Genomic DNA, 450,771 nt, shown 5'->3' with positions numbered 1-450,771 from the left:
GTGCCGGTCTGGGGCTGGGCCTGGTGGCAGGCCTGGGTGGTGAACGTGGCGATGGTCGCGGCCTGCCTGCTGGCCGCGCTGGGCGTCGCGGTGCCGAACCCGTTCTCGATCGCCGGGGCGCGCAACGACCGCTACGACCCGGCGCGCCCGGGCGTGCTGGCGCTGACCCGCCATCCGGTGCTGCTCGCCCTCGCGCTTTGGTCGGGCGCGCATCTGCTGCCGAACGGGGACCTGGCGCATGTGCTGCTGTTCGGGCCTTTCGCGGCGATCAGCCTGCTCGGGATGCGCGCGCTCGATGCACGGCGGCGGCGGCGATGGGGGACGGGGCGCTTTGACGCGCTGCTGCCGCGCGGCCCGGCCCGGCTGGCGCCGGCGCGGCTGGCCGCCGGGCTCGCGCTGTGGGCCGCGCTGGCCGCAAGCCATGCCGCGGTGATCGGGGTTCCACCCTGGCCCCTCCCGCCCTGAATGCGCGCGCGGGTCACCGCTCGTTACGACATGACCTCGCGCGCCTGGACGGTGTGGCCGTCCGGCATGCGGCCGGTCACCACCACGCGGGTGCCGATCGAATTTTGCAGCGTGGCGGAGAAGCCGTCGCCGCTCGCCGTGAGCGCCGTCATGCGGTTGGTCTGCCCCTCCTGGGGCGCGGGGCCACGCGGCCATGCTTCACCCGCGCCGCGAGGTCGAGATGCGGCGCCGCGGACAGGTCGCAGACGACGAGCCGCGTCGCGCCGGCGGCCCGGTCGGCCGGCAAAACTTCGCTTGCCGCGCGCGCCGCGTGCGCATGGTTCTCCTCCGCGCTTTCCAGCCGCCTTCCCGCCCACCGCCTGATCATGCTCGTGCTGCCGATCGCCGGCTTTGTGGCAGCGGGGTTCGAGCACGCGGTCGCGAACATGCACTTCCTCAGCTTCGGACTGCCCATCAAGTTCCTGGCTGCCGATGGCTTCTGGCGAGACGTGCAACTGGATGCGGCTGCCTTTCCGCATCTGGCTCGTCGGCGCCGCAAGCAATCTCATTGCGGTGACGATCGGCAACATCGGCGGCGGCGCGACGCTCAGCGAAGGCGTCGATTGGCTGCTCTATAGCCCGCCGCGACCGTGACGTTGTTCCTGGCCGCGTCCCGCTGCTCACCGCGCCACGGGATGCCGACATCGGCCGGGGCGCCCGACCTGCTGCGCCGTCCGTTCCCGCTGCGGACACGAGCGCTTGCGCGGCGGACGGGCGCACCCCGTTGACGACGAGCGGCCCGCACTTCAACGTCACCGGAAGGCCGTTGAGGAGAATGTCATGTCCCGCTTTCCGGTGACGCGTCGCGCCGCGCTTGCCCTTGCGGGCGGCAGCGTCGCAGGCATCACGCTCCGCGACGCCCGGGCGCAGGGCGCGCGCGCGATGACCTTCGTGACGCCCTTCGCCTACATCCTCGCCTTCGTCGACGTGCTGAATGCGAAAGGCGGCGGCTACTTCGAGCGGGAAGGGCTGGACGTCACCGTCGAGCAGGGGCGCGGTTCCGCGATGGCGGTGCAGCAGATCGTGGGCGGCGGCGCGCTGCTGTCGCGCACCGGCGTCGGCGACCATATCCGCGCTTCCTCGCGTCCCGGCGGGCAGGAGCTGATCGCGGTGGCGACGATCAGCCAGGGCTCGCCCTTCTACGTGATCAGCCCGACGAGCCGCCCCATCCGCACGCCGGAGGAGATGGCGGGAAAGACCATCGGGATCCTATCCGTCGGCGGGGCGACGGAGATCGTGCTGGACGTGATGCTGCAGGCGCGCGGCGTCGACCGGACCCGCGTCGCGCGGCAGACGGCGCCGAACTCGCCGGCCGGGCTGCAACTGATCGAGCAGGGCCGGATCGACGCCTACATCGTCTCGGCCGGCGTGCCGGTCGCGCTGCAGGCGTCGAACACGCCGCATGTCGCGTGGAACACCGACGACGTCGCCCCGATCCCGGGCCAGTGCTACATCGCGCGCCGCGCGACGGTCGCGCAGAATGGCGACATGGTGGTGCGCTTCCTGCGCGCCGTGCGCCGCTCGCTCCAGGACATGCTGGCCGACACCGACCTTTCGCGCACCCTGGCCAACATCCGCGGCTTCGAGATCGCGGAGATGCGCAACGCCGCGCTCGCGCCGGCGATCCTGCGCAACGAGATGCAGTTCTGGCTGACCGCCGGGCGCGAGAACCTGCTGCGCAACGTGCCTGATCGCTGGCAGCGCGGCTACGACCTGATGGCGGCCGCCGGGTTCGCGCCGGCGGGCGGCCGCGCCGACGCGCTCTACACCAACGAGTTCGTGGAGCGCGCGCGCGGCTGATGCGGTTCCGGCGCGCCGAGGCGGCGCTGCTGCTGGTGGACCTGCAGCGCGGCTTCCTTCATCCGGCGGGGTTCGTGGCGGCGCAGGGGCGCGACGTTTCGGCCTGCGCGGCGGCGGCGCGCGAGGGCTACGCGCTGGCCCACGCCGCGCGTGCCGCCGGCATGCCGGTTATCTGGACGCGCCACGTGCTGCGCGCCGACCATGCCGATGGCGGCCTGCTCACCACCGAGCTCCGCCCGCGCCTCGGCGAGATCGGGGCGCTCGCGCGCGGCAGCGCGGATGTGGAGATCCCGGCCGAAGCCGGCGTGGATCCTGCCGACACCATCATCGACAAGCCACGCTACTCGGCCTTCTTCGGCACGCCGCTCGACATCGTCCTCGCCGCACGCGGCATCCGCGCGCTGATGGTCGGCGGCGTGACCACCTCGATGTGCGTCGAATCCTCGGTGCGCGACGCGGCGCAGCGCGACATCCGCACCTTCGTCGTGCGGGAGGCTGTCGCGGATTTCGACGCCGCCCGCCACGCCGCCTCGCTCGATGCGATGGCCTTCGGCTTCGCACGCATTGTCGCGGCGCGCGACGCGGTGGCGGCGATCGCCGCAGGGGAGGCGCTTTTCCCGCCGTCCTGACGGGGCATGGACAGCCATGCCCCGCCGCGCGACGATCGGCGAAGACGGAGCGGCGCCCCGCCGGGAGAGAGAATGGCCGAAGCTGTCCACCCCGCCATCGCCTTCGGCGCGGTCGAGAAGTGGTACGGCACGCGCGACGAGCCCGTGCACGCGCTGGCGCGCACCGACCTTGCGGTGGCGGATGGCGAGTTCCTCGTGCTGCTCGGGCCGTCCGGCTGCGGCAAGACCACGATGCTGCGCATGATCGGCGGCCTGATCGAGCCCAGTTCGGGCGAGATCGCAATCGAGGGCAAGAGCCTCTGGCGCAACGGCCAGCGCCAGGCGCAGGCGCTGTCGGAACTCGGCATGGTGTTCCAGGACGCCAACCTGTTCCCCTGGCTCTCCATCGAGAAGAACATCGCGCTGCCGCTCGAGCTGAAGGGCGTGCCCGCGCCCGAGCGCCGCGCGCGCGCCGCCGCGCTGATGCGGCTCGTCGGGATCGAGGGCTTCGGCAAGCGCTGGCCGCGGGAGCTCTCGGGCGGCATGCGTCAGCGCGCCGCGATTGCCCGCGCCCTGTCCTACGAGCCGCGCATCCTGCTGATGGACGAGCCTTTCGGCGCGCTCGACGCGATGACGCGCGAGGCGATGAACATGGAACTCCAGCGTATCTGGCTGGAGACGCGGAAGACGATCGTGCTGGTCACCCACTCCATCGCGGAGGCGGTGTTCCTCGCCGACCGCGTCGTGCTGCTCTCACCCCGTCCGGGCCGCGTGGACAGGATCGAGCGGATCGCCTTCGCGCGCCCCCGCATGCCTGACCTGCAGTCGAGCGCTGAGTTCCAGGCCATCGTGCGCGGCCTTCGCCATCGGCTCAACGAGATCGGCGAGGAAGGATCCGGCCATGCCCGATGACGCGCGCGCCGCGTCGCTCCCGCCCTCCGCCGCCCTCGCGCGCCGCCGGCGGATGACGGATCGCGCGCTGCCGTGGATCACCACGCCGGTCCTGGCCGGGCTGCTGATCCTCGCCTGGGACCTCTATGTCCGGCTCGCCGGTGTCTCGCCGCTGATCCTGCCGCGGCCGGGCGCGGTCTGGCAGGCCTGGCTGGAACTGCTCCGCGACCCGCGCGCCTGGCACCACACCTGGATGACGGTCTATGCGACGCTCACCGGCTTCGCCTATGCCTGTGTGCTCGGCATCGGCCTCGGCGTGCTGATCGCGCGCGCGCGCTGGCTGGAGCTGACGCTCAATCCCTTCATCGTCGCGACCCAGGTCATCCCCAAGGTCGCGCTGGTTCCGCTGTTCGTCCTGTGGTTCGGCTTCGGCATCACCTCCAAGGTGATTGTCGCGGCGGTGCTCTCCTTCTTCCCGATCCTCACCAACACCGCGCTCGGCGTGAAGTCCATCGACGAGGGCCACCGCGACGTGATGGTGTCGCTGAACGCCAGCCGCTGGCAGGTGTTCCGGCGGCTGGAGCTGCCCTCGGCGCTGCCCTACATCCTGACGGGGCTCGAGGTCGGCATCGTGCTGGCGATCATCGGCGCGATCGTCGGCGAGTATCTCGGCGGCAGTTCCGGCCTCGGCCACCTGCTCATCGCCCGCCTCAACGCCTTCGAGACGGACGGCATGTTCGCCGTGCTGATGCACATGTCCATCCTCGGCTTCACCTTCTACTTCTCGATCGGCGCGCTGCGGCGGATGCTGATCCCCTGGCACGCCTCCGCGCGGCTGAAGGTGTGACGCGCATGCTCGCCGCCGCCACGGAGGAGCAGGCGCAGATCCTCGCCTCGGTGGAGGCGTTCCTGCGGCGCACCCTGCCGCCCGAGGAGATCCGGCGGCGCGACGCGAAGCATGTGCCGCCCTACGACCTGCTGCCCGAGATGGGCCGCGCCGGCTTCTTCGCGCTGGCCGTGCCGCAGGCGCAGGGCGGGCTCGGCGCGGAGTGGCTCACCGTCGCGCTGGTGCAGGAGCGGCTCGGCCGGCACGCCTACATGGCCGCCTCCATCTTCAACCGCGTGGTCGGCTTCGGCCTGATGTCGCTTCTCGCCTACGGCAGCGCGGCGCAGCGCTCCGCGCTGCTGCCCGTGCTGATGGCGGGCGAGGCGTTCTGCGCGCTGGCGCTGACCGAGCCGCAGGCCGGCAGCGACGCCGCCGCGATCCGCACGCGCGCCGAGCGCGGGCCCGGCGGCTGGCGCATCAGCGGCCGCAAGACCTGGATCAGCGACGCCGAGGCGGCGCGCTGGCTGATCCTGCCCGCGCGCACCGGGCCCGAGCGCGAGGGGCACCGCGGCATCTCGCTGTTCCTCGTCCCGACCGCGACGCCGGGCATCGCGATGACGCGGCTGCCGAAGATCGGCAACAACTGCATGCCCTCCTTCGACATCGGTCTGGACGAAGTCGTGGTGCCGGAGGACGCGCTGCTCGGCGAGGAAGGCCGCGGCTTCGCGCAGCTGATGTCCACGCTGCACTACTCGCGCGCCTCGATGGCCGCGACCGTGACGGGCGCGGCGGAGGCCGCGCTCGGCCTTGCGCTGGACCATGCCCGAAGCCGCGTGCAGTTCGGCCGGCCGATCGGCACCTTCCAGTCGGTGGCGCACCGCCTTGCGGACCTGCGCATCCGGGTGGACCTGTCGCGGCTGATGGTTGCGCATCTCGCGCGGCTGATTGGTTCGGGCGCGCCCTGCCGGCGCGAGGCGGCGCAGGCCAAGATCGTCGCGACCGAGACGCTGCGCGACGTGACGGATGCGGGCATGCAGGTCATGGCCAGCGCCGGCTATGCGGCCGACAGCGACATGCAGCGGCTGTGGCGCGATTCGCGCCTCTACACCTTCGGCGAAGGCGCGAACGAGGTGCTGCGCGACGGCATCGCGCGCGAATTGGGACTGCTGGCGGGGAACGCGACATGACGGCACTGCGGGCGATCGACGCCGTGGTCAACATCTGGACGCCGGAGGCGCTCGCGGGTCGGCCCGACCGCACCGCCTTCTACACCGGCAAGATGCGCGTGAAGCCCGAGACCTTCCAGGGGCTGAGCCTGAAGGAGATGCTCGCGCGCATGGACGCCGCGGGCATCGAGCGCGCCTTCCTGATCGCCGCCAAGGTCGGAAGGCTCGGCCATCCCGCCTGCTACCACGTGGACTACCGCCTGGTCGCGGAGGCGGTGCAGGCGCATCCCGACCGCTTCCACGGCCTGGCCGGGCTCGACCCCACGGAAGGCATGCGCGGCGTGCGCGAACTCGCGCGCGCGGTCACGGAATACGGCTTCATCGGCGCGCATTTCTACCCGCACTGGTTCGAGCTGCCGCCGGACCACGCGAAGTGGTACCCGTTCTACGCGAAATGCGTGGAGCTCGACGTGCCCGTGCAGCTGCAGGTCGGGCAATCCATGGTGTACGATCCGTCCTATCCGCTGCGCTCCGTCGGGCGGCCCATCGCGCTCGATGCGGTCGCCTGCGACTTCCCCGAGCTGCGCATCATCGGCATCCATGTCGGCATTCCCTGGACCGACGAGATGATCGCGATGGCCTGGAAGCACGCGAATGTCTTCATCGGCTCCGACGCGCACAGCCCGCGCTACTGGCCGCAATCCTTCGTGCACTACATCCGCAGCTACGGCCAGGACAAGGTGATCTTCGGCACCGATTTCCCGGTGCTCGACTTCGGCCGCACCATGGCCGAGATCGACGCGCTGAACCTGCCCGAGCCGGTGCGGCAGAAGTTCCTGCGCACCAATGCGCTGCGCGTCTACAAGCTGGACGGTGCGGCGTCGTGAGCCTCGCGGATGCGCTCGACATCCATGCGAAGGCGCGGCCGACCCACCCGGCGCTGATCGACGGTGCGCTCCGTCTCACCCATGCGGAGTTCTGCACGCGCGTGCGGCGGATGGCCGCCTGGCTCACCGGGCTGGGCCTGCCCGCGGACCGGCCCGTTGGCGTCTGCCTGCACGACACGGCGCAGCATGTCGTGGCCCTCTACGCGCTCGCCCGCGCAGGCATCGCGATCCTGCCGCTGGATGTGCGCTGGACGACGGAGGAGCAGCGCAACGTCGCCACGCATTTCGGCGCCTCCCTCGTCCTGGTGGAGCCCGACATGCCCGCGCTGCCAGGCCTCGATTGTCTGGTGCCGGAGGAAGCGCCGGATGCCGTCGCCGCGGTGATGCGCTTCCCGAGCGATCCCGGCCTGCCCTTCGTGCTCTCGCTCTCCTCCGGCACCACGGGGCGGCCGAAGGGCCCGCTCATCACGCATGCGCATTTCCTCGCGCGCTTCCGCACGCATTGGATCAATCTCGGCCTGAACGGACGGGATCGCTTCGTCTCCGCGACGCCGCTCTATTTCGGCGGCGGACGCACCTTCGCGATGTCGGTGCTCTATTCCGGCGGGACCGTGATTCTGCGCCCGCCCCCCTGCGGCCCCGAGGAGCTCATCGCCTGCGTCGCCGCCGAGCGCGCCACAAGCCTGTTCCTGGTGCCGACGCAATTCCGCCGGCTGCTCGCGCTCGACGACGCCGCGCTCGCGCCGCTCAGGGGGCTGCACCTTCTGCTCTCCTCCGGCGCGCCGCTCTCGGCCGAGGAGCGCGTGGCGATCCGCGACCGCCTGTGCCCGAACTTCTTCGAATACTACGCTTCGACCGAAGGGGGCGGCGTGTCGCTGCTCGCGCCCGAGGATCTCGGTGCGCATGGCGGCACGGTGGGACGGCCCGTCTTCGGCGTGGAGGTCGAGGTAGTGGACGAGGCCGGCCGGCCACTGCCAGCCGGCGAGACCGGGCTGCTCCGCTATCGCGGACCCGGCTGCGCCACCGCCTATCACCGCGACGACGACGCCTCCGCCGAGGCCTTCCGCGACGGCTGGTTCCACCCGGGCGACCTCGCCTCGGTGGATGCGGAAGGCTTCGTGACGCTGCGCGGCCGGCAGAAGGACATGATCATACGCGGCGGCATCAACATCTACCCGGCCGACATCGAGGCCGTCCTGAACGCGCATCCCGACGTTGCCGAGAGCGCGGCCGTCGGCATCCCCTCGGCGGAGTTCGGCGAGGAGATCGCCGCCTTCGTGCGGCTGGAGCGTCCCGCGAGCCCGGAGGCGCTGCTCGGCTTCGCGCGCGATCGGCTGCCGCGGCCGAAATGGCCGCTTCGTGTCGTCGTCGTGGACGAGCTGCCGCGCAACAGCGCGGGCAAGGTCCTCAAGCGCGAGCTGGCGCAGCGGCTGCAGGCCTGAGCGCCGCGGCGGACCGGTCCACCGCGGACCGGTCCGCAGCACTCATGCCAAGGCGACGTGCTCGACAGCCACGCGGCGGCAATCCATCTCGTAGTCGAGCCCGACCACGGGCGGGCGGCAGTAATGCCAGGTGAGGCCATGGCGCGCCGCGCCGCGCGCGACGATCTCCTTCGCCAGGAAGGGGTGGATGTCGAACACCGTGTAGAGCTGCGCCGCCGTCGTACCCGCCCAGTCGCCGCCGAGCGCGCCCATCCGCCGCTCCATCTCGCCGAGCACCCAGCGCGCCTTGCTGCGCAGGCCGGCGGGGGAGGTGTCGTCCAGCGCCACGATGTGGTCGCGGTAGTTCGCATGCCCTTCCTCGGCCTCGCCGCTGCCGGCGACGACGAAGGATGGCGGCGCATCGGCCGCAGGGACTGTGTAGGAGAAGGCGTGGAAGCCGGGCTCGGCGGGCGGCGCGACCTCCGGGCAGACATTGCTGCGCGCCACCGGGTTCACGTTGCCGTCGAGCAGCACACCCCATTCGCGCAGCACCGCGGCATAGGCGGTGTTGAAGCTGCGGAAGCCCTCCTCCGTGAAGGGTGCGGGCGAGCGCAGCTCGCAGGCGCAGAAGGCGTTGCGCGGGCGGCCGGCCGCGTCGAGCCAGGCGGCGATGCGGCGCCAGCCTTCCGCCATCGGCACCGGCTCCTCGAAGCGCACGCGCTCGATTCGGAAGCCGGGCAGCGCCGCCACGCCGGCCGAGTACTGGAAGACACCCGGCACGAAACGGTAGCCGGCGGCCGTCACCGCGATTGTCTGAGCCATGCGCAACCCCGTCCGCGAACTGCACGATCGCCATGCAATGAAGCCGATGGCAGCCTGGCGGGCAAGCGTCCGCGCGGCCGATCGGCTCTTGCCATCACCGTCGCCGCATGCCGACATGCGCCGCACCGGATTCAACCGCGGGGGAGAGACACAGCATGACGACGCTTCCGGCCTTCGGTCGCCGCTCGGCGCTCGGCTTCGCCGCCGCCGGCCTTCTCGCGCCGCTCGGCGCCGCGCGCGGCCAGCAGCCCACGATCCGGGTCGGCGCGCCGCTGCCGCTGACCGGGCCGCTCGCGCCGGAGGGCATCAAGCAGCGCAACGGCTACGATTTCTGGGCGGCGGCGGCGAATGCGCGCGGCGGCGTGGATGTCGCCGGCACGAAGCACCGCGTCGAGATCGTCTATGCCGACTACGCCTCCAACACGCCGCGCGCGGTGCAGACGGCGGAGCGGCTGATCACGCAGGACCGGGTGAACTTCCTCTTCTCGCCCTTCGGTTCGGGCGCGGCGAAGGCCGCATCCTCGGTCAACGAGCGCTACGGCATCCCGACCATCGCCGCGACCGCGTCGTCGGAACAGGTCTACGACCAGGGCTACAAGTTCCTGTTCGGCACCTTCACGCCCAACAGCACCCTGACGGAACCTCTGGCCGAGATCGTCACCGGCGCCAATCCGCAGGTGCGGCGCGTTGCCGTCCTCGCGCGCAACGACCTCTTCCCGCTGGCGATCGGGCAGGAGATGGTGGCCAGCGCGCGCAAGCGGAACCTGCAGGTGGTGTTCGACGAGAAATACGCGATCGGCACCATGGACCACGCCAGCGCCATCACCCAGATGCGCGCGCAGCGCCCGGACTGGGTCTTCGCCACCGGCTACACCAACGACCTGATCCTGATCCGCAAGCAGATGGCCGATCTCGGCCTGCGCGCGCCGGTGGTCACGATGATCGCCGGCCCGGCCTATCGCGAGTTCATCAGCGCCACCGGCCGCCAGGCGGAGAACATCACCAGCGCCGCCTGGTGGCATCCCGCGGTGCGCTACCAGGGCCAGGATCTCTTCGGCACGACCGAGTCCTTCAACCAGGCCTGGGAACAGCGCTTCAACGCCGAGCCCGACTATGCCGAGGCCTCCGCCGCGGCTGCCGGCGCGATCCTGCAGATGGCGGTCGAAGCCGCTCGCACGATCGAGCCGGCCAAGGTGCGCGACGCGCTGGCGGCGATGGACGCGACCACCTTCTATGGCCGCGTGAAGTTCGGCCCGACCGGACAGATCACCTCGCTCGAGCCGCCGGTGTTCCAGATCCAGGGCGGGCAGCCGCGCGTCATCTTCCCGCAGGGGATCAAGCAGGCGGATCTGCGCTTCGGCGTGGGCTGATGCTCTACCTCCAGGTCGCGGCCAACGGGCTGGTGCTCGGCGGTCTCTATGCGTGCATCGCGGTCGGCTTCTCCCTCGTCTGGGGCGTGCTGAACGTCATCAACATCCTGCACGGCTCCTTCATCGTGCTGGGCAGCTACCTGGCGCTGTTCGCCTACCAGGTGCTCGGGCTGCATCCCTTCCTGGCGATCCTGCCGGTGGCCGCCGCACTCTACGCGGTGGGCCACGCGACGCAGGGGTTGCTGGTGAACAGGGTGATCGCGGCGCCAGTGCTGATGACGCTGACGCTGACCTTCGGCCTCGACCTGATGCTGAACAACACGATGATCGTCGCCTTCACTGCCGACTACCGGCGGCTCAACCTGGAAACGCCGCTCGGCGTGCTGTTCCTTGGCGACGTCGTGCTGCCGGGCGACCGCGTGGCAGCGATGGCGCTGGCGCTGCTGCTGACGGGCGGGCTCTGGCTGCTGCTGCGCGGCACGCGGCTCGGGCGCGCCGTGGTCGCGGTACGCATGGACCGCGACGCGGCGGCGCTGATGGGCGTCAACGTGCCGCGCATCAATGCCGTCACCTTCGGTCTCGGCGCTGCCATGGCGGGGGCGGCGGGCGTGCTGCTGGCGCTGATCTTCCCGGTCTCGCCGCTCAACAGCGGCCTTTTCCTGGGCAAGGCCTTCACGGTCTGCGTCCTCGGCGGGCTCGGCAGCGTGCCCGGCGCGCTGGTCGGCGGCATCGCGCTCGGGCTGATCGAGAGCTTCGGCGCGCTCTGGCTCGGGCCGGAATGGGCGATCACCATCTCCTTCATGGTGCTGATCGCGGTCCTCGCGCTCCGGCCGGACGGATTGCTCGGCCGCCGGGGCTACGCATGAGCGGGCTGCGCGACTGGGCGCTGCTCGTGCTCGGCGTCGCCGTGCTGGCGGCGTTGCCGATGGTGGCGGACAACTACACGCTGCGGCTCGGCACCGTGTTCTGCATGTATGCCGCGCTCGCGCTGTCCTGGAACGTGATCGGCGGCTTCGCGGGCTATCCCTCCTTCGCCACCGCCGCCTTCTTCGGTCTTGGCGCCTACACCTGCGCGATCCTGCAATCCGCCGGATGGCCGATGCTGCCGGCGCTCGCCGCCGGCGGCGCGCTGGCCGGGCTGTTTGCGGCGGCGGTGGGCGGGGCGATCCTGCATCTGCGCGGCCACTACTTCGCCATCGCGAGCCTGGCGCTGGCCGAGGTGCTCCGCGAGCTCGCGACCAAGCTCGAATGGCTCACCGGTGGCGGCATGGGGCTGAATCTGCCCGTGCCGGCGATGGAACTGCACGCGCAGGCGGCGTTCTTCCTGCACCTGATGCTCGGCGTCGCGGCGCTTGCCGGCGCGGCGACGCTGCTGCTGCGCGGATCGCGGCTCGGCTTCGCGCTGCGCTGCATCCAGCAGAACGAGGACGCGGCCGGCATGCTCGGCGTGGACACCCGCCGCGCCAAGACGCTCGCCTTCGCGATCTCCGCGATCTTCCCGGGGCTGGCCGGCGGCGCCTATGCCAGCTGGACGCACTACATCGAGCCGCCCGACGTCTTCGACGTGCTGCTCTCCGTCAAGCCGCTGGTGATGGTGCTGCTCGGCGGCCTCGGCACCGTCTTCGGGCCGGTGGTCGGCGCCGGCCTGCTGCTGCTGTTCGAGGAAGCGGTGTGGCGCAGCTTCCTGACGCTGCATGCCGCCGTGCTCGGCGTGATCATCGTCGTGCTGGTGCTGTTCCTGCCGAACGGGCTGATGGACGCGACGCGCCGCCTGCTCGGCCGCCGTGGACGAGGCGCCGCATGAGCGCGCTGCTCCGCCTCGAGGGCGTTTCCCGCCGCTTCGGCGGGCTGGCGGCGCTCGATTCCGTCTCACTTGAACTCGGCCGCGGCGAGATACTCGGCCTGATCGGCCCGAACGGCGCGGGCAAGACGACGCTGGTCAATGTCGTCACCGGCGTCCACACCGCGACATCGGGCCGCGTCACCTTCGAGGGGCAGGACATCACCCGCCTGCCGCCGCACCGCGTCGCGCGGCTTGGGCTCGCGCGCACCTGGCAGATCGTGCAGCCCTTCCCGCGCATGACGGTGGCGGAGAACGTCGCCGCCGGCGCTCTCTTCGCGGGTGGCGCCGCGGATGTCGCCTCCGCGCTGGCCGCGGCGCGCGAGAGCCTCGGCTTCGTCAACCTCGCCGATCTGGCCGACGCGCCCGCGGCGACGCTCACGCTCGCCCGCCGGAAGCGGCTGGAACTCGCGCGCGCGCTGGCGATGAAGCCGCGCCTGATCATGCTGGACGAGGTGAATGCCGGCCTCAACACCGCCGAGATCGACGAGGCGCTGGCCCTGATCCGCCGCATCGCCGCGGAAGGGATCACGATCGTCATCATCGAGCACCTGATGAAGGTGGTCCTCGGCGTCTCGACGCGCATCGCCGTGCTGCACCATGGCCGCCTGATCGCCGACGGCGCCCCGCAGGAGGTGGTGCGCGACAAGGAGGTCGTCGCCGCCTATCTCGGCCGGCGCTACGCGGAGCGCGGTGCGGCATGAGCGACGCGGCGCTCGAGGTCGAGGAGCTGCACGCGGGCTATGGCGACGTCGCGGTGCTGCGCGGCGTCTCGCTCTCCGTCGCGGCCGGCGCGATCACCTGCATCATCGGCTCCAACGGCGCGGGCAAGACGACGCTGCTGCGCGCCGTATCCGGCCTCGTTTCCGCCCGCGCCGGCCGCGTGCGCGCGGCAGGGCAGGACCTGACGAATGCAGGGCCGGAGGCGATGGTGCGCGCCGGAGTCGTCCACGTGCCGGAAGGCCGCCGCCTCTTCGCCGCGATGAGCGTGCGCGACAACCTGCTGATGGGCGCCTATCTCCGCCGCGACCAGGCCGCGATCCGCCGTGACCTCGAGCGCGTCTACGAGACATTCCCGCGCCTCGCGGAGCGCCGCCATCAGGACGCCTCCACCCTGTCGGGCGGCGAGCAGCAGATGTGCGCGATCGGCCGCGGAATCATGGCCGATCCCCGCGTGCTGATGATCGACGAGCTCTCGCTCGGCCTCGCGCCGGCGGCGGTGGACCTGCTGATGGACGCGCTGCGCGCGATCAACGCAGCGGGCGTCGCCATCCTGCTGGTGGAGCAGGACGTGATGGCCGCGCTCGACGTCGCGCATGCGGGCTACATCCTGGACCGCGGCAGCGTGGTGGGCGCGGGCAGCAGCGCGGCGCTGGCCGCGGACCCGATGATCCGCGAAGCCTATCTGGGCGCCGTCCAGGCGTGAATCGAAGGGGGAGAGGACCATGGGCCGACTGCGCCCGACCATCGCCGTGTGGGACTACGACCGGACGCGCCCGCTGATCGACGGCCGCGTGACCGTGGAGGGCTGCGATCCGATCTGGCTGCACGACATGCCGATCGAGACGATGTTCTCGCGTGCGCTAGGCGGCGCGGAGTTCGACGTCTCGGAGCTGTCCTTCTCCAACTACATGGCGCAGGTGGCGCGCGGCACGAACGGCTATCTCGGCCTGCCGATCTTCCCCTCCCGCAGCTTCCGCCACGGCGCCTGGTTCCTGCGCGCGGATGCCGGCATCACGCGGCCGGAGGCGCTGAAGGGACGGCGCATCGGCGTGCGCGAATACTCCATGACGGCTGCCGTCGTCGCGCGCGGCCTGATGGAGGACGAGCACGGGATCGGCGGGCGCGACGTCACCTGGGTGATGGGCGACGTGGACGAAAGGGAACGCACCCACATCCCGCTGCCCGACCTTCCCGAAGGCTTCCGCGTGGAACGCGCGCCGGAGGGACGGATGCTGGCGGACATGCTGATGGAGGGCGAGCTCGATGCGCTGCTCGCCTACAAGCCGCCCAAGGCCTTCGTGAAGGGCGATCCGCGCATCATCCGCCTCTTCCCGGACTACGAGGCGCGGGAGCGCGACTACGCCCGCCGCACCGGCATCTTCCCGGTCATGCACCTGATGGGCATCCGCCGCGAGCTGGCGGAGGCCGAGCCCTGGCTCGCCATGTCGCTGATGGCGGCCTTCACCGCGGCGAAGGATCTGGCGATCGCCGACCTCTCCATCGTGCAGGCGCTGAAGGTCGCGCTGCCCTGGGCGCCAGCCGAATTCGCCCGCACGCGCGAAGCGCTGGGTGACGACTACTGGCCCTATGGCGTCGCCCGCAATCGCCGCGCGCTGGAGGCGCTCACGCGCTGGCACCACGCGCAGGGTCTCTCGCCCCGGCCGCTCGCGGTCGAGGAGCTGTTTGTCCGCACCACCCTGGGCACCTGAAGCCCGAACCGCCGAGAAGGAGACGAGGACATGACCGGATTCAGCCGACGTTCCCTGCTGGCCGCGCTGCCCGCCGCGGCGCTTGCCACGCCCGCCCTCGCGCAGCGGCGCTGGCAGCCGGGCGAGCGCTTCACCATCCGCATCGCGGCGAGTCAGCCGGTGCACCCGATCTACGCCATCAGCGTCGGGCAGAAGACCATCGTCGAGCGCGCGCTGCCCGGCGTGCGCGTGGAGATCATCGCGACCCAGGGCGGCATCGAGAATGCCAACCTGATCAAGGCGGGTGACGTGGAAGCCGCCAACGGCAACGTCGCCGGCGCCTACTCGGTCCATCACGGCCGCTTCGAGGCCGAGGGCGAGCGGCCCTACCCCGGCCTGCTCTCCTGGATGCCCGGCTACGACGCGCCGCAGGGCATCATGGTGAATGCCAACAGCCCCATCCGCAGCTTCGCCGACCTGCGCGGCAAGCGCATCGCGCTCGGCCCCGTCGGTTCCGGCGCGGAGGCTGTCGTCACCGCCACGATCAAGGCGCTCGGCATGACCGACCGCGACTTCGCCAACGTGCTCCGCACCGATCCGCGCCAGGCCTTCAACGCGCTGGCCGCCGGCAACGTGGATGCGGTGATCTGGGGCACCGCGCCGCCGGCGGGCGCCATTACCGAGCAGGTGACCACGCGCAACATCGGCTTTGTCTCCTTCACCGCGGAGGAGCTGGCGCCGGTCGCGCGCGACCTGCCCTACGTCAACGCCGCGCGCCTGCCGGCCGGCGTCTATGCGACGCAGACGACCGACATGCTCTGGCCCAACGCCGGCGTGCACCACTGGATCAGCGACCGCGTGCCGGAGGAGCTGGTCTACCGCGCCACCAAGGCGATCTGGGAAGCGCGGGAGGAGCTGGTGACCCGCCATGCCTCGCAGCGCCTGCTCTCGGCCGACATGGTGCGCGCCCAGGCCGCGATGGTGCCTTTCCATCCCGGGGCCGCGCGCTACTTCGTCGAAGCTGGCATCCTGCGCAGCGCACAGGGCTGAGGGGCCAGCATGAGCAACCGGCGCGAGCTCGCGGGCTTCGACCTGGCCGTCTGGCTGACGGTCGGGCTCGTCGGGTTCGCGCTGCAGCTATGGCTGATCTATCTCAACCCGATCAGCCCGCTGCTGCACGCGATGGGGTTCCTCTCCGTCGTCATGGTGCTGGCCTTCATGCGCTATGCGGCGCGGCCGCTGCGGCCGGGCGCGTCGCACCGGGTTCCGTGGCACGACTGGCTGCTCGCCGCCGCCTCGCTCGCGCTGCTGGTCCACGCCAATCTCGACTACGCGCAGTTCGTCCGCCGCGCCGCCATCCCGCGCCCGCCCGACATCTGGATCGGGCTGCTTTTCGTGGCGCTGCTGCTGGAGGCAGGGCGGCGCGCGGTGGGCTGGATCCTGCCGGTGATCGGCATCGCGGCAATGTTCTACGCGCTGTCGGGCCTGATCCTGCCGGAATCCTGGGATGTCGGCCCGACCCTGTCGCTGCGCCGCGTGGTCGGCACGCTCACCATGACGGAGCTCGGCCTGTTCAGCGAGCCGACGCAGGTGGCGCTGCGCTGGATCTTCCTCTTCGTCGCCTTCGGCCAGGCGCTGGCGCTGATCGGCGGCGACGTCTTCTTCGAGCGAATCTCGGTCCGGCTCGCCGGCGGGCTGCGTGGCGGGCCTGCCTACATCTCGATCGTCTCCTCGGCGCTGTTCGGCACCGTCTCGGGCAGCAACGTCGCGAACGTGATGATGGGCGGGCAGGTGACGATCCCGCTGATGGACAAGGTCGGCTACGGCCGCACGCGCGCCGCGGCGATCGAGGCCGTCTCCTCAACCGGCGGCGCGCTGACGCCCCCGATCATGGGCGCGGCCGCGCTGATCATGGCGGAACTCGCCAATGTGCCCTACGCCACCGTCGTCGCGTCCGCCGTGCTGCCGGCGATCCTCTTCTACGTCGCGGTCACGGCCTATGTGTACGGCGCGACGGTGCGGCTCGGCATCGGTGCCGGCGACCTGGCGGAGGAACTCCCGGCCTGGCGCATCCTGCTGGCGAACTGGCCGGTGCTGCTCGGCGTCACCTGGCTGATCTGGCGCATCGCCGACGCCTATCCGCTGGAGCATGCGGCGCTGCAGGCGACCGCCATCATCCTGGTCGGCGGCTTCGTCATGGGGCCGGCCCGCTACACCCTCCCCCGCCTGCGCGATGCCTTCGCCGGTCTGATCGACGGCACGCTCGAGATCGGCCTGGCCTGCGCGGTCTCCGGCGTGCTGGTCGGCGTGATCCTGGTCACCGGCCTCGGCATCGATCTGTCGGCCTTCGTGGTCGAGCTCGGGCGCAGCTCGCTGCTGCTGGCGCTGGTGGCGACGATGCTGGTGGTGATGCTGCTCGGCATGGCCGTGCCGGGCATCGCCGCCTACATCATCGCCGCCTCGGTCGCCGCGGCGCCGCTGGCGGAGCTCGGCGTGCCGCTGCTCGCGGCGCACATGTTCATCTTCTACTTCTCGCTCTTCGCCGGGCTGACGCCGCCCGTCGCGCTGACTGCCTTCGCCGCGGCGGGCATCGCAGGCTCCGATCCCTTCCGCACCGGCTTCCTCTCGATGCTGATCGCCGCACCCGCCTATCTGCTCGCTTTCTTCATGGTGCTGCAGCCGCAGCTTCTGCTGCTCGAAGGCAGCGCGGCGAGTATCGCGCTCTCCTTCGTCACGGGCTTCGTCGGCGTCTCCGCCTTCGGCCTCGCGGTGGCGGGCGCGTGGTTCGGACCGCTCGGGCCCGTGTCTCGCCTGGTGCTGGCCACCGCAGGCGTGGCGCTGGTGGATGCCGGGCTCGCGACGGACCTCGCCGGCGGCGCCGCCGTGCTGGCGGTGGGTCTGCTGAACCGGCGCCAGGTCGCGTCCCTGGCGGTGGGGCGCGCATGAGCGGGCCTGCACAGGAATCGTGCGCGATGCCGCCCGCCTCGGCATGACGCGCCCGCCCTGCCCAGTTGCGCGCGCGGCATGCCCTTGCATGCGGGGCGGCCGGGTTCTTCACTCGCCACGAACGAACGGAGCCTGGACATGACCTTCCCCCGCCGCCGCCTTCTCCTGGCCTCGGCCGCCATGCTCGCCGCGCCGCCAGTGGCGCGCGCGCAGGAGGCGCGGACGCTGCGCATCGGCAGCGCGCTCGACCAGCAGCACCCGATCATCATCGGCGCCAACCGCATGGCCGCGCGGCTGGAGGAGCTTTCTGGCGGCAGGCTGAAGGCCGCGATCTTCCCCTCCTCGCAGCTCGGGGCGCAGCGCGAGATGTGGCAGAACGTGCAGGCCGGCGTGCTGGACGGCGTGATCGACGCCACCGCCAGCATGGTGAATTTCGTCAGCCAGTTCGGCGTGCTCGACCTGCCCTATCTGGTGCCCGACCAGGCGGCCGCCTTCCGCCTGCTCGACGGCCCCGTGGCGCAGGAGGAGCTGGTGGCGCGCGGCACGCGCTCCGGCTTCCGCGTGGTGAACTTCTGGGAAGTGACCTTCCGGAACATCTACACACGCCGCCCGGTCAACGCGATGGGCGACCTCGCCGGCATGAAGATCCGCGTCATCCCGAACCCGTCCTTCATCGCGCTGTTCCGCGCGCTCGGCGCAGCGCCGACGCCGATGGCCTTCGGCGAGGTCTACACCGCGCTCCAGCAGGGCGTCATCGACGGGGCGGAGAACGACAACGTCACCTATCTCTCCGTCCGCCATGCCGAGGTCGCGCGCAACCTCGCCATCACCAACCACATGATGCTGGTCAACGCCTTCGTGATGAGCGAGCGGCAGTTCGGCCGCCTGTCGGCCGAGCAGCAGGGCTGGGTGCGCCAGGCCTCGCTCACCGGCCGCGAGGCGGTGACGGAGGAGCGCGGCAAGCGCGAAGCACGCGCCCTGGCCGACATCGCGGCGGCCGGCGTGACCATCACCCGCCCCGACCTCGCCCCCTTCGTCGAGGCCGGCCGCCGCACCTACGCGCAGAGCGAGGAGCGGCTCGGTAAGGAGCTGGTCGCCAAGTTCGCCGCCGCCGTGCGCGGATGAGGCGGCTGGACGACTGGGTGGCGCGGATCGAGGCCGCGCTGCTCGGCCTTCTCGTGATGGCGATGACGGGCGTGACGCTCGCGCAGGTGGTGGCGCGCTACGTGTTCGGCGCGCCGCTGATCTGGAGCGAGGAGGCGGCGCGCTACCTCTTCGTCTGGGTGTCCATGTTCGGCGCGGCGCTGGCGGTGCGCCAGGGCGCGCACTACGCGCTCACCGCGCTGGCGGAACGCCTGCCGCCCGCCGCGCAGCGCGCGGCCGGGGTGGTCTGCATCGTGGTGGCGGCGTGCTTCCTGCTCGTGCTGCTGGTCACCGGCATCGAGGAGATGATGCAGGCCCACCTGCAGGACGCGGCGACGCTGCCGATGCGCATGTCGCTGCCCTATGCGGCGCTGCCGGTTGGCGCGGCGCTGATGCTGTTCCACCTGGTGCTGCGCGCCATCGGCTTCGGCCAGCGGGCATGATCGGCGCGCTGGTGGCCTTCGCGGCCTTCGTCGCCCTCGGCGTGCCCATCGCCTTCGGCATCGGCGCGGCGGCGGCGATCGGGCTGTGGCTGATGGACGGCGTGCCGCTGTCCATCGTCGCCAGCCGCACCTTCGGCGCGATCGACAGCTTCACCTTCCTCGCCATCCCGTTCTTCATCCTGGCCGGCGAGTTGATGGAGACCGGCGGCATCTCCCGTCGCCTGATCGCGCTGGCCACCGCGCTGGTCGGGCATGTGCGCGGCGGCCTCGCGAACGTGACCGTGGTGGCGATGATGCTGTTCTCCGGCGTCAGCGGCAGCACCAACGCCGATGCCGCGGCCGTCGGCTCGGTGATGATCCCGAGCATGCGGCAGAAGGGCTGGGACCCGGCGCGGGCCGGCGCGGTGGTGGCCGCCGCGGCGGGCATGGGCATCCTGGTGCCGCCCTGCCTGACCATGGTGGTCTACGGCTCCGTCACCAACACCTCGATCGCCGCGCTCTTCGCCGCGGGGCTGCTGCCGGCGGTGGTGATGGCGGGCGCGCTGCTGCTGCACATCCGCCTGGAAGGCGCGGGCCCGGCGCCGGAGCAGCGGGTGCCGCTCGCGGGGCGGCTGCGGCACCTGCGCGATGCCGGCCTCGCGCTCGGCCTGCCGGTGATCATCTTCGGCGGCATCCTCGGCGGCGCCTTCACGCCCACCGAGGCGGCGGTGGTCGCGGTGGCCTATGCCGTGCTCGCCGGCATGCTGCATCGGGAGCTGACCTGGCCCTTCTTCTGGGGCGCGCTGGTGCGCTCCGGCATCGCGACCGGCGCGGTGATGCTGATGATCGCCGGCGCCAACATCCTCGCCTGGCTGCTGACGGTGGAGCAGGTGCCGCAGGCGCTCGCCGCGCTGATGACCGAGACGGGCGGCGGGCGCATCGGCTTCCTGCTGTTCAGCCTGGTGGTCTTCGTGGTGCTTTTCGCGCTGCTGGATGGCATCCCGGGCATGCTGATGATCATCCCCGTCTTCGTGCCGATCGCGAAGGAGCTCGGCATCGACCCGCTGCATTACGGGCTGGTGATGACCACGGTGATGGGCATCGCGCTGTTCCTGCCGCCGCTCGGCGTCGGGCTCTACATCGTGCTCGGCATCTCGGGCAGCTCGCTGCCGGCGATCTCGCGCGCGCTCGCGCCCTATCTGCTGACCATGTCGGTGGTCGCGGTGGTCGTGGCACTCTGGCCCGACCTCGCGCTGCTGCTGCCGCGGCTGATGGGGCTGCATGGCTGAGCCGGCGACGGGCTGGGTGATCCGGCCGGGCGGCGCCTGCCTCTGCTGTGCCGCGCAGCGCATCGGCTTCGCGGCGGACCGCGTGACCGAGGCCGCGTCCGTCGCCGCGGAGGATGCGGCCGCGCACTGGATCCTGCCGCCGCTTGCGAACGCGCATGACCATGCGCGCGGCGTCCGCCCCACCTCGCTCGGCGCCTTCGACCTGCCGCTCGAGATGTGGCTCGCCGTGATGACGGGCGCGCCGGTCGCCGATCCCTGGCTGGTGGTGGCCAATGCGCTCGGCCGGCAGGCCCTGTCCGGCCTCGGCGCGATCATGGTGCACTACACGCGCCCGCAGGATCCGGCCCGCGTCGCCGCCGAACTGCGCGAGGTCGCGCGCGCCGGCCGCACGGTCGGGGTGCGCGTGGCCATCGCGGTCGCGCTGCGCGACGAGAACGCGCTGGGCTACGCGCCGGACGAGACGGTGCTGGGCGCCCTGCCGCCCGAGGTCGCCGAGGCGGTGCGCCACCGCTTGCTTCGCGCCCCCGCCCCGCCCGCGGCGCAGATCCGGCTGGTGGAGGACCTCGCCGCCGAGCTCGACGATCCGCTGGTGGACGTGCAGTACGGCCCCTACGGCCTGGAGTGGTGTTCGGAAGCGCTGCTGCGGCTGGTTGCGGAGCGCAGCGTGCTGACCGGGCGGCGCGTGCACATGCACCTGCTGGAGAGCCCGATCCAGCGCGCCTATCTCGACGCCGCCTTTCCGCAGGGGCCGCTGCGCTTCCTCGACGAGATCGGCCTGCTCTCGCCGCGGCTGTCCATCGCGCATGCGGCGCATCTGCGGCCGGAGGAGATTGCGCTGCTGGCCGAACGCGGCGTCGCGGTCAGCATCAACACCTCCTCGAACCTGAATTTGCGCAACGGCATCGCGCCGGCGGCCGAGATGCACCGCCAAGGCGTGCGCCTGGTGACCGGCCTCGACGGCTTCAGCGTGGACGACGACGACGACGCGCTGCGCGAGCTGCGGCTGAACTGGATGCTGCATCGCGGCGTCGGGCTCGAGGATGGCTGGCCGCTGCACGCGCTGCTCGAGGCCTCCACCGTCGCGGGGCGGGAGGCGCTGGGCGGCGGGCGCGACCCGACCCCGCTCGCGCCCGGCGCCGCTTCCGACCTGCTCGTGCTGCGCCGCGACGCGGCGGATGTGCTGATCCCGGCCGAGGAGCCGGCGCTGCTCGCGCAGCGCGCCACGCGCGCGCATGTCCGCCGCCTGGTCGTCGCGGGCCGTGAGGTGGTGCGCGACGGCCGCCTGACCGGCCTCGACCTCGATTCCGCTCGCGCCGAGCTCGATGCGCAGGTGCGCGCCGGCGCGGCGGAGGCGCGCGCCTGGCGCGAGGTGGCGCGCCGCTACGCGGACGGGCTACGCGCCTTCTACGCCGCCGGACTGCAGCGCCGCGGCGGCTGAGGCGACGGCATCCACGATCTGGTGGTAGCCGGTGCACCGGCAGTAGTTGCCGGAGAGGTGGTCGCGGATCGCCTCGCGCGAAGGCGACGGCTCGCGCTGCAGCAGCTCGGCCGCCTGCAGGATCATCCCCGGCGTGCAGAAGCCGCATTGCAGCCCGGCATGGGCGACGAAGGCCTCCCGCAGCGCCGCGACCTCGGGGCCGGTCGCCGCCTCGATCGTCTCCACCGCGCTGCCATCGGCCTGTACGGCCAGCACCAGGCAGCCGCGCACCACCGCGCCGTCGAGCCGGATGTGGCAGGCGCCGCAGACGCCATGCGCGCAGCCGACATGGCTGCCGGTCAGGCCGAGCTCGGTGCGCAGCCATTCCACCAGCGTCTGGCGCAGCGGCGCGCGGCCGGCGACGCGACGGCCGTTCACGGTGCAGGCGATCTCGGCCAGGGGCTCGTCAGGCGGCAGCATGCAGGGCCTCCGTCGCGCGGCGCAGCAGCACCTGTGCGAGATGCAGGCGGTATCCGGCCGGCGCCTCGGCCGAGCCGAGCGGTTCCAGCAGGGCGGGAAGGCGCGAGGCGGCATCCTCTCCAGCGACCAGCGCCGCCTCCACCGCCGGCAGCCGCCGCGGCGCCGCCTCGACGCCGCAGAAGCCGAGGCGCGCTTCCACGATGCGGCCCGCGGTGCATCGCGCCATCACCGCAAGCCCCGCCAGCGCATAGTCGCCCCGTCGGCGCGCGACCTCGGCGAACCAGGGCGTCCAGCCGGCCGCGCGCGGGATCTCCACGCGCAGCAGCAACTCGTCGCTGCGCCGCGCCGTTGCGTAGAGGCCCTGGAAGAAGTCCGCGGCCGGCACGCGCCGCTCGCCGCCCGCCGAGGCCAGCACGATCGTCGCATCGAGCGCCACCATGCAGGCGGGCAGCTCGGCCGCGGGATCGGCCAGGGCGAGGCTGCCACCAAGCGTGCCGCGGTTCCGGATCGCCGGATGCGCCACCTCCTCCAGCGCGCGCGGCAGCAGCGGCGCCTCGGCCGCCACCAGCGGATGCGCCAGCACCGCGGCGTGGCGCGCCATCGCGCCGATCCGCAGCACCCCGCCCTCCAGCGCGATCGCGTCGAGCCCGGCCACGCGGTTGAGATCCACCAGCAGCGCCGGCCGCGCGACGCGCATCGCCATCATCGGCATCAGGCTCTGCCCGCCGGCGAGCGGCGCGGCCTCCTCGCCGCCGCGCGCGAGGATGCCAAGCGCCTCCTCCAGCGTCGTCGGCCTTGCATAGGCGAAGCGGGCCGGCGTCATGCGAGCCGACCCAGCGCGCGCAGCACCGCGACGGGATGGATCGGCAACTCCGTCACCACGCCGCCGCCCGCGGCCAGCAGCGCATCGTTCACCGCATTCAGGATCGCCGCCGGCGCGCCGCAGGTGCCGGATTCGCCCGCGCCCTTCGCGCCCACCGCGCTGCCGGCATAGGGCACCTCGACATGCGCCAGCGCGATGTCGGGGATGTCGGTGGCCATCGGCAGCAGGTAGTCCGCCAGCGTGCCCGACAGGAACTGCCCGCTCTCCGCGTCATAGCGGCACGCTTCGAGCAGCGCCTCGCCGATGCCCTGCGCGACGCCGCCGCGATACTGGCCGTCCACCAGCAGCGGGTTCAGCACGCGGCCGCAATCGCCGACCATCCAGTGGCGCAGCACGCGCACCAGCCCGGTCTCGCCGTCGATCTCGACCAGCGCCGCCTGCAGGCCGTTATTGGCGAGCGTCACATCCTGCTCGCGCCGGTAATGGAAGGTGGCGGAGAGGCCGGGTGTCACGCCCTTCGGCATCTCATGCCCGCGGAACAGCATGAGCGTGCCGAGCTCCGCGAGCGTCATCCGCGCCGCGCCGGCCGCGTCCGTCACCACGCCCTCGCGGATGTCGAGGCTGTCCGGCGCCGCCTGCAGCAACGCGCCGGCGGCCTCGAGCAGTTGCGCACGCAGCGCGCGCCCGGCGCCCCAGGCGGCCTCGCCCCCGATCGCCGCACCCCGGCTGGCCCAGGCGCCGCCGCCATGCGGCGCCGCCTGCGTGTCGCCGGCGCCGACGCGCACCGCCTCCGGCGCGACGCCGACCGCATCGGCCAGCACCTGCGCCAGCCCTTGCGTGATGCCCTGGCCGATCTCGGTGATCGAGGCCTGGGCGCTGATCTCGCCGGTCGGTTCCAGCGTCGCGACCACCGTGTCCGTCGCCGCGACCGCGACATGGCCCGCGCCGTACACGGCGGGGCCGGAGGCGGTGTATTCCACCGTGAAGGCCAGGCCGAGGCCGAGCAGCCGCCCCGCGGCGCGGCCGGCTTCGATCTCCGCCTGCAGCGCCGGCAGGTCGATCAGCGCCTTCGCCGTCTCCAGCACGGCGTGATGATCCATGCCGTGCTGCGCGGCGCCGAACGGGTTGACCCAGGGCATCTCCGCGGTGCGCAGCAGGTTGCGCGCACGGAAGGCGAGGGGATCCTCGCCCCGCGCCCGAGCCGCCTTGTCCACCAGGCGCTCCGTCACCGCACAGCCGACCGGCGCACCGACCGCGCGATACTGGCCCGTGGCGACCTTGTTCTGCAGCACGCTGTCCACGCGCGCGCGGCCATGCGCGAAGCGATAGGGCGCGCCGATGCTGCGCACCACGCTGATCGCCTCCACCGTGCTGCTGCGCGGATACACCGAATAGGCGCCGAGCCCCTGCAAATCGTGCAGGTCGAAGCCGAGGATCCGGCCCTCCGCATCCACCGCCATCCGCGCGGTGACGACATGCTCGCGCGCATGGATGTCGGCCAGCAGCGCCTCCATCCGGTCCGAGACCCAGCGCACCGGGCGGCCGAGCAGCCGCGCGGCGGCGGCCACCGCCATCTCGTCCTGGTAGACATGCATCTTGATGCCGAAGCCGCCTCCGACATCGCTGCAGATCACGCGCACGCGGTTGACCGGCAGGCCGAGCTGCTCGGCCAGATGCAGCCGCATCTGGTGCGGCATCTGGTGCGAGAGGCGCACCGTCAGCGCGCCCGTGCCCGGCTCCCATGTCGCCAGCGCGCCGCGCGGCTCGAGCGGGACGCCGGTGTGGCGGGTGAAGACGAGGCGCTCCTCCACCACCAGCGCCGCGGCGGCGAAGGCGGCGTCGGGATCGCCGCCGCCGATCGTCGCACCCCAGGCGCGGTTGGTCTCGCTGCCCGGATGCACCGGCGGCGCGCCGGGCACGAGCGCCGCCTCGGGCGCGGTGACGGCGGGCAGTTCCTCCCACTCCGCGAGGATCGCCTCCGCCGCATCCTCGGCGATGGCGCGCGTGGCGGCGAGCACCATCGCCACCGGCTCACCCTGCCAGGTCGCGCGCCCCTCCGCGAGCGGCGCCTGCCGCGGCGAGACGAGGCCCGGGAAGCTGCGCGATTCCGTGCGCCAGGGCCGGCAGACGGCAGCGAGGTCGGAAGCGGTCAGCACCGCCTCCACTCCCGGCAGCGTCTTCGCGGCGGCGACATCCAGCGCGAAGCGTGCATGCGGCAGGGGACTGCGGAGGAAGCAGGCTTGCAGCTCGCCGCGCTCGGCATGGTCGTCGAGGTAGCGGCCGCCCCCTGCAACAAGGCGCCGCGCCTCCGGCCTCGGCATGGCGCGGCCAATGGCCGATGCAGTCATGCGCGATCCGCTCCTCCCGGTCGCCGGCACTGAAGCGGAGGCGCCACGCATCCGCAAGACCCGGCCATCGGCGGGGTAACGCTGCCTGGGGCATGCAAGCCGTGGAAACCGTCACCTCTCTCCGCGCTGCGCGGCGCTCATCGTCGGACGCCGCGGCGCGTGGCCGTCGCCTCCACTCACCCGGTCCGGCAGCCCCGCGCCAAGGCGCACGCAAGTCGCGCACGAGCCGATCAGGTCGCGTCACGCGCGCCGTGTCGCATGAAGGACGGCAACGCGCCTCCCCGCCGTCCAGTCGTCGGCAGGTCAGCCGATCAGCGCCGCGCCGCCGCAAGGCAGTGGAGGGAGAACGCTCGCGGAGAGAGCTGGGCCGTCGGAAAGCAATTCCCGCGACATCCGCCGGCCGGGGTGGCCAACGCGTCGGTGGCGAAGCCGCAAAGAAACGGCGCCGCAAGCTTGGCGGAGGGCGGCATACCTCAGGGAACTGGCGGAGGAAGTGCTCCCGGATTCGAACCGTCGCCGCTGGCTCGCCTTGTGCGGCTAACGCCAACGCCGTCGCGCTCAATCGGTGAGCATGTCCTGGCTATCGACCAGGGTCTGACGGCGGCGCAGTTTGCCTGCGCGGCCGCGAACAGACCGCAAGCGAAGCCTGGCTATCGTAGCGCAAGCATGGGCCTCAGCCAATCAGAGGCACCAGTCAGCATGATCTCGGCACCGACGCAGAGAAGGAGGAAGGCCGAAAGGCGCGTGATCACCAGCGTGCCTTCCGCGCCGAGCAGGCGCGCCATGCCACCTGCGCGTCCGTAGGCGTGCCATATCGTCAGTGCAATCAGGACGGCGACGATGACCGAGGCAACGGATGCCAGGAGAAGATCCGGCAGGTCGCCCTGCCGCCCAGCGCCAAGCGCAATCGCCGCGGCGATCGAGCCCGGTCCGGTGGTCAACGGGATGGTCAGCGGGAAGAACGCCGTCCGACGCGCATGGTCGAAGCTGCCCGGCCCTGCCGCCGCTCGGTCCGGCGGCTGCAGTTCCGCGTTCAGCATGTTCCAGCCGGCCACAGCCACCACAAGCCCGCCGGCCAAACGCAGCGCGGGCAGCGAGATGCCGAAGAAGCCAAGGATGGCGCTGCCGAAGAACAGCGACACGATGAGCACCGCGAATGCGTTCAGCGCAATCCGCCGCGCCAGCTTCGCGCGATCGGCCTGGTTCAGGCCGATCGTGCGGTCCAGGAACACGAAGGCCAGGCCATAGGGGTTGATGATGGCGAACAGCGTGCCGAAGCCGAACAGCACGTCGCCAAGCACGCGTGCCGCCACGAAGCCGTCCAACAGCATCGGCTACCCCTCTGCCTGCGATAGCGGGCAGGTCGCCAGGCTCGTCATTCCTCCAGGCTGATGACCAGGCCGCCTTCCCCGATGCGCAGCGTTGCGCCGGCGCGTGCAGAGCGCAGCCGGAGGCGAACGCCGCGCTGGTTTCGCAACGAGTGCACTTCCACCGGGCCGTCGGCCGCACCGCGGCCGCCTTCGATCTGGGTGTAGGTGCCGGGGAAATCGGACAGGCGCCGCAGGTTGAAGACCTCGCCCTGCGCGCGGACGGTGCTGACCCCGGCGCCGGCTGCGCTCAGCCCCTCGATCGCGAAGGCGTGCACCTCCCCCTGGTAGCGCAGCCGGCCGCCGCCGATCGCGCCGCTGCGGCCGAACAGGCCGATCCGGACCTCCTCGATCCACAAGCTGGCATCCGGATTCGGATCCTCGGCGGCGCCGAGGAACAAGGCGCCGGCAGCGGTCAGCAGCGCCCGGCGCGGCGCGTGGCGGGTCATTCCCATCTCCCATGCATCGCGCGCCCGCGGCGCGGCGCCGATTGCGCACCGCTGCCACCTTATCGGGCAACCAGGCCGACGATGACAGTCCCCCATGTGGTCAGCAGGATGTGCCCGATCGGTACGGCCGGGGTGTAGCCGAGCACTGCGACGGTGCTGCCCGACTTGTCCTGCACAGCGGCGAGTCCCGCGGTCATGGTCTGCGCGCCAGCCAGGCTGCCGAGCAGCAGCACGGGGTTCATCTTCAGCAGATAGCGCCCGACATACAGGCCGACGAAGAGCGGCGCGAGCGTCACCAGGACACCTCCGAGGAAAAGGCCGACCCCTGCCTCCGCGAGCGCCTCGAAGAAGATCGGTCCGGCGTGCAGGCCGGTCATCGCCACGAAGGCGGCGAGGCCGAGCGAGGTCATCAGGGAGATCGCGCCATCCGGGATGCGCCCGAACAGCGGCATGCGCGTGCGCAGATGCCCCACCAGGAGGCCGGCCAGCAGCGTACCCACGCTGGTGCTGAGGGAGATGTGCATGCCACCGATCGGCAGTTGCACCAGCACGCCGACGACACCGCCAAGGAAGATCGCGAGGCCCAGCACGACGAAATCCGTCGTCTCGGTCGGCTGCACCACCGGGCCGATGCGTTCCGCCACATCCGCGATCACCGCATCCGGACCCACGATGCTCAGAAGATCGCCCCGTTCGACGATCGTCTCGAGCGAGAACGGGATCGCCTCCCCGCCGCGCGTGATACCGTTGAGGTAGATGCTGCGCGCCCAGTCCGCCTGGGCCATCTCGCCCAGGCTGCGCCCGGCCGCCTCGCCGCGGGTCACCAGCACCTGGCGCGCGGCAAGGGGAATGTCGAGCAGCTCGCGGTCCTCGACTTCCTCCGCCTGCGGGCCGATCTCCTGCACCAGCACCTCGCGGAGGCCAGCGAGCGCGATCACGTCGCCCGCCTGCAGCCGCAGCGCAGGGTCGGCCGGGATGATCTCGCGATCACGACGGATGCGCTGGATGTAGAGGCGATGCCCGGGCTTGAGCTGTCGTGCCTCGGCCAGCGTCATGCCGACCACGGGCGCAGTGGGCGGGATACGGAAGGCGCGCAGTTCCACCCGCCGCCATGCGGAGACGACGCCCGGCTGTGCTCGTGTGATGCCGAGCTTCTTCTCCAGCGCGAGCGATTCCGCCTTGAGGTCGATCCCGAGCAGCCGTGGGCCGACAGTGCCACAGAAGACGATCACGCCGATCGCGCCGAACAGGTAGCAGACCGCATCAGCGACAGCGATGTGCGCCACCAGCCGCGCACGTTCGGACTCCGGCAGCGGCAGCGCGTTGATCGCCTCCGTCGCGGTGCCCATCGCAGGGCTCTCGGTGAGAGCTCCGGACACCAGGCCCGCAGCGAAGCCGGCATCGAGCCCGAGAACGCGCGCCACGACATAGGCAGTCGCGAGACCGGTGAAGGCCATGATCACGGCGAGCGCAATCGGCCTGGCCCCGTCGCGCTTGAGCGCGGACATGAATTGCGGCCCGACCGAGTAGCCGATGCCGAAGAGGAAAAGCAGGAAAAGGAACGACTTCGCCTGCGACGAGACGGGGACATGCGCGAACTGGCCGATCAGCACGCCGGCGAAGAGCGAGCCGGTGACGGCGCCGAAGCTGAAGCCGCCGAACTTCAGCGCGCCAAGCCAGTAGCCGAGGCCGATCGCCAGGAAGACGGCGAATTCGGGATACCTCTCCAGGAAATGGCTGAGCCATTCGAGCATCGCCGCCCCCCCTCGCGGTCAAGTCCAGGGCAGGTGCGCCGGCACCGGCGCCCTTGCCTCCTGCCCGCGCATCATCGCGCGATGGCGAAGAACGGCAAGGCGAGGAATCCCTTGGCCACGAAGGCGTTGGCGAGATCGACGAAGAAGGATCCGGCCAGCGTGATCAGCAGGAAGGCCTTCGGCGCCGGGCCGTAGCGCCGCACGACCTCGTCCATGGTAGCCATGGCGACCGGCATGGAGGACAGGCCGAAGCCGAGGAACCCGCCGGCCGCCACGGCCGCCTCGTAGTCGCGCCCCAGCAGGCGGAACAGGACGAAATAGGCGATTGCGACCGTCACCCCGATCTGGATGACGACGTTGATGACCAGGGGGAGGAGGATCTGCGCCACCGAGATCAGCGGCGTAGCCATCAGCGCGATCACCAGGAAGAGCTGCAGGGCAATCGCACCGCCGCGCTCGATCGGCGCGAAGGCGAGCTTCATGCGCAGCGCGTCGGCCAGGTTGGTGATGACGACACCGGCTATCATCGCCGAGAGGAAGCCTGGCAGCAGCAGTCCCGCGCCGCGCGCGACATCGTTCAGGTACTCACCGATATAGACCGCAAGCGCGATCACGAAGACCGACGCGAGGAGCGATTCGAGCTGATCGCCGCCCTCCTTCGGCTCAGCGGGCGGGCCGGCAGGGACAACAGCGGGTTCCGTGGGCGCACCGGCAGCCGCACCGGCGGCCAGGTTGTGCCGCCGGACGATCCAGCCGGTGATGGGGCCTGCCACCAGGGCGCCGCTGATCACGGCCAGCGTCGCGGCGCCAACGCCCACGACCTGCGCCCCGGCGAGGCCCTGGGCCTCGAGTTCCTTCGCCCATGCCATCGCGGTTCCGGGTCCGCCGACGAAGGAAAGCGATCCGGCAAGCACGCCATAGGCCGGGTGCGCGCCCCAGGCCGCGGCGAAGGCGGCCCCGCCGAGGTTCTGCGCCATCAGCGCCGCCACGGTCACGGCGCAGAGGATCAGGAGTGGCTTGCCGCCGCTGAGCAACGCACTGAGCTTCGCCGAGAGGCCTATGGTGGTGAAGAAGATCAGCAGCAGCGCGTCGCGGGTTCGTGCACCGAAGGCGACATCGACGCCGAGCGCGAGCTGCCCGAACAGCACAAGCAGCGCCACGACCAGGGCGCCGACCACCGCATTCGGCATGTCGATCCGGCGGAGCAGGGGGACGGCCTGCCGGATGGCCTTGCCCGCGAACAGCGCAGCGATGCCCACCAGAAGCGTCGTGAGCTCATCCAGCTCGTAGCGCACCATCAAGGCGTGCTCCCATTATCGGCGACGGGAGCTGCCGCGGGACCGCCCGCGGCAGCGCCTCTTGGCATGCGACGCGACACGCCGTGGCCTACTGCGCCAGCACCATGGCGAAGTAGCCGAACACGGTGAGCAGCACGCCCGAGACCGCATAGGCCACGGGGAAGCCGATCCACGGCACGTTGGACTGGATCTCCACCGCCGCTTCCCGGCAGGGGCCCGAATGGCTGCGCGCACCCGCGACGCCGCCCATCAGGATCGCCGGATTGAACTTGAAGACGTAGAGCCCGACCATCCACACGATGAAGGGCGGCACGCTGCAGGCGATGAAGCCGACGAGGAAGATCTTCAGCGCCAGCATGCCGGTCAGCTGCGCCAGCAGCGAGTTACCGGCGTTGATGCCGACGATCGCCACGAAGACGATCAGGCCGAGATCCTCCAACACGTTCCGCGCGGCCGCCGGGGTGTTGCCGAAGAAGCGCAGCCGCGAGGCGAGGGAGGAGACGATCACGCCGGAGACCAGCAGGCCGCCGGCATTGCCCAGGCCCACTTTCGCGCCGAAGGCAGGGAACTCGATGGCGCCGATCAGGAAGCCGAGGATCATGCCGAGCGAGAGGGTCAGCAGGTCGGTCGCCGTCGAGGGGCGCACGACACGGCCGAAGGCGTTGCCGATCTTCTCCACCGCGGACTTCAGCCCGACCACGGTGACGAGGTCCATCCGCTGCAGCGTCGTGTCGTGGCCGATCGGGATCGGCACGCCGGAACGCTCCAGCGAGACGACCTGGATGTGGTCCGCGCCCGGAAGCGCGCGCCATTCCTCGCGCGTCTTCTTCAGCATCTCCTTGTTGGTCACGAGGATCTCGGCGCGGTCGAGCGGCAGGTCGAGCGCCACGCGGTCCGAGACCTCAGGGCCGATCAGGCCCATCTTCTCCGTCATCGCCTCCCGCCGGCCGCCGAGGGCGATGATGTCGCCGCGCTGCAGCCGCTCCTGGTCCAGCGCGCCGAGCGCCTGGCCGTCGCGCACCAGATTGACGAAGCGGTACTCGGGATTCTCATGCAGCATGTCGCGCATGGTCCGCCCCACCCAGGCGTCGTTCTCGAGGCGGTAGGCGCGCAGCCCGCCCGCCGTCCAGCCCGACAGCGCCGGCGTGTCGCCGGAGGCGACGCCGTGCTCCTTCTCGTATTCCCGCGCCGCGGCCTTCGCATCGATGCCCCACCACTTCGGCAGGTACTTGGTGATCAGGATGATGCCGACCGTGCCCCAGATGTAGGTGATGCCGTAGGACAGCGCGATCATCGCGGTGACGCTGTTCGGGTCCGTCCCCGGCGGCAGCGCGACCGCGCCGGCGGTGACCGCCTGCTCGGCCGAGCCGATCGCCGCCGACATGGTCTGCGAACCGGCAAGGATGCCGCCCGCGGCACCAGGCGGCAGGTCGAGGAGATTGACGCCACCGACGACGAGCAGCAGGCCGGCGAAGCAGGAGACGATCGCGAGAACCGTGAACTTGATGCCGTCCCCGCCCAGGCTGTTGACGAAGGACGGCCCGACGCGCAGCCCGACCCCGTACATGAAGAGGTAGTAGAACAGGCTCTTGGTGAAGTTGTTCAGCTCCAGCTTGTGGCCGTAGAGGGAGGCCCAGACGGACAGGCCGCAGCCGACGATGATCGCCGCCGCGACCATGCCGAGGCCGTAGCCGCCGACGCTCTGCCGTCCCAACCAGACGGCCATGCCGACGGTGACGAAGAGCAGGATGTAGGGGTTGGCGGCGAGCCAGGCGAAGAAGGCGTCCATCGCTGTCTTCTCCTCAGCGCTTCGACCGGGCCGCGATGGCGTCGGGCCTCAGCAGCTTGAGGCCGCGCTCGCGCTCGTAGCCATGGATCTCCTTCACGTCGAGCTTGCGCATGAAGTCGATCGTCTCCTGCGTCAGCACCTGGCCGGGCACCATGATCGGGAAGCCCGGCGGATAGGGGATGACGAAGTTGGCCGAGACCATCTCCGGCCCTTCCCGCAGGCGCCGGTCGCATTCGGCGCCGAACAGCGGGACGTATTCGCAGAGCTCCGGCTCATAGGCGCCGAAGAAGGCCGCGCGCATGTCGCCTTCCGGCGAGTCGCGGCCGGCATCGGCGCGGAACACGTCGTGGAAGCGGGAGAAGTTGGGCAGGTCCGGCACGTCGGTCATCAGCGCCTTCACACGCGCGGCGAAGGCCTGCCGCGCCACGTCGCCGCCGCTCTCCAGCCGCTTCTCGATGCCGTGGCAGATCTCCACCAGCACGCGGATCAGGTGCGCCACGTCGCTGCGCGTGTTGTTGATGTTGGACTGCAGCAGCACCGAGTTGCGCGAGGTCTTGTTGAGCTGGATGTCGTATTCGCTGGCCAGCAGCCCCTTGAACTGCGTGCCGTCGAAGCCCGCGGTGCCACACACCAGCGTCATGCGCGTGGGATCGAGGTAGAACTCGTCCTCCCGCATGGCCTGCGCAACGGTCGCCCAGTTGACGCCCGGCGAGAGGTAGTCCGTGAAGCCCGACTGCCGGTACTCCGCCGGGATCATCGCGTCCGCCCCCAGCACCCGGAAGTAGCGCGAGATCAGCGGATGCTCGTTGACCGACTTGCGGATGGCGAGCGCGATCTCGATCGCGTTCATCACCAGGCCGTAGCCCTCCAGCTCCATCTGGCGGCGCGCGACGTCGAGGCTGGCGATGAGCTGCTGGTTCGGGCTGGTGGAGGCATGGGTGAAGACCGCTTCGTGGAACTGCGCCTCCACCGTGTGGAAGTCCACATCCTTCACCAGAAGCATGGAACCCTGCCGGATGGCGGACATGGATTTGTGCGTCGAGTTGGTCTGGTAGACCCGCAACCGGACCCGGCGCGGATCGGGGACCAGCCGCGTCTCCAGAAGCGCCTCGTCGGTCGGGTTCTCGCCGAGGGCCGCGCGCTGCTTCTCATGCGCGGCGACGGAGGCGGGGTCGCGCAGCCAGGCCTCGATGTCGGCGGCGGCGCCCATCGCGGTGCGCGGCCGCAGGAAGGGCGAGAAGCGCGCGAAGCCGGACCACGCCTCGTCCCAAAGGAAGATGAGGTCCGGCTTGATCGCCAGGCATTCCTCCATCACGCGGCGCACGTTGTACATGTGGCCGTCGAAGGTGCAGTTGGTGAGGTCGAGCATCTTGAGGCGATCGAGGCGCCCCTCGGCGCGCAGCGTCAGCAGCGCGCGCTTGATGGTGCGCAGCGGCACGGCGCCGTACATCGAGTACTCGGTCATCGGGAAGGCTTCGACGTAGAAGGGCTGCGCACCGGTCAGCACCATGCCGTAGTGGTGCGACTTGTGGCAGTTGCGGTCCACCACGACGATGTCACCCGGCTTGGTGAGCGCCTGCACCGCCATCTTGTTGCTGGTGGAGGTGCCGTTGGTGACGAAGAAGACGTGGTCGGCGCCGAAGGCGCGCGCCGCCATCTCCTGCGCCTTCTTGATGTTGCCGGTGGGCTCGAGAAGGCTGTCGAGGCCGCCCGTCGTCGCGCTGCTCTCGGCGAGGAAAAGGTTGATGCCGTAGAACTCGCCCATGTCGCGGATCCAGTCGGAGCGGAACACCGACTTGCCGCGGGCGATGGGCAGGGCGTGGAAGGTGCCGATCGGACGCTGCGCGTAGCGCTTGAGGTTGTCGAAGAAGGGCGTCTCGTAGCGGTCGCGCACGCCTTCCAGCACGGCCAGGTGAAGCTCCAGCGGCTCCTCGATGGCGTAGAAGATGCGCCGGACGCAGTCGGCGGCCGGATTGCCGGCAAGCTTTTCCACCTCCCGGTCAGAGAGCAGGAAGATGTCGAGCTCCGGCCGGATGCGCTTCAGCGCGCCGGCAAGGCGAAGCGCGGAGACGTCGGTGTCTTCCGGCTCGCCGAACGGCTCCAGCACCGCGCGCAGCACGGGCGCGTCGTGGCGCGAGCGATAGGGGAAGCCTTCGGCGACGACGACGGAGGCGATCGCCGTGTTGATCGCCGCGGCGCAGAAGGCGTCCTCGAAGGAGCCGACGAAGACGGGCTCGTAGACGAAGGCGTCCTCCGGCCGGCGGAGGCGGCGGATCTCCGCCGCCAGAGCGGACCAGCGCGACGCCGGCTGGCTCGTGACGAACAGCGCCTCGAAATAGGGTCGGTGTCCGCCGACGTCCTCGTCGAGGGCGGGCGGCAATACCTCCGCCAGTTCCGATCCGGCGCGGTCGTCGTGGACATCCCAGTCGCTCGGCCGAGTGCGGTAGGAACGCGTCAGCAGCGCGTTGGAGATGCGGCGCGCCAGGCGTGCGACGCCGCCGGGATCGTCGCTGGCGATACGCTCGGCCAGAACGCCGAAGAGACGCGGACCGGGATAGGCGTGAAAGGCCTCGGTCGGGCCGAGCGCCGACACCGCAGCCTCGAGGTCCGAGCGTGCGGCGGCGCCGCGCGCCCAGGCATCGGCGAGATGTGTGAGCTCCCGCCAGCCATCGGCCCGGCCCGCATGCGCCAGCGTGAACTGGTCGATGCGTGGTGCGCTGCTGCTCATGTGCCGCTCCGTTCTGTCGTGTTCGTTGGTCTGCTGTGGCTAGAAGCGCACGATGGCCGACGCCTGGATGCGCTGCTCGATGCCGTGGCCGCCCTGGCCGACCGGCGAGGCGATGGCCCCGTCCTGCAGGTCGCGGCGGAAGTAGATGTATTCGACGCCCACATCGAGCCAGCCATTGCCGATCCGGCCTTCGCGTTCGGTGGCGAACGGGCTCCAGATCAGGTTGACCACGCCCATCTGCATCTCGCGGTTCGCCGCGACCGCGCCGGATCCGCCTGCGGCGAACTCCGAGACGAAGGCGGGATTGTCGAGCCGCGCATAGGCATAGGCCATGTTGGTGCGCAGGCTCGGTGCCCAGTAGTGGCGATAGCCGATCGTCGCGCCATAGGTCGGCACCGGCGTGAGCGAGACATCCGTGGCGCCGGCCAGGCCGATGCGGCTGTAGGCCGATTGGCCTGAGGTCGCGGAGTCGAAGTAGCGACCGATCCCTTCGCCGTAATACGCCATGCCGAAGAGCTGGTCGGCGCCGAAGCCGCCCCACAGCCGGGCCAGGTTGAAGTTGCCGCCGAGGGCGAGGCCGTAGCCGACGGTGTCCGCAGACCCCTTCGGGGTCGCCTCGGTGCCGTTCGTGTCGATGCGCAGTTGCCGCAGCAGGCCACGAAGCGAGATGTCACCCATCTCGCCGCGCCAGGTCACCCGGCCAACCAGATCGGGGAAGGTGCTGGTGGAGGGGCTGGCGCCGCCATCCAGGCTGCTGTCCGGATAGAAGACGCCCGCGCTGCTCGTGTAGTCGGTGTAGGGCGCCTCCAGCGAGACCATGCCGGTCACGCCGGGCGCGAGCCGGCCGGTCGCCCGCACCTGCGCCTGCCGCACGGCGGAGGCGTTCAGGAAGGTCGCATCCGTCAGCGTCTCGACCAGGCCGTCGTTCCAGACGCTGTTCGCCTGCCCGACGAGGACGCGGAACACCTCGCCGCCCACCTCGACATAGGCCTGGCGCAGCCGCGGCATGTAGCCGGAGGAGGTGGCGGCACCCGAGGCGCTCGGCTGGTCGCCGGCGAAGTCGAACTCGATCCGGCTGTTCAGCGGGCCCCACAGCGTCGGGGTCTGGGTATCGAAGCCGATGCGCGAGCGCCGCGCGCTGAAGGAGGTGTCGCCCGACCGTTCGGTTGCCGCGCTGCCCGCGAGCGGGATGCCCTGGACCGAGGGCGCATCGCTGCGGTTCACCATGTCGAGGTCGCTGAACAGATTCGCCTTGACGAAGCCATACAGCCGCACGGAGGTGTCCGTGCCGGGGATGCGCCAGGAGTTCGGCATGCTGCCGCGCAGCGCCTCGTCCACCTCTTCGCGCGTCACGCGGGGCGCGGCGGCAGGCGCCGGCGCCGGCGTCACGACAGGAGCGGTCGCCTGGGCGACGGCAGCCGGCGGCGCGGCCGGCCGCCGCGCGCGAGGGGGCGCGACTGCGGCTGCGGGAGCCTGCGCCGCCGGCCTGGGCGCGCGCGTGGCTTCGCGCAGCGCCGTCTCCAGCTCATCCATGCGTCGCTGCATCGCGTCCAGGCGCCGGAGAAGTTCTTCGTTGGTCTGCGCCGAGGCCGGCGATGCCAGCAGTGCAGCGCCGCAAAGTCCCGCTGCGATCGTCGCGCGGATGCCGTGTCCCTGTCGCATGCGCCATCTCCAGAGGGGGGCCAGGCCAACCGCCCCGGCCATGTCGTTCGCTGGATCGTGGGGTGGGTTGGCTGCTGCCTGACCGCTTCCCGACAGGATCGAGCGCTCGGGCCTGGCCAGCCCGCCTGAACGCCCGGGGTGTTGAGCGTCACGCCTCACGGGTTCCGGGTTCCCGGTCGGGGCGCATCCGGCGGCGAGGCCCCGTCTCTGGCGGCGCGGAACATCGCCAGGAGTTCGGCCTCAAGTTCCCGAACGAGCGTGCGGTATTCCCCGACTTCGGCGCGGGGCCCGCTCACAGCGAGTTCCTCGAAGGTCGAAAGGCCCTCCCGTGCGAGGCGATAGTCCTCGCAGGTGCTGCGGAAGGCCGGTTGCGTCAGGAACAGGCGCCGGACCAGCGCCTCATCTTCTGGAAATCGGGCAAGGACCCAGTCCAGTTCGGAGCGGACCGCGGGCTCATCGGGCATGGCTTCCTGGCTCCCAGAAGCCTGATCGGGAACGGCTGAATCAAGGCGCTGCCAGGAGACATCCACGGTTGGCCGTCGCTAAGTACGTCACTGTTAGCGCCGGCGGTCCGCCCTCCGCCCGCGGACGGATTTCCGGTATCGTGGCGGCCGAAATTCCACTATATTTATGTTTAATGGATGGTCTCTCGACCCCCTCGATGCCAAGCCTTCATGGTCGCGTGGATCTGGAATGAATGGCGGCGGGCACAACGACGATGCGGAGGCGGTTCGCACGGAACTGCGGCGCATTCTTGCGTCCCGCGACTTCGAGGCCTCCGACCGGAACCGGCAGTTCCTCGCCTACGTGGTCGAGGAAACACTCGGTGGGCGCGGGGAGCGCATAAAGGCCTACAATATTGCGACCTCCGTGTTCGGCCGGGCAGCGGACTTCGATCCCCAGGTCGATTCGATCGTCCGCATCGAGGCCGGGCGGTTGCGACGCGCGCTCGAGCGCTACTACCTCACGGCCGGGCAGGCGGATGGCGTGCGGATCACGATTCCACGCGGCGGGTATGTGCCGGCCTTCGCGCACCACTCCGGCGCGACGCCCCAGGAAGGGCCGGCGCCGGTCACGCGCGGCGGAACGAGCCGCCGCAACGGCTGCGCAATCCTCGTCTGCCCTTTCGAGGAGGATGGCGACCGTTCCGCCTTTCCGAACCTCTCGCGCGGCCTGACGCGCCAGGTGATCGTGGGGCTGACGCGCTTCACGGACCTGTTCGTGTTCGGTTCGGACACCGTCTTCAGCCGCGACGTCGCCCGGGAGGATGCCGTGGGCTCCTGCGGGCCGCTCGACGTGGACCTCCTGCTGACCGGCGGCACGACTGTTTCTGCCGATCGTTTCAGGCTGGAAGTGCTGCTGAGCGACGCGCGGACCGGACGCTACATCTGGGGCGAGACCTTCGACCGCATGCTGGATCCCCGAGAGATCCTGCGCGTGCGGGACGAGGTGGCGAACAGCGTGGTGCGCAGCCTGGCTCAGCCTTATGGCGTGATCTTCAGCGAGCGGGCGCGGGAGGTGGAGGGCAAGCCGCCGGAAAGCCTATCCTCCTATGACAGCGTGATCCGCTTCTACCAGTACTGGCGCACCTACGATCGCGCCCTGATCCACGCCGTCCGCGAAGGGCTCGAACAGGCGATCCGGCGCGACCCCGACTATGCCGAAGCCTTCGCGTGCCTGTCGCAGGTCTATGTGAACCTGCTGCGCTTCGGCCATGAACCGCCGACGAGTGCGATGGACCTCCTGAAACGCGCCCGGGATCTGGCCCTCCGGGCGGTGGAGCTCGCCCCGCATTGCAGCCGCGGCCATCATGCGCTCGCACTGGCCTATTGGTTCGCCGGCGACGTCGCCGCCGGCCTCGCCGAGCTCCGGACAGGCCTTGCGCTCAATCCGAACGACACGGAGATCATGTCCGATCTCGGCGTCCGGCATGCCGCCCGGATGGAGTGGGACGAGGCGCTGCCGCTCCTGCGGGACTCCTATGCACGCAACCCGGCCCAGCCGGGCAACTACCGGATCGGGCTGGCCCTGTACCACTACATGCACGGGCGCTACGCGGACGCGCTCGCCGAGATGCGTCGGATGACGGTGGAGCATGCGGTGCCGGCCTTCGTCGTCGTGGCGTCCGCCGCGGCGCAGCTTGGCCTCGCTGCCGAGGCCTCCGCGGCGGTGCAGGCGATCCTGCGCATCGATCCTGCCTATGGGGATCACGCCCTGGCCGATCTCAGGTCGCGCAATGTCCACCCGGAGATCATCGCCGCCATGGTCGAAGGCCTGCGCCTGGCGGGATTGCCGGGCCAGGACACCAGCATGCCGGCGGAGGGCCGTGCAGCGCCCCGCGCCGCAGAATGATGCCGCCGCGCCTGCCTGCGGCACGTCACGGTAACGTACCTGCCGGCTGAGCGGTCGCGGTGTCGCCAGGGCCTGCCCATCTGCTAGGGGATGCGTGGTGGCGTGCTCGCTGGCTGGCCAAGCGGTCCGCCTGCAAATCCCCTCCGACCGGCAGGCGGCGCGCCCGAGGAGAATGACAATGCCCGCCCACCCGTCGCTGTTCCCCTGGGCCGCCTACGGCCTCGACGCCTGGCAGCGTTCGGTGCTGTTCCTCGACGTGCTTCGCGAGCGCGGCAACGCATTCCTGGAGCGCGAGGACGACCCGATGCGGCACGTCCTGACCTTCGGCTTCGACCTCGTGCTGGATGGCCGCGACCTGCCGCGGCCGGTGAACTACTGGATGGCGCGCGTGACGCCGCCGGAGGGCGCGCCCCCGACCGATCCGCTCGCCCGCCCCTTCATCGTCATCGACCCGCGCGCGGGCCACGGGCCGGGCATCGGCGGCTTCAAGGCGGACAGCGAGATCGGCGTCGCGATCAACGCCGGCCATCCCTGCTACTTCGTCGGCTTCCGTCCCGAGCCCGAACCCGGCCAGACGATCGAAGACGTGGTCCGCGCCATCGTCGCCTTCGCCGAGGAGGTCGGCCGCCGGCACCATGACGCCGAAGGCAAGCCGGTCGCCATCGGGAACTGCCAGGCCGGCTGGGCGCTGCTGATGGCCGCCGCGATCCGGCCCGAGGCCTTCGGCCCGATCATGGTCGCCGGCTCGCCCATCTCCACCTGGGCCGGCGTGCCGGGCAAGGCGCCGATGCGCTACCTCGGCGGTCTGCTCGGCGGATCCTGGCTGACCGCGATGACGGGTGACATCGGCGGCGGCAAGTTCGATGGCGCCTGGCTGGTGACGAACTTCGAGAGCGGCAATCCGGCGAACACCTACTGGACCAAGCAGTACGAGGTCTGGGCCGACGTGGACAAGGCGGCCGACCGCTACCTCGGCTTCGAGAAATGGTGGGGCGGGCATGTCCGCCTCAACGCCGAGGAGATGCAGTTCATCGTGGACCAGCTCTTCGTCGGCAACCGGCTGGCGACGGGCGAGCTGATCTTCTCCGACGGCACGCGCGTGGATCCGCGCGCCATCCAGTCGCCGATCATCGTCTTCTGTTCCGAGGGCGACGACATCACGCCGCCCGCCCAGGCGCTGTCCTGGATCACCGATCTCTACGGCGACGAGAACGACCTGCGCACGCATGGCCAGACCATCGTCTATTCCGTGCATGGCAGCATCGGCCACCTTGGCATCTTCGTCTCGGGCGGCGTGGCGCGGAAGGAGCACAACGAGTTCGCGTCCAACATGGACATGATCGACGTGCTGCCGCCCGGCCTCTACGAGGCGGTGCTGCGGCCTGCGAAGGAAGAGGCGCGGGCGGAGCTCATCGGCGGGGAGTGGCTGGTGAACTTCGAGGCGCGCCGCTTCGCCGACCTCGCCCGGCATGGCGGCACCGATGCGGAGGACGAGAAGCGCTTCGCCGCGGCGCGTCGGGTGTCGGAGGCGAACCTCGCGCTCTACCGGCAGTTCGCCCAGCCCGCGGTGCGTGCGCTGGCGACCCCGCCCGTCACCTGGGCGATGGAACAGCTGCACCCGGCGCGCATGTCCTACACGCTGTTCTCGGATCGCAACCCGGCCATGGCATGGGTGCGCTGGGCAGCGGAGTTCGCGCGCGCCGACCGCCGGCCCGTCGCGGACGACAATCCCGGCCGGGTCGCCGAACGCCAGGTGTCCGAGGCCGTCACGCGCATGCTGGAGGCCTATGGCCGCCAGCGCGACGCACTGAGCGAACGGGTCTTCCAGGAGGTCTATTCCTCGCCGCTGGTGCAGGCGGCGACCGGCCTTGCGGCGGAAACGGCGCCGCCGCGCGCGCGGCCCGGCCAAATTCCGGACCATGCCCGCTTCGTGGCCCTGGCGACCGAGCGGTTGCGCGCCGCCATGGCCGAGGGCGGCCTGAATGAGGCGGTGCTGCGCGCTCTGATGTGGGTGCGGCTGCCGACGGCCAGTGCGGATGAGCGCTCCTTCGCCATCATCCGGCGCATCCGCGCGGCGCTGGGGCGGGAAAGGCTGCCGCTTGCGGAGTTCAAGCGGACCATCCGCCAGCAATTCTTCATGCTGCTGATCGACGAGGCGCGAGCGATCGAGACCCTGCCAGCACTTCTCCCCGACGACCCGGCGGTTCGGGCCAAGGCGCTGGCGGTGCTCCGCAGCGTCGTGGAGGCGGCGGGCGAGATGCCGGAGGAAGCGGCGCGGCGCATGGCGGAGGTGGAGAGGATGTTCGGCAGCGATGACCGGGCGTTGCTCGAGCGGCCGACAGGCGATCAGGGCACGCTGCCGCAAGGCGGCCCCGCGCTGCGCTTCAAGATGTCGCCGCGGCCCGACCGGGCGGCGGCGGGCGCGCGCGGCAACAGGAAGGGCCAGCATCGATAGCCTGCGCGCCCTTCCGGGCGCCGAGGCCACCTGAAGGCCGCTACCGTGTCAGGCCGAGCCCCTGCGGATCCTCCTGCCGGGCGGCGGCACGGTCCCGCTCGTCGAAGGCGGAGTTCTCGATCGCGGCGTCCACGTGCTCGAGGTAGCGTTGGACGCCTTCCGCACGGTCGCTCTCGCCGACCAGCTCCGCGAGGCCGCGCAGCGCGGAGCGAAGTCGCCGCATTACCTGCACCGATGTTGCGCCGAACACGCGGATCTCGTCGAAGGCGAGGGCGAGGTAGTCGTCCCAGTCGGGCGTAGGAAAGACGACGCGCAGCACCCCTTCCGCATCGGCAAGGCGCCCGTCCGCGAGATCGTGCCGCGCCAGCCGTCGCAGCAGATCCTCGATCTGGTCGAGCGCCTGCACCGCTGTGGTCGGGTCGTTGATCGCGGGCGACAACGCCTTGATTGCGATGTCCACGAGCAGCCGGATCGGGTATTTCGGATCCTGCTCGAAGGTGCGGTCCGAGCCGAGCCTGACCGCCTTGCGCAGCGCGGTTTCCGGCACCGTCCCTGCGCCGCCGAGCACGCGCAGCATGACGCTGCCATCCATCATCATGTCGCCCACGGCGCATTCCACCTTGATGCGCGCCCCCGCGCCCTGCGCGAGGCCGATGAGGGCGGGGATGTCGTAACGCTGCACGTAGCCCGGCGGCCCGGCATGGCGGAGGATCTGGGTCACAGCTCCCGGCGAGGGCGCCTCCACGGCCCGGCTGCCGCCGCGGCCGGCACTTCCTTGCGCGGAGGTCGCCAGGGTCTGCCCGATGATGGCCCGTCCCTGGTCCCCGATGTAGCGCAGCGTGTTGGTGATCTGCAGGTCGCCCAGGCGCCGCATCAGCAGCCCGAAGGCCATGAGACTGACAAACAGCAGCGCAACGGCGACCAGGGCCGAGACGGCCGGCACCTGCCCGGAACCGCCGCGGTCCGACCAGGCGGCCGCAGCGAGCGAATAGGTGAAAGTGGCGAAGAAGATGCCGAGCGCATGGAACAGCACGGGATCGCGCGCGAAGCGATTGGCGAAGCGTGGCGAATAGGTCACCGCGCTGAACTGCAGCATGACGAAGGCGATCGAGAAGACGATACCCGTCAGCGCCATCATCCCTGACGCGATCGAGGACAGCACGGCGAGAGCCGCCGAGGCGGAGATCCCGAGGTCGAAGGGCAGGGCAAGTCCATACTCTATGCGCGGCAGTGCGGTGGCGCATACGAGGCTGACCACCGTGTAGATCATGGGAATGAGCCAGACCGGCATGCGGCGTATCCTTCAGAGCTCGGCGCGCTTCGCGTCGCGTGCGAACCAGGCGGCAGCCACAAGGCTGCAGAGGAGCTGCAGCGGAACGCCGAGCACCACCATGACGATCGCGCGCTGATCGATATCGGCCACCGCAAGCAGCGGCGCGACGGCCGCCCCCACGTTCCGCGTGCCGAGGCCAAGGCCGAGGACGCTGCGCTGCGCCTGCGCGAGCCCGCGCGGGAAGGCATAGCCCGCCGTCGTCAGCAGGCCCAGGAACAGAAGCTGCGTGCCGATCGCGAAGCTTCCGAAGGTGCTTGCGAAGCCGCGGCCGTACATCACGACGCAGAGCGCGAGCAGCCCGATCGCGGCGATCCCCGTCACGCGCTTGACCCTGGGCCGGATGGCAGCCGCGAAGCCTGGGGCGGTGCGGAACAGGACCAGGCCGGCCAGCAGCGGCAGCAGGACCATCACGATCAACGGGCGCGCGATCGTCCAGGCATCGACGGCCAGGCCCGGGACCAGCAACGGCACCCCGGCTGGCATCAGGATCAGCGTGCCGACGGCCGACAGCAAAAGCATGGCCGGCACATATCCGATGTCGCCCCGCGCACGGCCCACCATCATCGGCAGGAAGGGCGCACAGGGTGCCATCGCGAGTAGCAGCAGCCCAGCCGCATAGGGTTCCTCAAGCGGGATGATACGGGTCAGGACCCAGGCGACGAGCGGCCCAAGGATGAAGGCGAACAGCACGCCGTATGCGAGGAAGCGGGGATTGCGCAGCCCCTTCAGCGCCTCCGTGACGCTCAGCCCGAGCCCCATCTCGAGCAGCGAGCCCGCCATGAAGATGAGCAGCAGAACCTTGAGCGCCAACGCGAGGGCGCCATCCATGCCATCCATCGGCGTCAGGATTGCCTGGCAGGCGGCGCTGCGGCCGTTCCCGAAGCGTCGCGCCCGCATCCGGGCACAGGCGTCGTCGATGGCCGTGGCCCCCGTCGCCAGGGCGACCGGTGCGCCGCTTCAGACGGAAAGCTGGCCGAAACGAGCCCGGCATCGGATGGGGAGTGTCGTATCTCGTTCATAAAGGTCGACGTCCCTGGGTGCGTTCAGCATGGCGCCGGCCGGGCCAGCCCGGAGTACGTTACGGTAACTCCGCCGTCCGCGCCTTCATGGCGGCCATCCCCCGCTTCGCGCTTTCACCCCGCCCAGCGCGGACGCAGCCCGGGCCGGCCGCATGTCACCGTAACTTACCCAGGGCGCGGGCTCTCGAGCCGCCCGGCAGTGTCTCCGCGGTGCTAAGTGGTCAACTCACCATGATCGCGCTGATGCTGTCGATCTGGGAGAGAACGCCATGAAGCGCTGCCCCTGTCTGATGATCCCGCGGTCCCTGCGGCTGCCAGTTCTTGGAAATCGATCGGGCCGCGAGCCTGGGGGCTTTCTCGTGGGCTGAGCCCGGTCCTTGGGCGCCATGCCTGCCCGACGAGCGGGCCATCCAGGAGCACGCGCATGCACGTCGCCGCACTTCCCGAGGGACTCGAAGCCGCGGTCATCGCCGCGGCGTCGTGGCTCAAGCTCGGTATCGAGGCGGTCAGCGTCGCCATCATCCTCGTGGCCATGCTCGTGGCACTTTCGAGGCTGGTTGGTCAGGCGCTTGGCCGGGTGACAGGCGACGTGCGCATGGGCCTTGCGCGTGGCCTGTCGCTGGCGCTGGAGTTCCAACTCGCCGCCGACATCGTCGGCACGGCGATCTCGCCGGACTGGGACCAGATCGGAAAGCTGGCGGCAGTCGCGGCCATCCGCACCTTCCTGAACTTCTTCCTGCAGCGCGAACTGGCGGAGGAGCAGGCCCCGCGGCCGGCGTTGCGCGCCTGATGCACGCACGAAGCAGACTCTCCCGCCGCACGGATCGGATCCGAGAGGATGCCCGGTCCATGGGACCGAGCGTCGACCCGGCCTCGACCCTGCACACCAATTCAGTGGACACCCACAAAGGACGGCACTGACATGGCCAAGACGTCGAAGCACAAGGGTGGCCCCACCCGCGAACCAGGCGCGGCAAAGGCGGGCGCCCCCGCGCATGTCGCGGCCGCCTCGGCGCCGCCGCAAACCGCATCCGTGCGGGATCGCCAGGCCGCTGGCCGCGCCCTGGCGAAGCACACCCCGCTGAAGAACCACGCCGCCTGGCGTGCGGCGCAGCGCCAGCACGACCCGATCGACCTGTTGATCGAGAGCAGCAAGGGGCGCATCGAGCACCTCGTGCCCATCCGCTACGGCCGCATGCTTGCCAACCCCTTCGCCTTCTTTCGGGGCTCGGCCGCCGTGATGGCGGCGGACCTGTCGCGCACGCCGTCCAGCGGCGTCCGCGTGCAGGCCTGCGGTGACTGCCACGCCGTGAATTTCGGCGGCTTCGCGACGCCGGAACGGCGCATCGTGTTCGACATCAACGACTTCGACGAGACCTCCCCCGCGCCATGGGAATGGGACGTCAAGCGGCTGGTCGCGAGCTTCGTGCTGCTCGGCCGCTACCGGAACTTCTCGCTCGACGACACGCGCGAATGCGCCTGGCGCGCCGCGCGCGCCTACCGCAAGCGCATGGCGCGCTATGCGGAAATGCCCATACTGGACGCCTGGTACGACAGCTTCGACCTGGAGGAATTGCTGGAGGCGACGGGCAACACCGCGCTGCAGAAGAAGCTCCAGAAGAAGATCAAGGACGGCACCGAGACCGCCAGCCATGAGCTGGAATTCGAGAAGCTCGCGGTGCGCAGCCGCCCGGAGCCGCGCATCCGCGACCAGCCGCCGCTCGTCTATCACATCGACGACGAACGTGGCCGGCACTTCCGCGACGACATCGCGGAATCCTTCCGTCGCTACAGGGAGTCGGTGCTGCCGTCGGTTGCCACCCTGCTCGAGCGCTACCGGCTCGTGGATATCGCGATCAAAGTCGTGGGCGTGGGCAGCGTCGGCACGCTCTGCGCCGTGGTCCTGCTGATGTCGGGCAACGGCGACCCGCTCTTCCTGCAGGTGAAGGAGGCACGGCGCTCGGTGCTCGAGCCCTATGCGGGCGCCAACCCCGTGACGCATCCGGGCGAGCGCGTGGTGCGCGGCCAGCGACTGATGCAGGGTGCGAGCGACATGTTCCTGGGCTGGCTGACCGGCGCCGGGAAGGGCCACCCGAACCTGTATGTGCGACAGTTGAACGACGTGAAGATCAAGCCGCAGATCGAGGTTGCCATTCCCTCGGGCACCAAGGTCTATGCCCGCTACACGGGCATGACACTGGCCCGGGCGCATTGCCGCTCGGGCGATCCGGTGCTGCTCAGCGCCTATATGGGCGACAGCGATGCTTTCGAGGATGCGATGGCGGATTTCGCCGCCAGCTATGCCGACCAGGCTGAGCGCGACCACGAGGCGATGGTCGCCGCCGTGCGCGCCGGCCGCCTCGAGATCCGTTCGGAAGCCTGACTTCATGCGGGCAGGAGACAGCGCGGCATGAGCCTTTCGCGCCCCGACGCCGTTCCCGTGCCGGCGCGCCGCACCGCGCTGTTCCCGCCCTTCGGATGGCTGCGCGGCTATTCACGGGAATGGCTGCGCGGCGACCTCGTGGCTGGCGTGACGCTCGCCGCCTATGCGCTGCCGGTCGCACTCGCCTATGCCACTCTCGCCGGCCTGCCGCCGCAGGTCGGCGTCTATGGCTACATGCTGGGCGGGCTGGGCTATGCGCTGCTCGGCTCCTCGCGGCACCTCGCCATCGGGCCGACGTCCGCGATCTCGCTGATGGTGGCGGCGAATGTCGGCGTCATGGCGGGCGGGGACGCCGCGCGATACGCCGAGATCGCCAGCCTCGCCGCCTTCACGGTTGCCCTGCTGTGCGTCATCTCCTGGGCTCTGCGGCTCAGTGTCCTCGTGAAGCTGATCAGCGACAGCATCCTCGTGGGCTTCAAGGCGGGCGCAGGCATCACCATCGCGGTGACGCAGCTGCCCGCGCTCTTCGGCGTCGCGGGCGGCGGGCACAACACGATCGAGCGCCTGGTGATGCTCGCTGGTCAGTTGCCGGGGCTCAAGCCGCTCACCCTCGGCGTCGGCCTCGCCGGACTCGTGCTGCTCGTCGCGGGCGGCAAGGCCTTGCCCGGCCGGCCGATCGCGCTCGGCGTGGTGGTGCTGTCGATCCTGGCGGCAAGCCTGTTCGGCCTCGCCTCGCAGGGCGTGGTGATCACGGGATCCATACCTGCGGGCTTGCCCGAGATCGGTCTCCCGTCGCTCCGGCTCTCCGAGGTCGAGGGCATCGTCCCGCTCGCCGCCGGCTGCCTGCTGCTCGCCTACATCGAGGGCGTCTCCGCGGCTCGCAGCTTCGCGGAGAAGCATGGCTACGCGCTGAACCCCAGGCAGGAATTCCTCGGCATCGGGGCGGCCAACCTGATGGCGGGCCTTGGCCACGGCTATCCGGTCGCAGGCGGGCTGTCGCAATCCGCGGTGGCCGAGAAGGCGGGCTCGCGCACGCCGCTGACGCTGGTCTTCGCCTCGGCGACGCTGGCCCTTTGCCTGGTGTTCCTGACCGGTCTGCTCGCCAACCTGCCGAAGGCGACGCTGGCTGCCGTGGTGCTGACGGCGGTTGCGGGGTTGATCAACATCCCGGAACTGCTCCGCCTCTGGCGCGTCAGCCGCGTGGATTTCGCCGCCGCTGCCGTGGCGCTGGTCGGCGTGCTGCTGCTCGGCATCCTGCAGGGCATCCTGCTCGCCGCACTCGCCTCGGTGCTGATGATGCTGGTCCGGGCGAGCCGGCCGCATGTCGCCTTCCTCGGCCGCGTGCCCGGCACGTCGCACTACAGCGACATGGCGCGCCATCCGGAGAATGAGACGATCCCCGGCGCGCTGGCGTTCCGCCCCGAAGGATCGCTGCTCTACGTGAATGCCGAGAACGTCCAGGACGCGGTTCTCGCGCGACTCGCCGCGCAGCCGCAAGGATCCGTCCGGCTGGTGGTCTGCGACCTGTCGAGCTCACCGAACATGGATTTGTCGGCGCTGGGCATGCTGCGGAAGTTGCATGCGACGCTGGCCGGCCAGGGGATCAGGTTCGTGATCACCGGCGCGCATGGCCGTGTGCGCGACCTGCTGCGGCGCGACGGCTTCGCGGATGTGGTCGGCGGCATCTCGCGTGCCACGACGCTCGCGGCCGTTCTCGAGGAGGCGGAGGGCGCCAGGGCATGAGGGATGCGAGCGTGACGGCAGGCGTATTCGCGAATGCGAGAGATCAACGCACGGCGCCCGTGGCCGGCAGTACTGAGCACGAGACGCGTGTATGTATCCACTACCATGGCCGGGATGTGCTGCGCTTGCTTGGCGATCAACAGCGGGTGGGCCGCACGCCAATCAAGCGGGATCGAGGAGAAATGCCTTGAGCAGCTTCAACGACGACGGATCGCTGGTAGGGCTGTCTCGCCGTGACGCCGCGCCGGGCATGTCGGCGAGCAGCGAGCATGTGCTGCAGGAACGCGGCTTCGACGTGGTCGCTGCGCTGTTCGGCACGCCGGACGCGCCGCCCGGCAAGCTGCCCGACGCGGCGCTTGCGATGCTGATGCACGGGATCATCCTGGATTTCGTCGCGCGCCGCCTGCCCGGCCCGGGCAGCGAGGTGCTGGCGCAGGAGATCCGCTTCGCCATGGACCCCGCGGTCGGCGACAAGGTGGTGGTCGCGGGCACGATCGCCGCGCGGCCGAGCGAGGAGACGGCAAGCATCGCGCTGAGCGTGGACTGCGCCCGCGGCCGGCTGGCGGAAGGCAGCGTGCTGGTGCGCCTGCCGGCGGAGCCCGTCACGCTCCGGCCGGAGGCGCGGCCCGACATCATCCTGCACAGCCACCGCCATCTCGAGCGGTTGATGCAAAGCGCCGCGCGCGCCCCGGCCGTGACCGCCGCCGTCGCCTGGCCCTGCGACCGCGACAGTCTGCTCGGGCCGTTGCAGGCGATGCGCGAGGGCGGGCTGAAGCCGATCCTGGTCGGTCCGCGCGCGGAGATCGAGAAGGCCGCCGCCGCCGCCGGCGTCTCGCTGGATGGCGCGGAACTGCTGGAAGCCGCAACGCCGGTCGAAGCCGCCATGGCCGCGGTCAGGCTGTGCAAGGAAGGCCGTGCCGAGACGCTGATGAAGGGCAGCCTGCACACCGACGAGCTGATGGGGGCTGTCGTCTCGCGCGAGGGCGGGCTGCGCACCGTGCGGCGCATCAGCCATGTCTTCGCGATGGACGTCCCTTCCTACCCGAAGGCGTTGTTCGTGACGGACGCCGCGATCAACATCGCGCCCGACCTGATGACCAAGGTGGACATCGTCCAGAACGCGGTGGACATGCTGCACGCGCTGGGCAATCCGCAGCCGAAGGTGGCGATCCTCTCGGCGGTGGAGACGGTGAACCCCAAGATCCCGGGCACGCTGGACGCCGCGCTGCTGTGCAAGATGGCCGATCGCGGCCAGATCACCGGCGCGCTGCTCGACGGGCCGCTCGCCTTCGACAACGCGATCAGCCGCGCCGCCGCCGAGATCAAGAAGATCGTCTCGCCGGTGGCGGGCGATGCCGACATCCTCGTCGTGCCCGACCTCGAGGCGGGGAACATGCTGGCCAAGCAGCTGAGCTACCTGGCGGGTGCCGACAGCGCAGGGATCGTGCTGGGTGCGAAGGTGCCGATCATCCTGACCAGTCGTGCGGACAGCGTGGCATCCCGCCTGGCGTCCATCGCGCTGGCCCGGCTGCTGGCGGCGGCGCAGGGGAAGCGCGCATGACCGATGGCTTGATCGGCGTCGTCAATGCCGGCTCCTCCTCGCTGAAATTCTCGATCTATGCGGGCGACGATTGCCTGCTGAACGGCCAGGTGGACGGCATCGGCGTGCGGCCGGCGGCGAAGGCCAGGACCGGCGCGGGCGAGGCGCTGCCGCCGCCCGACCTCTCCGCCGCCCCGCCCGCGACGCCGGCCGATGCGCTCGTCGCGCTGATGCCCTGGCTGCAGGAATGGCTCGCCGGGCGCCGCCTGTCCGCGATCGGCCACCGCGTGGTGCATGGCGGGCCGAACCACGCGGCGCCCGCGCGCGTCACGCCGGCCATGCTCGATGAGCTGGAAGCCTTCGTGCCGCTCGCGCCGCTGCACCAGCCGCACAACCTCGCCCCGATCCGCGCGGCGCTCGCGCGCAATCCCGGCCTGCCGCAGGTCGCCTGCTTCGACACCGCCTTCCACCGCACCATCCCCGAGGTCGCGCAGGTCTTCGCGCTGCCCTGGGAGATGGCCGAGCGCGGCATCCGGCGCTACGGCTTCCACGGGCTTTCCTACGAGTACATCGCCTCTGTCCTGCCGCGCGCGGCACCGGAGATCGCCGCCGGGCGCGTGGTGGTGGCGCATCTCGGCAACGGCGCCTCGCTCTGCGCCATGCGGGCCGGGCGCAGCATGGCGACGACGATGGGCTTCTCCGCGCTCGACGGGCTGCCGATGGGCACGCGCTGCGGGCAGCTCGATCCCGCCGTCGTGCTGCACCTGATGACGACGGAAGGCATGGACGCCGAGGCGGTGGAGGCGCTGCTCTACCGCAAGTCCGGCATGCTGGGTCTCTCCGGCGTCTCCTCCGACTTCCGCGACCTGCTGGCGAGCGAGAAGCCGCGTGCGCGCTTCGCGATCGAGGTCTTCGTCCACCAGGTCGCGCGCAACGTCGCCTCCCTGGCCGGCGCGATGGGCGGCCTCGACGGGCTCGTCTTCACCGCCGGCGTCGGCGAGAACGCCGTGGCGATCCGCGAGGCGGTGTGCCGCGCCTGCGGCTGGATGGGTGTCGAACTCGACGAGGCGGCGAACGCCGCGCGCGGGAAGCGCATCTCGACGCCCGGCAGCCGCGTCGGCGTCCATGTCATCCCGACCGACGAGAACCTGATGATCGCGCGCCACACGCGCGCGCTGGTGCGCTGAGGAGAGAGCATGCCCGACCCCGATCGCCTGCCGCCCGTGCTGACCGGCAAGAAGGCGCTGGTCGTCGGCGTGGCCAACGACCGCTCCATCGCCTGGGGCTGCGCCGCGGCGATGCGCAAGGCCGGCGCCGAGATCGCCATGACCTACCTGAACGAGCGCGCGAAGCCGCATGTCGAGCCGCTCGCGAAGCAGCTCGACGTGCCGATCTTCCTGCCGATGGAGGTGCGGGACGGCGCGCAGGTGGACGCCGTCTTCGAGGCCATCGCGCAGCGCTGGGGCAGGCTCGACATCCTGGTGCACGCCATCGCCTTCGCGCCGAAGGAGGCGCTGCAGGGCCGCGTGGTGGACTGCCCGCGCGACGGTTTCCTGACCGCGATGGACGTCTCCTGCTGGTCCCTCCTCGACCTCGCGCGCCGCGCGGAGCCGCTGATGAAGGATGGCGGCACGGTGCTGACCATGTCCTATCTCGGCGCCAACGAGGTGGTGGAGAACTACGGCATCATGGGGCCCGTGAAGGCAGCGCTGGAATCGGCCGTGCGCTATGTCGCGACGGAGCTTGGCCCGAAAGGCATCCGCGTGCATGCGGTGAGCCCCGGCCCGCTGGCCACGCGCGCCGCATCCGGCATCAGGGATTTCGACGAGCTGATGGAGCGCGTCTCCTCCCGCGCGCCGGCGCGGCGGCTGGTGACGATCGAGGAAGTCGGCGCCGCCTGCGTGTTCCTGGCCTGCGACTACGCCGCCGCCATGACCGGCGAGACGCTCTACATCGACGGCGGCTACCACATCCTCGCCTAGAGACACCGCAGCGCCGCACGGGAGGAGTATCGACGTGACCACATCGCTGCATCCGGCCGCGTCGCACCAAGTGCCTTTCTTCATGCCGGGGCCGGATGGATCCGACCCGCTTCTTGTCGGGACCGGGATCTTCCTCATCGTCGCCGTGGTCGCCTTCGGCCTGATCTTCCTGCGCCTGCACACGCTTCCGGAACGCATGGCGCATCGCGGCCACAAGCTGCAGTTCGAGATCGTCGCGGTGCTTGGCCTCCTCGCGCTCTTCACCCACATGCACATCTTCTGGGTGGCCGGGCTTTTGCTCGCGCTGATCGACATCCCGGACTTCAGCGGGCCGATGCGCCGCATCGCCGGCTCGACGGAGCGCATCGCCGGCCTGCCACCAGGCTCGGGCGACACCGTGGAGAACGGCGGCGCCGCCCCGATGATGCCGGATGAAGGCACAGCGATGCCCGACTCGCCGGCGCCAGCCCCGCCCTCGCAACGCGGCGCCGTCGCAGCGCATCAGGAGGGCTGACCGATGCTCGAACTGATCGTCTGCTCCCTTCTCACGATCTTCCCCGACTACCTCTTTCGCCGCTACGCGCAAGGCAAGCGGATCGGCCGCGAGATCACGCTGTTCTCCGTCTGGTTCGAACTGCGGTGGGGCATCGTCGGCTGCCTGGTCCTGACGATCAGCCTGATCACGCTGGTGTTCTACTTCCACCCGTCCTCGACCTATGTCAGCGCGGTCTATCGGAGCGTGCCCGTGCTGTCGGAGGGTATCGGTCGCGTCGCGGAGGTCTATGTGCGCGGCAGCGAGAGGGTGGAGATCGGGCAGCCCCTGTTCCGCCTGGACGACAGCACGCAGCGCACAGCCGTTGAAACGGCGCATCGCGGCGTGGCGGAGGTGGATGCAGCCTTCGCACTCGCCCGCGCCGACCTGCTGCAGTCGGAGGCCCGTATGCTGGAAGCCCAGTGGAACCTGCAGCAGGCGATCGACGAATTCGAAACGAAATCGCAGCTTGCCCAGCGCGACGTCGTGGCGCGCCGAGAGGCGGAACGTCTCGAGATTCTGGTGCGTTCGCGCCAGGCGGGCGTCGCCGCGGCCGAAGCGGCGAAGGGGGCTGTCGAGGCGCGCCTCAACGAGCAACTTCCGGCCGAGCGCGCGAGCGCGGTGGCCACGCTGGCCCAGGCCGAGGCGGAACTCGCCAAGACCGTCGTCCGCGCCGGCGTCACGGGCCGCGTCGAGCAGTTCCTCCTTCAGCCCGGCGACATCGTGAACCCGCTGATGCGCCCTGCCGGCGTCCTGCTCCCGGAGGACCAGGGCATCTTGCGCCCGGTGCTGGCGGCCGGATTCGGGCAGATCGAGGCGCAGGTGATGCGGCCAGGCATGCTGGCCGAGGCGAGCTGCGCGTCGCTGCCCTGGAGGGTCATCCCGATGGTCGTGACAAGCGTTCAGGGGTTCATCGCGAGCGGTCAGATCCGCAGTACGGACCAGCTGATCGACTTGCAGCAGTTCCGGCAGCCAGGCACCGTCCTGGCGGTGCTGGAGCCGCTCCACGAAGGTGCACTCGACGACGTTGTGCCGGGCAGCAACTGCATTGCCAATGCCTACACCTCGAACCACGAGGCGCTGCAGCAGCCCGGCATCGGCACCGGGCGGTGGCTGGCGTTGCACGTTGTTGACGCCGTCGGCTTGGTGCATGCGATCCTGTTGCGGATCCAGGTCGCATTGCTTCCTTTCAAGACGCTGGTGCTTGGTGGGCACTGACTTGTCGTGGCATTGGCGCCGCGTCTCTATAGTCGACTGCGGTGGGTGCCTGCGATAGCCGCGCAGTGTGCTCCAGCACCTGCAGCCGCAAGTCGATCGGGTTTGCCGGCGAGGGCTCCGCCATCAGGAAGCGGACGAAGCACTCGCCGCTCTCGACGACGGCCCGCATCACCAGCGCCTGCAAGCCGTAGAGGTCGAGCCGGCCGTCCGCGTCGCAGCCGCTGCCCAACGCTGCCACGCGCGGCTGTGTGCCGCGTCCGGCCAGCGCGTCGTGATACCGGGGCGCGACGGCATTGCCAGTCCACAGATCGACGATGCGGCTGGCATAGGGATCGTTGCGCACAGCATCGCGGGGGCGGCGCGCCACAGTCGCCGCGGCCATCCCGACCTCGGCGGTAGCGCTGCCGGCGGAGGGCGCCCAGGCGGAGGCACGGCTGTCCTGCGCCGCTGCGTAGCCGCGCAGCGCGTTCCACGTATCTCGCAGCCGGCCCATCACCTGCTTCCCCCGCGGGGGAAGCAGGCCAGCGTGACGGACGGGCGGCGGGCTGCCGTCATCTCTGCCCCGCGCAGCACCGCCAGTGCCCGGCCGAGCTCATCCAGGCTGCGGTATTCCACGGTGCGCCCGTCGAAGGTCACGCGCGTGGTGCCGCCGGTGTAGGCCGCCGCGAGTGCGGCCGCCCGGCTACCGGCCGGCTGCGCCAGCGCCCAGGCGAGGACGGTCGGATCCATGCTCGCCCTCCCTGTTAGCGCAGCCAGCCCGAGCGCGGCGCGAGCCAGCCGCGCGGGCGATGGGCGTCGGACGCGGCCGGCGACAGCGGCGCGACATTCCCGCCGGTGGGAAGCTCGGCCGCCGGCAGCGACAGCGCATCGGCCATGCGCGCCCAGCGACCTTCGCCCCAGCCATCCATCCCGAGGGCGGCTGCGGCGGCACGCGCATACACGCGGCAGTCCAGCGCCTCGTTCCTCTCGCGCGTCTTGACCCATTCGAGGCGGCGGAAGCCGTTGCGCCCCGCCCGAGCCACCAACTGTTCCGCGGTGAGTTGGCGGCAGAACTCTTCGCCGGCGGCGTGGAGCGGCAGGTGCACGTAGCCCGGCGGGAACGGATCGCCGCTCTCCTCCGTGGGCCGCTCCAGCTTCAGCCAGCCATAGGTCTCGCCCTTCAGGAAGGACGAGCCCACCGGCCAGACCTTCAGACCGCCCATCTTCCGCCCGTTCCGCCGAACCTCCGTCGCGGCCGGCTGGCCGATCGCAGCGCGCAGCCCGTCCTGGCCCTTCACGGCGATGGCGCGGCCGGCACCAGCCCGGCGCACGAACGAATACACCTCCGCTGTGGTCATGCCGTCGCCGCTGTCGATCGCCGCCATGGCCACCGGCAGCCGATGCCCGCTGGCGTGCCGCCAGGTCTCGCCCAGCAGCAGCCGCAACTCCTCCCACACCGCCGCCTCGAAGGGGTTCCCTGCGAGCACGCGGTGCTCGACCAGCCAGGACTGCCGGTCCTGGCCCCAGGCCCAGAGGCTCGCCTCGAGGCGATCCCGTTGCACGTCGACGCCGGCTGTCAGCAGCAACCCGCCCATCGGCACCGTGCCCGCAGGCCAGTGCTCGCGGCGGTCATAGAGTCGCTGCCAGTCGGGCGCCTCGCCCGCTTCCTGCCAGGTCTCGCCGAGGACGGTGTTCCGGAAGGTCTTGATCGCCCGGTCGTCGCCCTGCGCCGCGAGCCAGAGCCGTGCAATCTCGGACCAGGGCATCCAGCCCGGCGGCGAGTAGAGCGCCGAGATGTGGAAGCCGATCGCGTGCGGGTCCGTCGCCGTGGCCGTGGCCCGCCATTCGCCTCCGGCCAGCATCGCCGCCTTGTGCTGCTCGCCGATCGCCCCGTCGCAATCCTCGCAGAGATACCGCGCCGTCTCCGGCTCGCCCTCGTCCCAGAGCAGGCGCTCGAAACGGAGATGCTGGCGGTGGCCGCAATGCGGGCAGGGCACAAAGTAGCGCCGCTGGTCGGTGGCGAGATACTCGCGCTCGATCCGCGACAGGCCCGCGATCGTCGGCGTACTGACCAGCAGCATTTTCCGGCGCCAGCCGAAGGTCCGCGCGCGCGCCTCGGCCAGCGCGATCGGGTCACCCTCGCCCTCGACATCGCCGGGATAGGCGTCGATCTCGTCCAGGAACAGGAAGCGGGCCGACATCGAGCGCAGGCCGACGGCGCTGTTGGCGCCGGTCATCACCAGCTGCCCGCCAGGGAACTCCTTCGAGAGCTGCCGATTGCCCGAATCTCTGCTGCGCGCGGGCGCGACGCGCTCCCGGATCGCTGGTGTCTCCTCCACCAGCGGGTCGATGCGCTGGTCGGAGAAGCGCTTCGCCAGCTCCGTCGTCGGCTGCACCGCGAGCATCGGGCCGGGTGCATGATGTATTACGTAGCCGATCCAATTATTACCGCACTCCGTGCCGCCGACCTGCGCGCCCTTCATGAACACCACGCGCCGCGCGGCCTGCGCCGGCGACAGCGAATCCATGATCTCGCGCAAATACGGCGTGCGCACGGTGCGCCATGGGCCGGGCTCCGCCGAACCCCGACTGCCGAGCACGCGGTGCTTGTCCGCCCATTCCGAGACCAGCAGCGCCGGCTCGGGCGCCATGCCGTCGCGCCAGGCCTGCAGGATCTCGGCGTCGCCGTCGAAGCGGCCGAGCTCCTCCAAGAGATGCTCGCCCGCCATCAGCCGACGCTCACCCGGACATCGTGCCGGGCCGCAAGATGCTCGCGCAGGCGTGTGTCCATCATCGTCTGCAGCCGATGCGCATCGACGCCGAGCTCGGCCGCCATCTCGGCAGCCACGCGGGCCGGCCAGGCGAGGATGGCATCGCGCTCCTCCTTGGCGAGACGGTGCACCAGGAGCAGCGCGCGGGCCTTGTCGACCAGCTTGCCCTTGCGCTCGTCGAGCCGCAGTCGGCGCTCCTGCGCCTTCAGCACCTCGTTCGCCGTGCGCGCGTCGTGGAACGTGCTGCCGGCAGCGCGCGGCAGCGGATCGGGCGCAGACGCCGCGATCGGGGGCGAGACCGGCCGCGGTGGTGCCGGTGCGACGAAGGCAGCAGTCTTCCGCGTCGGATCGCTGCTCTCAGCCAGCCGCGCGCGGATCTTCTCCACGTCCCAAGCGCCATCGGCCTCGGGCGCGATGCGGCCGGCGCGCTGCGCCTTCTGCAGCGCCGTGTGGGAAACGCCGAGGCGGCGCGCCACCTCGCGCTGCGAGGCCACGCGGCCCGGCTGCGCGGCAGCGATCATGATCTGATCCAGCCCCCTCGAAGAACGCAATCCGGGCCGCGCTGTTGGCGCTTGGCTGGCGCGCGGCACAGCGCGAATGCTCCGTCACGCGATGCGCAGACGTAGCATCTGCCCCGACCGGCCCTGCCGGCGGGGCTCGGGGCGGTAGCACCCGGCTGTTCGGGTGCGGAACCGGAGACCTCGACGATGAAGCTCACCGACACCCAGGCCGCGATCCTCACCGCCGCCGCGCAGCACCCAGAGCACCTGGCCTACCCGCCCGAGCGCCTGCCCGCCGGAGCCCGCCAGAAGGTGGCGCAGGCGCTACTGAAGCAGGACCTGGTGATTGCGGTGCACCGCCCGGCCTACGACGCCATCGCAAAGTGGACGGTGGACGGCGAGGAGATGCTGCTGAAGATCACCGACGACGGGCTGCGCGCCATCGGCATCGACTCGAACGCAGGCGACGCGCCGGAGGAGGACGAGCAGAGCGAGGCGGCGATCCTGCGCCGCAACGCCGAGCGCCACGCCGCCGCGCAGGCGGCCGGGACGGACGCGGACACGGCGCCCACGAGCGGGGAGGACGCCCCGGAGACGGAAGCCGCCCAAGGCGCGCCCGCGGCGCCCGGTGCGGGCGACCGCGCCGAGGACCTCGCCTTGCTGGACGCCGCCCTCGCCACGCCCGCGCCGCGCACCAGTCTGCGCGCCGCCGCCGCCGCGGTGCTCGCTGCCTGGGACGACGAGGCCAACCGCGAAGCAGACATGATCACCGCCCTCGACGGCCCGATGCAGGCCCTCCGCGCCGCGCTCGCCGGCAAGCCGCCCCGCGCCACACGGGAGGCCGGCGCCAAGCGCAAGCCGCGCGAGGGGACGAAGCAGGAGGCGGTGCTCGCCCTGCTCCGCCGCGAGGAGGGCGCCACCATCGCGCAGATCTGCGAGGCGACGGGCTGGCAGCAGCACACGGTGCGCGGGTTCTTCGCCGGGCTGAAGAAGAAGGGCCACGCGGTCGAGGTGCTGGAGCGGGTGCGCCAGGTCGGCCCGAACAAGGAAGGCGCTCGGGGCTCCTACACGGTGTACCGCATCACCGGCTGAGTGGGGTGCGGCGCCCGGCGGCGCCGCGGCTACGATCTTGGCCGGCCGGGCAACGTTCAGGTCCCGGCCGGCGTTCCAGTTCGCCTTTGACAGGGAAGCCTCTCGATGCTGTCCAAGAATGCGATCGTTGCGCGCGTGGAGTGCGGCCGTTGAGTGCCATGCACTCCGTCCGGCTTGGCCGGGGAAGGCCCCTGCTGCTGATCCACGGCCTGGGCGGCTCATGGCGATCCTGGGGCCCGATCCTCCACGACCTTGCCCGCGAGCGAGAGGTCATCGCCGTCGATCTCCCCGGATTTGGCGAAAGCCCGCCTTTGCAGGGTGAGGTGTCCATCGACACGCTTGCCCGGGCGGTCACCGAGTTCCTCGCCGCCGAGGGCCTGACCGGGGTCAATGCCGTTGGCAGCTCGATGGGCGCGCGGCTCGTGCTGGAGCTCGCACGGCGCGGCGTGGTGGGGTCCACCGTTTCGCTCGACCCCGGCGGTTTTTGGCAGGGATGGGAGCGCCGGTTCTTCTACACCTCGATCGCGGTGTCGATCCGGCTGGTCCGGCTGCTGCAGCCGATCATGCCGGCCATCACCGGCAGCGCGATCGGCCGGACGCTGCTGTTCCCGCAATTCTCGCCGCGGCCATGGCGGCTTTCGCCGGTAGTGACACTCGAGGAGATGCGCAGCTACGCGGCCGCGCCCTCCTTCGACGAGTTGCTGCGCAGCCTCGCTTATGGACCAGCCCAGGAGGGCGCGGCACCGAGATCCCTTCCTGGCAGGTTGGTGATCGGCTGGGGCCGACAGGACCGTGTGTGCTTCCCGGTCCAGGCAGGCCGCGCCAAGGCACTTTTCCCGGATGCCCGGATTCACTGGTTTGAGGCTTGCGGGCACTTCCCGCACTGGGACAAGCCAGGCGAGACAACGGGACTAATCTTGGACAGCACCGGTTAGAAGGCGAGGCGTCAGACGACGGCCTGCGCTGCCCCCTGCATACCACGCGCTGCGGCGACGTCGTCGAACAGCCGGTCCTCGCCGGCCAGGACCGCGGCCCGCCCGGTGAAGGCCTGCCATCGCCGCACGGTGACATCGACGTAGCGCGCGTCGATGTCCATCGCGTAGCAGACGCGCCCCGTCGTCTCTGCCGCGATGATGGTGCTGCCGCTGCCGCAGAACGGCTCGTAGATCAAATCCCCCACCGCGCTGTTGTTCACCATCGGCCGCCGCATGCACTCCACCGGCTTTTGCGTGCCGTGGACGGTGGCGGCATCCTCGTCGCCCGCCGTGCTGATCGGCCAGAGCGTCGCCTGGTCCCGCGCGCCCTGCCAGTGGCCGGTCGCGCCCTTACGCACGGCGTAGAGGCAGGGCTCGTGCTGCCAGTGGTAGTCGCCCCGCCCGAGCACGAAGCGTGGCTTCGCCCAGATGATCTGGCTGCGCACCGCGAAGCCAGCCGCCTCCAAGCTCTCGATCACCGTGCGCGCGTGCACGCCGGCGTGCCAGACATACGCCACGTCGCCCGGGAACAGCGCCCAGGCGTCGCGCCAGTCGGCGCGGTCGTCATTCGCCACCTTCCCGGTCCGCATCGTGGCCGAGACGCCGGCCTCGTTCCGCCACTCGGGATCGTAGTTCACCCCATACGGAGGATCGCTGGTCATCAGGTGCGGCCGCGTGCCGTTCAGCAGCCGCGCGACGTCCGCCGCGCTGGTGGCGTCGCCGCACAGCAGCCGATGCGGGCCGAGCAGCCAGAGGTCGCCGGGCCGGGTGACGGGAGCCTCTGGTGGCTCGGGCGCCGGCGCGTCCGGATCCCCGGCGGGTGTGGCCGGGGCCTCTGGCACAGCCTCACCTAGGAGCCTGTCGAGCGTCGCGCCGTCGAAGCCGATCAGGCCGAGGTCGAACTCGTCCGTGCGCAGCGCGCGGAGCTCGGCGGCGAGCAGGCTCTCGTCCCAGGTGGAGTTGAGCGCCAGCTGGTTGTCGGCCAGCCGGAAGGCCCGCGCCTGCGCCTCCGTGAGATGCCCGAGCCGGATCGCCGGCACTTCCTCCAGCCCGAGCGCCTTCGCCGCCAGTACGCGACCGTGGCCGGCGATCAGCACGCCCGCGTCGTCCACCAGCACCGGGACGTTGAACCCGAACTCACCGATCGATGCCGCCAGCTGCGCCACCTGTTCGGTCGGATGCAGCCGGGCATTCGCGGCGTACGGCGCGAGCGATGCCACCGGCATCATCTCGACGCGGAGATCAGGCAGCATCGGCCAGCGCCTCCGCGCGCGCCGCGGCGACGGCGTCGTAATCGCGGCCGTCGTCGGCCAGCGTCACCGGCAGGTCGGGGTGCAGCATGCACCAGCGGGCGATCGCCAAGTCGACATACGCCGGCGCGAGCTCGATTGCGCGGACGCGCCGGCCCGTGCGCTGACCCGCCAGGATGGTGGTGCCGCTCCCCGCGAACGGCTCGAACACGACGTCACCCTCGTCCGTGTAGGCGCGCATCAGGAACTCCGGCAGCGCGACGGGGAACACCGCCGGGTGTTCGGTCTCGATGCCGCGGCCCTTGTGGCGCGTGATGCGCAGCACGCTGTCCGGGATCCGCATCTCCTGCACCGGCAGGCCGATGTGGGTGTAGGCCTTCACCTCGCCGTCGGCGGCGCGGAGCCCGCTGCCCTTGTTCGGCGTTCCGGCCCACTTGCACGGCACGATCTTGTTCGCCTGCCGCGCCTCTCGGTTGAAATGGAAGACGAGCTCGAAGGCGGGGGCCAGGCGGCCGTTCCAGTCGCCGGGCAGGCCGGGGCCCTGATCCCACGCATACAGCCCGAAGCGGCGCCAGCCCTGGCCGCGCATCCAGTCCAGCCAGCCCTGCCAATAGGGCTGCCACTCCCCCTCGCGATGGATCAGCCCGAGGTTCACCAGCACCTGGCCGTCGCGGCCGAGCGCCGCGTCGACATGCTGGAACACGCCCTGCATCAGCGCGTCCCAATCCGAGACGCCGCCCGTGGTGTAGTCGCGCTGGTTTCCGTAGGGCGGGCTGGTGAAGAGCAGCGCCGCGCGATCCGCAGCCATGACGCGCGCCACAGTGCTGCGGTTCGTGCTGTCGCCGCAGGCCAGCCGGTGCTCACCCAGCAGCCAGATGTCACCGACCCGCGCGACGGCCTGGCGCGGCGGCTCCGGTTCGGCATCCGCGGGATCCTCTGCCGGCTCCGCGCCCTCCACGTCCGGCTGGTTGCCAGGAGTCGGCTCGGCGCCGCTGGCAACTGCCGGCGTCGCCAGGTTGCCGGCCTCGGTTTCCAGGCCGGCCAGGAGGCGCTCGATCTCCGCGCCGTCGAAGCCGGTCAGCGCCAGGTCGACGCCGCCCATCTCCTGCAGCCTCGCGACCTCGGCCGCCAGCAGCGCCTCGTCCCAGCCGGCGTTCAACGCGATGCGGTTGTCCGCCAGTCGATACGCTGCCTTCTGCGCCTCGGTCAGGCCGGCGCGGACGATGGTCGGCACGGTCTCGAGGCCGAGGGATTTCGCGGCCAGCAGCCGGCCGTGGCCGGCGATGATCTCGCCGCACTCGTCCACCAGGACCGGCGCGACGAAGCCGAACTCGAGAATGCTGGCCGCGATCTGCGCCACCTGCTCGGCGGAGTGCGTGCGCGCGTTGCCGGCATAGGGCAGCAGCGCGGCGACCGCGCGCGCCTCGACGGCGCTCGCAGACCATGGGGCCTGGGGCATCTGCACCTGCGTGATCGTGGAATGGTGGCCGGCGCGGCTGGCAACTGCGCGACGCTGGCAACCTGGAAAACTGGCCTGGCGCTAGAAACCTTGCGCGCTTCCGCCCCCCGCATCAGCGGGGCCAGGAAGGACCCTGCGGCTCGCGAGCCACGCTCCGGATTGTCTGGCTCAGTGGCTCGTTCGCCACCGCCGCGTCGCATCGTCTCGACGTAGCGTGGTCATAGCCCCGCTGATTCGCGCGCCGCTACAGGGTGAATTGTAACAGCGCACCTGAAGCGGTGACGGCGCAGCTTTAGGCACCCGGTAATGGTGGCGGTCAGCTGGACGCCGAAACAGTCCGTCGCCCCCACCGCAGAAGCGTGAGCGTCAGGATGCCCGAGGCGAACAGGGAGAGGCTGAGGGGTTCAGGAATGGTCACTTCTGCAGAGATCACGGCCCCGCTGCCGACGACGTTGCGGCCGAAGCCGACGGTGTTGGGCTCGAACACGCCGGTGCGATTGACGTCAGCCAACATGTCGGAGAGCGTGGCGTAGGTGACGATCCCGGCCGAGATCGAGCTCTCGCCCTCGATGTTGAAGACGTTCCAGTAGGTGGTGCCATCCGAGCCGCTGCCGACGACGTTTCTTCCGAAGCCGGCGGTGTTGGGCTCGAACACGCCGGTGCGATTGGTGTCAGCCAACATGTCGGCGAGCGTGGCGTAGGTGACGATCCCGGCCGAGATCGAGCTCTCGCCCTCGATGTTGAAGACGTTCCAGTAGGTGGTGCCGTCCGACCCGCTGCCGACGACGTTTCGGCCGAAGCCGGCGGTGTTGGGCTCGAACACGCCGGTCCGATTGGTGTCGGCGAGCATGTCGGCGAGCGTGGCGTAGGTGACGATCCCGGCCGAGATCGAGTTCTCGCCCTCGATGTTGAAGACGTTCCAATAGGTGGTGCCGTCCGAGCCGCCGCCGACGACGTTTCGGCCGAAGCCGGCGGTGTTGGGCTCGAACACGCCGGTCCGATTGGTGTCGGCGAGCATGTCGGAGAAGGTGGCGTAGGTGACGATTCCGGCCGAGATCGAGTTCTCGCCCTCGATGTTGAAGACGTTCCAGTAGCCGGCCTCGGCGGAGTTTGCGCCTGAGATGGCGAGCGCCGCCGCCAGCAGAAGACCGCGCACCCAGCCGGCGCCATCTGCGAGGGTCCGCTTCCTCGGGTGGCCGTTCCGACCGCTCATGGATTCCTCCCGCGCTGCCAGTTTGTGCCGTAGCACCGACAATCAGCCCTCAGGCTGACAAACAATATTTGCGCATAGTCCCGCTTCCGAGCAAGTCGAATGCGTCAGCCAGAACGCCTGTCGGGGCGTCGAAAATCTTTACAGATGTCGCGGCCGCGCGGAAGGACAGCAATTGCGCTGAGGGCACGTTGCCTCGACATCGCGCTTTGCCACTTGATGTGAGCGCAGCGAGCGGAGCTCATGCTCATGGCTCGATTGGCTACTGTCCATTTCACGCCGCCCGCTGCTGCGGCGTGAGCCCGAAGTGCATCGCCAACGTGCCGAGTGCGCCGACCAGGATGCCCTGCGCCACCGGGCCATGCACAGGCCGGCCCGACCAGCCCTGGCGCTGAGACCATTCGCGCACCGAGAATTCAAGCCCGACGACGAACCACACGCAGGAGCCGGCCGGGCTGTCGTGGCCGCCGAGCGCGTCGATGGCGTTGGCGACGCGACGCCGCGCGTCAATCTGCCGGTTCGGCATGTCGTCGTTCGTCGCGCCCGCCAGTCGGATCAGCTGCGACGTGGCGATGCCGTCCAGCGCGGCGGAGCGGAACAGCGTGCGGAAGATGCTGCCGGCCTCGTGCATCTGCGGCGTGATGGTGTCGTTCGCCAGCATAGTGCCGAGCGTATCCACGGCGCGGCGGTGCTCGACGGGGCTGCCGGTCTCGGGATCCGCTCCGCGGACTGGCGCGGAGAAGTCGCCGTGCTGCAGCCGCCACTTCGAGGGCTTCGACAGATCCTCGCGCTCAACCTTGCGACGTGCCGTGTTCCGCTTACCGGCCATGGCCTGACCCTCCGTTGCGCCGACCCCAGCGGCGACTGGCCTCGTTGATGATCGCCTGGCGGAGCCAGGGATCGGTGATGTCCTCCACGGCCAGGGCAGCGACGCCGTGCCGATGCCAAGCGGCGGCGCGCATGGCGTTGAGCTCGTTGTCGTTCGAAGCCGTGCGCGTGCCGCGATCGAGGCAGGAGCGCGGCGGACGGGGAGCGCCGGGCAGGGTCATCGTGCAGCACTCCGCGACAGAGGCGTGTGGGCGTGCGTGTCGCCGTGGTTGTGGCCGAACGGGATCTCGTCGCCGCGCAACCAGTCGAACTCCGCGCCGCGCGGCGTCAGCCGCAGTGCTTCCACCGTCGCTCCAGGGAACTCCGCGCGAATGGCGTCCACCCAGTTTCGGCCTTCCCAGGCGCAGATGACGCGGCCGATCTCGTCCAGCGACCACACCTCGCGAGCGCGGCTGTCGCCCTCGTGCCGCGCGGCGCGCGCCAGGACGTGCTGCTCGGCGGGGCTCCGCACGATGGCGAGCACGGTGCCGTCCGGCATCCGCGTCTCCCACACCTCCGGCGCCGTCGGCGTGTGACCCGCCGCCGTGGCCGCCTGGTCCAGCGCGTCCCAGGCGCGGCGCATCGCCTCCGAGTGTGCCCGCACGGCATCTAGGTCTTGCGCGGCATAGGCGGCCTGCCACTTGCGCCACTGCCGGTCGAAGCGCTCGCGCAGCGCGTCGTCGACCAGCAGGCGCAGCCGGCCGACGCCCCATTTGCGCTCCAAGCTGTCGGTCAGCAGGTCGACGGACTGCACCAGGCCCTGGATGGCCATGGTGATGCCGGAGCGATCGGTTGTCGCCCAACTCATGCTTCTGCCTCCGTGGTGATCTGCGCCACTGCTGCGCCACTGGATGGCGGCCGATGCCTCGAAATCCGCCCTGGATCCTGCGCCGCTGCCCCACCGGTCCGGGCTGCGCCACTGCGCCACTGCCCCATGCCCCCTAGGGGGCATGAGGGCATGGGCCTTGCCAGTGGCGCAGAGGCGCAACCCTCCCCGGCAACCGGTCGCCGCACCGCTGCGCCAGTGATGTGCCAGTGGCGCAGGTCAGTGGCGCAAGCACTCGGAGCACCGCTCATGCCGATGCCCCAGCAGGCACCTTGACCCGGCGCTTTGGATCGCGGTGCTCCGCGCAGCGGCGCCGATCTACTCGAACTGGACCGGCGCGCCGCGGCGTCACCAAGTCGAATGGAGCTCCGCAATCCGCGCAGCCACCCATCCAGATCGAGAGTTCGACGTCGCGCCCGGTGCGCGTTATGTGCGGTCGGATCTCGACGCACTCGAAACGCTGGTGCTGCACGAAGGCTACGCTGCCGATATCGGGACGCCCGGGCAGGGTGATCAGCTTCCTCATTCGTCGTGGTCCTCCTTCGCATGGAGCCGCATGCCGGCGACGACCTGCGGGTCATGTTCGAGCCCCATGCGCGGCTTGCGCTGCTTGGGGCTCTGGTATTCGACGGTGCGGAGCGCCTTGCTCGCGAAGTAGCCGTCGAGAATCGCGCGCGCCTGTGCTTCGGTGCAGCCGACGCTCTTGGTGATGAGGCTACCTGCCCAGCGTTCGCTGTCCTGCTTACGTTTGGACCAGCGCTCCCCATCCTCGCGCGGCGTGCCGAGCTGCTCGATCAGATCGGCGGATGCGGCGAGGGTCAGCTCTTTGAACACCGAGGCGGGGCGCCAGCGCGCGATAGCCTGGACATGATCGCCGTTCGGCAGCGCGATGGAGCGCAGCTGCAGCCAGGTGGCGTCGAGCGGGCGCGGCGCGAGGTTGAGCTTCGCGTTATCGGCGCGGACGAAGAACCAACGCTCCTCCTCGTCGAGGCCGAAGCGCTCGGCTTCCTTCTCGTCCATGGACCGCAGCGCCACCGCCGCACGGGCCGCATCGACCAGCGCGGAGGCGCCGCGGAAGGCGTCGGCGTCGCCGGCGATGCCGCCCTTGCGGAAGTGGTGCACCAGCAGCACGGCGCAGCCGGCGGCGTCCGCGACGCGCGACCAGAGCGCGGCGGCGAAGTCGATCTGCTCGTTGCGGTTCTCCTCGAGGCGGTGCGATTTCACGAAGGGGTCGACCACCAGGAGCGTCACCTGCCGACGCCGCAGCTCCTTGATCAGCGCCTCGACGATGGGCGTGGCGACGACGGTGCCGTCCGGCAACCGCGCGGCGACAACGAGCGGCTGGTCGCGGCCGCTGTCGAGGAACAGCCGGCCAGCGAGGTCGGTCGCGGGAATGCGGTGGGCGATCAGCGCCGCCTGGACGCGGCGCAGCAGTTCGTCGCGCGGGTCCTCCAGGTTGTAGATCCAAGCGCGGCCCGGGCTGTGTACCGGCTCCTCGACCAGCGGCCGGCCGAGCGCGACGGAGAGCGCCACGGCGAGGGCGTAGGCGGTCTTTCCCGTGCCGCCCGGCGCGCCGAGGACGGAGACGAACCGCCGGATCAGGAAATGGCCGTAGACCCATTCGCGGGGGCGCAGTGCCGCCAGGTCGGCCGGGTCGAAGGGGGTCGCGACGAGGCTGGCCACGGGCGCGTTCTGGGCGCCGCTGGGCGGGGTGGGCGTTGCGTGCGGCACGTCCCCCTCCCACTCGGCCGAGGCGCCCTGTGCGCGCGTCGGCGCCGCGGCGGAGGGCATCAGGGCGGTGACCAGAGACGGCTTCACCCAGAGCGGATTGGCCTCGCGCGCAAGGCGATGCAGAGACGCGTAGCCGATGCGGTCGGGCGGGCTGCGGAACCAGTGCTGCCAGCGCTCCTGGCAGGCCGCGTCCTGGTGCTTGCCCGACTTTGCCGACCAGGCGGTCCAGGCGGCGAGGCCCGCGGCGCTGCCGGCCGAGGCGCGCCAGACCGCCATGCCGATGTTCGACCACTCGTCCCAGGGCAGGTCGGGGTTCGGGATCTGCGCCAGCGCCGAGGCGATGTCCTGCGGCGAGCCGGCAGGATCGGGGTTCGACCGTGGCGGCGCCGCGTCGGGCGTCGTGGCTGCGGTCGGCTGCGCCAGCAGCAGCAGATCGGCGGCGATGTCGCAGATCGGGCGCAGCGCGTCGGGTGCCTCGCGCAGCAGGCGGCCGGAGACGGTGACGTAGCGGGGGCAGCGGTGAAAGATCTCGACGCTGCCGCCCGCCGGCATGGCGATGCGGCGATGCACCGGGGCGCGGAGACTCTCGTTGGTGCCGATGATGCGCAGGCCACGGCCGGAGGGCGTGACCTCGGCGTAGCTGCCGGCCTCCTCGACGAGCCGCAGCGCCCAGTCGGAGAGCGCGCCGGTGACGGGATCGCGGCAGTTGTCCAGGTCGAGAAAGATGTGTGTCGGGTCGTCGCGCAGGACGTAGCCAGCGCCGTCGGCCTCCGCCGCGGCCACCGCGCCCATGGCGGCGCCGAACGTGTCCCAGGAGGCGGGGTCCTGCGTGGATGCGTGCCGCCAGGGATCGCCGGCGCGGAACAGTGGTTTGTCGGGCTTGCTGCCCGGAGTCGCCTCGGTCCAGCGCCAGATCACCCAATGCGGCAGCGCGGCGAGCGCGCGCAGCGCCTCCGGCAGCGGGCAGATCAGCCCGTCGCCGTCGCGCGGCGGCAGGCTCGCCGTGCCGTCCATCTCAGAACTCCGTGTCGTGGGTGGCGAGCGCGGGCGCCGGTGCCGCGGCGGGCGCCGGCGCAGGCGGAGCCACCGGCGCCGGCGGCGACACGTGACGCGGCGGCGCGGCGGGAGGCTGTGCGGGAGCGGACGCCGTCGCTGTGGCCGCGGTCGGCACTGCCCCGATCGGCAGATCCGCCGGCCGCGTCACCCACTTCTCGATCCGAAACACCGGGGCGTAGTTCGTGCTGCTGCCCTGCGGCGTCTTCGTCGTGACCGGCGTCGTGCCGACGAAGGACACCACCGGCACGAGCCCCTGGCCGCGCTCCGGCGCCGCCTCGAATTGGCTGTGCACGGCGTCCATCGCCGCGATCGCCACCTTGGCGGAGGAGGCGAACTCGCGCAGACCGCCGAGCAGCTTCGGCGCATAGACCCGGACCCGAAAGCCCTGCTTGTGATCCTTGCTCGGGACCGGCGGCAGCGGCGTTCCGAAGGGCACCATGCGCAGATCGGGCGTGCCGCCGGCATAGGACAGCCAGCCGACCTCGATCTGCGCCAGATCCATCAGGAACTGCGGCGGCGGGGTGGTGATGTCCACCATGGTGGTTTCCCACCGCCCGTCCGAGCCCTGCGCCCTATCGGCGCGGAATAGCCGCCCGGCGCGGGCGTCGTAGCGAATGTGCGGGATGAAGTCGGCACCGTTGGTGCTGGTGTTCAGGCCGAGGGCCATGCGCCTCTCCTCTGCGAATGGGGTGCGCGCCAGACGCGGCGGGCGCGCGGCGCCGTGTGCGTCAGGCGGTCAACAGCCAGACGAGCAGCAGCAGCGCCCACACGCCGGCCCAATGCAGGGTGGCGGCGAGCAGCTCGAGCGGGACGGCAGGCAGCCGCACGCGGCGGCGCATCGGGTCAGAAGCCATAGACGTCCCTCCCGAGCGCGCGCGCCTCCGGCGCCGACCACCAGAAGCTTTCGAAGTCGGGGCAGAGCAGGCCGACCAGCTCGTGCGGATCGCGCGACAGGTGGAGGAAGCGTTCGAGCCGCAGCGCGATGTGGCGCAGCGTCAGCAGCGGCGTGCGCGGATCCTCCAGCGCGTAGACCGCGACCTTCTTGGGCGTGGCGTAGCAGAAGCGCATCTGCCGGTTGCCGCCGGCGACATAGACTGCGCCCTGCCTGGCATGCGCAGGGGTGATGTCACCGGCGAGGCGGAGCTGCGTCTTGAGGTCGAGCACGATGCCATGCGCGTCCCAGACGAAGTCCTGGTATCCGATCAGCGGCACCGGAACGTCCGGCAGCGTGACCTCGACGCGGTGCTGGCGCTGGCCTTCCGGCGGCGGGGTCGGCGGGCCGTATTGGCGAAGCTCAGCGAGCGCCGTCTCGACCAGGCCTGGGACGGACTCGCGCTCCTTGGCGCGGTTGGGATCGGCGGAGAGCGCCGCGAGGCGGTCGAACTCGGCGAGCGCGGCGGCCTGGCAATCGGCAAGGTTCAGATCTGGATCGAACAGGCCGAGGCTGACACCGTGCTCGACGGCGATGCCGCGATATGCCGCGCAGCCCACCGGGGCGCGTCGGCGGAGCAGCTTCTCGATCACCCACAGCGCCGGCTCGGCGGCCCAGAGGTTCAGGCTGGTGGCGGAGAGGTGGTCGAGCCCGTGCAGCGTGAGGCCGTTCATGCCGCGCGCTCCGCAATGGCATCGACCGGCCGACCCGCCTCGGCCTCAGCGCGACGGCGCAGCCGCGCCGCGTCGGCGTCGGGCTCGGGCTGGACGCTGCCGGTGTCGTTGGCCGGCGGGGTGATGAGGCTGAGCAGCTCGAGCCAGACATGCAGCGGCAGGACGACGAAGGGCGCGGCGCGGTCCTGCCAGAGGAACAGCGCGTCATAGCCGGCGAGCCAGCTCGCCAGCATGCGAAAGCCGCTGCCATTGCCGCGCGCCTTGACCTCGGCGGTGTAGGGAGGCGCGCTGCGGCCACGGGCATAGATGTCGATGTCGCCGCCATTGCCCTGGTAGTGTGAGGCGCCGGAGAGTGGCACGCGCTCGGCGTGGATGCCGCACTTGGTGTGGATCTCGACCAGCGCGCGCTCGCGCCGCATGCCCTTGTCGCGCGAAGCCTTGCCCATCAGGCGGCCTCCGCCAGACGCAAGGACGGCGCGGCCAGCGCCCGAGCGCTGCGTGCGCTGAGCGGGCGCCGCCGCACCACCAGCAGGTAGGCGAAGCACGCGTCGCCGACGCGGCGCTGCAGCAGGTCCGCCCAGCCCGCCGCCGCCAGCCGCCAGGCCCGGGACGCCAGGGCGTTCAGCTCCTCGCGTCGCTCCGGCGTGAGCGTGGTGGCGAGCCGGTCGCGATCGCGCGCCAGCATGCCGATGTGGTAGACGATGGCCGTGCCAGGCAGGGCAGCGGCAAAGCGATCGTGGAGTTCGTTCTCGGTGCTCACGACGTCGGCGCGTGCGGCGAACGGCAGCACAGCGGTGGAAGCGGGGCGATCGGTGCGCATCGGCGCGGGATCCTTTCTGCTCATAGTCCGGCATCTCCTCTCTACGAATCGGGATGCGGTTTTCTCTCAGGGGGTCGCGGTGCTCGGGGCACGCGTCGCCGGCGTGCGCATCGGCCGCAGCCCGGCGGCGTGCAGCCAGCAGCGCAGCTCGGCCATCGCGCGGTAGAAGGCAGCGCAGGAGCCCCGCGACCGACGCTGCGCGTCGGCGATGTCCGTGGTGGTGCGGATGAGATCGAGCAGGTGGCCGGAGGGTGTGGGGATCTCATCGCCGACGCGCGCGAAGTCGAGCGCGATGTCCGGATCAACCTCGTCGCACTGCGTGGCGGAGGCGCCGGCCGGGAAGGCGTCGAGATCGAGGTCGAAGAAGACCGGGCGAGGACCACGGCGGTGCGCCCGCACGCGATCCGCGACAGCATGCTGCGCCAGGAGCGTCGCGAAGGCGTCCCAGCGCCCACGCTCTGGATCGAAGCGCGCGGCGCGCTCCAGCATGGTGAGCAGGATGTCCTGCCGAAGATCCTCTCGATCGGCGCGCGAGAGCCTCAGCCGGCGGCTGCCGCGGCGGGCGTAGCGATGGGCGATAGCGAGGCTGGCGGCGAGGCGGTCAGGATGCCAGGCGGTGGGCTGGTGAGGGTGTCGGGGGCCTTGCGTGGCCATGATGGTCTCCGGCGTCGGGCGGGTTCTGGTGACGCCGGGACGGGAGCACGGGCGGGCAGGTGCAGTTGAACAACAAAGGCAAGAATTCCTGCTCAGGAATTCGGCGGAATTGTTGATATCGCTGGAAGGCCGCCATTCCTGGGGCGCAGGGCGCGGACGTTGAAGCCGCGAGATTGGTTCGGAGATTTATTGACCGGATTGTTGTCCGCGCGCTGGACTCTGGGCCTATGAGGAACGTAAAGGGAACACACGCTCTTGCGCCGACGCATAACCTGGAGGTCCCGCCGATGTCCCTCGCCCTGTCCTATCCTCATGATCCCGCGACAGGCGCGCCGCGCCCCCTCGCCGCCGAAGCCCTCTGGGCCGTGGCGGCCTGCTTGCGCCAGGTGGTGGCGCGCGATGGCTCGCCATGGGCGCTGAGCACCCGCGCCCTCGTGGCGGCCGTCTCACAGCTGCAGGTGAACGGGCGGCAGATCGCGTCGGCCTGGGATTTCGGCCAGCGCGTTCACGACGCGTCGGGCAGGGAGGTGTTCGGCGTGTTCGAGACGGATCCCTCGACGCCGGGCCTCGCGCTGGTGTCGGTGAATGGTCAGCTGATCGGCGAGCGGCCCGATCTCGAGCTCAGCACGGTGGCGCACGAGGTCGGCCACATCGTGTTCGATGCGCCGCCCTCCGTCGCCGAGCCGACGCGCCGATATCGGTCCGTGACGGCCGGGCCGCACTGCCTTGACGGCGCTTCGGCTCGCACGGAGCGGCGCGCCAACGAGTTCATGGGCGCGCTGTTGGTGCCGCCGCAGCCGCTGCACCTGCGGCTGGTTGCAAGGGCGCGCAGCGAGAAGCTTCCGATGGTGCACGCGCCGCATCGGGGCCGGCCTGGCTGCCGCGTGCTCCCTCCCTCGACGCCGCCGGATGCGCTGGCCGGCCTCACTGCCGCGCTGGCCGGCGACTTCGGCGTCTCGGACCGGTTTATCGCAGTCCGGCTGCGGCGCTATCGCCTGATCGCGGGAGATGTGCCGTGAGCTTCGGGGCCATCATCCGGGAGCGGCGCATCGCCTTGGCCATCGGGCTGGTGGACATGTCCGAGCGCCTCGGCATCTCCGCGCCCTATCTCTCGCGCATCGAGCGCGGGCTGGAGAGCCCACCGCGGGACGAGCTGATCGAGCGTGCCGCGGCGATCCTCGGGCTGCAGATGGACGATCTGTTCGTGAAGGCGCGGCGCCTGCCACCGGACATGCGCGACGACATGGAGAAGGTGGTGCGTGCTTACCGGCGGCTGCGCGCAATCGGGGAAAGGTGACGCATGTCGCGCATGATCTCGCGGAAGCCCTACTACGCGCTGGCTGAGGTTTGCGAGCGCTGGTCGGTGAGCATGGCGGGCATCACGGCCTATGCGCTGGAAGGTGAGCTTGTCGTATCGATCGCGGTCGGCGGCTTACCCTTTGCGGTCAGCGACATCGAGCACGAGGAGGACGGTCGGCCGTTCCCCATTCCCTGCGGCAAGCGCTGGCATGTCGGCACCATCGATCTGCATCGGGTCGAGGCCTTTGCCGTGCTCGAAAACGGCGAGGCTGCGGTGTGTCGATTCCTGTCATCGAAGGGGGAGTTGCTGGAGCCGCTCAGCGACAAGGACGAGCGCGCGCACATCCTCGTCAGGCGAGACATCCTGGTGGTGCGTCACGCCGAACTCGAACGCTTCGAGGCGTCGCATGCGACAGCGCCGCCGCTGGATGCCTCGGTGCGCAGTCTGGCGGCGCCGGAACGACGCCGGGGCCGTGGCGCGCCGGTGAAGTATGATTGGGAGGGAGTGCTCTCCGAGGTGGTCGTCATCGTCAATGACGAAGGCGTGCCGGCGACGCAGGAAGAGATGATGGGCAAGATGCGGGACTGGTTCGCGAAGACCCAGGGGCCCGACAATGTCCCTTGCGACAGCTCAATCCGGACACGCGTTCGACGCTTCTGGGATCGGATCAAGCCGGACGTCGGCAGGCCGTCGGCGCTGCGAAGCATCCATGACGTGCTGAATGAGCGGCCGCCGCCCGAGAAGAAGCGCCGCGGCGGGACGTAGAGGGAAGGCAGGACAATGCGTGTTGGATCACGATGGCCCTGCCGATCAATCAGCAACTCCCGCCCCACCTCCGCGAGGTCTGCGATCTCCTCGCCCGCGGCCTGCTGCGGCTCCGCAGCCGCGCTACCGAGGAAGCCGCGCGCGACGCCGCGGACCGCGGAGAGCCGGTGCTACACTTCCCGGCCACCCAGCGCCTGCATGCGAACCGGACCAACCGGAGAGACGCATGACGAGGAAGACGAAGACCCAGGCCGCGCCCACGTTTACTGCGCCGGCAATTCCGCCCGCCGATGTGCTGGGCAGGCTCGCCGCCCTGAAGACCGCCGCCACGCCGGCGCTGAAGCAGCAGTGGCGGGAGTTCTTCGGCACCGAGCCACCGCCATACAACCGGCGTTTCCTGGAGAGCCGGCTTGGTTACCGCATCCAAGAGCTCGCCTATGGCGGCCTGAAGCCCGATACGCTGGCTCGCCTCGAGGCGCTGGGCGAGCAGCTTGACGGCGGGAAGGTTACCGTCCGCCGCATGCGCGGCGACGACAAGCCGATCGCCGGCACGCAGCTGATCCGCGAGTATCAGGGCGTAGAGCACGTCGTGACCGTGACGCGCGCCGGATACGAATACGCGGGCCAGCCCTACCAGTCGCTGTCGGCCATCGCGCGCGCCATCACCGGCACGCGCTGGAACGGGCGCGTATTCTTCGGGCTGCGCCCGAGCCGGAGTGCCGCATGAAGCGCGACGCGAAGCCGGTCGGCGCGATGCCGGCGACGGTGCGGAAGCTGCGCTGCGCGGTCTACACCAGGAAGTCGAGCGAGGAAGGGCTCGACATGGAGTTCAATTCCCTCGACGCGCAGCGTGAGGCCTGCGAGGCCTTCATCGCCAGCCAGCGCGCGGAGGGCTGGGTGCTGGTACCGGGCCGCTATGACGATGGCGGCGTGTCCGGCGGGACGCTCGAACGTCCGGCGCTGCGCCGCATGCTGGCCGATATCGAGCGCGGCCTGATCGACGTCATTGTCTGCTATAAAATCGACCGCCTCAGCCGGTCGCTGGTGGATTTCACGAAGCTGGTCGAGGTGTTCGACGCGAACGACGTGACGTTCGTGTCGGTGACTCAGAGCTTCAATACCACCACGAGCATGGGGCGGCTGACGCTGAACATCCTGCTCAGCTTCGCGCAGTTCGAGCGCGAGGTGATCGGCGAGCGCATCCGCGACAAGGTGGCGGCGTCCCGAAAGCGCGGCATGTGGATGGGCGGGTACGTGCCGCTCGGCTACGACGTGCGCCAGCGCAAGCTGGTGGTGAACGACGCTGAAGCCGCGCTGGTGCGGCGGATCTTCCAGGGCTTTGTCGAAACCGAGTCCTGCACGCGGCTGGTGCAGGTGCTGCGAGCCGAGGGCGCCACCACGAAGCGGGGCCGGCCGCTGACGAAGAGCGACGTCTACCGCATCCTCAGCAACCGGGTGTATCTCGGCGAGGCGGTGCACAAGGGCACAGCCTATCCGGGCGAGCACGATGCGATCGTCGCCCAGGCGCAGTGGGATGCGGTGCACGCCATCCTACAAGTCAGCCCGCGGGTGCGGGTCAACCGGACGCGGAACACCACCGCGCCGTTGCTGCGCGGCCTGATCTTCGACAGCGACAGCCGCGCCATGTCGCCGAGCCACAGCCGCGGCCGGGGCGGGCAGATCTATCGCTACTACGTCAGCCAGGCCGTGCTGAAGGGCGGCGCGACCGAGCGGCCGGCCATCGCGCGGCTGCCAGCCGGCGAGATCGAGGCGGCAGTGGTCGCGCAGGTCCGCGCGCTGCTGCGGCAGCCGGAAATGGTGGTCGGCACATGGCGGGCGGCGCGCACGACGGCGTCGGACGTGACGGAGCAGGAGGTCTTGCTGGCGCTGGAGCGGATCGAGCCGCTCTGGGATGAGCTCTTCCCAGCCGAGCGAGCGCGCATCGTGCGGCTGCTGGTAGACCGGGTCGACGTCCGGGCCGACGGAGCCGTGGTGCGCCTGCGACTGGACGGGCTCGGCAGCCTTGTGCGCGACCTGGCCGCCCAAGCGCCCGCGGCCGGGAGGGCTGCGGCGTGAGCGAGGCGGCGCAGACCCTCACGGTGGTCATCCCGCTTCGGGTGAAGCCGCGTGGCGGGCGGAAGGCGATGGTCACGCCCGGCGTGCTGGGACTGGAGCGCCGGCAGGACATCACGCTCATCAAGGCGGTGGCGCGAGCGTTCCGGTGGCGGCGGATGCTGGAGACCGGGAGGTTCGCCACCATCAATGAGCTCGCCGCGGCCGAGAAGATCAACTCCTCCTACGTCTCGCGGGTGCTGCGACTGACGCTGCTGGCGCCGGACATCGTGGAGGCGATCCTGGATGGGCGACAGCCCGAGGGGATGACGCTGCCGGGGCTGATGGAGCCGCTTTCGATCTATTGGGGTGAGCAGCGCAGTAGGTGCACCGGCCCAGCCTATTGCCGGGCCGGCGCGCCAATCAGAACAGATCGACAGTGTCTGTGATGAACCGCACGCTGCCGCCACTGAAGCTGGCCCGAAAGTCCTCCCCTGTGATGATGTGACCATCCACCGCCACGTCGTCGCCAGAGGATGAAGAGGCGTCTACTCGAGCCCAGGCCAGCTCCGTCACACCGTGACAGACGCGCAAGAGCTCTAAATCTGGGAATGTTTGACGCCTGACGGTGAAAAGAAGTGCTCCTAGCGGTTTCGCATAGACGGCTTCGCCGTAACGGTACACATTCGGCTTCATTACAAACGTCTGACAGGTCCGCTGCCCTAATCGCCTGACGACTACGCACGACACCGTCTCAAGGGGGGAACGAAGCCATGGCCAAGGCCGTCATTGGGAATCCCAGCCTCTCCAGCGTCACCGAGGACACCGCTGTTGGCGGCGCGGGCAATCTCACCGCGGTGGGTGTCATCCCGATTAGCGATTCGGATCCTGGCCAGGCGGCGTTCCGAACCACCGTGACCGGAACCTCGGGCAATCTCGGCACGCTCATCCTGGCTGCCGACGGGTCTTACACTTACAGTGTGTCCAACAGCGCGGTGCAGTATCTCGGCGCTGGCCAGACCAAGGTGGACCGGTTCAAGGTCACCTCGGTCGACGGCACATCAAAGTTCGTGACCTTCACCATCGTCGGCACCAATGACGCGGCGGTCATCGGGGCTCCAACCGCCGCCAGCGTCACCGAGGATCTGGGTGTCAACGGTCCCGGCAACCTTGTCGTGTCGGGCAGCATTTCGATCAGCGACGTGGACCAGGGCCAGGCTTCTTTTCTAACCACGGTAATCTCGTCTGCAGGCAACCTCGGCAGTCTCACGCTCAACTCGAGGGGCACTTATACCTACACGGTCTCGAACAGCGCTGTGCAGTATCTCGGCGCCGGACTCACAAAGGTGGACAGCTTCACCGTCAGCGCAGTCGACGGCACCACCAAGATCGTCAGCTTCACCATTACGGGCGTGAACGACGCCGCCATCATCGGCGCCCCGACGGTCTCGAGCGTTGCCGAGGACACAAGTGTCAACGGCGCGGGCGACCTGACGGCTTCGGGCATCATCGCGATCAGCGACGCCGATCAGGGCGAAGCAGCGTTCCAGACGACGGTTGTCGCTGCCGCCGGCAATCTCGGCAGCCTCGCATTAGCGGTTGGTGGCAGCTACACCTACACCGTCGCAAACGCCGCCGTGCAGCACCTTGGCGCCGGACAGACCAAGGTAGACAGCTTCACCGTCACCTCGATGGACGGCACCGCACGCCTCGTCAGTTTCGTGATCACCGGCACCAATGATGCTGCTGTGATCGGCGACCCGACGTTCGCCGATGTTACGGAAGGCATCGGCGTGGACGGTGCCGGAAACCTGATCGCTGCAGGCAGCATGGCGATCAGCGATGCCGACCAGGGCCAGGCCGCCTTTTCGACGATTGTGACCCCGTCGGCTGGCAACCTCGGGGCCCTCCTGCTCGCGGCGGATGGCAATTACACTTACACCGTCGCCAACAGCGCGGTGGAGTATCTCGGCGCCGGGCAGAGCAGGATCGACAGCTTCACCGTCAGCGCGGTGGACGGCACGACGAGGCTCGTCACCTTCACCATATTCGGAGCCGACGACGGGGCGGTCATCGGTGATCCAACCGTCTCGAGCGTGACGGAGGATGTCGCAGTCGGCGGGGACGGCAACCTCGCCGCCTCGGGCGTGATCGCGATCACGGACGCGGATCCGGGCGAGGCGGCATTCCAGACGGCCGTCATCGCCGCCCTCGACAACCTCGGAACGCTCGTCCTCGCCGCGGAGGGGTCCTATACCTACAGCGTCGCGAACAGCGCCGTGCAGTATCTCGGCGCAGGGCAGACGAAGCTCGACAGGTTCACGGTCACCTCGCTGGACGGCACCACAAAGGTCGTCGCCTTCAGCATCAACGGCGCGAACGACACGGCGGCTATCGGCACCCCGACGGTGACGAGCCTGGCAGAGGATGTCGGCGTGGACGGCGCCGGCAATCTCACGGCCTTCGGAAGCATCGCGATCAGCGATGCCGACCAGGGTCAGGCCGCCTTCCTGACCGTCGTTGTGCCCGGGGCCGGCACCTTGGGCAGCCTCCTGCTCGCCGCGGATGGCACCTATACCTATGCGGTCGGCAACGGGGCCGTGCAATATCTCGCCGCTGGTCAGACGAAGGTGGACAGCTTCACCGTCAGTGCGGTGGACGGCACCACCAGCATCGTCAGCTTCACCATCGTCGGCAGCAACGACGTCGCCGTCATCGGTAATCCGAGCGCCGCGAGTGTCACCGAGGACACCGGTGCCGACGGCCTCGGCAACCTCACCGCCACGGGCAGTATCGCGATCAGCGATGCCGACCAGGGCCAAGCGGCGTTCCAGACCGGCGTGGTGGCCGCCGTCGGCAACCTCGGCAGCCTCGTGCTCGCCGCCGATGGCAGCTACACCTACACCGTCGCTAACAGCGATGTACAGTATCTCGGCGACGGGCAGTCGAAGCTGGAACGGTTCCGAGTCACCAGCGTGGACGGGACGTCGAAGATCGTCACCTTCAGCATCGAGGGCACGAACGACGCCGCGCTCATCAGCGACCCCAGCGTCTCAAGCGTGACCGAGGATGCAGGGGGCGATGGTTTCGGCAACCTCACCGCCTCGGGTAACATCGCGATCAGCGATGCCGATCAGAACCAGGCTGCGTTCTCGACGACGGTGACGCCGTCGGCCGGCAATCTTGGCAGCCTCGTGCTCGCTACGGACGGCAGCTACACCTACACCGTCGCCAACGATGCCGTGCAATACCTCGGCGCGGGCCAGTCCAAGCTCGACAGCTTCACCGTCAGCGCGGTGGACGGCACCACCCGCCTGGTCTCATTCACCATCAACGGCACGAACGACGCCGCTGTAATCGGCGACCCGAGCATTGGCGAAGTCACCGAGGACATCGCGGTCAATGGCGACGGCGATCTCACCGCGTCCGGGAGCCTGCCGATCAGCGATGCCGATCAGGGCGAGGCCGTGTTCCTGACCACGGTCGTCCCGGAGGCCGGCAATCTTGGCAGCCTCGTGCTCGCTACGGACGGCAGCTACACCTACACCGTCGTCAACAGCGACGTTCAGTATCTTGGCGCCGGCCAGTCCAAGCTCGACAGCTTCACCGTCAGCGCGGTGGACGGCACCACACGCCTGGTCTCCTTCATCATCAACGGCGCGAACGACACAGCCGTGATCACCGGGGACCTCACTGGCACGATGAACGAAGACGGCGGCGGCGCCAGCGGCACCGTCGCCGTCTTCGATGCCGATGGGGGCCAGGCGGACTTCCAGGCGCTGATGGACGAGGAGGGCTTCTACGGCACGCTCAGCCTGACCGCGGGGGGCGCCTGGTCTTATGTCCGTACCGCAGATCTGAACCATCTCGCGGCCGGGCAGTCGGTTGTCGACAGCTTCAGCTTGGCGGCGCTCGACGGGACTACCGCCACGGTCGAGATCACCATCGGCGGCGTGAACGACGCCGCGACGATCACCGGCGAGCTTGCCGGTTCCCTGGACGAGGACGCAACGGGCAGCAACGGCCTGCTCACTGCGCAGGACCCCGACGACGGCGAGGCGGGCTTCCTGCCGCTAGCCGACGTCGCCGGCGACTTCGGCACGCTCAGCCTCACCGCGGGCGGCCAGTGGACCTACACGCGCACGGCCGAGCTCAACGCGCTCGCGGCTGGAGTCTCGGTCGTCGACAGCTTCACAGTCACCGCGCTCGACGGCACGTCCGAGACGCTGACGATTACCCTCGAGGGTACCAACGACCCGGCCTCGATCACGGGCGACCTCGCAGGTGCCATGCTTGAGGACGGCAGCGGCACCGACGGCATGCTCGTGGTGGCTGACCCCGATACGGGCGAGACGAGCTTCCAGGCGCTAAGCAACGTCGCGGGACTCTACGGCACGCTGAGCCTGACCACGGCGGGCGCCTGGACCTACGCGCGCACCGCCGATCTGAATTTCCTCGCCGCGGGCGAGGTGGTGGCAGACAGCTTCACTGTCGCGGCGGCAGATGGCACGATCGCGGCGCTCTCGGTCACGATCGAAGGCGCCGACGACGCCGCGCTCATCACGGGCAACCTGGCCGGTGCGATGGCCGAGGATGCGAGCGGCACGAGCGGCGCGCTGAGCGTCAGCGACCCGGATGCCGGCCAATCCGGCTTCCAGCCCCTGACCGATGTCGCGGGCCTCTACGGCACACTGAGCCTCGCGGTGGGCGGCGCCTGGACCTACACCCGCACCGCCGATTTGAACGCTCTCGCGGCGGGACAGGCGGTGGTGGACAGCTTCGTCGTCGCGTCCGCCGACGGCACATCGGCTATGCTCTCCATCACCACAAGCGGCGCCAACGACGACGCCACCATAGCCGGTGAGCTCGGCGGCACCCTCGGCGAGAACGGCAGCGGGGCAAGCGGCACGCTCGCGGTGACCGATCCCGATGCCGGGCAGGCGAGCTTCCAGCCGCTGAGCGACCAGGCTGGTCTCTATGGCACGCTGAGCCTGGCTTCGACGGGCGACTGGACCTACACGCGCACGGCGGACCTCGATTCGCTCGCGGCCGGGCAGCAGGTCATCGACACCTTCGCCGTCCGCGCACTGGACGGCACGGCCGCCACGCTGGCCGTTACCATTGCCGGCGCCAACGACACGGCCCTGATCACCGGCGCGCTTGCTGGCGCGTTTGCGGAGGACGCGAGCGGTACGAGCGGCACCATCAGCGTCAGCGACCCCGATGCCGGGCAATCGAGCTTCCAGCCGCTTAGCAGCGTGGCGGGCCTCTACGGCACGCTGACCCTGACCGAAGCAGGTGATTGGACCTATGCGCGGACAGCTGATCTGAACTACCTCGCGGCCGGAAGCTCTCTCCTCGACAGCTTCGGCATCGCGGCGGCCGATGGCACGACAGCCACACTCACGGTCGCGATCAGCGGCAGCAACGACGCCGCGGTGATCGGCGGGGACCTCGCCGCGACGATCGCCACGACCGCACCGGGCGCCGGCGGCTCGCTGTCCGTCACCGACCCGGACAGCGGCCAGAGCGCCTTCCAGCCGTTGGTCGCGGAACTCGGCTTCTACGGCACGCTGAGCCTGACCGCGACCGGCATCTGGACCTACACGCGGACGGCCGAGCTCGGCGGACTGGCCGCGATTGACAGCTTCACCGTCACCGCGCTCGACGGTACCACCGCCAGCCTCGAGATCACCCTGACCGACGCCACGCCAGCCCAGATCACCGGCGACCTCGCCGGCAGCATGGGCGAGGACGATGCGGGCACGAGCGGCGTCCTGGTAATCATCGACCCCAATCCCGGCGAGGCGAGCTTCGAACCCCTGAACGCCGCATCCGGCACCTATGGCACGCTGAGCCTGACCGCGGGCGGCGCCTGGACCTACACGCGCACCGCGGACCTCGGCTCGCTCGCGCAAGGGAGCACGGTGACGGACACGTTCACCGTGACCTCCCTCGACGGCACGACGCAGGTCGTGCAGGTCACCATGAACGGGGTTAACGACGCGCCGGTCGCCGGTGGCACCCTGGCTGCGCTGACCGCGACGATCGAGAATCTGGCCGCGCCGGGCGGAAGCTTCCCGCCACTCGAACTGACCACCGTTGTCGAGTCCCTACTGTCGGCTGCGAACGTCTCGGACCCGGATGCCGGGGCCGTGGCGGGAATCGCGATCACCGGCGTGGACACCGCGCACGGCGCCCTGTGGTACTCGACCAACGAGGGCGCGAGCTGGTCGGCCGTCGGCGCGGTCAATGACGGCGTTGCACTGCTGCTCGCGGCGGACGCGCGCCTCTACTTCCAGGCCGCAACGGACTTCATAGGAACGCTCGACGCCGCGCTGAGCTTCCGAATCTGGGACCAGACCTCAGGCACAGCGGGGATGGTCGGGAACTCGCTGGCCAACGGTGGCAGCACAGCCTTATCAGCAGCCACGGTGACCGCGAGCCTTGTCGTGGAGGCGGACTTCGTCGCACTCAACTTCTCCGGCAGCTTCAGCGACGACGAGGTCTACGGCCGCTCCGGCGACGACAGCCTGAATGGCGGGGCCGGCAACGACACGCTGCATGGCGGGCGGGGCGACGACACGGTCGATGGCGGGATGGGTAACGACAGCCTCGCAGGCGCGGCAGGCGTCGACTTGCTGAGCTATGAGAATGGCACCGCTGGCGTCGCGGTCGACCTCGCAGCCGGCACGGCGAGCGTGGCAGACGGGACCGACACGATCTCCGGCTTCGAGGTCGTCTTTGCTACCAGCTTCGGCGACACGCTGTCGGGCGCGGCGGGCAACGACAGTTTGTACGGCTTTGGAGCAAACGACTTAATCCAGGGCGGGCTCGGGTCGGACGAGCTCGTCGGCGGAAGCGGGGCCGACACGCTCTCCTATGCGGACTCGCCGTTTGCCCTGTTCATGTTCCTCGACATCAACACGGACCCCTTCAACGGCCTCGGCACCGGCCGGTATGTGGTCAAAACGGGCGGCGGTGGCCTGGATGCGGTCCGGGAGTTCGAGCGCGTGGTCGCCGGTGCGTTCAACGATCAGATCATCGGCACAGGTGCCGCCGAGACGTTGGTCGGCGGCGCCGGCGACGACACCATCGCAGGCATGGGCGGCGCCGATGTCCTCGATGGCGGCGATGGGATCGACCGACTGCAGCTCTCGCCGGACGGCGGCGCGATCTTCGGGAACTTTGAAGATATCCGAGGCAGCAGCGCCGGCGACCAGATCGTGCTTGGCTCAGGGGTCGAGACCGTATTCGGTGGCGGCGGCAACGACAATATTTTCGCGGGCGGCGGCAGCGACAGCATCGACGGCGGCGACGGGAGCGACTGGCTGATGGCCGATCACATCCCGACCGGCGACCCCTTCATGCCTTTCGCCGTGGCGACAGGTGCCGCCATCGGCAACAACACGGTGCTCGGAGGCAGCGGCATCGACACGCTGGTGGGCGGCAGCGGCAATGATTATCTCGATGGCGGTTCCGACGCCGACGATATCTTTGGTTCGGCGGGCAACGACACGCTCGTGGGGGGCGGAGGGGCGGATACCCTGAGGGGCGGCGGGGGCGCCGATATCTTCCGCTACGACCTACCGGGCGAGGGCACCGACCAGATCGGGGACTACACCGTGACGGACGACACGATCTGGGTGAGTGCCGCAGGCTTCGGGCTGAGCCCGCTAAACCCGATCAACTTCGTCGCCAACGAGACGGGTGTGGCAACGGCGGCAGCCGGCACGCCCCAGTTCATCTACCTGACGACCACGTTGGCGCTTCTGTTCGACGCTGACGGGCTTGGGGCGGGCGTCGCGCAGACGCTGGCAACCTTCACAGTGGCGCCGGTCAGCTTCGACGCTGCGGAGATCGTGCTCATCGGGTAGAGGACCGACCGCGCTCGGCCGGCGAGAGGGCGGGTGTCCGCTTTCGTCGCTTTCAGTTTGTCGTCCGTAAAGAGCGCCCTTTCAGCGAAGCGCAAGGCAGGCCGAGTGCGGCGTCTCCATTGGTCTGCCGTTCGCGAGGAGGCTGAGGAGAAACACGACGAGGCGTATGAGCCAGGCACGGAGGAGACGGAGGTCGTAGCCGACGGCGGCGAGAACGACCTTGACGGCATCGCCTGCCGCACCGGCGAAGAAGTCGCTGCCGAGATGCCGTCCGCCTTTATCTGGCCGATCACCAGCTCGAGTCCGGCACGCTGCCATGAAGGCGGCGGCACAGGCTTCGGCCGCGCGGCTGGGCGACCCGACGATGAGGGCGCGCCCGGTCTTGGGCCGCCACGAGCCCAGGTCCACGCTGACCGTCATCGTAACCTACGCCCGGCGGCCCTTCTTGTAGCGACGCGGTGATGGTCAGGTGGAAAAATTGAGGCCCGTCACCGTGAAGGAGCTCGAGGCCGCCGAGAAGATCACCTCGCCCTACGTCTCGCGCGTGCTGCGGCTGACGCTGCTGGCGCCGGGCATCGTCGAGGCTATCCTGGATGGGCGGCAGCCGGAGGGGATGACGCTGCCGGGGCTGATGGAGCCTCTTCCACTCGTGTGGGAGGCGCAGCGCAAGACAGTCAGCGGCCGCACGCGTTGCGGTTGGCGCCTTCGCGCGCCTTCGACGAGCGTGCGCGCATGCCGCCTTCGCGTTCCTGGCTGAGCAGCCGCCAGTGGCCGCGCCGGCAGGCCGGACACGCGACCGCACCTCACTGCATCGACCTACCCCACCGAATTCCCGCGCGCATTCATGGGGGCATCCACAGACGGTGCGGTGCACTTACCCCTCGTGCGCAATGATTTGACTTTATCGTGCGAGGGTCGCAGCATTCCGCTGTGCTTATGATGGCGACGGGTCAAAAAGACTCACGGAGAAGCCGTCATGCCGATCGCCACAGTGTCGAGCCGTATGACGGCCAGCATCGAGGAGATGCGCGCGGTCAGCGGCTTTGCGCGACGCATTTTGGGCGGAGGCAGTCTTGGGCCGGGGGCCTGCGACTTCCTGTTCGGTAATCCGCAGGAGATGCCGCTGCGCGGCTTCGTCGAGGCGTTGATCCGCCACGCCGAGCCTCGCGACCCGCAGTGGTTCGGCTACCAGCGGAATGAGCCTGGCGCGCGCGAGGCGGTCGCTCGCGCTCTCCGACAGGCGCGCGGTCGGCCCTACGAGGCTCAGGACATCGCCATCACGGCGGGTGGCTTTGGCGCGATCGCGACAGCGATGCTCGCAGTGTTGGAGCCCGGCGAGGAGGTACTCTACCCACGCCCCGGTTGGTTCTTCTACGGTGCCCTCGTGCGCGGTGCCGGTGGCGTGCCGGTTCCGATGGATCTCGCACCGGACACTTTCGATCTTGACCTCGCGGCAATCAAAGCGGCGCTCGGGCCGCGCACGCGCATCGTCGTCGTGAACACGCCCCACAACCCGACGGGGCGCATCTATCCTCGCGCTCAACTCGATGCACTGGCCGAGCTACTCACCGAGGCCTCTGAACGGCTGGGCAAGATCATCTACCTCTTGGCCGACGAGCCCTATGCCCGCATCGTGTTCGCCGGGCAGGATCACATCAGCCCCGCCGAGAGTTACCCCTACACGCTGATCGCCTACTCCTACGGCAAGACGCTGCTCGCGCCCGGCGAGCGGCTTGGCTGGCTCGCCTTGAGTCCCGACATGCCGGAGCGCGACCGGGCTCTGCTGCGCGAGGCGGTCGACATGGCCCAGGTCTCGCACGGCTGGGCCTTCGCTGGACGGACGCTGCAGCGCGCCTTGCCTGAGCTGGAGCCGCTCTGCATTGACGTCGCAGCGCTGCAGCGCCGGCGCGACCGCATGGTCAGCGCGCTCCGTGATGCAGGCTACGAGGTGCCGGTTCCCGAAGGCACCTTCTACCTCATCCCGCGCTCACCCGTGCCGGACGACATGGCCTTTGCGGAGCGCCTCGCAGCGGACGGGGTCTGGGTGCTGCCCGGTAGTATCACTGAGATGCCGGGGCGCCTGAGGATTAGCCTGACGGCAAGTGACGAGATGGTTGAGCGGTCGCTCCCGATATTCGCAAGGACGATCGGCAGGAACGACTGGGTCTAGGGGCCTCGTAACACTGTTCGCTCCGCGATCAGGTGGTGCGGGTTGATCCTGAAGGTGGCGGGGTCCTGGGTTTAGGAGTCGCAGATGGCCTGGAACGGGGCGCGCTATTGTAGGGCCTTGAGGAGCATGGCGAAGTTGTAGGCCCTGACGGAGGCTAGGACGTGAGCCTTCAGGGCGTCGAGGTCCCGGTCGGTGGAGGGCCTTAATGTGGCATCCTTGATCGTGCGGTTGATTTTTGCGGCCTTACCCTCAGCTCAGGGGGTGGTAGGGCCTGGTCGGGCGGTGCTCGATGTCGTGCTCGCCGCAGAACCGGTCGAAGATGTGGTCGCTGTCCCAAATGGTTTGCTTCCGCGGGGCGAACTGCACGCCGTTGTCGATCAGCTCGGTGTGGATGGCCTAAGGGAAGGTCTTGACCATCTCGCGCAGGGCTGCCCCATTGCTGGATCGGCCATAGTAGTGAGTCCCCGCCACTTGGCCACGTCTTCGGATTCAGGCCGTAGCGGGCCGCAAAGCCGCGGGTCGGCCCTTTCGTCGCCTGGAGCTCGGCTCGAACACGCGGCGGCTTCGTGCCGGCCAAGCCGTGAAGACCAGCCGCTGTAGCGCGTCCTCCTGCTCACGGGAGAACGCACCACGACACTCCGTGACTGCACAGCGCTAGGCGAAGCCCATGGTCAAGCATGCCCTAACCGTCACCCGCGCCGAGGATTTCGCCGCGTGGTATCAGTCGGTGATCCAACAGGCTGATCTCGCCGAGGAGTCGGGCGTGCGCGGCTGCATGATCATTCGCCCCTGGGGATACGGCATTTGGGAGCGGATGCAGCGTCTGCTCGACGAACGCATCAAGGCCGCGGGACATGAGAACTGCTATTTCCCGCTGTTCATCCCGCTGAGCTACTTCGAGAAGGAAGCCGAGCACGTCAACGGATTTGCTAAGGAAATGGCGGTGGTGACGCATCACCGATTGATCGCGGACGGGAAGGGCGGCCTCGTTCCCGATCCCGATGCCAAGCTGGAGGAGCCGCTGGTCGTCAGGCCGACTTCCGAAACGGTCATTGGCACCGCTTTCTCGCGGTGGGTCCGGTCTTGGCGCGACCTGCCCATCCTGGTCAACCAGTGGGCGAATGTCGTGCGATGGGAGATGCGCACGCGTATGTTTTTGAGGACGACCGAGTTCCTCTGGCAGGAGGGTCACACTGCTCACGCTACAGCCGACGAGGCCCGCGAGGAAACCCGCAACATGCTGGAAGTCTATCGACGCTTCGCGCAGGACGTCGCCGCTATGCCCGTGGTAGCCGGCGAGAAGCCGGAGAACGAGCGTTTTCCTGGCGCGGTCGAGACTTGGTCGATCGAGGCGATGATGCAGGACGGAAAGGCGCTGCAGGCCGGCACCAGCCACTTCCTCGGTACTAATTTCGCGCGCGTCCAGAACATCTCCTTCCAGAATGCGCATGGGGAAGTTGAGCTGGCCAACACCACGAGCTGGGGAATGTCCACGCGGATGCTGGGCGGGATGATCATGACCCACGGGGATGACGACGGGCTGCGCGTGCCGCCGATGCTCGCTCCGTGGCAGGTTGTGATCGTGCCAGTGCTGCGCGGCACGCCCGGCGACGACGCCGTCCTCGCCTATTGCGCCGACCTTCATGGCAAGATCGCCGAGGGCTATGCCTTCGGGGAGCGCATCCGGGTGCTGCTCGATCGCAAGCATGCGAAGGCCGCAGCAAAGCGTTGGGGTTGGGTTAAGAAGGGTGTGCCGCTGATCCTCGAGATAGGGGGGAGGGAGCTGGACAACGGGACCGTTTCGTTCATCCGTCGCGACCGGCCCTTCAAGGGGGGCGGCGAGTTCGACACGGCGATCACATCTGCCCCCGATTTCGTAAACGAGGCGCCGCGCCTGCTCGAGGTGCTGCAGCATAATTTATTCGCCGAGGCGCAGCGGCGGATGCAGGCCGACATCGTGCGCGACGTTGTGGACATGGCGGGCATAGAAGCCTTCTTCGCCGAGGACGGCCGGCGGCCTGGCTGGCTGGAAGTCCCATGGTCCAGGCCGACCGGCGAAGCCCTCGGAAAGGTGGTTGCGCGCTTGAAGGCGCTGAAGCTGACCATTCGCAACGTTCCTCTCGGTGCGTCGCCAGCGGAGGGCAAGTGCGTGTTCACCGGCGATCCGGCGGTGGAAAGCGTGCTGCTTGCCCGCGCTTACTGACAGCCACGCCCGGTGTAACCGCTTGCGGTCCGGCGGGCCTGTTCGCGCACTTCGACGCGATACTCGCCCACGCGAGCGCAAGTGCGAACTCGCGGTCGCGGCTCACATCGCAAGTAACTGTTCTGCAGGGTCTTTTTTGAGCGTACCAGACCACGCGGGTCAACAGGTTCGGAGAGAACTGGCCGGAGGAGAGCGGTTCTCGGCAGCCTCCACCTCGGGCCGGTCAACAGGCCTGCCCCGAAGAGCCCAGGAAACCTGCCACTCAGCGCGGCGGTCAGTCTGGCGGAGAGCATGCTTCGGCATGGAACTGGCGGATGGGGTGGGATTCGAACCCACGAGACGCTTTTGACGTCTACACACTTTCCAGGCGTGCGCCTTCGACCGCTCGGCCACCCATCCAGCGCAGGGCCGGGGTTCTAGCCAGCCGGCCCGCCCCGGGCAACCCCGCCGGCCCGCCCCGGGCAACCCCGCCGGCCCGCCAGCGCCCCTCCGGCACCCAGCCATGCAACTCCGACCGTCGCTGTTGACGCCCCGCCCATCGCCCCCCAGGCTGCAACGAAGCACGCCAGCCCCGGGATGCCCACGGACCTCAAAGAGGATGCCGAACCCCATGCCGCGCCCTGTCCGCCTGCTGATCGCCGCCACGCTGCTCGCCACCGCCCTGCCAGCCGGCCAGGCCGCCGCGCAGACCGCCACGCGCGCCAGCACGCTGCGCGTCGCGCCCGAAACGCTCACGCGCGTGCTCGATCCGCACTTCACCACCAGCTTCACTACGCGCGACTTCGCCTATCTGGTGTTCGACACGCTGGTCGCGGTGAACGACCGCTGGGAACCCACGCCGCAGATGCTGGAGCGGTGGGAGCGCAGCGCGGATGGCCTGACCTGGACCTTCACCCTGCGCGAAGGCCTCGCCTGGCACGATGGCCAGCCCGTCACGGCGGAGGACTGCGTCGCCTCGATCCGCCGTTGGGGCGCCCGCGATGCACTGGGCGGTGCGATGATGCGCGCGACGGCGGCGCTCGAGGTGGTGGACGCGAAGACCTTCCGCCTGACGCTGCGCGAGCCGTTCGGCCTCGTGCTGCAGGCTCTCGGCAAGCCCGGCGCGATGGTGCCGATGATGATGCCCGCGCGTCTCGCCGCCACGCCACCCATGCAGCAGATCCCGGAGGTGATCGGCAGCGGCCCCTATATCTTCGCCGCCGACGAATACCGCCCCGGCGACCGTATCGTAGTCCGCCGCAACCCGGCCTATCGCCCGCGCAGCGAGCCCCCGGTCTGGGCCAGCGGCGGCAAGGCCGCGCGGATGGAGCGTGTCGAGCTCATCGCCATGCCCGACGTCTCCACCCAGGTCAGCGCGCTGACCACCGGCGAGATCGACTACGTCGAGCGCCTGCCCGCCGACGTGCTGCCCGTGCTGGAGCGCAACCGCGCGGTGCGCGTCGCGACGGTCTCGTCCTACGGCTACCAGGGCATCCTGCGCTTCAACCACCTGCATCCGCCCTTCGACAATCCGCAGGTGCGGCGCGCCGTGATGCTGGCGGTGAACCAGGCGGACTACCTCGCCGCCGTCGCGGGCCGTCCCGAATTCGCGCGCGAGTGCCGTTCCATGTTCGGCTGTGGCACGCCGCTCGAGTCCACCGCCGGAATGCCGGAGCGCGCCGATTTCGCCGCCGCGCAGCGGATGCTGCGGGAAAGCGGCGCGGACCTCTCCACGCCCATCGTCATCATCCACCCCGCGGATGCGCCGGGCATCGCCGCACTCGGCCTCGTCTCGCAGGACCTGCTGACGCGCCTCGGCTTGCGCGTCGATCTGCAGAGCATGGACCTCAACACCTATTTCGGCCGGCGTGCGCGGATGGATGGCTGGAACCTCGCGCACACCACCAACACCGTGCCCGACATGCAGTCGCCGCTGCTCAATCCCTTCGTCAACGGCTCGGGCCGCCAGGGCGGCTTCGCCGGCTGGCCGCAGGATGCCGAGGTGGAGCGGCGCCGCGCGGAATTCGCCCGCGCCCAGGACGACGCCGCGCGCAAGCGCATCAGCGACGAGATCCACCGCCGTGCCGCGGAAGGCGGCTTCTACATGCCGCTCGGCCAGTTCACCGCCGCCTCCGCCTGGCGCAGCGAGCTGAACGGCGTGCTGACGGGGCCCGCGATGTTCCTCTGGAACATCAGCCGGAACTGACGCGGTGCTCTCCTTCTCCGACTATCTCGACGCCGTCCCGAAGGTCGAGCTCCACCTGCACATCGCCGGCGCGATCCGCCCGGCGACGCTGGAAGACCTCGCCACCAAGAACGGCTTGCATCTGCCGAAGCGCGCTGAGGCGCTCTACCGCTTCGAGACCTTCTACGAATTCCTCGACGCGCTTCGCCTTGCCGCGCTGTCGCTCGCCTCGGCCGCCGATTTCCGCCGCGCGGCCTACGAATGCCTGGAGGACATGCACCGGCATGGCGGCGTCCGCCATGCCGAGATCTTCTTCAACCCGCACTACTTCACGCCGAACGGCGTCGCCTATCCCGAGATCGTGGACGGCTTGATCGAAGGCTGCGCGCATGCCGAGCGCGATTTCGGCATCTCGTCGCTGCTCATCGCCTGCATCGACCGCAGCGTCTGCCTGCCGTCGGAGGCGCTGCAGATGCTCGACTGGATGGCGCAGCATCCGCGGAGAGAGGTGGTGGGCATCGGCCTCGATGGCGCCGAGCGCGCCGGCCCGCCGCTGCTCTGGGTCGAGGCCTGGCGCCAGGCCGGGCGCGCCGGCTTCAAGCGCACCGCCCATGTCTGCGAGGACAACCAGGCGCAGTTCGAGGCACCGCCCGCGCATTTCACGCTCTGCCGCGACGCGCTCGGCTGCGACCGCCTCGACCACGGCTACAACATCCTGGCCGATCCCGATGTGGTCGCGCGCGCCGCGCGGGAGCAGGTGCACTTCACCATGGCCTGCTGGTCCGGCCTCACCTGGAACCGCGCGCCGCGGCGCCAGCGCATCAAGGCGATGTTCGATGCGGGGCTGAACCTCAGCCTCGGCACCGACGATCCCACCATCTTCGGCACGACGATGGGCCATTGCTGGCGCACCGTCTTCGCCGATCTCGGCTGGGGCACGGCGGAGGCACGCAAGCTCAGCCTCTCCGGCCTGCACGCAAGCTGGCTACCGCCGGACCGCAAGGCGGCGCTGGAGGCCGAGTTCACGGCGGCGCTCGATGCGCTCGAACGCGACCTGAATCCCGCCGATCGCAGCGTGGATCTGTCCGTCACCCGCCGCTGAAATCACGAAAGCCCTCCCCCGCTTGCGGGGGCTCGCGGCACTGCCGCGAGGCCGCAGGCTGGTTGAGTGGGGGCCCGCGCAACCCGTGCGAGCAACTGCCCGGGCCCACCCGAACGGATCAGTCCGCGTACTGCCCGGCCGCCTGGATCAGCGGCCGCCACTTCTGGATGTCGGCCTGCCAGAACTGGCGATGGAACTGCGGCGTCGCGCGCTCCGCCGCCACCGGCGCCGTGCCGAGGTCGGCGAAGCGCCGCGCGACGGTTTCGTTGCGCAGCGCCGCGACCAGGGCACCGTTCAGCCGCTCCACGATCGGCGCCGGCGTGTTCCGCGGCGCATAGAGCCCGTGCCACACCGTCACCTCGAAGCCCGGCAGGCCGCCCTGCGCCGCCGTCGGCAGGTCCGGCAGCGCCGCGATGCGCTCCGGCGTCGTCACCGCGAAGGCGCGGATCGCGCCGGCGCGGATCTGCTCGGTGGTGTTGGTGGTCTGGTCGCACATGAGGTCCACCGTGCCGGCCAGAAGGTCGTTCATCGCAGGCGCGGTGCCGCGATAGGGCACGGTGGTGAAGGGGGTCTCGATCGCCTTCTGGAACAGCAGCCCGCAGAGATGGCTCGCCGCGCCGATGCCGGCATTGGCGTAGTTGATCTTCTCCCGTTCGCGCCGGACATGGGCGATCAGCTCCGCCAGGTTCTGTGCGGGGAAGTCCTTGCGCGCCACCAGCGTCATCGGCACCTCGGTGACCAGGCCGATGGTCTCGAAGCCGTTGATCGGGTCGTAGGCGAGGCGGCGATAGAGCGTCGGGATCGTCGACATGCCGATGTGGTGCAGCAGGATGTTGTAGCCATCGGGCCGTGCCTGCGCCGTGCGCTGCGCGCCGAGGGTGCCGCCGGCGCCGCCGACATTCTCCACCACCACCGTCTGGCCGAGATCGGCCGCCATCGCCTGGGCGATCAGCCGGCCGACGGTGTCGGTCGGGCCGCCGGCCGCGAAGGGCACGATCATGGTGATGGTGCGGGTGGGGTAGGTGGCCTGGGCCAGGGCCGGGGTCGCCAGGGCACCGAGGCCGGCGCCCAGCAGGGTCCGCTTGCTGATGATCATGTGTGGCGTCGCCTTCTTCTTGCCGGTCGTCGGGAGTCGACGCGCCCGCGTCTAGAACGAAACGCCGCCCGCCGCCAAGCAGTTCAGAGGGAAGGAGCCTCCGCGGCGTGGTCGCCCAGCGGCAGGTCCAGCGTGCAGCGCAGCCCCGCCGGCGCCCAGTCCATCGCCAGCCGCCCGCCCAGCTGCCCGCGCACGGTCGCCTCCAGCATGCGGGATCCGAAGCCGCGGCGGGTCGGCGGCGCCACCCCCTGCGAGCCGGTCTCGGTCCAGTGCAGCGCCAGCGACGGCGCCGGCCGGGCCTCCACCAGGCTCCAGGCGATACCGATCCGGCCGTCCCCAGCCAGCAGCGCGCCGTGCTTCACTGCGTTGGTGGCCAGCTCGTGCACCGCCATTGCCAGGGGCTGGGCGATGCGCGCCGGCAGCATCACCGCGGGCCCGTCCAGCGTGACGCGTTGCGCGGCCAGGAAGGGGTCGAGTTCCGCCGCGATCAGCGCCCGCAGGTCGGAGCCGCTCCAGCGTGCCTCCGCGAGCATGGAATGGGCGCGAGCCAGCGCGGCGATGCGGCCCTCGACGGCGCGGGCATACGCCTCCGGATCGTCCTTCGGCGTCAGTCGCAGCGTCGCCTGCACCACCGCCAGCAGGTTCCGCACGCGATGGTCCAGCTCCCGCATCAGCAGGGTTTGTCGCGCCTCGGACTCCTTGCGCTCGGTGATGTCGAAGCCGATGCCGATCAGCCTCAGAGCGCGGCCATCCGAGGGGTCGCGCTGGATGCGCCCGCGCCCGACCACCCAGCGCGGCGCGCCGTCATCGTACCGGGTGTAGCGGAACTCCGTGTCCCAGCTCTCGGAGCCGCCTTCCATCGCCTGCTGCAGCGCCGCCTGCACCAGGGCGCGATCGGCAGGATGCACGCCGCCGATCCAGCGCTCGAAGCTCGGCGGCTCCGACGGGTCCATGCCGTGCAGCGCGTGGCAGCTGTCCGACCAGGTCAGCGCGTTGGTCGCGACATCCCACTGCCAGGAACAGATGCCGCCCGCCTCCTGCGCCAGGCGCAGCATCGCACCGTCGTCGCGCACGCCCTCCGCCGGGGCGATGCCGAGCATGCGCGCCAGCCTGGCATTCTCCGCCTCGAGCGCGGCGAGGCGCCTGCGCAGGGCTGCGATTCCGGAAGTCTCGCCGGCTGGCGACTCGTCAGGCAAGTCGGACATGGGGGCAGAGTGCCCGTGCGGGTGCCGCGAAATCCAGAGGGGCCCGCCAGGCGAGGGCGACCGTGCCACCACCGACGGAGGCGAAGGCTCACCGCTTCCGCAACCGGATCGTGCCCGATACATTAACATCGCGCGATCCATCGGGGCGGTGCCGTGGCCACCTTCACCTTCCTCAACACCCTCAACGGCACCTTCGCCGGCACCGCGGGCGACGACCTGTTCATCTGGCCGACCACCAACGGCTCGATCGACTCCGGCGACACCTTTTTCGGCGGCGCGGGGAACGACACGCTGCGCCTGGACAGCGCCGTCTCGCTGAACTTCTCAGGGGCCTTCGCGCCGCAATGGATGGCCGGGATCGAGCGGATCACCGTCAACAACACCGGTGCCGGCAATGCGATCACCATCGGCGCGACGGCCGGCGCGCCGGAAGGCGGCATCATCACCATGGTCGGCGGCGTCGGCAACGACGTGTTCGACATCTCCGCCCGCGGCATCGGCTACAACGGCATCTTCGAGGGCGCCGGCGGCAACGACAGCTATGCCGGCGGCGGTGGTGGCGACACCTTCCGCCCCGGCACAGGCAACGACACCTTCTCGGGCGGCGGCGGGCCGGACATGGTCGAGTTCGCCCAGAGCAGCCTGCTCGGCACCCAGCCCTTCAACGGCCTGGATTCCCTGGCGGGCGGGACCGGCAGCGACACGCTGCGGTTCACCGGCGATGCGGCGCCGGGCGTCGTCCTGCAGGTGAATCTGCTGGGCTTCATCGCGGATTTCGAGGTCATCGACCTGACGGGCTACTCGGGCCCGGCCAATGTCGGCATGTTCGACGTCTACACGGCCAACTCCGACCTCACGGTGCTGGGCGGCAGCGGCAACGATTACGTCTACGGCGGCTCACCCGGCGCCGCATGGCTTGTCACGACGTTCGAAGGCCGCGCCGGCAACGACATCTATGTCACGGAAAAAGGCGCGAATCTGTTCCGCCCCGGTTCCGGCGCCGACAGCCTTTTGGGCGGCGTCGGCAACGACATCGTCGAGATGGCGCTGGCCGATCTCGACCGGCTGGACAGCTTCGAGACAAATCCAAACGGCACCGACGTCATCCGCTTCACCTCAGGCGGCGTGCTCGCGCAGGTCTTGGTTGACTGCTTCATCGGTTTCGAGCGCCTGGAGCTCGGCCCGGCCGGCGTCGCGATCACGCTGCAGGGGCTGCCCGCGCTTTCCCTCCTGGACACCGTGCCGGGCGGCACGGGCTACGTCCCGGTTTTCGGTGGGACCGGCAAGGACAGGATCAACGCACAAAGCATCTTCCACACACCTGTCCGGATCGAGGGCGGGAATGACAACGACACCGTTATCGGCACTGACCGGCGGGTGACGGTCGGAGGGGTCGAGGAATTCGCGGATACGCTGCACGGAGACGACGGCAACGATGTCATCTTCGGCGGCCTCGGGCGCGATCTGATCAAGGGCGGCGCCGGCAACGACACGATCGATGGGGGCGGCGGGGACGACTTTGCCCTGTCAGGTGGCGCGGGGAACGACCGCATCCTCGGCGGCGCCGGCAACGACTTCGTCAATTTCGACGCGAACGAGACGGGACTGGACACCGTTCTCGGGGGCAGCGGCGACGACTACGTCGTATTCGCGTCTGGCGGGCAGTTCGGCGACGACCTCATCGCCGGCGGTTCTGGCATCGACGAACTGGTGATGGCGCAATACTCCGGCGCGCCGCTGGTGATCAGCGCCGCAATGGCCGAACGCCTCTCCGGCTTCGAGAGGATCACGACGTCCTGGTACGCTCCGACAAGCCTGTTCGTGACGGACAGCCTGGCGGAGACCGCCGAAAAGCCACTGGACATCGTGTCCCTCCCGGAGGGCCCCTTTCAGCTCCTTGTCGATGCCAGCGCCGTCACGGACACGGGGATCAGGATCTACCGCGACGACTCCGATGCTGCCGGCCCGACGGCCGACACGCTGATCGGCGGTGGCGGCGCGGACACCATGACGCGCATCGGAGGCGCCGACCTGGTTACGGCGGGCGGCGGCGACGACCTGGTCATCACGCCGTTCCCGGTCGCCGGCATCGACCCGGCGAGGCTCGATGGCGGCGCCGGGATCGACACGCTGCGCGCCCTCGGCGCGACGAACAGCGCGGGCTTTTCGTTCATGACGCTCACTGGCTTCGAGGCAATCGAGCTTTCCGACTTCGTAGCCAACGCGATCTCCTTCGTCGCCGGCGGCCTGCCAGCCGGTGGCGCCATGGAGATCCGCGGCGGCAACGAGGGTGACATGCTCGACGCCTCCGCTCTGACCACCGGCGCGCGCTTCCTCGGCCGCGCCGGCGACGACATCCTCACCGGCGGCAGCACCGGCGACCTGCTGGATGCCGGCACCGGCGCCGACCTCGTCTCCGGCGGGGCGGGCGCGGACACGGTGCGCTTCGCGGACCTTGCGGGCGACGACATCGCGGATGGCGGAGGGGGCTTCGACCGCCTGGAACTCGCCGTCGGCAACGCGTTCCTGCCGCAAGGCCCGCTGGCGAACCTCACCGGTTTCGAGTCCCTCTCGGTCGACCTGGCGGGTGGCCGCGTGGTGCTGCCCAGCACCTTCACCGTCACGGTCGGCAGCGGCGTCTTCGTCGTGGACCTGAACACCACGGCCGGCGGGCCGGCCTCCGCCTTCCGCGCGCATGCCGTGCCGAACCGGCTGGACATCTTCGGCGACGCCGGCGCGGAGGCCATCACCGGCGGCCGCCTCGGCGACACGATCCGCGACGGGGGAGGGGCCGACCGCATACAGGGCCATCTCGGCGCCGACAGCATCATCCTGTCCGCCGACGGCGCGTCCGACCGCATCGTCTTCGGCAACTACAATGACGGCTCGCTCGACATCTTCGCGCCAACCAACCCCGGCACCCTGGCCCAGGCGGACACGATCAGCGGCTTCGCGGGCCCCGGCGATCTCGGCAACCTGCTGGAGTTCACGCGCTCGGCCTTCGCCGGTCTCGGCAGCAAGGCGACGGTGTTCAGCCTCGCCGGGGGGGCGAACATCGATCTCAGCGCGGCTGGCGTGTTCATCCTCAACGCTGCCGATGCGGTGGCTGGGAGCTTCGCCGACCGTGCCGCGATCAACGCCGCCTTCGGCAACCGCGTGCTCGGTGGAGATCTCGGGCACGCGGCCTTCGTGGTCGCGCGCGGACCGGGCGGCACCGATGCCGCGATCTACTACGTCCGCGACCTCGACAACCTGCCAGGCCTCGCCGACGCGGATGCGGTCACTCTGCTGGCCGTGCTGACCGCACCCGGCGCCATCACCGCGGCCGACATCGTGCTGGCCTGAGCCTCACGCATCCATTTTCAGCGCGGCGATGAAGGCGCTCTGCGGGATCTCGACCTTGCCGAACTGCCGCATGCGCTTCTTGCCCTCCTTCTGCTTCTCGAGGAGCTTGCGCTTGCGGGTGATGTCGCCGCCGTAGCACTTGGCGGTGACGTCCTTCGACAGGGCGCTGATCGTCTCGCGCGCGATCACGCGGCTGCCGATCGCGGCCTGGATCGGAATCTTGAAGAGCTGGCGGGGGATCAGCTCCTTCAGCTTCTCGCAGATGGACCGCCCGCGCCGGTCGGCCGCGCTGCGATGCGCCATGAAGGACAGCGCATCCACCGGCTCGGCATTCACCAGGATGGAGATCTTCACCAGGTCCCCTTCCTCGTAGCCGTCCTGCTGGTAGTCGAAGCTGGCATAGCCGCGGGAGACAGACTTCAGCCGGTCGTAGAAGTCGAACACCACCTCGTTCAGCGGCAGGCGGTACACGGCCATCGCGCGGTTGCCGACATAGGTCAGCTCGATCTGCCGCCCGCGCCGCTCGTTGCAGAGCGTCAGCACAGGGCCGAGATAGTCGTCCGGCACCATGATCGTCGCCTTGATCCAGGGCTCCTCGATCACGTCCACCACGCTGCCATCCGGCATGTCGGCCGGGTTGTGCAGCTCCATCTCCTCGCCGTTGGTCTTGCGGATCTTGTAGACGACGGAGGGCGCCGTCGCGATCAGATCGAGGTCGAACTCGCGCGACAGCCGCTCCTGGATGATCTCCAGATGCAGCAGCCCGAGGAAGCCGCAGCGATAGCCGAAGCCGAGCGCGGCCGAGGTCTCCGGCTCGTAGTGGAAGCTGGCGTCGTTCAGCCGCAGCTTGGCCAGGCTCTCGCGCAGCTTCTCGAAGTCGTCGGCGTCCACCGGATAAAGCCCGCACCACACCACCGGGATGCTCGGCTTGAAGCCCGGCAGCGGCTCGGTCGCGGGGTTGCGGTCGTCGGTGATGGTGTCGCCGACATTGGTGTCCGCCACGGTTTTGATCGCCGCGGTGACGAAGCCCATCTCGCCCGGGCTCAGCCGGTCCACCGGCACCATCTTCGGCGTGAACACGCCCACCTGCTCGATGGTGTGCACCGAGCCGTTCGACATCATGCGGATGCGCTGCCCCTTGCGCAGCTCGCCATCCTTCACCCGCACCAGCACCACCACGCCGAGATAGGCGTCGTACCAGCTGTCCACCAGCAGCGCCTTCGTCGTCGCGTTCACGTCGCCCTTCGGCGGCGGCAGGCGCGTGACGATCGCCTCCAGCACACCCTCGATGTTGAGCCCCGTCTTGGCGCTGATCATCACCGCGTCCGAGGCATCGAGCCCGATCACGTCCTCGATCTGCTGCTTCACCCGGTCCGGCTCCGCCGCCGGCAGGTCGATCTTGTTGAGGACCGGCACGATCTCGTGGTTCGCGTCGATCGCCTGGTACACATTCGCCAGCGTCTGCGCCTCGACGCCCTGGGAGGCGTCCACCACCAGCAGCGACCCCTCGCAGGCCGCGAGCGACCGGCTCACTTCGTACGCGAAGTCCACGTGCCCGGGCGTGTCCATCAGGTTCAGCGTGTAGGTCAGCCCGTCCTTCGCCTGGTAGTTCAGCCGGACGGTCTGCGCCTTGATGGTGATGCCGCGCTCGCGCTCCAGCTCCATGTTGTCGAGGAGCTGTTCCTTCATCTCGCGCGCGGTCACGGCGCCGGTGTGCTGGATCAGGCGATCGGCCAGGGTGGACTTGCCATGGTCGATATGCGCGATGATCGAGAAGTTGCGGATACGGTCGAGCGGAACGTCGGTCATTGGGGGCCTGTGGGTTCAGGCCCCACATAGGGGCTGCGGGCGGCCCTGGAAAGCTTCGGATCAGCGCGGCAGCAGGGGCCGCAGCCGCCACATCGCCCAGGCGCCGAGCAGCGGCCCGGGCGCCAGCACCGCGAAGGCCCAGTTCCACCCGAGCCCCTGGATCGCCAGCGGCACCAGCGCGATGGTCCCGGCCGTCAGCAGGAAGCCCAGGCTGGTCTGCACCGTCAGCATCGTCCCGACATAATCGGGCGGCGAAAGGGTGACAATGCAGGCCGAGAATTGCGCCGAATCCGCCACCACCGTGAAGCCCCAGACCAGCGCGACGGCCACCGCCAGCCACGGCGTCACCGCCGCCGCCGGCCCCACCAGCAGCGCGCAGGTCCCCGAGGCCAGCATGCAGAGGGCCGCCACCGAGGCCCGGTTCCACCGGTCCGCCAGCAGCCCCGCCAGCACGCAGCTGACGGCGCCCGCCGCCATGATGGCGAAGGTCCACGGGCCGGCCTCCCCGGCCAGCACGCCGCTGAAGAACAGCCCGATCCAGGCCCACATGGCGTAGAGCTCCCACATGTGCCCCAGATAGCCGAGGTTGGCGTAGCGCAACCCCTTGTTCCGCCACGCCTCCAGCGCCTGGGATGGCTTGAAGGGCGGCCTTGCACCCAGCAGCGGCCCCGGCCGGAAGGCCAGGATCGAGAGCCCCCCCGCCGCCGCCAGCACGCCCGCCCCCAGATAGGCCGCCTGCCACCCGATGCCGCCGAGCAGGGACGGGATCAGATGCGGCGTCGCCGATCCCAGCGAGACCGCCCCCACCAGCAGCCCGATCAGCAGGCCGAGATCCCCGCGCGCCCAGGACGCCGCCAGCTTCATACCCACCGGATAGACGCCCGCCATCGCCGCCCCCGCGACGAAGCGCAGCGCCAGCGCCGCCGCGCCGGAGGGTGCCACCAGCGTCTGCGCCAGCGTCGCCGCCGAGGCCAGCAGCCCGCAGGCCAGGAACAGCATCCGCGGGTCGCGCCGATCCGCCAGTGACAGCACCGCCGACACCAGCGTCCCCGCCACGAAGCCGAGCTGCACCGCCGCCGTCAGCCAGGCCGCATCGGCGCGCGTGATCAGCCCCGCCCGCAACAGGTCAGGCACCGCCGCCGTGCCCGCGAACCAGACCGACAGGCACAGCACCACGCCCGCGCACAGCACCGCCAGATGCCGTGCCTTGCCGGATGGGGAAGCCGCCGCGCTCATCCGCGCAGACTGCCCCGGATCGTCCGGCCCGTCAGCGCGCACCGCGCACATCGCCGCGATGCAGCCCACGCCGCGCTTGCGAACACTTCACCGATAGGTTTACCGATCGCGTCCTTCAAGGAGAGCCCTGATGCAGATCGAGCCCTATCTGTTCTTCGATGGCCGGTGCGAGGAGGCATTGTCCTTCTACAAGGAGGCCTTGGGCGCCGAGGTCGGCGCGCTCATGCGCTTCCGCGACAGCCCCGATCCGACCGGCGCCCCGCCCGGCAACGAGGACAAGGTGATGCACGCGCTGGTGCGCGTCGGCGGGGCGAGCTTCATGGCCTCCGACGGGCATTGCGCCGGAGACACCAGCTTCAAGGGCTTCGGCCTGGCATTGACGGTGCCGGACGCGACGACGTTCGACCGCGTCTTCACCGCGCTGGAGGCGGGCGGGCAGATCCGGATGCCACCGGCGCAGACCTTCTTCTCCCCGCGCTTCGGCATGGTGGAGGACCGCTTCGGCGTGCTGTGGATGGTGATAGTGGGGCAGGGCTGATCGTCAGGGGGTGATCGCCGCAGGCTGGAAGGGCCGGAGGCGTGAATCACGCGATCGGCGCCGCTGTCCGCGCCGATCATGGTCCAGCGCCGATCATGGTCTAGCGGATCAGCCGCACCTCGACCGGCAGCCCGAGCGTTGCCCACACCCGGTCGGCCGTCAGCACCGGCCGGCCCAGCGCCGAGGCGGTGGCGATGCAGGCGCAGTCGCCGAGCGAGAGCACGCCGCGGTGGCGGTGGAGCAGATCGGCGGCAGGAACCGCGGCGTCGATCGGCAGAACGGCCAGATCAAGCACCTGCAAAGCTTCGAAATGCGCCGGGGTCTCGCGCCGAAGCCGCGCAACGACCTCCAGCATGTTGACCGCGGAAATATCCGCGCCTTCCAGCAGCGGCGCCGCGGCTTCCGCGCCTGGTTCGCCAAGCAGGACCGCCAGGACGGCCGACGCGTCGAGGATCAAGGCGCCTTCCCGCGACGTGCGATGTCCCGCTCATACTCCTCGAGGTCGCGCCTGGCCTCGGCGCGCCGGTCGGCGATCAACTCCTCCGACATCAGCGGGTCGCCTGGCTTCCAGGCCGGGATCAACTCCCGCACGCGCTTCAGCCGGGCTTCCCAGGAGACGGCGCGCAACTCATCGCCGGTCACCCGCAAATCCAGCGTCCCGCCGCCCACGATGCCGAGCGACTGGCGGATCTCCTCGGGCAGCACCAGCCGCCCCTCGGCATCCACCGTCACGCGCACCGAACCCATCGCCCCGCTCCTCCGTTCCGCGTCGTCAGTCTAACGCGCGGGAGGGCGCGGCGCATCAACCGCGCAGCACCGCCCCCGTCGCCTTCGCCACCGCCGCCACGATCTTCTGGCCCGCGGCCTCGATCTCGGCGTCCGTCAGCGTCCGCTCGCGCGGCTGCAGCGTCGCCTGGATGGCGAGCGAGACCTTGCCCTCCGCCACCTTGTCGCCGGCATAGCGGTCGAACAGCACCACATCCGCGATCAGCGCCTTGTCGGCGTTCCGCGCGGCGCGCAGCAGCGCCTCGGCCGAGACGCCGGCATCGGCCAGGAAGGCGAAGTCGCGGCGCACCGGCTGGAAGGCGGGCAGGTCGGGCACGCCCTTTTTGCGCCGCTTCGGCTCCGCGATCGCGTCCAGGAACACCTCGAAGCCCACCGCCGCGCCGGGAATGTCCAGCGCCGCGCGCACCTTCGGATGCAGCTCGCCGAAGGTCGCCAGCACCACCTTCGGCCCCTGGCGCAGCACGCCGGACCGCCCCGGATGATAGAAGCCCGGCGCATCCGCCGTGACCTGCACCGCCGCCATCGGCACGCCGAGCCTTTCGAGCACCGCGATCGCATCGCCCTTCGCATCCAGCCAGTCCACGGCGCGCGAGGGCGAAGCCCAACTCGCGCCCGTCATCCCCGCGCGCACCCCCGCCGCGACGGCAAGCTGGCTGCTGCCCGCGGCCGGATCGCGATAGGCGCCGCCGATCTCCGCCAACGCCACGTCGCCGAAGCCGCGCGCCGCGTTGCGCGAAGCCGCCATCACCAGCGAGGCCACCGGCGTCGGCCGCATCTGGTCGAGATCGGACGCGATCGGGTTTTCGACGCGAAGCCCATCCGGCGTGTCGCCGAACAGCGCCGCCTGCTCGCGCGCGAGGAAGCCGTAGGTCACGCAATCCTGCAGCCCGCGCGCCGCCAGCACGCGCCGCGCCAGCGCCGCCCGCGCCTGCTTCGGCGTCAGCGAAGGCCGCGGCACCGGCGAGGTGATCGGCATCGACACGGGCGGTACCGCATCCAGCCCGCCGAGGCGCAGCACTTCCTCCACCAGGTCGCATTCCGGCTCGATCGCCGCGCAGCCTTCCGCCGCGATGCGCGCGCGGTCCGCAGGCAGCGAGGGGTCCTGCGCCAGCGCGCCATGCCCCGCGATGTCGTTGCGCCAGGACGGCACGGCGACCGTCACGCCTGCCGCGTCGCGGCTTTCCACCGCGAAGCCGAGCCGCTCCAGGCGGCCCACCGCCTCATCCGCCGGCAGCTCCAGCCCGCCGAGGCCCGCGATGCGTTCGAAGCGCAGCGTCGCGCTGCGCCGCCAGGCCGGCTCCGCACCGGCCGCGGAGACTTCGGAGGCCTCGCCGCCGCAGAGCTCCATGATCATCCGCGTCGCGGCTTCCAGTGCCTTCGGCAGCAGCGCGGGGTCTATGCCGCGCTCGAAGCGCGACCGCGCATCGGTGCGCACGTCATGCCGCCGGCCGGACAGCGCGATGCGCACGGGATCGAACAGCGCGCATTCGATGAAGCACTCGGTCGTCGTCTCGTCGCAGCCCGAATGCTCGCCGCCGATCACGCCGCCCAGCGCCTCGACGCGCTCGGCATCGGCAATCACGCCGTCCTCCTCGGTCAGCGCATAGGTCTTGCCGTTCAGCGCGAGCAGTTCCTCGCCCGGCCGCGCCATGCGCATCGAAAGTGTCGTGCCCGCCACCTTTCGCACGTCGAAGACATGCAGCGGCCGGCCATAGGCAAAGGTGAAGAAATTCGTGACGTCCACCAGCGCGTTGATCGGCCGCAGCCCGATCGCCGTCAGCCGGTCCTGCAGCCATTGCGGCGAGGGGCCGTTCTTCAGGCCCCGCACCGCGCGCCCCAGCACCCAGGTGCAGGCGCGGCGGTCCTCGATCGTCCAATGCAGCGGCGAGGGATAGGTGGCGGCAACCGGCGCCACCTCCCACGACTTCAGCGTGCCGAGCCCCGCCGCCGCCAGGTCGCGTGCGATGCCGCGCACGCTGAGCGCATCGCCCCGGTTCGGCGTCACCTTGATCTCGATCACCGGATCGTCGAGCCCGGCATAATCCACGTAGCGCGTGCCGACCGGCGCATCCGCCGGCAGGTCCACGATGCCCGAATGATCCTCGCCAAGCCCCATCTCGCGCGCCGAGAGCATCATCGCTTCCGACTTCACGCCGCGGATCTCGCCGACCTTCAGCGTGATGCCCGTGCCCGGGATGTAGGCGCCCGGCAGCGCCGCGACGCCGAGCATCCCGGTGCGCGCGTTGGGCGCGCCGCAGACGACCGAGTATTCCTTGCCGTCGCCGAGATCCACCCGCAGCGCGCGGAGGCGATCGGCATTCGGATGCTGCACCGCCTCGATCACCCGCGCGATGCGGAAGGAGGCGAGCGCCGCCGCGCGATCCTCCACGCCCTCCACCTCGATGCCGATGGCGGAGAGGGTGGTGGTGATGGCGTCCAGCGACGCATCGGTGTCGAGGTGCTCGCGGAGCCAGGAGAGGGTGAATTTCATCGGGCTAGGCCTTCAGGCACTGAGCATGGGCAGGGCAGCCGTGCCCCCACCCCAACCCTCCCCCGCTTGGCGGGGGAGGGGGCAGGTCGCGCAACTGGCACTCCCTCCCCCGCGTGCGGGGGAGGGTCGGGGTGGGGGCGCGACCGACCATGCCGACCATCTCACACCCCCTCATGCAGCATCGCCGGCGCCAGCGGGTCCGCCGCGTAATGCTTCAGCCACCGCAGGTCGCATTCGTAGAACGGCCGCAGATCCGGCATGCCGTGCTTCAGCATGGTGATCCGCTCGATCCCCATCCCGAACGCAAAGCCCTGCCATTCCCGCGGATCGAGGCCGCAATTCGCCAGCACCTTCGGATGCACCATCCCGCTGCCGAGGATCTCCAGCCAGTCGCCGCCGCCGCCGAGCTCGCCCGTCTTCCGGTTCCACCCGATATCCACCTCCATCGAGGGCTCGGTGAACGGGAAGTACGACGACCGGAACCGCACCGGCAGGTCGGAGATGCCGAAGAACGCCCGCAGGAAATCGATCAGGCAGCCCTTGAGGTGGCCGAGCGTGATCGCGCGGTCGATCACCAGCCCCTCGACCTGGTGGAACATCGGGCTGTGCGTCGCGTCGTGGTCGGCGCGATAGGTGCGGCCCGGCGCGATGATGCGGATCGGCGGCTCCTCGCCCAGCATGGTGCGGATCTGCAGCGGCGAGGTCTGCGTCCGCAGCACGCGCCGATGCCCGTTCGGGTCGGTGCCCGGCATGTAGAAGGTGTCGTGGTCCTGCCGCGCCGGATGATGGTCCGGGATGTTGAGCGCGCCGAAATTGTGCCAGTCGCTCTCGATGTCCGGGCCTTCCACCACCCGGAACCCCATCGCGCCGAAGATCGCCGTCAGCTCCTCGATGGTGCGGCTGATCGGATGGATGCCGCCGTCGGAAGCCGTGCCGGGCGCGAAGGGCCGCGCGGGCAGCGAGACATCCACCCGTTCCGCCTTGAGCCGCGCTTCCAGCTCCGCCACTTCCAGCGCGGTCCGCCGCGCTTCCAGCAGCGCCTCGACCTCGCCCTTCAGGCGGTTCAGCGCCGCGCCGCGCTCCTTGCGGCTTTCCGCCGGCACCTGGCCCAGCCCCTTGAGCAGGTTGGAGAGGCTGCCCGATTTCCCCAGCACGCCGACGCGCACCGCATCCAGCGCGCGAAGGTCGGCGGCCGCGGCCAGCGCCGCCTCGGTCTCGGCGCGGAGCGCCTGCAGATCGTCGCTCATGGTCCGTCCTGACAGACAAAAGGCCGCCCCCGAAGGAGCGGCCCTCTGTGACTTCCGAAAGTCCCGATCGCCTTGCGGCGGATCAGGCCTGCGCGGGGAGGGCGCCCTTCGCCTTCTCGACGATGGCGCTAAAGCTCGCCGCGTCGTCATAGGCGATGGTGGCGAGAACCTTGCGGTCCATCTCCACGCCGGCCGCCTTCAGCCCCGCGATGAACTTCGAATAGGTCAGCCCGTGCTCGCGCACGGCCGCGTTGATCCGCTGGATCCACAGGCCGCGGAACTCGCGCTTCTTGTTGCGGCGGTCGCGATAGGCGTATTGCAGCGCCTTCTCGACGCGCTCAAGCGCGGGGCGGTAGGCGGTGGACGACCGGCCCACATAGCCCTTCGCGAGCTTCAGGACCTTCTTGTGACGGGCGTGCTTCGTGACGCCCCGCTTGACGCGTGCCATTGGTCAGACCCCTCCGCTCAGCGATCCAGCCCGTAGGGCAGCCACTGCTTCACCGTGTCGCCATCCTGCTTGTCCAGCACGAACATGCCGCGGTTTTGGCGCTTCATGGTGGTGGTCTTGGCCGTCAGCATGTGGCGCTTGTTGCCGGCGCCGGCCTTGACCTTCCCGGTCGCGGTGAACCGGAAGCGCTTCTTCACGCTCGACTTCGTCTTCATCTTGGACATTTGGCCCTCCTGTCGGGGTCATGCCCCCCACCTTGCGCCCTGCCGGGGGCAGGGGCCGCACCATGCGGCGGGGGGGCTGGGCCGGCCGGGCATGTCCATGGGCCACGGCGCGGGGAGGGCGGCGTATAGGCCGGGCAGGCGCCCGGCGCAAGCCGGAACGGGGTGGGCATATCGGGCCGACGAAGGTTTCACCTTCGTCGCCTCAGACGCCGGCGCTGCGCTTGGCTTCGCGCCACTTGGCGCGGGCCGCGTTCGCGGCCTCAGCCGCCCTCGGCGGCTGCAGGTCAAGTCCTTTATGCGCCGCGCATCACGGATCCAGCACCGGCGCGTCCTCATGCCGGCCGAGCGGCTTGCCCTTCCGCCGCGGCCGCCGGTCGGCCCAGGCCCGGGTGAACTCCGCGCCCAGCAGGAACACCTGCGCCGAGTAGTACACCCACAGCAGCACCACCACGAGCGCCCCGGCCGCGCCATATTGCCGCGCCAGGCCGCTGCCGCCGATGTACCAGCCGATCACCGCCTTGCCGAGCGTGAACAGCACCGCCGTGCAGACCGCGCCCATGGCCACGTCGCGCCAGCGCAGCTGCCGGTCCGGCAGCACCTTGTAGATCGCGCCGAACAGCAGCGTGGTCAGCAGGAAGGAGAGCGCGAAGTTCGCCCAGGAGAGCGCCGGCGCCAGCACCGGCATCTTCTCCCCCGCCCAGCCCTGGAAGGCCGCGACCGCCGCGCTGGCCAGCAGCGAGACCAGCAGCAGGAACCCCGTAGCCGCCACCAGCCCGATGCTCAGCAGGCGCGCCCGCACCAGGTAGGAGACGCTCATCCCCCGCGGCTCCGCCTTCCAGATGGCGTTCAGCGCCGCCTGGATCTCGGCGAAGACGCCGCTTGCGGTCAGCAGCAGGATGGCGGCGCCGACCAGCGCCGGGATGCCGCTGCCGCCCGGCCCCTCGCCGACGCCGCGCACGATGGCCTGGATCGCGGAGGCACCCTGCTGACCCACCAGGGCGCGCAGCTGCGCCGAGACGGCGTCCCACACCGCCTCCTCGGTCACCGCCAGCCCGGCGATGGCCGCGGCCACCACCAGCAGCGGCGCGATGGAGAACATGGTGTAGCAGGCGATGGCGGCCCCGCGCGTCATCGCCTCGTCGGCGATGTAGCCCTTCACCGTCTCCTTGATCAGGCTCCAGGCGCGGCGCAGGGCGTGGCCTCCTGTCCTCTGTGTTTCAGAACCCCAGCAGCGACCGCGCGGCGAAGCCGGCCATCGCCGTCACCGCCAGCGTCCGCACCAGGCCGATCTGCAGCACGAACAGGCAGGTCGCCGCCAGCGCCGTCAGCGCCACCGCATCCGGCACCATCGAGGTCACCTGCGGCAGCCCGAGCGTGACCGGCCCGACGGAGACCGTCTCCACCTGCGCGAACATCACGCGCAGCGCGAACCAGACCGCGAGATTGGCGATCACGCCCACCACCGCCGCCGTCACCGCCGCCAGCGCGCCCTTGAGCCGCGGCGCCGCATGCAGCCGCTCCACGAAGGGGGCGCCCAGGAAGATCCAGGCGAAGCAGGGCAGGAAGGTGACCCAGACCGTCAGCAGCGCGCCCGCCACGCCGCCCACCAGCCCGCCCGTCGGCCAGGCGGCCTGGAAGCCCACGAATTGCAGCACCAGGATCAGCGGCCCCGGCGTGGTCTCCGCCAGCCCCAGCCCGGCCAGCATCGCCTTGGCGCTCAGCCAGCCATACCCCTCCACCGCCTCCTGCGCGACATAGGCCAGCACCGCATAGGCGCCGCCGAATGTCACGACCGCCATCTTGGAGAAGAACCAGGCGATGTCGCCGAACAGGCCCGTGCCCGCCAGCAGCGCCACCGGCCAGGCCCAGAGCGCCAGCGCCACCAGCCCCGCCCGCTTCGCCGCCCCCGCCATGCGCGCCGGCCGCTCCGGGTCGGCGGCCAGCACCGCATCCAGCAGCGCCGGCGGCCCATCCTTGGCCGCGCCATGCCCGCCGCCGCCGAAGGCGCCCGGCAGCGCATAGCCGATCGCCGCCGCCGCCAGCACCACGAGGGGGAAGGGCACCGCGAAGGCGAACAGGGCGAGGAAGGCCGCCAGCGCCAGCAGCCAGGGCAGGGCGCCCTTCAGCGCGCGGCGCGCGACGCGCAGCAGCGCCTCCACCACCACCACCAGCACCGCGCATTGCAGCCCGAAGAACAGCGCCGCCACCAGCGGCACGCTGCCGAAGGCGGCATAGATCGCGGACAGCACCAGCATCACGCCGACGCCGGGCAGGATGAACAGCAGCCCCGCCGCCAGCCCGCCCTTCACCCCGTGCAGCAGCCAGCCGAGATAGGTCGCGAGCTGCTGCGCCTCCGGCCCCGGAAGCAGCATGCAGAAGTTCAGCGCATGCAGGAACCGCGCGTCGGAGACCCAGCGCCGCTCCTCCACCACCTCCCGGTGCATCAGCGCGATCTGCGCGGCCGGCCCGCCGAAGGACAGCAGGCCGATGCGCAGCCACACGCGGAACGCCTCCGCGAAGTCGGGCAGGGCGGCGCTCTTCTGCGTCGGCGTGTCCATCGGCGCGGCCAGGCTGTTGCAGACCCTGCCTAGCCGTGCCGCACGCCGCGGGGAAGAGCGGCCGCGCCATCCGCGGCCCGCGACGAGCCGTCAGGCGCTGCGCCGCCGCCCGCCGCGGCGGTTCTCGTTCGCCGGCTCCTCTTCCTCCTCCTCGTCCTCGCCCCGGGCATGGCTGATGAAGGCCGGGTTCACCTCGCCCTCGGCCACCTCGGTCAGCTTGCCGTCGGTGTCCTTCTCCTCGGCCAGCGTCTTCGCCAGCAGGTCGGCCAGCTTGTTCTCCCCGGCGGCCTTGGCCAGCGTCACCATCGTGCCATAGGCGGCGATCTCGTAATGCTCGATGCGCTGGGCGGCGGCGATGATCAGCACGTCCATCATCGGGCCCTTGTCGTGCTCGCCCATCTCGCCCTGGGCTTCCTCGATCAGGCCGCGCATCGCCTCGCAGACCTTCCGGCCCGGCTTGCCGCCGACCATCTCCAGCGCCTGCTCGACCCGCTCGACCTGCTTCTGGGTCTGGTCGATATGCGTCTGGATGCAGTCCTTGAGCGCCTGGGAGGAGGCGTTCTTCAGCATCTTCGCCATGCCGCGCAGCGCCTGCTTCTCGGCGCTGTGGGCATCCTTGAGCTGGTCGATCATCAGTTGCTGGATCTCGTCCATCGTCCTGGCCTTTCCGGGGAGGCTCGCGCGCGGAGTGCGCGTGGCATCGGCCGAGGAACGAAGGGCGGGCAGGCCGGGTTGCGTCGGGCCTGGCGTTTGGCGCGGCTGATTCACCGCTCCGGCGAGCCCGCCTCCGCGGATCAGGCGCTATTCCGCCGCCGCCGCGAGCAGGCTTTCCCCCGGCCGCACCCGCGTGAAGGCCACAGGCTGCCAGCCGATGGCGATCCGCCCCGCGCCGTCCAGGCTCGCCAGCGTGGCCGAAAGCCCCTCCGCCTCCGGCGCGGTGGCCGGAAAATCCTCGCGCCAATGCGCGCCGCGGCTTTCCGCCCGCGCCGCCGCCGCCGCCACGATGGCGCGGCTGACCAGCAGCAGGGAGCGCAGGTTGAGCCAGTCATGCCAGGCGAGGTTGAAGCCCCGCGCCCCGCCGACGCCCGCGCCGTCCAACTCCGCCTCCAGCGCATCGAGCCCCGAGGCCGCCTCCGCCAGCCCCGCCGCGTCGCGCAGGATGCCGGCCTTCTCCCACATCAGCCCGTGCAGCGCGTCCCGGATGGGCGAGAGCGAGGCCGCGGGTTTTCTGGCGAAGGGCGCGTGGAGCATCGCCAGCGCCGCGTCCAGCGCCGCGGGGTCGGGCTCCTCGATCGCGCCCTCCCGCGGCACCCAGCGCGCCATCGTGTCGCCCGCGATGCCGCCGAAGACGGTGGAATTCGCCACGCCATTGCCGCCCAGCCGGTTCGCGCCATGCACGCCGCCGGTGTCCTCGCCCGCCGCGAACAGGCCGGGCAGGGCGGTCGCGCCATCCGGCCGGAACACCACGCCGCCCATCATGTAATGCGCGGTCGGCACCACCGGCACCCGGCCGCCGGCCAGGTCGAAGCCCATATCGGCGCAGCGCTCGACCATGCCCTTGAACTCGCGGCGCACGCGATCCGGGCCGAGATGCCCCATCTCGATGTAGAGGCCGCCATGCTCGTTGGTGCGGCCCGCCAGCATCTCCCGGTACATCGCGCGGGAGACGATGTCGCGCGTCGCCCTTTCGCCGCGCGGGTCGTAGTTGTGCATGAAGCGCTCGCCGGCGCCGTTGAGAAGAAAGCCGCCCGCGCCGCGCAGCCCTTCCTCGATGATGGTGCCGGTCATGCGCGTGCCGGGCCCGGCCAGCACGCCCGTCGGGTGGAACTGCACCATCTCCATGTCGCGCAGGACCAGGCCCGCGCGCAGCGCCATCGCCATCCCGTCGCAGGACTTGTCGCCCGAGGGCGTGTGGTAGGTGTACATCGTCGGCCCGCCGCCGGTCGCCAGCAGCACCGCCTTCGCCTGCACCAGCAGCAGCGCGCCGCTGCGCACATCCACCAGCAGCACGCCCGCCAGCCGCGAGCCGTCCGCCGAGGGCAGCAGCGCCACGGCGCGATGCTCCTCCAGCCGCGCGATGCCGCGCGCCCAGGTCTGCTCCGCCAGGCGATTGATGATCTCGATGCCCGTCAGGTCGCCCTTGTGGACGGTGCGGTCGAAGGTCTGCCCCGCGAAGGCCTTCTGGTGGATCGTGCCGTCCGGGTTGCGGTCGAAGAAGCAGCCCCAGCGGTTCTCGAGCTCGCGGATGCGCCGCTGCGCGACCGTCACCAGCGTCCAGGCCAGGTCCTGGTCGTTGAGCCACTTGCCCCCATCGAGCGTGTCCATGAAGTGCCGCTCGGCGCTGTCTTCCGGCGCCAGCGCCACGTTGTAGCCGCCCTGCACCATGCGCGTGCAGCCCGACTTCCCGAGCAGCCCCTTCACCGCGACGGTGACGGAAAGGTCGGGCGCGGCAGCCTTGGCGTGCAGCGCGCCGAGCAGGCCCGCGCCGCCGGAGCCCAGGACAACGATGTCGGTGGCGTGTCTGGCGATGGCGGTGGTCATGGCATTCACCTCGGTCCGCGCGGATTGGCCGGCACGCCGCAGCCGCAATCCTCCGCCCCGCCCGGCGTCGGTGGCGCCGGCTGCTCGGTGCGCGGCGGCTCGGCGGGCGGCGGCGCGGGCTGTGCCAGCGCCGGCCAGGCGGCCAGCAGCAGGGCTGGCAGCGTCGCCGGAATTGGATAACCCTTTCGGTTGCGTGGCGGCTGCATCACGCGGCTCCATGCCTCGTCAGGCGGGAAGGGAGGATTCCATGCGGCAAGGTGCTCTGGCCATCGCGGCGGTCGCAATGCTCGCCGGCTGTGCGCAGCAGGGGCCGGCCGGCCCCGGCGCGACGCTCGGCACGGCACCGCCCGGCTTCGCCTGCCCGCCCGCCGGCACGAATGTCGTGCGCTCCGACGGCGGCAACATCACCTACAGCGGCGCCGTGCCCGGCGATCCCTTCGCCTGCGCCGGCTCGCTGAACGGCGCGCCCCAGAACTGGCTGGCGAACTACTACCCGGTGCCGACGACGGACGAGGCCTCCTTGCGTCGCGGCATGGCGGCGCTCTGGCCGCTCGAGCCCGGCAAGTCGGTGAATTTCTCGCGCCAGATCGGCAGCCCGGACGGCCAGCTTCTGTTCGTCAACACCACCTGGCACGTTCTCGGCCCCTCCACGCTGGATGTCGGCGACCGATCCATCCCGGTGCTGGTGCTGGAGCAGCATGAGAACGTGCCGCGCATGGGCGGCTATGCCGGCGTCTGGACGCTCTACTACGACCCGGCCTCCCGCAACTTCGTCGGCGGCGACCACCGCGTGCTGCGCGGCTTCAGCAATGCGCGGAACTGGCGCGTGACGAGCCTCACGGTGCCGGGCTCCTGACACCGTCACGCCACGCCAAGCTTCGCCAGCGCCGCCGCGCGGCGGTCCTCCACCGACTTCTGGACCGCCGCGTAGAGGCTGCCGCCATGTGAATCCATCGCCACCAGCAGCGGCCCGAAATCCTTGATGCGGAAGCGCCAGAGGCTCTCGGGGTTGAGGTCGTCGAGGTCCACATCCTCGATCGCCTCGATCCAGGTGGTCTCCAGCGCCGCCGTGCCGCCGATGATCGCCAGATAGACGCCGCCCAGCTCGCGGAACGCGTCGAGCGAACCCTCGCGCAGCCCGCCCTTGCCGATGACGATGCGCACGCCCTCGCGCTCCATCAGCGGGCGCGTGAAGCGCTCCATCCGGTCGCTGGTCGTGGTGCCGACGCAGATCGCCTCGTAGCCGGAATCGTTCGTGCCGCGCTTGTCCACCTTGCGGACATTCGGCGCGGTGTGGATCACCGCATGGCCCTTCAGGTCGAAGCGCGTGCGGCGGCCATGATCGAACATGTGGATCTGCGTCGCGTCGCGGATGCCGAACAGCGTGTCCTGCAGCGTCACCGTGTCGCCGATCCGCAGCTTGCGGATGTCGGCCTCGGTGCAGGGCATGTGGAGGACGTGGTGCGCCATCTGATCAGAACCCGATCGCCACGCCATCGGGCGTGAAGGTGGCGGAAGCGCGCCGCGCGCTGTGGCACTGGATGTTCACCGCCACCGGGTTCATCGTGATGTGCGTCGCCGCCACCTCGACATGCACGGCGAAAGCGGTGGAATCACCGCCCAGCCCCTGCGGCCCGATGCCGAGGCTGTTCACCGCCTCCGACAGCGCCGCTTCCAGCTTCGCGCCCTCCTCGTCGGCGCAGCGCGATCCCAGCGGCCGCGTCGCCGCCACCTTCGCCAGGTGCATGCAGAGGTCGGAGGTGCCGCCGACGCCCACCCCCATGATGGTCGGCGGGCACACCTTGCCGCCCGCCTTCATCGCCGCATCCACCACGAAGCGCTTCACGCCGGCCATCCCGTCGGCCGGGATCAGCATCTGCAGGAAGCTGCCATTCTCGCTGCCCGATCCCTTCGGGATCATCTCCAGCCGGAGGACGCGGTCTTCCTCGCAGAAATCGAGGTTGATCACCGGCACATGCGCGCCGCAGCTGGTATGCTCGTTCTTCCGCGTGATCGGATGCACCACGGAGCTGCGCAGCGGATGCTCCCGCGTCGCGCGCTCAGTCCCGCGCCGGATCCCCTGCTTCAGCGCCCAGCCATCGAGCTCGACATTGCGGCCGATCGTCACGTTGAAGATGGGAATGCCGGTGTCCTGGCAGAGCAGGTTGTCCGTGCGCTCCGCCACGCCGATGTTTTCGATCATCGTCGCCAGGATCGCCTTCGCCGTGCCGTCGGTCTCCCCGGCATCCAAACGCGCGAAGCCCTGCTTGATGTCGTCCGGCAGGATCTTCAGCGCGCGGATGTAGAGCAGCTTCGCCGCTTCCTCGATCGCCTCCGGCGCAACCCGCAGCGCCTCCACCCCAGCCTTCGTCATCAGCGTCATGGAAGCGTCTCCTCAGATCACCAGCGACACGCCCGAGACCAGCAGCAGGGCCAGCAATACCATCCGAAAGCCCTGGGCGGGGATCACGGTGTAGGCGCGCACGCCAAGCCAGGTGCCGGCCAGCATCGCTGGCACGGCGGAGGCCGCCATCAGCAGCGTCTCGGCCGTGAAGAAGCCGGCCAGCGCCAGGCCCGGCACGGTGATAGCCTGCATGAAGACGATGAAGGGCTGCATCAGCGCGCGCGCCTCGCGCTTGTCCATGCCCTGGATGTCCGCCCACATCGCCGGCAGCGCGCCGACATAGCCGCCGATGCCGCCCAATATGCCGCTCGCGAAGCCCACCGCCGCATCGGCCGGCATGGGGGCCGCGAAGCGCGACGGCGCATGACGCAGCGCCATGCGCGCCAGCGCATAGCCCGAATAGACGATCAGCAACACGCCGACGAAGACGACGATGGAGCGCGCTGGCCCATGGCTCAGGATCAGCAGCCCCACCGGGATGCCGAGCGTCGCGGTCAGCACATAGAGCCGCATGCGCGGCCAGGCGATCTCGCGCCACACCGTGGGCAACGCCAGCCCCTGCACGAAGAGGCTGCCGAGCACCAGCACCGGCGCGGTGATCGCGGGCGGCAGCACATGCAGCAGGATGCCCGCCGCCACCAGCACGAAGGCGAAGCCCGCCATGCCCGCGCAGAAGGCCGCGACGAAGCAGCCGGCGGAGAGGATGAGAAGGTCAGCCGACATTCAGAAGGAACAGCAGGCCCGCCGCGAGCGACACGCCGGCAGAGGCCGCGACCAGCGTCTTCTGCGAACTGCGCCACCCCAGAAATTCCAGCGCCAGCACGCGCAGGCCGCCCGCGAGATGCGCAGCCAGCAGGATCACCAGCAGCGTCTCGCTCGCCTTGACGAGCCCGTTGTCGGTCCAGCGCAGGAAGTTCTCGAGCGCCGCCTCGCCCTGGATCGCGCGCGACAGCGCCCAGAAATGCAGCGGCAGGAACAGCGCCAGCAGCAGGCCGGAGATCCGGTGCACCAGGAAGGCGATGTAGGTCGGATGCGACCGTGGCCGCGTGTCGATCCTCATGCCGCGTAGAGCCCCGCCGCCGCGCGGATGCCGAAGGCCGCGGTGAGCAGCCCGATCGCCAGCCAGGCCAGGTCGAAGCGCCGCCCGCGCCAGCCCAGCCACTCCGCCGCGATGCCGCGCAGCCCGATCGCGCCATGCAGCCCCGCCGCCAGCGCGAAGACCGCGTAGAACATCAGCCAGGCCTCGTTGCCGCTGACGCGCCCGATGATCTCCGCGGCACTCAGCCCGCCGCGTACCGCGACGAGGATCGTGACCAGATGCACGACGACCGCGACGCCCAGAATCATCGCCGTGACGCGCTGCGCGACCCAAAGGTGTTGCTGCCCGCGCGCGCTCATCGGTCGAGCCCGAACATGCCCCAGAACAACGTGCGCTTCAGCCCCGCGATGGCGCCGGAGGGATCAATACCCTTCGGGCAGCGCTCGGTGCAGGATTGGGTCGAGTGGCAGGCATGGCAGCCCGCATCGCCCGCCACCGCATCCAGCCGGTCCCGCCGCGCACCGTCGCGCACGTCGTTCACCAGCGTCCAGGCGCGGTTGAGCGCGGCCGGCCCGAGATACGCGCCGTTCCAGGCCACGATGTCGCAGCTGGCGTAGCACACGCCGCAGCCGATGCACTCGATCCCCGCATCCGCCGCCTGCCGCTTGGCCGAGGATGGCGGGACCACATGGAATTCCTCCGGCACCGCGCCGTCGGCCGAATCCTTCGGCTGGAAGGTGCCCTTCGCGCGCGCCCATTTGTCGAAGAAGGGCGCCATGTCGGTCGCCAGGTCGCGGATCACCGGCAAATTCGCCAGCGGCCGCAGTTCCAGCCGCCCGTCCTGCACCACCTTCCGCACATGCGTCCGGCACGTCCAGCGTGCGCGCCCGTTCACCACCATGGCGCAGCTGCCGCACATGCCGACGCGGCAGGCGAAGCGATAGGCGAGGGTGGGATCGAGCTCCCGCTGGATGTGGGTGACCACGTCCAGCACCGTCTGGTTGGCCTGCGCCGGCACGCGGAAATCCTGGAAGGCGCCGCCTTCGCCGTCCCCCCGCCACACCGAGACCTTCAGCGTCTCTTGCATGATCAAGGGATTGCATGGTCTTGTATAAGACACAAGACCCCATGCGGAGTGTCCACAAAATGAAACAGCGCGGCGCCGACCTGCTGGTCCGCGGCCTGAAGGCGGCGGGTGTCACCCGCATCTTCAGCCTCTCGGGCAACCACATCATGGAGGTCTATGACGCGCTGGTCGGCAGCGGCATCGAGATCGTCCACACGCGGCACGAGGCCGCCGCGGTCCACATGGCCGACGCCTATGCCCGCATCACCGGCCAGGTCGGCGTGGCGATGGTGACGGGCGGGCAGGGGCACGCGAATGCGGCCGCCGCGCTGCCGACCGCGCTGGCCGGCGAGGTTCCGGTGCTGCTGCTCTCCGGCCACGCGCCGCTGGCGGAGCTCGGCAACGGCGCCTTCCAGGAACTGCCCCAGGCCGCGATGGCCGCGCCGGTGACGAAGGCGTCCTGGACCGCGCAGACTGCCGAGGGCCTCGCCGCCGATGTCGCCCGCGCCTGCCGCACCGCGCTCTCCGGCCGCCCCGGCCCCGTCCATCTCAGCCTGCCCACCGACCTCATCGAGGCCGAGATTCTTTCGGACGTTCGGTTGCCCGACGCGGCCGATTTCGGCGCGAAGCCCATGCCGCTCCCCGCCGCCACCGCCGGCTTCGTCGCCGATCTCATCGCCGGCGCCGCGCGCCCGCTGCTGATCGCGCCGCCCTCGCTGATCACGCCGGCCGGCATGGCCGCGCTCGCCGCGCTGGAGGCGGCCATCGGCCTGCCCGCGATCCCGATGAACTCGCCACGCGGCCTCGCCGATCCCACGCTCGGCGCGCTGCTGGAACTGCTGCCAGAGAGCGACCTGATCGTGCTGCTCGGAAAGGCTCTGGACTTCACCACGCGCTTCGGCCGCCCCGCCAAGGGCGCGCGCCTCGTCGCGCTGGACCCCGAGGCCGAGATGCTCGGCCGCGCGCAGCGCCTGCTCGGCGAGCGCCTGGTCCTCGCCGCCATCGCCGATCCCGCCTCCGCCGTCGCCGCCCTGACGCAGGCCGCGCGCCGCGTGCCCGCGCAGGAGGGCTGGGCCGCGCATACGCGCGACACCGTCGCCTACCGCCCCGCATCCTGGTCCGCGCATCGCGGCGCGCCGGAGGGCGCGATCCACCCCGCGACGCTCGCCTTCGCCGTGGACGCGGCCCTCGCCGCGCAGCCCGACGCCATCTTCGTCTGCGACGGCGGCGAGGTTGGGCAATGGGGCCAGGCCATCGTCCGAGCACGAACGAAGATCACGAACGGCGTGGCCGGCGCGATCGGCGCGGGCACGCCCTTCGCGATCGGCGCGCGCGCCGCCACCGGCCGGCCGACGCTGGCCATGATGGGCGACGGCTCCTTCGGCTTCCACATGGCGGAGCTCGACACCGCCGCGCGCCACGGCATGCCCTTCGTCTGCGTCGTCGGCAATGACAGCCGCTGGAACGCCGAATACCAGATCCAGGTCCGCGACTACGGCGCCAACCGCGCGCATGGCTGCGAGCTTGCACCCGGCACGCGCTACGACCTGATCGCGACCGCGCTCGGCGGCCATGGCGAGTTCGTGGAGCGCGCCGCCGATCTCGCGCCCGCCCTGGCCCGCGCCTTCGCCAGCGGCAAGCCCGCGGTGGTCAACGTCGTCATCGAGGGCCAGCCCGCGCCTGCGCTGAAGAGATGAACCTCGCGCGCCGCCCGCTCTACGCCCAGACGGAAGAGATCCTGACGCAGCGCATCGCGGAAGGCGTCTGGGCGCCGGGCGCGCTCATCCCGCCGGAGCCTGAGCTTGCGGCGGAACTTGGCGTCTCGCCCGGCACGGTGCGCAAGGCGCTGACCGCGCTCGAGCGCCGCCGGCTGATCGAGCGCCGCCAGGGCCGCGGCACCTATGTCGCCGCGCAGACCAGCGAGCGCGCGCTGTTCCACTTCTTCCGCATCCACGACCTGGCCGACCGCAAGCACGAGCCCACCAGCCTCGTCCTCGATTTCCGCACTGGCCCCGCCACCGCGGAGCAGGCCGCGGCACTCGACCTCGCCGAAGGCGCGCCGGTGCACCGCGTGGAGCGCATCCGCGCGCTCGCCGCACAACCCGTCATCCTGGAACGCATCCTGCTGCCGGCCGAGCGCTTCCCGCGCTTCGCGCTGCCGCTGCTGCAGGAGATGGAGGACGAGCTCTACGTGCTCTACCAGCGCGACCACGGCGTCACGATCGGCCGCGCGGAGGAACGCCTCGGCGCCGTCGCGGCGGACGAGGCGCAGGCCGCGAAGATGCGCCTCTGGCCCGGCGCGCCGGTGCTGGAGATCCAGCGCATCGCCTTCGACCTGGCCGACCGCCCGGTGGAACGCCGCGTCACCTGGGTGGACACGCGCATGCACCGCTACCTCGCGCGCCTGGACTGAGCACGCCGCCACGAACAGAGCGGGAACGCAAACCGCCGCGCCGCGTTCCGCCTCGGCACAGCTGAGGAGCACCCCATGGCAAAGCCGCGGCAGGAACAGGCCCACCCGCCCAATCCCAAGACCGATCCCGATCCCGGCTCCAACACCATCAAGGACCCGGAGGACTGGACCACCGGCGACGAGCGCATGACCGGCGCCCAGGCCTCCTACCTCAAGACGCTCTGCGAGGAGGCGGGCGAGGCGTTCGACCCCGGCCTGACCAAGGCTGAGGCCTCGCGCCGCATCGACGAACTGCAGGAGAAGACCGGCCGCGGCGGCTGAGCCGCGGCCGCGCGCGGCCCCGTTCAGCCGATCAGGATGTCGGCGGCGGTGACCGCCGGGTTGCCCGCGAAGGTCGCCACCAGGACGCGGCTCTCCGCCGCGGCGCTGCCGTCGGCGTCGAACCACAGCCGGCCCGCATCCGTCTCGTAGATCAGCCGATGCGCGGCGGTGGTGGCGAGGCCGGAGGTGTTCGAGGCGAAGGCCAGCGGATCCAGCGCCCCCGCCGCCAGCCCGGTCCCGAACATCACCACCTCGTCGCCCGTGGCCGCGCTGAAATCCGCCACGCGATCCACCGCCAGCGGATCCACCGCCAGGTGGAAGATGTCCGCGCCCGCATTGCCCGAGAGCACGTCGGCGCCCGCGCCGCCGACCAGCACGTCATTGCCGGTGCCGCCGTTCAGCGCATCGTTCTCCGCGCCGCCCTCCAGCGTGTCGTCGCCGGCATCGCCGTAGAGCGTGTCGCGCCCGGCCTCGCCAAGCACCCGGTCGTTGCCGGTGCCGCCGCGCAGCACGTCGTTGCCCGCGCCGCCCTGCACCGTGTCCGCGCCGCCCTGGCCGAACAGGCGGTTGTCCACCACGCTGCCGACCAGCAGGTTGTCGCGCGCATTGCCGGTGCCGGAGCGCGCCACCGCGCCGGACAGCGTCAGCATCGCCAGGTCCTCGCCCAGCACCCAGTTCAGCGTGGCGATCACATGGCCGGGCGCGTCGATCTCGTCCACCACCACGTCGCGTGCGCTGTCCACGAAGAACAGGTCGAAGCCCGCGCCGCCCACCAGCACGTCGTCGCCGGTGCCGCCATCCAGCGTGTCGCTGCCCGCGCCGCCGTCCAGCAGGTCGTTGCCGGCCGCGCCCTGCAGGCTGTCGTCGCCCGCCAGCCCGTCCAGCAGGTTCGCCGCGCCGTTGCCGGTGATGACGTTGCCAAGCGCATTGCCGATCCCGTGGCGCAGCGTGCCGAGCAGGCCGAGATCCTCGATGCCGACCGGCAACTCGCCCAGCAGCACGGAGCTGCGCACCAGGTCGCGCGCGCCATCCGCGCCGCTGTCGGCGATGACCACGCCGCTCGCATAGACATACACGTCCGCGCCCGCGCCGCCGTCGAGCGTGTCGCCCGCACCGCCCCGCAGCGTGTCGGCATCCGCGCCGCCGAGCAGGGAATCGAGCCCCGTGCCGCTGCCGTCGAGCGAGTCGTTGCCGGCGCCGCCATCCATCGTGTCGTTGTCGGCGCCGCCGTTCAGCGTGTCGGCGCCCGCGCCGCCGGCCAGGCTGTCGGCGCCCACACCGCCGGCCAGCGTGTCGCCACCCTCGCCGCCGTCCAGCGTGTCGTCGCCGGTGCCGCCATCGAGCGTGTCGGCGCCCGCCTCGCCCAGCACCAGGTCGTTGCCGGCGCCGCCGGAGAGGCTGTCGTCGCCGTCCTCGTCGCCGGGCAGCGTCTCGCCGCCGAAGCCGCGCAGCACGTCGTTGCCGTCGAAGCCGGTCAGCGTGTCGCCCGCGGCGTTGCCCGCGACGCTGTCATTGCCGATGCCGCCATCCAGCAGATCGGCATCGGCGCCGCCATCCAGGCTGTCATGCCCGTCCTGGCCTTCCAGCGTGTCGGCGCCTGCCCGTCCGAGGATGCTGTCGTCGCCCTGGCTGCCCAGCATGCGGTTCGCCGCCGCGGTGCCGCGCAGCGTGTCGTTGCCGATGCCGGAGACGATCGCCTCGAAGCCGGTGAAGCTCTCGCCGAGGAAGTTCGTCAGCCCGGTGTCGAGATCCACCAGGTAGTTGCCGGCGTAGCTGCCGGTGTCGAGCGTGTCGGCGCCCGCGCCGCCATCCGCCATGTCGGTCCCGAGGGAGGCGAAGACGAGGTCGTCGCCGCCTTCGCCGCGCTGCGTGTCGGCGCCGCCGCCGCCGTTCAGCGTGTCGGCATCCTCGCCGCCGTTCAGGCTGTCTGCGCCGCCGCCGCCATGCAGGCTGTCCGCACCCGCCTCGCCCGCGAGCGTGTCGTTCTCCGTCCCGCCGAGCAGCAGGTCGGCGTCGAGGCCGCCGAACAGCAGGTCGTTGCCGGCGCCGCCTTCCAGCGTGTCCAGACCCGTGGCACCGAGGATGCTGTCGTCGCCATCGCCGCCCAGCATGCGGTTCGCCGCCGCGGTGCCGCGCAGCGTGTCGTTGCCGATGCCGGAGACGATGGCCTCGAAGCCGGTGAAGCTCTCGCCCAGGAAATTCGTCAGCCCGGTGTCGAGATCCACCAGGTAGTTGCCGGTGAAGCTGCCGGTGTCGAGCGTGTCGGCGCCCGTGCCGCCCTCCGCCATGTCGGTCCCGAAGGAGGCGAAGACCAGGTCGTCGCCGCCTTCGCCGCGCTGCGTGTCGGCGCCGCCGCCGCCGTTCAGCGTGTCGGCATCCTCGCCGCCGTTCAGGCTGTCTGCGCCGCCGCCGCCATGCAGGCTGTCGGCCCCGCCGGCGCCGTCCAGCACGTCGTCCTCCGTCCCGCCGAGCAGCAGGTCGGCGCCGAGGCCGCCGAGCAGCCGGTCGTTGCCCGCGCCGCCATCCAGCGTGTCGGCATCGCCGCCGCCATCGAGCGTGTCCTCGCCGCCATTCCCCGCGAGGCTGTCATTGCCGGCGCCGCCCCATGCCTGTTCCGCCTGGCTGCCGCCGGTCAGCGTGTCCGCGCCGTCTTCGAGCGTCGCCTGGTGCACATGGCCCGCGGTCGCCGCGTTGCCGAACACCACCCGGTCGTCGCCGCCGCGCGTCTCGATGACGAAGTTGTAGTCGGTCGCGAAGCCCGGCAGGTAGGCACGCAGCGGGCTGAAATCGTAGACGTCGGCGCCCGCCGTGCCGATGAAGGTGGTGAACCAGGTGTCGAGCACCTCGATCTCGACGAAGGGCAGGGTCGAGCCGAGCTGGACGGAGGTCTCCGCCATATCCACGTTGTCGTTGCCGGCGCCGCCATGGATCGTGTCGCCGGCCAGGTCGAGGATGGCGTTCAGGTCGAAGCCGTCGTTGCCGCCCTCGCCATACAGCGCGTCCACGCCGTCGCCGGGGTTCAGGTAGTCGTCGTCCTCGCCGCCCCGCAGCGTGTCGCTGCCGCTGCCGCCCAGCAGGCTGTCATTGCCGATCCCGCCGCCCAGGCTGTCGTTGTCCGCGCCGCCCTCCAGACTGTCGTTGCCGCCATTGCCGAGCAGCGTGTCGTGGCCCGCCTCGCCGAAGAGCCTGTCGTTGTTGAGCCCGCCATCGAGCAGGTTCGCCGCGGCATCGCCCATCAGCGTATCGTTGCCGATGCCGGAGATGACCGCCTCGACCGCGTTGAACCGCTCGGCGCCGAAGTTGGACAGCCCGGTGGCGAGGTTCACCAGGTAGTCGCCCTCGAAGGCGGTGGTGTCGAGCGTGTCGTTGCCGGCCCCGCCGTCCACGCTGTCGCCGCCGAGCACGGCGAAGATGTAGTCGTCGCCCCCGCCGCCGAACTGGGTGTCGCTGCCGCCGCCATTGCCGTTCAGCGTGTCGGCGCCCTCTCCGCCAAGCAGGCTGTCGGACCCGGTGCCGCCCGCCAGGCTGTCGGCGTTGGCGCCGCCGTCCAGCGTGTCGTTCTCCGTGCCGCCGTCCAGGCGGTCATTGCCGGTCCCGCCCGACAGGCTGTCGTTGCCCACCTGGCCGAGCAGCGTGTCCGCCGCCCCGCCGCCCTCCAGCGTGTCGGCATCGAGCCCGCCATCGAGGAGGTCGTAGCTGGCGCCACCCACCAGCGAGTCGTTGCCGCCCTCGCCGTTGATGCGGTTGAAGGGCTGCGCGCCCGGCACCTGGAACAGGATGGAGAGGTCCGTGTCGGGCGCGAAGACGGTGTCGTTGCCGCTGCCGCCGTTCAGCACGGCGATCTCCACCGGCATCGGCCCGCCGCCCGGGACGGTGAAGCCCGGCGAGTACATCTGGAAGGGGCGGAAGTCGTAGCTGTCGTTGCCGGCCGTGCCGCGGAACTCGGTGAGGAAGCTGTCGAGCAGCTCGACATTCGCGAAGGGCAGCGTGGTGTCGAGCTGCAGCGCGCCCTGGATCAGGTCCACGCTGTCGAAGTCGGCGCCGCCGTCGATCACCATGCCGACGAGGCTCGCCACGCTGTTCAGGTCCAGGCCGTCGTTGCCGGCGCCGCCAAGGAGCGTGTCGAGCCCGCCGCCGCCGTTCAGCGCGTCGTTGCCGCTGCCGCCATCGAGGTGGTCGTTTCCGCCGCCGCCGAGCAGCGTATCGGCCGCGCCGCCGCCGAGCAGCGTGTCGGCATCGAGCCCGCCATCGAGACGGTCGTAGGTGTCGCCGCCGACCAGCGAATCGTTGCCGCCCTCGCCGTTGATGCGGTTGAAGGGCTGCGCGCCCGGCACCTGGAACAGGATGGAGAGGTTGGTGTTGGGCGCGAAGACGGTGTCGTTGCCGCTGCCGCCGTTCAGCACGGCGATCTCCACCGGCATCGGCCCGCCGCCCGGGATGGTGAAGCCCGGCGAATACATCTCGAAGGGGCGGAAGTCGTAGTTGTCGTTGCCGGCCGTGCCGCGGAACTCGGTCAGGTAGCTGTCGAGGCCTTCGATCCCGCTGAAGGGCAGCGTGGCCCCCAGCTGCAGCGCGCCCTGGATCAGGTCCACCCGGTCGTAGCCGGCGCCGCCGATGAACAGCGCGCCCGCGATGTTGCCGGTGCCGTTGAGGTCGAAGCTGTCGTTGTCGAAGTCGCCGTTCAGCGTGTCGTTGCCGGTGGTGTAGACCAGCAGGTCGTTGCCGCTGCCGCCATGCAGGCTGTCCGCGCCGAGGCCGCCCACCAGCGTGTCGGCGCCCGCGGAGCCCAGCAGCGTGTCGTCGCCATCGCCGCCATCGATGCTGTCATTCCCGAAATCGCCATGGATGCTGTCGGCGCCCGTGCCGGGCGTGCCGCTCACGCCCGGGCTGGTCGCCCCGGGCACGGTGGTGATGACATCGTCGTTGATGGTGCCTGCGATGATGGCCATGGTGCGCCGAACCGTTACGATGCTGCGGAAAGGCTAGGCCCGGCGAAACGGAACGTCATCTGCCCAAACGGCCGTATGACGGAAAACACATGCGCGACTCTGCAACTTGCCGGTGCGGAACCTCCGCTCCGGGCCGGCGGCGGTCGGCGGCGCAGCCGCCGCCGCACGGCCGGGATGTGCGCGGCCGGGGCGACGCGCCGGTCCCGCTCAGGCGATCAGGATCTCCGCCGCGGTCACGACCGGGTTGCCGGTGAAGGTCGCGACAAGGATGCGGCTTTCGGCGGCATCGCTGCCATCCGCGTCGAACCACAGCCGTCCCTGGTCGGTCTCGTAGACGAGGCGATGATCCGCCGTCGTCGCAAGGCCGGAGGTGTTGGCCGCGAAGGCCAGCGGGTCGATCACGCCCCCCGACAGCCCGGTGCCGTAGATCACCAGCCGGTCGCCCGCCGCGCCGCTGAAATCCACCACGCGGTCCACGGTCGCCGTGTCCACCGCCAGGTGGAATTCGTCGCCGCCGCCGCCGCCGCTCAGCAGGTCCGCGCCCGCGCCGGCCACCAGCACGTCATTGCCGCCACCCCCGTTCAGCGCCGCATTGTCGGTGCCGGCCAGAAGCGTGTCGTTGCCGGCATCGCCGTGGAGCGTGTCGCGCCCGACCTGGCCCTCGAGGGAGTCGTTGCCGGTGCCGCCGCGCAGCACGTCGTTCCCCGCGCCGCCCTCCACCGTGTCCCGGCCGCCCTGGCCGAACATCCGGTTGTCCGCCACGCTGCCGACCAACTCGTTGTCACGCGCATTGCCGGTGCCGGCGCGCGCCGTCGCGCCGGCCAGCGTGAGCATCGCGAGATCGGCACCCAGCACCCAGTTCAGCGTCGCGACGACATGGCCGGGCGCGTCCGTCTCGTCCACCACCACGTCGCGCGCATTGTCCACGAAGAACAGGTCGAAGCCGGCGCCGCCGATCAGCACGTCGGCGCCGCCCGCGCCGTCCAGCGTGTCGTCGCCCTCGCCCCCGTCCAGGATGTTCGACGCGCCGTTTCCGGTGATGACATTGCCGAGCGCGTTTCCGATGCCGTGGCGCAGCGCGCCGAGCAGCATCAGGTCCTCCACGCCCTCCGGCAGCTCTGTGAGCGCGATGCCGGTCAGCAGCAGGTCGCGTCCCTCGGCGCCGCTGTCCTGGATCAGCGCGCCGGCGCTCAGCAGGCGATAGGTGTCGCTGCCCTCGCCGCCATCCAGCGTGTCGCCCGCGGCGCCTTCCAGGCTGTCCTCGCCCTCGCCGCCGAGCAGGCGGTTGGCGCCCACATCGCCGCGCAGCGTGTCGGCGAAGGCTGAGCCGATCAGCCCCTCGATGCCGTCATAGGAATCGCCCGCCGCATCGCCCGTGTTCAGCGTGGGATTGGCGAGATCGGCGACGAGACCGGTCTCCGCGCCGGCATGGCTCGCCATGTCCAGGCCGTCGCCGCCCTCCAGCGTGTCGGCGCCGGCGCCGCCTTCCAGCGTGTCGGCGCCGTCCCGGCCGCGCAGCGTGTCGTCGCCCTGCGCGCCGCGCAGGTGGTCGCCCGCAACGCTGCCCACCAGGCGATCGGCGATCGCGCTGCCGATCACCATCGCGAAGGGCGCCGCGCCGTCCTCCTCGTCGTACTGGAAGCTGCCGAGATCGACGAAGGCGTCGGAGAACAGGAGGCTGTAGAGCCCCGTGTCGAAGTTCACCTCCCACAGGAGGATCGGCAGCATCCGGGCGCCGGTGAAGATCTCGAGCGGTGCCTCCGCGAGGGAGAGCGTGTCGTTGCCCGCGAAGCGCGCGATGTTGCTGAAGGAGGCCCTGCTGAGTTCCAGCGCGCCGTCCAGCAGGATCAGGTCGTCGCCTTCGTCGCCGTCGAGGCTGTCGCCGTCGAAGCCGCCGCGGATGGTGTCCGCGCCGTCGCCGCCAAGCAGCACGTCCGCCTCAGCGCCGCCCGCGATCGAATCGTTGCCGCCGCCGCCTTCGAGCCAGTCCCGCGCCGCCGCGCCGAGCAGCGTGTCGTCATGCGCGCTGCCGAGCACGGTCTCGATGCCGGTCAGCACGTCGCCCGCCGCATCGCCGGTGTTCAGCGCGGGCGTGCCGAGCGACAGCAGGATGGCCGCGGCGGCGTTCGCGTAGCTGGCGAGGTCGCTGTCGTTGCCGCCATCGAGCGTGTCCGCGCCGGCGCCGCCCATCAGCGTGTCGTCGCCGGCCAGGCCGCGCAGATGGTTGTCCTGCCCGTCGCCGGTCAGCGCGTCCGCGATCGCGCTGCCCTCCAGGTTCTCGATCGTGGAGAGACCGCCCTCCGCCTTGATCACGCCGAACGAGAAGTTCGACGTGAACTGGCCGGACGCGTCGCTGCCCCAGAAGATCACGGTCAGCGTGCCGAGATCGGCGGCGCGCCGGAAGGTCGTCTGCAGCGGCCCGCCGGCGTCGTAGAAGGTCTGCGCCGAAGCGACGAGCGAGAGCGTGTCGCGCCCGCTGCCGCCATCGAAATATTCGAAGGTCGCGTCGCCGAAATCATCGACGCCGAAGGCGAGCAGCCGGTCGTCCCCCTCGCCGCCATCCAGCCAGTTGACATCCCGCTGCCCGAACAGCGTGTCGTCGCCGGGCCCGCCGATCAGCGAATCCGCGTTCAGCCCGCCATTGAGGTTGTCATTGCCGATCCCGCCCTCGAGCGTATCGGGATCGTCCCCGCCCTCCAGCGTGTCGTTGCCCGTGCCGCCGACCAGCACATCCCGCCCGACGCCGCCGCGCAGCCTGTCGTCGTCGTCCTCGCCAGAGAGGTAGTCGTCGCCGTCATTGCCGTCGAGCGAGTCGTCGCCGCTGCCGCCGAGCATGACATCGTTGCCGCCGCCGCCGGATGCGGAGTCGTTGCCCGCATCGCCGAAGGCCACGTCGTTCCCGGCATCGCCGTTCAACGCATCGGCGCCTTCGCCGCCGACCAGGCTGTCGGCGTCGTTCCCGCCGTCCAGCGTGTCGTTGCCCTCGCCGCCCTCCAGCGTGTCGTTGCCGTCGCCGCCCTTCAGGCGGTCGCGCTCCGTGCCGCCGGCCAGGCTGTCCGCGCCCTCTTCGCCGTCGAGCGCATCCTCGCCGTCGCCGCCATCCAGCGTGTCGTTGTCGCCGCCACCCGTCAGTGTGTCGTTCCCGCCGAGCCCGAGCAGCACATTCGCCTGCGCGTTCCCGCCGAGCGCGTCGGCGCGGATGCTGCCGCTGAGATTCTCGATGGCGAGGTAGACATCGCCCTTCGCATCGCCCTGGTTGGCGGCCGCGTCGCCGAGGAAGGCGGAGACGCCGCTGAGCGTCGCGGCGCCATAGCTGGCCCAGTCCACGTCGCCGCCGCCGTCCAGCGTGTCGGCGCCCACCCCGCCATCCAGCGTGTCCGCCCCGAGCGTGCCGACCAGGCTGTCATTGCCGTCGCCGCCCAGCAGCAGGCTGTTGCCGAAAGCGTCGGTGAGGCTGTCATTGCCCGTCCCGCCGATCAGCGTGTTGGCGCCACCCTGCTCGGAGAGGCTGTCATGGCCCTCCGCCCCGTCGACCACGTTGTCGTTCGGATCGCCGATCAGCGTGTCGGCATGCGACGAGCCGAGCAGGTTCTCGACATCGAAGAAGCCGTCGCCCGCTGCGTCGCCCGTGTTGAAGCTCGGCAGGGCGAGATGCACGCGAACGCCCGCGGCGGCGCCGGCATAGCTGACCAGGTCGCGCCCCGCCCCGCCATGCAGCAGGTCCGCGCCTGGGCCGCCGACCAGCGTGTCGGCATCCTCGTTGCCGCTCAGCGTGTCGTTGTCGGCGCCGCCGCGCAGCAGGTCGTTGCCGGTGCCGCCGATCAGCGTGTCCGCGCCGGCCTCGCCCTCCAGCGTGTCGCCACCGCCGGCGCCGACCAGGCTGTCATTGCCGTCCAGCCCTTCGATGAGATCGGCCTCGTCCGAGGCGAAAGGCTGGCCGATCGCGGTGACACCATCGGAGAGGGTGTCGTTGCCTGCCGTGCCCTTGATGTTCGCCATCGCTCGCCCCGATCACGCATTCCCAGGCGGTGAATGTCTCGCGCCATGGTTGAGACCGCAAGCGCCAAGCGGGGCCGCGCGGCCGTCCGTCACGCCATCCAGATCTCCGCAGCCGTGAGCGCCGGCGTGTCGGTCAGAACCGCCACGTGTTGCCGCGGCGCCGCCCCGTTGCCATCGGGGTCGAACCACAGGCGCCCGCTGTCGGTCTCGTGGAGCACGCGCTGGCCCGCGGCGTTGGCGAGGCCGGAGGCATGCGCGCGGAAGGCGGCGGGATCGAGCGCGCCGCCGGGCAGCCCGGTGCCGAGCAGCAGGATGCGGTCGCCTTCCAGCCGGTCGAAATCGGTGATGCGGTCGGCGGCGTCGGGCGGGCTGCCCAGTTCGATGCGGAACTGGTCCGCACCGTCGCCGCCGGCCAGCAGATCGGCGCCGCTGCCGCCGTCGAGCTGGTCGTTCCCGGCGCCGCCGAGCAGGCGGTCCGTGCCGGTGCCGCCGAGCAGCGTGTCGGCGCCATCCTCGCCGAAGAGCAGGTCGTCGCCGTCCTGGCCGTTCAGATTGTCCGCGCCGGCGCGGCCGAGCAGGCGGTCGTTGCCGTTGTTGCCGCTGATCCAATTGTCGCCGGCATTGCCGGTGGCGGTCACGCCGGTGTTACCGGCGATGCTGAGCGTCTCGAGCCCGGGGGCCATGCGGAAGGACACGCTGGCCGTGACGACGTCGAAGCCGCCGGCATCGGACAGCACGCGGGTTTCCGTGCTCTCGACGATGTAGGTGTCATCGCCCAGGCCACCCCGCCGCCCTCGCATCTCCGGTCGTTGCGGGGGCGAGGTTAACCGCCCGCGCGGCGGCACGCCAAGCCGCCCGCCCCCTGCACCTTGCCGGTGGCGGCCGCGTCAGCCGACCAGGATGTCCGCGGCGGTGAGGGTTGCCGGTGAAGGTCGCGACCAGGATGCGGGTTTCGACCGCGGCGCTGCCATCGGCGTCGAACCACAGCCGACCCTGGTCGGTCTCGTGGATCAGCCGCTGTTCTGCCGTGGTGGCGAGGCCGGAGGTATTGGCCGCGAAGGCCAGCGGATCGAGCGCGCCGGCCGCGAGCCCGGTGCCAAACACCACCAGCCGGTCGCCCGCCGCGGCGCTGAAATCCCCGACGCGATCGACGGCGAGCGTGTCCACCGCAAGGTGGAAGGCATCCGCGCCGCCGCCGCCGTTCAGCAGGTCCGCGCCCGCCCCGCCGATCAGCACGTCGTCGTCCGCCCCGCCATTCAGCGCCGCGTTGTCGCTGCCCGCGACGAGCGTGTCGGCGCCGGCATCGCCATGCAGCGTGTCGCGCCCGATCCCGCCCTCGACGCGGTCGTTGCCGGTGCCGCCGCGCAGCAGGTCGTTGCCCTCGCCGCCCTGCACCGTGTCGGCGCCGCCCTGGCCGAAGATGCGGTTGGCGGCCTCGCTGCCCACCAGCAGGTTGTCGCGCGCATTGCCGGTGCCCGCGCGCGCCAGCAGGCCGGACAGCATCAGCGGGCCGAGATCCGCGCCGAGCACCCAGTTGAGCGTGGCGACCACATGGCCGGGCGCATCCGGCTCGTCCAGCACCACGTCGCGCGCGTGGTCCACCCGGAACAGGTCGAAGCCCGCGCCGCCCAACATGACATCGGCCCCCGCACCGCCATCCAGCGTGTCGTTGCCGTCCCCGCCGACCAGCAGGTTGGCCCGGCCATTGCCCGTGATGCCGTTGTCCGCGGTGTTGCCGCGCCCGAAATAGGCCGTGCCGGTCAGCAGCAGGTCCTCGACCTCGGTCGGGAGCGTGAAGTCGAAGGGACTCTCGACGCGGTCGCGCACGCGGGCCTGGGCCGACTCCACGATCGTCACGCCCGGGTCGAGCAGGATGTAGGTGTCGGAGTCGCCGCCGCCGATCAGCGTGTCGCCGGCGCCGCCCCCCAGCACGTCGTTGCCGACCTCGCCCAGGAGCAGGTTGGCGCCGGGATCCTCGGCGACCAGCGTATCCGCCCCGCCGCCGCCCTGGACATGCTCGATGCCGATCAGCACGTCGCCTTCGGCCGCACCCGAGGTGACCGAGGTTCCGTCGGCCGCCAGCGTCACGCCCAGCGCCAGAGCAAGCCCGGCATAGGCGGCCCAGTCCACCCCCGCGCCACCGTCGAGCGTGTCGGCGTCGGACTGGCCGAGGAGGCTGTCATTCCCGGTGCCGCCCTCGAGCAGATCGTTCCCGGAATCGCCGTAGAGCGTGTCCGCGGCGGCGCCGCCCTGCAGCGTGTCGGCGCCGGCCCGGCCGTCGAACACGTTGGCATCGTTGTCGCCGACCATCACGTCGTCGAAGCCGCTTCCGATCGCGCTCTCGATGGTGCCCGCGGCAAGGAAGGCCACGACGACCAGCAGGTTCGCTTCGAGGCCGCCTTGGACCTGGTTGGCGACGAGATCCACGCGGAGGAAGTGCAGGGTGCCCCAGGCGCTGAGGTCCAGCGTGTCGCGCCCGGGGCCGCCGTCGATGTCGTCGATCTCGATGAGGGACTCGCCGGCGATCGCGACGCGGTCGTTGCCGTCCTCGCCCAGCAGCGTGTCGCGGCCCTTGCCGCCGACGAGCGTGTCCGCGCCGCCGCCGCCGGCGAGCCGATCATCGCCCGAAAGCCCGTTTATCCGATCGTTGCTGCCCGTGGCGGTCGGGCCGTCGGCGCTGTTCGTGGCCGAAGTGATGGTGTCGGCACCCTCGGTGCCGGTGATGGTCGCCATGCGGGAGCGATCCTGCCGGAATTGCGTGCGGGCGGAACGTTAAAGAATCGGTCAACCGGGCGGAACGGCTTCGCGTTCCGCCGCCCAGGCACAGGCCGCGCCAGGCTGGTCGGCCCCGGAGCGCGACCCTGCGATGCACCCGCTCCGAACGGTCGGCCCATACCCGCGGCGCGCAGCCGGGACTTGCCGGGCGCCTCAGGCGAATGCGCGTTCCACCAGCGGCCCGGGCGGCGGGGCGGCGGCGATCTCGCGGATGATCTTGCGCTTCACCGCCGTCTCGAAGGCGTCGAAGCCTTCGGCGACCATCAGGAAAGCGCCCGGCCCGCCGATCACTTCCGTCCTGTAGTAGTCGTCGAGCGGCGGCAGGCCGGCCGACCAGGGCTGCGGCGTGCGGTCCAGCACCGCCAGCCCGTTCAGCACGATTCCCTTCTCCAGCGCATCCGCCCGCGCATCGGCCAGCGGCCGGCCGGAGTTGTTCACGCCGTCGCCGGAGATGTCCACGACCTTGCGCGTGCCCTCGTAGCGCTGGCCGAACAGCCTGGCGGCGTAGTCCATCGCGCCGGAGATCGAGGTGTAGAGCCAGGCGCGCCGCGGCGCCGCATCGATCGTCGCGGCCACGCGCTCCCCGGCCGCGGCGCCGTCGATCTTCGTCCAGGGCACGACCATCTCCTGGATGTGCCAGTCCGACCAGGTGAACATCGTCACGCCGATCTGGCCGAGCGGACCGCCCGCGATGCCCTCGATCAGCTTCGGGTCGCGGAAGGCGGCGGCATAGCCGGCGAATTGCAGCTCCTGCTCCTCCTGGTCCACCGAGCGGCTCACATCCACGGCGAGGACGAGTTCGACATCCACCGGCTCCTGCTCGCTGGCCCGCGCGCGGGTGGTGAGCAGCAGCGGGGCCGCAAGCGCGGCGCCGAGGAGCGAACGGCGGCGGAGGCGGGAAGCGACCGGGGAGGGGAGGATCATGCAAGCGCCTTTCCAGGGTCCCGAAGGACCGACCGTCATGGCCGCCTGGCGCTTAACTCCTCGGACATTGCATGTACCGCCCGTGGACAGGGCAATCAACAGGTGAGTGCGTGCGAATTTGTCCGCCGATGAGGCGAGTGCCGACTGTTTAGGCAACGGTTGCGGCGTCGGCTCAGGAGTCCGGCACAGATGAAGGCGCGGTGCCGGTCCGCGCCCGTCTGGTCTCGCCTCCCTCCCGGCGTCAAGCGCGAAGCGCGGGGCCGCGGAGCATGCGGACATGCAAAAGGGGGCGCCTTTCGGCGCCCCCTCGGTCGGATTCGCGATTCGCGCCGCGCGTCAGCGCAGCACGATCTCGACGCGCCGGTTCTGCGGCTCCCGCACGCCCGGCCCGGTCGGGACCAGCAGGCGGGTGAAGCCGAAGCCCTGGATGACCATGGAGGAGCGCGGCACGCCCAGCCGCTCCAGCTCGGCGGCCACGGCATTGGCGCGGCGCACCGACAGGCCCTGGTTGTAGCTGGCGGAGCCGACCGTGTCGGTGTGGCCCGACACCTCGATCCGGGTCACCCCGGCCGACCGCGAGCTGTTCGCCGCCTCGGCGATGATCTGCCGCGCGCGCTCGGTCAGGTTGGCGCGGTCGAAGTCGAAGAAGACCAGGAAGGTGCGCGCCGGGGCCGGCGCGGCGGCCGGCACCACCGGCGGCGGCGGCGGGGTCACGCCGAAGGTGTAGCGGACGCCGAGCAGGAAGGTGTTGCTGGCGTTCTCGACCTCCGCCGAGCCGCGCGAGAACCCGGCCGGCTGGTAGCGCGTTGCGTTGAGCTCGTTGTCGAGGGTCGCGAAGTAGCGATACTCGGCGGTCAGCGCGAGGCCGGGCACGGAGCCGATCGGCATGCTCGCACCGACGATGAACTGGTAGGCGAACTGCCCGTCATCGCCGGCGATGTTCGTCTGGTTCGGGAAGGGCGCGGGCGAGCCGTTCGTGGTGGTCGTCAGCTGGTCATAGGAGGTGATGGCATAGCCGATGCCAGCGCCGACATAGGGGATGACCGGCCAGTCCACGCGGAAATCGTAGTAGGCGTTCGCCATGAAGGCGTAGGTGCTCGCCATGCCGGCGGAGCGCCAATACTGCTGGCGGCCGAGCCCGCCGACGCTGTCGACGTTGTCGGACCGGAAGCTGAACTCGCCCTCGAGCCGCAGGCCGTTGCCGAAGCCGTAGCCCATGTTGAGGATCAGGGCGTAGCCCGGATCCCAGCTCGCCGAGCCGTTCTGGTTGCCGATGCCCACGCCGAAGGGTCCGGTCACCGCGCCGCCGGAGAGGGTGATGTCGGAATCGGTCCGGAGATTCACGCCCGCCGCGGCGCCCACATAGAAGCCTGCGAGGTTGAGACCGAAAGGCGCGGTCTGCGCCTGGGCGGCGACGGGCAGCATCAGCGCGGTGGCGGCGAGAGCCGCCTTCTTCCAGGACATGCGGAATCTCCCCTCCGTGGGCTTCAGAAAAGCGAATCGGCCGATGCCTCGTCGCAAGCGCCGATTACTGAAACGAGTAGAATAAGGCGTCTGCTTTCACAAGCACGGAGGCCTGTTCGCGCCGCGTATCGAGCCGCTGTGATCAAACGAAAAGGGGCGCCTTGCGGCGCCCCTTCCCGACTTCCGGCCCTGAGGCCTGCCGTCAGCGGAGGACGATCTCCACGCGGCGGTTCTGCGGCTCGCGCACGCCGTCCGCGGTCGGGACCAGCGGGCGGGTTTCGCCGAAGGCCTGGATGACCATCGCGGAGCGCGGAACGCCACGGCGCTCGAGCTCGGCGGCCACCGCATCGGCGCGACGCTGCGAGAGGCCCATGTTGTACTGCGGCGTGCCGGAGCGGTCGGCGTGGCCGGCCACCTCGATCCGCGTCGTGCCGACGCGCTGCGCGTTCTGCGCCGCCTCGGCGATGATCTGGCGGGCGCGCTCGGTCAGGTTCGCGCGATCCCAGTCGAAGAAGACCAGGAAGGTGCGGGCCGGAGCCGGGGCGGCAGCCGGGGCAACGACCGGCGGCGGCGGCGGGGCCGCGTTGAAGGCGTAGCGGACGCCGATCAGCAGGCTCCAGTTGGCGTTGTCAGCCTCGAAGGCGCCGCGCTGCGTGGCCTGGCCGTTCGCGGTGCGGATCGTCGCATCCACGTCGTCCGACAGGGTCGCGAAGTAGCGGCCCTCGGCGGTGATCGCGAGGCCCGGCACCGAAGCGATCGGGAAGGCCGCGCCGACGATCGCCTGGTAGGCGAAGTTGCCGTTGTCGCCGTCGAGGTTGATCTGCGAGCCGGTCACCGAGTTGCGGATGTTGACGCTGTCCCAGTTCTGGATCGCGTAGCCGATACCGGCGCCGATGTAGGGAACGACGAAGGCGCCGGGGCCCATGTTGAAGTCATACAGGACGTTCGCCATCACGCCGTAGGACTGCACGCTGCCGCCCTGGCTGCGCGGCGCCGCGATGCCCGAGAAGCCCGAGATGCCGTCGATCTCGTTGTCGCGGTAGTTGCCCTCGATCTCGGCGCGGACGCCGTTGCCGAAGCCGTAGCCGAGGCTCAGGACGCCGACCCAGCCCGTGTTGAAGCTGGCGTCGCCGGTCTGGCCGATGCCGGACGCGCCGAGCACCGAGCGGATCGCGCCCTGCGAGGTGAGGGTGCTGTCCTGCAGCCAGTTCGCACCAAGGCCGCCGGCGATGTAGAGGCCGCTGACGGGCTGCGCCTGCGCGGCGACCGGCAGGGCCAGCACCGTCGCGGCGAGAAGGGCCTTCTTCAGGCTCATGTGGAATTCTCCTCGAACCAATCCGTTGCACCGCCGCGATGTCCGCCGCCCCGCCGGCTTCCCCGCGGGCATCTGCCCGATGGAAGCGGCGCCAGGCGGCTCATTCCCCTGGCGGTGCATGCGCAGCAACCTATCACCGGAAACGGAGCACTGACAGCGCGAGTGGAACGGAATTGCCGGACTGTGGCTGTTACGCCACAGCGCGACATTGCCGCCACGTCACCCCGGGGCGAGCAGCCCCGGATCGGACGCCGCCGCAACGGTTCCCCCCGGCAGCAGGCGCGTCGCATGGCCAAGCTTGCGGCCCGGCCGCGCCTCGGCCTTGCCGTAGAGATGCAGCGCGACGCCGGGCATGGCCGCGAGGTCATGCCAGCGACCGAAGGACTCGGGCCCGACCAGGTTCTTCATCACCGCTTCGTGATGTCTATCCGGATCGGGCAGGGGCAGTCCGGCCACCGCGCGCACATGCATCTCGAACTGCCCGCACAGGCAGGCATCTATCGTCCAGTGGCCGGAATTGTGCGGCCGCGGCGCCATCTCGTTGGCCAGCAGGCGGCCATCGGGCAGCAGGAACATCTCCAGCGCCAGCAGCCCCACCAGCCCGAGCGCTTCGGCCAGCCGCGCCACATGCCCCCGCGCCGCCGCCGCCACCGCCTCCGGCACCGGCGCCGGGGCGATCGAGATGTCGAGGATGTGGTGCGCGTGGCGGTTCTCGGTGGCGTCGAAGGTCACCACCGTGCCATCCGCGCCGCGGGCCGCGATGGCCGAGATCTCCCGCTCGAACGCCACGAACCCTTCCAGCACCAGCGGCCGCGGCGCCAGCCTCTCCCAGGCGGGGTCGAGGTCCTCCGGCCGGCGCAGCACCGCCTGGCCGCGACCGTCATAGCCGAGTCGCGTGGTCTTCAGCACCGCCGGCAGCCCGATCGCCGCCACCGCCGCGTCCAGCTCGGCGCGCGTCCGCACCTCCCGCCAGGGCGCGACGGCGAGGCCCGCCGATTCGCAGAAGCGCTTCTCCAGCACCCGGTCCTGGCCGATCCGCAGCGACTCGACCCCCGGCCGGCACGGCACCAGCGGCGCCAGGATGTCGAGCGTGGCGGCCGGCACGTTCTCGAACTCGAAGGTCACCACGTCCACCGAAGCGGCGAAGGCGGCAAGCGCGGCCGCATCCTCATAGGGTGCGACGCTGCGCGCGGCGGCCACCTGCATCGCCGGGCTGTCGGCCTCCGGCGCATAGACATGGCAGCGATAGCCGAGCCGTGCCGCGGCCAGCGCCGACATCCGCCCGAGCTGCCCGCCGCCCAGGATGCCGATGGTGGAGCCCGGCGGCAGCGGCCCGGCGCTCATGCCGGCGCCTCCGGCACCGCCTCGGTCTGCGCCTGCCGCCAGGCAACGAGCCGCCGCGCCAGCGCCGGGTCGGCCAGGGCCAGAATCGCCGCCGCCAGCAGCGCGGCGTTCACCGCCCCGGCCCGCCCGATCGCCAGCGTCCCCACCGGGATGCCCGCCGGCATCTGCACGATGGAGAGCAGGCTGTCCTGCCCCTTCAGCGCGTGGCTCTCCACCGGCACGCCCAGCACCGGCAGCTCGGTGAGGGAGGCCGCCATGCCCGGCAGATGCGCCGCGCCGCCGGCGCCCGCGATGATCACTTTCAGCCCCCGCCCTGCAGCACCGCCGGCATAGTCGTAGAGCCGCCGCGGCGTGCGGTGCGCGGAGACGACGCGGGATTCGAACGGCACGCCGAGGCGCTCCAGCGTCTCCGCCGCGTGGCGCATCGTCTCCCAGTCGGAGGTCGAGCCCATGATCAGGCCGACCAGCGGCGCGGTCTCGGGCATCATCGATCTTCCACGCTCGGCATCTACGCGATCACGTCGGGGATCAGCCGGCTCTCGAGCCAGGCGATCTCGTCCTTCAGCTTCAGCTTGCGCTTCTTCAGCCGCTGCAGCTGCAGCGCATCCGCCCCCGTCTCGCCCAGCCGGGTGATCACCGTATCCAGGTCACGATGCTCGCTGCGCAATTCGTGCAGACGACGCAGGAGGCTGTCGCGGTCGGCCAGCATGCGCCCCCGGATCCGATCTTTCGTTGCGGCACCCGGCGCCCGCCGCCCCGAAAGGGGCCGGACGGACCGGGGGCGGGCCGAAGAAACCCTGGACCCCGCCGCCAGGGGGAATAACATGCGGGGCGTGGGGGCAGAAGTGACGGATCGCGGGGAGCACGCGATGCGCGTGCCGGGGGTGCCGCCAGGCGGGCCGCCGGATCCCCCGGTCCGCCGCGGGCCCCTGCGGACAACGGACAGGGAAGACTTGCCCATGGCTGAGCTCGCCCGCCTTCGCGCCCTCGAGGAGCGTCACGCCGCGCTGGAGATGCGCATCGCCGAGGAGGACAACCGCCCCCGGCCCGATGCCGACCAGCTGAGCCGGATGAAGCGGGAAAAGCTGCGACTGAAGGAGGAGATGGAGCGGCTGCGGGGCCACAGGGTCCACTAGCCCGGTCTTTTGCCGCCCAGCCGGCGCTTCGGGCCGGCGCCATGACCGGGCTGCCCATGAGGGCGCCGGCCGTTGCGCTCGCGCTGCTGTGTGGCCTCGTGCCGGCGGCGCGACGAACAGCCGCCGGCCGCAACCGTTGAGACGTCACGCCGGGCGCATGCGCCGGCGCGGCGACGGCAACGGAGAGCGGATGATGCGCAGGGCGGTTGGCTTGATCGGCGCGGCGGCGGCCGCGGCGCTTCTCGTGCAGGGCGCGGCGCAGGCGCAGCCGCGTGCCCAGGACGTCAATCCAACCCCGATGCCGCCCGGCAGTCGCGCCGGGAACGCGCCGGCCATGAACCCCGGGCCGGGCGCCGCCGGCCCCGCCAACAACGTCCCTGGCGTGCGCGCGGAGCGCGTGAATCCCACCCCGATGGCGCCCGGCAGCGTCGCCGGCAACGCCCCGGGGATGAACCCCGGCACCGCCGCCGGTGCTCCCGATCATCAGTCCGGCACGCGGGCGCAGCAGGTGAACCCCTCGCCGATGCCGCCTGGCAGCGTGGCCGGACAGGCACCGGGCATGAACCCGGCCGGAGCGACGCAGGGCACCCAGCCCGCCCAGACCAGCGGCACGACGCAGGGCACGCAGCCCACCCAGGCGACCGGCACCGCGCAAGGCACGCAGCCGGCCCAGACCACCGGCACGACACAGGGCAGCCAGCGCGCCCCGGCGGCCGGCGCTGCCACGCCGGGCCGTGCCGTCGAAGGTGGTGGTGCAACCTCCTCCGGGCTGGAGCCGGGCGCCAACTCCTTCACCGCGGAGCAGGCCCGCGAGCGCATCGGCGAAGCCGGATTCGGCGATGTCCAGCAACTGCGCCTCGACGAGCAGGGCATCTGGCGTGGCCGCGCCGTCCGTGACGGCCAGCCGACCGGCGTGGCGATGGATTTCCGCGGCCGGATCGCGCCCACGCCCTGAGCCTGCCGGCGCAACCGAACGGAAGGATCCGACATGGCGATACGCAGCATCGCGCGACTCTACGACACCTCTGCAAGCGCCCATGCGGCGGTGGCCGCGCTGGAAGCGGCGGGCTTCGCGCAGGGCGACATCAGCTACATGGGCCCGGAGCGCGACCGGGTGGTCGAGGCGAACCGCGGCGACACCGGTGCCGCCCCCGGTGCCGCAACCGGCGCCACCTTCGGCACGCTGCTTGGTGGCGGCGCCGGCCTGCTGGCGGGCCTCGGCGCGCTGGCCATTCCGGGCGTCGGCCCGGTCGTGGCGGCGGGCTGGCTGGTCGCGACGCTCACCGGCGCCGGCGCCGGCGCCGCGGCGGGCGGTCTGCTCGGCGGCCTGGTTTCCGCCGGCTTCGGGGAGGAGGAGGCCGGCACCTATTCCGAGGGCTTGCGCCGCGGCGGCCACCTGGTCGTGGTGCGCGCGCCGGAGCGCCGCGCCGACGAGGCCGAGCGCATCCTCGACGGCCACGGCCCGGTGGACATGCATCGCCGCACCGAGGACTGGCGCCGCGAGGGCTGGGCCGGCGGCGCGGGCAATGTCAGCAGCGGCACCGTGGGCGGCCCGATGCCAGCCTCCTATCGCGGCGGCGTGGACACCACCGGCCTCGGCGACAGCCTTCCCGGCGCGAACGACCCGAGGCGCGGCAAGCGCGGCGACGTGGCGTAGGCCTGCCCGGCGTCAACGCCGCGCGCCTCGCGCCGCCGGATGGCGGTGAGTTCCGTCACCGCCTTGCGCTGGAAGGCGAGGGCGAAGCCTTCCTCCTCGGTCGCGACCCGCACGAAGCCGGTCGCGACATGGCTGCGCAGCCAGGCCTCCGCCTCCGCCAGGCCCGCCGCCGCCTCGGCCTCCGTCATGTCGCCCCGGGGCGGCGGGAACAGGATCGCGTTGATCGTCACGTCCTCGGCGAGCGCCGCCTCGCGCGCCTTCGCCGCCGGCAGCCGTGGCGTCGTCTCGATCCCGTCCGTGGAGATGTCGATCAGCCGGGCCTGTGGCGCGCAGGGCGCGAAGGAGAGTTCCCGCATGGCGCTCGCAACGGCATGGCCGACCGCCGTGTTGCCGGTGCGGTCGGACCGTTGCAGCGCGCGGAACCGCGCGGCGAACCGTGTGGCGTCCGCCCGGTCCCGCAGCAGCGTCCATTCCAGCCGCACCAGCGCGACGAAGGCGAATTCCATCACCATGGCCGCGACGGCGCCCTGTTCCTCGATGGCGCGCGTCACCTGGCTCGTCTCGAAGGCCGAGGCGGTGCCGTCGCGCTGGGCGACGTAGAGCCGGTCGGACACCGAGGCCGAGGTGTCCAGCAGCAGCACGATGGCCGCGAGGCAATCGGGCGACGCCATGGCCGTCTCTCCCACGGCGTCGGCGCGCGATGGCCGCGTGCCGAGCCGCGCAAGAGCATCGCTCAACGCTCAGGCGGAACGTCACAAGATGTCGTGAATGCCACAACCGGCGGACAAGATTCGATGGGCGCTGGCCCGGGACATGCCGGGCCGCTCCGCGATCCCCGATTTGGCTTCAGGCCGGCTACAGGATCCAGATGTCGCCGGCGGCGAGTTCCGCTCCCCCAGCGAGCCTGGCGATGATGACGCCCGCGCCCGCGCCCGACCCGTCGGCGTCGAAGAACAGGGTTCCGGTGGCGATGACCTGGGTGAATTGCCACTCGCCTGCCTCAGCCGTGGCGAGTCCGTCCGCGGTTCGCTGGAAGCGCGCCACGCCGAGCGGCGTCACCAGGCCATCCAGGTTGCCGGTCGGCAGGCCGAAGCCGATGGCGTCAAGCGCAAGCCGATCCTCGCCCGAGACGAAGCCGACGATGGTGTCGCGCGCCTGCATCGGCGCGCCGATGCGGAAGCTGTCCTCGCCGGCGCCGCCGATGAGCCTGTTCGCGCCGCCCTGGCCGAAGAGCGTGTCGTTACCCGCGCCGCCGAAGAGCGTGTCGTCGCCATTGCTGCCGGTCAGCAGGTTCGACCCGTCATTGCCGATGAGGACGCCGGAGGTCCAGCACGCCCCGTCGATGTCCGCCGTGCCGACCAGGCGCAACGCCTCGAGATAGAAATGCAGCGTGTAGCTGACCGACGCGACGACAAGGTCATGCCCACCCGCGCCGGCGTCGAACTCATCGACATAGTCGCCGATGCTGTCGACGACATAGAGGTCGTTCCCCGCCCCGCCATGCATCGTGTCGTTGCCGGCGCCGCCATCCAGCGTGTCATCGCCGTCGAGGCCGAACATCCGGTTGGCGCCGGCATTCCCGAACAACCGGTTGTCCAGTGCATTGCCCGTCGCGATGCGGCCTGCCGTGCCGATCAGCCGGAGATCCTCGAAATTGTCGCCCAGCGTCCAGTCCACCGCGGAACGGACCAGATCGTGGCCATCCGCGCCCGCTTCGATGAGGATGTCCTGCGGTTCGCCGACGCGGTACACGTCGTTGCCGGGCCCGCCCTGCATCAGGTCGGCGCCGGTCCCGCCATTCAGCGTATCGTCGCCGCCCTCGCCGCGCAGCGTGTCGCCGCCGCCGCCGCCGTCCAGGGCGTTCGGATCGGCATCGCCGACGACCAGCACGCCGGCGGGCGGGTTCCCATACGGCACCACCGCCAGCACGACGGTCGCGTTCCCCTGCGTGAAGCTGCGCGTCGCGCCCTGAAGCCCGCCATCGGTCCAGCCACCATCCGCCAGATCGAGCGTATCGTCCGGATTGGCGGTGACCCGCAGCGTGTTCGACGTATCGGAAAGGTTCAGCACCTCCCGCTGCGTGAGGCGCAGCGTGTTGGCGCCGCTGCCGGTGATGTCGATCGCCTCGATTCCGGTCAGCAGCGTGTCGGGGATCTGCGACAGGTCGAGCGTGAGGTCGGCGCCGTCGAGCGCCAGCGTGTCGTCGCCACGATCGCCCTCGACGCGCCGATCCGCGAGGTCCGCGATGCGCAGGAGATCGTCGCCGGCCCCACCCTTCAGCACATCCTTGCCGCGGCCGCCGAGCAGCGTATCGTCACCGAGTCCGCCGACCATCACGTCATCGCCATCCGTGCCGGAAAGCACCTCGGCCGCGGCGGTGCCAAGCTGCGTGACCGAGGCGGTGAAGTCCCGGCCGAACACCACATAGCTGCTGCCGGCGTCGGGCTTCGTGTTGTCCGGCCCGTCGGCCCCGTGTGCACCGATGACCAGTTCATCGAAGCCATCGCCGTTGATGTCGCCCGCCGATGCAACCGAACGGCCGGCGGAGTCGCCCGGATCCTGCCCGTAGATCGCAAAGCCGCCGATGCCCGCGGCGATGTCGGACAGCCGGATGTTGACGCCGCCTGCGTCGGCACGCCCGAACACCACATAGGCTTCGCCGGAATCGCGCCTCATGTTGCCGGCGCCATCGCCGCCCGGCGCACCGATGACGAGGTCATCGAAGCCGTCGCCATTCACATCGCCCGCGGAGGCGACCGACATGCCCGCCCGGTCATTCGCTTCCTGCACCAGCAGGGCGAAGTTGCCGGCCGTGGGAGCCGTCTGATCCAGCTCGATCGCGGCGCCGAAGCCTTCGGCGCGCCCCAGCACGACATGCACCGGCGGCCCGCCCCAGTAATTCCCCATGACCAGGTCGGCATGGCCATCGGCGTTGATGTCGCCGGCCCCGCTCACGGAGAACCCGAACCGGGTCGTCGTCCAGTTGTCCTGCGTGATGGCGAAGCCGCCATCGCCCATCGCGACGCGGGCCAGGTCGATCAGCCCACCCTGTGTCCCATAGACGACATAGGCGGCACCATCGCCGCTGCCCGACAGCGCGTACAGGCCGGGCGCGCCGATGATGATGTCGTCCAGCCCGTCGGTATTGAGGTCGCCGGCAAGCGCTGCAGCCTGGCCCGATCGGATCGATGCAAAGGCGCCGGGGATGTAGATGCCCTCGCTGCTGGTTCCGGAAGCGATGCCCGCAAGGTCGACCGGGCCGGAGAAGCCCTGGGCACGGCCGAACACGATGTAGGTGTCGCCTGCGGACGCCTTGCCGTCGCCGTCGGCGTCGCCTTCCGGCGCCCCGATCACCAGGTCCGCGATGCCATCGCCATTCACGTCGCCGGCGCCCGCCACCGCGCTGCCGGAGAGATCGCCCGCGCCCGGGCCGTTCAGCGCGAAGCCCAGCGTCCCGAGCGCCGCGAGGTCCATGGCAGGGCCAAGCCCGCTGGATCGGCCGAGCACGACGAAGCTGTCGCCCGCGAGGTAGCGCGTGTTGTCGGGCCCGTCCGCCTCGGCGGCGCCGATGAGCACGTCGTCCAGCCCGTCGTTGTTCACGTCGCCGGCCGCGGCCACGGGCTGCCCGGAAAGGTCCCCGGCGTCCTGGCCATGGATCACGAAGCCACCGATGCCGGCGGCAAGCGTCGCGGCATCGATCGGCTCGGCGAAGCCTTCGGACCTGCCGAGCAGCACATAGCTGTCGCCGGCGTTCGTCTTCGCATTGCCTGCCGCGTCGGCGAGCCGGGCGCCCAGGATCAGGTCGTCGAAACCATCCCCGTTCAGGTCACCGGCTGAGGTGCCCGAGAAGCCGAGCTGATCGTTCGCATCCTGACCCTGCACGACAAAGCCGCCGATGCCGGCGGCGACGGCCGCGAGGTCGATTGCCGTGATCGCCATGAAACGAGCATCGCGCCGCGGTGGGTCACGGTCAAATCATGCAGCCGGAAAACGCCTGTCGGATGCGCCAGGATTCCCACCGCTGGAATCATGGCATTCGCCGCGCGTCACGCCCGCGACGCAACGCCTTCCGCCGAGGCCGTCAGCGCCCTCCCTGCGCGGCAACGGGGCATGCGACCCGGTTTCAGTCCACGCTCAGCGCCAGGGGCGCCGTGACGCGGGTCCAGCGCGCGAGGTCGTCGCGCAGAAGCGCGCCGAACTCGGCCGGGCCGCCGCCATTGGCGATCGCGCCGAGCGCGCCGAGCCGGGGCTTCACCATCTCGCTCTCGAGGGCGCGGCCGAACTCGACGCGCCAGCGCTCCACGGCCTGCGGCGACGTGCCCGCCGGTGCGGCGAGGCCGGTCCAGATCGATGCCTCGAAGTCGCGCATCCCGCCCTCGATCATCGTGGGCACGGCGGGCATCGCCGGGAAGCGCTCGCGCGAGGTCACCGCCACCACGCGCAGCTGCCCGCCGGTGAAGCCGAGCACCGAAGGGACGGAGACGAACATCAGCGCGATGCGCGAGGCCATGAGGTCGGTGAAGGCCTGCACCGCGCCGCGATAGGGCACGTGCTCCAGGTTCAGCCGCTCGCGCGCCTTCACGTCCTCCATGATCAGGTGGGTGTTGGTGCCGGTTCCGGTGCTGCCATAGGGCAGCGGCTGCGGCGCGTTGCGGCAGTATTCCAGGAGCGAGGGGAGGTCGCGCGGCGGCAGGTCCGGTGCGGCCAGCAGCGCCACCGGGCTGTCGGTCAAGTGCATCACGGGCGCGAAGTCCGTGATCGGGTCGTAGGAGAGGCGACGCCCGATCGCCTTGGCGATGGTGAGCTGGCCGGCCGTGGCCAGCAGCAGTGTCGTGCCGTCCGGCGCCGCCCGCGCGACCGTCTCCGCGCCGAGCACGCCGCCCGCGCCGCCGCGGTTCTCCACGACGACGTTCTGCCCGACCGCGGGACCGACGGCCTGGGCGAAGAGACGGCCGAGCACATCCTGCGCACCGCCAGGCGCGAAGGGCACGACGAGGCGAACAGGGCGGTCCGGCGCCCAGGGCGCCTGCGCGCGCGCCAGCATCGGTGTGGCGATCGTGCCGGCGAGCAGCAGGCGGCGGGTCGGGCGGGCGGCCGTCGTCATCTCGGTGCGTCCTTGTCGAGCCGGAACGGCGAGCGTGCCGCGCGCCATGGCGGAACGCAATGCGCGTCGCTCAGCGCCCGATCCCCTCGCGCAGCAGTCGCGGCAATCCGGCGGCGTCGAGCGCTTCGAGCAGCGGATTGGCGCGCAGGTCGCGGCCCCAGAGCACCTCCAGCACCGCGACCGTCGCCGCGGTGCGCGGCATCGCCACGCCGCGGCCCGCCGCCAGCCAGAGATAGAAGCTCAGCCCATAGGGCACGTCCTCGGTGACGTAGCGCGTCTCCATCTCCGCGGGGCCGAGGACGGCGCGGCCCGAGGCGGCGATCGCCGCACCCATCGCCGCGAGCCTGCCCTGCGGCACGCCGCTCGCGCGGTGCAGAGCCTCGGCCAGCGTGGGCACGACGTAGCCGAGGGCGGCGGCAAGCGCCGCGCGCTCCGCCTCCAGCGCGGACATCAGGCGGCAGGTGGCCTCGGTCATCAGCTCGTATTGCGGCCACGCCTCGCCGCGCTCGATGCGCGTGGCATTCGTCAGCGCGAGGGCGGCATGGATGATCGGATTGGCGTTCGCCAGCGCCGGCTGCAGCACGTCGGGCGCCGCCGGGCAGGCATGGCCGAACAGCGCCGTGGCGAGTGTCGCGATCTCCGGCGTGGCGGCCGCGGGCACCGCCGCCACGTCCACGGCAGCGCGGATCGCGGGGATGCGCACGCGATCCGGCGCGAGGCGGCGCGCGGTGAGCGGCGTCGTCGCCAGCGCGCCCACCGGCGCGCGCGGCCCGAGCCCTGCGCGCAGCGCCTCGAAGGCCAGCGGCGCGAGCGACGCGGCGGGCGCGATCAGCAGCGGCAGCCCGGCCGGCATGGCCTGCGCGATCCGCGGCAGCAGCGCGGGAAACGCATAGGCGGGCACCGCGAGCAGCACGGCATCGGCGCTGGCCAGCGCCTCCTCCAGCCCCTGAGCGACGCGCAGCGGGAAGACGCCCGACAACGCACCCTCCGCCGCGATCCTGCCGTCGAGGCCCATCGTGCCGCGGCCGGAGGGCGACCACAGCACCGCCTCGTGCCCGCGCGACGCCGCGAGCGCGGCCGCTGCGGGACCGATGGCGCCCGCGCCCAGCACGCTCAGCCGCATCGCCTTGCGTCCCTGCCCGTCATGGCGCCTCTCCCCCACGTCGTATTGCGCAGCCTCGCATCGCGCCTGCGGATCGCCTAGCTTCGCGCGAAGGGAGACGGAGGACCGCACATGACGATATCCCGTCGCATGGCGCTTTCCGCCCTGGCTGCCGCCGCGGCCGGCCCGGCCTTCGCGCAGGACGGCGCGGCCGGATGGCCCTCGCGCCCGGTCAGGATCATCGTGCCCGCGCCGGGCGGCGCCGGCACGGCCGATGCCCTGGCCCGCATTTTCGCGCAGGAGATGGAGAAGCGCGTCGGCCAGCGGGTGATCATCGAGAACCGCGGCGGCGCGGCCGGCAATGTCGGCGCGCTGGCGGCCGCGCGCTCCGCGCCGGACGGCTACACCATCCTCTGGACCTGGGCCGGCACGATGGCGACGAACCCCGCCATGTATGCCGACATGCCCTTCGACCCCCAGCGCGATTTCGCGCCGGTGATCCTGCTCGGCAGCGTGCCGAACATCCTGATCGTCAACAACGACTTCCCGGCGCGCGACCTCGCCGGTTTCGCGGCGCATGCCCGCGCCAATCCCGGCGCGATCAATCATGGCAGCACCGGCAACGGCTCCTCCATGCACCTCGCGGCGGAGCTCTTCGCCTCGCGCACCGGGACGCAGCTGACGCATGTGCCCTACACGGCGCCGGCGCAGGCGACGACGGACCTCATCTCCGGCCGCATCCAGGCGATGTTCAACCTGATCACCGGCGCGCAGCCGCTGGTGACCGCCGGGCGCGTGCGCGCGCTCGCCGTCCTGTCCGACACGCGCGTGCCGCAGCTGCCGGACGTGCCGACGACGGCGGAGCTCGGCATGCCGGGTCTCGCCTTCGGCACCTGGTTCTGCCTGATGCTGCCGCGCGGCGCCGATCCGGCGCTCGTGCAGCGCATCAACGCGCTGTCCAACGAGATCCTGTCCGACCCCGAGGCGCGCCAGCGGCTCGAGGCGGCTGGCATGGCGCTCGACGGCGGCGGCACGCCGGAGCGCCTCGCGCAGTACCTGCGCGAGGAGATCGCCCGCCACGCCGAGCTGGTGCGGATCTCCGGCGCGCGGGTGAACTGACCGCGCGGCGCAGTTCGGCCCGCGCACGCAGCCGTGCGCGCGCCGGCGCCTTCCGTCGTTGACCGTTCCGCGTGCGTCGGCGCAGCGTGCCGGCGCCGGGGTCATGCGACGCGGGAGGACACGCATGGGCAGCGCGGCCACGATCCAGCCGGGGATCGACGACGACAAGCTGAACTCGCTGGTGCACCAGATGCTGGGCGACCTCGGCGGCGCCGCCAGCGTCACGATGGTGCGCATGGGCGACGCGCTCGGCCTCTACCGGGCGCTCCGCGAGAACGGGCCGATGACCAGCGCGGAGCTGGCGCGCGCGGCGCGGGTGGATGAGCGCTACCTGCGCGAATGGCTCTCCCACCAGGCCGCGTCGAACTACCTCGCCTACGACCCGGAGAGCGGGCGCTTCGCGCTGACGCCCGAGCAGGCGATGATCTTCGCCGAGGACGACAGCCCGGTGAACATGCTGGGCGCCTTCGACCTGATGGCCGCGATGCAGCAGAGCCACCCGAAGGTGGAGGCCGCCTTCCGCTCCGGCGAGGGCGTGGCCTGGGGCGATCTCTCGGGCTGCCTGTGGTGCGCCACGGCGCGTTTCTTCCGGCCCGGCTACCACAACAACCTGGTGCAGTCCTGGCTACCCGCGCTGGAGGAGGTGAAGGCGAAGCTGGAGAACGGCGCGGAGGTCGCCGATGTCGGCTGCGGCGCCGGTTGGTCCACCGTGATCATGGCGAAGGCGTTCCCGAATTCGCGCTTCACCGGCTACGACTACCACCCGCCCTCGATCGAGTCCGCGCGCGAGCATGCGCGCGAGCACGGCGTCGAGGCGAATACGCGCTTCGAGGTGGCGCAGGCCACCGGAACGCCGGCCGATGGCCGCTTCGACCTGGTGACCTTCTTCGACTGCCTGCACGACATGGGCGACCCGGTGAGCGCGGCGGCGCATGTGCGCCGCATGCTGAAGCCGGACGGCAGCTGGATGGTGGTGGAGCCGATGGCAGGCGACCGGCTGGAGGACAATTTGAACCCTGTCGGCCGGCTCTACTACGCCGGCTCGACCATGATCTGCATCCCGACGTCCAAGTCGCAGGAGGTCGGCATGGCGCTCGGCGCGCAGGCCGGCGAGACGCGGCTGCGCGAGGTGATGGGCAAGGCCGGCTTCGGGCGCGTGCGCCGCGCCGCCGAGACGCCCTTCAACATGGTGCTGGAGGCGCGGCCATGACGCCGCGCGCCGGCGCTACATCTGCTTCGGCAGCAGCGGGTCGCCGAGCGTGAGCATCAGGCGGTTCGCGTTGGCGAACATCGCGACGGCATGGACGAGGTCGAGGATCTCGAGCTCGTCCAGCCCCGCCGCGCGCAGCTTCGCGATATCCTCGGCGGTAACCGCGCCGGGCGTGCGCGTCAGCGCTTCGGTGAAGGCTGCCACGGCTTGTCGGCGCGGATCGGGTTCCTCCGCCCAGCCCTCGTCGAGGATGCGCTGCATCGCGGGCTCGTCGCCGGTGAGCTCGACGAAGCGCTTCGCATGGACGGATGTGCAGAAGACGCAGCCATTCACCATGGAGACGACGGCCGTCGCCAGCTCGCGGTCCGCGCGCGGCAGGCCGCCTTCGGCATACATGACGATGTTGAACAGCGCGCCGCGCTCGCCGAGCGAGCCCGGATCGTGCGCCAGCGTCAGGAAATAGGCGGAGCGCCGCTGCGCGGGCGGGCAGGCGTCCAGCGCGGCAAGCTGCGCGGGCGTCGCGGTTTCGGCCTTCACCGGCTCCAGCCGCGGCCGCCAGCCGACCGCCTTCAGCGTGAAGCGGCTCATCGCGGCATCTCCTGCAGCATGGCGCGCAGGCCCGCGATGGCGCGCACCTGGTAGGGCACGAAGGCGATGAGCTGCGTCGCCGCGACGATATCGCGCGAGGTGAGGCCCATCGCGGCCAGCGCATCGAGGTCGGCGCGCGTCGTGCCCTCCGGCGCCAGCGCGACCTTGTCGGCATAGCGCAGCAGCGCGGCGAGGCGGCCTTCGCCTTGCGGCGCGCCGGGCGCCTCGACCTCTGCCGCCATCCCGGCGCCGCCGGCCGCGACCAGCAGCGCGCGGAAGCGCGCGGCCAGGGCGGCATCGCCTTCCTTCAGCGCAACGCGCAACGCCAGCGCCGCGCGCTCCGCGCGGCTCAGGCCGCCCGGATCCTCGGGCAGCAACAGCTCGCGGAACGCGCCCTCGGCATGGCGCAGCGCCTCCGGCCGGCGGCGCCGCAGCGCGCCGAGCGGGCTGTCGGGCGCGATGCCGAGCAGGCTGTCGATCAGGTCCGCCACGCCGGTTCCACTCCTTCCTCGTCAGGGCCGCTCGGGCCATTCGTCGCCGAGCAGCTCCGGCGTCTCGAAACGCTGCAGCGCCGCGAAGTGCAGCGCCCGGTCCTCGATGAACAAGGCGCGCGCGATGCCGCGCGCCAGGCGCTGCGCACCCGCGCTCACGGCGGGGATGTCGCCCGAAAGCTTGCCGTGGCTCAGCGTGGCCGGATAGTTGAAGCAGTGCACGCGCGCGAGCGCGGGGCAGGCGCCCGGCACCTTCTCCTGGAAGGCGAAGTCGGGCGCGAGATCCGGCGAGGCGGCGAGTTCCTCGTTCTCCTCCTCGGGCGCCGGCGCGAAGCGGTCGCTCCAGAAGCGGATATGCGGGCCGAGCAGTGCAAGCTCCGGGCGCGACGCCAGGTCGACGCGGAAGCCCGTGGCGAAGATCAGGAAGTCGAGCCCGAAGCGGCCCTTCGGCGTCTCCAGCCGGATCGCGCCATCCTGCTCCGCGGCGCGCAGGATCGGGCTGCCGAGGTGCAGATGGGCATGCGGATGGCGCGCCACGCGCAGCGTGCTGTCGCGCGGCGGCGGCGTCTGGCTGCGGAAGACGTAGTCGAGGAAACGCCATTTCCATGCGTCGGGCAGGCCTTCGAAGCCATGCACCACGCCCGGGCTGCCGATGCCGGTGAACTTGTTCACGCGCGGCAGGGCGGGGCGGCGGACGAACATGTCGAGCCGCGCGCAGCCCGCTTCCAGCGCCTCGCCCGCATTGTCCATCGCCGAGGCGCCGGCGCCGACCACGCCCACGCGCTTGCCGGCCAGCGCGGCGAAATCGATGGCGTCGCGCGAATGGGCGCGCAGATGCCGCGGCAGGGCGAGCGCGACCTCCGGCAGGAAGGCGCCGCCGAGCCCGTCGCGCCCGGTGGCGAGCACCATCCGGCGACAGAACACGGTGCCCGCGCCCTCGGTCTCCAGCGCGAGAAGGTCCTCGCCCTCGGGCCGGATCAGCGTCGCGGTGACGCCGTTCTCGACCTCAATCCCCATCACCCGCCGGTACCAGACCAGGTAGTCCATCCACATCGCGCGCGGGATCTTGCCGAGCTCGGCGAAGGCCCCCGCGCCGTGCTGCGCCTCGAACCACGCGCGGAAGGTGAGCGCGGGAAGGTCGAGCGCGGGGCCCGCCAGCGTCTTCGGCGAGCGCAGTGTCTCCATCCGCGCATAGCTGAGCCAGGGGCCTTCCTGGCCCTCCGCTGCGCGGTCCAGCACGCGGATGCGCGCGATGCCCAGCAGGCGCAGCGCTGCCGCCGCGACCAGGCCGCACATGCCGCCGCCGATGATCGCGACATCGGCGACCGGTTCGCCGCGATGGCTGCGCGGCGGCACCCAGGGCTTCGCGGGCAGCTCGAGCCAGGCGAGGTCCTGGCGCAGGCGCGCTTCCAGCACATCGAGCCCGGTCGGGGGGCTTGCGGCATCCAGCATGGCGCGGTTCTACCCCTCCGCACCGGACCTGCGAAGCGCGGGCATGTCAGGCCATGCGGGCTGCCTTCGTGGTCCGCGGCGCCGGACCGCGCCCGGCATCACGCGACGCCGCGGTAGCGGAACTCCGCCTGCCCAGCCTCGGCCACCGCTGCCGCCAACAGGCCGTGATGGGGCGAGAGGACGCAGGCCGGGTCGGTGTTCGCCGCCTCGCCGGTCAGCGCGAAGGCCTGGCAGCGGCATCCGCCCCAGTCCTTCTCGGCGTTCGCGCAGCCGCGGCAGGGCGGCGGCATCCAGGCGGTGCCGCGGAACCGCTCGAACGCCTCGCCGCGATACCAGGCCTCGTGCAGCGAGACCTCCCGCACATTCGGGAAGACCATGCCGGCGATGGACTCGGCCGCGTGGCAGGGCAGCACGCGCCCGGCCGGCGAGACGGCGAGGAAGCGGCTGCCCCAGCCGCCCATGCAGGCCTTGGGCCGCGCCGCGTGGTAGTCCGGCACGACGTAGTCCAGCACGAGCCGTCCGCGATGCGCGGCGCGCGCCGCCTCCACGATGCGCGTCGCCTCGTCGAGTTGCGCGCGCGTCGGCAGCAGCGCGGCGCGGTTCGCGAGTGCCCAACCGTAGTACTGCACATGAGCCACCTCGATGCGGCCCGCGCCCCACTCCAGCGCGAGGGCGATCAGCGCGGGCAGATTGTGCAGGTTCTGCCGGTGAACCACGGCATTCAGCGTCAGCGGCAGCCCGGCCTCGCGCACCAGCCGCGCGGCGTCCGCCTTCCGCGCATGAGCGCCCTTCATGCCCCCGATGCGTTCCGCCCCCGCCTCCTCCGCGTCCTGCACGGAGAGCTGCACGTGATCGAGTCCGGCGGCGACCAGGCGCTGCATCAGCGCCGCATCCAGCAGCACGCCTGCCGTGATGAGGTTGGTGTAGAGCCCCGCCTCATGCGCCGCCGCGACGATCTCCACGATGTCGCGCCGCGCCGTCGGCTCCCCGCCAGACAGATGCACCTGCAGGCAGCCGAGATCGGCGGCCTCCCGGAACACCCGCGCCCATTCGGCAGTGGCCAGTTCCGCCGAGGCGCGCGACAGCTCGACCGGGTTGGAGCAGTAGGGGCAGCGCAGCGGGCAGCGATGCGTCAGCTCCGCCAGCAGCGCGAGCGGCGCGTTCACCACGCCAGTGCGCCCTTCGCGACCAGGTCGTCCAGCATCGCCGCGACATCGGCCTCGATCTCGGCGCGCGGCGCGTCGAACTTCGCGGCCAGCGCATCCACGATCGCGCCGACATCGCGCGCGCCATCCACCAGGCGCAGCACTTCGAGCGCCGTGTCGTCGGGGACGAACATCCGCTCCGGCGCCATCACGATCCAGCGGCCGCGCGCCTTGTCCTCCTGCAGGCGGACGCCGCGGGGGAAGCGGGGGATCATCGCACCGTGTCGCCGGGGATGAAGGCGCCGGGCGGCGGCAGGCCGGGCGCGACATAGGCGAAGTGCAGCGCATCGAGCTGCGCCCAGAGCAGGTCGCATTTGAAGCGCAGCGCATCCAGCACGGCCTGCTGCTTCTCCGCCGTGTCGGCATGCACCTTCACGTAGTCCAGCGCGAAGGCGACATCCTGCGGCGCCTGCGTCAGCCGCGGCTTGAAATAGGCCAGCGTCTGCTCCGTCACGAAGTCGTAGTTCCGCAACATGCCGGACACACGCTGGGAGATGATGTTGGGCGAGAACATCTCGGTCAGCGACGACGCGATCGCCTCCAGCAGCGTCCGTTCCCGCACGAAGCGCACATAGGCATCCACGGCGAAGCGCGTCCCCGGCAGCAGGCCGCGCAGCGAGACGACGTAGTCGCGATCGAGGCCGAGCCCGTCCGTCAGCGCCAGCCAGCGCTCGACGCCGCCCGGATGCACCCCGTCGCCGTCATGATCCTCCAGCCGCCGGCGCCATTCGCGGCGGAGCTCCGGCGTCGGCAGCCGCGCCAGCAGCGACGCGTCCTTCGCCGGGATCGAGGCCTGATAGTAGTAGCGGTTGAGCGCCCAGGCCTGGACCTGCCCCTTGCTCAGCTTCCCGCCATGCAGCAGGTGATGGAACGGGTGGTGGATGTGATACCGCTCGGCACCGATGGCGTTCAGCGCCGCTTCCAGCTCGTCCGGGCTCATCGGCGTCGTCACAGCGTAAGCTCCATCCCGTCCTCCGCCACCTCCCACCCGGCCGCGGCGAGCTGCGCGCGCTCCGGGCTGTCGGACAGCAGGGCCGGGTTCGTGTTGTTGACGTGGACGAAGATGCGGCGTCCGACCGCGATGCCGGCGAAGGCGTCCAGCGTGCCGCCTGGCCCGGTCATCGGCATGTGGCCCATGCGCCGCCCCGTCTTGGGCCCGGCGCCGAGCCGGATCATCTCCTCGTCATCGAACAGCGTGCCGTCGAACATCACGCAGGCCGCGCCCTGGAGCCGCGCACGCAGATCGTTCGTCATGCGGGCGCAGCCCGGGACGTAGTGCAGCGTCCCGCCCCCGGCCGAGAGCGCGAGGCCGATCGCCTCGCCCGAATCGGCAGGCCCCGGGTCCACCGCCTGCTCCGCGAAGAGCGGCACCTTGCCCGGCACCGCATAGGCGGTGAGGGTGACGCCGCACAGCTCGAACGGCTCATCGAGCGGCATGGCGCAGCGTGTCACGAAGGCCGGGTCGAGCGCGCGGAAGATCGGGTTGTCGTCCAGCACCGCAAGCGTCGGCGGCGCGGCATGGATCGTGAAGGCGTGGCGCTCCCGCAGGTGCAGCAGGCCCATCACCGCATCCACCTCGGCCCCGGTCAGCACGACTGCGGCAACGGGGGAGTTGCGCAGCGGCGCCGCGCGCGGGTGCAGGACCGGCGTGGCCGCGATCTGGCTCCGCAGGTCCGGGCTGGCGTTCACCAGGACCCAGGTCTCTCCGTCGGCGGAAACCGCCAGGCTCGCCTGGCTACGCGGCAGAGCGGCCGGGTCGCCGCTGCGGGCCCTCCGGCATCCGGCGCCGGCAGAGTTCCATTGCGGGAACCCGCCGCCAGCACCGGCGCCAAGCACAACGCACCGGAGCATGCAGTCGGGCTCCGGCAGCCGCCTCAGCCGATCTCAGCCGAGGCGTAGCTGTTGATCTCGAGTGCGAGAGAGACCTCGACAATCTTGGGCTTTTTCCAGGACATGACCGCTTCCTTCATGGTTTCCGGCGGAGTGCCGCCCACTGATCTTGGTGCCTGTCGCCCCATCCATCAAGCCAAACTGTCCGCGCGCCGGGCTCGCAGGCATCGCCTCGGCGGCGCTGCGTCGCGGCGGCTTGCCAACGGCATGCACGCCGGCCCGCAATGCACGGATGCCTGTGGATAAGCTGGGCTGAGTGCCCTGCCGGGTGAGGGATTTGAACCCCCGACCTTCGGTTTACAAAACCGCTGCACTACCGCTGTGCTAACCCGGCGCGCCGCGACACCTAGCGCGACAGGGCGCTTCGCTCAACAAGCCCCTTCAGGCATGCCCCACCGGCCCGAAGGCGTCGTCATTCGTCGCCCGCACCACCGCCGCGAACAGCCGCAGCGCATCCGGCCCGCCGCGATCGGTCAGCGTGCCGCGTTCCATCTCCTCGGCCAGCAGCTCCGCGTGCTCGGCGAGGGTTTCGGCCGCCCGCCGCAGCGCCTCGCGCGAGAGCACGAGCTGCAATTCCTCGGGCAGGGTGTTCCAACTGGGGGCGGTTCGCATGACGCTCCGGATCTCGGGGGCGCCATCCTGGCGAGGAACCGCGCAAGGGGCCGCGGCAGCGCCACGCTGCCACGGCCTGTCTTGCCAAGCGGTGAAGACCGCCCGCTCAGCCCGCCGCATGGCGGCGCCGCAGGGCGAGCCCGCCGAGCAGGAGCGCCGGGCCGAGGATCAGCGCCGTCGCCGGCTCCGGCACGCCCACGGGCGCCTGGACCCGGGTGAAGGTGATCGTGGGCGTGGAACTATTGCCGGTGGCAAAGTTGGGCGCGGACTGGTTGTTAATCCCGAAGGTGCAGCAGGTGACAGCCGGCGAGATATTGGCATCTCCGAACAAAACGAAATCGAACCGGTGATCGCGCCGGCCACCAGGGTCCAGCTGTTCAGAGCAGGGCCGCGAGACGCAGGAATCGCATGTCTTCCTTTTCGTGCTTCCAGCTGCGCCGCAGCACGGAAGGACTTCGTGCAGGCCTCGCATCGTCGAAGCAATCTCCGGGCCAGGAACGGAGCAAGAGCGACATCAACGGGCTGGCCGTCGCGCCGTCGGCTCTGCGGGCAAATCGTAAAGCTTCCCGACGCAGCCCGCCCGGCGACCGGACGGCGCGCGGCCGCTCAGACCAGCCGCAGCTCCGCCCGACCCAGCACGTCGAACTCCACCGTCACCTGGCACGGCCCGTCCAGCCAGATCGGCGGCGTCACGGAGCCCAGGAACACCACCTGCCCCGCCCGCAGCCCGCCGAACACCGCGGCGGCAGGTGAGGCCGCCAGCCAGGCCAGCGCCTCGAAGGGGTGCCCGAGCAGGTCCGCACCCACCCCCTCGCCGCGCAGCGCGCCATCCACCGTGATGCGCCCGCGGATCGCGCCGAGATCGGCCTCGCGCCACCCCGCCGCCGGCGCGCCCAGAACGCCCCCGCGGTGGAACACCTGGTCGGCGATCAGCGCCGGCGTGCCGAGCTCAGCGAGGTCCGTGTAGCGTTTCTCCACGATCTCGATCGCCGCGAAGACCTCCGCCACCGCCGCCGCGGCCTTCTCGCGCGTGCAGGGGCCGGCGGGCAGATCCGTGCCGAGCCGGAGCCCCACCTCGCATTCCACGCCCGGCGCGATCAGCTCCGCGAAGCGGAAGCTGCCCGGGCTGGCCTGCACGCCCTCCGCCGGGACGAAGCTCGCGGCGGGGCCCGAGAGGCCCAGATACGCCTGCATCTGCTTCGTCGTCGCGCCGATCTTGAACCCCGCAGGCGGCACCGCGCCGAGCGCCTGCGCGACCTCCCGCTGCGCCGCGTAGCCCGCGGCGACATCGGCCGGTGCGGCGGCGCCGAGCGGCAGCAGCACGCGTCCCTCGCGTCGGGCGGCGAGGATCGCCTCGGCGGCGGCGCTGGTCATGCCTCGGTCTCCTCCTCGGTCTCTGCCGGCGCCGCAAGCGGCCGGTCGCGCGCCATCTCATACAGCGCGACCGCGGCGGCGGCGGCGACGTTCAGGCTCTCGACGCCGGGTGCGATGGGAAGGCGCACCAGCTCGTCGCAGGTTTCGCGCTGCAGCCGCCGCAGCCCCGATTCCTCGGCGCCGAGCACCAGCGCCACGCGCCGGTCGCGCGGCGCGGCCTGGGCGAGGGTCAGCGTCGCGTCGCCGGCCAGGCCCAGCACCCAGAAGCCGGCCTTCTGCAGCGTCATGATGGCGCGGGAAAGGTTCACCTCCCGCGCGATCGGCACGATCTCCAGCGCGCCGGAGGCGGCGCGGGCCAGCGCGCCGGTCTCGGGCGGCGCGTGGCGGTCCTGCATCACCACGCAGGCGGCGCCGAAGGCCGCCGCCGAGCGCAGCATCGCGCCCACGTTGCGCGGATCGGTCACCTGGTCGAGCAGCAGCACCGGCCCGTCGGACCGCGCGATCGCCTGGTCCAGCGCGAGCGGCGTCAGCGGCTCGGCCAGCAGCGCGGCGCCCTGGTGGACCGCGTCCTCGGCCAGGAAGGTCTGGAAGCGCTGCCGGTCCACGATCTCCGCCTGCACGCGCCAGGGCCGCTCGACCCGTTTCGCCAGTTCGGCGGCGGCGTCCGCGGTCAGCAGCAGGCGCTTGAGCCGGCGGCGCGGATTCTGCAGCGCCGCGGCCACCGCATGCAGCCCGTGCAGCCAGAGCGCGCCGGGCGGCGTCGCCTCGCGCTCCGCGGGGCGGGCGGCGCGCGCCTGGGGCGGCGGCGGCTCCGCGGCGCGGCCCGGCCGGGGATCGCCCATGCCGCGCCGGTCGCGGCCGCGCGGGGAGGGGGCGGGGGCCTCGGCCTCCCGCGGCGGACCCTTGCGTGCCGGCGGTCCCCCTGCCTTCGGCGGGCGGGGACCGGGCGGACCGGGGCGGCGGGGAGGCGGGCGGCGCATCCCGCCATCCTGCGCCTGGCGCGCGACAAGTCCAGCGCCGCCGCGCCGCCCCGCTCCGATGCGGCGCGGCGTTGACAGCGGCGCGGCCATGGGGCTAGTCCCCGCGGCCCGCACTGTCGGGCCGCGACGGAATCGTGTCAGGCCGGCTCTCGCCGGACGCACGGAGGGGTGCCCGAGTGGCTAAAGGGGACGGACTGTAAATCCGTTGGCTTCGCCTACGTTGGTTCGAATCCAACCCCCTCCATTCCCGTCTCGGTCCGTGAACGACGCGGGTGCCTGTCTTGCAGGCCGGCTAGGACGCGCCCCATCTCACCAGAAGGCGTGCCGGGCGCGGGTGTAGCTCAATGGTAGAGCCCCAGCCTTCCAAGCTGGTTGTGCGGGTTCGATTCCCGTCACCCGCTCCAGCCCGCCCGGGTTTGGCGCGCAGACGGTCGGGCGGCAGGCCACCGGACACCACCTTCTTGCGCGTCGGGAAACCAGGGCGATGGCCAAGGCGAAATTCGAGCGGAACAAGCCGCACTGCAACATCGGGACGATCGGTCACGTGGACCATGGGAAGACGTCGCTGACGGCGGCGATCACCAAGGTTCTGGCGAAGACCGGCGGCGCGACCTTCACGGCGTATGACCAGATCGACAAGGCGCCGGAGGAGAAGGCGCGCGGCATCACGATCTCGACGGCGCATGTCGAATACGAGACGACGAACCGCCACTACGCCCACGTGGATTGCCCTGGCCACGCCGACTACGTGAAGAACATGATCACGGGCGCGGCGCAGATGGACGGCGCGATCCTGGTGGTGTCGGCCGCCGACGGCCCGATGCCGCAGACGCGCGAGCACATCCTGCTGGCGCGCCAGGTGGGCGTTCCGGCGCTGGTGGTGTTCCTGAACAAGATGGACATGGCGGACCCCGACCTGGTCGAGCTGGTGGAGATGGAGGTGCGCGAGCTGCTGTCCTCCTACCAGTTCCCGGGCGACGACATCCCGGTGATCAAGGGCTCGGCGCTGTGCGCGCTGGAGGACAAGCAGCCGGAGATCGGCGAGCAGGCGATCCTGAAGCTGATGGAGGCGGTGGACGCCTACATCCCGCAGCCGGAGCGTCCGAAGGACCGCCCCTTCCTGATGCCGATCGAGGACGTGTTCTCGATCTCGGGCCGCGGCACGGTGGTGACGGGCCGCGTGGAGCGCGGGATCATCAAGGTGGGCGAGGAAGTCGAGATCGTCGGCCTGAAGGCGACGGTGAAGACGACGGTCACGGGCGTCGAGATGTTCCGCAAGCTGCTGGACAGCGGCGAGGCGGGCGACAACATCGGCGCGCTGCTGCGCGGCACGAAGCGCGAGGATGTGGAGCGCGGGCAGGTTCTGGCCGCGCCGGGCTCGATCACGCCGCACACGAACTTCCTGGCCGAGGCCTACATCCTGACGAAGGAGGAAGGCGGCCGCCACACGCCGTTCTTCACGAACTACCGTCCGCAGTTCTACTTCCGGACCACCGATGTCACCGGCGTGGTGAAGCTGCCGGAGGGGACGGAGATGGTGATGCCGGGCGACAACGTGACGATGGATGTCGAGCTGATCGCGCCGATCGCCATGGATGAGGGCCTGCGCTTCGCGATCCGCGAAGGCGGCCGCACCGTCGGCGCCGGCGTCGTCGCCAAGATCGTGAAGTAAGGCACGCATGCACGCGGAGGAGGGCGCTTCCAGCCTCCTCCTCCGCCACGCCTCGCCGCAGGACGCCGCCGAATCCCTGGCGGCGCTCTGCGGCATCGCACCCGAGAACTTTTCCTACGCCGGCCCGCAGCGCGACCCGGCGCTGCATGGCATCAACGCGATGCTGGCGCGCTGCCGCCATCTGCAGCTCGGCGGCCGCGACTGGCCCTCAGACTTGCCTCGCCCGCTGCCCGAGGACGTGAAGGCCTACCGCTCCGCCGCCTGGCTGGAGCATCTGCGCGCAATCCACGCCGCCTGTCTCGCCGGCCGGCCGCGGCTGCTGCGCTCGCCGCTGCACCACCGCGACGTGCCGGTGCTGGGCGAGGTGCTGGCGGATTCGCATCAGATCTACCTCGCGCTGCACGACCGGGAGCTGTTCTTCTTCGTCTTCGTCGGCCGCCTGCCGCAGGGCGTGTACTACCCCGCGCGCGATCTGTTCCTGATGCTGCGCCCGAACGCGCTCGACCCACGCAACGCGACCTGGCGCGTGCTGCGCCTGCTGCTGCCGGAGCCGCAGCGAGTCGCACGCTTCGTCGCGCGCGCCCTCGCGGGCGCGCTACGCCTCGCCCTCGTCGTCGGCGATCCGCGGCCGGGCCACTACCTCAAGGAATCGCTCGCCTATCTCGACGCCGCCGAGGCCGACATCATCGGCTTCCGACGCCGCGGCGGCCTGCTGGTGCTGCTCGAGGACTGGTGCGCAATGGACCCGCTGGCGGTGATCCCCACGCTCGCCGAGGGCCCGGTGCAGCGCCTGCAGAGCACGGGCGCCGCGCTGGCGCTGCTCGATGCCGGCGTGGACGCGCATCGCGTCTACCGCTTCAAGACCGCGGAGGGGCCGGGCTGGCTGCGCCGCCGCTTCGGCCTGTCGGCGCTTGCGGACCCTGCACGCGGCGGCCGCTTCCGCTTGATGCTCTCGGTGGATGCGGAGCGGGCGCGCCTGCTGAACCAGGCAGAAGTCTTCCGCTTCGTCCTTCGCCGCCTCGGCGCCGCCTGCGCCGCGCGCGGCCTGGCGATGGAGGTCGCCTGGGACGGCTGGACCATCTCCGGCGAGCCGACGGAGAAGGACCGCATGGTGATGGCCCGCATCGAGGCGGCGATCGCCGCGATCAAGCAGGACCTTGGTGTCGCGATCGCATCCGAGATCCGCCTCTTCGGCCGCTCTGCCTATGAGAAGGTCGCCGAGATCGCGCCCTGCGACCTGGTGCTGACCACCCAGGGCACCGGCGCGTTGCTGCCGAGCTGGCTGCTGGAACGCCCGACCATCGTTTACCACGTCGCCGCCATGGTCCCGAACCGCTCCGACCTGCACGAGCCGACGGTGGTGCAGCTCGACCAGCGCGCGGTGATCGAGGAGGCGGAAGGCGACGCCCAGCACGGCAGCCGCTTCACACTCGCGCTCTGGGGCGTCGAGGACGCGCTGCTGCGGGCGGTGGGCGAGAAGCTGGGGCTGGAGCCCGAACTTCTCCCTCCCCCGTTCACGGGGGAAGGCCGGGCTGGGGGCTGAGTGCCCCCTCACATCACCACGAAGGCCGGCACCGCATAGAAGGGCAGCTTTTGCAGCCGCAGCCCGCGCGCGGCGGCGAATGCGTCCGCCACTGCCGTCGCGCCCGCCACCACGCCGTAGTCGTCGAACAGCACCAGGCCGCCCGGCACCATGCGCGGCGCCAGCTGCTCCAGCGCGAAGCGCGTCGGCGCCGCGACATCCATGTCGAGATGCAGCAGCGCGACGCGCAATTCGGGATGCGCTGCCAGATGCGCCGGCAGCGTGGCGAAGACGTCGCCCTCCACCAGCGCGACGTTCGAAAATCCCTTGGCGGCGATGGCGGCCTCCAGGTCGGCGCGCGCGATCCCCGGCCCGCCCGCCGCCTCGAATCGCGCGATGAAGCCGGCATCGGCCTCGCCTTCCGCCACGGGAAAGCGGCCGAAGGCGTCGAAGCCGATCACCGTGCGCGACTCGTCGGTCTCGAACAGCCGGCGGAAGGCCAGCAGGCGCATCAGCGATGCCCCCTTGTAGACCCCGCATTCCACCACCGCGCCGGGCAGGCCGGTGATGCGGCGATAGAGCTCCGCCTGCGCCAGCAGCTTGCCCATCCGCCCGACCGGCGCGCGCAGGTGGAAGGTGTTCTCCACCTCGTAGATGTCCGCTTCCATGTCGATGCGGTAGGTGCCCATCGCGCCGCGTCCGCCCGCCTCAGAAATACCCGAACTTCTCGAGCAGCTCGTCCACCGGCCGCCCCAGCGCCGCGTTCAGCCGCACCCGCGATTCGTTGACGATGGCATCCAGGCTGAGCCGCAACACCTCGTCCCAGCGCTCGCGCGGGATCGCCACCACGCCGTCGGCATCGGCGAAGACCACGTCGTTGTTGCGCAGCGTCACCTCGCCAATCGAGACCGCGGTGTTCATCGCGCCCGTCGTGCCCTCGTATTTGATGTCGTTGGCCGAGGCACCGCGGGCGAAGACCGGCAGGTCGAGCGGCGCCACCGCCTCGATGTCGCGGGTGTAGCCGTCCACCACCACGCCGACCGCGCCGGCGCGCATCGCCAGATGTGCGTTCAGCTCACCGAAATAGGCGCGCTCCGGCACCGCGGTGGAGACCACGATCACGTCGCCCGCACGCAGGAAGGCGTAGGATTTCAGCGCGTCGTAGATGCCCTTCCACTCCCCGCTCTCCCGCGTGGCACCCGGCGGCAGCGCCACCAGCTTCAGCGTCTTCGCCCGCCCCAGGATGCGCCGCCCCGCCAGCGGCCGGATCGCCGCCGGCAGCGTGCAGGAGAGCCCCATCTCCTTCGTCAGGTCCGAGAAGACGGAGGCGCTGAGATGCGGGCGCAGCGCGCGGAACAGCATCACCTCCCGCTGCCGCTCCCCGGCGCAGATCGTCTCCGCGAGGTCGAGATCATCCTGCCAGTTGATGTCGAGCCGTTCCCGCGTGGTCAGCTCGAACAGCAGCGGCGCGCGGCCGAAGCGCCTGCCCGGGAAGTCCGCCGCCGTCGCGCGCATCATGTAGAGGCTCATCGCCTCGATCGTCTGCGCCGGCAGGTCCACGCTGTTCGGGATGCGCCCGCGCCCATAGGCCGGGTCGCCGCCGGCCCAGGCGTAGTGCTTCTCGGTCGTCACCGCGACCAGGCTGTCGGCCTGCGGCGCCTCCCGCAGCGCGGCGACCGCGCGGCGGAAGGTCTCTGGCCCGACGAAGGGCGCGGTGCAGAGCGCCTGCACGTAAAGGTCGCCCCCCGGCGCCGCGCGGCACGCATTGGCGAAGAGCTCGTGCCCGTCCGTGGCGTTGGAGGCGAGCGCCGGGTCGCGGCGCAGCAGCTTCACCGGCAGGTCGGCGGCCAGCGCTGCGATCTCGTCCGATTCGGTGTCGAGCCACACCTCGTCGAAGACGCCGCTTTCAAGCATCTGGCGCAGCTTGCGGCGGAACAGGAACTCGCCGTCCAGGATGCGCATGTTCTTCGACGGGATGCGGTCGCTCGATCCCTTGGCAGGCACAAATCCGACGACGCGCAAGGCTGGGTCCTTTCGGGCGGGCCGCGAACGGCCCATCTGCATAGCCGGATCGGGCGGCGGTTGCGACGGGCGCCGAAGCGTCTGGACAGGACGCGGTTGCTGTGGCGTTACCGCGCCGGATCGGGTGAAGGCGGGACGATGTCCGACAGGCAGGGACAGGTGGAGCTGGCGGGTCTCGGCTCGCGGCTGCTGGCGCAGGTCATCGACCTGTTCTGGCTGCTGCCGCTGTCCTTCGTGCTCGGCACCGTCGCGGCCATCGTGAATGGCGGGCAGATGTCGCTCGGCGGCGAGATGATGGCGAACCTGATCGGCGCCCTCGTCGTGCTGAGCTTCTGGGTGGAGCGCCAGGGCACGCCCGGCAAGATGGTGCTGGGCCTGCGCATCGTGGATGCGGAAACGGGCGGCGTGCCGACCTTCGGGCGATTCGTGCTGCGCTACATCGGCTACCTGGTCTCCGCCCTGCCGCTCGGCCTCGGCTATCTCTGGGCGATCTGGGACCAGCGCCGGCAGGGCTGGCACGACAAGATGGCCGGCACCCTCGTCATCCGCGATCCCCGGCGCTGAGCGGCCGGTCGCGGCGGGCGCCTGCCTCGGCTTGTCACCCGCCGGGCCGCCCGCTATGTGTCCGCGCTCGCGCGGCCCATGCGCGGCACGCCGGAAGACTGCCCGCAAGGCATCCCGGCGGATCGCAGGCTAGGGGCGTAGCTCAATTGGCTAGAGCGCCGGTCTCCAAAACCGGAGGTTGGGGGTTCGAGACCCTCCGCCCCTGCCATGCGGCCGCGCGATTTTTCGTGCGGCCGGGATCGGCTTCGCGGCGCATGCAGGGAAGAAGGGGGCCAGCTTGGCCAGGTTCGATCCGGTAGGCTTCGTGCGCGAGGTGCGGCAGGAGGTGTCGCGCGTCACCTGGCCGACCCGCAAGGAGACGCTGGTGACCACCGGCCTCGTGCTCGGGCTCTCGGCGCTCGCCGCCCTGTTCTTCATGCTGGTTGACTGGATCATCGCCGGCGTCATGCGCCTGCTCTTCGGGATCGGGTGAGGGCGTGATGGCCGACAAGAAGTGGTACGTGGTGCACGTCTATTCGGGCTTCGAGAAGAAGATCTCGCAGCAGATCCGTGAGCAGGCCGCCCAGAAGGGCCTGGCCGACAAGTTCGAGGAGATCCTCGTTCCCGCCGAGGAGGTCGTGGAGGTCCGCCGCGGCCAGAAGACCAACCAGGAGCGCAAGTTCTTCCCCGGCTACGTGCTGGTGAAGATGGAGATGACCGACGACGCCTGGCACCTGGTGAAGAACACGCCGAAGGTTACCGGCTTCCTCGGCGAGAAGAACCGCCCCACCCCGATCCGCGAGGCCGAGGCCCAGCGGATGCTGAAGCAGATGACCGACCAGGCCGACAAGCCGAAGCGTCCGGCCATCGTCTATGAGGTTGGCGAGCAGGTCCGCGTGGCCGACGGCCCCTTCACCAGCTTCAACGGCACGGTCGAGGAGGTGGACGAGGAGCGCGGCCGCGTGAAGGTTTCCGTCAGCATCTTCGGCCGCTCCACCCCGGTCGAGCTGGAGTACGGGCAGGTCGAGAAGCTCTGAGGCGCCTTGCGGCCCGGCTGCGCGGCGAGATCGCCACCGCCTGGGCCGCTCTTCTCGGCAGCCCGGGCGGACCCGCGCGGGTGGCGCGCGGTGCCGCCGCCGGCGCCTTCGCCGCCATGATCCCGGTCTTCGGCGCGCATCTGCTGCTGGCTGTGGCCTGCGCCGTGCCGCTGCGCGGGACCAAGGCGGCCGCGGTCGCGATGTGCCTGCTGCTCGGCAACCCGGCCACCCACGCCGTGATCCTGCCGCTCTCCTACACCATCGGCAGCCGCGTGCTGCCGACGCCGCCCGCCCCGCGCGAGGACTGGCTGCCGGCCTGGGTGAGCGATGCGCTGCCGATCGCCGAGGAGACCTTGGCGGGCGGCGTCCTGCTGGGCCTGGCCGCGGGGCCGCTCGCCTTCCTGCTGGTGCGCGCCGCGCTGCGCGGGGCCGGGCGGGACGGTCCCTGAGCGCCCCGGCCCTCAACGCCCGGCCAGCGCCCGCCTTCCGGCCTCGCTGGCGCTGACCATCCCGTCCCGCAGCACGACCAGCCCGGCATCCACCGCATCCTCCCACACGGTCAGCCGCGGGCAGGAGGTGCGCCAGGCGTCCAGCACCTCGGCATAGGGTCGCGGCCGCTCCGCCACATGGGCGACGAGGTCCAGGATCAGCGGGCGAAGCGTTTCCGACATTCTCGCGTGCCTCCTCCGGGTTCAGGCCAGCAGCAGCCAGGTGCCCTGGCCGATATAGAAGCATCCGATCGCGGCGATGATGCGGTCCGCCCAGCGGCGATACTGCGCATCCGTCATCGCTTCCAGCACGCGCTTCGCAAGCATGGTGCCGAGCATCGCGGCCAGCACCGCCCCGGCCGCCAGCCAGGGGGCCACGCTGCCGGGATTCGTCACCAGCGCGCCGAAATAGACCAGCTTCAGCGTATGGCTCAGCGCCTGCACCGCCGCCTTGGTCGCCACGATCTCCCGCCGGTCCAGCCGCCTGCCGAGAAACACGCGATCCAGCAGCGGGCCGGAGACGCCCGTCATCACCATCAGCGACATCCCCGCCGCGCCGGTCGCCACGCCATGCGCCGGGCGCAGCGGGTCGGGCTGCCAGCGCGCGGGCAGGGCGCGCACCAGGAAGGGGCTCGCGCCCAGCATCAGCAGCGCCACCCCGCGATCCGGCACCAGCAGCACCAGCGACCAGCCGCCGAGCGCAACCAGGCCGCCGGCCGAGATCGCCAACACCGGCCGCCAGCATATGTGCCGCCGCCACAGCAGGGCGCGCCACCCGTTGGAGGCGATCTGCGTCACCGCATGCAGCGCCATGGCCTGCGGCACCGGCAGCAGCACCAGCAGCACGCCGATCAGCACGAGCCCGCCCGCCATGCCGAAGATGCCCGAGAGCACCGAGGTCCCGAGGGCGGTCAGCAGCACGGCGGCGATGAGCATGGGGGACATTTCCTGCCCCTGATGCGCCGCTTGCGTAGCACCTGCAAACGGCTTTAGCTGAGGGTCAGCATCAGCTTTCCTGAGGCTCATGGCCCGCCGCCTGCCGCCCCTGAACGGCATCCGCGCCTTCGAGGCCGCCGCCCGTCACGGCTCCTTCGTCGCCGCGGCCGAGGAGCTGAGCGTCACCCCCGCGGCCATCAGCCGCCTCGTGCGGCTGCTGGAGGATCGGCTTGGCGTCGCGCTGTTCGAGCGCCACGCCAACCGCCTCACCGCCACCCCCGCCGGCGCCGCCTATCGCGCCGGCCTCACGCCGCTGCTGGACGGCCTCGCGCGCCTCACCGCCGAGGTCGTGGCGCGGCCGGCGGCGCCGGTGCTGACCGTCGGCGTCGGCCCCACCTTCGCGATCCGCTGGCTGATCCCGCGCCTCGCCGCCTTCACCCGCGCCGAGCCGGGCATCGAGGTGCGTATCGCCACCGGCGGCGCCGCCGTGCCCTTCGCCGAGGGCTGGAGCTGCAACATCCGCCTCGGCGCCGGCGACTGGCCCGGCTTCGCCGCGGACCGGCTGGTCTCCGCCGACCTGATGCCCGTCGCCGCCCCGGCGCTCGCCGTCCGCCTCGCCACGCCCGCCGACCTGGCCGCGGCGACGCTGCTGCGCGTCGCCCATGCGCCGCAGGACTGGCCGCGCTGGGCCGAGGCGGCGGGCGTCCCCGGCCTCGCCGCCGCCGGCCCGGTCTTCGAGTTCTACGGCCAGGCGCTGCAGGCGGCGGCCGACGGAATGGGTGTCGCGATGGGCATCCGCCCCTATGTGGACGACGACATCGCCGCCGGCCGCCTCGTCGCGCCCTTCGCCGTCACGGTGCCGAAGGGCATGGGCTGGTACCTGGTCCATCGGCCGGAGGCCGCGACCGACCCCACCTTCGCCGCCTTCCGCCGCTGGATCCTCCGGGCGGCGGCCGCGGGCCCGCCCGGCACTGGACATCCGCCCGCGCCGGCTCTATAGGCCCGCGCTCGCCGCGGCCCGGGGCCTTCCCTGGGCCGTTCGGCGCTTTTCGGGGAACGCGGGAGATGCCGGTGCGGGCATCGCCAGGACCGCGGGCCTCTGGAACCCAGAGGACTGACACGTGGCAAAGAAGATCGTCGGCTACATCAAGCTGCAGATCCCGGCCGGCAAGGCGAATCCCTCGCCGCCGGTGGGTCCCGCGCTCGGCCAGCGCGGCCTGAACATCATGCAGTTCGTCAAGGAATTCAACGCGGCGACGCAGCAGATGGAGCCGGGCACCCCCACGCCCGTCGTCATCACCGCCTATGCGGACCGCACCTTCTCCTTCATCACCAAGACCCCGCCCAACACCTACTTCCTGATGAAGGCCGCCAAGATCGAGAAGGGCAGCCAGACCCCGGGCAAGGGCGGCACGGTCGGGCGCGTGACCAAGTCGCAGCTGCGCGAGATCGCCGCGGTGAAGATGAAGGACATGAACTGCACCGACGTCGAGAGCGCGGTGCGCATGCTCGCCGGCTCCGCCCGCTCCATGGGCATGACGGTGGTGGAGGGCTGACGCCATGGCGAAGATCGGCAAGCGCCTCAAGGCCCTGAACGGTGCCTTCGACCGCGAGAAGAGCTACGGCCTCGAGGAGGCCATCAAGATGGTCAAGTCGAACGCCAAGGCGAAGTTCGACGAGACGGTCGAGATCGCGATGAACCTCGGCATTGACCCGCGCCACGCCGACCAGATGGTCCGCGGCGTGGTCGGCCTGCCGGCCGGCACCGGCAAGACGGTGCGCGTGGGCGTCTTCGCCCGCGGCGCCAAGGCCGAGGAAGCCAAGGCCGCCGGCGCCGACGTGGTGGGTGCGGACGACCTCGCCGCCCTAGTGCAGGAAGGCAAGATCGAGTTCGAGCGCTGCATCGCGACGCCGGACATGATGGGCCTGGTCGGACGCCTCGGTAAGGTGCTCGGCCCGCGCGGCCTGATGCCGAACCCGAAGCTCGGCACGGTCACGATGGACGTGAAGGGCGCGGTCACCGCGGCGAAGGCCGGCCAGGTGGAGTTCCGGGCCGAGAAGGCGGGCATCGTGCATGCCGGCATCGGCAAGGCCTCCTTCGGCGAGGACAAGCTGCTCGAGAACGCCCGCGCCTTCATCGACGCGATCCAGAAGGCCCGCCCGACCGGCGCCAAGGGCACCTATGTGAAGAAGGTGTCCCTCAGCTCCTCCATGGGCCCGGGCGTGAAGGTGGACCTGGCGACGCTGAGCGGCGCGCAGGCCTGAGGCCATCTCCCTCCCCCGCTTGCGGGGGAGGGTAGGGGTGGGGGCAAGCGCCACCCATCCCCGAGATTCGGCGGCTTCGGCCGCCGGGCAGGGCAGGGGCCTCGGCCCCCGCCCGAACCTGTCGGAGACCTCCTGTGACCATCCTGCGGGATGGCCTTGAAGCGGCCGGAAGGCCCGCAGGGGATAGATGGGGTGCCGAGAAGTTTCTGGTCGCCAGGGGCGCAAGTCCCTGATCGGCTTGGCTTGACGGTCCCTTCCAACAGGCGAGTGCCGTCACGGATTTCCGTGGCGGGTGAGCGGCTTCCGCCCTTCCAGAAGGTGGAGCCCCGACGCGATCGCCGAAGGGCGCAGGGGCCGTCAGGCCCCGAGCACCGCAGGCGTGAATCGCGGAGGCAAACTATAGGAGACGGGACGTGGACCGTACGGAAAAGCGCGCCTTCGTGTCGGCGCTGCAGGCGGTGTTCGCGGATACCTCGTTCGTCCTCGTCAGCCAGAACAAGGGGCTGACGGTGGCCGACGCGACGGTGCTGCGCAACCGCATGCGGGCGGCCGGCGCGAGCTACAAGGTCGCGAAGAACCGGCTGGCCTCGCTCGCCCTCGATGGCACGAAGTTCCAGGCCATCCAGCCCCTGCTGAAGGGTCCGACCGCGCTCGCGTGGTCGACGGATCCGGTGGCGGTGGCGAAGACGGCCGTGGAGTTCGCCAGGACCAACGACAAGTTCGTGATCCTGGGCGGGGCTCTCGGAACCCAGCAGCTGAGCGCCGATGGCGTGAAGGCCCTGGCCGAGCTGCCCTCGCTCGAGACGCTGCGTGCGCAGCTGCTCGGCCTGATCCAGACCCCGGCGACGCGGATCGCCGGCGTGCTGCAGGCCCCCGGCAGCCAGCTCGCGCGGGTGTTCTCGGCCTATGCCAAGAAGGACGAGACGGCGGAAGCCGCCTGACCAAGACCTGCCCGCCGGAGGGGCACCCCTCGGGTGTTGCAAACTTCAAGCCAAGCCACTAGATCAGAGGATACACGAACATGGCCGATCTTGCGAAGCTGGTTGACGAGCTCTCCAGCCTGACGGTTCTGGAAGCTGCCGAGCTCTCGAAGATGCTCGAGGAGAAGTGGGGCGTGTCCGCCGCGGCGCCGGTCGCCGTGGCCGCCGCGCCGGCCGCGGCTGCCGCCGCTGCCCCCGCCGCCGAGGAGAAGACGGAGTTCACCGTCATCCTGAAGAATGGCGGCGACAAGAAGATCAACGTGATCAAGGAGATCCGGACGATCACCGGCCTCGGCCTGAAGGAGGCCAAGGACCTCGTCGAGGGCGCGCCGAAGACCGTCAAGGAAGGCGTGAACAAGGACGAGGCGGCGAAGATCAAGAAGGTGCTGGAAGAGAACGGCGCCACGGTCGAGATCACCTGATCGGCCGGCGCGGCCGCCCCGCCCTCGGTGGCGGGGTGGGCGTGCCAAGGTGGCCCGGGGCGACCCGGGCCGGGTTCAAGGGTTGGGAACGGGCGGGATTCCGAAGGCGGAATCCCGCCCGCGCCTGCGTTTTTCCGGCTCCGCCTCGGCGGCGCCGGTCTGATTGCCAGAAGCAGCCATCCGGCCCGGTGCGGGGCCGGTGGGCGAGGGAAGCGGGACAGGCATGAACGCTATCACGAGGTCGTTCACCGGGCGCAAGCGCATTCGGAAGTCCTTCGGGCGGCTGCCCGAAGTGGCCCCGATGCCCAACCTCATCGATGTGCAGCGCGCTTCCTACGAAGCGTTCCTGCAGATGGGCGTTGACCCGGATGCGCGGCTGCACGCCGGCCTCCAGGAGGTCTTCAAGTCCGTCTTCCCGATCGACGATTTCGGCGGCCGCGGCCGGCTGGAATTCGTCCAGTACGAGCTGGAAGAGCCGAAATACGACGTCGAGGAGTGCATCCAGCGCGGCCTGACCTTCGCCGCCCCCCTCAAGGTGCGCCTGCGCCTGATCGTCTGGGACGTCGACGAGGACACCGGCAGCCGGTCCGTCCGCGACATCAAGGAGCAGGATGTCTACATGGGCGACATGCCGCTCATGACGGACAACGGCACCTTCATCATCAACGGCACCGAGCGCGTCATCGTCTCCCAGATGCACCGCTCGCCCGGCGTCTTCTTCGACCACGACAAGGGCAAGACGCACTCGTCCGGCAAGTACCTCTTTGCCGCGCGCGTCATCCCCTATCGCGGCTCCTGGCTCGACTTCGAGTTCGACGCCAAGGACATCTGCTACGTCCGCATCGACCGCAAGCGGAAGCTGCCGGCCACCACGCTGCTCTATGCGCTCGACAGCGTGTGGACCGAGGGCGAGCGCAAGCGCCGGGCCAATGAGGGCCTGCCCGCGCTCGAGCCGCACGAGATCCGCGGCATGGACTCCGAGGAGATCCTGAACGCCTTCTACGGCCAGGTCGTCTTCACCCGCGGCCCCAAGGGCTGGTCGCGCCCCTTCGACCCCGAGGCCTTCCGCAACGTGAAGCTGGCGGAAGCGCTGGTGGATGCGAAGACCGGGCAGGTCGTGGCCGAGAAGGAGGCCAAGATGACCGCCCGCGCCGCGCGCAAGATCGCCGAGGGCGGCACCACCGAAGTGCTGGCCGGTCGCGTCGACCTGCTCGGCCGCTTCGTCGCCGAGGACCTGGTGGACTACCAGAGCGGCGAGATCTGGGCCGAGGCCGGCGAGGAGCTGACCGAGGCGAAGCTGACCGCGATCGAGGAAGCCGGCCTCGACCGCCTGCCGACGCTCGCCATCGACCAGGCGACCGGCCCCTGGATGCGCAACACGCTCGCGGTGGACAAGAACTCCAACCGCGAAGAGGCGCTGATGGACATCTACCGGGTGATGCGCCCGGGCGAGCCGCCGACCGCCGACACCGCGGAGAACCTGTTCCGCGGCCTGTTCTTCGACAGCGAGCGCTACGACCTCTCGGCCGTCGGCCGCGTGAAGATGAACATGCGCCTCGGCTTCTCCACCGAGGAGGTGCCGGACCACATCCGCACCCTCCGCAAGGAGGACATCGTCTCGACGCTGCGCGTCCTGCTGCAGCTGAAGGACGGCGTCGGCTCCATCGACGACATCGACAACCTGGGCAACCGCCGGGTGCGCTCGGTCGGCGAGCTGATGGAGAACCAGTACCGCGTCGGCCTGCTGCGCATGGAGCGCGCGATCAAGGAGCGCATGGGCGCCGTCGACATCGACAGCGTGATGCCGCACGACCTGATCAACGCGAAGCCGGCCGCGGCGGCCGTGCGCGAGTTCTTCGGCTCCTCGCAGCTCAGCCAGTTCATGGACCAGACCAACCCGCTCTCCGAGGTGACGCACAAGCGCCGCCTCTCGGCGCTCGGTCCGGGCGGCCTCACGCGTGAACGTGCCGGCTTCGAGGTGCGCGACGTGCACCCGACGCATTACGGCCGCATCTGCCCGATCGAGACGCCGGAAGGCCCGAACATCGGCCTGATCAACAGCCTCGCCACCTTCGCCAAGGTGAACAAGTACGGCTTCATCGAGACGCCGTACCGCCTGGTGCGTGAAGGCAAGGTTACCGGCGACCCGCGCTACCTCTCCGCCATGGAGGAAGAGCGCCTGGTGGTCGCGCAGGCCGATGCCGAACTGGACGCCGAGGGCAACTTCAAGTCGGAGCTCGTCAGCGTGCGCGACGGCGGCGACTTCCGCCTGGTGAAGCCCGAGGAAGTCACGGCGATCGACGTCTCGCCGAAGCAGCTCGTCTCCGTCGCCGCGGCGCTGATCCCGTTCCTCGAGAACGACGACGCGAACCGCGCGCTGATGGGCTCCAACATGCAGCGCCAGGCGGTGCCGCTGATCCGCGCCGATGCGCCGCTGGTCGGCACCGGCATGGAAGGCGCGGTCGCGCGCGATTCGGGTGCCACCATCGTCGCGCGCCGCGACGGCGTGATCGACAGCATCGACGGCGCGCGCATCGTGGTGCGCGCGACGGGCGATGACGGCACGACCCGCGGCGTCGACATCTACCGCCTGCGCAAGTTCCAGCGCTCCAACCAGTCCACCTGCATCAACCAGCGCCCGCTGGTGAAGGTGGGCGACCGCGTGAAGGCCGGCGACATCATCGCCGACGGCCCGTCCACGGAGCTGGGCGAGCTCGCGCTCGGCCGCAACGTGCTCTGCGCCTTCATGCCGTGGAACGGCTACAACTTCGAGGACAGCATCCTGATCAGCGAGCGCATCGCGAAGGATGACGTCTTCACCTCGATCCACATCGAGGAATTCGAGGTGATGGCCCGCGACACCAAGCTCGGCCAGGAGGAAATCACCCGCGACATCCCGAATGTCGGCGAGGAAGCGCTGCGCAACCTCGACGAGGCGGGCATCGTCTACATCGGCGCCGAGGTGCAGCCGGGCGACATCCTCGTGGGCAAGGTGACCCCGAAGGGTGAATCGCCGATGACGCCGGAAGAAAAGCTGCTCCGCGCGATCTTCGGCGAGAAGGCGTCGGATGTCCGCGACACCTCGCTGCGCCTGCCGCCCGGCGTCGCGGGCACCATCGTGGATGTGCGCGTCTTCTCCCGCCGCGGCGTGGACAAGGACGAGCGCGCCATGGCGATCGAGCGCGCGGAGATCGAGCGCCTGGCCAAGGACCGCGACGACGAGAAGGCCATCCAGGAGCGCAGCTTCTACAGCCGCCTCCGCGAGCGCCTGCTCGGCAAGAAGGCCGCCGGCGGCTTCAAGGGCATCAAGGCGGGGACGGAGATCACCGATCCGGTGCTCGACGAGTTCGCCAAGGCCACCTGGCGCCAGATCGGCGTGCAGGACGACGCGGCGATGGCCGACATCGAGGCGCTGAAGCGCGAGTTCGACGCCGCGGTCGAGAAGCTGCAGAAGCGCTTCGAGAGCAAGGTCGAGAAGCTGCAGCGTGGCGACGAGCTGCCGCCCGGCGTGATGAAGATGGTCAAGGTCTTCGTCGCGGTGAAGCGCAAGCTGCAGCCCGGCGACAAGATGGCCGGCCGCCACGGCAACAAGGGCGTGGTCAGCCGCGTCGTGCCGGTGGAGGACATGCCGTTCCTGGAAGACGGGACCAGCGTGGACCTCGTGCTGAACCCGCTCGGCGTGCCGTCGCGCATGAATGTCGGCCAGATCCTCGAGACGCATCTCGGCTGGGCGTGCGCCAACATGGGCAAGCAGATCGGCGAGATGGTCGAGGAGTACCGCCGCGGCGGCGCGATGCGCGAGGAGCTTCGCGCGAAGCTCGTCGAGGCCTATGGCGAGGAGATCGTCGCGCGCGACGTCGATCCGCTGGACGACGACCAGCTGATCGAGCTCTGCGAGAACGTGAAGAAGGGCATCCCGATCGCGACGCCCGTCTTCGACGGCGCGCGCATGGCCGACATCGAGGGCATGCTGGAGAAGGCCGGGCTCGACCGCTCCGGGCAGGTCTGGCTGCACGATGGCCGCACCGGCGAGAAGTTCGAACGCCGCGTGACGGTGGGCTACATCTACATGCTGAAGCTGCACCACCTGGTGGACGACAAGATCCACGCCCGCTCCATCGGCCCCTACTCGCTCGTCACCCAGCAGCCGCTGGGCGGCAAGGCGCAGTTCGGCGGCCAGCGCTTCGGCGAGATGGAGGTCTGGGCGCTGGAAGCCTACGGCGCCGCCTACACCCTGCAGGAGATGCTGACGGTGAAGTCGGACGACGTCTCGGGCCGCACCAAGGTCTACGAGGCGATCGTGCGCGACCAGGACAACTTCGAGGCCGGCGTGCCGGAATCCTTCAACGTGCTGGTGAAGGAGCTGAAGTCGCTCGGCCTCAACGTGGATCTCGAGAACCGCCCCGCCTGACGCGGCGGTTCCGCTTTCCGCGCGGCGTTGACGCCGCGCGGCTCCCCATTTGCACGGCGCGCGCCCGCCCAGCGCGCGCCGGCCGGACGGAGACGACGGCATGAACGAACTGATGAAGATCCTCGGCCAGACCGGCCAGGCGATGACCTTCGACCAGATCAAGATCTCGATCGCCTCGCCGGAGACGATCCGGTCCTGGTCCTATGGCGAGATCAAGAAGCCCGAGACGATCAACTACCGCACCTTCAAGCCGGAGCGGGACGGCCTGTTCTGCGCCCGCATCTTCGGCCCGATCAAGGACTACGAGTGCCTGTGCGGCAAGTACAAGCGGATGAAGTTCCGCGGCATCATCTGCGAGAAGTGCGGCGTCGAGGTCACCCTGGCCAAGGTGCGCCGCGAGCGCATGGGCCATATCGAGCTGGCCTCCCCGGTCGCCCACATCTGGTTCATGAAGTCGCTGCCCTCGCGCGTCGGCCTGATGGTCGACATGTCGCTGAAGGAGCTTGAGAAGGTCCTCTACTTCGAGAGCTACGTGGTGCTGGAGCCGGGCCTGACGGACCTGAAGCTGCACCAGCTCCTTACCGAGGACCAGCTGCAGTCGAAGCAGGACGAGTTCGGCGACGATGCCTTCAGCGTCGGCATCGGCGCGGAGGCGGTGAAGCAGATGCTCGCCGCGATCGACATCAACAAGGAAGCGCCGAAGCTGCGCGGCGAGCTGAAGGAGACGACCTCCGAGGCGAAGCGCAAGAAGCTCGTGAAGCGGCTCAAGCTGCTCGAGAGCTTCGCCGAGAGCGGCGCGCGCCCCGAATGGATGATCCTCGACGTCGTCCCCGTGATCCCGCCCGAGCTGCGCCCGCTGGTGCCGCTCGATGGCGGCCGCTTCGCGACGTCGGACCTGAACGACCTCTATCGCCGCGTGATCAACCGGAACAACCGGCTGAAGCGCCTGATCGAGCTGCGCGCGCCCGACATCATCGTGCGCAACGAGAAGCGCATGCTGCAGGAGGCGGTTGACGCGCTGTTCGACAACGGCCGCCGCGGCCGCGCGATCACGGGCGCCAACAAGCGCCCGCTGAAGTCGCTCAGCGACATGCTGAAGGGCAAGCAGGGCCGCTTCCGGCAGAACCTGCTCGGGAAGCGCGTGGACTATTCGGGCCGTTCGGTGATCGTCGTCGGGCCGGAGCTGAAGCTCCATCAGTGCGGCCTGCCGAAGAAGATGGCGCTCGAGCTGTTCAAGCCCTTCATCTACTCGAAGCTCGAGAAGTACGGCCACGCCACCACCATCAAGGCCGCGAAGCGGATGGTGGAGAAGGAGCGGCCGGAGGTGTGGGACATCCTCGAGGAGGTGATCCGCGAGCACCCCGTCCTGCTCAACCGCGCGCCGACGCTGCACCGCCTCGGCATCCAGGCCTTCGAGCCGGTGCTGGTGGAAGGCAAGGCGATCCAGCTGCACCCGCTGGTCTGCACCGCCTTCAACGCGGACTTCGACGGCGACCAGATGGCGGTGCACGTGCCGCTCAGCCTGGAAGCGCAGCTCGAGGCGCGCGTGCTGATGATGTCCACCAACAACATCCTCAGCCCGGCGAACGGCAAGCCGATCATCGTGCCCAGCCAGGACATCGTGCTCGGCCTCTACTACCTCTCGCTCGAGACGCCGGAGTTCAAGGCGACCGAGGAGAACGACGCCCCGGCCTTCGCCACGATGGGCGAGATCGAGCAGGCGCTGGCCAACGGCTCGATCCGGCTGCACAGCAAGATCCGCGCGCGCCGCAAGGCGATGGACCGCGACGGCAACGTCGTCACCGAGCGCGTGGTCACCACCGCGGGCCGGATGATGATGGGCGCCCTGCTGCCGCTGCACCAGAACCTGCCCTTCAGCCTGCTGAACCGGCTGCTGACGAAGAAGAACATCTCCGACGTCATCGACGCGGTGTACCGCCACTGCGGCCAGAAGGAATCGGTGATCTTCGCCGACCGCCTGATGGGCCTCGGCTTCCGCAACGCTGCGAAGGCCGGCATCTCCTTCGGCAAGGACGACATGGTGATCCCGGACAGCAAGGGATCGCTGATCTCCGCGACGAAGGAGCAGGTGAAGGAGTTCGAGCAGCAGTATCTCGACGGCCTGATCACCGCGGGCGAGCGCTACAACAAGGTGGTGGACGCCTGGTCGCGCTGCACCGAGGAAGTGGCGCAGGCGATGATGAAGGAGATCCAGAAGCAGGAGATCGGCAAGCCCGCCAACTCCGTCTGGATGATGTCGCACTCCGGTGCGCGCGGCTCGCCCGCGCAGATGCGCCAGCTTGCCGGCATGCGCGGCCTGATGGCCAAGCCCTCGGGCGAGATCATCGAGCAGCCGATCATCTCGAACTTCAAGGAAGGCCTGACCGTGCTGGAGTACTTCAACTCCACCCATGGCGCCCGCAAGGGCCTGGCCGACACCGCGCTGAAGACGGCGAACAGCGGCTACCTCACGCGCCGCCTGGTCGACGTCGCGCAGGACTGCATCATCGTCGAGGATGATTGCGGCACCGAGCGCGGCATCACCGTGCGCGCGGTGATGGATGGCGGCGAGGTCGTCTCCTCCCTCTCCGAGCGCATCCTTGGCCGCTTCGTGCAGGAGGACGTGCTCGATCCGGCGACGGGCGAGGTGATCGTCCCGCGCAACACGCTGGTCGAGGAGAGCGAGGCCGAGCGCATCGAGAAGGCCGGCGTGGAGGGTGTGAAGATCCGCTCCGTGCTGACCTGCGACTCGCGCGTGGGCGTCTGCGGCCACTGCTACGGCCGCGACCTCGCGCGCGGCACGCCGGTGAATGTCGGTGAGGCGGTCGGCGTGATCGCCGCGCAGTCCATCGGCGAGCCCGGCACGCAGCTGACGATGCGCACCTTCCACATTGGCGGCGCCGCGCAGCGCGGCGCGGAGCAGTCCGCGGTCGAGGCGATGACGGACGGCACGGCGAAGTTCCTGAACCGCCAGGTCGTCACGAACAGCTCCGGCGCGCCTATCGTCATGAGCCGCAACTGCGAGGCGGTGGTCTATGACGCCAACGGGCGCGAGCGCGGGCGTCTGCGCGTGCCCTATGGCGCGCGGCTGCTGGTCGAGGAAGGTGCGGCGGTCACCCGCGGCCAGAAGCTGGCCGAATGGGACCCCTTCACCCTGCCGATCATCACCGAGAAGAACGGCAAGGTGGAGTTCGCCGACCTGATCGACAGCTTCACCCTGATGGAGCGGACGGACGAAGTGACCGGCCTCTCCTTCAAGGAGGTGGTCGAGTACAAGACGGCCGGCCGCGGTGCCGACCTGCGCCCGCGCCTGATCCTGCGGGACGAGCGCGGCAACGTGGTGAAGCGCGACAACGGCAGCGAGGCCATCACCTTCCTGCCGCCGGGCTCGCTGCTCTCGGTGGAAAACGGCAAGGAGGTCTTCGCCGGCGACGTCATCGCCCGCATGCCGCGCGAATCCTCCAAGACGCGCGACATCACCGGCGGTCTGCCGCGCGTGGCCGAGCTGTTCGAGGCGCGCCGTCCGAAGGATGCGGCGATCATCGCCGACATCGACGGGCGCGTGGAGTTCGGCAAGGACTACAAGGCCAAGCGCCGCATCCTGGTGGTGCCGGATGCGCCGGAAGGCAGCGACGAGCCGCCAACCCCGCGCGAATACCTGGTGCCGAAGGGCAAGCACGTCTCGGTGCAGGAAGGCGACTACGTGAAGGCCGGCGACCCGCTGGTGGACGGCCCGCGCGTGCCGCACGACATCCTGCGCGTGCTGGGCGTCGAGGCTCTCGCGAACTACCTCGTGAACGAAATCCAGGACGTCTATCGACTGCAGGGCGTGAAGATCAACGACAAGCACATCGAGGTCATCGTCCGGCAGATGCTGCAGAAGGTGGAGATCGTCGATCCGGGCGACACCACCTTCCTGGTGGGCGAGACGGTGGAGCGCATCGAGTTCGACATCGAGAACGAGAAGCGCATCGCCGCGAAGGAGCGGCCCGCCCGGGCCGAGCCGGTGCTGCAGGGCATCACCAAGGCCTCGCTGCAGACCACCAGCTTCATCTCCGCCGCCTCCTTCCAGGAGACGACACGCGTGCTGACCGAGGCCGCCACGGCGGGCAAGGTGGATACGCTGGCCGGCCTGAAGGAGAACGTGATCGTCGGGCGCCTGATCCCGGCGGGCACGGGCTCGGTGATGAACCGCCTGCGCGCGCTCGCCGCGCAGCGCGACCGCGGCCGCATCCCGCAGCCGGCGCCGGCCGCCCCGGCGCCGCTCCCGGGGCCGGCGCGAGCGGCGGAATAACCCGCCGCATAGCAGCCCTGCGCAACGCGAAGGCCGGTTCCCTGCAAAGGGGCCGGCCTTTCGCTTTCCGGGCCGTCACCTTCGCTTGACTCCCGGGGGACCGAGGGCTAATCAGCCGTCCCTCGGCCGGGGGTGGCGCCGCGAAGGCGCTCCACTCGGCTGGGCTGTTTTTGGTCCAACAGCGCAGCGCCGCCGGCGCCGCCCTCGACAGGGGGCTGAGGCCGGGGGTGGGACAAGTGCCCGTCGGGATCGCGCATCTGCGCGCCCCAGCGGGTGCATGTGCTTGGCGGGCCGCAAGGACTTCGAAGGGGCGTCATGCCGACGATCAACCAGCTCATCGCCCAGGGGCGTGAGCCGAACCCGAAGCGGAACAAGGTGCCGGCCCTGCAGGGCTGCCCGCAGAAGCGCGGCGTCTGCACGCGCGTCTACACGACCACGCCGAAGAAGCCGAACTCCGCGCTGCGCAAGGTCGCCAAGGTGCGCCTGACGAATGGCTACGAGGTCGTCAGCTACATCCCCGGCGAGGGCCATAACCTGCAGGAGCACTCCGTGGTGCTGATCCGCGGCGGCCGCGTGAAGGACCTTCCGGGCGTGCGCTACCACATCCTGCGCGGCGTGCTCGACACGCAGGGCCTGCCGAAGCGGCGCAAGCGGCGCTCGCTCTACGGCGCGAAGCGGCCGAAGTAAGGGAGACGGGATCAATGTCGCGCCGTCACCGCGCCGAGAAGCGCGAGGTCCTGCCGGATCCGAAGTTCGGGGACATCGTGCTCAGCCGCTTCATGAACGTGCTGATGTACGACGGGAAGAAGTCCGTCGCGGAGAACATCGTCTACGGGGCGATGGACACGCTGAAGCGCAAGGGCGGCGCGAATGCCGACCCGCTCCGCCTCTTCCACGAGGCGATGGAGAATGTGAAGCCGGCGATCGAGGTGCGGTCGCGCCGCGTCGGCGGCGCCACCTACCAGGTGCCCGTCGAGGTCCGTCCGGAGCGCCGCCAGGCGCTGGCGATCCGCTGGCTGATCGAGGCCGCGCGCAAGCGCGGCGAGAACACGATGGAAGAGCGCCTCTCGGCGGAGCTGATGGACGCGGCCAACAACCGCGGCACGGCCGTCAAGAAGCGCGAGGACACGCATCGCATGGCCGAGGCCAACAAGGCCTTCAGCCACTATCGTTGGTAACTCCGCGCTTGCGCGCGGGGGCGTTGGTGATGCCGCGCTGAGGCGTGGCGCTCGTAAAGCACGGATCGATCGGGAAGCACGACAATGGCCAAGGCGAAATTCGAGCGGAACAAGCCGCACTGCAACATCGGGACGATCGGTCACGTGGACCATGGGAAGACGTCGCTGACGGCGGCGATCACCAAGGTTCTGGCGAAGACCGGCGGCGCGACCTTCACGGCGTATGACCAGATCGACAAGGCGCCGGAGGAGAAGGCGCGCGGCATCACGATCTCGACGGCGCATGTCGAATACGAGACGACGAACCGCCACTACGCCCACGTGGATTGCCCTGGCCACGCCGACTACGTGAAGAACATGATCACGGGCGCGGCGCAGATGGACGGCGCGATCCTGGTGGTGTCGGCCGCCGACGGCCCGATGCCGCAGACGCGCGAGCACATCCTGCTGGCGCGCCAGGTGGGCGTTCCGGCGCTGGTGGTGTTCCTGAACAAGATGGACATGGCGGACCCCGACCTGGTCGAGCTGGTGGAGATGGAGGTGCGCGAGCTGCTGTCCTCCTACCAGTTCCCGGGCGACGACATCCCGGTGATCAAGGGCTCGGCGCTGTGCGCGCTGGAGGACAAGCAGCCGGAGATCGGCGAGCAGGCGATCCTGAAGCTGATGGAGGCGGTGGACGCCTACATCCCGCAGCCGGAGCGTCCGAAGGACCGCCCCTTCCTGATGCCGATCGAGGACGTGTTCTCGATCTCGGGCCGCGGCACGGTGGTGACGGGCCGCGTGGAGCGCGGGATCATCAAGGTGGGCGAGGAAGTCGAGATCGTCGGCCTGAAGGCGACGGTGAAGACGACGGTCACGGGCGTCGAGATGTTCCGCAAGCTGCTGGACAGCGGCGAGGCGGGCGACAACATCGGCGCGCTGCTGCGCGGCACGAAGCGCGAGGATGTGGAGCGCGGGCAGGTTCTGGCCGCGCCGGGCTCGATCACGCCGCACACGAACTTCCTGGCCGAGGCCTACATCCTGACGAAGGAGGAAGGCGGCCGCCACACGCCGTTCTTCACGAACTACCGTCCGCAGTTCTACTTCCGGACCACCGATGTCACCGGCGTGGTGAAGCTGCCGGAGGGGACGGAGATGGTGATGCCGGGCGACAACGTGACGATGGATGTCGAGCTGATCGCGCCGATCGCCATGGATGAGGGCCTGCGCTTCGCGATCCGCGAAGGCGGCCGCACCGTCGGCGCCGGCGTCGTCGCCAAGATCGTGAAGTAAGGCGGCGGTCGCAGGGAATACGGGTCCGACGATCATGGACAGCCAGAACATCCGCATCCGCCTCAAGGCGTTCGATCACCGCGTGCTCGACGGCAGCACGCGGGAGATCGTGAACACGGCCAAGCGGACGGGCGCGCGGGTGCGCGGGCCCATCCCGCTGCCGACGCAGGTCGAGCGCTTCACCGTCAACCGCTCGCCGCATGTCGACAAGAAGTCGCGCGAGCAGTTCGAGATCCGCACGCATCGCCGCCTGCTGGACATCGTCGACCCCACTCCGCAGACCGTGGACGCGCTGATGAAGCTCGACCTGGCCGCCGGCGTGGACGTCGAGATCAAGATCTGACGCGGGCGAAGGGGTTCGCATCATGGCCACCAACGGCCGAACGGGGCTTATCGCCCGCAAGCTGGGGATGACCCGGCTGTTCAACGACGACGGCTCCACCGTGCCCGTCACCGTGCTGCATCTCGACGATGTGCGCGTTGTGGCGAACCGCACGGCGGAGAAGGACGGCTATTCGGCCGTGCAGCTCGGCATCGGCAATGCCAAGCCGAAGAACGTGTCCAAGCCGCAGAAGGGGCACTTCGCGAAGGCCGGCGTCGAGGCGCCGCGCAGGCTCGCGGAGTTCCGCGTGCCGGCCGAAGGGCTGGTGGCGCCCGGCACGAAGCTCTCGGTCGAGCATTTCGTGAAGGGCCAGAAGGTGGACGTCACCGGCGTGACGGTCGGCAAGGGCTTCGCCGGCGGCATGAAGCGCTGGAACTTCGCGGGCCTCGAGGCGTCGCACGGCGTCTCGATCAGCCACCGCTCGCTCGGCTCCACCGGCAACCGCCAGGATCCGGGCAAGACCTTCAAGAACAAGAAGATGGCCGGCCATCTCGGCGTCGAGCGCGTGACCACCCAGAACCTGGTGGTCGCCGGGCACGATGCGGAGAAGGGCCTGCTGCTGATCAAGGGCGCCATCCCGGGCCCGAAGGGCGGCTACGTGCTGGTGCGCGACGCGGTGAAGCGCGCGCGCCCGGCCGATGCGCCCTTCCCCGCGGCTGTCGTGGCGCAGGGGTAAGCGATCATGCCGACCGTTCCCGTCATCACGCTGGACAACGCGCCGGCGGGCGAGATCGAGCTGCCGGAGGCGCTGTTCGGCGCCGAGCCGCGCGCCGACATCCTCGCGCGCGTGGTCCACTGGCAGCTCGCCAAGCGCCGCGCCGGCACGCACAAGGCGAAGGGCATGGGCGAGGTCTCCGGGACCACCAAGAAGCCCTATCGCCAGAAGGGCACCGGCAACGCCCGCCAGGGCTCGCTGCGCGCACCGCAGTTCCGCACCGGCGGCGTCGTGCACGGCCCGGTCGTGCGCAGCCACGAATACAGCCTGAACAAGAAGGTCCGTCGCCTCGGCCTGATCCATGCCCTCTCGGCCAAGGCGGCCGAGGGCAAGCTGGTCGTGCTCGACGCGGCGGCGCCCGGCGCGGAGGCGAAGACCGCAGCGGTGGCGAAGCAGCTCAAGGCGCTCGGCTGGTCCAGCGCGCTGGTGGTGGATGCGGCGGTGGATGCCGGCTTCGCCCGCGCCACGCGCAACCTGCCGAAGGTCAGCGTGCTGCCGACCGGCGGCGCGAATGTCTACGACATCCTCCAGCACGACGTCCTCGCGGTGACCCGCGCCGGCGTCGCCGCGCTGGAGAAGCGCTTGAACGGGGAGGCCTCGGCATGAGCGAGGCGGTTGCGAAGACGGGCGTGCAGCTCAGCGCCGAGCGCATGTACCAGGTGATCGTCTCTCCGGTCGTGACCGAGAAGGCGACCCGGCTGAACGAGTTCAGCCAGGTGACCTTCCGCGTCGCGCTGGATGCGACGAAGCCGGAGATCAAGGCGGCGGTGGAGAAGCTGTTCTCGGTGAAGGTCGAGGCGGTGAACACCGTGGTCATGAAGGGCAAGACCAAGCGGTTCCGCGGGCGCGAAGGCCGGCGGTCCGACTGGAAGAAGGCGGTGGTGCGGCTGCAGGCCGGTCAGACCATCGACCTGACGACGGGGCTCGCGTGACGTCATGGCACTGAAGAACTTCAACCCGGTCACGCCTTCGCTGCGCGGGACGGTCCTGATCGACCGCTCCGAGCTGTGGAAGGGCAAGCCGGTCAAGCAGCTCACGGTCGGCAAGACCTCCTCGGGCGGGCGCAACAACCACGGCCGCACCACCGTCCGCTTCCGCGGCGGCGGACACAAGAAGTCCTACCGCCTGGTGGACTTCAAGCGCCGGAAGTTCGACGTCCCCGCGACGGTCGAGCGGCTGGAGTACGACCCGAACCGCACGGCGTTCATCGCCCTGATCAAGTATCAGGACGGCGAGCTCGCCTACATCATCGCGCCGCAGCGCCTGAAGGCGGGCGACACGGTGGTGAATGGCTCGAAGGGCGCGGACATCAAGCCGGGCAACGCGATGCCGCTGGCCAACATCCCGGTCGGCACGATCATCCACGCGATCGAGCTGAAGCCCGGCGCCGGCGCCAAGGTCGCGCGTTCGGCCGGCACCTTCGCGCAGCTGGTCGGCAAGGATGCGGGCTACGCGCAGATCAAGCTGATGTCGGGCGAGCTCCGCACGGTGCGCGCCGAGTGCATGGCGGCGGTCGGCGCGGTGTCCAACTCCGACAACATGAACCAGCAGATCGGCAAGGCCGGCCGCAAGCGGTGGATGGGCTTCCGCCCGCACAACCGCGGCGTCGCCATGAACCCGATCGACCACCCGCATGGTGGTGGTGAGGGCCGCACCTCCGGTGGTCGCCATCCGGTGACGCCCTGGGGCAAGCCGACCAAGGGTGCGAAGACGCGCAACAACAAGCGGACCGACCGGCTCATTGTCCGGCGCCGCAACGCGACGAAGGGCTGATCGCGATGGCGCGCAGCGTATGGAAGGGGCCGTTCGTCGACGGCTACCTGCTCAACAAGGCGGAGGTCTCCCGCGCTTCCGGCCGCAACGAGATCATCAAGATCTGGTCGCGCCGCAGCACGATCCTGCCGCAGTTCGTCGGCCTGACCTTCGGCGTCTACAACGGGAAGAAGTTCATCCCGGTGCAGGTGACGGAGAACATGGTCGGCCACAAGTTCGGCGAGTTCTCGCCGACGCGCACCTTCAACGGCCACTCCGCCGACAAGAAGGCGAAGCGGGGCTGAGATGAGCAAGCCGAAGCACGAACGCACGCTGGACGAGACCGAGGCGCAGGCCATCCTGCGCAACATCCGCGTCTCTCCCCGCAAGCTGAACCTGGTGGCGGCGCTGATCCGCGGCCGCTCGGCGCAGGACGCCGTGGCGACGCTGGCCTTCAGCAAGCGCCGCATCGCGCAGACGGTCAAGAAGACGCTCGAGAGCGCGATCGCCAATGCCGAGAACAACCACCAGCTCGACGTGGACCGCCTGGTCGTGTCGCGCGCGGAGGTCGGCCGCTCGATCGTGATGAAGCGCTTCCACGCGCGTGGCCGCGGTCGCGCCTCGCGCGTCGAGAAGTGGTTCAGCCACCTGAAGATCGTCGTCGCCGAAGTGTCGCCCGACGCGCCGGCGCAGCAGGAGGCCGCGTAACATGGGCCAGAAAGTCAATCCGATCGGGCTCCGGCTCGGCATCAACCGCACCTGGGACAGCCGGTGGTTCGCCACCGAGGACTATTCCAAGATGCTGCATGAGGACCTGAAGCTGCGTCGCACGCTGCGCGACCGGCTGAAGGGCGCGGGCGTGTCCCGCGTGGTGATCGAGCGCCCTGCGAAGAAGCCGCGCGTGACGATCCACGCAGCGCGCCCTGGCGTCGTGATCGGCAAGAAGGGCGCCGACATCGAGGTGCTGCGCAAGGACCTGGCGAAGATGGCCGGCGCCGAGGTGGCGCTGAACATCGTCGAGATCCGCAAGCCCGAGATCGACGCCACCCTGGTGGCCGAGAGCATCGCGCAGCAACTCGAGCGTCGCGTCGCGTTCCGCCGCGCGATGAAGCGCGCCGTGCAGTCGGCCATGCGTCTCGGCGCGGGCGGCATCCGGATCAACTGCTCCGGCCGGCTCGGCGGCGCCGAGATCGCGCGCATGGAGTGGTATCGCGAAGGCCGCGTGCCGCTGCACACGCTGCGTGCCGACATCGACTTCGGCACCGCGACCGCGAAGACCACCTACGGCACCTGCGGTGTGAAGGTGTGGATCTTCAAGGGCGAGGTGATGGCCCATGATCCGATGGCGCAGGACAAGCGCGCCGCGGAACAGGCGCCCCAGCGGTAACCCGGCGCTGATTGGTGATGTGAGATGCTTTCCCCGAAGCGTACGAAATTCCGCAAGGCCCATAAGGGCCGCATCAAGGGCGTCGCGAAGGGCGGCTTCAGCCTGACCTTCGGCGGCTTCGGCCTGAAGGCGCTGGAGCCCGAGCGGGTGACGGCGCGCCAGATCGAGGCGGCGCGGCGCGCGATCACGCGCGCCATGAAGCGCCAGGGCCGCGTCTGGATCCGCATCTTCCCGGACGTCCCGGTCTCGACCAAGCCGGCCGAGGTCCGCATGGGCTCGGGCAAGGGCGCACCGGAATACTGGGTCTGCCGCGTGAAGCCTGGCCGCATCATGTTCGAGCTCGACGGCGTGTCCGGCGACATCGCCCGCGAGGCGCTGAGCCTCGGCGCGGCGAAGCTGCCGATCAAGACCAAGATCGTCACGCGCCTCGGCGCGACGCCGGCGGAGGCCTGATCATGGCGATGGCGAAGATCGCGGACGTTCGCGGCAAGAGCCCGGACGAGCTGCAGGAGATGCTGGTGGACCTCAGGAAGGAGCAGTTCAACCTGCGCTTCCAGCGGGCCACCGGCCAGCTCGAGGCGGTGGGGCGCATCAAGGAAGTGCGCCGCACCATCGCCCGGGTGAAGACCATCATGGCGGAGCGTTCGCGCACCGCCCAGAAGCAAGCGTAAGGGGTTCCGGGCGATGCCGAGGCGCGTCCTCACGGGCCGGGTGGTCAGCGACAAGACCGACAAGACGGTGACCGTCCTTGTCGAGCGTCGGGTGATGCATCCGCTCTACAAGAAGTTCATCCGGCGCTCGAAGAAGTACGCCGCGCATGACGAGGCCAACCTGTGCAAGCAGGGCGACACGGTCTCGATCGAAGAGTGCCGCCCGATCAGCCGGACGAAGTCCTGGCTGGTGGTGGCGCGCAACGGCGAGGCGGTGGAGCGCCCGGCGGGCTACGACGCGCCCGCGGCGCCTGTCGCTGCGCCGGCCGAGGCGGGGGCCTGATCCATGATCCAGGTCGAATCCAATCTCGACGTCGCCGACAATTCCGGCGCGCGCCGCGTGCAGTGCATCAAGGTGCTCGGCGGCTCGAAGCGGAAGGTGGCGAGCGTCGGCGACGTCATCGTCGTCTCCGTGAAGGAGGCGATCCCACGCGCCAAGGTGAAGAAGGGCGAGGTGCATCGCGCCGTCATCGTCCGCACCGCCTATCCGGTGCGCCGCATCGACGGCACGGCGATCCGCTTCGACGGCAACGCCGCGGTGCTGATCAACAAGCAGGGCGAACCCATCGGGACCCGCATCTTCGGACCGGTCGTGCGCGAGCTGCGCGCGAAGAAGTTCATGAAGATCATCTCGCTGGCGCCGGAGGTCCTGTAAGGCCATGGCCGCGAAGATCAGGAAAGGCGACCGGGTCCAGGTTCTGGCCGGCCGCGACAAGGGCAAGCGGGGCGAGGTCATTCGCGTCGTTCCCAAGGAGAACCGCGCCTTCGTGCAGGGCGTGAACATGGTGAAGCGGCATGAGAAGCCGCAGGGCCTGAATCGTCCGGGCGGCATCACGGAGAAGGAGGGTCCGATCGACCTTTCCAACCTGGCGCTGCTCGATCCGAAGACCGACAAGCCGACCCGGGTGGGCTTCAAGACCCTCGAGGACGGCAAGAAGGTCCGCGTGGCGAAGGCCTCGGGCGAGGTGATCGACCGATGAGCGGTACGAAGAAGGGCGCTCCGGCGCCGAAGAAGGGCGCGGCGAAGCCGGCCTCCAAGCCGACCAACGCCAAGGCGGCGGCCGGGCAGGACGGGCGCGGCGGGCAGGCGGCGACGAACGTCTCGGTGAAGGCCGGGCCGGCCGCGGCCTCTCCGGCCGAGGTGCCGCGCCTGCGCAAGCTGTACGACGAGGTGGTGCGCAAGCGCCTGGTGGACGAGTTCGGCTACAAGAACCCGATGGAGGTTCCGAAGCTCGACAAGATCGTCATCAACATGGGCGTTGGCGAGGCGGCGGGCGATTCGAAGAAGCTCGACGCGGCCGTCGCGGAGCTGATGGCGATCAGCGGCCAGAAGCCGGTGAAGACGCTGGCGAAGAAGGCGATCGCGGGCTTCAAGATCCGCGAGGGCCAGGCGATCGGCTGCAAGGTCACGCTGCGCAAGGCGCGGATGTACGAGTTCCTGGACCGTCTGGTCACCGTCGCGCTGCCGCGCGTGCGGGACTTCCGCGGCATCCCCGGAAATCGCGGCTTCGACGGTCGTGGCAACTACGCCATGGGCCTGAAGGAGCAGATCGTGTTCCCCGAGATCGTCTATGACCGGGTGGACACGGTGCGCGGGATGGACATCCAGTTCGTCACCACGGCGAAGACGGACAAGGAAGCGAAGGCGCTGCTCAAGGCCTTCGACCTTCCCTTCGCCACCTGAAATCTTTCCACAGGAAAACCGCCGGGCCGCGTGAGCGGTCCGGCAGGTTCCGGAGGACCTGAGACGACATGGCCAAGACCTCGTCAGTCGAGAAGAACAACCGGCGAGCCCAGCTCTCCAAGCTGCACCGCGCCAAGCGCGCCGCGCTGAAGGCGGTGGTGATGGACCGCGCGCGCCCGGTCGAGGAGCGGTTCGAGGCGACGCTGAAGCTGGCGCAGCTGCCGCGCAACGGCGCCGCCAACCGCGTGCGCCTGCGCTGCGAGCTCACCGGCCGCCCGCGCGGCAACTACCGCAAGTTCAAGCTCAGCCGGAACATGCTGCGCGAGCTGGCCAACACCGGCCAGCTCCCCGGCGTGGTCAAGGCGAGCTGGTAAGGGGGACAGGCCATGTCGCTGTCCGATCCGCTGGGTGACCTGCTCACCCGCATCCGCAACGCCCAGCGCGCGCGCCAGAGCCGCTGCACGGCGCCGGCCTCCCGCCTGCGGGAGAACGTGCTCGACGTGCTGAAGCGCGAGGGCTACATCCGCGCCTTCTCGACCGAGGAACTCCGTCCCGGCGTGAAGGTGATCGCCATCGAGCTGAAGTACTCGGAAGGCGAGCCGGCCATCAAGGAGATCCACCGCGTCTCCAAGCCGGGCCGCCGGGTATATTCGAAGATCGCGGAGCTGCCGAGGTTCTACAACGGCCTCGGCATCTCCATCCTCTCCACGCCGAAGGGCGTGATGAGCGACCACGAGGCGCGCACCGCCAATGTCGGCGGCGAAGTCCTCTGCCGCGTGTTCTGAGGAGGGCAGGGAGATGTCACGCGTCGGCAAGTATCCGGTGCAGGTTCCGGCGGGCGTCCAGGTGGCGCTGCAGGGCCGCACCATCACGGCCAAGGGCAAGAACGGCGAGCTCAAGCTCGACCTGACCGAGGACGTGGACGTGAAGATCGAGGGCAACGAGGTCGCTGTCGCGCCGAAGGGCGCCGATCGTCGCTCGCGCACCATGTGGGGCACCACCCGCAGCCTGATCCAGGGCATGGTCACCGGCGTCTCCACGGGCTTCACCAAGTCCATGGAGATCACCGGCACCGGCTACCGCGCCGCGGTGCAGGGCAGCGACCTGGTGCTGAACCTCGGCTACAGCCACGAGATCCGCTATCCGGTGCCGAAGGGCATCAAGATCACCTGCGAGAAGCCGACCTCCATCAAGGTGGAAGGGGCGGACAAGCGCCAGGTGGGCCAGGTGGCCGCCGAGATCCGCGCCTATCGCGGCCCCGAGCCCTACAAGGGCAAGGGCGTCCGCTACGACAACGAGGTGATCCTCCGGAAGGAGGGTAAGAAGAAGTAATGGCCGACAAGCTCGCATTGCAGGCCCGCCGCCGCGCGCGGCTGCGCTACCAGCTGAAGATCAAGAGCGGCGGTCGCCCGCGGCTCTCGGTCTTCCGCTCCGGCCGGCACATCTATGCGCAGGTGATCGACGACGGCCAGGGTGTCACGCTCGCCGCCGCCTCGACGCTCGAGAAGCCGATGCGCGAAAGCCTGAAGACCGGTGCCGACAAGGACGCCGCGACCGCCGTCGGCAAGCTGGTGGCGGAGCGTGCGCTCGCCGCCGGCGTGTCCAAGGTCGTGTTCGACCGCGGGCCCTATCTCTACCACGGCCGCGTCAAGGCGCTGGCGGAGGCTGCCCGCGAGGGCGGCCTGTCGTTCTGAGGATCTGAACCATGGCACGTGAGCCGAGGAGTGGCGGCGGTGGCGAAGGCGGCGAGGGCGGTGACCGCCGTCGTGGCCGCGGGCGCGACCGCGATCGTGAGAACCGGCCGGAGCGGACGGAAGGCGACGAGCTGAAGGACAAGCTGGTCACCATCAACCGCGTGGCCAAGGTGGTGAAGGGCGGCCGTCGCTTCAGCTTCGCGGCGCTCGTCGTGGTCGGCGACCAGAAGGGTCGCGTCGGCTGGGGCGCCGGCAAGGCGCGCGAGGTGCCGGAGGCGATCCGCAAGGCGACCGAGCGCGCGAAGCGCGGCATGATCCGCGTGCCGATGAAGGAGGGGCGCACGCTCCACCACGACATCGTCGGCGAGTTCGGCGCCGGCCGCGTCATCCTGCGCGCGGCGCCCGCGGGCACCGGCATCATCGCCGGCGGCCCGATGCGCGCGGTGTTCGAGACGCTGGGCATGGGCGACGTCGTCGCGAAGTGCACCGGCACCACGAACCCGCACAACATGGTGAAGGCGACCTTCGCGGCGCTGTCCAACTGCACCAGCCCCCGCGCTGTTGCGGCGCGCCGCGGCAAGAAGGTCACCGACCTGCTCGGCGCGAAGAAGGAAGCCGAGCCGGCGGCGGAGCAGGCGAATGTCTGAGAGCAAGAAGACCGTGAAGGTGACCCAGACCGGGTCGCCGATCGGCCGCAAGCCGGGCCAGCGCGAGACGCTGATCGGCCTCGGCCTCAACAAGATGCATCGCACGCGCGAGCTCGAGGACACGCCCGCGGTGCGCGGCATGATCCGCAAGGTCGCGCACCTGGTGAAGGTCGAGGGCTGATCCCATGCCCAAACTGAATGAGATCCGCGACAACGAAGGCGCGCGCGACAAGTTCAAGCGCATCGGGCGCGGCATCGGCTCCGGCAAGGGCAAGACCGGCGGCCGCGGTGTGAAGGGCCAGAAGGCTCGCACCGGCGTGCGGCTGAACGGGTTCGAGGGCGGTCAGCTCCCGATCTATCGCCGGATGCCGAAGCGCGGCTTCGTCAACCCCTTCCGCAAGGACTATGCGGTGCTGAACCTCGGCGCGCTCGACCGCGCGATCGAGGAAGGCCGCCTGCCCGCCGATCAGCCGATCGACGAGGCGGCGCTGAAGGCCGCGGGCCTGGTGAAGACCTCGGCCAAGCTCGCGGGCGTGCGCCTGCTGGCGAAGGGCGAGATCAAGCGGGCCGTGACGATCACCGTCACCGGCGCCTCGGCCGCGGCGGTCGCCGCGGTGCAGGCCGCGGGCGGCACCGTCACCACCACCCTGCCCGTGGCGGAAGCGGCGTCCGAGGCCGCGGAAGGCTGAGATGCAGCGCCGCCCTTGCACCGCGGCGGTGCGGGCGGCACTTAAGGCTGGCTGCGGTGCGGCGCCCCGGGCATAGCTTGGGGCGCCGCACGCGCAAGGAGGATAGCGCATGGCGTCCGCCGCCGAACAGCTCGCGGCCAATCTCAACCTCGGCGTGCTCGCCAAGGCGACCGAGCTCAAGAAGCGCATCTGGTTCACGCTGGGTGCGCTGATCGTCTATCGCATCGGCTCCTACGTCCCCGTGCCGGGCGTGGACGCCTCGGTCATGGGCGAGCTGCTGACCCAGATGGGCGGCGGCATCCTCGGCATGTTCGACATGTTCACCGGCGGCGCGCTCGGGCGCATGACGGTGTTCGCGCTGAACATCATGCCCTACATCTCGGCGAGCATCATCGTGCAGCTGATGACGGCCGCCATTCCTTCGTGGGAGCAGCTGAAGAAGGAAGGCGAGTCGGGGCGGAAGAAGCTCAACCAGTACACCCGCTACCTCACGCTCTTCATTGCCGTCTTCCAGGCCTACGGCATCGCCATCGGCCTCGAATCGCTGCGCGGCACCTTCGCGCCCGCCGTCGCCGATCCCGGCTGGTTCTTCCGGATCTCCTGTGTGATCACCCTCACGGGCGGCACGATGTTCCTGATGTGGCTGGGCGAACAGATCACGGCACGGGGTGTCGGCAACGGCATCAGCCTGATCATCTTCGCCGGCATCGTCGCCAACCTGCCGCATGCGCTGGCCTCCACGCTGGAGCTCGGCCGCACCGGCGCGCTGTCCACCTTCTTCATCATCTTCTTCCTGCTCGCCGCGCTGCTGATCATCGCCGCGGTCGTGTTCATCGAGCGCGCGCAGCGCCGCATCCCGGTGCAGTATCCGAAGCGCCAGGTCGGCAACCGCATGATGGGCGGCGAGAGCACGCATCTTCCGCTGAAGCTCAACACCGCCGGCGTGATGCCGCCGATCTTCGCCTCCTCGCTGCTGCTGCTGCCGGCGACCTTCGCGGCCTTCCAGGGCGACCGAAGCGAGCCGTCATTCCTCGGCGACATGGCGAACCTGCTGGCCCATGGGCAGCCGCTCTACATGCTGCTGTATCTCGTCGGCATCGTGTTCTTCGCCTTCTTCTACACCGCGGTCGTGTTCAACCCGCAGGAGACGGCGGACAACCTGCGCAAGTATGGCGGCTTCGTGCCGGGCATCCGCCCCGGCCAGCCCACCGCCGACTATTTCGACCGGGTGCTGACGCGGCTGACCGCGGTCGGGGCGGTCTACCTGGCCGTGATCTGCCTGCTGCCGGAACTGCTGATCGCGAATTACGGCGTGCCCTTCTACTTCGGCGGCACCTCGCTGCTGATCATCGTCTCCGTGACCATGGACACGGTGTCGCAGATCCAGTCGCATCTCTTCGCCCACCAGTACGAAGGGCTGATCAAGAAGGCCCGGCTCGGTGGCCGCGGCACGCAACCGGGGGGACGTGGCAGATGAGGCTGATCCTTCTTGGGCCTCCCGGTGCCGGCAAGGGCACCCAGGCAAAGCGCCTGGAGGAAGCCTACGGCATCGCCCAGATCTCCACGGGCGACATGCTGCGGGCCGAGGTGAAGTCCGGCTCCGAGCTGGGCCGCGAGGCCAAGGCCATCATGGAGCGCGGCGACCTGGTGCCGGACGCCATCGTCACCGCGATGCTCGCCAGGCGCGTGCAGCAGCCCGACTGCGCCAAGGGCTTCATCCTGGACGGATTCCCCCGCACCGTGCCGCAGGCCGAGGCGCTGGACGCCATGCTGCGCGAGCAGCGGATGCAGCTCGACCACGTGATCGAGCTGCAGGTGGACGACGCCGCCCTGGTCGAGCGCATCGCCGGCCGCTTCACCTGCGCGAAGTGCGGTGCCGGCTATCACGACAGCTTCAAGAAGCCGGCGCAGCCGGGCGTCTGCGACGCCTGCGGCAGCACCGAGTTCATCCGCCGCGCCGACGACAAGGCCGAGACGGTCTCTGCCCGGCTCGAGGCCTATCACCGCCAGACCGCCCCGCTCCTGCCCTTCTACCGGGCGCAGGGCAAGCTGCGGCAGGTGGACGGCATGGCGGCGATGGACGAGGTCACCCGCCAGATCAGGGCCATCCTGGGGTAGCGGGTGACGGGATCTTGACTCGACCGGCGAGGCGGGGCTAATCCCCCGCGCTCGCGGTCAGGGGCTCGCCCCCGGCCGCCCTTCGCCGTTGAAAAACTGGTTGATCACCTTGTCGGCTCCGGCCGGCAGCACGAGGGGCCGGCCGGCCCCGTGAGGAGAGACGCATCGTGGCGCGCATCGCCGGCGTGAACATCCCGACCAACAAGCGGGTCGCCATATCGCTTCGCTACATCTACGGGATCGGTCCGAAGAACGCGAAGGACATCATCGACCACCTCGGCATCCCCGAGGAGCGTCGGGTGAACCAGCTGACCGATGAGGAAGTGCTGCGCATCCGCGAGCTGATCGATCGCGAATACCGCGTCGAGGGCGACCTCCGCCGCGAAGAGGCGATGAACAAGAAGCGCCTGATGGACATGGCCTGCTACCGCGGCCTGCGTCACCGCAAGGGCCTGCCGGTCCGCGGCCAGCGCACCCACACGAATGCGCGCACGCGCAAGGGCAAGGCGGTGGCGATCGCCGGCAAGAAGAAGGTGACGAAGTAAGATGGCTCGCGAACCCCGCGGTGGCGCCGGCAACCGCCCGCGCAAGAAGGAGCGGAAGAACATCAGCTCCGGCGTGGCGCATGTTCTCGCCAGCTTCAACAACACGGTGGTGACCATCACCGACGCGCAGGGCAACGCCATCGCCTGGTCGTCGGCCGGCAGCCAGGGATTCAAGGGCAGCCGCAAGTCCACCCCCTACGCCGCCCAGGTCGCCGCCGAGGACGCCGGCAAGAAGGCTCGCGAGCACGGCATGGAGACGCTGGAGATCCAGGTCAGCGGCCCCGGCTCGGGCCGCGAATCGGCGCTTCGCGCGCTGCAGGCCGTGGGCTTCTACGTCACCGCCATCAAGGACGTGACGCCCATCCCGCACAACGGTTGCCGCCCGCGCAAGCGCCGTCGCGTGTGATGTAGGGCGGGGTGCCGCCCCGCCGCCACCGCCGCGCCGCCTGTCCGGGACGAGGAAAGAGATGATCGAGAAGAACTGGCGCTCGCTGATCGAGACCAAGAAGGACGTCGAGTTCGGCGCCGACCCGATGCGCACGGCCACGATCGTGGCCGAGCCGCTCGAGCGCGGCTTCGGCATGACGCTCGGCAACGCGCTGCGCCGCATCCTGCTGTCCTCGCTGCAGGGCGCCGCCGTCACCGGCATCCGCATCGACGGCGTGCTGCACGAATTCAGCTCGATCCAGGGCGTCCGCGAGGACGTGACGGACATCGTGCTGAACGTGAAGCAGCTCGCCATCCGCTACCAGGGCGACGGCCCGAAGCGGCTCGCGCTGACCGCGACCGGCCCGGGCGAGGTCACCGCCGGCCAGATCCAGACCACCGGCGACATCGAGATCGCCAACCCCGACCTCGTGCTCTGCACGCTCGACGACGGCGCGAAGCTCTCCATGGAGCTCACCGTCGAGACCGGCAAGGGCTACGTCCCCGCCGCCGAGAACCGGCCCGAGGACGCGCCGATCGGCCTGATCCCGGTGGACGCGATCTATTCGCCGGTCCGCCGCGTCGCCTACCAGGTGCAGCCCACCCGCGTCGGCCAGAAGACCGACTATGACAAGCTGGTCCTCACGGTCGAGACCGACGGCACCGTCACGCCCGAGGACGCGGTGGGCATCGCGGCGCGCATCCTGCAGGAGCAGCTGCAGCTCTTCATCAACTTCGAGGAGCCGCGCCAGCGCGTGGTGGAGGAGGTCCGCGACGACCTGCCCTTCAACCGCAACCTGCTGCGCAAGGTGGACGAGCTGGAGCTTTCGGTGCGCTCCGCGAACTGCCTGAAGAACGACAACATCGTCTATATCGGCGACCTCGTGCAGAAGACCGAGCAGGAGATGCTCCGCACGCCGAACTTCGGCCGCAAGTCGCTGAACGAGATCAAGGAAGTCCTCGCCTCCATGGGCCTCGGCCTCGGCATGACCGTGCCGGGCTGGCCGCCGGAGAACATCGAGGATCTCGCGAAGAAGCTGGAGGAGCCCTTCTGAGGGCGGCCCCGTAGGGACTGAGGGAAAGGTATCATGCGTCACGGGGTTTCCGGCCGTAAGCTCGGCGTCACCTCCACCCACCGGGTGGCGATGCTGCGCAACATGGCGACCAGCCTGATCAAGCACGAGCAGATCACCACCACGCTGCCCAAGGCGAAGGAGCTGCGCCCCTACGTCGAGCGCATCATCACGCTCGGCAAGCGCGGCGGCCTGCATGCGCGCCGCCAGGCGCTCGCGCAGATCCGCGACGAGAAGGTGGTGGAGAAGCTCTTCACCACGGTCGCGGAGCGCTACAAGGCGCGCAATGGCGGCTACACCCGCGTGCTGAAGGCCGGCATGCGCTACGGCGACGCGGCGACCATGGCGGTGATCGAGCTGGTCGAGCGCGACGTCACGGCGAAGGGCCAGGACAGCGGCCCGAAGCCGGAAGTGGCGGAGGAGGAGGAGCAGGGCTGAGCCCCGCTCCATCCCGTCAGGCTTGACCGAAAGGGCGCCGCGAGGCGCCCTTTCGCGTCAGTGGGGGCAGTCCTCATTGCCCGCGCGCGTGGGCGATGAGGGCGTGGCGCCCCGCAGCTCAGCGATCCCGGTCGCGATCGCTGCTCCAGTCATTGGAGGATCCGCTGCCCCGGTAGTTCTGGCTGCCATAGCCCTGACCGCTGTAGCCCTGGTTTCCGTAGTTCTGGCTGCCATAGCCCTGGCCGCTGTAGCCCTGGTTGCCGTAGTTCTGGCTGCCATAGCCCTGGCCGCTGTAGCCCTGGTTGCCGTAGCCCTGGCCACCATAGCCCTGGCCACCATAGCCCTGGCCACTGTAGCCCTGGCTGCCGTAGTTCTGGCTGCCGTAGTTGCCCCAGCGCTGCCCGTCATTGTCGCTCCGGCCGAAGCGGTCCTGGCCGTAGCCGTAGGTCCGCCCCTGATCCTGGCGCTGGCCGGACCGGCGCTCGTCGTCGCGGCCGCGGCGATAGCCCTCGTTGAAGGCGTCGCGGTCCCGCTGGTTCCAGTCGCGGCCCATCTGCCCGCCCTGGCCGTAGCTGCCGCGGTCCTGGCCATAGCCCCAGTTCTGCCCCTGGCTCTGCGCCTGGGCGGGAACGGCGGCGATCCAGGCCGTCGCGGCGAAGGCGGCGCCGGCGATTCCGGCAAGTGCGAAGCGATTCGTCATGGGCGATCTCCCTGATGCATGGCGTGGTCCCGCGTCACGGCCCCGGGGCAGAACCGCCCGCGCAGGCGACGGTTCTTTGCGTGATCCCACCCGTCCCGCCCCCGGCCCCTTCCGCTTCGCCATCATCCTCCGCAGGATCGGGCCATGATCGCGCCCGCGCCCTTCGCCACCCGCCCGCTGCCCGCGGCACCCGACGTCATCGCCCCCGACGGGTCGGAGGTGCGCGTGCTGCTCCGCCTGGCCGGCGGCAGCATGGCGCATTTCAGCCTTGCTCCCGGTGAGGTGTCCCTGCCGGTGGAGCATCGCACCGTGGAGGAACTCTGGTTCGTGATCGCCGGTTGCGGCGAGATGTGGCGCAGCCAAGCCGGGCGCGAGGAGATCACCCCGCTCGCCCCCGGCGTCAGCCTCTCCATCCCCCTCGGCACGCGCTTCCAGTTCCGCTGCCTCGGCGATGCGCCGCTGGAGGCGGTGGGCGTGACGATGCCGCCCTGGCCGGGAATGGAGGAGGCCGTGCCGGCCGACGGGCCGTGGGTGCCGAAGCTGGCGCGGTGACCGCTACGGCCGCGCCGCGCGCAGCTCCAGCCGCGTCAGCCAGAACCCCGCGCCAATGATCACCGCGACGCCCGCCAGCATGGTCGCGGTCGGCACCTCATCGAAGAAGAACCAGCCGAACAGGATGCCCCACAGGATCATCGCATACTGCCAGGGCACCACCACCGGCGCCGGCGCCAGCGCCAGCGAGCGCGTCACCGCCAGATGCGCCGCCACGCCCACCACGCCCAGCAGCATCAGCAGCAGCACGTCGAAGGCGGTCGGCGGGATCCAGGCGAAGGGCAGCATCACCAGCCCGAACAGCAGCGCGCCCCCCATCTGGTAGGCGGCGAGAACGGTCGCCGAGGTGCCGCGCAGCGCGCGCGTGGAGAGCAGATAGGCCGAGTAGACACACACGCCGAGGATCGCCACCAGCGTCGGCAGCCAGCCGAAATCGAGCCCCGCGCCGAGCGCCAGCAGCACGCCGACGAAGCCGATCACCACCGCCACGAAGCGCCCGCGATCCAGCTTCTCCTGCAGCAGCACGGCGGAAGCGACGGCGACGAAGATCGGCGTCGCCATCCAGAAGGCCATGGTGTCGGCCAGCGGCATCATCGAGACGGCCCAGTAGAAGCACGCCACCTCGATCGTCCCGAAGGCGACGCGCCCCGCCTGCAGCCAGGGCCGCTTCGGCCGCAGCAGGTGGCCGATATCCTCGCGCAGGATGAAGGGCGCCAGCACCACCAGCGCCGCGATGCTCCGCAACACCAGCACCTGCGCGACCGAGTAGGTGGCGACCAGCCACTTCCCCAGCACGTCGTTCAGCGAGAAGGCGAGCACCGCCGCCGACATCAGCGCGATGCCCGCCAGGTTCTGGTTGTGCTGCTGGCTCAGGACCGCCTGTCCATTCCGTGCAAAGCCCTCTCCCCCTCAGGGGGAGAGGGTTGGGTGAGGGGGGCGCGAGGAAACGCGCGCCCCCGCCGCGCGAAAACCTCAATCCGCCCGGACATTCGCCTCGCGCACCAGGGTCGCCATCGCGCCGCGCCCCTCGGCCACGAAGCGCGCGAAGTCGGCGGGCCGCGAGCCCACCGGCACGCAGCCGATCTGGATCAGCCGCTGCCGGTTCGCCGGCACCGCCATCGCCTCCGCCAGCGCGTCATACATCCGCGAGACCACCGCCGGGGGCGTCGCCGCCGGTCCGAACAGCCCCGCCCATTCGTTGGATTCGAAGCCCGCATAGCCGCTCTCCGCGATGGTCGGCACCTGCGGCCGGCTCTCCACCCGCTCCGTCGTTCCGACCGCCAGGAAGCGCGCGCGCCCGCTATCCACTACCGGCCCGGCCGAGACCAGCGTGGTGAACACCGCGTCGATCGCGCCGCTCGCCAGATCCTGCGCCGCCGCCGCTCCGCCGCGATAGGGCACGTGGATGACCTCGATCCCCGCCACCTTGGCAAAGGCGAGCAGGCCGAGATGCCCTGCCGTCGCATTGCCCTGCGTGCCGACCGTGATCGCGCCCGGCCGCGCCTTCGCCGCCGCCACGAACTCCGCCAGCGTGCGCGCCGGGAAATCGGCCTTCACCGCGACGGCGGAGGGGAACAGCACCACCAGCGAGATCGGCGTGAAGGCGGTGGCGTAGTCGAAGGGCAGGTTGCGCAGCAGGGTCGGATTCACGATGTGGCTCGATGCATCCCACAGGAAGGTATGGCCGTCCGTCGCCCGCGCCACTTCCAGCCCTCCGAGGCTGCCGGAGGCGCCGGTGCGGTTCTCCACCGCGAAGACCTGGCCCAGCGTCTCGCCCATCCGCGGCGTCAGCACGCGGGCGGAACTGTCCGCCGCGCCGCCGGCCGAGAAGGGCACCACCAGCCGGATGGACCGCGTCGGCCACGCGCCCTGCGCGCGAACGAGGGTGGGCAGCGCAAGGGCAGGGGCGGCCGCAAGCATCGCGCGGCGGCTGAGGACCGGCATCGTGGTTCTCCTGGCGTTGGTTTGGCCGGGGAATGGCGCTGCCGGCCGCGCCCCGTCAAGCCGCCGCGCCGCCGCGCCTCACCCCACCTCGATCCGCGCCTCCCGGACCAGCTGCGCCATCGCCTCGCGCTGCGCGACGACATAGCGCGCGAACTCGGCCGGCGGCGTGCCGAGCGGCATGGCACCGAGCGCGTCCAGCCGCTGCCGCACCGTGGCATCCGCCAGCGCGTGCCGCGCGGCCTCGTAGAGCCGGTCCGCCGCTCCCGCCGGCAGCCCCGCCGGCGCATAGAGCCCGTTCCACTCGTTCAGCTCGAAGCCCGCGAAACCCTGCTCCGCCACCGTCGGCACCTCGGGCAGGGAGGCGATGCGGCTCGCCGTGGAAACCGCCAGGGGCCGCACCCGCCCCTCCCGCGCCAATTGCAGCGAGGACGACACCGTCCCGAAGACGAAGGCGATGCTGCCGCCCATCAGGTCCGCCAGCGCCGGCGTGCCGCCGCGATAGGGCACGTGCTGGATGTCGAGCCCGGCGCGACTCACGAACAGCGCGGAAGCGAGATGCGCCGCCGTCGCATTGCCCGAGGAGCCGTAGGAAAGCTGCCCCGGCCGCGCCTTCACATAGGCCACGAAGTCCTGCAGCGTCCGCGCCGGGATCTGCGGGTTCACGATCAGGATCTGCGGCAGCACGACCACCTGGCTGATCGGCGTGAAGGCGGTGGCGTAGTCGAAGGGCAGGTTGCGCAGCAGCGCCGGATTCACCGTATGCGCCATCGCGTCGATCATGATCGTGTGCCCGTCCGGCGCGCTGCGCGCGAGCTCCGCCGCGCCGATCGAGCCGCCCGCCCCGCCGCGGTTCTCCACCACGATCTGCTGGCCGAGGACGCTGCCCATCGGCCCGGCGAGCAGGCGGGATGTCGTGTCCACCCCGCCCCCCGGCGGATAGGGCGCGATCAGCCGGATCGCGCGCGTCGGCGCCCATTGCGCCAGCGCCGGCCGCGCCAGCGACGCGGCGACCAGCGTGGCGCCGAGCGCCCTGCGGGTGATGGCGGCCATGTGGAAGCTCCTCCGTGATCTTTGCGCGCAGCATGGCCTTGCCGGGCGGTTCCCGCCAAGCCGGCGCGGGTCCACATTGCCCGCATGGCCCGCGCCCCCGACCTGTTCGGCGACACCGCGCCCGAGGCGCAGCCCGCCCCCGCCGGCCCGCGCCCGCTCGCCGATCGCCTGCGTCCGCAATCGCTCGATCAGGTGATCGGGCAGGATCACCTTCTCGGCCCCGCCGGCACCATCACGCTGATGCTCGCGCGCGGCTCGCTCTCCTCGCTGATCCTCTGGGGCCCGCCCGGCGTCGGCAAGACCACCATCGCGCGCCTGCTGGCCGAGGCCGCGGGGCTGCATTTCCATCCGCTCTCCGCGGTGTTCTCCGGAGTCGCCGACCTCAAGCGCGCCTTCGACGACGCGCGCGACCGCAGGCGCAAGGGGAGGGGCACCTTACTCTTCGTGGACGAGGTGCACCGCTTCAACCGCGCCCAGCAGGACGGTTTTTTGCCTGTTGTCGAAGACGGCACCATCACGCTGGTCGGCGCGACGACCGAAAATCCTTCCTTCGCGCTGAATGGCGCGCTGCTCTCGCGCTGCCAGGTTCTCGTGCTGAAGCGCCTCGACGACGATGCGATGGAAAGACTGCTCGCGCGCGCCGAGGAAGCCGAGCACCGCGCCCTGCCCCTGACGCAGGAAGCCCGCGCATCGCTCCGCGCCATGGCCGATGGCGACGGCCGCTACCTGCTCAACATGGCCGAGCAGTTGCTGGCGATCCCGCCCGGCGGAGAGCCGCTCGATCCCGTGGCGCTGGCGAACCTGCTCGCGAAGCGCGCCGCGCTCTACGACAAGGACCGCGAGGAGCACTTCAACCTCATCTCCGCGCTGCACAAGTCGCTGCGCGGCAGCGATCCCGACGCCGCGCTCTACTGGTTCGCGCGCATGCTCACCGGCGGCGAGGACCCGCGCTACATCGCCCGCCGCCTGACGCGCTTCGCCGCCGAGGATGTCGGCATGGCCGATCCCCGCGCACTGCCGCTCGCCATCGCGGCGTGGGAGACCTATGAACGCCTCGGCTCCCCGGAAGGCGAGCTCGCCCTGGCGCAGCTCGTCGTGCATCTCGCCACCGCGCCGAAGTCGAACGCCGTCTACGCCGCCTTCGGCGCCGCGATGCGCGCCGCGAAGGAGACCGGCAGCCTGATGCCGCCGCAGAACATCCTCAACGCGCCGACCAAGCTGATGAAGCAGCTCGGCTACGGCGAGGGCTACGAATACGACCACGACGCCGAGGAAGGCTTCTCGGGCGCGAACTACTGGCCCGAGGGCATGGACCCGCAACGCTTCTACAGCCCGACCGACCGCGGCGCCGAGCGCGCGGTCGCGGAGCGCCTGGCGGAGTGGCAACGGTTGCGCCAGGCCCGTCGCCGCCGCTGATCCCGCGCATCCGGACTTCTACGGAGGCGACATCGCCGCCTGTATCGCCACCTCCCGGCCTCGCCGCGTCGCGCCGCATGCGCACGCATGCCGCGGCGCCGTCCGAAACGGTCCAGAGGAGAAGCGACGATGCGGACGATGACGATCCTGACCGCCGCGGCGGCTGCCGCGCTGATCGGCGGCACCGCGGCCGCGCAGCCCGCGCGCGACCCGAACTACGGCCCCCATGGCCGCGGCGATCCGTTCGGGCAGGAGCAGGTGAACGACGGGCGCGGCTGGTACGAGGGCCCGATGGCTCAGTACCACGAGAACCAGCGCGGCCGCAGCTGGGAGTTCGACCGCGCCTACCGCGAGAACTTCAATCGCGGCTACCAGGCCGGCATGAACGACGAGCGCATGGCGCGCGAGCGCTACGACCGCGACCGGGCGATGCGCGACCGCGACATGGGCGGCATGGGCCGCGCCACCTTTGACGAGGCGCGCGACTATCTCGGCACGGCCCGCCGCCAGATCGACCAGGGCGACCTGCGCAGCGCCTGGGTCTCCCTCGGCCGCGCCGAGACGCGGCTGGTCACCCGCGTGGACGGCCGCGACCAGGGCGGGCAGGCCGTGACCGGCGGCGCCGTCGGCGCCATCCGGGAGGCGCGCCAGGCACTGCGCGCGCGTGACGCGGACCGCGCCGAGGACCTGACCCGCCGCGCCGAGGCGTTGGTGCGCCGCGGCTACATCGGCGAAACCGTCAGCGGCAACATGCTCTCGGGCGCCGGCGAGCCGGGCATGGGCCGGCGCTTCTACAACGAGCGCAGCGGCGGCAACTGACACGGCAGGGGCCGGGCGGGCGCGCCCCCCGGCCCCGATCAACCCACGCCGTGGCCGGAGGCCGCCGGCTCGCCCTGCGGCACCGGCCGCGGCGCGGCGCTGTGCTCCGCCACGATCTCCTCGACGGCCCGGATCAGGATCAGCAGCAGCGCCTCCTGCGCTTCCTGGAACTCGGCGAAGGTCTGCGCCTGCAATTGCGCGAGCACCTCGATCTCCACCGCCTCGCCGGTGAAGCCCACCAGCCGCGCGCGCGGCGCGCCCGCGCCGAGCTCGACAAGCGGATGGGCGGCCACCCGCTCATGCAGCCTTGCCAGCAGCGCGGCGAGGCGGGTGCGCGGGATCGTCGCCGGCAGGGAGAAGCGCTGCCCGAATAGGTAGCGCGTGCGCACGGAGACGTTGGTCACCTGCATCTTCGCGAGGTCCGCATTCGGCACCGTGGTCAGCGTGCCGTCGGCGCCGCGGATGCGCGTGGAACGCGGCCCGATCGCCTCCACCCGGCCGGACGCGCCGCCGAAGCGGATGTCGTCCCCGACGCGGAAGGGCCGGTCGGCGAAGATCGACAGGCCGCCGAACAGGTTCTCCACGGTGGACTGCGCCGCGAGCGCCAGCGCGATGCCGCCGATGGAAACACCCGCCAGCAGCCCCACCGCCGGCACGCCCAGGTCATTGGCGCCGAAGAACAGCACCGAGCCGGCGGCGATGGGCGCGCCCACCCGTGCCAGCAGGCGCAGCAGGTTGGCGTCGAAGCTGTCATCCGGCACCGCCGGGGAGGCGATCGCCGCCTCCGCCAGCACCCAGCACAGCACCCAGGCGCCCCAGGCCGCGGCGACATAGAGCATGCCGGTCGCGAGCAGCGATTCCGCATCGGCCGGCAGGCCGGTCAGCACCAGCTGCGAGACGATGAACGCATGGGCCAGCAGCGTCAGCGCGGCCATCACGGCGGGCACGGTCAGCCAAAGCAGGCGGCGGCGCAGGGGCCCCGCTCGCGCCGTCCATCGCGCCACCACGCGGCGCCACGCCAGCACCAGCGCCGCGACGAGCAGCACGATCGCAAAGGCGATCAGCACCTTCCACGCCAGCGCCCCGAGCACCCGTTCCTGCATCCAGCCCGGCAGCCGCTCCAGCTCCAGCCCGGCCAGCAGCGGCCCGGTCGCGCGCATCTGCACCTCGTGCCAGTTCGGTGCGCCGCTCGGCCGCAGCACCGGCAGCCCGATGACCTGGGCATGGAATTCCGGCAGGCGTGCCACCGTCTCGGCGGAGAACAGCCATTCCCCGGCCCGCGGGCCCTCCGCGATCCGTTCCAGGCGGATCTGGGTTCCGGGCACGCTCCAGCGCCGCGCGTCGCCGAGATTGGCGATCGCCTCGGGGCCGGGTTCCGGCAGGCGATGCAGGATGTCCGCCAGGTAGCCGAAGGCGAAGTTGCCGTCCCGCATGCGGGTCGCGGGCGCGGAGCCGCTGAGGTCCAGCAGCCCCTCGGAAATGCGCCGCAGCGCCAGGCCCAGCTGCAGTTCGCCGAGGACGGACGGGTTCTGCCGGTAGGTCTGGTACATTGTCTGCACCCGCGCCGCCTCGGCCAGGAAGGTGCGGTAGGTCGCCAGCGGGCTCGACGTGTCGAGCTCGGGCAGCAGGAGCTCGGCGGCGGGCTGGCGCAGCGGCAGCACCAGCAGCATGGCCAGCAGGACAAGACGGAGCATCGGCATCCGGCTCGCTCCGGGGTGTCGCCGGCCGCCGGGCTGGCGGCGCGGATACGCCGGACCGATCGGAGCCGAAGCTGTCGCCGGCCGCAAGCCGCGCCATAGTATCCGCTGGTCGATTCGGCGGGGCTCATGGCCCGGCATTGCGGAAGGGTGGGGCGGTGAGCGGAATTTCGCCAGGCAGCCTGGCCCTGGTGGCGCTCGGCGGCGCCGCCGGCGCGGTCGCGCGCTTCCTCGTCTCGGTGGCGGCGCTCGGCCTGCTCGGGTCGGGCTTCCCCTGGGGCACGCTTGCGGTGAACGTGCTCGGCAGCGCCGCGATCGGCATCGCCGCCGGCGCCGGGCTGGAGGGGCCGGCACGACTGCTGCTGGTCACCGGCTTCCTCGGCGGCTTCACCACCTTCTCGGCCTTCAGCCTGGAGACTGGCCTGCTCTTCGAACGCCATCCGGCGCTGGCCGCGCTCTATGTCGCGGCCTCCGTCGCGCTCGGCCTTGCCGCCTTCGCCCTGGCCTGGTGGCTGGTGCGGCGCTGATCGCCTCAACCGGAAGGCGTCGCGCGCCGGCGAGAGTTTGAACCGGCCTAGCCCTGCCAGCCGGATGGACTCGCGGCGGGCACGACAAGTAGAAACCTCGCGGCCTCCGGAGGCCCCCAATTCGACAAGGGGGCTTTTTCATGTGCGATTCGAGCGGAATAGTCCGGCTGTATTTCTTTTTTTCGGACAGGATCCGCGGAGACTGGACAGGGCCTCATGCAGAACATGGCAAAACCGGGGCAGTGACCTCCGGCGCCTCCCGCAGGGCGCGCCGTCCATGAGCGACCCGATCCTCTCCCCGGCTGGCCTCGCCGACCGCCATGTCGGCCGGCGCGTGCGGGAACGCCGCCTGCAGCGCGGCCTTTCGCTGGCCGAGATGGCGGCCGTGCTCGGCGTCTCCGCCCAGCAGGCCCGCAAATACGAGGCCGGGCTGAACGGCATTCCGGCCGCGCGCCTGCCGGTGCTGGCCGCCCTGCTCGGCGTGCCCGCCGCCTGGTTCTTCGAGGAGCTGGAGCCCGCCGCCGCGCCCTATCGCCCGCGCCTGCCGACGCGGCCGCGCATGCTGCTCGACCTGGTGCGCGCGACCGATGCGCTGCCCGACAGCCGCCTCGCCGCGCTGTGCGAGGCGGCGCGCGCCCTCGCGGCGCTGCGCGCGGCCGGGTGATGCCGGGGGCGGGTCGGTGCTACCCTCCGCCCCGCCATGTCCGTCCATCTCCGCAAGGTCGCCGCCGCCGATGGCGAGACGCGCCTCGATCGCTGGTTCCGCCGCCACTATCCCGCCCTGACCCAGGGGGCGCTGCAGAAGATGCTGCGCACCGGGCAGGTGCGGGTGGACGGCAAGCGCGCCGAGGCCAACACGCGCCTGCTGCCCGGCCAGGAGATCCGCATCCCGCCCATGCCGGATGCGCCCGCGCCCAAGGCCGCCGCGAAGCCGCTCGACCCGCGGGAGGCGAAGGCGCTCGAGGCGATGGTGATCCATCGCGACGCGGATGTGCTGGTGCTGGACAAGCCGCATGGCCTGCCGGTGCAGGGCGGGCCGGGGATCGCGAAGCACCTGGACGGCATGCTGGACGCGCTGCGCTTCGGCGCGGAGGACCGGCCGCGCCTGGTGCATCGCCTGGACCGCGACACCTCCGGCGTGCTGGTCCTCGCCCGCACCGCCGCGGCGGCCGCAAAGCTCGCCGCCGCCTTCCGCGGCCGGGACGTGCAGAAGACCTACTGGGCGGTGACGGTGGGCGAGCCGACGCCCCCCGCCGGCCGCATCGACCTGCCCCTGGTCCGCCAGGGCGGCCCGCGCGGCGAGCGCACCGCCCCGGCCGAGGACGGGGAGGGCGCCCGCGCCGTCACCGATTTCCGCATCCTCGACGCCGCCCGCCGCCGCGCCGCCTGGCTGGAGCTGAACCCGATCACCGGCCGCACCCACCAGCTGCGCGTCCACTGCGCCGAGGCCCTGGGCTGCCCGATCCTCGGCGACGGCAAGTATGGCGGCGCGGCGGCGCATATGGAGGGCCTGCCCGCCCAGTTGCACCTGCACGCCCGCGCCTTGCGTTTCCGCCATCCCGCCGGCGGCACGCTGGAGGTTTCGGCGCCCCTTCCACCCCACATGAAGGAAACCTTCGCCTTCTTCGGCTTCGAGGCGCCGCGTACGCCGAAGCCGAAGCGGAGCGCCTAGATCCCCCGCCGGGGCGAGACTTCGCTTCTGCCACGGTCCCTTGCCGACGGCGCGGATCCTCGGCCATGCTGGGCCTTGCAGGCGCAGGGGGCGGAATGATGCAATTGGTGCGGACCATGGCGCTGGCAGCCTGCCTCGGCATCGCGCCTGCGGCGGCGAAGGCGGCCATCCTCGGCTCGCTGCAAACCATCTCTCCGGCGCCTGGTTTCAGCGTCGAAGCCTTCCCTGCACTCGGATCGGGCCTGGGCAGCGTGCAAGCGCCGCTGGACCTGGTGGCGGATGCCGGGTGCCTTCCCGGCGACTTCACAGGCTTCGCCAGCGGGAGCGTCGCGCTGATCGTGCGTGGGACCTGCGCGTTTCTTACCAAGGCGAGCCTGGCCGCAAATGCCGGCGCGGTCGGGGTCGTGTTCTACAACAACACGGTGGGCGGCGTGATCCCGGATCTGCTCCAGCAGTTCAGCTTTCCGGTTGTCGCCATATCCCAGACCGATGGCCTGGCCTTCGTCAGCGGCATCGACCGCGGAACGGAGTACACGGTGCGCCTCGCCGTGCAGGAGCCGCAGGAGGTGCCCGAGCCGCTTTCCGCCGCGCTGCTGGCCACGGGTCTGCTCGGCCTTGCGGCGGCCCGTCGCCGCCCTGCGCCCGGCGCGGTCTGACGCGCGGCGCGCCGCCCGCCCGGCAGCCTCGACTCCCGGATCCCCCCGCCGCGTTGCGTGTTAGGCTCGGCGAGGGAGACCGCCGACAATGACCGAAACGCCGCGCCGCCGTCGCTGGCCCTGGATCCTGCTCGCCATCATCGTCGCGATCCCGCTTGCGGGCTTCGTCGCTCTGCGCGTCTTCGTCAGCCCCGAGGCCGTGCGCGCCCGCCTCGTCGCCGAGGTGCAGCGGGCCACCGGCCGCGAATTTGCCGTGCGCGACGTGGAACTCGGCCTCTCCCTCCGCCCCACCGTGATCCTCCGCGACGTGGCGCTCGCCAACATGCCCGGCGGCAGCCGCCCGCAGATGCTGACCGCGGAGCGCGTGGAGGTGCAGGCGGCCCTGCTGCCGCTGCTCTCCCGCCGCATCGAGATCGCCCGTATCGAGCTCGACCGCCCCGACCTGCTGCTCGAGACCACCGCCGAGGGTCGCGGCAACTGGCAGTTCCAGCCAGCCGCTGGCCCGGCCGCGCCCTCCGCGCCCGGCACCCCCTCCGCCCCCGCCCGCCCGCTCGCCCTTTCGCTCGACCGCCTGCAGGTGGAGGAGGGCCGCGTCACCTGGCGCGACGGAAGCGCGGGCACGACGGAGACCATCGGCATCCCGCGCCTGGATGCCGCCGCGCCCGACGGCGCGCCCGTCACCGCGCGCGGCACGCTGCTGCTGCGCGGCCAGGAGGTCGCGGTCACCGCCGAGACGGCGCCGCTTGCCGCCCTCGGCGGCGCCACGCAGATCCCGCTCCAGGCCACGCTCGGCGTCCTCGGCGCCGAGGCACGCATCCAGGGCAGCCTCGCCCCGGGCGGCGCCTGGCGCGCCGAGGTCGCGGCCAGCGTCCCCGAGGTCGCGCGCCTCGCGCCCCTGCTGCCGGATGCGCCGCTGCCGCCGTTGCGGGACGTGACGCTTTCCGGCCGGCTCGCCGGCAGCGGCGCCGAGCTGCGTACCGCCGAGAACCTCGCGCTCCGCCTCGGCGCCGCCGACCTCTCCGCGCTGCGCCCCGGCCTCGCCCTGACCCGGCTGGAAGCGACCGCGCCGCGCCTCGACGCCCCGCTGCAGATCACGGCCGAGGCGCGGCAGGGCGAGGTCCCGCTCAGCCTCTCCGGCACTGCCGGCACGCCCGCCCTGCTGGTCGGCGGCGCCGCCGCGCCGTTGCCGGTGGACCTGCGCCTGCAGGCCGCGGGCGCCACCGCCACCCTGCGCGGCCAGGTGCGGCAGCCGACCGCGCTCTCCGGCGTGGACCTCGCGCTCGCCGCGCGCATCCCCGACCTCGCCGCGCTGTCGCCGCTTGCCGGCACGGCGCTGCCCGCCATCCGCGACCTGACCGCCGAGGCCCGCATCGCCGAGCGCGGCGCCGGCTTCCGCGACGGCATCGCGCTGCGCGGCATCACGCTCGCCGCGCCGCCGCTGCAGGCCGCGGGCGAGCTGACGCTGGCGATCGCCGCCCGCCCCGCGCTGAACGGCCGGCTCGACGTCGCGCGCCTCGACCTCGACGCGATCCGCGCCGCCCTCCCCGCCGCCGCGCCCGCGCAGCCCGCACCGGCCCAACCCGCGCCCGCCCAGCCCGCGCCTGCCCCTGCGCCCGCCGCGCGGGATGGCCGCGTGATCCCCGACATCGCCCTGCCGGTGGATGCGCTGCGCGGCTGGGACGCCGATCTGCGCGTGACCGTCGCGACGCTGACCGCCGGCGGCGCCACCTGGCGCGACCTGCGCCTGCCGCTGAAGGTCGAGGCCGGCCGCGCCCGCATCGCGCCCTTCGCCGTGACCGGCCCGGGCGGCCAGGTGACGGGCGAGCTCGCCGCCGACGCCGCCGCGGCGACGCCGACCGTTGCCCTCACGCTCCGCGCCCCCGGCCTCGAGCTCGCCCCCCTGCAGCAGGCCCTCGGCGAGCCGGTGCGCGTCTCCGGCAAGGCCGAGCTCGACGCCGCACTCCGCGGCGCCGGCGCCGGGCTGCGCGCGGTCGCCGCGACGCTGGACGGCCATCTCGGCCTGGCGATGGTGAACGCCACGCTGGAGCCGCCGCTGATGAACCCGGTGCAGCAGGCGCTGCGCGCCCGAGTCCCGGCGCTGCCGCCGCTGCCCGACCGCCTGCCGGTGGAATGCGTCGCCCTGCGCGCCGATGCGCAGGACGGCACGCTGCGCATCGGCACGCTGCTGGCGGATGCCCCGGCCGCGAAGGTCGCCGGCAGCGGCACCATCAACCTGGCCGACGAAACCCTCGCGCTGCGCCTGCTGCACGATGTCCGCGCCGCCGGCGCCGAGATCCGCGTCGCGGCCGATCTCGGCGGCACGCTCGCCGCCCCCGCCTATGGCGGCGTGCAGGTGCGCAACGCGGTCGCCGCCGCCGCCGGCGCGCTGGCGGGCCGCGTCGGCGGCGATCTCGGCCAGGTGCTCGGCGCCATCGCCAACCAGCCCGGCGCGCGGCCCGATCCGCTGCCCGATTGCGCCACGGCGCTGCGTGCGGCGCGTGGCGGGCGCGAGGGCGCCGTGCCCGCCGCCCGCCCGGCCGAGCCCCAACAGGCCGCGCCGCAGCAACCCGCGCCGCAGCAGCCCGCGCCGCAACCTCCCGCCATCCCCGGCGTGCCGCCCCAGCTCCAGGGCCCGGCCAGCGACCTGCTGCGCGGCCTGCTGCGCCGCTGACCCTTCCCCAAACCGCGCGCGGGGCTTAGCTCTGCAAGGCATGGGAGGGTGGCGATGGACCTGAACCGCGTGCTTGGAGCCCTGCTGCAAGGGGCCGCGCAGCCGCCGCGGCGGCGCACGACCCGCCGCAGCACCAGCAGCGGCGGCACGCTCGGCGCGCTGCTCGGCGGCGGCAGCAGCCGCAGCGCCGAGGCCCGCGCCGCCCGCGCGATCGGCGCGCTCGCCGCCGGCGCCCTCGCCGGCTGGATGCGCGGCAGCCAGCAGGCGCCCGAGCCACCGCCCGCCCGCGCCCCGTCCCGCCCGGCCCCCCGCGACGTCGCCCCACCGCCGCGCGACGTCTCCGCCCCCGCCCGCCGCATCCCCGACACCGGCGCCTCGCCCTGGTCCGCCAAGCCGCCCCCGGCCCCGCCGGAGCCCGAAGGCCCCGACGCCGAGGAGGCCGAGGCCCTGCTCATGGTCCGCGCCATGATCGCCGCCGCGAAATCCGACGGCGCCGTGGACGCCGCCGAGCGCGCCGCCATCGCGGGCCAGCTCGACGCCGCCGGCCTCTCGCCCGAGGAGCGCGACTTCGTCCTCAACGATTTCGACCGCCCGCTGACGCCCGAGGCCCTGGCGAAGGAGGCGCGCGACCCGATGCTCCGCGCGCGTCTCTACGCCGCCGCCTTCGCCGCCTGCGGCGATGTCACCCCCGCCGAGCGCGCCTGGCTCGACGCGCTCGCCAAGGCGATGCGGCTCGACAAGGCCGCCGCCGCCGCCATCGAGGAACGGCTTTCCGCATGACCGACGACCTGCTCACCCAGGAACAGCGCGCGCTGCGCGACCGCGCCCGCGAAGTGGCGCAGGAGGCCGCCGCCCAGGCCGCGGAAACCGACCGCTCCGGCCAGTATCCCTGGCCGATGGTGAAGCGCATGACCGAGGCCGGCTTCATGGGCCTGACCATCCCCGCCGAATGGGGCGGCGGCGGCGGATCGGTGATGGATGCCGCCCTCGTCGTCGAGGAATTCTCCAAGGCCTGCGCCGTCTGCGGCCGCATCGCGGTCGAGGCCAACATGGGCGCGGTCGGCGCGATCATGGCCTATGGCACGCCCGCCCAGAAGAAGCTCGCCGCCGGCCTGGTCCGCGCCGGCGACAAGCCCGCCATCTGCATCACCGAGCCCGGCGCCGGCTCCGCCGCCACCGAGATGACCACCACCGCCGTGCGCAAGGGCGACCGCTGGATCATCAACGGCCGCAAGACCTGGATCACCGGCGGCGGCGTCTCCCGCCTGCACCTGATCTTCGCCCGCGCCATCGAGGACGGCGAGTTCCGCGGCATCGGCGGTTTCATCGTCGCCCGCAACGGGGAAGGGGACCCGCCGGGCCTGATCGTCTCCCGCCGAATCCCCTCCCTCGGCCTCTGCGGCATGCCCGAGGCCGAGCTGGAATTCCGCGACCTCGAAGTGCCGGACGAGATGGTCCTGCGCGCCCCCGGCGGTTTCGCGCGCGGCTTCGCCCGCCTGATCGACGCCTATAACGGCCAGCGCGTCGGCGCCGCGACCGTCGCGATGGGGCTCGCCGCCGGCGCGCTCGACCACGCGCTGTCCCGCGCCAACACCCGCCGCCAGTTCGGCCGCCCGATCGCGGAGTTCCAGGGCCTCGGCTGGATGCTCGCCGACATGTCCATCGAGGTGGAGGCATCGCGCGCCCTGATCCACCGCGCCGCCCGCAGCGCCGGCCCCGCCGGCTTCCCCGACCGCCTCGCCGCCGCGCAGGCAAAGGTCTTCGCCAGCGAGATGGCGATCCGCGTGACGAACAACGCCCTGCAGGTCTGGGGCGCCGAGGGCTATTCGAAGGACAACCCCGTCGAGCGCTACCTCCGCGACGCGCGGATGTTCGCCATCGCCGGCGGCACCGCCCAGGTGCTGCGCACCCAGGTCGCCGAGCAGATCCTGGGGCGCAAGCTGCCCCAGACCCGCGACGGCTGGCTGAAGCTGATCGCCGAGGAAGGCGCCGCCGGCAAACTCGCCGCCGACTGACGTTTTCGCTCATCCCCGAAGCCCTCTCCACCCACAGGGGGGAGAGGGTTGGGTGAGGGGGGCTCCCAGGATCGTGGCCTCTCTTGCAGACCGCCGCACCCCCGGAAGGGCTCCGCCCTCCCGAACCCACCCGCCGAGGGGCAGCGGCCCCTCGGAACCCATTCCTCGACGCCCCCTACTCGGCCGCACCTGCCATTGCCCGCCGGGACCGTTCCGGCCACATTCGCCCGCAACGCTCTGGGAGAGATCGGATATGCCACTTGGTCGCATCGCTGGCGCGGCGATGGCCGCAGCCGCGGCGCTTGGGATCGTCGTCGCCGGCGCCGCCCCCGCCCGGGCGGCCTTTCTCTACACGCTGACCGAGCAGGGCAGCGACGTGGTCCTCTCCGGCAGCGGGACGCTGAAGCTGGGCGCGCTGACCAAAGGCATCGCCGCCAACCTCACCAACACGCTCTGGCCCAGCTTCGGCATCGTCATGCGCGGCGGCTCTACGCAGGACACCTATACCGGCATCACCGGCCCAACCAGCTTCGGGCCCGGACCCAACACCACCGTCGGCACCGCCAGCGGCGATCTCGTCGCGATCTGCTGCTTCAGCACGCGCTTCCTCGCCGTGCCCACGGGCTATGTGTCGGGCGATCCGCTCTCCGCCACCGTCACCTTCGCCAACACGACCCTCGCCGCGCTCGGCGCGACGCCCGGCACCTATGTCTGGAGCTGGGGCCGGGGCGAGACGGAAGACAGCCTGACGCTGCGGATCGGCGCCGTCGCCGTGCCCGAGCCCGCCTCAGCCCTTTTGCTCGGCGCCGGCCTGCTCGGCCTCGCCGGCGCGGCCCGTCGTCGCGACGCAAGCACCGCCTGAGCTGCGGCTGAGACGCCGGGAGGGCGCCGCCCTCCCGTCAGAAGGTCCAGAACAGCTGCGCCTGCAGCGTCGTCCAGTTCGAGGCGCCGCCGCCCGTCGCCGCGCGCAGCGCCTCGCCCGGCTGCGCGACGCCCGCGATCCCCATGAAGAACAGCCGCTCGTTGAGCGGCATGCGCAGCACCAGCTGCCATTCCTGCCCGAGATCGCGCGAGGCGAGTTGCGACAGCGCCGGGTTGGCGCCGAGATTGTTCAGCTCCAGCGCGCGGTTCAGGTACCAGTCGAGGGTGAGGTTCGTCCCCTCCCACGGTGACACGTTCAGCCGCACGCGATGCACCGCGCGGTTCCCCTGCGTCAGCAGCTTGCCCATTGTGACGCCCTGCAGCCATTCATCCAGGCCGCCGGAATAGAGCGTGTCGAAGCGCTCGTAGCGCGCGGTCGCGGGATCGTCGCCGCTGAAGGCGGCGTAGCGATAGGAGAGGCTCGGCGTCCAGGGCAGCTGGCGCGCGATGTAGCCAAGCTGCGCGAAGCCCGCCCAGGCCGACATCGGGAAGTTCTCGTTCGACTGATGCGCCAGCGCGCCCTCCACCCACACGCCCGGCAGGATGGCGGGATCCGCCCAGCGTCCGCGCGCGGCCAGCGTCAGCAGCCCCTGCTGCCCGCCCGGCGAGGGCCCGTTCGGCACGGCATAGTGCGTGCCCGAGCTCGGCACGTAGATCGCGTTCACCGCCGCATGGCTGTGCGTGTCGAAATTGTAGCGCAGCGCACTGCCGAGCAGCTGCGTGCTGGGCAGGATCGCGACGCTGTTGTTCGGCTCCAGCCAGAAGCCGTTGAACACCCAGTTGCCCCAATGCGCGTTGACCAGCGCCGCCTGGTCCGCCGCGGTGCGCGGCGAGAGATAGACGCCGGGCAGCCAGCCCGCATTCAGCCGCTGCGTGAAGCGCGCGACCAGGAAGCCGTCATCCAGCGTGAAGGGCTGCTTCCCGAAGGAGGCATTGACGCGCAGGTCGCTGTCGGAAGGCGCCCAGATCACCCCGGCATAGGCGCGGCTGAGCTCGTTGGTGGATCGCGTGTCGTCGCGGAAGATGTCGCGCCCCGCCGAGATCGCCGCGACTCCCGTGACCGCGCCATAGGCATAGACATCGCTGTCCAGGATCCGCGTCGCGGCGCCCATGCCGTATTCCGCATAGGTCTCGCCCCAGCTCGCGCGCGCGCCGGTGCCCGCGCCGAGCGGCGGGGTCGTCACCAGCGGGCTGCCGCGCGTGAAGGCCTGCGGCCGGCCGAGCCAGGGATTGCCTTCCGAGAACAGGCCGGCGCCGCCATTGGCGATGAAGCTCACCAGGCTGCGCTCGTCGCGCCAGAGCGTCGGGAAGCGGTCGAGCCCCTCGCCCGCCAGGATGCCGGAGGGACCGCCCGGCGCACCCGCCTCCGCCGCGACGCGCAGCGTCACCGTCAGGCTGCGCGTCGTGTTGTCCACGGCCAGCCGGAAGGACGCGTCGCGCACGCCCGGCAGCCCGCGCACGCGGCCGAGCGCCGCCTGCGCCAGGACGGGATCGAAGGGCAGGCCCGGCGAGAGGCCGAAGGCGCGCCGCACCGCCGCTTCCAGCGCGCTGCGCTGCCCGGGATCGGCCGGGCCGCCCTTGAGCTCCACCCGCACCGCGCCGATCGTCGCGCCGATCGCCAGCGCCGGCACGGCAGCCGTGCCCGGACCGCCGAGGCCGGTCGCGTTGCCGCCGCCCGCCGCCTGCCCCTGCGCCGCCGCCTGCCCCGGCGCCGCGAGCGCCAGCAGCAGGACCGCGCCGAGAAGCCTCCGCCTCAATGCCCCAGCAGGCGCACCACGCTGCCGCCGCCATGCACGTTGATGGTCTGTCCGCTGACCCAGCCGCCCGCGGGGGAGGCGAGCCACAGCATCGCATTCGCGACATCCTCCGGCGTGCCGGGGCGTCCCGTCAGCGTGTCGGGATGCATCATGCGCTGCTGCGTCGCCTCGTCGATCCCGGCGGCGGCGTAGCCCTCGGTGATCACCGTGCCGATCAGCACGGAGTTCACGCGCACCTTCTTCGCCAGCGCATGCGCCAGGCTGACCATCAGCTGGTTCAGCGCCGCCTTCGCCGTGCCATAGGCGAGGATGTCGTAGGCCGGGACGGCGGAGGAGAAGGAGCCGGAATTGATCACCGCCGCGTTCTTCGCCTTCAGCAGGTGCGGCACGCAGGCGGCCGTCATGCGATAGGCGCTGATCGTGTTGAGCTTGTAGCTGTCGATCATCTGCTGCTCGGTCACCGCCAGCGGATCGGGGTTCACGCCGCCCCAGCCGACGTTGTTGACGAGCGTGGAGAGCCCGCCGAAGGCCGCGACCGCGGCCGCGACCGTCGCCTGGATGTCGCCCTCCTGCGTCACGTCGCAGGCCATGCCGCGCACATCCCGGCCGGTCTCCGCCGCGATGCCCTTCGCCGTCTCGGCGGCCTTGTCGCCATGCAGGTCGGCGATCAGCACCTTCGCGCCGGCGCCGGCGAAGGCGCGCGCGATGCCCGCACCGATGTTCTGCGCGCCGCCCGTGACGATCACGGCGTGGCCATCCATGCGGAAGGCGGCAAGCGGGTCATAGGCCATCGTCGTCTCTCTCCCTGTCGTTCCGGCGGTCCGATGCGGCGCCGCGTCAATCCAATTCCTGCACGCCGCCGCCGCTGACGGTCAGCACCTGCCCGCTGATCCAGGTCGCGAGCGGCGAGCACAGGAACAGCACGGCGTTCGCGATGTCCGATGCCTCGCCGAGGCGCCCCATCGGCGTGTGCTTCAGCATCGCCGTCTCGATCTCGGGCGTGAGCACGGAGGCGAGCGCGGCGGTCTTGATCGCGCCCGGCGCGATCGCGTTGACGCGGATGCCCATCGGCCCGAGGTCGAAGGCGATGTTGCGCGTCAGGTGGTTCACCGCCGCCTTGGACGAGGAATAGGACGCCATCCGCTTGTTCGTGTTCTCCCCCGCCATGGAGGAGATGTTCACGATCGCCCCGCCGCCCGCCGCCTTCATGTGCGGTGCGGCGAGCTGGCACAGCCGGAACACCGAGTAGACGTTCAGGCGATAGGCCCAGTCGAAGTCGGACATCGGCATCTCGAAGGGCTTGGGCCCGCCGCCGCCGGCGTTGTTGACCAGGATGTCGAGGCGTCCGAAGCGCGCGATCGCCTGTTCGACCAGCGACACCAGCGCGGCCTCCTGCGTGACGTCGCAGGCGAGCCCGAGCGCCTGGCCGCCCGCGGCGCGGATCGCCGCGGCGGTCTCCTCGGCGGTTTCCGCCTTGAGGTCGCTGACGACGACAGCCGCGCCGGCCTTGGCAAGGGTCTCGGCGCTCGCCCGCCCGATGCCGGCCCCGGCCCCGGTCACCACCGCCACCTGGCCATCCAGCCGCATTTCCACTGCCACGGCGCGCTCCTCTTTGCGTGCCCGCTTCGTTTGCCGCGCGAGGATGGGGGTGAACAGGTGAAGGGTGCCCGGATTGGGCACAGGCTTGGGGCAGGTGCCGGCCCGCGGCATGCTGCCGGCATGGGAGAGACGCCGCAGACCGACCTGCCCGAGGAGGAGGAAGCCTTCATCCGTGCCTATGGCGAAGGCTTCGCGCTGTATCACCACGCCTGGTCGGTGTTCTTCGTCAGCCACATGGGCGATCTGCGGCGGCACTTCGGCGACCTGGACGAGGCGCTGCTGCTGGCCGCCTTCGGCCTCGGCCCGGTCGCGGACAAGCGGCGCGCGGCCGGGCGCAACCGCGATGCGCTGGCCCTGGGCGGGCGCGCGGTCAGCGAGGGCGTGACGAACGCGAAGCGCTTGGCGGACGTCACCGGCATCCCGCGCGAGACCGTCCGTCGCAAGCTGGAGCGGTTCCGCGCGCGCGGCTGGGTGGAGCAGGACACGGACGGCACCTGGCGGCTCAGCCTGGATGCGGACGGCAAGGCGCGCGTCGCGGAAGCCTTGGGGCCGCTGCACGGCGCGTTCCTGCGACGGCTTGCGCGGCTCGTTGTTGAGTTCGCGCGGCTTGAGCAGCCGTGACCCGGCCGGGGCCGCTGCACCGCCGGCTCGCGCGATGCTCCGCTTCGGGGCGACACGGGATCGGAGCCGCCTTGCAGGCCTGAAGCGCCGAGGGCTATTCCAAGGACAACCCCGTCGAGCGCTCCCTGCGCGACGCCCGCATGTTCGCCATCGCCGGTGGCACCGCCCAGGTCCTCCGCACCAAGGTCGCCGAGCAGATCCTGGGCCGCAAGTTGCCCCAGACCCGCGACGGCTGGCTGAATCTGATCGCCAAGGAAGGCGCTGCGGGGAGACTGGCGGCGCACCGACTTCCTCCCACTCCGCACCTTCTTGTTGTTCTCTCGATTGTGGCGCGCCGATGCCCAACTGCACTCATGATGTCCTGCTTTTCGAGCCCAGGACAGGCTCGCCATATCAAGACATAAATATTGACGTATCTATCACGAAGATGCGAGCGTTTCGCCTGCATCGGCTACGGGCGGGCGCAGATGGACAGCACGAACGTGATTTCTCCAGAACGGGCCTGGACGGATCAGATTTCGAAGATATGGGATCTGGAGGGTCAGAAGGTCGAAGTCCAAATCATTGCGAACCTTGGCCTTTGGACCAGACGCGTCGATATAGCATCGAAGCCCGAACACTTTCTGCTCGTTTCGCTCAAAGGGAGTACAGTCACACCAAGTCTCTCCGGTAAGCTGATCTACGACGAGACTGATAAGCGGGGCTGGTACACCGATTCAGTGGAAGTGGAGATATACTTCGACAACCCGAATGGCCTGATTCGTGTTGATGACAGCCCGGAAACATCCGGTATGGTGTGTTCCGCAACAACTACAACGTCAATAGATTTCAACATGGGGACAGGATTTTTCGGTGAAACCTCAACTGGTAACGTATCTGCCTCCGGAAGCATAAGTAGTTCTTGGACGGAAAGCCTCGAGGATTTTCGATTTGTTCGGGTTGCCAGTGACATCAAGGTGCATCACGTCCTGCAACTCTCAGCCGTAAAGGGCGGCGTCTACAATACGCCCACGGATTTGATTGATCCTACTCAATTTTTTTCTGATGTGTTTTCCGGCCATCTTCCCGGCAAGCTTAAGGAACTCCCGGCCCGCGCAACGAGCAGCATAGGGCTTGTGTCGCAGGCCTTGTTCAAGTCCTCTCGCGAGATGAGCGGAACGCGGGAGTTGAGAATAGAAATAAAATATCATCTGAGTTGCGTCGAAAAGACATTCCAGGGCGTTCGTGTGCTGGCTTCGCCAAAGATGACAACCATAGCTGCTCAATTATACAGCCCTATCGACTTCGGTGCCGTTGATTGACAGGAGTGCTTCATGCCCCGTGATCCTGACGGACGGCTCGGCTTTCCCTTTACATCGAAGGAAGCCCAGTACCTCTGGGCATGCTATTGGGAGAATGTGCCGCCCTGGCAATACGATGCCCCGCCCGCTCCGAGCAACGCACTCCAGGTTTATGAGGCCGCCGTTGCGGCATGGCGCACCACCTGCGAAGAACGCAACCTTCGCTGTCGCGACGACCTTTTCGAAGCTGCACGCAGCGCGCTCAGTATGTGGGCGGCTGCACCGCCGCCGGCACGCGGCCAGATTGCCGTCGCCGCCGCCAAGGCGATCTATGATGCCGCAAAGGGCCAATCGGAGTTGCTCACCGGCTCGCGGGGCCTCGCCTTCAAGCACATGGTCGTGGCCAATGCGCGTGTGCTCGAGACGCTTGTCGTCTCTCTCGAATGCATCTCCGCGCCTGACCCCAACCTCGCGCGTGCAGTCTGGACCTTCGCGAGAGACGCGCCTTACGGTCGCCCTGGCGGCAACAGCGACATCCCGAAATACTGGCGCGAAAAGATCGACGAACTCCGATCGGAATTCCAACGGTCGCGCCTGAAGGACAGCCCGGAGGTCAAGGCGGCGCTCGCCGCGGCCGACGCGCTCGGCCCGGCGCTGACGTCGTTGCATGCCGCGTTCGGTGCGAAGCACCTGGATGGGCTTGCGCGCGAGCTCGTTGGGACCCGTGACAAGGTCGCGGAACTGGCAGCCGCAGTAAGAGCGCTTCCTCGCGCGGCCCTTCAGGATGCCGGACCCATCAGGGACGCGTTCGACAATGCGCTCGCTGAGGTGATCGGGATGACGTGGACGCGCCTGGATCAGACCTACCGGGAGTCCCTGCCGCGCGCGGCTGTCCTCCGCGGCTCTACGACGATCGGCGGTCATCGGGCTGGGGGGGAGGCAGGCGGAAGCGGGACAGGATTCTTCACCGCTGAACCTGACGCTGATACGCCGCCGGCTGAGCCCCCCGCCGTACCTCCGCCAGTACACGTCGATCCGTCGCACGTTGACCCGGCGCGGCTTGATCCGTCCCGTGAGGGAGAGCACGGCCTCTAGGGGTCGCTATCGCTCCTTAACGCCTGCTGGCTTTCGCATCGGCCCCAGCGCCCTCAATGGCGACAACGCCGAGCGTGAGCTTGAATTAGGATTATTTACCTTGATTTTCTTGCGAGCGCCGTGCGACGCTTCCCACCATGTCCCTCTACCAACGCCTCCCCCACCGCCGCGCCGCCCCCCACGCCTGGTCTCCGCTGACCGACGCCGAATGGTCCCGCCTCGAACCCCTCGTCACGCCCCGCAACCCGGGCCGCCCCACCGATCGCCGCCGCCTCTGGGACGCCATCTTCTGGGTCGCCTGCTCCCGCAAACCCTGGCGCGAACTGCCCGAACACCTGGGCAAGCCGGACACCGCCCACCGTGCCCTCCGCCGCGTCGGCCAGGCCGGAATCTTTCCTATGTTGCTCCTGCTCGTCTCGGATGACCGCGACCTCGGCGGGTGGGAGGCGCTGCGCTGGCGCATCTGCCGCGCCGTCCGCCGCATCGCGAAGCTGCTGCCGCTCGCCGTCACCCTCATGGCCAACCGCCTCGGCCTGCGGGATGCCTTGCCCTGCGCCCCCGAAAAACTCCCCTGGCCGGCTTTGTCCGAAAACATCCGCCGCATCGCCCCGCTGATACAAAGCCCGACTCTCTTCGCCACCGTCGCGGCCGAGCTGCGCCTCCTCCACCGCCTCCGCGCCGGCGATTTCCGGGCGTGGCGCCGCTTCGAATGACCCGGCCCGCCGCATCACTAGGACAGGGACTCTGCCTCAGCCGCGCGCCGCGCTATGCTGAGCCAGCCCAGTCACAAACCAAACCCGAGGCGGCGTCCATGAGCACCGGCGCGTTCCCGATCACCCGCACCCAGGCCCCGAAGGCGAAGCCCGCCGATGACAGCCTGGCCTTTGGCAAGGTGCTCACGGACCACATGTTCCTGATGAACTACGACGAGGGCCGCGGCTGGCACTCGCCGCGCATCGAGCCCTATGGCCCGCTCTCCCTCGATCCCGCGACCTCCGTCCTGCACTACGGCCAGGCGATCTTCGACGGCCTCAAGGCCTTCCGGGGCGAGGACGGCCGCATCCGCCTCTTTCGCGCCGACCGCCATGCGGAGCGCCTGAACCGCTCCGCCCGCATCATGTCCATGCCGGAGATGCCGGTGGACCTCGTGCGCCAAAGCTTCGACGCGCTGGTGGGCGTGGATCACGACTGGGTGCCGCGCAAGGCCGGCACCTCGCTCTATCTGCGCCCCACCGTGATCGCGACCGACGTGATGCTCGGCGTGCATCCGGCGCACAGCTACCTCTATTTCCTGATCCTCTCGCCGGTGGGCAGCTACTACAAGGAAGGCGTGAAGCCGGTGCGCATCCTGGCCTCGGACCGGCATGTGCGCGCCGTGAAGGGCGGCACCGGGGAGGCGAAGACGGCGGCCAACTACGCCCAGAGCCTTTCGGGCCAGCAGGACGCCGCGGCGCAGGGCTACACCCAGGTGCTCTACCTCGATGCGGTGGAGCGGAAATGGCTGGATGAGGTGGGCACCATGAACATCATGGTGCGCATCGGGGATGAGGTGATCACGCCCCCGCTCGCCGGCACCATCCTCGATGGCGTCACGCGCAACTCCACGATCCAGCTCATGCGCGACTGGGGCCTGAAGGTCACCGAGCGCCCGATCTCGATCGAGGAGGTGATGGCCGCTGGCGAGGCCGGCACGCTGAAGGAGATGTGGGGCACCGGCACCGCCGCGGTGGTCTCGCCGGTCGGCACCCTCGGCTACAAGGGCCGCGACGTGCTGATCAATGGCGGCGAGACCGGCGAGTTGACGCGCCGGCTGTATGACGCCGTCGTCGGCATCCAGTATGGCCGCACCAACGACCCGCATGGCTGGACCAGCCTGGTCCCCGTCGCCGGTTGACACCCCGGCCCCCGCCCCCTATCTCGCGCCGCTCGAAAGGCCATTCCCATGAAGATCCGCAACTCGCTCAAGACCGCGAAGACCCGCGACAAGAACTGCTTCCTGGTGCGTCGCCGGGGGCGGGTCTACGTGCTGAACAAGAAGAACCCCCGCCTGAAGGCCCGCCAGGGCTAAGGCTGCTGGCCGGGCTCGCCCGGCCGCCTGCTTGGGTTCGTTCCGCCGCGCCGGGCGTTCCGGCGCGGTTTTTTGCGTCGCCTTGCCGCCTCGCCGCCGCGCCGCCATCTTCGCCTGCATGATCGCCCTGCCCGAGCCACGTCCCGAGATTCTCGCCCGCCGCGCGGAGATTATCGCCGCGCTCGGGAAGATCGTCCCCGGCGAGGGCATGATCGGGGAGGAGCTGCGCCTCAAGCCCTATGAGACGGACGGCCTCACCGCCTACCGTCAGGTCCCGCTCGCGGTGGTGCTGCCGACCAGCACCGAGCAGGTCGCGGCCGTGATGCGCTACTGCCACGAAAACGGGATCCGCGTGGTCCCCCGCGGCGCCGGCACCAGCCTCTCGGGCGGCGCGCTGCCGCTGGCGGATGCGGTGGTGATCGGCCTGATGCGCATGAACCGCATCCTGGAGATCGACTTCGAGGACCGCCTGGCGGTGGTGGAGGCCGGCGTCACCAACCTCGGCATCACCAAGGCCGTGGAGGGCGAGGGCTTCTTCTACGCCCCCGACCCGTCCTCCCAGCTCGCCTGCATGATCGGCGGCAACGTGAACATGAACTCGGGCGGCGCCCACTGCCTGAAATACGGCGTCACGGCGAACAACATGCTCGGCCTGAAATTCGTCACGCCGCAGGGCGAGATCGTGGAGCTCGGCGGCGGCCATCTCGACGCCGCGGGCTATGACTGGCTCGGCCTGCTCACCGGCAGCGAGGGGCAGCTCGGCATCGTCACGGAGGTGACCGTGCGCATCCTGCGCGCCGCGGAAGGCGCGCGCGCCATGCTTGCCGCCTTCAAGGGCACGGAGATCGCCGGCGCCGCGGTGGATGCGATCATCGGCAGCGGCATCATCCCCGTCGCGCTGGAATTCATGGACCGGCCCTGCATCCATGCCTGCGAGGCCTTCGCGCATGCCGGCTACCCGCTGGATGCCGAGGCGATGCTGATCATCGAGGTCGAGGGCAGCGTCGCCGAGCAGGACGCGCTGCTGGAACGCATCAAGCAGATATGCCAGCGCTTCGACCCGATCAGCCTGAAGGTCGCGCAGACGGCCGAGGAATCCATCGCGATCTGGAAGGGCCGCAAGGGCGCCTTCGGCGCGGTCGGGCGCATCTCGCCCGACTATCTCTGCATGGACGGCACCATCCCGACCGGCGAGCTGCCCTTCGTGCTCAAGCGTATCGGCGAGATGAGCACGCAATACGGCCTGCAGGTGGCCAACGTCTTCCACGCCGGCGACGGCAACCTGCATCCGCTCATCATGTTCGACGCCAACGATCCCGAGAGCTTCCGCAAGGCGGAAAACTTCGGCGCCGACATCCTGAAGCTCTGCGTCGAGGTCGGCGGCTGCCTCACGGGCGAGCACGGCGTCGGCGTGGAGAAGCGCGACCTGATGACGGCGCAGTTCGCGCCGCATGAGCTCGACCAGCAGCGCGCCATCAAGTCGGCCTTCGATCCCGCCTGGCTGCTCAACCCGCACAAGGTCTTCCCGCTGCGGGACGCGGCCTGATCCCGTGGCGAAGCAGCGCTTCCTGCTCGCCGCGCCGGCCGGCGAAGACCGCGCGGCGTTCCGCGCGCGGCTGCTGGCCGGGACCGCGCCCGCGCTGCGCGATGCCGTGCCGGCGCTCGCCGCGCTCTCGCTCGACCTGGTGGACGCGACGCCCGCCATGCCGCCCTGGCAGCGCCCGGGCGAGCCCGCGGCCCCTTCCGGCGCACCCGACTTCGACGCGGTCTTCGACTGCTGGGGCGATGACGCCGCGCTGGACGCCGCACGCGCCTTCCTCGGCGACCTGCCGCGCGTCGCGGTGCGCGTGGAGGAGACCGTCGAGAAGGACGAGCTGCCCCGCCCCATCGGCCGCGCGCCGGGCGTGAAGTTCCTCTCGCTGATGACCTTCCAGCCCGACCTGCCGGAGGCTGCCGCGCGGCGCCTCTGGGCGCATCACGCGCCACTGGCGAAGCGCGTGCACATCGGCATGGCGCGCTATGTGCGCGACTGGGTGGTGGACGGCTCCGCCGGCTTCCACGGCATCGCCGAGCTGCACTTCCCCTCGGTCGAGGCGATGACGACCCGCTGGTTCGACAGCGAGGCCGGCCGTGCCGCCATCGCGCATGACGTCGGCCACTTCCTGCTGCGCGCGACGCGGCTCTACACCACCGAGCATGTGCTGAAGGCGGCGGCATGAATCCGCTGCGCCTCCTCCTGTTGCCGTGGCAGGCGCTCGCGGTGTTCAGCGCCGCGAAGAGCTTCGCCCACCCCGTCATCGGGTCGTCCTGGCTGAATGCGCGCGGGCTGCATGTGTGGCGCACCCGGCTGGCGATGCGCCTCGCCGAGGGCCGCCGCCGTCGCCTCGCACATCTCGTCTCGCCCGCGGACCGCGCTGCCTTCGCGCGCGACGGCTTCGTGGAGAAGCGCGGCTTCCTGCCGCCGGAGGCCTTCGCGGCGCTCCGCGCCGAAGTTGCCGCTCTGCCCGCTGCCTCGCGCGAGATGCGCGAGGGCGATGCGGTGACGCGGCGCATCCCGCTGACGCCCGCGGTGCTGTCGCGCAACCCGGGACTGGCGGCGCTGCTCGACCATCCGGATTGGCGCGGCCTGACGCGCTTCGTCGCAAGCTCCGGCGCCGAGCCGATGGTCGCGGTTCAGACCATCCTCTCCCACGCCGTGCCGGGCGAGGCCGATCCGCAGACCTCGCTGCACATGGACACATTCCATCCGACCATGAAGGCCTGGTTCTTCCTGCACGACGTCGCCGAAAGCGATGGCCCGCTGACCTATGTCCCTGGCTCCCACCGCCTCACCCGCCGGCGGCTCGCCTGGCAGCGGGCCGAGAGCCGGCGCGCGGCGGCGCGGCGCTCGGGGGGGGCGTTTCGGCTGCGGCCGGCGATGCTGCCGCGCCTCGGCCTGCCGCCGGCCCGCCGCTTCGCCGTGCCGGCAAACACGCTGGTGGTGGCCGACACCTTCGGCCTGCATGCCCGCGGCGACAGCGCCACCGCCTCCATCCGGGTGGAGATCTACGCCACGGGCCGGCCAAGCCCCTTCCGCCACTTCGCCGGCGCGCCGCTGGAGCGGCTTGTGCCGGCGATCCGCCGCCGCAAGGTGCTGCTGCAGTGGTGGCTGCAGGACATCCTGGCCCCGCTCGGCCTGCTGCGCCCGGTCTGGCGGCCGGCGCCGCGTGGTGCCTTCGACCGCATGGAGGCCCGCGACCGCATGGAGGCCCGGCAATGAGCGCCGATCTCGCCCCCGCCGACGAGGCCGGCATCGCCGAGGCGATTGCCGCCGCCGCCGCCGCGCGGGAGCCGCTGGCCATCGAGGGCCGCGGCACCAAGCGCGCGCTGCTGCGCCCGGTGCAGGCGGCGCGCACCCTCTCGGCGCGCAACCTCACCGGCATCACGCTCTATCGCCCGACGGAGCTCGTGATCTCCGCCCGCGCCGGCACGCCGCTGGATGAGATCGAGGCTGCGCTGGCCGAGAAGGGCCAGGCGCTGGCGCCGGAGCCGCCGGACACGCGCGCGCTGTTCGGCGTGGCGGAAGGGGCGACGATCGGCGGCGTGGTCGCGACCAACCTTTCTGGGCCGCGGCGGATCAGCGCGGGCGCGATCCGCGACCACCTGCTCGGCATCCGCTTCGTCAACGGCGCGGGCGAGGTGATCCATTCGGGCGGGCGCGTGCTGAAGAACGTCACGGGCCTCGATCTCTGCAAGCTGCTCGCCGGCAGCCACGGCACGCTCGGCGTGCTGACGGAGGTGACGCTGAAGGTGCTGCCGGCGCCCGAAGCCTCGGCCAGCATCGGCGTGCGCGTGGCGGATGTCGCGACCGGGGTGAAGGCGCTGAGCGCCGGCCTCGGCAGCCCCTATGGCGTGAGCGGCGCGGCACTGATCCCGGCCTTCTGCGGCCCGGACGGCCCGGCCAACCACGTGGCCTTCCTGCGCCTCGAGGATTTTTCCGACTCCGTTGCCTATCGGTCCGGACGCCTTGCGGAGGATCTGGCGCGCTTCGGCGATGTGCGCGTGCTGGAAGATGGCGAATCGCGCGACCTGTGGGGCTCCATCCGCGATGCCGGCCCGCTCGGCGCTGCGCCCGAGGAAGCCATCTGGCGCATCTCCGTACGGCCTTCGGCGGGGCCGGGCGTGGTCGCGGCGATGGCGCAGGCCGGGGCGCGCTGCCTTCTGGACTGGGGCGGCGGGCTGGTGTGGATCGCCGGCGCGGCGACGGCTTCGCGGCATGCGGCGGTGATGGATGTGGCGACGTCCGCCGGCGGCACCTTCACCCTGTTCCGCGCCCCCGAGCCGCTGCGCGCGGCCGTCGCCGTGCTGCCCGAGGAACCGCCCGCGCTGGCCGTGATCGGCGCGCGGGTGAAGGCGGCGCTGGACCCTGCGGGCGTGCTCAATCCGGGGCGGATGCGGGCCGGCTGATCAAGTGGTCTATGGCGCCGGGCGGGGCCGTGTGGCCTCGCGCCCGGCGCCATGTCCAGGCCGGAATCGGCCCGGGTAACCGGCGGGCGGCTTTTGCACGCCCGGCGATGGCATCATGGCGGCAGAATCGCGAAGGATGCGTGAAGACGGATGCCGTGAAGACGGCGCGGCCCGCGACGTTCAGCGCGCCTGCGGCAGCGGCGGGATCGTGGTGCCGCCGCGAAAGCCCTCGATGGTCCAGTCATAGACGGCGCTGCCGGTCCGCACATTGCCGAGCCGCGGCGAACCGAGGTCCAGGATCACCGTCATCACCACCGTCCACATCGCGATCAGCACGAAGCTCAGCTGTCGCAGCCGCAAACCCCGGAGCCCCAGCTGGTAGCCGAGGGCCCCCATGCTCGCCAGCGTCATGCCGATCAGCATCCAGAACAGCGAGGGCGGCATGCCGGTGTTGAACGCCATGCGCTCGGCCGTCGCGGTGTCGAACACGTCGTTCACCGCCGCCATCAGGGATGCCGCGACAGGGTCCGGGCGCTCCCGCACCAGGGCGGCGACATGCCCCCAGATCTCGGCCTGCAGTCTGCCCGTGCGCTCGTCCAGGGCGGCGATGCCGACGCTGTCGAGCGGGGCCGAGACATAGTCGCGCCGGACCGGCGCGTAGGTCTCGAGCAGCCGGGCGACGGCGGCGGCGCGGGGATGGTCGATCGCCTCGGCGCGCAGCCAGGCCGTGCCGATCGCGTTGGCCTCCTGCAGCGTGCCGTCGCGGCGCTCCTGGAAGCGGGCGCTCGAGAAGGAGAGGGTCAGCGCGAGGACGAAGGCGAGCAGCCCGAGCATCCCGCCGACGATGACGCCGACGCCCTCCGCCTCCGGCTTGCGTTCCGCAGCACGGCGCCGGCCGAGCCACACCCCAATCTCCCGCGCCAGCACCTGGGCCAGGAAGAGCACCCCGGCGAAGGCCGCGATGCCGAACTGGGCGATCTGGATGACGAGGGCGTTGATGACGGCGACTCCGGCGCGGGCGCAGGGGCCCGGCGGAAGCGAAGTCTGGCGCGGCGCGCGGCCGGTGCATAGGGGGGCGCGCATGCGCCAGGGGCTGGCGGTCGGTGGGGGCGCGGCGGGGGATTGACGGGCATGCGGGCCGCGGCCGAAGGCTGCGGCACCATTCGACAGGGATCAGCCAGATGGACCTCGGACTCAGCGGCAAGCGCGTGCTCGTCACCGGCGGATCGAAAGGGATCGGCCTCGCCTGCGCCGAAAGCTTCGCGGAAGCGGGCTGCGACATCATCCTGGCCTCGCGCGACGCGGCCGCGCTGACCCGGGCGGCGGACGCGGTGCGCGGCAAGGCGCAGGTGAAGGTCGAGACCTTCGCGGCCGATCTCTCGACCGACGCCGGCCGCGCCAGCCTGCACGCGGCGCATCCCGACCCGGACATCCTGGTGAACAACGCCGGCGCCATTCCGGGCGGGCGGCTTTCCGACATCCCGATGGATCGCTGGCGCGCGGCCTGGGACCTCAAGCTGCTCGGCTACATCCACATGTGCCAGCTCTACCTGCCGGGCATGGAGGCGCGGAAGGCGGGCGTGATCTGCAACATCATCGGCATGGCCGGGCGCACGCCGCGCATGGGCTACATCGCCGGCTGCACGGCGAATGCGGCGCTGATCGCCTTCACCTCCGCGCTCGGCGGCGCTTCGGTGGCGAACGGCGTGCGCGTGTTCGGGATCAATCCCGCGGCGACGCGCACCGACCGGATGATGACGCTGGCGCGCACCAACGCGAAGACGCAGTTCGGCGACGAGGCGCGATGGGCGGAGACGCTGACCGGCCTGCCCTTCGGCCGCGCCATCGAGCCACGCGAGATCGCGGACCTCGCCGCCTTCCTGTCCTCGCCGCGCGGCGGCTACGTCAACGGCACGGTCGTGGACGTGGATGGCGGGGCGATGTTCCGATGAGGGCGGCTGCCGCGGCGCTGGCGCTGGCGCTCGCCGGCTGCGCCGCGGCCGCGCCGGTGCCGCCGCTCGCCGGCACGAGCTGGGAGCTGGTGGAGCTGCGCTCCTCGGACGACGCGATCGGCGTGGTGCGCGTGCCCGATCCGTCGCGCTACACCCTGGCCTTCGATGCGGAGGGCAACGCCGCCTTCCGGCTGGACTGCAACCGCGGGCGCGGCACCTACACCGCGACCGAGGCGGAGCCCGGTGTCGGGCGGCTGGAATTCGGGCCGATCGCCACGACGCGTGCGATGTGCCCGCCGGGCTCGCTGGATGCGCGGCTCGGGCGGGAGCTGCCCTATGTGCGCATCTGGGCCCGGCAGGGCGACACGCTGCGGCTGGAGCTGTTCGCCGATGGCGGGCAGCAGATCTGGCGGCGCGCGCCGTAGCGCTGGCCGTCAGCCCGGGTTCCGCTCCGGAACCTGGTTGCCTTCCGGCGGCTCCGGCGACGGGGCGGCTTCGTTGCGCGCGGCGGCGACGGCCGCGCGCGCGGCGTCCAGGTCGCCGGGCCGCAGCGGCCGCGCCTGCTGAGTCGCGGCGGCCTCCGGCACCAGGCAGAACCCGGCGAGGATCGGGTAGTGGTCCGAGCCGAAATCCGGCAGCGTCTCCAGCGCCGCCAGGGTGAAGCGCGGCCCGGCCAGCACGTGGTCGAGCGGCCAGCGCATGATCGTGGAGCCGGTGCGATAGGTCGGCAGCCAGCCGCGGCCGAGGCGCGGCGCCTGCAGGCCGCCGATGCGCTCCGTCCGGTGCATCACTTCGTCCCAGGGCACGGCGTTGAAGTCGCCGGCCATCACCACGGGCGCCTTCGATTCGCGCGCGGCGAGCGCGGCGGCGAGCAACTGGCCGTCGCGCTCCGCCGAGCTCTGCCCGGGCAGGGGCGGGCGCGGATGCACGCCGAGGAAGCGCACGACGTCGCCGGAGGGCAGCGCGATCCCGGTGAAGATCGACGGGTTGCGCGAGCCGGTGAGGTGACGGACCTGGGGGTCGCGCAGAGGATGGCGCGAGAGGATGTGCATGCCGAAGTAGTTCTGCGTCACCTGCTGCGCCGCATGCGGCCATTGGTCGTGCAGCGCGCGCAGCCGCACGTCCCACCACGCGTCCGTCTCCTGCAGCAGGATGAGATCGGGATCGGCCCGGCGCAGGATGGCGAAGAGCCGCTCGGCATTCTCGTTCGTCATCTGCACATTCACGGCGACGACGCTGAGGCGCCTTTCATCCGGGCAGGACGGCGCGGCGGCGATCATGCGCGGGCTCGACAGCGGCGAGTAGGGGAACAGCACCACCGCCTGCCAGGCGAGGGAGACCAGCGTGACGAGCGCCGCCAGCAGGTTGCCGGGCGCGAAGCGGCCCGGCAGCGCGAGCAGCAGGACCAGCAGCGCCAGCAGCACCGCCAGGATCTGCACGCGCGGGAAGTCGAGCAGCCGGATCCACCAGGCATTGCTCTGGAACTCGGGCAGAAGGGTGACGACGCCGCCCGCGAGCGCGGCGGCAAAAAGCGCGTAGCGCAGCCATTGGTTCGCACGGCGTGCAAGGCCGGAACCGCCCATCCGCTCCTCCGCCCGGCGCCTGCCCCGATGGCGCGCCACCCGGAAGCGAACACGGTCGGCCGCGGCGCGGTTCCGCCCGGCCCGATGCGCTACGCGGAGGCCAGCACGAACAGCTTGCCGACCGCGGCGGGCACGACGCGCTCGCCGAAGGCGCGTTCCAGCGCGTTCACCGCGCGCCAGCCGGTGCAATGCGCCGGGATGAGCAGCGGCAGGTCGAACTGTGCGAGGTCGGCGACGGTCTCCGGGATGATCGCCTCGTTCTCGCCGGAGAGGTGGAACCCGCCCATCGCGGCGAAGAGCGGCACGTCCGGGAAGCTCTCGCGCGCCGCATGCAGCACGTTGACGATGCCGGCATGGGAGCAGGCGCTGAACACGACCAGGCCACGGCCGCGGAGATGCACGGCGCAGAACCGCTCATCCATCAGCAACTCGTCGCTCTCCCACGGATCGGCTTCGGTGGCGCGCGCCACCTGGCCAGGCAGGCCGCGCTCGTAAGGCGTGCGGCGCGGGATCTCGCCGCTGATCCAGAGCAGGTCTTCTAACAGCGATTGCGGCTTCTCCGTCACGACCGGTGCGGCGCCCATCGCCTGCCACTCCGCCGGTTGCGGCACGCGGTCCATCGGGAAGACGCCGCCATCGGGCTGGCGGCCGCCGCGCTCGCGGAACATGCCGGGATGCAGGTACAGCGGGACGGGGCGGTTGCCGTTCGCGGCGGTGATGAACTCCAGCGCCTTCGGGATGCCGCCGGCATGGTCCCAATGGCCGTGGCTCAGCATCGCCGCCTCGATCTCGCCGAAGGGCACGCCGAGCTTCGGGCCGTTGCGCTCGATGGCGTAGGGATCGGGGCCGCCGTCGAACAGGAAGCGATGCCGCGCGTCGCCGCGATGCAGCGTGAGAACCAGCGAAAGGCCGTGATTGGCGCAGCAGAGCGCGCCGCCGCTGGTCCGCGCCAGGCCGAAGCGGCGGAGCACGTTCCATTCCCGCGTGACGAAGGGCGGCACGCGGGAGAGGCTGTCCGTCACGTTGTCCACCAGCACCTGGATCTCCAGGCGGTCCACCGGTTCGAGCCGCATGCCGAGAACCCTCCGTCCCTCGCCCCGCCATGCTGCGCGGCGCGGCGCGGGCTGGCCAGGGGGACGTTACGCGGGGCGGGGCGGAACCGCGCGTGCCGGCGCCGGTTCACGCCGGGAGAGGCGCGAACGGCCGCGCCCGGGGAGCCCGCCATGTTCCATCACGCCAAGGAATTGCAGTTCGACGCCCGCGTCACGCGTCCCGATCCGCGCTTCGCGCGCCTGCTGCTGGAACAGTTCGGCGGCGGCAATGGCGAGCTGAAGGCGGCGATGCAGTATTTCGTGCAGGCCTTCGCCGCGCGCCGTCCGTACCCGGACAAGTACGACCTGCTCATGGACATCGCGACGGAGGAGCTTTCCCATCTCGAGATCGTCGGCGCGACGATCACCATGCTGCTCGACGGCGTGAACGGCGAGCTGAAGGACGCGGCGGGCACCGAGCCGATCTCGGCGCTGCGCGAGGCCGCGGCGGAGAACCCGATCACGAAGCTGATGAGCGGCGGCAAGGGCGAGAAGGAACGGCTGATCCACGAGGCGCTGTTCAACCCGCAATTCCTGGTGCTGACCGGCGGCGGGCCGGCGTTGACCAACAGCCAGGGCGCGCCGTGGCAAGGCAGCTACGTGAACGCCAATGGCGACCTGACGGTGGACCTGCGCAGCGACATCGCGGCCGAGAGCCGGGCGAAGATCGTCTACGAGTACCTGATGAAGTTCACCGACGATCCGGGCGTGCGCGACACGCTGAGCTTCCTGATGACGCGCGAGATCGCGCATTTCAAGATGTTCCAGGCGGCGCTCGACACCATCCAGCCGAACTTCCCGCCAGGCGTGCTGCAGGGCGATCCGCGGCACACCCACACCTACTTCAACCTGTCGAACGGCGCCGATGCGCGCGGGCCGTGGAACCAGGGGCAGGGGCCCTGGGGCGCGGGCGAGCACTGGACCTATGTGGACGACCCGCAGCGGCACGTGGTCGCGACGAAGGGCGAGGTCGAGCATCGCCCCGACGGTAGCAGCCACACGGCGGAGGAGGTCCGCGCGAAGGAGGAGGAACTCAGCCGCATCCGCAGCGGCGAGGTGAAGTCCGCAACGCCCGAGGGCGAGCAGCACTGGTCCAGCTACCCGCAGACCGGCCTCGCCGCGCCGGGCAGCTGAAAAAGGATCAGGCGCCGATGCGCTCGATGTCGGCGCCGACCGCGGCGAGCTTGCGCTCCACCGCCTCGTAGCCGCGGTCGAGGTGATAGACGCGGTTGACGATGGTCTCGCCCTGCGCGGCGAGGCCGGCCAGCACCAGGCTGACGGAGGCGCGCAGGTCGGTCGCCATCACCGGCGCGCCCGAGAGCTTCGGTACGCCGCGCACGATGGCGCTCTGGCCGTGATACTTGATGCGCGCGCCCATGCGCATGAGCTCCGGCACATGCATGAAGCGGTTCTCGAAGATCGTCTCCGTGATCATGGAGGCGCCGTCGGCGATGCACATCAGCGCCATGAACTGCGCCTGCATGTCGGTGGCGAAGCCGGGGAAGGGCTCCGTCATCACGTCGGTGCCGTGCAGGCCGTTGAGGCGGCTGACCATCAGCCCGTCATTGCGCTCCGCGACATCCACGCCGGCGTCGCGCAGCACGCGCACCACGGCGCCGAGATCGGCCAGGCGTGCGCCTTCCAGCATGACCTGCCCTCCGGTGATCGCCGCGGCGCAGGCATAGGTGCCGGCCTCGATCCGGTCGGGGATGATCGGATGCGTCGCGGCGCCGAGGCTGCGCACGCCCTCGACGGTGAGGCGGTCGGTCCCGATGCCTTCCACGCGCGCGCCCATGCGCATCAGGCACATGGCAAGGTCGCCGATCTCCGGCTCCCGCGCGGCGTTGACCAGCTCCGTCGTGCCTTCCGCCAGGGCCGCGGCCATCAGCAGGTTCTCGGTCGCGCCGACGCTGACGGTCGGGAAGATGATGCGCGCGCCGCGCAGCCCGCCCGCCGGCGCCTTGGCGTGGATGTAGCCGCTGTCGAGCTCGATGGCGGCGCCCATCTGCTCGAGGCCCTTGAGGTGCAGGTCCACTGGCCGCGTGCCGATGGCGCAGCCGCCGGGCAGCGAGACCTTCGCCTCCCCGAAGCGGGCGAGCAGGGGGCCCAGCACCAGCACGCTCGCGCGCATCTTGCGGACGATGTCGTAGGGCGCTTCCAGGTTCGTCGCGGCGCCCGAGAGGGTGATGGTCCGCGCCGCCTTGTCATGCGTGACGGTGAGCCCGTGCTGCGCCAGCAGCGCGCCCATCGTCGCGATGTCGGCAAGGTCGGGCGCGTTCTCCAGCACCAGCGGGCCGTCGGTGAGCAGGCCGGCCGCCATCAGCGGCAGCGTCGCGTTCTTCGCGCCGCTGATCGGGATGGCGCCGTGCAGCGGCTTGCCGCCGCGGATGCGGATGCGGTCCATACGTCCTACAGCTTCGGCAGCGCGACGCCGCGCTGGCCCATGTATTTGCCCTTGCGGTCGGCGTAGCTGACCTCAGGCGCGCCCTCGCCCTTCAGGAACAGGAACTGGCAGATGCCCTCGTTCGCGTAGATGCGGGCGGGCAGCGGCGTGGTGTTGCTGATCTCGATCGTCACCTGGCCTTCCCACTCGGGCTCCAGCGGGGTGACGTTCACGATCAGGCCGCAGCGGGCATAGGTGGACTTGCCGAGGCAGATCACCAGCACGTCGCGCGGGATGCGGAAATATTCGACCGTGTGGCAGAGCAGGAAGGAATTCGGCGGGATGATGCAGGTCTCGCCCTTGCGGCTGACGAAGCTCTGCTCGTCGAAGGCCTTGGGGTCCACCAGGGCGTTGTCGACGTTGGTGAAGATCTTGAACTCGTCGGCCAGGCGCGCGTCGTAGCCATAGGAAGAGAGGCCGAAGGAGATCACGCCCTCCCGCCGCTGGTTCTCGACGAAGGGCGCGATCATGCCGTGTTCCGTCGCCATGCGGCGGATCCAGCTGTCGGGCATGATGGGCATGGGCGGAACGAACTCCGGGGCGCTCTTCCGGCCGGGTTAGCGGAAGGGACGCGCCGCGTAAATCAGTCCTCGCCGGGCTTCTCCGGGGCGGTGGAGGGGCCGGCGGCGCGCGCGCGGGCCTGCGCCTTGCGGCGGCGCAGGTTCTCGCGCAGGGCGGCGGCGAGCCGCGCCTCCCGCTCGGCCCGCGCCTGCTGCCCGGAGGGGCTCTCGGCGGGGCGGGGCGGGGCGGGCGGCTCGCGGTCTTCCATGGCTGGGCCGGTCACTGCACGCGGATGTTCGCGGCCTGCACCACGGCGCGCCAGCGGGCGACTTCCGACGCGACGAAGGCCTGGTATTCGGCGGCGCTCATCCGCCGCGGGGTGGCGCCGGCTTCGCGCAGGCGCTGCGCGATGTCGGGCTGGGCGAGGGCGGCAAGGACCTCGGCGTTCAGCTTCTCGGTGATCGGCGCCGGCAGGTTCGCCGGGCCGGAGATGCCGAACCAGGTGGAGGCGACGAGGTCGGGGAAGCCGAGCTCCTTGAAGGTGGGCAGGTCCGGCCAGCCGGGCACGCGCTCCGCCGCCGTGACGGCGATGAGGCGGAAGCGCTCGTTGCGGCCCGCCTCGACCAGGGTGGTGATCATCGCGTCCACGTTGCCGGCCGTGAGGTCGTTCATCATCGGGCCGCTGCCGCGATAGGGCACATGCGTCAGGTCGATCCCCGCCGCGCGCTTCAGGATCTCCTGCTTGGCGTGGGAGGAGGTGCCGTTGCCCGGCGAGCCCACCGTCATGCCGGGCCGCGCCTTCGCCGCGGCGATGAAGTCGGCCAGCGTGCGGATCGGCGAGTTGACGTTCACCACCAGCACGGAGGGCACCTCCGCCATCAGCGCGACATGGGTGAAGTCCCGCACGCTGTCATAGGGCATGGAGGGATAGACACTCGGCCCGACGCCGTGGGAGGCGATGTTGGAGATGACGAAGGCGTAGCCGTCCGGCGGGCTCTTCGCGACGGCGTCGGAGCCGACCGTCCCGCCGGCGCCGGCGCGGTTCTCGATGACGAAGGACTGGCCGAGGACCGTGGTGAGGCGCTGCGTGACGAGGCGGGCCACGACGTCGGTGGTGCCGCCCGGCGGGAAGGGCACGATCACGCGCACGTTGCGGGCGGGCCATGCCGCCTGGGCGCGGGCGCCGCCTGGGGCGGCCAGCGCAGCGGCGGCGGGCAGGGCGAGAAGCGCGCGGCGGTGCAGCATGTTCGGGCCTCTTTTCGGTTCCAGACGGTCCCTTTCCCCTACAGCAGGGCGGCGGCCGCCGCCAGCGCCGCCGCCGCGCCGTCACACGCGAAACCCTTGGCGACATCCGCGTGACATGGCGCGGGCCTATCACCCCCGCCGCGACGCCGGACGGGCGCCGGAGGGAAGGAAGCGGACCATGCACACCGACGAGGCCGGCTGGCCGATCAAGACGCGCGAAATCCACAACCACCACATGGACAGCACCATCTGGAACGACTTCCGGTTCCGCGACGACGACATCGTCATCGGCACCTATGCGAAGTCCGGCACCACCTGGGTGCAGCAGATCGTCTCCCAGCTGATCTTCAACGGCCAAGCCGGGCTGGAGGTGGCGGAGATGTCGCCCTGGCTGGACCTGCGCATCCCGCCGAAGGATGTGAAGCTGCCGGCGGTGGAGGCGCAGGCGCATCGCCGCTTCATCAAGACGCATCTGCCGGTGGATGCGCTGGTCTGGTCGCCGAAGGCGAAATACATCTACATCGCGCGCGACGGCCGCGACGTGGTGTGGAGCATGCACAACCACTTCGCCAACGCGAACGACCTGCTCTATCAGCTGCTGAACGACACGCCGGGCCGCGTCGGGCCGGAGATGCCCCGCCCGCCCGCCGATGTGCGGCGCTTCTTCCTCGATTGGCTGGAGGGCGACGGATACCCGCTCTGGCCGTTCTGGGAGAACATCCGCAGCTGGTGGGAGATCCGCGCGCTGCCCAACATGCTGCTGCTGCACTTCGCGGAGCTGAAGGCCGACCTGCCTGGCGCGATCCGGCGGATCGCCGCGTTCCTCGACATCCCGATCGACGAGGCGCGCTTTCCGCGCATCGTGGAGCAGTGCGGCTTCGCCTGGATGAAGGCGCATGCGACGAAGTCCGTGCCGCTGGGTGGTGCGCTGTGGGATGGCGGCGCCGGCACCTTCGTGCACAAGGGCACGAATGGCCGCTGGCGCGACGTGCTGACGCCGGAGGACAACCGCCGCTACGAGGCGATGGCGCGCGCCGAGCTCGGCGAGGCCTGCGCCGCCTGGCTGGCGATGGACAGCTTCGCCTTCGACCTGCCGCAGGCGGCCTGACAAGCCGCGCGTTTGACCCGCGCGCCGGGATCGGCAAGGCTCCGCGCATCGTGCCAGGAGGCAAGGATGCGCGGAAGCGACGCCATGCGCGTGATCGGGGCGGCCCTGCTCGCCGCGATGCTGTCGACGCCGCTGCAGGCGCGCGCCGAACTGCTGTGGAACTGGAGCTACAGCGGCGCCGGCATAGCCGCCAGCGGCACTTTCACCACCGGCGAGACGCCGGATGGCAGCGGCTTCTACGCGATCACCGGCATCACCGGCACGCGCAACGGCATTGCCATCACGGCGCTGCAGCCGACCGGCACCGCCATCCCCGGCAACGCGCCCTTCGCGGTGGACAATCTGGTACGCACGACCAGGCCGCAACTCAGCACGCATGGCATCGGCTTCGCGATGGCGGACGGCACCTATGCCAACCCCTTCTTCGCCGATTTCCTGCCGACGCCCGGCTATCTGGAGTTCCGTTCCGTGCCGCCCTTCAGCAACGGGGTCGGCAACGGCAACACCGAGCTGCCGATCGCCTTCAGCGCCGCCATCGTCGAGACGCCGGTGCCGGCCCCCGCAGCGCTCGGGCTGCTGCTGGCCGGCCTCGCGGGGCTGGTCGTGGCGCGGCGCCGCGCGGCCTGACGCTCAGCGCGCGCGGCGCAGCGCGCGGTCCAGCGCGGCGTTCAGCTCCTCCGGCGCCTCATACGCCGTCCAGTGCCCCGCGCCCGGGATCACCTCGAGCACCGCGTCCGGCCGCGATTCCTGCGCCGCCGCGAAGCGTTCATGGATGTGGCCCACCGCCACCTGGTCGAGCTCGCCCCAGATCAGCGTCAGCGGCAGCGTGGTGCGCGCGAGCGCCTGCTTCAGCAGCGGAGTGCCCGCGAAACCGCGGCTGCGGAAGCGGGCATGCACCGTGTTCCATTCCTGGATCGCGAGGGCGAGGTCGTCGATCTTCGCCGGGTCGGCGATCATGAGCGAGGCCAGGTTGAAGCGATGCGCGGCAATGCGCGCCTCGCCCTGCTTGTCGCGGATCTTCTCGAGCGGGGTCGGGTTGCGCGGCACGCCGAGCGCGGCGGCGCCGACCAGCGTCAGCGTGCGCAGCTCGTTGCCCATCGCGGCGGCGAGCTGCCCGGCGACGTTCGATCCGAAGGAGAAGCCGACGAGATCGGCGCGCTGGCCGCGCAGCAGGTCGCGCAGCCCGGGCAGCATCACGCGCGCCACCTGCAACGGGTCCTGCTCGCCGGGCAGGTCGGCGCTCTCGCCGAGGCCGGGCAGGTCGGGCGCGATCACATGGCGGGTGCACGCGAAATGCGGGATCTGCCTGACCCAGTGCCGCCAGGATCCGTTGCCGCCATGCAGCAGCACCAGCGGATCGCCCGCGCCCTCGTTCCAGGCATGCCAGACCATGCGGCCCCCGCCGCAGGGCGTCTCGTGGCGCGTGGCCTTGGCGATGAGGTCGTCCAGGATATGCATCAGTAGCTCTTGGGAAGGCCGAGCACGCGCTCGGCGATGTGGCAGAGGATGAGCTGGGGCGAGACCGGCGCGATGCGCGGGATGAAGCTCTCGCGCAGCAGCCGCTCCAGGTGGAATTCCTGCGCGTAGCCATAGCCGCCGAGCGTCATCACGGCGGTCTGCGCGGCCTCGAAACCGGCCTCGCCGCCGAGCCATTTCGCCGCGTTGGCCTCGGCGCCGCAGGGGAGGCCCTGGTCGTAGCGCCAGGCGGCCTGCATCGTCATCAGCCGCGCGGCCTCCAGCTTCATCCAGCAGGCGGCGAGGGGATGCTGCACGCCCTGGTTCTGTCCGATGGCGCGGCCGAACACCACGCGCTCCTTCGCATAGGAGGCGGCGCGGGCGATGGCGGCATGGCCGATGCCGACGGCTTCCGCGGCGACGAGGATGCGCTCGGGGTTCATGCCGTGCAGGATGTAGTCGAAGCCTTTGCCTTCCTCGCCGATGCGATCCTCCAGTGGGACTTCGAGGCCGTCGAGGAAGAGCTGGTTCGAATCCACGCCGTGCCGGCCCATCTTGGGGATCTCGCGCACCTCCACGCGGGACCGGTCGAGCGCGGTGTAGAACAGCGAGAGGCCCTCGCTGCGCTTCTTCACCTGATCGAGTGGCGTGGTGCGGGCCAGCAGCAGCACGCGGTCGGCGACCTGGGCGGTGCTGATCCACACCTTCTGGCCGTTCACCGCGTAGCGGTCGCCGCGGCGCTCCGCAAAGGTTTTCAATCGTGTGGTGTCGAGGCCGGTGTTGGGCTCGGTGACGGCGAAGCAGGCCTTCTCCGTCCCCGCGATCAGCGGGGGCAGCATGCGGGCCTTCTGCTCATCCGTGCCGAACACGACCACGGGCATCGGGCCGAAGATGTTCATGTGCACGGCGGAGGCGCCGGTCATGCCGGCGCCGGATTGCGCGATGGCCTGCATCATCACGCTGGCTTCCGCCACGCCGAGGCCGGCGCCGCCCACCGCCTCCGGCATGCAGATGCCGAGCCAGCCTTCCTCGGCCATCGCCTTGTGGAACTCGTGGGGAAAGCGGTGCGCCTTGTCGCAATCGAGCCAGTAGGCGTCGCCGAAGCGGGCGCAGAGCCGCTCCATCGCCTCGCGCACGGAACGCTGGGTGTCGGTTTCGCTGAAATCCATGCCGGTCTGTTTCCTTCCTCCCGACCGTGCCAGTCTCGGCGGCGGACGCAACCCTGCGAGGCCGGCTTGCCGCTGTTCGACCCTGGCGCCTTCCGCATACCGCCCGGCACGGTGCATGTCTGCGCCGGAGGCGAGACGCCGGTGCTGCGCAGCCATGCGGCGGCCTTCGACCGCTACGGCGCCGACAAGTCCATGGGTCCTGCGAGCCGCCCGCGTGTGGACGAGGAGGCGGAGCGGCTCTGCGCGCGGCTGGCGGCCTTCTGGTCGGTGGCGCCGGCGGAGATCGGGCTGGTCTCCTCGGTGGCGGAGGGCATGTCCATCCTGGTGGAGAGCCTGGACTGGCGTGTGGGCGACAACGTGGTGGTTGCCGCGGACGAGTATCCCTCCGTCGTCGCGCCGCTGGCGCTGCGGCGCGGCGTGACGCTGCGCTTCGCGGACATGATGGATGCCGAGTCCGTGGCGGCGGCGTGCGACGGGCGCACGCGGATGATCGCGGTCAGCGCCGTCTCCATGGTGGATGGCAGGCGCCACGACTTGGCGGCGCTGCGGCGCACGGCGGACGGCGCGGGCGCGATGCTGGTGGTGGACTTCACCCAGGCGAGCGGCTGGATGCCCATCGAGGCCTCGGTCGCCGATTTCGCCTTCTCCGCCTGCTATAAATGGATGCTCGGGATCACCGGGATCGCGGTGGCGTATTGGAACCGCGCGCGGCAGCCGGGCTGGGCGCCGGCGACAGCGGGGTGGTATTCCATCGCGATGGCGGGCAGGCCCGACTGGTCGCAGCCTGTCGCGCTGCGCGCAGATGCCGGGCGGTTCACCCGCGGCAATCCGAGCCATGCGGGCGCCTACGTCATGCATGCGGCGCTCGATTTTCTCGAGGCGTTTCCGCGTGGCGCCGTCGCGGCGCATGTGCAGGGGCTGACCACCGGTCTGCTGGCGCGGCTCGATGCCGCCGGCATCGCCTCCACCACGCCACGCGATCCGGCGCGGCACGGCGCCAATATCTGCATCGCGCATGAGCGCGCCGCGCCCATCGTCGCCGCCATGGCGGAGCAGGCCGTGCTGGCCTGGAACGGCCGCGGCCGCATCCGCTTCAGCTTCCACGGCTACAACGACGCGGCCGAGCTCGACCGCATCATGGACGCCCTTCACCACGCTCTCTGAGGAACGCGAAAAAGATGCTGCAACGGCCGCCGGCGGAACCCGGCATGCGCGAGGAGGATGTGGACACACCCGCGCTGCTGCTCGACCTCGATGCCTTCGAGCACAACCTGGACACCATGGCCGCGCTGCTGGCGCCGACCGGCACGAAGCTGCGCGCGCATGCCAAGACGCACAAGTCGCCGGTGGTGGCGCTGCAGCAGATGCGCCGCGGCGCGGTCGGGAACTGCACGCAGAAGGTGGGCGAGGCCGAGGCGCTGGCCTGGGGCGGCGTGCCGGACATCCTGGTGAGCAACGAGGTCATCGCGCCGCGCAAGCTGGCCCGCCTCGCGGCGCTGTCGCGCATCGCCAAGGTCGCGGTCTGCGCCGATGACGAGGCCGGGATCGCGGCCATCGAGGCGGCTGCCGAGGCGGCCGGGCTGCGCATGACCGTGCTGGTGGAGATCGATGTCGGCTCCGGCCGCTGCGGTGTGGAGCCCGGCCCGCCGGCGGTGGCGCTCGCGGAGCGCATCGCAGCGAGCCCGCACCTGATCTTCGGCGGGCTGCAGGCCTATCACGGCAGCGCCCAGCACAAGCGCCGGCCGGAGGAGCGCGTCGCCGCCATCGCCGCCGCCACGGATGGCACGCGGCGCACGGTTGAGCAGTGCCGCCAGCGTGGGCTCGATTGCGCCATCGTCGGCGGAGCCGGCACGGGCACCTTCGCGCTGGAGGCGGCGAGCGGCGTCTGGACCGAGATCCAGGCCGGCTCCTACGCCTTCATGGATGCCGACTATGCCCGCAACGACGACCCGCCGCCCTTCCGCCAGGCGCTGTTCGTGCTGGCGCAGGTGATGAGCGCGCCGCGCGCGGGCGTCGCGGTGGTGGATGCGGGGCACAAGGCGCTGCCGACCGATTCCGGCATGCCGCTGGTCCATGGCTTTCCGGGCGTCGCCTATGCCCGCGCGGCCGATGAGCACGGCACGCTGCTGGGCGAAGGCGTGCCGCGGCTGGCCGAGAAGGTGCGGCTGGTGCCCGGGCATTGCGACCCGACGGTGGATCGCTACGACTGGTATGTCGGCGTGCGGAAGGGCCGGGTGGAGTGCCTCTGGCCGATCAGCGCCCGCGGCGCGATGGCCTGATACCCGGCGGCGCCTCAGCGCTGCGGAGTGCGCCGGGTGGTGCGGGCGGCGCTGCGCGGCGGCGTCGCGGTCTGCGCCGCAGAGGCGGTGCGCGGCTGGGAGCCGCGGGCACGGACGGTGGCGGTGCGAGTCGTGGTGGCGGCGCCGCGCGCCGTGGCCTCGCGCCGCGTGGTGCGGGCGGTCTGGCGGCTTGCGGTGGCGCGTGTCGCCTGTTGCCGGGTCGCCGCCTGACGGGATGCGCTGCGCTGGGTGGTGGCCTGGCGGGTGCTGGCCTGGCGGGTGGTGGCGCGCCGGGTCTGGGCAGCGGTGCGCGTCGTCGCCGCCTGGGCGCGGGGGAGGGGCGCGGCCTGCGCCGTGCGCAGGATGCCGGTGCCGCCGGGAGCGGCATTGGCGAGGCCGAGCCGGTCGAAGCCCTGGTCGAGCAGCGCGGCCATGTGGGTATCGCGCTCCACCCAGGAACTGCCGCCGAAGACGGCGCCGACCAGGCGCCGGTTGCCGCGCGTCGCGCTGGTCACGATGTTGAAGCCGCTGGCGTTGATGTAGCCGGTCTTGATGCCGTCCACGCCCTCATAGGTCTGCAGCATGCGGTTGTGGTTGCGGATGCGGATGGCGCCGAACTCCGCATGGGTCACGCCGAAATAGTGGTAGCGGTTCGGGAAGTCCTGGATCAGCCGCTGGCCGAGCGTGGCCATGTCGCGCGCGGTGGTCACCTGCTGGGGATCGGGCAGGCCGGAGGCGTTCCGGAACAGGGTGCGGTTCATGCCGAGGGAGCGGGCGCGCAGCGTCATCATCTGGGCGAAGCGGTACTCCGTCCCGCCGAGTCGCTCGCCGACCGCGGTCGCGACGTCGTTGGCCGAGCGCGTCACCAGGGCGAGGATCGCCTGCTCGACCGAGATGGACTGGCCGGCCGGCACGCCGAGCTTGGAGGGTGGGCGGGAGGCCGCCTCCTCGGAGATCGGGATGCGGGAATCGAGCTGCAGCCGGCCTTCCCGCAGGGCCTCGAAGACCATGTAGAGCGTCATCATCTTGGTGAGCGAGGCAGGATGGCGCTGCTCGTCGGCATTGGCGGCGGCCAGCACGGTGCCGCTGCGGGCGTCGAGCACGATCGCCGCGTACCGCTCGCTGCCGATCTGGGCGCGTGCCGGCGCGGCGGCAATGCCCGCAAGAGTGGCGAACATGGCGCAGGCCACAAGGCCTGCGCGCAGGGCCAGGCCTGGGCGCATCCGTCTTGGTCCCCCTGCCGCGGCACCCCCCGTGCCGCGCCAATCCTGGAAGCCTAGGGGATTCCGACCCGGCCTGTATAGCGGCACGTATACGGAACTCTTTGTTAGCGCAGAGGCTTGGCGGGCGCTCTTGGCATCCGGTCGCATGATGTCCGCGGGGCGAGCCCGGACGGGTTGCGGCTGCACGCAGCTGTGATACGGCAGCTTTCATGCTGCACTGCAAAAAATGCTTGCGGCCCCGTGTCGCAGCGGTCTAGAAGCCTCGCGTGCTGCGGTGCAGCAAAGTCCTCGGGGCCGGGAGTTCGGCTCCCGGCCGGCCGCCCAGGCCGTGTCGCAAGACAGGGTGAAGGAGCGGGCAATGGCCGCGGAACCGAAGGAAGGCAAGCGCTCGATCGCGCTGGTGACGGACAACGCCGCGAAGGATGCGGCGCAGGCGAAGAAGTTCATGGAAGACGGCGCCGGCCAGGCGCGCGCGACGATGGAGAAGAACATGGAGCAGGTGACGAAGACGGCCGAGGGTTTCTTCAAGGCGGCCGAGGAAGCGGCGGAGTTCGGCCGCGGCAACATGGAAGCGATGACCAAGGCGGCCCAGACCTTCGCGGTCGGCATGCAGGACATCGGCAAGCAGGTCTTCGCCGTTTCCCAGGCGCTGACCGACCACGCGATGGAGTCGGCCAAGGCGATGGCCGCCGTGAAGAGCCTGAAGGAGGCCGCCGACATCCAGGCCGCCTTCGCCAAGGCCTCCATGGAGCGTTCCATGAGCGAGGCGGCGAAGCTGCAGGAGGCGACCTTCAAGCTCGCCGAGCAGGCCTACGCCCCGCTGACCGCGCGCATGACCCTCGCGGTCGAGAAGTTCGGCAAGCCGCTCGCGGCCTGATCCGATGACCTCCGGGCGCCCCGGCGCCCGGACCGCCTTGCCGGACCCGGCCGGGATGCCCCCTCATCGGGGCAGCCCGGCCGGGTTTCGTGCGTTGGAGGGGGCGCCGACCCACCTTTGATGCCGGAGGCGGCGTCAAGCCCTTCACTGAGGGCAGGATACTCCGATATCCTAGCCGAAGACCCGCGGACGGGGTCCGAGGCTTCCGCGCCATCCGGCCACTCGATCGCCGGCGGCGTGTTCCGGTTCTCAGGACAGGCGACAAGGCGCGCACCCAGGACAGGCATGAGCGATACCGACAAGCGGAACGGGCAGGGCGGCACCGGCGGCACGGAAGGGCCGAACACCGGCGTCGTCGTCAAGGCCCGGCCCAGGACGCGCAAGCCGTCCATGTACAAGGTGCTGATGCTGAACGACGACTACACGCCGATGGAATTCGTCGTCCACGTGCTGGAGCGCTTCTTCAGCAAGAGCCGGGAGGAGGCCACCCGGATCATGCTGCATGTGCATCGGCGCGGGGTCGGGGTGTGCGGGGTCTATACCTACGAGGTCGCAGAGCACAAAGTGACTCAGGTCATGGACCTGGCCCGGCAGAACCAGCACCCGCTCCAGTGCACCATCGAGAAGGAATGATCCGGCCCGGCCGGATCACCGAACCGTCCCGGGCACCCACCCGGCCGGCCGGAAACGTGGAACTTCGGGCGGTTGCGTGACCCGACGCAAGAAGCGGGGGCGCCTCTGTCGCAAGGGGGAGGGAGTGACCACATGGTGGGCAACCCGGGCGGGGGCGCTCCGTTGAGCGCCTCGGCCACCCGTTAGGGAGCGTCAAGCCAATGCTGTCCCGCAACCTCGAGCAGACGCTCCACCGCGCCCTCGGTCTCGCGAACGAGCGCCGGCACGAATATGCCACCCTCGAGCACCTGCTCCTCGCCCTCGCCGACGATGTGGACGCCGCCACCGTGCTGCGCGCCTGCGGCGTGGACGCCGAGAAGCTGAAGCGCGACCTGTCCGAGTTCCTGGACAAGGACCTGGCCGGGCTGGTCTCGGACCGTGCCGGCGATGCGAAGCCGACCGCCGGCTTCCAGCGCGTGGTGCAGCGCGCCGCGATCCATGTGCAATCCTCCGGCCGCGACGAGGTGACCGGCGCCAACGTGCTGGTCGCGCTGTTCAGCGAGCGCGAGTCGCATGCCGTGTATTTCCTGCAGCTGCAGGACATGACGCGGCTGGATGCGGTGAACTTCATCAGCCACGGCATCGCGAAGGCGCCGGGCCGGTCCACCACCCGCCCCGTCCAGGGCAGCCAGACGCCGAACAACAACGAGGAAGCACCCGAGAAGGAAGAGAAGCCGCAGCGCGGCGGCCGCGGGCAGGACGCGCTCTCCAACTACTGCGTCAACCTCAACAAGAAGGCGCAGCAGGGCAAGATCGACCCGCTGATCGGCCGCGACAGCGAGATCGAGCGGACGATCCAGATCCTCTGCCGCCGCACGAAGAACAACCCGCTTTATGTGGGCGATCCGGGCGTGGGCAAGACGGCCATCGCCGAAGGGCTCGCCAAGCGCATCGTCGAGGGCGACGTGCCCGAGGTGCTGCTGAAGTCCACGATCTACGCGCTCGACATGGGCAGCCTGCTCGCCGGCACGCGTTATCGTGGCGATTTCGAGGAGCGGCTGAAGGCAGTGGTGAACGAGCTGGAGAACCAGCCGGGCTCGATCCTCTTCATCGACGAGATCCACACGGTGATCGGTGCGGGTGCGACCAGCGGCGGCGCGATGGATGCGTCCAACCTGCTGAAGCCGGCGCTGGCGCAGGGCACGCTGCGCTGCATCGGCAGCACGACCTACAAGGAATACCGCAACTACTTCGAGAAGGACCGCGCGCTGGTCCGCCGCTTCCAGAAGATCGACGTGAACGAGCCGACGGTCGAGGATGCGGTGAAGATCCTGCAGGGCCTGAAGACCAACTACGAGAAGCACCACAAGGTCCGCTACACGCCGGAGGCGATCCGCGCCGCGGTGGAGCTTTCCGCGAAGTACATCCATGACCGCAAGCTGCCGGACAAGGCGATCGACGTGATCGACGAGGTCGGCGCCTCCCGCATGCTGCTGCCGGAGAACAAGCGCCGGAAGACGGTCACGCTGAAGGATGTGGAGGAGATCGTCGCGAAGATCGCGCGCATCCCGCCCAAGTCGGTCAGCGCCGACGACAAGGAGGTGCTGAAGAACCTCGAGCGCGACCTGAAGGCGATGGTCTTCGGGCAGGACAAGGCGATCGAGGCGCTGTCGGCCGCGATCAAGCTGTCCCGCGCGGGGCTGCGCGATCCGGAGAAGCCGATCGGCAACTACCTGTTCGCGGGCCCGACCGGCGTCGGCAAGACCGAGGTGGCGAAGCAGCTGTCGAAGACGCTCGGCATCGAGCTGATCCGGTTCGACATGTCGGAATACATGGAGCGGCACAGCGTCAGCCGCCTGATCGGCGCGCCGCCCGGCTATGTCGGCTTCGACCAGGGCGGCCTGCTGACCGATTCCATCGACCAGCATCCGCATTGCGTGCTGCTGCTCGATGAGATCGAGAAGGCGCACCAGGATCTCTACAACATCCTGCTGCAGGTGATGGACCACGGGAAGCTGACGGACCACAACGGCAAGACGGTGGATTTCCGCAATGTCATCCTGATCATGACGACGAATGCGGGCGCCGCCGACCTGGCCAAGCCCGCGATCGGCTTCGGCCGCGAGACGCGGGTGGGCGAGGACCAGGAGGCGATCCAGCGGCTCTTCACGCCGGAATTCCGCAACCGCCTCGATGCCGTGATCTCCTTCGCCGGCCTCAACCAGGAGATCGTGGCGCGCGTGGTGGACAAGTTCGTCATGCAGCTCGAGGCGCAGCTCGCCGACCGCAACGTGACGATCGAGCTCTCCTCCGCCGCGCGGGAATGGCTGGCGGAGAAGGGCTACGATCCGCTCTACGGAGCGCGGCCCCTGGCCCGCGTGATCCAGGAGCACATCAAGAAGCCGCTGGCGGAGGAACTGCTGTTCGGCAGGCTCGCCAAGGGCGGCGCGGTGAAGGTCGGGCTGAAGGATGGCACGCTCGGCTTCGACTACATCGAGGCCGCGCCGCCGGCGCTGCCGAAGCCCGAGGAGGGCGAGGGCGACGCGCCGGAGCGCGAGCCGGAGACGGCAGAATAGCGCCGCTCCGCGGCGGGCTCGTAACGCCCCGCCCCAGGCTGGCGAAGACGCGGAAGGCGTGGTCCTCTGGACCACGCCTTCTTTCGTCAGGGGACCCCGCATGACAGCCGACACCCGCATCGAGGACTGGGACCACTACAGCGCGGCGCTGCGCGAGCGCGGCAAGGAATTCACCGCGCTGCACCCGGAGCTGATCAAGGGCTTCGGCGCGCTGAGCCGCGGCGCCGCGACGACGAAGCACCTGGATGCGAAGACCCGCGAGTTCATCGCGCTGGCCGTGGCGGTGACGACCAAGTGCCAGGGCTGCATCGACGCGCATGCGCGCAAGGCCAAGGCCGCCGGCGCCACGAAGGAGGAGATCGCGGAGGCGCTCGGCGTCGCCGTCGCGCTCAATGCCGGCGCCGCGCTGACCTATTCCTTCCACGTGATGGACGCGCTGGACGGCACCGGCCAGGGCTAGCGCCATGACGCAGGCCGTCCCGCTTCGCGTCCTCTCGACGCTCGGCGTCGCCGGGATCGTCCGGACGCTGCTGCCGGAGGCGGCCGCGCGGGGCTTCGCGCCGGAGTTCCGCTTCGATCCCACCGCACGCCTCTTGGCCGCGATCCGGGAGGGCGCGCAGGGCGACGTCGCGATCCTGACCGGGGAGGGCGTCGGCGAGCTCGCCGAGGCGGGGGTTCTCGTCGCCGCTACGCGGCGGGAGCTGGCCCGGTCCTTCATCGGTGCGGCGGTGCGCGCGGGCGCGCCGCGGCCCGACATCGGCACCGACGAGGCCTTCCGCCGGACGCTGCTCTCCGTGCCCTCGCTCGCCTATTCCCGCGCCGGGGCGAGTGGCATCTTCTTCGCCGGACTGATCGAGCGGCTCGGCATCGCGGCGGAGGTCAACGCCAAGGCCCGCATCATCCCGCATGGCTTCACCGCGGAGCTGGCCGCACGCGGCGAGGTGGCGCTGGCGATCCAGCAGGTGAGCGAGCTGATGGCGGTGCCGGGGGTGGACATCCTCGGCAAGCTGCCGCCGGGGATGAACACCGGCATCACCTTCGCCGCCGCCTGCTTCGCGGATGCGCCGCCGGCGGCGGGCGACTTCATCGCCTGGCTGGAAGCCGCGATGACGCCCGCGGTGCTGCGGGCCGGCGGGCTGGAGCCGGTGGGCGCGCCCTGAGCTGCCGCTCCGTCACGGTCCGCCCCGCAGGACGTGAAGACGGCGCAGGCGACGGGGTCTGGCGTTCGCAGGCGTTCTGAGTATGTTGCGGCACCAATCAAGCGGCAGTGCGCCCCCTGCGGACGACCCGCCGCCACAAACGGAGGAACCTTCCGCTTGCAGACCCGTCGTCGCACCCTCTCCCTCGCCCTTGCCGCCGGCCTCGCGCCGCTGGCCGCGCATGCCCAGGGCAGCGCGCCGGCCTGGCGCCCCACGCGGCCGGTCCGCCTGATCGTGCCCTTCGCGCCGGGCGGGTCCAACGACATCGTCGGGCGCATCATCGCCGAGGCGGCGGGCCAGGCGCTCGGCCAGCCGATCGTGGTGGAGAACCGCGCCGGCGCCGGCAGCGTCATCGGGGCGGAGCATGTCGCGCGCTCGGCGCCGGACGGGCACACCGTGCTGATCAACAGCGCGCATTCCACGGTGCCCGCGATCGTCGCGCGCGTGCCCTATGACACCGTGAAGGATTTCGTCGGCGTCGCGGTGGCCGGCTTCTCGCCCTATGTGCTGGTCGTCAATCCGCAGGTGCAGGCGCAGACCGCGCAGGAACTGGTGGCGCTGCTGAAGGCCAATCCGGGGCGCTTCAACTGCGCGACCGCCGGCATCGGCAGCGGCGTGCATGTGGGCGCAGAGCTCTTCCGCTCCCTGATGAAGGTGGAGGTGGAGCTGGTGCACTACCGCGGCGGCGGGCCGAGCGTGGCGGCGCTGGTCGCGAACGAGTCCCAGTTCGGCACGCCGACCATGGCGTCCTCGATCGGCCAGGTCCGGCAGGGTGGGGTGCGGGCGCTCGCGGTGCTCGCCGAGCAGCGCTCCCCGGCACTGCCGAACGTGCCGAGCGCGACGGAAGCCGGGCTGCCGGGGGTGATCCTGGAGGAGTTCTTCCCGATCCTCGCGCCGGCCGGCACGCCGGCGCCGGCCGTGGCCGCGCTCGGCGCCGCCTTCCGCAACGCCATCCAGCAGAGCGCCGGGCGCCTGACGGAGCTGGCCGGCGTGGCGCCGCGCGCTGGCTTCGAGTCTCCGGACAGCGTGATGAAGCTGGTGAGCGACGGCGTGGACCAGTACACGCGGATCCTGCGCGCGGCGGGCGTGCAGGCCGAGTAGCGTTCGCGCGCGCGGCGGGGGTCAGATGGTCCCCGCCGCCGCGCCGGCCGCAAAGCTTCTGAGGCGCGTGGCGATCACCTCGCCCACCGCCTCCACCGCCGCGCGCTGCGGGAAGCGCGCACGCCAGACGATCCGCACGGTGCGGCCCGCGCGGGCGGCCAGGGGCCGCAGCGCGATTCCGGCATCCTGCGCCACGCCCACCGCCAGGGCGGGGATCAGCGTCGTCCCGTAGCCGGCGGCCACCATGTTGAGCAGTGTCGGCAGGCTCGATGCGCGCAGCGCGCCGCCGAGCGCGCCGCTGCGCCCGCAGGCGGCGAGCGCCTGGTCGCGCAGGCAGTGCCCGTCCGCCAGCACAAGGATGTCCTCGGCCAGTTCCTCCTCCGCGACCGAGTCGCGCGCGAGCAGGCGGTGGTCCGGCGGCAGGGCGGCGAGGAAGGGCTCGTCGAACAGCGCCATGCTCTGCAGGTCGGGGCCGTCCGTCTCGGTGGCGAGCAGGGCGGCGTCCAGCTCATGCACGCGCAGCCGCTCGAGCAGGGCCGCCGTCTGGTCCTCCCAGGGCTCGACCTCCAGCGCCGGGAGCGCGGCGCGCAGCGGGGCGAAGACCAGCGGCAGGAGATAAGGCGCGAGGGTCGGGATGATGCCGAGTCGGAAGCGCCCGGCGAGCGGATCGCGCAGGCCGCGCGCGACGGCGAGGATCGCGTCCGCCTCGGCGACCGCGGCGCGGACATGGCCGAGCAGCCGATCGCAGGCCGGGGTCGGCGCCACCGCCTTGCCGCCGCGCTCGAACAGGGCGACGCCGAGTTCCTCCTCCAGCCGGCGGATCTGCACGGAGAGGGTCGGCTGGCTGATGCCGCAGGCCTCCGCGGCGCGGCCGAAATGGCCATGCTCGGCGACGGCGAGGAGATAGCGCAGGTCGCGGAGGTTCATCGGGTCAAGCCCCCTGTCCCTATAGTTGCAGGCTATCAGCCCGGTTGTGTGTCAGGGCTTCCATCTATCCTTTCCGCGCGGCTACAAGGGAGCAAGAGGATCCGTGCGATGGGGCCGCGGGCGCGATGATGCGCGCGCGTGGGGTTGGCCCGGTGCCGTCCCTTCGAAGTCGCGCTATGGTCTTCCCAAGTGCTGGTGGCCTTGGCCCAAGTCCACAGTCGCTGAACATTGCCTGTATTGGAGGGAAACATGGACGGACATGCTCAGAGCGTCGGCAAATGCCCGGTGATGCACGGCAAGCCGAACGCCGCGCGATCCTCGACGCGTTCCAACCGTGACTGGTGGCCGAATGCGCTCAACCTGCGCATCCTCAGCCAGCAGTCGGCGAAGTCGAACCCGATGGGTCCGGGCTTCAGCTACCGCGAGGAGGTGAAGAAGCTCGACGTCCAGGCGCTGCGCAAGGACATGATCGCGCTGATGACGGTCAGCCAGGAGTGGTGGCCGGCCGACTACGGCCATTACGGCCCGCTCTTCGTGCGCATGTCCTGGCACTCGGCCGGCACCTACCGCACGGCGGACGGCCGCGGCGGCGCCTCCAACGGCGCGCATCGCTTCGCGCCGGAGAACTCCTGGCCCGACAACGCCAACCTCGACAAGGCGCGGCGCCTGCTTTGGCCGATCAAGCAGAAATACGGCAACAAGATCAGCTGGGCCGACCTGATGGTGTATGCGGGCACCGTCGGCATGGAGTCGATGGGCCTGAAGACCTTCGGCTTCGCCTTCGGCCGTGAGGACATTTGGGAGCCGGAGCAGGACATCTACTGGGGCGCCGAGGACACTTGGCTGGGCGACAAGCGCTACAGCGGCGACCGCCAGCTCGAGAACCCGCTGGCTGCCGTGCAGATGGGCCTCATCTACGTCAATCCGGAAGGGCCGAACGGCAACCCCGACCCGGTCGCCTCGGGCCGCGACATCCGCGAGACCTTCGCGCGCATGGCGATGAACGACGAGGAGACCGTCGCGCTCGTCGCCGGCGGCCACACCTTCGGCAAGGCGCATGGCGCGGGCGATGCCGCCCATGTCGGGCGTGAGCCGGAAGGCGCGGCGATCGAGCAGATGGGCCTGGGCTGGATCAGCAGCTTCGGCTCCGGCAAGGCCGGGCACGCCATCACCTCCGGCATCGAGGGCGCCTGGAAGCCGAAGCCCACCACCTGGGACAACGGCTACTTCGACATGCTGCTCGGCTACGAGTGGGAACTGCACAAGTCGCCGGCCGGCGCGCATCAGTGGCACCCGAAGGACCGCGCCGCCTGGACGCTGGTGGAGGACGCGCATGACCCGTCCAAGCGCCACCCGCCGATGATGACGACGGCGGACATGGCGTTGAAGATGGACCCGATCTACCGGCCCATCTCGGAGCGCTTCCACAAGGACCCGGCCGCCTTCCAGGACGCCTTCGCCCGCGCCTGGTTCAAGCTGACGCACCGCGACATGGGGCCGAAGGCCCGCTACGTGGGCCCGCTGGTGCCGGCCGAGGACCTGATCTGGCAGGACCCCGTCCCGCCGGTGACGCACAAGCTGGTGGACGAGGCCGACATCGCCGCGCTGAAGGCGAAGATCCTGGCGACCGGCCTGACCGTCGCGCAGCTCGTCTCCGCCGCCTGGGCCTCGGCCTCGACCTTCCGCGGGTCCGACCGTCGCGGCGGGGCGAACGGCGCCCGCATCCGCCTCGCGCCGCAGAAGGACTGGGAGGCGAACCAGCCCGCGCAGCTCGCGATCGTGCTCGACACCCTCACGGGCATCCAGCGCGACTTCAACGCGGCGGCGAAGGACGGCAAGCAGGTCTCGCTGGCCGACCTGATCGTGCTCGGCGGCTGCGCGGCCATCGAGGCGGCGGCGAAGGCGGCGGGCCATGACGTGAAGGTGCCCTTCACGCCGGGCCGCACCGACGCCTCGCAGGAGCAGACCGATGTCGACTCCTTCGCGGTGCTGGAGCCGGAGGCCGACGGCTTCCGCAACTACCGCAAGGCGCGCTTCACGGTCTCGGCCGAGGAGCAGCTGGTGGACAAGGCGCAGCTGCTGACGCTGACGGCGCCGGAGATGACGGTGCTGGTCGGCGGCCTGCGCGTGCTGGGCGCCAACCATGCCGGCTCGCCGCATGGCGTCCTCACGAAGCAGCCGGGCAAGCTGACGAACGACTTCTTCGTCAACCTGGTCGACATGGGCACGGCCTGGACCCCGACCGACGAGACGGCCGAGGAGTTCCAGGGCCGCGACCGCGCCACCGGCGCCGTGAAGTGGACGGCGACGCGCGTGGACCTGGTGTTCGGCTCCAACTCCGAGCTGCGCGCCCTCTCCGAGGTCTATGCCCAGGACGACTCCAAGGCGAAGTTCGTGCAGGACTTCGTCGCGGCCTGGAACAAGGTGATGATGCTGGACCGCTTCGACCTCGCCTGAGGTCGCGGCAGGGCGCCCGGATGCCGCGTGGCATCCGGGCCGCCCGAGCGTGAAGCGGCCGGGAAGGCGAACCCGGCCCGCCTGACGTGCGTCACAGGGGGAAGCGGCGATCCGCCGCTCCCGCCCCGCGCGCCGAAGGAGACAGAGCGACGCATGCTGCGCCTGCGCCAGCCTCCGCCCGAGGACACCTTCCCGCCGCTGCCCTGGGCGCTGGAGGCGACCCGCTTCGGTCCCGAGCTTTCGGCCTGGTTCGTCGGACAGGCGGAGACCATGTTCGCCCTGGCCAACGGCCATCTCGGCATCCGCGGCATGCTGGACGAGGGCGCGCCGGTGCGCGAGCCCGGCGTCTACCTCAATGGCTTCCACGAGCTCCGCCCGATCACCTATGGCGAGCGCGCGCATGGCTTCCCGCGCGTCGGGCAGAGCATGCTCAACCTGCCCGACGGCACGCCGATGCGCCTGTATGTGGACGGCGAGCCCTTCCTGCTGGACCGTGCCGAGCTGCTCTCCTTCAGCCGTGGCCTCGACATGCGCGCGGGCCTGCTGGAGCGGCGCGTCGTCTGGCGCATGCCGGCCGGCTGCCGGCTCGCGCTGCGCACCATCCGCCTCGTCGCGCTGCATGACCGGCATCTCGCCGCGATCGGCTGGGAACTGGAGGCCGAGGACGCGGCGGCGACGGTGATGCTGTGCTCGGAGATGGCGCTGCGCCCGCCGCTGGCCGTGGACCCGGACGATCCGCGCCTGGCCGAGCCGGCCGCGAGCAAGCGCGTGCTGCGCCCGACGGGGCATGAGGCGGCGGGGCTTCGCGCCGTGCTCGGCTTCGCCACCGAAGGCTCGGGACTGCTGCTCGGCTGCGGCATGGACCATGTGGTGGAGGACGCATCGCGCCTCTCCGTATCGCCCGAGGCGCGCTGCCAGGAGGAGCGCGCCGAGATCCTGTTCCAGGCTGAGGTCGCGCCGGGCCGTCCCCTCCGGCTGTGGAAGGCGCTGGCCTATCACTACGACGGCGGCGACGGCGCGACCGCGGAGGAGCTGCGCGAGCGCGTCGGCCGCAGCCTGGATGCGGCGCGTCGCCTCGGCCTCGACGGAATCCTGGCCGAGCAGCGACGTCGCGTCGCGCGCTTCTGGGAGCGCGCCGACATCGAGGTGGAGGATTCCGACCCGCATCGCCAGCAGGTGATCCGCTGGAACCTCTATCAGCTGATGCAGGCGTCGGAGCGCGTGGAGGGGCATGGCATCGGCGCGCGTGGCCTGACGGGCCGCAGCTACGAAGGGCACTATTTCTGGGACACGGAAATCTACGTGCTGCCCTTCCTGATCTACACTAACCCCGCCATGGCGCGCAGCCTGCTGGCCTTCCGGCACGGCATGCTGGACAAGGCGCGGGAGCGCGCGCGCGAACTCGGTCATCGCGGCGCGACCTTTCCCTGGCGCACGATCGACGGCCGCGAGGCCTCGGCCTACTACGCGGCGGGCACCGCGCAGTACCACATCAACGCCGACATCGCCTTCGCGCTGCGCCGCTATGTCGAGGTGAGCGGCGACGCCACCTTCCTGCGCAGCCATGGCGCCGAGATGCTGGTGGAGACCGCGCGATTCTGGCGCGACCTCGGCTTCTTCTCGCCGCGCCATGGCGGGCGCTTCTGCATCAACGGCGTCACCGGGCCGGACGAATACGCGACGGTGGTGAACAACAACCTCTTCACCAACCTGATGGCGCGCGCGAACCTGCGCTACGCGGCGGAGGTGGCGGAGGCGATGCGCCGCGACCATCCGCGGGATTTTGCAGAGCTGGTGCGGCGCACCGGCCTCGAGGATGTGGAGCCCGCCGGCTGGCGCGAGGCGGCGGAGCGGATGTACCTGCCCTGGGACGAGCGGCTGCGCATCCATCCGCAGGATGACAGCTTCCTCGACAAGGAGCCGTGGGACTTCGCCGGTACGCCGGAGGACCACTACCCGCTGCTGCTGCACTACCACCCGCTGAACCTCTACCGCGCGCAGGTGATCAAGCAGGCCGACACGGTGCTGGCGATGTTCCTGCTGGGCGACCATTTCACGCCCGAGGAGAAGAAGCGGAACTTCGACTACTACGATCCGATCACCACGCATGACAGCTCGCTGTCCGTCTGCGTGCAGGCAATCGTGGCGGCGGAGGTCGGCTACATGGCGAAGGCCATGGAGTATTTCCGCTTCGCGGCCGAGATGGACCTTTCGGATGTGGGCGGGAACATGCGCCACGGTGCGCATGTGGCCTCGATCGGCGGGACCTGGATGGCGCTGGTGCAGGGCTTCGGCGGGCTGCGGGACCATGGCGGGCGCATCAGCTTCGATCCGCGCCTGCCGCGCGAATGGCGTGCGCTGCGCTTCCCGCTGGCGATCCGCGGGTGCCGCCTGAGGGTGGAGCTGCGCCACGACGTCACGACCTATCGGCTGGAGGCGGGCGCGGCGCTCACGCTGGTCCATGACGGCACGGAGGTGCAGCTGAGCGCCGCATCGCCGGTCGCGTCCCTGCCCACGCCTAAGCTGCCGCCCGAGCCGGTCTCGGAATTCCCGCCCGCCCCGCACCCCGCGCCGCCGGCGGGCTGATCCCCGCCGCGCTTCAGCCCTGCGCTTCGACGCGCACCTCCGACAGGTCGGCCACCACGGCATGCGCGCCCGCCTCGCGCAGCGCCGCCACCTGCGCGCCGCGATCCACCCCGACAATCAGGCCGAAGCCGCCGCGATGCGCGGCCTCCACGCCCGCCAGCGCATCCTCGAACACGGCGCAGCGCGCGGGCGCGGCGCCGAGCCGCCGTGCCGCTTCCAGGAAGCTGTCGGGCGCCGGCTTGCCCGGCAGGCCGAGGCGTGCGGCCTCCACGCCATCCACCCGCAGCGTCACCAGCCGGTCGAGCCCGGACGCGGCGAGCACCGCGGCGCAGTTGCGGCTGGCCGAGACGACGGCCACGGGCAGGCCGGCCCGCGTCAGCGCCTGCAGCAGCGCCGCGGCGCCGCGGATGGGCTCCACGCCCTCGCGCTGCAGCGCGTCCAGGAACAGCGCCTGCTTGCGCGCGGCGAGCGCGGCGACGCTCAGCGCATCGGGGGGATCGTCGGCCGAGCCTTCCGGCAGCGCGAGGCCGCGCGCGGCCAGCACGGCGCGCACCCCGTCCTCGCGCCGGCGGCCATCCACCAGCGCGCGATACTCCGCATCCGCGTCGAAGGGAGGGAGGGGCGTGCCGCCCGGCGCCGCAAGGCGATGCAGCGCTTCGCCGAACAGCGCCTTCCAGGCGGCCGCATGCAGCCGCGCCGTGTCGGTCAGCACGCCGTCCAGGTCCATCAGGACGGCGTCCAGCCTTTCGCGCGACAGCATGAGCATAAGCGGCCTCCCATTGTGGCGCACTTCGCCGCGAACGCCGGGGCGCGGCGCGGGTTGGCTAGCCCGCGCGGGAGGGGGGCCAGCTTCTCGCGCGGCGGGGATGATCTGGCGCAAGGACCGCGCCGGCCATCCGGGGCAGGGTTTCATCGGCGGTTTCCGCCGCAATGCCGGCAGGGAACCGCGCGAAGCTGGGAGGACGACGATGGCGGGGCGGACCATCGCCTGGTTCGAGACGCTGGGCATTGGCGACGTCGCCCGCGTGGGCGGCAAGAACGCCTCGCTCGGCGAGATGGCGCGCACGCTGGCCGCCGAGGGCGTCAGCGTGCCGGACGGCTTCGCCACCACCGCGGACGCCTATCGCGCCTATGTCGCAGCCAACGGCATCGAGCCGAAGCTGCGCGAGCGCGTCGCGGCGCTGGAAGGCGGGCAGGCGACGCTGCAGGAGACCGGCGAGGCGCTCCGCCGCCTGTTCCTCGCCGGGCGCTTCCCCGATGCGCAGGCCGCGGAGATCCGCGAGGCCTATCGCGAGCTCGCGCGCCGCCGCGGCGGGGCGGAGGCGCCGGCCGTCGCGGTGCGCAGCAGCGCCACCGCGGAGGACCTGCCGCAGGCGAGCTTCGCCGGCCAGCAGGAGACCTTCCTGAACGTGCGCGGCGAGGCGGAACTGTTGGACGCCTGCCGCCGCTGCTACGCTTCGCTCTTCACCGACCGCGCCATCAGCTATCGCGAGGCGCAGGGCTTCGATCACCTGCAGGTCGCGCTCTCCATCGGCGTGCAGGTGATGGTGCGCTCCGACCTCGCGGGCTCGGGCGTGATGTTCTCGATCGACACCGAGACGGGCTTTCCCGGCGCGGTGGTGATCAGCGCCGCCTGGGGCCTGGGTGAGACGGTGGTGCAGGGCACGGTGGATCCCGACAAATACCTGGTGTTCAAGCCGCTGCTGCAGGATGCGCGCTTCGCGCCGATCCTGGAGAAGACGCGCGGCGGGAAGGCGCGGAAGCTGGTCTATGCAACGGGCGGCAGCGCGCGCACCGCCATGACGGAGACGACGCGGCGCGAGCAGGACGCCTTCGTGCTGGAGGATGCCGAGATCCTGCAGCTTGCGCGCTGGGCGGCGGCGATCGAGCGGCATTACGGCCGGCCGATGGACATGGAATGGGCGAAGGACGGCGAGACCGGCGCGCTGCACATCGTGCAGGCGCGGCCCGAGACTGTGCAGGCCCTGCGCGGCGCCGCGAGCCTGCGCACCTATCGCCTGAAGGATCGCCGCGCGCGGCCGCTGCTGACCGGCGCGGCGGTGGGGGATGCGATCGCCACGGGCGAGGCCTGCGTGATCCGCGACGCCGGCGACATCGCGCGCTTCCGCGACGGTGCGATCCTGGTGACGGAATCGACCGATCCCGACTGGGTGCCGGTGATGAAGCGCGCGGCGGGCATCGTCACCGACCATGGCGGCCCGACCAGCCACGCCGCGATCGTCAGCCGCGAGCTCGGCGTGCCTGCCGTGGTCGGCACGCAGCGCGCGACCGCGGCGCTGCGCGACGGCCAGCCGATCACGCTCTCCTGCGCGGAGGGGGACCAGGGGCAGGTCTATGATGGGCGGCTGGATTTCGCGGTGGCGGAGCTTGACCTGAGCGACCTGCCGCGGACGCGCACGCGGATGATGCTGAACCTGGCGAACCCCGCCGCGGCGCTGCGCTGGTGGCGGCTGCCGGCGGACGGCGTCGGCCTGGCGCGGATGGAATTCGTGATCAACAGCCATATCCGCATCCATCCGATGGCGCTGGTGCATCCCGACCGCGTGACGGATGCCGCGGCGCGGCGGGAGATCGACGCGCTGACGCGGGGCTTCGCCGACAAGACGGAGTTCTTCGTGGATCGCCTGGCGCGCGGCATCGCCAAGCTCGCCGCGCCCTTCCATCCGAAGCCGGTGATCGTCAGGCTCAGTGACTTCAAGAGCAACGAATACGCGCATCTGCTGGGCGGCGCGGCCTTCGAGCCGCTGGAGGAGAACCCGATGCTCGGGCTGCGCGGCGCCTCCCGCTACTACAGCGAGCGGTACCGCGAGGGCTTCGCGCTGGAATGCCGCGCGATCCGCCGCGTGCGGGAGGAGATCGGCCTCGACAACGTCGTGGTGATGGTGCCCTTCTGCCGTTCGCCCGCCGAGGCCGACCGCGTGCTGGCGGAGATGGCACGGCACGGGCTGGAGCGCGGGCGCGCGGGCCTCAAGGTGTTCGTCATGTGCGAGATCCCCTCGAACGTGATCCTGGCGGAGGAGTTCGCCGCGCGCTTCGACGGCTTCTCCATCGGATCGAACGACCTGACGCAGCTGGTGCTCGGCGTGGATCGCGATTCGGCGGAACTCCGCGGCCTATTCGACGAGCGCGACGCCGCGGTGAAGCGGATGATCGCGGACGTCATCGCGCGCGCGCAGGCCTGCGGCGCCACGGTCGGCATCTGCGGCGAGGCGCCGAGCAATCACCCGGACTTCGCGGAATTCCTGGTGGAGCGCGGCATCGATTCGATGTCGCTGAACCCTGACAGCTTCGTGGGCACGGTGCGGCGCGTGGCGGAGGCGGAGGCGCGGCTGGCGCGTGATTCCGGCCGGGCCGCGCCCGGAGGCGCGGTGTGACGGGGCACGAGAGGCACTTTGGGGGAGAGAGAGGCAGCATGACCGAGAGAAGGGCGCTTGCGGAGGTTGCCGCGGAACGCACGCGGCAGGATGCGCAATGGGGTGGCCCGGCGCATGACGACAGGATGTCCACCGACGACTTCGTGCGGCTCATCACCGACTATGCGGGCTGGGCGCGGGTGAAGGCGCGGGAGGGATCGCCGGTGGAGGCGCGGCAGCGCCTGGTGCAGGTGGCGGCACTCGCGCTTGCCGCGGTGGAGAGCCTCGACCGGCGGGCCGGGCATCGCGTCGAGGCCGCGCCAGCGCCGGAGCGGCCGGCGGCCAGCCCGGCGCCGCGCAACGAGAGCCTGCGCTGGGAGTAGGGCCGGCGCCCTTCAGCCGCGCGGCGGGCGCAGCGGGATCACGCGCTCCATCCGGCAGCGCACCGCCTCCCCGCCGGCGAAGGCCGGGGCGGCGGCGGGGGCCACGACGAAGAGCGTGCCGACCGCCGTCTCGACCTCGTATTCGCGGGTCTGGCCGAGGAAGGCAGCGCGCTGGATGCGGCCGGGCAGGCCCTCGCCCTCGGCCAGCAGCGTGATGGATTCCGGGCGCACCGCGAGCTGCGCCGGGCCGGCGGGGTGCGCCCGCATGCGCGTGGCGAGTGCGACGCCGCCGAGCGCGATGCGGTCGGGGCCGAGCACCTCGCCGTCCAGCACATTCGCCTCGCCCATGAAGTCGGCGATGAAGGAGTCGGCCGGGTCCTCGTAGAGCTCGTTCGGCGTGCCCATCTGCGCGATCTTCCCGGCACGCATCACGCAGACCAGGTCGGAGACGGCCAGCGCTTCCTGCTGGTCATGGGTGACATAGACCACCGAGAGGCCGAGGCGCTTCTGCAGGTCGCGGATGTCCTCCCGCACGCGGCGGCGCAGCCGGGCATCGAGGTTCGACAGCGGCTCGTCGAACAGCAGCACCTGCGGCCGCAGCACCAGGGCGCGGGCCACCGCGACGCGCTGCTGCTGGCCGCCCGAAAGCTCGGACGGCAGGCGCTGGCCGAGGCCCTCCAGCCCCAGCGTCTTCAGCATGGCGAGCGCATCCGTTTCGGCCGCCGCCTTGCGCGCGCCGTTGACGACGAGGCCATAGGCGACGTTCTCCAGCACGTTCATGTGCGGGAACAGCGCATAGGACTGGAACACCATCGCGATGCGCCGTTCGGCCGCGGCGAGCCGCGTGACGTCGCGGCCCTCGATGGTGATGCGCCCCTCTGTCGGCAGTTCGAGCCCGGCGACGAGGCGGAGCGTGGTTGTCTTGCCGCAGCCGGACGGGCCGAGCAGCGTCACCAGCGCGCCCCGCGGCAGGTCGAAGGAGACCTCGTCCACCGCGCGCACCGTGCCGAAGGCCTTGGTCACGCGGTCGAAGGTGATGGCGGCGTCGGTCATCGCTGGCGTCTAGGCTCCGGCCCGGACCGGCGCGGCGGCGGGGGCGTTGCGCAGGCCGGGTGAGGCGGGCGCCGCGCGGCGACCGAGGCGCGCGCGGCCCACCCCCTTCTCGATGCCGAGCACCACGGCGAGCATGATGAAGATGAGGACGGTGGAATAGGCGATGGCGAGCGCCATCTCGCCCGCCTCCACGCGGCCGACGATGTAGACCGTGGCCAGGTTGTGCCGCGCCGAGACGAGGAAGATCACCGCCGAAACCGCCGTCATCGCATGGACGAAGCTGAAGGCGAGGGCGGTGATGATGGCGGGCCGCATCAGCGGCAGCACGACGCGGCGCAGCGTGTCCACCGCGCCGGCGCCCATCGTGGCGCTGGCCTCGTCGAGCGAGCGGTCTATCTGGGCCAGCGCGGCCAGCCCTCCGCGCACGCCCACCGGCAGGTTGCGGAAGACGAAGCAGAGGATGAGGATCAGCGCCGTGCCCGTCAGCTCGATCGGCGGCACGTTGAACGCCATCACGTAGGAGACGCCGACCACGGTGCCCGGGATGGCGAAGGACAGCATGGTCATGAATTCCAGCGTGCGCCGTCCGCGGAAATCCTGTCGCGCGATGAGCCAGGCGAGCAGGATGCCGAGGAAGGCGGTGATCGGCGCGGCGATGGCGGCGACCTCGATGGTCGTCAGCAGGCTGTCCCAGGCGGAGCCGCGCAGCGCGAAGCCGTCGCGCCATTCCACCTCGAAGGCGGTCAGGATGTGGCGCCAGGTGAAGCTCATGTCGCCGCGGCCGATGTCGTGCACGAAGCCGCCGACCAGGATCACGCCGTAGACCGCGGCGGTGAAGAGCATCCAGGGCCAGACGACGAGACCGCAGGTGAGCTTGAGGCCGGCCGGCAGCGGCGCCGGGATGCCGGAATCGCCCTTCCCCGTGACCGTCGTGTAGCGCCGGCGGCCGAGCCAGAGCGCCTGCAGCGCGAAGGCGCCGAAGGTGAGCGCCAGCAGCAGCAGCGCAAGCGCGGCGGCGCGGCCGGGATCGTGGCGGGCGCCGGCGATGGCGAAGAAGATGCGCGTGGACAGCACGTCGAAATCGCCGCCGAGCACCAGCGGGTTGCCGAAATCCGCGAGCGATTCGACGAAGCCGAGCAGGAAGGCCGCGGCCAGCGCCGGCTTCAGCAACGGCCAGGTGACGGTGCGGAAGATGGTGAAGCGCCGCGCACCCATGGTGGCGGAGGCTTCCTCGAGGCTCGGCGATATGGCGCGCAGCGCGCCGTCCAGAAGCAGAAAGGCGATCGGCGCCTGCGCCAGCACCTGCGCGAGCAGCACGCCGGGAAGGCCGTAGATCCAGCGGCTGCGGGGGATGTCGAACCAGTCCCACATGAAGGTGGTGACGATGCCGGTGCGGCCGAACAGCACGATCAGCGCCATCGCCACGACGAAGGGCGGCGTGATCAGCGGCAGGATGGTCATGGCGCGGAACAGCGGCGCCGCGCGCACGCCGCCGCGCACCGCCAGCAGCGCGAAGAACAGGCCGATCATGGTGGAGAGCACGGCCGTGAGCGTCGCCAGCAGCAGCGTGTTCCACACCACGCCACAGCCCTCATGGGTGGCGAGGCAGGCGAGGCTCCAGGCCTCCGGGGCGGTGACGCGCGCGACCAGCGCGCCGGGGGCGAAGCGATCGCCCTCGTAAACCGCGGCGCTCAGGATGGTGAAGAGCGGCCCGAAGACGAAGAGCAGCAGCAGGAATGCGCTGCCCGCGACCAGGAAGGCGACGAAGGCGTCCGCGCCGAAGGCGCCGCGCGCCGCAAGGCCGGAGGCGAACAGGCCCGTCGCGCCGACCAGCACGAACAGCGCGCCCCAGCCGAGCGAGGGCTGCGGCGGCGGCGCGCCGAGCAGCGGCGCGAGCCAGTGCCAGTCGAGCCCGCGCAGCCCGATCGCCTCGCCCATGGCGAGGGTCCAGAGGATGATGCCCGCACCCGTCGCGACCAGCAGGCCGCCAGGCGCCCGCCCGCGCAGCAGCGGCGGCGCGGTGATCACGAGCAGCAGCGCGACCGGCCAGAGCCACCAGCGCGCGCCGGACAGCAGCAGCGCGACGAGCGGCGCGGCGGTGCCGCCCGGCCAGGCGGCGAGCTCCGCCGGGCCGCCCTCCAGCCCGTGCCACGGCAGCAGCAGCATGCCGAGCGCGGCGCAGAGCAGCGCCGCGCGGCCAAGCGTCAGGGCACCCAAGGCGAGGTCGCCGCGCGGCTCAGGCGATACGCGTCAGCGTGCGCCGGCACGCACCTCGCGCTGCCAGCGGTCGATCAGGCGCGTGCGCTCCTGCGCGTTGCCCCAGCGGGCGAAGTCGTAGTCGATCAGGGGCACGTTCTCGAAGCGCGGGGCCTGGGGCGGGATCGGGGCGCTGCGGTTGGACGGCAGCTGGTAGGCCTTGGCCTCGGCACCGATCGCCTGCGCCTCGGCGCTCAGCGCCCAGTCGTAGAAGCGGCGGGCGTTGTCCATGTTCCGCGCGCCGCGGACGATGGACATGGAGCCGATCTCGTAGCCCGTGCCCTCGCAGGGGCCGACGAGTTCCAGCGGCGCGCCGCTGACCTTCTGCGCCACGGCGTCGTGCAGGAAGGTGATGCCGACCAGCGTCTCGCCGGTGGCGGCGGCGCGCGCCGGCGCGGCGCCGGAGCGGGTGTACTGATTGACGTTGCGGTGCAGGGCGCGGAGGTAGGTGAAGGCCGGGTCCTCGCCCATGATCTGCACCAGGGTTGCGAGCATGGTGTAGGCGGTGCCGGAGGTGTTGGGATCGGCCACCTGGACCTCGCCGCGGAACTCGGGCTTCGCCAGGTCGGCCCAGCAGCGCGGCGCGGTGATGCGCCGGCGCTGCAGCTCCGGCGCGTTGTAGGAATAGCCGAGCGCGCCGGCATAGATGCCGACGGTGCGGAAGCCGGTCTGCTCCGCCTGGCGAACGGCCCAGGGCTGCAGCTGCGCGAGCATCGGGGAGCGGTATTCCTGCGTCAGGTTCTCCTGCGCGGCCTGCATGTGCGGATCGCCGGTGCCGCCCCACCAGACATCGCCGCGCGGGTTCTGGGCCTCGGCGCGGATCTGGGTCAGCGTCTCGCCGGAGCTGCGGCGCGTCATGGCGACGCTGATGCCGGTGGCGCGCTCGAAGGCGGCCATCATCGGACGGCACCATTCCTCCTGCACCGAGCAGTAGACGGTGAGGCTGCCCTGCGCGCTGGCCGTGCCGGCGGCGAGCAGGCCGAAGGCGCCGGCGATGGCGGCGCCGAACAGGCGGCGTGTGGCGGACATGGTTCTTCCTCCCTGATCGCGCACGGCTTCGGCCGGCGCCACGGACTGCCTCGAAACTGTCATATTCTCTGCCGGCGCGCCGGGAAGCTCAAGCCTCCATCAGCGCTGCAAGTCGCGGACCGAGGGCGGGTGCGGCGAAGCAGATCGGGTTGCCCGCGGCGAGCCAGTCGCCGCTGTCGAAGGCGTTGGTCCAGCAGCCGGCCTCGCGCGCGATGGCGAGCGCCGCCGCCGCGTCCCAGGCATTGATGTGCAGTTCGAGATAGGCGTCGAGCCGGCCGCAGGCGGTCTCCACAAGGCCGAGCGTGCCGGAGCCCTGGGAGCGCACGCCGCCGCCGTCCGCCATCACGCGCCCGGCGAGTGCGACGAAGGCTTCCGCCGGGCGGCGCAGCGACCAGCCGATTTCGATGATGGCGCGCGCCATGTCCGTGGTGGCGGCGGCGCGGATCGGGGTGCCATTCAGGGTCGCGCCCAGGCCTGCCGCGGCGACGTATAGCTCGGCGGGCTCGTGGCGGGCCACGGCGCCCATCACCGCGCGCCCGTCCCGGGCGAGGCCGATGGAGACGCACCAGCGATGGCCGTCGCGCGCGAAATTCGCGGTGCCGTCGATCGGGTCGAGGATCCAGAGCGGGCCGGATTCGGACGCTTCGCCGCCGCCTTCCTCGCCGAGGATCGGCTCGCCGGGGAAGTGGCGTGCGAGCTGCTCGCGGATGAAGTGCTCCGTCGCGCCATCGGCTTCCGTCAGGAAGTCCTGCGCGCCCTTCATCGTCGTTGCACCCATGCCCTTCGCGCGCATGCGCGCGGCGAGGGCGGCGGCGTCGCGTGCGATGCCGCCGGCGATGTCGCGGCGGCGGGCGAGGTCGTCGTGCATCACGTATAGGCACCCATCACGTTCTGGTCGAAGTCGATCAGCGCGCCGGTCATCATCTCGGATGCGTCGGACAGCAGGTAGGTGGCGAGCCCGGCCACGTCGCGCGGCTTCAGCAGTCGCCCGAAGGGCTGGGACGGTTCGGCGCGCTCCAGCCAGTCCTGCGGGTTGCCGTCGCGCTGCTGGATCACATGCTCGCCCGGCGTGTCGGCCCAGCCCATGTTGATGCCGTTCACGCGGATGCGCAGCGGGCGCAGGCCCAGCGCCGTGTTCTTCGTCAGCGTCGCCAGCGCGCCCTTGGAGGCGGAATAGGCGGTGAGGAAAGGCTGGCCGCCATGGCTCGACATGGTGATGACGTTCACCACCGCGCCGGGCTTGCCCGCTTCTTTCAGGCGCCGCGCCATCGCCTGGGTCAGCAGGAAGGGCGCGCGCGCGTTCACCGCGAAGAGCCGGTCCCAGAGCGCGGCGGAGGTGTCGAGGATGGTGCCGCGATCGGTCAGCCCCGCTGCGTTCACCAGCCCGTCCACGATGCCGAGCGCGGCTTCGGCCTGCGCGACGATGCCGGAGGTTGCCTCCGCATCCGCGAGGTCGGCGGCGACGAAATGCGCGCGCGTGCCGAGCGTCTGCAGCTTTGCGACCACCGCCGCGCCCCGCGTTGCGTCGCGGCCGGTGATGCAGACCGCCGCCGCGCCGGCCTCGGCCGCGGCAAGCGCGCAGCCTTCGCCGATGCCGGAGGTGCCGCCGGTCACCAGCACCACGCGGCCATCCAGCCGCACCTGCGGCAGCATGGACATCAGGCGACCCTCACCGGACGCCCGGTGCGCAGCGACTCGAAGGCGGCATCGGCCAGCACCAGGGCCTGCCGCCCATCCTCCGCGCCCACCGGCATCGGCGCGCCCTTCGTCAGCGCATCGAGGAAGGCCTGCAGCTCGATCCGGTAGGCCTCGGCGTAGCGCTCCAGGAAGAAGTGCATCGGCTTGTCGGCGCTGACGGCGTTGGCATCCGCCAGTTCCACCGTGGTCGGCGTGCGGTTGCCCGCGATGAGGCGGCCGGCGCTGCCGAACACCTCCACGCGCTGGTCGTAGCCGTAGCTGGCGCGACGGCTGTTGTTGATGTGCGCCATGCGGCCGGAGGCGGTCTTCAGCAGCACCATCGCGCTGTCGATGTCGCCGGCCGCGCCGATGGCGGGGTCCACCAGGTTGGCGCCGTGGGCGAAGACCTCGATCGGCTCCTCGCCCAGCATCCAGCGCGCCATGTCGAAGTCATGGATCGTCATGTCGCGGAACAGGCCGCCCGAGACCTTGACGTAGGAGACCGGCGGCGGGCCGGGGTCGCGGCTGGTGATGATCACCTGCTCCACCGCGCCGATGGCGCCGGCGCCGATTCGGCGATGCAGCTCGGCGAAGGATGGATCGAAGCGGCGATTGAAGCCGACGAGCATCGGCACGCCGGCCTTGCGCACCTCCGCCAGGCAGGCATCCACGCGCGCCAGCGAGAGATCGATGGGTTTCTCGCAGAAGATCGCCTTGCCGGCGCGCGCGGCGGCGATGACGAGATCGGCGTGGGTGTCGGTGGAGGAGGCGATGATGACGGCGCGCACCTCCGGGTCGGCCAGCGCGGTCGCGGTGTCGCTGACGGCGGCGCCGTGCTTCGCGGCCAGCGCCTGCGCGGCGGGCGCATGCACGTCCACGACATGCTTGAGCCGCGCGTCGCCGCTCGCCGCCAGGTTGGCGGCGTGGATGGCGCCGATGCGGCCGGCGCCGAACTGTGCGAAGTGGATCATGGTGGTTTCCGTGGGCGCGCTGCTTGCCGCGCCCGGCTTGCAGTCAGTGTCATCGAACTGTAACACAAGGTCGGCCCGGAGCAATCCGGGGTGGAGGAGAACATGGCCAGTCTACGCCTGACCGCGGCCGAAGCCACGATACGCTTCCTGGCGGCGCAGCAGGCCGAGATCGGCGGCCGCACCCTGCCCATCTTCGGCGGTGTCTGGGCGATCTTCGGCCATGGCAACGTGGCCGGGCTGGGGCCGGCGCTGCATGCGCATCGCCGCGTGTTGCCCACCTTTCGCGCGCATAACGAGCAGGCGATGGCACATGCCGCCATCGCCTTCGCCAAGACCCATGCGCGCCGGCGCATGATGGCCTGCACCACCTCGATCGGGCCGGGTGCCACGAACATGGTGACGGCGGCGGCGGTGGCGCATGTGAACCGCCTGCCGGTGCTGTTCCTGCCCGGCGACGTCTTTGCCAGCCGCCGGCCCGATCCGGTGCTGCAGCAGGTCGAGGATTTCGGCGACGCGACGGTCTCGGCCAATGACTGCTTCCGTCCGGTCTCCCGCTACTTCGACCGCATCATGCGCGCGGAGCAGCTGCTGGCAGCGCTGCCGGCCGCGATGCGCGTGCTGACCGATCCGGCGGAATGCGGACCGGTTACGCTCGCCTTTCCGCAGGACGTGCAGACCGAGGCGATGGACTGGCCGAGCGACTTCTTCCGCAAGCGCGTCTGGCGCCCGCGCGGGCCGGAGCCGGACGCGGCGGAGCTGCGCGCGGCGGCGGAGGCGCTGCGCGCGGCGAAGCGGCCCGTCCTGATCGCGGGCGGCGGCGTCAAATACGCTTGCGCGGAAGCAACGCTTGCCGAGTTCGCACGCTCCCACGGCGTGCCGGTGGCGGAGACCCAGGCCGGCAAGGGCAGCCTGGCCTGGGATGCGCCTGCCAATCTCGGCGCCATCGGCGTGACCGGCAGCGCCGCGGCGAATGCCCTGGCGGCGCAGGCCGACCTGGTGCTGGCGGTGGGCACGCGGTTGCAGGATTTCACCACGGGATCGCGCGCGCTGTTCGGCCGCGCGAAGCTTGTCGCGCTGAACGTCGCCGCGTTCGATGCGCTGAAGCACGGCGCGCAGCCGCTGGTCGCCGATGCCGGGCGCGGGCTGGCGGCGCTGTCCGCCGTGCTCGGCGGGTGGCAGGTGCCGCGACCGTGGCAGGAGAAGGCGGCGGCGGCGACCGCGCGCTGGCACCGCACGGTGGCGCGCGTGACGGCGGCGCCGAAGCGCGGCGCGAACGACCTGCCGACGGACGCCCAGGTGCTGGGCGCGGTCAACCGCGCCATGCCGAAGCAGGGCATCGTGGTCTGCGCCGCGGGTGGCCTGCCGGGCGAACTGCACAAGCTGTGGCGCGCGACGGATGCCGCAAGCTACCACCTGGAATACGGCTATTCCTGCATGGGCTACGAGATCGCCGGCGGGCTCGGCGCCAAGCTTGCGGCGCCGCAGCGCGAGGTGGTGGTGATGGTCGGCGACGGCAGCTACCTGATGATGAACAGCGAGATCGCGACCTCCGTCGCGCTCGGCGCCAAGCTGACGATCGTCGTGCTGGACAATCGCGGCTTCGGCTGCATCAACCGCCTGCAGCGCGGCACCGGCGGCGAGCCCTTTCGCAACCTTCTGCCGGATGAAGCACCGCGTGTGGATTTCGCCGCCCATGCGACGGCGCTCGGCGCGCAGGCGCGCAAGGTGGCTGACATCGCGGAGCTGGAAGCCGCGCTGCCAAAAGCCTTCGCCGCAAAGCGCACGCAGGTGATCGTCATCGACACGGACCCGCAGACCGGCACCGCGGAAGGCGGCGCCTGGTGGGAGGTGCCGGTGACCGCGGCGCCCGCGACGCCGGCGCAGAAGGCCGCGCGCCGCGACTACGAGACCAACCGCAAGCGCCAGGCCGCAGGAGCGTAACCCCAATGGCCATCCGCCTCGGCATCAATCCGCTGACCTGGACCAATGACGACATGCCGGAGCTCGGCGCGGAGACGCCGCTCGAGACCTGCCTGGCGGAAGGGAAGCAGGCGGGCTTCGAGGGCTTCGAGCTCGGCAACAAGTTCCCGCGCGTGGCGTCGCAGCTCGGGCCGATCCTGCAGCGGCACGGGCTGGCGCTGGTTTCCGGCTGGTACGGCTCGCGCCTGCTGGAGCGCGACGTGGATGCGGAGATGGCGGAGGCCGAGCCGCACATCGCGCTGCTGACCGCGCTGGGCTGCACGGTGATGGTGCATGCCGAGGTTGCCCGCGCGATCCATGGCGCGCGCGCGACGCCGCTGTCGCAGCGTCCGGTCCTGTCGGACGCCGACTGGGATCTCCTGGCACCACGAATCGAAAAGTTCGGCAGGCGGCTGAAGGCGCGCGGGCTGCATCTCGCCTATCACCACCACATGGGGACGGTGATCGAGAGCCAGGCGGATGTGGACCGGCTGATGGCGACCACCGGGCCGGACGTCGGGCTGCTGCTGGACACAGGCCACCTCACCTTCGCCGGCGGCGATCCGGTAGCAGCGGCGGAGCGCCACGCGGCGCGCGTGGTGCATGTGCACTGCAAGGATATCCGGCCGGCGGTGATGCGCGACGTGAAGGCGCGCGACCTGCCCTTCCTGGCCGCCGTGCTCGAAGGCGTCTTCACGGTTCCCGGCGATGGCTGCGTGGATTATCCCGCCGTGCTGAAGCCGCTCGCCGCCGCGGGCTATGCCGGCTGGCTGGTGGTGGAGGCCGAGCAGGATCCGGCCAAGGCGCATCCGCTGACCTATGCGCGGATGGGCCATGACAACCTGGCCCGCTTCGCGCGTTCAGCCTTCGGCTGAGAGGAGGCGGCCCGCCGATGACCGAGCTGCGCCTGCTGGTCCAGCTCGCGGGCGAGGCCGCGCTGCTGCTCTGGGGGCTGCACATGGTGCAGTCCGGCGTGGAGCGCGCCTTCGGCGGGCGGCTGCAGGCGCTGCTCGGCACCGCGCTCGGCACGCCCTGGCGCGCGCTGCTCGCCGGGCTCGGCGTGACCGCGGCGCTGCAGAGCAGCACCGCGACCGCGCTGATGATCGCGGGCTTCGCCTCGGCCGGCGCCGTTGCGCTGGTGCCGGCGCTGGCGGCGATGCTCGGCGCCAATATCGGCACGGCGATGATCGTGCAGGTGCTGTCCTTCGATGCGGGCTGGCTCTCGCCGCTGCTGATCCTGCTCGGCGTCATCGCGTTTCGGAAGGGGCGGCGCGCGCAGTCGCGCGACCTCGGCCGCGTTGCCATCGGGCTCGGGCTGATGCTGCTCGCGCTGCATCTGATGGTGGAGACGCTCGCGCCCGTGCAGGCCTCGCCGGCGCTGGCGCAGGTGCTGCATGCGATGGCGGACCAGCCGCTGCCGAACCTGGTGCTGGCGGCCGTGATCGCCTGGGCGGCGCATTCCTCCATCGCGGCGGTGCTGTTCGTGGCGACGCTCGCCGGCGGCGGCGTGCTGCTGCCGGACGCCGCGGTGGCGATGGTGCTCGGCGCCAACCTGGGCAGCGCGCTGAACCCGCTGCTGCAGGGCGGCGGCCGGCCGGGTGATCGGGCGCGGCTGCGGCTGCCGCTCGGCAACCTCGTCAACCGCGTGCTGGGCTGCGCGCTGGTGCTGGCCTTCCTGCCCGAGGTCAGCGCCTGGCTCGCCTCGCTGGTGCCGACGCCGTTGCGCCTGGTCGCCACCGCGCATCTCGCCTTCAACGTGGCGACGAGCCTGCTCGCCCTGCCGCTGCTGCGCCCGCTGGCCTGGGCGCTGACGAAGCTCTTGCCCGAGCGTCCCGAGCTGGACGAGGCGGCGCCGCGCTACCTCGATCCTGCCGCGGCGGCGATGCCGGCCGTGGCGATGGCGAATGCGCGGCGCGAGGTGCTGCGCATCGCCGATGTGCTGGAGCGGATGCTGGACGCCTCCACCCGCGCCTTCGCCGAGGATGCGCGCGATGCTGCCAAGGCGCTGGCCACGATGGACGACGTGGTGGACCGGCTGCACCGCGCCGTGCTCGCGTATCTTGCCGGCATGCCGGGCGATCTGCTGACGGAGTCGGATCGCGAGCGCATCGCGGCCATCCAGTCCTTTGCCATCGCGCTGGAACATGCCGCCGATGTGCTGAGCCGCGACGTCGCGCGGCATGCCGCCAAGCGTGCGCGCCGGGGCGTGACGCTGGCGGAGGCGGACCGAAGGGACATCGCGGCGCTGCATGCGGCGCTGCGCGAGGAGTTGCGCCTCGCCGTCGCCGTCTTCACCGAATCGGATGCGGAGGCCGCGCGCCGCCTGGTGCAGGCGAAGGAGATGCTGCGCGGCACGGAGAGCGCCGCCGCGCGTCGAGCAGCGAAGGCCGCGCCGCTGCCGCTGGGCGAGCCGGGCGCCACGCCGGGGCTCGTGCTGGATGCGATCCGCGACCTTCGGCGGGTCGGCGCGCATCTGGCGGCGGTGGCGCATCCGCTGCTGGAACGCCGCGGCGAACTGCTGGCCACCCGACTTGCCCCGGGACGCGCGGCCAAGGAGCCCGGCGGCGGGGGATAGGGCGCGTCGCCCTATTCCGGATCGGCGCGCGGCGGTGCGTCTTCGCGGCCGGACATCAGGTCCGCGACCCAGCGGCTTGCCGGGAAGGCCTCGCAGACCGTCAGCACCGCGATCAGCACCGGCGTGCCGATGAAGGCGCCGGGGATGCCCCAGAGGAAGCTGCCGACGAAGACCGAGACCAGCACCATGAAGGGTGAGACGGCCAGCCGCGCGCCGGTGAGCCGCGGCTCGATGTAGCTGCCGCCGAGGAACTGGATGATCTGCAGCACGGCGAAGACGGTCACCGCCACTTCCCAGGTGCCGAATTGCAGCACCGCGAAGATGGTGGGGAACAGCGTTGCCACCAGCGGGCCGATGAAGGGGATGTAGTTCAGCACCAGCGCGATGGCGCCCCATTCGGCCGCGAGATCGAGGCCCATGGCCGCGGCGAAGGCCCAGACGGCGAGGCCGGTGATCACGCTCATGAAGGTCCGCACCATCATGTAGGTGCGCAGCTTCTGCGCGGTGCGCTGCGCCGCGCGCAGCAGCGCGGCCGGCACGCCGGGACCGAGGCGCAGCATCTGCCGCTGCGCCACGTCCACCTCCAGCAGGCCGAGCATCACATAGACCAGCGTGAGCAGGATGAAGCTCAGCATCCCCTGCAGCTGCGCCAGCACCCCCTGCGCCACGCGGACCATCCAGCGCGCATCGAACTGCCCCGCCAGCGCGCCGGCCGCCGGGATGCCCTGCGCCTCCAGCCAGGCCATCTTCTGCGCATAGAGCGCCTGCAGCGTCGCGGCATTCGCCACCACCGACTGGCCGACGCGGCCGAAGGCCCAGGCCACCAGCAGCGCCAGCCCCACCAGCGCGACCAGCGCCACGACCATGGTGACGAGCAGCGCGGCGACCTTCGGCATGCGCTGCTGCGCCCAGCCCTGCACAGGCCAGACCAGCGCGATGGCAAACAGTGCGAAGACCACCGGCGCGACGACGGATTGCGCCAGCATGATGGCGCCGGCGAACAGGATCGCCGTGCTCAGCCCGAGCATCACGCGCATCGCGCGACCATCCGCCATTCGCGCCTCGCCTCTCGCCGCGGCGCCAGCTAGTGTCAGTTGCGCGACCGATGCAAGGGGGCGCGCATGGGCATCCGGGCCGGCACGACGCGGCTGCTGCGATGGGCGGCAGGGCTCTTCCTGCTGCTCCTCGTCGTGGTCTTTGCGCTGCGTGCCTATGATGTGCAGCGCGGCCCGGCGCTGCGGCCATGGCATGTCCACGTCCCGCCGGAGATGGACCGCGCCGCGATGGCCGGTGCGGATTGGGAGGCCTGGATGGCGGCCGAGGCGCGCGCCTTCGCCGCGGTGCGGCGCGAGGTGACGGACCGTCTCGACCCCGAGGACCGCGTTCCGGCCAACCGCTTCTTCGCGGACAGCCCGCTCAACCCCGCCGGCTTCCCGCAGGACTGGAACCGATCGGTCATCCTGATGCCGGAAGGCCCGCCGCAGGGCGCGGCGGTGCTGGTGCATGGCATGACCGATGCGCCCTACAGCATGCGCCACCTGGCGGAGCTGTATCGCGCGCGCGGCTGGGTGGCGGTGGTTCCGCGCATGCCGGGCCACGGCACGGTGCCGGCTGGCCTGACCGATGCGACCTGGGAGGATTGGGCGGCGGCCACGCGGCTTGCGGTGCGCGCGGCGCGCGCGCGTGCCGGCGCGGGCAGGCCGCTGCACCTGGTTGGCTATTCCAATGGCGGCGCGCTGGTGATGAAGCACGCGCTCGATGCCATCGAGGATCCGTCGCTCGATGCGCCGCAGCGGCTGGTGCTGGTCTCGCCGATGGTCGGCGTGACGGCCTTCGCACGCTTCGCCGGCATCGCCGGCCTGCCGGCGCTGCTGCCCGCCTTCGCCGGCGCGGCCTGGCTGGACCTGCTGCCGGAGTTCAACCCCTACAAGTTCAACTCCTTCCCGGTGAACGCCGCGCGGCAGTCGCACCAGCTGACGGCGGCGCTGCAGGAGCAGACGCGGCGGCTGGCGGCCGCGGGCAGGCTGGATGGGCTTGCCCCGGTGCTCACCTTCCAGTCGGTGGTGGACGCCACGGTCAGCACGCCCGCGATCGTCAACGCGCTCTATGCGCTGCTGCCCGCGAATGGCAGCGAGCTGGTGCTGTTCGACCTGAACCGCGATGCCAAGCTCGGGCCGCTGATCTCGCCGCAGGCGGCGCAGGCCGTGGACCGCCTGCTGCCCCCCGCGCCGCAGCGCTTCCGCATGACGCGCATCACCAACGTCACCCCCGATTCCGCCGAAGTCATGGCGGAGGTCACGGAGGCCGGCGAGACGGCGACGCGGATGGTGCCGCTCGACCTCGCCTGGCCGCGCGAGCTGTACTCGCTCTCCCACATCGCCTTGCCCTTCCCGGTGGATGACTGGCTCTACGGGCTGGTGCCCGATCCGGCCGACGGGGTCGGGTTCAATCTCGGCGCGCTGGCGGCGCGGGGCGAGCGTGGCGTGCTGGTGACCGGGCTCGACACGCTGATGCGGATCTCCTCGAATCCGTTCTTTCCTTACCTGCGCGACCGCGTGGCGGAAGGCATTCCACCCGGCGCCGCGGGGCAGCGGGCGAATGGGACGCCCGGCTCACCGGTGGGACGGGCCGCCCATGACGCCAACCGGGCCGGCACCGCAGATGCGATGGCGGTGCGCTAGAAGCCCTGCCGCATGGCGCGCTTCTGGTCGCCGCCGACCCGTTCTAGACTTCAGCCTTCCGAGTGGAACCAGTTCCATGCGCATGCCGACAGCACTGCCAACGGGACGCCGCGCCCTGCTGCTGCTGCCCGCCCTGTTGCTCGCCTGCAGCGAGCCGCCCGCGCCGCCGCCCGCCGACCCGCGCCCGGTGCGCGTGGTCACCGTGGAGCCACGCGCGGGTGGCGAGGTCGTGTCCCTGACCGGCACCATCCAGGCCGAGACGGAGGCCAGTCTGGGCTTCCGCATAGACGGCCGGATGACGGAGCGCCTGGTGAATGTCGGCGACCGCGTGCAGGCCGGGCAGGTGATCGCGCGGCTCGATCCGACGAATGAGGAGAACAACCTGCGCGCCGCCCGCGCCGCGCTGGCGGCCGCGGAGGCGCAGCTCGCCGAGGCGCAGAACAACTACTGGCGGCAGGCCGAGCTGCTGCGCGGCGGCTGGACCACGCGCCAGCGCTACGACCAGGCCTCGCAGCAGCGCCAGACCGCGCGCAGCGCGCTGGACTCGGCGCAGGCCCAGGCGAACATCGCGGAGAACCGGCTCGGCTATACCGAGCTTGTCGCGGATGCCTCCGGCACCGTCACGGCGCGCGGGGCGGAGCCCGGCGAGGTGGTGGCACCCGGGCGGATGATCGTGCGCATCGCCCGCCAGGGCGGCCTGGATGCGGTGTTCGACGTGCCACCGGTGGTGAAGGATCAGGCGCCGGCCAATGCGGCGATCGAGGTGGCGCTGACGCTCGATCCCGCCGTGCGCACCCAGGGCCGCGTGCGGGAGGTCTCGCCCAGCGCCGATCCGGCGACCGGCACCTTCCGGGTGCGCATCGGGCTGGAGGATCCGCCGCCGGCGCTGCGCCTGGGCTCGACCGTCACCGGGCGGATGCAGCTGGATGGCGGCGCGGCCATCACGATCCCGGCCGGCGCGCTGACCCGCAAGGACGACGCGCCCGCGGTCTGGCTGGTGGACCCGGCGACGCAGACGGTCGCGCTGCGCAACATCGAGGTGCTGCGCCATGATCCCGCGCGCGTCGTCGTCGGCTCCGGCCTGACGGAGGGCGAGGTGGTCGTCACCGCGGGTGTGCAGGCGCTGCGGCCCGGGCAGAAGGTGCGCCTGCTCGGGGCCGCGCCGTGATCGGTCCCAACCTCTCCGAGTGGTCCATCAGGCGGCCGCAGCTCGTTCTCTATTTCATGCTGGTGGCGGTCATCGCCGGCGCGCTGGTGTTCCTGCGGCTCGGCCGCAACGAGGACCCGGCCTTCACCTTCCGCACCATGGTCGTCTCCGCCGCCTGGCCGGGCGCGACGATCGAGGAGACGCTGCTGCAGGTGACGGAGCGCCTGGAGCGCACCCTGCAGGAGACGCCGAACCTCGACCGGTTGCGCAGCTACACGATCGCTGGCCAGACGACGATCTTCGTGGACCTGAAGGGCTCGACCCCGGCGAAGGTCGTGCCGGACATGTGGTACGAGGTGCGCAAGCGCGTCGGGGACATGCGCCATACATTGCCCCAGGGCGTGCTGGGGCCGGGCTTCAACGACGATTTCGGCGACACCTTCGGCATCATCTTCGGCTTCACCGCCGACGGCTTCTCGCGCCGCGAGTTGCGCGACCAGGTGGAGGCGGCGCGCTCGCGCCTGCTGCGGGTGCCGGACGTGACGAAGGTCGAGATCCTGGGCGCGCAGGACGAGGTGGTGTTCATCGAGTTCTCGCTCGAACGCCTGGCGGGTCTCGGGCTCAACTATCCCGCGCTCATCGCGGCGCTGCAGGCGCAGAACGCGGTCAGCCCCGCTGGGCTGGTGCAGACCGGGGAGGAGAGGCTGGCGCTGCGCGTCTCCGGCGCCTTCCAGAACGAGGCCGACCTCGCCGCCGTCTCCTTCGTCGCGGGCGACAGGCTGGTGCGGCTGACCGACATCGCCGAGATCCGCCGCGGCTTCGCCGACCCGCCGCAGCCGATGTTCCGCGTCAACGGCCAGCCCGCGATCGGGCTGGCGGTGGCGATGCGGGAGGGCGGCGACATCCTCGCCCTCGGCGAGAATTTGCGGCGCGAGATGCGCCTGATCGAGCGCGAGCTGCCGATCGGCATCGAGCCCTTCCTCGTCGCCGACCAGGCCGAGACGGTGGACACCGCCATCGGCGACTTCACCGAAAGCCTCTGGCAGGCGATCGTGATCATCATGGTGGTCAGCTTCATCGCGCTCGGCATCCGGGCCGGGGCGGTGGTCGCGCTCTCCATCCCGCTCACGCTCGCCATCGTCTTCCCGCTGATGCTGCTGGCGGGGATAGACCTGCAGCGCATCTCGCTCGGCGCGCTGATCATCGCGCTGACGCTGCTGGTCGACGACGCGATGACGACGATCGACGCGATGATCCGCCGACTCGCCGCCGGGGACAGCAAGGACCAGGCCGCGACCTTCGCCTATCGCACGCTCGCCGCGCCGATGCTGACCGGCACGCTGGTGACCATCGCCGGCTTCATCCCGATCGGCTTTGCCGCAAGCTCTGCTGGCGAATACACCTTCTCCATCTTCGCGGTCGTCGGCATCGCGCTGGTGGTGTCCTGGTTCGTCGCCGTGCTCTTCGCGCCGCTGATGGGCATGGCGATCCTGAAGGCGCCGAAGGCCGCTGCCGCCGGCGCGCCGCCGCCGGCGCCTGGCGCCGTGCTGCGCGCCTATGCCGGCTTCCTGCGGCTGGCGATCCGGGTGCGCTGGGTGACGGTCGCGGTCGCGGTCGCGGCCTTCGCCGTCTCGGTGTTCGCGGTGCGCTTCGTGCCGCAGCAGTTCTTCCCCTCCTCCGACCGGCCGGAGCTGATGGTGGACATCACGCTGCCGCAGAACGCCTCCATCTTCGCGAGCCAGGAAGCGGCGGAGCAGCTGGATGCGGCGCTCGCCGCCGATCCGGATGTCGCGCATTGGAGCACCTATGTCGGCCGCGGCGCGATCCGCTTCTACCTGCCGCTCAATGCGCAGCTCGCAAACCCCTTCTTCGCCCAGGCCGTGGTGGTGGCGAAGGATTTCGAGGCGCGGCAGCGCCTGCAGCCCCGGCTCGAGGCGCTGCTGGCGGAGCGCTTCCCCGCTGCCATCGCCCGCGTCTCCCCGCTGGAATTGGGGCCGCCGGTGGGCTGGCCGCTGCAATGGCGCGTGGTCGGCCCGGACATCGAGACGCTGCGCTCCATCGCCTTTGAGGTCTCGCAGGTGCTGGCTGCCAGCCCGGGCGCGCGCAACCTCAACTTCGACTGGATGGAGCCGGCGCGGCAGCTGCGCGTCGTGGTGGACCAGGAACAGGCGCGCCAGCTCGGCCTCTCCTCCGCCGCCATCGCCTCCACGCTGAACGCGGTCATCACCGGCAGCGTCGTCACGCAGATCCGCGACGACATCTACCTGGTGAACGTGCTGGCGCGTGCCACCGCGGCGGAGCGGCTCTCGCTCGACACGCTGCTGACGATGCAGGTGCCGATCCCCGGCGGGCGCACGGTGGCGTTCGGCCAGTTCGCCACCTTCGAATACGGCCAGGAGTTCCCCCTGGTCTGGCGCCGCGACCGCGTGCCGTCGCTGACGGTCCAGGCCGATGTCCAGCCCGGCATCCTGCCGGACCAGGTGGTGGCCGAGGTCGAGCCGCGCCTCGCGGCGCTGCGTGCCCGCCTGCCCGCGGGCTATGCGATCGAGCTCGGCGGGATCGCGGAGGAGAGCGCGGACAGCCAGGCCTCGGTCATGGCGGTGGTGCCGATGATGATCGTGGTCATGCTGACCGTGCTGATGTTCCAGCTGCAGAGTTTCGCGCGGCTCGGCCTGGTGGTGGCGATCCTGCCGCTCGGGCTGATCGGGGTGGTGATGGCGCTGCTCGCCTTCGGCCGGCCGCTGGGCTTCGTCGCGATCCTCGGCATCCTCGCGCTGGTCGGGATGATCGCGAAGAACGCGGTGATCCTGATCGTGCAGATCGACCAGGACCGCGCCGACGGGATGGCGCTGCGCGACGCGGTGGTGGCGGCGGCCACATCGCGCCTGAGGCCGATGCTGCTGACGGCGCTGTCCACCGTGCTCGGCCTGATCCCGATCGCGCCGACGGTGTTCTGGGGGCCGATGGCCTTCGCCATCATGGGCGGGCTGCTGGTGGCGACGCTGCTGACGCTGATCGTGCTGCCCGCGCTCTACGTCATCGTCATGGAGCGCCGCGCCGACCGCGCGCCGCGGGAGCTGGCCGACCCGCCGCGCCCTGCGGTCGGCGAGGGCTGAGCGACGCGGCGGGGCGGGGTGCGCGCCGGCCCTGGCCGATGCCGTCATGGATCGGTCACGTGCCAATCGCGTTGAGTTGCGTCGCTCTTCGGCGCTAACTGTTCCCGGCGGTCCATGCCCGACCGGCGGAACCGCGGAGCCGTTCCGCCGGACCGGGCGCGGACCTCGCCTTGCGCCGCCGACTTCGACCGAGAGGATCCCATGCGCGGATTGCGCGCCCCACGCCTTCCGCTCGCGCCGGCCGGATGACGTTCCTGCATCGGCTCGCCGTGGCGGTGCTGCTGCTCGGCCTGGGCGGCTGCGCGAATTTCGCGCGCCTGCCGCCCCCGGCCCCGCAGGAGAGCGTGCAGACCGCGATGCTCGGCGTGCCGAATGCGCGCTTCATGGCCGACGGCGATGCCGCGGCCTGGGAGCGCGAGGCCGCGACGGCGCTGACGCGCCGGCTGGCCGCGGAGGCGCCGGCGCGCGGCGCGGCGCTGCGCCCGGCCCACTACCTGGCGCTGTCGGGCGGGGGCGACAACGGCGCCTTCGGCGCCGGGCTGCTGGCGGGCTGGACGGAGGCCGGCACGCGCCCGGAATTCGACGTGGTGACCGGCATCTCCGCCGGCGCGCTGATCGCGCCCTTCGCCTTCCTCGGCCCGGCCTATGACGCGCAGCTGCGCGCCGTCTTCGCCGAGGTCGCGCCCACCGACATCGTCGTGTTCGGCCGCATCCTGACCAGCGTGTTGTTCGGCGAGGCGCTGGCCGACACCTCGCCGCTCTATCGCCTCATCGCCCGTCATGCCGACCAGGCGATGCTGGACGCGATCGCGCGGGAATACCGGCGCGGCCGGCTGCTGCTGATCGGCACCACCAACCTCGACATCCGCCGCCCCGTGGTCTGGAACATCGGCGCCATCGCCGCCAGCGGCCACCCCGATGCGCTCGAACTGTTCCGCGACGTGCTGCTGGCCTCCGCCTCGGTGCCCGGCGCCTTCCCGCCGGTCTTCGTGGATGTCGAGATCGGCGGCCGGCGCTTCCAGGAGATGCATGTGGATGGCGGCGCGGCCACGCAGGTGTTCCTGTATCCGCCCTCGCTCGACCTGCGCCAGGCGGCCGCGGCCGCGGGCGCCCCTCGCCAGCGCACGGCCTGGGTGGTCCGCAACGGCCGCATCGACGTGGAAAGCGCGCCGACCGACCGGAACGTCTTCCGCATCGCCCGACGCTCGGTGGAGACGCTGCTGCATTTCAGCGGGATCGCGGACATCCACCGCATCTACCTGACGATGCACCGCGACGGCGTGGCCTTCCGGCTGGCGGCGATCGGCCCGGGCTTCCAGGCGCCGCGCGACCAGCCCTTCGATCCTCGCTACATGCGCGCCCTGTTCGATTACGGGCAGGCGCAGGGACGCTCCGGCGCGGCTTGGGTGGACCGGCCGCCGCCGGTCGGCATCCTCGTGCCGGAAGAGCAGCCGGGCCGCGAGGCCGCCCTGCGCTGAGCGGCCCGGCGGACGCGGCGCATAGGGGTGGGACGCGTGGTGTATGCTCGCATTCGGATGCGGGGCTAGGTTCCCGTCGCGTCCGGAGGCAAGGGCCAGGGGCGTCCGCAAGGCCGCGCCGGCCGACACGACAGAGGCGTTTTCGGGAGGGCAGGCATGTCAGAGCTCGACAAGGTTTTGGCCCATATCGACGGCGATTTCGAGAAGGCGCTGGAGCGGCTTTTCGCCGTGCTGCGCCTGCGCTCGATCTCGACCGACCCGGCCTATGCCGCGGAGTGCAAGCGCAACGCGGAATGGCATGCCGAGGACCTTCGCGGCATCGGCTTCGAGGCGGACGCGCGGCCGACCGCCGGGCACCCCATCGTCGTCGGCCACCATCGCAAGGGCAGCGGCCCCTCCGCGTTGTTCTATGGCCATTACGACGTGCAGCCGGTGGACCCGCTGGAGCTTTGGGAAGACGATCCCTTCGATCCGAAGATCAAGACGCTGGCCGACGGGACCAAGGTGATCGCGGCGCGCGGCTCGGCGGACGACAAGGGCCAGCTGATGGCCTTCGTCGAGGCCTGCCGCGCCTGGAAGGCCGTCACCGGCAGCCTGCCCATCCCGGTGACGATCCTGCTGGAGGGCGAGGAAGAGTCGGGCGGCGCCAACCTGCCCGGCTTCCTGGATGCCAATGCGAAGGAGCTGAAGGCGGATATCGGCCTGATCTGCGACACCAACATGTGGGACCCGCAGACGCCGGCGATCGTCACCATGCTGCGCGGCCTGTGCGGCGAGGAGATCACCATCCACGCCGCCGACCGCGACCTGCATTCGGGCTTCTACGGCATGGCGGCGGCGAACCCGAACCGCATCCTGGCGAAGATCCTGGCCGATCTCTACGACGATCAGGGGCGCATCACGCTGCCGGGCTTCTACGATGGCGTGCCTGAGCTGCCGGAGAGCCTGAAGAAGCAGTGGGACACGCTGGGCTTCACGGTGGAAGGCTTCCTCGGCCCGATCGGCCTGTCGGTGCCGGCCGGCGAGAAGGGGCGCAGCGCGCTGGAGCAGACCTGGTCGCGCCCGACCTGCGAGATCAACGGCATGGGCGGCGGCTACCAGGGGGAGGGCTTCAAGACCGTCATCCCCGCCAAGGCGAGCGCGAAGATCAGCTTCCGCCTCGTCTTCGACCAGGACCCGCACGCCATCCGCAAGGCCTTCCGCGAGCATGTGAAGGCGCGCGTGCCGGCCGATTGCCGGGTGGAGTTCAAGGAGCACGGCGCCGGCCGCGCCATCCGCTTTCCCGACACCGACCCCGCCTTTGCCAAGGCGCGCCAGGCGCTGTCGGACGAATGGGGCAAGCCCGCGGTCTTCATCGGCGGGGGCGGCTCCATCCCCGTCACGCACCAGCTCAAGACCGCTCTCGGCATGGACGTGATCCTGGCCGGCTTCGGGCTGGACGACGACCGCATCCACAGCCCGAACGAGAAGTACAACCTCGAGAGCTTCCGCAAGGGCATCCGTTCCTGGGCGCGCATCCTGGAGGCGCTGTCGCGATGAGCGAGGCCGCCGCGCCGAAGGGCGGGATGCAGAAGCTGCTCGACTGGGTGGAACGCGTGGGCAACCGCGTGCCGCACCCGGTGATGATCTTCGTCTACCTGATCGCCATCGTGATCGTGCTCTCCACGATCCTGTCCGTGTTCGGCGCGCGGGTCAGCTACCAGGCCTACAACCCCGCTACCGGCGACATCGAGCCCGCCTTCACCGAGGCGCGGAGCCTTCTGACCATCGAGGGCATCCGCTTCATGTTCACCGGCGTGGTGGGCAACTTCATGGGCTTCAACGCGGTCGGCGTGATCATCGTGGCGATGGTCGGCGTTGGCGTCGCGGAGGAATCCGGGCTGGTCAAGGCGCTCATCCGCAAGCTGGTGATCGTCGCCCCGGCCAAGGCGCTGACCTACATCCTGACCTTCGTCGGCATCGTCTCCTCCATCGCGGCCGATGCGGGCTACCTCGTGCTGATCCCGCTGGCGGCGGCGGCCTTCATCTCGGTGGGGCGGCATCCGCTGGCCGGGCTCGCGGTGGGCTTCGCCTCCGTGGCGGCGGCCTTCCTGGTGAATGTCCTGATCACGCCGGTGGACGGCATCCTGACGGAGATCACCAACGACGCGATCCGGCTGGTGAACCCGAACCTCTCGATCGACCTGGCGGCGAATGTCTGGTTCTCGATGGGCTCCGTCGCGCTGCTGACGGTGCTGATCGCGCTGATCACGGAACGCATCATCGAGCCCCGCCTCGGCCCCTACACCGGCGACTACAAGGTGCCGGGCGAGACCGTGCTGTCGGAAGCGGAGTACCGCGGCCTGCGCATGGCCGGCCTCGGGCTGCTCGGCGTGCTCGCCTTCCTCGCGCTGCTGACGCTGCCGCCCGGCGCGCCGCTGCGTCATCCGCAGACGGGCGCGATCATCGGCTCCTCGCCTTTCATGAACAGCCTGATCGTCTCGATTTCGCTGATCTTCCTGGTCTGCGGCATCGCCTATGGCCGCGGCGCGGGCACGATGCGCACCACCAACGACGTCATCGCGGCGATCCAGAAGGCGATCGGCGGGCTGGCGGGGCTGATCCTGCTGCTGCTGGTGATCAGCCAGTTCATCGCCTTCTTCAACTACACCAACATGGCGACGCTCGCGGCCGTCTCCATGGCGGCCGTGCTGGAGGCGCTGGCGCTGCCCTCCATCGCGCTGCTCCTCGGCTTCGTCGTCGTGGTGTTCCTGCTGGACCTGATCATCACGGCCGCGATCGCGAAATGGGCGATCTTCGCGCCGGTTTTCGTGCCGCTGCTGATGCAGCTCGGCGTCGAGCCGGAGGCGGTTCTGGCGGCGTATCGCGTGGGCGACAGCCCGATGAACGCGATCACGCCGCTGAACGCGTATTTCGCGATGATCGTGACCTTCGCGATCAAGTACCAGAAGGAGGCCGGCGTCGGTACGGTGATCGCGCTGATGCTGCCCTATGTGATCTGGCTGTCGGTGATCTGGACCGCGTTCCTGGCGGGGTGGTACCTGCTCGGCCTGCCCTGGGGCCTGTGAGCGTGCGGGCATGAACGACATCCTGATCCTCGTCGCGATCATCCTGGCCGCGGTGGTCCTGTTCGTCTGGAACAGGATCCCGGTCATCCTGGTCGCGCTCGGCGTCGGGATGGCGCTCTATGCCAGCGGCATCCTCACACTGGGCCAGGCGCTGGCGGGCTTCGGCGATCCGGCGGTGATGTTCATCGCGACGCTCTTCGTCGTGAGCGCGGCGCTGGACCGCACGGGCGTCACCGCCTGGGCGGGGCAGGCGCTGATCAGGGGCGCGGGCGAGGACAACCGCCCGCGGCTGATGACGCTGATCGCGCTGCTGGTCGCGGTGCTGACCGCCTTGATCAGCCTGAACGGCGCGGTCGCCGCGCTGCTGCCGGTTGTGGTGGTGATGGCGATCCGGCTCGGCCGCGCGCCGTCGCAGTTGCTGATGCCGATGGTCTTCTCCGCCCATGCCGGCTCGCTGCTGGCGCTGACGGGCTCGCCGGTGAACGTTCTGGTCTCCGAGGCGGCGGCGGAGGCTGGCGCCGGCGGCTTCGGCTTCTTCGAATTCACCATCGTCGGCGTGCCGCTGCTGCTTGGCACCATCGCGATCGGCATCCTGCTGGGCACGAAGCTGCTGCCGCATCGCGGCGGCCCCTCCATGACCGCCGATTTCAGCCGGCATGCGGTGACGCTGGTGGAGCAGTACGGGCTTTCGCGCGACGTCTTCCGCATGCGCATCCGCGCCACCTCGCCGCTGGTCGGTCAGCCCATGGCCAGCCTCGACCTCTCGCCCTATGAGGGCATGCGCCTGCTGGCCATGCAGGAGGGCGACAGCGGCGAGCGCCTGCGCCGCGAGCGCTTCGCCGAAGGCGACCACCTGCTGATCGCGGGACCGGCGGAATCCGCCGCCGCCCTCGGCGCCGCGCTGCATCTGGCCTTCCGCCTGGAGGATGCGGCGGCGGACATCCAGGATTCGCTGTTCAACCGCAGCTCCGGCCTCGCCGAGGTGATGCTGCCGCCGCGCTCCGCGATGATCGGCACCACCGTCTATCCCGGCATGGTGACGGAGAGCGGCGACCTCGTGGTGATCGCGGTGAACCGCGGCGGCGAGGCGCTGGGGCGCGACGCGGTGGTGCTGCAGGCAGGCGACACCATCCTTCTGCAGGGCAGCTGGAAGGCGCTCGACACGCATCTGAACGACCCGCAGGTGCTGGTGGTCAATTCGCCGGACCTGGTGCGCCGCCAGGCGGTGCCGCTCGGCGCCGGCGCGAAGCAGGCGATCGCGGTGCTGGGCGTGATGGTGCTGCTGCTGGCCACGGGCCTGGTGCCGCCTGCCGTGGCGGGGCTGCTGGCGGCCGCCGCGCTCGTACTGACCGGCGTGATGAATGCCGAGCAGTCCTACCGCGCGATCGACTGGACCACGGTGATCCTGGTCGCCGCGATGATGCCGCTTTCGGCGGCAATGGAGCAGACCGGCGCGGCGCGGCTGATGGCGGACGGGTTGGTGGCGATCGCGGGCGATGCCAGCCCGCGCGTGCTGCTGGCCGCGCTGTTCGTGCTGACGGCGATCCTCGGCCAATTGATCAGCAACACGGCGACGGCGCTGATCATCATCCCCGTCGGCGTCGCCGCGGCGGCCGGCATCGGCGTGTCGCCCGCGCCGGTGCTGATGAGCATCGCGGTCGTCTCCGCCGCCGCCTTCCTCACGCCCATCGCCACGCCGACCAACCTGATGGTGATGCGCCCCGGCGGCTACGAGTTCGGCGACTACTGGAAGTTCGGGCTTCCGATGATGATCTGGTTCTTCATCGTCGCGGTCTTCCTCGTGCCGCTGGTCTGGCCGTTCTGAGCGTCGCCCGATAGCGACCGGCGCGCGCGAGTAGGGCGCCGGTCGTCACCCATTCCCTGCTTTCGTGCATCCGGCCTGCGCACGCCCTGTGGCGGCGCGGGCCGAAAGGCTGTTGACGCCGCAACGGCCAGGCAGCAAGCTCACCTTCAGGAGGACGGCGTCCTGCATAGCGGGACGCCGCGGGTCAGGAGGAAGCTGGTGGGCGAAACGCCTGCGCTGCGCGGCCATGCGCTGGCCGTGGACATCGGCGGCACCTTCACCGACGTGGTGCTGCGCGCACCCGACGGACGATCCGTCACCGACAAGACGCTGACCACGCACCGCAATCTACTGGACGGCTTCTTCCGCGCCGTGGACCTGGCACTCGACCGCGCCGGCATCGCGCCGGCCGCGGTGGATGACGTGACGGTGCATGCGACCACCCTGGTCACCAACGCCGTGATCGAGCGCCGCGGCCCGCCCACCGCGCTGGTCACGACCAAGGGCTTCCGCGACGTGCTGCGGATCCGCAACGAGCATCGCTACGACATGTTCGACCCGCAGATCGAGTATCCCGATCCGCTCGTGCCGCCGGAGCTGACCTTCGCGCTGGACGAGCGCGTGCTGGCGGACGGACGCATCGCGAGGCCCGTGGATGCCGGGGAGGCGGCCGCACTGGCGCGGGATCTTGCGGCGCGCGGCGTGCAGGCCGTGGCGCTGTGCCTGCTCAACGCCTATCGCAACGGCGCCAACGAGGCCGCGGCGCGGGAGGCGATGCGCCGTGCCGCGCCCGCGCTGCACATCGCGCTCTCCTCGGAGGTCTCGCCGCAGATCCGCGAATATCCGCGCGCCTCGACGACGGTGATGAACGCCTACACCCAGCCGGTCGTCGCGCCCTATCTCGCGGCGCTGTCGGCCGAGCTGTCGCGCCGCGGCTTCCCGAACCGGCCGCTGATCATGCTCTCGAATGGCGGCGTGGTCGGCACGCAGGTGGCGGGCACCTTCCCGGTGCGGATGATCGAATCCGGCCCGGCCGCCGGCGCGCTGGCCGCGACGCATTTCTCCGAGTTGCTCGGCGCCGACCGGTTGCTGTCCTTCGACATGGGCGGCACCACCGCCAAGGCCTGCCTGATCCTGGACCGCAAGCCGCTGGTGGCCGGCGAGTTCGAGGTGGACCGTCGCTACCGCTTCAAGCCCGGCAGCGGCTTCCCGATCACCATCCCCTCGGTGGACATGATCGAGATCGGCGCGGGCGGCGGCTCCATTGCGCGGATCGACAATCTCGGCCTTCTGAAGGTCGGGCCGCGCAGCGCGGGCAGCGAGCCCGGCCCGGTCTGCTACGGCCGCGGCGGCACGGAGCCGACCGTGACCGATGCTGATGTGGTGCTCGGCCTGCTGGATGCGGACCGCTTTCTCGGCGGCGACATGCAGCTGGACGGGGCGGGGGCGGAGGCGGCCTTCGCGCGGCTCGGGGACCGGCTTGGCGTGGACGCCGTGACGGCGGCGCGCGGCGTCTTCGAGGTGGTGTGCGAGAATATGGCCGGCGCGGCGCGCGCGCATGCGACCGATCGCGGCCTCGATTGGCGCGGCCTGCCGATGCTGGCCTTCGGCGGCGCCGGCCCCGTGCATGCCTGTCGCGTCGCGGAGCTGCTGGATTGCGCGCAGGTGATCTTCCCGCCGATGGCGAGCGTGCTCTCGGCCTTCGGCACGCTGGTCTCGCCGGTGCGGCTCGATCTGGTGCGCTCCGCGCTGGACACGCTCGACACGCTGGACTGGGACGCGGCGCGCGCGCTGATCGCCGGCATGGCGGCGGAGGGCCGCGCGGCGCTGGCGGAGGCCGGCGTGGCGGAAGCGGGCGCGACCTTCTCGCTCGGCGTGGATTGCCGCTATCGCGGGCAGCAGAACGAGGTGACGGCGGAGATCCCGATGGCGGTCGCGGAAGCGGGGGACGCAGTCGCGCTGCGCGCCGCCTTTGAAGCCGCCTACGAAGCGCTCTACGGCATCCGCCTGCCCGACGTCGCGGTCGAGGTCGTCACCTGGCGCCTCGCCGCACGCGGGCCGATCCCGGCCGCGCCGCCGCCGCCCCTGCCGGGCGGCGCCGCAGCCGCGCCGCGCACGCATCGCCGCGTCGCGGTGGAGCCGGCCGCGCCGGAGGTGCCGGTGTACGATCGCGCCGCGCTCGCGGTCGGGCAGCGCATCGCCGGGCCGGCCATCATCGAGGAACGCGAGACGACGCTGGTGATCCTGCGCGGCTGGACCGCGCAGGTCCACGCGTCGGGCGCCGTGATCGCGGAGCGCGGCTGATGGAACGGTTCGACGGCATCACGCTCGAGATCCTCTGGTCCAACCTGATCGCCACGGTGACGGAGCAGGCGCGCGCGCTGCAGCGCATCGCCTTCAGTCCGATCGTGCGGGAGGCCGGCGACCTTGCGACCGCGCTGTTCGACCGGCGGGGTCGGATGGTGGCGCAGGCGGTCACGGGCACGCCGGGCCACATCAACAGCCTCGGCATGGCCGGGCAGCATTTCGTGAAGGCCTTCCCGCCGGACACGCTCTCGCCCGGGGACGTCCTGATCACCAACGATCCCTGGCTCTCGGCGGGGCATTTCTTCGACATCACGGTGATGACGCCGGTGTTCCGAGGCGGGCGCTGCATCGGCTTCTTCGGCAGCACGATCCACCACACCGACATCGGCGGCTACGGCGTGGGCGCGGGCGCGCGCGACGTGCACGAGGAAGGGCTCTGGATCCCGCTGGCGAAGCTCTATGAGGCCGGCCGGCCCAACGCGCTGCTGCACGACATCATCCGCCGCAACGTCCGCACGCCGGAACATGTGGCGGGCGACCTCGCCGCGCAGGTGGCGGCCGGGCGCGTCGGGGCGGAGCGGCTGAACACGCTCTGCGACCGGCAGGGGCTGGACGATATCGAGGCGCTCAGCGCCGCCGTGCTGGAGCGCTCCGAACAGGCGACGCGCGAGTCCATCCGCAAGCTCCGCGCCGGCACCTTCCAGGGCGCGAGCGTCTTCGACGTGCCGGGCGGGCAGAAGATCACGCTGCGCTGCGCGGTGACCGTGGACCCGGCAGCCGGGGAGATGACGATCGACTTCGCCGGCTCCTCGCCCGAGGCGCCGATCGGGATCAATGTCGTGCTGAACTACACCGCGGCCTATGCGAATTTCGCGGTGCGCGCCTGCCTCGATCCCGACCTGCCCAACAACTGGGGCAGCCTGAGGCCGGTGAAGGTTGTCGCGCCCGAAGGCTGCATCGTGAACTGCCGCTACCCGGCGCCCGTCAATGCGCGCCACGTCGTCGGAATGTACGTGCCCTTTCCCGTGCTGAAGGCGCTGCATCAGGTGATGCCGGATCGCGTGGTGGCGGAGGGCTCCGGCGCGGTCTGGACCATCCAGATCCAGGGGCGCGACGAGGAAGGCAGGCCCTTCACCTCCTCGATGTTCAACTACTCGGGCGGCATGGGGGCGCGGCGCGACAAGCCGGGGCTGGACGCGACCTGCTATCCGACCGGCGTCGCGGCGGTGCCGGTGGAGGTGCTGGAAGCCGCCATGCCGATCGAGTTCACGCGCAAGGAGCTGCGCCCGGGTTCGGGCGGCGCCGGGCGCCAGCGCGGCGGCGACGGCCAGGTGATCGGCTACCGCATGCGCACGCGCGACCCCTGGCTGCTGAATGTCGTCGCCAGCCGCACCGAAGTGGGGCCGGAGGGGCTGGAAGGCGGCGCCCCCGGCCAGGCCGGGCGCTTCCTGGTCAACGGCAAGCCGGTGAACGAGGCGCGCAAGATGCTGATGCAGCCGCAGGATGACGTGCTGATGGAAACGCCGGGCGGGGGCGGCTACGGTCCCGCTTAACGATCGAGATGGGGGAGGAGCGCCGAGCATGATCGGACGCCGTTCGTTGATCGCCGCCGCGGGCGGCGCGCTCGCCATGCCCGCCGCCCTGCGGGCGCAACCCTTGTTCAGCCGCCCGATCCGCTTCGTGATCGGCTTCGGCGCCGGCGGCGCTGGCGACATCACCGTGCGCATGCTGGCGCCGCACATGCAGGCGGAGCTCGGCCAGTCCATCGTGGTGGACAACCGCCCCGGCGCGGGTGGGATCATCAGCGCGGAGTTCGTCGCGCGCTCCGCGCCCGACGGGCACACCATGTATCTGCTGACCACCAGCAACATGGCCGCGCCCGCGTTCTTCCGCACCATTCCCTTCGACGTGACGAAGGATTTCGCGCCGGTCGGCCGGATGGTCTGGTACGACCATGTGATCGCGGTGAATCCGCAGCTTCCGGTGCGCGACCTGACGGAGCTTGTCGCCTATGCGAAGGCGCATCCGAACCAGCTCAACATCGCGTCGATCTCGGTCGGCAACGCACAGCATCTCGGCGTGGAGCTGTTCCGCGCGATGGCGCAGGTGCCGATGACCACGGTGACCTACCGCTCGACGCCGGAACTCGCCAATGCGCTCGCGACGGGAGAGGTGCAGGTGGCGGGCGAGCTGCTGGCGCCGCTGCTGCCGCAGGTGCAGGCCGGGCGCATCCGCCTGCTGGCGGTCACCGCCCCCTCGCGCTTCCCCTCGCTTCCGGCGGTGCCGACCAGCGCGGAGGCGGGGATGCCGGACTACATCGTGCGCAGCTGGAACGCGATCGTCTTCCCCGCCAACACGCCGCGTCCGCAGGTGGAGGCGATGAACCGCGCCATCCGCCGTGCCCTGGCCGTGCCCGAGATCCGCACGCGCCTGATCGAGCTCGGCGGCCTGCCCGAGCCGAGCAGCCCGGAGGAGCTCGCCACCATGATCCCGCAGGAGGTCGCGGCCTGGGGACGCATGGCGCAGCTTGCCGGGGTGCAGAAGCAGTGACCGACGGGCCTCCGGCAGCCGATGCGGAGGCCCGCCTCCGCGACGATCTTCTGCATGCCTACCACATCCTCGATGCCGACGGTCAGGCGAGCGGCATCGCCGGCCATCTTACCGCAAGGCTGCCGGGCGCGGATCGCTTCTGGTCGCATCGCTGGGGCGTCGGCTTCGACGAGGTGCGCGCGGACGGCCTGATCGAGGCCGATTTCGACCTCGCCACAACGCGCGGCGAAGGCCGGGTGAACCCGACGCTGCACATCCATACGCGCATCTACCTGGCGCGCCCGGACGTCACCTGCATCGTGCACACGCATGGCAAGGCGGGCGTCGCGCTCGGCTGCGCCGGGATGACGCTGGAGCCGATCACCCAGACCGGCGCGATCTTCGCCGACGACGTCGCGCTGTTCGACGAGTTCCACGGCATCGTGCTCGGCACCGACGAGGGCGACGCGATCGCGGCCGCGCTCGGCCGCAATCGCGGGCTGCTGCTGAAGAACCATGGCGCGCTGGTGGTCGGCGGCAGCGTGGCGGAGGCCTGCATCGGCATGACCGTGCTGGAATGGGCGGCCGATGTGCAGCTGCGCGCCGCGGCGGCGGGCAGGCTGGAACGCCTTGCGCCGGAAGCCGCCGCGCAATCCAAGCGCTTCCTGCTGGCGCCGGAGAATCTCGGCCTGCGCTGGGACTTCATGAAGCGGAAGATCGGCCGCGCAAGGCCGTTCCTGGGAGGACACGGATGATGAGACGCGCGCTTCTGGCATGCCTGCTCGCCTTCGCCGCCCTGCCCGCCGTTGCGCAGGAGTGGACACCGAACCGGCCGATCCGCTGGATCGTCGGCTTCGCGCCGGGCGGGGTCGGCGACACCACGGCGCGGTTGGTCGGCGCGAAGCTCTCGGACCGGCTCGGCCAGCCGGTGGTGATCGAGAACCGGCCGAGCGCTGGTGGCATCCTGGCGAGCGAGACGGTCGCGCGCGCCGCGCCGGACGGGCACACGCTGCTGCTGGTGACCGCCACGGCCGCGACGGCGCCGCATCTGATGCGCAGCATGCCCTACGACCCGATCAAGGACTTCACCTTCGTCACGCAGGTCGCGAGCTTCCCGCATGTCATCGTGGTCGCGGCGAATGCGCCCTATCGCAGCCTGCAAGACCTGATCGCCGGGGCGCGGGCCAATCCGGGGCGCATCAACATGGGCTCGGTCGCCGTCGGCACGGCGCTGCATCTCTCCCTCGAGCTGCTGAAGTCCATGGGCAACATCCCGGCGGAGATCGTCACCTATCGCTCCACCGGCGACCTGCTGAACGCCACGGCGACCGGCGACGTGACCGCGGCGATGGAGGTGGCGGCGACGACGCTCGGCCAGATCAGCGGCGGCCGGCTGCGCGCCCTGGCCGTGACATCCGCCACCCGCGCCACCGTGCTGCCGGAGGTGCCGACGGTGGCGGAGAGCGGCCTGCCCGACTACCGCGTCATCACCTGGAACGGCATGGCGGGGCCCGCCAACATGCCGCGACCGATCGTGGACCGGCTCGCGGCGGAGGTTCGCACCGTGATGGCGATGCCTGAAGTGCGCGACCGGCTGGTCGCCCTGGCGGTGGAGCCGGCGGCGCACGGGCCGGAGGCCATGCTGGCGCTGATCAACGCGGACACCGAGCTCTGGGGCCGGGTCATCCGCGCCGCCAACATCCCGAGGCAGTGATGCACATCCCGAAGATCGACTGGAACGCCATCCCCTGGACCGCGGTGCGTCCCGGGGTGGACCGCAAGGGCTTCACCGGCGATGGCGCGACGATTGCGCTGCATCGGCTGATGCCGGGACACGAGCCCCGGCCGCACAAGCATCCGAACGAGCAGATCGTCTGGATCATGTCGGGCACCATCGACTTCCACATCGAAGGCGAGGTGCATCGCCTCGGCCCCGGCGGCCTGCTCGTCGTGCCGCCGAACGCGATGCATCACGGCGTGGTGGTGGGCGACGAGCCGGTGATGAACCTCGACGTCTTCACGCCGGCGCGGCCCGAATATGCCTGACTGCTCCGTCGCGGTCGGCGGCATCCGCCTGAACAACCCGGTCATCATCGGCTCGGGCGACCATGTGATGACCGCGGGCGCGCTGCGCGCGGCGCGCGCGACCGGCGCGGGCGCGGTGGTGGCGAAGAGCATCAACGAGAATGCGGCGGCGAAGCGCCAGCTGGACGGCAGCGACCATGTGCTGCTCGACAGCCGCTGGCGGAAGGTGCCCTGGGATTTTGATCCGCCGGACGACGCGATGCTGTTCGGCCGTTCCGGCCTGCACCAGATGGATGCGGATGCCTGGATCGCCGAGGTCGCGGCCGAGGACCGCGCGGCCGCGCAATCCGGGCAGTACGTCATCGGCTCCATCATCCTGGCCGGGCTGGATGCCGCCTGCGACCTGGCGCGGCGCTACCAGGCGGCGGGCATCCGCGTGCTGGAGCTCAACATCGGCGCGCCGCATGGCGACGAGGCCGTGAAAGGCGCCATCATCCAGGAGCGTGCGGCGCATCGCGTGCGGGAGATCACCGCGGCGTTGCGCGCCGCCGTCAGCATCCCGCTCTGGATCAAGCTGACCGGGCAGAGCGAGGACGTGGCCGCGCTGGCCGAGGCGGCGAAGCAGGGCGGCGCCGATGCGGTGATCGTCATGGGCCGCTTCATGGCGCTGGTACCGGATGTGGAGACGCGCGCGCCGATGCTCGGCACCGCGGGCGCCCTCGGCGGGCCCTGGGCGCTGGCGCTGACCTGCCGCTGGCTGGCGCAGACGCGCAAGCGCGTCGGCAAGGATTTCGCGCTGCTCGGCACCAATGGCGCGCGCAGCGGGCTCGACGTCGCGCGCTTCCTGCTGGCAGGCGCCAGCGCCGTGGAGATGACCAGCGCGGTGATGGCCGGCGGCTTCGACGTCGCGCGCCGCGCCGTGCGGGAGTTTTCGGACTACCTGGCGCGCACCGGCGGCAGCGCGGGCGACCTGGTCGGCTTGGCGGCGGACCGGCAGGTGGGCTACGGCGTGCAGCCCGACCGGCCGGGCTACTGGCGCGAATTCGTCCCGCCGGAGGCCCGGTAGCGCGCGGAGCCGAGCCTTTCGCTGATCTCGCCCGCGGCCGCCTGCAGCGCGGCGAGCATCGCCGCGTCGGGCGGGTCGCGCACGAACTGCACCGATCCCACCAGCCCGATGGAGCCGGCCAGCACCTCGCCGGCGGCGAAGATCGGCGCGGCCAGCACGTTGATGCCGAGCAGCGTCTCCGACGGCGCCGTCTCCCACAGCCTTTCGCGCACTGCCGCAAGCCTTGCGCGCAGCGCGGCGGGATCGGTCATGCTGGCGGGCGTCGGCGCCTCCAGCCTCGCGGCCAGGGCACGGTCCTGCAGTTCGGGCGGCGCGAAGGCGAGCATCACGCGGCCCTGCGCCGAGCAATGCAGCGGCGGCCGGTTGCCGGGCTGCACCGTGATGGAGACCTTGTTCGGCGCTTCCAGCGCATGCACCACCAGCGGCTCGCCGCCCGTCGGCACGGCCAGAAGCACCGACTGCCCCGCCGCATCGCGCAGCCGATGCATCGCCGGTTCGGCGACGCGGCGGAGGTCGAACTGCTCGCCCGCCGCCTGGCCGATCTGGAACAGCCGCCAGGTGAGGTGATAGCGGTCCGAGGTCGCATCCTGCGCGACGAGCCCCGCCTTGCGCAGCGTGACGAGGTGGCGGTGCACGCGGCCCTTCGGCTCCCCGAGGTTCCGCGCCAGGTCGGAGACGCCCTGCGCGCGCCCGGCCAGCGCCATCGCTTCCAGCACGCGCACGGCCATCAACACGGAGCGCACGGCGGCGGTGCCTTCGGCGTCCTCCTCGGCGGTGCCGGTCGTGGCCGCTGCGTCGTTCATCCGTCGCCGGCGCTCCCTATCTCTCCCTCAAGAAAGCATGAGGCGGCGTTGCCGGCCCGGTCAATCGTTCGGCGCGACGCCCGATCAGGGCTCCCGCGCGCGGTCGGCGTGCGGCTATCAGCGACGAGCAGGCGATGCGTAGCACGTTGATGGCCGCGTTCTCGACGGGCGCCACGCCATCGCGCCGCGCCTCGATCACCTTGTCGGCAGCCTGCGCGACATGCTGGTGGATGGCGCGGTCCTGAAGCGCGATCACCGCCAGGTGCGCGGGAAGAAGGCGGCTCTCGTCGGCGCGATGGATCGCGCCCGCTGGGTCCGCTGACACGCCGGAAAAGGTCTAGGCAGCGCGCGCGGGCTGCGCCATCCTCAACCCGTTACGCGCGTCGCAGCTTCTGCTGCGGTGCGCCAAGAATGCCGGTTGTGCAGTGCAGTAGGATCCTGGGGAGGATCCCGTCGTGGCGCTGAGTTGCGCTTCGCCTGGCACGCCTTCCCGCCGCGCATGCGGCCGGACCTTCGCCTGTGACGACCCCCGGGGCGCGAAGCGTCCAGGCACAGGCGTGAGGAGGAACGGCGTGAAGGTCACGCAGGCCAAGTCTCCCGAGCACTTCCACAAGGTCGTGGATTGCCAGTACGCGTGCCCGGCGCACACGCCGGTTCCCGAATACATCCGGCTGATCGCCGCGGGCCGCTACACCGACGCCTACATGGTGAACTGGTGGTCCAACGTCTTTCCCGGAATCCTCGGCCGCACCTGCGACCGCCCCTGCGAGCCCGCCTGTCGCCGCGGACGGGTGGAGGAGGAACCGGTCGCCATCTGCCGCCTCAAGCGCGTCGCCGCCGACAACAAGGATGACGTGACGGGCCGCATGCCGCGACCCGCCGCGCAGCCCAACGGCAAGCGCATCGCCTGCATCGGCGCCGGCCCGGCCTCGCTGACGGTGGCGCGGGACCTCGCGCCGCTCGGCTACGAGGTCACGGTGTTCGATGGCGACTCGAAGGCCGGCGGCTTCATCCGCACCCAGATCCCGCGCTTCCGCCTGCCGGAGGAGGTGATCGACGAGGAGGTCGGCTACGTGCTGAACCTCGGCGTGCGCGCGCGGCTGGGCGAGCGCGTGGACAGCCTGAAGGCGGTGCTGGCCGATGGCTATGACGCGGTCTTCGTCGGCACCGGCGCGCCGCGCGGCCGCGACCTCGACATTCCCGGCCGCAAGGAAGCGGCGCAAAGCATCCATATCGGCATCGACTGGCTCAATTCCGTCTCCTTCGGGCACATCAAGTCCGTCGGGCGTCGCGTGGTGGTGCTGGGCGGCGGCAACACGGCGATGGATTGCTGCCGCTCCGCGCGGCGCCTCGGCGGGCAGGACGTGACGGTGGTGGTGCGCTCCGGCTTCGAGGAGATGAAGGCGAGCCCGTGGGAGAAGGAGGACGCGATGCATGAAGGCATCCCGATCCTCAACTACCTGGTGCCCAAGGAATTCACCCATGCGAATGGCCGCCTGACCGGCGTGCTGTTCGAGAAGGTGGCGGCGCAGCGCGACGCGGATGGACGCCGCCAGCTTCTGCCCACCGGGGAACCCGACCTGCACATCCCCTGCGACGACGTGCTGGTGGCCATCGGGCAGGAGAACGCCTTCCCCTGGATCGAGCGCGACATCGGCTTGGAGTTCGACCGCTGGGGCCTGCCCAAGCTCGACCCGAAGACGCACCAGTCCACCATCCCGAACGTCTTCTTCGGTGGCGATGCCGCCTTCGGGCCGAAGAACATCATCTGGGCCGTGGCGCATGGGCATGAGGCGGCGGTTTCCATCGACCTGTTCTGCCGCGGCGAGGACATCGCCAACCGCCCCCCGCCCGAGACATCGCTGACCAGCCAGAAGATGGGCATCCATGAGTGGAGCTACGACAACGACGTCTCGATAGACCTGCGCTTCAAGGTGCCGATGCGGGAGGCGGAAATCGCGCTGAAGGACATCCGCACGGAGGTCGAGCTCGGCTTCTCGCGGGAGCTCGCCTTCAAGGAAGCGGAGCGCTGCCTGAACTGCGACGTGCAGACGGTGTTCTCCCCCAAGCTCTGCATCGAATGCGATGCCTGCATGGACATCTGCCCGACCGACTGCATCAGCTTCGTGGATGATGGCGAGGAGAGCGAGCTGCGCACGCGGCTGCGCGCGCCCGCGAACAACGCATCGCAGGACCTCTATGTCGGGCTCGGCCTCAAGACCGGGCGCGCCATGGTGAAGGACGAGGATGTCTGCCTGCATTGCGGGCTCTGTGCCGAGCGCTGCCCGACGGGCGCCTGGGACATGCAGAAGTTCCTGCTCGAGACCGCGAAGCCGAAGGCGCAGTCCTGCGGCCGGGCCGCGGCGCCACGCATGCCGGCGCCGGTCGCCGCGCCCGAACGCTGAGGACGAGGACGACCATGGCCCTGACCGCCACCAACGACTTCGTCGTCAAGTTCGCCAACGTCAACGGATCCGGCTCCGCCTCCGCCAACCAGCTCTTCGCCAAGTCCATCCTGCGCATGGGCATCCCCATCGCATCGCGCAACATCTTCCCTTCGAACATCCAGGGTCTGCCCACCTGGTTCGAGGTGCGGGTCTCAGGCGCCGGTCATCTCGGCCGGCGCGGCGGCGTGGACCTGATGGTGGCGATGAACCCGCAGACCTGGGACCGCGACGTCGCGGAGATCGAGCCGGGCGGCTACCTGTTCTACGATTCCACGCGGCCCATTCCGCAATCGCGCTTCCGCCAGGACATCACCGTGATCGGTGTGCCGCTGACGGCGATGTGCAACGAGGCCTATGACGATCCGCGGCAGCGCCAACTGTTCAAGAACATCATCTATGTCGGCGCGCTGTCCGCGTTGCTGGACATGGACCCGGAGGCGCCCGCGCAGCTCATCCGCGAGCAGTTCCGCGCGAAGGAGAAGCTGATCCAGCCCAATCTCGACGCGCTGAAGATGGGGCGCGACTGGGCAATGGCGAACCTCTCCTGCCCGCTCGGCCTGACGCTCGCGCGGATGGATGCGGTGGGCGATCGCATCTTCACGGATGGCAATTCCGCCGCCGCGCTCGGCGCGGTCTATGGCGGCGCGACGGTCTGCGCCTGGTATCCGATCACGCCTTCGACCTCGCTTGCGGAAGGCTATGAGCGATACGCCCGGAAGTTCCGCACCAACCCGGACGGCACCAAGCGCTACGCCATCGTGCAGGCCGAGGACGAGCTGGCGAGCATCGGCATGGTGATCGGCGCGGGTTGGAACGGCGCGCGCGCCTTCACCGCCACCTCGGGCCCCGGCATCTCCCTGATGGGCGAGTTCGTCGGTCTTGCCTATTTCGCGGAGATCCCGGCGGTGATCTTCGACGTGCAGCGCGCCGGCCCTTCCACCGGCATGCCGACGCGCACGCAGCAATCGGATGTGCTCGCCGCCGCCTATGCCAGCCATGGCGACACCAAGCATGTGGTGCTGCTGCCCGAGGACCCGCATGAGTGCTTCATCATGGGCGCGGACGCCTTCGACCTGGCCGACCGCCTGCAGACGCCGATCTTCGTCCTGCTCGACCTCGACATCGGCATGAATGACTGGCTCTGCGAGCCCTTCCACTGGGACGACGCCCGCCGCATGGACCGCGGCAAGGTGATGACGGCCGAGGAGCTGGAGGAAGGAAAGACCTTCGGGCGCTACCTGGATGTGGATGGCGACGGCATTCCCTTCCGCACCTGGCCCGGCACGCACCCCACCAAGGGCTCCTTCTTCACCCGCGGTACCTCGCGCGACCGCTATGCGCGGTACACCGAGGAAGGTGCTGCCTATGTGGACAACATGCAGCGGCTGCTGCGGAAGTTCGACACGGCGAAGCAGATCGTGCCGCGGCCGGTGGAGACGCACGCGAAGCAGCCGACGCCGCTCGGCGTGATCTTCTACGGCTCGACCTCGGCCGCGATGCGGGAGGCGCTGGAGGCGCTCGAGGCGGACGGCATCCACCTGGATGCGTTGCGCGTCCGCGCCTTCCCCTTTCACGACGACGTGCTGGATTTCGTGCGCCGGCACGAGCGCGTCTTCCTGGTGGAGCAGAACCGGGACGCGCAGCTGCGCACGCTGGTGGTGAATGAAGGCGAGATCGATCCTTCGCGCATCGTGCCGGTGCTGCATTACGACGGCACGCCGATCACCGCCCGCTTCATCCGTGCCGCGATCGCCGATCGTGCCAGCGCGACCAATGTCATCCCGCTCTCGCGGATGGGAGCCGCCGAATGACCTTCCTCAACAAATCCAGGTTCCACCACCCGCAGCTTGCGCCCAATGCGCTCGGCCTGACGCGGCGCGACTACGAAGGCGCGATCTCCACCCTCTGCGCCGGCTGCGGCCATGATTCGATCAGCGCGGCGATCATCCAGGCCTGCTTCGAGCTGGACCTGCCGCCGCACCGGATCGCGAAGCTCTCGGGCATCGGCTGCTCCTCCAAGACGCCCACCTACTTCCTCGGTGCGGCGCATGGCTTCAATTCCGTGCATGGCCGCATGCCCTCCGTGCTGACGGGCGCGAACCTGGCGAACCGCGACCTGGTCTATCTCGGCGTCTCGGGCGACGGGGACAGCGCCTCCATCGGCCTCGGCCAGTTCGCGCACAGCATCCGCCGCGGCGTGAACATGACCTACATCGTCGAGAACAACGGCGTGTACGGCCTGACCAAGGGTCAGTTCTCCGCCACCTCGGACAAGGGATCGAAGGCGAAGAAGGGCACGATCAACACCGACGAGCCGATCGACATGGTGGCGATGGCGCTGCAGCTCGGCGCCACCTTCGTCGGCCGCAGCTTCTCGGGCGACAAGGCGCAGCTTGTCCCCCTGATCAAGGCCGCGCTGCGCCATCCGGGTGCGGCCTTCATCGACTGCATCAGCCCCTGTGTCGCCTTCAACAACCATGAGGGCTCGACCAAGAGCTTCGATTTCGTGCGCGCCCACAACGAGGCGGTGAACCGCCTGGACGTGATCCTCGGCCGCGACCACATCGAGGCGGAATACGAGCCCGGCACCGCGATCGAGGTGACGCAGCATGACGGCACGGTGCTGCGCCTGCGCAAGCTGGCCGAGGAGCACGATCCCACGGACCGCGTCTCCGCCATGAACCACCTGCAGGAACGCAAGGCGGCCGGCGAGATCGTCACCGGCCTGATCTTCGTGGACCCGGAGCCGGAGGAACTGCACGACCATCTCGGCACCATCGCCGGGCCGCTGAACGCGCTCGGCGATGCCGATCTCTGTCCCGGCGCGGCGGCGCTGGAGAAGGTGAACGCCGCCTTGCGTTGAGGCGGCTGATCCACCGCTCCGGCGTTGCCGCCTTCGCCGATCAGCCGCCTGAGCGCCCTCAATACATCAGGCGCTTGTCCAGCACGTTGATCATCGCCTGCCGGCGCCCGTCCAGCCAGCAGCGCAGATTGTGCAGGAAGATGTCGGTGATCCGCGCGTTCTCGCTGTCCACCGTGCTGGCGGAATGCGGGCTGATCAGCACGTTCGGCATGTCCCAGAGCGGGTTGTCCGCTGGCAGGGGCTCCACCTCCGCCACGTCCAGCGCGGCGAAGCCGATGTGGCCGCTGCGCAGCGCCGCGATCAGCGCGGGTTCCTCCACCACCTGGCCGCGCGCGATGTTGACGAAGGCGGCACCCGGCCGCATCGCCGCGATCGCCGCCGCGTCGATCATCCGCTCCGTCTCCGGCGTGTGCGGCACGGTCACCACCACCGCATCCGCGCGCCCCAGCGCGGCGTGCAGCGCCGACGAAGGCAGAACCTCGTCGAACAGGTCGTTGTGCGCGCGCGCCTTGGCGGGATCGCGCGCCACCGCGACCACATGCATCTCCAGGCCCTTCGCCACCTTGGCGCTGCCGCGCGCCAGGTCGCCGGCGCCGATGATCACCAGCGTCTTGCCGCCGACCTCGTCCGCGCAATAGCGCGTCCAGCGATGCGCGCGCTGCTCCGCCTGCAGATGCGCCAGCCCCCGGAAATGCGCCAGCAGCGCCATGAAGACGAATTCCGCCAGCGGCCGCGCATGCACGCCGCGCGCCGTCGTCACCAGGATGTCGCTCTCCCGCAGGCCGACGCGCGCGATGTGCTGCCCCACACCGGTGCTCGTCGCCTGGATCCAGCGCAGCCTCGGCGCCTTCGTCAGCTCCTCGGCGGAAGGGATGTCGAAGCTGATCGTCGCCTCGCGCAGCATCGCCTCCCACCGCGCCTGCTGGTCGGCGTTGCGGGTGAACGGCGCGCCCTTGTGGTCGTTCCTGTAGCGCGTGGGCGGCAGCAGCTCCGGCGCGTAGAGCACCTCGACCCGCGCGGGGTCCAGCGCGGCGATGCGGGCGACATGCTCGGGCTCGAGCGGGGAGGAGATGAAGATCTTTTCGCGTTCCATCTGGATCACTTGCGCCAATGCGTGGCCATGATGGCGATGAAGGCCGCCGCCCTGCAACCGAGGGAGCCCCGATGCCCCATCCGACCGCGCCGGCATGAGCGCCGTCGCCGAAGCCGAGCCGGCTCCAGGCCCGCTCGCCTCGCTGCGGCGCCTCAATCGCCGCACCCTGCCACCGCTGCTGATCTACCTGGCCGCCGGCGCCAGCGGCTTCGCCGCTATCGCCGAGACCTTCTGGGTACGCGAGCGCCTGGGCCTGCCCGCGACGACGCTGCTGGCGCTGGCCGCCTGGCTGACCGTGCCCTGGACGCTGAAGATGGTGGTCGGGCACATGGTGGACACGGTGCCGATCCTCGGCTCGCGTCGCCGGTCCTACATCCTGCTGGGTGCGCTGCTGCAATGCGGCGCCGGTTTCGCGCTGGCCCTCGCCGCCTCCGGCGCGCTCGCGCTGCGCATGGCGGAGCTGGTCTACATCGCCGCCTCGCTCACCGTCGTGGTCGGGCTGGTCGTGCAGGATTGCGTGGCCGACGCCATGACGACGGAGGTGGTGGACCGCGCCGCACCGGACGGCACGCCGCGCGATCCCGCCGTGGTGCAGGCGGAGCTCGGCGACGTGCAGGTGCTCGGCCGCGTCGCGCTGATGGGCGGCGCCTTCGCGACCGCGGGCATCGGCGGCTGGGCGGCGCAGGTGCTGCCGGTCTCCACCGTCTTCCTGATCGGCGCCGCGATCCCGCTGCTTTCGGTCGTCGCCGCCCTCCTGGCGGGGGAGGCGGATGGCAGCCCGGAGCGGCCCGATGCGCGCATCCTTGGCGGCGGCGGCGCCTTCGCGGCGGCGTTGCTCGCCCTCGGCATCCTCGATCCGCCCTTCGCGCCGGAGATCGGGCTGCTGCTGACCCTCGGCGTGCTGGTCTACCTGCTGCGCACCACGATGGAGGGCGTGCCGCCCGCCACGCAGCGCGCGATGGCCGCGGCGGCGGCGGTGATCTTCGCCTTCCGCGCCGCGCCCCCGGCCGGGCCGGCGCTGCAATGGTGGCAGATCGACGTGCTCGGCTACGACCAGGCCTTCTTCGGCGTGCTGGCGCAGATCGGCACCGGGCTTGCCATCGCGGGCTCGCTGCTGCTCGGCGCGCGCATCGTGCGGATGCCGCTCGGCCGCGTGCTGGCGTGGCTCGCGATCCTCGGCGCCGCCTTCTCGCTGCCGACCATCGGCATGCTGTTCGGCCTGCATGCATGGACCGCGGCGCATCTCGGCTTCGGGGCGCGGACGCTCGGGCTGGTGGACACGGTGCTGTCGGCGCCGCTGGCGCAGCTCGGCATGATCCCGGTGCTGACGCTGATCGCGGTGCATGCGCCGCCCGGGCGGCAGGCGACCTGGTTCGCGCTGGTCGCCAGCCTGATGAACCTGGCGCTGCAGGCCGGCAACGTCTTCTCCCGCGGGCTCAACGCCGCCTTCCCGGTGGAGCGCGGCGCGTATGGGGAACTGCCCGCGCTGGTCATCGCCGCGACGGTGGCTGGGCTGGCGCTCGCCCTCGGCGCCATCGCGCTGCTCGGGCGCTGGATCGCGCCGGGCAAGCCGCCGGAGCCCTCGGGACCGGCGACAGGATGAGGCAGGTCTGTCATCCTGCGGGGCATGCCTCGCAGGACTGATGGCGCGCCCGCCAAGGCGCAGCGGCACCGCCGGATCCTCGCCGCGCTGACCACCGACCCGACGGTGCGCATCTCCGCGCTCGCCACGCAGTTCGGCGTGTCGGCCGAAACGGTCCGGCGCGACATCGAGGAATTGTCGGCCCAGGGCGCCGTGCGCCGCACCTATGGCGGCGCCTCCGTCACCCATGCCGGGCTGCAGCCCGAGTTCTCCTCCCGCGAACGGATGGCGGTGGCCGAGCGGGCGCGGATCGGCGCCGCCGCGGCGGCGATGGTGCAGGAGGGGGCGGTGGTCATGCTGGATGCCGGCAGCACCACCACGCATTTCGCGCGCGCGCTGGCGGCGCGCGGCATTTCCGCGACGGTGCTGACCAACAGCCTGACGGCTGCCACCGAATTGGCGTCCGGCGGCGCGCCGGGCTTGCGCGTGCTGCTCTGCCCCGGCGAGGTCAGCGTGGCCGAGCGCGGGGTCTATGGCTCCGAAACCGAAGCCTTCCTCCGCCGATTCAATGCCGACCTGGCGGTGATCGGCGCTTCCGGCCTGACGGAGGAGGGGCCCTGCGAGGTCGTCTCCCACGCCGCCTGGGTAAAGCGCGCCATGCTCTCCCGGGCGCCCCGGCGGGTCCTGCTGGCGGATTCCGGAAAATTCGGGCGCGGCCTGCTGGAATGCGTCTGCCCCCTGGCGGAACTGACGGACCTGGTCACGGAAGCGCCCCCGCCGGCGCCGCTCGGGGCGGCGCTGGGTCGGGCGGGCACGGCCGTCACCCTGGCTGACCCCGCTTCGTGATGTTGCGGATCTCCACATCGGCTGCGGCATGTGCCACATTCGGCCCATGGGTTCGCTCACCCGCCCGCCGGCCCCGCCGGCGCCGCTCCACGCCGCCGCCCCCGCGCGGCTGGCCGCGTTGCGCTGGGTGCTGACCGACATCGACGATACCCTGACCACCGAGGGTCGGCTGACCGCGGAGGCCTATGCCGCGCTGGAGCGGCTGCAGCAGGCCGGGCTGCTCGTGGTCCCCGTCACCGGGCGGCCGGCCGGCTGGTGCGACATGATCGCCCGCCTCTGGCCCGTGGCCGCCGTGGTCGGGGAGAATGGCGCGCTGTGGTATGCGATGGACCACGCCGCCCGCCGCATGCGCCGCCACCATGTGCAGGACGACGCCACGCGCGCGGCATCGCGCGCGCGGCTCGAAGTGCTTGCCGCCCGGGCGATGGCCCTGGTCCCGGGCAGCCGCATCGCCGCCGACCAACCCTTCCGCGCCTTCGACATGGCGGTGGATTTCTGCGAGGACGCCGGCCCCTTGCCGCTGGCAGACGCCGAGCGCATCGCCGCGGTCTTCCGCGAAGGTGGCGCGGCGGCGAAGGTCAGCTCGATCCATGTGAACGCCTGGATCGGCGAGTGGGACAAGCTGGCCGGCCTGCGCCATCTCTTCGCAACGCTCTGGCAGCCGCTGGAGGCCGTGATCCAGCAGGTCGCCTTCGTCGGCGACAGCCCGAATGACGCGCCGCTCTTCGCCGCCGTGCCGCTCTCGGTCGGCGTTGCGAATGTGGCGCCGTTCCTGCCAAGCCTCGCCAGCCCGCCGTCCTATGTGACGGCGGGCGCGGGCGGCGCCGGCTTCGTGGAGTTCGCCGAGGCGGTGCTTGCCGCCATCAACAACAAGGAGGAGACGCCAACATGATCCGACGCCTGTTGCCCGCCGCGGGCTTCGCCGCCGCGCTGCTCGCCACCATGCCCTGGTCGCAGTCCCAGGCGCAGTCCAACTGCGGCTTCCGCGGCGCCCTCGATGAAGCCTTTTGCGACGAGAACCGCGACATGGTGGCCGATGTGCCGACCGATCCGGCGCGGCTGCGCGATCCCTCCACCCTGGTCTTCGCCTACACGCCGGTGGAGGATCCCGCGCTCTATGCCAGCCAGTTCCGGCCCTTCACAGAGTTCCTGACCCAGTGCACGGGGAAGCGCGTGGTGTATTTCCAGGTCACCTCCAACGCCGCGCAGGTCGAGGCGATGCGATCCGGCCGCCTGCACATCGCGGGCTTCTCCACCGGCCCCACCGCCTTCGCGGTGAACCTCGCCGGCGCCGTGCCCTTCGCGATCAAGGGCAATGAGCGTGAGTTCGAGAGCTATCGCCTTGCCGTGCTGGTGCGCGCGGACAGCCCGTTCCAGCAGATGTCGGACCTCAAGGGGCGGCGCGTGGCGCACACCTCCGCCACCTCGAATTCCGGCAACCTGGCGCCGCGCGCCTTCTTCCCCGGCCTCGGCCTGGTGCCGGACACCGACTACCGGGTGATCTATTCGGGCGGGCACGACCGCAGCGTGATGGGCGTGAATGCCGGCGACTACGACGCGGCGCCCGTTGCCTCCGACGTGTTCAACCGCATGGTGGCGCGCGGCCAGGTGCGGCGCGAGAACTTCCGCGTCATCTGGGAATCCGATCCCTTCCCGACCAGCAGCTTCGCCCTGGCGCATGACCTGCGGCCGGAGCTCGCCCAGCGCATCCGCCAGTGCTTCTTCGACTTCCGCTTCCCGGAGGCGATGAAGCGCGACCTCGGCGGGAATGACCGCTTCTGGCCGGCGACCTACGCGCAGCAATGGGCGCCGGTGCGCGCCGTGGCCGATGCGGTGAACGCGCCCTACAACCGCGCCGCCTGGGACGCCGAGAGCCGGCGCGAGCTGGAGGCCGAGCAGCGCCGCAACCAGCAGCGCCAGCAGCAGCAGCAGCAACAGCAGCCGCAGCGCACGCAGTGAACCACATGGCCGCGCAGGGCATCGGCACGCGGGGCGTCGCCCCGACCGGCACGCGGGGGCTCGTCCTCCGCGGCCTGGCGAAGGAATACACGCCTGGCAAGCCGGTGCTGCGCGGCATCGACCTTGCGTTCCCGGAGCAGGGCATCACCGCGATCATCGGCCCCTCCGGCACCGGCAAGTCCACGCTGATCCGCTGCATCAACCGTCTGGTGGAGCCGACGTCCGGCGAGATCCTGCTGCATGGCGAGGATCTCGCGAAGCTGCGGGGCCGCGCGCTGCGGCTTGCGCGGCGGCGGATCGGCATGGTGTTCCAGGAGTACAACCTGGTCGAGCGCCTGACGGTGATGGAGAACGTGCTCTCCGGCCGGCTCGGCTATGTGCCGCTATGGCGGGCCTGGCTGCGGAAATACCCGCAGGAGGACATCGCCCGCGCCTTCGAGCTGCTCGACGCGGTCGGCCTGCCGGAACAGGCGACGCGCCGCGCCGATGCGCTCTCCGGCGGCCAGCGCCAGCGCGTGGGCATCGCGCGTGCCCTGATGCAGCGCCCCGAGCTGCTGCTGGCGGACGAGCCGACTTCGTCTCTCGATCCCAAGACGGCGGTCGAGGTGATGGAGCTGCTGACGCGGCTGACGGAGGCCGCCGGCGTGCCGGTCATCGTCAATATCCACAATGTCGATCTTGCGAAGCGCTTCGCGCAGCGGATCATCGGCATGTCCGAAGGCGCGGTGGTGTTCGACGGCCCGCCGGAGGCGCTGCAGCCGCACCACCTGCAGCAGATCTATGGCGGCGAGGACTGGATTTGAGCGGCGCCTCGCAAGCCGCGCGGCAGGCCTTCGCGCCGAACTGGGGCGCGCGGCTCGGGCTGCTCGCCCTCGCGCTCTATTCGCTCTACGCGATGGCGCAGCTCGACATCACCTGGGACAGGCTGCTTATCGGCTTCGGCGAGGCGGGGCGCTTCCTCGCGCGCATGTGGCCGCCCAATTTCGAGCGCTGGGAACTGCTGATCGAGGGCCTGCTGGAGAGCATCCAGATCGCCGTCCTCGCCTCCGCCCTTGGCATCCTGCTGTCCCTGCCGCTCGGGCTGATGGCGGCGCGCAACCTGGCGCCCACGCTGCTGACGGCGCCGACGCGTGCCTTCATCGCGCTCTGCCGGTCGCTGCACTACGTGATCGTGGCGATCCTGTTCGTGAAGGCGATCGGCTTCGGCGCGCTGGCCGGAGTCGCCGCGCTGACCATCGCGTCCATGGGCTTCATCGCCAAGCTCTTCGCCGAGGCGATCGAGGAGATCTCGATGAAGCAGGTGGAGGCGATCCGCGCGACGGGCGCGGGCTTCGGCGCGGTGCTGCTCTACGGCGTGCTGCCGCAGGTCGCCTCCCGGTTCACGGGCTTCTGCCTCTATCAGCTCGATTCCAACCTGCGGAACTCCACGCTCGTCGGCATCGTCGGCGCGGGCGGCATCGGCGGCACGCTCTTCGCCGCCTTCAAGCGCTTCGACTACGATTTCGTCGCCGCGATCCTGCTGTCCATCATCGCGCTGATCTTCCTGGCGGAGGTGATCTCCGCGCGCATCCGGGCGGCGATGCAATGAGCGGCGCGGCCGGCACCGCGGGCCCGATGGCGCCGCTCATTCGCGAATGGCACCGCTTCACCCCGGCCGAGCGCATCGGGCGCTGGCTGGTCTGGCTGGCGATCGTCGCCAGCGTCGTCTGGGCCGTGCGGACGGTGGAGATCATCCCCGAATTCCTGGAAGACGCGCCGGAGCAGATGGCCGACCTGCTGGTGCGGATGTGGCCGCCGGACCTCGCGCACTACTACCCGGATGTCCACGCCGCGCTGGTCGAGACGCTGCACATCGCGACGCTTGGCACGCTGTTCTCCTTCCTGCTGGCGGTGCCGCTGGCGCTGCTGGCGGCGCGCAACATCTGTCGCATCCGCCCGCTCAACGCCTTCGCGCAGCTGATGCTGGTCTCCTCGCGCAGCGTGAACTCGCTGGTCTGGGCGCTGATCTTCGTCGCGGTCTTCGGCCCCGGCGCCGCCGCCGGCGTCTTCGCCATCGCCTTCCGCTCCGTCGGCTTCGTCGGCAAGCTGCTGGCCGAGGCGCTGGAGGAGACGAACCGCGGCCCGGTCGAGGCGTTGACGGCGGCCGGAGCGCCCTGGGGCCACATCATGCTCAAGGGCGTCTGGCCGCAGGTGCAGCCCGCCTTCTGGGGCATCGCGCTGTTCCGCTGGGACATCAACGTGCGGGAGAGCGCGGTGCTCGGTCTCGTCGGCGCCGGTGGCATCGGCGTGGTGCTCGACGACGCCATCAACTTCTTCCAGTGGGAGCGCGTCGCGACCGTGCTGCTGGCGATCCTCGCCGTGGTGATCGTGGCCGAGATCGTCGTCACGCGGATCCGCAGCCGGCTGATCTGAGCGCATGACGGACCTGTTCGACCTTCTCGTCATCGGCGGCGGCGTCAACGGCGCCGGCATCGCGCGCGACGCGCAGGGCAGGGGGCTTTCCACCTGCCTCGTGGAGCGCGGCGACCTGGCGGGCGCGACCTCCTCCGCCTCCTCCAAGCTGATCCATGGCGGGTTGCGTTATCTCGAGCAGTACGAGTTCCGCCTGGTGCGGGAGGCGCTGGCGGAGCGCGAGGTGCTGTTGAAGCTGGCGCCGCACATCATCTGGCCGATGCGCTTCGTGCTGCCGCACCGGCCGGAGATGCGCCCGCGCTGGATGATCCGCGCCGGCCTCTTCCTCTACGACCACCTGGCGCCCCGCGTGAGCCTGCCGGGTGCGGAGAGCATCCCGGTGCCGCGGCATCCCTATGGCGAGCCGTTGCAGCGGGAGATCAGCGCGGCCTTCGCCTATTCCGACTGCTGGGTGGAGGACAGCCGCCTCGTCGTGCTGAACGCCCGCGACGCCGCCGCGCGCGGCGCGGAGGTGCTGGTTCGCACCAGCTTCCTCGGCGCCGAGCGCGAGGGCGAGGCCTGGACCTGCCGCCTGCAGGAAGCCGACGGGACCGAGCGGCGCATCCGCGCCCGTGCCCTGGTGAACGCCGCCGGCCCCTGGGTGATGCAGGCGCAGGATGCGGCGCATGCGCGCGCGCAGGACCGCGTGCGGCTGGTGCGTGGCAGCCACATCGTGCTGCCCGCCCTGTATGAGGGCGACCAGGCCTACATCCTGCAGAACGACGACCGCCGCGTTGTCTTCGTCATTCCCTACGAGCGAAAATTCTCGCTGGTCGGCACGACCGACGTGCCGCATGACGGCGACGCCCGGGAGGCGCGCTGCACGCCGGAGGAAGCGGCCTATCTCTGCGCCGCTGTCGGCCGCCAGTTCCGCCGCGCGCCGAAGCCGGAGGAGATCGTCTGGACTTATTCCGGCGTGCGCCCGCTGCACGACGACGGGGCGGACAATCCCTCCGCCGTCACGCGCGACTACGTGCTGAAGACCGATGCGCCGCCCGGCCAGCCGCCGCTGCTGACGATCTATGGCGGCAAGATCACCACCTATCGCCGGCTTGCGGAGGAGGCGGTGGAGAAGGTCGGCGCGGCGCTCGGCCGCCCCGGCACGTCGTGGACCGCAACGGCGGCGTTGCCGGGCGGGGAGTTCGGCGGCCTCGACCTGCCGGCGTTCGAGGCCGAGATGGCGCGCCGCCATCCCTGGCTGGAGCCCAGCGTGCTGCGCCGGCTGGTGCGCGCCTATGGCAGCGACCTCGATGCGCTGCTGGACGGCGCAAGCGGCCCGAACGCGATGGGCGCGGAATACGGCGCCGGCTTCACCGAGCGCGAGCTGGACTGGCTGGTCCGCCACGAATGGGCGCGCACGGCCGAGGACGTGCTCTGGCGCCGCTCCAAGCTCGGCCTGCACATGCCGGAGGAAGGCCAGCGCCGCCTTGCGGCGCGGCTGGGCGGCTGAGCGGCGCCCGCTTTCCCGTTGCGGCGTCAGCCGACGCCGAGCAGTTCCACCTCGAACAGCAGCGTCGCGTTCGGCGGGATGACGCCGCCCGCGCCGCGCGCGCCGTAGCCCATCTCGGGCGGGATGGTCAGCAGCCGCTGGCCGCCGATGCGCATCCCCGCCACGCCGCGGTCCCAGCCCTGGATCACATGGCCCGCGCCGAGCGGGAAGACGAAGGGCTCGCCGCGGTCGCGGGAGCTGTCGAACTTGCGACCCTTGTTGTCCGGCGCCTTCGGGTCGAACAGCCAGCCGGTGTAGTGGACCGTCACCGGCTTGCCGGCGAGCGCCATCGTGCCCTCGCCCACCACGATGTCCTGCATGCCGAGCGGCATCGCCTCAGCTCCCCGCACGGAAGGTGATGGCCTTGGCGCCGTCCCACAGCACCGACCGGCCGATCTTCGCCAGCACGTCCAGCTTCTCGGTGATGGTCAGGAAGTGGTTGCCGGCGAGCTGCCCCGCCTTGGAGGCGAAGCTGCAGGGGCCGTAGGCGACCAGGATCTCCGTCTCGCTCAGGCTGGTCGGCATGCCGCCCGGATAGACGATGACATGGCCTGGCGCCGGATGGCTGGTGGCGTTCTCGAAGCCGAGCGAGAGGTCGCGCTCGCCCATCGGGATCCAGCAGGCCTCGCCGGACCAGCGCACATGGATGATGCGGTCGCTGAAGGGCAGCAGCGCGCGGAAGCGCGCGACGGTCTTCGGCGCGTCCTGCGTCTCGAAGCGGGCGCGGAACACCTCGCCTGCGATGTCGATATGGATGTCGGCCATGCCGTGCCCCCGGGTGTCTCAGCGCTGCGCGCCGCGTTACGCGAGCGGCGTGGCCTTGCCAAGCCGGGGCGGTCAGCCGGGCAGCACCTCGACCCCGCGGAGGCCGGCAGCGAGCACGGCGCGCAGGTCCCGCGCATCCAGTGCGACGCAGCCCTCGGTCGGCGCGAAGTCGGGCCGAGCGAGATGGAGGAAGATCGCGCTGCCGCGCCCGCGCTCCACCGGATCGTCGTTCCAGCCGAGTACGCCGACGATGTCGTAGAGCGGGTCCTCGCGCCAGAGACGTTCATGGGAGGCGTCGAAGGGCAGGCGGACGGGCCGGTTGTAGGCGCGGTGGCCCGGGTCGTCGCACCAGCCATCCTCGGGCGCGATGGGCTCGACCGGCACGGCGCAGCGCGGCGGCGGGCCGCGATCGGCGCGGAACAGCACGCGGCGGAGCGGCATGCGCGCGGCGGGCGTGGCGCCGTCGCCCTCGCGTTTCTCCGTCGCCGGGCGGATGCCGCCCTTGCCGAGGGCGCAGCGCAGCACGAGGCTGCCGAGGATAAGCCGGCCGTCCGGCGTCACGGTTGCGAAGCCGGGCTCAGCCGCTGGCATGGTGGTCTCCGTTGCGGGCCAGGGTGGAGCTCGGCGCGGCCGGCTCGGCGGCGCGAAATTCCTCGATGGCGGCCATGACGGCCGAGGAAAGCATGCCGACCGGCCCGCCGAACAGGGCGCCACCGAGCACGCGCATGGGCGGTGGGATGCGGTCGCCGGTGACGGCCCGGTAGATCGTGCCGACCACCGGCAGATGGTGCAGGGGATTCAGCCCCGCGAGGAACTCCGCGAAGGTGATGTCCCCCGGGATCGGCTCGTAGCCATCCGGCCCCACGGAAGGCGGCGCCTGGGGGGCCGCGCCGGGCGGCCGGGTGAAGAGGGCGGAGATGTCCATGCCGTCGGCCTCCCTGCGGAGCCGCCGGAGAGGCAAACTGCGTGCCGCGCCGCAAAAACCGGCGCGCTGTGCGCGCCGAGGCCGCGAATGCGGCCCGCGCCCGGACCGCCAGCCGAAATCAACGCATCAGTGCGTGGCGCGAAGCCAAGGCGGCGGAGCCGCCGCGTCACGCCGAGGGCGTGCCTCCGGCATGACGCGTCCGAGGGCACCAGATCAGGCGAGCAGATGCCCGAAGCGCTTGGCCTTGGTGGCGAGGTATTCGTCGTTCACCCCGTTGGCTGCGAACTGGTGCGCCTCCCGCCCCGCAACCTCGATGCCGCAGGCGGCAAGGCCAGCCAGCTTGTCAGGGTTGTTGGTCAGCAGCCGGACATGCGGGATGCCGACGGCGCGCAGCATCTCCGCCGCCACCCAGAAGTTGCGCTCGTCCGCGCCGTAGCCGAGCGCCCGGTTCGCATCGAGGGTGTCGAGGCCCTGGTCCTGCAGCGTGTAGGCACGCAGCTTGTTCACGAGGCCGATGCCGCGCCCCTCCTGCGCCAGATACAGCAGCACGCCGCCCGCCGGATCCTCGGCCATGCGCTTGATGGCGCCGCGAAGCTGCGGCCCGCAGTCGCAGCGCAGGCTCCCGAGCAGGTCGCCCGTGAAGCATTCGGAATGGATGCGCGCGAGCGGCACCCGGCCCTCCGCCAGCGCCGTCTCGGGCCGGCCGACCAGGATCGCCAGGTGCTCGATGCCGCCATCGGCCGCGCGGAAGGCGACGATGCGGGCCTCCGGGGCGTCCTCGAGCGGCACGCGCGCCTCCGCCACCCGGCCGAGGGTGCCCGCGGCGGTATCGGGATAGGACAGCACCTGCTCGGCGCCGACCGCGAGCACGTCCAGCCGGCTGGCGGCGGCGTCGCTGGCCGGGGCGACGACGAGGGCCGGCAGGAGCTTGGCAAGCTTGGCCAGGGCGATCGCGGCCGGCGCCAGGCCAGGGGCCGACACGCGCTCGGGCTCGGCGGGCAGCAGCCGCTCGGCGGTCGGGTCCGCGAGGCTGCGGAGCACGGCCGGGTCGAGCAGGGAAGGCGGCAGCCGGAGCGCGACGGCTTCCTGGGACTGGCCCCGCAGGTCGCCCTGCGGCACCGGGCGCTGCAGCACCGCCGCCGCCCGGACGGGCGCCAGCAGCAGGCAGGCCGGCGCCATGGCGCCGGCGGCGAGCTCCGCCAGGCCGCGGGCCGACACGGTCTCCGCAGCGGCGGCCAGCAGCGCCCCTTCCGCGCCGCGCAGCAGCACCGGCGTGCCGCGGCGCAACTCGGAGGCGGCGCGATGGACGGCCCGCAGGGCGCGGGCGGCGGTATCCTGGGAAGGCGGCTCGCGAAGCTGTGACGGGATCGGTCCCGCAATGCTCATCTGTTCGGTTCCGTGCTGGCGGCGGGGATTCACGGGGGCCAATGTGGCGCGGGCAAGGCGTTTGGCAGGGGGCGCGGCGGAGAAATTCGTCCCGACCCTCACGAAGCTGCTACCATGTCGTGAACGCGACGATGGTTGCCGCGTTGCACTACCGTGGGGCACTGTCGCAACCAATATATATCGCCCCGTTGCAGCATGGCGGGTCGCGCTTCATCCGGTTTTCTTCGCGGCCTGTCGGCTGTACCGTCTGAACATAACTCTGGAGCGGGAGCACAGATGTCTGGCCCTCGACCCATCCTTGTGGTGGACGACGACGAAGCCCTGCGCGAAACGCTGTGCGAGCAGCTTGCGCATGATGGCGAATTCGCCCCCGAGCAGGCGGCGAGCGCGGCGGAGGCCGCGGCAAGGCTCGGCATGGAGGATGCGCGCTACGACGCGGTCATCCTCGATATCGGCCTGCCCGACGGCGATGGGCGGGAGCTCTGCGCCAGGCTGCGAAGGCAGGGGCTGCGGATGCCCATCCTGATGCTGACCGGCGCCGATGCCGAGCAGGACATCGTCCGCGGCCTGGACAGCGGGGCGAACGACTACATCGCCAAGCCTTTCCGGGTCTCCGAGCTGACCGCCCGTCTGCGCGCCCAGCTTCGCGTCTTCGACAATTCCGAGGATGCGGTCTTCACGGTCGGGCCCTACACCTTCCGGCCCTCGGCCAAGCTGCTCCAGGACCCCTCGCGGAATCGGAAGATCCGGCTGACGGAGAAGGAAGCGGCGATCCTGAAGTATCTGTATCGCGCCGGCGGGCGGCCGGTGGGGCGGCAGATCCTGCTGAACGAGGTGTGGGGCTACAACAGCGCCGTCACCACGCACACGCTGGAGACGCATATCTATCGCCTGCGACAGAAGATCGAACCCGATCCGAGCCAGGCCCGGCTGTTGCTGACCGAAGGCGGCGGCTACCGCCTCGACCCCCATGCGGGCCGGAGCACCGCGCAGGCCGCCTGAGCCTGCCGTGCCGCCCGCGCATCGAGGCGCGGGCGGCGCATCGCGGCGCTATTCCAGGCGGCATGCCTCGTCGAAGGACAGCCGCGGGTTGCGCGGGAACAGCCCCGCCGCGTCGCCATAGCCGAGATTGACCAGGAAGTTGGACCGCCAGCTCGTCCCGGCGAAGAACAGCTCGTCCACCTTGCTGTTGTCGAAGCCGCTCATCGCCCCGACGTCGAGGCCGACGGCGCGCGCGGCGAGCATCAGGTAGGCGCCCTGCAGCGTGCCGTTCCGGAAGGCGCTCTGCTCGGCGAAGGCGGGGTTGCCGGCGAACCAGGACCGCGCATCGGCATGCGGGAAGAGGAAGGGCAGCTTCTCGTAGAACTCGACGTCATGCGCGACGATGACGGTGACCGGCGCGGTCATCGTCTTCTCGACATTGCCCGCCGAGAGGGCCTGCTTCAGCTTCGCCTTGCCCTCGGCCGTGCGGACGAAGACGAAGCGCGCCGGCGAGGAATTGGCCGAGGTCGGGGCGAACTTCAGGAGGTTGTAGATCTCCTCGAGCCTGGCGTCCGGCACGGGCCGGTCCTGCCAGGCATTGTGCGTCCGCGCCTCGCGGAACAGCTGGTCGAGGGCCTTGTCGTCAAGCAGCGACGGGTCGGAGAGCATCGGGCGGCTTCCCAGGAGTTGCGATCGCGGTCCAGATAGGGACCGCACGCGCCGATGCCAGCACTGCCGGGCGGATGACCGTCATCCGCCCGGTCAATGGGGGCCGTTAATCAGGCGTCGACCTGCTCCACCCGCTGCACTTCCGGCACGTAATGGCGCAGCATGTTCTCGACGCCGTGCTTCAGCGTGGCGCGGGAGGAGGGGCAGCCGCTGCAGGCGCCCTGCAGGTGCAGCTTCACGACACCCTCCCGGAAGCCGCGGAACACGATGTCGCCGCCATCGCCGGCCACCGCCGGGCGCACGCGCGTGTCCAGCAATTCCTTGATCTGGGCGACGATCTCGCCGTCCTCGGGGGCGAAGTCCTCGTCCTCCGCGGCGGCTTCCTCGCCTTCCATCGCCGGCAGGCCGGAGAGGTAGTGCTCCATGATGGCGCTCAGCACCCGCGGGCGCAGGGCCTGCCAGTCGGCGTCCTCAGTCTTGGTGACGGTGACGAAGTCGTTGCCGAGGAACACGCGGGCCACCTCGCCCACGCCGAAGATGCGCGCGGCGAGCGGGCTGCGGCCCTCGGTTTCCGCGGAGTGGGTGAAATCGGCGGTGCCGCGGCCGCCCATGACGTCGCGGCCCGGCAGGAACTTCAGCGTGGCCGGGTTCGGGGTGCCTTCCGTCTCGATGAACATCGTGCTTCGTGATCCGCGTTCTGATGCTGCGATACCAGACCCATGTGGTCCTTTTTGGCAATCCCCGCAACGCCCGCCGGCCCGCGTCCGAGGCGGGTCAGGTCAGCCGGTCCAGCTCCGCGTCCGTGATGGCGCCGGGCACGATGGTCATCGGCACGCTGAGCTTGGCGGCGTAGCGCCCGGCCAGGGCCGAGATCAGGGGACCGGGTCCGGAGCCGCCGGCGGCCGCGGCCAGCACCAGGATGGAGATGCGCGGATCCTCCTCGAGCAGGGCGAGGAGCTCGTCGCGCGCATCGCCTTCCCGGATCAGCAGGATCGGGATGCCGCCGGTCAGCTCGTTCACCTCGGCGGCGAGGCCCGAGAGCAGCTTCTCGGCTTCCTGCCGGCGCTCCTCGGCCAGCATCGCGCCGACGCCGGCCCATTCCACCTGGCCCGCCGGCTCGATCACGCGCAGCAGCGCAACGCGCCCGCCGCTCTTGCGCGCACGCAGGCAGGCATAGCGCAGGGCGACCCGGCGCTCCGGGCTGTCATCCACCACCACGAGGAAGACGCGGTCCCGCCGCGCCTGTGCCGCCGCCTCGGTCTCGCTCATCAGCCCCTCCGGAACAGCACGCTGCCAAGCCAGCCCGCGAAGGCCGCGAGCAGGATGCATGCCAGGGCATACAGCACGGGCAGGCCCTGCGCGACATCGGCGATACGGGCGGCCGAGCCGACGCGCTCCACATCGAGCGCGAGGTCCTGCCGCGCCACCACCCGGCCGTCCCGCACCAGCATCACCTCCACGCGATAGGTGCCCGTGGCGACAGTGGAGGGCACGGGCAGCCGCGCGTGGAACAGCCGGCCGCCCGAAACCTCGATCGGCCGCAGCTGGTCCACCCACAGCCCCTGGCGCTGCTTCAGCTCGCGCAGGGCGCGGCGGAACTGCGGCCCCGGGTCGCCGATCTGCGGCAGCGGCAGCAGGTCGAGGCCGAGCCGCAGCTCGCTGCGCGCGAGGGGGGCGAACATCAGCTCCACCGGCCGCGTCGAGGCCAGCGCCCAGTAGGAGGGGATGCCGTTGAACCGGGCCGAGGGCCCGTTGATCCAGAAGCCGAGCACCTCGATCTTCTGGCGCACGACGAGCGAGGTCCGCGGCCCGGTGGCCAGCACCACGATCTCGTCGCCCGCGCCGCCGATCAGGCGGTCGGTCGCGCCGAACACCAGGATCTCGCCGCCGGTGAAGGCGGTGCTGACCTCGATCCGGCGGGTGGAGAGCTCGGCGGAGAGGGAGGGCGTCGCGCCCGGTTGCGCCAGGGCGGCGGGCGCGGCCAGCAGCAGCGCGGCAAGCAGCAGCAGCGCCGCCCGCGCGCTCACGGTGCGGGCCCGATCACGAAGAGCTGCCCCGGCACGCTCAGCAGGTCCCACAGGAGGGCGCCCGCGACGGCCAGCACCAGCGCGCCGAGCAGCGCGCGCGTCTCCTCGCCGCGCAGCCTGGTGCCCATCTGCGCGCCGAACTGCGCACCGACCACGCCGCCGGCCAGCAGCAGCAGCGTCAGCACGATGTCCACGCTGCCCACCTGCACGGCCTGCAGGAAGGTGACGTTGGCGGTGACGAAGACCACCTGGAACAGCGAGGTGCCGATCACCACCGAGGTCGGCATGCCCAGCAGGTAGATCATCGCCGGCACCAGCATGAAGCCGCCGCCGACGCCCATCACCGCCGAGAGCACGCCGATGGCGACGCCGATCAGCAGCGGCGGGATGACGGAGATGTAGAGGCGCGACTTGCGGAACCGCATCTTGAACGGCAGGCCGTGGATCCAGAGATGCTCGTGCAGCCGCGCCGGCCGCGCCTTGTTCCGCCGGAGGATCGCGCCGACGCTCTCGCGCACCATCAGCGCGCCGACCGTACCGAGCACCACGACGTAGAAGATCGCCACCGCAAGATCGACCTGGCCCGCGCGCCGGAGCCAGGCGAAAAGCTGCACGCCGGCCGCGGAGCCGATGAAGCCGCCGATCAGCAGCACCACCCCCATGCGCAGATCCACATTGCCGCGCCGCCACTGCGCCATGAGGCCGGAGACGGAGGCGCCGAGCGTCTGGTTCGCGCCGGAGCCGACGGCGACCGCTGAGGGGATGCCGATCAGGATCAGCAGCGGCGTCAGCAGGAAGCCGCCGCCCACGCCGAACAGGCCCGAGAGCCAGCCCACGCCGAAGCCGATGCCGAGCAGGAGCAGGGCATCCACCGACATCTCGGCGATCGGCAGATAGACCTGCATCGCGTCGGGCGGACTTCCACGAAGAGCGTGGCGGGACTGGTCGGGGATGCACCCGAACTGCGCGCGCCGCAACCCGGTGGCCGGAATTTATCGCGTTTGCGGCGTGGAAACCCCCGGCGTCTCCGCGGTCGAACGCCCTAAGCGTGGCGCGCGCGCCGATTCAGGGACGCGGTCTTTGCGACTCCGCGCCCATCGCGTCGCCTCAGCCCGCGCGCCGCCGGAACGCGCCGAGAAACGCCAGTGCCGGGCCGAACAGCAGCACCGCCCCGGGCGCGGGGATGTAGGTGAGGAAGCCGGTCCACTGGATCTCGCTGACCATCGTCCAGGGCAGTGCCGGATCCTGCACGAACTGCAGGTCGTGGAACGGCCCGCGCAGGCCGAGGCCGCCGAAGGCCACCGGCCCCACCGTGCCGGGCGCGGGCGGCGCAAAAGGCAGCGGCAAGCCGTCCAGCAGGATCGCCAGCGGCGCGCCGACGCCGCCGACGCCCGTGTTGTCGAGCCAGATCGTCACGCTGTCGATGGTGAGCCGCACGCAGAGGCAGACAGGCACGGGGAACAGGAAGGTCAGGGTGGGGTCAGTCGTGAAACCCCGCCGCCACCCGACATAGAGCCCGGTTCCGCCGAGATCGGCATCCGCGAACCAGGGCGTCGTAGCCGCCACGCCGTCGGTCAGCTTCCCCCAGCCGCCGGACAGGGGCGCACCGTCCTGCATCGTGTTGCCGGCGCCGTTGTACAGGGCGTCCCAGTAGTTGAACGTTCCGCCGCTGGCCACGCCGTCGCCGTTCGGCATGTCATAGGGCAGCGGCACGAAGGGCACCGGCGAGGCGCTCGTCGCGACAGGGCCCATCAGGATCGCCGCCGCGAGCAACAGGGGGCCGGAGCGCGACATGGCGCAGTCTCCACACCAGGGTTGCAGCAGCTTCGCGCGGCGGCTTGGCGGGTCGCAACATCGTTTGTTGCGGTGGGCGATCACAAACCCTTGCCCCGGTGCTGGCGTTGGCCGGGTGTTTCCGGAGGGGAAGGAGTCTTCCATGCAGGCCCGTGTCGCGACCGCCGACCATGACGGCGTCGTCGCCGTCGCACGCCCCGAGGGAGCGCCATCCCTCGCGCCTCGCGTCTCCTGGGGCGCCGTCTTCGCCGGCGGTGTCGCCGCGGTGGGGCTCGGCGCCATGCTCAACATGCTGGGGCTTGCGATCGGCGCCACCACGCTCGATCCCGCGACGCCCGGCGAGTCCCCGGCCGCGGAGACCTTCGCGCTGATCGCCGGCGGCTGGCTGCTGCTGGCCAATCTTGTCGCGCTGCTGGGCGGCGGCTGGGTCGCGGCGCGGCTCTCCGGCACGGCGGACCGGATGGACGGCGCGCTGCATGGCTTCGCCGTCTGGGCGGTGGCCTTCCTGCTCTCCTTCCTGCTGGTCGGGAACATCGTCGCCGGCACGGCTGGCACCGCCGCCCGCGGCGCCTCCGCGCTGATCGGCGGCACGGCGCAGGGGCTGGGCCAGGCGGCGCAGGCCATTGCGCCGCAGGCGGCCGACGCGCTGGATCCGGAGGGCCTGACAGCGCGGCTCGAGCGCATGCTGCGCAGCGAGGGCGCGCCCGAGGAGATGAGCAGCGACCAGCGCCAGGCGGAGATCGCGCGGCTGATCGCCGAGCGCGTGCGGGAAGAGGGTGACGGGGCCGGCCAGGACCGGCTGCCCGCGCTGCTGGCCGCCGAGTTCGGTATTCCCGAACAGCAGGCCCAGGCGCGCATCGCCGAGCTGGAATCCCGCGCCCGCGAACTGGCGACCGAGGTGGAGCGCCAGGCGCGCAGCGCAGCCGAGGCCGCGACGAACGCCGCCGCGACCGGCGCCTACTGGGTCTTCGCGGCGATGATCCTGGGGGCGGCCGCGGCGGCGGTGGGCGGCGCGATCGGCACGCGCCGCCTCGTCGTGGCCTGTCCCGGTCAGATGTGAAGCGGGCGTCCGTCCACGGCCAGGGCGGCTTCCTTCACGGCCTCGTTCAACGAAGGATGGGCGTGGCAGGTGCGGGCCACGTCCTCCGCGCTCGCGCCAAATTCCATGGCGATCGCGATCTCGGCGATCAGCGTGCCGGCATCGGGCCCGATGATGTGCGTGCCGAGCACGCGGTCCGTCGCCTTGTCCGCCAGGATCTTCACGAAGCCGTCCGTGTCGCCCATCGCGCGGGCGCGGCCATTTGCCGTGAAGGGAAACTTGCCCACTTTGTAGGCCTGCCCGCGGGCCTTCAGCTGCTCCTCGGTCTCGCCGATCGAGGCCACTTCCGGCCACGTATAGACCACGCCAGGGATCGCGCCGTAGTTCACATGCCCATGCTGGCCGGCCAGCATCTCGGCCAGCGCGACGCCCTCTTCCTCGGCCTTGTGGGCGAGCATCGGGCCGATGATGGCGTCGCCGATGGCGAAGATGCCCGGGACGCTGGTGGCGAAATGCGCGTCTGTCACCACGCGCCCGCGCTCGTCCAGCGCGACGCCGACCTGCTTCAGCCCCAGCCCCTCGGTGTAGGGGCGGCGGCCGATCGCGAGCAGCACCACGTCGGCGCGCAGCTCCTCGGCCTTGCCGCCCGCGGCGGGTTCCAGCGTCAGCGTGACGCCCGTCTCGTCCTGCTTCGCGCCGGTGACCTTGGTCTTGAGGCGGAACTTCATCCCCTGCTTGCCCAGGATGCGCTCGAAGGCCTTGCCGACCTCGTTGTCCATGCTGGGCACCAGGCGGTCGAGGAACTCCACCACCGTCACCTCGGACCCGAGGCGGCGCCAGACGCTGCCGAGCTCGAGGCCGATATAGCCGCCGCCGATCACCACCAGGTGGCCCGGCACCTGTTCGAGCTCGAGCCCGCCCGTCGAGGTGACGACGCGCTTCTCGTCCACCGTGATGCCAGGCAGGGGGATGCTCTCGCTGCCCGTGGCGATGACGATGTTTTTTGCCTCGTAGGTCGTGCCGTTCACCTCGACCTTGCCCGGGGCGGCAATCCGGCCCTCGCCCTTCAGCCAGGTCACCTTGTTCTTCTTGAACAGGAACTCGATGCCCTTGACGTTGGAGGAGACGACCTCGCCCTTGCGGGCCAGCATCTTCTTCAGGTCGAGCGAGACGGCGCCGATATTCACGCCATGCTCCGCCAGCTTGTGCTTCGCCTCCTCGAAATGCTCGGAGGATTGCAGCAGCGCCTTCGACGGGATGCAGCCGACATTCAGGCAGGTGCCGCCCAGCGTCCCGCGCTTCTCGACGCAGGCCACCTTCATCCCGAGCTGCGCCGCGCGAATCGCGCAGACATAGCCGCCGGGTCCGGCGCCGATGACGATGACGTCGAAGCTTTCAGCCATGGGGTATGCCGTCCTGTCCTTGCCGGGCCGGACCATACGCAGCGGCGCGCCGGGCACAAGCCGCACCCGCCCGCCACTTCCGCAACCCGGATCAACCGGGCCTGCGGCATAAGGCGGCCATGCCCCACGACCTTCCCGGCCCGGCCAAGGCCTCCACCCGGCTCGACTATGGGCGGCGCATCGCCCGCGCCATGGCGCTGATCGCCGCCGACCCGGCGCGCAGCCCGACGCTCGAGGAGTTGGCCGCCGCCGCCGCCTTCAGCCCCTTCCACTTCCACCGGATCTACCGCGAGTTGACCGGCGAGACCCCCGCCGAGACCCAGGCGCGGGAGCGCCTGTCCCGCGCCGCCGCCCTTTTGGTGCGCGGCGGCGAGCCCATAGCCGCCGTCGCGAAGGCCAGCGGCTATGGCAGCGCCGCGGCCTTCACCCGCGCCTTCCGCGCCGCCTACGGCATCCCGCCGGCGGCCTATCGTGACCGCGGCGGCATCGGCCTGCCGCGTCCGCCCGCCCCGCATCGAGAGGAGACCGCCATGCACGAGATCACGATCCGCGACGAACCCGCGCTGCGCCTGGCGGCGCTGGCCCATCGGGGCGCCTATACCGGCATCGGCGGCAGCTTCGACCGGCTGATGGCCTGGGCCGCTTCGCGCCGGCTGATCGGGCCGGAGACGCGCTTCCTCGGACTCTATCACGACGACCCGACCACGGTGGCGGAGAAGGACCTGCGCTCCGACGCCTGCCTGACCGTGCCGGCCGGCGTGGAGGGCGGGGAGGGCGTGCGCATCCTGGACCTGCCGCCGAGCCGCTGCGCCGTGCTGGTCTTCCAGGGCCCCTATGCCGAGCTGGAGGGCGCCTATTCCTGGATCTACCGCGACTGGCTGCCCGGCAGCGGGGAGGAACCGGCCGATCAGCCGGTGCGGGAGGACTACCTGAACGACTGCCGCACCCTGCCGCCGGCCGAATGGCTGACGGCGATCCTGGTGCCGCTGAAGGAGAAGGTGGCGGCCTGAACGACGAGGGCGAAGACGACAAGGGCGGGCTCCCTTCCGGGAGCCCGCCCCTCGGCGTCCGAATCGTCCGGCGGGATCACACGTCCAGCATGAGACGGCGGGGATCCTCGATGGCTTCCTTCACGCGGACCAGGAAGCTGACGGCTTCCTTCCCGTCCACGATGCGGTGGTCGTAGCTGAGCGCGATGTACATCATCGGGCGGATCTCGACCTTGCCGCCGACGGCCATCGGCCGCTCCTGGATCTTGTGCATGCCCAGGATGCCGGACTGCGGCGGGTTCAGGATCGGCGTGGACATCAGCGACCCGTAGATGCCGCCATTGGTGATGGTGAAGCTGCCGCCGGTCAGCTCATCCAGCTTCAGCGCGCCGTCGCGGGCGCGGCGGCCGAAATCGCCGATGGACTTCTCGATCTGCGCGAAGCCGAGCTGGTCGGCGTTCCGCAGCACCGGCACCACCAGCCCGCTCGGCCCGCCGACGGCGATGCCCATGTGGACGAAGTGCTTGTAGATGATCTCGTCGCCCTCGATCTCCGCGTTCACCGCGGGGAATTCCTTCAGCGCGGCGACGCAGGCCTTCACGAAGAAGCTCATGAAGCCGAGCTTCACGCCGTGGCGCTTCTCGAAGACGTCCTTGTACTCGTTCCTGAGCGCCATCACCGCGCCCATGTCCACCTCGTTGAAGGTGGTGAGCATCGCGGCGGTGTTCTGCGCTTCCTTGAGGCGACGCGCGATGGTCTGGCGCAGGCGCGTCATCTTCACGCGCTCCTCGCCCGTCTCCAGCGCGCGCGCAGCCTTCGGCGCGGGGGCTGCGGCCGCGGCGGGCGCGGCGGCGGGGCGGCTCAGGAAATCCAGCACGTCGCCCTTGGTGATGCGCCCGTCCTTGCCCGTGCCCGCGATCTGACCGGCGCCGATGCCGGCATCGGCCATCAGCTTGGTCGCCGCGGGGCCGTTCGGCAGCGCCGCGGAAGGCTCGCCGGGCCGCGAGACCGGGCCGGTCGGCGTGCGCGGCGCCTCGACATGCGGCGCGGCGGCCGCAGCGGGGGCGGGCGTCGGCGCGGTCGGCGTGCCGGTGGAGGCGGGGCGCGCCGCAGCGGCGCCGGCCGTGATGGTTCCGAGCACCGCGCCGGCGGCGACTTCCGCGCCCTCATTCGCGGCGATCGCCTCGATCACGCCGGCGGCGGGGGCGTTGACCTCGACGGTCACCTTGTCCGTCTCGAGCTCCACCAGCGGCTCATCGGCCGCGACCGCCTCTCCGGCCTTCTTCAGCCAGCGCGCCACGGTTGCGCTCGAAACGCTCTCCCCCAGGGGGGGAACCACGATCTCCGTCATCTTGCTCTGCCTCTCGCGTGCTCAGGCCAACCGAAGGGCCTGGCGCACCAACATCTCTTGCTGCTGCTGATGGATCCGCGCGAGGCCGGTGGCCGGGCTCGCGGCTTCCTCACGACCGATGTAGCGCGGGCGCCGCGCCTTGTGCTCCAGCCCGCCGAGCACCTTCTCGATGCGGCGGTCCACGAAGCTCCAGGCGCCCATGTTCTCGGGCTCCTCCTGGCACCAGACGACCTCGGCGTTCACATAGGGCGCAAGCGCCTTGCCCAGGCTCATCTGCGGGAAGGGATAGAGCTGCTCCAGCCGCACGATGGCGACGTCCTTCACGCCCTTCTCGCGGCGCTCCTGCAGCAGGTCGTAGTAGACCTTGCCGGTGCAGAGCACGACGCGCTTCACCTCGGCATCCGGGGCGATCGCGTCGATCTCCGGGATCACGTACTGGAAGCCGCTGCCCGGCGCGAAATCCGCCAGCGAGGAGACGGCCAGCTTGTGGCGCAGCAGCGACTTCGGCGTCATCAGCACCAGCGGCTTGCGGTAGTTCGCCTTGAGCTGGCGGCGCAGCGCGTGGAAGTAGTTGGCCGGCGTGGTCAGGTTGCCGACGCGCATGTTGCGCTCCGCGCAGAGCTGCAGGTAGCGCTCGAGGCGCGCCGAGGAATGCTCCGGCCCCTGGCCCTCGTAGCCATGCGGCAGCAGCATCACCAGGCCGGACATGCGCAGCCACTTCGTCTCCGCGCTGGCGATGAACTGGTCGATGATCACCTGCGCGCCGTTGGCGAAGTCGCCGAACTGCGCTTCCCACAGCACGAGGGTGCGCGGATCGGCCAGGCTGTAGCCGTATTCGAAGCCGAGCACGCCGAACTCCGACAGCAGGGAGTTGAACGCCTCGAAGCGCGGCTGGCCGGCGCGGATGTTGTTCAGCGGGACGTATTCCGCCTGCGTCTTCTGGTCGATCAGGTAGGCGTGGCGATGGCTGAAGGTGCCGCGCTGCACGTCCTCGCCCGAGAGGCGCACGCGATGGCCTTCCAGCAGCAGCGTGCCGAAGGCCAGCGCCTCGCCTGTCGCCCAGTCGAGGCCTTCGCCCGTTTCGATCGCCTGCTTCTTCGCTTCAAGCTGGCGCGCGATCTTCGGATTGACGTTGAACTCCGCTGGCACACGGGTCAGCGCCGCGCCGACCTCGCGCAGTGCATCGAGGCCGACCGCCGTCTCATGCAGCTTCTCGACCTCCTCCCCGACGGCCACCGCCTTGAGGCCGGACCAGTGGCCTTCCAGCCAATCCGCCTTGTTCGGCCGGAAACTCTGCGCCGCCTGGAAAGCCTCCTCCAGCGTGGCGTTGAATGCGTCGTACATCGCCTTCGCTTCGTCGGCCGAGAGCGAGCCTTCGCGCGCCAGCCTCTCGGCGTAGAGGGCGCGCGTGGTGCGCATCTCCTTGATGCGGCCGTACATGATCGGCTGGGTGAAGGCCGGCTCGTCCGTCTCGTTGTGGCCGTGGCGGCGATAGCAGACGATGTCGAGCACGATGTCCGCGCCGAACTGCATGCGGAACTCGGCGGCCATCCGCGCGCAGAACACCACCGCTTCCGGGTCGTCGCCGTTCACGTGCAGGATCGGCACCTGGATGCTCTTTGCCACGTCGGTGCAGTAGAGGCCCGAATAGGCATGCGCCGCGACGGTGGTGAAGCCGATCTGGTTGTTGGTGACGATGTGGATGGTGCCGCCGGTGCGGTAGCCGATGAGCTGGCTCATCGCCAGCGTCTCATACACCACGCCCTGGCCGGCGAAGGCGGCGTCGCCATGCAGGGTGATGCCCATGACGGAACGGCGGGTCTTGGTGTCGCCCGCCATGTCCTGGCGCGCGCGCACCTTGCCCACCACCACCGGGTCCACCGCTTCCAGATGCGAGGGGTTCGGCTGCAGCGAGAGATGCACCATGCGCCCGGCGATCTCGATGTCGGTCGAGGTGCCGAGATGGTACTTTACGTCGCCCGAGCCCTGCACGTCCTCGGGGTGTGCGGAGACGCCCTTGAACTCCGAGAAGACCGCCGAGTAGGGCTTTTTGACCACATTCACCAGCACGTTGAGGCGCCCGCGATGCGCCATGCCGATGGTGACCTCGTTCACGCCGAGCGAGGCCGCGGTCTCGATCACCGTCTCGATGGCGGGGATGGTGCTCTCGCCGCCTTCCAGGCCGAAGCGCTTGGTGGTGGCGTATTTCTTTGCGCAGAAGGCCTCGAAGCCCTCCGCCTCGGTCAACTCCTGCAGGATCTTCGTCTTCTCGGCCTTGCCGAAGGCGGTGAGCCAGGGCGCCCCCTCGATCCGGCGCTGGATCCAGGATTTCTGGTCGGGGTCCTGGATGTGCATGAACTCGACGCCGATCGAGCCGCAATAGGAGGCGCGGCAGATCGCCAGGATCTCCCGCAGCGTCGCGTATTCCTTGCCCAGCACGAAATCGAGGAAGATCGGCCGGTCCATGTCGGCGTCGGTGAAGCCGTAGGTGGCCGGCGTCAGCTCCTGGTGCGGGGCCGGCTTCTGAAGGCCGAGCGGATCGAGCTGCGCTTCCAGATGGCCGCGCACGCGGTAGCTGCGGATCAGCATCAGCGCGCGGATCGAATCCAGCACCGCGCGCTGCGCGGCGGCCTTGTCCACGGTGGGCGTGGCCGCGCCGGTAGGGGCGGCGGCGGGCGCGCCCTTCCCGTCTTTCCGGGGCGCCGGCGGCGGCTCGGGGTCGGGGCCGAACTTGCCGCGGGTGCGCGGCGCCCAGGACGCGCCGGAGGCATCCTCCAGCACCGCGCGGGCTTCGTCGTTCAGCGCGGCGAAGAGCTCGGCGAAGGAGGGATCGACGCTGTCCGGCTTCTCCACCCAGCGGGCGTAGAGATCCGCGAGGAAGGCGGCATTCGCCCCCGACATCGCGCTCGCAAGGATGTCCACTCCGGCCATCATGTCCTCCTCGGCGGGGGCCTGCCTGGCTGCCGCCGGATCCTCAACCTCTTCGTTCCGGGTTCCGCCCCGGATACGCGACCGCCGCCCCGTGGGGCGGCGGCCCGCTGCCTACATAGTCCGAAGGGCGGCTTTGCGGCAGATCCGTCCCCCGCGGGCCCGGAGCCTCCGCCCCAAGCCCTTCCGGACCCTTAACGGCCCAGCGCCTTCACCATGGTCGAGCCCAGCGCCGCCGGGCTGTCCGCCACCCGGATGCCGGCCGAGGCCATGGCCTCCATCTTCGCCGCCGCCGTGTCCTTGCCGCCCGAGATCACCGCGCCGGCATGGCCCATGCGGCGGCCAGGCGGGGCCGTGGCGCCGGCGATGAAGCCGACCACCGGCTTGTTCGGCTTGCCCGGCCCGAAGTTCTCCTTGCGGAGGAATTCCGCCCCGCGCACCTCGGCCTCGCCGCCGATCTCGCCGATCATGATGATGGACTGCGTCTCGTCGTCCTTCAGGAACATCTCGAGCACGTCGATGAAGTCGAGCCCCTTCACCGGGTCGCCGCCGATGCCGACGCAGCTGGACTGGCCGAGGCCGGCCGCGGTGGTCTGCGCCACCGCCTCATAGGTCAGCGTGCCGGAGCGGGAGACGATGCCGACCGAGCCGCGACGATGGATGTGGCCCGGCATGATTCCGATCTTGCAGGCATCCGGCGTGATGACGCCCGGGCAGTTCGGCCCGACCAGCAGCGACTTCGAGCCGGAGAGCGCGCGCTTCACCTTCACCATGTCCAGCACCGGGATGCCTTCGGTGATGCAGATGATCAGCGGCACCTCGGCGTCGATCGCCTCCAGGATCGCATCCGCGGCGAAGGGCGCGGGCACGTAGATGACGGAGGCGTTCGCCTGCGTGGCGGCGACGCATTCGGCCACCGTGTTGAACACCGGCAGGTTCAGCTCGGGGTGCATCGTGCCGCCCTTGCCGGGCGTCGTGCCGCCGACATAGGTGCTGCCATAGGCGATGCCCTGGGAGGCGTGGAAAGTGCCCTGGGCGCCGGTGAAGCCCTGGGTCATCACCCGCGTATTCTTGTCGACGAGGACGGCCATGGCTCAGGCCCCCTTCTTCACGGCGGCGACGACCTTCTGGGCGGCGTCGGCCAGGTTGTCGGCCGCGATGATCGCGAGCCCGCTCTCGGCCAGGATCTTCTTGCCGAGCTCGACATTCGTGCCTTCAAGGCGAACCACCAGCGGCACCTTCAGCGAGAGGTTCTTGCTCGCCTCCACGATGCCGGTCGCGATCATGTCGCACTTGGCGATGCCGCCGAAGATGTTCACCAGGATCGCCTTCACGTTGGCGTCCGAGGTGATGATGCGGAACGCCTCCGTCACGCGCGCGGCGTTCGCCGTGCCGCCAACGTCGAGGAAGTTCGCCGGCGAGGAGCCGTAGAGCTTGATGATGTCCATCGTGGCCATCGCCAGGCCGGCGCCGTTCACCATGCAGCCGATCTCGCCATCCAGCGCGACGTAGTTCAGGTCGTTCTGGACCGCGTCGAGCTCCTTCGGGTCCATCTCGCTGTCGTCGCGCAGCGCCTCGAGGTCCTTGTGGCGGAACAGCGCGCTGTCGTCGAAGGAGACCTTGGCGTCCAGCGCCACGATCTCGCCCGCGCCGGTGACCACCAGCGGGTTGATCTCCACGATCGCGCAGTCGAGCTCGTGGAAGGCGCCGTAGAGCGCGGTGACGAACTTCTGGAAGCTGGCGACCTGCTTGCCCTCGAGCCCGAGCCCGTAGGCGAGCTTGCGCGCATGGAAGCCCGAGATGCCGGAGGCGGGGTCCACATGCACCTTCAGGATCTTCTCGGGGTGGTTTGCCGCCACCTCCTCGATCTCCATGCCGCCTTCGGTCGAGGCCATGATCACCACGCGGGATGTGTCGCGGTCCACCAGCAGGCCGAGATAGAGCTCGCGCTTGATGTCGCAGCCATCCTCGACATAGACGCGGGAGACGACCTTGCCCTGCGGGCCGGTCTGCTTGGTGACCAGCGTCTTGCCGATCATCGCCTCGGCCGCCGCCTTCACGTCGTCGAGCGACTTGACGACGCGGACGCCGCCCTTGCCGTTCGGGTCGTTCGCGAAGCGCCCGGCGCCGCGGCCGCCGGCGTGGATCTGCGACTTCACCACATAGACGGGGCCGGGCAGCTTCTTTGCGCCCGCCACCGCCTCGTCCGCCGTCCAGGCGACATGGCCGTCGAGCACGGCGACGCCGTAGCGGCGCAGCAGCTCCTTGGCCTGGTATTCATGGATGTTCATGCCGGTCTCCGGTCAGGTGGAAGCGGCCGGGGGACCGCTCCCCCGACCGGAGCAGTCAGACGCCGAGCTTCCGAAAATCTTCGATCAGCTTCTTCACGGCGTCGCAGGACTTGTCGAAGGCGGCCTTTTCTTCCGGCGTGAACTGCACTTCCAGCACGCGCTCCACGCCGTTCGCGCCGATCACCACCGGCACGCCGACATAGAAGTCCTTCTGGCCGTATTCGCCGTTGAGCAGCACCGCGCAGGGCAGCACGCGCTTCTTGTCGAGCAGGTAGCTCTCCGCCATCGCGATCGCGCTCGCCGCCGGGGCGTAGAACGCGCTGCCCTTTTCCAGCAGCTTCACGATCTCGCCGCCGCCATTGGCGGTGCGGTTCACGATCGCGTCGATCTTCTCCTGCGTGGTCCAGCCCATCTTCACCAGGTCCGGCACCGGCACGCCGGCGACGGTGGAGTAGCGGGTCAGCGGCACCATCGTGTCGCCATGGCCGCCCAGCACGAAGGCCGTCACGTCCTCGACCGAGACGTTGAACTCCTGCGCCAGGAACAGGCGGAAGCGCGCGCTGTCCAGCACGCCGGCCATGCCGACCACCTTGTTCGCGGGCAGGCCCGACTTCTGCTGCAGCACCCACACCATCACGTCGAGCGGGTTGGTGATGCAGATGACGAAGGCGTTCGGGGCATACTTCGCGATGCCCTCGGCAACCTGGGTGATGACGCCGGCATTCTTGGTCAGCAGGTCGTCGCGCGTCATGCCGGGCATGCGGGGGAAGCCGGCGGTGACGATCACCACGTCGGCGCCTTCGATGGCGGCGTAGTCGCCCGCGCCCACCATGTGGCTGTCGAAGCCGTCCACCGGGCCGGACTGCATGATGTCGAGCGCCTTGCCCGCGGCGACGCCCGGGAAGACGTCGAACAGCACGACGTCGCCGAGCTCCTTCAGGCCGATCAGATGGGCGAGCGTGCCGCCGATGTTGCCGGCGCCGACGAGGGCGATCTTCTTGCGGGCCATGCGCGGTCCTCAAACCTGGCCCGGCCGCCGGTGCGGGTGGTCCCGGGCATGTCGTTTTTCAAGGGCGATGACCGCCCCGCGGGTTCCTACTCCCGCGGTGCAACATGGGCAAGGCGGGGCAGGGAGGGGGTCAGCCCGGGGCCCGCCGCACCCGCCATTCCGTCGCCGTCTGGCCCCAGAGCTCCGCCGGCTCCTCCGCGAAGGGCGGGGGCAGGCTGGCCGGCCCGAGCAGCCGCGACCCGAGCCGCCCGGCCAGCGCGCGGGAGGGGGCGTTGTCCGGGTGGATCAGATGGACCGCCCGGTCCCAGCCCAAGGTGCCGAAGGCCCAGTCCATGCTGGCCGTCGCCGCCTCCAGCGCCAGGCCCTTGCCCCAGGTGCTGCGCAGGATGCCCCAGCCGATCTCCGGCCCCGGCCAGCCCACCGGGTGCCAGGGCCCGATCCGGCCGATCCACGCGCCGGTCGCCTTTTCGATGACGGAGAACATCCCGAAGCCCTGCAGGCTCCAGGATCCGGCCATGGCCGAGAGGCTGCGCCAGGCGCCGAAGGGCGGCTGCACGCCGCCGATGAAGCGCGCCGATTCGGGATCGGAGGCCAGCGCGGTCCAGCCCTCCAGATCCTCGAGGCGGGGCGGGCGCAGCAGCAGGCGGGGCGTGTCCAGGACGGGACCGGTCATGCCCCTAGAGATCGGGCCATCGCGCCGGCCAGTCCAGCGCCTGCTCCAGCGCCGCCGCGGCGGCCAGGATCGGCGCCTCCCCGTGCCAGGGGCCGATCAGCTGCAGGCCGATCGGCGTGCCCTCGGCTCCGAAGCCGATGGGCACCGACGCGCCGGGATTGCCCGTGAGGTTCAGCGGATAGAGCGGTGCGGCCCATTCCGCATAGAAACTGCTGGCGACCGACCCGCCGGCGTCGAGCGCCACGGGCGGCGCCAGCATGGTCGGCGTCGCGATCAGGTCGAATCGGTCGAACAGCGCCTGCACCGCCCGGTGCAGCGCCCCGCGCCGGTCCATCGCCCGCACCAGGTCGGCGCCCGAGAAGCCCCGGCCGATGCCGATGCTCTCCCGCATGGACTCCGTCATGCGCGCGCCCTGCTTCTCCTCCAGCGGGCCGAGGCGGGCGGCATGAGCGGTGGTGGCGACGACGATGTAGGTCTCGAAGGCGTCGTCAAAGCAGGGGGCGCGCAGATCCTCGGTGACGGCGCCGGCCTGTTCCAGCGCGGCGCGGGCTCGCTGCATCGCCGCCAGCACCTCGGGATGCGTGCGATGTTTCCCCACGTGCTCCATCCAGCCGATGCGCAGGCCCTGCACGGCGGGCACGGGCGGCATGGGCGGGGCGAGCAGCGACCAGGGATCGCGCGGCTGCGGCCCCTGCATGATGTCGAACATCAACGCGCAATCGGCGACGGTGCGCGCCATCGGCCCGACATAGGCGTAGTTGCCGAACGGATCCGGGAAGCTTTCGTTCGGGATTTTTCCGAGTGTCGCCTTCAGCCCGACCACGCCGGTGCAGCTTGCGGGGCAGCGGATGGAGCCGCCGCCATCGGTGCCGATGGCCAGCGGCGCGACGCCCGCCGCCAGCGCCGCGCTGGCGCCGCCGGAGGAGCCGCCCGGCGTGCGCTCCAGGTGCCAGGGGTTGCGGGTGACGCCGCAGGCGATGCTGTCGGTCAGCACCTTGTGCGCGAATTCCGGCAGCGTCGTCTTTCCGATGGGGATGCCGCCCGCGGCGACCAGCCGATCCACCACCGCCCAGCTTTCCGTCGCCGGCGGCGCTTCCATCGCGGCGGTGCCGTTGCCGGTCGGCAGGCCGCGCATGGCGACATTGTCCTTCACCGTGAAGGGCACGCCATGCAGCGGCGCCAGGGTCTCACCGCGCATCACCGCGGCTTCCGCGCGCTTCGCCGCCTCCCGCGCCGCGTCGAACAGCGGCAGGACGAAGAGGTTGAGCCGCGCATGCTGGCGCTCCGCCTGCGCCAGCACCGCCTCCATCACCTCCACCGGCGAGACGCGCTTCGCCGCGATGTCGGCGGCGAGCCGCGTCGCGGGCAGGCGCCAGAGCTCGGTCAAGGCTTCTGCAACTCCACGATCTGCCCCTTCTCATCCAGGCCGAAGCCCTTCTGCGCCACGGCTTCCAGCACCGTCGGGATCCAGGCCACCTTCCCCGGATCCTGCCCGCCGACGAGCGCCAGCAGCAAGGCCTCATGGTCGCTGTCGTTCCGGAAGCCGCGCAGCACGCCGGGGGGGATGCTGATCGTGTCGTATTGCCCGATCTGCAACTCGCTCTCTCCCTCGTCGCCCCAGATGACGGACCAGGTGCCGGTCAACGGCATGAAGACCTCGACCGTCTTGTGGTTGTGCAGGCCGGTGCCCTTGCCCGGCCCGCAGCGCACGATGGACAGGTGGAAGCCGTCGGCCGGGATCGGCGCGCGCATCGCCGGGTCCTCGATCACGCCGCCGCCGATCACCTGGTAGATCTGGCGTTCGTATTGCGGCAGCACCGCATCCACCAGCGGGCGCGAGGAGGGCTTGAGGTCTCGGAACAGCGCAACGCGCTGCTTCATCGCCTCGACGGAGATCTGGAGATTGGCCATCGCGCGCTCCTCTACCTCTTCTCGATATTCCAGTAGGCGATGAAGGCGCCGTCCGGGATGCCGGTGACGTTCGGGCGGTAGCCGCTGAACACGTCGAACTGGCCGGCGGGGATGTAGGGGATGTACTCCCAGGCGCGGCGCTGGAAGGCCTCGAAGGCGGCGCGGCGCGCGGCGTCGTCGGGGGCCGCGAAGAAGGCCTGGCGCAGCGATTCGCCCTGCTGGTCGCAGGGATAGCCGGCCCAGTTCCGCTCGCCGCAGCGCAGGTCGAGCGAGAGGTTCATCAGCGGGTGGAACCAGCTGGTGCCGATCGCATAATAGGTGAACAGGTGATAGCCGCCCTGGCCGATCGGGCGATCCTGAGCATGCATCCGCTGCAGCATGGTCGGGAAGTCCGTCATCTGCACGTCCACGGTCACGCCCGCATCCTGCAGCCGCCGCGCGAGCACCTGCGTCATGGTGTTGATCGGCGCGAGCGTGGTGGTGCCGAGCAGGATCAGCGGCTCCCCGCGATAGCCTGCTTCCTGCAGCAATTGCCGCGCGCGGGCGATGTCAGGCCTGCGATACGGCTCGCTGCCCGCCTCCGTGCCATAGACCGAACCGCAGACGCTGAACGAATGGCAGACGCTCCAGCGGCCGTCGCCGCCGGCGACCGCGGGCATCATCTCGTTCTGGTCGATGATGAGCGCCAGCGCCTGGCGCGCGCGCACGTCGTTGAAGGGCGGCACCTGGAAGTTCGGCCGCACGAACGCATAGGTCGGCAGCGCCGCGATGCGCCGCACCGTCATGCCGCGCCGGCGCAGGAAGCCCGCAAGGTCGGGGCCGACGGCCTCGAGGAAGTCCACCTCGCCGGTCGCCAGCGCATTCGCGGCCGTCGTCGCGTCCGGCATGATCACCCACTCGACGCGGTCCACCTTCACGTTGCGCGCGCCGGCGAGGCCGCTGGTCGGCTCGCTGCGCACCGCATAGTCGGGGTTGCGCGCGAAGACCGCGCGGTTGCCCTCCCGCCGTTCGTCGGCCAGGAAGCGGAAGGGGCCGGAGCCGATCGGGCGCGTCATCGGCACGTTGTCCGGCCGCCTTGCATCCGCCTCCTTCATGATCGCGGCGATCGGCGCGCCGGGGCCGGCGAGCAGGAACTCCACCAGGCCGAAGCGCTGGTTGAGCGTGAGGGTGAAGCTCCGCTCGTCGACAACCTGCATGCTGGCCAGCCGCGCCTTGAGCTGCCCGCCGATGGAGGTGCCGCCCATCCAGCGCTCGATGGAAGCGACCACGTCGCGCGTGGTCACCGGGCTGCCGTCGTGGAAGCGCAGCCCCGGCCGCAGCGTGAAGCGGTAGGTGAGCCCGTCGTCGCTGACGGAGCGGCTCTCCACCATCATCGGCTGCGGCTGCAGGTCCTTGTCGAAGGCGAAGAGCGTGTCGAAGACCATCTGCTGGTAGATGCGCGCCACCAGGTTCGGCCCGCGCGTGGGGTCGAGCTCCGACAAATCGGCCGAGGGCACGACGCGCAGCACGCGCTGCGCATCCTGCGCCGCGGCCGGCGGCGCCAGCAGCGACAAGCCGAGCCCGAGGCCAACCCCCAGGCCGAGAAGAGCGGAACGCATGACGGAATCCTCCCACCCATGACGCGATGCTGCACGGCGGGCACCGCCCATGCGCCGGGCGGGCCGGACATTCCCTCTTGGAGTGGACGCTAGGATTTCCGCGGGATGCGAGTCAACCGCTCGGTTGATTCATGCGCTTGCGCGGATGGCCACGGGGCGCCATTGGGGGCGGCGATGGACACCAAGCTGATCTCGTCGCGCCGCCGCCGCGCGCCCTCGAACGGTGTCCGCGACCCGGAGCGGACGCGCCGCAACCTGCTCGACGCCGCCTATCGGGAATTCGCCGCCTCCGGCTATCACGGCGCCAGCATCGAGCGGATCTGCCGCCGCGCCGGCGTCTCCAAGCAGATCCTGACCCACCATTTCGGCTCGAAGGCGAATGCGCACCTGGCCGTGCTGGAAGCCGCCTACCGCGCATCCCGCGCGCAGGACGCGCGGCTGCAGGCGGATGACGCCGACCCGGTCGAGGCGCTGCGCAGCTTCGTCGGCCTGGCCTTCGACCACCTCCGCGCCAACCGCGACTTCGTCGCGCTGCTCGGCGACGAGAACGTCAACAAGGGCCGGCACATCCGTAAGTCGAAGGTGCTGGCCGATGTCTATGCGCCGCTGATCGCGGGGCTGGACGCGATCCTGCGGCGCGGCGAGCGCGCGGGCGTCTTCCGGCCGGGGATGGACGCGCTGCAGCTCTACGTCTCGATCAGCGCGCTCTGCTACTTCACCTTCTCGAACGCCTACACGCTGTCCGCCGTGTTCGGACGAGACCTGCTGGCGGCCGACGCGCTGGCGGAGCGCCGCCGGCACGTGGTGGAGTTCGTGCTCGCCGCTCTCTCCCTCCCCCGCTATGCGGGGGAGGGCCGGGGTGGGGGCGCGACCGACCCTTGAAGCCGCATGCCCCCTACGAATAGACCCGCTGCGCCTCCCGCAGATGGCCGGACGGCAGCGCCTCCAGCCCCGGATCGGGCGGCAGTTCCACGTCGAAGTGGCGCTTCAGCGCCTCCGCGATCACCTCGTAGCAGCTGCCGATGCGGATCACCTCCATCGTGCGGAAGTCGATCATCGTCGAGGACCGGCGGTAGCGGTTGTATTTCTGCAGCCCGTAATCCACGACCACATCTGCGACCGCCAGGATCTCCGGCTGCACATCGGCCGCGCGGAAGCGCGTGCCGGTGCCGGTGAGGTTCGCGCTGCTGCCGAACAGCGGCTGGCCCTGCGCGGTGGCTTCCTCGGTCACCGCGCGCAGGAAGTTGCCGGCGTTCAGCAGCATCGCCAGCGTGCCGCCATCGGTGCTCGCTGCCAGCGCCTCGTCGCCCAGCGCGCGCAGCAGCGGATGCTGCTCGCGGAAGCCGGCGACGACCGCCACCGGCAGGTCGTGGTCCTCCACCAGGCAGCGCACCATGTCGCGCCCACGCGCATCCAGCAGATGCAGCTCGTCATGGAGCGCGAGATTGCCGAGCATCGCGTTGCGCTTGTGTGCGCCGCGCCCCTTGGCGTGGAAGAAGCGCATCAGCGCGTCGTGGCAGCCGCCGATGCCGGCATAGCCGACATCCATCGGGATGATCGCGACGCCGCCTGCCTTCACCGCCGCGACCACGCGGCGGGCATCGCCCGAGATGTCGAGCCTGCTCATCGCGCGCTCACCCAAGATTGAGGTTGAGGCCCGGCAGGATCGGCGCCCAGCGGTCGCGCTCCTCGCGCAGCATGGCCGCGGCCTGGTCGGGCGTGCTTGGCGTGATCGTGAAGCCGGCCTGCGTCAGCTGCGCGCGCAGCTCAGGGTCGTTCAGGGAAGCGAGCGTCGCCGCATGCAGCGCCGCGATCGCCTCGGGCGGCGTCGCGGCGGGTGCCAGCACCAGGAAGCGCAACGCATTCACCACGCGCGGCAGGCCCTCCTCCGCCGTGGTCGGCACATCCGGCGCCGCCGGGGAGCGCTGGGTGGAGAGCACCGCCAGCGGCCGCAGCTTGCCGGCGGCGAAATGCTGCGTCACCGAGCCCAGGCTGAACACGCCGAGATGCACATGCCCGGCCAGCACGTCGTTCATCGCCGGTCCGCCGCCGCGATACTGCGCCTGCACCAGCTTGATGTCGGCCTCCCGCGCCAGCAGCTCGAAGCCGAGGTGATGCGGCGAACCGACGGATGGATTGGCGAAGCTGTATTTCTCCGGGTTCGCCTTCGCCAGCGCGACGAACTCGCGCAGCGTGCGCGCCGGTACCTCCGGGTTGATGGCAACGACCAGCGGAGTCTCGGCCATGTAGGCGATGGGGATGAAATCGCGGAACAGGTCGTAGGGCATGTTCCGATAGAGCATCGGGAAATAGGCGATGTTGTCGGCGTTGATCACCAGCGTATGGCCATCCGCGGTGCCGCGCGCCGCGGCCTCCATGCCGATGTTGGTCGCTGCACCGCCGCGGTTCTCGATCACCAGCGGCTGGCCGAGCCGGACGCGCATCCTCTCCGCCCAGGGCCGCGCCAGCGTGTCGGTGCCGCCGCCCGGCGGATAGGGGATGATCAGGCGGATGGGGCGGTTCGGTGCCCATCCGGCGGATTGCGCCCGTGCCTCGATGGCGGTGGCGAGCGCGGCGGTCGCGGTGGCGAGCAGCGTGCGGCGATGCATGTCCTTGGCGTCCCTTCCCGATTTTCCGGGAGCTTCCGCCGAGGCGCGCGTCGCCGCAAGGGCCGGAAACGCGAAGGGCGCCCGAAGGCGCCCCCGAGACTGCGTCTGGCCGGGCCGGCTCAGAGCGGCATGCAGCGGACCACGTCGTCATGCCCGCGTGCGAGCGTGGCGAAGGTGCCGACGGGGCATTCCTGCTGCGCGTAGCTCGCTGTCGGAAGGCCGCTCTGCCAGCCGGCGATGCTGCTGCGCGCCGGCGCGCAGCTGGTGCGGCCGTTGCGGCGCGTGCAGCTCTGCGCCGCGTTGCGCGGCACGGCCGCCGCGGATGCGCCGCGCACGACCACGCCGTTGCGCGAGCTTCGCGCATCGCCCGGCCGAAGCGCCGCGCTGCGCCGCGCGCTGCTGCGCGAGGTCGTCGCCTGGCGCGACGTTGCCTGCTGCCGTGATGCGCTGCGCGCGCTGGAACGCGACGCCGCCTGCTGCCGCGGCGCGCTGGTCCGCGCCTGCTGCGGCGGCTTCTGCGCCTGCGCCGATCTGCCGGCTGTTGTCCTGTTCGTCTCGTCGCGCCGCGCGGCATCCGCCGTGGGCATCGAGCAGGCAAGAACGATCAACGCCAGCAGGATCCTGCGCATGCGTACGGTGTTCCCCTTCTGGTGCTGCCGCCCACCACGAGGCGGCCGGTCCCCCCTGGACCACTCCGCGACTGCCTGTCTCTAGACCCGTGCAGCGTGGCCCTGTCAACGGCCGATCTTCAGATTCTACGTGAGGTGCGGACGGCCCCGCCAATCGCGGCTCTGCATCTCGTGCAGGCGGCTTGCCGTGCGCGCAAACATCGCCGCATTTTCGCCACGTTCGTAAATGCGATCCGGGCTGGCCGCCGCGCTCGCAACGAGCTTCACGCGATGCTCGTACAGCGCATCCACCAGCGTGATGAATCGCTTCGCCTTGTCGAAATTCTCGGCGCCGAGTCGCGGGATTCCATCCAGCAGCAGGGTGTGGAAATGCGTTGCGACCGCCAGGTAGTCCGCCGGCCCGAGCGGCTGGCCGCAGAGCGCGTCGAAGTCGAATCGCGCCACGCCGTCCACCGCCTGCGGCACCGATATCGCGCGGCCGAGCAGCGTGAGCTGCATCGGCGAACCGTGGTCCTGCCCCGTCAGCTCACGGAAGGCGCGGTCCATCGCGGCCTCGGCGCGCGCATCGGCCGGCATGTGCCAGGTCGGCATGTCGAGGATGCGCTCGCGCCGGTAATCGCGCGCGGCATCCAGCACCAGCACCTCGAGTCGTCGCTTGATCAGCGCGATGAAGGGCAGGAAGGCGTCGCGGCCGGGCCTGCCCTTGAACAGGTCGTCGGGCGCGGTGTTGCTGGTCGCGACCACGACGGTGCCGCGCGCGAACAGCGCCTGGAACAGCCGGCCCAGGATCATCGCATCGGCGATGTCGTGCACCTGGAACTCGTCGAAGCAGAGCAGCGCCGCCTCCTCCGCGATCGAATCCGCCAGCGGCGGGATCGGATCGGCGGTGTTGCCATGCTTGCGCTTCCAGGCGTGGATGCGCGCATGCACGCGATGCTGCATGAATTCGTGGAAGTGGATGCGCTGCTTGCGCGCGACCTCCGCCGTCGCGAAGAACAGGTCCATCAGCATGGACTTGCCGCGCCCGACCTCGCCGACGAGGTAGAGCCCCATCGGCGTGCCGGCCGGCGCTTCCTCCGGCGCCACCGGCTTGCGGCGCAGGAAGCGACCGAAGAAGCCGCCCTGCTCGGGCTCTTCCGGATGCGGGTCGTAGCCTCGGGTGCGGCGCCAGAGGTCGTGCAGCATCTCCGCCGCGCGCGCCTGCGCGGCGTCCGGCTGCAGCGTTCCCTCGGCGAGCATGGCGCGATAGGCGGGCAGGGGGCCCCCGGCGGCGGGCGAGGCATCCATGCGCCGCGCGATACGCCGCGCCTGGGCCTGCGGCAACCCGGCCGCGGTTGACGTCCCGCCCGCCCGCCCCGCAGCCTGCACCCCGCCATGCCGCCGCCGCCCTCGCCCCCCAGCGCCGCGCTGCTCTACGCGCCGGATGGCTACGACACCTCGCGCCCGCGGCTGATGGGCCGCCATGCGGCGGGGGAGGGGTTCCTCATCGGTCTCGTCCGGCATGCCGGCTTCGAGCGCATGGTGGCGCTGACCCGCGGCGAGGCAGATGCCGAGGCCTTCCGCCGCCATGTCGCCACGCTCGGCGCCGCCGCGCCGGCCGAGGCGATCCCGGACAACGAGCTGCAACGCCTGGCCGGCATCGGATGCCTGATGCTGCCCGGCCCTGGCCTCGGGGAGCATGCCTGGCGCCGGCGGCGGATCGGCCCTGCCACGGCCTGGTCGCTGGTCGGCGTCACCCACACCATCGCCTCCGCCGGCGCGATGGATTCCATCCTCGACAGCCTGGTCGCGCCGGTGCAGCCCTGGGATGCGATCGTCTGCACCTCCGAGCCGGTGCGCGGCGCGGTGCGGCGGTTGCTGGAGATGCAGGGCGGCTATCTCGCCCGCCGCCTCGGCGCCACGCGCATCGAGGGGCCGGCGCTGCCGGTGATCCCGCTCGGCGTGGATTGCGCGGCGCTGGCGCCCGACCCGCGCGCGCGGGCGGAATGGCGGGCGCGCCTTGAACTGCGCGAGCAGGACGTGGCGGTGCTGCATCACGGGCGACTCTCCTTCCACGCGAAGGCGCATCCGCTGCCGATGTTCCTCGCGCTCGGGCGCGCCGCCGCGAAGGCGCCGCCCGGCGCGCGGGTGGTGCTGATCCTGTCCGGCTGGTTCGCCGACGAGACGCAGCGCCGCGCCTTCCACGAGCAGGCGAAGGCCGTCGCGCCGCATCTCGAGATCTGCCTGGTCGAGCGGCCGGAGACCGGCACGACGCTGCGCAACGCCGCGGACATCTTCACCCTGCTCTCCGACAACGTGCAGGAGAGCTTCGGCCTGGCGCCGGTGGAGGCGCTGGCGGCCGGCCTGCCGGTGGTCGGCACCGACTGGGACGGGCTGAAGGACACGATCCGCCACGGCGAGACCGGCTATCGCGTGCCGACCACGCTGGGCGGCCCGATGCCCGACCTCGCCGAGCGCCACGATGCCGGCTTCGACAGCTACGATTCCTTCATCGCCGGCGTCGCGCAGTTCACCGCCGTGGACGTGCCCGCCGCCGAGGCCGCCTTCGCCGCGCTGATCGCCGATCCCGTCATGCGGCGGGCGATGGGCGCGGCGGCGCGGCGCGATGCGCTGGCGCGCTTCGACTGGCCCGTGGTGATCGGGCAGTGGCGTGCGCTGTGGGCGGAGCTGGCGCGGCTGCGCCGGGAGGCGCGGGCGGAGCGCGCGGCCCCGCTGCGGGGGGAGGCGCGGGTGCCGCACCGGCCCGATCCCTCGATCCTCTTCGCCCACTACCCGACGCGCCGGCTCGCGCCGGAGACGCGGCTGATGCTGCCGCCGGGCGAGGATGCCGCCGCCGTGCTCGTGCGGCTGCGCGCCTATGCCGGGCTGCCCGGGGCGGCGCCGCGGCGCGACCTGCTGCCGTCAATGGATTCAATCCAGGCGGCGCTGGAGGTGCTGGAGCAGGGGCCGGCAACGGCCGCCCGACTCAGCGCCGAATTGCAACCCTTGCGTGCGTGGCGTATGAATCGTTCGCTTGCATGGTTGCTGAAGCTTGATCTGCTGAGGCTTGCCGACGGGTAGCGGCCCGGCTTCGGCTTTCGGACGGAATTCGGATCGGCTTCGGGATTCGATGCGGCGGCGCATCTAGACTCTCCGCGCAGGCTTGCTGGAGAGCCGCATGTCGCTACCCGCTCCGCGCCGACCCCGGGTGCGGCATGTGATCGCCTTGCCGCATCGCGGCTTGGCCCCCTGGCGCAGTGTCGGAACCCTGACATACGATCAGGGTGGTTTCGACTCGGGCGCAGGGTATGGAGATCAGGGGCAGCGCGCGGAAGGTCCGGTTCGGCGAATGCCTGCTGGACGAGGGCCGCGGCGTCCTTGTGGCGCCGGGTGGCACGGAGACCGTCCTGCGTCCGAAGACGCTCGATCTGCTGCGCCTGCTGCTGGCCAATCCCGGTCGCGTGGTGCCGCGGGCGGAGATCCTGGACACGGTCTGGCCCGGCCTCTTCGTCACCGACGACAGCATCACGCAATGCGTGGTGGAGCTGCGCAAGGCGATGGGCGCGGCCGGCGCCGCCACGCTGAAGACCCTGCCCCGCCGCGGCTACCTGCTGCAGGGCGAGGTCGCCGAGGCGCCCGCCGCGCCGCCCGCGCCGGCGCCGATCTCCCGCCGCGCGGACGATCGCCCCTCCATCGCCGTGCTGCCCTTCCGTGCGAATGCCGGCGATCCGCGGGATGCCTACTTCGCCGACGGCATCATCGAGGGCATCGTGCATGTCCTTTCGGGGCTCGACGGGCTGTTCGTGGTCAGCCGCGGCTCGGCACTCGCCTTCGCCCAGACCTCGCTCGACCCGCGCGCGGCGGGCAGCGAGCTCGGCGTGCGCTACGTGCTCTATGGCGGCGTGCGCCGCGCCGGCGGCCGCCTGCGCGTGACCACCGAGCTCAGCGAGACGGAACGCGGCACGATCCTGCGCACCGACCGCTACGACGGCGTCGAGGCCGACCTGTTCGAGATGCAGGACCGCATCGCGGAGCAGGTCGCCGGCCTGATCCTGCCCCAGGTGAAGGCCGAGGAGCTGGCGCGCGCCATGCGTAAGCCGCCCAGCAGCCTCACCGCCTATGACTACGTCCTGCGCGCGCTGGACGAGATGCGGCGCATGGACCGCTCCGCGATGGACCGCGCGCGCCTGCTGCTCGACCTGGCGAAGCAGGCCGATCCGCAAAGCGCGCTGCCCTACAGCTACACGGCCTGGTGGTATTCGCTGCGCATCGCCCAGGGCTGGTCCGACGATGTCGCGGCCGAGGCCGAGGCCTCCGGCCGCTTCGCGGACCAGGCGCTGGAGCGGGACCGGCAGGACGGCTTCGCGCTGGCGCTGCGCGGCTTCCTGCTCGGCTACATGAAGCACGCCTTCGAGGAGGCGCGCCGGATCCTGGACCAGGCGGTCGCGATCAGCCCGAGCAACGCGCTCGCCTGGAGCTGGGGCGGCGCCGTCCGGTGCTGGCTCGGCGAGGGCGAGGAGGCGCTCGCCTGGGCCGAGCGCGCGCTGCGTCTCGCCCCGTCCGACGCCTTCACCTTCCTGCACGAGCATATCGTCGCGCAGGCCCACTACACCTGCGAAAACCACGACCAGGCGATCGCCTGGGCACGCCGCGCCGCCAAGACGAACCCCGAGCATGCGCCGAACTGGCGGGTGCTGATCGCCGGGCTCGTCGCGGAGGGACGGGTGGAGGAGGCGCGCGCGGAGGTGCCGCGGCTGCTCGCGGTCGAGCCGGGCTTCAGCCTCGCCGGCTTCGCGGCCCGCACGCCGCTGCGCGGCGCGATGCGCGACCGGTTCGTCGAACGGCTCGCCGCGGCTGGCCTGCCGGCCTGAGGCCAGGAACAACCAAAAAGGGGGAGGCGGCTCATGTCTGGCGGCGCAAGCAACCAGGGCAACCAGGGAAATCAAGGCAACCAGGGGAACCAGGGCAATCAGGGGAACCAAGGGAATCAGGGCAATCAGGGAAATCAGGGCAATACGGGAAATGCCGGCGGCACCGGCTGGTTCTTTGCGGACCGCGTGGACCTGCCCTTCGTCGCCGAGCCCGCCACCGCCGCCTGGACGCGCATCTCGGACGGCGAATACCGCGCCGGCCATGAGGGCCGGTTCGGCCGCCGCTGGAGCGGCGGCTGGCGCGCCTGGCACGTCCTGGCGGAGTTCACCGACGGCGAGGCCTGGCGCAACCGCCAGCGCAGGTCGGGCGAGCCCGCGGCCGGCGAAGGCGGCCTCGCCATCCTCGGCTGGCGGCAACGGCTTCCGAAGGGCGGCAAGTCGCTCCGCCAGGCGGTGGACGACGAGATCGACGAGCTGATCCGCCTGGCGGAGGACGAGCGCGCCGATGCGATGGGCGAGATCGTCACGCAATCGGACGAGTTCATCAGCCAGTTCATGGGCGTGCTCTGCGCGAGGCCGGCGAGCCACCCGGCGACATTCGCCGCGCTGACATCGGCCTCCATGGTCGCGGCGCTCGCCGTGCAGCACTTCAAGATGCTGGAGGACCGCCCCCGCCCCTCGCAGGTCTGCGCCGCGCTGCGCCCGGCGATCGAGGTGCCGGGGCACGCCGCCTATCCGTCCGGCCATGCGACGCAGGCCTTCCTGATGGCGCATGTCGCCCGGGCCGTGCTGCAGGGGTCGCCCTGGGAGAAGGCGCAGGAGGCGGTCGATGCGCTCGCCGCGCGCATCGCGCGCAACCGCGAGATCGCCGGCGTGCACTACCGCAGCGACACCGAGGTCGGGCGCGAACTGGCGGAGGCGCTGCGCAAGGCGCTGGTCGCCGTGCCGCTGGCACGCGCCCAGGTGAAGGCCGCCCGGGAGGAGTGGGCCGAACAATGAGCCGCACGCCCCGCCGACCGGCGGATCCGGCCAGGGCGGCGGCCGAGGCCCTGGCCCGCCGCGCCGAGCGCCTGGCCGAATGCCGCGACGATCCGCGCAGCCACTTCGGCGAGCTTCCCGCCGGCTTCGAGGCCGCGTTCCATGCCGGGGCGCGCCTGCCCTGGCCGGGGCCGCGCGCGGCGCGCCACCTGGTCGAGCGCTGGGTCGCGCTGCGCCGCACCGGCGCCAGCGGCACGATGCGGGCGGAGCAGCAGGCCGAGCATCGCGGGCGGTCCGACGTGGCGGGATCGAGCAACAGCGGCACGGACCTCGCCGGCTCCGTCTGGCAAGGCAGCAGCAACTGGTCGGGCGCCTTCACCACCGCCCGGGGCGGCCTTCGCTTCTCCTCGGTCACCGCCCGCTGGCGGGTGCCGGATGCTCGGGTGAACCATGTGGCGCCCCCCGGCGTGACGGGGTCCGAGGATTCGCCCCCCTCGCGGCGCTGCTCCGTGTGGATCGGGCTCGACGGCCACCGCGCCGTCGCGCGGTCCATGCCGCAGATCGGCACGACCACGAAGGAAGTGTTCCTGGACCGTGGCCGGCGCGAGGTGCGCTGCTACGCCTGGGCGCAATGGTGGGTGCGCGGCGAGAACTACGGCGAGGTGAAGTTCGAAGGCTTCACCGTCTCTCCGGGGGACGAGGTCGTGTGCTGGCTCGCGCTGCTCGATCCGCGGCGCGTGGTGATGTGCATCCGCAACGAGACCACCGGCGCCGAGGACAGCGTGCTCTGGCGTTCCGGCCCGAAGGACGGGGGCGCCCGGCGCGACGGCGCCGAGCAGGCGCATGACGATCCGGCGCCGGTGCAGGGCATGGGCGCGGTCTGGGTGGTGGAGCGTCCGACCGTGATGTACCAGGAACTGCTCTACCCGCTGCCCGATTTCGGTGAGGTGGAGTTCCGCGACTGCATCGCGGGGCTGCGCCGCGCCGATCAGCCCTTCCATGAGGTGGCGGAGCTGCGCGCGCTGGAGGGGCGGCGGCTGATCCGCATGTTCGACCAGCGCGCCGAGCCCTGGCGCGCGCCGCGCATCTCGCTGCCGGAGAACCCCGTCGGCGACCGCACGCGCCTGCTGGTGCGCTATCGCGAGGAGCAGCCCCCCGCCATTCCGAAGGCCGCCGGCTCGCCACCCAGCGCCGTCGCTGCCTGATAGCATACGCAGGAAGTTCCGACCTGCGGCCCGAAGGGCCGAGCGCGCGAATGCGCGCCGCGCCGCACGGCGCGAAGCCAAGGGCCGCGGATGCGGCCCGCCCGGCGTATGAGGGGCACAAAGGTGAAACCTTTGTGCGCGCAGTATGAGGCGTGCGGCCTATCCCCGCCGCCTGAACCGCTCCACCGCGGCCACCAGCGCGGTGCGCACGCCGGGCTCCAGCGCCGAATGCCCGGCATCCGGCACGATGGTCAGCCGCGCGCGCGGCCAGGCGCCTGCCAGGTCGAAGGCCGTGTCGGGCGGGCAGACCATGTCGTAGCGGCCCTGCACGATCTCCGCGGGGACATGCGCGATGCGCTCCATGCCGCCCAGCAGCCCTTCGGGGGGCAGGAAGAGGTCGTTGGCGAAGTAATGCGCCTCGATCCGCGCGAGGCCGAGCGCGCTGCGGTCCTGCGCGAAGCTCGCCACCGTCTCCGGGCTCGGCAGCAGGGTGGAGCAGGAGCCCTCGTAGAGGCTCCAGGCCCGCGCCGCCGGGCCATGCACCAGCGGATCGGGGTCGCAGAGGCGGCGCAGATAGGCGCCGAGCAGGTCGGTTCGCTCCGCCGCCGGGATATGCTCGGCGAAGGCGGCCCAGGCATCGGGGAAGACCCGCCGCAGGCCGTAGAGGAACCATTCCACCTCCGTCTGGCGGCCGAGGAAGACGCCGCGCAGCACGCAGCCCGCCACGCGCTCGGGATGGGCCTGGGCATAGGCGAGCGCGAGGGTCGAGCCCCAGGAGCCGCCGAAGAGCAGCCATTTCTCGATGCCGAGGAAGCGGCGCAGCACCTCGATGTCGGAAACGAGATGCGGGGTGGTGTTCTCCCGCAGCTCGCCGAGCGGGCGGGAGCGGCCGGCGCCGCGCTGGTCGAAGATCACCACCCGCCAATGGCCGGGGTCGAAGAAGCGCCGATGGATCGCCCCGGCCCCGGCGCCGGGCCCGCCATGCAGGAACAGCACGGGCTGGCCGCGCGGGTTCCCCACCTGCTCCCAATACATGACATGCCCGCCCGAGAGCGGGAGCAGCCCTGTTTCGTAGGGAGCGATGTCGGGAAAGAGGTCGCCGCGTGGCATGGGAACCCAGGTTTAGCGATGCCCCCGGTGGCTGGGCAAGGTCGCCGGGCAAGGCGCCGCGGCGCCGCCCCGCCCGCCGGCCGGCAGGCTTGTGGCCCGCGCGCGGCAAGTTTGGCGCGCTTCCCTCTTCGCCCCGGGCCGGAAGCTGCCTAGTTTGAGGGGAATGGCCGAGATCCCCTCGCCCGGCTCACGATCCGCCCCGTCCGGCACGCTGCGCTGCGGCGTCTGCGGTACCGAGAGCCGGCAACCGCCTTTCCGTCCCGCCCCGCCGGAGCAGCCGCCGGACCTCGACCTGCGCCCGGGCGAGCCGGTGCGCTCCACCATGGCGCGCTGGCTGCAGCAATGCCCGAATTGCGGCTACTGCGCGCCCGACATCAGCCGCGCCCATCCGGCGGCCGCCGAGGCTGTGCGCGCCGCGCCCTTCCGCGCCCTGATGGCCGATACCTCCATCCCCCCGCTCGGCCGGCGCTTCCTGGCCTGGGCCCTGGTGCTGGAGGAGACGGGCGCGCTGCACGCCGCGGCCGAGGCCACGCTGCAGGCCGCCTGGGTGGCCGACGATCTCGGCCGGCCGGAGCTCGCGCGAAGCTGGCGGCTGGATGCGGTCGCGCTGTGGCGCGGCGGCCCGCCGCTCGACCTCGAGCAGTCCGTGCGGGTGGTGGATGCGCTGCGCCGGGCCGAGGCCTGGGACGATGCGGCCAGCACGGCCGAGGGCATCGCCAGGCAGGCGCCGCCCGAGGCGGTGGCGCAGGTGGTGATGCTGGAACAGCGCCTGATCGAGGCGGGCGATGCCGGCCGCCACACGGTGGCCAGCGCGCTGCCGCCCCCCTCCCGCCGGCCGCATGTCAGCCATCACCGCGTGGCGGCGAAGGGCGAGGGTTTCTGGGGGATGCTGCGGCGCCTGTTCCGCAAGGGCTGAGCGCGCACGCCGGCTCCGCTTGCCCTCCCTCCCCCGCCGTGCGGGGGAGGGTCGGGATTGGGGGCGCGACCGCCCTGACCGTCTCGGCCCCCCTACTGCAGGAACCCGATCCAGCGCCCCGCCACCACCGCGCCCACCCAGGCGGCGAGCGACAGCGCGGCCGCGGCCCGCACCCCGGGGGAGGGCGCCGCCCCGGCCAGGGCCGCGCGCCAGCCTCGCCCGGCCCGCAGCAGCGCGACATTGCCGAGGCCGAGTCCCACGAGGGCGAGCTTCGCCAGGAAGGCCGGGTTCTCCGCATAGGCCGCCGGCCGGGTCGAGAAGAGCAGCAGCCCCGTCACGGCTGCCACGCCCAGCCCGGCCGCCGCCAGACGCGCCAGCATCGGCCCGACCAGCGCCAGCGGCACCGCCCGGAAGGCGCCGAGCAGCCGCAGGTCCAGCGCCGCTATGGTGCCGAGCAGCAGCCCGATGCCCAGGATGTGGGCGGCATTGACCAGCGGGTAGAGGATCGCCGAGCGCCGCAGCGCCTCGGCCACCGGCCAGGCGGCCAGCGCCTCCCACACCGCGGGGGTCAGCTCGACCGGATGCGGTCCGGGTAGATGTCGTAGGTGCGGTCGCGCACGGTGATGCGCACCGCCTTCATGCGCCGCTCGTTCCGCTCCCGCGCGCGGTTGCCGATCGCCACCACCCGGTCGCCCGCGGCGGCCGATTCGGCCGAGAAGCCGGAGCGCGCGGTCTGCCGCGGATTACTGAGCTCCACCGTCCACAGGCCGTCATCGGCCTCCACCCGCAGCGTCGGATGCGGCTGGCCGACATAGACCTCCCGGATGGTGCCGGTGAGCGTCATCTGCTCGCCCTCGGCCCAGGACCAGCCGTGATGCGCCGCGGCGCCGCGGGCGCCCAGCGCCGAGAAGCCCAATACCGCCAGCGTCCGCCGGCCGATGCATCCCGCGCCCATGCCACGCATTCCTTCTTCCCGGATGGGCGGCAGATGGGCGCGGCGCGGGCGCTTGTCAGCCCTGCTCGGGCGGCTCGTCCTTGATGTAGGGCTCGACCTTGCCCTGCAGCTTGATGGTCAGCGGGTTGCCCTTGCGGTCCAGCGTCTTGCCGACGGCCACGCGGATCCAGCCCTCGCTGATGCAGTATTCCTCCACATTGGTCTTCTCCGCCCCGTTGAAGCGGATGCCGATGCCGCGCTTGAGCAGGGCCTCGTCATGATGCGGGCTGCGCGGGTCGACGGAGAGGCGGTCGGGCAGGGTGTCGGTCATGGCGCGGGCTGATAGCGTGTCGCGCCGCAGGGTCCAAGCGGGCGGGCTACATGCCGTCGAGCGTAACGCGCCAGGCATCCGGCGGGTCGGCATTGGCGCGCAGCCAGTCCGGCCCGCCCTGCGCCACCCAGCTTGCGGCGGCGAGCCGCGAGGCCAGCACCAGCGCCGCCAGGTCCTCCGGCCGGTAGGTCCAGCGCGCCTGCGCCGCGACCACGATCTGCCCGAGGAATTCGCCGCGCCAGACCATCGGCGCATAGGCCGAGGAGCCCATGCGCGAGGTCTTGAGATACTGCCGGAAATCCTGGTCCTCGTCGGTGTTGGCCAGCAGCAGCGGCTGGCCGCTCCGCATGACGCGGCCGGGATGGCCGCCCTCGATCGGGATCATCAGCCGCGCCTGCTCGGGCGGGAAGCCGACATTGCCGACCAGCATGTGCCAGCGCCGGTCCGGCGTAACGAGGAAGCAGCCGGAGACGCGATAGTCGCGCTCGCCCGGCTTGAGCGCGCCCGGCCGCGCGGCGGCGGCATGGTCGCCGAGCGTCGCATGACAGAACGCCGTGAGCGCGCGCATCGCGGCCTCCGGCCCCTCCGCCGCGGCCGCCGCCGCGCCGGCGTCCGCGAGGCCGGCGACCACCTGCTCGGCGAAGCCTGTCATGCTGCGATTCTCCTGCCCGGCGGCGGCGACGCTCCGCCGCGCGGCGGCACCGGTCAAGCCGGTGGCACGCCCGCCCCGCGGCGCCCCATATTCCTCGCATGAGCCCCTTCCACGCGCCTTTCTGCCCGCCCGAGGAAGCTGCCCGCGCCGCGCTGCTCGCCGCAGCGCCGCCGCCGCGGGCGGAGGCGCTGCCGCTCGCCCTCGATCTCGCCGCCGCGGCGCGCGCAGGCGGCGGCCCGCTGGCGGTGGAGGAGGTGCTGCGCGGCTGGCCGCTCTCCACCAGGGAAGGGCTGGCGCTGATGGCGCTGGCCGAGGCGCTGCTGCGCGTGCCGGACGACGCCACCGCCGATGCGCTGATCGCCGAGAAGCTGGCCGAGGGCGACTGGTCGAAGCATGCGGAGGGTTGGGCCTCCACCGCCTCCGCCTGGGCGCTGGCGACCGGCGCGCGGCTGGTGTCGCCCGGCGAGACGCCGGGCGGCGTGCTGGCGCCGATGGCGCGCAGGCTCGGCGTGCCGGCGGTGCGCGCCGCGGCACGGCGCGCGGTGCGGCTGATGGGCGGCCAGTTCGTATTGGGCGAGACCATCGAGGATGCGCTTTCCCGCGCCGCCAAGGCGCCCGAAGGCGTGCGGCATTCCTTCGACATGCTGGGGGAGGGGGCGCGGACCGCCGCGGATGCGCGCCGCTATCTGGCCGCCTACCACGCCGCCTGCGCCGCCATCGGGCGCGCGGCGACGGGCAGGCTGCCCTCGCGGCCGGGGCTCTCGGTGAAGCTCTCCGCGATCCATCCGCGCTACGAGGCGGTCTCGCGCGACCGGGTGATGAAGGAGCTGGTGCCGGACCTGCTCGACCTCGCCCGTGCGGCGAAGGCGCAGCAGCTGAACCTGACGCTGGACGCCGAGGAAGCCGACCGGCTGGAGCTCTCGCTCGAAATCTTCGATGCGCTGCTGGCGGAGGACAGCCTGGCCGGCTGGGACGGGCTCGGCCTCGCCGTCCAGGCCTATCAGAAGCGCGCGGGCGCGGTGGTGGCGTGGCTCGCGGAGCGGGCGGCGGCGCGGCGGCGGCACCTCATGGTGCGGCTGGTGAAGGGCGCCTATTGGGATGCCGAGATCAAGCGTGCGCAGGAACGCGGGCTCGAGGACTTCCCGGTCTGGACGCGCAAGGCCGCGACGGACCTGAACTGGATCGCGCAGGCCGCCGCGATGCTCGACGCCGCGCGCCAGGGCCGCATCTTCCCCCAGTTCGCGACCCACAATGCGCGGAGCGTCGCCGAGGCGCTGGCTCTGGCCGAGGCGCGTGGCGTGGCGCCCGGACAATACGAGTTCCAGCGCCTGCACGGCATGGGCGGCGCGCTCTACGAAAGGCTGCGCGCGGCGCGGCCCGATGTGGCGCTGCGCGTCTACGCGCCGGTCGGCGTGCATGAGGACCTGCTCGCCTATCTGGTGCGTCGGCTGCTGGAGAATGGCGCGAATGGCGGCTTCGTCGCGGCCGTCGCGGACGAGGGCGTACCGCTGGAACGCCTCGTCCGCCATCCGGCGGAGCCGCTGGCCGAAGGCCCGCCGCGCCATCCGCGCGTGAAGCCGCCGCCCGCGCTGTTCGGGACGCGACGCAACAGCCGCGGCGTAGAATTCGGCGAGGCCGCTTCACTCGCCGCGCTGGTCGCCGAGCGCGACGCCGCGCCGCCCCTGCCACCCGCCCCTCGCGACGCGACCGAAGGCGAGGCGGCACTGGAGGTCGCGCGCGCGCAATCGGCCTTCCGTGCCTGGAACGCCACGCCCGTCGCCCGCCGTGCGGCGATCCTGCGCCGCGCCGCCGACCTGTTGGAGGAACGCCGCGGCGCCTTCATCGCCGCCATCCAGGACGAGGGTTTTCGGACGCTGGACGACGCGCTGTCGGAACTCCGGGAGGCGGTGGATTTCTGCCGCTACTACGCCGAGGAAGCGGAGCGCGTGATGGCGCCCGTCGCGCTGCCCGGCCCGGTCGGCGAGAGCGATCGGCTGACGCTGCATGGGCGCGGCGTGTTCCTCTGCATCGCGCCCTGGAACTTCCCGCTCGCCATCTTCCTCGGCCAGGTCGCCGCGGCGCTGGTCGCGGGCAATGCCGTGGTGGCGAAGCCCGCGCCGCAGACGCCGCGCATCGGCGCACTCGCCATCGCCGCGCTGCACGATGCCGGCGTGCCGCGGGAGGCGTGCCGCCTGGTGCCCGGCGGTCCCGAGACCGGCGCGGCGCTGGTCGCGCATCCTGCCATCGCGGGGGTCGCCTTCACCGGCTCCACCGCCACCGCGCGCAGCATCCATCGCGCGCTGGCGGCCAAGGACGGCCCGATCGTGCCGCTGATCGCGGAGACCGGCGGGCTCAACCCGATGATCGTGGACGCGACCGCGCTGCCCGAGCAGGTGACGGACGACGTGCTGACCAGTGCCTTCCGCTCCGCCGGCCAGCGCTGCTCCGCGCTGCGCCTGCTCTGCCTGCAGGAGGATGCGGCGGAGCGGATGCTGGCGATGATCGCCGGCGCCTGCGCGGAGCTGAAGCTCGGCGATCCGCGCGACCCGGCGACGCATGTCGGCCCCTTGATCGACGCCGCGGCGAAGGCGCGCATCATGCGCTGGCTCGCCCGGCTGCCGCCGGGCGCGCGCGAGATCTTCCGGCATCCCGCGCCGGAGCCCGGCAACTTCCTCGCGCCGCGCATCGTGGCGTTGCAGCGGCCGGAGGACCTGACGCAGGAAGTGTTCGGCCCGGTGCTGCATGTGGTGCGCTGGCGCGCCGATGGGCTGGACGGGCTGCTGCGCAGCCTGGCTGCGAGCGGCTACAGCCTGACGCTCGGCGTGCAGAGCCGGCGCGCCGGCTTCGCGGCGCGCGTCGCGGCGGCGGTGCCGGGCGGCAATGTGTATGTGAACCGCAACATGGTCGGCGCCGTGGTCGGCACCCAGCCCTTCGGCGGCGAGGGCCTCTCGGGCACCGGACCCAAGGCCGGCGGCCCGCACTACCTGCTGCGCTTCGTGTCGGAGCGCGTGGTGAGCATCAACACCGCCGCGGCCGGCGGCGACGCCGCCCTGCTGGCGGAGGGCGAGTAGCCCGGGACCCTGCCGCCGGCCTCGCCACCCCACTGTCGCCGTATATTAACTTTGACTTACACATAAAACATTCGTATTGACTTACGTCAAGGCGCGGCCGGTCTCGCCCCTGCTCTGTCTCTCCCGACCAGGGCTCCGGCCCGCTTCGGACTGGGGGGAATACGCATGGACGGGATCGCGACCCGGCATTGGCGCCCGCCGCGCGCCGCGCGGCTGACGGCGGCGGAGGCGCGCCAGGCCGAGTTCCTGTTCGGCGGCCTGCACTGGCGTAGCGAGCGGCTGATCGAGGCGGTCTTCGCCAATCTCGGCTACCGCGCCCGCGCCCTGCCCACCGCGACCCGCGCCGACCTGATGACCGGGCGCGAGCTGGCCGATATCGGCCAATGCTGCCCGACCTCCTTCACCACCGGGAACCTCGCCAACTTCCTGCGCGAGGAGGCGGCGCGATCCGGGCCGCAGGCGGTGCGCGACCGCTATGTCTTCCTCACCGTCGGCTCCTGCGGCGCCTGCCGCTTCGGGCAGTATCACCAGAGCTACGAGCTTGCGCTGCGCAACCTCGGGCTCGAGCGCTTCCGCATGCTGCTGCTGGCACAGGACCGGGTGGACCAGTCGGATGGCGCCGCCGATGCCTTCCAGCCCGACCTGCCGCTGATCCTCGGCGCCATCTGGGCCTGCCTCTGCGGCGACCTGATCCAGGGCATGGAGTACCGCACGCGCCCCTACGAGACGGAGCCCGGCGCGACCGATCGCGCGGTGCGGGACAGCGTGGACCTGCTGGCCGACGCCTTCCGCAACCGGCCGAAGCGCGGCGAGACATGGGGCGCGCTCGCCTGGCATCTCGCCACGCCGTATTTCACCGATGCGCTGCGCCAGGCGCGCCGCCGCTTCGACGCGGTGGCGGTGGACCGGCTGCGCGTGAAGCCGGTCGTGAAGATCACCGGCGAGTTCTACCTCCATACGGTGGAGGGCGAGCCGAACTACAACATCCATCGCTGGCTGGAGGCCGAGGGGGCGGAGGTCTATCCGGCCTCCATCGCCGTCTGGCTGGACTACCTGATCCGCTTCGCGAAGCAGGAAGCGGAGGAGCGGCGCGGCGCGATCCGCCACGCCGGGCTGCGCATCGCGGCGGCGGGCGTGCTGCAGCGCGCGCTGCGCCTCACCTATGACCGGTTGCGCGGCGCGCTGAACCACATCCCGCATGGGATGCCGCGGCAGGAGGAGCTGCGCGCGCTCGCCGCGCCCTATTTCCACCACCGCCTGTCCGGCGGCGAGGGCGACATGCTGATCGGCAAGGCGATCTGGGCGCACCGGCACCGGCATGCGCACATGACCTGCGAGCTGTCGCCCTATTCCTGCATGCCGAACACGATGAGCGTCGGCGCGATGGCGCGCGTGCTCGGCGACCATCCCGACCTGCTCTACGCGCCGATCGAGGTGAAGGGCGATGCCGAGGTGCACGCGCTCTCGCGCTGCCAGATGATCCTGACGGAAGCGAAGAAGCGCGCCGCGGCGGAGTTCGAGCAGGCGCTGAAGACCGCGGGCATGACGCTCGACCAGGCGCGGCAACGCGCGGCGGACGATGCCGATCTGCGCCGCGCGACCTGGAAGCTGCCGCATCGCGGCGCAGCGGGCACGGCGGCGAACGCCGTGCTGCACATGGCGGGGAAGCACCTGTGATGCGCACGCTCGGCATCGATGTCGGCTCCACCACCGTCAAGGCGGTGTTCTGCGAAGGCGATGCGGTGCTGTGGCGCGACTACCAGCGCCACAACACCCACCAGGCGGAGAAGGTGCTGGAGTTCCTGGTGCGGCTTGAGGCCGAATGCGGCCTGCAGCCGGGGCGCGACCGGCTGTTCTTCACCGGCTCCGGCGCGGGGGTGATCGCGCCGCTGGTCGGCGGCCGCATCGTGCAGGAGGTCGTCGCCGTCGCCGCCGCGGTGGAGAGGCTGCATCCCGATGTCCACTTCGTCTCCGAGATCGGCGGCGAGGACATGAAGACGATCTTCTTCACGGCCTCCGAGTCGGGGAAGGGCAAGCAGATCTACATGCAGTCCGCCTGCAGCGGCGGCACGGGCACCTTCATCGAGAAGACGGCCCGCAAGCTGCGCATCCCGCCCGAGGACCTCGCGCGCATGCCCTATGACGGGCACACGCTGCACAAGATCAGCTCGAAATGCGGCATCTTTGCGGAGGCGGACGCGAATTCGCTGCTGAAGTCGGGCGTGAAGGTGGAGGAGATCGTCGCCAGCCTGTTCGAGGCGGTGGTCTACCAGAACCTGGCGACGCTGACGAAGGGCAACACGCCGATGCCGCAGGTGCTGCTGCTCGGCGGCCCCAACTGCTTCTTCCTGGGGCTGCAGCAGGCCTGGCGGCACCATCTCGGCCTGCTCTGGCAGGAGCGCGGCGTGGCGCTGCCCGAGGACGCGACGCCTGAGATGCTGATCACGGTGCCGGCGGACGCGCTCTACTACGGTGCGCTCGGCTGCGTGGAGGTGGCGGGAACCGAGCCGCCGGACTCCGGCCGCTATGTCGGCGGCACGACGCTGCGCTGGTGGGTCGAGGAAGGGCAGCACGCGGCGAAGGCGAAGGAAGGCGGCACGCCGCTCGGTGGCGATCCCGCGGCGCTCGCAGACTTCCGCGCGCGCTACGGCGCGACCGCGGGGCCGCCGCCCGTGGGCGCGGAGGGGCATCGCGGCCCGGTGATCCTCGGCTGCGACTTCGGCAGCACCACCGCCAAGGCCGTGGCGCTCGCGCCCGACGGCAGGCTGCTGCACACCGCCTACACGCCCTCCAAGGGCAACCCGATCGAGGATGCGCGTGCGCTGTTCCGCGACATCAGCGCGGCGGGGCTCACCGAGATCGGGGCGCTCGCGCTGACCGGCTACGGCAAGGACCTGCTGCGCGACATCCTCGGCGCGGACGAGGCGGTGGTGGAGACCGTCGCGCATGCGCGCTCCGCGATCGCGGTCTTCCCCGATGCCGATGTCATCTGCGACGTCGGCGGCACCGACGTGAAGATCATGATGCTGCGGCAGGGCACGGTCGCGGATTTCCGGCTGAACTCGCAATGCTCCTCGGGCAACGGCGCCTTCCTGCAGGGTGTCGCGGAACGCTACGGCATCCGTCTGGAGGACTATGCCGAGAAGGCCTTCGCGGCGCGCGCCATGCCCTCCCTCGCCATGGGCTGCGGTGTCTTCCTGCAATCCGACATCGTCAACCAGCAGCGCAAGGGCTGGTCGGCGGAGGAGATCATGGCCGCGCTCGCCGCGGTGCTGCCGCTGAATGTCTGGGTCTATGCCGGCCAGCTCAACAATCTGCGCGCGGCGGGGCGACGCTTCGTGCTGCAGGGCGGCACGCATCGCAACCTGGCCGTGGTCAAGGCGCAGGTGGACTTCATCACCGCCCGCATCCCCGATGCCGAGATCCGCGTGCACCCTTACGCCGGCGAGGCCGGCGCGATGGGCGCGGCGCTCTCGGCGCTCGATGCCTGGTCGCCGGGCAAGGCCACGCGCTTCCGCGGCTTCGACGCGATCGAGGCGCTGACCTGGCGCACCACGACCAGCGAGGACACCGTCTGCCGCTGGTGCACGGTGAACTGCAAGCGCAGCTTCATCGATGTGGAACTGCCCGGCGCGCCGGGCCGCCCCTGGAGCAAGGTGCCGCTGGAGCCCGGATGGCAGCGCGTCATCGCCGCCAACTCCTGCCCGAAGGGGCTGGTGGAGGACGTCAACGAGATGCGCGCGGTGAAGGACGCGATGGAGGAGAACGCCGGTGTCTCGCCGAACATTGGTGCCCTGGTTCGCGAGGAAGCCTTCCGGTCCGTCCGCCTCGTCGCCTGAGCTGACCGAGGCCGAGCGGGCGGCGCGCGCAAAGCTGCGCATCGGCATGCCGCGCGTCCTGAACGTCTGGTCCACGCACCGCTTCTGGCTCGGCTTCTTCGGCGCGCTCGGCCTGCCGGCGAACCGCCTGGTCTTCTCGAGCGACACCTCGGAGGAGCAGTTCCGCGAGTTCGGCCGCGGCCGCGGCACGGTGGATTGCTGCTGGCCGGTGAAATGCGCCTCGGCCCACTATGGCGAGCTGATGTTCGGCCAGCGCCGCAAGCTCGACGTGCTGTTCTCGCCGCTGATCTACAACATGCCTTCGATGCTGGCCGGGCATGTGGTGGACAACCTGGCCTGCCCGCGCGTGATGGCCGGGCCGGAGATGGTGCGGGCCGGCTTCACGCGGGAGAAGGACCTCTTCGCGGAGGCGGGGCTGCGCTACGTCGCGCCGCTGGTGACGCTGGCCGAGCCGCAGCTGGTGGCGGGCCAGCTCTTCAAGGCCTTCGACGGCATCCTGCCCGGGCTGACGCCGGCGGAGACCGAGGCGGCGGTGGCCGAGGGCTTCGCCGCGCTCGCCCGCTTCGACGCAGACATGCGCGGGCGCAGCCGGCACGTGCTGGAACGCTGCGCGGCCGAGGGCAGGCCCTGCATCCTCGTGCTCGCGCGGCCCTACCACATGGACCCCGGCATCGGCCACGAGATCGAGAACGACCTGCAGAATGCCGGCTATCCGGTGCTGTGGTCGCAATACCTGCCGCAGGATCCCGCGCTGATGGACTGGCTGTTCGGCGAGGAGGTGCGCGCGGGCCTCATGGCCTCGCCCTTCGACATCGCCGATGTCTGGCCTTCCTCCTACAGCGCGAACACCAACGAGATCATCTGGGGCGCGAAATTCGCTGCGCGCATGCCCTGGATCGCCGGCGTGATCCGCATGACCAGCTACGAATGCGGCATGGACCAGCCGACCTTCACGCCGGTGCAGGCCATCGTGGAACATTCGGGGACGCTGTATTTCGCGTTCCAGGAGCTGGATTCCACCAAGCCGGCGGGCTCCGTCCGCATCCGCGTGGAGACGATCCTGCACTATCTCGGCCGGTCCTCGGCCGGGATCATCGCGCGCAAGCGGGCGCTGCTGCCGCCGGACTGCCCGCTCGCGCCGGGTTGAGCCCCGTCGTGCCGCCGCCTCAGCCGGCGGGCCGGCAGCAGATGTCGTGCAGCAGGGTCAGGATGCGGCCGGTCCTGGGATCGGTCAGCCGGTAGGTGACCTCCCGCGGCCCGTCGCAGGGGGCCACGAGCCCATCCTCGCGCAGCCCGTCCAGCAGCCGCGACAGCCTGACGTCCGGCAGGTTGAGCGCCCGGGCCAGAGCCGCCGCGGTCATCGCACCCTCGGTGGCGAGCAGGCAGAGCAGGAGCAGCCTGTCCTCGTCGGCCAGCAGGCGCAGCAACCGCGCCGCCTCCGCCGCCTTCTCCTGCATGACGCCCGGGTCTTCCTGGGCGCCAGCCGTCGTTTCGCTCATCCGGCCATCCTCACCGTCATTGTCATATTGCATTCATGAAGTAACGAGCGCAGTGACCTTCAAGCCCCGCGCAGGCGCGTCTTCGTCGGCGCCACGGGCGGTGATGCGCGGACCGGCGTGCCCCCTCTGGCGGCCGCCGGGCGAGTGGCCCCGGCCGCGCGGTGGGAGGCGAGGCGTGGCGCGTGCGGTGACGCCCCGGGCCGGGGCCGGTGGCGGGACCCGAAGGATTGCCCCCGGGCGCGCGTGGCGCTAACGGGGCGGGCTTCATACTGGCGGGCGCCGCTCCCGGGGGCGAAGCGCCACAAAAAGGATTCCGAGGGTCACATGCAGGTCACCGAGCTGCCGGCCGAGGGGCTGAAGAGGGCATTCCAGGTCGTGGTGCCCGCCGCGAGCCTGGCCGAGCGGCGCGACGCGCGGCTGAAGAAGCTCGGCGCCGAGCTCCGCCTGCCCGGCTTCCGCCCCGGCAAGGTGCCGCCGGCCGTCGTCAAGGCGCGCTACGGCCAGGCCGTCGCCGGCGAGGTGCTGGAGGAGAGCGTGAACGAGGCGACCCGCCAGGTCATCTCCGACCGCGGCCTGCGCCCGGCCCTGCAGCCGAAGATCGAGCTGGTGAACTACAGCGAGGGCGCCGACCTCGAATACAAGCTCGACCTGGAGCTGCTGCCCGAGATCCCGATGCCGGAATTCGCCGGCATCACCCTGGAGCGCGAGAAGGCGGCTCCTGGTGAGGCCGAGGTGGACGAGTTCCTGGCCACCATGCGCGAGCGCCTGGCCGGCACCGAGGACGTGGCCGAGGCGCGCCCGGCCGCCAAGGGCGACGTGCTGGTCTGCGACTTCGAGGGACGGCTGAAGAACGAGGATGGCAGCCTCGCCGAGCCCTTCCAGGGCGGCACCGCGAGCGACATGCCGATCGAGGTCGGCGGCACGGGCTTCATCCCGGGCTTCACCGAGCAGCTCGAGGGTATGAGCCCGGGCGAGAAGAAGGACATCGAGGTCGCCTTCCCCGAGGGCTACCAGGCGGCCGAGCTTGCCGGGAAGCCGGCGGTCTTCGCGATCACCGCGAAGGCGCTCAAGACCAAGGTGCTGCCCGAGGTGAACGACGAGTTCGCGAAGCGGCTCGGCGTCGAGGACGTGGCGGCGCTGCGCGCCCGCGTGACGGAGAACCTGCAGCGCGAATACGACGCGCTGTCGCGCATGAAGGTGAAGCGCGCGCTGCTCGACGCGCTGTCCGAGCGCGCGAGCTTCACGGTGCCGGAAGGCATGGTGGACGCCGAGTTCAGCCAGATCTGGCAGCGCGTCGAGGCCGACCTCAAGGCCGGCAACCTCGACGACGAGGACAAGGACAAGGACGAGGCGACGCTGAAGGCCGACTACCGGGCCATCGCGGAGCGCCGCATCCGCCTCGGCCTGCTGCTCTCCGAGATCGGGCGCACGAACAACATCCAGGTCTCGAACGACGAGCTTGCGAACGCCATGCGCACGGAGGCCAGCCGCTATCCGGGGCAGGAGAAGCAGGTGATCGAGTTCTTCCGGAACAACCCCCAGGCGGTGGACGGGCTGCGCGCGCCGATCTTCGAGGAGAAGGTCGTGGACTTCGTGCTGGAGCTTGCGCAGGTGAACGAGAAGCAGGTTGCGCCGAAGGACCTGACGGCGGCGGCGGCGGAGTAGCCTGCCTGCGCCCCGCCCCCCGCGCTGCCGGGGGGTGGGTTCCCGGCGCGCGGGAAGCGGGTCTCCCGGTCCGGCCCGGTATCGGGCCGGATGACGATGCAGCAGCGGCCGGGCCTGCGTGTTCACCGGCCGCTCGCCGGTCCTGAAGGTCTGCGTGCGGTGGCGACCGCGCGCATCGCGGTCACCCCACCTTCACGATACCGGGCGGCTGCCACGCGCCGCGGCCGATCGGCAGGAGCGACGGTGCCTCCGTCTTCGGCCAGTAGAGCCGCATGACCAGATAGATCGGCCCGTCCGGCGCCGGCAGCCAGTTCGCCCGCAGCTCGGCGCCCGGGTCGTCCTTCCGGATGTGGATGGTCAGCCCGCCATCGGGATTGCGCCGCATGCCGTTCAGCATGGGCGAATTGATCAGGTAGCGGTCTATCGGGTTCTGGACGAGCAGCTGGTTGCCGCCGTGGTACATCGTCACCGACCAGAAGGCGTTGACCGGCGGCAGTGCGTTCTCCGCGAAGGTCAGCGTGTAGCGCCCGGTGCTGCCGTCCAGCACGGCGCCCGTCACGTCGTGCCGGGTGAAGGGATAGGTCGCCTCCTCGGTGGAGTTGCCGTAGATCCCCGCCTTGGTCGCGACCGACCGCAGCATCCAGTCGCCATTGTAGGCCTCGGGGCTGCCGGGGATCGGCGTCACGCGCCATCCGTTCATCGGCACCCCGGCGGCACCGAAGGCAGCGTCCACCTTGCGCTCGCCCTCGACGGCGCCGGCAAGCAGCTCGAGCCGGTCGAACAGGGAGCCCGGCAGGGGCGAGCCGCGGCCGTCGATGCCGATGGAGGCCAACTGCGCGCGGATCGTCGCCTCGTTCGGCTGCGGCGGGTTGAACTGCAGCGCGAAGGCCAGGTAGTCGAAGAAGTGGTGTTTCGCGAGGTCGGCGGTGATGCGCGGCCAGCGGATCTCCGGCGCCGGCGGCGGGGCGGGCTGGCGGAGGAAGGTCGAGAGTGGCTCGACCTTGTAGCCGCGCTGCACCGCGACGACGTTCGGCATGTCCTCGGGGCCGAAGAGCTGGGTGCGGAACGCCGCCATCGTGAACCAGGTGGTGGAGCGGATGACGCCCTTGATCCCGGCCGGGGTCTGGCCCTGCCAGCCCGGGCCGACGATCAGCCAGGAACCCGCGCCCTGTCCTGTCGCGCGGCTGCCGATGTAGCCGACATTGTACGTGTTGCCGTCGCAGATCATGACGGAGAAGTAGCGGCCCGCTGGCACGTCGGGGACCGAGATCACCACCGGCTCGGCGCGCAGGTCGAGCCAGGCCACGGAGTAGGGCGTATCGCTGTTCGGCGTGGGGATTGCCGTGTCCTGCCAGGTGAAGACCCGCGCCTCGTTGAAGATCTGGTTGAAGGGCGCCTTGAACTGGCCGCTGTTCCGGTCGATCGCGTATTCGTACATCACGGCGTAGTTCGACACGATCGGCAGGCCGAAGACGAAGGCGGCCTCGGCGGCTTCGAAGGACGCGACGATGCCGGAGCGGCTTGCCTGGGCGAGCGCCGGGCGGGAGAGGGCCCCGCCGGCCAGTGCGGCGGATCCTGCCGCCAGAAGAAGGTTGCGTTTGGTGGTCATGCCGATTTCCTCTCGCCGATCGGCGCCCGCCGCGCCCCAGCACGGCCGGCCCGGCCCATACCGCTGAACGGTGCCATTGCGGGGTCGGCATGGCCAAGCGGAACCGGTAGCCGAAAGAGGCAAGCGCGCGGCGCGGCCGCACCGGGCCGGGCCGCCGGCCGGCCCGGTGCGGGGGCCGGCCTTGCGCCGGGCAGGTCAGCTCACCTTGCGCGCGGCCGGGATCGTCCAGCTGCCATCCAGGATCGAGGGATCGGTCTCGCTCGGCCAGTAGAGGCGCAGCATCAGCACGAACTTGCCCGCGGGCGCCGGCAGCCAGTTCGATTCGCGGTCGGCGCCGGGCGAGGCGTGCTGGATCAGGAGGTCGACCGACCCGTCCGGGTTGCGCTTGAGGTCCTGGCGCGCGCTGATCGAATACCGGTTGATCGGGTTCGCCACGAAGAAGTAGTCGGCGTCGTACATGGTCAGCGACCAGAAGCCCTCCGCCGGTGGCAACTGACCCGGCGCGAAGCGCATGACGTAGCGGTTGGCGCCGCTGTATTCGCTGCCGTCGGCATCCTTCAGGGAGGTCGGATAGACCGCGTCCTGCGGCCGGTTGGCGCCGAGCCCGATGGCGGTGACCAGCGCGCGCATCAGGTAGTCGGTGCCGTAGATGCCGGTCTTGGTCGTGAAGCCGAAGCCGTTGATGTTCTGCACCGCCGGGTTGATCCGATACTGGATCATGATCCGGTCGAAGGAGACCGAGGGGATGCGGCTGGCGAAGTCGGCGCGCAGCTTGGCGGCGTCGAAATCCTGGCCGGGCACCAGGCCGATGCGCGCGAAGCGGGCGATGTGCGGCGCGTCGGCCGGCGCGGGCGGGTTCGTCTTCAGCAGTTGCGCCAGCAGCGTGAAGTATTCCACCGCGGACATCCGGTTCACCTGGTCGCGCACCGCGGTGCGCATGTCGACTGACGGGTCGACCCGGCCCGGCGGCGGCGTATAGGGCCGGCCATAGGCGCTGAGCGGCACCAAAGAGACCTGGTCCTGCAGGGCATGCACCTCGCGGTAGTCCTCCGGCGTGCCGGTGCAATAGATGCGCCCGAGCAGCCAGACGATGTTGGTGCGGCACTTGTACTCGGTGACGCCGGGCGGCAGCGTGCCGGTCCAGCCCGGCCCCGTGATGGCGTAGGTCTGCGCGCCGGTGCCGGTGGTGCGCTTGCCCGGCACCTGGAACACCGTGGTCCAGCCATCCAGCATCGGGAACAGCGCGTAGCGGCCCTTCATGTCGGGCAGCGACAGCACCATCGGCTCGCGCCCCACATCGAAGAAGGACGTGGTGTAGAGCGTGTCGGCATTGGGCGCCGTGACGTCGCGGAAGCTCGCATCCGGATACTGCCGGAGCTTGATGATGTGCCCCATCGGGCCGCGCGTGCCGGCCGGCTCCGCGACGTTGGTGATGACGCGGCGCGTCATCTCCATCGTCACAAGCGGGTAGCCGAAGATGTAGGCCTCGCTCGCGGTCCAGAAGTCCTCCATGCCTTCGAACAGGCGCAGGCCTTCAGCGAGGGCGGTGCCCTGCGGCGGCAGCGCGGCACCGGTCAGCAGTCCGAGACCTGCCAGGGCCGCGGAGCGGCGTGGAATGCTCATGGGTCCATCCTTCTTCATGCGCCATGTGCGCTGCGGCATGGGTTCGCGGCGGGTTCGCAGCGGCGTCCACGGGGCATGATTGCCATGAGGGGCTGCCCGGGTCCGTACGATTCGCTATCCGTATCGGGACGCCGGCGCGGGGCGTTCGCCCCCGCTTCTGGTCAGGAAGGACGGTCATGCACCCCGCCGTGCCGCGCATCCTCTCCGCGGAGTTCACCGACCTGGGCGCGTTCAGCGCCGCGATGCAGGACGGGGAGGCGGAGAACATGCAGCTCGGCGCGGGAGCGCTGCGCCTGCGGCTGACCCTGGCCGAATTCGGGCCCGTTCGCGTGCACGCCAATGCGGTGGACAACAGCTATCTCGCCCGCGCCACGGTACACCGGGACCGCTGGGCGGTCTTCTTCGACCTTGGCGCCGTGCCGGGACGGTCGCGGATCAACGGCCTGCATATCGGCAGCGCCGGTGCGGTGCTGTTCGGTCCCGGGGCGGAGTTGCACGCGCAGGTCGCGAAGGGCCAGCAATGGGCGATGCTGACGCTGTCCAGCGATCCGGTCGCGGCGATGCTCGACGGCGTCGCGGCGCCTGGCGCGGGGCAGGTCGGCCATGTGCCCGACCTCCTCCACCGGACGCCCGCGCTGGCCGCGCTCGCCCGCGACCTTGCCCTCGCCGCGCGCGCCGATCCGGCGCGGCTGGAACGCAGGGCCGTGGGCGCCGCCGTGACGGAACAGGTGATGGGGGCGTTGGTCGAAGGGCTGGCCGGCGCGCCTGCCGCCGACGATGTCCGGGCCGGGCGCCGGCAGCTGCGCCTGGTCGGGTCGGCCGTCGAGTATCTGGAGGCTGCCCTCGAAGGGCCGGTCTACACGCAGTCGGTCTGTGCGGCGCTCGATGTCGGGCCGCGTGCCCTCAACGCCGCCTTCCGGTCCGTCTATGGCGTCACGCTGCAGCAATACCTGCTGACCCGGCGGCTGAACCTGGCGCGCAGCCGGCTGCGCGAGCCGGAGGGGCCGGTGCTGGTCAAGCAGATCGCCCTGGATGCGGGCTTCTGGCATTTCGGCCGCTTCTCGCTGGCCTACCGCCGGATGTTCGGCGAAACCCCGTCGGCAACCCTGGCCAACCGCCCCGGCCGTTCCAGTTTCGTGCCGGGGGTTTGCGCGCCGCCCTATTCTGCCCACATTAAGACGACCCGCTGACACTGCGCCCCGCTGCTGGCGCGAAAGGACGACCCATGCGTGATCGCGACCCCGTCGAGGTCTACAACAACACCCTCGTTCCCATGGTCGTCGAGCAGACCGCCCGTGGCGAGCGCGCCTTCGACATCTATTCGCGCCTGCTCAAGGAGCGGATCATCTTCCTGACCGGGCCGATCTTCGACCAGGTCGCCTCCCTGGTTTCCGCCCAGCTCCTGTTCCTGGAAAGCGAGAACCCGAACAAGGACATCGCCTTCTACATCAACAGCCCGGGCGGCGTGGTGACGGCCGGTCTCGCGATGTACGACACGATGCAATACATCCGCAGCCCGGTGAGCACGGTCTGCATCGGCATGGCGGCATCCGCCGGCAGTCTGTTGCTCACGGCCGGCGCCAAGGGCAAGCGCTTCGCGCTGCCGAACAGCCAGGTGATGATCCACCAGCCCTCTGGCGGCGCCCAGGGCCAGGCCAGCGACATCGCCATCCAGGCGCGCGAGATCCTGAAGACGCGGGAGCGGCTGAACCGGATCTATGTCCATCACACGGGCCAGCCCCTCTCGGAGATCGAGGCCAAGATGGAGCGCGACACCTACATGACCGCCCTGGAGGCCAAGGAGTTCGGCCTGGTGGACGAGGTGGTGGAGCAGCGCCCGATGCCGCCGTCGGAGGCGGCGAAGGGCTGAGAGGCCGGTCCGGCCCGGCCGGGCGGCGGTGCCACACCCCGCCCCGGGCCTTCCTCTCCGCACTTTGTAGTGCTTTCCCTGGCCTCGGCCGGGGTCTATGGTCCCCTTTGGCCATCCGCCCCGCCAGGAGGCGGGGGCAGTGTGATGCCGACCCCTCCTGCCGGGGGGTGAGGGCTCTGGAGCGCGCATGAGCAAGTCCGGCGACTCGAAGAACACCCTGTACTGCTCGTTCTGCGGGAAGTCGCAGCACGAGGTCCGGAAGCTCATCGCCGGGCCCACCGTGTTCATCTGCGACGAATGCGTCGAGCTGTGCATGGACATCATCCGCGAGGAGCACAAGACGCACCTCGTGAAGTCCCGCGACGGCGTCCCGACGCCGAAGGAGATCTGCAAGGTCCTGGACGACTACGTGATCGGCCAGGATCACGCGAAACGCGTGCTCTCCGTCGCCGTCCACAATCACTACAAGCGGCTCGCCCATAGCGGGAAGTCGGGCGACGTCGAGATCGCGAAGAGCAACATCATGCTCATCGGGCCGACCGGCTCGGGCAAGACGCTGCTGGCCCAGACGCTCGCGCGCATCCTCGACGTGCCCTTCACGATGGCGGACGCGACCACGCTGACCGAGGCCGGCTACGTGGGCGAGGATGTGGAGAACATCATCCTCAAGCTGCTGCAGGCCGCCGACTACAACGTGGAGCGCGCCCAGCGCGGCATCGTCTACATCGACGAGGTCGACAAGATCAGCCGCAAGTCGGACAACCCCTCGATCACGCGGGACGTCTCCGGCGAGGGCGTGCAGCAGGCGCTGCTGAAGATCATGGAGGGCACGGTCGCCTCCGTTCCGCCCCAGGGCGGGCGCAAGCACCCGCAGCAGGAATTCCTGCAGGTGGACACCACGAACATCCTGTTCATCTGCGGCGGCGCCTTCGCGGGCCTCGAGAAGATCATCGGGGCGCGCGGCAAGGGCTCGGGCATCGGCTTCGGCGCCGAGGTCCGCTCCCCCGACGACCGCCGCACGGGCGCGATCCTGCGCGAGGTGGAGCCCGAGGACCTGCTGAAGTTCGGCCTGATCCCGGAATTCATCGGGCGCCTGCCCGTGGTGGCAACCCTTGAGGATCTCGACGAGAAGGCACTCATCGAAATCCTGACCAAGCCGAAGAACGCCCTGGTCAAGCAGTACCAGCGCCTGTTCGAGATGGAGGGGGCGAAGCTCACCTTCACCGAGGACGCGATGCGCTCGGTCGCCACCCGCGCGATCCAGCGCCGCACCGGTGCCCGCGGCCTGCGCTCCATCATGGAGAACATCCTGCTTGGCACGATGTTCGACCTGCCGGGGCTCGAGGACGTGGAGGAGGTGGTGGTCAACCGCGAGGTCGCGGAAGGCCGGGCCAGCCCGCTCTTCATCTATGGCGAGCGCAAGGCGGAGCAGTCCTCCGCCTGAGCCGCATGCCCGGGCTTCCCAGGGGTGCCGGCCCGCCCGCGGCCAATCTCTCGGCCGGTGCTTGCGGCGGGGTCCCCGGGGGGCCATCTGCAATGACAATCCCGTGGCGCCGGGGCCGTGCCGCGACATGGGGAGCCACCGATACGGCTTCCCCTGGGCGGCTCCGCGCCGATCGTCCCTAGCGAGGTCCTGATGGCGGATACGCCCGAAACCCCCACCACAGTCGGCCGCGGCGAGCAGCTTCCCGTTCTGCCGCTGCGCGACATCGTGGTGTTCCCGCATATGATCGTCCCCCTCTTCGTGGGACGCGAGAAGTCCGTGCGCGCCCTGGAAGCGGTGATGCGCGACGACAAGCAGATCCTGCTGGTGGCGCAGAAGAACGCCGCGCAGGACGACCCCGGCGTGGACGACCTCTACAAGGTCGGCACCGTCTCCACCGTGCTGCAGCTGCTGAAGCTGCCGGACGGCACGGTGAAGGTGCTGGTCGAGGGCGGCCGCCGCGCGAAGATTGCCGCCTACAAGTCCACCGACCCCTATTTCGAGGCCTTTGCGGGCCCGATCGAGGAGGAGAAGGGCGGCGAGGGGCGCGAGACGGAGGCGCTGGCCCGCAGCGTCGTCACGCAGTTCGAGAGCTACATCAAGCTCAACAAGAAGATCGCGCCGGAGGTGCTGGTCTCGATCAACCAGATCGAGGACGCGTCGAAGCTTGCCGACACGGTCGCGTCTCACCTGAACCTCAAGATCGCCGAGAAGCAGGAGCTGCTGGAGACCGCCGGCGTCGCGCCGCGGCTGGAGCGTGTCTTCGCCCATATGGAGGGCGAGATCGGCGTGCTTCAGGTGGAGAAGCGCATCCGCAACCGCGTGAAGCGGCAGATGGAGAAGACGCAGCGCGAGTACTACCTGAACGAGCAGCTCAAGGCGATCCAGAAGGAGCTGGGCGAAGGCGAGGAAGGCAAGGACGAGGCCGCCGAGCTCGAGGCCAAGATCAAGGCCACCAAGCTGTCGAAGGAAGCGCGCGAGAAGGCGATGGCGGAGCTGAAGAAGCTCAAGACCATGTCGCCGATGTCCGCCGAGGCGACGGTGGTGCGCAACTACCTCGACTGGATGCTCTCCATCCCGTGGAAGAAGAAGACCCGCATCCGCAACGATATCGTCGCGGCGGAGAAGGTGCTCGACGCCGACCACTACGGGCTTGAGAAGGTCAAGGAACGGATCATCGAGTATCTGGCGGTGCAGTCGCGCAGCCAGAAGATTCGCGGGCCGATCCTGTGCCTGGTGGGACCGCCCGGCGTCGGCAAGACCTCGCTCGGCAAGTCCATCGCCAAGGCGACGGGCCGCAACTTCGTGCGCATGTCGCTCGGCGGCGTGCGCGACGAGGCCGAGGTGCGCGGCCACCGGCGGACCTATATCGGCTCCATGCCCGGCAAGGTGATCCAGGGCATGAAGAAGGCGAAGTCCTCCAACCCGCTCTTCCTACTGGACGAGATCGACAAGCTCGGCGCCGACTGGCGGGGCGATCCCTCCGCCGCGCTGCTGGAGGTGCTGGACCCCGAGCAGAACGGCACCTTCAACGACCACTACCTCGAGGTGGACTACGACCTGTCGGACGTGATGTTCATCACGACGGCGAACAGCCTGCGCATGCCGCAGCCGCTGCTCGACCGCATGGAGATCATCCGCATCCCCGGCTACACCGAGGATGAGAAGGTCGAGATCGCCAAGCGCCACCTGCTGCCCAAGGTCAGCGAGGCCAACGGGCTCAAGAAGGGCGAGTGGACGATCAGCGACGATGCGATCCGCGACATGGTGCGCTACCACACGCGGGAAGCCGGCGTGCGCAACCTCGAGCGCGAGCTCGCCGGCATCGCCCGCAAGGCCGTTCGGGAGATCGTCTCGAAGAAGTCGAAGAAGGTGGCGGTCACCGTCAAGAACCTCGACAAGTTCGCCGGCGTGCGGAAATTCCGCTACGGCGAGGCCGAGGCGGAGGACATGGTGGGCGTCGTGACGGGCCTCGCCTGGACGGAAGTCGGCGGCGAGATCCTGACCATCGAGAGCGTCATGGTGCCCGGCAAGGGCAACGTGAAGCAGACCGGCAAGCTCGGCGACGTCATGCAGGAGAGCGTCAGCGCGGCGATGAGCTACGTGCGCTCGCGCGCCACGACCTTCGGCCTGAAGCCGACGCTGTTCGAGAAGCGGGACATCCATGTGCACGTGCCGGAAGGCGCGACGCCCAAGGACGGTCCCTCGGCCGGCATCGCGATGGCGACCTCGATCGTGTCCGTGCTGACCGGCATCCCGGTGCGCAGGGATGTCGCCATGACCGGCGAGATCACGCTGCGCGGCCGCGTGCTGCCGATCGGCGGCCTGAAGGAGAAGCTGCTGGCGGCGCTGCGCACCGGCACCACCACGGTCTTCATCCCGAAGGACAATGAGAAGGATCTGGCCGAGATCCCGGACAACGTGAAGAAGGCGTTGACGATCGTCCCGGTCAGCCATGTGGACGAGGTGATCGGCAAGGCGCTGGTGCGTGCTCCGGAGCCGATCACCTGGGAAGAGCCGCCGGAGGCGCCGCCGGCCGCGGCGGGCACGGGCGACGGCAGCACGGTCCGGCCGCACTGACGGGCCGGACCGCGACCTAGCGCAAGAGGGGCGTCCGCCGCGAGGCGGGCGCCCCTTTTGATTTTGCAAGCTTCTGCCTTGGCCTGCGGCGAGCGACTCGCGCAATCCCGCCCCTGCTGTGGGGTGCGCGCCGCACCCCGCGCGGAAATGGCGGATTTCCGCCGCGAATCGGGCACCGTAAGTTGACGCTCTCGAAACAGCGAGCCTAGTGTCGCGGCAGTGGCGGACGCGAGTCGGCCGCCCGGTTGCAGGTGATGCAGGGAACCTTAGGGGGGTTCGAGATGAACAAGCAGGATCTGGTGGCGGTGGTCGCCGAGGCGGGCGACCTGTCCAAGGCGAAGGCCGGCGACATTCTGGACGCGGTGTTCGAGGCGATCACGAAGTCGCTGAAGAAGAAGCAGGAAGTCCGCCTGGTGGGCTTCGGCACCTTCTCGACGTCGAAGCGGAAGGCCGGCAAGGGCCGCAACCCGCGCACCGGCGAGGAGATCAAGATCCCCGCCTCGACGAGCGTGCGCTTCAAGGCCGGCAAGGGCCTGAAGGACGCCGTGAACTGAGTTTCCGCCGGGTTCGAGCCGGCAGGGGTCGGGGGCCGCGCCGCAAGGTGCGGCCCTTTCGATTCGGGGTGGGACTTGGCGAGCGCGGCGCGGCGGCGTAGGGCAGCGCCGGGCGCTTAGCTCAGTGGTAGAGCGGCGGTTTTACACACCGTTGGTCGGCGGTTCGAATCCGTCAGCGCCCATTTTTCCTTCGGCCTGTGGCCGAAGGAAAAATCCGCCGGAGGGGTAGAGAAGCGACCCGCGACGCGCACGCGTCGCGGCGCGGTCAGCCACCCGCGATACCCGTTGCGCTACGCGTCAAGGAAAAGTCCCCCAACAGCGGGGGAGGGGATCCTTGTCACCGCCCCGCCGGCAGCACGCCCAGCAGATAGGTCTCGTTCCCGATCCCCGTGACGCGCGAGGTCACCGCGAATCGCGCGAGGTCGAGCATCCACAGCACCGAGCTCCGCGGCCCGCGCTTCTTGCCGCCCGTCACGGCGATCCAGCCCTCGGCGCCGTTGATGGCGATGCCGCGGGGCTGCGCCGGGCCGCCCGTTGGGTCTTCCAGCACCAGGCGCTCCACCTCCCGCGCCGCCGCGACCTCCACCAGGGAGAGCGTGTTGGAGGCGAAGCAGGACACCACCAGGTGCCGCCCGTCCGGCGTGAAGGCGGCCACGAAGGGCCGCGTGCCCTGCCGGGCGTCATCGGTGCCGACCCGGATGCGCGCCACCTCCTGCCTTGCGGCGATGTCGATCAGGCTGACCGTGTTGCCGAAGGCGCCGGTGCGCATGCTCTCCCGCGCCGCGACTGCCGCCAGCCGGCCGTCGGGCGAGACGCTGATGCCGAAGCCGCCGGACTGCACCGGCACCCGCGCCACCTCTGCCCCCGGATCGCCGGCGAGCGCGGCGGTGAGGTCGATGATCGAGACGTCGTCGGTGCCGCCATTCGCGGTCAACAGCCAGCCGGTGCCGAGCGGGCTGCAGGCGATGCCGTTCGGGTTGGGGAAGCGGCCGAAACGGGGATCGGGCGAATCGCGCACCGGCGCCCCGCCGCCGTCGCGCAGCCGGATGCGCGCGGCGACCGAGAGGCTGGCACGATCGAACGCGGTGACCTCGACGCCGCCATCCTCGGCCTCCGGTGCCTCGGCGGAGCCGACCAGCAGGTGCCGCCCGTCCGGCGTCAGCGCCTGGCCGACCGGGCCGGCGGTGCCGGTCTCCAGGATGCCGGCGATGGCGCCGGTGGTGCCGTCGTTGCCCGGGTCGCGGAGCGCGGCGAGATCGAGCAGTGTCACCGTGCCCGGATGGCCGTGCTGATAGGCGCCCGCCGCCGCGGCCGAGGCGCGGCCCGAATGGCAGACGACATAGGCATGCGGCCCGTCGGGCGGCACCAGCACATTGACCGGCTGGCCCGAGGCCGGCGCGCCGCCCACGTCCGGCGTCGCGCGGGGCCGCGAGAGCACGGCGCGGTCGGTGCCGTCATGCGCCGGATCGCGCGCCATCGCGGCGTCAATCGCCGCGACGGTGTTGTCCCATCGCCCGCTGGCGACGATCAGCGTGCCCCTGTGCATGGATCTCTCTATCGGACGGAGGATGGGCGGCGCTGCCAGGCGAGTGCGGCCAGCGGCACCAGCAGGGCCAGCGCCGCGCAGGCCAGCAGCCCGGCCGACAGCGGGCGCGCGACGAAGATGGCGGGATCGCCGAGGCTCAGCGTCAGCGACTGGCGCATCGCGGTCTCGAACAGTGGTGAGAGCACGAGGCCCAGCACCATCGGCGCCATCGGCCAGTCGTGCCGGCGCATCATCCAGCCCACCAGGCCGAAGCCGACCAGAAGCCAGCAATCCTCGATGCTGTTGGCTTGGGAATACACGCCCGCGATGCAGAGCGCGATGATCGGCGGATAAAGCCAGGAATAGGGCACGCTCAGGAGCCGGGCGAACAGACCCGCGAGGGGCAGGTTCATCACCAGCAGGATCAGGTTGCCGATCAGCATGGAGGCGATCAGCGCCCAGACCAGGCTGGCATTGGTGGTGAACATCTCCGGCCCCGGCCGCACGCCGAACATGATCAGTGCGCCGAGGATCACGGCCGTGGTGCCGGAGCCGGGCACGCCGAGCGAGAGCATCGGGACCAGCGCGCCGGAGGCCGCGGCGTTGTTCGAGGCCTCGGGTCCGGCCACGCCCTCGATCGCGCCCTTACCGAAGCGGGACGGGTCGCGGGCGAGCTTCTTTTCCACGATGTAGGCGACGAAGCTCGCGATGGTGGCGCCGGTGGCGGGCAGCACGCCGATGACGAAGCCGATGACCGAGCCGCGCGCGATCGGCCATTTCGAGCGCTGCCAGTCCTCCCGCGTCGGCAGCACGTCCTTGACTTTGGCAACCGGCCGCGCCGCGGCGTCGGCGCAGCCCGAGAGGACCTCGCCCAGGCCGAACAGGGCGACGGTCAGGACGATGAACTCGATGCCGTCCAGCAGCCAGATCTGGCCGAAATCGTAGCGCGCGGTGCCGACCTGCGGGTCGATCCCCATGGTGCCGAGGGCGAGGCCCGCGACGCCGGCGACCAGCCCCTTCAGCACCGAACTGCCCACGGCCGCCAACGCGACAAGCCCGAGGACGACGAGGGAAAAATACTCGGGCGGGCCGAAGGCCAGCGCCATCTTGGCCAGCGGCGGGGCGATCAGCATCAGGCCGATGGTGCCGAGGGTGCCGGCGATGAAGCTGCCGATGGCCGCGATGCCGAGTGCCGCGCCGGCACGGCCCTGCAGCGCCATCTGGTAGCCGTCGATGCTGGTCATCACGGTGGAGGATTCGCCGGGCACCGAGATCAGCACCGAGGTCAGCGTGCCGCCGTACTGGCTGCCGTAGTAGATGCCGGCGAAGAGGATCAGGGCCGCGGTCGGCTCCAGCCCGAAGGTGATCGGCAGCAGCAGCGCGATCGCCGCGGAGGGACCGATTCCCGGCAGCACGCCGACCACCTGGCCGAGCAGCACGCCGAGGAAGCACATCGCGACATGGCCGGGCGTGAGCGCCGCGGCGAAGCCCGCCATCAACTGGGTGAATGCGTCCACGCGCTCAGCCGCCGAAGGGGCCGGCGGGCAACGGCACGCCGAGCCAGGTGACGAAGATCAGGTGCAGCGCGGCGGAGACGCCGAGGGCCGCCAGCAGCGAGGGCAGCAGCGCCTTCCGCTCGGCCAGCACGAACAGCACCAGCAGCATCAGGAAGACCGCGGGCAGGAAGCCGATCAGCTCGAGCCCCAGCACCGCGGCGAGGGTGGCGCCAAGCACCAGCAGCGGCTTGCGCACGCTGCCGCCGCCCTCCGGCGCCGCGGCCGGCCAGATCAGCGCCTGCAGCGCCGCCGCGGCCGACAGACCGACCAGCAGCACCCCGAATGCGAGCGGCAGCCAGCCCGGGCCGGGCGTCTCCCGCTCCCACATCGGCATCTCGCGGGCGCCGGCGATCCAGACGAGACCCATCGCGGCGAACCCGGCCGAAAGGCCGAGATCGCCCCAGGAGACGCGGCGCATCACCGGATCAGGCCGGCCGGCCGAGCAGCTCGCGGTAAAGCTTCTCCTGCCGTTCGAGGAAGGCGGTGAACTCCGCGCCGAACATCGGCGCCTCGCTGGCCACGTTCTCCTTCAGGTAGCGCTTCCAGGCCTCGGTCGCGACGACCTTGCGCATCACCTCGGTCCAGTAGGCGGCTGCCGCGTCGTTGACGCCGCCCGGTACGGCGATGCCGCGCCACATCTGGAAGTTCTCGGCGGCGATGCCCTGCTCCTTCATGGTCGGCACGTCGGGCAGGTCGGCGAAGCGGGTGTCGCGGAACACGCCGATCGCCCGCACCGCGCGGGCCTGCAACTGGCCCATGAATTCCAGCGGGTTTCCGATCACCGCCTGGACATGGCCGCCGAGCAGGGCGGTCAGCGCCTCGCCGCCCGAGTTGAAGTTGACCATGTTGAGCTCGGCCCCGATGGCGCGGCCGAAGACGGTGACGGCCATCTGGTCGGTGGTGCCGCCGGTGCCGAAATTCACGCTGCGGGCCGGGGCCGCCTTGGCGGCGGCGGCGAAGGCGGCGGCGGTCTGGTGCGGGCTGTCGGCCCGGACAAACAGCAGGAAGTCGTCCAGCATGACATTGGCGATCGGCCGCACCAGGGTCAGGGTGCGGGCGTTCGGCACCATGATCGGGGTGATCTGGGTGGTGCCGTTGATGGCGACGATGGTGTTCGGGTCCGTCCTGCGGCTGGCGGCGACATAGGCCATGCCCACGGCGCCGCCGCCCCCCGGGCGGTTCACCGGGTTGACCGCCACCGGGACCAGGCGCTCATCGGTGATGATCTTCTGGATCACCCGCGCCATCAGGTCGGCGCCGCCGCCGACGCCGAAGGGGATGACGAACTCGACATCCCGCGTGGGCTGCCAACCCTGGGCGCGGGCGAGGCCGGGCAGGGCAAGGGTTCCGAGGCCCAGGGCCAGGGCGCTACGGCGGGTGGGCTGCATGACGACGTCTCCTCCGCGGCCCTGTTGGCGGGCCTGTGACGAGGATCAGAGTCTCGGCGCGGAGACGCGTCAACGCTTTATTCGTGATCACTCCGACCAGGGAACCTCGTGAATGTGGCGGCAGGGCACGAGGCGTGCGCGGGCGCGCTTGACACCCCCGCCGGCCCCCCCTATTCCCCGCGGCCTGTCGCGTTATGCGGGTGTAGCTCAGTCGGTTAGAGCGCCGGCCTGTCACGCCGGAGGTCGCGGGTTCGAGCCCCGTCACTCGCGCCACGCGGCGCAAACCCCTCACAAGCCGATTCGCCGCCGTGCCCTGGACGTTCCGGGCCTGCGCGCGCATCTCAACCCTGTCCCTTTCGTAAGTCCCGCCCCCTATGGCGGAGCGCCGCAGCCGCGGGTAATGTCCGCCTCGCTGCGGTGCGGCATGGCGGGGACCCTGCGGGAGCGTGGGACGTCCCCCCTTGGCGCAGCGTGGCGCGCCGCGGGACGCGAAGATCCCGGGCGAGGCAAGGCAAGGCTCAAGAGCAGGCGCACATGACCCAGCAGATGCTGGCCGAGTATTTTCCGATCCTGGTCTTCCTCGGCATCGCCGCGGCCATTGCCTCGGCGATGGTGGGCGGCGCGATGCTGGTCGCCCGGCAGAAGCCGAATCCGGAAAAGCTCTCGGCCTATGAATGCGGCTTCGAGCCCTTCGACGACACGCGCCGGCGCTTCGACGTGCGCTTCTACCTTGTCGCGATCCTCTTCATCATCTTCGACCTGGAAGTCGCCTTCCTGTTCCCCTGGGCGGTGGCGCTCGGCGAGATCGGCTGGTTCGGCTTCCTCTCCATGATGGGCTTCCTCGGCGTGCTTACCGTCGGCTTCGTCTACGAGTGGCGGAAGGGCGCGCTGGACTGGGAATGATTGTGCCGGGAACGACGCCGAAGGGCGCTTCCTGACCTCGGGCGCGGCGGGCGCCAGGGAGAACGGAATGAGTGGTACGACTGCTGCGCCGCAGGACGGTGCAATCGCGTGGAACAGGGAGGCTCTGCCCCCCGGCCCCGCGCAGGACGCGGTGATCAAGGGCATCACCGGCGAGATGGAAGAGAAGGGCTTCGTGGTCGCCAACCTGGACAAGGTGGTGAACTGGGCCCGCACGGGCAGCCTCTGGCCGATGACCTTCGGGCTGGCCTGCTGCGCCGTGCCGATGATCCACGCCTACATGGCGCGCTACGACCTCGATCGCTTCGGCATCATCCCGCGCGGATCGCCGCGCCAGTCCGACGTGATGATCGTGGCCGGCACGCTGACCAACAAGATGGCCCCCGCGCTGCGCAAGGTCTACGACCAGATGAGCGAGCCGCGCTGGGTGATCAGCATGGGCAGCTGCGCCAATGGCGGCGGCTACTACCACTATTCCTACAGCGTGGTGCGCGGCTGCGACCGCATCGTGCCGGTGGATGTCTACGTGCCCGGCTGCCCGCCGACGGCGGAAGCGCTGGTCTATGGCATCCTGCAGCTGCAGAAGAAGATCCGCCGGACGGGAACCATCCTCCGTGGCTGAGCAGCAGATGTCGCTGGCCGATCTCGGCGCCGCCATCGCCGAGGCCGCCGGGCCCGCCGTGCAGGAAGCCTTCGTGGAGCGCGGGCAGGAGCTGGTGCTGCGCGTGACGCGGCAGGGGCTGCTGCCGGTGATGGCGCTGCTGCGCGACGATCCGCGCCTGGCCTTCGAGCAGCTGATGGACCTCTGCGGCGTGGACTTCCCCGAGCGCGCGGAGCGCTTCGAGGTGGTCTACAATCTGCTCAGCCTCACGCATAACCGCCGGATCCGCGTGATCGTCGCGACCGACGAGAACACGCCGGTGCCGAGCCTGATGGAGATGTGGCCCGCCGCCACCTGGTACGAGCGCGAGGCCTGGGACATGTACGGCATCGTCTTCGAGGGCCAGACCGACCTGCGCCGCCTGCTGACCGACTACGGCTTCGAGGGACATCCGCTGCGCAAGGACTTCCCGCTGACCGGCCATGTCGAGGTCCGCTACGACGAGACGCGCAAGCAGGTGGTCTACGAGCCGGTCTCGCTGACTCAGGATTTCCGCAACTTCGACTTTCTCTCGCCGTGGGAGGCGATGACCACGCTGCCGGGCGACGAGAAGGTGCATCTGACGCGCGAGGCGCGCGGCCAGATAGAAGACAATTCGGGAGGCGCGCGATGAGCGGCAGCTCCGCCATGGCGTCCGGGGGCGGGCCGCTCGCGGCTTCCGCCGATCCGGCGGCCTTCACCGGCGAGACGAATGCGAGGCGCACCATCGAGGTCGACTCGCATCACATCAATTTCGGCCCGCAGCACCCGGCGGCGCACGGCGTGCTGCGCCTCATCCTCGAGATGAAGGGCGAGGTGGTGGAGCGCGCCGATCCGCATATCGGCCTGCTGCATCGCGGCACCGAGAAGCTGATGGAGTACAAGACGTATCTGCAGGCGATGCCGTACATGGATCGCCTCGACTACGTCTCGCCCATGTGCATGGAGCACAGCTGGGTGCTGGCGGTGGAGAAGCTGCTCGGAATCGAGGACCAGGTGCCGGAGCGCGCGCGCTGGATCCGCACGATGTTCGCGGAGCTGACGCGCATCGCGAACCACCTGCTGAACATCACGACCTATGCGCTCGATGTCGGCGCCATCACGCCCAGCCTCTGGGGCTTCGAGCAGCGCGAGCACCTGATCGAGTTCTACGAGGCGGTTGGTGGCAGCCACTACCACGTCAACTATTTCCGCGCCGGCGGGGTGCACAAGGACCTGCCGCCTGGCCTCGAGGACCGCATCGCGACCTGGGCCGCGCAGTTTCCGAAGTTCCTCGACGAACTCGAGGGGCTGCTGACGGAGAACCGCATCTTCAAGCAGCGCACCGTGGACATCGGCGTGATGACCGCCGAGCAGGCGATGGCCTGGGGCTTCAGTGGGCCCTGCCTGCGCGCCTCCGGCTGCGCCTGGGACCTGCGGAAGTCGCAGCCCTACGAGATGTACGGGCAGCTCGACTTCGAGGTGCCGGTCGGCGTGCATGGCGACTGCTACGACCGCTACCTGGTGCGCATGCAGGAGATGCGGCAGAGCCTGCGGATCGTGCATCAGTGCCTGGAGCGGATGAAGCCCGGCCGGGTGAAGGTGCCGGACAACAAGATCGCGCCGCCCTCGCGCGCCGACATGAAGCGCTCGATGGAAAGCCTGATCCACCACTTCAAGCTCTACACCGAGGGCTATCACGTGCCCGAGGGCGCGACCTACACGGTGACCGAGGCGCCGAAGGGCGAGTTCGGCGTCTACATGGTGGCCGACGGCACCAACCGCCCGTATCGCGTGAAGATCCGCGCGCCGGGCTATGCGCATCTCCAGGCGATGGAGGCGCTTTCCAAGGGGCACATGCTGGCGGACGCCGTCTCCATCATCGGCAGCCTCGACATCGTCTTCGGGGAGATCGACCGGTGAGTGCCGCAGGGGCAGAGGGCGACCACGCGGAGCCGACGCAGTTCGCCTTCGACGAGCAGAGCAACGCGCAGATCGAGCGGATCGTCGCGCGCTACCCGGTGGGGCGCCAGGCGAGCGCGGTGATCCCGCTGCTCTATGTCGCGCAGAAGCAGATGGGGCGGCAATCCGGCAGCGCCTGGGTGCCGCGCGCGGCGATGGATGCGATCGCGGCGCGGCTCGGCATGCCGCCGATCCGCGTCTACGAGGTCGCGACCTTCTACTTCATGTTCAACACCCGCCCGATCGGGCGCTTCCACCTGCAGGTCTGCGGCACGACGCCCTGCATGCTGCGCGGATCGGACGACGTGCTGCGCGCCTGCAAGGATGCCGGGCACCTGAAGGGCTATGGCGACACCAGCGAGGACGGGCTGTTCACGCTGACCGAGGTGGAATGTCTCGGCGCCTGCGTGAATGCGCCGGTGCTGCAGGTGGATGACGACTACTACGAGGACCTGGACTACGACCGCACGGTCGCGCTGCTCGACGCGCTGAAGCGCGGCGAGCGGCCGAAGCCGGGTTCGACGATCGGGCGGCAGACCAGCGCGCCGGAAGGCGGGCCGCTGACGCTGACAGACGTGCCGGGGGAATAACGCGATGGCACTCTCCGACAAGGACCGCATCTTCACGAACCTCTACGGCGTGCAGGACTGGCGCCTGCCCGCCGCGCAGCGCCGCGGCAACTGGGACGGCACCAAGGCCATCCTGGAACGCGGGCGGGATGCGATCATCGAGGAGGTGAAGAATTCCGGCCTGCGCGGCCGCGGCGGCGCGGGCTTCCCGACCGGCATGAAGTGGTCCTTCATGCCGAAGCAGGCGAGCGAACGGCCGCACTACCTGGTGGTGAACGCCGACGAATCCGAGCCGGGCACCTGCAAGGACCGCGACATCATCCGCCATGATCCGCACACGCTGATCGAGGGCTGCCTGATCGCTGGCTTCGCGATGGGCGCGCATGCCGGCTACATCTACATCCGCGGCGAGTACTACAACGAGAGCGTCGTGCTGGAGGCCGCGATCGAGGAAGCCTATGCGGCGGGGCTGCTCGGCAAGAACGCTTGCGGCTCGGGCTGGGATTTCGACCTGTATGTCCATCGCGGCGCCGGCGCGTATATCTGCGGCGAAGAGACCGCGCTGATCGAGAGCCTCGAGGGCAAGAAGGGCATGCCGCGGCTGAAGCCGCCATTCCCCGCCGCCGTCGGGCTGTATGGCGCGCCGACCACGGTGAACAACGTCGAGACCATCGCGGTGGTGCCGACCATCCTGCGCCGCGGCGGCGCGTGGTTCGCGCAGTTCGGACGTCCGAAGAACTCCGGCACCAAGATCTTCTGCATCCAGGGCCATGTGAACAAGCCCTGCAACGTCGAGGAGGAGATGAGCATCCCGATGCGGGAGCTCATCGAACGCCACGCCGGCGGCGTGCGCGGCGGCTGGGACAACCTGCTCTGCGTGATCCCTGGCGGTTCTTCGACGCCGCTGCTGCCGAAGCACATCTGCGACGACGTGCTGATGGATTTCGACGCGCTGCGCGAGCACAAGTCGGGCCTCGGCACCGCGGGCGTGATCGTGATGGACAAGTCCACCGACATCGTCCGAGCCATCGCGCGCCTGTCGAAGTTCTACAAGCATGAGAGCTGCGGCCAGTGCACGCCCTGCCGCGAAGGCATGGGATGGGTCAGCCGCATGATGGAGCGGATGGTGGAAGGCCGCGCGGAAGTGGAGGAGATCGACCTCCTGGAAGAAGTCACGCGCCGCATCGAGGGCCACACGATCTGCGCGCTGGCCGATGGCGGCGTTTGGCCGGTGCAGGGGCTGATCCGGCACTACCGCCCGGTGATGGAGGAGCGCATCGCCGAGTACAAGCGGCGGCACGCGAAGCCTCTTCCGATGGCGGCGGAGTAACGCGCCATGGCGAAGGTCATCGTCGACGGCATCGAGGTGGAGGTCCCGAACGGGGCCACGGTGCTGCAGGCCTGCGAAGCCGCGGGGAAGGAGATCCCGCGCTTCTGCTACCATGAGCGGCTGAGCGTCGCCGGCAACTGCCGCATGTGCCTGGTGGAGGTGGAGAAGGCGCCGAAGCCCGTCGCCTCCTGCGCCTATCCGGTCGCGGACGGGATGGTGGTGAAGACCGACAGCCCGATGGTTCGCAATGCGCGCCGCGGCGTGATGGAATTCCTGCTGATCAACCATCCGCTCGACTGCCCGATCTGCGACCAGGGCGGCGAGTGCGACCTGCAGGACCAGGCGGTCGGCTACGGCATGGACCATTCCCGCTACAAGGAACCGAAGCGGGCGGTGAAGGACAAATACGTCGGCCCGCTGATCAAGACGATCATGACGCGCTGCATCCAGTGCACGCGCTGCGTCCGCTTCGCGTCCGAGGTTGCCGGCGTGCCGGAACTCGGCGCGACGAATCGCGGCGAGAACATGGAGATCGGGACCTATGTCGAGAAGGCGCTGACCACCGAGCTCAGCGGCAACCTGATCGACATCTGCCCGGTCGGCGCGCTGACCAGCCGTCCATACGCCTTCGTCAGCCGGCCGTGGGAGCTGCGCAAGACCGACAGCATCGACGTGCAGGACGCGACCGGCACCAACATCCGCATCGACAATCGCGGACCGGAAGTGCTGCGCATCCTGCCGCGCATCAATGACGACGTGAACGAGGAGTGGATGGCCGATCGCGGCCGCTTCTCCTTCGACGGGCTGAAGCGCAAGCGGCTCGACCAGCCCTGGCTGCGCGTGGACGGCAAGCTGCGCCCGGCGAGCTGGGCGGAGGCGTTCCGCGCCATCGCCGAGCGCATCCGCGCGACCACGCCGGACCGCATCGGCGCGGTGGCGGGCGAGCTTGCGGATGCGGAGAGCGTCTTCGCGCTGAAGGCGCTGATGACCGCGCTCGGCTCGCGCAACCTGGACTGCCGCACCGACGGCGCCGCAATCGACGCGACACGGCGCGACTTCTTCCTGTTCAACACGACCATCGCCGGCATCGACCAGGCGGATGCGCTGCTCATCATCGGCAGCGACCCGCGCAAGGAAGCGCCGGTGATCAATGCGCGCATCCGCAAGCGCCACGTGCTGGGCAAGTTCCCGATCGGGCGCATCGGCCCGGCGGGCGTGGACCTGACCTATCCGCACCATCATTTGGGCGAGGGCCCGGCGGCGCTGCGCGCGCTGCTCGACGGCTCGCACCCCTTCATGGACGTGCTGAAGGCCGCGAAGAACCCGATGGTGATCGTCGGCCGCGGCGCGCTGGCGCGGCCGGACGGGCTGCACGTGCTGGCAGCGGCGTGGCAGGTGGCGGCGGCGGCGAATGCGCTGCGGCCGGACTGGCACGGCTTCAATCTGCTGCACCTCTTCGGCGGCCAGGTTGGCGCGCTGGAGCTCGGCTTCCTGCCGGGCGCCGGCGGCAAGACGCTCGGCGGCATGCTCGGCGGCGGCGTGGACGTGCTGTGGCTGCTCGGCGCGGACGGCTTCGATCCGGCGGCGATCGGCGCGGAGACCTTCGTGATCTACCAGGGCCATCACGGCGACCGCGCGGCCTCGCGCGCCGGCCTGATCCTGCCTGGCGCCGCCTACACCGAGAAGGACGCGACCTACGTCAACACCGAGGGCCGCGCGCAGCGCGCGTGGCTTTCGGTGCATGCGCCGGGCGAGGCGCGAGAGGATTGGCGGATCGTCCGCGCAGCCGCGGAGCTGCTCGGCGTGCGCCTGCCCTTCGACACGCTGGACCAGCTGCGCGCGCGCATGGTGCAGGCCGCGCCGCAGCTCGGCGAAGGCTTCGCGCCGCGCGGCTGCGAGGACACGGCCGGCCCTGCGGGGAACGCAGCGGAGATGTCGGACGCGCCCTTCGCGCCGGCGATCACGCATTACCACCTGGCCGACCAGATCGCGCGCGCCTCCGACGTCATGGCGGAATGCGCGCGCGTCTATGGCGAAGCGCCGGCGCTCGCGGCGGAGTGACGTGATGGAAGCCTTCCTCGCAACCCCCGTCGGCGTGCTGGCGCTGACCGTCGCGCAGGCGATGGCGCTGCTGGTGCCGCTGCTGATCGGCGTCGCCTATCTCACCTGGGCCGAGCGCAAGGTCCTGGCAGCGATGCAATTGCGCAAGGGCCCGAACGTGGTCGGCCCCTTCGGCCTGCTGCAGCCCTTCGCCGATGCGATCAAGATGCTGATGAAGGAGACGATCATCCCCGCCGGGGCCAGCCGCGTGCTGTTCATCCTGGCGCCGATGATCACCTTCATGCTGGCGATGCTGGCCTGGGCGGTGATCCCGGTGAATGACGGCTGGGCGATCGCCGACATCAACGTGGGCATCCTGTACCTGTTCGCGATCAGCTCGCTCGGCGTCTACGGCATCATCATCGCGGGCTGGGCGTCGAACTCGAAATACGCCTTCCTCGGCGCGCTGCGCTCGGCGGCGCAGATGGTGTCCTACGAGGTCTCGATGGGCTTCGTGATCGTCACCGTGCTGCTCTGCGTCGGATCGCTGAACCTGACCGAGATCGTCCGCGCGCAGGCGGACATGTGGTTCATCATCCCGCTGTTTCCGATGTTCGTGATCATGTTCATCTCGGCGCTGGCCGAGACGAACCGCGCCCCCTTCGACCTGCCGGAGGGCGAGAGCGAGCTCGTCGCGGGCTTCTTCGTCGAATACAGCTCGATGAGCTTCGCGCTGTTCTTCCTAGGCGAATACGCGAACATGATCCTGATGAGCGCGCTCATCACCATCCTGTTCCTGGGTGGCTGGTACGCGCCCTTCGACATCGCGCCCTTCACCTGGATCCCCGGGCCGATGTGGTTCGTGTTCAAGATCTGCTTCTGCCTCTTCGTCTTCATCTGGGTGCGCGCGACCTTCCCGCGCTACCGCTACGACCAGCTCATGCGGCTCGGCTGGAAGGTGTTCCTGCCGTTCAGCCTGGTGTGGCTGGTCATCACCGCCGCCGCCCTCAAGCTGTTCGGCTGGCTGCCGGGCGCCGTCTGAGGAGGGACGCACATGGCCATCACCCTCGACCGCGTCGCGCGCAGCTTCCTGCTGGCGGAGCTCGTCTCCGGCATGGCGCTGACGCTGCGCTACTTCTTCCGCCCCAAGGCGACCATCCGCTACCCGTACGAGAAGACGCCGCTTTCGCCGCGCTTCAAGGGGGAGCACGCGCTGCGCCGCTATCCGAACGGCGAGGAGCGCTGCATCGCCTGCAAGCTCTGCGAGGCGATCTGTCCTGCCCAGGCCATCACCATCGAGGCCGAGCCGCGCGAGGACGGGTCCCGTCGCACCACGCGCTACGACATCGACATGGTGAAGTGCATCTACTGCGGTATGTGCGAGGAAGCCTGCCCGGTGGACGCGATCGTCGAGGGGCCGAACATGGAGTTCGCGACCGAGACGCGCGAGGAACTGCTCTACAACAAGGAGCGCCTGCTGGAGAACGGCGATCGCTGGGAAGCGGCGCTGGCCAAGCGGCTCGAGCTGGACGCGCCCTACCGATGATCGCCGCCGCCGCCTTCTACCTCTTCGCCGCGGTGCTGATCGCCGCGGCCGTGATGGTCGTGACCAGCCGCAACCCCGTGCATAGCGTGCTGTTCCTGATCCTCGCCTTCTTCAACGCCGCGGCGCTGTTCCTGCTGGCGGGCGCGGAGTTCCTGGCGATGATCCTGGTCATCGTCTATGTCGGCGCCGTCGCGGTGCTGTTCCTGTTCGTCGTGATGATGCTCGACGTGGACTTCGCCAAGCTGCGGGAGGGCTTCCAGCGCTACGCGCCGGTCGGCGGCGTGGTCGGCGCGATCCTGCTGCTGGAGCTGCTGCTGGTTTTCGGCACCTGGCAGTTCGCCTCGGACGCCGCCGGCTTCCGGCTGAACCCCGCGCCGGCGGGCGTGGACAACACCCGCGCGCTGGGTCGGATCCTCTACACGGACTTCGTCTGGCTCTTCCAGCTCTCGGGCCTGATCCTGCTGGTCGCCATGATCGGCGCGATCGTGCTGACGCTGCGCGGCAAGACCAGCACGAAGCGGCAGGACATCGCGAAGCAGGTGGCGCGCAGCGGCAGCGTGAACCTGCGCCAGCCGGCGCTCGGCGCGGGCCTCGGCGCGATCGGCATCGAGCGGCCGCCGGTGGAGCCGCCGCCCGGCGAGAAGCCCAGGCAGGTCGAGCATGCCGGCCATGGGCATGACCACGGCCATGGGGGACACCACTGAGATGATGGCCGTCGGCCTCGGGCACTACCTCACGGTCAGTGCGATCCTGCTCACCCTCGGCGTGCTCGGCATCTTCCTCAACCGGAAGAACGTCATCGTCATCCTGATGAGCGTCGAGCTGATCCTGCTCTCCGTCACGCTGAACCTCGTCGCCTTCTCGGCGACGCTCGGCGACCTGACGGGGCAGGTTTTCGCCATGCTGATCCTGACCGTCGCGGCCGCGGAGGCCGCGATCGGCCTGGCCATCGTCGTCATCTATTTCCGCAACCGCGGCACGATCGAGGTGGAGGAAATCTCCACCCTGAAGGGCTAGGCGATGTACGTCGGCGCCATCTTCTTCCCGCTGCTCGGCGCGTGCCTGGCGGGGTTTTTCGGCCGCTGGCTCGGCGACCGCGCGTCCATGTGGGTCACGGTCGCCTGCATGGCGCTGGCCGCGGCTTGCGGCCTCGGCGCCTTCGTCGAGGTGGCGCTGAACGGCCTGCCGGGCGTGGTGCCGATCGTCACCTTCATCGATGTCGGCGGCTTCGAGGTGTCCTGGGCGCTGCGCTACGACACGCTCAGCGTGGTGATGGTGGCGATGGTGACCTTCATCTCCACGCTGATCCACATCTACTCGGTTGGCTACATGTCGCATGACGCGACGGTGCCGCGCTTCTTCGCCTATCTCTCGCTCTTCACCTTCATGATGCTGATGCTGGTGACGGCGGACAACCTCGTGCAGCTCTTCTTCGGCTGGGAAGGCGTGGGCCTCGCGAGCTACCTGCTGATCGGCTACTGGTACGAGAAGGAAAGCGCAAACCGCGCGGCGATGAAGGCCTTCATCGTCAACCGCGTCGGCGACCTGTTCTTCATGCTCGGCCTGGCGCTGACCTTCTGGACTTTCCAATCGGTCGAGTTCGCCGCGATCTTCGCGGGCGTCGAGGCGGCGCGCGGCGTCACCTTCCTCGGCATGCCGGCGCTCGAGGTGATCGGCGTGCTGCTCTTCCTCGGCGCCTGCGGCAAGTCGGCGCAGCTCGGCCTGCACACCTGGCTGCCGGACGCGATGGAAGGCCCGACGCCGGTCTCCGCGCTGATCCATGCGGCGACGATGGTGACCGCGGGCGTCTTCCTGATGGCGCGCATGTCACCCGTGATGGAATACGCGCCTTTGGCCCTCGCCATCGTCACGGTGGTCGGCGCCACGACGGCCTTCGTCGCGGCGACCATCGGCTGCGTGCAGAACGACATCAAGCGCGTGATCGCCTACTCCACGATGTCGCAGCTCGGCTACATGTTCTTCGCGGCCGGCGTCGGCGTGTACCAGGCGGCGATCTTCCACCTCTTCACGCACGCCTTCTTCAAGGCGCTGCTGTTCCTCGGCGCGGGCAGCGTGATCCACGCCATGTCGGACGAGCAGGACATCCGCCGCATGGGCGGCATCTGGCGCAAGATCCCGATCACCTACGCGATGATGTGGATCGGCAGCCTGGCGCTGGCCGGCGTGCCCTTCTTCGCCGGCTACTACTCGAAGGACATGGTGCTGGAGGTCGCCTATGCGGCGCATAGCGGCGTCGGCAGCTACGCCTTCCTCATGGGCCTGCTCGCCGCCTTCCTGACGGCCTTCTACTCCTGGCGGCTCATCATCCTGACCTTCCACGGCGCGCCGCGCGCGGACCATCACGTGATGGAGCATGTGCACGAAAGCCCGCCGGTGATGCTGATTCCGCTGCTTGTGCTCGCGGCGGGTGCGGTGGTGACGGGCTTCCTGTTCTACCCGCTCTTCGTGGGCGCCCAGCAGGAGCCCTTCTGGAACGGCGCCATCTACACCGCCGCGCATAATCACGTGCTGCATGACGCGCATGAGGTGCCGGCCTGGGTGCCGCTCGCGCCGACGGTGGTCGGTCTCGCCGGCATCGCGCTCGCCTATGCGCTTTACATGTTCGCGCCGGGCATTCCCGGCCAGCTCGCAGCGCGCTTCGACGGGCTTTACCGCTTCCTGCTCAACAAGTGGTATTTCGACGAGCTCTACGACGCCATCTTCGTCCGGCCCGCTCAGTATCTCGCGCGGGCCTTCTGGAAGACCGGTGATGCGCGGCTGATCGACGGCGTGCCGAACGGCGCCGCGGATCTCGCGGTGCAGGCGGCGCGCGGGGCGGTGCGCATCCAGACCGGGCGGGTCGCGAACTACGCCTTCGCGATGATCATCGGCCTCGTCCTCTTCGTCTCCCTGCTGCTCTACGGTGCCCGATGAACGCCGCCGGCTTCCCGATCCTCAGCCTGGTCACCTTCCTGCCGCTGGCGGGCGCCTTCATCATCCTGATGGTGCGCGGCGAGGAGGCGGTGGTGGCGCGCAACGCGCGCTGGACCGCGCTTTGGACCAGCCTGATCACCTTTGCGCTCTCTTTGATCCTGTGGTTCCGCTTCGATCCCTCGACGGCCGATTTCCAGTTCGTCGAGCGCGCGGCGTGGCTGCCCGAATTCGGCGTGAACTACCACATGGGCGTGGACGGCATCTCGGTGCTGTTCGTGCTGCTCTCCACCCTGCTGACGCCGATCTGCATCCTGGCGTCGTGGGAGAGCGTGCAGACCCGCGTGCGGGATTACATGGTCGCCTTCCTCGTGCTGGAGAGCATGATGGTCGGCATGTTCTGCGCACTCGACTTCGTGGTGTTCTACATCTTCTTCGAAGCCGTGCTGATCCCGATGTTCCTGATCATCGGCGTCTGGGGCGGCGCGCGGCGCGTGTATGCCGCGTTCAAGTTCTTCCTCTACACGCTCGCGGGCTCCCTGCTGATGCTGCTGGCGATCCTGGCGGTGTGGTACCACGCCGGCACCACGGACATCCCGACGCTGATGGCCACCGCCTTCCCGCTGGCGATGCAGTTCTGGCTGTTCCTGGCCTTCTTCGTCTCCTTCGCGGTGAAGGTGCCGATGTGGCCGGTGCACACCTGGCTGCCGGATGCGCATGTGGAGGCGCCGACGGCGGGCTCTGTCATCCTGGCGGGCGTGCTGCTGAAGATGGGCGCCTACGGCTTCATCCGCTTCTCGCTGCCGATGCTGCCGCAGGCGAGCGCCGATTTCGCACCGCTGATCTTCAGCCTCTCGGTCGTGGCGGTGGTCTATACCTCCCTCGTCGCGCTTGCGCAGGAGGACATGAAGAAGCTGATCGCCTATTCCTCGGTCGCCCATATGGGCATCGTGACGCTCGGCATCTTCACCTTCACGCAGCAGGGCCTTTCCGGCGCGCTCTTCACCATGCTGTCGCACGGCGTCGTCTCCGGCGCGCTCTTCCTCTGCGTCGGCGTGCTGTATGACCGCGTGCATTCGCGCGAGATTGCGCGCTACGGCGGGGTCGCGAAGATCATGCCGGCCTATGCGCTGATCTTCATGCTGTTCACCATGGCCTCCGTCGCGCTGCCGGGCACGGCGGGCTTCCCGGGCGAGCTGCTGGTGATCGTCGGCGCGTTCAAGGTGAACCCCTGGGTCGCGCTGGGCGCGGCGCTCGGCATGATCCTGGGCGCGGCCTACATGCTCTACCTGTATCGCCGCGTCGCCTTCGGCAGGATCACGCGCGACGACCTGCGCAGCCTGCTCGATCTCAGCCCGCGCGAGTACGCGGTCTTCGCGCCGCTGATCCTGCTGACGCTGTGGATGGGCGTCTATCCCTCCTCCTTCCTGAGCTTCTTCGAGGCGAGCGTGGCCAACCTGATCGCGCGGCATGAAGCCGCGCTCGGCGCCGCGCGCCTGGCGGGGATGTGACGCCATGCTGAACTGGACCCTGGCCCTGCCGGAGATCGTGCTCGGCGTCTCCGGGCTGTTCATCCTGCTGGGTGGCGTGATCCCGAAGAAGGAGAGCTTCTTCCCCGTCTCCATGGCGGTGATCGGCGCGCTGATCCTGGCCGCGGTGCTGGTGCTGGGCCAGGGGGAGGGCACCGCCTTCCTCGGCCAGTATGTGGCGGACAATTTCTCCCGCTTCGCCAAGGTGCTGATCCTGCTCGGCGCGGCGCTCGGCCTGCTGCTCGCCCTCGACTTCAACGAGAAGGCGGGGCTCGGGCGCTTCGAGTATCCGGTGCTGATGCTCTTCGCGACGCTCGGCATGATGGTCATGGTTTCGGCCAACGACCTGATGTCGCTCTATATCGGGCTCGAGCTGCTGTCGCTGTCGCTCTATGTCATCGCGGCCTTCGACCGCGACAACCCGCGCAGCGCGGAAGCCGGACTGAAGTATTTCGTGCTCGGCGCGCTCGCCTCCGGTCTGCTGCTCTATGGCGCGTCGCTGGTATATGGCTTCGCGGGCACGACGAATTTCGACCGGCTGGCGGATGCGCTCTCGGGCGACGATGTCGGCACCGGCGTGGTCGTCGGGCTGGTCTTCGTGCTGGCGGGGCTCGCCTTCAAGGTGTCGGCCGTCCCCTTCCACATGTGGACGCCCGATGTCTACGAAGGCGCGCCGACGCCGGTGACGGCCTTCTTCGCCACAGCGCCGAAGGTCGCGGCCATCGCGCTTCTGATGCATGTGCTGATCGGGCCCTTCGGCGACCTGTCCGCGCAGTGGATGCAGGTGATCTGGGTCTGCTCGGCGGGCTCGATGATCCTCGGCGCCTTCGCGGCGATCGGGCAGCGCAACATCAAGCGGCTGATGGCCTACAGCTCCATCGGCCATGTCGGCTACGCGCTGATGGGCCTCGCGGTCGCGAACGACACCGGCTATCGCGGCGTGCTGGTCTACATGGCGATCTATGTGGTGATGAACCTCGGCACCTTTGCCGTGCTGATTGCCATGCGCCGCCGCGGCCGCGCGCTGGAGCAGGTGGAGGACCTGGCGGGCCTCGGGAAGACCGATCCGGCGATGGCGCTGTGGATGGCGGTGTTCATGTTCTCGATGGCGGGCATCCCGCCGCTCGCCGGCTTCTTCGGCAAGCTCTACGTCTTCCTCGCGGCGGTGCAGGGGGGCTTCTGGACGCTCGCCGTCATCGGCATCGTCACCAGCGTGATCGCCAGCTACTACTACCTGCGCATCGTGAAGGTGATGTATTTCGACGCAGCTCCGGACGGTGCGCTGGATGCGCGGCCGGCGAGCCTCACGGTGGTGATGGCCTCCACCGGGCTGCTCACGCTGCTGTTCTTCCTGTTCCCCGCGGCGCTGATCGGCGCGGCGCAGGTTGCCGTCGCCTCGCTCGCCGGCTGAGGGCGTGGCCGCGCTGCCGCCGGGCTGGCGGCTGCGCATCGAGGCCGAGCTTCCCTCGACCTCCGACCTGCTGCGGCGCCTCGCCGCGGCGGGAGAGCCGGAGGGGTTGGCGGTCCTGGCGCGGCGGCAGACCGCCGGGCGGGGCCGCGACGGGCGCAGCTGGCAGAGCCCGGAGGGCAACCTCTACATCTCGCTCCTGCTGCGTCCCGATGCGCCGGCCGCCGCGGCGCCGCGCTTCGCCCTGCTTGGCGGCGTCGCGCTGGCGGAGGCGCTGTCGGGCTTCATGGCCGACAGGGCGGCGATCCGGCTGAAATGGCCGAACGACCTGCTGCTCGGCGGCGCCAAGCTGGCCGGGATGCTGTGCGAGGGCGCGGCGCATGACGGGCGGATCGAGTGGATCGTGCTTGGCCTCGGCGCCAATCTCGCGGTCGCGCCGCAGCTGCCGGACCGGCCGACCACCTGCCTCGGCCAGCATGCGCCGGCGCCCGACCCGGAAGCGGCGGCAGTGGCCCTGATCCGCGCGGTGGATACCTGGCAGCGACGCATCTCGGCGGAGGGCATCCGCCCCCTGCTCGATGCATGGCAGCAACGCGGGCCGCAGCCCGGCGCGCGGTTGACGCTGCGCACCGGTGCGGGCGAAACCACCGGCCTGTACCGGGGCCTCGACGCCGACGGCGCACTGCTGCTCGAGACGGATGGGCGGACCAGGCGCTTCGCGACCGGCGAGCTCTCGGGGGGAGGAGACTGAGCCCCATGCTGCTGGCCGTGGACGCAGGCAACACCAACGTCGTCTTCGCCGTGCATGACGGCGCCGAATGGCGCGGCCGCTGGCGGATCCGCACGGATGCCGAGCGCACCTCGGACGAATACGCGGTCTGGCTGATGACGCTGCTCGGCCATTCCGGGCTGAAGCCCACGGACATCTCGCGCTGCGTGATCGGCACTGTGGTGCCGGCCGCGCTCTACAATCTGCGCCGGCTGTCCCGAGAATGGTTCCTCTGCGAGCCGCTGATCGCGCGAGCCTCGCTCGACTGGGGCTTCGACATCCGGGTGGATGCGCCGCATGAGGTGGGCGCGGACCGCCTGCTCAACGCGCTCGCCACCCACCGGCGCTATGGCGGGCCGCTGATCGTCATCGATTTCGGCACGGCGACCACCTTCGACGTGGTGGCGCGGGACGGCGCCTATCTCGGCGGCGTGATCGCGCCGGGCATCAACCTTTCGATCGAGGCGCTGCACCGCGCCGCCGCCCGCCTGCCGCGCATCGGCATCGGCCGGCCCCAGGCCGTGGTCGGGCGCAACACGGTGGCGGCCATGCAGTCCGGCATCTACTGGGGCTATGTCGGGCTGATCGAGGGGATCGTCGCCCGCATCCGAGCCGAATACGACGAGGCGGTGGATGGCCGGCTGAAGGTGATCGCCACGGGCGGCCTCGCGCCGCTCTTCGCGGAAGGCACCACCATCATCGAGACGACGGACCCGGACACGACCCTCGATGGCCTCCGGCTGTTGGCGGAGCGCAACCCCGCCCCCACATTGACCCGCGTAGCGCGCCGAGACGACAGCCTCGCCTGACGCCGCGATCGACGCACCCGACCCGACGAATCCCGACCTGATCAAGAAAACGGAACAACAATGACCGGAGACCTGGCCTTCATCCCGCTCGGCGGGACGGGGGAGATCGGCCTCAACCTGAATGTCTATCGCTGCGATGGGCAGCTTCTCGCGGTGGATTGCGGGCTCGGCTTCGGCGGGCCGGAACACCCGGAGGTGGATGTGATGGTGCCCGATGCCGGCTGGCTGGCCGCGCGGCGCGACCGGCTGGCCGGGCTGGTGATCACCCACGCCCATGAGGACCATGTGGGCGCGGTGGCGCATCTCTGGCCGGCGCTGCGCTGCCCGATCCATGCGGGCCCCTTCGTCTCGGCCGTGCTGCGGCGGAAGCTGGGCGAGGCGGGGCTGCTGACCCAGGTGGAGATCATCACCCAGCCGCTCGGCGGGCGCTGGACGGTCGGGCCCTTCGACCTCGAATTCCTGCGCGTCGCGCATTCCGTGCCGGAGGCGCAGGCGCTGGCGATCCGTACGAAATACGGCACGGTGCTGCACACCGGCGACTGGAAGCTCGACCCCAACCCGCTGATCGGCCCGCCGACCGACGAGGCCGCCTTCGCGCGCCTCGGCGAGGAAGGCGTGCTGGCCATGGTCTGCGACAGCACCAACGCCCTGGTGGAGGGCCATTCGGGCAGCGAGGCGGAGGTGCGGCGCAACCTGGCCGCGCTGATCAAGGGCCTGAAGGGCCGGGTCGCCGTCACCTGCTTCGCCACCAACATCGCCCGCGTGGAAAGCATCGCCATGGCCGCGCGCGCGGCGGGGCGTCAGGTGGCGCTGTTCGGCCGGTCCTTGCGCAACGCCGAGGCCGCGGCGCGCGAATGCGGCTATCTGCGCGACATCCCGCCCTTCCTGACCGAGGAGCAGTCGGCCGACGTGCCGGACAACCGCCTGGTGCTGGTCTGCACCGGCAGCCAGGGCGAGCCGCGCAGCGCCATGGCCAAGATCGCCGCCGACACCCACCCCCATGTCTCGCTGGGGGAGGGGGACACGGTGATCTTCTCCTCCCGCATGATCCCGGGGAACGAGCGCGCGATCCTGCGCATCCAGGACGAGCTGAGCCGGGCCGGCGTCGAGGTGATGACCGCCGACGACCACATGGTGCATGTCTCCGGCCATCCGGCGCGGGACGAGCTGAAGCGGCTCTATCAGCTCGTGAAGCCGAAATACGCCGTGCCGGTGCATGGCGAGTGGCGGCACATGAACGAGCACGCGAACCTGGCCGAGACGCTGGGCGCGGACGCCTATGTGATCGAGGACGGGGACGTGCTGCGCCTCGGGCCCGGCACGCCGGACATCGTCGAGAGCGTGCCGGTCGGGCGACTGGCCGTGGATGGCGACCGGCTGCTGCCGCTGGATGGCGACGTGCTCGCCGCGCGGAAGAAGATGCTGTTCAACGGCGTGGTCATCGCCTCGCTTGCGGTGGACGGGGCAGGGCGGATGCTCGGCCAACCGCAGGTCTCGGCGCCCGGCCTGTTCGACGGCACGGATGACGAGCCGGCGCAGATCGCCGCCGACCTGGCGCGCGCCGTGATCGAGCTGCCGGCGCCGATGAAGCGGGAGGACGGCGCGCTGCGGGAAGCGGCGCGGACGGCCGTGCGCCGCGCCCTCGGCCGGCGGCTGCGCAAGCGGCCGAGCGTCGAGGTGCATCTGCTGAGGGTTTAGCGCCGGGGAATTCCCGGCGAATCGGGGCTGCCGTCATGGACTGGTTCACGGGAATCGTCGTGTATCTGCTGATCTGGTGGACGGCGCTCTTCGCCGTGCTGCCGATCGGCACCAGGCCAGTGGAGGAGCCGGACCCGGAGGCCGGGGGCTGGCGCGGCGCGCCGACGCAACCTCATCTGCTGCGCAAGATCATCGGGACGACGGTGCTGGCGACGGTGCTGTGGTTCGGCGCCTATGCGCTGATCGAGTCCGACCTGATCAGCTTCCGCGATGGCTGGCTGGCCTATCAGGGACCGTCGGGCCGGTAGCCTGGGACCCGCTGCACAAAATTCAGGCGGCTAACCCGCCTCCCCAGCGGACGCCGCCCTCTAAATGCGCAGTTCGGTTTCGGAAGCCTGTTTTTTGGCTTTCCATGGCGGCCTTTGTTGTTGTGCCGCCTTAGCTCCCCACGCCAATATCTGCCCCAGGGAGAGGTTGATCCTCTCTCTGCCGTGTGACTGGCGTTTCCTCCCTAAACTCGGGCCGCGCCCTTGGGGTGCGGCCCGTCTTTTCTTTACCTTTGGACCCTCCGAAAGCAAAGGGGTTTTTGGGCGGAAAGGTGGCAAATCCGTTGTGATCTGTTCTTTCCGCGTGGCTTCGCCTCATCTTGTTGCGCTGCAGCATGGCCGGAACCAGTGACTTGGCCGACGTTGTTGCGCCCTTTGTCGCCGCCATTCCCCGCACCCGCGATCCGGTCTAGTTTCCCGGCCTTCCCGCCGCCCGGAGCCTTGCCTTGCGCCTCTCCCGCGCCTTCCTGCCCACGCTGAAGGAAACGCCCGCCGAGGCGCAGATCGTCTCGCACCGGCTGATGCTGCGCGCCGGCCTGGTGCGCCAGACCTCTGCCGGCATCTATGCCTGGCTGCCGCTCGGCTGGCGCACGCTGCAGAAGGTCGAGCAGATCGTGCGGGAGGAACAGGACCGCGCCGGCGCGCAGGAGATCCTGATGCCGACGATCCAGTCGGCCGATCTCTGGCGGCAGTCCGGCCGCTACGACGCCTACGGCCCGGAGATGCTGCGGCTGAAGGACCGGCACGAGCGGGAGATGCTGTTCGGCCCGACCAACGAGGAGATGGTCACCGATATCTTCGCCCAGTTCGCGAAGAGCTATCGCGACCTGCCGCGCAACCTGTACCACATCCAGTGGAAGTTCCGCGACGAGGTGCGCCCGCGCTTCGGCGTGATGCGCGGCCGCGAATTCCTGATGAAGGACGCCTATTCCTTCGACCTGACCAAGGAAGGCGCGACGCACTCCTACCGCCAGATGTTCCTGGCCTATCTGCGCACCTTCGCGCGCATGGGGCTGAAGGCGATCCCGATGCGCGCCGATACCGGCCCGATCGGCGGCGACCTCTCCCACGAATTCATCATCCTGGCCGACACCGGGGAGAGCCAGGTCTTCGTCAGCAAGGGCATGCTGGAGATGGACCCGCTGGCCGAGACGCCGGACTACGACGCGGACCTCGCGCCGTTGGTGGAGCGCTGGACCAGCCACTACGCCGCGACCGACGAGATGCATGACGAGGCCGCCTGGGCGAGCCTGCCGGAGGACCAGCGTGTCTCCGCGCGCGGCATCGAGGTCGGCCACATCTTCTATTTCGGCACGAAGTATTCGCAGCCCATGGGCCTGCGGGTGCAGGGCGCGGACGGCCAGGCGGTGGTGCCGGAGATGGGCAGCTACGGCATCGGCGTCTCCCGTCTGGTTGGCGCCATCATCGAGGCCAACCATGACGAGGCCGGCATCAAGTGGCCGGATGCCGTGGCCCCCTTCAAGGCGGCGGTGATCAACCTCAAGCCCGGCGACCTCTCCTGCGACGCGCTGAGCGAGCGGGTCTATGCCGCGCTCGGCACCGACGGCATCTATGACGATCGCGACGAACGCGCCGGCCGAAAATTCGCCGATGCCGACCTGATGGGCCATCCCTGGCAGGTGATCGTCGGCCCGCGCGGCGCGGCCGCGGACAAGGTGGAGCTGAAGCGCCGCATGACGGGCGAGCGGCACGAGGTCTCGGTCGAGGACGCGATCGCGCGGCTGAACGGCTGACGCCAATCTGATGTTCAACGCCTTCGAGCGCGCCGTCGCCTTCCGCTACCTGCGGGCGCGCAAGGGCGAGCGCTTCGTCTCGGTCATCGCGATCTTCTCGCTGGTCGGCATCGCGCTCGGCGTCGCCACGCTGATCATCGTAATGAGCGTGATGGGCGGCTTCCGGCAGGAGCTGCTGGGGCGGATCCTCGGCCTGAACGGCCATCTCGGCGTATATGGGATGGAGCGGAACATCACGGACTACGACGCGATGGCCGCGCGCATCCGCACCGTGCAGGGCGTGGTCAGCGCGACGCCCATCGTCGAAGGCCAGGTGCTGCTGACCAGCGAGCAGGGCGGCGCTTCCGGCGGGCTGGCGCGCGGCGTGAGGCCGGAGGATCTGCGCGCGCGCGGACTGGTCGCGCAGAACATCCAGGCGGGCTCGCTCGAGGCCTTCGAAGGCGACGACGCCATCGTCATCGGCACGCGGCTGGCGCAGAAGATGCGCATCACGGTGGGCGACAGGATCACGCTGGTCTCGCCCCAGGGCCGCACCACGGTGTTCGGCACGGTGCCGCGGGTGCGCGCCTACACCGTCGTCGCGCTGTTCCAGGTGGGCATGCACGAATACGACAGCAGCTTCGTCTTCCTGCCGCTGCAGGCCGCGCAGACCTTCTTCCAGACCGGCGACGCCGCCACCCAGATCGAGGTTTTCGTGCGTGACCCGACGGAGGTGCGCACGGTGACGCGGGCGATCCGCACGGCGATGGGCAGCACGCCGGTGCGCATCCTCGATTGGCAGGACGCCAACAGCTCCTTCTTCGCCGCGGTGCAGGTGGAGCGGAACGTGATGTTCCTGATCCTGACGCTGATCATCCTGGTCGCGGCCTTCAACATCGTCTCCTCGCTGATCATGCTGGTGAAGGACAAGGGGCGGGACATCGCGATCCTGCGCACCATGGGCGCGACCAGCGGCTCGATCCTGCGCATCTTCCTTCTGTGCGGCGCCAGTGTCGGCGTGGTGGGCACGCTGACCGGCTTCGTCATCGGCATGCTGTTCGTCTGGAACATCGAGAGCATCCGCCAGGCGATCCAGGCGCTGTCGGGCACCGAGCTGTTCAGCCCGGAGGTCTATTTCCTCTCCCGCCTGCCGGCCGTGGTGGACCCCTGGGAGGTGACGCAGGTGGTGCTGATGGGCCTCGGCCTGTCGCTGCTGGCGACGATCTATCCGTCCTGGCGCGCGGCGAAGACCGATCCGGTCGAGGCGCTCAGGAATGAGTGAACCCGCTCCTCTTGAGCTCCGCGCCGTCGCCCGCGCCTTTCGCACGGAAGCGGGTGAACTGCCGGTGCTGCGCGGCGCGGACCTGACGCTCGCCGCCGGCGAGATCGTGGCGCTGGTCGCGCCCTCCGGCACCGGCAAGTCCACGCTGCTGCACCTGGCCGGCCTGCTGGAGAAGCCGGATGCCGGCGAGGTCTTGGTGGAGGGCCGCGCCGCCGGCACGCTCAGCGACGACCAGCGCACCGCGATCCGGCGCAACACGATCGGCTTCGTCTACCAGTTCCATCACCTGCTGCCGGAATTCACCGCGCTCGAGAACATAGCCCTGCCGCAGATGGCCGCGGGCGTGGCGCGCGGCGCGGCGGAGTCGCGCGCCACGGAGCTGCTGCACGCCTTCGGCCTGCAGGGGCGTGAGCAGCACCGCCCCGGCAAGCTTTCGGGCGGCGAGCAGCAGCGCGTGGCGATCGCCCGCGCGCTGGCCAACCGGCCGCGCATCCTGCTGGCCGACGAGCCGACCGGCAACCTGGATGTCGGCACTGCCGACCGCGTGTTCCACCAGTTGCTGCACGCCGTGCGCGATCAAGGCGTCGCCGCGCTGATCGCCACCCACAATCCGGAACTGGCCGGGCGGATGGACCGGGTGGTGACGCTGCGCGACGGGCGCGTTCTGCCGGCATGAGCCGCCCGCCGCCGCCCGCCCTGCCGGCGTTGCATCCGCGCTTGCAACGCTATCTGGACGGGCCCTGGGGCAAGGTGCAGGGCTTCGTCCATCCGGACGCGATGGTGCTGCTGGATGTCGCGCTGGCGTTCCAGGAGTCGCACGGGATCACCGGCGGCTTCTTCGAGATCGGCGTCCACCAGGGACGGTTCCTGCTTGCGCTGGAGCATGCGGCCGGCACCGGGGAGCCTGGCCTCGCACTCGACGTGTTCGAGGACCAGGCCCTCAACATCGACAAGTCCGGCCACGGACAGCGGGCCGTGCTGGAGGCGAACCTCGCCGCGCATGCGCTGGAGCCGGGCCGGGTCGCGATCCTGCAGGGCGATTCCACGGCGCCGGCCACGCGGCGGGCCGTGCTGGCCCGTGGCGAGAGCTACCGCTTCATCTCGGTGGATGGCGGGCACACGGCCGGCCACGCAGCGAGCGACCTGCGCCTGGCGGAGGAGGTGGCGACTCCCGGCGCGGCGGTGGTGCTGGACGATTTCTTCAACACCGGCTTCCCGGGTGTGACAGAAGGCCTGGCGCAGTATCTCACCTCGGGCGGCACGCTGCGTCCGGTGGGCGTCATCGGCGGCAAGATGCTGCTGAGTCCCTTGTCCTGGTCGGACCGGATGCGCGCGGCGCTGCGCAAACGCTTCGCCGAGAGCCCGCGCTTCCGCGTGCGCGAGGTGTCCTTCTTCGGCTTCCCCTACACACAGGCGCGGGTGGCCTGAGCGCGGGGCGGACCCGCGGTATGGGAATTGCACGCGCAGCGCACCGTCTCGTGTAGGATGCCGCCATGCCGACCGACCCGACTCCGCCCGCCACGGGCCTGCACCGCATCGTCGTGGTCGGCGGCGGCGCCGGGGGGCTGGAGCTCGCGACTCGCCTCGGCGATACGCTCGGCCGGCGCGGCAGGGCGCAGGTCACGCTGGTGGACCGCACGCGCAGCCATCTCTGGAAGCCGCTGCTGCACGAGGTGGCGGCGGGCAGCCTGGATGTGGACGACCACGAGCTGGACTACCTGGCGCAGGCGCATTGGCACCACTTCACCTACCGCTATGGCGAGCTGATCGGGCTCGATCGCGCGGCGAAGATCGTGAAGCTCGGCCCGACCTTCGACGAGGACGGGCGGCAGGTCACGCCGGGGCGGGAGGAGCCCTACGACACGCTGGTCATCGCCATCGGCAGCACCACCAACGATTTCGGCACGCCCGGCGTGCGGGATCATGCCATCCCGCTGGAGACCACGGACCAGGCGCGCCGCTTCAACCGCCGCCTGCTGAACGCCTGCATCCGCGCCCAGACCCAGGCCGAGCCGATCCGGCCGGGGCAGCTGCACGTCGCGATCATCGGCGCCGGCGCGACGGGCACCGAGCTGGCGGCCGAACTGCACCGCGCGACGCGCCAGCTCGTCGCCTATGGCCTCGATCGCATCGACCCGGAGCGCGACCTGCGCCTGACGCTGATCGAAGCCGCGCCGCGCATCCTGCCGGCGCTTCCCGAACGCCTCTCCGAGGCGGCGACGAAGCTGCTGGAGGGGCTCGGCGTGACGGTGATGGCTGGCACGCGCGTCAGCGCCGTGACCGCGGAGGGCGTGCAGCTGGCCGATGGGCGCCTGCTGGAATCGGAGCTTGTCGTCTGGTCCGCCGGCGTGAAGGGGCCCTCGGTCCTGGCGCAGCTCGACGGGCTGGAACTGGCGCGCATGCAGCAGCTGGCGGTGCTGCCGACGCTGCAGACCACGCGCGACCCGGATATCTTCGCCATCGGCGATTGCGCCGCCTGCCCGGGGCCCGGACCGGGGGGCTTCCTGCCGCCGCGCGCCCAGGCGGCGCACCAGCAGGCGAGCCATGTGCTGCGCCAGGTCCGCCGCAAGCTGAAGGGCGAGGCGCCGGAGCCGTTCCAGTACCGCGACTTCGGCAGCCTGGTCTCGCTCGGCCACTACTCGACCGTCGGCAGCCTGATGGGCGTGCTGGTGGGCAAGAGCCTGATGGTGGAGGGCTATTTCGCGCGGCTGATGTACCGCTCGCTCTACAAGATGCACCAGCGCGCGCTGCATGGCTGGGCGAAGACGGCGCTGGCCTCGGTGGGACGCATGCTGACGCAGCGGACGGAGCCGCGCGTGAAGCTGCATTAGCGGGGCGCTGCCCCGCGCCCCGCCGGGGACGATGATCGTCCCCGGGCCCCTGCATTCTACCAGAAGCCGTGATGCGCCACGGCCGCCTCGTCCTCCAGCAGCGGGCCTTCCACGCGGATCGCGCGCTGGCCGGCGGCGAAGACGTCGCGGCAGGGCAGGTCCATCGTCAGGTTCTCGGGATGCGGGCCGATCATCGCCTTGAGGCGCTTCTCCGAAAGGCCGAACACCACGCGCCCGATCCCGGCCCAGTAGATCGCGCCGGCGCACATCGCGCAGGGCTCGGCGCTGGAATAGAGCGTCGCCGCGGCGCGCTGCTCCGGCGCCAGTTCGATGCAGGCGCGCGTGGCGACCAGCCGCTCGGCATGCGCGGTGCCGTCGCCATGCGGGTGGAAGCCGTTGCCGGCCTCCATCAGCACGCTTCCCTCCGCATCGGCCAGCACCGCGCCGAAAGGATGCTGGCCGGCGGCGCGGCTCTCTCCGGCCAGGGCGATGGCGCGGCGCAGCAGGGCGAGGTCGTCGGGCATCGCGAATCTCCGGCCGGTCCGTGCTAGGAAGGGGGTGATGTCCTCCTTCGTCCATCTGCACGTCCATTCCTCCTATTCGCTGTCGGAAGGCGCGATCAAGGCGGAGAAGCTGCCGGCGCTCGCGAAGGACGACGGCATGCCGGCGGTCGCGTTGACCGACACCGCCAACCTGTTCGGCGCGCTGGAATTCGCGCAGGCCTCCGCCGGCAAGGGCATCCAGCCCATCATGGGCTGCCAGTTCTTCTTGTCTCGTTCCGCCACCGAGGATGCCGGGCGCGCGGCCGATCCGCGCTTCAGCCGGCCGGATCCGATCGTGGCGCTGGCCAAGGATGCGCAGGGCCTGGAGAACCTGCAGCGCCTCTCCTCCGCGGGCTTCCTCGGCAGCGATCCCTCCGGCCAGCCCTGCATCACGCTGGACACGCTCGGTGCGCACGCGCAAGGGCTGATCCTGCTGACCGGCGGCACCACCGGCCCGCTCGGACGCCTGCTGTCGGAAGGGAGGCGCGACGCCGCCGCGGCGTTGCTCGCGAAACTGAAGGAACGATTCGGGCAGGACGATCTGGTGATGGAGTTGCAGCGTCACGGCCTGGCTGTGGAGCGCGCGATCGAGCCGGCGCTGCTGCGCCTGGCCGACGAGGCGGGGCTGCCCATCGTCGCGGCGAACGACGTGTATTTCGCCAAGACCGGCATGTACGAGGCGCATGACGCGCTGCTCTGCATCGCGGAAAGCCGCGTGCTGGCGGAGCAGGACCGACGCCGCGTGACGCCCGAGCATTGGTTCAAGCCGGCGGCCGTGATGCGCGAACTCTTCGCCGACCTGCCGGAGGCCTGCGACAACACGCTGGCCATCGCGCGGCGCTGCGCGGTGATGGCCGAATCGCGCAAGCCGGAACTGCCGATCTGCCCCAAGGTGCGTCCCGGCATGACGGAGGCCGAGACCGTCGCCGCGATGGCGAAGGAAGGGCTGGAGCGACGGCTGGAAGCCCAGGCCACGCCGGAGGCCGAGCGGCCGACCTATCGCGAGCGCCTCGCCTACGAACTCTCCGTCATCGAGAAGATGGGCTTCTCCGGCTACTTCCTGATCGTCGCGGACTTCATCCAATGGGCGAAGCAGCACGGCATCCCCGTGGGGCCCGGCCGCGGTTCGGGCGCCGGTTCCGTCGCCGCCTGGGCGCTGCTGATCACCGATCTCGACCCGCTGCGCTTCGGCCTGCTCTTCGAGCGCTTCCTGAACCCCGAGCGTGTCTCGATGCCGGATTTCGACATCGATTTCTGCCAGGACCGGCGCGACGAGGTGATCCAGTACGTGGTGCGCGAATACGGCGCCGACCGCGTCGCGCAGATCATCACCTTCGGCAAGCTGCAGGCGAAGGCGGCGGTGCGCGACGTGGGCCGCGTGCTCGGCATGCCCTATGGCCAGGTGGACCGCATCGCCTCCCTGATCCCGTTCAACCCGGCCAAGCCCGTCACGCTGTCGCAGGCGATCGAGGGCGAGCCGAAGCTGCAGGAGATGCGCGACAACGACGAGCAGGTCGCGCGCCTGCTGGAGATCGCGCAGCAGATCGAGGGTTGCTACCGCAACGCCTCCACCCATGCCGCGGGCGTGGTGATCGGCCGCAAGCCGCTGGCCGAGATCGTGCCGCTCTACAAGGACCCGCGGTCCGACATGCTCATCACCCAGTATTCGATGAAGCATGTCGAGCTCGCCTCGCTCGTGAAGTTCGACTTCCTCGGCCTGAAGACGCTGACCGTGCTGGAGCGCGCGGTGGAGCTGCTGAAGGGGCAGGGCATCGTGCTCGACCTGGCGGCATTGCCGCTGGACGACGCGAAGACCTACGCGATGCTGGCGAAGGGCGACGCCGCCGGGGTGTTCCAGTTCGAAGGCCAGGGCATGCGCGACTGCCTGCGCATGATGCGCCCCGACCGCTTCGAGGACCTGATCGCCGCCGTCTCGCTCTATCGGCCCGGCCCGATGGCGAACATCCCCGCCTATTGCCAACGCAAGCATGGCGAGAAGTGGGAGCCGCCACATCCGGCGATCATGCACATCGTCGAGGAGACCTACGGCATCCTGGTCTACCAGGAGCAGGTCATGCAGATCAGCCAGGAGCTGGCGGGCTACAGCCTCGGCGGCGCCGACCTGCTGCGCCGCGCGATGGGCAAGAAGATCCGCTCCGAGATGGAGGCGCAACGCCGCATCTTCGTGGACGGCGCGGTGAAGAACGGCGTGCCGGAGGCGAAGGCCGGCGAGATCTTCGACCTGATGGAGAAGTTCGCGGAATACGGCTTCAACAAGTCGCACGCCGCGGCCTATGCGCTGGTCGCCTATCACACGGCGTATCTCAAGGCGAACCATCCGGTCGCCTTCCTCGCCGCCTCCATGTCGCTCGACCTCGGCAACACCGACAAGCTCGCGGGCCACATGCAGGAAGCGGCGCGGCTCGGCATTCCCGTGCTGCCGCCGGACATCAACCGCTCGGGCGCGGAATTCGTGCTGGAGACGCAGGCGGACGGCAAGGTGGCCATCCGCTTCGCGCTCGGCGCCATCAAGCGCGTCGGCCTCGGCGCGATGAAGGACCTGGTCGCGGCGCGCGATGCGGGACCGGCCTTCGCCTCGCTCTCCGACTTCGCCGGCCGCGTGGACCCGAAGCTGCTCAACAAGATGCAGCTCGAGAACCTGGCGAAGGCCGGCGCCTTCGATGCGCTGGAGAAGAACCGCGCCCGCGTGGTGCAGGGCGCCGAGTTCATCCTGCGCGCTGCGCAGGAGGCGGCCGAGCGCCGCGCCAATCCCACGCGCGACATGTTCGGCGCCGAGGCCGCGCCGCCGCCGCTGCGCCTGCCGGAGGCGCAGGACTGGCCGCTGCTGGAACGCCTCGCCTTCGAGGCGGAGGCGGTGGGCTTCCACCTCTCCGCGCATCCGCTGGACACCTACAAGCGCGCGCTGCAGAAGCTCGGCGTCGTCTCCTCGGCGCAGATCGCGGAACGCGCGCGCGGCGGCGGGCGGCTGAAGCTGGCGGGCACGGTCGTCAGCAGCCGCGGCATGCGGACCAAGAGCGGCAACCGCATGGCCTTCGTGCGCATGTCCGATGCGCAGGGCGCCTACGAGGTCACCTTCTTCAGCGAGGTTCTGGCCCGTGCCGGCGAGCTTCTGACGGAAGGCCAGGCGCTGGTCGTCACCGCCGATGCGCGGGTGGATGGAGAGACGCTGCGCCTGACCGCGCAGGATCTGGAGCCGCTGGAGAAGGCCGCCGCCGGGATCGCCGGGGGTCTCAAGCTCTGGCTCGAGCAGACCGCCGCCGTGCAGCCCATCCGCGCCCTGCTGGAACGCGAGGGGCGGGGCAGGGGGCGCGTGGTGCTGGTGCCGATGACCGGCCCGGGGCAGGAAGTGGAGATCGCGCTGGCCGGCGGCTTCAACGTCTCGCCCCGGCTGATGCAGGCGATGAAGGTGGTGCCCGGCGTGGCCGAGGTGCAGGAACTGTAGAGCGGCCGCGCCGCCTGGGCTAAACCCTCTGCGAGCGCAACGGAGGCACGACGCTGACCGCCCATCTGCCCGACCTCTCGCCCGACCGCGTCGCCCAGCTGGTGGATGCCGCGCTGGAGCGGCGGAACCTGGCGCGGCTGCGCGACGATGCCGGCCCGCTGGTGGAGGCGATGCCGCCCGAGGCGCAGCCCTTCGCCGAATTCGTCCTGCACGAGCTCGCCCGCGCCGCCGCCCGGCTCGACATGCTGGAAGCCGCGCAGCAGGAAGCGCGGCTGTCGCGCGAGGAACGGCTGCGGCTCGATCCGCTGCGCTTCATCCCCGCCGCGCGGCTGGCCGCGGCCCTCGGCCCCGCCGCGGCGGCCGAGGCCGGGCCCGTGGCGGTGACGCCCGGCGCGCCGGACTTCATCGGCCAGGGCTGGTGGGAAACGGAGCAGACCGAGGGCGGCGCGCTGACCTGGTCCGGCGCGGCGCGCTGCGCCACGCTGCTGCTGCCCGCGCTCGGCGGCGGGGAGCTGGTGCTGACGCTCTGCCTGCGCTCGCCCTTCGGCCTGCCGCTCGACATCGCCGAGCACGACATCTTCCTGGACGGCGTGCCGCTGGCCTTCGACACCGTGTCCAACGACGGCACCGTGGGCATCTTCGAGGCGCGGCCGGTGCTGCCCGAACTGCCTGCGGGCGCGCGGCTCACCTTCCTGCTGCACGGGCCGCAGCACGAGGATCCCTCGCGCGGGCCACGCCGCGACACGCGTCGCATCGGCCTCGGCCTGCTCTGGGTCCGGCTCGAGCGCGCGTGACGCTGCGCGTCCTCGTCACCGGCGACGTGCTGCGGCCGCTGGATGAGGGCTTTCGGCCCTCGCAGCTCGGCAACATCCTCTGGCTGCACCGCCTGCTGCGCCGGCCGCTCGCGGCCGCCACCGGCCTTCCGGTGGAGGCGCTGGCCTGGGGTGCGCAGGCCGGCGGCGCGATCGCGTTCGACACGCCGGGCGTCTATGCCGCTGCCGGCGTCTCGCCGGACATCGAGGGCTGGGTCGCGTTGTTCGACGCGCCCGAGATCCCGCGCGAGGCCGCCGCGCGCCTCGCCGCGGCCTTCGAGGGCGCGGCGGTGGTGATCGGCTTCGAACTGGCGGAGTTGCAGAAGCGGTTGCTGACCCGGCTCGGCATCCCCTGGGTGGACCTCAACATCCATCCCTACCGCTTCGGTCCGGACCTGCTTTTCGCCGTGCAGACAAGCCATGACGACGTGCTGGAGGCGCTCGCCCCCCATCACGCCGAGGACCATGTCTTCGAGCCCTGGGCCGACCTCGTCGCCGCCACCGCGGTGAAGGTGCCGGTGAACCCGCCGGTGACGGAGGAGGTGCTGGTGGTCGGGCAGACGCGGGTGGACCGCTCGCTGCTCTCGGGCGGCCGGCTGATCGACCTGCGCGACCTCGCCCCCGCCTTCCATCGCGCGATCGGGGCGGAAGGGCGCATCCTCTACAAGCCGCATCCCTACAACGCCGAGGGCTTCGGCCTGTTCGACCTGGGCCTGCCGCTGCGCCGCATCCGCGACGTGGCGGACAACGCCTATGTGCTGATGGGGCAGGATGCGATCCGCCGCGTCGTCGGCATCTCCTCCTCCCTGGTGGCGGAGGCGCGGTTCTTCGGGAAGGAGGGCGTGTTCCTCGGCACGCCGCCCTTCCGCATCGCGCCGAGCCGCGACGCGCTGGCGCCGGGGATGCATGCCAGCGTGGTGGATGCCTGGCTGTCGGCGGATTTCTGGCGCGACCTGCTCGCCCCGCTGCTGCCGGTCAGCGCGCATGACGGGCGGCGCCCGTCGCTCGGGCCGAATGCGCTGCGCACCTCGCTCCGGCAGTTCTGGGGCTGGGACGAGCTTTTTTTCCAGTTGCCCTTCGACCTTGCGCAGCAGCGCGCGGAGGAACGCGGGCGATAGCCGTCCCTACCGCGAGAGCAGCGCCAGCGCCTGCTCCGCGGCGGCGGCGATGGCGGCGGGGCCGTGGTGGCGCTCCACATGCTTGCGCGCCGCGCGGCCCATCTGCACGCGCAGCCCGTCATCGGCCAGCAGCAGCTCCACCGCATGCGGCAGCCCGTCCTCCGAGACCAGCAGCCCGGCGGTGGGCGGGATGCCGCCCTCGATCGTGTCGCGCAGCGCGACCACGGGCAGGCCGCAGGCCATCGCCTCGATCGTGGCGCGCGGCAGGCCGTCGCCGAGCGAGCTGTGCACCATCACGCGGGCGCGGCGCAGCACGGCGAAGACCTCCGCATGCGGCAGGCGACGGAAGAAGGTGACGTTCGCCGCATGGCCCGCCATGCGCACGGCGCGCTGCGCGTCCGCCAGCAGCGGCCCGCCGCCGACGAAGGCCAGCCTGCGGTGCGCGGCGAAGGGCAGCAGCGCGGCCTGGTTCTTCCGCTTCTCGGCGAAGGTGCCGACATTGACGATGTCGAACTCGGCGCGCTTCGGCGGCACGCCGTCGCCGGCCAGCGCCAGGTCGATGTATTTCGGCAGCACCATCGCGCGCCCGTCCTGCAGGGCGGGGCGGAAATGCCGGGCCAGCTGCTCGCGATACTCACCGAGGATCGCCGCCGCGCCCTCCACCAGGGGATCGGTCACCGCGCCGCCGACGATCAGCCCGTAGCGCGCGCCGGCGGGTCGTGCCGCCTGCACGAACGCATTGATGCGGTAGCTGAGCCCCTTGTAGAGCACGGCATCCGGCGCGAAGGCCGCGATCTCGTCGCGCAGCGCGGCGGAGAGCAGATGGTGCGGCACCGCTTCCGGTGCGTCCACGGGACAGAAGCTGAGCGGGACGCCGAGCATCTCCTCCCGCTCGGTCTCCGCGCCCGGATGCATCCGCCAGATGCGCGCATCCACGCCGAGCCCGCGCAGCGCCGCACAGAAATGAAGCTCCCGCGTCGCGCCGCCCATGCTGCGGTTCGCGTGGCTCATCACCAGGGCGAGGCTGCGCATGGCGCGGGCCCGGTGCGTGGCTATTCGGCCGCTTCGGCGCGCGGCGCGGCGGCGCGCGGGGCCGGCGCGAAGGCGTGGTCGAGGGCGGCGAGGAACGCCGCGCGGTCGATCACGTCGCGCAGGCTCGCGCCATACTGCGCGCGCGTCGCGGGATCGGCGGCTTCCAGCATCGCGCGCGCCAGGTCCACCGGCGAGCCGCGGTCGAAATGCAGCGCGTCCACGCCGGCCTCCGCCTTCTCCGCCATGCCGCCGATGCCGGAGACGATCAGCGGCGTGCCGGCGCGCCGCGCCTCCTGGATCACCACCGGCGAGTTCTCCCACCAGACGGAGGGCACGACGACCCAGCCGACGCTGCGCATCAGCGCGACCGCGTCCATCGCGTCGTAGCGCCCGGCGAAGGAGAGGTTGGCGCCGGCGTCGTCGATCTGCGTCTCCAGCATCGGGAACAGGCGCAGCACGTCCTCGCGGTCGGCGCCGAAGACCGTGAGCGTGACGGCGGGGTTCTCGCGCAGCGCGAGCGGCAGGGCGCGCAGCAGCACGTCCAGCCCCTTGTAGGGCGTGGGCTGGCCGAAGAAGCCGAAGCGCGGCGCCATGCGGTGCGGATCGCCGGCCCGACGCGGCTCCGCCATCAGCTCGTCGCCCAGGAAGTTCTCGATGACGCTGGCGGGGCGGCCGGCCAGGCCCCAGGCCTCGTAGCGGGCCTGCAGGAAGGCGCTGGGATAGACGACGTGGTCGAAGCGCCGCAGCACGGAGAGCAGCGTCGCCTTGCGGAAGGCGAAGCGTTCCAGCGTCTGGTCGGGGAAGCAGGCGAGGCAGGCGAGCGGGCTTTCCCGCCGGCACAGCTCGCGCGAGCGCGTCTTCACCATCTGGCCGTGATGCAGGCAGATGGCAAGCATCTCGTGCAGCGTGACGACGAAGGTGGCGTCGGGCCGCGCCGCCATCAGGTCGTGGATCAGGTCCACGCCGATCCGCCAGTAGTGGTGCAGGTGATAGACATCGCTGCCGAGGCCGGCGAGGAACTCCACCAGCAGCCGCCGCTGCCAGGGATCGTCCCAGGCCAGCCGGTCCTCCGCCATGCCGGCGAAGGAGAAGACGTAGTCGTCCTCGCCATGCGGCATCACCGTCTCGATCGGCCGCTGCGCGGCATAGTTCGTGCCGGTTTCGCAGGCGCCGACGAAGACCGCGCGGCGGCCCGCGGCGCGCAACGCGGCGAATTCGCGATGCGCGGCCATCTCGCCGCCACCCTTGGAGAAATCCGGGTGCGAATGCGCCAGGACGCAGACGCTGCGCGCGGCGTCAGGCATGGGCGGCAGCCTCCGCGGGCGTGGTCGCGGCGCCGGCCGACCACAGTCGCTCGAGATGGGCGTGGACCGGCTCCGCCGCGTGGCGGTTGCTCCAATTGCGGGGCAGCGGGGCGAAGTGGCGCGCGGTGCCCTTCGCCTGCCGCGCGCGCAGCAGCCGCTGCAGGCTGTCGGCGAGCGACGGGGCGCAGCCCGCCACGGTGTGCAGCGCCAGCAGGCGGGCCAGTTCCGCCCCGCTGAGCACCTCGGTGAAGGCCGCGTCCGGGTCGTCGGCGATCACCGCCTCCGCGAAGGCGGGCGCATCCAGCGCGAGCAGGCCGCTGGTGCCGCTGGCCAGCCGCAGCGCCTCCGCCGCCGCCTCGCCCACCAGCACCTCCGGCCGGCGGGCCGCGCCGAAGGCCTGCGCGGCATCGTCCGCCGCGGCGCCCATCAGCAGCAGCCGGTCGCAATGGCGCGCGAAGATCGGCGCGGTGACGTGGAACAGCCGCGCCAAAGCGGGGTCGTCCGCACCGAGCAGCAGTGCGGTCCTGGGCCTGTCCTCCGCCGCCGCGGCGGCGACGCGGCCGAAGGCCCGCAGCATCGGCGCGAAGGCGGCCTCGCGCCGCGCGATCACCTCGCGCAGCAGGGCGAGGCCGGCGGAGCCCGCCGCCTCCACCGGAACCGCCAGCCCGGTTGCGGTGGCGCGGCAGGCGGCGTCGAGCAGGTCCGGCACGCTTGCCGGCGCGGGATGGCAGCGCAGCCAGACCTCCTCGCCCGCATCGGCTTCGGCGTGGACCAGGACCTCCACCGCCTGCAGCCGATCCGCGAGCGGGCCGCCGATCCTGCCATAGCCCGCGAAGGCCGCCGGCAGGCGCGCGCCGTGCCATTCGGCGAAGTCCAGCAGGCGCGGCTCGGCGGGCGCGCCGGGCGCGGTGCGCAGCCAGCCGATCGCGGCCGCGTCGATCCGTGCCGCCGGCGGCAGCGCGCCTTCGGCCCGCAGCATCACCAGGACCTCGCCCGAGGCCGCCTGCAGCGCCTCGGCCTCGGCGATCCGGCCGTAATTCGTCGCGCGACCGCGCACCGCGGGCATCGCGGCGAGCCAGTCGGCGAAGGCGCCGAGCGGCCGGTTCTGATGCGTCAGCATCGGCGCGAGCTCGGGCACCTGCGCCGACTCCCGCAGCAGCGCCAGGTTGATCCGCCAGGCCCGCACCGCCACGGCCTTCGGCAGGGCGTGCTCGACCTCGGCGGAGAGCATGTCGGCGCGGATCAGGGCCTCGCCGGCGTTGAGCGTCAGGACGAGCTCGGTCGGCGGCTCCTCGGGGAGTTCGAAGACCAGGGTGAAGCCCTGCACCACGGAGTCGCGCGGATCGGCGATGGCGACATCGGGGCGCTCATGGAAGCTGGCATGCAGGATGGCGCAGGGCGCGTCCGGGCCGGCGGCGATGTCCACCGCGCCCTCCACGCCGCGCGGCACCATGGTCCAGCCGAAGGCGATGCCGCGCCGCGGCGCGAGATGGGCGAAGCAGTCCAGGCCGAGTTGGCGCGTATCATCCAGGTAGACGAACACCGGCCCCTCAGTCCCCCTGCGAGATCGCGCCGACTGAGGGCGCTTTGCCCACCCCTGTCAACCTGCCGGATCAGCGGGCCGGCGGGGCGCCCCAGGCGACGAAGGGTCCGTTGCGGAAGCCGGCGGCGGCCTTGCCATAGGCGAAGGGCGCGCCCTCCGGCGTGGTCACGCTGCCGCCCGCCGCTTCCAGCACCGCCTGCCCGGCGGCCGTGTCCCATTCCATGGTGGGGGCGAGGCGCGGATACACATCGGCCTCGCCCTCCGCCACCAGGCAGAACTTCAGGGAGGAGCCGATCGAGCGGCGCCTTCCCACCGGCAGGCGCGCCAGGAAGGCCTCGGTGTCGGGGTCGAGATGGGAGCGGCTGGCGACTGCCACCAGCGCATCGGCCGGGCGGGGCCGGGCGCGGATCGGCACCCAGGCGAGACCGGCCGGGTCCGCGCCGGGCGCCAGCGCCGCGGCCTCCGCTCCGAGGCCCCGGGCGCCCCGCCAGATCCGGCCGATGGCGGGGGCATAGACCACGCCGCAGACCGGCCGCCCGCCCTCGACCAGGGCGATGTTCACGGTGAACTCGCCGGAGGGGCCGAGAAATTCCCTGGTGCCGTCCAGCGGGTCCACCAGCAGGAAGGCGGCGCCCGGCGGCGGGTCCGCGCGCGCCGCGTCCTCCTCCGAGACCACGGGGATGCCGGGGGCGGCGCGCGCCAGGCCGGCGGCGATGATCGCCTCGGCGGCCAGGTCGGCCTCGGTCAGCGGGGTGCCGTCGCCCTTGGCGGTGACCTCGTGCGGCCGGCTGCGGATCGCGACGATGCGGGCGCCGGCCTCCGCGGCGATGGCGACCAGGGCGGGCAGCAGCGCGGCGGGATCGGGCATGTCTTCGCAATTCCTCAAGGCTGGTCCTGCAGGGTGGCCCAGGGCTGCATGGCGTGCCGCGCGCCCCGCGCGCCGCGCCGGCCATCTTGCGGCCGCATCCCGGGGTATGGGATAGCCGCATTGCGCAAAGGTTGCACCCCGCCGGCCGCGTCGCCTTTCCGGACCGGGGGGCGAGGTGCCGGGACAAGGTCGAGGACTGCCGCACGATGGACCAGTTGCCCCTGGGGCACCCCTCCGGCGCCCAGTCGGCGCGCGGCCTGCTTCGCTTCCTCACCTGCGGGTCGGTGGATGACGGCAAGTCCACGCTGATCGGGCGGCTTCTCTACGAGAGCCGCCAGATCATGGAGGACACCCTCGCCACCATCGAGAAGGACAGCCGCAAGCACGGCACCACCGGCGAGGATGTGGACCTCGCTTTGCTGGTGGACGGGCTGGAGGCCGAGCGGCAGCAGGGCATCACCATCGACGTCGCCTACCGCTTCTTCGCCACGCCGAAGCGCAGCTTCATCGTCGCCGACACGCCCGGCCACGAGCAGTACACGCGCAACATGGCGACCGGCGCCTCCAACTCCGACCTCGCCATCATCCTCTGCGACGCGCGCAAGGGCGTGCTGACGCAGACCCGCCGGCACACTTTCATCTGCTCGCTGCTCGGCATCCGCCATGTCGTGCTGGCGGTGAACAAGATGGACCTGGCGAACTGGGACGAGGCGACCTTCGACCGCATCGTGGGCGACTGGGCGACCTTCGCCGCGGGCCTCGGCTTCGCGACGCTGACGCCGATCCCGGTCTCCGCCCGCTTCGGCGACAACGTCACGCAGAAGAGCGGCAACTCCCCCTGGTATCGCGGCCCGACGCTGCTCGCGCATATCGAGGGCGTGGACGCCGAGCATGGCGCTGACCAGAAGCCCTTCCGCTTCCCGGTGCAGTGGGTGAACCGCCCGAACCTCGATTTCCGCGGCTTCTCCGGCACGGTCGCCTCGGGCCGCATCGCGGTGGGGGACGGCGTGGTGGTCGCGGCCTCCGGCCGGCAGAGCCGCGTCGCGCGCATCCTCGGCCCCGATGCCGACCAGCCTGTCGCCGCGGCCGGGGAGGCGGTGACGATCTGCCTGGCCGACGAGGTGGACGTGGCGCGTGGCGACGTGCTCGCCCCGCTGGCCGATCGGCCGGAGGTGGTGGACCAGTTCGCCGCCCACCTGCTGTGGATGGACGAGGAGGCGCTGCTGCCCGGCCGCCAGTACCTCGCCCGCTTCGGCAATCTCTGGACCACCGCCTCCGTCACCAGCATCAAGCACAAGGTGGACGTCAACACGCTGGAGCGGCAGCCGGCGAAGAAGCTCGACTTCAACGAGATCGCGGTGTGCAACCTGGCGCTGTCGCAGCGCGTGCCGCTCGATCCCTATGCCGAGAACCGCGCGACCGGCGCCTTCATCCTGGTGGACCGCTTCACCAACCGCACCGCCGGCGCGGGCATGGTGGATTTCGCGCTGCGCCGCGCCACCAACATCCACGCCGAGGAATTCCTCGTGGACAAGGCGGCACGCGCCGCGCTGGATCACCAGAAGCCGCTGGTGCTGTGGTTCACGGGCCTCTCGGGCTCCGGCAAGTCCACCATCGCCAAGCTGGTGGAGAAGGCGCTGCACGCGGAGGGCCGGCACACCTACACGCTGGACGGCGACAACCTGCGGCACGGGCTTAACAAGGACCTCGGCTTCACAGACCAGGATCGCGTGGAGAACATCCGCCGCGTCGGCGAGGTGGCGAAGCTCTTCGTGGATGCCGGCCTGATCGTGCTGTGCAGCTTCATCTCGCCCTTCCGCGCGGAGCGGCGGATGGTGCGGGAGCTGATGCAGCAGGGCGAGTTCGTCGAGGTCTTCGTGGACACGCCGATTGAGGAATGCATGAAGCGCGACCCGAAGGGCCTCTACGCCAAGGCCGTGCGGGGCGCGATCAGCAACTTCACCGGCGTCTCCTCTCCCTATGAGGCGCCGGAGGCGCCGGAACTGCGCATCGACACGCTCGGCCTCACGCCCGAGCAATCCGCCGAGCTGGTGCTCTCCCATGTCCGGCGCCGCCTCGACGCCTGAGGGCGCGGCGCCCGGGCCGATGCGGCTGCTCTTCGAGGGCAGCTTCAACGCCTATTTCCGCGCCGCCGCGCCGGGCGCCGGGCCGGTGGTGTTCGTGCATGTCCCGAAGACCGCGGGCACCTCGCTGCGGCGCGAGGTCGCGGCGCTGCTGCAGCCCGACGTCAACATCGTGGTGGACTACACCGACACCGCGCGCAGCTTCCATGAGCGCATGGACCAGGCGGTGGAGCAGTTCCTGGCCCAGGCCACGGCGAGCCCGGTGCGCTTCGCCTCCGGCCACATCCTGGCGCGGCATGTCGCCCGCATCAGACAGGCGCTGCCCGGCACGCGGCTGATCACCTTCCTGCGCGAGCCGGTGAGCCGCGTGATCTCCGACTTCCGCTACCAGGGCTCGCCGCGCCACCCGCTGCATGCGGAGTTCACGGCGCGCGTGCCCGACCTCGACGCCTATCTCGCGCTGGACTCCGAGCGCAACAAGATGGCCGAGCACCTGATCCCGCGCGAGATCCTGGCCGGCGGCGACCCGGACGCCTGCGTCGCGCATTTGCTCGCCACCTACGACTTCATCGGCATCCAGGAGCTCTATCCGCTCTGCTTCCGCGTGCTGACCATGCTGCTCGGCGCGCCGGCCTGGCCGACCGTGCGCGAGAATGTCGGCGCGGAGGAGGATGCGGCCGCGCCCGTGCCGGAGGAGATGGCGGCGCGCATCCGTGCGGCGAATCCGCTCGACGTCGCGCTCTACGACGCCGTCGCGCCGCGCTGGCACCGCGTGCGCGACGCGCTGGCCAAGCGCCTGCGATGAGCGCCGCGCGCGACCTGCTGGCCGGCCGCTTCGAGGCCTGGCTGGCGCCGCGGCAGGCGCCGCCGCTCTGGCTCTTCGTGCATGTGCCGAAGACGGCGGGCAGCTCGCTCGCGGCCGACCTCGCCGCGCTGATCCCGCCCTATCGCAGCATCCATATCGACCATCTCGACCGGTCGCGCCCGGCGCCCGAGCGCTACGACACCGTGACCGAGGCCTTCATCGCCGCGCAGCGGGAAGCGCCCTGCCGCATCGCCTCGGGCCATGTGCAGTTCCGCCATGTGCAGCGCATCCTGGAGGCGTTCCCAGGCACGGGGCTGTTCACCATGCTGCGCGAGCCGGTCTCGCGCCTGGTGTCCGACTATCTCTACCAGCGCTCGCCCATGCACCCCCTGGCGGCGGAGGTACGGGCCCGCATCCCCGACTTCGCCGCCTTCGTGGAGCTGAAGGGCCAGCGCAACCGCATCGCGCGGCACCTGCTGCCGCCGCGCATGGCGCAGGAATGCGATGTCGAGGCCGGGCTGAAGGCGCTGCGCAACCGCTACGCCTTCGTTGGCGTGCAGGAGCGCTACGCGCTGGGCTACCGCGCGCTGACGGCGCTGCTGGCGGGAAAGCCCTCCACGCCCGCCGCGCGCAAGCGGGTGAACGAGGGCGCGGCGGAGGAGAAGGAAGGCGTGATGCGCGAGTTGGAGGATCCCTCGCTGCGCGCCCGGATCGAGGAGCTCAATGCCTTCGACCTCGGCATCCATCGCGCGATCGCGGCCGATTGGGAGGCGATCGCGGGCCCGCTCGGCGCGTTCCTCGATGCACGGGGCGCGACCCCGGCCTGAATGCGCGAAGGCTCGACCCGCGCGGGCCGCCGGTGCATAGCAGCCCCTCTATCCGGAGTGCCGACGCATGACGCCATCAGACATCGCCCGTGTGCAGACCTATCTGCGGCGCCTGCTCGGCTCCGAGCGGATCAGCCTCGTGGCGCCCGCGCGGAAGGGGATGTCGGTGGAGGTGATGGTGCAGGACGAGGTGATCGGCACGGTCCATCGCGACGACGAGGAAGGCGAGGTCTCCTACGCGGTGCACATCACCGTGCTGGAGGAGGACCTGCCGGCCCCGCCGGCCGCCGGCGCGGCACCGCGGCGGAAGTAGCCGCGGCGCCGCGGGCGGATCAGACCGGCCCGATCCGGGTCGTGGACGGGCTGCCGCCGACGCTGCCGGGCGAGGCGCCCGGGGTGACGCCGGTGCTGCCCGGCGTCGCCGTACCCGTCCCCGTGGTCGTGCCGCTGGTCGTGCCCGGCGTGCTACCGGGCGTACTTGCTGGCCCGGTCGCCGTGCCGCCGGACGCGCCGGGCCCGGCCTTCTCAGCCTTCTCGCGCGCCTTGTCGGCCGCCTCGCGCGCCGTGGCCGCCGCGTCATGCGCCGTGCGCTCGACCGTCTCGCGCAGGTCGCGGGCCACGTCGCCGAGCGCCTGGGCGCCGTCCCGCGCCACGGCGCCGAGCTGCTCGCCGGCCCGCTGGGCCTGCTCGCCGGCCGTCTCCTTGGCCCGCTCATAGGCCTCGCCCGCCAGGCCGCTCAGCCGGTCGGCCATGCGGTCGCGGGTCTCGCCCATCAGCCGGTCCTCCGCCTCGGTGGCCGGCATCAGCGCACCCATCGTCGCGCCGATGGCGAGTCCGAAGGCGCCGAGCAGCAGCGGCTGCTCCTCCACCGCCGCGGACATCCGCCGGCCGGCACCCTCGCCGAGCCGGTAGGCACCGCGGCCGAGGTCGCTGGCGGTGTCCGAGGCAGCGTCCCAGGCGCGGCCGGCGCCATGCGCCACCTGCCGCCCCGCATGGCTGGCGCCGGCGGCGGCCGAACGCGCCGCCCCGGTGGCCCCATGCCAGGCCTCGTCCGCGGCTTCCCCGACGCGCCCGGCCAGGTCACCCGCCCGGTCGCGCAGGCCGGCCGCCCGGCTCGCCGCGCTGTGGCCGAGCCCGGCCGCCCGGCGCCGCAGCCCTTCCGCCGCCTCGCCGGCGCGCTCCCCGAGCGACGGTCCGCCGTCGGCCTCGGTCCCCGGCTGCCCCGCATAAGTCTCGGGCGGGTAGCTTTCGCCCGGATAGGCCCCCGCGCCGACGGGGTAGCCCGCGTCGTAGCCGGTGTCTTCCGTGTAGCGGTCGTCGTCGTCGTACCACCGCCGACTGCGGCGCGGGCCGCCGCGGCCGCTGAGGGCGAGCCAGCCGATCCCGGCGGCGACCAGCACCACCGGCACCGGGTTGTCCCGCAGCGTGCCGCCGAGATTGTCGAGGAACTGCCGGCCGCCGGAGCCGCGCAGCCAGTCCATCGCCTGGTCCGCCAGCGTGCCCGGCGAGACGCGGTCCTTCAGCTCCTCCACGGTGCCGGTCAGCCGCGCGCGGGTCTGCTCGACCTCGCGCTCGATCTCCGCCGCAGAGCGGTCGCCCGGGTTGGTCGTGCTTCGCGTGCTGCTCATCGCACCTGCTCCTTGGCTGCCTGGGCATCGCGCGAAAGCTGCTCCGCGGTGCGATGCGGCGTGAGGTTCGTCGCCTTCAGCCGCGACGCGCCGGCACGGACCAGCGCGTAGCCGATGAGCGCGGCGAGTACGCCGACGATCAGAAGGCCCCAGCCCGCGGCAAGGTCGAACCAGGCCGAGATTCCGGCGGCCGCCGCGAAGAGCATGAGGATCAGGCCTCCGAAGGCGAGGCCGGCACCACCGGCGATGCCGGGAATGGCGTTGCCCACCTCGGAGGCCTTCTCGCCCATCTCGGCGCGGGCGAGCTGCACCTCCTTGCGGAACAGCAGCGTCAGCTGGTTGACCATGTCGGCCAGCAGCTCCGGCACGCTGCGCGTATCCAGCGCGCGGGCGTCATCGTTCACCGCGCGCGCCGGCTTTGGCGGCACCCGGTCCGGGTCGTATTGCGTGGACATCGCGGGCTCCTCTCAGACCCCGCCCTGCGGCGGCGGGCGGTAGGTGACGGAATCGCCGGGCTCGGCGGCGACCAGCGGGCCGTTGCCTTGATCTGTCGGATCACCGGTCGGATCTCCGGGATGCCAGCCCGGGGCATGGCTCGCGGCCGGCATGGGCGCGCCCGGCGTCGCGGCGCGATGCGCGCCGGTCATCTCGGGCCGTGACATGTCGGACCGTGACATGCCGCCGGAGGGCATGCCCGGCTCCACCCGGCCATGCCGCGGATGCTCATGGGCGGCGGAGGAACGGGCGAAGCGGGCGAGGGCGAAGCCCGCGAGCGTCGCCGCGCCGAAGAACACCAGCGGCTGGCGGCGGGCGAAGTCCTCGGCCGCGCGCAGCAGGTCGCCCGGGCTGCGGTCGCGCAGCGCCCGCGCCATGCCGTCCACGCGCCCGGCCGCGTCATGGATGGTGCGCGCGAGTTCCGGGCTCTCGCCTTCCAGCTCGTCGGCGGCGCGGTGGATGGCCCGCGCCACGCCGCCGACCTGGCGGGCGCCCTGGCGCACGCCCTGCCGCGCCGCGTCCTCCGCGCGGACCTTCGCGCTTTCCAGCACGGCCGCGCCCTCCTCCTTGAGGACGCGGGCGGTCGCGGAGGCCTCCTCCGCGATGGAGGAGGCCGCCTCGCGCACGTCCTCGCCGGCGCGGCGCGTCTCCGCCCGCGCCATCTCGGCGTCGCGGCGCATCTTCTCGGCCGGGTCGTCCGGCCGGGTCCTGGGGTCGTTCCGGTCGCTCATGCGTCAGCCGCTCCTCGTCTGGTTGCGGGCTGCGCCACCTGTCGGCGGCGCATCGTCGCGACCACAACGAGAACCCGCGCCCGGCGTTCCGGAGGCGGGTTGCGGTGGCTGAGCGGATCCTCCCCGCAGGGCGTCATGACCTGCGGCCGACGGCAGGCGGCCGAGCGCCCGAACGGGCGCCGCCGCAAGTGCGGCGAGCCAAGCGCGCGGACGCGCGCGCCGGCGCCTGAGGCACGAACAAACAAACCAACGAGTCGCTGAAAGCGGCCGTTGGTATCAGACGGGGCGGGTCGTTCCCCGCGCGGCGCCGACCGCCTCGACCACGCGGCGCGCGAGCCCGATCCAGGGCTCGGCCTCGGCCATCTCCAGCCTTGCGGCGCGGCTCGCCTGGCCGGCGATCTCCGGCAGCACGTCCATGAGAGCAGCGATCAGGGCGCGGTCATGCGGGGTGGTCAGGGCGGCGAGGGCGAGGCCGGTGACCTCCGTCTCGAGCCGCCAGAACGGCCCATAGTTGTCGCTGCCGCCCTCCGGCCAGACGTCGAACATCGGCGGCCAGCCCTTGGCCTGGCGGAACTCGAGCCCCGCCACGCCGCGCCGCTCGAACAGCTTGAGCCGCACCTGTCGCCAGAGCCCCGCGGCGGAGACCAGGCCGCTGATCCCGACATCCAGGTGGCGGTAGCCGGAGCCGGCATTGTCCAGGTGCTGGTTCAGGCGGAGTTCCTGGAATCCGCTGGCGGCGCTCGGCATGCGCGGCGGCACCGGGCCGGCGGCGGTCCGCGGCAGGGCGAGCACGGCCCGCGCCGGGCCGCCGGGCTGGGCCAGGGGCGGCTGCGGTGCCGGCGGCGCGCTGCGCCAGGGCGGCAGGGCGGCGCCGAAGGGCATGGCGACCGCGTACCGCCCGCGTCCGGCGGCGAGCTCGGCCGGCGGGGCCACGCGCTTCTCCCCGGCCGCGCCGGCGATGAGCGCCAGGCTCTCCACCTCCACCAGGGCCGGCCGCCTGCCGCGATGGCGCAGGGCCAGACGCGGCGAGGCCATGCCCCCCTCCGGCAACGGCAGGGCGAGTTCCGCCCGCGCGCCGATCGGGCGCCAGCCGGTTCCGGCCTCGCCATCCGCGCGCGCAACGGCGAGTGCCGCCTCCATGCCCGCCTCGGCACCGACCGGGCGCAGCAGGCGCAGCCGCAGCAGGTCGGCCGGGCCGACGGGAAGGGCGGGCAGGCGGAGCAGCATCTCGCCGCCGGCGGGGATTTCGAGCACCAGGCGCGGCGGCTCCTCCCCGACGGCGACCAGCTCGGCGCGCGCGCCATCCGGCACGGCCTCGGCCAGCAGCGCGGCGGGGAGCGGCAGCGGCAGGGCAGGGCGTGCCGCGCCCATGGCGGGCCAGTCGAAGTGCCGGGGCAGCACCGACCAGCCCGGGCCGGCGGTCCAGAGGCGCAGGGCGAGCCCCGCCTGCGACCGGTCGGCGACCAGCGACAGCAGGGGCGGGGCCTCCGTCGCCTCCGTCGAAACCTCCAGCACGGCCTCCTCCGGGTCTTCGGGCGCCGGCTCGGGCAGGTCGAGCGCCAGCCAGCCGGGGCCGCGCGCCGCCTCCGGGACGCGCCAGCTGCCGACCACGCGCTCCCCGGCCAGCAGCCGCACATGCAGCCCGCCTGAGCCGGGCATGGCGAGATGCAGCTCCACGGTGCAGATCCCCGCCGCCGGGCGGCCGAGCGCCTGGGATGCGGGCGGCGCCGTGGCGGCTGCGCCGATCGGCGGCAGGTCCAGCGCCAGCAGCGGGCGCGGTAGGGCGGCGCCGAGGGCGCGCAGCAGGCGGCGGGATTCGCCCTCCGCGGCGGCCTGGGCGGCGCGGGACGTCCGCAGCGCCTCGGCCAGCAGCCCCGAGAGCAGGGCCGGGTCGGCGAGCACCGGGATGCCAGGGGGCAGCAGGGGCAGCAGGCCGGCGGCCGCCTCCTCCCCGGCCAGCAGCGCCAGCAGCGGCAGGTCCGGCGGCAGTGGCAGGCTGCGAACGGGCTGCGCGCCCGGGCGGGCCAGGACGCCATCGCGCGGCACGAGCACCACCAGGGGCCGAAGCTCCGGCAGGTCGAGATCCGCCGCAGCCACCAGCGCCGGCGCGCCGGCCTCGATCTCGTCCAGCTCGGCGGCGCCGATCCTGAGGCCGATCATGCCGTCCCTCCTCGTGCCGCGGCGGTCGCCGCGCGCAGCAGGCCGAGCGCCTGCGTGGTCACGCCGGCCCAGTCGCGCCCGGCCACCTGCTTCGCCGCCGCCGCGGACAGCCGCGCGGCGCGGGCGGGATCGGCCAGCAGCGCGGCCGCCGCGGCGGCGATGCCGGCCGGATCCGATGTCTCGGCGACGGAAGCGATGCGGGGGGCCGCGTCCCCGAAGGCCTCGACCGCGGCCGGTGTCGCGACCACCGGGCAGCCATGCGCCGCGGCCTCAAGGAAGGCGAGCGGCGCGCCCTCCAGCCGGGAGGGCAGCAGCAGCGCGTCGGCGGCCAGATACCAGGGCGCCGGGTCGGCGACCGGACCGAGCAGGCGCAGGCGCTTGAAGGGATCGGCCGCGGCGATCTCCTGCAGCATCCCGCGCAGCGCGCCGTCGCCCGCCACCAGCAGCGTGGCGTCGAGGCGGCCGATGATGCCCGGCAGCAGGTCGGCGCCCTTCGCCTCCTCCAGCCGCCCGACGAAGAGCAGCAGCCGTTCGGTCGGCGAAAGGCCGAGCGCGGCGCGCAACTCCACCCGCGTCGCGGCGCGGTCCAGCGCCGAGGGGCGCGGCGCGGGGTTCGGCAGCACGGCGACCGAGGCGTCCGGCAGGCCCCAGGCGCGCGCCGCGCGGCGGCCGATCGGGGCGGAGACGGCGGCGACCACCGCGCCTTCCAGCCCCAGCGCCGGCGGGACGACGGGCGGCTCGGCCTCCGGCGCCAGGTGCAGCAGCACCAGGCGCGGCAGCGCGGCCTCGGCCAGGACGGGCAGGATGCCGTTGCCGGCATCGGGCCAGGGCAGGGCGACCAGCGCGGCATCCGGCTGAAGGTCGGCAAGCAGGCGGCGTGTCTCCGCGGCCTGCCGGGCTGCGCGCGCCGCCGGCTCCTCGTCGGCCTCCCAGGCGAGCCTCGCCGGGTGGAGGCCGACGCCCTCCGGTGCGCCCAACCCCTCCAGAACCGCGGGCTCGGCGGCGAGGTCCACGGCAAGGCCCGCTTGCGCATGCAGCCGCGCCGCCAGCGCCGCGCTGTGCCGCTCGGTGCCGCCGAGCCGCGCCGAGGGCAGCAGCAGCAGCAGCCGGGAAAGCCGGCGCGTGCCGATCATGCGGCGCCGAGGCGCTTGGGTGGCGGCACGCCGCGCGCGAACTGCGCCAGGGCGCGCATCGCCCGTTCCAGCTCGCGCGGGGCGAAATGCCGCCGTGCGAAGGCCTGCGCCGCCTCGCCCATGCGCCGCCGCAGCGTCGCATCCTCGATCAGCGCGGCGAGGCCGGCGATGAAGCCGAGGCGATCGGGTGCGACGAGATAGGCCTCCCCCGCGCCGCCGGCGATGCCGAACAGCGCCTCCGCGCTCAGCACGGAGGGCAGGCCGTGGGCCAGGTATTCCACCGTCTTGATCTTGAGCCCGCCGCCGAAGAAGACCGGGTTCACCGCGATGTCCAGGCCGGCGAGGAAGGCGTTGGCGTCGGCCACCTCGCCATGCGCGACCACGCCCTCCCGCCCCTCCGGCAGGCTGGCGCAGATGCCGCCCGCGACATGCAACTCGGCGCCGAGCGGCAGCACGGCCGGCCAGACCTGGTCCATCAGCCAGCGCAGCCCGTCCTGGTTCATCGGGCTGTCGCCGCCGATGAAGCCGACGCGCAGCCGCCCGCCCGGCGGGCTGCCCTTCGCGCGGGGGACCGGCGGCATGACGTGGGGCGCGAGCAGGACGCGGCCGGGCAGCAGCGCCTCCAGCCAGCGCGCCTCCTCGGCCTGGATCGCCAGCACCAACGGGAAGCCGGAGAGGATGCGCAGCTCCTCGGCGGCGGAGATCTGCACGAAGTGGGTGCGCCCGAAGCGCCGGAAATTCTCGGCGCGGACCGACATCACGTCATGCGTGTCGATGGCGGTCAGGGGCGGCAGGCCGCGTGCATGCCGCAGGTAGGAGAGCAGGACGTATTCGATGATCACCGCCTCGGGCCGGTGCTCGGCCAGATGCGCCTCCAGCGCCGCGAAGATCTTTGGGTCGTAGCGGGACGCCTCGTAGGGCGTGAGGTCCAAAGGCGGTTCGATTGGCGGGTCGGCGGGCGTCTCGGTCAGCGCGCAAAAAACGCGCCCGCGGGGGCCGAGCAGGCGCTGCGCCGCCGCCGCCTCTTCGACGGTCATCGCGCCGGCGAAGAACAGATCCGGGTCGGCCTCCGCCCGCGCCGCGGCGATCAGGGCGGCGATGCGCTGGCGGTTGCCGAGGTCGCTGCGCCAGAAGGGCACGTCGGTCACCAGCAGCAGGCGCGGACGGTCGCGCAGCCGGGCGATGGCGGCGGGCGAGGCGAGGATGGCGCGGGCGTCGCGCACCTCCAGCGCATAGCGGGCGGCGAGGCGGGCCGATGCCGTGGCCACCTCCTTGCGGTATGCAGGCTCGGCGAGCCAGCGGCGGAGCAGCGCGGCGACCTCGGCGGCGTCGGCGGCCGCGTGGCAGGCGGCCTCGGCGGGCAGGCCGGCGAAGGCCTCGGCGGTGCCGATCACCGGCCGCCCGCGGGCCAGCGCCTCCACCGTCTTGATCTTGAGGCCGGTGCCGCCCTCATGCGGGTTCACCACCAGGTCCACCCGCGCATAGAGGTCGTCGGGCGCGGCGACCGGGCCGAGCGGGAGGAGGCCCGGCGCGGGCGCGAGGTCCCGCGCCGCGCCGCCCGCCACCAGCAGGCTGCCGCCCGCCGCCGCGATGCCGGCGTGGTCCAGCGCCGCCAGGAAGCGCCCCAGCGCGCGGGTGTTCATCGGGTTGACGCTGCCGAGATAGCCGATGGCAAGGCGCCCGTCCGGCGCGCGCGGGGGCAGGGGCGCCGGGTCGCCGGCCGGCAGATGGCCGAGCGTCAGGACCGGGGCGCGGGTGCGCGCGCGGAAGCCGGCCGCGTCCTCCTCCTGGATGGCCAGCACCAGGTCGGCGCGGTCGAGGCCGCGGGTCTCCTCCTCGGCGGTGGTGGCGAAGAAGCGGCTCTCCAGGCCGAGCGCCGCCAGCTTGGCCGCGCGGTCGGCGAAGACGTCATGCGTGTCCAGCACGCGTACCACGCCGGGCGGGAAGGGCAGGAAGGCGGCGCTCAGGAACACATAGTTCACCAGCACCATGTCGAAGCCGGGATCCCGCGCGGCGAGCGCGGCGAAGGCCCGCTCCGCCTCGGGCAGGATCCAGTCGTCGAGGGCGTTCAGCCCCTCGGGCAGGCTGCGCCGCTCGGCCGCGCGGTCATGCGGGACGGCGATCACCTCGTCCCAGGCGGCGCGCATGGCGGCCAGGGCGTCGGGCGTGACGCCCTCGCGCAGCAGCAGGCAGAGATGGATGGCGTGGCCGGCCGCCTTCAGGTCCGACAGCAGGGCATGGATGCGCGCCCGGTTGCCGGCATCCTGCGGGTGGGTCGGCGTGGGCGAGACGACGAGGATGCGCATCGCCCGGCAGGATAGCCGTCGGCCGGGCCTCGGGAAACCGAGCCCCCCGGCGCTGCGGCCTTGCCCCGGCGGCGCCTCTGGGGCATATGCGCGCCGTCGGCGCCGGGCCCCTCCCGGCGACGGCAAATCCGCACGCGGCGCACCCTTCCAGCCAGAGATGGCGCGAACGGGTCCGGTCCCCGGGGTCGTCTCGACCAGGGGGATGGCGCCGCGGAGGCCCAACCGGACCACTGGAAGAAGAGGAATTTCGCCGATGGCGATGCCCGACGTCACCCTGCGCGGCCTGCTCGAGGCCGGCGTGCATTTCGGCCACCACACCCGCCGCTGGAACCCGCGGATGGCGCCGTACATCTTCGGCGTCCGCAACCAGGTCCACATCCTGGACCTGCAGCAGACCGTGCCGATGATGGACCGCGCGCTGCGCGCGATCCGCGACGTGGTGGCGGGCGGCGGGCGCGTGCTGATGGTCGGCACCAAGAAGGCGGCGGCGGACTACGTGGCCGAGAGCGCGCAGCGCTGCGGCCAGTACTACGTGAACCACCGCTGGCTGGGTGGCATGCTGACCAACTGGAAGACCATCCAGGGCAGCATCAAGCGCCTGAAGCAGATGGAGGAGCGCCTCGGCGGCGACATCCAGGGCCTCACCAAGAAGGAGGTCCTGATGCTGACGCGCGAGAAGGAGAAGCTCGACCGCGCGCTGGGCGGCATCAAGGACATGGGCGGCCTGCCCGACATCATCTTCGTCATCGACACGGTGAAGGAGAAGCTGGCGATCGAAGAGGCCAACAAGCTCGGCATTCCGGTGATCGCCGTGGTGGACAGCAACGCCGACCCGCAGGGCATCGCCTTCCCGATCCCGGGCAATGACGATGCGATCCGCGCGATCCACCTCTACTGCGACATGGTCGCGGGCGCGGTGCTGGATGGCCTGGCCGGTGCGCTCTCCTCCTCCGGCGCCGACATCGGCGCGATGGAGGACCTGCCGGCCGAGGCGCTGCCGGAAGCGCCTGTCGAAGTCGCCCCGACCGACCAGCCGGCGGCCGAGTGAGTTGAGCCGGGCGGCTGGCGAAGCCGCCGCCTGGCTCGCCTAAGTTGGTACCGGGCGGCCGGCAAAGCCGGCCGAGGCCGCGAACGCGGCCCGCCGCCGGTGCGGCGAAGCCAAGGCCGCGGATGCGGCCGCCCGGCGTCTGAGGGCAATACAAAGGAGTCTCAATCAATGGCCGAGATCACCGCGGCGATGGTGCGCGAACTGCGCGAGCGCACGGGCGCCGGCATGATGGACTGCAAGAAGGCGCTGACCGAGTCGGGCGGCGACATGGAAGGCGCGATCGACTGGCTGCGGAAGAAGGGCCTCTCGGCCGCCGCCAAGAAGTCGGGCCGCGTCGCGGCCGAGGGCCTGGTCGGCGTGGCCACCGGCCCCGGCGTCGGCGCCATGGTCGAGGTGAATGCCGAGACCGACTTCGTCGCGCGCAACGAGCTGTTCCAGAACTTCGTCGCCGCCGTGGCCGAGCTCGCGCTCTCCGTCGGCGATGACGTCGAGGCGCTGAAGAACGCGACCTATCCGGGCGTGCCCGAGCTGGTCGAGGGCGGGCGCGACCTGCGCACGGTGCAGGAGGAGCTGACCCACCTGATCGCCACGATCGGCGAGAACATGACAATCCGCCGCGCCCGCGTGCTGCGCGTGCAGAACGGCACCGTCGCCTCCTACATGCACAACGCCGTGAAGCCGGGCCTCGGCAAGATCGGCGTGCTGGTCGCGCTCGAGGCGTCCTCGGAGATCGAGGCGCTGGAGACGCTGGGCCGGCAGATCGGCATGCATGTCGCGGCCGCGCGCCCCACCGCCCTCGACATCGGCGGCGTCGAGCCGTCCGAGCTGGAGCGCGAGAAGGCGGTGCTGCGCGAGCAGGCCGCGGGCTCGGGCAAGAAGCCGGAGATCATCGAGAAGATGATCGAGGGCCGCATCCGGAAGTACTACGAGGAAGTGGTGCTTCTGGAGCAGGTCTGGGTGCATGACGGCGAGAGCCGCGTGAAGGAGGTGGTGAAGAAGGCCGGGGGCAACCTGACCGGCTTCGCCCGCTTCCAGCTCGGCGAGGGCATCCAGAAGGAGACCTCCGACTTCGCCGCCGAAGTGGCGGCGATGAGCAAGGGGTGACCGGCGGGCGGGGCGGCCGGGCCGGGTGCCCGGCCGCTCCGCCGCGGGGACTGCCGCGCCGATCGGCGTTCGGCCGGCGCCCCTGCCTTGCGGTGGCCACGATGCCACGCCTATGTTCCGCCGCCGCGCGCCCGGCCGCCCTTCCCGGAGTCCTTCTGGAGCCCCGATGACCGAAGCCCTCCGCTACAAGCGCGTGCTGCTGAAGGTGTCCGGCGAGGCCCTGATGGGGCAGCGCGACTACGGCCTCGACATCGGCACGCTCAAGGCGATCGCCGAGGATGTGCGCGACGTGGTGAACCTCGGCGTGCAGGTCTGCCTGGTGATCGGCGGCGGCAACATCTTCCGCGGCGTCTCCGGCGCCTCCGCCGGCATGGACCGCGCCCAGGCGGACGGCATGGGCATGCTGGCCACCGTGATGAACGCGCTGGCCATGCAGAACGTGCTGGAGAAGCTCGGCGTGCACACGCGGGTGCAGAGCGCGATCAACATGGCGAGCCTGTGCGAGCCCTTCATCCGCCGCCGGGCGATCCGGCACATGGAGAAGGGCCGCGTGGTGATCTTCGCCGGCGGCACCGGGAACCCCTTCTTCACCACCGACACCGCCGCGGCGTTGCGGGCGGCGGAGATGGATTGCGATGCGCTGCTGAAGGGCACGCAGGTGGACGGCGTCTATTCCGCCGACCCGCGCAAGAACCCGAAGGCCGAGCGCTACGTGACGCTCACCTATCTCGACATGCTGGCGCGCGACCTGGCGGTGATGGACGCCGCCGCGATCAGCCTGGCGCGCGAGAACAAGCTGCCGATCATCGTGTTCAACATCCACGAGCCCGGCGCCTTCACGGCGGTGATGAAGGGCGAAGGCCGCTTCACCACGGTCGTGGATCTCTGAGGGGAGGAGGGACGCGGTCATGCCCGCCGATTTTCCGAAGCTGAAGTCGGACCTGCAGCGTCGCATGGACGGCGCGATGGAGACGCTGAGGAAGGAGTTCGCGGGCCTGCGCACCGGCCGGGCCAGCCCCGCCCTGCTCGAGCCGATCCGCGTCGAGGCCTATGGCACCAACCAGCCGCTGAACCAGGTGGCGAACATCTCCGTCGGCGGGCCCGGCCTGCTTTCGGTGCAGGTGTTCGACCGGTCCATCACCAAGCAGGTGGAGGTCGCGATCCGCGATTCCGGCCTCGGCCTGAACCCGATGGCCGAGGGCCAGGTGATCCGCGTCCCCCTGCCGCCGCTGACGCAGGAGCGCCGCAACGAGCTGGCCAAGACAGCCGCCAAGTATGCCGAGGCCGCACGCGTCGCGACCCGTGCGGTGCGCCGCGACGGGATGGAGACCGTGAAGGGCTGGGAGAAGGACAAGAAGTCCGAGGCCAGCCAGGACGACGTGAAGCGCTGGAGCGACGAGGTGCAGAAGATGACCGACGCGCACATCAAGCAGATCGACGCCGCGCTCGCCGAGAAGGAAAAGGACATCCGGACGAGCTGAGTCCGACCCTGGAAGGACCTCGATGGACGGGATGAGCGCGGCCGCCACGGCCACGACGAAGGTGGCCCCGGCGGCCGTGCCGCAACCGGCCGCCCGGCCGGGCGTGCCGCGGCATGTCGGCATCATCATGGACGGCAACGGCCGCTGGGCGACCGCCCGCGGCCTTCCCCGTGCGATGGGCCACAAGGCCGGCGCCGAGGCCGCGCGCCGGGCCGTGGAGGCGGCCGGTGAGGCCGGGATCGGCTGGCTCACCCTCTTCGCCTTCTCCTCGGAGAACTGGCAGCGCCCGGCCGAGGAGGTGCGCGACCTGACCGCGCTGATGCGCCACTACCTCGCCACCGAGGTGGACCGTCTTGCGAAGGAAGGCGTGCGCCTGCGCATCATCGGCGAGCGCGACCGCTTCGGGCCGGAGACGGTGCGCGCCATCGCCCGCGCGGAGCAGGTGACGGCGGGCGGCACGCGGCTGAACCTGACCGTCGCGCTTTCCTATGGCGGACGGGCGGAGATCGCCGCGGCGGCGCGCGAGATCGCCCGGCGCGCCGCGGCCGGCACCCTCGACCCCGAGACCGTGGATGAGCGGCTGTTCGAGGGCTTCCTCGGCACCGCCGGCATGCCCGACCCCGACCTGATCATCCGCACCTCCGGCGAGAAGCGGATCTCGAACTTCCTGCTGTGGCAGGCGGCCTATGCCGAGTTCGTCTTCCAGGACGTGCTCTGGCCCGACTACGGCGCGCCGCATCTCGAGGCGGCGCTCGGCGACTTCGCCCGGCGCGAGCGGCGCTACGGCGCCCGCGCGGCCTGAGCCGGCGCCCGGGTGAGCGATCCGGCCGAGGCGGGCACGGCGCCGAAGACCGCGCGCGACACCGCCGCCGCCGCCATCGCCGAGGCCGCGGTCTCGGACGCCGCGGCACGTGCGAAGCGCTGGGGGGACCTGCGCAAGCGTGCCCTTTCCGCCATGGTTCTCGGCCCGCTGGCGCTGGCCTGCATCTGGCTCGGCGCCGAGGCCTTCACCGGCATGATGGCGCTGGCCGTGGCGCTGCTGGCCTGGGAATGGGTTCATCTCTGCGGCCGCCGCGTGCGGATGCTGCCGGGCATGGCTGTGCCGATCGCGGTCTTCGCCGCTGGCGTGCTGGCCGTGCAGGACCATGTGCGCTGGGCACTGGTGGTGCTCGGCCTCGGCTTCGGCGTCGCCTGGTGGTTCGCCCACCGCATGGCCGAGACGCTGACCCAGCCGGCGCTGCGGCTTGCGCTCGGCGTGCTCTATATCGGCCTTGCCGGGATCGCGCTGATCGAGCTGCGGCACGATGGGTGGGCCGGCCGGGCCAATGTGTTCTTCCTGTTCCTGGTGGTCTGGGCCTCCGACATCGGCGCCTACATGGCCGGGCGGATGCTCGGCGGGCCGAAGCTCTGGCCCGCCGTCTCGCCGAACAAGACGTGGTCGGGGGCGGCGGGCGGGCTCGCCGCGGCGCTGCTCATCGGGCTCGGGGTCGCGCTGGCCTTCGATCCGGGCGCGCGGGTGCTGCCGGTGCTGGCGGTGGCGGCCCTGCTGGGCGTAGCCTCCCAATCCGGTGACCTGCTCGAAAGCGCGATCAAGCGGCATTTCCACGTGAAGGACAGTTCCCACCTCATTCCGGGCCATGGCGGCCTGCTGGACCGGTTGGACGGCCTGCTGGCCGCGGCGCCCGTCGCTGCCCTGGTCTCCTTCTTCCTCGGCTATGGCCGGCTGCTGTGGGACTGGCGCTGAGCATGGCGGCGCGCAGCGTCAGCATCCTGGGCAGCACCGGCTCGATCGGGCGGTCCACCATGGCCCTCATCGAGGCCGCGCCGCCCGGCGCCTTCCGGATCGAGTCGCTGGTCGCCAACCGCGACGTGGCGACGCTCGCCGCCCAGGCCGTGCGCTTCGGCGCGCGGCATGCGGTGGTGGCGGATGCCGCGGCCTATCCGGCGCTGAAGGCGGCGCTCGGGGGGCGGGGGATCACGCTCGGCGCCGGGCCGGAGGCGGTGGTCGAGGCCGCGGCGCGGCCGGCCGACTGGACCATGGCGGCGATCGTCGGCGCCGCGGGCCTGCGCTCCACGCTCGCGGCGCTGGCGCGCGGCGGCACGCTGGCACTGGCCAATAAGGAAAGCCTGGTCTGCGCCGCCGACCTTGTCCTGGCCGAGGCGCAGGCGGGCGGGGCGACGCTGCTGCCTGTCGATTCCGAGCACAACGCCGTGTTCCAGTGCCTGATGGGCTGCGCGCCCGACGCGGTGGAGAAGGTCATCCTGACCGCCTCCGGCGGGCCGTTCCGCGACTGGCCGCTGGAGCGCATGGCGCGCGTGACGCCCGAGCAGGCGCTGAAGCACCCCGTCTGGTCCATGGGCGCCAAGATCTCGATCGACAGCGCGACCATGATGAACAAGGGGCTGGAGGTGATCGAGGCGGCGCGCCTCTTCGCCCTGCCGCCCGACCGGATCGAGGTGCTGGTGCATCCGCAATCGGCCGTGCACGGCATGGTGCAGTATGCCGATGGCTCGCTGCTGGCGCAGCTCGGCACGCCGGACATGCGCACGCCCATCGCCCATGCGCTGGCCTGGCCCGCGCGGATGGCGGCGGAGATCCCGCGCCTCGACCTTGCCGCGCTGGCAAGGCTCGACTTCTTCGCCCCCGACCCGCTGCGCTTCCCCGCGCTGCGCCTTGCGCGGGAGGCCTTGATGGCGGGGGGCGGGGCACCAACCATATTGAATGCCGCGAACGAGACGGCCGTGGCGCTGTTCCTGGACCGGCGCCTCGGCTTCCTCGACATCGCGACGGTGGTGGAGGAGACGCTGGCGGCGCTCCCGCCCTCGCGCCCGGACGGGCTGGAGGCGATCATCGCCCTGGATCAGGCCGCGCGCGCGGAGGCCTCCCGCCAGGCCGAGGCGCGGGCGGCGACCGTCTAGCGTCAGCCGGCCAACCGGAGAGAGCAGTGGATTTCCTTCCTGAACCGTTCCGCACGATCCTGGCTTTCGTGGTCGTGCTCGGCGTTCTCGTCTTCATCCACGAGCTCGGCCACTACCTCGCCGCGCGCTGGCGCGGCGTGCATGTGGAGCGCTTCGCCGTCGGCTTCGGCCGCGCCATCGCAAGCTGGGAGGACAAGCGCGGCACGCAGTGGCGGATCGGCTGGATCCCGCTCGGCGGCTACGTCAAGATGCATGGGCAGGAAACCGCCGAGGAGGCCTCGCCCGAGGTGAAGGCCGGCTGGCGACCTGGCCAGACCTTCCACGAGAAGCCGGTGCGCGACCGGGCGATCGTCGTCGCCGCCGGCCCGATCGCCAACTTCGCGCTGGCCGCGGTGCTGTTCGGCCTGCTCTTCGCGACGGTCGGCGAGCCGCGGTCCACCACCATGGTGGGCACGGTGCGCGAGAATTCCGCCGCCGCGCGGGCCGGCATGCTGCCGGGCGACCTGATCGTCGCGCTCGATGGCCGCGAGGTGAACCGCTTCGAGGAGGTGCAGCGCCACATCCAGCCCCGCGCCAACACGCCGGTGCAGATCACGGTGGTGCGCGACGGGCGCGAGCAGGTGCTCACCGCGACGCCCGAGGCGAGCGGCAGCGTCGGCGTGCTCGGCGTCGGCGCCACGCCGGCGGAGTTCGAGCGGCTGAACCCGCTCTCCGCCGCCTGGGCGGGCGTGACCCAGACCTGGGATGTCAGCGCCCAGACGCTTTCGGCGGTCTGGCAGATGATCACCGGGGCGCGCGGCACGGACGACCTCGGGGGGCCGCTCGGCATCGGCAAGATCGCGGGCGACGCGGCCGCGCTCGGCCTCGCCAGCCTGATCAGCTTCATGGCGGTGCTGTCGGTCAACCTGGCGCTGATCAACCTGTTCCCCATCCCGATCCTGGATGGCGGGCACCTGGTGTTCTACGCGGCGGAGGCGATCCGCGGCCGCCCGCTGCCGCCGCGCGCGCAGGAGATCGGCTACCGCGCCGGATTCGCGCTGCTGATCACGCTGTTCGTCTTCGCCACATGGAACGACCTGACGAATCTCGGCGTGTTCCGCTGGGCGGCGGGGCTGTTCGGCTGAAGGCGCGGCGCCAGCGACTCGACACGCGGCGGGCGGCAGCCTGCCGGCGGCCGAGTCGCATGCGGCGAAACCGGCCTGAAACCTGCGGAAACGCAGCTTGCGCCTTGGTCAGGGTGGCGGGCGGGGGAGCCATCGGCTAGAGGTGACGACCGCCTCTCACGCCCCAGGGAACTTCGCCTTGGCTGCCATCCGGCTCCTGCTGATCGCCTCGGGCCTGCTCGCGACGGCCCTCCTTCCGCCCGCCGCGGACGCGCAGCCGCGCCAGCGCGCCACCCCGGCCGCGGCGGCGCCGCGCGGGGACGTGATCCGCACCATCGAGGTGACGGGGAACCAGCGGATCGAGGCCGACACGATCCGGTCCTACATGCTGATCCAGCCCGGCGACGCCTTCGACGCCGACCGGCTGGACCGGTCGCTGCGCACGCTGTTCGCCACGGGCCTGTTCCGCGACGTGAAGCTGACCCGCCAGGGCGACCGCATCCTGGTCGAGGTCGAGGAGAACCCGGTCGTCAACCGCGTGGCCTTCGAAGGCAACAGCAAGGTCTCCGACGACGTGCTGCGCCCGGAGGTGGCGTTGCGCCCGCGCGCGGTGTTCACGCCGGAGCAGGCGCAGGCCGACCGCCGGCGCATCCTGGATCTCTATGCAAGGCGCGGCCGCTTCGGGGCGAGCGTCGAGCCGAAGATCATCGACCTCGGCCAGAACCGCGTGGACGTGGTGTTCGAGATCCAGGAAGGCCCTGCCGCGCTGGTCAGCCGCATCAGCTTCGTCGGCAACACCGCCTTCTCCGACCGCCGCCTGCGCGACGTGATCGCGACGCGCGAGCAGGCCTGGTACCGCCTGCTGTCCAGCTCCGACATCTACGACCCGGAGCGGCTGGCCTTTGACCGCGAGCTGCTGCGCCGCTTCTATCTGCGCTCGGGCTATGCCGATGTGCAGGTCACCGGCGCGACGGCGGAGCTTTCGCCGGACCGCGACAGCTTCTTCGTCACCTACACGATCGACGAAGGCCCGCGGTACCGCGTGGGCAGCGTGGACATCGTCTCCAGCCTGCCCGGCATCGACACCGACGCGCTGCGCCGCAGCCTGCCGATCTCCGTCGGTGACTGGTACGACGGCGAGGCGGTGGAGCGGGCGACCGAGCAGATGGTCGACCTCGCCGGCACCCTGGTGCCCTTCGTGGACATTCGCCCGCGGATCACGCGCAACCGCGAACAGGGCACGGTGGACGTGATCTTCGAGGCGGTGGAGGGCCCGCGCACCTTCGTCGAGCGGATCGACATCAGCGGCAACACCCGCACCGCCGACCACGTGATCCGTCGCGAGTTCCGCCTGGCGGAGGGCGACCCGCTGAACGCGGCCCAGGTCCGCCGCTCGCGCCAGCGGCTGCGCGACCTCGGCTACTTCAGCAACGTGGATATCCAGGCCTCGCAGGGCTCACGCCCCGACCGCGCGCTGCTCACCGCGACCGTCGCCGAGCGCGCCACGGGCGAGCTCTCGCTGGGCGGCGGCTTCTCGACCGATGCCGGCTTCCTGCTCGACTTCGGCATCCGCGAGCGCAACTTCCTCGGCACCGGCGTGGACACGCGGTTGCAGGCGCTGCTGGCGCAGCGGCGCAGCCAGGTGGATTTCTCGGTGACCAATCCGTCCTTCCTGGACCGGAACCTGGCCGCCGGCTTCGACGCCTTCTACCTGCAGCGCGACCTGCAGGACATCGCCTCCTACTCCGAGCGCCGCTACGGCGTGGTGCTGCGCGCCGGCTACGAGTTCAACGAGCGGCTCCGCCAGTCCTGGGCCTACAGCCTCGTCCAGCGAAACGTGTTCGACGTGCAGGCCGATGCCAGCCTGCCGATCCAGGAACAGGAAGGCGAGACGCTGCTGTCCCAGGTCGGCACCACGCTTGCCTATGACGTGCGCGACAGCCGGATCGAGCCGCGCCAGGGCTATCTTGTCCGCGTCGGCTCCGACCTCGCGGGCCTTGGCGGCGACGTGCAGTACATCCGCATGCGCGGCGACGTGGCGGGCTACATCCCGCTCGAGCGGATCTTCGGCGAGCCCGACTACGTGCTCGCGCTGCAGGCCGGCGCGGGCTGGCTGGTCCCCTGGGGCAACGACCCGGAGCGGATCGTGGACCGCTTCTTCCTGGGCGGCGACAACCTGCGCGGCTTCGCCCTGGCCGGCGCCGGCCCGCGCGACCTGCAGGGCAACGACCCGCTCGGCGGCCGCCTGATCTGGACGCAGACGACGGAGTTGCGCTTCCCGCTGCCCCTGCCTTCGGAACTCGGCCTGCTCGGCCGCGCCTTCGTGGATGTCGGCTCGCTGTCCGAGACGCCGTACACCGGCCCGACCATCGTGGACGATGCCGCGCCGCGCGTGGGCATGGGCGTCGGCATCTCGTGGCGGACGCCGGTCGGGCTGATCAACATCGACATCGCGCAAGCCGTGGTGAAGCAGAGCTACGACGAGACGCAGTTGATCCGCTTCGGCTTCGGCACGCGCTTCTGAACCTTCCCGGGAACCCTCCGTGATGCGACTTCGCCACCTGCTGCCCTTCCTGATCCTGCCCGCGTTGCCGCTGGCGACCATGCCTGCAAGCGCGCAGCAGCAGGGGCAGCAGTGGTTCATCCCGGGCCAGCAGCAGGGCCAGCAGCAGCAGCAGCAGCGCCCCGCGCAGCAGCAGCAGCAGCAGCAGCAGCGTCCCGCGCAGCAGCAGGCGCAGCAGCAGCGCCCCGCGAACCAGCGCCCGCCCGCGCCGGTGATCGCGATCGTGGACATCCCGGAGGTGCAGCGCCTCTCCGCCGCCTTCAACCAGGTCCGCGAAGAGATCGAGCGCCGCCGCGCCAAGCTGAACGAGGATCTGCAGCGCGAGCAGGGGCGCTGGCGCGAGGAGCAGCAGGCCCTCGCCGCCGCCCGGGCCACGCTGCCGCAGGAGACGCTGCGCGAGCGCGAGCGCACCCTGCAGGACCGCATCACGGATGCGCAGCGCATCTTCCGCGATCGCAACCGCGCCATCGACGCGGCCGCACAGGTCGGGCTGCAGCAGCTGGAGCAGGCGATGGCGGCAGTGGTCCGCCAGGTCGCCGCCAGCCGCGGCGCGAACCTGGTGCTGCCACGCCAGCTCGCCATCCTGAGCGAGCCCGGCTTCGACGTGACCGACGAGGTCTCCGCCCAGCTGAACCGCGTGCTGCGCTCCGTGAACCTGCCTGCGGAAGGCGAGATGCCGGCAGCACCGGCAGCCGAGGGCCAGCCGCAGCCCGCGCAGCAGCAGCGCCCGGCGGCGCAGCAGCAGCAGCCCCGCCGGAACTGAGCGCCAGGACGCCGTGGCCGTCGATCCGCGCTTCCACCCGGTCGCCCAGCCGCTCACGCTGGGCGACGCAGCCGCGACCGCAGGCGGCGAGTTGAGGGGCGGCGACCCTCAGCGCCTGATCTCCGGCGTCGGGCCGCTCGATGCCGCGGGGCCGCAGGCGGTCTCCTTCCTCGACAACCGGCGCTATGCCGGGCTGCTCCCCGCCACGCGCGCCGCGGCGGTGGTCCTGGCCGAGGATTTCGCGGGACGCCTGCCGGAAGGCGTCGCGGCGATCGTCACCGCCCAGCCCTATCTCGGCTTCGCCCGCATCGCCGCGCGGCTGCATCCGCGCCCCGCGCCGCGCCCCGGCATCCACCCGAGCGCGGTGGTGGACCCCAGCGCCCTGCTCGGCGAAGGCTGCGAGGTCGGGCCGCTGGCGGTGATCGGCGCCGGGGCAGAGATCGGTGCCGGCTGCGTGGTCGGGCCGCATGCGGTGGTAGGCGAGGGCGTGGTGCTGGGCGATGGCTGCCGGATCGGCGCGCATGCCAGCCTCAGCCACTGCATCGCCGGCCGTGGGGTGGTGGTGCATCCCGGCGCCCGCATCGGGCAGGAGGGCTTCGGCTTCGCCGTCACGCCCGAGGGCCGCTTCGAGACGATGCCCCAGCTTGGCCGGGTGATCCTGGGCGACCTGGTGGAGATCGGCGCCAATTCCACCGTGGACCGCGGCAGCCAGGGCGACACGGTCCTCGGCGCGGGCACGCGCCTCGACAACCTGGTGCAGATCGGCCACAACGTGCGGACCGGGCGCGGTTGCGTGATCGTCGCGCAGGTCGGTATCTCGGGCTCCGCGACACTGGGTGACGGGGTGCAGATGGGCGGGCAGTCGGGCCTGACCGGGCATCTCACGCTGGGTGACCGGGTCAGGGTCTCCGCCCAGGCGGGCGTGATGAACGACGTGCCGGCCGGCACCGATGTCGCCGGAACCCCCGCCTGGCCTGCCAAGGACACGCTGCGTGCCATGGCGGCACTCCGCAAGCTCGGCCAGAAGCCGGCGCAGGGCTGACGCAAGGGCAGCCCCAGGGGCACGAGACGGGGACGAGACGCGAGGGGGATGATGGACGCCACCGCCGGGAGCGCCGAGGCCACGCAGGGCAGCGTCGGCGCCTATGACATCGCCCGCATCATGCAGGCGATCCCGCACCGCTATCCCTTCCTGCTGGTGGACCGCGTCGTGGACATCGTGCCGAACGAGTCCGCCGTCGGCATCAAGAACGTCTCGATCAACGAGAACTTCTTCCAGGGGCATTTCCCGGCCCATCCGGTGCTGCCCGGCGTGCTGATCATCGAGAGCATGGCCCAGACCGCGGCCGTGCTGGTGGTGGAGACGCTCGGCCCCTCCGCCGCCGGCAAGCTGGTGTATTTCATGACCGTGGACGGCGCGAAGTTCCGCAAGCCCGTGGTGCCCGGCGACCAGATGCGCGTGCATGTCCGCAAGGAGAAGCAGCGCGGCAACATCTGGAAGTTCACCGCAGAGGCGAAGGTGGACGGCAAGGTCGTGGCCGAGGCCACCTACGCTGCCATGATCCTCGACCGGTAGAAGCCCCTTGGATCACACCCCGCCCGGTCCCGGCATCTCGCCCGAGGCCATCGTCTCGCCCGCCGCTTTCGTCGCCCCGGGCGCCGCCGTCGCCGCCGGCTGCCGGATCGGGCCGGGCTGCGTGGTCGGCCCGGATTGCGTGCTGGAGGAAGGCGTCGAGCTCATCGCCCATGTCGTTCTCGACGGCCGCACCCGGATCGGCGCCGGCGCGCGCATCTTCCCCTTCGCCACCATCGGCATGGCGCCGCAGGACCTGAAGTACAAGGGCGAGCCCACCGGCGTCATCGTCGGCGCCCGCACCATGGTGCGGGAGCACGCGACGATCCACCGCGGCAGCGTCGGCGGCGACGGCTTCACGCGCGTCGGCAGCGATTGCCTGATCATGTGCGTCGCCCATGTCGGGCATGACTGCCAGCTCGGCAACGGCGTGATCCTGGTGAACAACGTGATGCTCGCCGGCCATGTCGAGATCGGCGACTTCGCCTTCATCCAGGGCGGCGCGGCCGTGCAGCAATTCGTGCGCATCGGCCGCATGGCGCTGGTCACCGGCATGTCGGGCGTCGAGCGCAATGTGCTGCCCTTCGGCCGCGTGAAGGGCTACCGCGCCAAGCTGCACGGGCTGAACACCATCGCGATGCGCCGCCGCCTCGGCCTGTCCAAGGAAGGCGTGATGACGGTGGCGCGCGCCGTGCACGAGCTCTATCGCGGCCGCAACCTCGAGGAGCAGATCGCCGCCGTGGAGGCCGCCCATCCGGGCAACCCGCATGTCGCCGAGATCCTCGCCTTCGCGCGCGACCGCGGCCGGCACGGGCTCTGCCCCTTCGGCCGCGGCGCCGAGGACGAGGACCCGGACGCCGCCTGACATGGCGCCGCCGCTCGGGCTCGTCGCGGGCGGCGGGCGGATGCCGCTGCGCGTCGCGGATGCCGCCGCCAAGGCGGGCCGGCCGCTGTTCTGCGTGCTGCTGGACGGCTTCGCGGACCCCGCCGAGTACCGCACCTACCCGCATGAGGTCGTGGCACTCGGGCGCATCGGGCACATGGTCGGGCTGATGCGCGCGCGCGGCATCCGCGACCTGGTGCTTGCCGGGCGCGTGACGCGTCCCTCCCTGCTCGGCTTCCGCTTCGACGCGGAAGGCGTGCGGCTGGTCGCGAAGCTCGGCCGCGCGGCGCTGTTCGGCGGCGACGACCGCCTGCTCTCCGCCGTGCTGCGCGTGATGCGGGAGGAAGGCTTCCGGCCGCTCGGCGCGCAGGAGGTGCTCGACGACCTGCTGGTCGCCGAAGGCGTGCTCGGCGCGCACGCGCCGGACGCCGATGCGCGGGCCGACATCGCGCGCGGCATCGCGGTGGCGCGCGCGCTGGGCACGGCCGATGTCGGGCAGGGCTGCGTCGTGCAGCAGGGCCTGGTGCTCGGCGTCGAGGCGATCGAGGGAACCGATGCGCTGCTCGCGCGCTGCGGCACGCTCAGGCGTGAAGGGCCGGGCGGGGTGCTGGTGAAGCTGGTGAAGCCGCGCCAGGATGTGCGCGCGGACCTGCCGGTGATCGGCCCCGACACGGTGCGCAACGCCGCCGGCGCGGGCCTTGCCGGCATCGCCATCGAGGCGCGCGCGGGCCATGCGGGCACCCTGGTGGTGGATCGCGCAGAGACCATCGCCGCGGCGGATGCGGCGGGGCTTTTCCTGATCGCAATCCGCCCCGATCTTTTCAGCACCAGCGAAGGAGCATCCTGATGGCCGGTAAATTCCTGCACACCATGATCCGCGTCGGCAATCTCGACCGCAGCGTGAAGTTCTACACGGAGCTGCTCGGCATGAAGGAACTGCGCCGGCGCGACGTGCCGGACGGGAAATACACGCTCGCCTTCCTCGGCTATGGCGAGGGCAACAAGGAAGGCCAGGGCGAGATCGAACTCACCTACAACTACGGCGTGGAGAAATACGAGCTCGGCAACGCCTTCGGCCATCTCGCGGTCGGCGTGCCGGACGTGAAGGCCGCCTGCGAGGCGGTGCGCGCCGGTGGCGGCAAGGTGACGCGCGAGGCGGGGCCGGTGAAGTTCGGCACCACCGTCATCGCCTTCGTCGAGGATCCCGACGGCTACAAGATCGAGCTGATCGAGCGGCAGTAAGCCGTGGCGCAGGGCGTCCCGGCGTTTGCCGGGACGCCCGCGGCGTGGATCACCGCGCGCGGAGCAGTTCCGGCACGCGCAGCAGGATGAGCTCGTTGGCGTCGGCCTGGAAGAAGTGGCGGCCGGCGCTGAAGGGCAGGTTGTTGTCGTTGCCGACGATGATGTGGTCGGCATCCACCACCGCCACGTCCTCGATCGTGAAGAACGGGAAGGTGAAGCGGTCCCGCGGTGCGTTCGCCGGCAGGTCGCCGCGCACCCGCGCAAGCCCTTCGCTGTCGCGGATCGCCATCAGGTCGATATGGCCTATCTTGCGCACGAAGCCCTCGGCATCGGTCTGCGCCAGGTCCACGACGTAGATGCGCTTGAAGCGCGCGGGGGAGGGGAAGCAGGGCTGCTCCCGCGTCGGCTGCACGCCCTGCGCGCAGGACAGGCCCGGATCGCCCTCGCCATTGTCGCGCTCGATCACCAGGGCGCGCGTCGCGTCGATGAAGTTGAAGTCGCCGATCGCCGTCGCACCGGGCTCGAGCCGGTAGCGGACCGTGCGGCCCGTCCATTCCATCCGCGGCACGCTGAACTCCAGCACGCGGAGGAACTGTCCCTCGGGCTGGTCCGAGTTCGGCGCGAAGAGCGGCTGCTCCAGCAGCGCCCAGAGGGTCTGCCCGTCCGGCGTCAGGGCCATGCCCTCATAGCCGCCGGAGCGGCGGACGCGATACGCCACGCCCGCGGTGGGGCTGGCGGCCACCTGCAGCGAGGGGTGGTCCGGGCCGATCAGCGCCTGGCCGTCCATGCGCGTCTCGATCACGCGCTGCACAATGCCGTCGGCGGCGACATGGACCAGGAAGGGGCCGAACTCCTCGCCGATCATGAAGCTGCCGTCCGGCAGCGGCTGGATGCTCTCGAGGTCGAAATCGGCGCCGGTCAGGTAGCGCTGCTCGGTGCCCTCATACGCGATGCGGAAGGGGATGCGGCGCAGCGGGTCGCGCAGGAAGGTGGTCTGCAGCAGCTCGACCTGGCCGGTCCGCCAGTCCGGGCGGAGCTTGTGGAACATCAGCAGCGCGTCGGGGCTGTTGCGGCGGTTGCCGAAGCCGTTGTCGGTCAGCACCCAATAGGCGCCGGGCTCGCCGGCCACCGGCTTGATGCCGGAGAAGCCCTGCACGGGCTGGCCGATGAAGGGGAAGGCGATGCCGGTCTGGCGGCGGCCATGCGCCGGGCCGGTGTCGCCCGGGATCGCGCCCGGCTGATCCACGCGCAGATTGCCCGGAGCGGCGAACTTGCCGGAAACCAGCGCGTCGCGCGGTGCATCGGAGGGCGGCAGCGCCATGGTGAAGGCGGGCAGGATGGCGTGGCCCGCCAGCAGGGCCTCGAATCGCTGGTCGGCCTTGGTCGGCGCGGCCAGCGCGAGCAGCGCGGCGGTGGACAGCAGAAGGCGGCGCATGTGGGACTCCCCCGGTGAGGTTGACCGGGCGGGCATTAGCCGGCGCAGGTTGCATCCCCTTGACGGGTGCGTGACGGACCGGCGTCGCGCGGCCCCCCTCCCGCCAGAGGCGACGCGGGGGCACATTCGGCACAGCATCGTCGCCGGGAGCGTCCGACCTGCCTGCCTCCTCCTTCCTCACCCCCTTCGAGGACGCGCTCGCCGGCGCCGGCGATCTCGGCCGCGCGCTGATCGGGCGGGACCGCGTGAGGCTCGCCGTCACCGGCCTCTCGCGCGCCGGCAAGACGGTGTTCCTCACCTCGCTGGTGGCGAACCTGCTGGCCGCCGGGCAGGGAGCGCGGACGCTGCCGGCCGTCGAGGCGGCTGTGGGTGGGCGGCTGCGCGGCGCGCGCATCGTGCCGGCCGAGACGCAGTCCACGCCGCGCTTCGATGCCAGCGGGCACCTGCTCGCGCTCGCCTCCGATCCGCCGCGGTGGCCGGAGCGGACCGAGGACCTTTCCACGCTCGAGATCGCGCTGGAGATCGAGCCGCGCTCCTTCCTGGGCAAGGCGCGCGGGATGCTGGCCGGCAACCGGAGCGTCACGCTGGAACTGCTCGACTATCCGGGCGAATGGCTGCTCGATCTGCCGATGCTGAACCAGTCCTATGCCGACTGGTCGCGCGAGACGCTGGCACGGCTGCGTCGTGGCCGGCGGGCGCAGGCGGCGGCCGCGTTCCTGGCTTTCGTGGATGCGCTGCCGGCCGGCGCGCCGGCCGAGGAGTCCCTGGCGCGGCAGGGCTTCTCGCTTTACCGGGACGCGCTGCGCACCTGCCGCGACACGCTCGGCTTCCGCTTCCTGCAGCCCGGCCGCGCGCTGAACCCCGGGCCGCGCGGCGAGGCGCCGCTGCTCTGGTTCTTCCCGCTGCCGGAGCGCGTGACGGGCGAGTTGGCCCCGCTGCTGCGGCGCCGCCACGAAGCTTATCTGGACGACCAGCGGAGCAGCTTCTTCGATCCCTTCTTCCGCCGCTTCCATCGCCAGGCGGTGCTGGTGGATGCGCTGGGTGCGCTGCATGCCGGGGAGGAGGCCTTCGACGACACCGCCGCGGCGCTGGCCGCCGTCGCCGCCAGCCTGCGCGGTGGGCTCGGCCTGTTCGACCTGCTGACGGGGCAGGGCGTGCGGCGCGTCGGCTTCGCCGCGACCAAGGCGGACCATGTGCCGAGCCGGTCGCGCGATGCGCTGCTCGGGCTGCTGGGCGACCTGGTCGGGCGCGACCCGGCCGGGCCGCTGGATGCCACGACCTCCGTCCACGCCATCGCCGCGATCCGCTGCACCGAGGACGACGTGGCGACGCTGGAGGGAAGGCCCGTATCCGTGGTGCGCGGCGTGCTGATGGAAGGCGGCGTGATGCGGAAGGTCTATCCGGGCGAGGTCCCGCTGCGCCGGCCCGACGCAGCCTTCTGGGAGCACGCCTTCTTCGAGATGCCCGTGTTCCAGCCGCCGCGGCTGGATGGCGCGGGCCGCGCGGGCATCCCGCATCTCGGCCTGGATGCGCTGCTGGCCCAACTCATCGGGGATCTCCTCTGATGCCCTCAGGCGCCGGGCGCGGCCTCCGGCCGCTTGGCTGCGCGCAGGCCGCGGGCGTTGTTGCGGCGCGCTTCGGCTGTGCGCAGGCCGCATTCGCGGCCTCGGCCCGCCCAAGGGCGGGCCGCAAGAAAGGCTTCCGATCATGAGCGACACGCCGCCGCGCCGCCCGCGCATCCTGACCGAGGCCGACGACGCCCCCGCCCAGCGCCTCGATTTCGGCTGGGAGCAGGCGGTCGCGCCCGTGGCGAAGCCGCGCGCGTCGCGCCGCTGGTCGGCGCTCGGCCTCGCGGCGGCGGGGCTTGCGGTGCTGCTGGTCGGGCTCTCGGTGCTGGACGTCGCGAATTTCGTCACCGACCAGTTCGCCCGCGCCGACTGGCTCGGCTGGGTGACGCTGGCCGTCGCACTGCTCGGCTTCGGGCTGATCGCCTGGGCCGTGCTGCGGGAGCTTCGCGGCCTGTGGGCGCTGGAGGCGGTGGACGCGGCGCGGGCGGCCTTCGCGCGCAACGACTATGTCGCGGCGCGCGCCGCGACGCTGGCCTGGGCCGCGCGCGTCCCGGCCGCTTCGCCCTCCGTGAACGCGCTGCGCGGCGCCAACGACCTCGACAGCCTGCGCGCGCTGCTGGAAGCCGGGCCGCTGGCCGAGCTCGATCGCGCGACGACGGCGGCCGGGCGGGTCGCGGCGGCGCAGGCGGTGGGTGCGACCGTGGTCATGCCGACGCCGGCGCTGGACGCCGTCTTCTTCGTCTGGCGCGGCTTTCGGCTGGTGCGGGAGGTCGCCGCGATCCATGGGCTGCGTCCGGGCATCGCCGGCACCTTCGGCCTGCTGCGCCGCGCGCTGTTCGAGGCCGGCGCCGTCGCCGCCGCGGATGTGGCGATCGACGCCGCGACGCAGTTCGTCGCCACCCACCCGCTGGTGAAGACCGCGATCGGCGAAAGCGGCAAGGGCGCCGTCGCCGCGCGCCGGATGATCCTTCTGGCGCGCGCCGCCGCCCGCGCCTGCCGGATTCTTCCCTCGTCCTGACTGCAGGGGTCCGGGGACGATCATCGTCCCCGGCCGGAGCGCGAGGGCAGCGCCCTCGCCGACCAGTCCTTTCGCCCATTCTCGCGCCATTCCGCAATCTGGCCGGCAACAGGCTTGGACTGCGCTGCCGCAGCGTGGATCATGGCGCGGCAGGGCGGGGGCGCGATGCGATGCCATGTTTGCGCGACTGAGGGCCTGGTGGGTTGCCCTGGCGGCAGGGCTTGCCGCCCTCGCTGCCGTGCTCGGCAACATCGAGAAGGTCGGTGCTGCACTCGGCCCCTGGCTCGCGCCCGAGGCAGGCCTTGAAGTGATCTTCGAGGGGCCGGCTGGACGCGAGGTCACCGTCGCGGTCGTCGGCGGGAGGGTCTTCGAGAGCCACGTCTTCGCCGGCACCGGCGGGGCGGTGTTCAGCGTGCCGGCAAACGCCCGCTACACCGTGGCCTGGCAAGGGGTTGGGTACAAGCCGGGAGAGGTCGGCAGCATCATCGTGCCGACCCGCCCGCAGCGCTGGCGCCTTGCGCCAGCCGGGCGGGAGGAGAACCAGGACCTGCTCGCGCTGCGGGCCGAGAACGCAGCGTCGCCGGAGCCCTCATCCCCGGCCTCCGCCGCGATCCTGGTAGCGAGCACGGTGCCGCGAGGCCCAGCCGATGCGCCAGGGGGGGATGCGGCGCTGCTCCCGGAAATCGACCGGGCGCTGTCGGTGGTCGGCCTGTTCGAGATGGGGACGACGCTTTGCTCGCGGCGCGTCATGGTCAGCCAGTTCGGCATCGCTGTCGGCTGCCTCGCCATGTCGTTGCCGGGACCCGCAGCAGGCATCATCCGGCGCCTGGACGAGCGGCACGCGGCATTGCTCGACGCGGTCCTCGGAGACGAGGCCGGCTTCATCCGCGATCTCGCGAGCCGCAGACCGCTGGACCTCGCGCCGTTGCAGCCGCTCGCCGCGGATGCGTCACGCCGCGCGCGGCTCAGCGAGCGGCTGGAGGCGCTTGCCGCGACGGCGGAGTTCCGGATCGAGCAGCAGGTGGAAGTGCTGGAATGGTACCGCCGTGCGCTGGTGACGGCGCGTGCCTTTGGCCTGCGGTCGGAGCGCGGTGTGCTGTTCGTCTTCGACCGGCTTGTAAGTCAGGGCTTCGCCTGGCCCGACCGGATTCGCGCCGCCTACGAGGCCGCGGTCGCCCCCGATGCGACGGAGGCTGCGCGGCTTGCGGCACTGGCCGCGGCTTCGGCCGCGCGACTGTCAGGGCCGACGCCTCCTGCCGTCGCGGCGCGGCTGCGCGACCGGATGCAGATCATCGCCACCGGCAAGGGCACGATCCGTGGCGTCGCCTTCGACCTTGACGTGCTGGGCATCCGCGCCGACGCGCCCATGGCGGGCATGGGCGCCGCGCCTGCCGGCGGCTGACGCCGCCAGACCCTGCTTGCGCGGCCGAGGGGCGATGCCTGCCGCTCGTCAGCCTTCGGCCGCGGCAAGGATCCGCGTCACGGCCTCGCCGCGCCCGAGTGCGGCCAGCACAGCGTCGATCGGCGGCGAGGTGGTGCTGCCGGTCAGCGCGATGCGCAGCGGCTGGGCGACGCTTCCGAGCTTCACGCCCTTCACATCCGCGTAGTCGCGCAGCCACTGCTCGAGGTCCTTGCGCTCCCACGGCGCGTCGGTGAGGAAGACCGCGAGGTCCTTCAGCCGCTCCTTCGCTTCCGGCGTCAGCAGCGCGGCGGCCTTCGCCTCCATCGGCGGCGGCCCCTCATGCACGGCGAAGGCGGCGCTGCCGGCGAGTTCCTCCAGCGTCTTCGCGCGCTCCTTCAGGTCGGGCATCAGCGTCTCGACGCGCGCCGCGCCATCCGTGCCGAACAGCACGCCGCGCTTCGCGAAGCGCTCCAGCACCTCGCGCGTCAGCCGCGCATCGTCGGCGGCGCGCAGCCAGACGCCATTGAAGTGGGAGAGCTTCGCGTAGTCCATGCGCGAAGCGGCGCGACCGACATCGGCGATGTCGAAAATCTTCGTCACGTCCTCGCGCGAGATGATCTCGGTGTCGCCGTGTCCCCAGCCGAGGCGCAGCAGACAGTTGCAGACGGCTTCGGGAAGAAAGCCCTGCTCGCGGAAGTCGAGCGCGCCGACCGCGCCGTGCCGCTTCGACAGCTTCGCGCCGTCGGCGCCGTGGATCAGCGGCACATGCGCGAAGTGCGGCCGCCGCCAGCCCATCGCGTCATAGACCATGCACTGGCGGAAGGTGTTGGTCAGGTGGTCGTCGCCGCGGATGACATGGGTGATGTCCATGTCGTGGTCGTCCACCACCACGGCATGCAGGTAGGTCGGCGTGCCGTCCGAGCGCAGGATGATCATGTCGTCGAGCTCGGTGCTGGCGACGCGCACCTCGCCCTGGACCAGATCCTTCACCACCGTCTCACCTTCGCGGGGCGCGATGATGCGGATGGCGGGCGCGACCGAGGGCGCGTCCTTCGCCTCCATGCCGATCCAGCGGCTGCCATCGTATTTGAAGGGTCGCTTCTCGGCCTCCGCCGCGGCGCGCATGGCCGCCAGCTCGTCGGGCGTGTCGTAGGCGAGATAGGCCTTGCCCATCGCGAGCAGGGCCTTCGCGATCTCGGCGTGGCGCGGCTCCCGCTGGCTCTGGAACACCGGCGGCTCGTCGGGCGAGAGGCCGAGCCATTCCAGGCTGTCCAGGATCTGCTGCACCGCTTCCGGGGTGGAGCGGGCGCGGTCGGTGTCCTCGATCCGCAGCAGATACTGGCCGCCATGCCGGCGGGCGAAGAGGTAGTTGAACAGCGCGGTGCGGGCGCCGCCGATATGCAGGTAGCCGGTGGGCGAGGGGGCGAAGCGGGTGCGAACGGACATGGGCGTCCCGGGAGGTTTTGGGCTGCGCCGTTCCTAGACCAGCTTCGGCCGCGGCAGAACCGCCGAGGCGGCGGGACCGCTTCCATCTCATCAAATGGTTGCATATCGGTTCGACAAGGACGACTTTCGCGCGCGTGAGCGTGGCCATCGGCGCGACGGAGCGGCCGGACGTCCTGGCGCGGCTGCGCGCCGGCGCGGCGGGGCTGCTCGCCCGCCAGCATGGCCGCTTCGGACCCTGGCTGGCGGTGGCGCTCGGCGCAGGCGTGCTGCTCTATTTCCAGCAGCCGACCGAGCCCGGGCCGGGCGCGCTGCTGCTGGCCGCGCCGCTGATCGGCCTGGCTATCCTCGTCTCCCGCCGGGCGCCGCTCTCCGGCTGGGTGCTGGCGCTGGTCGCCGCCGGCTGCCTCGGCTTCGGCATCGCGGGCTGGCACGCCGCGCGGCTGCCGCCGCCGCTCGAACTGCCGCGCTGGGCGGTGCAGATCGCGGGGGAGGTGGCCGAGGTCGAGGCGCTGCCGGAAGGCCAGCGCGTGACGCTGCGCCGCGCGCGCAGCGCCGGCGGCGAGCCGCTGCCGCGCGACATCCGCATTCGCCTGCGGGAGAGCGAGCCGGCGCGGCCGCTGCCGGGCGACCGGCTCGCCGTGCGCGCGATCCTGCGGGAGCCGGGCGGGCCTGTGGTGCCGGGCGGCTGGGACTTCGCGCGCGCGGCGTATTTCTCGGGCCTCGGCGGATCGGGCACGGCGCTCGGGCCGGTGGAGGTGACGCGCGGGGTGGGGGAACTGCCGGCCTTCGCGCGGCTGCGCGCGCAGCTGGAAGCCAGGGTCGAGGCGGTCATCCGCGGCCCGGAAGGGGCGGTGGCGGCGGCACTGCTGACGGGGTCCCAGGCCGCGATCCCTCAGGCGGAGATCGTGGCGATGCGCGACTCGGGCCTGGCGCATCTGCTCTCCGTCTCCGGGCTGCACATGACGATCGTCATGGGATCGGTGTTCGGCGTGCTCCGGCTGCTGGTCGCGCTGGTGCCGTGGCTGGCGCTGAGGGTGAACGGCAAGGCGGTGGCGGCCATGGGCGCGCTGCTGGCCGGGCTTGGCTACACGCTGCTGACGGGCGCGCAGGTGCCGATGCAGCGCTGCCTGGTGATGGCGGCGCTGGTCACGCTCGGCATCCTGACGGGGCGGCGGGCGCTGACGGTGCGCACCCTGGCGCTGGCCGCCGCGGCGGTGCTGCTCGTCTCCCCGGTGCAGGTGCTCGGCCCCTCCTTCCAGATGTCCTTCGCGGCGGTGCTGGCGCTGGCGGCAGGGTGGGAGGCGTTGCGCGGGCGGCTGCCGGCGGCGCGCGGCTGGCGGCGCAAGCTGGCGCTGGCGGCCTTCGGGCTGGTGCTGACCTCGGTGCTGGCCGGCGCCGCGACGACACCGTTCGGCCTGCACCATTTCGGCCGGCTGCAGATCTATGGCGTGGCGGCGAATGCGCTGGCGGTGCCGCTAACCTCGATCCTGGTGATGCCGGCGGGGATGGTCGCGCTGCTGCTGATGCCCTTCGGGCTGGAGGCGCCGGCGCTCTGGGCCATGGGGCAGGGGGTGGCGGCGATCCTGGCGGTGGCGGCCTGGGTGGCCGCGTGGCCGGAGGCCGCGCCGGTGCTGCCGCCGCTGCCGGGCGGCGCGCTGGCGGTGATGAGCCTCGGCTTCTGCTGGCTCTGCCTGTGGCGCGGGGCGCTGGGGCTGGTGGGGGTGCCGATCATGCTGGGGGCGGTGGTGGCCTCGCTGCAGGTGCCGCCGCCGGTGATGCTGGTGACGGGCGATGCCCGGGTGATCGCGCTGCGCACGGAGGGCGGCGTGTTCCTGCACACGCAGCCGGGCGCCAGCGCCTTCGCGCGCAATGCGGTGCTGCGGCAGATGGGGGCGGAGACCGGACTGGCGCTGCCGGCCTCCGGCGAGGCGGCCGGCGGCGCCATCGCCTGCACGCCCGCCGCCTGCCGCTTCCGCCCGCGGCCCGATGGGCCGGAGATCGTGCTGTTCCGCACCGCGCCCCCTGCGCGCGGTGCCCGTGGCGGCGCGCCGCCCGACCCCGCCGTGCTGGCGGAGGCCTGCGGCCATGCGGCGCTGCTGGTCTCGACCGAGCCGATCCGGCGCCGCTGCCCCGGCAGCGCGGTGATCGACCGCTTCACGGTCTGGCGCGAGGGATCGCAGGCGGTGCGCCTGTCCCCGGACGGCCTGACCGCGGTCTCGGAACGTGCATGGCGCGGCGAGCGGCCCTGGGTTCCGCCACCGCCGCTGCCGGGTCGGCCCGATCAGCAGCCGGTGGCGCCGCGCGACCACGGCGCATGAGGCGCGGGCCGCGCCGGTAACCCTTTCTTCACACGGACGGCGTCAGATGAGCCATCCCAGGACAGGGAGGCACACATGGGAACCGGCCTGACAACCTCGATGATCCCCGCCGCCTGGCTGGCGACGGGCGGATTGCTCGGCATCACGGCGACGCTGCTGCTGCGGCGGCTGCGCTCCTGGCGCGAGGCGCGCGCGCTGGCGGAATGGGATCCGTATTGAGGCGCAATCCCGGGCGGCCCGCGCCAGCAGCCCGGCAGCGGCCTTTCAGTAGCGCCGCATCAGGCCGATCAGGCGGCCCTGCACCCGCACCCGGTCGGGGCCGAAGATACGGGTTTCGTAGGCACGGTTGGCGGGTTCCAGCGCCACCGAATTGCCCCGCCGGCGCAGGCGCTTCAGCGTGACTTCCTGCTCATCCACCAGCGCCACCACGATCGAGCCGTTCTCGGCCGTGTCGCCGCGACGGATGATCACGGTGTCGCCATCCAGGATGCCGGCCTCGATCATGGAATCGCCGGCGACCTCCAGCGCATAGTGGTCGCCGCTGGCCAGCATCGCGGCCGGCACCTCCACGCTGGCGCCGGAATCGCGCAGCGCCTCGATCGGAAGGCCGGCGGCGATCCGGCCATAGAGCGGCAGGTGCACCGCCGGCGCCTCGTTCGCGGCCCTGGGCACGCCGGGCAGGTTCGCTGCGAAATTGCCGCGGATGACGTTGGGCGCAAAGCCGGGCGGCGGCGGGGGCGCGGCCGTGGGGGCCGCAATGGCGCCCCGCGGCGCCAGGTTCTCCGGCAGGCGGATCACCTCCAGCGCGCGGGCGCGGTGGGCGCGACGGCGGAGGAAGCCGCGCTCCTCCAGCGCGGTGATCAGGCGGTGGATGCCCGACTTGGACTTGAGGCGCAGCGCCTCCTTCATTTCCTCGAAGGAGGGGGAGAAGCCGGTGTCACGCAGGTGCCGGTCGATGAACATCAGCAACTCGTGCTGCTTCCGGGTGAGCATGCGCCCTCCTTCCCGCCGCCGCGGCGCCCCCTTGGCTCCAGCCGGCGAACAAACGGGGAATCACTGCGCGTGTTCTAGGTAGGTTCTCCGCGTCGCGTCAAACCTTTTCCACAGGCCTTCGTGCAAAATCGGATCAGATGCCGAACTGCCCGAGCGGGATCGCTTCCACCTCCGCACCCTCCGGCAGCGCCGGGGCATGGGGCGCGCGCAGGATCAGCGCCTCGGCGCGGGCCAGCGTGGCCAGCATGGAACTGTCCTGAACGGGGTAGGGGGTGGCCACCGGGTGGCCGTCCCGGTCGGTCGAAAGGCTGGCGCGAAGGTGGTCGAAGCGCTTGTCGTTGGCCGCCAGCGGCGCACCGGTGCGCACCAGCATGGTCGCGGGCGGCGCGGCCGGCAGGCCGGAGAGCACGGCGAGCGCCGGCACCAGGAACTGCACCGCGCAGACCATGGCGGAAACCGGGTTGCCCGGCAGGCCCAGCACCGGCGTGCGGCCCAGCCTTCCCCAGATGAGCGGCTTGCCCGGCCGCATCGCGATCTTCCAGAAATCCAGCGCGAAGCCTTCCGGCCCCAGCGCCTTCTGCACGAGGTCGTGCTCGCCGACGCTGGCACCGCCCGAGGTCACCAGCATGTCGCAGGCCCGTGCGGCGCCGGCGGCGGCTGCGATGGCGTCGCGGTCGTCCGGCGCGATCGGCAGGATGATCGGCTCGCCTCCCCCGGCGCGCACCAGCGCGGCCAGCGCATGGGCGTTGGAGGAGACGATACCGCCAGCGGGGATAGGGTCGCCGGGCAGGGCGATCTCGTCGCCGGTGGCCAGGATGCCGATGCGCGGGCGGCGATGCACCGTCAGCCAGGGATTGTTGCCGGCCGCGGCAAGGCCGACATCGCGCGCCGTGAGGCGGCGGCCTGCGGGCAGCAGCGTCTCGCCGGCGGCGAAGTCGAGGCCCCGGCGGCGGATCCAGCGGCCCGGTTGCACCGCCTCCTTCACCGTCACGATGCCGTCGGCTTCCTCGGCATCCTCCTGCACCAAGATGGCGTCGGCGCCCGGCGGCACGAAGCCGCCGGTGAAGATGCGCACGGCCTGGCCCGTCCCGACCTCGCCCGCGAAGGGATGCCCCGCCGGAGAACTGCCGATCACGGCGAGGCGCGCGCCCGCCACGCCATCAGCCGCGCGCAGCGCGTAGCCATCCATCGCCGAGACATCGGCTGGCGGCTGCGTCAGGCGCGCCAGGACCGGCCGCGCCAGCACGCGACCCCACCCCTCCGCCAGCGCGACGGTCTCGGCCGGCGTCGGCTCCAGCGCGGCCAGGATGCGGGTGCGGGCCTCTTCCAGCGCGAGCATGTCAGGCGGCGTCCCAGGTGCCGGACTTGCCGCCCGATTTGTGGACCACGCGCACCGCCTCGATGGTCATGCCGCGATCCACCGCCTTGCACATGTCGTAGACGGTGAGTGCCGCGACGGTGACGGCGGTGAGCGCCTCCATCTCCACGCCGGTCTGGCCGGTGAGCTTTATCAGTGCCTCGATCTCGACGGCGTCGGGCGGGGCAGGCGTGAGGTCCACGGCGACCTTGCTGATCATCAGCGGATGGCAGAGCGGGATGAGGTCCGAGGTCCGCTTCGCCGCCATGATGCCCGCGAGCCGCGCGACGCCGAGCACGTCGCCCTTGCCGATCTTGCCCTCGTTGATGAGCGCCAGCGTCTCCGGCCGCATGGTGATGCGGCCGCGCGCGACGGCGGTGCGGGCGGTGTCGGGCTTCTGCGAAACATCCACCATGGCCGCGCGGCCCTGGTCGTCGAAATGGGTGAGCTTGGCGGTCATGCGGGCAGGATAGGCCCTCCCCCGTCCACGGGGGAGGGGCAGCGCGCTCACCCCGGAATCGCGTGGATCAGCGCGCTCGCCGCCGCCGTCACGTCCGGCTGGCGCAGCAGGTGTTCGCCCACCAGCAGGCAGCGCGCGCCGTCGCGGCAGATGCGGCGGACATCCTCGGGCGTGCGGATGCCGCTCTCGCTGACGGGGATGCGGTCGGCGGGGATCAGCGGGACCAGCTCGTCCGACACGGAGAGGTCGGTCACCAGCGTCTTCAGGTTGCGGTTGTTCACGCCGATCAGCCGCGTCTCCAGCCCCAGGGCCCGATCGAGCTCCCGCCGGTCATGCACCTCCGCCAGCACGGACATGTCGAGCGAGCGGGCGATGTCCTCGAGCTCATGCGCCTGCTCGTCCGACAGCGCGGCCAGGATCAGCAGGATGCAGTCGGCGCCCATCGCGCGCGCCTCGAAGACCTGCCAGGGATCCACCATGAAATCCTTGCGCAGGACGGGCAGCCTGCAGGCGGCGCGCGCGGCGGCGAGATCCTCGGCGGAGCCCTGGAACCAGGGGCCGTCCGTCAGCACGGAGAGGCAGGCCGCCCCCGCCGCCTCATAGGCCTTCGCGAGCTCCGCCGGGTCGAAAGGATCGCGGATCAGCCCGCCGGAGGGCGAGGCGCGCTTGATCTCGGCGATCAGGCCGACCCTGCCCTCCGCCACGGCATCGCAGAGCGCGCCGGTGAAGTCGCGCGTCGGGCCGGCATCGCGCGCCTTGCGCTCCATCTCGGCCAGCGGGGTCTCGGCCGAGCGCTCCCGCACCTCCGCGTATTTGTCGGCGAGGATTCTGGCGAGCGTGTCGGAGATCAGGTCGGTCGGGGCATTCATGCGGGTGCTCAGGATTCCGGGGGCTCGGGCGGCGGCGGGGCCGCGGCCGCGCGCAGCTTGCGCAGCACGTCCAACGCGGCGCCCCCATCAAGGCTCCGCGCAGCCAAGGCAACCCCGTCCCGGAGCGTGGCTGCCCTGCCCGCGACGATGAGCGATGCTGAGGCGTTCAGCAGCACGCAATCGCGATAGGGCCCGGGCGCGCCTTCCAGCAGCGCCTGCAGGGCGGCGGCGTTCTCCGCCGGCTCGCCGCCGCGCAGTGCCTCGGCGGGCGCGCGGGCCAGGCCGGCTTCCTCCGGCGTGACCTCGAAGGCGCGGAACTTGCCATCGGCGAGCTCCACCACCTGCGAGGGGCCGGCAAGCGTCAGCTCGTCGAGGCCCTGGCCATGCACCAGCCAGGCGCGCTCCGTCCCGAGGCGGGCCAGCGTCTCCGCCATCGGGCGCAGCCAGTCGGGGCTGAAGGCGCCGGTCATCTGCCGCTTCACGCGTGCGGGATTCGCCAGCGGCCCGAGCAGGTTGAAGATGGTGCGCGTGCCGAGCTCCATCCGCGGGCCGGCCGCGTGGCGCAACGCGCTGTGGTGGCGCGGCGCCATCAGGAAGCACATGCCCGCATCCGCGAGGATCGCCGGCAGCCGGTCGAGCGGCGTCTCCATCACGGGGATGCCGAGCGCGGTCAGCGCATCCGCCGCCCCGGATTTCGAAGACAACGCGCGGTTGCCGTGCTTCGCCACCTTCACGCCGCAGCCGGCGACGACGAGCGCGGTGGCGGTGGAGATGTTGAGCGTGCCCGCCGCGTCGCCACCGGTTCCGACGATGTCCATCGCGTCCGCCGGTGCCTCCACGGCGATCATGCGGGCGCGCATGGCGCGCACGGCGCCCGTCATTTCGGCCACCGTCTCGCCGCGCACGCGCATGGCCATGAGAAGCCCGGCGATCTGCGCCGGCGTCGCCTCGCCGGCCATGATCATGCCGAAGGCGGCCTCGGCCTCGCTCTCGGCCAGGCGCTCGCCGGCGGCGAGGCGTGCCAGGACCTGCTTCACGCCGGCACCGGGGCATTCCGGCCCGCGCGCACGCCCGCGAGCGACAGGAAGTTGCGCAGCATGTCGTGGCCGTGCTCGGAGGCGATGCTCTCGGGATGGAACTGCACGCCCCAGATCGGCAGGTCGCGATGGGCGAGGCCCATGACCAGCCCGTCGGCCGTGCGGGCCGTGGCGATCAGCGTCTCCGGCAGGTCCTCGACCACCAGCGAATGGTAGCGCGTGGCGCGGAACGGGGAGGGCAGGCCCGCGAAGATGTCCGTGCCGTCGTGGATGACGTCCCAGACCTTGCCATGCACCGGCGTGGGCGCGCGCACCACCTTGCCGCCGAAGGCCTGGCCGATCGCCTGGTGGCCGAGGCAGACGCCCATCAGAGGCAACCGTCGTTCCGCCGCGGCGGCGATCAGCGGCAGGGAGATGCCGGCTTCGTTCGGCGTGCAGGGGCCGGGCGAGATGACGACGGCCTCGGGCTGCAGGGCGAGCGCCTCCTCCACGGAGAGGGCGTCGTTGCGCCGAACCTCCACCACCGCCCCAAGATCGCCGAGGAAGTGATAGAGATTGAAGGTGAAGCTGTCGTAGTTGTCGATCAGCAGGATCATGATGGCCGGACTCTCCGCCGCGCGCGGCGATTGATCAAGTGTTGCGCTGCGGCGGGGCTTGCGGCTGGCGTCCCCGCCTTGCGGCGCGGCTTCCATCTGCCATGGTGAGGCGGTGCCAGACCAGACAGCCCCCCGCTCCCTCTCGCCGCGCCTTGCCGAGGCGCTGTCCGGTGTCTCCGGCATCCTGGTGACGCCTTTCGACGCCGAGGACCGTCCGGCGCCGGACCGCCTTGCGCCCATCGTGGCGCGCGCGGCGGCGGCCGGGATCGGGGCGCTGACGGTGAACGGCAACACCTCGGAATTCTACGGCCTGACCTTCGAAGAGGCGCGACGGATGCAGACCGCGGTGCCGCAGATCGTGGGCGGCCGCTCCGTGGTGGTCGCCGGCGTCGGCCGTAGCGTGGCGGAGGCCGCGCAGCTTGCGCGCGCCGCGAAGGCCGATGGCTGCGACGCCATCATGATCCACCAGCCGCCCGATCCCTTCCGCGCGCCGCGCGGCGTCGCGGCCTATGTGGCGCGCGTGGCGGAGGCGGCGCAGGGCCTGCCGGTGCTGCTGTATCTGCGCGACGACGGCGCGGGGACGGAGGCGATCGCCGCACTCTGCGACATCCCCGGCGTGGTCGGCGTGAAATGGGCGACGCCCAACCTAATGAACCTGGCCGCGGCGCGGCGGGCGCGGCCCGACATCGCCTGGATCTGCGGCCTCGCTGAGCCCTGGGCGCCCCCCATGACCGCACTTGGTGCGCGCGGCTTCACCTCCGGCGTGATCAATGTGGCGCCGCATCTCTCGATGCGTGTGCTGCGCGCGCTGCAGCGCGGCGACATGGAGGACGCGAATGCCGCCATCGCCGCCATCGCGCCCTTCGAGGCGCTGCGCGCGGCGGAAGGCAACGGCGCCAATGTCTCCGTGGTGAAGGCGGCGCTGGCGCTGGCCGGCGAGGCGGTGGGCCCGGCGCGCCCACCGGCGGCCTGGCCGCTGCCGGCGGCCGCACTCGACGCGCTGAAGGCCGTCATGGCGGCATGGCCCCAGGAATGAACAGCATGACCGCTTCCCGCATCACCGCGATCCGCACGCTGCGCGTGCCGGAGCGCGCCAATCTCTGCTGGATCGAGATCGAGACCGCCGAGGGGCTGACCGGCCTCGGCGAGGCGTTTCGCGGGGCGGCCGCGGTGGAGGGGCAGGTGCATGACCTCGTCGCACCCTACCTGCTCGGCAAGGACGCGCGCGACATCGAGCGGCATCACCGCTTCCTGATGACGCCCTATGTCGGCTTCGGCTCGTCCTCGGCGGAGATCCGCGCGGCGTCGGCCGTGGACATCGCGCTGTGGGACCTGGCGGGGCAGCGGCTCGGCGTGCCGGTGCATGAGGCGCTGGGCGGCCTCTCGCGCGACCGCATCCGCGCCTACAACACCTGTGCGGGCTACGACTACAACTCGCGCCAGGTGCGGCGCGAGGTGGACGGGAAGGAGAACGCGACCGGCCCCTACGACGACCAGATCGCCTTCATGCGCTCCGCCGACGAACTGGCGCATTCGCTGCTGGACGAGGGCTTCACGGCGATGAAGATCTGGCCCTTCGACGGCGCGGCGGCGGCATCGGGCGGGCAGCTGATCAACCTCGATGACCTCAGGCGCGGCCTGGAACCCTTCGAAAAAATCCGCGCGGCGGTGGGCGACCGGATGGAGGTGATGGCGGAGCTGCATTCGCTCTGGTCGCTGCCCGCCGCCGCGCGCATCTGCAACGCGCTGGCGCCGCTGAAGCCCTTCTGGGTGGAGGACCCCATCGCCAAGATGGACGACGCGCTGAGCCTGGCGGAGCTGCGCCGCGCCGCGCCGGGCGTGCCGATCTGCGCGAGCGAGACGCTCGGCGGCAAGGTCGCCTTCCGCGACCTGCTGGTGGCGGGCGGCACCGATGTGGTGATGCTCGACCTGACCTGGTGCGGCGGCCTGACCGAGGCGCGCAAGATCGCGGCGCTGGCGGAGGCCTGGGCGCGGCCGGTCGCGCCGCATGATTGCACCGGCCCGGTCACGCTGGTCGCCAGCCTGCACTTCGCCCTGCACGCCGCGACCGCGATCTTCCAGGAGGTGGTGCGCGCCACGCTGGCCACCTGGTACCGCGACCTGGTGACGGACCTGCCCGTGCTGGAGAAGGGCTTCGTGCTGCCGATGGCGGGCCCCGGCCTCGGCACGCGACTGACGGCGGAGACGCGCAAGCGCGCGGCGACGCGGGAGAGCCGCGCTTAGCGCCGCGGGGTTCGCAACGCGCCGGCGCGGGGGGCACCATCGGCGCAATGCCGCCCGAGGAAAAACGCCGCCAGATCGTGGGCATCCTGCTGGTGCTCGCCTCCTGCGCGTCCTTTGCGATGTCGCCGAGCGCGGCGCGCTTCGCCTTCGAGGCCGGTGGCAACACGCTGACCGTGGCCACGCTGCGCGCCGCCGTCGGCGTGGTGCTGATCGCGCTGCTGCTGGCGGCGACGCGCGAGAGTTTCCGTCTGCCCGCCGCCGCGCTGCGGCCGAGCCTCGCGGCCGGCGCGTTGAGCGCGATCGTCTCCTATGGCTTCGTCGGCGCGGTGGCGTTCATCCCGGTCGGGCTCGCGCTGCTCGTCTTCTTCACCCATCCGCTGCTGATCGCGGCACTCTGGCACTGGCAGGGGAAGGAGCGGTTCACGCTGCGCAAGCTCGGCCTGGCGCTGGTGGTGCTGGCGGGGCTGGGGCTCGCGATTGGCACCGCCTTCGACGGGCTCGATCCGCGCGGCATCCTGCTGGCGGCGCTGGCCTCGGTGGCGGTGACGGGGATGATCGCCTTCTCCGCCCGCGCACGACAGCTGGCCGGCAGCGCGCCGATCAACCTGCTGGTCGCGCTGGTCAGCGCCGGGCTGACCGGCGGCCTCACCACGGCGCTCGGCGCCTGGGCGTTTCCGGCCGGGACGATCGGCTGGCTGGGCGTGCTCGGCGCGGGGCTCGGCACGACGCTCGGGCTGCTGATGTTCCTGGCCAGCTTCCGCTACGTCAGCCCGGTGCGCGCGACCATGCTGAGCAATGTCGAGCCGGTCTTCGGCATCCTCATCGCGATGGCGCTGCTGGGCGAATGGCTGACGCCGCTGCAATGGGGCGGGGTTGCGCTGGTGGTCGCCGGGCTGGTCCTGTTCGAGATGCCGGCGAAGCAGAGGAACTGAGATGAACGCCGCCTTCCCGCACCTGTTCGCGCCGCTGGACCTGGCCGGGCGACGCCTGCGCAACCGGATCGGCTTCGCGGCGATGTCCACGCGCTTCTCCGACCCGGGCCGCGTCAGCGAGCGGCTGATCACGCATCTGGCGGCGCGGGCGCGCGGCGGCGCGGGGATCGTGATCACGGAGGCGTTCTGCGCGGCGCCGAGCGCGCGCACGCCCGTGCGCCCCTGGGCCTTCGACGAGGGCGCGCTGCCCGGCTTCGCGCAGCTGGCGGAAGCGGTGCAGCGCCATGGCGCGGCGCTGGTCGGGCAGCTCTGGCATGGCGGCTCGGCACATCACGGGCCGCGCGGGCTCGATTCCGTCGGCGCCTCGGCGGTGCCGGACGGCATGTCCTGGACGGTGCCGCGCGTGCTGGAGGATGCCGAGATCGAGGGGCTGGTCGCGGACTATGCGGACAGCGCGCATCGCCTGCAGCGCGCCGGCTTCGCGGGGGTGGAGGTCTCGGCGGCGCATGGCTTCCTGCCGCTGCAGTTCCTCTCGCCCGTCACGAACCGGCGGGAGGATCGCTGGGGCGGCGATGCGGCGGGGCGCAGCCGCTTCGTGCGGGAGATCCTGCGCGCCATCCGTGCGCGCTGCGGCGCGGGCTTCATCATCGGCCTGAAGATGCCGGCGGATGACGGCGTCCCGGGCTCGATCGACGCGGAGGAGGCGCAGCGGCTGGTGCGGCATATCGTCGCGGATGCGCCGCCGGACTGGCTCTGCTTCAGCCAGGGCAGCCACAGCGGCGGCTGGGCGCTGCATCTGCACGCGCCCGACATGCACGACCCCGTCGCGCCCTATCGCGCGCTGTGGCGCGCCATGCGGGAGGCGGCGGGGGCGGTGCCGATCGCGGCCATCGGGCGCATCCAGGCGCCGCATGTCGCGGAGGCGATCCTCGCCGGCGGCGATGCCGATCTGGTGATGCTCGCGCGGCCGCTGCTGGCCGATGCGAACTGGCCGGCCAAGGCCGAAGCCGGAAGGGCCGCTGCGATCACGCCCTGCATCGGCTGCAACGCCTGCTGGGGCGAGATCCATCGCGGCGTCGCGACTGGCTGCAGCGTGAACCCGCATGTGGGTTCGCCGCAGGATGGCTTGCCGGTCGTGCGGGCGGCGCAGACGAAGCGCGTCGTCGTGGTCGGGGCCGGGATGGCCGGGCTGCAGGCGGCGGTGGGGGCGGCGGAGCGCGGGCATCGCGTGACGCTGTTCGGCGCATCGGCGGCGCCTGGCGGCGCGGCGGCGCTGCATGCGCGTCTGCCGGGCTGCGGCGACATCGCGCGCGCCATCGCGCATCTCGTTGCGCGCGCCGGGGCGGCCGGCGTGCGGATGCGCCTCGGCGCGCCGGTGGAGGCCGCGCAGGTGCTGGCCGAGTCTCCCGAGACCGTGATCCTCGCGACCGGCGCGGCGATGCCGCCGCCGCGAGGCTTCGCCGATCCTGCGATGGCCGCGCGGGACATCCGCTCGGCAATGGCCGCACTGCTCGCCGAGCCTGCGCGGCGCGGCGGGCTTGCGGTGCTGCTGGACCTGGATGCGACGCCGGCGACCTATGACGCGGCGGAACTGCTGGCGGAGCGGTTCGACAAGGTGCTGCTGGTGACGCCGCGCGAGGCCATCGCGCGCGATTCGCCGCTGCTGGTCGCGCAGGGCATCCAGAAGCGCCTGTCGGCACGTCGTGTGACGCTGCTCACCTGCCGCGATGCGATCTCCTTCGACGATGGTGCGGTCATCTTACGCCACGCCCTGACCGCCGAGCTGGAGACGATCCGCGACGTGTCGCTCCTCACCTTCGCGAGCGGGCGCGTGCCGCGAGACGGGTTGGTCGCACAACTGCGCGCCGCGGGCGTGAGGGTGCGGCTTGTCGGCGACTCGCTGGCGCCGCGGCTGATGCTGTCGGCCGTGCGGGAGGGCGAGGCCGCGGCCGAGGCGGCCTGATCCGCGCCGCCTCACCTGTTCTTGCTGCGGTGCAATGCTGCAGCCCCAGTGACGGAATGCAACATGGAATGGCGCGTTAACGTGCAGTCATGGGCATTGCCCGACTGCACTTCGCTGTCATGCCGGGCAAATGATGCATTTCGTGGCATGGCGCATCCCGCCAATGCTACCATCTATCTGGGATCGAACAGGGGGACACGGAGGCGTGACAGGAGGGGAGCATCCCGCCGGTTACATGCACGTTCCGTTGCCGCCCGTCCTGGCGCTGTGGAGCGGCTGATGCAGATCACCGACGACGTCTTCTCCGGCTACGCCCGCGACTACGACCGCCGCCGTGACGCGGAGATGTCGCTGCAGGAGTATCTCGAAGGCTGTCGCAGCGATCCCGGCATGTTCGCCTCCGCGCCCGAACGCATCCTCGCTGCGATCGGCGAGCCGGAGCTGGTGGACACGGCGAAGGACTCCCGGCTGGGGCGCATTTTCCTGAACCGCACGATCCGCCGCTATCCCGCCTTCGCCGAGTTCTACGGCATGGAGGAGACGATCGAGCGCATCGTCGGCTTCTTCCGCCATGCGGCGCAGGGGCTCGAGGAACGCAAGCAGATCCTCTACCTGCTCGGCCCCGTCGGCGGCGGCAAATCCTCGCTGGCGGAGCGGCTGAAGGCGCTGATGGAGGTGATGCCCGTCTACGCGCTGAAGGCGGGCGACCAGGTGTCCCCAGTGTTCGAAAGCCCGCTCGGCCTCTTCGACGTCGAGAAGCACGGCGCCGTGATGGAGGACCGCTACGGCATCCCGCGCCGGCGCCTCGGCGGCTTCATGAGCCCCTGGGCGGTGAAGCGCCTCGATGAGTTCCGCGGCGACATCTCCCGCTTCCGCGTGGTGCGCCTGAACCCCTCGCGCCTGCGGCAGATCGCCATCGCCAAGACCGAGCCGGGCGACGAGAACAACCAGGACATCTCCTCCCTGGTCGGGAAGGTGGACATCCGCAAGCTGGAGCTGCATGCGCAGAACGACCCGGATGCCTACAGCTTCTCGGGCGGCCTCAACCGAGCCAACCAGGGCATGCTCGAATTCGTCGAGATGTTCAAGGCGCCGATCAAGATGCTGCACCCGCTGCTGACCGCGACCCAGGAAGGCAGCTACATCGGCACGGAGAACATCGGCGCCATCCCGTTCAACGGGATCATCATGGCGCATTCGAACGAGGCGGAATGGCAGACCTTCCGCAACAACCGCAACAACGAAGCCTTCATCGACCGCATCTACGTCATCAAGGTGCCGTACTGCCTGCGCGCGACCGAGGAGCAGAAGATCTACGACAAGCTGGTGCGCGGCAGCGAGCTGGCGGAGGCGCCCTGCGCGCCGGGCACGCTGGAGATGCTTGCGCGGTTCTCCGTGCTGTCGCGCCTCAAGCGGCACGAGAACAGCAACCTCTTCTCCAAGATGCGCGTCTATGACGGCGAGAGCCTGAAGGAGACGGATCCGCGCGCGCGGTCGCTGCAGGAATACCGGGACGCCGCGGGCAACGACGAAGGCATGGACGGCATCTCCACCCGCTTCGCCTTCAAGGTGCTGGCGGCCACCTACAACCACGACACCGCGGAAGTCGCGGCCGACCCGGTGCACCTGATGTATGTGCTGGAGCAGGCGATCCGCCGCGAGCAGTTCGGCGACGACACCGAGAAGCGCTACCTGGAGTTCATCAAGGGCGAGCTCGCGCCGCGCTATGCCGAGTTCATCGGGAACGAGATCCAGAAGGCTTATCTGGAGAGCTATTCGGACTATGGGCAGAACCTGTTCGACCGCTACGTCTCCTACGCCGACGCCTGGATCGAGGACCTGGACTACAAGGATCCCGACACCGGCCAGCTGCTGAACCGCGAGGCGCTGAACCAGGAGCTGACGAAGATCGAGAAGCCCGCGGGCATCGCGAACCCCAAGGACTTCCGCAACGAGGTCGTGAAGTTTTCTCTTCGTGCGCGGGCGTCCAACGCTGGGAAGAACCCGGCCTGGACGTCCTACGAGAAAATCCGCGAGGTGATCGAGCGGCGGATGTTCAGCCAGGTGGAGGAACTGCTGCCCGTGATCTCCTTCGGCTCCAAGAAGGACCAGGAGAGCGAGCGCAAGCATGACGAGTTCGTCCGCCGCATGACCGCGCGGGGCTACACCGAGCGGCAGGTGCGGCGCCTGGTGGAGTGGTACATGCGCGTCAAGCAGTCCGGCTGACCCACGGGAGAGCTGGACCTGAAAGACGGAGGCTGATGCAGATCGTCGACCGCCGCCTGAACCCGGGCGGCAAGAGCCTGGCCAACCGGCAGCGCTTCCTGAGACGCGCCAAGGACATGGTGCGCGAGGCGGTGCGAAACTCGGCGGGCGAGCGCAGCCTGAAGGACATCGAGCGCGGCGGCGAGGTGACCATCCCCGCCTCGGGCGTGAAGGAGCCCCATCTGCGCCGCGCCTCGGGCGGCTTCCGCGAGCATGTGCTGCCCGGCAACAAGGAATACCTGGAAGGCGACACCATCCCCCGCCCGCAGGGCGGCAGCGGAGGCGGCGGCAGCGAGGGCAGCCCGGACGGGGAGGGCGAGGACGCCTTCCGCTTCGCGCTGACGCAGGAGGAGTTTTTGGAACTCTTCCTGGAGGACCTGGAACTGCCGGAGCTCGCCAAGAAGCGCGTGGTGGAGGGCGATGCCTCCGGCGTGCGGCGCGCGGGCTTCGCGACGCAGGGCTCGCCGGCGAATGTCGCGCTCGGGCGCACGATGCGCAACGCGCTGTCGCGCCGGCTGGCGCTGCGCCGGCCGAAGCCCGACGAGCTGGACGAGCTGGAAGAGGCGCTGCGCACCGCGGAGGAGAACGACCCCGCCGAGGCCGAGGCGCTGCGCGCGCGGATCGACCGCCTGCGCAACCGCACGCTGCGCATCCCCTATATCGACCCCATCGACGTGCGCTACCGCCAGTTCGAGCCGGCGCCGAAGCCGATCGCGCGCGCGGTCATGTTCTGCCTGATGGATGTCTCCGGCAGCATGACGGAGGGCATGAAGGACCTGGCGAAGCGCTTCTACCTGCTGCTGCACCTGTTCCTGCGCCGCCGCTACAAGCATGTGGACGTGGTCTTCATCCGCCACACCCACGAAGCCAAGGAGGTGGACGAGGAGACCTTCTTCCGCAGCCCTGAGACGGGCGGCACCGTCGTCTCCACCGCCTTCGAGGAGATGATCAAGGTGATGGACGCGCGCTACAGCCCGGCCGACTGGAACATCTACGTCGCGCAGGCCTCCGACGGCGACAACACCTCGGCCGACAACGACCGCACCGCCGCGCTGCTGATGGGCCGCGTGATCCCGGCCTGCCAGTATTTCGCCTATCTCGAAGTCGGGCGCGAGGACGATGGCGGGCCGATCGGCTTCATGCCGCGCGAGACGGAGCTGTGGCGCACCTATGGCCGCCTGCGCGCGGAAGAGCCGCGGCTGGCGATGCGCAAGGTGCGTCACCGCAAGGACATCTACCCGGTGTTCCGCGACCTGTTCCGCAAGGGTGCGATGGAGGAAGCAGCCAAGTGAGCGCGGCCGATTCACGCTTCCGATGCTTGCGGCTTCGCCGCTCCGCCCTCCGGCGATCGGACGCGGGCAAGTGAGCGCCGTCCGCGACGACCGGCTACTGTTCCAGGGCGCCGACTGGGACTTCGACACGCTCCGCCGCATCCACGACGCATGCGGCGAGATCGCGACCGGAGAACTCGGCCTGTCGCTCTATCCGACGCGGATCGAGGTGATCTCGGCCGAGCAGATGCTGGACGCCTATGCGGCGAACGGCATGCCGGTGCTGTATCGCCACTGGTCCTTCGGCAAGCGCTTCGCGCGGCACGAGACGATGTACCGCAAGGGCTTCCAGGGCCTGGCGTACGAGATCGTCATCAACTCCTCCCCCTGCCTCTGCTACGTGATGGAGGAGAACACGGCGACGATGCAGGCGCTGGTGATCGCGCACGCCGCCTATGGCCACAACCACTTCTTCCGCAACAACCACCTGTTCCTGGAATGGACGGACGCGCACGGCATCCTCGACTACCTGGAATTCGCCCGTGGCTACATCATGAACTGCGAGGACAAATACGGCGAGGCAGCGGTGGAGCGCGTGCTGGATGCCGCGCATGCGCTGTCCTCCCAGGGCGTGTTCCGAGTGCCGCGCCGGCGCATCCCGGACCTCGCCAGCGAGGAGCGGCGGGAGCGCGAGCGGCGCCAGCACGAGGAGCGCATCTACGACGACCTCTGGCGCACCATTCCCGGCCCGCGCAACGCGCCGGCCGCGAAGGCCGAGGAAGCGCGCCGCCGCGCGCTGCTGCAGCTGCCGCAGGAGAACATCCTGTATTTCCTGGAGAAGACCGCCCCGCGCCTGCGGCCCTGGCAGCGCGAGATCCTGCGCATCGTGCGTCACGTCGAACAGTATTTCTACCCGCAGCGTCAGACCAAGGTGATGAACGAAGGCTGCGCCACCTGGGTGCACCACCGCATCATGACGCGGCTGCACGAGCAGGGGCGGCTGACCGACGGGCAGTATCTCGAGTTCCTGCACAGCCACACCAACGTGGTCTTCCAGCCGACCTTCGACGATCCGCGCTATGGCGGCATCAACCCCTATGCGCTCGGCTTCGCCATGATGGAGGACATCGCCCGCATCGCGACCGCCCCCGATGAGGAGGATCGCGCCTGGTTCCCCGGCCTTGCCGGCTGCGGCGATGCCGAGGGCGCGCTGCGGGAGGCCTGGGCGAACCACCGCGACGACAGCTTCATCGCGCAATACCTCTCGCCGCGGCTGATGCGGAAGCTGCGCATGTTCCACCTGGCGGACGACGACCGGGAGGAGGAACTGCGCGTCAATGCCATCCATGACGAGCGCGGCTACCGCAGGCTGCGGCGCGCGCTGTCGCGGCAATACGACATCGGCCATGTGGATCCCGACATCCAGGTGGAGGATGTGGACCTCATCGGCGACCGCCGGCTGATCCTGCACCACCGCGTGCTGGAAAGGCAGCTGCTGGAGCCGGATGAGGCGCGGGCGGTGCTGCAGCACCTTGCCGACCTTTGGGGCTATGGCGTGCTGCTGCGCGAGGTGGATGCGACCACCGGCGCGGTGCTGCGAGAGCACCACGCCGGCGCGCGGCCGGGTATCGTGGAATAGGCGGCCGCTACAGGGTCGTCGACACGCCCTTCTCGGGCACCAGCACCTTCGCATTCGCGCCCGCCATCGCCTGCACGAAGGAATCCGGCGTCGCGGCGATGATGGGGAAGGTGCCCCAGTGGCAGGGGATCGCGGTCTTCACGCTCGGCAGGAAGCGGCGCACCGCCAGCGCGCCGCGCTTGCCGTCCATCGTGAACCGGTCGCCGACCGGCACGATCGCCACGCTCGGCCGGTGCAGCTCGTCGATCAGCGCCATGTCGGAGAAGATCTCGGTGTCGCCCATGTGATAGACGGTCGGCTCCGCCGCGTCCTTCGGCGTGATCACCACGCCATGCGGCAGGCCAAGGTCGTGGGTGATGCCGTTCTCGTCCATGACGGAGGAGGAGTGGAAGGCGACGGTCAGCGTGACGCTGAACTCGCCCTGGTCGGTTGTGCCGCCCGAATTCATCGGGTCCATCGCGGTGAGGCCCTTCTTCGCGAGCCACATGCAGATCTCGTAGTTCGCAACGACCTTGGCGCCGGTGCGCTGCGAGATCGCCAGCGCATCGCCCACATGGTCGGCATGGCCATGCGTGATCACCACATGCGTCGCCCCGGCCGAGGCCTGCGCGGGATCGCCGGAGAAGACGGGGTTGCCCGTCAGGAAGGGGTCGATCAGCACGACCGACTTGCCGAATTCCAGCCGATAGGCGGAGTGGCCGAACCAGGTGAGCTTCATGAACGCGTTCTCCCGAATGGCGCGATGCGGGACTTCTAGCCGATGCCGCCGTCCACCCGAAAGCCGGCCAGCGCGGCCCAGACGTTGCGCGGCGTCATAGGCAGCGTCACGGCGGCGCCGCCGAGCGCGTCGCTCACCGCATTCGCCACGGCCGCCGGCGCGCCATTGGTCGGCAGCTCGCCCACGCCCTTGATGCCGAGCGCGTTGTTGGGCGAGGGCACGCCCGCCAGCACATACGCGAAGTCCGGCAGGTCGGCGGCGCGCGGCATGGCGTAGTCCATCAGCGTCGCGCTCTGCAGCTGGCCGTCGGCGTCGTAGCACGCCTCCTCGAGCAGGGCGCCGCCGATGCCCGCGGCGAAGCCGCCATGCAGCTGGCCCGCCAGCAGCATCGGGTTCACCACCGTGCCGGCATCGACGGCGGCGCTGAAGCGATCCAGCGTGACCTCGCCCGTCTCCGGGTCCACCTCCACCTCCGCCACGGCGATGCCTGCGGGCCAGGTGACGACGGTGTCGGCGAAATCGGCGCGGCCCTCGATCTGGCCGCTGCGCGCCGCGAGTTCGAACAGGCCGATGCGGCGGTCGGTGCCGACCACGGCATAGGCGCCGTGCTGCCATTCGATGTCGGCGGCGGCCGCTTCCAGCGCCTCCCCCGCCACGTCCTTCCCGGCCTCGATCGCCGCCCGCGCGGCAAGCGCGAAGGTGGTGCCCGAGACGATGGTGGAGGAGGAGCCGCCGGTGCCGCCGCCGCGCGGAATGGTCGCGCTGTCGCCCTGCAGGATGCGGATGCGCGCGGGCTCCACGCCGAAGGCAGCGGCCAGCACCTGCGCGAAGGCGGTGGCGTGGCCCTGGCCCTGGCTCTGCGTGCCGGTGCGCGCGGCGATCGTGCCATCCGGCAGCACCTGCACGATGGAGGTCTCGTCGCCCCACCCGCCGGAGCCGTGCAGATGGCAGGACAGGCCGCGCCCGCGCAGCCTGCCGCGAGCGCGGCTCGCGGCGCGTCGCGCGACGAAGCCATCGTCATCCGCCTCGCGCAGCGCCGCGTCCAGCAGCGCATGATAGTCGCCGCT

At 71.1% G+C, this 450,771-nt stretch carries 415 protein-coding genes, 7 tRNA genes and 1 pseudogene (2 of these 423 only partly in view); 247 read left to right on the top strand and 176 right to left on the bottom strand.

Annotated features, from left to right (window positions below):
• Positions 1–465, top strand: partial view of an NnrU family protein gene (locus tag DFH01_RS23305; RefSeq protein ID WP_109872880.1) — the 3' portion only. 189 nt of this gene lie to the left of the window's left edge; 465 of the gene's 654 nt are visible here — the last part of the coding sequence; its start codon lies beyond the left edge, outside the window; it ends in the stop codon at positions 463–465.
• 23 nt (positions 466–488) lie between these two features.
• Here the strand turns inward: DFH01_RS23305 and DFH01_RS29075 are convergent, their stop codons facing one another.
• Both DFH01_RS29075 and DFH01_RS23300 read right to left on the bottom strand, forming a co-directional pair.
• Positions 489–617: a hypothetical protein gene (locus DFH01_RS29075; protein ID WP_269846288.1), complete on the bottom strand. Its 129-nt coding sequence runs from the start codon at positions 615–617 to the stop codon at positions 489–491.
• Positions 614–892: a hypothetical protein gene (locus tag DFH01_RS23300; protein ID WP_109872879.1), complete on the bottom strand. Its 279-nt coding sequence runs from the start codon at positions 890–892 to the stop codon at positions 614–616. The genes DFH01_RS29075 and DFH01_RS23300 overlap by 4 nt, the downstream gene beginning before the upstream one ends.
• Before the next feature lie 71 nt (positions 893–963).
• Between DFH01_RS23300 and DFH01_RS29070 the strand changes: the two genes are divergently transcribed.
• From DFH01_RS29070 to DFH01_RS23265, 8 genes are all read left to right on the top strand, one after another.
• On the top strand, positions 964–1,098 hold the full coding sequence (locus DFH01_RS29070) for a hypothetical protein (RefSeq protein WP_269846287.1): 135 nt from the start codon (positions 964–966) through the stop codon (positions 1,096–1,098).
• Positions 1,099–1,284: 186 nt separating this feature from the next.
• Entirely contained in the window at positions 1,285–2,304 is a 1,020-nt protein-coding gene (locus DFH01_RS23295) for an ABC transporter substrate-binding protein (RefSeq protein WP_109872878.1), read from the top strand.
• Positions 2,304–2,933 (top strand): cysteine hydrolase family protein, encoded by a 630-nt coding sequence (locus DFH01_RS23290; RefSeq protein ID WP_109872877.1) that lies wholly within the window; start codon positions 2,304–2,306, stop codon positions 2,931–2,933. The genes DFH01_RS23295 and DFH01_RS23290 overlap by 1 nt, the downstream gene beginning before the upstream one ends.
• Positions 2,934–3,005: 72 nt before the next feature.
• A complete protein-coding gene (locus tag DFH01_RS23285) occupies positions 3,006–3,824 on the top strand; it encodes an ABC transporter ATP-binding protein (RefSeq protein WP_109872876.1) in 819 nt (272 codons plus the stop codon).
• Entirely contained in the window at positions 3,814–4,650 is an 837-nt protein-coding gene (locus DFH01_RS23280) for an ABC transporter permease (protein WP_199231361.1), read from the top strand. The genes DFH01_RS23285 and DFH01_RS23280 overlap by 11 nt, the downstream gene beginning before the upstream one ends.
• 5 nt (positions 4,651–4,655) lie before the next feature.
• On the top strand, positions 4,656–5,816 hold the full coding sequence (locus DFH01_RS23275; protein WP_146217130.1) for an acyl-CoA dehydrogenase family protein: 1,161 nt from the start codon (positions 4,656–4,658) through the stop codon (positions 5,814–5,816).
• On the top strand, positions 5,813–6,682 hold the full coding sequence (locus tag DFH01_RS23270; protein ID WP_109872874.1) for an amidohydrolase family protein: 870 nt from the start codon (positions 5,813–5,815) through the stop codon (positions 6,680–6,682). The genes DFH01_RS23275 and DFH01_RS23270 overlap by 4 nt, the downstream gene beginning before the upstream one ends.
• Complete coding sequence (locus tag DFH01_RS23265) at positions 6,679–8,124, top strand: class I adenylate-forming enzyme family protein (RefSeq protein WP_109872873.1); 1,446 nt, start codon at positions 6,679–6,681, stop codon at positions 8,122–8,124. Before DFH01_RS23270 ends, DFH01_RS23265 begins: the two co-directional genes overlap by 4 nt.
• Positions 8,125–8,166: 42 nt before the next feature.
• Here DFH01_RS23265 and cnbZ read toward each other — a convergent pair whose 3' ends face one another.
• A complete protein-coding gene (gene cnbZ / locus DFH01_RS23260) occupies positions 8,167–8,925 on the bottom strand; it encodes a 2-amino-5-chloromuconate deaminase CnbZ (RefSeq protein WP_109872872.1) in 759 nt (252 codons plus the stop codon).
• 155 nt (positions 8,926–9,080) lie between these two features.
• Here cnbZ and DFH01_RS23255 point away from each other — a divergent pair, with 155 nt between their 5' ends.
• The 12 genes from DFH01_RS23255 (at position 9,081) to DFH01_RS23200 (ending at position 21,784) form a co-directional block, all read left to right on the top strand.
• Complete coding sequence (locus tag DFH01_RS23255; RefSeq protein WP_109872871.1) at positions 9,081–10,295, top strand: amino acid ABC transporter substrate-binding protein; 1,215 nt, start codon at positions 9,081–9,083, stop codon at positions 10,293–10,295.
• Positions 10,295–11,161, top strand: a complete 867-nt coding sequence (locus tag DFH01_RS23250) for a branched-chain amino acid ABC transporter permease (protein ID WP_109872870.1) — start codon at positions 10,295–10,297, stop codon at positions 11,159–11,161. The genes DFH01_RS23255 and DFH01_RS23250 overlap by 1 nt, the downstream gene beginning before the upstream one ends.
• The gene (locus DFH01_RS23245; RefSeq protein ID WP_109872869.1) at positions 11,158–12,099 is read left to right on the top strand and encodes a branched-chain amino acid ABC transporter permease; all 942 of its coding nucleotides are present in this window, start codon (positions 11,158–11,160) and stop codon (positions 12,097–12,099) included. The genes DFH01_RS23250 and DFH01_RS23245 overlap by 4 nt, the downstream gene beginning before the upstream one ends.
• The gene (locus DFH01_RS23240; protein ID WP_109872868.1) at positions 12,096–12,839 is read left to right on the top strand and encodes an ABC transporter ATP-binding protein; all 744 of its coding nucleotides are present in this window, start codon (positions 12,096–12,098) and stop codon (positions 12,837–12,839) included. Before DFH01_RS23245 ends, DFH01_RS23240 begins: the two co-directional genes overlap by 4 nt.
• Positions 12,836–13,561 carry an ABC transporter ATP-binding protein gene (locus DFH01_RS23235; protein WP_109872867.1) on the top strand — a complete coding sequence of 242 codons (726 nt, stop codon included), beginning with the start codon at positions 12,836–12,838 and terminating at the stop codon, positions 13,559–13,561. Before DFH01_RS23240 ends, DFH01_RS23235 begins: the two co-directional genes overlap by 4 nt.
• 19 nt (positions 13,562–13,580) lie before the next feature.
• Positions 13,581–14,567 carry a substrate-binding domain-containing protein gene (locus DFH01_RS23230; RefSeq protein WP_109872866.1) on the top strand — a complete coding sequence of 329 codons (987 nt, stop codon included), beginning with the start codon at positions 13,581–13,583 and terminating at the stop codon, positions 14,565–14,567.
• A 30-nt stretch (positions 14,568–14,597) separates the two neighbouring features.
• Complete coding sequence (locus tag DFH01_RS23225; protein ID WP_109872865.1) at positions 14,598–15,596, top strand: TAXI family TRAP transporter solute-binding subunit; 999 nt, start codon at positions 14,598–14,600, stop codon at positions 15,594–15,596.
• A gap of 9 nt (positions 15,597–15,605) precedes the next feature.
• On the top strand, positions 15,606–17,492 hold the full coding sequence (locus tag DFH01_RS23220) for a TRAP transporter permease (RefSeq protein WP_109872864.1): 1,887 nt from the start codon (positions 15,606–15,608) through the stop codon (positions 17,490–17,492).
• A gap of 138 nt (positions 17,493–17,630) precedes the next feature.
• The gene (locus DFH01_RS23215) at positions 17,631–18,617 is read left to right on the top strand and encodes a TRAP transporter substrate-binding protein (protein ID WP_158287870.1); all 987 of its coding nucleotides are present in this window, start codon (positions 17,631–17,633) and stop codon (positions 18,615–18,617) included.
• Entirely contained in the window at positions 18,614–19,078 is a 465-nt protein-coding gene (locus tag DFH01_RS23210) for a TRAP transporter small permease (RefSeq protein ID WP_109872862.1), read from the top strand. Before DFH01_RS23215 ends, DFH01_RS23210 begins: the two co-directional genes overlap by 4 nt.
• A complete protein-coding gene (locus DFH01_RS23205) occupies positions 19,075–20,346 on the top strand; it encodes a TRAP transporter large permease (protein WP_109872861.1) in 1,272 nt (423 codons plus the stop codon). Before DFH01_RS23210 ends, DFH01_RS23205 begins: the two co-directional genes overlap by 4 nt.
• Positions 20,339–21,784 carry an amidohydrolase family protein gene (locus DFH01_RS23200; protein ID WP_109872860.1) on the top strand — a complete coding sequence of 482 codons (1,446 nt, stop codon included), beginning with the start codon at positions 20,339–20,341 and terminating at the stop codon, positions 21,782–21,784. The genes DFH01_RS23205 and DFH01_RS23200 overlap by 8 nt, the downstream gene beginning before the upstream one ends.
• Here DFH01_RS23200 and DFH01_RS23195 read toward each other — a convergent pair.
• From DFH01_RS23195 to DFH01_RS23145, 11 genes are all read right to left on the bottom strand, one after another.
• A complete protein-coding gene (locus DFH01_RS23195; protein ID WP_109872859.1) occupies positions 21,740–22,243 on the bottom strand; it encodes a (2Fe-2S)-binding protein in 504 nt (167 codons plus the stop codon). The two genes, DFH01_RS23200 and DFH01_RS23195, sit on opposite strands and share 45 nt — an antisense overlap.
• Positions 22,230–23,066: an FAD binding domain-containing protein gene (locus tag DFH01_RS23190; protein WP_109872858.1), complete on the bottom strand. Its 837-nt coding sequence runs from the start codon at positions 23,064–23,066 to the stop codon at positions 22,230–22,232. Before DFH01_RS23190 ends, DFH01_RS23195 begins: the two co-directional genes overlap by 14 nt.
• Positions 23,063–25,414 carry a xanthine dehydrogenase family protein molybdopterin-binding subunit gene (locus DFH01_RS23185; RefSeq protein ID WP_109872857.1) on the bottom strand — a complete coding sequence of 784 codons (2,352 nt, stop codon included), beginning with the start codon at positions 25,412–25,414 and terminating at the stop codon, positions 23,063–23,065. The genes DFH01_RS23190 and DFH01_RS23185 overlap by 4 nt, the downstream gene beginning before the upstream one ends.
• A gap of 650 nt (positions 25,415–26,064) precedes the next feature.
• Positions 26,065–26,715 carry a MarC family protein gene (locus DFH01_RS23180; RefSeq protein WP_199231360.1) on the bottom strand — a complete coding sequence of 217 codons (651 nt, stop codon included), beginning with the start codon at positions 26,713–26,715 and terminating at the stop codon, positions 26,065–26,067.
• A 74-nt stretch (positions 26,716–26,789) separates the two neighbouring features.
• Entirely contained in the window at positions 26,790–27,230 is a 441-nt protein-coding gene (locus DFH01_RS23175; protein ID WP_109872855.1) for a hypothetical protein, read from the bottom strand.
• 59 nt (positions 27,231–27,289) lie between these two features.
• Entirely contained in the window at positions 27,290–28,984 is a 1,695-nt protein-coding gene (gene aspT, locus DFH01_RS23170; RefSeq protein ID WP_109872854.1) for an aspartate-alanine antiporter, read from the bottom strand.
• Positions 28,985–29,055: 71 nt separating this feature from the next.
• On the bottom strand, positions 29,056–30,282 hold the full coding sequence (locus DFH01_RS23165) for a sodium/glutamate symporter (protein WP_109872853.1): 1,227 nt from the start codon (positions 30,280–30,282) through the stop codon (positions 29,056–29,058).
• Between the two features lie 88 nt (positions 30,283–30,370).
• Complete coding sequence (locus DFH01_RS23160; RefSeq protein WP_109872852.1) at positions 30,371–32,071, bottom strand: aspartate:alanine exchanger family transporter; 1,701 nt, start codon at positions 32,069–32,071, stop codon at positions 30,371–30,373.
• A gap of 13 nt (positions 32,072–32,084) precedes the next feature.
• The gene (locus DFH01_RS23155; protein WP_109872851.1) at positions 32,085–34,799 is read right to left on the bottom strand and encodes an aminotransferase class I/II-fold pyridoxal phosphate-dependent enzyme; all 2,715 of its coding nucleotides are present in this window, start codon (positions 34,797–34,799) and stop codon (positions 32,085–32,087) included.
• A 39-nt stretch (positions 34,800–34,838) separates the two neighbouring features.
• A complete protein-coding gene (locus DFH01_RS23150; protein ID WP_109872850.1) occupies positions 34,839–36,461 on the bottom strand; it encodes a DcaP family trimeric outer membrane transporter in 1,623 nt (540 codons plus the stop codon).
• A gap of 155 nt (positions 36,462–36,616) precedes the next feature.
• A complete protein-coding gene (locus tag DFH01_RS23145; protein WP_109872849.1) occupies positions 36,617–36,925 on the bottom strand; it encodes a hypothetical protein in 309 nt (102 codons plus the stop codon).
• Between the two features lie 229 nt (positions 36,926–37,154).
• Here DFH01_RS23145 and DFH01_RS23140 point away from each other — a divergent pair, with 229 nt between their 5' ends.
• Entirely contained in the window at positions 37,155–38,813 is a 1,659-nt protein-coding gene (locus DFH01_RS23140) for a tetratricopeptide repeat protein (RefSeq protein ID WP_109872848.1), read from the top strand.
• 178 nt (positions 38,814–38,991) lie between these two features.
• On the top strand, positions 38,992–41,268 hold the full coding sequence (locus DFH01_RS23135; protein WP_233256243.1) for a DUF3141 domain-containing protein: 2,277 nt from the start codon (positions 38,992–38,994) through the stop codon (positions 41,266–41,268).
• Between the two features lie 40 nt (positions 41,269–41,308).
• Here DFH01_RS23135 and DFH01_RS23130 read toward each other — a convergent pair whose 3' ends face one another.
• Positions 41,309–42,559, bottom strand: coding sequence for a DUF2254 domain-containing protein (locus tag DFH01_RS23130; protein ID WP_109872846.1), 1,251 nt, complete (start codon positions 42,557–42,559; stop codon positions 41,309–41,311).
• Between the two features lie 12 nt (positions 42,560–42,571).
• Entirely contained in the window at positions 42,572–43,498 is a 927-nt protein-coding gene (locus DFH01_RS23125; protein WP_109872845.1) for a bile acid:sodium symporter family protein, read from the bottom strand.
• A gap of 546 nt (positions 43,499–44,044) precedes the next feature.
• Between DFH01_RS23125 and DFH01_RS23120 the strand changes: the two genes are divergently transcribed.
• The 8 genes from DFH01_RS23120 (at position 44,045) to DFH01_RS23085 (ending at position 53,018) form a co-directional block, all read left to right on the top strand.
• Positions 44,045–44,410: a DUF1622 domain-containing protein gene (locus DFH01_RS23120; protein WP_109872844.1), complete on the top strand. Its 366-nt coding sequence runs from the start codon at positions 44,045–44,047 to the stop codon at positions 44,408–44,410.
• Positions 44,411–44,653: 243 nt separating this feature from the next.
• On the top strand, positions 44,654–46,003 hold the full coding sequence (locus DFH01_RS23115) for a DUF2252 domain-containing protein (RefSeq protein ID WP_199231359.1): 1,350 nt from the start codon (positions 44,654–44,656) through the stop codon (positions 46,001–46,003).
• A 27-nt stretch (positions 46,004–46,030) separates the two neighbouring features.
• Positions 46,031–47,746 (top strand): SulP family inorganic anion transporter, encoded by a 1,716-nt coding sequence (locus tag DFH01_RS23110; protein ID WP_109872842.1) that lies wholly within the window; start codon positions 46,031–46,033, stop codon positions 47,744–47,746.
• Positions 47,747–47,933: 187 nt separating this feature from the next.
• A complete protein-coding gene (locus DFH01_RS23105) occupies positions 47,934–49,307 on the top strand; it encodes a bifunctional enoyl-CoA hydratase/phosphate acetyltransferase (RefSeq protein WP_233256242.1) in 1,374 nt (457 codons plus the stop codon).
• Positions 49,304–50,473 (top strand): acetate/propionate family kinase, encoded by a 1,170-nt coding sequence (locus tag DFH01_RS23100; protein WP_109872840.1) that lies wholly within the window; start codon positions 49,304–49,306, stop codon positions 50,471–50,473. Before DFH01_RS23105 ends, DFH01_RS23100 begins: the two co-directional genes overlap by 4 nt.
• Positions 50,474–50,482: 9 nt before the next feature.
• A complete protein-coding gene (gene fabI / locus DFH01_RS23095; RefSeq protein ID WP_109872839.1) occupies positions 50,483–51,268 on the top strand; it encodes an enoyl-ACP reductase FabI in 786 nt (261 codons plus the stop codon).
• 34 nt (positions 51,269–51,302) lie between these two features.
• Complete coding sequence (locus DFH01_RS28525; RefSeq protein ID WP_199231358.1) at positions 51,303–51,782, top strand: hypothetical protein; 480 nt, start codon at positions 51,303–51,305, stop codon at positions 51,780–51,782.
• Positions 51,783–51,785: 3 nt separating this feature from the next.
• Positions 51,786–53,018, top strand: a complete 1,233-nt coding sequence (locus tag DFH01_RS23085; protein ID WP_109872838.1) for an HlyD family secretion protein — start codon at positions 51,786–51,788, stop codon at positions 53,016–53,018.
• On the opposite strand, the gene DFH01_RS23080 is transcribed toward DFH01_RS23085, so the two are convergent.
• Genes DFH01_RS23080 through DFH01_RS28900 form a run of 4 tightly spaced genes read right to left on the bottom strand, consistent with a single transcriptional unit; the run spans position 52,990 to position 56,289 of the window.
• Positions 52,990–53,511, bottom strand: a complete 522-nt coding sequence (locus tag DFH01_RS23080) for a phage portal protein (protein WP_109872837.1) — start codon at positions 53,509–53,511, stop codon at positions 52,990–52,992. The two genes, DFH01_RS23085 and DFH01_RS23080, sit on opposite strands and share 29 nt — an antisense overlap.
• Positions 53,511–53,747, bottom strand: coding sequence for a phage head-tail joining protein (locus DFH01_RS23075; protein WP_109872836.1), 237 nt, complete (start codon positions 53,745–53,747; stop codon positions 53,511–53,513). The genes DFH01_RS23080 and DFH01_RS23075 overlap by 1 nt, the downstream gene beginning before the upstream one ends.
• Before the next feature lie 14 nt (positions 53,748–53,761).
• Positions 53,762–55,726, bottom strand: a complete 1,965-nt coding sequence (locus tag DFH01_RS23070) for a phage terminase large subunit family protein (protein ID WP_109872835.1) — start codon at positions 55,724–55,726, stop codon at positions 53,762–53,764.
• The gene (locus DFH01_RS28900; RefSeq protein ID WP_109872834.1) at positions 55,726–56,289 is read right to left on the bottom strand and encodes an elements of external origin; all 564 of its coding nucleotides are present in this window, start codon (positions 56,287–56,289) and stop codon (positions 55,726–55,728) included. The genes DFH01_RS23070 and DFH01_RS28900 overlap by 1 nt, the downstream gene beginning before the upstream one ends.
• A 186-nt stretch (positions 56,290–56,475) precedes the next feature.
• On the opposite strand from DFH01_RS28900, the gene DFH01_RS28895 reads away from it, so the two are divergent.
• Both DFH01_RS28895 and DFH01_RS23055 read left to right on the top strand, forming a co-directional pair.
• On the top strand, positions 56,476–57,360 hold the full coding sequence (locus tag DFH01_RS28895) for a DUF3489 domain-containing protein (RefSeq protein WP_233256241.1): 885 nt from the start codon (positions 56,476–56,478) through the stop codon (positions 57,358–57,360).
• Positions 57,361–57,518: 158 nt separating this feature from the next.
• Positions 57,519–58,295: an alpha/beta fold hydrolase gene (locus DFH01_RS23055; RefSeq protein ID WP_109872833.1), complete on the top strand. Its 777-nt coding sequence runs from the start codon at positions 57,519–57,521 to the stop codon at positions 58,293–58,295.
• A gap of 11 nt (positions 58,296–58,306) precedes the next feature.
• On the opposite strand, the gene DFH01_RS23050 is transcribed toward DFH01_RS23055, so the two are convergent.
• From DFH01_RS23050 to DFH01_RS22995, 14 genes are all read right to left on the bottom strand, one after another.
• Positions 58,307–59,587: a site-specific DNA-methyltransferase gene (locus DFH01_RS23050; protein WP_109872832.1), complete on the bottom strand. Its 1,281-nt coding sequence runs from the start codon at positions 59,585–59,587 to the stop codon at positions 58,307–58,309.
• Complete coding sequence (locus DFH01_RS23045; RefSeq protein WP_109872831.1) at positions 59,577–61,043, bottom strand: site-specific DNA-methyltransferase; 1,467 nt, start codon at positions 61,041–61,043, stop codon at positions 59,577–59,579. Before DFH01_RS23045 ends, DFH01_RS23050 begins: the two co-directional genes overlap by 11 nt.
• 316 nt (positions 61,044–61,359) lie before the next feature.
• Entirely contained in the window at positions 61,360–62,256 is an 897-nt protein-coding gene (locus DFH01_RS23040) for a hypothetical protein (RefSeq protein ID WP_146217129.1), read from the bottom strand.
• Positions 62,257–62,527: 271 nt separating this feature from the next.
• Positions 62,528–63,082 carry a DUF6456 domain-containing protein gene (locus DFH01_RS23035; RefSeq protein WP_109872829.1) on the bottom strand — a complete coding sequence of 185 codons (555 nt, stop codon included), beginning with the start codon at positions 63,080–63,082 and terminating at the stop codon, positions 62,528–62,530.
• Complete coding sequence (locus tag DFH01_RS23030; RefSeq protein WP_109872828.1) at positions 63,072–63,302, bottom strand: hypothetical protein; 231 nt, start codon at positions 63,300–63,302, stop codon at positions 63,072–63,074. Before DFH01_RS23030 ends, DFH01_RS23035 begins: the two co-directional genes overlap by 11 nt.
• Entirely contained in the window at positions 63,299–63,928 is a 630-nt protein-coding gene (locus tag DFH01_RS23025) for a hypothetical protein (RefSeq protein WP_109872827.1), read from the bottom strand. The genes DFH01_RS23030 and DFH01_RS23025 overlap by 4 nt, the downstream gene beginning before the upstream one ends.
• 265 nt (positions 63,929–64,193) lie before the next feature.
• Complete coding sequence (locus DFH01_RS27930; protein ID WP_146217128.1) at positions 64,194–64,472, bottom strand: hypothetical protein; 279 nt, start codon at positions 64,470–64,472, stop codon at positions 64,194–64,196.
• Positions 64,469–66,691, bottom strand: a complete 2,223-nt coding sequence (locus DFH01_RS23020; protein ID WP_109872826.1) for an AAA family ATPase — start codon at positions 66,689–66,691, stop codon at positions 64,469–64,471. Before DFH01_RS23020 ends, DFH01_RS27930 begins: the two co-directional genes overlap by 4 nt.
• A gap of 1 nt (position 66,692) precedes the next feature.
• Complete coding sequence (locus DFH01_RS27925; RefSeq protein WP_146217127.1) at positions 66,693–67,400, bottom strand: hypothetical protein; 708 nt, start codon at positions 67,398–67,400, stop codon at positions 66,693–66,695.
• 61 nt (positions 67,401–67,461) lie between these two features.
• Positions 67,462–67,587: a hypothetical protein gene (locus DFH01_RS29065; protein WP_269846286.1), complete on the bottom strand. Its 126-nt coding sequence runs from the start codon at positions 67,585–67,587 to the stop codon at positions 67,462–67,464.
• A complete protein-coding gene (locus DFH01_RS23010; protein ID WP_109872825.1) occupies positions 67,577–68,338 on the bottom strand; it encodes a hypothetical protein in 762 nt (253 codons plus the stop codon). Before DFH01_RS23010 ends, DFH01_RS29065 begins: the two co-directional genes overlap by 11 nt.
• Complete coding sequence (locus DFH01_RS23005; RefSeq protein WP_109872824.1) at positions 68,335–68,784, bottom strand: hypothetical protein; 450 nt, start codon at positions 68,782–68,784, stop codon at positions 68,335–68,337. The genes DFH01_RS23010 and DFH01_RS23005 overlap by 4 nt, the downstream gene beginning before the upstream one ends.
• On the bottom strand, positions 68,784–69,158 hold the full coding sequence (locus tag DFH01_RS23000; RefSeq protein WP_109872823.1) for a hypothetical protein: 375 nt from the start codon (positions 69,156–69,158) through the stop codon (positions 68,784–68,786). Before DFH01_RS23000 ends, DFH01_RS23005 begins: the two co-directional genes overlap by 1 nt.
• A gap of 66 nt (positions 69,159–69,224) precedes the next feature.
• Complete coding sequence (locus tag DFH01_RS22995; protein WP_109872822.1) at positions 69,225–69,812, bottom strand: sigma factor; 588 nt, start codon at positions 69,810–69,812, stop codon at positions 69,225–69,227.
• A gap of 287 nt (positions 69,813–70,099) precedes the next feature.
• Here DFH01_RS22995 and DFH01_RS22990 point away from each other — a divergent pair, with 287 nt between their 5' ends.
• The 7 genes from DFH01_RS22990 to DFH01_RS22955 all read left to right on the top strand — a co-directional run bounded on the left by DFH01_RS22990 (position 70,100) and on the right by DFH01_RS22955 (position 81,806).
• Complete coding sequence (locus DFH01_RS22990) at positions 70,100–70,831, top strand: ImmA/IrrE family metallo-endopeptidase (protein WP_233256240.1); 732 nt, start codon at positions 70,100–70,102, stop codon at positions 70,829–70,831.
• Positions 70,828–71,109: a helix-turn-helix domain-containing protein gene (locus DFH01_RS22985; RefSeq protein ID WP_109872820.1), complete on the top strand. Its 282-nt coding sequence runs from the start codon at positions 70,828–70,830 to the stop codon at positions 71,107–71,109. The genes DFH01_RS22990 and DFH01_RS22985 overlap by 4 nt, the downstream gene beginning before the upstream one ends.
• 3 nt (positions 71,110–71,112) lie before the next feature.
• A complete protein-coding gene (locus DFH01_RS22980; RefSeq protein ID WP_109872819.1) occupies positions 71,113–71,877 on the top strand; it encodes a hypothetical protein in 765 nt (254 codons plus the stop codon).
• 226 nt (positions 71,878–72,103) lie between these two features.
• The gene (locus tag DFH01_RS22970) at positions 72,104–72,604 is read left to right on the top strand and encodes a DUF2924 domain-containing protein (protein WP_109872817.1); all 501 of its coding nucleotides are present in this window, start codon (positions 72,104–72,106) and stop codon (positions 72,602–72,604) included.
• Complete coding sequence (locus DFH01_RS22965) at positions 72,601–73,953, top strand: recombinase family protein (protein WP_109872816.1); 1,353 nt, start codon at positions 72,601–72,603, stop codon at positions 73,951–73,953. The genes DFH01_RS22970 and DFH01_RS22965 overlap by 4 nt, the downstream gene beginning before the upstream one ends.
• The gene (locus DFH01_RS22960; protein WP_233256239.1) at positions 73,950–74,378 is read left to right on the top strand and encodes a ParB/RepB/Spo0J family partition protein; all 429 of its coding nucleotides are present in this window, start codon (positions 73,950–73,952) and stop codon (positions 74,376–74,378) included. The genes DFH01_RS22965 and DFH01_RS22960 overlap by 4 nt, the downstream gene beginning before the upstream one ends.
• A gap of 324 nt (positions 74,379–74,702) precedes the next feature.
• Entirely contained in the window at positions 74,703–81,806 is a 7,104-nt protein-coding gene (locus DFH01_RS22955) for a VCBS domain-containing protein (RefSeq protein ID WP_109872815.1), read from the top strand.
• Positions 81,807–81,887: 81 nt separating this feature from the next.
• On the opposite strand, the gene DFH01_RS27920 is transcribed toward DFH01_RS22955, so the two are convergent.
• Positions 81,888–82,226: a hypothetical protein gene (locus tag DFH01_RS27920; RefSeq protein WP_146217125.1), complete on the bottom strand. Its 339-nt coding sequence runs from the start codon at positions 82,224–82,226 to the stop codon at positions 81,888–81,890.
• A 58-nt stretch (positions 82,227–82,284) separates the two neighbouring features.
• Here DFH01_RS27920 and DFH01_RS22950 point away from each other — a divergent pair, with 58 nt between their 5' ends.
• The 3 genes from DFH01_RS22950 to DFH01_RS22940 all read left to right on the top strand — a co-directional run bounded on the left by DFH01_RS22950 (position 82,285) and on the right by DFH01_RS22940 (position 86,179).
• On the top strand, positions 82,285–82,563 hold the full coding sequence (locus DFH01_RS22950; RefSeq protein ID WP_109872814.1) for a hypothetical protein: 279 nt from the start codon (positions 82,285–82,287) through the stop codon (positions 82,561–82,563).
• A 219-nt stretch (positions 82,564–82,782) separates the two neighbouring features.
• Positions 82,783–83,976, top strand: a complete 1,194-nt coding sequence (locus tag DFH01_RS22945; protein ID WP_109872813.1) for an aminotransferase class I/II-fold pyridoxal phosphate-dependent enzyme — start codon at positions 82,783–82,785, stop codon at positions 83,974–83,976.
• Positions 83,977–84,643: 667 nt separating this feature from the next.
• The gene (locus DFH01_RS22940) at positions 84,644–86,179 is read left to right on the top strand and encodes an aminoacyl--tRNA ligase-related protein (protein WP_109872812.1); all 1,536 of its coding nucleotides are present in this window, start codon (positions 84,644–84,646) and stop codon (positions 86,177–86,179) included.
• A 308-nt stretch (positions 86,180–86,487) separates the two neighbouring features.
• Here the strand turns inward: DFH01_RS22940 and DFH01_RS22935 are convergent.
• Positions 86,488–86,578: transfer RNA gene (locus DFH01_RS22935), tRNA-Ser, on the bottom strand.
• A gap of 211 nt (positions 86,579–86,789) precedes the next feature.
• Here DFH01_RS22935 and DFH01_RS22930 point away from each other — a divergent pair.
• The gene (locus tag DFH01_RS22930; RefSeq protein WP_158287867.1) at positions 86,790–88,364 is read left to right on the top strand and encodes an ABC transporter substrate-binding protein; all 1,575 of its coding nucleotides are present in this window, start codon (positions 86,790–86,792) and stop codon (positions 88,362–88,364) included.
• Between the two features lie 4 nt (positions 88,365–88,368).
• A complete protein-coding gene (gene add / locus DFH01_RS22925; RefSeq protein WP_109872810.1) occupies positions 88,369–89,445 on the top strand; it encodes an adenosine deaminase in 1,077 nt (358 codons plus the stop codon).
• Positions 89,446–89,563: 118 nt separating this feature from the next.
• On the opposite strand, the gene DFH01_RS22920 is transcribed toward add, so the two are convergent.
• Both DFH01_RS22920 and DFH01_RS22915 read right to left on the bottom strand, forming a co-directional pair.
• Positions 89,564–90,541, bottom strand: coding sequence for a tripartite tricarboxylate transporter substrate-binding protein (locus DFH01_RS22920; RefSeq protein ID WP_109872809.1), 978 nt, complete (start codon positions 90,539–90,541; stop codon positions 89,564–89,566).
• 83 nt (positions 90,542–90,624) lie between these two features.
• Positions 90,625–91,746 (bottom strand): sensor histidine kinase, encoded by a 1,122-nt coding sequence (locus DFH01_RS22915; protein ID WP_158287866.1) that lies wholly within the window; start codon positions 91,744–91,746, stop codon positions 90,625–90,627.
• Positions 91,747–91,899: 153 nt separating this feature from the next.
• On the opposite strand from DFH01_RS22915, the gene DFH01_RS22910 reads away from it, so the two are divergent.
• Positions 91,900–95,091 (top strand): calcium-binding protein, encoded by a 3,192-nt coding sequence (locus DFH01_RS22910; RefSeq protein WP_109872807.1) that lies wholly within the window; start codon positions 91,900–91,902, stop codon positions 95,089–95,091.
• Positions 95,092–95,094: 3 nt separating this feature from the next.
• On the opposite strand, the gene lepA is transcribed toward DFH01_RS22910, so the two are convergent.
• Complete coding sequence (gene lepA, locus DFH01_RS22905; protein WP_109872806.1) at positions 95,095–96,900, bottom strand: translation elongation factor 4; 1,806 nt, start codon at positions 96,898–96,900, stop codon at positions 95,095–95,097.
• A 60-nt stretch (positions 96,901–96,960) separates the two neighbouring features.
• Complete coding sequence (locus tag DFH01_RS22900) at positions 96,961–98,136, bottom strand: MFS transporter (protein WP_109872946.1); 1,176 nt, start codon at positions 98,134–98,136, stop codon at positions 96,961–96,963.
• Positions 98,137–98,266: 130 nt separating this feature from the next.
• On the opposite strand from DFH01_RS22900, the gene DFH01_RS22895 reads away from it, so the two are divergent.
• The gene (locus tag DFH01_RS22895; RefSeq protein ID WP_109872805.1) at positions 98,267–98,674 is read left to right on the top strand and encodes a VOC family protein; all 408 of its coding nucleotides are present in this window, start codon (positions 98,267–98,269) and stop codon (positions 98,672–98,674) included.
• A 100-nt stretch (positions 98,675–98,774) separates the two neighbouring features.
• On the opposite strand, the gene DFH01_RS22890 is transcribed toward DFH01_RS22895, so the two are convergent.
• The 11 genes from DFH01_RS22890 to DFH01_RS27915 form a co-directional block, all read right to left on the bottom strand.
• Positions 98,775–99,131 (bottom strand): PIN domain-containing protein, encoded by a 357-nt coding sequence (locus tag DFH01_RS22890; protein WP_109872804.1) that lies wholly within the window; start codon positions 99,129–99,131, stop codon positions 98,775–98,777.
• The gene (locus tag DFH01_RS22885) at positions 99,128–99,421 is read right to left on the bottom strand and encodes an AbrB/MazE/SpoVT family DNA-binding domain-containing protein (RefSeq protein ID WP_109872803.1); all 294 of its coding nucleotides are present in this window, start codon (positions 99,419–99,421) and stop codon (positions 99,128–99,130) included. Before DFH01_RS22885 ends, DFH01_RS22890 begins: the two co-directional genes overlap by 4 nt.
• Before the next feature lie 55 nt (positions 99,422–99,476).
• Positions 99,477–101,951 carry a phenylalanine--tRNA ligase subunit beta gene (gene pheT, locus DFH01_RS22880; protein ID WP_109872802.1) on the bottom strand — a complete coding sequence of 825 codons (2,475 nt, stop codon included), beginning with the start codon at positions 101,949–101,951 and terminating at the stop codon, positions 99,477–99,479.
• 161 nt (positions 101,952–102,112) lie between these two features.
• Positions 102,113–103,198 carry a phenylalanine--tRNA ligase subunit alpha gene (pheS, locus tag DFH01_RS22875; RefSeq protein WP_109872801.1) on the bottom strand — a complete coding sequence of 362 codons (1,086 nt, stop codon included), beginning with the start codon at positions 103,196–103,198 and terminating at the stop codon, positions 102,113–102,115.
• Between the two features lie 82 nt (positions 103,199–103,280).
• The gene (gene rplT, locus DFH01_RS22870) at positions 103,281–103,646 is read right to left on the bottom strand and encodes a 50S ribosomal protein L20 (protein ID WP_109872800.1); all 366 of its coding nucleotides are present in this window, start codon (positions 103,644–103,646) and stop codon (positions 103,281–103,283) included.
• A gap of 17 nt (positions 103,647–103,663) precedes the next feature.
• On the bottom strand, positions 103,664–103,870 hold the full coding sequence (gene rpmI / locus DFH01_RS22865) for a 50S ribosomal protein L35 (RefSeq protein ID WP_109872799.1): 207 nt from the start codon (positions 103,868–103,870) through the stop codon (positions 103,664–103,666).
• 307 nt (positions 103,871–104,177) lie between these two features.
• Positions 104,178–105,029, bottom strand: a complete 852-nt coding sequence (locus DFH01_RS22860; RefSeq protein ID WP_233256238.1) for a YihY/virulence factor BrkB family protein — start codon at positions 105,027–105,029, stop codon at positions 104,178–104,180.
• Between the two features lie 58 nt (positions 105,030–105,087).
• Positions 105,088–106,428, bottom strand: coding sequence for a chromate efflux transporter (gene chrA, locus DFH01_RS22855; protein ID WP_109872797.1), 1,341 nt, complete (start codon positions 106,426–106,428; stop codon positions 105,088–105,090).
• 90 nt (positions 106,429–106,518) lie between these two features.
• Complete coding sequence (locus DFH01_RS22850; RefSeq protein WP_109872796.1) at positions 106,519–107,082, bottom strand: YciE/YciF ferroxidase family protein; 564 nt, start codon at positions 107,080–107,082, stop codon at positions 106,519–106,521.
• A 147-nt stretch (positions 107,083–107,229) separates the two neighbouring features.
• Positions 107,230–108,969 (bottom strand): L-aspartate oxidase, encoded by a 1,740-nt coding sequence (locus DFH01_RS22845; protein ID WP_109872945.1) that lies wholly within the window; start codon positions 108,967–108,969, stop codon positions 107,230–107,232.
• Between the two features lie 5 nt (positions 108,970–108,974).
• Positions 108,975–109,175 (bottom strand): hypothetical protein, encoded by a 201-nt coding sequence (locus DFH01_RS27915; protein WP_146217124.1) that lies wholly within the window; start codon positions 109,173–109,175, stop codon positions 108,975–108,977.
• 41 nt (positions 109,176–109,216) lie between these two features.
• On the opposite strand from DFH01_RS27915, the gene DFH01_RS22840 reads away from it, so the two are divergent.
• Entirely contained in the window at positions 109,217–109,825 is a 609-nt protein-coding gene (locus tag DFH01_RS22840) for a hypothetical protein (RefSeq protein WP_109872795.1), read from the top strand.
• Between the two features lie 5 nt (positions 109,826–109,830).
• Here DFH01_RS22840 and DFH01_RS22835 read toward each other — a convergent pair whose 3' ends face one another.
• The 6 genes from DFH01_RS22835 to DFH01_RS22810 are packed head-to-tail and all read right to left on the bottom strand — an operon-like array spanning position 109,831 to position 113,499.
• A complete protein-coding gene (locus DFH01_RS22835; RefSeq protein ID WP_109872794.1) occupies positions 109,831–110,439 on the bottom strand; it encodes a fumarate hydratase C-terminal domain-containing protein in 609 nt (202 codons plus the stop codon).
• A 4-nt stretch (positions 110,440–110,443) separates the two neighbouring features.
• The gene (locus DFH01_RS22830) at positions 110,444–111,352 is read right to left on the bottom strand and encodes a fumarate hydratase (protein WP_233256237.1); all 909 of its coding nucleotides are present in this window, start codon (positions 111,350–111,352) and stop codon (positions 110,444–110,446) included.
• Between the two features lie 12 nt (positions 111,353–111,364).
• Positions 111,365–112,096: a sulfite exporter TauE/SafE family protein gene (locus DFH01_RS22825; protein WP_109872793.1), complete on the bottom strand. Its 732-nt coding sequence runs from the start codon at positions 112,094–112,096 to the stop codon at positions 111,365–111,367.
• Positions 112,086–112,433 (bottom strand): succinate dehydrogenase, cytochrome b556 subunit, encoded by a 348-nt coding sequence (sdhC, locus tag DFH01_RS22820; RefSeq protein ID WP_199231356.1) that lies wholly within the window; start codon positions 112,431–112,433, stop codon positions 112,086–112,088. Before sdhC ends, DFH01_RS22825 begins: the two co-directional genes overlap by 11 nt.
• Positions 112,430–112,771, bottom strand: a complete 342-nt coding sequence (locus DFH01_RS22815; RefSeq protein WP_109872792.1) for a succinate dehydrogenase/fumarate reductase transmembrane subunit — start codon at positions 112,769–112,771, stop codon at positions 112,430–112,432. The genes sdhC and DFH01_RS22815 overlap by 4 nt, the downstream gene beginning before the upstream one ends.
• Positions 112,768–113,499, bottom strand: coding sequence for a succinate dehydrogenase/fumarate reductase iron-sulfur subunit (locus DFH01_RS22810; RefSeq protein WP_109872942.1), 732 nt, complete (start codon positions 113,497–113,499; stop codon positions 112,768–112,770). The genes DFH01_RS22815 and DFH01_RS22810 overlap by 4 nt, the downstream gene beginning before the upstream one ends.
• 59 nt (positions 113,500–113,558) lie before the next feature.
• On the opposite strand from DFH01_RS22810, the gene DFH01_RS22805 reads away from it, so the two are divergent.
• From DFH01_RS22805 to DFH01_RS22795, 3 genes are all read left to right on the top strand, one after another.
• The gene (locus DFH01_RS22805) at positions 113,559–115,175 is read left to right on the top strand and encodes a thiamine pyrophosphate-binding protein (RefSeq protein WP_109872791.1); all 1,617 of its coding nucleotides are present in this window, start codon (positions 113,559–113,561) and stop codon (positions 115,173–115,175) included.
• Complete coding sequence (locus tag DFH01_RS22800) at positions 115,172–115,891, top strand: GntR family transcriptional regulator (protein WP_109872790.1); 720 nt, start codon at positions 115,172–115,174, stop codon at positions 115,889–115,891. The genes DFH01_RS22805 and DFH01_RS22800 overlap by 4 nt, the downstream gene beginning before the upstream one ends.
• A gap of 75 nt (positions 115,892–115,966) precedes the next feature.
• The gene (locus tag DFH01_RS22795) at positions 115,967–116,212 is read left to right on the top strand and encodes a DUF3072 domain-containing protein (protein ID WP_109872789.1); all 246 of its coding nucleotides are present in this window, start codon (positions 115,967–115,969) and stop codon (positions 116,210–116,212) included.
• 23 nt (positions 116,213–116,235) lie between these two features.
• Here DFH01_RS22795 and DFH01_RS22790 read toward each other — a convergent pair whose 3' ends face one another.
• From DFH01_RS22790 to DFH01_RS22745, 10 genes are all read right to left on the bottom strand, one after another.
• Positions 116,236–121,161, bottom strand: coding sequence for a beta strand repeat-containing protein (locus DFH01_RS22790; RefSeq protein WP_109872788.1), 4,926 nt, complete (start codon positions 121,159–121,161; stop codon positions 116,236–116,238).
• A gap of 207 nt (positions 121,162–121,368) precedes the next feature.
• Positions 121,369–125,160 carry a calcium-binding protein gene (locus DFH01_RS22785; protein WP_109872787.1) on the bottom strand — a complete coding sequence of 1,264 codons (3,792 nt, stop codon included), beginning with the start codon at positions 125,158–125,160 and terminating at the stop codon, positions 121,369–121,371.
• An 89-nt stretch (positions 125,161–125,249) separates the two neighbouring features.
• A complete protein-coding gene (locus DFH01_RS22780) occupies positions 125,250–125,960 on the bottom strand; it encodes a calcium-binding protein (protein WP_109872786.1) in 711 nt (236 codons plus the stop codon).
• Entirely contained in the window at positions 125,929–127,893 is a 1,965-nt protein-coding gene (locus DFH01_RS29060; RefSeq protein ID WP_109872785.1) for a calcium-binding protein, read from the bottom strand. Before DFH01_RS29060 ends, DFH01_RS22780 begins: the two co-directional genes overlap by 32 nt.
• A gap of 195 nt (positions 127,894–128,088) precedes the next feature.
• A complete protein-coding gene (locus DFH01_RS22770) occupies positions 128,089–128,859 on the bottom strand; it encodes a DUF1194 domain-containing protein (RefSeq protein ID WP_109872784.1) in 771 nt (256 codons plus the stop codon).
• A 336-nt stretch (positions 128,860–129,195) separates the two neighbouring features.
• Positions 129,196–130,323, bottom strand: a complete 1,128-nt coding sequence (locus DFH01_RS22765) for an OmpA family protein (protein ID WP_109872783.1) — start codon at positions 130,321–130,323, stop codon at positions 129,196–129,198.
• 202 nt (positions 130,324–130,525) lie between these two features.
• The gene (locus DFH01_RS22760; protein WP_109872782.1) at positions 130,526–131,638 is read right to left on the bottom strand and encodes an OmpA family protein; all 1,113 of its coding nucleotides are present in this window, start codon (positions 131,636–131,638) and stop codon (positions 130,526–130,528) included.
• 219 nt (positions 131,639–131,857) lie between these two features.
• Positions 131,858–132,982: a 5-(carboxyamino)imidazole ribonucleotide synthase gene (locus DFH01_RS22755; RefSeq protein ID WP_109872781.1), complete on the bottom strand. Its 1,125-nt coding sequence runs from the start codon at positions 132,980–132,982 to the stop codon at positions 131,858–131,860.
• Positions 132,979–133,470: a 5-(carboxyamino)imidazole ribonucleotide mutase gene (gene purE, locus DFH01_RS22750; protein ID WP_442899724.1), complete on the bottom strand. Its 492-nt coding sequence runs from the start codon at positions 133,468–133,470 to the stop codon at positions 132,979–132,981. Before purE ends, DFH01_RS22755 begins: the two co-directional genes overlap by 4 nt.
• A 20-nt stretch (positions 133,471–133,490) precedes the next feature.
• Positions 133,491–133,691, bottom strand: a complete 201-nt coding sequence (locus tag DFH01_RS22745; protein ID WP_109872780.1) for a YdcH family protein — start codon at positions 133,689–133,691, stop codon at positions 133,491–133,493.
• A gap of 250 nt (positions 133,692–133,941) precedes the next feature.
• On the opposite strand from DFH01_RS22745, the gene DFH01_RS28325 reads away from it, so the two are divergent.
• From DFH01_RS28325 to DFH01_RS22730, 3 genes are all read left to right on the top strand, one after another.
• Complete coding sequence (locus DFH01_RS28325) at positions 133,942–134,118, top strand: YdcH family protein (RefSeq protein WP_158287865.1); 177 nt, start codon at positions 133,942–133,944, stop codon at positions 134,116–134,118.
• A gap of 193 nt (positions 134,119–134,311) precedes the next feature.
• Positions 134,312–135,073, top strand: coding sequence for a hypothetical protein (locus DFH01_RS22735; RefSeq protein ID WP_146217123.1), 762 nt, complete (start codon positions 134,312–134,314; stop codon positions 135,071–135,073).
• A gap of 33 nt (positions 135,074–135,106) precedes the next feature.
• The gene (locus DFH01_RS22730; RefSeq protein WP_199231355.1) at positions 135,107–135,775 is read left to right on the top strand and encodes a hypothetical protein; all 669 of its coding nucleotides are present in this window, start codon (positions 135,107–135,109) and stop codon (positions 135,773–135,775) included.
• Here DFH01_RS22730 and DFH01_RS22725 read toward each other — a convergent pair.
• The 4 genes from DFH01_RS22725 to DFH01_RS22710 form a co-directional block, all read right to left on the bottom strand.
• Entirely contained in the window at positions 135,685–136,446 is a 762-nt protein-coding gene (locus tag DFH01_RS22725) for a DUF1194 domain-containing protein (RefSeq protein WP_109872777.1), read from the bottom strand. The two genes, DFH01_RS22730 and DFH01_RS22725, sit on opposite strands and share 91 nt — an antisense overlap.
• A 184-nt stretch (positions 136,447–136,630) precedes the next feature.
• The gene (locus tag DFH01_RS22720; protein WP_109872776.1) at positions 136,631–139,714 is read right to left on the bottom strand and encodes an FG-GAP-like repeat-containing protein; all 3,084 of its coding nucleotides are present in this window, start codon (positions 139,712–139,714) and stop codon (positions 136,631–136,633) included.
• Between the two features lie 184 nt (positions 139,715–139,898).
• On the bottom strand, positions 139,899–140,879 hold the full coding sequence (locus tag DFH01_RS22715; protein ID WP_158287864.1) for a Bug family tripartite tricarboxylate transporter substrate binding protein: 981 nt from the start codon (positions 140,877–140,879) through the stop codon (positions 139,899–139,901).
• A gap of 70 nt (positions 140,880–140,949) precedes the next feature.
• The gene (locus DFH01_RS22710; RefSeq protein ID WP_146217122.1) at positions 140,950–142,041 is read right to left on the bottom strand and encodes an NAD/NADP octopine/nopaline dehydrogenase family protein; all 1,092 of its coding nucleotides are present in this window, start codon (positions 142,039–142,041) and stop codon (positions 140,950–140,952) included.
• A 72-nt stretch (positions 142,042–142,113) separates the two neighbouring features.
• On the opposite strand from DFH01_RS22710, the gene DFH01_RS22705 reads away from it, so the two are divergent.
• Positions 142,114–143,100, top strand: coding sequence for a Bug family tripartite tricarboxylate transporter substrate binding protein (locus DFH01_RS22705; RefSeq protein WP_109872773.1), 987 nt, complete (start codon positions 142,114–142,116; stop codon positions 143,098–143,100).
• A gap of 124 nt (positions 143,101–143,224) precedes the next feature.
• A complete protein-coding gene (locus DFH01_RS22700) occupies positions 143,225–144,310 on the top strand; it encodes a class I SAM-dependent methyltransferase (RefSeq protein WP_109872772.1) in 1,086 nt (361 codons plus the stop codon).
• A 15-nt stretch (positions 144,311–144,325) separates the two neighbouring features.
• Here DFH01_RS22700 and DFH01_RS22695 read toward each other — a convergent pair whose 3' ends face one another.
• The 13 genes from DFH01_RS22695 to rlmB form a co-directional block, all read right to left on the bottom strand.
• The gene (locus DFH01_RS22695; RefSeq protein WP_109872771.1) at positions 144,326–144,898 is read right to left on the bottom strand and encodes a peroxidase-related enzyme; all 573 of its coding nucleotides are present in this window, start codon (positions 144,896–144,898) and stop codon (positions 144,326–144,328) included.
• Positions 144,895–145,389: a CMD domain-containing protein gene (locus DFH01_RS22690; RefSeq protein WP_109872770.1), complete on the bottom strand. Its 495-nt coding sequence runs from the start codon at positions 145,387–145,389 to the stop codon at positions 144,895–144,897. Before DFH01_RS22690 ends, DFH01_RS22695 begins: the two co-directional genes overlap by 4 nt.
• Positions 145,390–145,410: 21 nt before the next feature.
• Complete coding sequence (locus DFH01_RS22685; protein ID WP_109872769.1) at positions 145,411–146,841, bottom strand: NAD(P)-binding domain-containing protein; 1,431 nt, start codon at positions 146,839–146,841, stop codon at positions 145,411–145,413.
• Positions 146,842–146,939: 98 nt separating this feature from the next.
• Positions 146,940–148,007, bottom strand: coding sequence for a pyrroloquinoline quinone biosynthesis protein PqqE (gene pqqE, locus DFH01_RS22680; RefSeq protein ID WP_408609212.1), 1,068 nt, complete (start codon positions 148,005–148,007; stop codon positions 146,940–146,942).
• Positions 148,004–148,261 carry a pyrroloquinoline quinone biosynthesis peptide chaperone PqqD gene (gene pqqD / locus DFH01_RS22675; protein WP_109872767.1) on the bottom strand — a complete coding sequence of 86 codons (258 nt, stop codon included), beginning with the start codon at positions 148,259–148,261 and terminating at the stop codon, positions 148,004–148,006. The genes pqqE and pqqD overlap by 4 nt, the downstream gene beginning before the upstream one ends.
• A complete protein-coding gene (gene pqqC / locus DFH01_RS22670; RefSeq protein WP_109872766.1) occupies positions 148,258–148,986 on the bottom strand; it encodes a pyrroloquinoline-quinone synthase PqqC in 729 nt (242 codons plus the stop codon). The genes pqqD and pqqC overlap by 4 nt, the downstream gene beginning before the upstream one ends.
• Positions 148,987–148,994: 8 nt before the next feature.
• Positions 148,995–149,897, bottom strand: coding sequence for a pyrroloquinoline quinone biosynthesis protein PqqB (gene pqqB / locus DFH01_RS22665; RefSeq protein ID WP_109872765.1), 903 nt, complete (start codon positions 149,895–149,897; stop codon positions 148,995–148,997).
• 23 nt (positions 149,898–149,920) lie between these two features.
• A complete protein-coding gene (gene pqqA / locus DFH01_RS29160) occupies positions 149,921–150,001 on the bottom strand; it encodes a pyrroloquinoline quinone precursor peptide PqqA (protein WP_109872764.1) in 81 nt (26 codons plus the stop codon).
• A 197-nt stretch (positions 150,002–150,198) separates the two neighbouring features.
• Positions 150,199–150,270, bottom strand: a tRNA-Thr gene (locus tag DFH01_RS22655).
• Positions 150,271–150,317: 47 nt separating this feature from the next.
• Entirely contained in the window at positions 150,318–150,548 is a 231-nt protein-coding gene (locus DFH01_RS22650) for a hypothetical protein (protein WP_109872763.1), read from the bottom strand.
• 106 nt (positions 150,549–150,654) lie between these two features.
• Complete coding sequence (locus DFH01_RS27910; RefSeq protein ID WP_146217121.1) at positions 150,655–151,020, bottom strand: PEP-CTERM sorting domain-containing protein; 366 nt, start codon at positions 151,018–151,020, stop codon at positions 150,655–150,657.
• A gap of 134 nt (positions 151,021–151,154) precedes the next feature.
• Complete coding sequence (locus tag DFH01_RS22640) at positions 151,155–151,922, bottom strand: 2-keto-4-pentenoate hydratase (protein WP_109872761.1); 768 nt, start codon at positions 151,920–151,922, stop codon at positions 151,155–151,157.
• Positions 151,919–152,764, bottom strand: coding sequence for a 23S rRNA (guanosine(2251)-2'-O)-methyltransferase RlmB (rlmB, locus tag DFH01_RS22635; RefSeq protein WP_233256236.1), 846 nt, complete (start codon positions 152,762–152,764; stop codon positions 151,919–151,921). Before rlmB ends, DFH01_RS22640 begins: the two co-directional genes overlap by 4 nt.
• Positions 152,765–153,064: 300 nt before the next feature.
• Between rlmB and DFH01_RS22630 the strand changes: the two genes are divergently transcribed.
• The 4 genes from DFH01_RS22630 (at position 153,065) to DFH01_RS22615 (ending at position 156,117) form a co-directional block, all read left to right on the top strand.
• Positions 153,065–153,146, top strand: a tRNA-Tyr gene (locus DFH01_RS22630).
• A gap of 86 nt (positions 153,147–153,232) precedes the next feature.
• A tRNA-Gly gene (locus tag DFH01_RS22625) sits at positions 153,233–153,306 on the top strand.
• Between the two features lie 80 nt (positions 153,307–153,386).
• Positions 153,387–154,574: an elongation factor Tu gene (gene tuf, locus DFH01_RS22620; protein WP_109872742.1), complete on the top strand. Its 1,188-nt coding sequence runs from the start codon at positions 153,387–153,389 to the stop codon at positions 154,572–154,574.
• 7 nt (positions 154,575–154,581) lie between these two features.
• Positions 154,582–156,117: a hypothetical protein gene (locus tag DFH01_RS22615; RefSeq protein WP_109872760.1), complete on the top strand. Its 1,536-nt coding sequence runs from the start codon at positions 154,582–154,584 to the stop codon at positions 156,115–156,117.
• An 8-nt stretch (positions 156,118–156,125) separates the two neighbouring features.
• Here the strand turns inward: DFH01_RS22615 and DFH01_RS22610 are convergent, their stop codons facing one another.
• Positions 156,126–156,785, bottom strand: a complete 660-nt coding sequence (locus tag DFH01_RS22610; protein WP_109872759.1) for a TylF/MycF/NovP-related O-methyltransferase — start codon at positions 156,783–156,785, stop codon at positions 156,126–156,128.
• A 19-nt stretch (positions 156,786–156,804) separates the two neighbouring features.
• A complete protein-coding gene (locus DFH01_RS22605) occupies positions 156,805–158,154 on the bottom strand; it encodes an RraA family protein (RefSeq protein ID WP_109872758.1) in 1,350 nt (449 codons plus the stop codon).
• A gap of 102 nt (positions 158,155–158,256) precedes the next feature.
• Between DFH01_RS22605 and DFH01_RS22600 the strand changes: the two genes are divergently transcribed.
• The 5 genes from DFH01_RS22600 (at position 158,257) to DFH01_RS22580 (ending at position 160,147) form a co-directional block, all read left to right on the top strand.
• On the top strand, positions 158,257–158,682 hold the full coding sequence (locus tag DFH01_RS22600; protein WP_109872757.1) for an RDD family protein: 426 nt from the start codon (positions 158,257–158,259) through the stop codon (positions 158,680–158,682).
• A 131-nt stretch (positions 158,683–158,813) separates the two neighbouring features.
• Positions 158,814–158,890, top strand: a tRNA-Trp gene (locus tag DFH01_RS22595).
• Between the two features lie 69 nt (positions 158,891–158,959).
• Entirely contained in the window at positions 158,960–159,154 is a 195-nt protein-coding gene (secE, locus tag DFH01_RS22590) for a preprotein translocase subunit SecE (protein WP_109872756.1), read from the top strand.
• A 7-nt stretch (positions 159,155–159,161) separates the two neighbouring features.
• Positions 159,162–159,698 (top strand): transcription termination/antitermination protein NusG, encoded by a 537-nt coding sequence (gene nusG / locus DFH01_RS22585; RefSeq protein WP_109872755.1) that lies wholly within the window; start codon positions 159,162–159,164, stop codon positions 159,696–159,698.
• Between the two features lie 80 nt (positions 159,699–159,778).
• Positions 159,779–160,147, top strand: coding sequence for a DUF2062 domain-containing protein (locus tag DFH01_RS22580; protein ID WP_233256234.1), 369 nt, complete (start codon positions 159,779–159,781; stop codon positions 160,145–160,147).
• Positions 160,148–160,159: 12 nt separating this feature from the next.
• On the opposite strand, the gene DFH01_RS22575 is transcribed toward DFH01_RS22580, so the two are convergent.
• Together DFH01_RS22575 and DFH01_RS22570 are read right to left on the bottom strand one after the other, a co-directional pair.
• Positions 160,160–160,369, bottom strand: coding sequence for a hypothetical protein (locus tag DFH01_RS22575; RefSeq protein WP_109872753.1), 210 nt, complete (start codon positions 160,367–160,369; stop codon positions 160,160–160,162).
• A 21-nt stretch (positions 160,370–160,390) separates the two neighbouring features.
• Positions 160,391–161,122, bottom strand: a complete 732-nt coding sequence (locus DFH01_RS22570) for a sulfite exporter TauE/SafE family protein (RefSeq protein ID WP_199231351.1) — start codon at positions 161,120–161,122, stop codon at positions 160,391–160,393.
• 88 nt (positions 161,123–161,210) lie between these two features.
• Between DFH01_RS22570 and DFH01_RS22565 the strand changes: the two genes are divergently transcribed.
• From DFH01_RS22565 to rplQ, 37 genes are all read left to right on the top strand, one after another.
• Positions 161,211–162,122 carry a LysR substrate-binding domain-containing protein gene (locus tag DFH01_RS22565; RefSeq protein WP_109872751.1) on the top strand — a complete coding sequence of 304 codons (912 nt, stop codon included), beginning with the start codon at positions 161,211–161,213 and terminating at the stop codon, positions 162,120–162,122.
• 121 nt (positions 162,123–162,243) lie between these two features.
• Positions 162,244–162,678 carry a 50S ribosomal protein L11 gene (gene rplK / locus DFH01_RS22560; protein WP_109872750.1) on the top strand — a complete coding sequence of 145 codons (435 nt, stop codon included), beginning with the start codon at positions 162,244–162,246 and terminating at the stop codon, positions 162,676–162,678.
• Between the two features lie 4 nt (positions 162,679–162,682).
• Positions 162,683–163,387 carry a 50S ribosomal protein L1 gene (gene rplA, locus DFH01_RS22555; protein WP_109872749.1) on the top strand — a complete coding sequence of 235 codons (705 nt, stop codon included), beginning with the start codon at positions 162,683–162,685 and terminating at the stop codon, positions 163,385–163,387.
• Between the two features lie 413 nt (positions 163,388–163,800).
• Complete coding sequence (gene rplJ / locus DFH01_RS22550; protein ID WP_109872748.1) at positions 163,801–164,328, top strand: 50S ribosomal protein L10; 528 nt, start codon at positions 163,801–163,803, stop codon at positions 164,326–164,328.
• 80 nt (positions 164,329–164,408) lie between these two features.
• Positions 164,409–164,789 (top strand): 50S ribosomal protein L7/L12, encoded by a 381-nt coding sequence (gene rplL / locus DFH01_RS22545; RefSeq protein ID WP_109872747.1) that lies wholly within the window; start codon positions 164,409–164,411, stop codon positions 164,787–164,789.
• Positions 164,790–165,012: 223 nt separating this feature from the next.
• Positions 165,013–169,200, top strand: a complete 4,188-nt coding sequence (gene rpoB, locus DFH01_RS22540) for a DNA-directed RNA polymerase subunit beta (RefSeq protein ID WP_109872746.1) — start codon at positions 165,013–165,015, stop codon at positions 169,198–169,200.
• A gap of 100 nt (positions 169,201–169,300) precedes the next feature.
• Positions 169,301–173,494: a DNA-directed RNA polymerase subunit beta' gene (gene rpoC / locus DFH01_RS22535; protein ID WP_109872745.1), complete on the top strand. Its 4,194-nt coding sequence runs from the start codon at positions 169,301–169,303 to the stop codon at positions 173,492–173,494.
• A 315-nt stretch (positions 173,495–173,809) separates the two neighbouring features.
• On the top strand, positions 173,810–174,181 hold the full coding sequence (gene rpsL, locus DFH01_RS22530; RefSeq protein ID WP_109872744.1) for a 30S ribosomal protein S12: 372 nt from the start codon (positions 173,810–173,812) through the stop codon (positions 174,179–174,181).
• A 14-nt stretch (positions 174,182–174,195) separates the two neighbouring features.
• The gene (gene rpsG, locus DFH01_RS22525; RefSeq protein WP_109872743.1) at positions 174,196–174,672 is read left to right on the top strand and encodes a 30S ribosomal protein S7; all 477 of its coding nucleotides are present in this window, start codon (positions 174,196–174,198) and stop codon (positions 174,670–174,672) included.
• Positions 174,673–174,756: 84 nt separating this feature from the next.
• Positions 174,757–175,944 carry an elongation factor Tu gene (tuf, locus tag DFH01_RS22520; protein ID WP_109872742.1) on the top strand — a complete coding sequence of 396 codons (1,188 nt, stop codon included), beginning with the start codon at positions 174,757–174,759 and terminating at the stop codon, positions 175,942–175,944.
• 34 nt (positions 175,945–175,978) lie between these two features.
• On the top strand, positions 175,979–176,287 hold the full coding sequence (gene rpsJ / locus DFH01_RS22515) for a 30S ribosomal protein S10 (RefSeq protein WP_109872741.1): 309 nt from the start codon (positions 175,979–175,981) through the stop codon (positions 176,285–176,287).
• 22 nt (positions 176,288–176,309) lie between these two features.
• Complete coding sequence (gene rplC, locus DFH01_RS22510) at positions 176,310–177,002, top strand: 50S ribosomal protein L3 (protein ID WP_199231350.1); 693 nt, start codon at positions 176,310–176,312, stop codon at positions 177,000–177,002.
• Between the two features lie 6 nt (positions 177,003–177,008).
• The gene (rplD, locus tag DFH01_RS22505) at positions 177,009–177,647 is read left to right on the top strand and encodes a 50S ribosomal protein L4 (protein ID WP_109872739.1); all 639 of its coding nucleotides are present in this window, start codon (positions 177,009–177,011) and stop codon (positions 177,645–177,647) included.
• A complete protein-coding gene (locus tag DFH01_RS22500) occupies positions 177,644–177,973 on the top strand; it encodes a 50S ribosomal protein L23 (protein WP_109872738.1) in 330 nt (109 codons plus the stop codon). Before rplD ends, DFH01_RS22500 begins: the two co-directional genes overlap by 4 nt.
• A 4-nt stretch (positions 177,974–177,977) precedes the next feature.
• The gene (gene rplB, locus DFH01_RS22495) at positions 177,978–178,814 is read left to right on the top strand and encodes a 50S ribosomal protein L2 (RefSeq protein WP_109872737.1); all 837 of its coding nucleotides are present in this window, start codon (positions 177,978–177,980) and stop codon (positions 178,812–178,814) included.
• A 5-nt stretch (positions 178,815–178,819) separates the two neighbouring features.
• Complete coding sequence (gene rpsS / locus DFH01_RS22490; RefSeq protein WP_109872736.1) at positions 178,820–179,098, top strand: 30S ribosomal protein S19; 279 nt, start codon at positions 178,820–178,822, stop codon at positions 179,096–179,098.
• A 1-nt stretch (position 179,099) separates the two neighbouring features.
• On the top strand, positions 179,100–179,501 hold the full coding sequence (rplV, locus tag DFH01_RS22485; protein ID WP_109872735.1) for a 50S ribosomal protein L22: 402 nt from the start codon (positions 179,100–179,102) through the stop codon (positions 179,499–179,501).
• A 1-nt stretch (position 179,502) separates the two neighbouring features.
• Positions 179,503–180,180: a 30S ribosomal protein S3 gene (rpsC, locus tag DFH01_RS22480; RefSeq protein WP_109872734.1), complete on the top strand. Its 678-nt coding sequence runs from the start codon at positions 179,503–179,505 to the stop codon at positions 180,178–180,180.
• Positions 180,181–180,204: 24 nt separating this feature from the next.
• Positions 180,205–180,633 carry a 50S ribosomal protein L16 gene (gene rplP, locus DFH01_RS22475; protein ID WP_109872733.1) on the top strand — a complete coding sequence of 143 codons (429 nt, stop codon included), beginning with the start codon at positions 180,205–180,207 and terminating at the stop codon, positions 180,631–180,633.
• An 8-nt stretch (positions 180,634–180,641) separates the two neighbouring features.
• Positions 180,642–180,851 carry a 50S ribosomal protein L29 gene (rpmC, locus tag DFH01_RS22470; protein ID WP_109872940.1) on the top strand — a complete coding sequence of 70 codons (210 nt, stop codon included), beginning with the start codon at positions 180,642–180,644 and terminating at the stop codon, positions 180,849–180,851.
• A 13-nt stretch (positions 180,852–180,864) separates the two neighbouring features.
• Positions 180,865–181,173: a 30S ribosomal protein S17 gene (gene rpsQ, locus DFH01_RS22465; RefSeq protein WP_109872732.1), complete on the top strand. Its 309-nt coding sequence runs from the start codon at positions 180,865–180,867 to the stop codon at positions 181,171–181,173.
• 3 nt (positions 181,174–181,176) lie between these two features.
• A complete protein-coding gene (gene rplN, locus DFH01_RS22460) occupies positions 181,177–181,545 on the top strand; it encodes a 50S ribosomal protein L14 (protein WP_109872731.1) in 369 nt (122 codons plus the stop codon).
• Positions 181,546–181,549: 4 nt separating this feature from the next.
• Positions 181,550–181,870, top strand: a complete 321-nt coding sequence (rplX, locus tag DFH01_RS22455; protein ID WP_109872730.1) for a 50S ribosomal protein L24 — start codon at positions 181,550–181,552, stop codon at positions 181,868–181,870.
• A gap of 161 nt (positions 181,871–182,031) precedes the next feature.
• Entirely contained in the window at positions 182,032–182,574 is a 543-nt protein-coding gene (gene rplE / locus DFH01_RS22450; protein ID WP_233256249.1) for a 50S ribosomal protein L5, read from the top strand.
• 68 nt (positions 182,575–182,642) lie between these two features.
• Entirely contained in the window at positions 182,643–182,948 is a 306-nt protein-coding gene (rpsN, locus tag DFH01_RS22445) for a 30S ribosomal protein S14 (RefSeq protein ID WP_109872728.1), read from the top strand.
• Between the two features lie 12 nt (positions 182,949–182,960).
• A complete protein-coding gene (gene rpsH / locus DFH01_RS22440; protein WP_109872727.1) occupies positions 182,961–183,359 on the top strand; it encodes a 30S ribosomal protein S8 in 399 nt (132 codons plus the stop codon).
• 13 nt (positions 183,360–183,372) lie between these two features.
• Positions 183,373–183,906: a 50S ribosomal protein L6 gene (rplF, locus tag DFH01_RS22435; RefSeq protein WP_109872726.1), complete on the top strand. Its 534-nt coding sequence runs from the start codon at positions 183,373–183,375 to the stop codon at positions 183,904–183,906.
• A complete protein-coding gene (gene rplR / locus DFH01_RS22430; RefSeq protein WP_109872725.1) occupies positions 183,906–184,268 on the top strand; it encodes a 50S ribosomal protein L18 in 363 nt (120 codons plus the stop codon). Before rplF ends, rplR begins: the two co-directional genes overlap by 1 nt.
• 11 nt (positions 184,269–184,279) lie before the next feature.
• On the top strand, positions 184,280–184,915 hold the full coding sequence (rpsE, locus tag DFH01_RS22425; protein ID WP_109872724.1) for a 30S ribosomal protein S5: 636 nt from the start codon (positions 184,280–184,282) through the stop codon (positions 184,913–184,915).
• Positions 184,908–185,096: a 50S ribosomal protein L30 gene (rpmD, locus tag DFH01_RS22420; RefSeq protein ID WP_109872723.1), complete on the top strand. Its 189-nt coding sequence runs from the start codon at positions 184,908–184,910 to the stop codon at positions 185,094–185,096. The genes rpsE and rpmD overlap by 8 nt, the downstream gene beginning before the upstream one ends.
• 4 nt (positions 185,097–185,100) lie before the next feature.
• Positions 185,101–185,604 (top strand): 50S ribosomal protein L15, encoded by a 504-nt coding sequence (rplO, locus tag DFH01_RS22415; protein ID WP_109872722.1) that lies wholly within the window; start codon positions 185,101–185,103, stop codon positions 185,602–185,604.
• A gap of 109 nt (positions 185,605–185,713) precedes the next feature.
• Positions 185,714–187,081: a preprotein translocase subunit SecY gene (gene secY / locus DFH01_RS22410; RefSeq protein ID WP_109872721.1), complete on the top strand. Its 1,368-nt coding sequence runs from the start codon at positions 185,714–185,716 to the stop codon at positions 187,079–187,081.
• The gene (locus DFH01_RS22405; protein WP_109872720.1) at positions 187,078–187,722 is read left to right on the top strand and encodes an adenylate kinase; all 645 of its coding nucleotides are present in this window, start codon (positions 187,078–187,080) and stop codon (positions 187,720–187,722) included. The genes secY and DFH01_RS22405 overlap by 4 nt, the downstream gene beginning before the upstream one ends.
• Positions 187,723–187,889: 167 nt before the next feature.
• A complete protein-coding gene (rpsM, locus tag DFH01_RS22400) occupies positions 187,890–188,267 on the top strand; it encodes a 30S ribosomal protein S13 (protein ID WP_109872719.1) in 378 nt (125 codons plus the stop codon).
• Between the two features lies 1 nt (position 188,268).
• Positions 188,269–188,673, top strand: a complete 405-nt coding sequence (gene rpsK / locus DFH01_RS22395) for a 30S ribosomal protein S11 (protein WP_109872718.1) — start codon at positions 188,269–188,271, stop codon at positions 188,671–188,673.
• Between the two features lie 61 nt (positions 188,674–188,734).
• A complete protein-coding gene (locus tag DFH01_RS22390; protein WP_109872717.1) occupies positions 188,735–189,748 on the top strand; it encodes a DNA-directed RNA polymerase subunit alpha in 1,014 nt (337 codons plus the stop codon).
• A gap of 33 nt (positions 189,749–189,781) precedes the next feature.
• A complete protein-coding gene (rplQ, locus tag DFH01_RS22385; RefSeq protein ID WP_109872716.1) occupies positions 189,782–190,204 on the top strand; it encodes a 50S ribosomal protein L17 in 423 nt (140 codons plus the stop codon).
• Between the two features lie 118 nt (positions 190,205–190,322).
• On the opposite strand, the gene DFH01_RS22380 is transcribed toward rplQ, so the two are convergent.
• Positions 190,323–190,904 (bottom strand): hypothetical protein, encoded by a 582-nt coding sequence (locus DFH01_RS22380; protein WP_109872715.1) that lies wholly within the window; start codon positions 190,902–190,904, stop codon positions 190,323–190,325.
• Positions 190,905–191,048: 144 nt separating this feature from the next.
• Between DFH01_RS22380 and DFH01_RS22375 the strand changes: the two genes are divergently transcribed.
• Complete coding sequence (locus DFH01_RS22375; protein WP_109872714.1) at positions 191,049–191,456, top strand: cupin domain-containing protein; 408 nt, start codon at positions 191,049–191,051, stop codon at positions 191,454–191,456.
• Between the two features lie 3 nt (positions 191,457–191,459).
• Here DFH01_RS22375 and DFH01_RS22370 read toward each other — a convergent pair whose 3' ends face one another.
• The 3 genes from DFH01_RS22370 to DFH01_RS22360 form a co-directional block, all read right to left on the bottom strand.
• On the bottom strand, positions 191,460–192,290 hold the full coding sequence (locus DFH01_RS22370; protein ID WP_269846289.1) for a DMT family transporter: 831 nt from the start codon (positions 192,288–192,290) through the stop codon (positions 191,460–191,462).
• Positions 192,291–192,428: 138 nt separating this feature from the next.
• Positions 192,429–193,400 carry a Bug family tripartite tricarboxylate transporter substrate binding protein gene (locus tag DFH01_RS22365; protein WP_109872712.1) on the bottom strand — a complete coding sequence of 324 codons (972 nt, stop codon included), beginning with the start codon at positions 193,398–193,400 and terminating at the stop codon, positions 192,429–192,431.
• A gap of 78 nt (positions 193,401–193,478) precedes the next feature.
• Positions 193,479–194,450 carry a Bug family tripartite tricarboxylate transporter substrate binding protein gene (locus DFH01_RS22360; RefSeq protein WP_109872711.1) on the bottom strand — a complete coding sequence of 324 codons (972 nt, stop codon included), beginning with the start codon at positions 194,448–194,450 and terminating at the stop codon, positions 193,479–193,481.
• Positions 194,451–194,534: 84 nt separating this feature from the next.
• Here DFH01_RS22360 and DFH01_RS22355 point away from each other — a divergent pair, with 84 nt between their 5' ends.
• The gene (locus tag DFH01_RS22355) at positions 194,535–195,866 is read left to right on the top strand and encodes a replication-associated recombination protein A (protein WP_109872710.1); all 1,332 of its coding nucleotides are present in this window, start codon (positions 194,535–194,537) and stop codon (positions 195,864–195,866) included.
• Between the two features lie 129 nt (positions 195,867–195,995).
• Complete coding sequence (locus tag DFH01_RS22350) at positions 195,996–196,685, top strand: hypothetical protein (protein WP_109872709.1); 690 nt, start codon at positions 195,996–195,998, stop codon at positions 196,683–196,685.
• A gap of 38 nt (positions 196,686–196,723) precedes the next feature.
• On the opposite strand, the gene DFH01_RS22345 is transcribed toward DFH01_RS22350, so the two are convergent.
• A complete protein-coding gene (locus tag DFH01_RS22345; protein WP_158287863.1) occupies positions 196,724–198,379 on the bottom strand; it encodes a mechanosensitive ion channel family protein in 1,656 nt (551 codons plus the stop codon).
• A gap of 161 nt (positions 198,380–198,540) precedes the next feature.
• On the opposite strand from DFH01_RS22345, the gene DFH01_RS22340 reads away from it, so the two are divergent.
• From DFH01_RS22340 to DFH01_RS22305, 8 genes are all read left to right on the top strand, one after another.
• Positions 198,541–198,909: a fluoride efflux transporter FluC gene (locus tag DFH01_RS22340; RefSeq protein WP_109872707.1), complete on the top strand. Its 369-nt coding sequence runs from the start codon at positions 198,541–198,543 to the stop codon at positions 198,907–198,909.
• Between the two features lie 277 nt (positions 198,910–199,186).
• Entirely contained in the window at positions 199,187–199,573 is a 387-nt protein-coding gene (locus DFH01_RS28320; RefSeq protein ID WP_158287862.1) for a helix-turn-helix domain-containing protein, read from the top strand.
• 36 nt (positions 199,574–199,609) lie between these two features.
• Positions 199,610–200,581 carry an RluA family pseudouridine synthase gene (locus DFH01_RS22330; RefSeq protein ID WP_109872705.1) on the top strand — a complete coding sequence of 324 codons (972 nt, stop codon included), beginning with the start codon at positions 199,610–199,612 and terminating at the stop codon, positions 200,579–200,581.
• A 65-nt stretch (positions 200,582–200,646) separates the two neighbouring features.
• Positions 200,647–201,237: a PA domain-containing protein gene (locus DFH01_RS22325; protein ID WP_109872939.1), complete on the top strand. Its 591-nt coding sequence runs from the start codon at positions 200,647–200,649 to the stop codon at positions 201,235–201,237.
• Positions 201,238–201,325: 88 nt separating this feature from the next.
• The gene (locus DFH01_RS22320; RefSeq protein ID WP_109872704.1) at positions 201,326–203,908 is read left to right on the top strand and encodes an AsmA family protein; all 2,583 of its coding nucleotides are present in this window, start codon (positions 201,326–201,328) and stop codon (positions 203,906–203,908) included.
• A gap of 54 nt (positions 203,909–203,962) precedes the next feature.
• The gene (locus tag DFH01_RS22315; protein ID WP_109872703.1) at positions 203,963–204,688 is read left to right on the top strand and encodes a DUF533 domain-containing protein; all 726 of its coding nucleotides are present in this window, start codon (positions 203,963–203,965) and stop codon (positions 204,686–204,688) included.
• On the top strand, positions 204,685–205,923 hold the full coding sequence (gene acdA / locus DFH01_RS22310) for a 3-sulfinopropanoyl-CoA desulfinase (RefSeq protein ID WP_109872702.1): 1,239 nt from the start codon (positions 204,685–204,687) through the stop codon (positions 205,921–205,923). Before DFH01_RS22315 ends, acdA begins: the two co-directional genes overlap by 4 nt.
• 253 nt (positions 205,924–206,176) lie before the next feature.
• The gene (locus DFH01_RS22305) at positions 206,177–206,785 is read left to right on the top strand and encodes a VPLPA-CTERM sorting domain-containing protein (RefSeq protein ID WP_109872701.1); all 609 of its coding nucleotides are present in this window, start codon (positions 206,177–206,179) and stop codon (positions 206,783–206,785) included.
• Between the two features lie 37 nt (positions 206,786–206,822).
• Here the strand turns inward: DFH01_RS22305 and DFH01_RS22300 are convergent, their stop codons facing one another.
• From DFH01_RS22300 to hdhA, 3 genes are read right to left on the bottom strand one after another with little or no spacing between them, the layout of a single operon-like run.
• Positions 206,823–208,601, bottom strand: coding sequence for an alginate export family protein (locus tag DFH01_RS22300; protein WP_109872700.1), 1,779 nt, complete (start codon positions 208,599–208,601; stop codon positions 206,823–206,825).
• On the bottom strand, positions 208,598–209,392 hold the full coding sequence (locus DFH01_RS22295; RefSeq protein WP_109872699.1) for an SDR family oxidoreductase: 795 nt from the start codon (positions 209,390–209,392) through the stop codon (positions 208,598–208,600). Before DFH01_RS22295 ends, DFH01_RS22300 begins: the two co-directional genes overlap by 4 nt.
• A gap of 46 nt (positions 209,393–209,438) precedes the next feature.
• Positions 209,439–210,200, bottom strand: coding sequence for a 7-alpha-hydroxysteroid dehydrogenase (gene hdhA, locus DFH01_RS22290; protein ID WP_199231349.1), 762 nt, complete (start codon positions 210,198–210,200; stop codon positions 209,439–209,441).
• Positions 210,201–210,320: 120 nt separating this feature from the next.
• Between hdhA and DFH01_RS22285 the strand changes: the two genes are divergently transcribed.
• The 11 genes and pseudogenes from DFH01_RS22285 (at position 210,321) to glcE (ending at position 219,710) form a co-directional block, all read left to right on the top strand.
• Positions 210,321–210,821 carry a hypothetical protein gene (locus tag DFH01_RS22285; RefSeq protein WP_109872697.1) on the top strand — a complete coding sequence of 167 codons (501 nt, stop codon included), beginning with the start codon at positions 210,321–210,323 and terminating at the stop codon, positions 210,819–210,821.
• 98 nt (positions 210,822–210,919) lie between these two features.
• Positions 210,920–211,225: pseudogene (locus DFH01_RS22280) on the top strand (acyl-CoA dehydrogenase family protein); the annotation flags it as partial.
• A gap of 63 nt (positions 211,226–211,288) precedes the next feature.
• Positions 211,289–212,122, top strand: coding sequence for a hypothetical protein (locus tag DFH01_RS27905; RefSeq protein WP_146217120.1), 834 nt, complete (start codon positions 211,289–211,291; stop codon positions 212,120–212,122).
• Between the two features lie 12 nt (positions 212,123–212,134).
• On the top strand, positions 212,135–213,196 hold the full coding sequence (locus DFH01_RS22275; protein WP_146217119.1) for a hypothetical protein: 1,062 nt from the start codon (positions 212,135–212,137) through the stop codon (positions 213,194–213,196).
• A gap of 137 nt (positions 213,197–213,333) precedes the next feature.
• Positions 213,334–213,909 carry a transposase gene (locus DFH01_RS22270; protein WP_109872695.1) on the top strand — a complete coding sequence of 192 codons (576 nt, stop codon included), beginning with the start codon at positions 213,334–213,336 and terminating at the stop codon, positions 213,907–213,909.
• Between the two features lie 98 nt (positions 213,910–214,007).
• On the top strand, positions 214,008–215,090 hold the full coding sequence (locus DFH01_RS22265; protein ID WP_109872694.1) for a branched-chain amino acid aminotransferase: 1,083 nt from the start codon (positions 214,008–214,010) through the stop codon (positions 215,088–215,090).
• A 48-nt stretch (positions 215,091–215,138) separates the two neighbouring features.
• On the top strand, positions 215,139–215,264 hold the full coding sequence (gene ykgO / locus DFH01_RS22260; protein WP_109872693.1) for a type B 50S ribosomal protein L36: 126 nt from the start codon (positions 215,139–215,141) through the stop codon (positions 215,262–215,264).
• 118 nt (positions 215,265–215,382) lie between these two features.
• Positions 215,383–216,810 carry an FAD-linked oxidase C-terminal domain-containing protein gene (locus DFH01_RS22255; RefSeq protein WP_109872938.1) on the top strand — a complete coding sequence of 476 codons (1,428 nt, stop codon included), beginning with the start codon at positions 215,383–215,385 and terminating at the stop codon, positions 216,808–216,810.
• 4 nt (positions 216,811–216,814) lie between these two features.
• On the top strand, positions 216,815–217,483 hold the full coding sequence (locus tag DFH01_RS22250; RefSeq protein WP_109872692.1) for an EthD domain-containing protein: 669 nt from the start codon (positions 216,815–216,817) through the stop codon (positions 217,481–217,483).
• On the top strand, positions 217,480–218,523 hold the full coding sequence (locus DFH01_RS22245; RefSeq protein ID WP_109872691.1) for a phytanoyl-CoA dioxygenase family protein: 1,044 nt from the start codon (positions 217,480–217,482) through the stop codon (positions 218,521–218,523). Before DFH01_RS22250 ends, DFH01_RS22245 begins: the two co-directional genes overlap by 4 nt.
• Positions 218,520–219,710: a glycolate oxidase subunit GlcE gene (glcE, locus tag DFH01_RS22240; RefSeq protein ID WP_109872690.1), complete on the top strand. Its 1,191-nt coding sequence runs from the start codon at positions 218,520–218,522 to the stop codon at positions 219,708–219,710. The genes DFH01_RS22245 and glcE overlap by 4 nt, the downstream gene beginning before the upstream one ends.
• A 180-nt stretch (positions 219,711–219,890) precedes the next feature.
• On the opposite strand, the gene DFH01_RS22235 is transcribed toward glcE, so the two are convergent.
• Positions 219,891–220,793: a bestrophin-like domain gene (locus tag DFH01_RS22235; protein WP_233256232.1), complete on the bottom strand. Its 903-nt coding sequence runs from the start codon at positions 220,791–220,793 to the stop codon at positions 219,891–219,893.
• 98 nt (positions 220,794–220,891) lie between these two features.
• On the opposite strand from DFH01_RS22235, the gene DFH01_RS22230 reads away from it, so the two are divergent.
• Both DFH01_RS22230 and DFH01_RS22225 read left to right on the top strand, forming a co-directional pair.
• Positions 220,892–221,662 (top strand): short-chain dehydrogenase/reductase, encoded by a 771-nt coding sequence (locus DFH01_RS22230; protein WP_109872689.1) that lies wholly within the window; start codon positions 220,892–220,894, stop codon positions 221,660–221,662.
• Positions 221,659–222,087, top strand: a complete 429-nt coding sequence (locus tag DFH01_RS22225; RefSeq protein WP_109872688.1) for an META domain-containing protein — start codon at positions 221,659–221,661, stop codon at positions 222,085–222,087. The genes DFH01_RS22230 and DFH01_RS22225 overlap by 4 nt, the downstream gene beginning before the upstream one ends.
• A gap of 9 nt (positions 222,088–222,096) precedes the next feature.
• Here DFH01_RS22225 and DFH01_RS22220 read toward each other — a convergent pair whose 3' ends face one another.
• Positions 222,097–223,245: an endonuclease/exonuclease/phosphatase family protein gene (locus DFH01_RS22220; protein ID WP_109872687.1), complete on the bottom strand. Its 1,149-nt coding sequence runs from the start codon at positions 223,243–223,245 to the stop codon at positions 222,097–222,099.
• 89 nt (positions 223,246–223,334) lie between these two features.
• On the bottom strand, positions 223,335–224,318 hold the full coding sequence (locus DFH01_RS22215; protein WP_109872686.1) for an MBL fold metallo-hydrolase: 984 nt from the start codon (positions 224,316–224,318) through the stop codon (positions 223,335–223,337).
• Between the two features lie 150 nt (positions 224,319–224,468).
• On the opposite strand from DFH01_RS22215, the gene DFH01_RS22210 reads away from it, so the two are divergent.
• Complete coding sequence (locus DFH01_RS22210; protein WP_109872685.1) at positions 224,469–225,470, top strand: manganese catalase family protein; 1,002 nt, start codon at positions 224,469–224,471, stop codon at positions 225,468–225,470.
• A gap of 7 nt (positions 225,471–225,477) precedes the next feature.
• Here the strand turns inward: DFH01_RS22210 and murA are convergent, their stop codons facing one another.
• The 4 genes from murA to DFH01_RS22190 form a co-directional block, all read right to left on the bottom strand.
• A complete protein-coding gene (murA, locus tag DFH01_RS22205) occupies positions 225,478–226,740 on the bottom strand; it encodes a UDP-N-acetylglucosamine 1-carboxyvinyltransferase (protein ID WP_109872684.1) in 1,263 nt (420 codons plus the stop codon).
• Between the two features lie 5 nt (positions 226,741–226,745).
• Positions 226,746–227,300: a dCTP deaminase gene (gene dcd, locus DFH01_RS22200; protein WP_109872683.1), complete on the bottom strand. Its 555-nt coding sequence runs from the start codon at positions 227,298–227,300 to the stop codon at positions 226,746–226,748.
• A 62-nt stretch (positions 227,301–227,362) separates the two neighbouring features.
• Entirely contained in the window at positions 227,363–227,563 is a 201-nt protein-coding gene (locus DFH01_RS22195; RefSeq protein WP_158287861.1) for a hypothetical protein, read from the bottom strand.
• Positions 227,560–228,525, bottom strand: coding sequence for a Bug family tripartite tricarboxylate transporter substrate binding protein (locus DFH01_RS22190; protein WP_109872681.1), 966 nt, complete (start codon positions 228,523–228,525; stop codon positions 227,560–227,562). Before DFH01_RS22190 ends, DFH01_RS22195 begins: the two co-directional genes overlap by 4 nt.
• 178 nt (positions 228,526–228,703) lie before the next feature.
• On the opposite strand from DFH01_RS22190, the gene DFH01_RS22185 reads away from it, so the two are divergent.
• Together DFH01_RS22185 and DFH01_RS22180 are read left to right on the top strand one after the other, a co-directional pair.
• Positions 228,704–229,633 carry a sulfotransferase domain-containing protein gene (locus tag DFH01_RS22185; RefSeq protein ID WP_109872680.1) on the top strand — a complete coding sequence of 310 codons (930 nt, stop codon included), beginning with the start codon at positions 228,704–228,706 and terminating at the stop codon, positions 229,631–229,633.
• A gap of 66 nt (positions 229,634–229,699) precedes the next feature.
• Complete coding sequence (locus DFH01_RS22180) at positions 229,700–230,260, top strand: PEP-CTERM sorting domain-containing protein (RefSeq protein WP_109872679.1); 561 nt, start codon at positions 229,700–229,702, stop codon at positions 230,258–230,260.
• Positions 230,261–230,263: 3 nt separating this feature from the next.
• On the opposite strand, the gene DFH01_RS22175 is transcribed toward DFH01_RS22180, so the two are convergent.
• Positions 230,264–231,091: an alpha/beta fold hydrolase gene (locus tag DFH01_RS22175; protein ID WP_109872678.1), complete on the bottom strand. Its 828-nt coding sequence runs from the start codon at positions 231,089–231,091 to the stop codon at positions 230,264–230,266.
• Positions 231,091–232,257: an acyl-CoA dehydrogenase family protein gene (locus tag DFH01_RS22170; protein ID WP_109872677.1), complete on the bottom strand. Its 1,167-nt coding sequence runs from the start codon at positions 232,255–232,257 to the stop codon at positions 231,091–231,093. The genes DFH01_RS22175 and DFH01_RS22170 overlap by 1 nt, the downstream gene beginning before the upstream one ends.
• Before the next feature lie 66 nt (positions 232,258–232,323).
• Here DFH01_RS22170 and DFH01_RS22165 point away from each other — a divergent pair, with 66 nt between their 5' ends.
• Positions 232,324–233,421 carry an aminotransferase class V-fold PLP-dependent enzyme gene (locus DFH01_RS22165; protein ID WP_109872676.1) on the top strand — a complete coding sequence of 366 codons (1,098 nt, stop codon included), beginning with the start codon at positions 232,324–232,326 and terminating at the stop codon, positions 233,419–233,421.
• Between the two features lie 14 nt (positions 233,422–233,435).
• Positions 233,436–234,536, top strand: coding sequence for a DSD1 family PLP-dependent enzyme (locus DFH01_RS22160; protein WP_109872675.1), 1,101 nt, complete (start codon positions 233,436–233,438; stop codon positions 234,534–234,536).
• Between the two features lie 14 nt (positions 234,537–234,550).
• On the opposite strand, the gene DFH01_RS22155 is transcribed toward DFH01_RS22160, so the two are convergent.
• Complete coding sequence (locus DFH01_RS22155) at positions 234,551–235,714, bottom strand: D-alanyl-D-alanine carboxypeptidase family protein (protein ID WP_233256231.1); 1,164 nt, start codon at positions 235,712–235,714, stop codon at positions 234,551–234,553.
• 403 nt (positions 235,715–236,117) lie between these two features.
• Between DFH01_RS22155 and DFH01_RS22150 the strand changes: the two genes are divergently transcribed.
• The 6 genes from DFH01_RS22150 (at position 236,118) to DFH01_RS22125 (ending at position 242,124) form a co-directional block, all read left to right on the top strand.
• Entirely contained in the window at positions 236,118–236,636 is a 519-nt protein-coding gene (locus DFH01_RS22150) for a phasin family protein (RefSeq protein ID WP_109872674.1), read from the top strand.
• A gap of 285 nt (positions 236,637–236,921) precedes the next feature.
• Positions 236,922–237,269: an ATP-dependent Clp protease adapter ClpS gene (gene clpS / locus DFH01_RS22145; protein ID WP_109872673.1), complete on the top strand. Its 348-nt coding sequence runs from the start codon at positions 236,922–236,924 to the stop codon at positions 237,267–237,269.
• A gap of 200 nt (positions 237,270–237,469) precedes the next feature.
• Positions 237,470–239,824 carry an ATP-dependent Clp protease ATP-binding subunit ClpA gene (gene clpA, locus DFH01_RS22140; RefSeq protein ID WP_109872672.1) on the top strand — a complete coding sequence of 785 codons (2,355 nt, stop codon included), beginning with the start codon at positions 237,470–237,472 and terminating at the stop codon, positions 239,822–239,824.
• A gap of 118 nt (positions 239,825–239,942) precedes the next feature.
• On the top strand, positions 239,943–240,284 hold the full coding sequence (locus tag DFH01_RS22135; protein ID WP_408609214.1) for a carboxymuconolactone decarboxylase family protein: 342 nt from the start codon (positions 239,943–239,945) through the stop codon (positions 240,282–240,284).
• 4 nt (positions 240,285–240,288) lie between these two features.
• Positions 240,289–240,984, top strand: a complete 696-nt coding sequence (locus tag DFH01_RS22130) for a molybdate ABC transporter substrate-binding protein (RefSeq protein ID WP_109872670.1) — start codon at positions 240,289–240,291, stop codon at positions 240,982–240,984.
• 156 nt (positions 240,985–241,140) lie between these two features.
• Positions 241,141–242,124 carry a Bug family tripartite tricarboxylate transporter substrate binding protein gene (locus DFH01_RS22125; RefSeq protein ID WP_158287860.1) on the top strand — a complete coding sequence of 328 codons (984 nt, stop codon included), beginning with the start codon at positions 241,141–241,143 and terminating at the stop codon, positions 242,122–242,124.
• Between the two features lie 21 nt (positions 242,125–242,145).
• On the opposite strand, the gene DFH01_RS22120 is transcribed toward DFH01_RS22125, so the two are convergent.
• On the bottom strand, positions 242,146–243,051 hold the full coding sequence (locus tag DFH01_RS22120) for a LysR substrate-binding domain-containing protein (RefSeq protein ID WP_109872668.1): 906 nt from the start codon (positions 243,049–243,051) through the stop codon (positions 242,146–242,148).
• A 249-nt stretch (positions 243,052–243,300) separates the two neighbouring features.
• Between DFH01_RS22120 and katG the strand changes: the two genes are divergently transcribed.
• Both katG and DFH01_RS22110 read left to right on the top strand, forming a co-directional pair.
• Positions 243,301–245,508 (top strand): catalase/peroxidase HPI, encoded by a 2,208-nt coding sequence (katG, locus tag DFH01_RS22115; protein WP_109872667.1) that lies wholly within the window; start codon positions 243,301–243,303, stop codon positions 245,506–245,508.
• 153 nt (positions 245,509–245,661) lie between these two features.
• A complete protein-coding gene (locus tag DFH01_RS22110) occupies positions 245,662–248,094 on the top strand; it encodes a glycoside hydrolase family 65 protein (protein ID WP_109872666.1) in 2,433 nt (810 codons plus the stop codon).
• A 13-nt stretch (positions 248,095–248,107) separates the two neighbouring features.
• Here the strand turns inward: DFH01_RS22110 and DFH01_RS22105 are convergent, their stop codons facing one another.
• Positions 248,108–248,860 (bottom strand): HAD family hydrolase, encoded by a 753-nt coding sequence (locus DFH01_RS22105; protein WP_109872665.1) that lies wholly within the window; start codon positions 248,858–248,860, stop codon positions 248,108–248,110.
• A gap of 202 nt (positions 248,861–249,062) precedes the next feature.
• Here DFH01_RS22105 and ppsA point away from each other — a divergent pair, with 202 nt between their 5' ends.
• The gene (gene ppsA / locus DFH01_RS22100; RefSeq protein ID WP_109872936.1) at positions 249,063–251,489 is read left to right on the top strand and encodes a phosphoenolpyruvate synthase; all 2,427 of its coding nucleotides are present in this window, start codon (positions 249,063–249,065) and stop codon (positions 251,487–251,489) included.
• A gap of 38 nt (positions 251,490–251,527) precedes the next feature.
• A complete protein-coding gene (locus DFH01_RS22095) occupies positions 251,528–251,851 on the top strand; it encodes a hypothetical protein (RefSeq protein ID WP_109872664.1) in 324 nt (107 codons plus the stop codon).
• Between the two features lie 12 nt (positions 251,852–251,863).
• On the opposite strand, the gene DFH01_RS22090 is transcribed toward DFH01_RS22095, so the two are convergent.
• From DFH01_RS22090 to iolG, 6 genes are all read right to left on the bottom strand, one after another.
• On the bottom strand, positions 251,864–252,904 hold the full coding sequence (locus tag DFH01_RS22090) for an ABC transporter ATP-binding protein (RefSeq protein WP_109872663.1): 1,041 nt from the start codon (positions 252,902–252,904) through the stop codon (positions 251,864–251,866).
• Positions 252,905–252,913: 9 nt separating this feature from the next.
• Positions 252,914–255,121: an ABC transporter permease gene (locus DFH01_RS22085; RefSeq protein ID WP_199231348.1), complete on the bottom strand. Its 2,208-nt coding sequence runs from the start codon at positions 255,119–255,121 to the stop codon at positions 252,914–252,916.
• Between the two features lie 33 nt (positions 255,122–255,154).
• Complete coding sequence (locus tag DFH01_RS22080) at positions 255,155–256,189, bottom strand: ABC transporter substrate-binding protein (protein WP_109872662.1); 1,035 nt, start codon at positions 256,187–256,189, stop codon at positions 255,155–255,157.
• 88 nt (positions 256,190–256,277) lie between these two features.
• Positions 256,278–257,057, bottom strand: coding sequence for an inositol monophosphatase family protein (locus DFH01_RS22075; protein WP_109872661.1), 780 nt, complete (start codon positions 257,055–257,057; stop codon positions 256,278–256,280).
• Positions 257,057–257,848: an SDR family oxidoreductase gene (locus DFH01_RS22070; protein WP_109872660.1), complete on the bottom strand. Its 792-nt coding sequence runs from the start codon at positions 257,846–257,848 to the stop codon at positions 257,057–257,059. Before DFH01_RS22070 ends, DFH01_RS22075 begins: the two co-directional genes overlap by 1 nt.
• Entirely contained in the window at positions 257,848–258,837 is a 990-nt protein-coding gene (iolG, locus tag DFH01_RS22065; RefSeq protein WP_109872659.1) for an inositol 2-dehydrogenase, read from the bottom strand. The genes DFH01_RS22070 and iolG overlap by 1 nt, the downstream gene beginning before the upstream one ends.
• Before the next feature lie 102 nt (positions 258,838–258,939).
• On the opposite strand from iolG, the gene iolD reads away from it, so the two are divergent.
• From iolD to DFH01_RS22050, 3 genes are read left to right on the top strand one after another with little or no spacing between them, the layout of a single operon-like run.
• Entirely contained in the window at positions 258,940–260,778 is a 1,839-nt protein-coding gene (iolD, locus tag DFH01_RS22060) for a 3D-(3,5/4)-trihydroxycyclohexane-1,2-dione acylhydrolase (decyclizing) (RefSeq protein WP_109872934.1), read from the top strand.
• Between the two features lie 5 nt (positions 260,779–260,783).
• Positions 260,784–261,671 (top strand): myo-inosose-2 dehydratase, encoded by an 888-nt coding sequence (iolE, locus tag DFH01_RS22055; RefSeq protein ID WP_109872658.1) that lies wholly within the window; start codon positions 260,784–260,786, stop codon positions 261,669–261,671.
• A gap of 17 nt (positions 261,672–261,688) precedes the next feature.
• Positions 261,689–263,371, top strand: coding sequence for a Na/Pi cotransporter family protein (locus tag DFH01_RS22050; protein ID WP_109872657.1), 1,683 nt, complete (start codon positions 261,689–261,691; stop codon positions 263,369–263,371).
• An 11-nt stretch (positions 263,372–263,382) separates the two neighbouring features.
• Here DFH01_RS22050 and DFH01_RS22045 read toward each other — a convergent pair whose 3' ends face one another.
• Complete coding sequence (locus DFH01_RS22045) at positions 263,383–264,426, bottom strand: AI-2E family transporter (RefSeq protein WP_199231347.1); 1,044 nt, start codon at positions 264,424–264,426, stop codon at positions 263,383–263,385.
• Between the two features lie 66 nt (positions 264,427–264,492).
• Here DFH01_RS22045 and DFH01_RS22040 point away from each other — a divergent pair, with 66 nt between their 5' ends.
• The 14 genes from DFH01_RS22040 (at position 264,493) to DFH01_RS21975 (ending at position 284,592) form a co-directional block, all read left to right on the top strand.
• Positions 264,493–266,052 (top strand): alpha/beta hydrolase, encoded by a 1,560-nt coding sequence (locus DFH01_RS22040; protein WP_109872656.1) that lies wholly within the window; start codon positions 264,493–264,495, stop codon positions 266,050–266,052.
• Between the two features lie 76 nt (positions 266,053–266,128).
• Complete coding sequence (locus tag DFH01_RS22035) at positions 266,129–267,220, top strand: efflux RND transporter periplasmic adaptor subunit (RefSeq protein WP_199231346.1); 1,092 nt, start codon at positions 266,129–266,131, stop codon at positions 267,218–267,220.
• Positions 267,217–270,315: an efflux RND transporter permease subunit gene (locus DFH01_RS22030; protein ID WP_109872655.1), complete on the top strand. Its 3,099-nt coding sequence runs from the start codon at positions 267,217–267,219 to the stop codon at positions 270,313–270,315. The genes DFH01_RS22035 and DFH01_RS22030 overlap by 4 nt, the downstream gene beginning before the upstream one ends.
• A 245-nt stretch (positions 270,316–270,560) precedes the next feature.
• Complete coding sequence (locus tag DFH01_RS22025) at positions 270,561–271,793, top strand: patatin-like phospholipase family protein (protein WP_109872654.1); 1,233 nt, start codon at positions 270,561–270,563, stop codon at positions 271,791–271,793.
• Positions 271,794–271,949: 156 nt separating this feature from the next.
• Positions 271,950–273,332: a M20/M25/M40 family metallo-hydrolase gene (locus DFH01_RS22020; protein WP_109872653.1), complete on the top strand. Its 1,383-nt coding sequence runs from the start codon at positions 271,950–271,952 to the stop codon at positions 273,330–273,332.
• The gene (locus DFH01_RS22015; RefSeq protein ID WP_109872652.1) at positions 273,329–274,861 is read left to right on the top strand and encodes an AbgT family transporter; all 1,533 of its coding nucleotides are present in this window, start codon (positions 273,329–273,331) and stop codon (positions 274,859–274,861) included. The genes DFH01_RS22020 and DFH01_RS22015 overlap by 4 nt, the downstream gene beginning before the upstream one ends.
• 10 nt (positions 274,862–274,871) lie before the next feature.
• A complete protein-coding gene (locus DFH01_RS22010; protein ID WP_109872651.1) occupies positions 274,872–276,686 on the top strand; it encodes an SLC13 family permease in 1,815 nt (604 codons plus the stop codon).
• A 198-nt stretch (positions 276,687–276,884) separates the two neighbouring features.
• Positions 276,885–278,969: a hydantoinase/oxoprolinase family protein gene (locus tag DFH01_RS22005; RefSeq protein ID WP_199231345.1), complete on the top strand. Its 2,085-nt coding sequence runs from the start codon at positions 276,885–276,887 to the stop codon at positions 278,967–278,969.
• Positions 278,969–280,525, top strand: coding sequence for a hydantoinase B/oxoprolinase family protein (locus DFH01_RS22000; RefSeq protein WP_109872650.1), 1,557 nt, complete (start codon positions 278,969–278,971; stop codon positions 280,523–280,525). The genes DFH01_RS22005 and DFH01_RS22000 overlap by 1 nt, the downstream gene beginning before the upstream one ends.
• 28 nt (positions 280,526–280,553) lie before the next feature.
• Positions 280,554–281,522, top strand: coding sequence for a Bug family tripartite tricarboxylate transporter substrate binding protein (locus DFH01_RS21995; RefSeq protein WP_109872649.1), 969 nt, complete (start codon positions 280,554–280,556; stop codon positions 281,520–281,522).
• Complete coding sequence (locus DFH01_RS21990) at positions 281,519–282,256, top strand: class II aldolase/adducin family protein (RefSeq protein WP_158287859.1); 738 nt, start codon at positions 281,519–281,521, stop codon at positions 282,254–282,256. The genes DFH01_RS21995 and DFH01_RS21990 overlap by 4 nt, the downstream gene beginning before the upstream one ends.
• A complete protein-coding gene (locus DFH01_RS21985; RefSeq protein ID WP_158287858.1) occupies positions 282,256–283,215 on the top strand; it encodes a Bug family tripartite tricarboxylate transporter substrate binding protein in 960 nt (319 codons plus the stop codon). The genes DFH01_RS21990 and DFH01_RS21985 overlap by 1 nt, the downstream gene beginning before the upstream one ends.
• A complete protein-coding gene (locus tag DFH01_RS21980) occupies positions 283,215–283,547 on the top strand; it encodes a cupin domain-containing protein (RefSeq protein ID WP_109872646.1) in 333 nt (110 codons plus the stop codon). Before DFH01_RS21985 ends, DFH01_RS21980 begins: the two co-directional genes overlap by 1 nt.
• Positions 283,540–284,592, top strand: coding sequence for a beta/alpha barrel domain-containing protein (locus DFH01_RS21975; RefSeq protein ID WP_109872645.1), 1,053 nt, complete (start codon positions 283,540–283,542; stop codon positions 284,590–284,592). Before DFH01_RS21980 ends, DFH01_RS21975 begins: the two co-directional genes overlap by 8 nt.
• On the opposite strand, the gene DFH01_RS21970 is transcribed toward DFH01_RS21975, so the two are convergent.
• Together DFH01_RS21970 and DFH01_RS27900 are read right to left on the bottom strand one after the other, a co-directional pair.
• On the bottom strand, positions 284,556–285,395 hold the full coding sequence (locus DFH01_RS21970) for an IclR family transcriptional regulator (protein ID WP_109872644.1): 840 nt from the start codon (positions 285,393–285,395) through the stop codon (positions 284,556–284,558). The genes DFH01_RS21975 and DFH01_RS21970 overlap by 37 nt on opposite strands.
• A gap of 16 nt (positions 285,396–285,411) precedes the next feature.
• Positions 285,412–285,720, bottom strand: a complete 309-nt coding sequence (locus DFH01_RS27900) for a hypothetical protein (protein WP_158287857.1) — start codon at positions 285,718–285,720, stop codon at positions 285,412–285,414.
• A 247-nt stretch (positions 285,721–285,967) separates the two neighbouring features.
• Between DFH01_RS27900 and DFH01_RS21965 the strand changes: the two genes are divergently transcribed.
• The 3 genes from DFH01_RS21965 to DFH01_RS21955 are packed head-to-tail and all read left to right on the top strand — an operon-like array spanning position 285,968 to position 290,705.
• Positions 285,968–287,800, top strand: a complete 1,833-nt coding sequence (locus DFH01_RS21965; protein ID WP_109872643.1) for an FAD-dependent oxidoreductase — start codon at positions 285,968–285,970, stop codon at positions 287,798–287,800.
• Positions 287,801–287,814: 14 nt separating this feature from the next.
• Positions 287,815–289,653 carry a 2-oxoacid:acceptor oxidoreductase subunit alpha gene (locus DFH01_RS21960; RefSeq protein WP_109872642.1) on the top strand — a complete coding sequence of 613 codons (1,839 nt, stop codon included), beginning with the start codon at positions 287,815–287,817 and terminating at the stop codon, positions 289,651–289,653.
• Entirely contained in the window at positions 289,650–290,705 is a 1,056-nt protein-coding gene (locus DFH01_RS21955; protein ID WP_109872641.1) for a 2-oxoacid:ferredoxin oxidoreductase subunit beta, read from the top strand. The genes DFH01_RS21960 and DFH01_RS21955 overlap by 4 nt, the downstream gene beginning before the upstream one ends.
• A gap of 58 nt (positions 290,706–290,763) precedes the next feature.
• Here DFH01_RS21955 and DFH01_RS21950 read toward each other — a convergent pair whose 3' ends face one another.
• Positions 290,764–291,798, bottom strand: coding sequence for a D-2-hydroxyacid dehydrogenase (locus DFH01_RS21950; RefSeq protein WP_199231344.1), 1,035 nt, complete (start codon positions 291,796–291,798; stop codon positions 290,764–290,766).
• Between the two features lie 94 nt (positions 291,799–291,892).
• Between DFH01_RS21950 and DFH01_RS21945 the strand changes: the two genes are divergently transcribed.
• The 8 genes from DFH01_RS21945 to glpD are packed head-to-tail and all read left to right on the top strand — an operon-like array spanning position 291,893 to position 300,086.
• A complete protein-coding gene (locus DFH01_RS21945; protein WP_109872640.1) occupies positions 291,893–293,401 on the top strand; it encodes an MFS transporter in 1,509 nt (502 codons plus the stop codon).
• Between the two features lie 24 nt (positions 293,402–293,425).
• Complete coding sequence (locus DFH01_RS21940) at positions 293,426–294,226, top strand: DeoR/GlpR family DNA-binding transcription regulator (RefSeq protein ID WP_109872639.1); 801 nt, start codon at positions 293,426–293,428, stop codon at positions 294,224–294,226.
• 46 nt (positions 294,227–294,272) lie between these two features.
• Positions 294,273–295,118 (top strand): HAD family hydrolase, encoded by an 846-nt coding sequence (locus DFH01_RS21935; protein WP_109872638.1) that lies wholly within the window; start codon positions 294,273–294,275, stop codon positions 295,116–295,118.
• Positions 295,115–296,185, top strand: a complete 1,071-nt coding sequence (gene phnD, locus DFH01_RS21930; RefSeq protein WP_109872637.1) for a phosphate/phosphite/phosphonate ABC transporter substrate-binding protein — start codon at positions 295,115–295,117, stop codon at positions 296,183–296,185. The genes DFH01_RS21935 and phnD overlap by 4 nt, the downstream gene beginning before the upstream one ends.
• Positions 296,186–296,190: 5 nt before the next feature.
• Positions 296,191–296,988: a phosphonate ABC transporter ATP-binding protein gene (gene phnC, locus DFH01_RS21925; RefSeq protein ID WP_109872636.1), complete on the top strand. Its 798-nt coding sequence runs from the start codon at positions 296,191–296,193 to the stop codon at positions 296,986–296,988.
• A complete protein-coding gene (phnE, locus tag DFH01_RS21920; RefSeq protein WP_233256230.1) occupies positions 296,985–297,773 on the top strand; it encodes a phosphonate ABC transporter, permease protein PhnE in 789 nt (262 codons plus the stop codon). The genes phnC and phnE (DFH01_RS21920) overlap by 4 nt, the downstream gene beginning before the upstream one ends.
• Positions 297,770–298,597 (top strand): phosphonate ABC transporter, permease protein PhnE, encoded by an 828-nt coding sequence (gene phnE, locus DFH01_RS21915; protein WP_199231343.1) that lies wholly within the window; start codon positions 297,770–297,772, stop codon positions 298,595–298,597. Before phnE (DFH01_RS21920) ends, phnE (DFH01_RS21915) begins: the two co-directional genes overlap by 4 nt.
• 4 nt (positions 298,598–298,601) lie before the next feature.
• Positions 298,602–300,086: a glycerol-3-phosphate dehydrogenase gene (glpD, locus tag DFH01_RS21910; RefSeq protein ID WP_109872635.1), complete on the top strand. Its 1,485-nt coding sequence runs from the start codon at positions 298,602–298,604 to the stop codon at positions 300,084–300,086.
• A gap of 26 nt (positions 300,087–300,112) precedes the next feature.
• Here glpD and DFH01_RS21905 read toward each other — a convergent pair whose 3' ends face one another.
• The 5 genes from DFH01_RS21905 to ribA form a co-directional block, all read right to left on the bottom strand.
• Complete coding sequence (locus DFH01_RS21905) at positions 300,113–300,457, bottom strand: FKBP-type peptidyl-prolyl cis-trans isomerase (RefSeq protein ID WP_109872634.1); 345 nt, start codon at positions 300,455–300,457, stop codon at positions 300,113–300,115.
• Between the two features lie 4 nt (positions 300,458–300,461).
• Complete coding sequence (locus tag DFH01_RS21900) at positions 300,462–300,890, bottom strand: DUF3830 family protein (protein ID WP_109872633.1); 429 nt, start codon at positions 300,888–300,890, stop codon at positions 300,462–300,464.
• Between the two features lie 72 nt (positions 300,891–300,962).
• Positions 300,963–301,481 carry a L,D-transpeptidase family protein gene (locus DFH01_RS21895; protein WP_109872632.1) on the bottom strand — a complete coding sequence of 173 codons (519 nt, stop codon included), beginning with the start codon at positions 301,479–301,481 and terminating at the stop codon, positions 300,963–300,965.
• Entirely contained in the window at positions 301,468–301,815 is a 348-nt protein-coding gene (locus tag DFH01_RS21890; protein ID WP_109872631.1) for a hypothetical protein, read from the bottom strand. Before DFH01_RS21890 ends, DFH01_RS21895 begins: the two co-directional genes overlap by 14 nt.
• A gap of 213 nt (positions 301,816–302,028) precedes the next feature.
• Positions 302,029–303,201 (bottom strand): GTP cyclohydrolase II, encoded by a 1,173-nt coding sequence (ribA, locus tag DFH01_RS21885; RefSeq protein ID WP_109872630.1) that lies wholly within the window; start codon positions 303,199–303,201, stop codon positions 302,029–302,031.
• A 276-nt stretch (positions 303,202–303,477) separates the two neighbouring features.
• Here ribA and DFH01_RS21880 point away from each other — a divergent pair, with 276 nt between their 5' ends.
• Entirely contained in the window at positions 303,478–304,203 is a 726-nt protein-coding gene (locus DFH01_RS21880; RefSeq protein WP_109872629.1) for a response regulator transcription factor, read from the top strand.
• A 48-nt stretch (positions 304,204–304,251) separates the two neighbouring features.
• Here the strand turns inward: DFH01_RS21880 and DFH01_RS21875 are convergent, their stop codons facing one another.
• The 6 genes from DFH01_RS21875 to DFH01_RS21850 all read right to left on the bottom strand — a co-directional run bounded on the left by DFH01_RS21875 (position 304,252) and on the right by DFH01_RS21850 (position 308,672).
• Positions 304,252–304,851: a malonic semialdehyde reductase gene (locus tag DFH01_RS21875; protein WP_109872628.1), complete on the bottom strand. Its 600-nt coding sequence runs from the start codon at positions 304,849–304,851 to the stop codon at positions 304,252–304,254.
• 110 nt (positions 304,852–304,961) lie between these two features.
• Positions 304,962–305,528, bottom strand: coding sequence for a NifU family protein (locus DFH01_RS21870; protein WP_109872627.1), 567 nt, complete (start codon positions 305,526–305,528; stop codon positions 304,962–304,964).
• Between the two features lie 97 nt (positions 305,529–305,625).
• The gene (locus DFH01_RS21865) at positions 305,626–306,120 is read right to left on the bottom strand and encodes a universal stress protein (protein ID WP_109872626.1); all 495 of its coding nucleotides are present in this window, start codon (positions 306,118–306,120) and stop codon (positions 305,626–305,628) included.
• Positions 306,120–306,878, bottom strand: coding sequence for a TIGR02186 family protein (locus tag DFH01_RS21860; RefSeq protein ID WP_158287856.1), 759 nt, complete (start codon positions 306,876–306,878; stop codon positions 306,120–306,122). Before DFH01_RS21860 ends, DFH01_RS21865 begins: the two co-directional genes overlap by 1 nt.
• Positions 306,875–307,783 carry a sulfite exporter TauE/SafE family protein gene (locus DFH01_RS21855; RefSeq protein ID WP_109872625.1) on the bottom strand — a complete coding sequence of 303 codons (909 nt, stop codon included), beginning with the start codon at positions 307,781–307,783 and terminating at the stop codon, positions 306,875–306,877. Before DFH01_RS21855 ends, DFH01_RS21860 begins: the two co-directional genes overlap by 4 nt.
• 202 nt (positions 307,784–307,985) lie before the next feature.
• Complete coding sequence (locus DFH01_RS21850; protein ID WP_109872624.1) at positions 307,986–308,672, bottom strand: hypothetical protein; 687 nt, start codon at positions 308,670–308,672, stop codon at positions 307,986–307,988.
• Positions 308,673–308,814: 142 nt separating this feature from the next.
• Between DFH01_RS21850 and DFH01_RS21845 the strand changes: the two genes are divergently transcribed.
• Positions 308,815–309,732, top strand: coding sequence for a hypothetical protein (locus tag DFH01_RS21845; RefSeq protein WP_109872623.1), 918 nt, complete (start codon positions 308,815–308,817; stop codon positions 309,730–309,732).
• Here the strand turns inward: DFH01_RS21845 and lpdA are convergent.
• Positions 309,723–311,114, bottom strand: coding sequence for a dihydrolipoyl dehydrogenase (gene lpdA / locus DFH01_RS21840; protein WP_109872622.1), 1,392 nt, complete (start codon positions 311,112–311,114; stop codon positions 309,723–309,725). The genes DFH01_RS21845 and lpdA overlap by 10 nt on opposite strands.
• Positions 311,115–311,233: 119 nt before the next feature.
• Here lpdA and DFH01_RS21835 point away from each other — a divergent pair, with 119 nt between their 5' ends.
• Positions 311,234–312,124, top strand: a complete 891-nt coding sequence (locus DFH01_RS21835) for an AraC family transcriptional regulator (protein ID WP_109872621.1) — start codon at positions 311,234–311,236, stop codon at positions 312,122–312,124.
• Between the two features lie 76 nt (positions 312,125–312,200).
• On the opposite strand, the gene odhB is transcribed toward DFH01_RS21835, so the two are convergent.
• The 9 genes from odhB to DFH01_RS21790 all read right to left on the bottom strand — a co-directional run bounded on the left by odhB (position 312,201) and on the right by DFH01_RS21790 (position 323,864).
• Positions 312,201–313,454, bottom strand: a complete 1,254-nt coding sequence (odhB, locus tag DFH01_RS21830; RefSeq protein WP_109872620.1) for a 2-oxoglutarate dehydrogenase complex dihydrolipoyllysine-residue succinyltransferase — start codon at positions 313,452–313,454, stop codon at positions 312,201–312,203.
• 21 nt (positions 313,455–313,475) lie between these two features.
• A complete protein-coding gene (locus DFH01_RS21825; protein WP_109872926.1) occupies positions 313,476–316,385 on the bottom strand; it encodes a 2-oxoglutarate dehydrogenase E1 component in 2,910 nt (969 codons plus the stop codon).
• Positions 316,386–316,576: 191 nt separating this feature from the next.
• Entirely contained in the window at positions 316,577–317,473 is an 897-nt protein-coding gene (sucD, locus tag DFH01_RS21820; RefSeq protein ID WP_109872619.1) for a succinate--CoA ligase subunit alpha, read from the bottom strand.
• A 3-nt stretch (positions 317,474–317,476) separates the two neighbouring features.
• Entirely contained in the window at positions 317,477–318,673 is a 1,197-nt protein-coding gene (sucC, locus tag DFH01_RS21815) for an ADP-forming succinate--CoA ligase subunit beta (RefSeq protein WP_109872618.1), read from the bottom strand.
• Positions 318,674–318,728: 55 nt separating this feature from the next.
• Positions 318,729–319,682, bottom strand: coding sequence for a malate dehydrogenase (mdh, locus tag DFH01_RS21810; protein WP_109872617.1), 954 nt, complete (start codon positions 319,680–319,682; stop codon positions 318,729–318,731).
• 130 nt (positions 319,683–319,812) lie between these two features.
• Positions 319,813–320,355: a GNAT family N-acetyltransferase gene (locus tag DFH01_RS21805; protein ID WP_109872616.1), complete on the bottom strand. Its 543-nt coding sequence runs from the start codon at positions 320,353–320,355 to the stop codon at positions 319,813–319,815.
• A gap of 4 nt (positions 320,356–320,359) precedes the next feature.
• Entirely contained in the window at positions 320,360–321,742 is a 1,383-nt protein-coding gene (locus DFH01_RS21800) for an amidase (protein ID WP_199231342.1), read from the bottom strand.
• Entirely contained in the window at positions 321,739–322,266 is a 528-nt protein-coding gene (locus DFH01_RS21795) for a cupin domain-containing protein (RefSeq protein WP_199231341.1), read from the bottom strand. Before DFH01_RS21795 ends, DFH01_RS21800 begins: the two co-directional genes overlap by 4 nt.
• 11 nt (positions 322,267–322,277) lie before the next feature.
• Positions 322,278–323,864 (bottom strand): ABC transporter substrate-binding protein, encoded by a 1,587-nt coding sequence (locus tag DFH01_RS21790; RefSeq protein WP_158287855.1) that lies wholly within the window; start codon positions 323,862–323,864, stop codon positions 322,278–322,280.
• A 174-nt stretch (positions 323,865–324,038) separates the two neighbouring features.
• On the opposite strand from DFH01_RS21790, the gene DFH01_RS21785 reads away from it, so the two are divergent.
• On the top strand, positions 324,039–324,746 hold the full coding sequence (locus tag DFH01_RS21785; protein WP_109872614.1) for a TetR family transcriptional regulator: 708 nt from the start codon (positions 324,039–324,041) through the stop codon (positions 324,744–324,746).
• Positions 324,747–324,759: 13 nt separating this feature from the next.
• Here the strand turns inward: DFH01_RS21785 and DFH01_RS21780 are convergent, their stop codons facing one another.
• The 4 genes from DFH01_RS21780 to zapE form a co-directional block, all read right to left on the bottom strand.
• A complete protein-coding gene (locus DFH01_RS21780) occupies positions 324,760–325,491 on the bottom strand; it encodes an L-threonylcarbamoyladenylate synthase (protein WP_109872613.1) in 732 nt (243 codons plus the stop codon).
• Between the two features lie 7 nt (positions 325,492–325,498).
• Positions 325,499–326,473 (bottom strand): Bug family tripartite tricarboxylate transporter substrate binding protein, encoded by a 975-nt coding sequence (locus DFH01_RS21775; protein ID WP_109872612.1) that lies wholly within the window; start codon positions 326,471–326,473, stop codon positions 325,499–325,501.
• A gap of 119 nt (positions 326,474–326,592) precedes the next feature.
• Complete coding sequence (locus DFH01_RS21770) at positions 326,593–327,102, bottom strand: hypothetical protein (RefSeq protein ID WP_109872611.1); 510 nt, start codon at positions 327,100–327,102, stop codon at positions 326,593–326,595.
• Positions 327,103–327,228: 126 nt separating this feature from the next.
• A complete protein-coding gene (gene zapE / locus DFH01_RS21765) occupies positions 327,229–328,389 on the bottom strand; it encodes a cell division protein ZapE (protein ID WP_109872610.1) in 1,161 nt (386 codons plus the stop codon).
• An 87-nt stretch (positions 328,390–328,476) separates the two neighbouring features.
• On the opposite strand from zapE, the gene DFH01_RS21760 reads away from it, so the two are divergent.
• From DFH01_RS21760 to DFH01_RS21745, 4 genes are all read left to right on the top strand, one after another.
• On the top strand, positions 328,477–330,162 hold the full coding sequence (locus DFH01_RS21760) for a glycosyltransferase (protein WP_109872609.1): 1,686 nt from the start codon (positions 328,477–328,479) through the stop codon (positions 330,160–330,162).
• A gap of 227 nt (positions 330,163–330,389) precedes the next feature.
• Complete coding sequence (locus DFH01_RS21755; RefSeq protein WP_109872608.1) at positions 330,390–331,952, top strand: winged helix-turn-helix domain-containing tetratricopeptide repeat protein; 1,563 nt, start codon at positions 330,390–330,392, stop codon at positions 331,950–331,952.
• A 186-nt stretch (positions 331,953–332,138) separates the two neighbouring features.
• Positions 332,139–332,951 carry a phosphatase PAP2 family protein gene (locus DFH01_RS21750; protein ID WP_146217116.1) on the top strand — a complete coding sequence of 271 codons (813 nt, stop codon included), beginning with the start codon at positions 332,139–332,141 and terminating at the stop codon, positions 332,949–332,951.
• Complete coding sequence (locus tag DFH01_RS21745; RefSeq protein WP_109872606.1) at positions 332,948–334,135, top strand: G1 family glutamic endopeptidase; 1,188 nt, start codon at positions 332,948–332,950, stop codon at positions 334,133–334,135. The genes DFH01_RS21750 and DFH01_RS21745 overlap by 4 nt, the downstream gene beginning before the upstream one ends.
• Positions 334,136–334,294: 159 nt before the next feature.
• Here the strand turns inward: DFH01_RS21745 and pip are convergent, their stop codons facing one another.
• A complete protein-coding gene (gene pip / locus DFH01_RS21740; RefSeq protein ID WP_109872605.1) occupies positions 334,295–335,245 on the bottom strand; it encodes a prolyl aminopeptidase in 951 nt (316 codons plus the stop codon).
• 163 nt (positions 335,246–335,408) lie between these two features.
• Between pip and DFH01_RS21735 the strand changes: the two genes are divergently transcribed.
• The gene (locus tag DFH01_RS21735; RefSeq protein WP_109872604.1) at positions 335,409–336,161 is read left to right on the top strand and encodes a hypothetical protein; all 753 of its coding nucleotides are present in this window, start codon (positions 335,409–335,411) and stop codon (positions 336,159–336,161) included.
• Positions 336,162–336,253: 92 nt separating this feature from the next.
• Here the strand turns inward: DFH01_RS21735 and DFH01_RS21730 are convergent, their stop codons facing one another.
• From DFH01_RS21730 to DFH01_RS21715, 4 genes are read right to left on the bottom strand one after another with little or no spacing between them, the layout of a single operon-like run.
• Positions 336,254–336,721: a DUF2214 domain-containing protein gene (locus tag DFH01_RS21730; protein ID WP_199231340.1), complete on the bottom strand. Its 468-nt coding sequence runs from the start codon at positions 336,719–336,721 to the stop codon at positions 336,254–336,256.
• Positions 336,722–336,729: 8 nt separating this feature from the next.
• Positions 336,730–337,116: a DUF6152 family protein gene (locus DFH01_RS21725; protein WP_199231339.1), complete on the bottom strand. Its 387-nt coding sequence runs from the start codon at positions 337,114–337,116 to the stop codon at positions 336,730–336,732.
• 55 nt (positions 337,117–337,171) lie between these two features.
• Positions 337,172–337,426 (bottom strand): DUF3297 family protein, encoded by a 255-nt coding sequence (locus DFH01_RS21720; RefSeq protein ID WP_109872601.1) that lies wholly within the window; start codon positions 337,424–337,426, stop codon positions 337,172–337,174.
• A gap of 46 nt (positions 337,427–337,472) precedes the next feature.
• Entirely contained in the window at positions 337,473–338,078 is a 606-nt protein-coding gene (locus tag DFH01_RS21715) for a GAF domain-containing protein (RefSeq protein ID WP_146217115.1), read from the bottom strand.
• A gap of 98 nt (positions 338,079–338,176) precedes the next feature.
• Here DFH01_RS21715 and DFH01_RS21710 point away from each other — a divergent pair, with 98 nt between their 5' ends.
• The 4 genes from DFH01_RS21710 (at position 338,177) to DFH01_RS21695 (ending at position 346,135) form a co-directional block, all read left to right on the top strand.
• Positions 338,177–341,149, top strand: a complete 2,973-nt coding sequence (locus tag DFH01_RS21710; RefSeq protein WP_109872599.1) for an L-glutamate gamma-semialdehyde dehydrogenase — start codon at positions 338,177–338,179, stop codon at positions 341,147–341,149.
• Between the two features lie 165 nt (positions 341,150–341,314).
• Positions 341,315–342,826, top strand: coding sequence for a hypothetical protein (locus DFH01_RS21705; RefSeq protein ID WP_109872598.1), 1,512 nt, complete (start codon positions 341,315–341,317; stop codon positions 342,824–342,826).
• Positions 342,826–344,988 (top strand): BadF/BadG/BcrA/BcrD ATPase family protein, encoded by a 2,163-nt coding sequence (locus tag DFH01_RS21700; RefSeq protein ID WP_109872597.1) that lies wholly within the window; start codon positions 342,826–342,828, stop codon positions 344,986–344,988. Before DFH01_RS21705 ends, DFH01_RS21700 begins: the two co-directional genes overlap by 1 nt.
• Before the next feature lie 46 nt (positions 344,989–345,034).
• Positions 345,035–346,135: an acyl-CoA dehydratase activase-related protein gene (locus tag DFH01_RS21695; protein WP_109872923.1), complete on the top strand. Its 1,101-nt coding sequence runs from the start codon at positions 345,035–345,037 to the stop codon at positions 346,133–346,135.
• A gap of 19 nt (positions 346,136–346,154) precedes the next feature.
• Here the strand turns inward: DFH01_RS21695 and DFH01_RS21690 are convergent, their stop codons facing one another.
• Positions 346,155–346,487 (bottom strand): ArsR family transcriptional regulator, encoded by a 333-nt coding sequence (locus tag DFH01_RS21690; RefSeq protein WP_233256229.1) that lies wholly within the window; start codon positions 346,485–346,487, stop codon positions 346,155–346,157.
• A 324-nt stretch (positions 346,488–346,811) separates the two neighbouring features.
• Here DFH01_RS21690 and tig point away from each other — a divergent pair, with 324 nt between their 5' ends.
• Positions 346,812–348,152: a trigger factor gene (gene tig, locus DFH01_RS21685; protein ID WP_109872596.1), complete on the top strand. Its 1,341-nt coding sequence runs from the start codon at positions 346,812–346,814 to the stop codon at positions 348,150–348,152.
• 181 nt (positions 348,153–348,333) lie between these two features.
• Here the strand turns inward: tig and DFH01_RS21680 are convergent, their stop codons facing one another.
• Positions 348,334–349,761: a DUF1254 domain-containing protein gene (locus tag DFH01_RS21680; protein ID WP_109872595.1), complete on the bottom strand. Its 1,428-nt coding sequence runs from the start codon at positions 349,759–349,761 to the stop codon at positions 348,334–348,336.
• Between the two features lie 195 nt (positions 349,762–349,956).
• Positions 349,957–351,384: a DUF1254 domain-containing protein gene (locus DFH01_RS21675; protein ID WP_109872594.1), complete on the bottom strand. Its 1,428-nt coding sequence runs from the start codon at positions 351,382–351,384 to the stop codon at positions 349,957–349,959.
• Between the two features lie 176 nt (positions 351,385–351,560).
• Between DFH01_RS21675 and DFH01_RS29055 the strand changes: the two genes are divergently transcribed.
• The 6 genes from DFH01_RS29055 to DFH01_RS21645 all read left to right on the top strand — a co-directional run bounded on the left by DFH01_RS29055 (position 351,561) and on the right by DFH01_RS21645 (position 358,053).
• Positions 351,561–352,574, top strand: coding sequence for a helix-turn-helix transcriptional regulator (locus DFH01_RS29055; RefSeq protein ID WP_158287854.1), 1,014 nt, complete (start codon positions 351,561–351,563; stop codon positions 352,572–352,574).
• Between the two features lie 35 nt (positions 352,575–352,609).
• Entirely contained in the window at positions 352,610–353,254 is a 645-nt protein-coding gene (locus tag DFH01_RS21665; protein WP_109872592.1) for an ATP-dependent Clp protease proteolytic subunit, read from the top strand.
• A gap of 187 nt (positions 353,255–353,441) precedes the next feature.
• Positions 353,442–354,698: an ATP-dependent Clp protease ATP-binding subunit ClpX gene (gene clpX, locus DFH01_RS21660; protein WP_109872591.1), complete on the top strand. Its 1,257-nt coding sequence runs from the start codon at positions 353,442–353,444 to the stop codon at positions 354,696–354,698.
• 192 nt (positions 354,699–354,890) lie between these two features.
• A complete protein-coding gene (gene lon, locus DFH01_RS21655) occupies positions 354,891–357,317 on the top strand; it encodes an endopeptidase La (RefSeq protein WP_109872590.1) in 2,427 nt (808 codons plus the stop codon).
• Between the two features lie 281 nt (positions 357,318–357,598).
• Positions 357,599–357,871: an HU family DNA-binding protein gene (locus DFH01_RS21650; protein WP_109872589.1), complete on the top strand. Its 273-nt coding sequence runs from the start codon at positions 357,599–357,601 to the stop codon at positions 357,869–357,871.
• 110 nt (positions 357,872–357,981) lie between these two features.
• Positions 357,982–358,053 (top strand) — tRNA-Val (locus tag DFH01_RS21645).
• Between the two features lie 155 nt (positions 358,054–358,208).
• On the opposite strand, the gene DFH01_RS21640 is transcribed toward DFH01_RS21645, so the two are convergent.
• Genes DFH01_RS21640 through DFH01_RS21625 form a run of 4 tightly spaced genes read right to left on the bottom strand, consistent with a single transcriptional unit; the run spans position 358,209 to position 362,340 of the window.
• A complete protein-coding gene (locus DFH01_RS21640; RefSeq protein WP_109872588.1) occupies positions 358,209–359,417 on the bottom strand; it encodes a lactonase family protein in 1,209 nt (402 codons plus the stop codon).
• A gap of 8 nt (positions 359,418–359,425) precedes the next feature.
• On the bottom strand, positions 359,426–360,913 hold the full coding sequence (locus DFH01_RS21635; protein WP_199231338.1) for a tripartite tricarboxylate transporter permease: 1,488 nt from the start codon (positions 360,911–360,913) through the stop codon (positions 359,426–359,428).
• 4 nt (positions 360,914–360,917) lie between these two features.
• A complete protein-coding gene (locus tag DFH01_RS21630; protein ID WP_109872586.1) occupies positions 360,918–361,370 on the bottom strand; it encodes a tripartite tricarboxylate transporter TctB family protein in 453 nt (150 codons plus the stop codon).
• A gap of 7 nt (positions 361,371–361,377) precedes the next feature.
• Positions 361,378–362,340, bottom strand: coding sequence for a tripartite tricarboxylate transporter substrate binding protein (locus DFH01_RS21625; RefSeq protein ID WP_109872585.1), 963 nt, complete (start codon positions 362,338–362,340; stop codon positions 361,378–361,380).
• A gap of 196 nt (positions 362,341–362,536) precedes the next feature.
• Here DFH01_RS21625 and DFH01_RS21620 point away from each other — a divergent pair.
• The 24 genes from DFH01_RS21620 to DFH01_RS21505 all read left to right on the top strand — a co-directional run bounded on the left by DFH01_RS21620 (position 362,537) and on the right by DFH01_RS21505 (position 386,643).
• Positions 362,537–362,613, top strand: a tRNA-Asp gene (locus tag DFH01_RS21620).
• 261 nt (positions 362,614–362,874) lie between these two features.
• Positions 362,875–363,243: an NADH-quinone oxidoreductase subunit A gene (locus tag DFH01_RS21615; protein WP_109872584.1), complete on the top strand. Its 369-nt coding sequence runs from the start codon at positions 362,875–362,877 to the stop codon at positions 363,241–363,243.
• A gap of 67 nt (positions 363,244–363,310) precedes the next feature.
• Complete coding sequence (locus DFH01_RS21610; RefSeq protein WP_109872583.1) at positions 363,311–363,883, top strand: NuoB/complex I 20 kDa subunit family protein; 573 nt, start codon at positions 363,311–363,313, stop codon at positions 363,881–363,883.
• A 7-nt stretch (positions 363,884–363,890) separates the two neighbouring features.
• Entirely contained in the window at positions 363,891–364,535 is a 645-nt protein-coding gene (locus DFH01_RS21605) for an NADH-quinone oxidoreductase subunit C (protein ID WP_109872921.1), read from the top strand.
• A complete protein-coding gene (locus tag DFH01_RS21600; RefSeq protein ID WP_233256228.1) occupies positions 364,532–365,803 on the top strand; it encodes an NADH-quinone oxidoreductase subunit D in 1,272 nt (423 codons plus the stop codon). The genes DFH01_RS21605 and DFH01_RS21600 overlap by 4 nt, the downstream gene beginning before the upstream one ends.
• The gene (locus tag DFH01_RS21595) at positions 365,800–366,432 is read left to right on the top strand and encodes a complex I 24 kDa subunit family protein (RefSeq protein ID WP_109872582.1); all 633 of its coding nucleotides are present in this window, start codon (positions 365,800–365,802) and stop codon (positions 366,430–366,432) included. The genes DFH01_RS21600 and DFH01_RS21595 overlap by 4 nt, the downstream gene beginning before the upstream one ends.
• A gap of 4 nt (positions 366,433–366,436) precedes the next feature.
• Positions 366,437–367,741 carry an NADH-quinone oxidoreductase subunit NuoF gene (gene nuoF / locus DFH01_RS21590; protein ID WP_109872581.1) on the top strand — a complete coding sequence of 435 codons (1,305 nt, stop codon included), beginning with the start codon at positions 366,437–366,439 and terminating at the stop codon, positions 367,739–367,741.
• Between the two features lie 6 nt (positions 367,742–367,747).
• Positions 367,748–369,802, top strand: coding sequence for an NADH-quinone oxidoreductase subunit NuoG (nuoG, locus tag DFH01_RS21585; protein ID WP_109872580.1), 2,055 nt, complete (start codon positions 367,748–367,750; stop codon positions 369,800–369,802).
• Position 369,803: 1 nt separating this feature from the next.
• Positions 369,804–370,823, top strand: a complete 1,020-nt coding sequence (gene nuoH / locus DFH01_RS21580) for an NADH-quinone oxidoreductase subunit NuoH (RefSeq protein WP_442899721.1) — start codon at positions 369,804–369,806, stop codon at positions 370,821–370,823.
• A gap of 12 nt (positions 370,824–370,835) precedes the next feature.
• Positions 370,836–371,327, top strand: coding sequence for an NADH-quinone oxidoreductase subunit NuoI (nuoI, locus tag DFH01_RS21575; protein WP_109872579.1), 492 nt, complete (start codon positions 370,836–370,838; stop codon positions 371,325–371,327).
• On the top strand, positions 371,324–372,031 hold the full coding sequence (locus tag DFH01_RS21570) for an NADH-quinone oxidoreductase subunit J (RefSeq protein ID WP_109872578.1): 708 nt from the start codon (positions 371,324–371,326) through the stop codon (positions 372,029–372,031). Before nuoI ends, DFH01_RS21570 begins: the two co-directional genes overlap by 4 nt.
• Before the next feature lies 1 nt (position 372,032).
• Positions 372,033–372,344 carry an NADH-quinone oxidoreductase subunit NuoK gene (gene nuoK, locus DFH01_RS21565; protein ID WP_199231368.1) on the top strand — a complete coding sequence of 104 codons (312 nt, stop codon included), beginning with the start codon at positions 372,033–372,035 and terminating at the stop codon, positions 372,342–372,344.
• Between the two features lie 3 nt (positions 372,345–372,347).
• On the top strand, positions 372,348–374,261 hold the full coding sequence (gene nuoL / locus DFH01_RS21560) for an NADH-quinone oxidoreductase subunit L (RefSeq protein ID WP_109872577.1): 1,914 nt from the start codon (positions 372,348–372,350) through the stop codon (positions 374,259–374,261).
• A complete protein-coding gene (locus DFH01_RS21555; protein WP_109872576.1) occupies positions 374,258–375,769 on the top strand; it encodes an NADH-quinone oxidoreductase subunit M in 1,512 nt (503 codons plus the stop codon). The genes nuoL and DFH01_RS21555 overlap by 4 nt, the downstream gene beginning before the upstream one ends.
• A gap of 7 nt (positions 375,770–375,776) precedes the next feature.
• Positions 375,777–377,198, top strand: a complete 1,422-nt coding sequence (gene nuoN / locus DFH01_RS21550) for an NADH-quinone oxidoreductase subunit NuoN (protein ID WP_442899725.1) — start codon at positions 375,777–375,779, stop codon at positions 377,196–377,198.
• Positions 377,199–377,202: 4 nt separating this feature from the next.
• The gene (locus tag DFH01_RS21545; protein WP_233256227.1) at positions 377,203–377,946 is read left to right on the top strand and encodes a biotin--[acetyl-CoA-carboxylase] ligase; all 744 of its coding nucleotides are present in this window, start codon (positions 377,203–377,205) and stop codon (positions 377,944–377,946) included.
• Between the two features lie 5 nt (positions 377,947–377,951).
• Positions 377,952–378,773, top strand: coding sequence for a type III pantothenate kinase (locus tag DFH01_RS21540; protein WP_109872575.1), 822 nt, complete (start codon positions 377,952–377,954; stop codon positions 378,771–378,773).
• A 60-nt stretch (positions 378,774–378,833) separates the two neighbouring features.
• Entirely contained in the window at positions 378,834–380,471 is a 1,638-nt protein-coding gene (locus tag DFH01_RS21535) for a ribonuclease J (RefSeq protein WP_109872574.1), read from the top strand.
• A gap of 35 nt (positions 380,472–380,506) precedes the next feature.
• Entirely contained in the window at positions 380,507–380,779 is a 273-nt protein-coding gene (locus DFH01_RS21530; RefSeq protein WP_109872573.1) for a DUF1467 family protein, read from the top strand.
• 464 nt (positions 380,780–381,243) lie between these two features.
• Positions 381,244–382,551, top strand: coding sequence for a proline--tRNA ligase (gene proS, locus DFH01_RS21525; RefSeq protein ID WP_109872572.1), 1,308 nt, complete (start codon positions 381,244–381,246; stop codon positions 382,549–382,551).
• Positions 382,552–382,561: 10 nt separating this feature from the next.
• Positions 382,562–383,812 (top strand): lipoprotein-releasing ABC transporter permease subunit, encoded by a 1,251-nt coding sequence (locus DFH01_RS21520; RefSeq protein ID WP_109872571.1) that lies wholly within the window; start codon positions 382,562–382,564, stop codon positions 383,810–383,812.
• Positions 383,805–384,488, top strand: a complete 684-nt coding sequence (locus tag DFH01_RS21515; RefSeq protein WP_109872570.1) for an ABC transporter ATP-binding protein — start codon at positions 383,805–383,807, stop codon at positions 384,486–384,488. The genes DFH01_RS21520 and DFH01_RS21515 overlap by 8 nt, the downstream gene beginning before the upstream one ends.
• Positions 384,485–385,240 (top strand): class I SAM-dependent methyltransferase, encoded by a 756-nt coding sequence (locus DFH01_RS21510; protein ID WP_109872569.1) that lies wholly within the window; start codon positions 384,485–384,487, stop codon positions 385,238–385,240. The genes DFH01_RS21515 and DFH01_RS21510 overlap by 4 nt, the downstream gene beginning before the upstream one ends.
• 65 nt (positions 385,241–385,305) lie before the next feature.
• On the top strand, positions 385,306–386,643 hold the full coding sequence (locus tag DFH01_RS21505; protein ID WP_109872568.1) for an NAD(P)/FAD-dependent oxidoreductase: 1,338 nt from the start codon (positions 385,306–385,308) through the stop codon (positions 386,641–386,643).
• Between the two features lie 56 nt (positions 386,644–386,699).
• On the opposite strand, the gene DFH01_RS21500 is transcribed toward DFH01_RS21505, so the two are convergent.
• The gene (locus DFH01_RS21500) at positions 386,700–387,167 is read right to left on the bottom strand and encodes a nucleoside deaminase (protein WP_109872567.1); all 468 of its coding nucleotides are present in this window, start codon (positions 387,165–387,167) and stop codon (positions 386,700–386,702) included.
• Between the two features lie 37 nt (positions 387,168–387,204).
• Here DFH01_RS21500 and dnaE point away from each other — a divergent pair, with 37 nt between their 5' ends.
• The 3 genes from dnaE (at position 387,205) to DFH01_RS21485 (ending at position 392,578) form a co-directional block, all read left to right on the top strand.
• Entirely contained in the window at positions 387,205–390,648 is a 3,444-nt protein-coding gene (gene dnaE / locus DFH01_RS21495) for a DNA polymerase III subunit alpha (RefSeq protein ID WP_109872566.1), read from the top strand.
• Positions 390,649–390,749: 101 nt separating this feature from the next.
• Positions 390,750–391,442: a hypothetical protein gene (locus DFH01_RS21490; RefSeq protein WP_109872565.1), complete on the top strand. Its 693-nt coding sequence runs from the start codon at positions 390,750–390,752 to the stop codon at positions 391,440–391,442.
• Positions 391,439–392,578, top strand: a complete 1,140-nt coding sequence (locus DFH01_RS21485; protein ID WP_109872564.1) for a hypothetical protein — start codon at positions 391,439–391,441, stop codon at positions 392,576–392,578. Before DFH01_RS21490 ends, DFH01_RS21485 begins: the two co-directional genes overlap by 4 nt.
• Before the next feature lie 6 nt (positions 392,579–392,584).
• On the opposite strand, the gene DFH01_RS21480 is transcribed toward DFH01_RS21485, so the two are convergent.
• The 4 genes from DFH01_RS21480 to cysQ all read right to left on the bottom strand — a co-directional run bounded on the left by DFH01_RS21480 (position 392,585) and on the right by cysQ (position 397,325).
• Positions 392,585–393,610, bottom strand: coding sequence for a glycosyltransferase family 4 protein (locus DFH01_RS21480; protein ID WP_109872563.1), 1,026 nt, complete (start codon positions 393,608–393,610; stop codon positions 392,585–392,587).
• Between the two features lie 20 nt (positions 393,611–393,630).
• On the bottom strand, positions 393,631–394,914 hold the full coding sequence (locus DFH01_RS21475; protein ID WP_109872562.1) for a glycosyltransferase: 1,284 nt from the start codon (positions 394,912–394,914) through the stop codon (positions 393,631–393,633).
• A complete protein-coding gene (locus tag DFH01_RS21470; RefSeq protein ID WP_109872561.1) occupies positions 394,907–396,457 on the bottom strand; it encodes a hypothetical protein in 1,551 nt (516 codons plus the stop codon). Before DFH01_RS21470 ends, DFH01_RS21475 begins: the two co-directional genes overlap by 8 nt.
• A gap of 70 nt (positions 396,458–396,527) precedes the next feature.
• Positions 396,528–397,325, bottom strand: coding sequence for a 3'(2'),5'-bisphosphate nucleotidase CysQ (cysQ, locus tag DFH01_RS21465; protein ID WP_109872560.1), 798 nt, complete (start codon positions 397,323–397,325; stop codon positions 396,528–396,530).
• A 206-nt stretch (positions 397,326–397,531) separates the two neighbouring features.
• Between cysQ and cysN the strand changes: the two genes are divergently transcribed.
• The 4 genes from cysN to DFH01_RS21445 all read left to right on the top strand — a co-directional run bounded on the left by cysN (position 397,532) and on the right by DFH01_RS21445 (position 401,354).
• Positions 397,532–399,412 (top strand): sulfate adenylyltransferase subunit CysN, encoded by a 1,881-nt coding sequence (gene cysN / locus DFH01_RS21460; protein ID WP_109872559.1) that lies wholly within the window; start codon positions 397,532–397,534, stop codon positions 399,410–399,412.
• Positions 399,387–400,214, top strand: coding sequence for a sulfotransferase family 2 domain-containing protein (locus tag DFH01_RS21455; protein ID WP_158287853.1), 828 nt, complete (start codon positions 399,387–399,389; stop codon positions 400,212–400,214). The genes cysN and DFH01_RS21455 overlap by 26 nt, the downstream gene beginning before the upstream one ends.
• Complete coding sequence (locus DFH01_RS21450) at positions 400,211–401,041, top strand: sulfotransferase family 2 domain-containing protein (RefSeq protein ID WP_109872557.1); 831 nt, start codon at positions 400,211–400,213, stop codon at positions 401,039–401,041. Before DFH01_RS21455 ends, DFH01_RS21450 begins: the two co-directional genes overlap by 4 nt.
• Before the next feature lie 67 nt (positions 401,042–401,108).
• Positions 401,109–401,354 (top strand): DUF3126 family protein, encoded by a 246-nt coding sequence (locus DFH01_RS21445; RefSeq protein WP_109872556.1) that lies wholly within the window; start codon positions 401,109–401,111, stop codon positions 401,352–401,354.
• A gap of 19 nt (positions 401,355–401,373) precedes the next feature.
• Here the strand turns inward: DFH01_RS21445 and DFH01_RS21440 are convergent, their stop codons facing one another.
• The 6 genes from DFH01_RS21440 to DFH01_RS21415 all read right to left on the bottom strand — a co-directional run bounded on the left by DFH01_RS21440 (position 401,374) and on the right by DFH01_RS21415 (position 409,494).
• Positions 401,374–402,669: a DUF3618 domain-containing protein gene (locus DFH01_RS21440; RefSeq protein ID WP_109872555.1), complete on the bottom strand. Its 1,296-nt coding sequence runs from the start codon at positions 402,667–402,669 to the stop codon at positions 401,374–401,376.
• Complete coding sequence (locus DFH01_RS21435) at positions 402,666–403,124, bottom strand: phage holin family protein (RefSeq protein WP_109872554.1); 459 nt, start codon at positions 403,122–403,124, stop codon at positions 402,666–402,668. The genes DFH01_RS21440 and DFH01_RS21435 overlap by 4 nt, the downstream gene beginning before the upstream one ends.
• Positions 403,125–403,136: 12 nt before the next feature.
• Positions 403,137–403,895 (bottom strand): hypothetical protein, encoded by a 759-nt coding sequence (locus DFH01_RS21430; RefSeq protein ID WP_109872553.1) that lies wholly within the window; start codon positions 403,893–403,895, stop codon positions 403,137–403,139.
• A gap of 276 nt (positions 403,896–404,171) precedes the next feature.
• Entirely contained in the window at positions 404,172–406,055 is a 1,884-nt protein-coding gene (locus DFH01_RS21425; RefSeq protein WP_109872552.1) for a DUF6212 domain-containing protein, read from the bottom strand.
• On the bottom strand, positions 406,052–407,188 hold the full coding sequence (locus tag DFH01_RS21420; protein WP_109872551.1) for a glycosyltransferase: 1,137 nt from the start codon (positions 407,186–407,188) through the stop codon (positions 406,052–406,054). Before DFH01_RS21420 ends, DFH01_RS21425 begins: the two co-directional genes overlap by 4 nt.
• Positions 407,185–409,494 (bottom strand): glycosyltransferase, encoded by a 2,310-nt coding sequence (locus tag DFH01_RS21415; protein ID WP_109872550.1) that lies wholly within the window; start codon positions 409,492–409,494, stop codon positions 407,185–407,187. The genes DFH01_RS21420 and DFH01_RS21415 overlap by 4 nt, the downstream gene beginning before the upstream one ends.
• Positions 409,495–409,747: 253 nt before the next feature.
• Between DFH01_RS21415 and rpsB the strand changes: the two genes are divergently transcribed.
• The 15 genes from rpsB to gloA all read left to right on the top strand — a co-directional run bounded on the left by rpsB (position 409,748) and on the right by gloA (position 424,173).
• Positions 409,748–410,542 carry a 30S ribosomal protein S2 gene (gene rpsB, locus DFH01_RS21410; protein ID WP_109872549.1) on the top strand — a complete coding sequence of 265 codons (795 nt, stop codon included), beginning with the start codon at positions 409,748–409,750 and terminating at the stop codon, positions 410,540–410,542.
• A gap of 168 nt (positions 410,543–410,710) precedes the next feature.
• Positions 410,711–411,646: a translation elongation factor Ts gene (gene tsf / locus DFH01_RS21405; protein WP_109872548.1), complete on the top strand. Its 936-nt coding sequence runs from the start codon at positions 410,711–410,713 to the stop codon at positions 411,644–411,646.
• Positions 411,647–411,812: 166 nt separating this feature from the next.
• Positions 411,813–412,535 carry a UMP kinase gene (pyrH, locus tag DFH01_RS21400; RefSeq protein WP_109872547.1) on the top strand — a complete coding sequence of 241 codons (723 nt, stop codon included), beginning with the start codon at positions 411,813–411,815 and terminating at the stop codon, positions 412,533–412,535.
• Between the two features lie 19 nt (positions 412,536–412,554).
• Positions 412,555–413,127 carry a ribosome recycling factor gene (gene frr, locus DFH01_RS21395; RefSeq protein WP_109872546.1) on the top strand — a complete coding sequence of 191 codons (573 nt, stop codon included), beginning with the start codon at positions 412,555–412,557 and terminating at the stop codon, positions 413,125–413,127.
• Positions 413,128–413,158: 31 nt separating this feature from the next.
• The gene (gene uppS, locus DFH01_RS21390; protein ID WP_109872915.1) at positions 413,159–413,929 is read left to right on the top strand and encodes a polyprenyl diphosphate synthase; all 771 of its coding nucleotides are present in this window, start codon (positions 413,159–413,161) and stop codon (positions 413,927–413,929) included.
• 12 nt (positions 413,930–413,941) lie between these two features.
• A complete protein-coding gene (locus DFH01_RS21385; protein WP_233256226.1) occupies positions 413,942–414,871 on the top strand; it encodes a phosphatidate cytidylyltransferase in 930 nt (309 codons plus the stop codon).
• A gap of 2 nt (positions 414,872–414,873) precedes the next feature.
• Positions 414,874–416,046, top strand: coding sequence for a 1-deoxy-D-xylulose-5-phosphate reductoisomerase (gene dxr, locus DFH01_RS21380; protein WP_109872545.1), 1,173 nt, complete (start codon positions 414,874–414,876; stop codon positions 416,044–416,046).
• A 26-nt stretch (positions 416,047–416,072) separates the two neighbouring features.
• The gene (rseP, locus tag DFH01_RS21375) at positions 416,073–417,170 is read left to right on the top strand and encodes an RIP metalloprotease RseP (RefSeq protein ID WP_109872544.1); all 1,098 of its coding nucleotides are present in this window, start codon (positions 416,073–416,075) and stop codon (positions 417,168–417,170) included.
• 178 nt (positions 417,171–417,348) lie between these two features.
• A complete protein-coding gene (gene bamA, locus DFH01_RS21370; RefSeq protein ID WP_109872543.1) occupies positions 417,349–419,673 on the top strand; it encodes an outer membrane protein assembly factor BamA in 2,325 nt (774 codons plus the stop codon).
• A 22-nt stretch (positions 419,674–419,695) separates the two neighbouring features.
• Positions 419,696–420,475 carry an OmpH/Skp family outer membrane protein gene (locus DFH01_RS21365; protein ID WP_109872542.1) on the top strand — a complete coding sequence of 260 codons (780 nt, stop codon included), beginning with the start codon at positions 419,696–419,698 and terminating at the stop codon, positions 420,473–420,475.
• Positions 420,476–420,488: 13 nt separating this feature from the next.
• Positions 420,489–421,517 (top strand): UDP-3-O-(3-hydroxymyristoyl)glucosamine N-acyltransferase, encoded by a 1,029-nt coding sequence (lpxD, locus tag DFH01_RS21360; RefSeq protein ID WP_109872541.1) that lies wholly within the window; start codon positions 420,489–420,491, stop codon positions 421,515–421,517.
• 51 nt (positions 421,518–421,568) lie between these two features.
• Positions 421,569–422,051 carry a 3-hydroxyacyl-ACP dehydratase FabZ gene (gene fabZ / locus DFH01_RS21355; protein WP_109872913.1) on the top strand — a complete coding sequence of 161 codons (483 nt, stop codon included), beginning with the start codon at positions 421,569–421,571 and terminating at the stop codon, positions 422,049–422,051.
• Between the two features lie 7 nt (positions 422,052–422,058).
• On the top strand, positions 422,059–422,913 hold the full coding sequence (gene lpxA, locus DFH01_RS21350) for an acyl-ACP--UDP-N-acetylglucosamine O-acyltransferase (protein WP_233256225.1): 855 nt from the start codon (positions 422,059–422,061) through the stop codon (positions 422,911–422,913).
• Position 422,914: 1 nt separating this feature from the next.
• Positions 422,915–423,778: an LpxI family protein gene (locus tag DFH01_RS21345; RefSeq protein ID WP_109872540.1), complete on the top strand. Its 864-nt coding sequence runs from the start codon at positions 422,915–422,917 to the stop codon at positions 423,776–423,778.
• Positions 423,778–424,173, top strand: coding sequence for a lactoylglutathione lyase (gloA, locus tag DFH01_RS21340; protein WP_109872539.1), 396 nt, complete (start codon positions 423,778–423,780; stop codon positions 424,171–424,173). Before DFH01_RS21345 ends, gloA begins: the two co-directional genes overlap by 1 nt.
• 49 nt (positions 424,174–424,222) lie before the next feature.
• Here gloA and DFH01_RS21335 read toward each other — a convergent pair whose 3' ends face one another.
• Positions 424,223–425,608, bottom strand: coding sequence for an esterase-like activity of phytase family protein (locus tag DFH01_RS21335; RefSeq protein ID WP_109872538.1), 1,386 nt, complete (start codon positions 425,606–425,608; stop codon positions 424,223–424,225).
• Positions 425,609–425,853: 245 nt separating this feature from the next.
• Between DFH01_RS21335 and DFH01_RS21330 the strand changes: the two genes are divergently transcribed.
• The 3 genes from DFH01_RS21330 to DFH01_RS21320 all read left to right on the top strand — a co-directional run bounded on the left by DFH01_RS21330 (position 425,854) and on the right by DFH01_RS21320 (position 429,596).
• Positions 425,854–427,173, top strand: a complete 1,320-nt coding sequence (locus DFH01_RS21330; protein WP_158287852.1) for a YcjX family protein — start codon at positions 425,854–425,856, stop codon at positions 427,171–427,173.
• A 142-nt stretch (positions 427,174–427,315) separates the two neighbouring features.
• On the top strand, positions 427,316–428,194 hold the full coding sequence (locus DFH01_RS21325) for a DUF697 domain-containing protein (protein WP_158287851.1): 879 nt from the start codon (positions 427,316–427,318) through the stop codon (positions 428,192–428,194).
• 175 nt (positions 428,195–428,369) lie between these two features.
• Positions 428,370–429,596, top strand: coding sequence for a hypothetical protein (locus DFH01_RS21320; RefSeq protein WP_146217114.1), 1,227 nt, complete (start codon positions 428,370–428,372; stop codon positions 429,594–429,596).
• A gap of 48 nt (positions 429,597–429,644) precedes the next feature.
• On the opposite strand, the gene gltX is transcribed toward DFH01_RS21320, so the two are convergent.
• Positions 429,645–431,042: a glutamate--tRNA ligase gene (gene gltX, locus DFH01_RS21315; RefSeq protein WP_109872534.1), complete on the bottom strand. Its 1,398-nt coding sequence runs from the start codon at positions 431,040–431,042 to the stop codon at positions 429,645–429,647.
• Positions 431,043–431,176: 134 nt separating this feature from the next.
• On the opposite strand from gltX, the gene DFH01_RS21310 reads away from it, so the two are divergent.
• Complete coding sequence (locus DFH01_RS21310; protein ID WP_158287850.1) at positions 431,177–433,360, top strand: ComEC/Rec2 family competence protein; 2,184 nt, start codon at positions 431,177–431,179, stop codon at positions 433,358–433,360.
• 75 nt (positions 433,361–433,435) lie between these two features.
• Entirely contained in the window at positions 433,436–433,579 is a 144-nt protein-coding gene (locus DFH01_RS28315; protein ID WP_158287849.1) for a hypothetical protein, read from the top strand.
• 45 nt (positions 433,580–433,624) lie between these two features.
• Here the strand turns inward: DFH01_RS28315 and lexA are convergent, their stop codons facing one another.
• The 6 genes from lexA to DFH01_RS21280 all read right to left on the bottom strand — a co-directional run bounded on the left by lexA (position 433,625) and on the right by DFH01_RS21280 (position 438,672).
• Positions 433,625–434,353, bottom strand: coding sequence for a transcriptional repressor LexA (gene lexA / locus DFH01_RS21305; RefSeq protein ID WP_109872532.1), 729 nt, complete (start codon positions 434,351–434,353; stop codon positions 433,625–433,627).
• Between the two features lie 133 nt (positions 434,354–434,486).
• Complete coding sequence (locus DFH01_RS21300; protein ID WP_109872531.1) at positions 434,487–435,692, bottom strand: molybdopterin molybdotransferase MoeA; 1,206 nt, start codon at positions 435,690–435,692, stop codon at positions 434,487–434,489.
• A gap of 1 nt (position 435,693) precedes the next feature.
• The gene (gene moaC / locus DFH01_RS21295; RefSeq protein WP_109872530.1) at positions 435,694–436,170 is read right to left on the bottom strand and encodes a cyclic pyranopterin monophosphate synthase MoaC; all 477 of its coding nucleotides are present in this window, start codon (positions 436,168–436,170) and stop codon (positions 435,694–435,696) included.
• Positions 436,171–436,217: 47 nt separating this feature from the next.
• Positions 436,218–437,039, bottom strand: coding sequence for an indole-3-glycerol phosphate synthase TrpC (trpC, locus tag DFH01_RS21290; protein ID WP_109872529.1), 822 nt, complete (start codon positions 437,037–437,039; stop codon positions 436,218–436,220).
• A gap of 8 nt (positions 437,040–437,047) precedes the next feature.
• Positions 437,048–438,076 (bottom strand): anthranilate phosphoribosyltransferase, encoded by a 1,029-nt coding sequence (trpD, locus tag DFH01_RS21285; RefSeq protein ID WP_109872528.1) that lies wholly within the window; start codon positions 438,074–438,076, stop codon positions 437,048–437,050.
• Complete coding sequence (locus tag DFH01_RS21280) at positions 438,073–438,672, bottom strand: anthranilate synthase component II (protein WP_109872527.1); 600 nt, start codon at positions 438,670–438,672, stop codon at positions 438,073–438,075. The genes trpD and DFH01_RS21280 overlap by 4 nt, the downstream gene beginning before the upstream one ends.
• A 112-nt stretch (positions 438,673–438,784) precedes the next feature.
• On the opposite strand from DFH01_RS21280, the gene DFH01_RS21275 reads away from it, so the two are divergent.
• The 7 genes from DFH01_RS21275 to DFH01_RS21245 all read left to right on the top strand — a co-directional run bounded on the left by DFH01_RS21275 (position 438,785) and on the right by DFH01_RS21245 (position 448,986).
• Positions 438,785–439,708 (top strand): dihydrodipicolinate synthase family protein, encoded by a 924-nt coding sequence (locus tag DFH01_RS21275; protein ID WP_109872526.1) that lies wholly within the window; start codon positions 438,785–438,787, stop codon positions 439,706–439,708.
• Positions 439,709–439,713: 5 nt separating this feature from the next.
• Positions 439,714–440,916: a mandelate racemase/muconate lactonizing enzyme family protein gene (locus DFH01_RS21270; protein WP_109872911.1), complete on the top strand. Its 1,203-nt coding sequence runs from the start codon at positions 439,714–439,716 to the stop codon at positions 440,914–440,916.
• A gap of 47 nt (positions 440,917–440,963) precedes the next feature.
• Entirely contained in the window at positions 440,964–441,848 is an 885-nt protein-coding gene (locus DFH01_RS21265) for an EamA family transporter (protein WP_109872525.1), read from the top strand.
• 1 nt (position 441,849) lies between these two features.
• On the top strand, positions 441,850–443,811 hold the full coding sequence (locus DFH01_RS21260; protein ID WP_109872524.1) for an oxidoreductase: 1,962 nt from the start codon (positions 441,850–441,852) through the stop codon (positions 443,809–443,811).
• A 279-nt stretch (positions 443,812–444,090) separates the two neighbouring features.
• Positions 444,091–446,037, top strand: a complete 1,947-nt coding sequence (locus tag DFH01_RS21255; protein WP_109872523.1) for a PrkA family serine protein kinase — start codon at positions 444,091–444,093, stop codon at positions 446,035–446,037.
• Between the two features lie 35 nt (positions 446,038–446,072).
• Positions 446,073–447,368 (top strand): YeaH/YhbH family protein, encoded by a 1,296-nt coding sequence (locus tag DFH01_RS21250; protein WP_109872522.1) that lies wholly within the window; start codon positions 446,073–446,075, stop codon positions 447,366–447,368.
• Between the two features lie 70 nt (positions 447,369–447,438).
• Positions 447,439–448,986, top strand: a complete 1,548-nt coding sequence (locus DFH01_RS21245; protein ID WP_233256224.1) for a SpoVR family protein — start codon at positions 447,439–447,441, stop codon at positions 448,984–448,986.
• A gap of 7 nt (positions 448,987–448,993) precedes the next feature.
• Here the strand turns inward: DFH01_RS21245 and DFH01_RS21240 are convergent, their stop codons facing one another.
• Complete coding sequence (locus tag DFH01_RS21240; protein ID WP_109872520.1) at positions 448,994–449,704, bottom strand: metal-dependent hydrolase; 711 nt, start codon at positions 449,702–449,704, stop codon at positions 448,994–448,996.
• A gap of 35 nt (positions 449,705–449,739) precedes the next feature.
• A protein-coding gene (locus tag DFH01_RS21235; RefSeq protein WP_109872519.1) for a xanthine dehydrogenase family protein molybdopterin-binding subunit crosses the window boundary here: on the bottom strand, positions 449,740–450,771 show its final stretch. Its footprint extends 1,272 nt past the window's final position; 1,032 of the gene's 2,304 nt are visible here — the last part of the coding sequence; the start codon falls outside the window, past its right edge; its stop codon occupies positions 449,740–449,742.

Source organism: Falsiroseomonas bella (assembly GCF_003173615.1).
In the GTDB taxonomy this organism is placed as follows: Bacteria; Pseudomonadota; Alphaproteobacteria; order Acetobacterales; family Acetobacteraceae; genus Falsiroseomonas; species Falsiroseomonas bella.
The sequence above is the reverse complement of the archived record's forward strand: the minus strand, read 5'-3'. Positions and strand labels throughout refer to the sequence as shown.

Excerpts from the sequence above, each read along its gene's own strand:
- DFH01_RS29075 (WP_269846288.1), bottom strand. The coding sequence starts at position 617 with ATGACGGCGCTCACGGCGAGCGGCGACGGCTTCTCCGCCACGCTGCAA.
- DFH01_RS23300 (WP_109872879.1), bottom strand. The coding sequence starts at position 892 with ATGTTCGCGACCGCGTGCTCGAACCCCGCTGCCACAAAGCCGGCGATC.
- DFH01_RS29070 (WP_269846287.1), top strand. The coding sequence starts at position 964 with ATGCGGCTGCCTTTCCGCATCTGGCTCGTCGGCGCCGCAAGCAATCTC.
- DFH01_RS23295 (WP_109872878.1), top strand. The coding sequence starts at position 1,285 with ATGTCCCGCTTTCCGGTGACGCGTCGCGCCGCGCTTGCCCTTGCGGGC.
- DFH01_RS23290 (WP_109872877.1), top strand. The coding sequence starts at position 2,304 with ATGCGGTTCCGGCGCGCCGAGGCGGCGCTGCTGCTGGTGGACCTGCAG.
- DFH01_RS23285 (WP_109872876.1), top strand. The coding sequence starts at position 3,006 with ATGGCCGAAGCTGTCCACCCCGCCATCGCCTTCGGCGCGGTCGAGAAG.
- DFH01_RS23280 (WP_199231361.1), top strand. The coding sequence starts at position 3,814 with ATGCCCGATGACGCGCGCGCCGCGTCGCTCCCGCCCTCCGCCGCCCTC.
- DFH01_RS23275 (WP_146217130.1), top strand. The coding sequence starts at position 4,656 with ATGCTCGCCGCCGCCACGGAGGAGCAGGCGCAGATCCTCGCCTCGGTG.
- DFH01_RS23270 (WP_109872874.1), top strand. The coding sequence starts at position 5,813 with ATGACGGCACTGCGGGCGATCGACGCCGTGGTCAACATCTGGACGCCG.
- cnbZ (WP_109872872.1), bottom strand. The coding sequence starts at position 8,925 with ATGGCTCAGACAATCGCGGTGACGGCCGCCGGCTACCGTTTCGTGCCG.
- DFH01_RS23255 (WP_109872871.1), top strand. The coding sequence starts at position 9,081 with ATGACGACGCTTCCGGCCTTCGGTCGCCGCTCGGCGCTCGGCTTCGCC.
- DFH01_RS23250 (WP_109872870.1), top strand. The coding sequence starts at position 10,295 with ATGCTCTACCTCCAGGTCGCGGCCAACGGGCTGGTGCTCGGCGGTCTC.
- DFH01_RS23245 (WP_109872869.1), top strand. The coding sequence starts at position 11,158 with ATGAGCGGGCTGCGCGACTGGGCGCTGCTCGTGCTCGGCGTCGCCGTG.
- DFH01_RS23240 (WP_109872868.1), top strand. The coding sequence starts at position 12,096 with ATGAGCGCGCTGCTCCGCCTCGAGGGCGTTTCCCGCCGCTTCGGCGGG.
- DFH01_RS23235 (WP_109872867.1), top strand. The coding sequence starts at position 12,836 with ATGAGCGACGCGGCGCTCGAGGTCGAGGAGCTGCACGCGGGCTATGGC.
- DFH01_RS23230 (WP_109872866.1), top strand. The coding sequence starts at position 13,581 with ATGGGCCGACTGCGCCCGACCATCGCCGTGTGGGACTACGACCGGACG.
- DFH01_RS23225 (WP_109872865.1), top strand. The coding sequence starts at position 14,598 with ATGACCGGATTCAGCCGACGTTCCCTGCTGGCCGCGCTGCCCGCCGCG.
- DFH01_RS23220 (WP_109872864.1), top strand. The coding sequence starts at position 15,606 with ATGAGCAACCGGCGCGAGCTCGCGGGCTTCGACCTGGCCGTCTGGCTG.
- DFH01_RS23215 (WP_158287870.1), top strand. The coding sequence starts at position 17,631 with ATGACCTTCCCCCGCCGCCGCCTTCTCCTGGCCTCGGCCGCCATGCTC.
- DFH01_RS23210 (WP_109872862.1), top strand. The coding sequence starts at position 18,614 with ATGAGGCGGCTGGACGACTGGGTGGCGCGGATCGAGGCCGCGCTGCTC.
- DFH01_RS23205 (WP_109872861.1), top strand. The coding sequence starts at position 19,075 with ATGATCGGCGCGCTGGTGGCCTTCGCGGCCTTCGTCGCCCTCGGCGTG.
- DFH01_RS23200 (WP_109872860.1), top strand. The coding sequence starts at position 20,339 with ATGGCTGAGCCGGCGACGGGCTGGGTGATCCGGCCGGGCGGCGCCTGC.
- DFH01_RS23195 (WP_109872859.1), bottom strand. The coding sequence starts at position 22,243 with ATGCTGCCGCCTGACGAGCCCCTGGCCGAGATCGCCTGCACCGTGAAC.
- DFH01_RS23190 (WP_109872858.1), bottom strand. The coding sequence starts at position 23,066 with ATGACGCCGGCCCGCTTCGCCTATGCAAGGCCGACGACGCTGGAGGAG.
- DFH01_RS23185 (WP_109872857.1), bottom strand. The coding sequence starts at position 25,414 with ATGACTGCATCGGCCATTGGCCGCGCCATGCCGAGGCCGGAGGCGCGG.
- DFH01_RS23175 (WP_109872855.1), bottom strand. The coding sequence starts at position 27,230 with ATGACCCGCCACGCGCCGCGCCGGGCGCTGCTGACCGCTGCCGGCGCC.
- aspT (WP_109872854.1), bottom strand. The coding sequence starts at position 28,984 with ATGCTCGAATGGCTCAGCCATTTCCTGGAGAGGTATCCCGAATTCGCC.
- DFH01_RS23165 (WP_109872853.1), bottom strand. The coding sequence starts at position 30,282 with ATGGTGCGCTACGAGCTGGATGAGCTCACGACGCTTCTGGTGGGCATC.
- DFH01_RS23160 (WP_109872852.1), bottom strand. The coding sequence starts at position 32,071 with ATGGACGCCTTCTTCGCCTGGCTCGCCGCCAACCCCTACATCCTGCTC.
- DFH01_RS23155 (WP_109872851.1), bottom strand. The coding sequence starts at position 34,799 with ATGAGCAGCAGCGCACCACGCATCGACCAGTTCACGCTGGCGCATGCG.
- DFH01_RS23150 (WP_109872850.1), bottom strand. The coding sequence starts at position 36,461 with ATGCGACAGGGACACGGCATCCGCGCGACGATCGCAGCGGGACTTTGC.
- DFH01_RS23145 (WP_109872849.1), bottom strand. The coding sequence starts at position 36,925 with ATGCCCGATGAGCCCGCGGTCCGCTCCGAACTGGACTGGGTCCTTGCC.
- DFH01_RS23140 (WP_109872848.1), top strand. The coding sequence starts at position 37,155 with ATGAATGGCGGCGGGCACAACGACGATGCGGAGGCGGTTCGCACGGAA.
- DFH01_RS23135 (WP_233256243.1), top strand. The coding sequence starts at position 38,992 with ATGCCCGCCCACCCGTCGCTGTTCCCCTGGGCCGCCTACGGCCTCGAC.
- DFH01_RS23130 (WP_109872846.1), bottom strand. The coding sequence starts at position 42,559 with ATGCCGGTCTGGCTCATTCCCATGATCTACACGGTGGTCAGCCTCGTA.
- DFH01_RS23125 (WP_109872845.1), bottom strand. The coding sequence starts at position 43,498 with ATGCGGGCGCGACGCTTCGGGAACGGCCGCAGCGCCGCCTGCCAGGCA.
- DFH01_RS23120 (WP_109872844.1), top strand. The coding sequence starts at position 44,045 with ATGCACGTCGCCGCACTTCCCGAGGGACTCGAAGCCGCGGTCATCGCC.
- DFH01_RS23110 (WP_109872842.1), top strand. The coding sequence starts at position 46,031 with ATGAGCCTTTCGCGCCCCGACGCCGTTCCCGTGCCGGCGCGCCGCACC.
- DFH01_RS23100 (WP_109872840.1), top strand. The coding sequence starts at position 49,304 with ATGACCGATGGCTTGATCGGCGTCGTCAATGCCGGCTCCTCCTCGCTG.
- fabI (WP_109872839.1), top strand. The coding sequence starts at position 50,483 with ATGCCCGACCCCGATCGCCTGCCGCCCGTGCTGACCGGCAAGAAGGCG.
- DFH01_RS23085 (WP_109872838.1), top strand. The coding sequence starts at position 51,786 with ATGCTCGAACTGATCGTCTGCTCCCTTCTCACGATCTTCCCCGACTAC.
- DFH01_RS23080 (WP_109872837.1), bottom strand. The coding sequence starts at position 53,511 with ATGGGCCGGCTGCGAGATACGTGGAACGCGCTGCGCGGCTACGCAGCG.
- DFH01_RS23075 (WP_109872836.1), bottom strand. The coding sequence starts at position 53,747 with ATGGATCCGACCGTCCTCGCCTGGGCGCTGGCGCAGCCGGCCGGTAGC.
- DFH01_RS23070 (WP_109872835.1), bottom strand. The coding sequence starts at position 55,726 with ATGGCGGGCGAGCATCTCTTGGAGGAGCTCGGCCGCTTCGACGGCGAC.
- DFH01_RS28900 (WP_109872834.1), bottom strand. The coding sequence starts at position 56,289 with ATGATCGCTGCCGCGCAGCCGGGCCGCGTGGCCTCGCAGCGCGAGGTG.
- DFH01_RS28895 (WP_233256241.1), top strand. The coding sequence starts at position 56,476 with ATGAAGCTCACCGACACCCAGGCCGCGATCCTCACCGCCGCCGCGCAG.
- DFH01_RS23055 (WP_109872833.1), top strand. The coding sequence starts at position 57,519 with ATGCACTCCGTCCGGCTTGGCCGGGGAAGGCCCCTGCTGCTGATCCAC.
- DFH01_RS23050 (WP_109872832.1), bottom strand. The coding sequence starts at position 59,587 with ATGCTGCCTGATCTCCGCGTCGAGATGATGCCGGTGGCATCGCTCGCG.
- DFH01_RS23045 (WP_109872831.1), bottom strand. The coding sequence starts at position 61,043 with ATGCCCCAGGCCCCATGGTCTGCGAGCGCCGTCGAGGCGCGCGCGGTC.
- DFH01_RS23040 (WP_146217129.1), bottom strand. The coding sequence starts at position 62,256 with ATGAGCGGTCGGAACGGCCACCCGAGGAAGCGGACCCTCGCAGATGGC.
- DFH01_RS23035 (WP_109872829.1), bottom strand. The coding sequence starts at position 63,082 with ATGGCCGGTAAGCGGAACACGGCACGTCGCAAGGTTGAGCGCGAGGAT.
- DFH01_RS23030 (WP_109872828.1), bottom strand. The coding sequence starts at position 63,302 with ATGACCCTGCCCGGCGCTCCCCGTCCGCCGCGCTCCTGCCTCGATCGC.
- DFH01_RS23025 (WP_109872827.1), bottom strand. The coding sequence starts at position 63,928 with ATGAGTTGGGCGACAACCGATCGCTCCGGCATCACCATGGCCATCCAG.
- DFH01_RS27930 (WP_146217128.1), bottom strand. The coding sequence starts at position 64,472 with ATGAGGAAGCTGATCACCCTGCCCGGGCGTCCCGATATCGGCAGCGTA.
- DFH01_RS23020 (WP_109872826.1), bottom strand. The coding sequence starts at position 66,691 with ATGGACGGCACGGCGAGCCTGCCGCCGCGCGACGGCGACGGGCTGATC.
- DFH01_RS27925 (WP_146217127.1), bottom strand. The coding sequence starts at position 67,400 with ATGGCCCTCGGCCTGAACACCAGCACCAACGGTGCCGACTTCATCCCG.
- DFH01_RS29065 (WP_269846286.1), bottom strand. The coding sequence starts at position 67,587 with ATGGCTTCTGACCCGATGCGCCGCCGCGTGCGGCTGCCTGCCGTCCCG.
- DFH01_RS23010 (WP_109872825.1), bottom strand. The coding sequence starts at position 68,338 with ATGAACGGCCTCACGCTGCACGGGCTCGACCACCTCTCCGCCACCAGC.
- DFH01_RS23005 (WP_109872824.1), bottom strand. The coding sequence starts at position 68,784 with ATGGGCAAGGCTTCGCGCGACAAGGGCATGCGGCGCGAGCGCGCGCTG.
- DFH01_RS23000 (WP_109872823.1), bottom strand. The coding sequence starts at position 69,158 with ATGCGCACCGATCGCCCCGCTTCCACCGCTGTGCTGCCGTTCGCCGCA.
- DFH01_RS22995 (WP_109872822.1), bottom strand. The coding sequence starts at position 69,812 with ATGGCCACGCAAGGCCCCCGACACCCTCACCAGCCCACCGCCTGGCAT.
- DFH01_RS22990 (WP_233256240.1), top strand. The coding sequence starts at position 70,100 with ATGTCCCTCGCCCTGTCCTATCCTCATGATCCCGCGACAGGCGCGCCG.
- DFH01_RS22980 (WP_109872819.1), top strand. The coding sequence starts at position 71,113 with ATGTCGCGCATGATCTCGCGGAAGCCCTACTACGCGCTGGCTGAGGTT.
- DFH01_RS22970 (WP_109872817.1), top strand. The coding sequence starts at position 72,104 with ATGACGAGGAAGACGAAGACCCAGGCCGCGCCCACGTTTACTGCGCCG.
- DFH01_RS22965 (WP_109872816.1), top strand. The coding sequence starts at position 72,601 with ATGAAGCGCGACGCGAAGCCGGTCGGCGCGATGCCGGCGACGGTGCGG.
- DFH01_RS22955 (WP_109872815.1), top strand. The coding sequence starts at position 74,703 with ATGGCCAAGGCCGTCATTGGGAATCCCAGCCTCTCCAGCGTCACCGAG.
- DFH01_RS27920 (WP_146217125.1), bottom strand. The coding sequence starts at position 82,226 with ATGACGGTCAGCGTGGACCTGGGCTCGTGGCGGCCCAAGACCGGGCGC.
- DFH01_RS22945 (WP_109872813.1), top strand. The coding sequence starts at position 82,783 with ATGCCGATCGCCACAGTGTCGAGCCGTATGACGGCCAGCATCGAGGAG.
- DFH01_RS22940 (WP_109872812.1), top strand. The coding sequence starts at position 84,644 with ATGGTCAAGCATGCCCTAACCGTCACCCGCGCCGAGGATTTCGCCGCG.
- DFH01_RS22930 (WP_158287867.1), top strand. The coding sequence starts at position 86,790 with ATGCCGCGCCCTGTCCGCCTGCTGATCGCCGCCACGCTGCTCGCCACC.
- DFH01_RS22920 (WP_109872809.1), bottom strand. The coding sequence starts at position 90,541 with ATGATCATCAGCAAGCGGACCCTGCTGGGCGCCGGCCTCGGTGCCCTG.
- DFH01_RS22915 (WP_158287866.1), bottom strand. The coding sequence starts at position 91,746 with ATGTCCGACTTGCCTGACGAGTCGCCAGCCGGCGAGACTTCCGGAATC.
- lepA (WP_109872806.1), bottom strand. The coding sequence starts at position 96,900 with ATGACCGACGTTCCGCTCGACCGTATCCGCAACTTCTCGATCATCGCG.
- DFH01_RS22900 (WP_109872946.1), bottom strand. The coding sequence starts at position 98,136 with ATGAGCGCGGCGGCTTCCCCATCCGGCAAGGCACGGCATCTGGCGGTG.
- DFH01_RS22895 (WP_109872805.1), top strand. The coding sequence starts at position 98,267 with ATGCAGATCGAGCCCTATCTGTTCTTCGATGGCCGGTGCGAGGAGGCA.
- DFH01_RS22885 (WP_109872803.1), bottom strand. The coding sequence starts at position 99,421 with ATGGGTTCGGTGCGCGTGACGGTGGATGCCGAGGGGCGGCTGGTGCTG.
- pheT (WP_109872802.1), bottom strand. The coding sequence starts at position 101,951 with ATGAAATTCACCCTCTCCTGGCTCCGCGAGCACCTCGACACCGATGCG.
- pheS (WP_109872801.1), bottom strand. The coding sequence starts at position 103,198 with ATGAGCGACGATCTGCAGGCGCTCCGCGCCGAGACCGAGGCGGCGCTG.
- rplT (WP_109872800.1), bottom strand. The coding sequence starts at position 103,646 with ATGGCACGCGTCAAGCGGGGCGTCACGAAGCACGCCCGTCACAAGAAG.
- rpmI (WP_109872799.1), bottom strand. The coding sequence starts at position 103,870 with ATGTCCAAGATGAAGACGAAGTCGAGCGTGAAGAAGCGCTTCCGGTTC.
- chrA (WP_109872797.1), bottom strand. The coding sequence starts at position 106,428 with ATGGACACGCCGACGCAGAAGAGCGCCGCCCTGCCCGACTTCGCGGAG.
- DFH01_RS22850 (WP_109872796.1), bottom strand. The coding sequence starts at position 107,082 with ATGGACGAGATCCAGCAACTGATGATCGACCAGCTCAAGGATGCCCAC.
- DFH01_RS22845 (WP_109872945.1), bottom strand. The coding sequence starts at position 108,969 with ATGACCACCGCCATCGCCAGACACGCCACCGACATCGTTGTCCTGGGC.
- DFH01_RS27915 (WP_146217124.1), bottom strand. The coding sequence starts at position 109,175 with ATGCAGCCGCCACGCAACCGAAAGGGTTATCCAATTCCGGCGACGCTG.
- DFH01_RS22840 (WP_109872795.1), top strand. The coding sequence starts at position 109,217 with ATGCGGCAAGGTGCTCTGGCCATCGCGGCGGTCGCAATGCTCGCCGGC.
- DFH01_RS22835 (WP_109872794.1), bottom strand. The coding sequence starts at position 110,439 with ATGGCGCACCACGTCCTCCACATGCCCTGCACCGAGGCCGACATCCGC.
- DFH01_RS22830 (WP_233256237.1), bottom strand. The coding sequence starts at position 111,352 with ATGACGCTGATGACGAAGGCTGGGGTGGAGGCGCTGCGGGTTGCGCCG.
- DFH01_RS22825 (WP_109872793.1), bottom strand. The coding sequence starts at position 112,096 with ATGTCGGCTGACCTTCTCATCCTCTCCGCCGGCTGCTTCGTCGCGGCC.
- sdhC (WP_199231356.1), bottom strand. The coding sequence starts at position 112,433 with ATGAGGATCGACACGCGGCCACGGTCGCATCCGACCTACATCGCCTTC.
- DFH01_RS22815 (WP_109872792.1), bottom strand. The coding sequence starts at position 112,771 with ATGAGCGCGCGCGGGCAGCAACACCTTTGGGTCGCGCAGCGCGTCACG.
- DFH01_RS22810 (WP_109872942.1), bottom strand. The coding sequence starts at position 113,499 with ATGCAAGAGACGCTGAAGGTCTCGGTGTGGCGGGGGGACGGCGAAGGC.
- DFH01_RS22805 (WP_109872791.1), top strand. The coding sequence starts at position 113,559 with ATGAAACAGCGCGGCGCCGACCTGCTGGTCCGCGGCCTGAAGGCGGCG.
- DFH01_RS22800 (WP_109872790.1), top strand. The coding sequence starts at position 115,172 with ATGAACCTCGCGCGCCGCCCGCTCTACGCCCAGACGGAAGAGATCCTG.
- DFH01_RS22795 (WP_109872789.1), top strand. The coding sequence starts at position 115,967 with ATGGCAAAGCCGCGGCAGGAACAGGCCCACCCGCCCAATCCCAAGACC.
- DFH01_RS22790 (WP_109872788.1), bottom strand. The coding sequence starts at position 121,161 with ATGGCCATCATCGCAGGCACCATCAACGACGATGTCATCACCACCGTG.
- DFH01_RS22785 (WP_109872787.1), bottom strand. The coding sequence starts at position 125,160 with ATGGCGAACATCAAGGGCACGGCAGGCAACGACACCCTCTCCGATGGT.
- DFH01_RS22780 (WP_109872786.1), bottom strand. The coding sequence starts at position 125,960 with ATGCGAGGGCGGCGGGGTGGCCTGGGCGATGACACCTACATCGTCGAG.
- DFH01_RS29060 (WP_109872785.1), bottom strand. The coding sequence starts at position 127,893 with ATGGCGACCATCACCGGCACCGAGGGTGCCGACACCATCACTTCGGCC.
- DFH01_RS22770 (WP_109872784.1), bottom strand. The coding sequence starts at position 128,859 with ATGATCCTCCCCTCCCCGGTCGCTTCCCGCCTCCGCCGCCGTTCGCTC.
- DFH01_RS22765 (WP_109872783.1), bottom strand. The coding sequence starts at position 130,323 with ATGTCCTGGAAGAAGGCGGCTCTCGCCGCCACCGCGCTGATGCTGCCC.
- DFH01_RS22760 (WP_109872782.1), bottom strand. The coding sequence starts at position 131,638 with ATGAGCCTGAAGAAGGCCCTTCTCGCCGCGACGGTGCTGGCCCTGCCG.
- DFH01_RS22755 (WP_109872781.1), bottom strand. The coding sequence starts at position 132,982 with ATGAGCGCCGGGCCGCTGCCGCCGGGCTCCACCATCGGCATCCTGGGC.
- purE (WP_442899724.1), bottom strand. The coding sequence starts at position 133,470 with ATGATGCCCGAGACCGCGCCGCTGGTCGGCCTGATCATGGGCTCGACC.
- DFH01_RS22745 (WP_109872780.1), bottom strand. The coding sequence starts at position 133,691 with ATGCTGGCCGACCGCGACAGCCTCCTGCGTCGTCTGCACGAATTGCGC.
- DFH01_RS28325 (WP_158287865.1), top strand. The coding sequence starts at position 133,942 with ATGGCTGAGCTCGCCCGCCTTCGCGCCCTCGAGGAGCGTCACGCCGCG.
- DFH01_RS22735 (WP_146217123.1), top strand. The coding sequence starts at position 134,312 with ATGCGCAGGGCGGTTGGCTTGATCGGCGCGGCGGCGGCCGCGGCGCTT.
- DFH01_RS22730 (WP_199231355.1), top strand. The coding sequence starts at position 135,107 with ATGGCGATACGCAGCATCGCGCGACTCTACGACACCTCTGCAAGCGCC.
- DFH01_RS22725 (WP_109872777.1), bottom strand. The coding sequence starts at position 136,446 with ATGGCGTCGCCCGATTGCCTCGCGGCCATCGTGCTGCTGCTGGACACC.
- DFH01_RS22720 (WP_109872776.1), bottom strand. The coding sequence starts at position 139,714 with ATGGCGATCACGGCAATCGACCTCGCGGCCGTCGCCGCCGGCATCGGC.
- DFH01_RS22715 (WP_158287864.1), bottom strand. The coding sequence starts at position 140,879 with ATGACGACGGCCGCCCGCCCGACCCGCCGCCTGCTGCTCGCCGGCACG.
- DFH01_RS22705 (WP_109872773.1), top strand. The coding sequence starts at position 142,114 with ATGACGATATCCCGTCGCATGGCGCTTTCCGCCCTGGCTGCCGCCGCG.
- DFH01_RS22700 (WP_109872772.1), top strand. The coding sequence starts at position 143,225 with ATGGGCAGCGCGGCCACGATCCAGCCGGGGATCGACGACGACAAGCTG.
- DFH01_RS22695 (WP_109872771.1), bottom strand. The coding sequence starts at position 144,898 with ATGAGCCGCTTCACGCTGAAGGCGGTCGGCTGGCGGCCGCGGCTGGAG.
- DFH01_RS22685 (WP_109872769.1), bottom strand. The coding sequence starts at position 146,841 with ATGCTGGATGCCGCAAGCCCCCCGACCGGGCTCGATGTGCTGGAAGCG.
- pqqD (WP_109872767.1), bottom strand. The coding sequence starts at position 148,261 with ATGATCCCCCGCTTCCCCCGCGGCGTCCGCCTGCAGGAGGACAAGGCG.
- pqqC (WP_109872766.1), bottom strand. The coding sequence starts at position 148,986 with ATGAGCCCGGACGAGCTGGAAGCGGCGCTGAACGCCATCGGTGCCGAG.
- pqqB (WP_109872765.1), bottom strand. The coding sequence starts at position 149,897 with ATGCTCCGGTGCGTTGTGCTTGGCGCCGGTGCTGGCGGCGGGTTCCCG.
- pqqA (WP_109872764.1), bottom strand. The coding sequence starts at position 150,001 with ATGTCCTGGAAAAAGCCCAAGATTGTCGAGGTCTCTCTCGCACTCGAG.
- DFH01_RS22650 (WP_109872763.1), bottom strand. The coding sequence starts at position 150,548 with ATGCGAACCGCCCCCAGTTGGAACACCCTGCCCGAGGAATTGCAGCTC.
- DFH01_RS27910 (WP_146217121.1), bottom strand. The coding sequence starts at position 151,020 with ATGCGAGGCCTGCACGAAGTCCTTCCGTGCTGCGGCGCAGCTGGAAGC.
- DFH01_RS22640 (WP_109872761.1), bottom strand. The coding sequence starts at position 151,922 with ATGACCAGCGCCGCCGCCGAGGCGATCCTCGCCGCCCGACGCGAGGGA.
- rlmB (WP_233256236.1), bottom strand. The coding sequence starts at position 152,764 with ATGGGCGATCCCCGGCCGGGCCGCGCCGCGGAGCCGCCGCCGCCCCAG.
- tuf (WP_109872742.1), top strand. The coding sequence starts at position 153,387 with ATGGCCAAGGCGAAATTCGAGCGGAACAAGCCGCACTGCAACATCGGG.
- DFH01_RS22615 (WP_109872760.1), top strand. The coding sequence starts at position 154,582 with ATGCACGCGGAGGAGGGCGCTTCCAGCCTCCTCCTCCGCCACGCCTCG.
- DFH01_RS22610 (WP_109872759.1), bottom strand. The coding sequence starts at position 156,785 with ATGGGCACCTACCGCATCGACATGGAAGCGGACATCTACGAGGTGGAG.
- DFH01_RS22605 (WP_109872758.1), bottom strand. The coding sequence starts at position 158,154 with ATGGGCCGTTCGCGGCCCGCCCGAAAGGACCCAGCCTTGCGCGTCGTC.
- DFH01_RS22600 (WP_109872757.1), top strand. The coding sequence starts at position 158,257 with ATGTCCGACAGGCAGGGACAGGTGGAGCTGGCGGGTCTCGGCTCGCGG.
- nusG (WP_109872755.1), top strand. The coding sequence starts at position 159,162 with ATGGCCGACAAGAAGTGGTACGTGGTGCACGTCTATTCGGGCTTCGAG.
- DFH01_RS22575 (WP_109872753.1), bottom strand. The coding sequence starts at position 160,369 with ATGTCGGAAACGCTTCGCCCGCTGATCCTGGACCTCGTCGCCCATGTG.
- DFH01_RS22570 (WP_199231351.1), bottom strand. The coding sequence starts at position 161,122 with ATGCTCATCGCCGCCGTGCTGCTGACCGCCCTCGGGACCTCGGTGCTC.
- DFH01_RS22565 (WP_109872751.1), top strand. The coding sequence starts at position 161,211 with ATGGCCCGCCGCCTGCCGCCCCTGAACGGCATCCGCGCCTTCGAGGCC.
- rplA (WP_109872749.1), top strand. The coding sequence starts at position 162,683 with ATGGCGAAGATCGGCAAGCGCCTCAAGGCCCTGAACGGTGCCTTCGAC.
- rplL (WP_109872747.1), top strand. The coding sequence starts at position 164,409 with ATGGCCGATCTTGCGAAGCTGGTTGACGAGCTCTCCAGCCTGACGGTT.
- rpoB (WP_109872746.1), top strand. The coding sequence starts at position 165,013 with ATGAACGCTATCACGAGGTCGTTCACCGGGCGCAAGCGCATTCGGAAG.
- rpoC (WP_109872745.1), top strand. The coding sequence starts at position 169,301 with ATGAACGAACTGATGAAGATCCTCGGCCAGACCGGCCAGGCGATGACC.
- rpsL (WP_109872744.1), top strand. The coding sequence starts at position 173,810 with ATGCCGACGATCAACCAGCTCATCGCCCAGGGGCGTGAGCCGAACCCG.
- rpsG (WP_109872743.1), top strand. The coding sequence starts at position 174,196 with ATGTCGCGCCGTCACCGCGCCGAGAAGCGCGAGGTCCTGCCGGATCCG.
- tuf (WP_109872742.1), top strand. The coding sequence starts at position 174,757 with ATGGCCAAGGCGAAATTCGAGCGGAACAAGCCGCACTGCAACATCGGG.
- rpsJ (WP_109872741.1), top strand. The coding sequence starts at position 175,979 with ATGGACAGCCAGAACATCCGCATCCGCCTCAAGGCGTTCGATCACCGC.
- rplC (WP_199231350.1), top strand. The coding sequence starts at position 176,310 with ATGGCCACCAACGGCCGAACGGGGCTTATCGCCCGCAAGCTGGGGATG.
- rplD (WP_109872739.1), top strand. The coding sequence starts at position 177,009 with ATGCCGACCGTTCCCGTCATCACGCTGGACAACGCGCCGGCGGGCGAG.
- DFH01_RS22500 (WP_109872738.1), top strand. The coding sequence starts at position 177,644 with ATGAGCGAGGCGGTTGCGAAGACGGGCGTGCAGCTCAGCGCCGAGCGC.
- rplB (WP_109872737.1), top strand. The coding sequence starts at position 177,978 with ATGGCACTGAAGAACTTCAACCCGGTCACGCCTTCGCTGCGCGGGACG.
- rpsS (WP_109872736.1), top strand. The coding sequence starts at position 178,820 with ATGGCGCGCAGCGTATGGAAGGGGCCGTTCGTCGACGGCTACCTGCTC.
- rplV (WP_109872735.1), top strand. The coding sequence starts at position 179,100 with ATGAGCAAGCCGAAGCACGAACGCACGCTGGACGAGACCGAGGCGCAG.
- rpsC (WP_109872734.1), top strand. The coding sequence starts at position 179,503 with ATGGGCCAGAAAGTCAATCCGATCGGGCTCCGGCTCGGCATCAACCGC.
- rplP (WP_109872733.1), top strand. The coding sequence starts at position 180,205 with ATGCTTTCCCCGAAGCGTACGAAATTCCGCAAGGCCCATAAGGGCCGC.
- rpmC (WP_109872940.1), top strand. The coding sequence starts at position 180,642 with ATGGCGAAGATCGCGGACGTTCGCGGCAAGAGCCCGGACGAGCTGCAG.
- rpsQ (WP_109872732.1), top strand. The coding sequence starts at position 180,865 with ATGCCGAGGCGCGTCCTCACGGGCCGGGTGGTCAGCGACAAGACCGAC.
- rplN (WP_109872731.1), top strand. The coding sequence starts at position 181,177 with ATGATCCAGGTCGAATCCAATCTCGACGTCGCCGACAATTCCGGCGCG.
- rplX (WP_109872730.1), top strand. The coding sequence starts at position 181,550 with ATGGCCGCGAAGATCAGGAAAGGCGACCGGGTCCAGGTTCTGGCCGGC.
- rpsN (WP_109872728.1), top strand. The coding sequence starts at position 182,643 with ATGGCCAAGACCTCGTCAGTCGAGAAGAACAACCGGCGAGCCCAGCTC.
- rpsH (WP_109872727.1), top strand. The coding sequence starts at position 182,961 with ATGTCGCTGTCCGATCCGCTGGGTGACCTGCTCACCCGCATCCGCAAC.
- rplF (WP_109872726.1), top strand. The coding sequence starts at position 183,373 with ATGTCACGCGTCGGCAAGTATCCGGTGCAGGTTCCGGCGGGCGTCCAG.
- rplR (WP_109872725.1), top strand. The coding sequence starts at position 183,906 with ATGGCCGACAAGCTCGCATTGCAGGCCCGCCGCCGCGCGCGGCTGCGC.
- rpsE (WP_109872724.1), top strand. The coding sequence starts at position 184,280 with ATGGCACGTGAGCCGAGGAGTGGCGGCGGTGGCGAAGGCGGCGAGGGC.
- rpmD (WP_109872723.1), top strand. The coding sequence starts at position 184,908 with ATGTCTGAGAGCAAGAAGACCGTGAAGGTGACCCAGACCGGGTCGCCG.
- rplO (WP_109872722.1), top strand. The coding sequence starts at position 185,101 with ATGCCCAAACTGAATGAGATCCGCGACAACGAAGGCGCGCGCGACAAG.
- secY (WP_109872721.1), top strand. The coding sequence starts at position 185,714 with ATGGCGTCCGCCGCCGAACAGCTCGCGGCCAATCTCAACCTCGGCGTG.
- DFH01_RS22405 (WP_109872720.1), top strand. The coding sequence starts at position 187,078 with ATGAGGCTGATCCTTCTTGGGCCTCCCGGTGCCGGCAAGGGCACCCAG.
- rpsK (WP_109872718.1), top strand. The coding sequence starts at position 188,269 with ATGGCTCGCGAACCCCGCGGTGGCGCCGGCAACCGCCCGCGCAAGAAG.
- DFH01_RS22390 (WP_109872717.1), top strand. The coding sequence starts at position 188,735 with ATGATCGAGAAGAACTGGCGCTCGCTGATCGAGACCAAGAAGGACGTC.
- rplQ (WP_109872716.1), top strand. The coding sequence starts at position 189,782 with ATGCGTCACGGGGTTTCCGGCCGTAAGCTCGGCGTCACCTCCACCCAC.
- DFH01_RS22380 (WP_109872715.1), bottom strand. The coding sequence starts at position 190,904 with ATGACGAATCGCTTCGCACTTGCCGGAATCGCCGGCGCCGCCTTCGCC.
- DFH01_RS22375 (WP_109872714.1), top strand. The coding sequence starts at position 191,049 with ATGATCGCGCCCGCGCCCTTCGCCACCCGCCCGCTGCCCGCGGCACCC.
- DFH01_RS22365 (WP_109872712.1), bottom strand. The coding sequence starts at position 193,400 with ATGCCGGTCCTCAGCCGCCGCGCGATGCTTGCGGCCGCCCCTGCCCTT.
- DFH01_RS22360 (WP_109872711.1), bottom strand. The coding sequence starts at position 194,450 with ATGGCCGCCATCACCCGCAGGGCGCTCGGCGCCACGCTGGTCGCCGCG.
- DFH01_RS22355 (WP_109872710.1), top strand. The coding sequence starts at position 194,535 with ATGGCCCGCGCCCCCGACCTGTTCGGCGACACCGCGCCCGAGGCGCAG.
- DFH01_RS22350 (WP_109872709.1), top strand. The coding sequence starts at position 195,996 with ATGCGGACGATGACGATCCTGACCGCCGCGGCGGCTGCCGCGCTGATC.
- DFH01_RS22345 (WP_158287863.1), bottom strand. The coding sequence starts at position 198,379 with ATGCTCCGTCTTGTCCTGCTGGCCATGCTGCTGGTGCTGCCGCTGCGC.
- DFH01_RS28320 (WP_158287862.1), top strand. The coding sequence starts at position 199,187 with ATGAGCGACCCGATCCTCTCCCCGGCTGGCCTCGCCGACCGCCATGTC.
- DFH01_RS22330 (WP_109872705.1), top strand. The coding sequence starts at position 199,610 with ATGTCCGTCCATCTCCGCAAGGTCGCCGCCGCCGATGGCGAGACGCGC.
- DFH01_RS22325 (WP_109872939.1), top strand. The coding sequence starts at position 200,647 with ATGCTGGGCCTTGCAGGCGCAGGGGGCGGAATGATGCAATTGGTGCGG.
- DFH01_RS22320 (WP_109872704.1), top strand. The coding sequence starts at position 201,326 with ATGACCGAAACGCCGCGCCGCCGTCGCTGGCCCTGGATCCTGCTCGCC.
- DFH01_RS22315 (WP_109872703.1), top strand. The coding sequence starts at position 203,963 with ATGGACCTGAACCGCGTGCTTGGAGCCCTGCTGCAAGGGGCCGCGCAG.
- acdA (WP_109872702.1), top strand. The coding sequence starts at position 204,685 with ATGACCGACGACCTGCTCACCCAGGAACAGCGCGCGCTGCGCGACCGC.
- DFH01_RS22305 (WP_109872701.1), top strand. The coding sequence starts at position 206,177 with ATGCCACTTGGTCGCATCGCTGGCGCGGCGATGGCCGCAGCCGCGGCG.
- DFH01_RS22295 (WP_109872699.1), bottom strand. The coding sequence starts at position 209,392 with ATGGCCTATGACCCGCTTGCCGCCTTCCGCATGGATGGCCACGCCGTG.
- DFH01_RS22285 (WP_109872697.1), top strand. The coding sequence starts at position 210,321 with ATGGGAGAGACGCCGCAGACCGACCTGCCCGAGGAGGAGGAAGCCTTC.
- DFH01_RS27905 (WP_146217120.1), top strand. The coding sequence starts at position 211,289 with ATGGACAGCACGAACGTGATTTCTCCAGAACGGGCCTGGACGGATCAG.
- DFH01_RS22275 (WP_146217119.1), top strand. The coding sequence starts at position 212,135 with ATGCCCCGTGATCCTGACGGACGGCTCGGCTTTCCCTTTACATCGAAG.
- DFH01_RS22270 (WP_109872695.1), top strand. The coding sequence starts at position 213,334 with ATGTCCCTCTACCAACGCCTCCCCCACCGCCGCGCCGCCCCCCACGCC.
- DFH01_RS22265 (WP_109872694.1), top strand. The coding sequence starts at position 214,008 with ATGAGCACCGGCGCGTTCCCGATCACCCGCACCCAGGCCCCGAAGGCG.
- ykgO (WP_109872693.1), top strand. The coding sequence starts at position 215,139 with ATGAAGATCCGCAACTCGCTCAAGACCGCGAAGACCCGCGACAAGAAC.
- DFH01_RS22255 (WP_109872938.1), top strand. The coding sequence starts at position 215,383 with ATGATCGCCCTGCCCGAGCCACGTCCCGAGATTCTCGCCCGCCGCGCG.
- DFH01_RS22245 (WP_109872691.1), top strand. The coding sequence starts at position 217,480 with ATGAATCCGCTGCGCCTCCTCCTGTTGCCGTGGCAGGCGCTCGCGGTG.
- glcE (WP_109872690.1), top strand. The coding sequence starts at position 218,520 with ATGAGCGCCGATCTCGCCCCCGCCGACGAGGCCGGCATCGCCGAGGCG.
- DFH01_RS22235 (WP_233256232.1), bottom strand. The coding sequence starts at position 220,793 with ATGCGCGCCCCCCTATGCACCGGCCGCGCGCCGCGCCAGACTTCGCTT.
- DFH01_RS22230 (WP_109872689.1), top strand. The coding sequence starts at position 220,892 with ATGGACCTCGGACTCAGCGGCAAGCGCGTGCTCGTCACCGGCGGATCG.
- DFH01_RS22225 (WP_109872688.1), top strand. The coding sequence starts at position 221,659 with ATGAGGGCGGCTGCCGCGGCGCTGGCGCTGGCGCTCGCCGGCTGCGCC.
- DFH01_RS22220 (WP_109872687.1), bottom strand. The coding sequence starts at position 223,245 with ATGGGCGGTTCCGGCCTTGCACGCCGTGCGAACCAATGGCTGCGCTAC.
- DFH01_RS22215 (WP_109872686.1), bottom strand. The coding sequence starts at position 224,318 with ATGCGGCTCGAACCGGTGGACCGCCTGGAGATCCAGGTGCTGGTGGAC.
- DFH01_RS22210 (WP_109872685.1), top strand. The coding sequence starts at position 224,469 with ATGTTCCATCACGCCAAGGAATTGCAGTTCGACGCCCGCGTCACGCGT.
- murA (WP_109872684.1), bottom strand. The coding sequence starts at position 226,740 with ATGGACCGCATCCGCATCCGCGGCGGCAAGCCGCTGCACGGCGCCATC.
- dcd (WP_109872683.1), bottom strand. The coding sequence starts at position 227,300 with ATGCCCATCATGCCCGACAGCTGGATCCGCCGCATGGCGACGGAACAC.
- DFH01_RS22190 (WP_109872681.1), bottom strand. The coding sequence starts at position 228,525 with ATGCTGCACCGCCGCGCGCTTCTCGCCCTGCCCGCCGCCGCTGCGCTG.
- DFH01_RS22185 (WP_109872680.1), top strand. The coding sequence starts at position 228,704 with ATGCACACCGACGAGGCCGGCTGGCCGATCAAGACGCGCGAAATCCAC.
- DFH01_RS22180 (WP_109872679.1), top strand. The coding sequence starts at position 229,700 with ATGCGCGGAAGCGACGCCATGCGCGTGATCGGGGCGGCCCTGCTCGCC.
- DFH01_RS22175 (WP_109872678.1), bottom strand. The coding sequence starts at position 231,091 with ATGCATATCCTGGACGACCTCATCGCCAAGGCCACGCGCCACGAGACG.
- DFH01_RS22170 (WP_109872677.1), bottom strand. The coding sequence starts at position 232,257 with ATGGATTTCAGCGAAACCGACACCCAGCGTTCCGTGCGCGAGGCGATG.
- DFH01_RS22160 (WP_109872675.1), top strand. The coding sequence starts at position 233,436 with ATGCTGCAACGGCCGCCGGCGGAACCCGGCATGCGCGAGGAGGATGTG.
- DFH01_RS22155 (WP_233256231.1), bottom strand. The coding sequence starts at position 235,714 with ATGTTCGCCACTCTTGCGGGCATTGCCGCCGCGCCGGCACGCGCCCAG.
- DFH01_RS22150 (WP_109872674.1), top strand. The coding sequence starts at position 236,118 with ATGGCCGCGGAACCGAAGGAAGGCAAGCGCTCGATCGCGCTGGTGACG.
- clpS (WP_109872673.1), top strand. The coding sequence starts at position 236,922 with ATGAGCGATACCGACAAGCGGAACGGGCAGGGCGGCACCGGCGGCACG.
- clpA (WP_109872672.1), top strand. The coding sequence starts at position 237,470 with ATGCTGTCCCGCAACCTCGAGCAGACGCTCCACCGCGCCCTCGGTCTC.
- DFH01_RS22130 (WP_109872670.1), top strand. The coding sequence starts at position 240,289 with ATGACGCAGGCCGTCCCGCTTCGCGTCCTCTCGACGCTCGGCGTCGCC.
- DFH01_RS22120 (WP_109872668.1), bottom strand. The coding sequence starts at position 243,051 with ATGAACCTCCGCGACCTGCGCTATCTCCTCGCCGTCGCCGAGCATGGC.
- katG (WP_109872667.1), top strand. The coding sequence starts at position 243,301 with ATGGACGGACATGCTCAGAGCGTCGGCAAATGCCCGGTGATGCACGGC.
- DFH01_RS22110 (WP_109872666.1), top strand. The coding sequence starts at position 245,662 with ATGCTGCGCCTGCGCCAGCCTCCGCCCGAGGACACCTTCCCGCCGCTG.
- DFH01_RS22105 (WP_109872665.1), bottom strand. The coding sequence starts at position 248,860 with ATGCTCATGCTGTCGCGCGAAAGGCTGGACGCCGTCCTGATGGACCTG.
- ppsA (WP_109872936.1), top strand. The coding sequence starts at position 249,063 with ATGGCGGGGCGGACCATCGCCTGGTTCGAGACGCTGGGCATTGGCGAC.
- DFH01_RS22095 (WP_109872664.1), top strand. The coding sequence starts at position 251,528 with ATGACCGAGAGAAGGGCGCTTGCGGAGGTTGCCGCGGAACGCACGCGG.
- DFH01_RS22090 (WP_109872663.1), bottom strand. The coding sequence starts at position 252,904 with ATGACCGACGCCGCCATCACCTTCGACCGCGTGACCAAGGCCTTCGGC.
- DFH01_RS22080 (WP_109872662.1), bottom strand. The coding sequence starts at position 256,189 with ATGTCCGCCACACGCCGCCTGTTCGGCGCCGCCATCGCCGGCGCCTTC.
- DFH01_RS22075 (WP_109872661.1), bottom strand. The coding sequence starts at position 257,057 with ATGCACGACGACCTCGCCCGCCGCCGCGACATCGCCGGCGGCATCGCA.
- DFH01_RS22070 (WP_109872660.1), bottom strand. The coding sequence starts at position 257,848 with ATGTCCATGCTGCCGCAGGTGCGGCTGGATGGCCGCGTGGTGCTGGTG.
- iolG (WP_109872659.1), bottom strand. The coding sequence starts at position 258,837 with ATGATCCACTTCGCACAGTTCGGCGCCGGCCGCATCGGCGCCATCCAC.
- iolD (WP_109872934.1), top strand. The coding sequence starts at position 258,940 with ATGGCCAGTCTACGCCTGACCGCGGCCGAAGCCACGATACGCTTCCTG.
- iolE (WP_109872658.1), top strand. The coding sequence starts at position 260,784 with ATGGCCATCCGCCTCGGCATCAATCCGCTGACCTGGACCAATGACGAC.
- DFH01_RS22050 (WP_109872657.1), top strand. The coding sequence starts at position 261,689 with ATGACCGAGCTGCGCCTGCTGGTCCAGCTCGCGGGCGAGGCCGCGCTG.
- DFH01_RS22045 (WP_199231347.1), bottom strand. The coding sequence starts at position 264,426 with ATGGCGGATGGTCGCGCGATGCGCGTGATGCTCGGGCTGAGCACGGCG.
- DFH01_RS22040 (WP_109872656.1), top strand. The coding sequence starts at position 264,493 with ATGGGCATCCGGGCCGGCACGACGCGGCTGCTGCGATGGGCGGCAGGG.
- DFH01_RS22035 (WP_199231346.1), top strand. The coding sequence starts at position 266,129 with ATGCGCATGCCGACAGCACTGCCAACGGGACGCCGCGCCCTGCTGCTG.
- DFH01_RS22025 (WP_109872654.1), top strand. The coding sequence starts at position 270,561 with ATGACGTTCCTGCATCGGCTCGCCGTGGCGGTGCTGCTGCTCGGCCTG.
- DFH01_RS22020 (WP_109872653.1), top strand. The coding sequence starts at position 271,950 with ATGTCAGAGCTCGACAAGGTTTTGGCCCATATCGACGGCGATTTCGAG.
- DFH01_RS22015 (WP_109872652.1), top strand. The coding sequence starts at position 273,329 with ATGAGCGAGGCCGCCGCGCCGAAGGGCGGGATGCAGAAGCTGCTCGAC.
- DFH01_RS22010 (WP_109872651.1), top strand. The coding sequence starts at position 274,872 with ATGAACGACATCCTGATCCTCGTCGCGATCATCCTGGCCGCGGTGGTC.
- DFH01_RS22000 (WP_109872650.1), top strand. The coding sequence starts at position 278,969 with ATGGAACGGTTCGACGGCATCACGCTCGAGATCCTCTGGTCCAACCTG.
- DFH01_RS21995 (WP_109872649.1), top strand. The coding sequence starts at position 280,554 with ATGATCGGACGCCGTTCGTTGATCGCCGCCGCGGGCGGCGCGCTCGCC.
- DFH01_RS21985 (WP_158287858.1), top strand. The coding sequence starts at position 282,256 with ATGAGACGCGCGCTTCTGGCATGCCTGCTCGCCTTCGCCGCCCTGCCC.
- DFH01_RS21980 (WP_109872646.1), top strand. The coding sequence starts at position 283,215 with ATGCACATCCCGAAGATCGACTGGAACGCCATCCCCTGGACCGCGGTG.
- DFH01_RS21975 (WP_109872645.1), top strand. The coding sequence starts at position 283,540 with ATGCCTGACTGCTCCGTCGCGGTCGGCGGCATCCGCCTGAACAACCCG.
- DFH01_RS21970 (WP_109872644.1), bottom strand. The coding sequence starts at position 285,395 with ATGAACGACGCAGCGGCCACGACCGGCACCGCCGAGGAGGACGCCGAA.
- DFH01_RS21960 (WP_109872642.1), top strand. The coding sequence starts at position 287,815 with ATGGCCCTGACCGCCACCAACGACTTCGTCGTCAAGTTCGCCAACGTC.
- DFH01_RS21955 (WP_109872641.1), top strand. The coding sequence starts at position 289,650 with ATGACCTTCCTCAACAAATCCAGGTTCCACCACCCGCAGCTTGCGCCC.
- DFH01_RS21950 (WP_199231344.1), bottom strand. The coding sequence starts at position 291,798 with ATGGAACGCGAAAAGATCTTCATCTCCTCCCCGCTCGAGCCCGAGCAT.
- DFH01_RS21945 (WP_109872640.1), top strand. The coding sequence starts at position 291,893 with ATGAGCGCCGTCGCCGAAGCCGAGCCGGCTCCAGGCCCGCTCGCCTCG.
- DFH01_RS21940 (WP_109872639.1), top strand. The coding sequence starts at position 293,426 with ATGCCTCGCAGGACTGATGGCGCGCCCGCCAAGGCGCAGCGGCACCGC.
- DFH01_RS21935 (WP_109872638.1), top strand. The coding sequence starts at position 294,273 with ATGGGTTCGCTCACCCGCCCGCCGGCCCCGCCGGCGCCGCTCCACGCC.
- phnD (WP_109872637.1), top strand. The coding sequence starts at position 295,115 with ATGATCCGACGCCTGTTGCCCGCCGCGGGCTTCGCCGCCGCGCTGCTC.
- phnC (WP_109872636.1), top strand. The coding sequence starts at position 296,191 with ATGGCCGCGCAGGGCATCGGCACGCGGGGCGTCGCCCCGACCGGCACG.
- phnE (WP_199231343.1), top strand. The coding sequence starts at position 297,770 with ATGAGCGGCGCGGCCGGCACCGCGGGCCCGATGGCGCCGCTCATTCGC.
- glpD (WP_109872635.1), top strand. The coding sequence starts at position 298,602 with ATGACGGACCTGTTCGACCTTCTCGTCATCGGCGGCGGCGTCAACGGC.
- DFH01_RS21905 (WP_109872634.1), bottom strand. The coding sequence starts at position 300,457 with ATGCCGCTCGGCATGCAGGACATCGTGGTGGGCGAGGGCACGATGGCG.
- DFH01_RS21900 (WP_109872633.1), bottom strand. The coding sequence starts at position 300,890 with ATGGCCGACATCCATATCGACATCGCAGGCGAGGTGTTCCGCGCCCGC.
- DFH01_RS21895 (WP_109872632.1), bottom strand. The coding sequence starts at position 301,481 with ATGCCAGCGGCTGAGCCCGGCTTCGCAACCGTGACGCCGGACGGCCGG.
- DFH01_RS21890 (WP_109872631.1), bottom strand. The coding sequence starts at position 301,815 with ATGGACATCTCCGCCCTCTTCACCCGGCCGCCCGGCGCGGCCCCCCAG.
- ribA (WP_109872630.1), bottom strand. The coding sequence starts at position 303,201 with ATGAGCATTGCGGGACCGATCCCGTCACAGCTTCGCGAGCCGCCTTCC.
- DFH01_RS21880 (WP_109872629.1), top strand. The coding sequence starts at position 303,478 with ATGTCTGGCCCTCGACCCATCCTTGTGGTGGACGACGACGAAGCCCTG.
- DFH01_RS21875 (WP_109872628.1), bottom strand. The coding sequence starts at position 304,851 with ATGCTCTCCGACCCGTCGCTGCTTGACGACAAGGCCCTCGACCAGCTG.
- DFH01_RS21870 (WP_109872627.1), bottom strand. The coding sequence starts at position 305,528 with ATGTTCATCGAGACGGAAGGCACCCCGAACCCGGCCACGCTGAAGTTC.
- DFH01_RS21865 (WP_109872626.1), bottom strand. The coding sequence starts at position 306,120 with ATGAGCGAGACCGAGGCGGCGGCACAGGCGCGGCGGGACCGCGTCTTC.
- DFH01_RS21855 (WP_109872625.1), bottom strand. The coding sequence starts at position 307,783 with ATGCAGGTCTATCTGCCGATCGCCGAGATGTCGGTGGATGCCCTGCTC.
- DFH01_RS21850 (WP_109872624.1), bottom strand. The coding sequence starts at position 308,672 with ATGTCGCGCTCCGGCCCCCTGTTGCTCGCGGCGGCGATCCTGATGGGC.
- DFH01_RS21845 (WP_109872623.1), top strand. The coding sequence starts at position 308,815 with ATGCAGGCCCGTGTCGCGACCGCCGACCATGACGGCGTCGTCGCCGTC.
- lpdA (WP_109872622.1), bottom strand. The coding sequence starts at position 311,114 with ATGGCTGAAAGCTTCGACGTCATCGTCATCGGCGCCGGACCCGGCGGC.
- DFH01_RS21835 (WP_109872621.1), top strand. The coding sequence starts at position 311,234 with ATGCCCCACGACCTTCCCGGCCCGGCCAAGGCCTCCACCCGGCTCGAC.
- odhB (WP_109872620.1), bottom strand. The coding sequence starts at position 313,454 with ATGACGGAGATCGTGGTTCCCCCCCTGGGGGAGAGCGTTTCGAGCGCA.
- DFH01_RS21825 (WP_109872926.1), bottom strand. The coding sequence starts at position 316,385 with ATGGCCGGAGTGGACATCCTTGCGAGCGCGATGTCGGGGGCGAATGCC.
- sucD (WP_109872619.1), bottom strand. The coding sequence starts at position 317,473 with ATGGCCGTCCTCGTCGACAAGAATACGCGGGTGATGACCCAGGGCTTC.
- sucC (WP_109872618.1), bottom strand. The coding sequence starts at position 318,673 with ATGAACATCCATGAATACCAGGCCAAGGAGCTGCTGCGCCGCTACGGC.
- mdh (WP_109872617.1), bottom strand. The coding sequence starts at position 319,682 with ATGGCCCGCAAGAAGATCGCCCTCGTCGGCGCCGGCAACATCGGCGGC.
- DFH01_RS21805 (WP_109872616.1), bottom strand. The coding sequence starts at position 320,355 with ATGACCGGTCCCGTCCTGGACACGCCCCGCCTGCTGCTGCGCCCGCCC.
- DFH01_RS21795 (WP_199231341.1), bottom strand. The coding sequence starts at position 322,266 with ATGGCCAATCTCCAGATCTCCGTCGAGGCGATGAAGCAGCGCGTTGCG.
- DFH01_RS21790 (WP_158287855.1), bottom strand. The coding sequence starts at position 323,864 with ATGCGTTCCGCTCTTCTCGGCCTGGGGGTTGGCCTCGGGCTCGGCTTG.
- DFH01_RS21785 (WP_109872614.1), top strand. The coding sequence starts at position 324,039 with ATGGACACCAAGCTGATCTCGTCGCGCCGCCGCCGCGCGCCCTCGAAC.
- DFH01_RS21780 (WP_109872613.1), bottom strand. The coding sequence starts at position 325,491 with ATGAGCAGGCTCGACATCTCGGGCGATGCCCGCCGCGTGGTCGCGGCG.
- DFH01_RS21775 (WP_109872612.1), bottom strand. The coding sequence starts at position 326,473 with ATGCATCGCCGCACGCTGCTCGCCACCGCGACCGCCGCGCTCGCCACC.
- DFH01_RS21770 (WP_109872611.1), bottom strand. The coding sequence starts at position 327,102 with ATGCGCAGGATCCTGCTGGCGTTGATCGTTCTTGCCTGCTCGATGCCC.
- zapE (WP_109872610.1), bottom strand. The coding sequence starts at position 328,389 with ATGGATGCCTCGCCCGCCGCCGGGGGCCCCCTGCCCGCCTATCGCGCC.
- DFH01_RS21760 (WP_109872609.1), top strand. The coding sequence starts at position 328,477 with ATGCCGCCGCCGCCCTCGCCCCCCAGCGCCGCGCTGCTCTACGCGCCG.
- DFH01_RS21755 (WP_109872608.1), top strand. The coding sequence starts at position 330,390 with ATGGAGATCAGGGGCAGCGCGCGGAAGGTCCGGTTCGGCGAATGCCTG.
- DFH01_RS21745 (WP_109872606.1), top strand. The coding sequence starts at position 332,948 with ATGAGCCGCACGCCCCGCCGACCGGCGGATCCGGCCAGGGCGGCGGCC.
- pip (WP_109872605.1), bottom strand. The coding sequence starts at position 335,245 with ATGCCACGCGGCGACCTCTTTCCCGACATCGCTCCCTACGAAACAGGG.
- DFH01_RS21735 (WP_109872604.1), top strand. The coding sequence starts at position 335,409 with ATGGCCGAGATCCCCTCGCCCGGCTCACGATCCGCCCCGTCCGGCACG.
- DFH01_RS21725 (WP_199231339.1), bottom strand. The coding sequence starts at position 337,116 with ATGGGCGCGGGATGCATCGGCCGGCGGACGCTGGCGGTATTGGGCTTC.
- DFH01_RS21720 (WP_109872601.1), bottom strand. The coding sequence starts at position 337,426 with ATGACCGACACCCTGCCCGACCGCCTCTCCGTCGACCCGCGCAGCCCG.
- DFH01_RS21715 (WP_146217115.1), bottom strand. The coding sequence starts at position 338,078 with ATGACAGGCTTCGCCGAGCAGGTGGTCGCCGGCCTCGCGGACGCCGGC.
- DFH01_RS21710 (WP_109872599.1), top strand. The coding sequence starts at position 338,177 with ATGAGCCCCTTCCACGCGCCTTTCTGCCCGCCCGAGGAAGCTGCCCGC.
- DFH01_RS21705 (WP_109872598.1), top strand. The coding sequence starts at position 341,315 with ATGGACGGGATCGCGACCCGGCATTGGCGCCCGCCGCGCGCCGCGCGG.
- DFH01_RS21700 (WP_109872597.1), top strand. The coding sequence starts at position 342,826 with ATGCGCACGCTCGGCATCGATGTCGGCTCCACCACCGTCAAGGCGGTG.
- DFH01_RS21695 (WP_109872923.1), top strand. The coding sequence starts at position 345,035 with ATGCCGCGCGTCCTGAACGTCTGGTCCACGCACCGCTTCTGGCTCGGC.
- DFH01_RS21690 (WP_233256229.1), bottom strand. The coding sequence starts at position 346,487 with ATGAGCGAAACGACGGCTGGCGCCCAGGAAGACCCGGGCGTCATGCAG.
- tig (WP_109872596.1), top strand. The coding sequence starts at position 346,812 with ATGCAGGTCACCGAGCTGCCGGCCGAGGGGCTGAAGAGGGCATTCCAG.
- DFH01_RS21680 (WP_109872595.1), bottom strand. The coding sequence starts at position 349,761 with ATGACCACCAAACGCAACCTTCTTCTGGCGGCAGGATCCGCCGCACTG.
- DFH01_RS21675 (WP_109872594.1), bottom strand. The coding sequence starts at position 351,384 with ATGAGCATTCCACGCCGCTCCGCGGCCCTGGCAGGTCTCGGACTGCTG.
- DFH01_RS29055 (WP_158287854.1), top strand. The coding sequence starts at position 351,561 with ATGCACCCCGCCGTGCCGCGCATCCTCTCCGCGGAGTTCACCGACCTG.
- DFH01_RS21665 (WP_109872592.1), top strand. The coding sequence starts at position 352,610 with ATGCGTGATCGCGACCCCGTCGAGGTCTACAACAACACCCTCGTTCCC.
- clpX (WP_109872591.1), top strand. The coding sequence starts at position 353,442 with ATGAGCAAGTCCGGCGACTCGAAGAACACCCTGTACTGCTCGTTCTGC.
- lon (WP_109872590.1), top strand. The coding sequence starts at position 354,891 with ATGGCGGATACGCCCGAAACCCCCACCACAGTCGGCCGCGGCGAGCAG.
- DFH01_RS21650 (WP_109872589.1), top strand. The coding sequence starts at position 357,599 with ATGAACAAGCAGGATCTGGTGGCGGTGGTCGCCGAGGCGGGCGACCTG.
- DFH01_RS21640 (WP_109872588.1), bottom strand. The coding sequence starts at position 359,417 with ATGCACAGGGGCACGCTGATCGTCGCCAGCGGGCGATGGGACAACACC.
- DFH01_RS21630 (WP_109872586.1), bottom strand. The coding sequence starts at position 361,370 with ATGCGCCGCGTCTCCTGGGGCGATCTCGGCCTTTCGGCCGGGTTCGCC.
- DFH01_RS21625 (WP_109872585.1), bottom strand. The coding sequence starts at position 362,340 with ATGCAGCCCACCCGCCGTAGCGCCCTGGCCCTGGGCCTCGGAACCCTT.
- DFH01_RS21615 (WP_109872584.1), top strand. The coding sequence starts at position 362,875 with ATGACCCAGCAGATGCTGGCCGAGTATTTTCCGATCCTGGTCTTCCTC.
- DFH01_RS21610 (WP_109872583.1), top strand. The coding sequence starts at position 363,311 with ATGAGTGGTACGACTGCTGCGCCGCAGGACGGTGCAATCGCGTGGAAC.
- DFH01_RS21605 (WP_109872921.1), top strand. The coding sequence starts at position 363,891 with ATGTCGCTGGCCGATCTCGGCGCCGCCATCGCCGAGGCCGCCGGGCCC.
- DFH01_RS21600 (WP_233256228.1), top strand. The coding sequence starts at position 364,532 with ATGAGCGGCAGCTCCGCCATGGCGTCCGGGGGCGGGCCGCTCGCGGCT.
- nuoF (WP_109872581.1), top strand. The coding sequence starts at position 366,437 with ATGGCACTCTCCGACAAGGACCGCATCTTCACGAACCTCTACGGCGTG.
- nuoG (WP_109872580.1), top strand. The coding sequence starts at position 367,748 with ATGGCGAAGGTCATCGTCGACGGCATCGAGGTGGAGGTCCCGAACGGG.
- nuoI (WP_109872579.1), top strand. The coding sequence starts at position 370,836 with ATGGCCATCACCCTCGACCGCGTCGCGCGCAGCTTCCTGCTGGCGGAG.
- DFH01_RS21570 (WP_109872578.1), top strand. The coding sequence starts at position 371,324 with ATGATCGCCGCCGCCGCCTTCTACCTCTTCGCCGCGGTGCTGATCGCC.
- nuoK (WP_199231368.1), top strand. The coding sequence starts at position 372,033 with ATGATGGCCGTCGGCCTCGGGCACTACCTCACGGTCAGTGCGATCCTG.
- nuoL (WP_109872577.1), top strand. The coding sequence starts at position 372,348 with ATGTACGTCGGCGCCATCTTCTTCCCGCTGCTCGGCGCGTGCCTGGCG.
- DFH01_RS21555 (WP_109872576.1), top strand. The coding sequence starts at position 374,258 with ATGAACGCCGCCGGCTTCCCGATCCTCAGCCTGGTCACCTTCCTGCCG.
- DFH01_RS21540 (WP_109872575.1), top strand. The coding sequence starts at position 377,952 with ATGCTGCTGGCCGTGGACGCAGGCAACACCAACGTCGTCTTCGCCGTG.
- DFH01_RS21535 (WP_109872574.1), top strand. The coding sequence starts at position 378,834 with ATGACCGGAGACCTGGCCTTCATCCCGCTCGGCGGGACGGGGGAGATC.
- DFH01_RS21530 (WP_109872573.1), top strand. The coding sequence starts at position 380,507 with ATGGACTGGTTCACGGGAATCGTCGTGTATCTGCTGATCTGGTGGACG.
- DFH01_RS21520 (WP_109872571.1), top strand. The coding sequence starts at position 382,562 with ATGTTCAACGCCTTCGAGCGCGCCGTCGCCTTCCGCTACCTGCGGGCG.
- DFH01_RS21515 (WP_109872570.1), top strand. The coding sequence starts at position 383,805 with ATGAGTGAACCCGCTCCTCTTGAGCTCCGCGCCGTCGCCCGCGCCTTT.
- DFH01_RS21510 (WP_109872569.1), top strand. The coding sequence starts at position 384,485 with ATGAGCCGCCCGCCGCCGCCCGCCCTGCCGGCGTTGCATCCGCGCTTG.
- DFH01_RS21505 (WP_109872568.1), top strand. The coding sequence starts at position 385,306 with ATGCCGACCGACCCGACTCCGCCCGCCACGGGCCTGCACCGCATCGTC.
- DFH01_RS21500 (WP_109872567.1), bottom strand. The coding sequence starts at position 387,167 with ATGCCCGACGACCTCGCCCTGCTGCGCCGCGCCATCGCCCTGGCCGGA.
- dnaE (WP_109872566.1), top strand. The coding sequence starts at position 387,205 with ATGTCCTCCTTCGTCCATCTGCACGTCCATTCCTCCTATTCGCTGTCG.
- DFH01_RS21480 (WP_109872563.1), bottom strand. The coding sequence starts at position 393,610 with ATGCGCAGCCTCGCCCTGGTGATGAGCCACGCGAACCGCAGCATGGGC.
- DFH01_RS21475 (WP_109872562.1), bottom strand. The coding sequence starts at position 394,914 with ATGCCTGACGCCGCGCGCAGCGTCTGCGTCCTGGCGCATTCGCACCCG.
- cysQ (WP_109872560.1), bottom strand. The coding sequence starts at position 397,325 with ATGCCCGATCCCGCCGCGCTGCTGCCCGCCCTGGTCGCCATCGCCGCG.
- cysN (WP_109872559.1), top strand. The coding sequence starts at position 397,532 with ATGGACCAGTTGCCCCTGGGGCACCCCTCCGGCGCCCAGTCGGCGCGC.
- DFH01_RS21455 (WP_158287853.1), top strand. The coding sequence starts at position 399,387 with ATGTCCGGCGCCGCCTCGACGCCTGAGGGCGCGGCGCCCGGGCCGATG.
- DFH01_RS21450 (WP_109872557.1), top strand. The coding sequence starts at position 400,211 with ATGAGCGCCGCGCGCGACCTGCTGGCCGGCCGCTTCGAGGCCTGGCTG.
- DFH01_RS21445 (WP_109872556.1), top strand. The coding sequence starts at position 401,109 with ATGACGCCATCAGACATCGCCCGTGTGCAGACCTATCTGCGGCGCCTG.
- DFH01_RS21440 (WP_109872555.1), bottom strand. The coding sequence starts at position 402,669 with ATGAGCAGCACGCGAAGCACGACCAACCCGGGCGACCGCTCTGCGGCG.
- DFH01_RS21435 (WP_109872554.1), bottom strand. The coding sequence starts at position 403,124 with ATGTCCACGCAATACGACCCGGACCGGGTGCCGCCAAAGCCGGCGCGC.
- DFH01_RS21430 (WP_109872553.1), bottom strand. The coding sequence starts at position 403,895 with ATGAGCGACCGGAACGACCCCAGGACCCGGCCGGACGACCCGGCCGAG.
- DFH01_RS21425 (WP_109872552.1), bottom strand. The coding sequence starts at position 406,055 with ATGATCGGCCTCAGGATCGGCGCCGCCGAGCTGGACGAGATCGAGGCC.
- DFH01_RS21420 (WP_109872551.1), bottom strand. The coding sequence starts at position 407,188 with ATGATCGGCACGCGCCGGCTTTCCCGGCTGCTGCTGCTGCTGCCCTCG.
- DFH01_RS21415 (WP_109872550.1), bottom strand. The coding sequence starts at position 409,494 with ATGCGCATCCTCGTCGTCTCGCCCACGCCGACCCACCCGCAGGATGCC.
- rpsB (WP_109872549.1), top strand. The coding sequence starts at position 409,748 with ATGGCGATGCCCGACGTCACCCTGCGCGGCCTGCTCGAGGCCGGCGTG.
- tsf (WP_109872548.1), top strand. The coding sequence starts at position 410,711 with ATGGCCGAGATCACCGCGGCGATGGTGCGCGAACTGCGCGAGCGCACG.
- pyrH (WP_109872547.1), top strand. The coding sequence starts at position 411,813 with ATGACCGAAGCCCTCCGCTACAAGCGCGTGCTGCTGAAGGTGTCCGGC.
- frr (WP_109872546.1), top strand. The coding sequence starts at position 412,555 with ATGCCCGCCGATTTTCCGAAGCTGAAGTCGGACCTGCAGCGTCGCATG.
- uppS (WP_109872915.1), top strand. The coding sequence starts at position 413,159 with ATGAGCGCGGCCGCCACGGCCACGACGAAGGTGGCCCCGGCGGCCGTG.
- dxr (WP_109872545.1), top strand. The coding sequence starts at position 414,874 with ATGGCGGCGCGCAGCGTCAGCATCCTGGGCAGCACCGGCTCGATCGGG.
- DFH01_RS21365 (WP_109872542.1), top strand. The coding sequence starts at position 419,696 with ATGCGACTTCGCCACCTGCTGCCCTTCCTGATCCTGCCCGCGTTGCCG.
- fabZ (WP_109872913.1), top strand. The coding sequence starts at position 421,569 with ATGGACGCCACCGCCGGGAGCGCCGAGGCCACGCAGGGCAGCGTCGGC.
- DFH01_RS21345 (WP_109872540.1), top strand. The coding sequence starts at position 422,915 with ATGGCGCCGCCGCTCGGGCTCGTCGCGGGCGGCGGGCGGATGCCGCTG.
- gloA (WP_109872539.1), top strand. The coding sequence starts at position 423,778 with ATGGCCGGTAAATTCCTGCACACCATGATCCGCGTCGGCAATCTCGAC.
- DFH01_RS21335 (WP_109872538.1), bottom strand. The coding sequence starts at position 425,608 with ATGCGCCGCCTTCTGCTGTCCACCGCCGCGCTGCTCGCGCTGGCCGCG.
- DFH01_RS21325 (WP_158287851.1), top strand. The coding sequence starts at position 427,316 with ATGAGCGACACGCCGCCGCGCCGCCCGCGCATCCTGACCGAGGCCGAC.
- DFH01_RS21320 (WP_146217114.1), top strand. The coding sequence starts at position 428,370 with ATGTTTGCGCGACTGAGGGCCTGGTGGGTTGCCCTGGCGGCAGGGCTT.
- gltX (WP_109872534.1), bottom strand. The coding sequence starts at position 431,042 with ATGTCCGTTCGCACCCGCTTCGCCCCCTCGCCCACCGGCTACCTGCAT.
- DFH01_RS28315 (WP_158287849.1), top strand. The coding sequence starts at position 433,436 with ATGGGAACCGGCCTGACAACCTCGATGATCCCCGCCGCCTGGCTGGCG.
- lexA (WP_109872532.1), bottom strand. The coding sequence starts at position 434,353 with ATGCTCACCCGGAAGCAGCACGAGTTGCTGATGTTCATCGACCGGCAC.
- DFH01_RS21300 (WP_109872531.1), bottom strand. The coding sequence starts at position 435,692 with ATGCTCGCGCTGGAAGAGGCCCGCACCCGCATCCTGGCCGCGCTGGAG.
- moaC (WP_109872530.1), bottom strand. The coding sequence starts at position 436,170 with ATGACCGCCAAGCTCACCCATTTCGACGACCAGGGCCGCGCGGCCATG.
- trpC (WP_109872529.1), bottom strand. The coding sequence starts at position 437,039 with ATGAATGCCCCGACCGACCTGATCTCCGACACGCTCGCCAGAATCCTC.
- DFH01_RS21280 (WP_109872527.1), bottom strand. The coding sequence starts at position 438,672 with ATGATCCTGCTGATCGACAACTACGACAGCTTCACCTTCAATCTCTAT.
- DFH01_RS21270 (WP_109872911.1), top strand. The coding sequence starts at position 439,714 with ATGACCGCTTCCCGCATCACCGCGATCCGCACGCTGCGCGTGCCGGAG.
- DFH01_RS21265 (WP_109872525.1), top strand. The coding sequence starts at position 440,964 with ATGCCGCCCGAGGAAAAACGCCGCCAGATCGTGGGCATCCTGCTGGTG.
- DFH01_RS21260 (WP_109872524.1), top strand. The coding sequence starts at position 441,850 with ATGAACGCCGCCTTCCCGCACCTGTTCGCGCCGCTGGACCTGGCCGGG.
- DFH01_RS21255 (WP_109872523.1), top strand. The coding sequence starts at position 444,091 with ATGCAGATCACCGACGACGTCTTCTCCGGCTACGCCCGCGACTACGAC.
- DFH01_RS21250 (WP_109872522.1), top strand. The coding sequence starts at position 446,073 with ATGCAGATCGTCGACCGCCGCCTGAACCCGGGCGGCAAGAGCCTGGCC.
- DFH01_RS21240 (WP_109872520.1), bottom strand. The coding sequence starts at position 449,704 with ATGAAGCTCACCTGGTTCGGCCACTCCGCCTATCGGCTGGAATTCGGC.